At 35.9% G+C, this 367,770-nt stretch carries 390 protein-coding genes, 1 other RNA gene, 4 pseudogenes, 2 riboswitches and 7 other annotated features (1 of these 404 running past the window's edge); of the genes and pseudogenes, 80 read left to right on the top strand and 315 right to left on the bottom strand.

Going from position 1 to position 367,770, the window contains the following annotated elements; all coding sequences use genetic code 11:
• From MKY37_RS20660 to MKY37_RS20645, 4 genes are all read left to right on the top strand, one after another.
• Positions 1–925: YkvI family membrane protein (locus MKY37_RS20660; RefSeq protein WP_340779793.1), on the top strand; the 925-nt coding region annotated here is incomplete at its 5' end.
• 221 nt (positions 926–1,146) lie between these two features.
• The gene (locus tag MKY37_RS20655) at positions 1,147–1,512 is read left to right on the top strand and encodes a DUF2089 domain-containing protein (RefSeq protein ID WP_340779792.1); all 366 of its coding nucleotides are present in this window, start codon (positions 1,147–1,149) and stop codon (positions 1,510–1,512) included.
• 13 nt (positions 1,513–1,525) lie between these two features.
• A complete protein-coding gene (locus MKY37_RS20650; protein ID WP_340779790.1) occupies positions 1,526–1,915 on the top strand; it encodes an SHOCT-like domain-containing protein in 390 nt (129 codons plus the stop codon).
• A 10-nt stretch (positions 1,916–1,925) separates the two neighbouring features.
• Positions 1,926–2,207 carry a hypothetical protein gene (locus MKY37_RS20645; protein ID WP_340779788.1) on the top strand — a complete coding sequence of 94 codons (282 nt, stop codon included), beginning with the start codon at positions 1,926–1,928 and terminating at the stop codon, positions 2,205–2,207.
• Positions 2,208–2,273: 66 nt separating this feature from the next.
• On the opposite strand, the gene argS is transcribed toward MKY37_RS20645, so the two are convergent.
• Together argS and MKY37_RS20635 are read right to left on the bottom strand one after the other, a co-directional pair.
• Positions 2,274–3,953: an arginine--tRNA ligase gene (gene argS / locus MKY37_RS20640; protein WP_340779786.1), complete on the bottom strand. Its 1,680-nt coding sequence runs from the start codon at positions 3,951–3,953 to the stop codon at positions 2,274–2,276.
• A 36-nt stretch (positions 3,954–3,989) separates the two neighbouring features.
• Positions 3,990–4,208, bottom strand: a binding site (T-box leader).
• A gap of 41 nt (positions 4,209–4,249) precedes the next feature.
• Complete coding sequence (locus MKY37_RS20635; protein ID WP_340779784.1) at positions 4,250–4,795, bottom strand: GNAT family N-acetyltransferase; 546 nt, start codon at positions 4,793–4,795, stop codon at positions 4,250–4,252.
• A 113-nt stretch (positions 4,796–4,908) separates the two neighbouring features.
• Here MKY37_RS20635 and MKY37_RS20630 point away from each other — a divergent pair, with 113 nt between their 5' ends.
• Entirely contained in the window at positions 4,909–5,139 is a 231-nt protein-coding gene (locus MKY37_RS20630) for a hypothetical protein (RefSeq protein ID WP_340779782.1), read from the top strand.
• Positions 5,140–5,170: 31 nt separating this feature from the next.
• Here the strand turns inward: MKY37_RS20630 and MKY37_RS20625 are convergent, their stop codons facing one another.
• The 3 genes from MKY37_RS20625 to MKY37_RS20615 all read right to left on the bottom strand — a co-directional run bounded on the left by MKY37_RS20625 (position 5,171) and on the right by MKY37_RS20615 (position 8,106).
• Complete coding sequence (locus tag MKY37_RS20625) at positions 5,171–6,199, bottom strand: ABC transporter permease (protein WP_340779781.1); 1,029 nt, start codon at positions 6,197–6,199, stop codon at positions 5,171–5,173.
• On the bottom strand, positions 6,196–7,035 hold the full coding sequence (locus MKY37_RS20620; RefSeq protein WP_340779780.1) for a hypothetical protein: 840 nt from the start codon (positions 7,033–7,035) through the stop codon (positions 6,196–6,198). Before MKY37_RS20620 ends, MKY37_RS20625 begins: the two co-directional genes overlap by 4 nt.
• Before the next feature lie 276 nt (positions 7,036–7,311).
• On the bottom strand, positions 7,312–8,106 hold the full coding sequence (locus MKY37_RS20615) for a class I SAM-dependent methyltransferase (RefSeq protein WP_340779778.1): 795 nt from the start codon (positions 8,104–8,106) through the stop codon (positions 7,312–7,314).
• Positions 8,107–8,451: 345 nt separating this feature from the next.
• On the opposite strand from MKY37_RS20615, the gene MKY37_RS20610 reads away from it, so the two are divergent.
• Positions 8,452–9,033, top strand: coding sequence for a YitT family protein (locus MKY37_RS20610; protein WP_340779777.1), 582 nt, complete (start codon positions 8,452–8,454; stop codon positions 9,031–9,033).
• Between the two features lie 41 nt (positions 9,034–9,074).
• Here MKY37_RS20610 and MKY37_RS20605 read toward each other — a convergent pair whose 3' ends face one another.
• Positions 9,075–10,172, bottom strand: coding sequence for an ABC transporter ATP-binding protein (locus MKY37_RS20605; protein WP_340779776.1), 1,098 nt, complete (start codon positions 10,170–10,172; stop codon positions 9,075–9,077).
• A gap of 120 nt (positions 10,173–10,292) precedes the next feature.
• Entirely contained in the window at positions 10,293–11,183 is an 891-nt protein-coding gene (locus tag MKY37_RS20600; protein WP_340779774.1) for a PucR family transcriptional regulator, read from the bottom strand.
• Between the two features lie 215 nt (positions 11,184–11,398).
• Here MKY37_RS20600 and MKY37_RS20595 point away from each other — a divergent pair, with 215 nt between their 5' ends.
• The 4 genes from MKY37_RS20595 to MKY37_RS20580 all read left to right on the top strand — a co-directional run bounded on the left by MKY37_RS20595 (position 11,399) and on the right by MKY37_RS20580 (position 12,598).
• Positions 11,399–11,530: a hypothetical protein gene (locus MKY37_RS20595; RefSeq protein WP_340779772.1), complete on the top strand. Its 132-nt coding sequence runs from the start codon at positions 11,399–11,401 to the stop codon at positions 11,528–11,530.
• Positions 11,531–11,690: 160 nt separating this feature from the next.
• Positions 11,691–11,894, top strand: coding sequence for a hypothetical protein (locus tag MKY37_RS20590; RefSeq protein ID WP_340779771.1), 204 nt, complete (start codon positions 11,691–11,693; stop codon positions 11,892–11,894).
• Between the two features lie 19 nt (positions 11,895–11,913).
• Positions 11,914–12,201 (top strand): spore coat protein, encoded by a 288-nt coding sequence (locus MKY37_RS20585; RefSeq protein WP_340779768.1) that lies wholly within the window; start codon positions 11,914–11,916, stop codon positions 12,199–12,201.
• 151 nt (positions 12,202–12,352) lie between these two features.
• Positions 12,353–12,598, top strand: a complete 246-nt coding sequence (locus MKY37_RS20580) for a hypothetical protein (RefSeq protein WP_340779766.1) — start codon at positions 12,353–12,355, stop codon at positions 12,596–12,598.
• Between the two features lie 194 nt (positions 12,599–12,792).
• On the opposite strand, the gene MKY37_RS20575 is transcribed toward MKY37_RS20580, so the two are convergent.
• The 17 genes from MKY37_RS20575 to MKY37_RS20490 all read right to left on the bottom strand — a co-directional run bounded on the left by MKY37_RS20575 (position 12,793) and on the right by MKY37_RS20490 (position 23,369).
• A complete protein-coding gene (locus MKY37_RS20575) occupies positions 12,793–13,371 on the bottom strand; it encodes a TlpA disulfide reductase family protein (RefSeq protein WP_340779762.1) in 579 nt (192 codons plus the stop codon).
• A gap of 15 nt (positions 13,372–13,386) precedes the next feature.
• A complete protein-coding gene (locus MKY37_RS20570) occupies positions 13,387–14,145 on the bottom strand; it encodes a cytochrome c biogenesis CcdA family protein (RefSeq protein WP_340779761.1) in 759 nt (252 codons plus the stop codon).
• The gene (locus tag MKY37_RS20565; protein WP_340779759.1) at positions 14,132–14,794 is read right to left on the bottom strand and encodes a hypothetical protein; all 663 of its coding nucleotides are present in this window, start codon (positions 14,792–14,794) and stop codon (positions 14,132–14,134) included. Before MKY37_RS20565 ends, MKY37_RS20570 begins: the two co-directional genes overlap by 14 nt.
• A gap of 195 nt (positions 14,795–14,989) precedes the next feature.
• Positions 14,990–15,601, bottom strand: a complete 612-nt coding sequence (locus tag MKY37_RS20560; RefSeq protein ID WP_340779757.1) for an SAM-dependent methyltransferase — start codon at positions 15,599–15,601, stop codon at positions 14,990–14,992.
• Positions 15,602–15,680: 79 nt separating this feature from the next.
• Positions 15,681–16,016 carry a thioredoxin family protein gene (locus tag MKY37_RS20555; protein ID WP_340779756.1) on the bottom strand — a complete coding sequence of 112 codons (336 nt, stop codon included), beginning with the start codon at positions 16,014–16,016 and terminating at the stop codon, positions 15,681–15,683.
• 115 nt (positions 16,017–16,131) lie between these two features.
• A complete protein-coding gene (gene ytxJ / locus MKY37_RS20550) occupies positions 16,132–16,458 on the bottom strand; it encodes a bacillithiol system redox-active protein YtxJ (RefSeq protein ID WP_340779755.1) in 327 nt (108 codons plus the stop codon).
• 147 nt (positions 16,459–16,605) lie between these two features.
• Positions 16,606–17,388, bottom strand: a complete 783-nt coding sequence (locus tag MKY37_RS20545; protein ID WP_340779754.1) for a sulfite exporter TauE/SafE family protein — start codon at positions 17,386–17,388, stop codon at positions 16,606–16,608.
• Positions 17,389–17,480: 92 nt separating this feature from the next.
• Positions 17,481–18,608, bottom strand: a complete 1,128-nt coding sequence (locus MKY37_RS20540; protein ID WP_340779753.1) for an MBL fold metallo-hydrolase — start codon at positions 18,606–18,608, stop codon at positions 17,481–17,483.
• 63 nt (positions 18,609–18,671) lie between these two features.
• On the bottom strand, positions 18,672–19,106 hold the full coding sequence (locus tag MKY37_RS20535) for an OsmC family protein (protein ID WP_340779751.1): 435 nt from the start codon (positions 19,104–19,106) through the stop codon (positions 18,672–18,674).
• 84 nt (positions 19,107–19,190) lie between these two features.
• The gene (locus MKY37_RS20530; RefSeq protein WP_340779749.1) at positions 19,191–19,586 is read right to left on the bottom strand and encodes a DsrE/DsrF/DrsH-like family protein; all 396 of its coding nucleotides are present in this window, start codon (positions 19,584–19,586) and stop codon (positions 19,191–19,193) included.
• On the bottom strand, positions 19,587–19,832 hold the full coding sequence (locus MKY37_RS20525; RefSeq protein ID WP_340779748.1) for a glutaredoxin family protein: 246 nt from the start codon (positions 19,830–19,832) through the stop codon (positions 19,587–19,589).
• Between the two features lie 88 nt (positions 19,833–19,920).
• Complete coding sequence (locus tag MKY37_RS20520; RefSeq protein WP_340779746.1) at positions 19,921–20,217, bottom strand: rhodanese-like domain-containing protein; 297 nt, start codon at positions 20,215–20,217, stop codon at positions 19,921–19,923.
• 20 nt (positions 20,218–20,237) lie between these two features.
• Positions 20,238–20,600 carry a rhodanese-like domain-containing protein gene (locus MKY37_RS20515; RefSeq protein WP_340779743.1) on the bottom strand — a complete coding sequence of 121 codons (363 nt, stop codon included), beginning with the start codon at positions 20,598–20,600 and terminating at the stop codon, positions 20,238–20,240.
• Between the two features lie 68 nt (positions 20,601–20,668).
• Complete coding sequence (locus MKY37_RS20510; protein ID WP_340779742.1) at positions 20,669–20,896, bottom strand: sulfurtransferase TusA family protein; 228 nt, start codon at positions 20,894–20,896, stop codon at positions 20,669–20,671.
• A 79-nt stretch (positions 20,897–20,975) separates the two neighbouring features.
• Entirely contained in the window at positions 20,976–21,236 is a 261-nt protein-coding gene (locus MKY37_RS20505; protein ID WP_340779741.1) for a metal-sensitive transcriptional regulator, read from the bottom strand.
• A gap of 942 nt (positions 21,237–22,178) precedes the next feature.
• Positions 22,179–23,180 (bottom strand): LLM class flavin-dependent oxidoreductase, encoded by a 1,002-nt coding sequence (locus MKY37_RS20495; RefSeq protein WP_340779739.1) that lies wholly within the window; start codon positions 23,178–23,180, stop codon positions 22,179–22,181.
• A 42-nt stretch (positions 23,181–23,222) separates the two neighbouring features.
• On the bottom strand, positions 23,223–23,369 hold the full coding sequence (locus tag MKY37_RS20490) for a hypothetical protein (protein WP_340779738.1): 147 nt from the start codon (positions 23,367–23,369) through the stop codon (positions 23,223–23,225).
• A 114-nt stretch (positions 23,370–23,483) separates the two neighbouring features.
• Between MKY37_RS20490 and MKY37_RS20485 the strand changes: the two genes are divergently transcribed.
• Positions 23,484–23,819, top strand: coding sequence for a winged helix-turn-helix transcriptional regulator (locus MKY37_RS20485; RefSeq protein ID WP_340779737.1), 336 nt, complete (start codon positions 23,484–23,486; stop codon positions 23,817–23,819).
• A 145-nt stretch (positions 23,820–23,964) separates the two neighbouring features.
• On the opposite strand, the gene MKY37_RS20480 is transcribed toward MKY37_RS20485, so the two are convergent.
• A complete protein-coding gene (locus MKY37_RS20480; RefSeq protein ID WP_340779736.1) occupies positions 23,965–24,405 on the bottom strand; it encodes an Lrp/AsnC family transcriptional regulator in 441 nt (146 codons plus the stop codon).
• Between the two features lie 121 nt (positions 24,406–24,526).
• Between MKY37_RS20480 and MKY37_RS20475 the strand changes: the two genes are divergently transcribed.
• Together MKY37_RS20475 and MKY37_RS22425 are read left to right on the top strand one after the other, a co-directional pair.
• Positions 24,527–25,072, top strand: a complete 546-nt coding sequence (locus tag MKY37_RS20475; protein ID WP_340779735.1) for a cysteine hydrolase family protein — start codon at positions 24,527–24,529, stop codon at positions 25,070–25,072.
• A gap of 383 nt (positions 25,073–25,455) precedes the next feature.
• Positions 25,456–25,610, top strand: a pseudogene (locus tag MKY37_RS22425) (MBL fold metallo-hydrolase); the annotation flags it as partial.
• A 139-nt stretch (positions 25,611–25,749) separates the two neighbouring features.
• On the opposite strand, the gene MKY37_RS20465 reads toward MKY37_RS22425, so the two are convergent.
• The 14 genes from MKY37_RS20465 to MKY37_RS20400 all read right to left on the bottom strand — a co-directional run bounded on the left by MKY37_RS20465 (position 25,750) and on the right by MKY37_RS20400 (position 39,499).
• Complete coding sequence (locus tag MKY37_RS20465; RefSeq protein ID WP_340779733.1) at positions 25,750–27,168, bottom strand: MFS transporter; 1,419 nt, start codon at positions 27,166–27,168, stop codon at positions 25,750–25,752.
• A 120-nt stretch (positions 27,169–27,288) separates the two neighbouring features.
• Positions 27,289–27,909 (bottom strand): nitrite reductase, encoded by a 621-nt coding sequence (locus MKY37_RS20460; RefSeq protein WP_340779731.1) that lies wholly within the window; start codon positions 27,907–27,909, stop codon positions 27,289–27,291.
• Positions 27,910–27,965: 56 nt separating this feature from the next.
• Positions 27,966–28,637 (bottom strand): hypothetical protein, encoded by a 672-nt coding sequence (locus MKY37_RS20455; RefSeq protein WP_340779729.1) that lies wholly within the window; start codon positions 28,635–28,637, stop codon positions 27,966–27,968.
• A gap of 257 nt (positions 28,638–28,894) precedes the next feature.
• Positions 28,895–31,312: a heavy metal translocating P-type ATPase gene (locus MKY37_RS20450; RefSeq protein WP_340779727.1), complete on the bottom strand. Its 2,418-nt coding sequence runs from the start codon at positions 31,310–31,312 to the stop codon at positions 28,895–28,897.
• Positions 31,313–31,556: 244 nt separating this feature from the next.
• A complete protein-coding gene (gene copZ, locus MKY37_RS20445) occupies positions 31,557–31,763 on the bottom strand; it encodes a copper chaperone CopZ (RefSeq protein WP_340779726.1) in 207 nt (68 codons plus the stop codon).
• Between the two features lie 106 nt (positions 31,764–31,869).
• Positions 31,870–32,202: a metal-sensitive transcriptional regulator gene (locus MKY37_RS20440; RefSeq protein ID WP_340779725.1), complete on the bottom strand. Its 333-nt coding sequence runs from the start codon at positions 32,200–32,202 to the stop codon at positions 31,870–31,872.
• A gap of 428 nt (positions 32,203–32,630) precedes the next feature.
• Complete coding sequence (locus tag MKY37_RS20435) at positions 32,631–33,626, bottom strand: glutaminase (protein WP_340779723.1); 996 nt, start codon at positions 33,624–33,626, stop codon at positions 32,631–32,633.
• Between the two features lie 524 nt (positions 33,627–34,150).
• Complete coding sequence (locus MKY37_RS20430) at positions 34,151–34,756, bottom strand: ABC-2 transporter permease (protein ID WP_340779722.1); 606 nt, start codon at positions 34,754–34,756, stop codon at positions 34,151–34,153.
• Positions 34,749–35,615, bottom strand: coding sequence for an ABC transporter ATP-binding protein (locus MKY37_RS20425; RefSeq protein ID WP_340779721.1), 867 nt, complete (start codon positions 35,613–35,615; stop codon positions 34,749–34,751). The genes MKY37_RS20430 and MKY37_RS20425 overlap by 8 nt, the downstream gene beginning before the upstream one ends.
• A gap of 5 nt (positions 35,616–35,620) precedes the next feature.
• A complete protein-coding gene (locus MKY37_RS20420) occupies positions 35,621–35,992 on the bottom strand; it encodes a GntR family transcriptional regulator (RefSeq protein ID WP_340779719.1) in 372 nt (123 codons plus the stop codon).
• A 557-nt stretch (positions 35,993–36,549) separates the two neighbouring features.
• On the bottom strand, positions 36,550–36,771 hold the full coding sequence (locus MKY37_RS20415; protein ID WP_340779718.1) for a cold shock domain-containing protein: 222 nt from the start codon (positions 36,769–36,771) through the stop codon (positions 36,550–36,552).
• A gap of 126 nt (positions 36,772–36,897) precedes the next feature.
• Positions 36,898–37,419: a DUF5412 family protein gene (locus tag MKY37_RS20410; RefSeq protein WP_340779717.1), complete on the bottom strand. Its 522-nt coding sequence runs from the start codon at positions 37,417–37,419 to the stop codon at positions 36,898–36,900.
• Between the two features lie 213 nt (positions 37,420–37,632).
• Entirely contained in the window at positions 37,633–38,427 is a 795-nt protein-coding gene (locus MKY37_RS20405) for an alpha/beta fold hydrolase (RefSeq protein ID WP_340779715.1), read from the bottom strand.
• A gap of 628 nt (positions 38,428–39,055) precedes the next feature.
• Positions 39,056–39,499, bottom strand: a complete 444-nt coding sequence (locus MKY37_RS20400) for a hypothetical protein (protein WP_340779714.1) — start codon at positions 39,497–39,499, stop codon at positions 39,056–39,058.
• A gap of 933 nt (positions 39,500–40,432) precedes the next feature.
• Here MKY37_RS20400 and MKY37_RS20395 point away from each other — a divergent pair.
• Complete coding sequence (locus MKY37_RS20395; protein ID WP_277587610.1) at positions 40,433–41,656, top strand: IS110 family transposase; 1,224 nt, start codon at positions 40,433–40,435, stop codon at positions 41,654–41,656.
• Between the two features lie 127 nt (positions 41,657–41,783).
• On the opposite strand, the gene MKY37_RS20390 is transcribed toward MKY37_RS20395, so the two are convergent.
• Both MKY37_RS20390 and MKY37_RS20385 read right to left on the bottom strand, forming a co-directional pair.
• Positions 41,784–42,074 (bottom strand): YciI family protein, encoded by a 291-nt coding sequence (locus MKY37_RS20390; protein WP_340779712.1) that lies wholly within the window; start codon positions 42,072–42,074, stop codon positions 41,784–41,786.
• Between the two features lie 136 nt (positions 42,075–42,210).
• Positions 42,211–42,873 carry a VanZ family protein gene (locus tag MKY37_RS20385; RefSeq protein ID WP_340779710.1) on the bottom strand — a complete coding sequence of 221 codons (663 nt, stop codon included), beginning with the start codon at positions 42,871–42,873 and terminating at the stop codon, positions 42,211–42,213.
• A 320-nt stretch (positions 42,874–43,193) separates the two neighbouring features.
• On the opposite strand from MKY37_RS20385, the gene MKY37_RS20380 reads away from it, so the two are divergent.
• Positions 43,194–44,417: an IS110 family transposase gene (locus MKY37_RS20380; protein ID WP_277587610.1), complete on the top strand. Its 1,224-nt coding sequence runs from the start codon at positions 43,194–43,196 to the stop codon at positions 44,415–44,417.
• A gap of 206 nt (positions 44,418–44,623) precedes the next feature.
• Here MKY37_RS20380 and MKY37_RS20375 read toward each other — a convergent pair whose 3' ends face one another.
• Positions 44,624–44,989, bottom strand: a complete 366-nt coding sequence (locus MKY37_RS20375; protein WP_340779709.1) for a hypothetical protein — start codon at positions 44,987–44,989, stop codon at positions 44,624–44,626.
• A gap of 523 nt (positions 44,990–45,512) precedes the next feature.
• The gene (locus tag MKY37_RS20370) at positions 45,513–46,190 is read right to left on the bottom strand and encodes a hypothetical protein (protein WP_340779707.1); all 678 of its coding nucleotides are present in this window, start codon (positions 46,188–46,190) and stop codon (positions 45,513–45,515) included.
• Between the two features lie 243 nt (positions 46,191–46,433).
• Here MKY37_RS20370 and MKY37_RS20365 point away from each other — a divergent pair, with 243 nt between their 5' ends.
• From MKY37_RS20365 to MKY37_RS20350, 4 genes are all read left to right on the top strand, one after another.
• The gene (locus MKY37_RS20365; RefSeq protein ID WP_340779706.1) at positions 46,434–46,913 is read left to right on the top strand and encodes a sigma-70 family RNA polymerase sigma factor; all 480 of its coding nucleotides are present in this window, start codon (positions 46,434–46,436) and stop codon (positions 46,911–46,913) included.
• Positions 46,913–47,896 carry an anti-sigma factor gene (locus tag MKY37_RS20360; RefSeq protein ID WP_340779703.1) on the top strand — a complete coding sequence of 328 codons (984 nt, stop codon included), beginning with the start codon at positions 46,913–46,915 and terminating at the stop codon, positions 47,894–47,896. Before MKY37_RS20365 ends, MKY37_RS20360 begins: the two co-directional genes overlap by 1 nt.
• Positions 47,878–48,165: a hypothetical protein gene (locus tag MKY37_RS20355; RefSeq protein WP_340779702.1), complete on the top strand. Its 288-nt coding sequence runs from the start codon at positions 47,878–47,880 to the stop codon at positions 48,163–48,165. The genes MKY37_RS20360 and MKY37_RS20355 overlap by 19 nt, the downstream gene beginning before the upstream one ends.
• Positions 48,166–48,856: 691 nt before the next feature.
• Entirely contained in the window at positions 48,857–49,408 is a 552-nt protein-coding gene (locus MKY37_RS20350) for a hypothetical protein (protein ID WP_340779701.1), read from the top strand.
• Positions 49,409–49,553: 145 nt separating this feature from the next.
• Here MKY37_RS20350 and MKY37_RS20345 read toward each other — a convergent pair whose 3' ends face one another.
• On the bottom strand, positions 49,554–51,023 hold the full coding sequence (locus MKY37_RS20345) for an amidase family protein (protein ID WP_340779700.1): 1,470 nt from the start codon (positions 51,021–51,023) through the stop codon (positions 49,554–49,556).
• A 170-nt stretch (positions 51,024–51,193) separates the two neighbouring features.
• Between MKY37_RS20345 and MKY37_RS20340 the strand changes: the two genes are divergently transcribed.
• A complete protein-coding gene (locus MKY37_RS20340) occupies positions 51,194–52,033 on the top strand; it encodes a tyrosine-type recombinase/integrase (RefSeq protein WP_340779698.1) in 840 nt (279 codons plus the stop codon).
• 178 nt (positions 52,034–52,211) lie between these two features.
• On the top strand, positions 52,212–53,159 hold the full coding sequence (pyrF, locus tag MKY37_RS20335) for an orotidine-5'-phosphate decarboxylase (RefSeq protein ID WP_340779697.1): 948 nt from the start codon (positions 52,212–52,214) through the stop codon (positions 53,157–53,159).
• A gap of 623 nt (positions 53,160–53,782) precedes the next feature.
• Here pyrF and MKY37_RS20330 read toward each other — a convergent pair.
• From MKY37_RS20330 to MKY37_RS20220, 23 genes are all read right to left on the bottom strand, one after another.
• On the bottom strand, positions 53,783–54,142 hold the full coding sequence (locus tag MKY37_RS20330; RefSeq protein ID WP_340779696.1) for a DUF3291 domain-containing protein: 360 nt from the start codon (positions 54,140–54,142) through the stop codon (positions 53,783–53,785).
• A 131-nt stretch (positions 54,143–54,273) separates the two neighbouring features.
• On the bottom strand, positions 54,274–54,549 hold the full coding sequence (locus MKY37_RS20325; RefSeq protein WP_340779695.1) for a hypothetical protein: 276 nt from the start codon (positions 54,547–54,549) through the stop codon (positions 54,274–54,276).
• Between the two features lie 362 nt (positions 54,550–54,911).
• Positions 54,912–55,748, bottom strand: a complete 837-nt coding sequence (locus MKY37_RS20320) for a DUF3888 domain-containing protein (protein WP_340779692.1) — start codon at positions 55,746–55,748, stop codon at positions 54,912–54,914.
• Between the two features lie 154 nt (positions 55,749–55,902).
• Positions 55,903–56,592, bottom strand: a complete 690-nt coding sequence (locus MKY37_RS20315) for an aspartate/glutamate racemase family protein (protein ID WP_340779691.1) — start codon at positions 56,590–56,592, stop codon at positions 55,903–55,905.
• A 552-nt stretch (positions 56,593–57,144) separates the two neighbouring features.
• Positions 57,145–57,432 (bottom strand): hypothetical protein, encoded by a 288-nt coding sequence (locus MKY37_RS20310; RefSeq protein ID WP_340779690.1) that lies wholly within the window; start codon positions 57,430–57,432, stop codon positions 57,145–57,147.
• Positions 57,433–57,546: 114 nt separating this feature from the next.
• Positions 57,547–57,669 carry a hypothetical protein gene (locus MKY37_RS20305; protein WP_340779689.1) on the bottom strand — a complete coding sequence of 41 codons (123 nt, stop codon included), beginning with the start codon at positions 57,667–57,669 and terminating at the stop codon, positions 57,547–57,549.
• Between the two features lie 210 nt (positions 57,670–57,879).
• Positions 57,880–58,473 carry a hypothetical protein gene (locus MKY37_RS20300; RefSeq protein WP_340779688.1) on the bottom strand — a complete coding sequence of 198 codons (594 nt, stop codon included), beginning with the start codon at positions 58,471–58,473 and terminating at the stop codon, positions 57,880–57,882.
• A 114-nt stretch (positions 58,474–58,587) separates the two neighbouring features.
• Entirely contained in the window at positions 58,588–58,854 is a 267-nt protein-coding gene (locus MKY37_RS20295) for a hypothetical protein (RefSeq protein ID WP_340779686.1), read from the bottom strand.
• 114 nt (positions 58,855–58,968) lie between these two features.
• Positions 58,969–59,172 carry a hypothetical protein gene (locus MKY37_RS20290; protein WP_340779685.1) on the bottom strand — a complete coding sequence of 68 codons (204 nt, stop codon included), beginning with the start codon at positions 59,170–59,172 and terminating at the stop codon, positions 58,969–58,971.
• A 49-nt stretch (positions 59,173–59,221) separates the two neighbouring features.
• On the bottom strand, positions 59,222–59,443 hold the full coding sequence (locus tag MKY37_RS20285) for a hypothetical protein (protein ID WP_340779683.1): 222 nt from the start codon (positions 59,441–59,443) through the stop codon (positions 59,222–59,224).
• Between the two features lie 416 nt (positions 59,444–59,859).
• Positions 59,860–62,136, bottom strand: a complete 2,277-nt coding sequence (locus MKY37_RS20280; RefSeq protein WP_340779682.1) for a glycoside hydrolase family 65 protein — start codon at positions 62,134–62,136, stop codon at positions 59,860–59,862.
• An 11-nt stretch (positions 62,137–62,147) separates the two neighbouring features.
• On the bottom strand, positions 62,148–62,825 hold the full coding sequence (gene pgmB, locus MKY37_RS20275; protein WP_340779681.1) for a beta-phosphoglucomutase: 678 nt from the start codon (positions 62,823–62,825) through the stop codon (positions 62,148–62,150).
• A gap of 58 nt (positions 62,826–62,883) precedes the next feature.
• Positions 62,884–63,897, bottom strand: coding sequence for a LacI family DNA-binding transcriptional regulator (locus MKY37_RS20270; RefSeq protein ID WP_340779680.1), 1,014 nt, complete (start codon positions 63,895–63,897; stop codon positions 62,884–62,886).
• 56 nt (positions 63,898–63,953) lie between these two features.
• Positions 63,954–64,658 (bottom strand): YesL family protein, encoded by a 705-nt coding sequence (locus MKY37_RS20265; protein WP_340779679.1) that lies wholly within the window; start codon positions 64,656–64,658, stop codon positions 63,954–63,956.
• Between the two features lie 27 nt (positions 64,659–64,685).
• Positions 64,686–65,522, bottom strand: coding sequence for a carbohydrate ABC transporter permease (locus MKY37_RS20260; RefSeq protein WP_340779677.1), 837 nt, complete (start codon positions 65,520–65,522; stop codon positions 64,686–64,688).
• Positions 65,522–66,397, bottom strand: a complete 876-nt coding sequence (locus tag MKY37_RS20255) for a carbohydrate ABC transporter permease (protein ID WP_340779675.1) — start codon at positions 66,395–66,397, stop codon at positions 65,522–65,524. Before MKY37_RS20255 ends, MKY37_RS20260 begins: the two co-directional genes overlap by 1 nt.
• A gap of 110 nt (positions 66,398–66,507) precedes the next feature.
• Complete coding sequence (locus MKY37_RS20250; RefSeq protein ID WP_340779674.1) at positions 66,508–67,770, bottom strand: sugar ABC transporter substrate-binding protein; 1,263 nt, start codon at positions 67,768–67,770, stop codon at positions 66,508–66,510.
• A 316-nt stretch (positions 67,771–68,086) separates the two neighbouring features.
• A complete protein-coding gene (locus tag MKY37_RS20245; protein ID WP_340779672.1) occupies positions 68,087–70,462 on the bottom strand; it encodes a glycoside hydrolase family 65 protein in 2,376 nt (791 codons plus the stop codon).
• Positions 70,463–70,748: 286 nt separating this feature from the next.
• Positions 70,749–72,125, bottom strand: coding sequence for an argininosuccinate lyase (gene argH, locus MKY37_RS20240; protein ID WP_340779671.1), 1,377 nt, complete (start codon positions 72,123–72,125; stop codon positions 70,749–70,751).
• Entirely contained in the window at positions 72,122–73,330 is a 1,209-nt protein-coding gene (locus MKY37_RS20235; protein ID WP_340779670.1) for an argininosuccinate synthase, read from the bottom strand. The genes argH and MKY37_RS20235 overlap by 4 nt, the downstream gene beginning before the upstream one ends.
• A 198-nt stretch (positions 73,331–73,528) precedes the next feature.
• On the bottom strand, positions 73,529–73,825 hold the full coding sequence (locus MKY37_RS20230) for an antibiotic biosynthesis monooxygenase family protein (RefSeq protein WP_340779669.1): 297 nt from the start codon (positions 73,823–73,825) through the stop codon (positions 73,529–73,531).
• 36 nt (positions 73,826–73,861) lie between these two features.
• On the bottom strand, positions 73,862–74,518 hold the full coding sequence (locus tag MKY37_RS20225; RefSeq protein WP_340780002.1) for an HAD family hydrolase: 657 nt from the start codon (positions 74,516–74,518) through the stop codon (positions 73,862–73,864).
• 34 nt (positions 74,519–74,552) lie between these two features.
• Complete coding sequence (locus MKY37_RS20220) at positions 74,553–75,344, bottom strand: aminoglycoside phosphotransferase family protein (protein WP_340779668.1); 792 nt, start codon at positions 75,342–75,344, stop codon at positions 74,553–74,555.
• 312 nt (positions 75,345–75,656) lie between these two features.
• On the opposite strand from MKY37_RS20220, the gene MKY37_RS20215 reads away from it, so the two are divergent.
• Entirely contained in the window at positions 75,657–75,821 is a 165-nt protein-coding gene (locus tag MKY37_RS20215) for an aspartyl-phosphate phosphatase Spo0E family protein (RefSeq protein WP_340779667.1), read from the top strand.
• Positions 75,822–75,951: 130 nt separating this feature from the next.
• Here MKY37_RS20215 and MKY37_RS20210 read toward each other — a convergent pair whose 3' ends face one another.
• Both MKY37_RS20210 and MKY37_RS20205 read right to left on the bottom strand, forming a co-directional pair.
• Entirely contained in the window at positions 75,952–76,704 is a 753-nt protein-coding gene (locus MKY37_RS20210; RefSeq protein WP_340779665.1) for an SDR family NAD(P)-dependent oxidoreductase, read from the bottom strand.
• A complete protein-coding gene (locus MKY37_RS20205) occupies positions 76,691–77,635 on the bottom strand; it encodes an MBL fold metallo-hydrolase (RefSeq protein ID WP_340779663.1) in 945 nt (314 codons plus the stop codon). Before MKY37_RS20205 ends, MKY37_RS20210 begins: the two co-directional genes overlap by 14 nt.
• A gap of 120 nt (positions 77,636–77,755) precedes the next feature.
• Positions 77,756–77,968, top strand: a binding site (T-box leader).
• A 102-nt stretch (positions 77,969–78,070) separates the two neighbouring features.
• On the opposite strand from MKY37_RS20205, the gene proC reads away from it, so the two are divergent.
• Entirely contained in the window at positions 78,071–78,889 is an 819-nt protein-coding gene (gene proC / locus MKY37_RS20200; RefSeq protein ID WP_340779662.1) for a pyrroline-5-carboxylate reductase, read from the top strand.
• 419 nt (positions 78,890–79,308) lie between these two features.
• On the opposite strand, the gene rnz is transcribed toward proC, so the two are convergent.
• The gene (gene rnz, locus MKY37_RS20195; protein ID WP_340779659.1) at positions 79,309–80,247 is read right to left on the bottom strand and encodes a ribonuclease Z; all 939 of its coding nucleotides are present in this window, start codon (positions 80,245–80,247) and stop codon (positions 79,309–79,311) included.
• Positions 80,248–80,369: 122 nt separating this feature from the next.
• Here rnz and MKY37_RS20190 point away from each other — a divergent pair, with 122 nt between their 5' ends.
• A complete protein-coding gene (locus tag MKY37_RS20190) occupies positions 80,370–81,812 on the top strand; it encodes a UDP-N-acetylmuramoyl-L-alanyl-D-glutamate--2,6-diaminopimelate ligase (RefSeq protein ID WP_340779658.1) in 1,443 nt (480 codons plus the stop codon).
• On the opposite strand, the gene MKY37_RS20185 is transcribed toward MKY37_RS20190, so the two are convergent.
• The 5 genes from MKY37_RS20185 to mce form a co-directional block, all read right to left on the bottom strand.
• On the bottom strand, positions 81,806–83,065 hold the full coding sequence (locus MKY37_RS20185) for a DNA polymerase IV (protein ID WP_445323075.1): 1,260 nt from the start codon (positions 83,063–83,065) through the stop codon (positions 81,806–81,808). The two genes, MKY37_RS20190 and MKY37_RS20185, sit on opposite strands and share 7 nt — an antisense overlap.
• Positions 83,066–83,653: 588 nt before the next feature.
• Positions 83,654–84,139, bottom strand: coding sequence for a chemotaxis protein CheW (locus MKY37_RS20180; RefSeq protein ID WP_340779656.1), 486 nt, complete (start codon positions 84,137–84,139; stop codon positions 83,654–83,656).
• A gap of 17 nt (positions 84,140–84,156) precedes the next feature.
• Complete coding sequence (locus MKY37_RS20175) at positions 84,157–85,269, bottom strand: M20/M25/M40 family metallo-hydrolase (RefSeq protein WP_340779655.1); 1,113 nt, start codon at positions 85,267–85,269, stop codon at positions 84,157–84,159.
• 16 nt (positions 85,270–85,285) lie between these two features.
• A complete protein-coding gene (locus MKY37_RS20170; RefSeq protein ID WP_340779654.1) occupies positions 85,286–86,833 on the bottom strand; it encodes an acyl-CoA carboxylase subunit beta in 1,548 nt (515 codons plus the stop codon).
• 4 nt (positions 86,834–86,837) lie between these two features.
• On the bottom strand, positions 86,838–87,248 hold the full coding sequence (gene mce / locus MKY37_RS20165) for a methylmalonyl-CoA epimerase (protein ID WP_340779653.1): 411 nt from the start codon (positions 87,246–87,248) through the stop codon (positions 86,838–86,840).
• A 124-nt stretch (positions 87,249–87,372) separates the two neighbouring features.
• Here mce and prli42 point away from each other — a divergent pair, with 124 nt between their 5' ends.
• Entirely contained in the window at positions 87,373–87,468 is a 96-nt protein-coding gene (gene prli42, locus MKY37_RS20160) for a stressosome-associated protein Prli42 (RefSeq protein WP_340779652.1), read from the top strand.
• Here prli42 and MKY37_RS20155 read toward each other — a convergent pair.
• From MKY37_RS20155 to MKY37_RS20120, 8 genes are all read right to left on the bottom strand, one after another.
• Entirely contained in the window at positions 87,451–87,699 is a 249-nt protein-coding gene (locus MKY37_RS20155) for a hypothetical protein (RefSeq protein ID WP_340779651.1), read from the bottom strand. The two genes, prli42 and MKY37_RS20155, sit on opposite strands and share 18 nt — an antisense overlap.
• Before the next feature lie 253 nt (positions 87,700–87,952).
• A complete protein-coding gene (locus MKY37_RS20150; protein ID WP_340779650.1) occupies positions 87,953–88,393 on the bottom strand; it encodes a BrxA/BrxB family bacilliredoxin in 441 nt (146 codons plus the stop codon).
• Positions 88,394–88,434: 41 nt separating this feature from the next.
• A complete protein-coding gene (gene meaB, locus MKY37_RS20145; protein WP_340779648.1) occupies positions 88,435–89,529 on the bottom strand; it encodes a methylmalonyl Co-A mutase-associated GTPase MeaB in 1,095 nt (364 codons plus the stop codon).
• The gene (gene scpA / locus MKY37_RS20140) at positions 89,529–91,688 is read right to left on the bottom strand and encodes a methylmalonyl-CoA mutase (protein WP_340779646.1); all 2,160 of its coding nucleotides are present in this window, start codon (positions 91,686–91,688) and stop codon (positions 89,529–89,531) included. Before scpA ends, meaB begins: the two co-directional genes overlap by 1 nt.
• Positions 91,675–93,324, bottom strand: coding sequence for a methylmalonyl-CoA mutase family protein (locus MKY37_RS20135; RefSeq protein WP_340779645.1), 1,650 nt, complete (start codon positions 93,322–93,324; stop codon positions 91,675–91,677). The genes scpA and MKY37_RS20135 overlap by 14 nt, the downstream gene beginning before the upstream one ends.
• A 146-nt stretch (positions 93,325–93,470) precedes the next feature.
• The gene (locus MKY37_RS20130; RefSeq protein WP_340779644.1) at positions 93,471–94,595 is read right to left on the bottom strand and encodes a Ger(x)C family spore germination protein; all 1,125 of its coding nucleotides are present in this window, start codon (positions 94,593–94,595) and stop codon (positions 93,471–93,473) included.
• Positions 94,592–95,686 carry a GerAB/ArcD/ProY family transporter gene (locus MKY37_RS20125; protein ID WP_340779643.1) on the bottom strand — a complete coding sequence of 365 codons (1,095 nt, stop codon included), beginning with the start codon at positions 95,684–95,686 and terminating at the stop codon, positions 94,592–94,594. Before MKY37_RS20125 ends, MKY37_RS20130 begins: the two co-directional genes overlap by 4 nt.
• A complete protein-coding gene (locus tag MKY37_RS20120; RefSeq protein ID WP_340779642.1) occupies positions 95,683–97,047 on the bottom strand; it encodes a spore germination protein in 1,365 nt (454 codons plus the stop codon). Before MKY37_RS20120 ends, MKY37_RS20125 begins: the two co-directional genes overlap by 4 nt.
• 160 nt (positions 97,048–97,207) lie before the next feature.
• Here MKY37_RS20120 and MKY37_RS20115 point away from each other — a divergent pair, with 160 nt between their 5' ends.
• The 3 genes from MKY37_RS20115 to MKY37_RS20105 all read left to right on the top strand — a co-directional run bounded on the left by MKY37_RS20115 (position 97,208) and on the right by MKY37_RS20105 (position 100,605).
• Positions 97,208–97,900 carry a zinc transporter family protein gene (locus MKY37_RS20115; protein WP_340779641.1) on the top strand — a complete coding sequence of 231 codons (693 nt, stop codon included), beginning with the start codon at positions 97,208–97,210 and terminating at the stop codon, positions 97,898–97,900.
• A 545-nt stretch (positions 97,901–98,445) separates the two neighbouring features.
• On the top strand, positions 98,446–98,742 hold the full coding sequence (locus MKY37_RS20110; RefSeq protein ID WP_340779640.1) for a hypothetical protein: 297 nt from the start codon (positions 98,446–98,448) through the stop codon (positions 98,740–98,742).
• Between the two features lie 75 nt (positions 98,743–98,817).
• Positions 98,818–100,605, top strand: coding sequence for a S9 family peptidase (locus MKY37_RS20105; RefSeq protein ID WP_340779638.1), 1,788 nt, complete (start codon positions 98,818–98,820; stop codon positions 100,603–100,605).
• A 447-nt stretch (positions 100,606–101,052) separates the two neighbouring features.
• Here the strand turns inward: MKY37_RS20105 and MKY37_RS20100 are convergent, their stop codons facing one another.
• From MKY37_RS20100 to MKY37_RS20085, 4 genes are all read right to left on the bottom strand, one after another.
• The gene (locus MKY37_RS20100; RefSeq protein ID WP_340779637.1) at positions 101,053–101,574 is read right to left on the bottom strand and encodes a GNAT family N-acetyltransferase; all 522 of its coding nucleotides are present in this window, start codon (positions 101,572–101,574) and stop codon (positions 101,053–101,055) included.
• 135 nt (positions 101,575–101,709) lie between these two features.
• Entirely contained in the window at positions 101,710–102,483 is a 774-nt protein-coding gene (locus tag MKY37_RS20095) for a GNAT family N-acetyltransferase (RefSeq protein WP_340779635.1), read from the bottom strand.
• 249 nt (positions 102,484–102,732) lie between these two features.
• A complete protein-coding gene (locus MKY37_RS20090; protein WP_340779633.1) occupies positions 102,733–103,281 on the bottom strand; it encodes a GNAT family N-acetyltransferase in 549 nt (182 codons plus the stop codon).
• A 169-nt stretch (positions 103,282–103,450) separates the two neighbouring features.
• Positions 103,451–103,930 carry a DinB family protein gene (locus tag MKY37_RS20085; protein WP_340779632.1) on the bottom strand — a complete coding sequence of 160 codons (480 nt, stop codon included), beginning with the start codon at positions 103,928–103,930 and terminating at the stop codon, positions 103,451–103,453.
• 217 nt (positions 103,931–104,147) lie between these two features.
• Here MKY37_RS20085 and MKY37_RS20080 point away from each other — a divergent pair, with 217 nt between their 5' ends.
• Entirely contained in the window at positions 104,148–104,750 is a 603-nt protein-coding gene (locus tag MKY37_RS20080) for a hypothetical protein (protein ID WP_340779630.1), read from the top strand.
• Positions 104,751–104,822: 72 nt separating this feature from the next.
• Here the strand turns inward: MKY37_RS20080 and MKY37_RS20075 are convergent, their stop codons facing one another.
• Positions 104,823–106,823, bottom strand: coding sequence for an ABC1 kinase family protein (locus tag MKY37_RS20075; protein ID WP_340779629.1), 2,001 nt, complete (start codon positions 106,821–106,823; stop codon positions 104,823–104,825).
• Positions 106,824–106,987: 164 nt separating this feature from the next.
• On the opposite strand from MKY37_RS20075, the gene MKY37_RS20070 reads away from it, so the two are divergent.
• Positions 106,988–107,845: a manganese catalase family protein gene (locus MKY37_RS20070; RefSeq protein WP_340779628.1), complete on the top strand. Its 858-nt coding sequence runs from the start codon at positions 106,988–106,990 to the stop codon at positions 107,843–107,845.
• A gap of 62 nt (positions 107,846–107,907) precedes the next feature.
• Here the strand turns inward: MKY37_RS20070 and MKY37_RS20065 are convergent, their stop codons facing one another.
• The 5 genes from MKY37_RS20065 to MKY37_RS20045 form a co-directional block, all read right to left on the bottom strand.
• On the bottom strand, positions 107,908–108,153 hold the full coding sequence (locus MKY37_RS20065; protein WP_340779627.1) for a hypothetical protein: 246 nt from the start codon (positions 108,151–108,153) through the stop codon (positions 107,908–107,910).
• Between the two features lie 155 nt (positions 108,154–108,308).
• Positions 108,309–108,611 (bottom strand): hypothetical protein, encoded by a 303-nt coding sequence (locus tag MKY37_RS20060; protein WP_340779626.1) that lies wholly within the window; start codon positions 108,609–108,611, stop codon positions 108,309–108,311.
• Positions 108,612–108,710: 99 nt separating this feature from the next.
• Positions 108,711–109,223: a GNAT family N-acetyltransferase gene (locus tag MKY37_RS20055; protein WP_340779623.1), complete on the bottom strand. Its 513-nt coding sequence runs from the start codon at positions 109,221–109,223 to the stop codon at positions 108,711–108,713.
• A 51-nt stretch (positions 109,224–109,274) separates the two neighbouring features.
• Entirely contained in the window at positions 109,275–109,586 is a 312-nt protein-coding gene (locus MKY37_RS20050; protein ID WP_340779621.1) for a TetR-like C-terminal domain-containing protein, read from the bottom strand.
• The gene (locus tag MKY37_RS20045; protein ID WP_340779619.1) at positions 109,537–109,782 is read right to left on the bottom strand and encodes a TetR/AcrR family transcriptional regulator; all 246 of its coding nucleotides are present in this window, start codon (positions 109,780–109,782) and stop codon (positions 109,537–109,539) included. Before MKY37_RS20045 ends, MKY37_RS20050 begins: the two co-directional genes overlap by 50 nt.
• 99 nt (positions 109,783–109,881) lie before the next feature.
• Here MKY37_RS20045 and MKY37_RS20040 point away from each other — a divergent pair, with 99 nt between their 5' ends.
• Positions 109,882–110,697 carry an SDR family oxidoreductase gene (locus tag MKY37_RS20040; RefSeq protein ID WP_340779618.1) on the top strand — a complete coding sequence of 272 codons (816 nt, stop codon included), beginning with the start codon at positions 109,882–109,884 and terminating at the stop codon, positions 110,695–110,697.
• Between the two features lie 214 nt (positions 110,698–110,911).
• Positions 110,912–111,136, top strand: a complete 225-nt coding sequence (locus MKY37_RS20035; RefSeq protein ID WP_340779617.1) for a hypothetical protein — start codon at positions 110,912–110,914, stop codon at positions 111,134–111,136.
• A gap of 393 nt (positions 111,137–111,529) precedes the next feature.
• Here the strand turns inward: MKY37_RS20035 and MKY37_RS20030 are convergent, their stop codons facing one another.
• From MKY37_RS20030 to MKY37_RS20015, 4 genes are read right to left on the bottom strand one after another with little or no spacing between them, the layout of a single operon-like run.
• Positions 111,530–112,825, bottom strand: a complete 1,296-nt coding sequence (locus MKY37_RS20030) for an arsenic transporter (RefSeq protein WP_340779616.1) — start codon at positions 112,823–112,825, stop codon at positions 111,530–111,532.
• Between the two features lie 38 nt (positions 112,826–112,863).
• Complete coding sequence (locus MKY37_RS20025) at positions 112,864–113,052, bottom strand: hypothetical protein (RefSeq protein ID WP_340779615.1); 189 nt, start codon at positions 113,050–113,052, stop codon at positions 112,864–112,866.
• A gap of 14 nt (positions 113,053–113,066) precedes the next feature.
• Positions 113,067–114,401, bottom strand: a complete 1,335-nt coding sequence (locus tag MKY37_RS20020; RefSeq protein WP_340779614.1) for an NAD(P)-binding domain-containing protein — start codon at positions 114,399–114,401, stop codon at positions 113,067–113,069.
• Between the two features lie 52 nt (positions 114,402–114,453).
• Positions 114,454–114,900 carry a MarR family winged helix-turn-helix transcriptional regulator gene (locus tag MKY37_RS20015; RefSeq protein WP_340779613.1) on the bottom strand — a complete coding sequence of 149 codons (447 nt, stop codon included), beginning with the start codon at positions 114,898–114,900 and terminating at the stop codon, positions 114,454–114,456.
• Positions 114,901–114,977: 77 nt separating this feature from the next.
• Between MKY37_RS20015 and MKY37_RS20010 the strand changes: the two genes are divergently transcribed.
• From MKY37_RS20010 to MKY37_RS19995, 4 genes are read left to right on the top strand one after another with little or no spacing between them, the layout of a single operon-like run.
• Positions 114,978–115,478, top strand: coding sequence for a GNAT family N-acetyltransferase (locus MKY37_RS20010; protein ID WP_340779611.1), 501 nt, complete (start codon positions 114,978–114,980; stop codon positions 115,476–115,478).
• 36 nt (positions 115,479–115,514) lie between these two features.
• Positions 115,515–116,426 (top strand): DoxX-like family protein, encoded by a 912-nt coding sequence (locus MKY37_RS20005; protein WP_340779610.1) that lies wholly within the window; start codon positions 115,515–115,517, stop codon positions 116,424–116,426.
• Between the two features lie 11 nt (positions 116,427–116,437).
• Entirely contained in the window at positions 116,438–117,049 is a 612-nt protein-coding gene (locus tag MKY37_RS20000) for a DUF4166 domain-containing protein (RefSeq protein WP_340779609.1), read from the top strand.
• Positions 117,039–118,607, top strand: coding sequence for a YndJ family protein (locus MKY37_RS19995; protein WP_340779608.1), 1,569 nt, complete (start codon positions 117,039–117,041; stop codon positions 118,605–118,607). Before MKY37_RS20000 ends, MKY37_RS19995 begins: the two co-directional genes overlap by 11 nt.
• Positions 118,608–119,114: 507 nt before the next feature.
• On the opposite strand, the gene metG is transcribed toward MKY37_RS19995, so the two are convergent.
• Complete coding sequence (gene metG / locus MKY37_RS19990) at positions 119,115–120,752, bottom strand: methionine--tRNA ligase (protein ID WP_340779607.1); 1,638 nt, start codon at positions 120,750–120,752, stop codon at positions 119,115–119,117.
• A gap of 53 nt (positions 120,753–120,805) precedes the next feature.
• Positions 120,806–121,066, bottom strand: a binding site (T-box leader).
• A gap of 88 nt (positions 121,067–121,154) precedes the next feature.
• Between metG and MKY37_RS19985 the strand changes: the two genes are divergently transcribed.
• Complete coding sequence (locus tag MKY37_RS19985; protein ID WP_340779606.1) at positions 121,155–121,298, top strand: hypothetical protein; 144 nt, start codon at positions 121,155–121,157, stop codon at positions 121,296–121,298.
• 325 nt (positions 121,299–121,623) lie between these two features.
• Here the strand turns inward: MKY37_RS19985 and MKY37_RS19980 are convergent, their stop codons facing one another.
• The 5 genes from MKY37_RS19980 to MKY37_RS19960 form a co-directional block, all read right to left on the bottom strand.
• Positions 121,624–122,175 carry a biotin transporter BioY gene (locus tag MKY37_RS19980; RefSeq protein ID WP_340779605.1) on the bottom strand — a complete coding sequence of 184 codons (552 nt, stop codon included), beginning with the start codon at positions 122,173–122,175 and terminating at the stop codon, positions 121,624–121,626.
• Between the two features lie 360 nt (positions 122,176–122,535).
• The gene (locus MKY37_RS19975; protein WP_340779604.1) at positions 122,536–123,297 is read right to left on the bottom strand and encodes a class I SAM-dependent methyltransferase; all 762 of its coding nucleotides are present in this window, start codon (positions 123,295–123,297) and stop codon (positions 122,536–122,538) included.
• Positions 123,290–124,150 (bottom strand): hypothetical protein, encoded by an 861-nt coding sequence (locus MKY37_RS19970; RefSeq protein WP_340779603.1) that lies wholly within the window; start codon positions 124,148–124,150, stop codon positions 123,290–123,292. The genes MKY37_RS19975 and MKY37_RS19970 overlap by 8 nt, the downstream gene beginning before the upstream one ends.
• A 296-nt stretch (positions 124,151–124,446) precedes the next feature.
• Entirely contained in the window at positions 124,447–124,674 is a 228-nt protein-coding gene (locus tag MKY37_RS19965) for a hypothetical protein (protein WP_340779602.1), read from the bottom strand.
• 114 nt (positions 124,675–124,788) lie between these two features.
• Positions 124,789–125,859, bottom strand: coding sequence for a citrate/2-methylcitrate synthase (locus MKY37_RS19960; RefSeq protein WP_340779601.1), 1,071 nt, complete (start codon positions 125,857–125,859; stop codon positions 124,789–124,791).
• Between the two features lie 103 nt (positions 125,860–125,962).
• Here MKY37_RS19960 and MKY37_RS19955 point away from each other — a divergent pair, with 103 nt between their 5' ends.
• Positions 125,963–126,844, top strand: coding sequence for a LysR family transcriptional regulator (locus tag MKY37_RS19955; protein ID WP_340779600.1), 882 nt, complete (start codon positions 125,963–125,965; stop codon positions 126,842–126,844).
• Positions 126,845–126,962: 118 nt separating this feature from the next.
• Here the strand turns inward: MKY37_RS19955 and MKY37_RS19950 are convergent, their stop codons facing one another.
• The 4 genes from MKY37_RS19950 to MKY37_RS19935 are packed head-to-tail and all read right to left on the bottom strand — an operon-like array spanning position 126,963 to position 129,631.
• Positions 126,963–127,520 carry a GNAT family N-acetyltransferase gene (locus tag MKY37_RS19950; protein ID WP_340779599.1) on the bottom strand — a complete coding sequence of 186 codons (558 nt, stop codon included), beginning with the start codon at positions 127,518–127,520 and terminating at the stop codon, positions 126,963–126,965.
• Positions 127,521–127,532: 12 nt separating this feature from the next.
• Entirely contained in the window at positions 127,533–128,006 is a 474-nt protein-coding gene (locus tag MKY37_RS19945; RefSeq protein ID WP_340779598.1) for an 8-oxo-dGTP diphosphatase, read from the bottom strand.
• A gap of 7 nt (positions 128,007–128,013) precedes the next feature.
• Positions 128,014–129,078, bottom strand: coding sequence for a hypothetical protein (locus tag MKY37_RS19940; protein ID WP_340779597.1), 1,065 nt, complete (start codon positions 129,076–129,078; stop codon positions 128,014–128,016).
• A 13-nt stretch (positions 129,079–129,091) separates the two neighbouring features.
• Positions 129,092–129,631 carry an AAA family ATPase gene (locus MKY37_RS19935; RefSeq protein ID WP_340779596.1) on the bottom strand — a complete coding sequence of 180 codons (540 nt, stop codon included), beginning with the start codon at positions 129,629–129,631 and terminating at the stop codon, positions 129,092–129,094.
• Between the two features lie 414 nt (positions 129,632–130,045).
• On the opposite strand from MKY37_RS19935, the gene MKY37_RS19930 reads away from it, so the two are divergent.
• Positions 130,046–131,758: a methyl-accepting chemotaxis protein gene (locus MKY37_RS19930; protein ID WP_340779595.1), complete on the top strand. Its 1,713-nt coding sequence runs from the start codon at positions 130,046–130,048 to the stop codon at positions 131,756–131,758.
• A gap of 336 nt (positions 131,759–132,094) precedes the next feature.
• On the opposite strand, the gene MKY37_RS19925 is transcribed toward MKY37_RS19930, so the two are convergent.
• The 3 genes from MKY37_RS19925 to MKY37_RS19915 form a co-directional block, all read right to left on the bottom strand.
• On the bottom strand, positions 132,095–132,532 hold the full coding sequence (locus MKY37_RS19925) for an SMI1/KNR4 family protein (RefSeq protein WP_340779594.1): 438 nt from the start codon (positions 132,530–132,532) through the stop codon (positions 132,095–132,097).
• Between the two features lie 37 nt (positions 132,533–132,569).
• Complete coding sequence (locus tag MKY37_RS19920; RefSeq protein WP_340779592.1) at positions 132,570–133,199, bottom strand: hypothetical protein; 630 nt, start codon at positions 133,197–133,199, stop codon at positions 132,570–132,572.
• Positions 133,200–133,262: 63 nt separating this feature from the next.
• Positions 133,263–133,730: an NUDIX domain-containing protein gene (locus MKY37_RS19915; RefSeq protein WP_340779591.1), complete on the bottom strand. Its 468-nt coding sequence runs from the start codon at positions 133,728–133,730 to the stop codon at positions 133,263–133,265.
• Positions 133,731–134,025: 295 nt separating this feature from the next.
• Between MKY37_RS19915 and MKY37_RS19910 the strand changes: the two genes are divergently transcribed.
• Entirely contained in the window at positions 134,026–134,799 is a 774-nt protein-coding gene (locus MKY37_RS19910; protein ID WP_340779589.1) for a Cof-type HAD-IIB family hydrolase, read from the top strand.
• A gap of 192 nt (positions 134,800–134,991) precedes the next feature.
• Here MKY37_RS19910 and MKY37_RS19905 read toward each other — a convergent pair whose 3' ends face one another.
• The 12 genes from MKY37_RS19905 to MKY37_RS19850 all read right to left on the bottom strand — a co-directional run bounded on the left by MKY37_RS19905 (position 134,992) and on the right by MKY37_RS19850 (position 148,313).
• Entirely contained in the window at positions 134,992–135,744 is a 753-nt protein-coding gene (locus MKY37_RS19905) for a phosphotransferase family protein (protein ID WP_340779588.1), read from the bottom strand.
• 29 nt (positions 135,745–135,773) lie between these two features.
• Positions 135,774–136,130, bottom strand: coding sequence for a hypothetical protein (locus MKY37_RS19900; RefSeq protein ID WP_340779587.1), 357 nt, complete (start codon positions 136,128–136,130; stop codon positions 135,774–135,776).
• A gap of 71 nt (positions 136,131–136,201) precedes the next feature.
• On the bottom strand, positions 136,202–136,885 hold the full coding sequence (locus tag MKY37_RS19895) for an HAD family hydrolase (protein WP_340779586.1): 684 nt from the start codon (positions 136,883–136,885) through the stop codon (positions 136,202–136,204).
• Positions 136,886–136,899: 14 nt separating this feature from the next.
• Positions 136,900–137,559, bottom strand: a complete 660-nt coding sequence (locus tag MKY37_RS19890; protein ID WP_340779584.1) for a VC0807 family protein — start codon at positions 137,557–137,559, stop codon at positions 136,900–136,902.
• Between the two features lie 136 nt (positions 137,560–137,695).
• Entirely contained in the window at positions 137,696–138,091 is a 396-nt protein-coding gene (locus MKY37_RS19885) for a YolD-like family protein (RefSeq protein WP_340779583.1), read from the bottom strand.
• Positions 138,092–138,285: 194 nt separating this feature from the next.
• The gene (locus MKY37_RS19880; protein WP_340779581.1) at positions 138,286–139,278 is read right to left on the bottom strand and encodes an LLM class flavin-dependent oxidoreductase; all 993 of its coding nucleotides are present in this window, start codon (positions 139,276–139,278) and stop codon (positions 138,286–138,288) included.
• A gap of 528 nt (positions 139,279–139,806) precedes the next feature.
• Positions 139,807–141,117 carry a dihydrolipoamide acetyltransferase family protein gene (locus MKY37_RS19875; RefSeq protein ID WP_340779580.1) on the bottom strand — a complete coding sequence of 437 codons (1,311 nt, stop codon included), beginning with the start codon at positions 141,115–141,117 and terminating at the stop codon, positions 139,807–139,809.
• A 148-nt stretch (positions 141,118–141,265) separates the two neighbouring features.
• The gene (locus MKY37_RS19870; protein WP_090563651.1) at positions 141,266–142,249 is read right to left on the bottom strand and encodes an alpha-ketoacid dehydrogenase subunit beta; all 984 of its coding nucleotides are present in this window, start codon (positions 142,247–142,249) and stop codon (positions 141,266–141,268) included.
• Positions 142,249–143,259, bottom strand: coding sequence for a thiamine pyrophosphate-dependent dehydrogenase E1 component subunit alpha (locus MKY37_RS19865; RefSeq protein ID WP_340779579.1), 1,011 nt, complete (start codon positions 143,257–143,259; stop codon positions 142,249–142,251). The genes MKY37_RS19870 and MKY37_RS19865 overlap by 1 nt, the downstream gene beginning before the upstream one ends.
• A 336-nt stretch (positions 143,260–143,595) precedes the next feature.
• Positions 143,596–145,026 carry a dihydrolipoyl dehydrogenase gene (gene lpdA, locus MKY37_RS19860; protein ID WP_340779578.1) on the bottom strand — a complete coding sequence of 477 codons (1,431 nt, stop codon included), beginning with the start codon at positions 145,024–145,026 and terminating at the stop codon, positions 143,596–143,598.
• Between the two features lie 95 nt (positions 145,027–145,121).
• Complete coding sequence (gene bcd, locus MKY37_RS19855; protein WP_340779576.1) at positions 145,122–146,216, bottom strand: branched-chain amino acid dehydrogenase; 1,095 nt, start codon at positions 146,214–146,216, stop codon at positions 145,122–145,124.
• Positions 146,217–146,291: 75 nt separating this feature from the next.
• Positions 146,292–148,313 carry a sigma 54-interacting transcriptional regulator gene (locus MKY37_RS19850; RefSeq protein WP_340779575.1) on the bottom strand — a complete coding sequence of 674 codons (2,022 nt, stop codon included), beginning with the start codon at positions 148,311–148,313 and terminating at the stop codon, positions 146,292–146,294.
• 128 nt (positions 148,314–148,441) lie between these two features.
• On the opposite strand from MKY37_RS19850, the gene MKY37_RS19845 reads away from it, so the two are divergent.
• Positions 148,442–148,693 carry a DUF2627 domain-containing protein gene (locus tag MKY37_RS19845; protein WP_340779574.1) on the top strand — a complete coding sequence of 84 codons (252 nt, stop codon included), beginning with the start codon at positions 148,442–148,444 and terminating at the stop codon, positions 148,691–148,693.
• Between the two features lie 3 nt (positions 148,694–148,696).
• Here MKY37_RS19845 and MKY37_RS19840 read toward each other — a convergent pair whose 3' ends face one another.
• The 16 genes from MKY37_RS19840 to accB form a co-directional block, all read right to left on the bottom strand.
• Positions 148,697–149,416 (bottom strand): glycerophosphodiester phosphodiesterase, encoded by a 720-nt coding sequence (locus tag MKY37_RS19840; RefSeq protein WP_340779573.1) that lies wholly within the window; start codon positions 149,414–149,416, stop codon positions 148,697–148,699.
• On the bottom strand, positions 149,409–150,980 hold the full coding sequence (locus MKY37_RS19835; protein ID WP_340779572.1) for a DUF342 domain-containing protein: 1,572 nt from the start codon (positions 150,978–150,980) through the stop codon (positions 149,409–149,411). The genes MKY37_RS19840 and MKY37_RS19835 overlap by 8 nt, the downstream gene beginning before the upstream one ends.
• Positions 150,981–151,377: 397 nt before the next feature.
• Positions 151,378–152,169 carry a sporulation transcription factor Spo0A gene (gene spo0A, locus MKY37_RS19830; protein ID WP_340779571.1) on the bottom strand — a complete coding sequence of 264 codons (792 nt, stop codon included), beginning with the start codon at positions 152,167–152,169 and terminating at the stop codon, positions 151,378–151,380.
• A gap of 218 nt (positions 152,170–152,387) precedes the next feature.
• Positions 152,388–153,347: a SpoIVB peptidase S55 domain-containing protein gene (locus MKY37_RS19825; protein ID WP_340779570.1), complete on the bottom strand. Its 960-nt coding sequence runs from the start codon at positions 153,345–153,347 to the stop codon at positions 152,388–152,390.
• Positions 153,348–153,704: 357 nt separating this feature from the next.
• On the bottom strand, positions 153,705–155,408 hold the full coding sequence (recN, locus tag MKY37_RS19820) for a DNA repair protein RecN (RefSeq protein ID WP_340779569.1): 1,704 nt from the start codon (positions 155,406–155,408) through the stop codon (positions 153,705–153,707).
• Positions 155,409–155,424: 16 nt separating this feature from the next.
• Entirely contained in the window at positions 155,425–155,874 is a 450-nt protein-coding gene (gene ahrC / locus MKY37_RS19815; protein WP_340779568.1) for a transcriptional regulator AhrC/ArgR, read from the bottom strand.
• Positions 155,875–155,976: 102 nt separating this feature from the next.
• On the bottom strand, positions 155,977–156,795 hold the full coding sequence (locus MKY37_RS19810) for a TlyA family RNA methyltransferase (RefSeq protein ID WP_340779567.1): 819 nt from the start codon (positions 156,793–156,795) through the stop codon (positions 155,977–155,979).
• On the bottom strand, positions 156,792–158,687 hold the full coding sequence (gene dxs, locus MKY37_RS19805; protein ID WP_340780001.1) for a 1-deoxy-D-xylulose-5-phosphate synthase: 1,896 nt from the start codon (positions 158,685–158,687) through the stop codon (positions 156,792–156,794). The genes MKY37_RS19810 and dxs overlap by 4 nt, the downstream gene beginning before the upstream one ends.
• Positions 158,688–158,774: 87 nt before the next feature.
• Positions 158,775–159,659: a polyprenyl synthetase family protein gene (locus tag MKY37_RS19800; RefSeq protein WP_340779999.1), complete on the bottom strand. Its 885-nt coding sequence runs from the start codon at positions 159,657–159,659 to the stop codon at positions 158,775–158,777.
• Entirely contained in the window at positions 159,652–159,873 is a 222-nt protein-coding gene (xseB, locus tag MKY37_RS19795; protein ID WP_340779565.1) for an exodeoxyribonuclease VII small subunit, read from the bottom strand. Before xseB ends, MKY37_RS19800 begins: the two co-directional genes overlap by 8 nt.
• 5 nt (positions 159,874–159,878) lie before the next feature.
• A complete protein-coding gene (xseA, locus tag MKY37_RS19790; protein WP_340779562.1) occupies positions 159,879–161,237 on the bottom strand; it encodes an exodeoxyribonuclease VII large subunit in 1,359 nt (452 codons plus the stop codon).
• 509 nt (positions 161,238–161,746) lie between these two features.
• On the bottom strand, positions 161,747–162,604 hold the full coding sequence (gene folD / locus MKY37_RS19785; RefSeq protein WP_340779560.1) for a bifunctional methylenetetrahydrofolate dehydrogenase/methenyltetrahydrofolate cyclohydrolase FolD: 858 nt from the start codon (positions 162,602–162,604) through the stop codon (positions 161,747–161,749).
• 27 nt (positions 162,605–162,631) lie between these two features.
• The gene (nusB, locus tag MKY37_RS19780) at positions 162,632–163,009 is read right to left on the bottom strand and encodes a transcription antitermination factor NusB (protein ID WP_211894588.1); all 378 of its coding nucleotides are present in this window, start codon (positions 163,007–163,009) and stop codon (positions 162,632–162,634) included.
• Positions 163,010–163,246: 237 nt separating this feature from the next.
• On the bottom strand, positions 163,247–163,639 hold the full coding sequence (locus tag MKY37_RS19775) for an Asp23/Gls24 family envelope stress response protein (protein ID WP_340779557.1): 393 nt from the start codon (positions 163,637–163,639) through the stop codon (positions 163,247–163,249).
• A gap of 15 nt (positions 163,640–163,654) precedes the next feature.
• A complete protein-coding gene (gene accC / locus MKY37_RS19770) occupies positions 163,655–165,007 on the bottom strand; it encodes an acetyl-CoA carboxylase biotin carboxylase subunit (RefSeq protein ID WP_340779998.1) in 1,353 nt (450 codons plus the stop codon).
• 13 nt (positions 165,008–165,020) lie between these two features.
• Positions 165,021–165,518 (bottom strand): acetyl-CoA carboxylase biotin carboxyl carrier protein, encoded by a 498-nt coding sequence (gene accB / locus MKY37_RS19765; protein ID WP_340779554.1) that lies wholly within the window; start codon positions 165,516–165,518, stop codon positions 165,021–165,023.
• 748 nt (positions 165,519–166,266) lie between these two features.
• Here accB and MKY37_RS19760 point away from each other — a divergent pair.
• Positions 166,267–167,076 carry an AAA family ATPase gene (locus MKY37_RS19760; protein WP_340779552.1) on the top strand — a complete coding sequence of 270 codons (810 nt, stop codon included), beginning with the start codon at positions 166,267–166,269 and terminating at the stop codon, positions 167,074–167,076.
• 203 nt (positions 167,077–167,279) lie between these two features.
• Here MKY37_RS19760 and MKY37_RS19755 read toward each other — a convergent pair whose 3' ends face one another.
• The 10 genes from MKY37_RS19755 to MKY37_RS19710 all read right to left on the bottom strand — a co-directional run bounded on the left by MKY37_RS19755 (position 167,280) and on the right by MKY37_RS19710 (position 176,245).
• On the bottom strand, positions 167,280–167,810 hold the full coding sequence (locus MKY37_RS19755; protein ID WP_340779550.1) for a SpoIIIAH-like family protein: 531 nt from the start codon (positions 167,808–167,810) through the stop codon (positions 167,280–167,282).
• Complete coding sequence (locus tag MKY37_RS19750) at positions 167,803–167,949, bottom strand: hypothetical protein (protein ID WP_340779547.1); 147 nt, start codon at positions 167,947–167,949, stop codon at positions 167,803–167,805. Before MKY37_RS19750 ends, MKY37_RS19755 begins: the two co-directional genes overlap by 8 nt.
• A 498-nt stretch (positions 167,950–168,447) precedes the next feature.
• Positions 168,448–169,359 carry a stage III sporulation protein AE gene (locus tag MKY37_RS19745; protein WP_340779545.1) on the bottom strand — a complete coding sequence of 304 codons (912 nt, stop codon included), beginning with the start codon at positions 169,357–169,359 and terminating at the stop codon, positions 168,448–168,450.
• Between the two features lie 401 nt (positions 169,360–169,760).
• Positions 169,761–169,970 (bottom strand): SpoIIIAC/SpoIIIAD family protein, encoded by a 210-nt coding sequence (locus tag MKY37_RS19740; RefSeq protein ID WP_211894595.1) that lies wholly within the window; start codon positions 169,968–169,970, stop codon positions 169,761–169,763.
• A 241-nt stretch (positions 169,971–170,211) separates the two neighbouring features.
• A complete protein-coding gene (locus tag MKY37_RS19735; RefSeq protein ID WP_340779540.1) occupies positions 170,212–170,397 on the bottom strand; it encodes a hypothetical protein in 186 nt (61 codons plus the stop codon).
• Between the two features lie 40 nt (positions 170,398–170,437).
• Complete coding sequence (gene efp / locus MKY37_RS19730) at positions 170,438–170,998, bottom strand: elongation factor P (protein WP_211894596.1); 561 nt, start codon at positions 170,996–170,998, stop codon at positions 170,438–170,440.
• A 15-nt stretch (positions 170,999–171,013) separates the two neighbouring features.
• A complete protein-coding gene (locus MKY37_RS19725) occupies positions 171,014–172,075 on the bottom strand; it encodes a M24 family metallopeptidase (RefSeq protein WP_340779537.1) in 1,062 nt (353 codons plus the stop codon).
• Between the two features lie 73 nt (positions 172,076–172,148).
• Entirely contained in the window at positions 172,149–172,571 is a 423-nt protein-coding gene (locus MKY37_RS19720; RefSeq protein WP_340779534.1) for a hypothetical protein, read from the bottom strand.
• Positions 172,572–172,688: 117 nt separating this feature from the next.
• Entirely contained in the window at positions 172,689–175,250 is a 2,562-nt protein-coding gene (locus MKY37_RS19715; RefSeq protein WP_340779532.1) for a vitamin B12-dependent ribonucleotide reductase, read from the bottom strand.
• Positions 175,251–175,408: 158 nt separating this feature from the next.
• A complete protein-coding gene (locus MKY37_RS19710; protein WP_340779530.1) occupies positions 175,409–176,245 on the bottom strand; it encodes a lipoate--protein ligase family protein in 837 nt (278 codons plus the stop codon).
• A 103-nt stretch (positions 176,246–176,348) separates the two neighbouring features.
• Here MKY37_RS19710 and MKY37_RS19705 point away from each other — a divergent pair, with 103 nt between their 5' ends.
• From MKY37_RS19705 to MKY37_RS19695, 3 genes are all read left to right on the top strand, one after another.
• Positions 176,349–176,732 carry a rhodanese-like domain-containing protein gene (locus tag MKY37_RS19705; protein WP_340779529.1) on the top strand — a complete coding sequence of 128 codons (384 nt, stop codon included), beginning with the start codon at positions 176,349–176,351 and terminating at the stop codon, positions 176,730–176,732.
• 67 nt (positions 176,733–176,799) lie between these two features.
• Positions 176,800–178,074: an ATP-binding protein gene (locus tag MKY37_RS19700; protein ID WP_340779527.1), complete on the top strand. Its 1,275-nt coding sequence runs from the start codon at positions 176,800–176,802 to the stop codon at positions 178,072–178,074.
• Between the two features lie 20 nt (positions 178,075–178,094).
• The gene (locus MKY37_RS19695) at positions 178,095–178,511 is read left to right on the top strand and encodes a ribosomal maturation YjgA family protein (RefSeq protein ID WP_340779525.1); all 417 of its coding nucleotides are present in this window, start codon (positions 178,095–178,097) and stop codon (positions 178,509–178,511) included.
• Positions 178,512–178,781: 270 nt separating this feature from the next.
• On the opposite strand, the gene MKY37_RS19690 is transcribed toward MKY37_RS19695, so the two are convergent.
• The 12 genes from MKY37_RS19690 to comGA all read right to left on the bottom strand — a co-directional run bounded on the left by MKY37_RS19690 (position 178,782) and on the right by comGA (position 188,098).
• On the bottom strand, positions 178,782–179,318 hold the full coding sequence (locus tag MKY37_RS19690; RefSeq protein WP_340779523.1) for a DinB family protein: 537 nt from the start codon (positions 179,316–179,318) through the stop codon (positions 178,782–178,784).
• A 116-nt stretch (positions 179,319–179,434) separates the two neighbouring features.
• Positions 179,435–180,895 (bottom strand): aminomethyl-transferring glycine dehydrogenase subunit GcvPB, encoded by a 1,461-nt coding sequence (gene gcvPB / locus MKY37_RS19685; RefSeq protein ID WP_340779521.1) that lies wholly within the window; start codon positions 180,893–180,895, stop codon positions 179,435–179,437.
• Positions 180,888–182,234 carry an aminomethyl-transferring glycine dehydrogenase subunit GcvPA gene (gene gcvPA / locus MKY37_RS19680; RefSeq protein WP_340779517.1) on the bottom strand — a complete coding sequence of 449 codons (1,347 nt, stop codon included), beginning with the start codon at positions 182,232–182,234 and terminating at the stop codon, positions 180,888–180,890. Before gcvPA ends, gcvPB begins: the two co-directional genes overlap by 8 nt.
• Before the next feature lie 24 nt (positions 182,235–182,258).
• Positions 182,259–183,389, bottom strand: a complete 1,131-nt coding sequence (gene gcvT / locus MKY37_RS19675; protein WP_340779514.1) for a glycine cleavage system aminomethyltransferase GcvT — start codon at positions 183,387–183,389, stop codon at positions 182,259–182,261.
• 128 nt (positions 183,390–183,517) lie between these two features.
• Positions 183,518–183,612, bottom strand: a riboswitch (glycine riboswitch).
• A 115-nt stretch (positions 183,613–183,727) separates the two neighbouring features.
• Entirely contained in the window at positions 183,728–184,240 is a 513-nt protein-coding gene (locus MKY37_RS19670) for a shikimate kinase (RefSeq protein WP_340779512.1), read from the bottom strand.
• A 116-nt stretch (positions 184,241–184,356) separates the two neighbouring features.
• Positions 184,357–184,554, bottom strand: coding sequence for a hypothetical protein (locus tag MKY37_RS19665; RefSeq protein WP_340779510.1), 198 nt, complete (start codon positions 184,552–184,554; stop codon positions 184,357–184,359).
• Positions 184,532–184,987 (bottom strand): competence type IV pilus minor pilin ComGF, encoded by a 456-nt coding sequence (gene comGF, locus MKY37_RS19660; RefSeq protein WP_340779508.1) that lies wholly within the window; start codon positions 184,985–184,987, stop codon positions 184,532–184,534. Before comGF ends, MKY37_RS19665 begins: the two co-directional genes overlap by 23 nt.
• A complete protein-coding gene (locus MKY37_RS19655; RefSeq protein WP_340779506.1) occupies positions 184,966–185,274 on the bottom strand; it encodes a hypothetical protein in 309 nt (102 codons plus the stop codon). Before MKY37_RS19655 ends, comGF begins: the two co-directional genes overlap by 22 nt.
• On the bottom strand, positions 185,264–185,704 hold the full coding sequence (gene comGD / locus MKY37_RS19650; protein ID WP_340779505.1) for a competence type IV pilus minor pilin ComGD: 441 nt from the start codon (positions 185,702–185,704) through the stop codon (positions 185,264–185,266). The genes MKY37_RS19655 and comGD overlap by 11 nt, the downstream gene beginning before the upstream one ends.
• Positions 185,705–185,711: 7 nt before the next feature.
• Positions 185,712–186,026 (bottom strand): competence type IV pilus major pilin ComGC, encoded by a 315-nt coding sequence (comGC, locus tag MKY37_RS19645; RefSeq protein WP_340779502.1) that lies wholly within the window; start codon positions 186,024–186,026, stop codon positions 185,712–185,714.
• A 10-nt stretch (positions 186,027–186,036) separates the two neighbouring features.
• On the bottom strand, positions 186,037–187,095 hold the full coding sequence (gene comGB, locus MKY37_RS19640) for a competence type IV pilus assembly protein ComGB (protein ID WP_340779501.1): 1,059 nt from the start codon (positions 187,093–187,095) through the stop codon (positions 186,037–186,039).
• On the bottom strand, positions 187,082–188,098 hold the full coding sequence (comGA, locus tag MKY37_RS19635) for a competence type IV pilus ATPase ComGA (RefSeq protein ID WP_340779499.1): 1,017 nt from the start codon (positions 188,096–188,098) through the stop codon (positions 187,082–187,084). The genes comGB and comGA overlap by 14 nt, the downstream gene beginning before the upstream one ends.
• Positions 188,099–188,270: 172 nt before the next feature.
• Between comGA and MKY37_RS19630 the strand changes: the two genes are divergently transcribed.
• Both MKY37_RS19630 and MKY37_RS19625 read left to right on the top strand, forming a co-directional pair.
• Positions 188,271–188,951: a helix-turn-helix transcriptional regulator gene (locus tag MKY37_RS19630; RefSeq protein ID WP_340779498.1), complete on the top strand. Its 681-nt coding sequence runs from the start codon at positions 188,271–188,273 to the stop codon at positions 188,949–188,951.
• Between the two features lie 142 nt (positions 188,952–189,093).
• Positions 189,094–189,336, top strand: a complete 243-nt coding sequence (locus MKY37_RS19625) for a DUF2626 family protein (protein ID WP_211894616.1) — start codon at positions 189,094–189,096, stop codon at positions 189,334–189,336.
• Positions 189,337–189,891: 555 nt separating this feature from the next.
• Here the strand turns inward: MKY37_RS19625 and MKY37_RS19620 are convergent.
• Entirely contained in the window at positions 189,892–190,530 is a 639-nt protein-coding gene (locus MKY37_RS19620; RefSeq protein WP_340779497.1) for an MBL fold metallo-hydrolase, read from the bottom strand.
• A gap of 154 nt (positions 190,531–190,684) precedes the next feature.
• Here MKY37_RS19620 and MKY37_RS19615 point away from each other — a divergent pair, with 154 nt between their 5' ends.
• On the top strand, positions 190,685–190,864 hold the full coding sequence (locus MKY37_RS19615; protein WP_090563737.1) for a DUF2759 domain-containing protein: 180 nt from the start codon (positions 190,685–190,687) through the stop codon (positions 190,862–190,864).
• A 53-nt stretch (positions 190,865–190,917) separates the two neighbouring features.
• On the opposite strand, the gene MKY37_RS19610 is transcribed toward MKY37_RS19615, so the two are convergent.
• The 5 genes from MKY37_RS19610 to rpmG form a co-directional block, all read right to left on the bottom strand.
• Positions 190,918–192,027, bottom strand: a complete 1,110-nt coding sequence (locus tag MKY37_RS19610) for a YqgU-like beta propeller domain-containing protein (RefSeq protein WP_340779496.1) — start codon at positions 192,025–192,027, stop codon at positions 190,918–190,920.
• A 91-nt stretch (positions 192,028–192,118) separates the two neighbouring features.
• Entirely contained in the window at positions 192,119–194,023 is a 1,905-nt protein-coding gene (locus MKY37_RS19605) for an LTA synthase family protein (protein ID WP_340779495.1), read from the bottom strand.
• A 223-nt stretch (positions 194,024–194,246) separates the two neighbouring features.
• Positions 194,247–194,441: a YqgQ family protein gene (locus MKY37_RS19600; protein ID WP_340779494.1), complete on the bottom strand. Its 195-nt coding sequence runs from the start codon at positions 194,439–194,441 to the stop codon at positions 194,247–194,249.
• A 1-nt stretch (position 194,442) separates the two neighbouring features.
• Complete coding sequence (locus MKY37_RS19595) at positions 194,443–195,027, bottom strand: 5-formyltetrahydrofolate cyclo-ligase (protein WP_340779493.1); 585 nt, start codon at positions 195,025–195,027, stop codon at positions 194,443–194,445.
• Positions 195,028–195,086: 59 nt separating this feature from the next.
• Entirely contained in the window at positions 195,087–195,236 is a 150-nt protein-coding gene (gene rpmG / locus MKY37_RS19590; protein ID WP_090563747.1) for a 50S ribosomal protein L33, read from the bottom strand.
• Between the two features lie 174 nt (positions 195,237–195,410).
• Between rpmG and MKY37_RS19585 the strand changes: the two genes are divergently transcribed.
• Entirely contained in the window at positions 195,411–195,761 is a 351-nt protein-coding gene (locus MKY37_RS19585; RefSeq protein ID WP_340779492.1) for a hypothetical protein, read from the top strand.
• Complete coding sequence (locus MKY37_RS19580; protein WP_340779491.1) at positions 195,761–196,231, top strand: hypothetical protein; 471 nt, start codon at positions 195,761–195,763, stop codon at positions 196,229–196,231. The genes MKY37_RS19585 and MKY37_RS19580 overlap by 1 nt, the downstream gene beginning before the upstream one ends.
• A 559-nt stretch (positions 196,232–196,790) precedes the next feature.
• Here MKY37_RS19580 and phoU read toward each other — a convergent pair.
• The 9 genes from phoU to MKY37_RS19535 all read right to left on the bottom strand — a co-directional run bounded on the left by phoU (position 196,791) and on the right by MKY37_RS19535 (position 207,179).
• Complete coding sequence (phoU, locus tag MKY37_RS19575; protein WP_340779489.1) at positions 196,791–197,450, bottom strand: phosphate signaling complex protein PhoU; 660 nt, start codon at positions 197,448–197,450, stop codon at positions 196,791–196,793.
• 19 nt (positions 197,451–197,469) lie between these two features.
• Positions 197,470–198,270 (bottom strand): phosphate ABC transporter ATP-binding protein PstB, encoded by an 801-nt coding sequence (gene pstB / locus MKY37_RS19570; RefSeq protein ID WP_340779487.1) that lies wholly within the window; start codon positions 198,268–198,270, stop codon positions 197,470–197,472.
• A 27-nt stretch (positions 198,271–198,297) separates the two neighbouring features.
• On the bottom strand, positions 198,298–199,176 hold the full coding sequence (pstA, locus tag MKY37_RS19565; RefSeq protein WP_340779486.1) for a phosphate ABC transporter permease PstA: 879 nt from the start codon (positions 199,174–199,176) through the stop codon (positions 198,298–198,300).
• Position 199,177: 1 nt separating this feature from the next.
• Positions 199,178–200,146, bottom strand: coding sequence for a phosphate ABC transporter permease subunit PstC (pstC, locus tag MKY37_RS19560; protein WP_445323057.1), 969 nt, complete (start codon positions 200,144–200,146; stop codon positions 199,178–199,180).
• Between the two features lie 66 nt (positions 200,147–200,212).
• Positions 200,213–201,193, bottom strand: a complete 981-nt coding sequence (locus MKY37_RS19555) for a PstS family phosphate ABC transporter substrate-binding protein (protein ID WP_340779485.1) — start codon at positions 201,191–201,193, stop codon at positions 200,213–200,215.
• A 666-nt stretch (positions 201,194–201,859) separates the two neighbouring features.
• Positions 201,860–204,061, bottom strand: a complete 2,202-nt coding sequence (locus MKY37_RS19550; protein WP_340779484.1) for a peptidoglycan D,D-transpeptidase FtsI family protein — start codon at positions 204,059–204,061, stop codon at positions 201,860–201,862.
• A 126-nt stretch (positions 204,062–204,187) separates the two neighbouring features.
• Positions 204,188–204,796 carry a superoxide dismutase gene (locus tag MKY37_RS19545; RefSeq protein ID WP_340779483.1) on the bottom strand — a complete coding sequence of 203 codons (609 nt, stop codon included), beginning with the start codon at positions 204,794–204,796 and terminating at the stop codon, positions 204,188–204,190.
• Positions 204,797–205,068: 272 nt separating this feature from the next.
• Positions 205,069–205,548 (bottom strand): DUF456 domain-containing protein, encoded by a 480-nt coding sequence (locus MKY37_RS19540; RefSeq protein ID WP_340779995.1) that lies wholly within the window; start codon positions 205,546–205,548, stop codon positions 205,069–205,071.
• Positions 205,548–207,179, bottom strand: a complete 1,632-nt coding sequence (locus MKY37_RS19535; protein ID WP_340779482.1) for a Na/Pi cotransporter family protein — start codon at positions 207,177–207,179, stop codon at positions 205,548–205,550. Before MKY37_RS19535 ends, MKY37_RS19540 begins: the two co-directional genes overlap by 1 nt.
• A 172-nt stretch (positions 207,180–207,351) precedes the next feature.
• On the opposite strand from MKY37_RS19535, the gene MKY37_RS19530 reads away from it, so the two are divergent.
• The 4 genes from MKY37_RS19530 to MKY37_RS19515 all read left to right on the top strand — a co-directional run bounded on the left by MKY37_RS19530 (position 207,352) and on the right by MKY37_RS19515 (position 210,030).
• A complete protein-coding gene (locus MKY37_RS19530) occupies positions 207,352–207,852 on the top strand; it encodes a DUF1189 family protein (RefSeq protein ID WP_340779481.1) in 501 nt (166 codons plus the stop codon).
• A 49-nt stretch (positions 207,853–207,901) separates the two neighbouring features.
• Positions 207,902–208,222 (top strand): hypothetical protein, encoded by a 321-nt coding sequence (locus MKY37_RS19525; RefSeq protein WP_340779480.1) that lies wholly within the window; start codon positions 207,902–207,904, stop codon positions 208,220–208,222.
• Positions 208,223–208,314: 92 nt separating this feature from the next.
• Complete coding sequence (gene ispG / locus MKY37_RS19520) at positions 208,315–209,439, top strand: flavodoxin-dependent (E)-4-hydroxy-3-methylbut-2-enyl-diphosphate synthase (RefSeq protein ID WP_340779479.1); 1,125 nt, start codon at positions 208,315–208,317, stop codon at positions 209,437–209,439.
• Between the two features lie 12 nt (positions 209,440–209,451).
• Entirely contained in the window at positions 209,452–210,030 is a 579-nt protein-coding gene (locus MKY37_RS19515) for a hypothetical protein (protein ID WP_340779478.1), read from the top strand.
• A 248-nt stretch (positions 210,031–210,278) separates the two neighbouring features.
• On the opposite strand, the gene MKY37_RS19510 is transcribed toward MKY37_RS19515, so the two are convergent.
• The 7 genes from MKY37_RS19510 to MKY37_RS19480 form a co-directional block, all read right to left on the bottom strand.
• Complete coding sequence (locus tag MKY37_RS19510; protein ID WP_340779476.1) at positions 210,279–211,256, bottom strand: DUF4179 domain-containing protein; 978 nt, start codon at positions 211,254–211,256, stop codon at positions 210,279–210,281.
• The gene (locus tag MKY37_RS19505) at positions 211,219–211,779 is read right to left on the bottom strand and encodes a sigma-70 family RNA polymerase sigma factor (RefSeq protein ID WP_340779475.1); all 561 of its coding nucleotides are present in this window, start codon (positions 211,777–211,779) and stop codon (positions 211,219–211,221) included. The genes MKY37_RS19510 and MKY37_RS19505 overlap by 38 nt, the downstream gene beginning before the upstream one ends.
• Before the next feature lie 442 nt (positions 211,780–212,221).
• A complete protein-coding gene (locus MKY37_RS19500) occupies positions 212,222–212,608 on the bottom strand; it encodes a hypothetical protein (RefSeq protein ID WP_340779473.1) in 387 nt (128 codons plus the stop codon).
• Positions 212,608–212,811 (bottom strand): helix-turn-helix transcriptional regulator, encoded by a 204-nt coding sequence (locus MKY37_RS19495; protein ID WP_340779994.1) that lies wholly within the window; start codon positions 212,809–212,811, stop codon positions 212,608–212,610. The genes MKY37_RS19500 and MKY37_RS19495 overlap by 1 nt, the downstream gene beginning before the upstream one ends.
• A 136-nt stretch (positions 212,812–212,947) precedes the next feature.
• On the bottom strand, positions 212,948–213,358 hold the full coding sequence (locus MKY37_RS19490; protein WP_340779471.1) for a Fur family transcriptional regulator: 411 nt from the start codon (positions 213,356–213,358) through the stop codon (positions 212,948–212,950).
• Positions 213,355–214,203, bottom strand: coding sequence for a metal ABC transporter permease (locus MKY37_RS19485; RefSeq protein ID WP_340779470.1), 849 nt, complete (start codon positions 214,201–214,203; stop codon positions 213,355–213,357). The genes MKY37_RS19490 and MKY37_RS19485 overlap by 4 nt, the downstream gene beginning before the upstream one ends.
• Entirely contained in the window at positions 214,196–214,966 is a 771-nt protein-coding gene (locus tag MKY37_RS19480) for a metal ABC transporter ATP-binding protein (RefSeq protein WP_340779468.1), read from the bottom strand. Before MKY37_RS19480 ends, MKY37_RS19485 begins: the two co-directional genes overlap by 8 nt.
• Positions 214,967–215,061: 95 nt before the next feature.
• Here MKY37_RS19480 and MKY37_RS19475 point away from each other — a divergent pair, with 95 nt between their 5' ends.
• Positions 215,062–215,331 carry an endonuclease IV gene (locus MKY37_RS19475; RefSeq protein WP_340779466.1) on the top strand — a complete coding sequence of 90 codons (270 nt, stop codon included), beginning with the start codon at positions 215,062–215,064 and terminating at the stop codon, positions 215,329–215,331.
• Positions 215,332–216,050: 719 nt separating this feature from the next.
• Here MKY37_RS19475 and MKY37_RS19470 read toward each other — a convergent pair.
• Together MKY37_RS19470 and MKY37_RS19465 are read right to left on the bottom strand one after the other, a co-directional pair.
• Positions 216,051–216,935 carry a deoxyribonuclease IV gene (locus tag MKY37_RS19470; protein WP_340779465.1) on the bottom strand — a complete coding sequence of 295 codons (885 nt, stop codon included), beginning with the start codon at positions 216,933–216,935 and terminating at the stop codon, positions 216,051–216,053.
• A gap of 12 nt (positions 216,936–216,947) precedes the next feature.
• Positions 216,948–218,246, bottom strand: a complete 1,299-nt coding sequence (locus tag MKY37_RS19465; RefSeq protein ID WP_340779464.1) for a DEAD/DEAH box helicase — start codon at positions 218,244–218,246, stop codon at positions 216,948–216,950.
• A 104-nt stretch (positions 218,247–218,350) separates the two neighbouring features.
• Here MKY37_RS19465 and vrrA point away from each other — a divergent pair, with 104 nt between their 5' ends.
• Both vrrA and MKY37_RS19455 read left to right on the top strand, forming a co-directional pair.
• Complete coding sequence (vrrA, locus tag MKY37_RS19460; RefSeq protein ID WP_340779463.1) at positions 218,351–218,845, top strand: VrrA/YqfQ family protein; 495 nt, start codon at positions 218,351–218,353, stop codon at positions 218,843–218,845.
• Positions 218,846–218,912: 67 nt separating this feature from the next.
• A complete protein-coding gene (locus tag MKY37_RS19455) occupies positions 218,913–219,890 on the top strand; it encodes a 4-hydroxy-3-methylbut-2-enyl diphosphate reductase (protein ID WP_340779462.1) in 978 nt (325 codons plus the stop codon).
• 383 nt (positions 219,891–220,273) lie between these two features.
• Here MKY37_RS19455 and MKY37_RS19450 read toward each other — a convergent pair whose 3' ends face one another.
• The 12 genes from MKY37_RS19450 to MKY37_RS19395 form a co-directional block, all read right to left on the bottom strand.
• Positions 220,274–221,392, bottom strand: coding sequence for a Nif3-like dinuclear metal center hexameric protein (locus MKY37_RS19450; RefSeq protein ID WP_340779461.1), 1,119 nt, complete (start codon positions 221,390–221,392; stop codon positions 220,274–220,276).
• 3 nt (positions 221,393–221,395) lie between these two features.
• Positions 221,396–222,085: a tRNA (adenine(22)-N(1))-methyltransferase gene (locus tag MKY37_RS19445; RefSeq protein WP_340779460.1), complete on the bottom strand. Its 690-nt coding sequence runs from the start codon at positions 222,083–222,085 to the stop codon at positions 221,396–221,398.
• Between the two features lie 89 nt (positions 222,086–222,174).
• Positions 222,175–222,546 (bottom strand): cytochrome c550, encoded by a 372-nt coding sequence (gene cccA, locus MKY37_RS19440; protein WP_090563801.1) that lies wholly within the window; start codon positions 222,544–222,546, stop codon positions 222,175–222,177.
• A gap of 151 nt (positions 222,547–222,697) precedes the next feature.
• Positions 222,698–223,837 (bottom strand): acyl-CoA dehydrogenase family protein, encoded by a 1,140-nt coding sequence (locus tag MKY37_RS19435; RefSeq protein WP_340779458.1) that lies wholly within the window; start codon positions 223,835–223,837, stop codon positions 222,698–222,700.
• A gap of 656 nt (positions 223,838–224,493) precedes the next feature.
• Complete coding sequence (locus tag MKY37_RS19430) at positions 224,494–225,051, bottom strand: hypothetical protein (protein WP_340779456.1); 558 nt, start codon at positions 225,049–225,051, stop codon at positions 224,494–224,496.
• Between the two features lie 88 nt (positions 225,052–225,139).
• Positions 225,140–226,264 (bottom strand): RNA polymerase sigma factor RpoD, encoded by a 1,125-nt coding sequence (gene rpoD / locus MKY37_RS19425; RefSeq protein ID WP_090563807.1) that lies wholly within the window; start codon positions 226,262–226,264, stop codon positions 225,140–225,142.
• A 28-nt stretch (positions 226,265–226,292) separates the two neighbouring features.
• Positions 226,293–228,122, bottom strand: coding sequence for a DNA primase (dnaG, locus tag MKY37_RS19420; RefSeq protein WP_340779993.1), 1,830 nt, complete (start codon positions 228,120–228,122; stop codon positions 226,293–226,295).
• A 216-nt stretch (positions 228,123–228,338) separates the two neighbouring features.
• Complete coding sequence (locus MKY37_RS19415; RefSeq protein ID WP_340779455.1) at positions 228,339–229,148, bottom strand: pyruvate, water dikinase regulatory protein; 810 nt, start codon at positions 229,146–229,148, stop codon at positions 228,339–228,341.
• 11 nt (positions 229,149–229,159) lie between these two features.
• A complete protein-coding gene (locus MKY37_RS19410; protein ID WP_340779453.1) occupies positions 229,160–229,798 on the bottom strand; it encodes a helix-turn-helix transcriptional regulator in 639 nt (212 codons plus the stop codon).
• Positions 229,799–230,094: 296 nt separating this feature from the next.
• On the bottom strand, positions 230,095–230,217 hold the full coding sequence (locus tag MKY37_RS19405; RefSeq protein ID WP_340779451.1) for a hypothetical protein: 123 nt from the start codon (positions 230,215–230,217) through the stop codon (positions 230,095–230,097).
• Between the two features lie 594 nt (positions 230,218–230,811).
• The gene (locus MKY37_RS19400; RefSeq protein ID WP_340779448.1) at positions 230,812–231,177 is read right to left on the bottom strand and encodes a cupin domain-containing protein; all 366 of its coding nucleotides are present in this window, start codon (positions 231,175–231,177) and stop codon (positions 230,812–230,814) included.
• Between the two features lie 75 nt (positions 231,178–231,252).
• Positions 231,253–231,915, bottom strand: coding sequence for a hypothetical protein (locus MKY37_RS19395; RefSeq protein WP_340779446.1), 663 nt, complete (start codon positions 231,913–231,915; stop codon positions 231,253–231,255).
• 229 nt (positions 231,916–232,144) lie between these two features.
• On the opposite strand from MKY37_RS19395, the pseudogene MKY37_RS19390 reads away from it, so the two are divergent.
• Positions 232,145–232,243: pseudogene (locus MKY37_RS19390) on the top strand (terminase small subunit); the annotation flags it as partial.
• Positions 232,244–232,339: 96 nt separating this feature from the next.
• Here the strand turns inward: MKY37_RS19390 and MKY37_RS19385 are convergent.
• The 3 genes and pseudogenes from MKY37_RS19385 to MKY37_RS19375 form a co-directional block, all read right to left on the bottom strand.
• Positions 232,340–232,611, bottom strand: a pseudogene (locus MKY37_RS19385) (phage terminase large subunit); the annotation flags it as partial.
• 112 nt (positions 232,612–232,723) lie between these two features.
• Complete coding sequence (locus MKY37_RS19380; protein WP_340779445.1) at positions 232,724–233,329, bottom strand: undecaprenyl-diphosphatase; 606 nt, start codon at positions 233,327–233,329, stop codon at positions 232,724–232,726.
• Between the two features lie 422 nt (positions 233,330–233,751).
• A pseudogene (locus MKY37_RS19375) lies at positions 233,752–233,895 on the bottom strand (single-stranded DNA-binding protein); the annotation flags it as partial.
• Positions 233,896–234,136: 241 nt separating this feature from the next.
• On the opposite strand from MKY37_RS19375, the gene MKY37_RS19370 reads away from it, so the two are divergent.
• From MKY37_RS19370 to MKY37_RS19360, 3 genes are all read left to right on the top strand, one after another.
• Positions 234,137–234,325, top strand: a complete 189-nt coding sequence (locus MKY37_RS19370) for a histidinol-phosphatase (RefSeq protein ID WP_340779443.1) — start codon at positions 234,137–234,139, stop codon at positions 234,323–234,325.
• Positions 234,326–234,895: 570 nt separating this feature from the next.
• Positions 234,896–235,057, top strand: a complete 162-nt coding sequence (locus tag MKY37_RS19365; RefSeq protein ID WP_340779440.1) for a hypothetical protein — start codon at positions 234,896–234,898, stop codon at positions 235,055–235,057.
• 180 nt (positions 235,058–235,237) lie between these two features.
• Positions 235,238–235,378 (top strand): hypothetical protein, encoded by a 141-nt coding sequence (locus MKY37_RS19360; RefSeq protein WP_340779438.1) that lies wholly within the window; start codon positions 235,238–235,240, stop codon positions 235,376–235,378.
• Between the two features lie 42 nt (positions 235,379–235,420).
• On the opposite strand, the gene MKY37_RS19355 is transcribed toward MKY37_RS19360, so the two are convergent.
• Positions 235,421–235,597, bottom strand: a complete 177-nt coding sequence (locus MKY37_RS19355; RefSeq protein WP_340779437.1) for a hypothetical protein — start codon at positions 235,595–235,597, stop codon at positions 235,421–235,423.
• A 239-nt stretch (positions 235,598–235,836) separates the two neighbouring features.
• Between MKY37_RS19355 and MKY37_RS19350 the strand changes: the two genes are divergently transcribed.
• Complete coding sequence (locus MKY37_RS19350; RefSeq protein ID WP_340779435.1) at positions 235,837–236,352, top strand: DUF3231 family protein; 516 nt, start codon at positions 235,837–235,839, stop codon at positions 236,350–236,352.
• 168 nt (positions 236,353–236,520) lie between these two features.
• On the opposite strand, the gene MKY37_RS19345 is transcribed toward MKY37_RS19350, so the two are convergent.
• Positions 236,521–237,132 carry a DNA methyltransferase gene (locus tag MKY37_RS19345; RefSeq protein WP_340779434.1) on the bottom strand — a complete coding sequence of 204 codons (612 nt, stop codon included), beginning with the start codon at positions 237,130–237,132 and terminating at the stop codon, positions 236,521–236,523.
• A 127-nt stretch (positions 237,133–237,259) separates the two neighbouring features.
• Between MKY37_RS19345 and MKY37_RS19340 the strand changes: the two genes are divergently transcribed.
• The gene (locus tag MKY37_RS19340; protein WP_340779433.1) at positions 237,260–237,730 is read left to right on the top strand and encodes a DinB family protein; all 471 of its coding nucleotides are present in this window, start codon (positions 237,260–237,262) and stop codon (positions 237,728–237,730) included.
• A gap of 76 nt (positions 237,731–237,806) precedes the next feature.
• Here the strand turns inward: MKY37_RS19340 and MKY37_RS19335 are convergent, their stop codons facing one another.
• Positions 237,807–238,025, bottom strand: a complete 219-nt coding sequence (locus MKY37_RS19335; RefSeq protein WP_445323074.1) for a DUF1064 domain-containing protein — start codon at positions 238,023–238,025, stop codon at positions 237,807–237,809.
• Between the two features lie 243 nt (positions 238,026–238,268).
• Here MKY37_RS19335 and MKY37_RS19330 point away from each other — a divergent pair, with 243 nt between their 5' ends.
• From MKY37_RS19330 to MKY37_RS19320, 3 genes are all read left to right on the top strand, one after another.
• On the top strand, positions 238,269–239,012 hold the full coding sequence (locus tag MKY37_RS19330; protein ID WP_340779431.1) for a tyrosine-type recombinase/integrase: 744 nt from the start codon (positions 238,269–238,271) through the stop codon (positions 239,010–239,012).
• Positions 238,982–239,425, top strand: a complete 444-nt coding sequence (locus tag MKY37_RS19325) for a tyrosine-type recombinase/integrase (protein WP_340779992.1) — start codon at positions 238,982–238,984, stop codon at positions 239,423–239,425. The genes MKY37_RS19330 and MKY37_RS19325 overlap by 31 nt, the downstream gene beginning before the upstream one ends.
• 394 nt (positions 239,426–239,819) lie before the next feature.
• Positions 239,820–241,202, top strand: a complete 1,383-nt coding sequence (locus MKY37_RS19320) for a glycine--tRNA ligase (RefSeq protein WP_340779429.1) — start codon at positions 239,820–239,822, stop codon at positions 241,200–241,202.
• Positions 241,203–242,232: 1,030 nt separating this feature from the next.
• On the opposite strand, the gene recO is transcribed toward MKY37_RS19320, so the two are convergent.
• From recO to gpr, 25 genes are all read right to left on the bottom strand, one after another.
• The gene (gene recO, locus MKY37_RS19315; RefSeq protein ID WP_340779427.1) at positions 242,233–243,021 is read right to left on the bottom strand and encodes a DNA repair protein RecO; all 789 of its coding nucleotides are present in this window, start codon (positions 243,019–243,021) and stop codon (positions 242,233–242,235) included.
• Positions 243,022–243,038: 17 nt separating this feature from the next.
• Complete coding sequence (gene era, locus MKY37_RS19310) at positions 243,039–243,959, bottom strand: GTPase Era (protein ID WP_090563818.1); 921 nt, start codon at positions 243,957–243,959, stop codon at positions 243,039–243,041.
• Positions 243,943–244,341 (bottom strand): cytidine deaminase, encoded by a 399-nt coding sequence (locus MKY37_RS19305; protein WP_445323073.1) that lies wholly within the window; start codon positions 244,339–244,341, stop codon positions 243,943–243,945. The genes era and MKY37_RS19305 overlap by 17 nt, the downstream gene beginning before the upstream one ends.
• A 23-nt stretch (positions 244,342–244,364) precedes the next feature.
• Positions 244,365–244,730: a diacylglycerol kinase family protein gene (locus MKY37_RS19300; RefSeq protein ID WP_340779423.1), complete on the bottom strand. Its 366-nt coding sequence runs from the start codon at positions 244,728–244,730 to the stop codon at positions 244,365–244,367.
• Positions 244,717–245,202: an rRNA maturation RNase YbeY gene (gene ybeY / locus MKY37_RS19295; RefSeq protein WP_340779422.1), complete on the bottom strand. Its 486-nt coding sequence runs from the start codon at positions 245,200–245,202 to the stop codon at positions 244,717–244,719. The genes MKY37_RS19300 and ybeY overlap by 14 nt, the downstream gene beginning before the upstream one ends.
• A 20-nt stretch (positions 245,203–245,222) precedes the next feature.
• Positions 245,223–247,328, bottom strand: coding sequence for an HD family phosphohydrolase (locus MKY37_RS19290; RefSeq protein ID WP_340779420.1), 2,106 nt, complete (start codon positions 247,326–247,328; stop codon positions 245,223–245,225).
• Between the two features lie 817 nt (positions 247,329–248,145).
• Complete coding sequence (locus tag MKY37_RS19285; protein ID WP_340779418.1) at positions 248,146–249,099, bottom strand: PhoH family protein; 954 nt, start codon at positions 249,097–249,099, stop codon at positions 248,146–248,148.
• A 2-nt stretch (positions 249,100–249,101) separates the two neighbouring features.
• Positions 249,102–250,202, bottom strand: a complete 1,101-nt coding sequence (locus tag MKY37_RS19280) for a sporulation protein YqfD (RefSeq protein WP_340779416.1) — start codon at positions 250,200–250,202, stop codon at positions 249,102–249,104.
• Complete coding sequence (locus MKY37_RS19275; protein ID WP_340779415.1) at positions 250,199–250,441, bottom strand: hypothetical protein; 243 nt, start codon at positions 250,439–250,441, stop codon at positions 250,199–250,201. The genes MKY37_RS19280 and MKY37_RS19275 overlap by 4 nt, the downstream gene beginning before the upstream one ends.
• A gap of 51 nt (positions 250,442–250,492) precedes the next feature.
• Positions 250,493–250,918 (bottom strand): hypothetical protein, encoded by a 426-nt coding sequence (locus MKY37_RS19270; protein WP_340779413.1) that lies wholly within the window; start codon positions 250,916–250,918, stop codon positions 250,493–250,495.
• 22 nt (positions 250,919–250,940) lie between these two features.
• On the bottom strand, positions 250,941–251,939 hold the full coding sequence (gene floA / locus MKY37_RS19265; protein WP_090563835.1) for a flotillin-like protein FloA: 999 nt from the start codon (positions 251,937–251,939) through the stop codon (positions 250,941–250,943).
• On the bottom strand, positions 251,939–253,210 hold the full coding sequence (locus MKY37_RS19260) for an NfeD family protein (protein ID WP_340779991.1): 1,272 nt from the start codon (positions 253,208–253,210) through the stop codon (positions 251,939–251,941). The genes floA and MKY37_RS19260 overlap by 1 nt, the downstream gene beginning before the upstream one ends.
• A 314-nt stretch (positions 253,211–253,524) precedes the next feature.
• On the bottom strand, positions 253,525–253,698 hold the full coding sequence (gene rpsU, locus MKY37_RS19255; protein ID WP_016426884.1) for a 30S ribosomal protein S21: 174 nt from the start codon (positions 253,696–253,698) through the stop codon (positions 253,525–253,527).
• A gap of 280 nt (positions 253,699–253,978) precedes the next feature.
• Complete coding sequence (gene deoC / locus MKY37_RS19250) at positions 253,979–254,650, bottom strand: deoxyribose-phosphate aldolase (protein WP_340779410.1); 672 nt, start codon at positions 254,648–254,650, stop codon at positions 253,979–253,981.
• A gap of 748 nt (positions 254,651–255,398) precedes the next feature.
• Positions 255,399–256,739 (bottom strand): tRNA (N(6)-L-threonylcarbamoyladenosine(37)-C(2))-methylthiotransferase MtaB, encoded by a 1,341-nt coding sequence (mtaB, locus tag MKY37_RS19245; protein WP_340779407.1) that lies wholly within the window; start codon positions 256,737–256,739, stop codon positions 255,399–255,401.
• A 15-nt stretch (positions 256,740–256,754) separates the two neighbouring features.
• The gene (locus MKY37_RS19240) at positions 256,755–257,495 is read right to left on the bottom strand and encodes a 16S rRNA (uracil(1498)-N(3))-methyltransferase (protein ID WP_340779405.1); all 741 of its coding nucleotides are present in this window, start codon (positions 257,493–257,495) and stop codon (positions 256,755–256,757) included.
• An 11-nt stretch (positions 257,496–257,506) separates the two neighbouring features.
• Entirely contained in the window at positions 257,507–258,451 is a 945-nt protein-coding gene (prmA, locus tag MKY37_RS19235) for a 50S ribosomal protein L11 methyltransferase (RefSeq protein ID WP_340779403.1), read from the bottom strand.
• A gap of 14 nt (positions 258,452–258,465) precedes the next feature.
• A complete protein-coding gene (gene dnaJ, locus MKY37_RS19230) occupies positions 258,466–259,590 on the bottom strand; it encodes a molecular chaperone DnaJ (protein ID WP_340779401.1) in 1,125 nt (374 codons plus the stop codon).
• 285 nt (positions 259,591–259,875) lie between these two features.
• Positions 259,876–261,702 (bottom strand): molecular chaperone DnaK, encoded by a 1,827-nt coding sequence (gene dnaK, locus MKY37_RS19225; protein ID WP_340779400.1) that lies wholly within the window; start codon positions 261,700–261,702, stop codon positions 259,876–259,878.
• 40 nt (positions 261,703–261,742) lie between these two features.
• Positions 261,743–262,285 carry a nucleotide exchange factor GrpE gene (gene grpE / locus MKY37_RS19220; protein ID WP_340779399.1) on the bottom strand — a complete coding sequence of 181 codons (543 nt, stop codon included), beginning with the start codon at positions 262,283–262,285 and terminating at the stop codon, positions 261,743–261,745.
• Between the two features lie 15 nt (positions 262,286–262,300).
• On the bottom strand, positions 262,301–263,338 hold the full coding sequence (hrcA, locus tag MKY37_RS19215) for a heat-inducible transcriptional repressor HrcA (RefSeq protein WP_340779990.1): 1,038 nt from the start codon (positions 263,336–263,338) through the stop codon (positions 262,301–262,303).
• 95 nt (positions 263,339–263,433) lie between these two features.
• Positions 263,434–264,567 (bottom strand): radical SAM family heme chaperone HemW, encoded by a 1,134-nt coding sequence (gene hemW / locus MKY37_RS19210; protein ID WP_340779988.1) that lies wholly within the window; start codon positions 264,565–264,567, stop codon positions 263,434–263,436.
• Between the two features lie 276 nt (positions 264,568–264,843).
• The gene (gene lepA / locus MKY37_RS19205) at positions 264,844–266,673 is read right to left on the bottom strand and encodes a translation elongation factor 4 (RefSeq protein ID WP_340779397.1); all 1,830 of its coding nucleotides are present in this window, start codon (positions 266,671–266,673) and stop codon (positions 264,844–264,846) included.
• 239 nt (positions 266,674–266,912) lie between these two features.
• Complete coding sequence (spoIIP, locus tag MKY37_RS19200) at positions 266,913–267,728, bottom strand: stage II sporulation protein P (protein WP_340779396.1); 816 nt, start codon at positions 267,726–267,728, stop codon at positions 266,913–266,915.
• Positions 267,729–267,782: 54 nt separating this feature from the next.
• On the bottom strand, positions 267,783–268,802 hold the full coding sequence (gene gpr / locus MKY37_RS19195; protein ID WP_340779393.1) for a GPR endopeptidase: 1,020 nt from the start codon (positions 268,800–268,802) through the stop codon (positions 267,783–267,785).
• A 148-nt stretch (positions 268,803–268,950) separates the two neighbouring features.
• Between gpr and rpsT the strand changes: the two genes are divergently transcribed.
• Positions 268,951–269,199 carry a 30S ribosomal protein S20 gene (gene rpsT, locus MKY37_RS19190; RefSeq protein ID WP_090563860.1) on the top strand — a complete coding sequence of 83 codons (249 nt, stop codon included), beginning with the start codon at positions 268,951–268,953 and terminating at the stop codon, positions 269,197–269,199.
• Positions 269,200–269,277: 78 nt separating this feature from the next.
• Here the strand turns inward: rpsT and holA are convergent, their stop codons facing one another.
• Positions 269,278–270,279: a DNA polymerase III subunit delta gene (holA, locus tag MKY37_RS19185; protein WP_340779390.1), complete on the bottom strand. Its 1,002-nt coding sequence runs from the start codon at positions 270,277–270,279 to the stop codon at positions 269,278–269,280.
• Positions 270,280–270,582: 303 nt separating this feature from the next.
• Here holA and MKY37_RS19180 point away from each other — a divergent pair, with 303 nt between their 5' ends.
• On the top strand, positions 270,583–270,717 hold the full coding sequence (locus tag MKY37_RS19180) for a YqzM family protein (protein ID WP_340779389.1): 135 nt from the start codon (positions 270,583–270,585) through the stop codon (positions 270,715–270,717).
• A gap of 227 nt (positions 270,718–270,944) precedes the next feature.
• Here the strand turns inward: MKY37_RS19180 and MKY37_RS19175 are convergent, their stop codons facing one another.
• The 12 genes from MKY37_RS19175 to MKY37_RS19120 all read right to left on the bottom strand — a co-directional run bounded on the left by MKY37_RS19175 (position 270,945) and on the right by MKY37_RS19120 (position 281,137).
• Positions 270,945–273,134 carry a DNA internalization-related competence protein ComEC/Rec2 gene (locus MKY37_RS19175; RefSeq protein ID WP_340779386.1) on the bottom strand — a complete coding sequence of 730 codons (2,190 nt, stop codon included), beginning with the start codon at positions 273,132–273,134 and terminating at the stop codon, positions 270,945–270,947.
• 74 nt (positions 273,135–273,208) lie between these two features.
• Entirely contained in the window at positions 273,209–273,790 is a 582-nt protein-coding gene (locus tag MKY37_RS19170) for a ComE operon protein 2 (RefSeq protein ID WP_340779384.1), read from the bottom strand.
• A 71-nt stretch (positions 273,791–273,861) separates the two neighbouring features.
• Positions 273,862–274,479, bottom strand: a complete 618-nt coding sequence (locus MKY37_RS19165) for a helix-hairpin-helix domain-containing protein (RefSeq protein WP_340779382.1) — start codon at positions 274,477–274,479, stop codon at positions 273,862–273,864.
• A gap of 863 nt (positions 274,480–275,342) precedes the next feature.
• On the bottom strand, positions 275,343–276,077 hold the full coding sequence (locus MKY37_RS19160; protein ID WP_340779381.1) for a class I SAM-dependent DNA methyltransferase: 735 nt from the start codon (positions 276,075–276,077) through the stop codon (positions 275,343–275,345).
• Positions 276,077–276,430 (bottom strand): ribosome silencing factor, encoded by a 354-nt coding sequence (rsfS, locus tag MKY37_RS19155; protein ID WP_211894685.1) that lies wholly within the window; start codon positions 276,428–276,430, stop codon positions 276,077–276,079. Before rsfS ends, MKY37_RS19160 begins: the two co-directional genes overlap by 1 nt.
• Positions 276,427–277,002, bottom strand: a complete 576-nt coding sequence (gene yqeK / locus MKY37_RS19150) for a bis(5'-nucleosyl)-tetraphosphatase (symmetrical) YqeK (RefSeq protein WP_340779379.1) — start codon at positions 277,000–277,002, stop codon at positions 276,427–276,429. The genes rsfS and yqeK overlap by 4 nt, the downstream gene beginning before the upstream one ends.
• Complete coding sequence (locus MKY37_RS19145; RefSeq protein ID WP_340779377.1) at positions 276,992–277,564, bottom strand: nicotinate-nucleotide adenylyltransferase; 573 nt, start codon at positions 277,562–277,564, stop codon at positions 276,992–276,994. The genes yqeK and MKY37_RS19145 overlap by 11 nt, the downstream gene beginning before the upstream one ends.
• Complete coding sequence (gene yhbY, locus MKY37_RS19140; RefSeq protein ID WP_093537069.1) at positions 277,561–277,866, bottom strand: ribosome assembly RNA-binding protein YhbY; 306 nt, start codon at positions 277,864–277,866, stop codon at positions 277,561–277,563. Before yhbY ends, MKY37_RS19145 begins: the two co-directional genes overlap by 4 nt.
• Positions 277,853–278,683: a shikimate dehydrogenase gene (aroE, locus tag MKY37_RS19135; RefSeq protein WP_340779376.1), complete on the bottom strand. Its 831-nt coding sequence runs from the start codon at positions 278,681–278,683 to the stop codon at positions 277,853–277,855. The genes yhbY and aroE overlap by 14 nt, the downstream gene beginning before the upstream one ends.
• Positions 278,684–278,694: 11 nt before the next feature.
• A complete protein-coding gene (yqeH, locus tag MKY37_RS19130; protein WP_340779375.1) occupies positions 278,695–279,798 on the bottom strand; it encodes a ribosome biogenesis GTPase YqeH in 1,104 nt (367 codons plus the stop codon).
• Complete coding sequence (locus MKY37_RS19125) at positions 279,795–280,316, bottom strand: YqeG family HAD IIIA-type phosphatase (RefSeq protein WP_340779374.1); 522 nt, start codon at positions 280,314–280,316, stop codon at positions 279,795–279,797. Before MKY37_RS19125 ends, yqeH begins: the two co-directional genes overlap by 4 nt.
• Before the next feature lie 38 nt (positions 280,317–280,354).
• Positions 280,355–281,137, bottom strand: a complete 783-nt coding sequence (locus MKY37_RS19120) for a phosphatidylserine decarboxylase (protein ID WP_340779373.1) — start codon at positions 281,135–281,137, stop codon at positions 280,355–280,357.
• A gap of 91 nt (positions 281,138–281,228) precedes the next feature.
• On the opposite strand from MKY37_RS19120, the gene pssA reads away from it, so the two are divergent.
• Both pssA and sigK read left to right on the top strand, forming a co-directional pair.
• Positions 281,229–281,768 carry a CDP-diacylglycerol--serine O-phosphatidyltransferase gene (pssA, locus tag MKY37_RS19115; protein WP_340779372.1) on the top strand — a complete coding sequence of 180 codons (540 nt, stop codon included), beginning with the start codon at positions 281,229–281,231 and terminating at the stop codon, positions 281,766–281,768.
• 343 nt (positions 281,769–282,111) lie between these two features.
• Positions 282,112–282,840: an RNA polymerase sporulation sigma factor SigK gene (gene sigK / locus MKY37_RS19110; protein WP_340779986.1), complete on the top strand. Its 729-nt coding sequence runs from the start codon at positions 282,112–282,114 to the stop codon at positions 282,838–282,840.
• A gap of 162 nt (positions 282,841–283,002) precedes the next feature.
• Here the strand turns inward: sigK and MKY37_RS19105 are convergent, their stop codons facing one another.
• From MKY37_RS19105 to cymR, 18 genes are all read right to left on the bottom strand, one after another.
• Positions 283,003–283,128 (bottom strand): hypothetical protein, encoded by a 126-nt coding sequence (locus MKY37_RS19105; RefSeq protein WP_340779370.1) that lies wholly within the window; start codon positions 283,126–283,128, stop codon positions 283,003–283,005.
• Positions 283,129–283,192: 64 nt separating this feature from the next.
• Positions 283,193–283,885, bottom strand: coding sequence for a 5'-methylthioadenosine/S-adenosylhomocysteine nucleosidase (gene mtnN / locus MKY37_RS19100; RefSeq protein ID WP_340779367.1), 693 nt, complete (start codon positions 283,883–283,885; stop codon positions 283,193–283,195).
• Positions 283,886–283,981: 96 nt separating this feature from the next.
• Positions 283,982–284,674, bottom strand: a complete 693-nt coding sequence (locus tag MKY37_RS19095; protein WP_340779366.1) for a YrrS family protein — start codon at positions 284,672–284,674, stop codon at positions 283,982–283,984.
• A gap of 862 nt (positions 284,675–285,536) precedes the next feature.
• Positions 285,537–286,010, bottom strand: coding sequence for a transcription elongation factor GreA (gene greA / locus MKY37_RS19090; RefSeq protein ID WP_093496139.1), 474 nt, complete (start codon positions 286,008–286,010; stop codon positions 285,537–285,539).
• 111 nt (positions 286,011–286,121) lie between these two features.
• Positions 286,122–286,760 carry a uridine kinase gene (udk, locus tag MKY37_RS19085; protein WP_340779365.1) on the bottom strand — a complete coding sequence of 213 codons (639 nt, stop codon included), beginning with the start codon at positions 286,758–286,760 and terminating at the stop codon, positions 286,122–286,124.
• Positions 286,760–288,034, bottom strand: coding sequence for a peptidase U32 family protein (locus MKY37_RS19080; RefSeq protein WP_340779364.1), 1,275 nt, complete (start codon positions 288,032–288,034; stop codon positions 286,760–286,762). Before MKY37_RS19080 ends, udk begins: the two co-directional genes overlap by 1 nt.
• Before the next feature lie 75 nt (positions 288,035–288,109).
• Positions 288,110–289,039: a peptidase U32 family protein gene (locus MKY37_RS19075; protein WP_340779362.1), complete on the bottom strand. Its 930-nt coding sequence runs from the start codon at positions 289,037–289,039 to the stop codon at positions 288,110–288,112.
• Between the two features lie 5 nt (positions 289,040–289,044).
• Positions 289,045–289,680 (bottom strand): O-methyltransferase, encoded by a 636-nt coding sequence (locus MKY37_RS19070; protein WP_340779361.1) that lies wholly within the window; start codon positions 289,678–289,680, stop codon positions 289,045–289,047.
• A gap of 115 nt (positions 289,681–289,795) precedes the next feature.
• Positions 289,796–290,914 carry an endolytic transglycosylase MltG gene (gene mltG, locus MKY37_RS19065; protein ID WP_340779360.1) on the bottom strand — a complete coding sequence of 373 codons (1,119 nt, stop codon included), beginning with the start codon at positions 290,912–290,914 and terminating at the stop codon, positions 289,796–289,798.
• A gap of 290 nt (positions 290,915–291,204) precedes the next feature.
• Positions 291,205–291,501 carry a DUF1292 domain-containing protein gene (locus MKY37_RS19060; RefSeq protein WP_340779359.1) on the bottom strand — a complete coding sequence of 99 codons (297 nt, stop codon included), beginning with the start codon at positions 291,499–291,501 and terminating at the stop codon, positions 291,205–291,207.
• Positions 291,502–291,512: 11 nt separating this feature from the next.
• Positions 291,513–291,932: a Holliday junction resolvase RuvX gene (ruvX, locus tag MKY37_RS19055; RefSeq protein WP_340779358.1), complete on the bottom strand. Its 420-nt coding sequence runs from the start codon at positions 291,930–291,932 to the stop codon at positions 291,513–291,515.
• Between the two features lie 2 nt (positions 291,933–291,934).
• On the bottom strand, positions 291,935–292,201 hold the full coding sequence (locus MKY37_RS19050; RefSeq protein WP_090563918.1) for an IreB family regulatory phosphoprotein: 267 nt from the start codon (positions 292,199–292,201) through the stop codon (positions 291,935–291,937).
• A 78-nt stretch (positions 292,202–292,279) separates the two neighbouring features.
• Positions 292,280–294,913: an alanine--tRNA ligase gene (alaS, locus tag MKY37_RS19045; RefSeq protein WP_340779356.1), complete on the bottom strand. Its 2,634-nt coding sequence runs from the start codon at positions 294,911–294,913 to the stop codon at positions 292,280–292,282.
• Positions 294,914–295,117: 204 nt separating this feature from the next.
• Positions 295,118–295,330, bottom strand: a binding site (T-box leader).
• A gap of 36 nt (positions 295,331–295,366) precedes the next feature.
• The gene (recD2, locus tag MKY37_RS19040; protein WP_340779353.1) at positions 295,367–297,787 is read right to left on the bottom strand and encodes an SF1B family DNA helicase RecD2; all 2,421 of its coding nucleotides are present in this window, start codon (positions 297,785–297,787) and stop codon (positions 295,367–295,369) included.
• A gap of 21 nt (positions 297,788–297,808) precedes the next feature.
• On the bottom strand, positions 297,809–298,465 hold the full coding sequence (locus MKY37_RS19035; RefSeq protein ID WP_340779352.1) for a tetratricopeptide repeat protein: 657 nt from the start codon (positions 298,463–298,465) through the stop codon (positions 297,809–297,811).
• A gap of 14 nt (positions 298,466–298,479) precedes the next feature.
• Positions 298,480–299,592 carry a tRNA 2-thiouridine(34) synthase MnmA gene (gene mnmA / locus MKY37_RS19030; protein WP_340779351.1) on the bottom strand — a complete coding sequence of 371 codons (1,113 nt, stop codon included), beginning with the start codon at positions 299,590–299,592 and terminating at the stop codon, positions 298,480–298,482.
• A 90-nt stretch (positions 299,593–299,682) separates the two neighbouring features.
• A complete protein-coding gene (locus tag MKY37_RS19025) occupies positions 299,683–300,813 on the bottom strand; it encodes a cysteine desulfurase family protein (RefSeq protein WP_340779350.1) in 1,131 nt (376 codons plus the stop codon).
• Between the two features lie 10 nt (positions 300,814–300,823).
• Complete coding sequence (gene cymR, locus MKY37_RS19020) at positions 300,824–301,246, bottom strand: cysteine metabolism transcriptional regulator CymR (RefSeq protein WP_340779349.1); 423 nt, start codon at positions 301,244–301,246, stop codon at positions 300,824–300,826.
• Between the two features lie 137 nt (positions 301,247–301,383).
• On the opposite strand from cymR, the gene MKY37_RS19015 reads away from it, so the two are divergent.
• Positions 301,384–302,673, top strand: a complete 1,290-nt coding sequence (locus tag MKY37_RS19015) for a replication-associated recombination protein A (RefSeq protein WP_340779348.1) — start codon at positions 301,384–301,386, stop codon at positions 302,671–302,673.
• A gap of 899 nt (positions 302,674–303,572) precedes the next feature.
• Here the strand turns inward: MKY37_RS19015 and MKY37_RS19010 are convergent.
• Together MKY37_RS19010 and MKY37_RS19005 are read right to left on the bottom strand one after the other, a co-directional pair.
• A complete protein-coding gene (locus MKY37_RS19010) occupies positions 303,573–303,767 on the bottom strand; it encodes a hypothetical protein (protein ID WP_211894710.1) in 195 nt (64 codons plus the stop codon).
• Positions 303,768–303,828: 61 nt separating this feature from the next.
• Positions 303,829–304,590 carry a tRNA threonylcarbamoyladenosine dehydratase gene (locus MKY37_RS19005; RefSeq protein WP_340779343.1) on the bottom strand — a complete coding sequence of 254 codons (762 nt, stop codon included), beginning with the start codon at positions 304,588–304,590 and terminating at the stop codon, positions 303,829–303,831.
• Between the two features lie 175 nt (positions 304,591–304,765).
• Here MKY37_RS19005 and MKY37_RS19000 point away from each other — a divergent pair, with 175 nt between their 5' ends.
• Positions 304,766–304,942 (top strand): hypothetical protein, encoded by a 177-nt coding sequence (locus MKY37_RS19000; RefSeq protein ID WP_340779341.1) that lies wholly within the window; start codon positions 304,766–304,768, stop codon positions 304,940–304,942.
• Positions 304,943–304,950: 8 nt separating this feature from the next.
• Here MKY37_RS19000 and ssrS read toward each other — a convergent pair.
• Positions 304,951–305,135: non-coding RNA, 6S RNA (ssrS, locus tag MKY37_RS18995), on the bottom strand.
• 191 nt (positions 305,136–305,326) lie between these two features.
• On the opposite strand from ssrS, the gene MKY37_RS18990 reads away from it, so the two are divergent.
• A complete protein-coding gene (locus MKY37_RS18990; RefSeq protein ID WP_340779340.1) occupies positions 305,327–305,953 on the top strand; it encodes a LysE family transporter in 627 nt (208 codons plus the stop codon).
• Between the two features lie 72 nt (positions 305,954–306,025).
• Positions 306,026–307,267 (top strand): MFS transporter, encoded by a 1,242-nt coding sequence (locus MKY37_RS18985; RefSeq protein ID WP_340779339.1) that lies wholly within the window; start codon positions 306,026–306,028, stop codon positions 307,265–307,267.
• 47 nt (positions 307,268–307,314) lie between these two features.
• Here the strand turns inward: MKY37_RS18985 and MKY37_RS18980 are convergent, their stop codons facing one another.
• From MKY37_RS18980 to hisS, 3 genes are all read right to left on the bottom strand, one after another.
• Positions 307,315–307,587, bottom strand: a complete 273-nt coding sequence (locus MKY37_RS18980; RefSeq protein ID WP_340779985.1) for a YqhV family protein — start codon at positions 307,585–307,587, stop codon at positions 307,315–307,317.
• A 759-nt stretch (positions 307,588–308,346) separates the two neighbouring features.
• Positions 308,347–310,119, bottom strand: coding sequence for an aspartate--tRNA ligase (gene aspS / locus MKY37_RS18975; RefSeq protein ID WP_340779983.1), 1,773 nt, complete (start codon positions 310,117–310,119; stop codon positions 308,347–308,349).
• On the bottom strand, positions 310,109–311,404 hold the full coding sequence (gene hisS, locus MKY37_RS18970) for a histidine--tRNA ligase (RefSeq protein WP_340779982.1): 1,296 nt from the start codon (positions 311,402–311,404) through the stop codon (positions 310,109–310,111). Before hisS ends, aspS begins: the two co-directional genes overlap by 11 nt.
• A 181-nt stretch (positions 311,405–311,585) precedes the next feature.
• Positions 311,586–311,823: a binding site (T-box leader), on the bottom strand.
• A gap of 113 nt (positions 311,824–311,936) precedes the next feature.
• On the opposite strand from hisS, the gene MKY37_RS18965 reads away from it, so the two are divergent.
• Positions 311,937–313,487: an SH3 domain-containing protein gene (locus MKY37_RS18965; RefSeq protein ID WP_340779337.1), complete on the top strand. Its 1,551-nt coding sequence runs from the start codon at positions 311,937–311,939 to the stop codon at positions 313,485–313,487.
• Positions 313,488–313,624: 137 nt separating this feature from the next.
• Here the strand turns inward: MKY37_RS18965 and dtd are convergent, their stop codons facing one another.
• The 7 genes from dtd to MKY37_RS18930 form a co-directional block, all read right to left on the bottom strand.
• Positions 313,625–314,062 carry a D-aminoacyl-tRNA deacylase gene (gene dtd / locus MKY37_RS18960; protein ID WP_340779335.1) on the bottom strand — a complete coding sequence of 146 codons (438 nt, stop codon included), beginning with the start codon at positions 314,060–314,062 and terminating at the stop codon, positions 313,625–313,627.
• Between the two features lie 55 nt (positions 314,063–314,117).
• Positions 314,118–316,310, bottom strand: coding sequence for a RelA/SpoT family protein (locus MKY37_RS18955; protein ID WP_340779333.1), 2,193 nt, complete (start codon positions 316,308–316,310; stop codon positions 314,118–314,120).
• 129 nt (positions 316,311–316,439) lie between these two features.
• Positions 316,440–316,952 (bottom strand): adenine phosphoribosyltransferase, encoded by a 513-nt coding sequence (locus tag MKY37_RS18950; RefSeq protein ID WP_340779331.1) that lies wholly within the window; start codon positions 316,950–316,952, stop codon positions 316,440–316,442.
• The gene (recJ, locus tag MKY37_RS18945) at positions 316,943–319,297 is read right to left on the bottom strand and encodes a single-stranded-DNA-specific exonuclease RecJ (RefSeq protein ID WP_340779329.1); all 2,355 of its coding nucleotides are present in this window, start codon (positions 319,295–319,297) and stop codon (positions 316,943–316,945) included. Before recJ ends, MKY37_RS18950 begins: the two co-directional genes overlap by 10 nt.
• A 340-nt stretch (positions 319,298–319,637) precedes the next feature.
• The gene (locus tag MKY37_RS18940) at positions 319,638–319,988 is read right to left on the bottom strand and encodes a LapA family protein (protein ID WP_340779326.1); all 351 of its coding nucleotides are present in this window, start codon (positions 319,986–319,988) and stop codon (positions 319,638–319,640) included.
• An 87-nt stretch (positions 319,989–320,075) separates the two neighbouring features.
• On the bottom strand, positions 320,076–322,352 hold the full coding sequence (gene secDF / locus MKY37_RS18935; protein WP_340779324.1) for a protein translocase subunit SecDF: 2,277 nt from the start codon (positions 322,350–322,352) through the stop codon (positions 320,076–320,078).
• 77 nt (positions 322,353–322,429) lie between these two features.
• Positions 322,430–322,744 carry a post-transcriptional regulator gene (locus tag MKY37_RS18930; protein ID WP_340779323.1) on the bottom strand — a complete coding sequence of 105 codons (315 nt, stop codon included), beginning with the start codon at positions 322,742–322,744 and terminating at the stop codon, positions 322,430–322,432.
• 92 nt (positions 322,745–322,836) lie between these two features.
• Here MKY37_RS18930 and MKY37_RS18925 point away from each other — a divergent pair, with 92 nt between their 5' ends.
• Positions 322,837–324,363 (top strand): putative polysaccharide biosynthesis protein, encoded by a 1,527-nt coding sequence (locus MKY37_RS18925; protein WP_340779321.1) that lies wholly within the window; start codon positions 322,837–322,839, stop codon positions 324,361–324,363.
• Between the two features lie 10 nt (positions 324,364–324,373).
• Here the strand turns inward: MKY37_RS18925 and MKY37_RS18920 are convergent, their stop codons facing one another.
• The 8 genes from MKY37_RS18920 to safA form a co-directional block, all read right to left on the bottom strand.
• On the bottom strand, positions 324,374–325,012 hold the full coding sequence (locus MKY37_RS18920; RefSeq protein WP_340779320.1) for a DUF421 domain-containing protein: 639 nt from the start codon (positions 325,010–325,012) through the stop codon (positions 324,374–324,376).
• Between the two features lie 565 nt (positions 325,013–325,577).
• Positions 325,578–325,844 (bottom strand): preprotein translocase subunit YajC, encoded by a 267-nt coding sequence (gene yajC, locus MKY37_RS18915; protein ID WP_340779319.1) that lies wholly within the window; start codon positions 325,842–325,844, stop codon positions 325,578–325,580.
• A 44-nt stretch (positions 325,845–325,888) separates the two neighbouring features.
• Complete coding sequence (gene tgt, locus MKY37_RS18910; RefSeq protein WP_340779318.1) at positions 325,889–327,028, bottom strand: tRNA guanosine(34) transglycosylase Tgt; 1,140 nt, start codon at positions 327,026–327,028, stop codon at positions 325,889–325,891.
• Entirely contained in the window at positions 327,029–328,069 is a 1,041-nt protein-coding gene (queA, locus tag MKY37_RS18905) for a tRNA preQ1(34) S-adenosylmethionine ribosyltransferase-isomerase QueA (protein ID WP_340779317.1), read from the bottom strand.
• 14 nt (positions 328,070–328,083) lie between these two features.
• The gene (gene ruvB, locus MKY37_RS18900; RefSeq protein ID WP_340779315.1) at positions 328,084–329,097 is read right to left on the bottom strand and encodes a Holliday junction branch migration DNA helicase RuvB; all 1,014 of its coding nucleotides are present in this window, start codon (positions 329,095–329,097) and stop codon (positions 328,084–328,086) included.
• A 23-nt stretch (positions 329,098–329,120) separates the two neighbouring features.
• Positions 329,121–329,741 carry a Holliday junction branch migration protein RuvA gene (gene ruvA, locus MKY37_RS18895; RefSeq protein ID WP_340779314.1) on the bottom strand — a complete coding sequence of 207 codons (621 nt, stop codon included), beginning with the start codon at positions 329,739–329,741 and terminating at the stop codon, positions 329,121–329,123.
• A 93-nt stretch (positions 329,742–329,834) separates the two neighbouring features.
• On the bottom strand, positions 329,835–330,683 hold the full coding sequence (locus MKY37_RS18890) for a phosphotransferase (RefSeq protein WP_340779313.1): 849 nt from the start codon (positions 330,681–330,683) through the stop codon (positions 329,835–329,837).
• Between the two features lie 3 nt (positions 330,684–330,686).
• Positions 330,687–331,475 (bottom strand): SafA/ExsA family spore coat assembly protein, encoded by a 789-nt coding sequence (gene safA, locus MKY37_RS18885; RefSeq protein ID WP_340779312.1) that lies wholly within the window; start codon positions 331,473–331,475, stop codon positions 330,687–330,689.
• A 136-nt stretch (positions 331,476–331,611) separates the two neighbouring features.
• On the opposite strand from safA, the gene MKY37_RS18880 reads away from it, so the two are divergent.
• Entirely contained in the window at positions 331,612–332,142 is a 531-nt protein-coding gene (locus tag MKY37_RS18880; RefSeq protein WP_340779311.1) for a transcription repressor NadR, read from the top strand.
• A gap of 522 nt (positions 332,143–332,664) precedes the next feature.
• On the opposite strand, the gene pheA is transcribed toward MKY37_RS18880, so the two are convergent.
• The 27 genes from pheA to MKY37_RS18745 form a co-directional block, all read right to left on the bottom strand.
• Positions 332,665–333,543, bottom strand: a complete 879-nt coding sequence (pheA, locus tag MKY37_RS18875; protein WP_340779310.1) for a prephenate dehydratase — start codon at positions 333,541–333,543, stop codon at positions 332,665–332,667.
• Between the two features lie 69 nt (positions 333,544–333,612).
• A complete protein-coding gene (locus MKY37_RS18870; RefSeq protein ID WP_340779309.1) occupies positions 333,613–334,068 on the bottom strand; it encodes an ACT domain-containing protein in 456 nt (151 codons plus the stop codon).
• Positions 334,069–334,086: 18 nt separating this feature from the next.
• The gene (obgE, locus tag MKY37_RS18865) at positions 334,087–335,376 is read right to left on the bottom strand and encodes a GTPase ObgE (RefSeq protein ID WP_340779308.1); all 1,290 of its coding nucleotides are present in this window, start codon (positions 335,374–335,376) and stop codon (positions 334,087–334,089) included.
• 5 nt (positions 335,377–335,381) lie between these two features.
• On the bottom strand, positions 335,382–335,915 hold the full coding sequence (locus tag MKY37_RS18860; RefSeq protein WP_340779307.1) for a Spo0B domain-containing protein: 534 nt from the start codon (positions 335,913–335,915) through the stop codon (positions 335,382–335,384).
• A gap of 138 nt (positions 335,916–336,053) precedes the next feature.
• Positions 336,054–336,344 (bottom strand): 50S ribosomal protein L27, encoded by a 291-nt coding sequence (rpmA, locus tag MKY37_RS18855; protein ID WP_211894735.1) that lies wholly within the window; start codon positions 336,342–336,344, stop codon positions 336,054–336,056.
• Between the two features lie 12 nt (positions 336,345–336,356).
• Entirely contained in the window at positions 336,357–336,692 is a 336-nt protein-coding gene (locus tag MKY37_RS18850; RefSeq protein ID WP_340779306.1) for a ribosomal-processing cysteine protease Prp, read from the bottom strand.
• A 1-nt stretch (position 336,693) separates the two neighbouring features.
• On the bottom strand, positions 336,694–337,002 hold the full coding sequence (gene rplU, locus MKY37_RS18845) for a 50S ribosomal protein L21 (RefSeq protein WP_093060533.1): 309 nt from the start codon (positions 337,000–337,002) through the stop codon (positions 336,694–336,696).
• A 12-nt stretch (positions 337,003–337,014) separates the two neighbouring features.
• Positions 337,015–337,093, bottom strand: a sequence feature (ribosomal protein L21 leader region).
• Between the two features lie 51 nt (positions 337,094–337,144).
• On the bottom strand, positions 337,145–337,741 hold the full coding sequence (locus MKY37_RS18840) for a metalloprotease (RefSeq protein WP_340779305.1): 597 nt from the start codon (positions 337,739–337,741) through the stop codon (positions 337,145–337,147).
• The gene (locus tag MKY37_RS18835) at positions 337,734–338,279 is read right to left on the bottom strand and encodes a hypothetical protein (RefSeq protein ID WP_340779304.1); all 546 of its coding nucleotides are present in this window, start codon (positions 338,277–338,279) and stop codon (positions 337,734–337,736) included. Before MKY37_RS18835 ends, MKY37_RS18840 begins: the two co-directional genes overlap by 8 nt.
• A 250-nt stretch (positions 338,280–338,529) precedes the next feature.
• Positions 338,530–339,330, bottom strand: a complete 801-nt coding sequence (minD, locus tag MKY37_RS18830; RefSeq protein ID WP_340779303.1) for a septum site-determining protein MinD — start codon at positions 339,328–339,330, stop codon at positions 338,530–338,532.
• Position 339,331: 1 nt separating this feature from the next.
• Positions 339,332–340,003 (bottom strand): septum site-determining protein MinC, encoded by a 672-nt coding sequence (gene minC / locus MKY37_RS18825; protein ID WP_340779302.1) that lies wholly within the window; start codon positions 340,001–340,003, stop codon positions 339,332–339,334.
• 35 nt (positions 340,004–340,038) lie between these two features.
• On the bottom strand, positions 340,039–340,566 hold the full coding sequence (mreD, locus tag MKY37_RS18820; protein WP_340779301.1) for a rod shape-determining protein MreD: 528 nt from the start codon (positions 340,564–340,566) through the stop codon (positions 340,039–340,041).
• A complete protein-coding gene (gene mreC, locus MKY37_RS18815; protein ID WP_340779300.1) occupies positions 340,563–341,465 on the bottom strand; it encodes a rod shape-determining protein MreC in 903 nt (300 codons plus the stop codon). Before mreC ends, mreD begins: the two co-directional genes overlap by 4 nt.
• A gap of 13 nt (positions 341,466–341,478) precedes the next feature.
• Positions 341,479–342,498, bottom strand: coding sequence for a rod shape-determining protein (locus tag MKY37_RS18810; RefSeq protein ID WP_340779299.1), 1,020 nt, complete (start codon positions 342,496–342,498; stop codon positions 341,479–341,481).
• A gap of 95 nt (positions 342,499–342,593) precedes the next feature.
• Positions 342,594–343,292 (bottom strand): RadC family protein, encoded by a 699-nt coding sequence (gene radC / locus MKY37_RS18805; protein ID WP_340779298.1) that lies wholly within the window; start codon positions 343,290–343,292, stop codon positions 342,594–342,596.
• On the bottom strand, positions 343,289–343,891 hold the full coding sequence (locus tag MKY37_RS18800) for a Maf family protein (protein ID WP_340779297.1): 603 nt from the start codon (positions 343,889–343,891) through the stop codon (positions 343,289–343,291). Before MKY37_RS18800 ends, radC begins: the two co-directional genes overlap by 4 nt.
• Before the next feature lie 95 nt (positions 343,892–343,986).
• Positions 343,987–344,628: a hypothetical protein gene (locus MKY37_RS18795; protein ID WP_340779296.1), complete on the bottom strand. Its 642-nt coding sequence runs from the start codon at positions 344,626–344,628 to the stop codon at positions 343,987–343,989.
• 85 nt (positions 344,629–344,713) lie between these two features.
• On the bottom strand, positions 344,714–345,469 hold the full coding sequence (locus MKY37_RS18790; protein WP_340779294.1) for a prepilin peptidase: 756 nt from the start codon (positions 345,467–345,469) through the stop codon (positions 344,714–344,716).
• Positions 345,470–345,490: 21 nt separating this feature from the next.
• Complete coding sequence (locus MKY37_RS18785; protein ID WP_340779293.1) at positions 345,491–346,492, bottom strand: LysM peptidoglycan-binding domain-containing protein; 1,002 nt, start codon at positions 346,490–346,492, stop codon at positions 345,491–345,493.
• Positions 346,489–347,085, bottom strand: coding sequence for a PilN domain-containing protein (locus tag MKY37_RS18780; RefSeq protein WP_340779291.1), 597 nt, complete (start codon positions 347,083–347,085; stop codon positions 346,489–346,491). The genes MKY37_RS18785 and MKY37_RS18780 overlap by 4 nt, the downstream gene beginning before the upstream one ends.
• Positions 347,086–347,096: 11 nt before the next feature.
• A complete protein-coding gene (pilM, locus tag MKY37_RS18775; RefSeq protein ID WP_340779290.1) occupies positions 347,097–348,068 on the bottom strand; it encodes a type IV pilus biogenesis protein PilM in 972 nt (323 codons plus the stop codon).
• Positions 348,069–348,316: 248 nt separating this feature from the next.
• The gene (locus MKY37_RS18770) at positions 348,317–348,838 is read right to left on the bottom strand and encodes a prepilin-type N-terminal cleavage/methylation domain-containing protein (RefSeq protein WP_340779289.1); all 522 of its coding nucleotides are present in this window, start codon (positions 348,836–348,838) and stop codon (positions 348,317–348,319) included.
• Positions 348,839–348,862: 24 nt separating this feature from the next.
• A riboswitch (cyclic di-GMP riboswitch) is annotated at positions 348,863–348,946 on the bottom strand.
• Positions 348,947–349,014: 68 nt separating this feature from the next.
• Positions 349,015–350,223 carry a type II secretion system F family protein gene (locus tag MKY37_RS18765; protein WP_340779288.1) on the bottom strand — a complete coding sequence of 403 codons (1,209 nt, stop codon included), beginning with the start codon at positions 350,221–350,223 and terminating at the stop codon, positions 349,015–349,017.
• Positions 350,223–351,263, bottom strand: a complete 1,041-nt coding sequence (locus tag MKY37_RS18760; protein ID WP_340779287.1) for a type IV pilus twitching motility protein PilT — start codon at positions 351,261–351,263, stop codon at positions 350,223–350,225. Before MKY37_RS18760 ends, MKY37_RS18765 begins: the two co-directional genes overlap by 1 nt.
• Before the next feature lie 18 nt (positions 351,264–351,281).
• Positions 351,282–352,919: a GspE/PulE family protein gene (locus tag MKY37_RS18755; RefSeq protein ID WP_340779285.1), complete on the bottom strand. Its 1,638-nt coding sequence runs from the start codon at positions 352,917–352,919 to the stop codon at positions 351,282–351,284.
• 14 nt (positions 352,920–352,933) lie between these two features.
• Positions 352,934–353,605, bottom strand: coding sequence for a hypothetical protein (locus tag MKY37_RS18750; RefSeq protein WP_340779284.1), 672 nt, complete (start codon positions 353,603–353,605; stop codon positions 352,934–352,936).
• 12 nt (positions 353,606–353,617) lie between these two features.
• On the bottom strand, positions 353,618–354,004 hold the full coding sequence (locus MKY37_RS18745; protein ID WP_340779282.1) for a type IV pilus modification PilV family protein: 387 nt from the start codon (positions 354,002–354,004) through the stop codon (positions 353,618–353,620).
• 40 nt (positions 354,005–354,044) lie between these two features.
• Here MKY37_RS18745 and MKY37_RS18740 point away from each other — a divergent pair, with 40 nt between their 5' ends.
• Complete coding sequence (locus tag MKY37_RS18740; protein ID WP_445323056.1) at positions 354,045–355,355, top strand: pilus assembly FimT family protein; 1,311 nt, start codon at positions 354,045–354,047, stop codon at positions 355,353–355,355.
• A gap of 95 nt (positions 355,356–355,450) precedes the next feature.
• Here the strand turns inward: MKY37_RS18740 and MKY37_RS18735 are convergent, their stop codons facing one another.
• From MKY37_RS18735 to MKY37_RS18720, 4 genes are all read right to left on the bottom strand, one after another.
• Entirely contained in the window at positions 355,451–356,755 is a 1,305-nt protein-coding gene (locus MKY37_RS18735; RefSeq protein WP_340779280.1) for a VanW family protein, read from the bottom strand.
• A complete protein-coding gene (locus MKY37_RS18730; RefSeq protein WP_340779278.1) occupies positions 356,739–357,686 on the bottom strand; it encodes a hypothetical protein in 948 nt (315 codons plus the stop codon). Before MKY37_RS18730 ends, MKY37_RS18735 begins: the two co-directional genes overlap by 17 nt.
• A gap of 83 nt (positions 357,687–357,769) precedes the next feature.
• Complete coding sequence (locus MKY37_RS18725) at positions 357,770–359,473, bottom strand: sensor domain-containing diguanylate cyclase (RefSeq protein ID WP_340779277.1); 1,704 nt, start codon at positions 359,471–359,473, stop codon at positions 357,770–357,772.
• A gap of 93 nt (positions 359,474–359,566) precedes the next feature.
• Positions 359,567–360,790 carry a bifunctional folylpolyglutamate synthase/dihydrofolate synthase gene (locus tag MKY37_RS18720; protein WP_340779275.1) on the bottom strand — a complete coding sequence of 408 codons (1,224 nt, stop codon included), beginning with the start codon at positions 360,788–360,790 and terminating at the stop codon, positions 359,567–359,569.
• A gap of 86 nt (positions 360,791–360,876) precedes the next feature.
• On the opposite strand from MKY37_RS18720, the gene MKY37_RS18715 reads away from it, so the two are divergent.
• Complete coding sequence (locus MKY37_RS18715) at positions 360,877–361,755, top strand: ATP-grasp domain-containing protein (RefSeq protein WP_340779274.1); 879 nt, start codon at positions 360,877–360,879, stop codon at positions 361,753–361,755.
• Positions 361,752–362,564: an ATP-grasp domain-containing protein gene (locus MKY37_RS18710; protein WP_340779272.1), complete on the top strand. Its 813-nt coding sequence runs from the start codon at positions 361,752–361,754 to the stop codon at positions 362,562–362,564. Before MKY37_RS18715 ends, MKY37_RS18710 begins: the two co-directional genes overlap by 4 nt.
• Here MKY37_RS18710 and MKY37_RS18705 read toward each other — a convergent pair.
• From MKY37_RS18705 to ribD, 5 genes are all read right to left on the bottom strand, one after another.
• Positions 362,561–362,770 (bottom strand): hypothetical protein, encoded by a 210-nt coding sequence (locus MKY37_RS18705; RefSeq protein ID WP_340779271.1) that lies wholly within the window; start codon positions 362,768–362,770, stop codon positions 362,561–362,563. The two genes, MKY37_RS18710 and MKY37_RS18705, sit on opposite strands and share 4 nt — an antisense overlap.
• Positions 362,771–362,772: 2 nt before the next feature.
• On the bottom strand, positions 362,773–365,415 hold the full coding sequence (locus MKY37_RS18700) for a valine--tRNA ligase (protein WP_340779270.1): 2,643 nt from the start codon (positions 365,413–365,415) through the stop codon (positions 362,773–362,775).
• 45 nt (positions 365,416–365,460) lie between these two features.
• Positions 365,461–365,688, bottom strand: a binding site (T-box leader).
• A gap of 225 nt (positions 365,689–365,913) precedes the next feature.
• Positions 365,914–366,504: a hypothetical protein gene (locus MKY37_RS18695; protein WP_340779269.1), complete on the bottom strand. Its 591-nt coding sequence runs from the start codon at positions 366,502–366,504 to the stop codon at positions 365,914–365,916.
• A 63-nt stretch (positions 366,505–366,567) separates the two neighbouring features.
• Positions 366,568–367,152 (bottom strand): 5' nucleotidase, NT5C type, encoded by a 585-nt coding sequence (locus MKY37_RS18690; protein ID WP_340779268.1) that lies wholly within the window; start codon positions 367,150–367,152, stop codon positions 366,568–366,570.
• Between the two features lie 26 nt (positions 367,153–367,178).
• Positions 367,179–367,770, bottom strand: the 3' portion of a protein-coding gene (gene ribD / locus MKY37_RS18685) for a bifunctional diaminohydroxyphosphoribosylaminopyrimidine deaminase/5-amino-6-(5-phosphoribosylamino)uracil reductase RibD (protein WP_340779267.1). It continues 500 nt past the right edge of the window; 592 of the gene's 1,092 nt are visible here — the last part of the coding sequence; the start codon falls outside the window, past its right edge; the stop codon is at positions 367,179–367,181.

The following is a 367,770-nucleotide window of genomic DNA, read 5'->3' as shown; positions in this document are numbered from 1 at the left end:
AATTGCAGCCATTCTTTTTGCTTTCCTTGGTATGAATTTAACCCAGTTAGGAAGTCGTTTACAAACGTCGTCTCATAAAGATGTTATATACCATATATGCGGTCGATATTTAGGAATTTTTGTCGATATTCTTATCACGTTTTTCTTGTTCGGAGTAACTGTTGTTATGTTCTCCGGAGCGGGTGCAATTTTTGAAGAACAATTTGGGTTACCCGCATTTGCAGGAAGTCTCTTTATGGCAGTCATAACGATTGCTTCTGTTACGCTGAATGTACAGAAAATAATTGGTTTGATTAGTGCAATTACTCCATTTTTACTTGTGTTGGTTATTTTGATAGCCGGATATTCTTTATTCCAATATGATCCTTCTTCTATGGATATGGATGCGGCTGTAGCCAAAACATCTCCTGCGGCTTCCAATTGGATAATGGGTGCATTACTATATGTATCTTATAATATCGCAGCAGGAGTTGCGATGATTACAGTAATTGGCGGAACAGTAAAAGATCAAAAAGTAGCGGGTCGTGGCGGAATTATCGGTGGTCTAGGATTAGGTTTATTAATATTATTAATAAACATCTCGATGTTAACGCAACTGGAAAAAGTTTCTGATGTAGCCATGCCAATGATTACATTATCAAATGCAATACATCCTATTGTTGGCTTTTTGATGGCAATTGTGCTGATTGGCATGATTTACAATACAGCAGTTGCAATGCTTTATGCCTTTTCTGCACGTATCATGAAACCAGAAAAACCAACTTTTAAGACATTTACTATTCTATTTGGAGTAATAGCTTTTATCGCTAGTTTCTTAGGCTTTGTTAATCTTGTCGGAACTGTCTATCCAATCACAGGATATTTAGGCTTCCTTTTAATTGCGGCGATTATTGTTTCTTGGTTTAAATATAAAAAGAGAGCTTGATTTCGGAAAAATAGATAGTGAAAGGCTCCAGGTTCTCATTGATTTCTGAATTGCTTGAGAACCTGATATCTAGTTTTAATTGAATAATGAAGAAGATTAATTAATAATATTAAACATCGAGTTAATATTATTAATTTTTTTGTTGAAATTTTTAAATTTTATTATATATTTTTTCTTTCCCTTGTTATATAATCAAATAAACTAAAAGGAAGGAATTTCTTATGGCTTATAAAGTAATCACAAATTGTCCTGTTTGTAGTAAAACATTGAAAATTACGAAGTTGCAGTGCTCTCATTGTCACACTACGATTGAAAATGAGTTTGAATTATCCAAGCTAGCGTCCTTATCAAAGGATCAGCTTCATTTTGTGGAAGTATTTTTAACATGCAGAGGGAATATCAAAGAAGTTGAAAAGGAACTGGGAATTTCGTATCCAACGGTTCGAGGTAAGCTAACAGACATCATTTCATTCCTTGGATATGTGCAGAAAAAGAAAAATGAAGTAGATGAGAAAAAAGTTGTCACCATGTTGGAAAATGGCGAAATCACACCAGAAGAAGCCATTAAGCTCTTAAAAGAAGAATAGGGAGGAATTTATCATGAAAGAGGAAATTACAAGAGTGTTAACCATGGTCCAAGAAGGTAAGATTGATCCAGATAAGGGATCAGAACTGATTCAAGTATTAAAAGAGAAAGAAGAAACAGGTAATAAGCTTTTTGAAAAACCGACTAAATATTTAGATAAAATATTAAAAATTCGTGTTATATCAGCCGAAAATGATAATGTCACGGTAAATTTGCCTATAAAACTTGTCAAGGCAGTAATAATGGCTGGACACAGTATCGCAGCAAGTATTCCTCAAGCGGAAAAATACGTTAAAGATGTAGATATTAGCCTAATTATTGAGGCAATCGAAAGCGAATTAGATGGCCAAATTGTTGATATTAAATCGGCAAACGGGGATACCGTTTCGATCATCATTGATTAGTGATTTGCTTATGTTGCATGTAAAAGTGAAAGTAAAAGACGTTCGGTTTACCATTCCAATTCCATATACTATTATAAACATTATTATTTCAATTTTGTCTTCAAAATTTTTTCAGCAAAATGTAAACAAATGGACAAAAGAACACTTCAAAAAAAGAAAACTGGACTTTACCATTCCACTAGTAGACAAAAATACGCTAAAGCCTATCCTCAAGGAACTGAAAAATTATAAGGGGATCGTGCTAGTAGATGTCAAAGCTAGTGACGGTACTGAGGTTAAGGTTAGACTATAGTGAAAGGTACCAGGTTCTCGTTGAATTCTGAATTGTTTGAGAACCTGGTTCCTAAAATTTCCGATATTACATCTTCTTTGGAGCTGGTACACCTAATAGTCGTAAGGATTCCTGCAAGACAACAGATATCGCAAAGGCAAATGTTAACTTAGAAGCTGTCGTTCCATCATTAGCTAAAATTTTTGTACTAGCATAATATTTATTGAACTGGCGTGCAAGCAGTAAACTAAACTTCGCAATTTGAGATGGATCTGCATGATCAAAAGCTTTTTCTACCACATGTGGAAAATCCTCGAGTAGCTGGATAATTGGCCACGCTTCAACTCCAATTGGTGAAAAAGTGAATGCTTCAGCCCCAAAGTTACCTTTTTGGAGCAATGAACTAATTCTAGCATTCGTATATTGTACATAAGGTCCTGTTTCCCCTTCAAAATTAAGCATTTGCTCCAATGAAAAATCAATATCGTTCATGCGATCATTTTTTAAATCATTGAAAATAACTGCTCCTACTCCTACTTGCTTTGCGACTTCACCTTTATTTTCTAATGTTGGATTTTTCTCGTAAATATTATGCTCTGCAGTTTTAATAGCATCAGCTATTACATCCGCAAGCAAGATCACTTTGCCTTTACGCGTAGACATTTTTTTGCCGTCTTTGAGCATCATTCCAAATGGAACATGTTGTAGCTGGTCGGACCATTCATACCCCATTTTTTGTAGCACTGAAAATAGTTGCTTAAAGTGTAGTGTTTGTTCATTTCCCACAACGTAAAATGTTTTACTTGCCTGATATGTTTGATGACGATACAAAGCTGCTGCTAGGTCGCGTGTCGCATAAAGGGTCGCCCCATCTTTTTTAGTAATTAGACTTGGTGGCATATCATCAAGCTCTACTACAAAAGCACCTTCAGATTCAATTAATAATCCTTTTTCCTTTAAATCGTCAACTACATTAGTCATTTTATCGTTATAAAAAGCTTCACCAGCATAAGAATCAAAGTGAACACCCAAAAGTTCATAGATTATTTGGAACTCCTTTAAAGAAGCCTCTTTGAACCATTTCCATAAAGAGAGAGCCTCTTCATCTCCTTCTTCAAGTAATTTAAAAGCTGCACGAGCTTGCTCATTTAAAGAGTCATCTTTTTCTGCCATATCATGAAAATGCACGTAAATCTTTAATAACTCTTCAATTGGTGCTGCAAGGATTTTCTCCTCATTTCCCCATAATTTATAAGCAACTATAAGCTTGCCAAATTGTGTGCCCCAGTCACCAAGATGATTAATGCGAATAGCTTCATACCCATTTTTCTCCGCAATATTCGCTAGAGCGTTACCAATTACTGTTGAACGCAAATGCCCCATTGAAAAAGGCTTTGCTATATTTGGCGAGGAAAAATCGATCACAATTTTTTCCTGCTTTTTATTTTTACTTCCATACTGCTGTTGATCCATCGTAATAGATTGTAAAACTTGGTTTGTAACTAGCGTCCGATTGAAGAAAATATTCACATACCCACCAACGACTTGAACGCTGGCTATTAACTTATCCTCTAACTTAGTACTTAACTCTAACGCTATTTGTTGTGGAGCTTTACGCAATTTTTTCGCCAGTGTAAAACAAGGAAATGCAATATCACCTAGTTCCGTCTGCTTTGGCTTTTCTAGTAACTGCTCTATTTGTTGAACAGTCCATTCATTTTCTAATGCCTTTGAAATGACATTTGCGATTTGGTTTGTCAGGTTCATGTATTTTCCTCCCATATAAAAAGCTCTCGTCTCTAAATAAGAGACGAGAGCTAAAATTCCCGTGGTACCACTCTAGTTGCCACAATTGTGACCGCTTTTCCGTTCTTAACGAGGTGCCTTCCCCGATTTTCCCTACTAGACTTTCAGGACATTTCTCCAAAGTGCGGTTCATCGATTCTTCTTGTATTAGGCTCCCACCATCCCTAACTCGCTTCCCAGTCTCGTATCGATTACTCTCTTCTTCAACGAATTTAACTTTATGATTTTACATATCGTACAAGAGATTCAGAATTGTGTCAACAACCCCAATCATCTTTTAAAATAGAATACATATACAAGTCATCAAATTTTCCACAAGTATATTCATAATGTCTTAGTAAACCCTCTCTTTTAAATCTTTGCTTCTCCACTAATTTTTGTGAAGGGACATTAGCCGGTTCGATTAAGGCTTCGATTCGTTCGAATGAATAATGATCAAAACCGAACTTAATAACTGCTTCCAATGCTTCCCCAGCTATTCCTCTTCCCCAATATTCTTTGCTTAATTCGAATCCCACCTCAGCACGGTAATTTTTTGTGCTCCTATTAAGAAATCCGCAGCTTCCGATAACCTTGCCAGCATCTTTTAGCGTAATTCCCCATCTAATGCCAGATTCATCTTTGCGGATAGACTGATACCAACTGATTTCATCCAGAGCGTCTTCTACAGATTGAAAAGGTTCCAATCCCATATGTTTTACAACATCCTTATCTGACAAATAGCGTAACATGTCAGAAGCATCCTCGTTTGTAACTTCTCTTAATAATAATCTTGACGTTTCAATAATTGGCATAGTCGTCATTGTTAAAACCTCGATTCATTTGTAAAATAAATTTGCTTAGTAAAAAGGGAAAACACAAACCTCGAATAGAACCACCTCTCCTTTGTCATATTAACTACAAAGGAGATGATATAATGCCACGAAGAAGTGACAATCCACATGTGAATCCCACACCACATTTGGATGGTAAAAAAGAAAATATAATAAACGATCCAGCGGCAACTGCTGGTGCTAAAATCGGTATTCAATTGAATGCAAAAGAAGAATTTGCACAAGAAAGAAATCCATTCAACTACTTTCCAAAACGAGATAAAGAAATGGAACCATTTGAGAAGCTGACAAGAGGTAAAAAAGTAGAAGAATAAAAGTAGCTAAACAAAAGCTGCAGATTACACTCTACAGTTTTTGTTTATCCTTAAATAGTAGCTGCATTCTTTCTTTTAATTGTTGTTGATTCCACTCCACTGTTTTGTCAGAGACCAAAGAAACTTTCTTGCGCTTCGGTATTTTCACTTGACCGCTTACTGCTCTTGTATAACCTTCTATCATCGCAGCAATTGCTAAAATGACAAGTGCGAAGCAAATGGCTGGACCAAGTGGCAACCAAGGAACTCCCTGCAAGTAACGGAAGGAAGACCCAAAAAGACCTGCCCATTCATATGCAATCGATTTAGGTGGATCACCGAACATTGGATCATAGCTGACATCTGTCCCTCCAATATACAATTGTAAAAGTCCTAAATGAGTGAAGACGACTAAGGTTTCCACGACCTGCTGACCGTATAAGACGAATAGCTTTTCTCGCATCATTGGGAATAGATGTCTAGTAATAATTCGGGACTTACTTGCACCTAGAGTTTTGGAGGCAAGAATATATTCCTGCTGATACAATAAGTTCGCTTCATTGCCAATAAGAGAAGAAACAATCGGTACTGTAATAATGGCCATTAATACTACTTGAATAACAATACGCTCCCAGACAGTTGTGGAGAATCCTTCCATCGGCTCCCATAACACCGAATAGAGCATTAAATAGGAAAAAATAGTCATCGGTACATAATGAAGAGGATCGATGAAACTATTAATCGTTCTACGACGTTTTTGCCAATAGGTCCCGATTGCAAATCCTAATGGTACGGCTATTAGCATCCGTACTGCAGCGACACCCATAGCTGAAATAATCGTATACTTTGCTCCGAGCATAATTTTAGCGAACATATCAAAGCCATACTGATCGGTCCCTAGCGGATGCGGCCAGCTTGGAGAAAGCGGTGCGGCCTCGATAACTCTCCCTTTTTCCATTATAAAATAGGTTTGCTTCGGGTCTGGACCATTTATCCATTCAAATACAAAGCTTCCGATAAGAAAGAAAGCTAATATGAGAAAACCAAATACAAAATAAGGTTGTTTCCATAGCAATTTCATAATATAGCACCTCCACGGCTTGTCCGACGTAAAAAGTACCACTCAAAAAAGCTATATACGATGAACACTGGTATGAAAAAGCTACATACAGTTATTAAAAATAACTCTCCAGATAAATGCTCACTTAAGTGGAACATAATACCCGGCATATTGAACATTCGCTCTAAGATGAATAAATTGGATAGCATAAACCACATCGTTTTTTTGGACTGAAAGAAAATACTAATGATAGCATTACGAAAAATATGTATAAATAAAATGATGACCTTATTAAATCCAAGTGATCTAGCGAGCTCTACATACAATTTTCTTTCCTCTGCTTCAAACGTCAGCATACTTAAGCGGTAAAGCTGAACCATCGGCAAAATCATTAAACAAAAAACAGGAAGCAGGTAGATTTTCTCTCCACCAGTAGATGCAATTCGCATAAAAACACCCGTATGTCTATGGACAATGATAACTAGTAATTGAATAAGTAAAATAACTAAAATATCCGGCAATGATTCCAAAAAGAAAAATATTGTTTTGATGCGCTGTCGTGCACGTTCTTTAAAAAGCATCGTAATTACTGTAAATGATAAAGCGAAAACAACTGCAACAAAAAGTGCTAGAAATAATACTTCAAGTGAATAAAATATATATTCTCCAATATAACTACTATAATATGTATCTAAGAAATGCTTCAGTGGGAAAAGAACGAGTAAATGTTCCCCATATTCTCTCCACCAAAACTCCCCTTTTTGAAAACCATTAATAAGAATTGGCAATCCACTAATAAGCAAAATACCGATGAATGCAACAACTAACCGTAGCACCCACTGCATAAAACGTTTCACAAAAAATCCCCCTGCTGCCTGAAAATCATGATAAAATCATCATAACATAATGAAAATGAAAAACAGAGAATTTTTTGCAAATTCAAAAAAAAGTGGAAAAAGGTAAGGGAAAACTTGAATATTAAATTGTTCCATACTTATACTCTTGACTATATTATGTTATTAATGAGTCTCTTAATAAGTGTAAATTCACAGAAGACCACCAAAATCTACTTGATGTATTGGACTTAATAATAGACCATCGAAATGACTGCCTTGTTTAACTAAAGGATAGAATTATTTTTTCAGAGCAAGTTTTACTGATGTTTTTATTTGCTCTTTGAACACTCCATTTTTATCAATAGCTAACAATTCCTCTTTTAAATGTTTTTCAAATAAATCCACTTTTTCTCCTAGAAAACGTTTAGCACCAAAGGAAGTTGAATAGTGATTTCCAATTATAGAGTCCAATGTCCATATGTGCTCATAAGAAGGTATTTGATGAATTTCTAGGTCAAACTTTGAATTTGCTATAATATCCTGATGACTAACTGTTGGATGACTGTATGTAATATTCCCTGCTCTTCTTTCATCCCCATACCAATGCTTTACAACCTCTTGAACGGTCTGTTGCCATGGCAAAAGCGTTTCATTAGGAGAGTAATTATCTATAATAGCTATTCCTCCACCAACAGCAACCATTTCATATAAACTTTCAAGAATCCGTGGTCTATCCATCCAGTGAAATGCCTTTGCAATAGTTACCAATCTAAAGGTCATGTTGTTATTACGTTTATATTTTTCAACATCACCAAGAAACCACTCTGTATTTTCAACTCTAATTTCTTTATTGATTCTTTCAGCCTCCTGGATCATCTCAGACTCAGTATCCAACCCTACTATTTTTTCAAACCAATCAGAGAACCTTAATGATAAACGCCCATCACCGCAGCCCAAATCCAGCATGTTACCATTTCCATCTAAAGAAAACTTATTCCTTAAATATCTGATTAGATTAGCGGAATATACTGGTCTATATCGTGAATAATACCAAGCTGTGCCTTTAAATAAATCATCCCCATAATCTTTCATTGAATAATCCCCCTTTTTTAACCTTCAAATTTTCTTAAGTTACCTACAATTAGTTTAAGTATTACATTTCAAATTATATCGTTTTGATGGTTAAGCTAAAGAAACAAAGTAAATCTGTTCTATGTTTTTATGAACGTATTGGTGGAAAAGAATACACTCGCAGGACTGGTTTGTTTGGGGAACTTTGCATTAGTAGCCTCCAAGTAACAACAGTAAAAGTTAGGAAGAATTATAATTCTATTCTACAATAACTCAACCTTTTCCTTTAACATAGCAATATTTTTTACATTTTCATTGCTATTTTTTCATAATGTATATACATGGATGTCCTTGGGAGTTGAAAAGATGTATTGGATGAAAAAAGGCTTGGTTATACTGATTGGAAGTATTTTTATAGCATTAGGTATTAATCTTTTTTTGATACCTCATAAGGTATTAGACGGTGGGATTATCGGCATAGCACTAATATTAAATTATCTTTGGGCTTTAAAGCCCGGGTTAATGATTATTCTTTTTAGTATCCCAATCTTTATCATCGCATGGTTCAATTATCGGGAATATTTTTATAATAGTTTACACGGGATGATTATCTCCTCCTTTTTGATAGATTTGTTTCAGCCATTGGTTAGATTCATACATATTGGTTCGATTTACAGTTCTATTTCAGGCGGAATTTTTGTTGGTGTTGGTATTGGTTTGATGCTGAGGTTTAAGACAAGTACCGGGGGAACAGATTTAGTCGCTCAATTACTTAGTGAAAAAACGGATATAAATGTAGGTATACTTATCTTTATCATTGATACTATAGTGGTGTTATGTGGCGGGCTATTATTGTCTACCGATACGCTACTCCTATCGATTATTACGATCTTTTTTGTGGGAGTCACAACAAGCTTGATCACGAGAAATGTTACCCAGGTTGAATGATAAAAACCGCTAAGGAATTTAACTCCTTAGCGGCTTGGTTTCTATTTAATGCGTTGTTCCGTTTCCTTATCAAAGAAATGTGCTTTACTAAGATCAAATGCTAAGTCAATTGTATCTCCTGCTGAAATATTGAAACGCGAGTCAATTCGAGCAACGAAGTTTTGATTGTTCACTTGCGAATAAAGAATAATTTCTGCTCCCATTAACTCAGCAACCTCTACAGATGCACTCACTTTCGTTTCAGGAGAGAAGTCTAAGAAAACTTGCTCGTCATTAATATCCTCTGGACGTATACCAAGAATAACATCTTTTCCGTCATACCCACGTTCTTTAAGAATTTTAAGTCTGCCATCAGGAACAAGTAACTTTACATCATCCATCACAAAATAATTACCAACCAATTTACCATTTAAGAAATTCATCGCTGGAGATCCAATAAATCCACCAACAAATACATTATCCGGCTCGTCATATACCTCTTTTGGTGCACCAACCTGTTGAATGACCCCGTCTTTCATAACTACTAATCTCGTAGCCATTGTCATTGCCTCTGTTTGGTCATGCGTTACATAAATAGTTGTCGTTTGCAGACGACTATGTAATTTTTGAATTTCTGCGCGCATTTGCACACGAAGCTTTGCATCTAAGTTAGATAGTGGTTCATCCATTAAGAACACTTCCGCATCACGTACGATTGCTCTACCAAGCGCTACACGCTGACGTTGACCACCAGAAAGAGCTTTTGGCTTACGATTCAATAGGCTCTCCAGCCCTAAAATTTTTGCAGCATTATCTACACGTTTTTTAATCTCATCTTTTTTAAATTTGCGAAGCTTCAGCCCAAAAGCCATATTATTATAAACGTCCATATGTGGATATAGCGCGTAGTTTTGGAATACCATCGCAATATTACGATCTTTTGGTGGTACATCATTTACGCGTTTATCACCGATAAATAAATCCCCTGAAGAAATCTCCTCTAATCCAGCAATCATACGTAATGTCGTCGATTTACCACAACCAGAAGGACCAACTAATACTAAAAATTCTTTATCTCGTATTTCCAAATTGAAGTCTTCTACAGAAACTACGTTATTGTCATATACCTTTTTAATATTTACTAATTTAAGTTCAGCCATCCTATTTCCCCCTTGAATTGAAAGTGCTTTCATTACTAATAGAATACTATATTTTAAATTTTCAAGAAATGGGAATAGTGCACAAAGATAAAGAAGAATTTAGTGTATGTTTACCAAAAATCATTTTCTAGCTATTAATGCCAAGGATACCGTCATTGCATCATGGAATTGGCGAATATCGATCCCGGTCTTATCAAAAAAACGCTCCAATCGATATTGAAGACTGTTGCGGTGCAGATGGAGTACTTTAGCAGTCTCTGAAAGATTTAAGTTACACTTTAAAAAAGTCTCAATCATTTTAATCGTCTCTGCGTCGTGTATGTACTCTTGCAATATAGTTTTAGAAATATCCAATCGTAATTCAGCCTCGGTCTGCTTTGTAAGTATAAACGGTATAGCTTCCACATACGTCACTACCGATTTGTTCGTATAAAGGAAAACGCGTTTGGCCACATTGGTCAATGAATTATAGTGAAGTGTAATATCCGCTATATCCTTTTTGTATGGTCCTACAAAAAAGTTAATTTTCACATATAAATCACTCATTAAAATATCGATTATCTGCTCATATGAAATACTTTCCTCTTCTTGCATTTGTTGCTCTATGATAAATCCTTCGTGCTCGCTCTCCCATAAAATAGGTACTTGCTTATCAAAAAGTGCCTCTATGGCATCCTTAAACAAAACGGGTTCAATTTGATTTTTATTGAACGAAAAATAAACGAACCGAAAAGAGTTACTCGGTTTCCAATCCTTTTCTTCCATCAATTCTGCAGAAAAAATAATTTTCCTCCAGTTTTTTTCTGCTTCTGTTGGTGTCGGGAACTGCACATTATACGGAGATAGAAAAGTAGTTAATAACGAGATATCTTTTGAGGTTAATTCGTCATTACGGATACCAATTATTTCATTTTTGTCTGTGGTAAACCATTTATAATCTATGCTTAAATCATCGGAACCGTCTTTATATACTTTTACAGACGAGTAAATTTTTCTTAATTGATTAATCATTATACAACCTTCTTTCAAAAAGAATTACAATCCAAGAATTTATCTCTATCTATTACCAATACTATACAATTAAATTATGATTAATGAAACTAGATAAGGATAGAACAAATGCTACTTCACAATAGCTATGTAGTAATGTATTAATAATTAAGTTAGATACTGAATTTTTCTCCATTTTTGTTTCATACTGATAGTTAGTTAAAGGGGGGAAAAGGTTGAAAAAAGAAGATTTTTTAGATTTGGAACCAGCTGAAGCAAATATTGCTATCCGAGAAGAATTCTATACCGAAAACGACCATGAGGAAGTTCTGCCAACACACGTTAATTCTAACGCCCTAGTTTTTTAAATTACTGGCAAGGATAATTAATCAACCAAGCTTAGATTATTAGTCGTGGTCGTTAAAGATGTATTTAATTATCAAAATTTATAAGACTTTTTTAAAGGATAAAATAGATAAATACAAACAATACTAACTTTACTATTAATTGTTTGGGAGGTGAAATAAAGTGACCGTTCTAACGATGAAAGAATTGGCATTTATGGAAGATGAAATACGTGGAGAGGAAATAATTGCGAAAACGATGAATTGGTGTGCAACACAATGCAAAGACCAAGAGCTAAGAAAAATAATGGAAGAAATAGCGGAAAAACACCAGTTAAAAATTGCTAGCCTCTCCCAATACTTTAATCGTACTAACAACACTCAATAACTTCAAAAGGTGGGTTCATATGCCAAATAATATCGCAGGACGTGGTTTAACAGACCGTGAAATGCTTCAGCTTTGTCTAGAGCTGGAGAAGGGGCGCTGCCGCAGTATTAACAATACAATATTAGAGACCACACATCAGCAGCTACGTGAAATTTATGAACAATGTTTTGAAAATGCGAGCTCCAACCACTATCTGCTTTTTAAGATAATGAGTAACAAAGGCTGGTATAAGACCGAGCTTGCATCTAAGGAGCAGGTTGACAAAGTACAGGAGCTTATGCAAAATAACCTAAATCCAGATGACTAGTTTTAGAAAAACGTATAAGCGTATTTTTAATGTACGGTTTAGACTGTGGATAAACTCGGTAAAATTGAGTTTATCTACAGTCTTTTTTGTTTTAAGAATAAATTTCCAAGTAATAGACAATTAATATTGTATATTGGAGGGGAAGATTATTATGATAATAAAACATGATGAGAAAATAATTTATTGCTACTGCTGTCGCAAAAGGACTTTATTTATACGTAGAGATTTGCATAATAATAGTGGTGTAGAGAGTCATTGTAGTGAATGTTCATTCATTTGGTTTGAATGGCAAAATCGGGCAGTAGAGCGAGAAAAAGAAAAGTGGCTTGACTTTAATGGGGGAGTTTTAACTAAAACAATTAGTCATACATTAATTACTAAACAAAATTCGATATAACATTAATTCCTCACATATCTGGTTATTATTTAGATTGTTCTATTATTTTAAATGCAAACAACACCGTTATTTAATATGAGCGGTGTTGTTTACAATAGAATATCAATTCATAAATATCTCTACATTTTATCATCATCAACGATCCTTGTTTTATAAGAATAATTGCTATTCTAATTTTATACGATGGAAGAAACCTATTGCATCATTTCAAATTGCTGTACCATGAAGTCGTAATTCATTGCACCCATCGTGATAAATTGAATGCGTCCATTCGAGTCAATCATATAGGTAGTTGGATAAGCCATAACCTTATATTCGTTTGAAACAGCAGATTGATCATCTAATGGAGTTGTCAACGTTAGGTTCAATTCATCTACAAATTTTTGTACATTATCCTGATTCGATTCTGTTTCGGTTAAATTCACAGCCAAAACTTGTACATCCTTATTTTTCTGGAACTTTTCCATATCAGGCATCTCGGCGCGGCAAGGCGGACACCATGTTGCCCAGAAGTTCAGCATGACTCGCTTACCTTTGTAATCTGACAACTGGACTGTCTCACCATCTAATGTAGTGAGTTCAAAATCAGGGGCAATCTCACCTTTACGAATTCCTACCTCATTGGATTCTTCCACTTCTACTGGATTATTTATCTGCTGGTTTGTTAGTTTATTCTCTTCTTGAGTAGTTTTTTCATTTGAAGCGAATAGAAACTCATAGACTGACCAACCAAGCATCCCCATTACTATAATAATAAGAATCGCCTTTTTCATTTCTCATTACCTCCTTCATCCTAATTTATCAAACCATGTATCTTGCACTAGTTTCAGTAAAAACTCAGTGATGCGCGGCATTTGACCAGTAAATAAGATCAATCCCATAATTATCATAATCACCGCGCCTGTTTTCATTATTACTTGACTATGTCGAGTGATCCACTTGGTTGATCCTAGGAAGAACGTCAAGAGAAGAAATGGCAATGCAAACCCCAATGCATACATTACCGTGTATATAATTCCTTGAGCTGGATTACTGGCTGCCAAGAATAAAATGGAACCGAAGATTGGCCCAATACACGGTGTCCAACCAGCAGCAAAACCCATGCCCACCAAAAAAGTACCTACATAGCCCACTGGTCTTTTTGCAGATTGAAAACGTCTTTCCTTCATTAGCATTGTAATATTAATCCAACCTCCAACGAAAAGCCCCATGAAGATAATTAACACTCCGGCTAAACGTTGAATAAGGAGCCCAGTATCACCTACTAATAATGTTTGAATAAATTGCCCTAAATAAGAAGCTCCCATGCCTAAGCCAATAAAAACAAGGGATACACCTAACAAAAAAAATACGGAATGACTTAATAATTTAGTTCGTATTGTATTATCATGATTTCCCTGCAGTTCCTTGACACTGATTCCAGTAATATAGGATAGGTACGCGGGAAAAATCGGTAGCACACAAGGCGATAAAAAAGATAATGCCCCTGCTCCTAATGCTAAAAACATCCCTAACCCTAACATCGTATCTGTCTCAATTCCCCCCACTTATGGCACCCTCTTTCTTTTTCTGATAAATAATTAGTAGACAACTTATAAGGAGCATTAAAACTAAAAACCATGGTGCCAAAGTATACCCAAACACCATCATGATTGGCATCTTAACTGCCAAACCTAAGCTACCTATGGTCCATCCGAGGAATATGAATAGATTCAACCAGTGTGGGGATACATGATCGCGCATGATTACAAATACAACTAATAACAAAGCGACTAAACCCATATAGCCAATTGAATATGTATTGCCATTCCAAATTATTTGAGTAAATTCATACACAAATGAAGTAACTAAAAATATTTGTATAAATGCATTAAAAAATGGTAGCACATCAATTCTTCTACGTTTAGATTGAATCACAATTGTTATCACACTAAATAGAGCAGCTAAGTAAAATGCAAGTGAGTTACTTGGATAAGACAATATGGCCATCGGATCAACTATAAAAATCGAAAAGTTTAAAATGATTTTTCCAACCCAAATAAAAATAACAAAATTTATCAGTTGATCCAACGTTTCTTCCATATGAATTTTCTTCTTTTCTTTTGCTAAATCACTTATAAAGTAGTAAGTGAGAAATCCCATACTAAAGCTTAAAATGATAATAGCAATTGAAGATTGTATACTCGACAGTGTCACAGTTAAACCCTCCCGACTTATTGCTTCCTGTCTATATTACTAAAGCTTTGTGAAAGTCTGATGAAATTGAGTACTCATTCAATTAAATAAGCTTAAATAGCAATATTAAAAAAGACGACTCGCACTAATTTTTCGGAGTCGTGTTTTATTATTGATTAACTATATCAAATCATTTCCAACCCCAATATTTTCGCTTTAATTCCTTTGCTCCTTTGGTTTTTGCCCAACAAATTGGATTACATGTGACTCCCCATTATGGAATTCTCCTTCATGGCGGACAACTTCTCCCATGAAAAAGTGAACAATGCGCCATTCAGCAAAGATTTTCAAAAACTCTTCCGGTTTGTATAAAAAGTCTAGCTCTTGCGGCCCGCCACTTTTATAAGGAATTTGATAATGTGAATACACCTCTGTCAGAAAATAACCACCTGGCTTTACAGCTTCTTTTACACCTTGAAGTGTTTTGTGCCGAAGCTCTGTCGGGAAATGACCAAAGATACATACAATTTCATCCCAATTAGCTCTACTCCATTTTGCTTCGTTTAAGTCTACAAGCTCAGTCGTGACCGCTACCCCACGTTCATCTGCGAGCTTATTTGTTTTCGCGAGCCCAGATTCCGCATAATCCCATGCTGTGACTTTCATTCCCTGCTCCGCTAAGTAAACCGCATTACGCCCTTCCCCTTCAGCAATGGCAAGAGCCTTACCCGAAACTTTTATTTTCTTCTGAAATTCCGTCAAGAAAGCATTCGGTTCCCTGCCATAAACATAATCCTCTGTTTGAAAACGTTCATTCCAATGGTTCATTTTAATCATCCTTTCATGTATAGTTTTGTATCTTTAAACGTTAAGTTAAATGTTTTCTATGAAACTGAATGAACTAAAATCAATCCGATTCCTCAACAATCATGTTATAAATTTTGCTTATTTTTTCATGCAAAGATTGCATTTGAACAAATCGTGCTTCCCTTAAAATTTCTTTACCATCTACAAATAATAGTAGTGCTGGTACAGTAAGAACCGAAAGACATCCAGCTATTTCTTCGACATCATCTGCATTTATATGCCCTAGCTGTATTAGTGGGAATTCTTTCAGTAAATCCTTCAGCTGAGGCAGTATAGCATGACAAACTCCACAATTAGTTCTTGATACATATAAAAAACTAAACTTGTGGTCTTCGATAAACTTTTCTACTGAGTTGATCGATGTTAATGTAACCATATCTTCTCCTTTCTTTTCAGAGGAATAATTTTGTGATTCTCAGTCACTATTAATATTTTGTTCAACCCCCATAAAAGAGCTGACCTAATTCTTGAACAGTCATAGGCGCTACTAATCAAACATACGTATTTATTGCCTCGTTTAATAGAGACTTCTTTATTTTGTAGTGAGTAGCCTGCCAAATTCCTTTTCCATCTTTCAAGATTAGAAGTTGAGGGGACTCATGCTTTACCCTGAGATCTTTTTCTATCGTGTTTGAAACACTTCTGTCCTCCTGTACAATGACTATGTATTTAGGAAGTTCTGTTTCAAGCGCTTGTACTTCTTTCATAGCTGATAAGCTGCTTTGACATGTCTTGCTGAATTTAAATAGAAGAAATGGCTGTTCTTTGGACTTTTCCAATAACTCTCGCCAAGCTTCTATCGATTTTATCCGTTTCATATGTGGTTTAACCTCCAACATTCCAACTAGCGTCGAATGGACTGCGTGAAAAGTGCCACCTAAGCAGCTAGTTTAGACCTTGTGCTCATCTAATCACCATTGCTGAATTCATATATAATCCTCCTCCATGAAAGGAGCTTATTAATTTTAAAAAACTAATATATCTATCCAAATTTTAACTGCCGTTACAAATATTAATATTGCTAAAATCATTTTTAACACTTTTGTATTTACCTTTTTTCCAACCATAGCCCCAAGTGGTGCGGCAAGTAAGCTAGCAGCCACCATGATAAGTGATGGTAAGAATTCCACTTGCCCAGTCGATACTTTTCCGGCGATGGCACCTATTGATGAAATAAGTGTTATCGCTAAGGAAGAAGCAATTGTCATTCTTGTAGGTATTTTTAAAACGGTAAGCATAATAGGTACTAACAAAAACGCCCCGCCTGCACCGACAATACCTGCCCCAACTCCAACGATTAATGCGAGCAATGCACCAAGCCATTTATTAAACTTTACTTGTTCAAGGGGTATGTCATCAAGTCCTTTTTTAGGTATTATCATCATGATGACCGCAATAATTGCCAAAATTCCATATACGAAATTGATTCCACTTTCAGGCATTTGCGTAGAACCTAATCCCCCAAAGAAACTACCGATTAGAATACTAGCACCCATGTAAGCAATCAATTTATTATTTAAAAATTCACCTTTTCGATAAGCATAGACTCCACCAATCGTAGCAAAAAATACTTGGATGGCAGTTATTCCTGACACTTCATGGGCTGTAAACTGGGCAATACCAAGTGCAGAAGGGATATACAACAGCATCGGGAAATTAATAATGGATCCACCTATTCCTAACATTCCAGAAATAAACGAGCCTATCAATCCAATGAAGAAGATGGTAACAATAAAACCTATATCCATTTTCCTCCTCCTTTTAAAAAGGGAACCTGTTGCGGCTCCCTCTTTGATTCCCTGTAATTCTTTTGAAAATACCTTATCAGAAACTGATTACTTTAACGAACCGAACAACGATTTGGTCCAATTTCCATATCACGTTGTTTTTCTTCATCAGGGTTCAATATCCCCATATTCGTTTCTCGAATCTCTTGATATGCATTTGGCTGGGGCGGTAAATTTTCAGTCACAAGCTTTCTAAATTCATTTTCATCTTCTATATTTAGCCCATGATTTGTTTCGTAAAGTGTACTTAACTTTTCAGATACACTTCCATCTGCATTTAATTCATCGATGATCATAAAGTGTGCTGGTAAAACGATTAGCTCCCCAGATAATGCTCTGTATCTTGCGTAGAGACTTTCTCTTAAATCTTTTACCCAGTCTTCTGCTAAACCGGCAAGGTCTGGTCTACCAATTGAATCGATAAATAAAATATCGCCGGATAGTAAGAACTTTTCATCCACAACAAAGGATGTTGACCCGATTGTGTGACCTGGTGAATATAATGCATGAATATTTATAGAAGTATTACCAATTGTCACTTCATTTCCATCTTCTAATGGTTGGTAATCAAATGTTACATCTACAGCATCTTTTGGGGGAAGCCAGTAGGTTGCGCTTGTTTTTTCAGCAAGCTTTCTTCCACCAGAAATATGATCGGCATGTAGATGTGTATCAAATACATGTGTAACTTTTGCGCCAATACGATCTGCAAATTCAAGATAGATATCCGTCGTTCTTGCCGAATCGATAATGGCTGCCTCACCGTTTGAGACGATCATGTAAGACAAGCACCCCTTACCAATACGTACAAACTGATAAATCTCTCCCCCATCTTTTAGATCCCCCACTTTAACAGGTGATAAATATTCACTCCATGCTTTCATTCCACCGTCTAGGGAAAAAACAGAAAGTCCCGCCTCAGTTAGCATCTCTGCAACCATGATAGATGAACGTCCTTTTGCACAAACGACAAGTACATCTTTATCAGTAGGAATCTCATCCAGGATTCCTTCCACACCATCCATTAATTCGAAGTATGGAACATTTAGATAAACAAAGTTTTCACCTTCGATTTTCCAGTCTGCGAAATCACTTGCATTTCGAACATCTAAAATAAATAGTTCTTCTTTGTTAACTACTTTTTTAGTTACTTCTTTTGAAATCATAGTATTTATACTCATACCTTTACCTCCTAGGGTATATATTTTTACAAAAAAATATAATATTCAAGTTATAATGCGTCTTTATTTCAAAAAAACTTTACCCTGTACCTCAATAGTAACACCTGCTTTTTTCAATAAATTCCCGACTTCGCACCCTTTATCTGCTCCATCTATTGCTCTTTGTGCAGATTGAATTTGTGCTTCTGTTGCATCCGCAGATAAAATGATTTGTGGATAGTGAATTATATTAAACCCATCTTTTGATATCATGACCTCTGAATTTATTGTATGTTCTACTACTGGTAGTTTTCTGCTTTCCAGCATATAAGTAAGAGTTGCTATAAAACAAGTTGCTGCTGAAGAAACGAGTAGCTCTTTTGGATCTGCCCCGTGCCCACTGCCCCCTAAAGAGGTTGGAATAGCAACTTTTGTATGAAGATACTCTGCTTTAAGCATCCCATTCCCTGTTGCTCCACCATGCCAAACGATATTTACATTTGTATTCATATCAGCCATCTATACCATTCCTCCATTAAAATTTATAATAAATAGCGTTAACACCCTCTATTTTTAGAAGTAGAAGACATCTACTGAATGAAGTTAAAATGTCAATGTTACGTCCGCGTCTTTAGCAAATTCTAAAAATGTGACAGCACCGCCTACTTCAATTCCATCTATAAAATCCTCTTTATCTAATCCCATAACATCCATTGTCATTTGACAGCCAATGAATGTAACACCCATTTCTTTTGCCATAGCAAGCAAATCTGGGATAGCTGGAACATTAGCTTTCGTAAATCCTTCTGCAAAATGCTCTTTTCCTTCCGGCATCGGAAGTTGCTGATTAGCCTCTTTATGGATTAAGTTTAGGCCTTCGAATGTGAAGAAAATAGCTACTTCTTGATCTGTTGCTGCAGCTGCAGTTGCGATATTAAACACTTTGTAGGCATCAAATAATCCACCATTGCTTGCGATAATTGCTACTTTTTTATTCATTTATTTTTCCCCCTGATTTCTTAATGCGGTCATGATATTATTAGGATCAAAGCCTACAATCCATTGACCATTCACTTCAGTTTGTGGTACCCCCATTTGCCCCGTCGTTTTAACAAGTCGTTGCATAACTTCAGGTTGTGTTTCAACATTCACTTCATTAAAAGGGATGTTTTGTTCTGATAAAAAGTTCTTTAACATGACACAATACGGGCATTGTGTTGTTGTGTAAACTGTTACTGAATTCATTTTCAAATCTCTCCTCACTCATTATTTATAAATCCTTTTCATACCACTACTTTAATACGGGCATGGGTATTAAAACTATTAAAAAATTTTACTCTATATTGCCCTCCCAAGAAAGCATGCCACCTTGCATATTGATCACTTTATGACCTTGGTCTTCAAGGAATTGTGTTGCACGGCCACTTCTTCCTCCTGAACGGCAAACTATGATATATTCTTTTGATTTATCTAATTCATGCATACGAAATTCGACTAATCCTAATGGAATGTTTATTGCTCCAGGAATTTTCCCTTCTGCTACTTCATCTACCTCACGCACATCGATGATATTTAATAGCTTTCCTTCATTTATTAAAGTTTCTACTTCTTTTGCAGTCATTTCTTTCATTGTAAGTCCCCCTTATTCTACTATCTCCAGTTGCTCATGCCGCCTTTTACATTTGTCACTTTTGTAAAGCCTATTTTTTGGAGCATCTTACTGGCTTTTTGGCTCCTCATTCCACTTTGGCAAATGATAATCACTTCTTTTTCCTTTGAAAGCTCCTTCTCCGCTTTCTGAGAAAGTTGATGGAGAGGAATATTTTTAAAGCCTTTAATGTGATTTCCTTTAAATTCTCCAGGTGTTCGTACATCAACAAATTGTTTATTTTTGTTATTTAACTCCTCATTTAAATCAGTTGTTGAAATATGCCTAACACCTTTTGTTGGTAGAACGCGTTGTAAGATGAAAAGCAATATAAGAACAATAACGATGTAAGTTGCGTATTCCAAATCTTTACCACCTTTATAGACATTGTTTATTTACCCCTATGGGTATAAAATTGTATAAAAAAATAGAATTAGCCCTTTTTAATCCAAAACTTTAATACATCATTTTCTTCCTCATGTTTCAGAAGCTCGTGCCCACCAGATTTAGCCCAGGCTGGAAAGTCGTTTTTAGCTCCCTTATCTGTTGTGTGAACCTCTAGTATTTGCCCCCCTTCAAGTTCATTTATGGCCATTCTACTTTTTACGATTGGCATTGGGCATGCTAATCCTTTTGCATCTAATACTTTATCAGCATTCATTTTTATTCCTCCTTTTCTTTTCACAATTACCCCTATGGGTATCATAACGAAAGAAAAAAAAGATGTCAACCCTTGAGTTTCATCTGCTTTTTACAAGCAAGTTGACAGCTTCTTTAATCATTTCGTCTGTTTTTTCTCCATTTACTCCGGCATCTTGAACACATTCAACTAAGTTTGAACTCACTATCACACCAATTGTTCTGTCTACTGCTGAACGAACAGCTGACAACTGCGTAATGACTTCTTTACAATCTTTGTTTTCTTCCATCATTTTCAAGATTCCCCGAAGTTGACCTTCCATACGCTTTACTCTGTTTTTCATTTGATCATTGTATTCCATGGAATTCTCCTCTCTATTAATCACAAAACTACTGACATGCTGTATGATATACCCTCTCTGGTATATTGTCAACATTGACAAATGAGCTTACTCTATTGATGAACACTACTTATTGATGACAATGGATAATTTGCATGTTCGTTTAAGTCTTCCAGAAATCTATCTAATATATAATAAAATAGAAATTTGTATCCGAGAAGATAACAACCGTCACCTCTCATTTTATAGTTATGGTTTATGTATGTTTCTTGTGTTTTAATAAACGTTAAATAAGATTGATGATAAGTGCATTGTCTAAGAAAGGTAATAAAAGCAAATATATAATATCCTAATTTATCTTGATTTACTTTAATTATATACCATCAATCACTCCGTTATCCTCTAATTTTGCAGCCCTATCTGAAGGGATTATCCAGTCATATAAACTTTGCCAATGTCCAAAACTATAGTGGTATTACGGGCTCATTAAATCCAAGATTGTATGCGAACGAACTCAAGCCACTGTGATTGCACATCCTAAACACAAAATATTTGGTATCTATGGTTTTATCTAGCCTAAAAATACGAAGATGAAGGTTCTTGGATAAAGTGGAAAAAGTTTGTGGGGAAACACTTGTATTAAGGCTTTCGAATAATTTGAAAAAAGGCTGGGACAGAACCCCAAAACAGCATTTTTCTCTGTGAGAAAAATGCTGTTTTTTTGCTGTGCACAAAATTGATTTCCATTCCAAGGACGCTTTCCACGGGCGTGGCCTGAGCCTGTAGTCTCAGGCATCACGCTATTCCCGTAGGAGTCGCCCCTCCATTCCAATCAATTTTATTAAATATCCATTATTTAGTAAAGGTTTCTCCTTATCCAATAAAATTTTCACTTCTGTCCCAGCCTCTTCAGCATTGGTAGGTGACTTCAACTGAGTAGTACTTCTAATGTAGCTCTATTGTTCATTCAAATAGCTCATCCACTACTTGTTTTAAAATCTCATAAGATTGAATTTCCTTTTTCGATTCGTAAATATTAGAAATCACGATGATTTCATCTACTTGATACATGTCTTGAAAGTCAATTAGATCACGACGAATAGTTTCTGCATCCCCCATGATTGTATAGCCTAATCGATGATGAAGAATCTCTAGTTCAGCTTGTGATAACGATTCAAGGAAGTTTTTAGTTGGTGGAATCAGCTGGCCTAAATTATTTGTGTAAATATCAATATACACCTGCAAATGACTTGCAGAAATAAATGTTGCCTCTTCCATTGAATCTGCTGCAATCACATTAATACAAGCTATCACATAAGGCTCTAGTAGATATGCAGATGGTTGGAAATTTTCTCGATATATAGCGATCGTTTCTGCCATCGCATGAGGTGTAAATTGAGCACCAAATGCATAAGGCAACCCAAGTTTTGCAGCGATTTTTGCTGAACCCGTAGAGGAGCCTAATACAAAAACCGGTACATTCGTTCCAACACCTGGATAAGCTCGTACCTCTCCTTGCACACTCTCTTCCCCTACAAAACGCAAAATATCTTGTACTTCTCTTTCAAAGAAAAATACCCCATTATGATTCGATCGACGAATCACATCGGCGGTTTTTTGATCCGTTCCAGGCGCACGTCCAAGTGCTAAATCTACACGATTTGGATACAATGTTTCTAGTGTTCCAAACTGCTCAGCTACTACTAATGGGGAGTGGTTAGGGAGCATAACACCTCCTGAACCTACGCGAATATCTTTTGTATTAGCTAGTATATGTTGTACAATCGAAACGGTGGCAGCACTTGCATAAGCATCGTGATTATGATGCTCCGCAAACCAAATCCGTTTATAGCCCATTTTATCTACAGCCTTGGCTAATAACACCGCAGAATCAATCCCTTGTTTCATTGTTTCTCCTTGTCTTAACGGTGCAACTGATAAAACAGATATATCAAATTTTTTCATAATTTCACCTCTAATAATAATTTATCTTTCTTTTATATTAGCTTATCTCTTGTGCACTAACTGCTCTAACACTTCCGCAATATCACCGGCGATGCCAATAGATTTAGCAGCTATTACATCTGGAATATGAAACCTTCTACCTTTATTCATGGTAATATAGGTGTCGTTATCCTCGTGGAATGTATCCATTCTGTATGTTGGATACAGGCTTTACTGGAATCTAAATGTATTATATAGTACATATAGTTACACAAACAAGTATGCACTTTTTAGACTCATACTATCAAGGAGGATAGTGTAATTATGAAAACATCCAAAGTTATAGTCGCAGACAACGAAGAGACTTTTTTCGGCTACACACTTTCTATTATCAACGGTAAATGGAAACTGCTCGTTATTTACTATTTATCCAAAAATGGTGCCGTACGATATAATGAACTTCAACGTATGATAGGCAAAATAACCTATAGAACTCTGAGTTCGACATTAAAAGAAATGGAGAATGATGGCTTAGTTCATCGTGAGGAATATCCTCAAATTCCGCCAAAGGTCGAATATAGCCTTACTGAAAAAGGACAAACTCTCTGGCCTCTTATTCAAGAAATGTGCCAATGGGGAGAGCATAATAAAGAAAAATAACAGATTAGAAAATGCTAAATTAAAAAATTTACACAAAAAAAGCAACTTTCAGTTTCTAACCGAAAGTTGCTTTTTTTATTATAATCTAATAGTACCACCCGAATAATATAGAAACGATGCACCTAGAAAAAGGAAAACGTTTTTGTCATGTAGCAGTCAACGGATTCTGTAGTTTAATCTCCTGGATGGATAAATGTACAGTATAATTCCCATACTCAAGAATTTTATCCAAAAAAAGATTCAATTGTTCTGGAGAACTGACTTTTATTTTTATATGGTAACAGGCTTCTCCCGATACGCGGTGAACCTCCACTACCTCATTTCGTTCATTCATTAATCGTATAAACGAATCATGGTTTGCCGTTTTCATATAAATAATAACAAACGCAGTATAAGTAAGTCCTAATTTCATCTCATCAACTATTAAAGAGTAAGCTTTAATTACACCACTATCCTCTAGTTTTTTTATACGATTCCCTACTGCTTGTCCCGTCATATGAATTTGTTCACCTAAGTCTTTCCATTGAACACGTGAATTTTCGGATAATAACCGAAGAATTTGAAAATCAATATTATCAAGTTCCATTATAAATTCCTTTCATCATGAAATTTTTAGAGATAAAAGTGTTTCGTCAACCTATCGATAAAAACTATTAAACGTTCTATGATTATAGTGTAACAAAATAATTTGAATGAGGTGGAGAAAAATGAGCACAGCTCTAATTATTGTAGATATTCAAAACGACTATTTTCCAAAAGGAAATATGGAATTAAGTAACCCTGAAAAAGCGGCCGCTAGTGCTGCGAAAGTACTTGAATGGTTTAGACAGAATAACAAAGATAACATTTTTCATGTTCAACATATCGCGGCTGACCCTGCACTAGGATTCTTCCTTCCGGATACGGAGGGTGCTGAAATACATGAAACTGTTCAACCATTGGAGAATGAAAGCATTATTATCAAACATTTCCCTAACAGCTTTTTAAAGACTGAATTAGAAAGCAAACTAAAAGAAAAAGGAATAACTAAGGTAGTGGTTGTGGGTATGATGACACATATGTGTATTGATGCCACAGTCAGAGCTGCAGTGGATCTTGGCTATGAAACTACACTTATTGAAGATGCATGTGCAACACGAGACTTGTCTTATGAAGGTAAAGTCGTTCCAGCTGATCAAGTTCATTATGCGTTCGTTAGCGCAGTTAACGGTATGTATTGTGATGTTAAATCGACCGAAGATTTCCTAAAGTAAGAAGATAATAAATCATAAAGAATAAATAAAGTGAAACTTCAATTAGTGGGGGTTCTTCATCCCCCACTAAATGTTAGTTGAACCATTCGGGCGTTTACGGGCAGTTGTCTCCCACTTATGCTTTGTTGCATAGCCAAGCCATGAAGTGAGAGTACTACTGCCCATTAATGCGGGATAAATGTGAAAGGCTGTCCAGATGTAATTTTTTCTGGATAGTCTTTTTCATTACACTGTATCTTGTTAACAAGGCGTGAATCCATTCAAGATAATACAACTATCTTTGTATTCGGATATTTTGTTGTGATGTAGGGCTCAAACCCTTTTTTCAACGAATCTACCATTAAATTTTAAAATATCTTTTAGTGATGACATATTATACCCGAGTTGTCTTCAAACATCCAAAAGAAAAAACTTTATATCTAGCAGGAGATACTGTTTGGTATGAAGGTGTTCAAGAAGTAATCTCAACACATAAGCTAGAAGGCGGTACGCTCGTTGGGAAGAAGATATCTATGAAGTGGATAAGGCTCCACCAGACCACGGCGAATCATACTCATCTTAAGCGCAAATACAAACTGAATAAATACATTTCTGTCTGTTTTTATTCATAGTTAAAACATATTAAAATAAGCCCCGGAACAAAAAATCCGGGACTTTACAAATGGAAATGATTCTCCTTATTTCGGTGAGCGGGCAAATAGAAGCACTAATAGAGCACCTACAAATGCTATTATACCTGACCAGAAAAATGCCTGCTGAAAACCGTCATTTAAGGCAACTACCGATGATTGTGCTGTACTGGAAGCAGTTATTGCCCCTGCAATTGCCACTATTACAGCTAGACCAACCGCTGATCCAATTTGGTAAAAGGTATTGTATAAACCAGATGCAATTCCTGACATTTCCGATTCAACTTCTGAAACTGACGCCGTAGTAGCAGGTAAATAAGCAAGTGCATTTCCTAAAGATGCTATTAGCGAAGCTAAAAACACATTAGTCAAATAATTTCCCTCTATTGTAGCTGTTTGAGAAAATATAATGGCTCCGGCCCCAAGTAAGATAAATCCAGTAAACATGGTTATCTTTATCCCAAATTTATCCATTATTTTTCCCGCTAAAACGATCATGAAAATCGCCATGAATACTGGCATGGGCAACATTGCCATTGCACCAATAAACGGAGAAAACTGTAAAACCTGTTGCAAGTATAAAACAAGTATATATACAAGCGGAAACCAGGATGCTGCAATTAAGAAAACGGAAATATTTCCTATAGCTAAATTAGGTGTCTTGAATATATTGAGTGGTAATAGTGGTTCTTTTTTCTTGGACTGTACCAAAAGAAAAATAATAAGCAAGACAGCACCAACAGCTAAGGGAACTATTGTATTGAACGACTGCCAACCACTATGTTCTGCTGTTACAATTCCATACACAATTAAAATAGAAGAAATAGTTACTAAAATGGCACCTATATAATCAACACGCCCCGTTGCTTTATGTCCTACTTTTTGTAAAAGCTTTGGAGACAATATAAGTACGATAATACCAAATGGAACATAAATCAATAATGTCCAGCGCCAACCAAGAACTTCTGTAATGACGCCACCTAAAACAATCCCCAAAGCACCACCTGCTGCCCCAGACAGTCCCCAGAAAGCAAGTGCTTTACCCATTTCTTTACTATTGGAAGAAAACAAGAGCATGATAAGGGATAGTGCTGCCGGTGCAATGAAAGCAGAGCCCAATCCTTGAATTCCCCGGAACACGTTTAAACTCAATTCACTCCAAGCTAAACCTGCAAACATAGATGACACAATTAAAATGATAACACCCAAATTAAAAATTCTTCGATTTCCGAATAAATCCGCTAATCTTCCGCCCAATAGTAGAAATCCTCCAAAGAAAATCAGAAAAGTACTCATTACCCATTGTAAGTTTTCTTGACTGTAACCGAGTGTTTCTTTGATAGATGGTAGTGCAATCTGAATAATCGCAGAATCCATCATGACAAGGAAATTCGCAAAGCACAATAAAACGAGTGCTTTCCACCGCTTAGGATCAGGCAGTGAAATTGATTGTGCATGTGTAGACATAATTATTTCACCTCCAATATTACAGTTTAATTTTTGATTGATCTAAAATAATGGACCGTCTAGGAAAAGATGAATTATTTTCCCTTACCTATTTATTAATCCATAACGAATAAAGCAATTTCATTTGCTTATCAATTGGTCCTTACCAATCCTCTTCCAGAATTTAAAAAATGTCTCACGTTTTTTGCCCATTTGTGAATAGGTAACAATTACCTTATCTACGGTATCGTACAATTCTTCTGGTGTTAAGTTCTCCTTCAGTAAGAATCCAATCTCGGCGTCTTTTCCTTTTGCTTTTCCTCCAACATATAAATTGTAATTATCTTTAAATTTCATTACTCCTATATCACTTAACATTGGTTCACCGCAGCCAATTGGGCAACCTGTATAAGCAAACTTTAGAGTGAACGGTACAGGTTTTCCAGCAAATCGTCTATTTAACTCTTTTGCTACTGGCATTCCCTCCTCTTCTTCTCCCTTACAAAAATTGCAAGTTCTTAAACTCTTTACGTAGTTTCCTACTGGATAACACGCCAACCCAACAAGTTCAAATTCATCTATGATTTCTTCTTTTCTATTCTCTGGAATTTCTATATAGAGTTGTTGAAATGTGGTTAATTCAAGTTGATCACCTTCATTCATATATTTGGAGATTGTCATAAGTTGTTTTACATTCAACTTTGCTCCAAACCCTATTCCGCCATTTATCGCGACTTTAATTTTTTTAACATCGTTATGCATATTCATTTCCACCTTTTTCTAAATCGTATTCTTTGTAAGGAATAGTATGAGTTTGTCTACTTTTTCACTTTTAGGATAAAAGGATAGACATTTACATTATCGCCAAACTTAAATTCTGCCCAGATTTTGTACATACCCGGTTTAGAAAAATGCGCATTAAAGGTAGTTGTATCTTCTGAGGCAGGATGGACATGAATATGCTGCTTTACATCCTCATCTACAATAATCACATGACCTAAGGCGCCTAAATATGGATCTGGTTTCTCCCCATGTGTATCAAAAGTCAATGATACTTCTTCCCCGACAATTGCGTCCACTGAAGATAAAGTGACTGTCTTCCCATTATGCTCTTTCGTCCAGGTATCTTCTTCAAGCTTAACTTTACTAGTTTTAGCTGTTCCAATCTGTAAACTATTGGGTGTAATTTGGTACGCCTTATTTTTTGGCACAATGTCAATGAACGCTTGATAGGTACCATTATTTAAAGGAAGATTTACAGCATAGTATCCTTTTTGTTCCTCCACGGGATGCAAATGATAATACTCCTCTAAATCATTAGAGACAATGATGAAATGCATCTCTTTTTCATGCTGTATGGTAAGTTCAGGTGGGATTCCTTTATTGTCTTCCAATTTAATCAAAATCTTACCATTATTGTATGTCACATGTGTTCTGACATCAGATTCGATCCTATGGTCATGGTGATGATCATGTTTACTATAATCCATTCTCTCTTCCTCCTCCATTTACTTTTACCATTTCAACACCGTTCAATTTTCCTACACTTTTTACGATAGAATTCTCGCAATATCCGTAAGACATATGTTTTACGTTAAGTGTTTTAGTTGTCTTTTAAATTACCTCATTATTTCTTATTCACATAAATTACCATACCACAGTTAGGTATATTCGAACTAAATAAGTATAAGTAATCTATAGAGTAAACAGTTTAGAACATAGTTCACTCTATAGGTTACAGTTATTCTTACTTATCTAATTTCACTCTTTGTAAACGTAAAGCGTTCAATACGACGGACACAGAACTAAATGCCATCGCTGCGCCTGCAACCCAAGGTGCAAGTAATCCCATTGCCGCAATTGGAATACCAAGTGTATTGTAGCCAAATGCCCAGAACAGGTTTTGTTTAATGTTGCGCATTGTTTTACGACTCATTAAGATTGCATCTGCAATGCTGTTTAAATCTCCACGGATCAGTGTCACATCAGCTGCTTCCATCGCTACGTCAGTACCTGTACCAATCGCCATCCCGATATTGGCTGTTGCAAGAGCAGGAGCATCATTAATACCGTCACCGACCATCGCTACTTTTTTACCTGCAGCCTGCAGTTTCTTCACTTCTTCAGCTTTTCCTTCAGGAAGTACTTCAGCAATGACTGCGTCAACGCCCACTTCTTTCCCGATAGCTTGTGCTGTTCGTTCATTATCACCAGTCATCATGATGACCTTAATACCCATTTTTTGTAAACGACGAACGGCTTCCGCCGATGTGTCTTTGATAGTATCAGCTACAGCAACTAGCCCTGCATATTGTCCATTAATGGCAGCTAACATCGTTGTTTTACCATTGCTTTCTAATTTTTCCATCGTTGGAAGCACTGTCTGTATTTCTATGCCATATTGTTGCATGAGTTTGCGAGTACCTATGACAACAGCTTGACCTGAAACGGTTGCCTGCACGCCATAACCTGGGATTGCTTCGAAAAATTGAACTTTACCAAGCTCGATGCCTTTATCTTGAATCCCTTCAACGATTGCTTGTGCTAATGGGTGTTCCGATTGTTTCTCTGCAGCGCCGATTAAGGATAAGAATTTCGCTTCATCTTGACCGGACACTAGCACAACATCTGTTAACACAGGTTTACCATGTGTAACAGTACCTGTTTTATCAACAACCACTGTATCAATACTTTGTGTCTGTTCTAAGTGCTCGCCACCTTTAAACAAAATACCAAACTCAGCTGCACGACCAGAACCCGCCATAATGGACGTTGGTGTAGCCAGACCTAGAGCACATGGACACGCAATCACGAGTATTGTAATTAACACTTCAAGTGCTGGTGTAAATTCACCTGGTTGTACCCATAAAATCCAAACAAGGAAGGCAACAAAAGCAATCCCTATTACAATCGGTACAAAAATACCTGAAATTTGGTCTGCCATACGTTGAATCGGTGCTTTTGACCCCTGTGCATCTTCTACTACTTTTATGATTTGTGCTAACGCTGTGTCACGACCTACTTTTGTCGCTGTCATTTTGATAAAACCATTTTTGTTAATGGTTGAACCGTATAAAACGTCGCCATTTTTTTTATCCACTGGTAAACTTTCGCCTGTTAACATGGATTCATCAACAGCTGACATTCCTTCAATTACTTCTCCATCAACAGGAATTTTTTCACCTGGCTTAACTAAGATTGTATCTCCAATTACTACTTCTTCTAATGGTATTTCCTTTTCAATACCTTCACGTAAAACGATTGCTGTTTTTGCTTGAAGTCCCATTAATTTTTTTATCGCTTCAGATGAACGACCTTTAGCTTTTGCCTCAAATAACTTACCCAAAATAATAAGTGTTATTAATACTGCACTTGTTTCAAAGTATAAGTGTGGGCTGTGATTTGTCCCAGCTGTAATAATTGCCTGATACACACTATAAAAGTAGGCTGCGGAAGTACCCATGACAACCAGTACATCCATATTCGCACTGCCATTTCGTAATGATTTGTAAGCACCGACATAAAACTGCTTCCCGATAAAAAATTGTACTGGTGTGGCCAAAATCAGTTGTACCCATGGATTCATGAAGAAGTCAGGTACATATAAAAATGAGGTAAAGGAAAAATGTCCTACCATCGTCCATAACAATGGTAACGATAAAATAGCCGAAATAATGAATTTACGTTTCTGATCTTTAATAGCCTTTTCACGGTGGTCTAATTGTTTTGTATTCTCTTGCTTTTGATGAGCACCGTAACCAAGCTTCTCTACCTTTGCAATAATGTCTGCTATTGTTACCTCTGATGGATTATACTCGATTGTAGCTTTTTCTAGCGCTAAATTGACGTTCGCCAATGCAACACCTTCTATTTTATTTAGCCCTTTTTCAATACGAGTAGAACATGCTGCACACGTCATACCTGTAATATCAAACTCTGCTTTTTGTTTTACTACGCCGTAGCCAAGTGCTTCGATTTTCTTTTCAAAATCGGCTTCACTCAGTTTGGACGGGTCATATTTAATCGATGATTTTTCAAGTGCTAAATTGACATTTGCTTGTTCGACACCATCCATTTTATTTAACCCTTTTTCAATACGTATCGCACACGCTGCACATGTCATCCCCGTAATTTGCAAATTAGCCTCTTTGACTTCTGTACTCATGTTACTTCCACCTCTTTCATACCAACTAGGGGTATATATTTTTGAAAATAAGGAGAGTACTATTGAAGCACTCACTCCATTTTATCCCGTATAAACATTAACGGGTGGTAATACTCCCACCTCAAAGATTGACATTGACCTAAGCAATAGAGCATAAGCGGCAAATAACTGCCCGTAAACGCCCGAATGGTTTAGGCCAACAATCAGTGTGGGATGAAGAATCCCCACTGATTGAAGTTTCTCTTTATACTATCTCATAACCTTTATCTTCAATTGTTTCATTAATTTTATCAAGTGATACTTTTTCTTCATTGAATACTACATTTACTTGAGCATCCGCTAAGTTTACATTTACTTGTTCTACACCTGCTAATTGGCCAACGCTTCCTTCAATAGCATTTACACAGTGACCACATGACATTCCCTGTACCTCTAATGTTATATTTTTCATGTTTATTTCTCTCCTCTGATTGAATTTTTCATCTACCCTATCATACGATATAGGGGTATATATAAGTTAAAAAAATATTTTATATTTTTAGCGAATCATATCGTTATTATTTTTTCATTAGCTTCTGAATCGTCACAACTAATTCGTCCAATACCTCTTCATCACCTTCTGAAAGGCGATCTACCACACAACCTTTTAGATGACCTTCCAAAAGGATTTTAGCTACACTGTTTAAAGCAGATTGTGTCGCAGACAGTTGTGTGATTACATCGTCACAGTAAACATCTTTGTCTATCATTCCTTTTATACCTCGAATTTGCCCTTCAATCCGATTTAATCTTGTTGTTAAATCCTTTTTCACACGCTCTGGGTGATGACTTTTTCGACAAGATGTAACAACCTCTGTATGGCCAGATAGCTCTTCCACTAAGTTTTCCATTTGCTCAACCTCCTAACTTGACATCATCTTACCATACCCTAGTTAGGTATGTAAAGTGAAAGAATTTATTTTTTAATACAACCAAATAATGTTTACTATTTTCAACTCACGTATTAAGTAGAGAAAACCATTGTCCACAAAGGACCAAATATACTACAGAGTTTTATGTTGACTTGGAACAAAGGTTGATTAAAACGCAGCTATAGATGATGATTCTTAAAGAAAATTATAGCCCCTATTTTGAACAAATATCGATCAAAGTAGGGGCTATTTTTTATTTCTGTATAGGGCTTTTTGTAATAAGATTAATCATTTCGGAAATCGAATATTCAACTAAACCAGCACCCGTTAGTTGAAGAATAAGTTAACAATTAGCGTAATTTTCTTTTGTTGGATTTGTTATTCCATTGTTGTGATAGCACACACATTTAAAAAATATTAAAATCCCATTCTCTAGAGATTTGCTGTAACAGCATAACACCTGCAACACTATTTCCAAATTCATCAATGGCAGGACCATAAATCCCTATTCCACAGCCATCCATAAATGGGGAATCATCGGATCTACCTCGCGGAGGAATTGCTGCCAATATTCCTCCCGATACACCACTTTTTGCAGGAATACCTACAGATGCAGCAAATTTACCGGAAGCATTGTACATACCACATGTTACCATCAACGCTTTTGTTAATCTGGCCACTTCCTTAGAGAAGATTTGCTCCTTACGGATAGGATGATATCCGTCATTTGCAAGGACTAAGCCAATCATGGCTACATCTTCTGTAGTTACTTCAATTGAACATTGCTTTAAGTATACCTCTATAGCTTCTTCTACAGAACAATCTAAGAATCCCATCTCTTTTAAATAGTAAGCTAAAGCTCGATTTCGATGAGCCGTTTGCCACTCAGAATGAAACACTTCCTCATTGATAGTTGGACGTCTCCCTACGATTCTTTCTATTAATAGGCATATAGATTCTACTTTTTCAACAGGATTTCGTCCACCTAGTAATGATGCAACAGTGATTGCTCCAGCATTTATCATCGGATTGAAAGGTCTTCCAGGTTTATGAACTTCTAGACGAATAATCGAGTTAAAAGCATCCCCGGTTGGTTCGACGTCCACCCTTTCTAACACATAAGAAATACCATAATCTATACATGCAGCTATAAAGCCAATTACCTTCGATATACTTTGTAAGGTAAAAGCGGTATCAAAATCACCTGTCTTTACCATCGTACCATTTGAACCAATGATACAAATACCTAGCTGTGAAGGATTCGCTCTTTCTAAAGCTGGTATATAGTTTGCACATTTCCCTAAGTTCGCATAAGGTCTGCTATCTTGTACCCATGTTTGTATTTTGTGGAAATGTTCATGATTATCAAATCTAATTTGTGTACTTTGCTGTCCAACTTCCATATCTTTTCTTCCTTTCGGTATCTAGTGCACAATAGTGGCTTAAATGGAATAGTAACTAGATACATATATACCACAAAAAAACCAAAAAATCTAAATGCATTTATTTTATAAAGGGAAGGTATAAATTCGATTTATAGAAATAGTAGTCGATACAATAGAATGCTTCTTTTTCATATTATAAGGATGCAAATATATTCTCCAGTTCTGCTTCTAAATAAAATCTCTTATTGAACTAACCTGCACCGTTAGTTTAAGTGTAACATTTCACAATTCATATCTGAGATCAACTTAATTTTTTGGATATAAAAATAGACCATCGAAATGATGGCCATATTTTGCTAAAGCACCCGTTAATTTAAGAAGAATCGAGACGCTTATTCAACAATCGTGTCCGATTGTTGAATAATTAGAACATAATCTCAGTCTCAAAATTAATTTATACTACTTTCACTAAAGCTTCTTTTCTTGAATAAGATTATTTCTAAATGTATCTCTTGATCTTTTAGCATGTACAATTAATCCACTTAGAACGCTTTTCGTTGGTAAATGATATTGGTAATCCCCCAAGAAATAACATAGACTACAATGATACCAAGTGTTGCTCCTGTATATAAAACAGGGACGGATAAATTAAAAATAAAATCGGTTATTGCATTTAAATGTTCAGATAAAAACAACACAATATTCGGTCCTATCCCTGCTAAAAGGAGAAAGCTAATAATTATGACCGGAAAAATATAGCTTGGTTTAAATATATAAAATAATGGAAAGGTAAACGCAGCAAATAATAAGAATAAGCAACAACTAATCGCAATATCATTCATCGTAAAAGGTTTATTGAAAGCAAACAATGTTAGACTTGTTACCATGATTGCTAAAACCATATAAATAATAGCACCAAGATAGCGTGATGTTATAATTTCCGTACGAGTGTAAGGTAAGGAATTTAATAATATGTTTGTCTCTACTTTTTCATCATAAACATATGCGTTAAATGGAATAATAAGGCTGGCAATGATAAAAATCAAAGTTGGATTTGCTTCCATAATGATAAAGAATACAATAAAAGGAATAAAGAGTATTAGTTGCTTTTTCTGTAGTATGACATCACGTCTGATTAAATTAAACATGGTGTATACCTTCTTTCGAGTAAAACATTATATCTTCCAGAGAGGCGTGATCAATGGCAACTGTGTCCCCGAAGATATTTTTCACTACTTTAATATTATCCGTTAATGCTTCAAATCCTGTTGTTGCACGATGAACATTAATAAATGCCTTTTCAGTGTCTCTATCTAGAAGATCCAATCTCCCTTTGACGAGGGCATAGTTTTCAACTACGTCGTGAATAGACTGATTAAATACTAATTTCCCACTCTGAGTAAAAGCTATATAATCTGCGATACGGTCTAAATCAGTTGTAATATGTGTAGAAAAGAAAATGGTACGATTTCCATCAATCATTAATTCCTGTAAAAGATTCAACAGCTCTCGTCTAAAAATGGGGTCTAAGCCTGCTGTAGGTTCGTCCATAATGATCAGCTCTGCATGATGTGATAGTGCTATCACCAATGACGCTTTCATTTGCATCCCTTTCGAGAAAGTTTTTATTGCTTTATTAAGTGGTAATTCGAATTTTTCAACATATCGATAAAATAATGTATCGTCCCAGTTTCTGTAAGACGGTGCTACAATGCGTTTTATATCTTTTAAGTTCAGCCCTTCAAAAAAAACATTGCTATCGTATACAAACCCAATACGCTCTTTTATTGCCTTCTCATGTTTCATGTAATCCAATCCGAAGAGCTTAATTTCCCCAACATCTGGTCTTAATAAATTCATCATCATTTTTATCGTTGTCGTCTTACCAGCACCATTCGCTCCAATGAACCCCGTTATAAAACCTTGCTTCACTTGTAAATCAATATTTTCAAGGGAAAAACCTTTAAATTTTTTCGTTACATTTTTAAATTCAACCACATTCTCCATTCTTATCACTCCTCATATAAAATCTTTAATAACAGCTGCAGTTCATCAAATGACAGGCCAATTTCTCTGCTATTAGTTATGACCGCACTCAGTTGCTCCTCAATAACCTTCAGCTTCTTTTCTCTTATAACCTCTAAATTTTGCTCTGCAACAAAAGAACCCTTTCCGACAATGGAGTAGATAAAGCCTGCCTTCTCCAATTCCTCATAGGCACGCTTCGTCGTTATCACACTAATTTGCAGTTCCTTTGCGAGGTTACGCATGGAAGGTATTGCTTCCCCCTCCTGTAGTTCACCTGCTAAAATAGACGATTTAATTTGACTCGTAATTTGTTCATAAATCGGTTCCTTTGAACTGTTGGAAATAGTTATTTGCATGCCAATACCTCTTCTTTACTTTTTTGAAAACACACTTGAAATAATACCCTGTATAGTTTGCTAGTATAACAATAACGTGAATTATCATCGAAGACCAATTTCCAAATAATTTCTCACATCCTTATATAATGTATATATACTATAGTCACATTATATACACACGCGAAACATTCGTGCAACCAATTTATTTGAAACTAAAGAAAATTTTATATAAACCAGCCATAAACAATAGAACAGAAGCCTAAACAAGCATATTTACAATAAAGTTTCAGCTATCTAAAAGATGTTATATTATTCATTTCTAACTATTTAATTGAATCAGCCCTATCAGCTTTGAAATAACAATTAGAAAGAGCATATTTTGATAAAAATTTATCAAAATATGCTCTTATTAGATTTAAAGGATAATATTATATTTGATTATTATTGAAATTCTATTTGTACTAACTTAGATTAATTTAAGAACAATCATTACAAACTTTATTTACAGTACTCTTAAAATAGACATTTTCATATTCATGAACCTGGCAGTACAGCACCACTTTAGATGAACTTATTTAGGATTTCTTAACATTTACAGCTCGACGTGATTGTTCTTTTAAATTTGAGTTTTCTTCAAGGTCAAACAATACTGCCTCACCTTTGGTAAGTGATTTAAACCCATCCATTTGAATACTACTGAAATGTACCCATACGTCATCCTCTCCATCAATTGAAATCCAGCCCCACCCCTCATCTCTATGATAATTTTTACATATTCCTTTAATGTTATATCTCATGATAAAGCCCTCCAATTTTCATAAGTTGAAAACATTATCTTCTTCAACTAAACTGCTTCTTTAGTTCAATAAGAAAAAAGGCTTTACTCCTTCTTGAAGTAAAGCACCCGTTAGTAAAAAGAATTACTAATTCGAAAAGGTTTCCCCTTTATTTAAGTTCAATGTATGATTGTTAATTGTGACGATATGGTTATTGGTCCATTCCACATCAACCTTGTGCATTGGGTCTTGGTAATAAATCCTCTTTTTAAACCAAAGGGGACCATTTACAATTCCTGTTACACTAATGGAAGTAGTCGCACCACCGTTTAATGTGTAAAAGTCGATGATGATTTTAGAGTCAGGTGAGTGTGCTGTTTCAAGGGGTTCTCTCGCAAATGTATTAACCGCTACCCCTAATAGAAAAATTGCCGAAAGGGGTAATGCAATTAGCACCGTCAGCCAACTTCTCCATCTCGCTCGCCTACTACTTTTGTCTTTAAATCCAACAATACCCGTAAAGAAAGTAATAACGGTGAGTAACAATAAAGTCAAAGTAGGTGGTGCCACTTGCCAAGTTCCTTTAAATGACGCATATAAAGCTTGTAATGCAAGCATTACTACAAAGAAACATAAAATGAATGACCATAGATTATATTTTCTTTCCAATAAATTACCTCCCGATTAGTATTTTGGGTGTTCCCCAAAAACATTCTTATTGAACTAACCTGCCGCTATAGTTTAAGTGTAACATTTCACAATGCATATCTGAGAACAACTTAATGTTTAGGACATAAAAATAGACCATCGAAATGATGGCCGTATTTTACTAAAGCACCCGTTAGTGCAACAAGAACCCAAATTTATGAACAGTCATACCAGTTAAAAATTTTCCGACTCAAGTCTATTTAACCAGTTATGAACTAATGAGTTAAATACATTGGTTTGTTCGATTTGTAGATTGTGACCAGCCATATCAAGCACTGCAAAAGTTGCCCTTGGGTAATCTTCAATTAGTCGCCACGCATCGTGGTATCCGACTACATTGTCTTGACGCCCTGTGATAATTAGCGTGGGATACTCAAGTTTAGACGAAATATCGAAGGTAAAGCCATATCCATTTTGACGAATGTTGTTTATGAATTCATAATTTGTTCGTTTAGAAGGAAGTAAAATTTCATATCGAAACCTCTCCCATTCAGTTTGACCTTGTACTACTCCCATGGAGCAAAATTCATCAGCATCCTCTGGTGACAAATGTGATATCAAGTTGCTGTCTCTTTTTAGAACGGTCTGCTGTGGTACTATCCTTTCATCGAATTCAGGTATAGTCATTGGTGCCATCAGCAGTAATCCACGAACTGTGTCCTGCCTTGAACGGACTATGCCTCTGGCAATGTACCCGCCATATGAATTACCACAAATAATAAAAGGCTGACCAGGGATAATCTCGTCCAAAAGACGCAATATCGCTTCTAAAATATCATCAGAGTTCTGAATTGATGGTTGTGAGTCGGAATGCCCCATACCCGGTAAGTCTATGTATATTCTCTTCCAACCGCTTCGTTTCTCGAATAATGGTTCCATTGCATGTAACATCACTTGATGGTCAAGTGTCCAACCATGCAACATAACGATGGGATATCCTTCTCCAATTACTTTATGATAAATCGACATATATTTGTTCCCCTTTCCCTGTAAACCAGATGTATCGACCTGGACATTTAATCCTCCCATACATATATTACAATTTTAACAAACTACCTTGTTCAACTAAACTGCTTCTTTAGTTTAAGTGTAACATTTCACAAAATGATATCTGAGATCAACTTAATATATTGGTCATAAAAATAGACCATCGAAATGATGGCCATATTTTACTAAAACACCCCGTTAGCCACCCATGCAGCAAAAAAAAAAACGCTGCACCACAGAGGATGAAAATTGTTACAGAACGGGTATAGTTCAGTATGGCTGGCGAAGAAGGTCGATGAACTATGGTGCCTTAGAGCCCTTCCGTTAGTCTGACTCCAACGACCACGGTGCATCACAGACTGTCGCACTCTATACGAGTAGCACTCATGGGAGATTAATCCTACTCTGGTTATTGCACCAGCCTGCCTTTATTCTAAGATGAATGGAGTTGGTATCTGATTTACTATTTAACTCCATATAAACGTTCTGAAGGCTCAGCCTTTTTTTAAAAAAAACTTATTCTGAGTCTCTTTTGTTATGCAATTTTATAGATTTTGAGCATTTTTTAATTTTCATGGGAGTTGAATTAGAATACTAATCCAGAATTCATTTATTCTGTTACTAATTCCTCTAAAATACTAAAAAAACCTTTATCATCTTCAAATAAATATTCTTCGTATGAACCACCACTATTGTCTTTAACTGCTATACTTTTACCGGTAATATCCATATACATAAAATAACCTCTGTTCAAAGTGATTTTCATGTAGTAATCGTTATCGGAAGATAATGATTCGTCTTTTTTAAATTTCGATTTTTCAAAAGCCTTTATCAATTTTTTCTGAGTTGTATCTGTTAACTCAATCGGAACGAGTTTTCCATCATCCACTTCAATAACAATCTTTGTCAACTCTACAGATTGTTCTTCTACACTAAAATCAACAGCTTCTAAAACATCTGCCGCAGTATAAAACTTTTCAGAATTAAAAAAGTACAAACCTATTCCGAGAATAATAACTACAATAATACCAATAACAGTTTTCTTATTTTTCATTTCCTCACCCCAATACCAATATCCAATTCTATAATTCTATACCTATCCTCAACAAACCTGCTTCGTTAGCCACCCATGCAGCAAAAAAAAAAACGCTGCACCACAGAGGATGAAAATTGTTACAGAACGGGTATAGTTCAGTATGGCTGGCGAAGAAGGTCGATGAACTATGGTGCCTTAGAGCCCTTCCGTTAGTCTGACTCCAACGACCACGGTGCATCACAGACTGTCGCACTCTATACGAGTAGCACTCATGGGAGATTAATCCTACTCTGGTTATTGCACCAGCCTGCCTTTATTCTAAGATGAATGGAGTTGGTATCTGATTTACTATTTAACTCCATATAAACGTTCTGAAGGCTCAGCCTTTTTTTAAAAAAAACTTATTCTGAGTCTCTTTTGTTATGCAATTTTATAGATTTTGAGCATTTTTTAATTTTCATGGGAGAATACCATTTGGTTGCCGTCTTATGATTTAATCCTTCTTTTAAAACCCTTTGTGGACTTATACTTGGGTCACTATCATTTTCAATGAACATATGATATAAAAACAAGTTATCGCCTCCTTCATTAGGTAACCTATTCTATGATTTCCATTAAAATCCCTTCTTCAACTAAACTGCCGCGTTAGTTCAATAAGAAAAGTGCTTCACTCCATCTTGAAGTAAAGCACCCGTTAGCCACCCATGTAGCGCAAAAACAGCGCTACACCACAGAGAATGAAAATGTGAAAACCCGGGTATAGGATACTACGGCTGGGAGAGGAAGGTCGATGAACTATGGTGCCATAGAGCCCATCCGTTAGTCTGACTCCAACGACCACGGTGCATCACAGACTGTCGCTCCCTTACGGGAAGCACTCATGGGAGATTAATCCTACTCTGGTTATTGCACCAGCCTCCAATACTATTTGCCGTAGAAAGGATGATTACCATGGAAGTAATCATTGAACGTGCTTGTGGGATGGATGTCCATAAGGATTCCATTACTGCTTGTATTATTACGCCAAAAGGAAAGGAGATTCAAACGTTCTCCACTAAAACTGTATTTCTATTACAGTTAATTGACTGGATTAAGGAGCATGGTTGTACTCACGTAGCAATGGAAAGCACAGGTGTATTTTGGAAGCCTATTGTTAACTTGCTTGAAGCCGAGAGCATTGAGTTTTTAGTAGTGAACGCTCAACATATGAAAGCAGTACCAGGTCGCAAGACCGATGTAAAGGATGCAGAATGGATTGCCAAACTTCTTCGTCATGGTCTACTTAAAGCAAGTTTTATTCCAGACCGAAATCAGCGGGAATTGCGAGAGTTAGTTCGTTACCGTCGAAGTATTATTGAAGAGCGTGCGAGACAACATAATCGGATTCAAAAGGTTTTAGAAGGAGCGAATATCAAACTCGGTTCCGTTGTCTCCGACATCATGGGTGTTTCGTCGCTTGATATGCTTCGTGCTATCGCCGATGGCGAAAATGATCCTGAGAAATTAGCCAGCTTTGCCCGCCGATCAATGAAGAAGAAAAAGAGTGAACTAGAACTAGCTCTTCGAGGGTATATCAATCCACATCAACGTCTCATGTTGAAAACCATTCTGGTCCATATAGAATTTCTAACTGAGCAGATTGAGCTATTAAACGAAGAGGTGGCTACTAGGTTATCATCCCATCAAGAAGATATAGAACGATTGGATTCCATTCCTGGCATCGCCACTCGAATGGCTGAACAAATCTTAGCCGAAGTCGGTACAGATGTGGAGAAGCAATTTCCCAGTTCAGCGCACTTATGTTCCTGGGCAGGATTAGTACCTGGACATAATGAAAGTGCGGGCAAGAGGAAATCAACCAACATGAAAAAAGGAAACAAGTACTTGAAATCGGCATTAATTGAAGCGGCTCATTCTGTTAGAGGATCCAAAACCTACTTGGGAGCCTTGTATAGGCGCACTGCATCAAGAAAGGGTAAAAAGCGTGCCGGGATATCAGTGGCTCATGCCATTTTAAGAATCAGCTATTATCTCCTAACTCGCAAAGAAATGTACGTAGACTTAGGGGAAGATTACTTTGACAAACAAAAAGAACAATCAATTGTACGATATTCTGTCCGAAGACTTGAAAACTTAGGTTACAACGTTACAATCACTGAACCAAATGCCTCCTAATCCACTCACAATTTAATTCTGCTATAGGCGCTGCACTTTTTTAAAAAATTATTGAGCTGCGTCAGATTTCGTATTGCCTTTTTCCCTAAATCGAAGATTTTAATTTTCATGGGAGTTGAATAAGGATTCACTTTCTTTTTGTGAACAATCCTTCTAAAGGTTCCCAAGGATGTACTACATACTCAAACTTTTCTTCTAATACAGCAGGGTCATTTTTGGCAACTTCTTCGGCTTCTTGTATACTTTCAACCTCAACAATTACCAACCCCCCAGTATGGTCCATAAACGGTCCAGCAGACACCAATCTATCCTTTAAGGTATCGACTAAATAATGGCGATGCGGTACTAACTTTTGTTCCCAATGAGGCTTTCCATTTAACCATGCTTTTCCTCTTGAATAGATAATCACTGCTTTCATTAAACAACCTCCTATTTATTCACACCTATTTTGTATTTCGACATCTTCAATTAATTTTCCTTGTTCAACTAACCTGCCGCGTTAGTTCAATAAGAAAAAGCTACCGATACAGGCAGCTACTTAGCTAAAGCACTCGTTAGTTGAATAATTTTTCTTTAGTTTTACTGTTAAACATTTTCAGTGTTTGCCTTGTTATTATTAATCCAATAAATCCTCCAATAGTATTGGTTAGCAAATTGATTATTGTCAACAAGTTGGTACTTCCTAACACTAAACCAAGTTCGTCAAAAAGAAGAAGGAATATTTCAATTCCAACACAACTTAGAACAACAATAGAAACTGCTTTCTTGTTACTTTTTATATTGAAAAGAACTATTAAATAAATACCTAATGGTATAAATAAAATTAGATTATAAAATACAGCTGAAAAGCTCCAACTGTAAATATTGAAGTGCATTGTATCAAATATTCCAAACCAATCACCTGTAAAAATAAAATCACTCATATTGTCAGATGGGTTTTGAGGGGGAAATGTAATCCCTCCAAATTTTATTTGAATTAAACTTAATACATAAAAAAGAAAACTGTATAAAATAACTCTTTTTAAATTACTACTTTTTGGTTTTCTAAAATAATCAAGTAAGACATCTATAAAAATGTATACAAGTAAAATTAGGAACCCTAAAGGAACTATGTTGTAAACAATATAAGTGGATGACATATAACACTTACCACCTCCAATTTTTACCTTGAATAAATTTACATAATTTAACAACACAAAGAAAATGTCCTTCTTCAACTAAACTGCGTCTTCAGTTCAATAAGAAAAAAGGCTTTACCTCTTCTTGAAGTAAAGCACCCGTTAGCCACCCATGTAGCGCAAAAACAGCGCTACACCACAGAGAATGAAAATGTGAAAACCCGGGTATAGGATACTACGGCTGGGAGAGGAAGGTCGATGAACTATGGTGCCATAGAGCCCATCCGTTAGTCTGACTCCAACGACCACGGTGCATCACAGACTGTCGCTCCCTTACGGGAAGCACTCATGGGAGATTAATCCTACTCTGGTTATTGCACCAGCCTCCAATACTATTTGCCGTAGAAAGGATGATTACCATGGAAGTAATCATTGAACGTGCTTGTGGGATGGATGTCCATAAGGATTCCATTACTGCTTGTATTATTACGCCAAAAGGAAAGGAGATTCAAACGTTCTCCACTAAAACTGTATTTCTATTACAGTTAATTGACTGGATTAAGGAGCATGGTTGTACTCACGTAGCAATGGAAAGCACAGGTGTATTTTGGAAGCCTATTGTTAACTTGCTTGAAGCCGAGAGCATTGAGTTTTTAGTAGTGAACGCTCAACATATGAAAGCAGTACCAGGTCGCAAGACCGATGTAAAGGATGCAGAATGGATTGCCAAACTTCTTCGTCATGGTCTACTTAAAGCAAGTTTTATTCCAGACCGAAATCAGCGGGAATTGCGAGAGTTAGTTCGTTACCGTCGAAGTATTATTGAAGAGCGTGCGAGACAACATAATCGGATTCAAAAGGTTTTAGAAGGAGCGAATATCAAACTCGGTTCCGTTGTCTCCGACATCATGGGTGTTTCGTCGCTTGATATGCTTCGTGCTATCGCCGATGGCGAAAATGATCCTGAGAAATTAGCCAGCTTTGCCCGCCGATCAATGAAGAAGAAAAAGAGTGAACTAGAACTAGCTCTTCGAGGGTATATCAATCCACATCAACGTCTCATGTTAAAAACCATTCTGGTTCATATAGAATTTCTAACTGAGCAGATTGAGCTATTAAACGAAGAGGTCGCTACAAGGTTATCCTCCCATCAAGAAGATATAGAACGATTGGATTCCATTCCTGGCATCGCCACTCGAATGGCCGAACAAATCTTAGCCGAAGTCGGTACAGATGTGGAGAAGCAATTTCCCAGTTCGGCGCACTTATGTTCCTGGGCAGGATTAGTACCTGGACATAATGAAAGTGCGGGCAAGAGGAAATCAACCAACATGAAAAAAGGAAACAAGTACTTGAAATCGGCATTAATTGAAGCGGCTCATTCTGTTAGAGGATCCAAAACCTACTTGGGAGCCTTGTATAGGCGCACTGCATCAAGAAAGGGTAAAAAGCGTGCCGGGATATCAGTGGCTCATGCCATTTTAAGAATCAGCTATTATCTCCTAACTCGCAAAGAAATGTACGTAGACTTAGGGGAAGATTACTTTGACAAACAAAAAGAACAATCAATTGTACGATATTCTGTCCGAAGACTTGAAAACTTAGGTTACAACGTTACAATCACTGAACCAAATGCCTCCTAATCCACTCACAATTTAATTCTGCTATAGGCGCTGCACTTTTTTAAAAAATTATTGAGCTGCGTCAGATTTCGTATTGCCTTTTTCCCTAAATCGAAGATTTTAATTTTCATGGGAGTTGAAGAAGGTATTTCCGTTTTATAACCCAGTAAAAATAATTGACTCGTTTAACTTCCAGCAGAGTAATCCCTACTTCCCTTGGTTGAATGCTAATCTGTAACGACTTTCCTAAAAATTTCATAGACACTATCTTCTGTTTCAGCAAGATAAATTTCACTATCTTCAATAACAGAAAAAATTAGAGTCCCTTCGTTCAAATAATTAGATACAAAATTTTCACTTGGGCCAACTTCTAGAGGTACACGCTTTTTAACCTTCCCAATTGCTTCGCCTAATGTATATTCATCTTTATTTTCAGGACCAACAAAATGATATTCAGCACCATTTATTATTACGATTGCCTCATATGTCACTGACCTGTCAACATCAACAACATTATTATTCTCTTTATAATCATTTGAACAACCAGCAATAATTACAAAAATTGAAGACAATATCACTATCCAGTATTTCATTTAAATTCTACCCCTTACCACCATGATAATCCATATGTCTTATTCGACTAAACTGCGGCGTTAGTTCAACAAGTAAGAAGAGCTGCCTAAGCAGCCACATGATCCTTCACTAAAGCACCCGTTAGCTTAATAAGCGGGATACTGATATTTTTAGCCTCATAAGTTGACGTTAGTTAAATAGCCAAGCTCTGAACGGTTAGCAAAATCCTGGTGCATTGAAAAATAAACAAAAGGAAAGCAGTAAAAACAGACTATCAGAATACCAATTACTATTTTTCTCATATTGCGACCTCTCTTTATATAGTTATAAATATAGAAAAAATATATAGGTTGCTTGGAAAACTTGACAACCTGCTTCTTGTTCAATAAGAAAAAAGGCTTTATTCCTTCTTGAAGTAAAGCACACCGTTAGTTTAAGTGTAATTCATCACAAACTTTTTGTTTCGTTTAGGCAATGTTACTTCGTTCAAGACCCCGAAGTTCCTCTAAACAGGAATGCTGACCGTTAGTTGAAGAGAGAAAATCAGATTACCACTGTTTTCTTGTCTATTTTCAACTGATTTACTATGGAAGAAATTAATGTATCCAAAGGGTTAATTATAGACTGTGATGTCATATATTCAACTTCCTGGGATGCATCGACCATAGATAATTGAGCAACGGAGATAATTTTATTTTCTTTAATAATTGTATTCAGGAATTTGGATAATTCTTGATTATATTCGTGTTTTAGACCTTGCATTATCAATTCAAAAGTATTGTTAATGACAATTACCTCTATATCTATGGATTTTTGATGATTATAAGCATATTGGTTGAGACGCTCCATTGTTCCATCAACAGTTGCAGGATTTGTAAATAGGATTGTTTGAGGTTGCTGTATATTACAAATGAATTCAAAGTAGGGTTCATCAATTTTTATGATTGGCACTGATATTGAGAGTTGTTCTTCCTGTAAAATTGCAATATAGTTTGTGCAAGTAATGAGAATGGCATCAACATTACATTGGGCAATCCATTCTACTTGTTCTTTTACTTTGTTTTGAGCATCTACTACTTTAAAATTCTCATCTGATGTAACCCTATACATTAATGCGGGGTCAACAAAATGTATTAATTCAATGTCATATGTGGAAAGTGCGTTTTCGATATACTCAATATTTGAATAATGGGCGTGTAGGCAACCTAATCTTTTTTTCAATTGTAATTCCACCTCTAATATGTTTCTGATTATTTTACCAGTTTATATATGGAAATATCTATGGAAATAAAAATAAAATCTCCAACGGCTTCTTTCACTAACCTGCCGCTTTAGTAAAATAGTTCAGCAAAAGGAATACAAACCCTCCATTATACTTCTATAGATTTTCATTTATAATATATTTTATTTATTTTGCAACTTTTTCTGCCTCTAATCCGTGGTTAGAGTGAAAGGTGGGAAGTAATGGAACTCGAACAAATATATGCACTACATTTCAATGACTTATATCGCTATTTATATTCTCTCTCGAGAAACCATGCCGAAGCAGAAGACCTACTTCAGGAAACCTTCGCAAAGGCACATATTGTATTGCTCACCGATGAAATTAAGGAAATAAAACCTTGGCTCTTTAAGGTAGGATATTTCACATACATAGATCATTTTAGAAAAGATAAACGTTATGTAGTGACGAACGAATTTTCAATTTCTGATTCAAATACTCCAGAAAATATTGTGGTTGAAAATGATGCTTTCAAAGTACTATTACGTTATTTAGACTATATAAAACCAATAGAAAAACAGGCAATTCTATTATGTGATGTGCATGATTGTACAAATGAGCAAGCTGCAAATATTTTGAATATCAAGTTAAATACCTTAAAGAGTCATTTATCACGTGGAAGAAAAAGGTTACGGGAAATACTATCACAGGAGGATTCATAATGGATTCATATGAAAAATTAATATATAAAGCAAAGAAGGAAGACCTTCATCTTAGTAACGACGGTACAAAAAAGATTAAAAGGGCAATCAACTCGTCTAAATGGAAATTGATCCTTTCTACTCTAACAGTCATCCTTCTAATTGTTCCTACCTGCTATATGTTGACCTTTGGGTACTATGCTTTTGGAACAAAATCTACTACTTTAATGGACGTTGCAAGTACTACTCTCTATATTACTGAGCCAAATACAACGTTGGAAGAAATGGAATTCGAAATGGACTTCTCTCTTTTCTCGATGGATTTATCATTTGAACAATATAAACAAATTGGGGATGAGTTTTACCCATCAAAAGACTATGATTTACATTTTGTTCTCAATAACTTAGTGAATAACGAAACAACTTCTAAGTTAGAGAAAATATATCCTCAGTATCCAACACAAACAAACCAATGGATCTCTCATCCAAACCAATCCGTTGAATTCAATAGTGATAAAGAGTGGCGTATGTTAGCCGGATTGCCGGAAGAAACGGTTGTGGAGGCTTATTTCTCATTAGACGATCTTTATCAAGTTCAAGAAGTGGAAAATGAAATGAAGAATGTGGATGTGACTTGGGCAGCTATCTATACAGGAACGGAGGATAATATGCTTAGCTCCAATGGAGAAGTTATTTCTCCAATCGGCTATCCAGTTCAGCTCGATCAAACTTACTGGTCCCCTTTCCGGGATTCTGAATCACACGAGGAGACTTTTTTGAAAATGTTAAAGGACCTCCAACCCTATGAAGATTTAGCTGTAGAAGTCTCATCCCATAAAAACCTCGAACTGGAAGAACGTATTAATTACATCGAGAAAAATGGGTTTGAAACGTACGGAGTTGTCGTCACTGGTCCAAAAAGTGAAATCGAATCACTTAGAGAATTGGATATGGTACGTTATTTGAAATTAGGAGAGGTTAAATTATGGAATTGGGCTCAATAAAAAATACTATTTTAACTGGATTAGGATGGCTAAGTGTCATTATGGGACTTATATCCTTGGCTATTATCAATGTCTCTCTGCTATCCGGATACGATGTTCCTTTAGCAAATACTTCATGGGTATTAATTTCTGTAGTCTTTGGAATTATTTCAGTATTCAACAAAAAAAGTAGAACTTTAGGTTTTTGGGGATTGAGTATAAGTATCTTTCTTGGACTTTTCGTTGTAACAATCTTTGGATTAGGCTGGACGATTAATCCATTTCCATAAAAATCAAAAGCACGAAGAATTTGCGGCACAACCTTCTTCGTGCTTTCTAATTCAACTAACCCTTTATTTCAATAAGAAAAAAGAGTTGCCTAAGCAACCCTATGATATTTACTAAAGCACCCGTTAGCCATCCATGTAGCACAAAATCAGCGCTACACCACAGAGAATGAAAATGGGAAAAACGGGTATAGGATACTACGGCTGGCGAAGAAGGTCGATCAACTATGGTGCCATTGAGCCCATCCGTTAGTCTGACTCCAACGACCACGGTGCATCACAGACTGTCGCACTCTATACGAGTAGCACTCATGGGAGATTAATCCTACTCTGGTTTTTGCACCAGCCTTGCCATTATTCTATGAAGAATGGAGTTGGTTCCTGATTTACCCATCAACTCAATATAAACAATCTGAAGGCTCTGCCTTTTTTTAAAAAACTTTTTCTGAGTCTCTTTTGTTATGCAATTTTATAGATTTTGAGCATTTTTTAATTTTCATGGGAGTTGAAGAAGAGTAACAATCGTCCCCAAAAAATAAATGGGCTTATAATGAAAAACTCAAAAATTGAAACTTTTCAGTATATTGTCCGTATTACTACAGTGAGTAAACAACTTTAATTCACATAACAAATTAGGGCTTTACTTCCTCTTCAAAGTACAGTGAAAATTTTATAACGAAAAGGAGAAAAGCTTATGCTAAATCAAAAATCACCAAGGTTAATTCTTGTTGTAATTGTAATCGCTTTGTTGTTGTTATCACCAATTGTAGTTCTATTTTTTCCTATAGCAGTGGTTGAAACACTATACTTTCATAGAGAGAATATTGTTTTACTTACGCCAAAGATTAATTTTCTACTAATTTTGATAGCTATATTGATGATTATTTTTGGATTAGTAATTCTAGCGTTCAAACGGAGTGTCATTACATACATCTTAACTATTCTGTTACTAATCGGAAGTCTTGGGTCAGTATATTTCTCTACTCTTAGCTATACCGCTATCCAAAAAACACAAATTATTACCAAAGAATACCATACTACTACAATTTACAAGTGGGAAGATATACAAAAGGTTATTTACGAATATGAAGTAGGGACTGTTGGTACCTACTACTTTATCACTGATAATAATAAAGAATTTTTCATTAAAGAGAATGGTCAATTTGGTTTAGATGAAAAAAGAGCTATTTATAAATCAGCAAATGAAAATGGAGTAAATTTTATAGAACGAGAAAAAACCAACTAAATTTAAGTCTGTTAAAGATTTAATTTTACATACATTTTGGATAGCTTCTTGTTCTACTAACCTGCTTCATTAGTTCAATTAGAAAAAAGGCTTTACTCCTTCTTGAAGTAAAGCACACCCTTAGTTGAAGAACATTTGTCTTTTTTTATATTAATTTCGGGCATTTTCGATGTTTTGTAGCTTGTTCAAAAGCATAAGCAAGTTTTATCAATACACCTTCACTAAAAGCCGTACCTGCAAAAGTTATACCAAATGGTCTTCCACTTTCCATGTAACCAGCAGATACAGCTATAGATGGATAGCCAGCTTTAGCACATATGGTCGAGCCAATATAAGATGGAAAAATTATAGCATCAAGGTCATACTTTTTTAAAGTAAAATCAATCCCCATGTCCTGAGAAAAATACAAATCTTCTAATTTCGCATTCAAATATTCGGGATTTCTTAAAGTGTTTGGTAGATTTTCTCTATACTCCAACATATTCTGACCATATTTCAAGGCTTTCTTTTCATGCTGTTTATTAAATTGAATTAATTCTGTGTCAGAATGAATTGGTATGTAATACGGTAATTGAGATAAATAATTTCCTAAGCTATGTTTCAATTCATATATTGGTACCCCCCAACTCCAATCCCTATTGAAAGAAGGTATTTCGATATTATCGACAACTTCTGTTCCTTCATGGCTTAAGGTTTGAATGACCTGTTCAAACAACTTTTCATCGTATTCTCCTGAGTGATAATAGTCCTCCGAAGCTTGATTATATATACCGATTCTAGCACCTTTCAATCCTTGAGAATCTAAAAAGACTGTATAATCTTGTTTTGAAATACCTTCACTCTTATAAGTAGCTGGATCGAATTTATCGACACCTGTTAAAGCACCTAACAAAATAGCTGCGTCCGTAACTGTTCTTGCAAAAGGTCCTGCAGTATCTTGCGAGTATGTAAATGGGATAATTCCCGTGCGACTGATTAACCCAACTGTCGGTTTAATCCCAACTACTGAGTTTTGAATCGCAGGGCTCAGGATGGAAGCATCTGTCTCAGTACCAACAGACAATGCGGTGAAATTTGCAGCAACTGCAACAGCAGAACCAGAACTTGATCCACCAACAAAAAGGTCATCATCACCATATGGATTTAATACTTGTCCTCCTCTGGAACTATAGCCTGCCCACATTTTAGTTGACATTCCGTTAGCTAATTCTGTCATATTTGTCTTACCTAAGATTATTGCACCTGATACGCGGAGTTTTTCAACAAGGAATGCGTCATGGGTGCTAAGATGATTTTCTAACGCAAGTGTTCCTGCACTGGTATGCATGGAATCATTTGTTTCAATATTGTCTTTAAGCAATACTGGAATCCCATGTAAAGGCCCCCTAACTCCCCTTGTCTTTCTTTCATAATCTAGTGCTTCGGCAATAAAAATTGCATCAGGATTTATTTCAAGAACGGAATTTATCTTACGACCATCTTGGTCATACTTAGCTATTCGGCTAAGATAATACATAACCAACTCTTTTGAGGTTACTTCTCCATTTTCGATAGCTGCTTGAATATCGTTAATCGTTAACTCTTCTCTAAAAAAATTATTAAACTTAATTTTCATGTATTGCTCCTCCAATACTGCAAATTTCTGATCTATAAGCTACTATACTGTATAAAATCGGAATTACTTTCTTCAACTAACCTGCTGCGTTAGTAAAAATATACCCTATGTCTATAATTCTATTAAGTTGGCAATAATCCTTTTAATAGTACTTTTTAGGGGGAATGGAATTGTTACTGTCAAAAGCATGGGCTTCGTATGAAGCGGATAAGCGAATAGAGGGCTTTTCACCACAAACGTTGAAAGCCTACCAGTTACAGTCTTCACTACTAATTGATTATTTTAAAGATGTAGAGATGGCATTGCTGGATACAAATCAACTAAAGGAATATCTTGCTATATCCTGTAAACATTTAAAGCCAGCCAGTCTTGCACATCGTATCCGCTTTATGAAATCATTTTTTCGTTCGTCTCATGAAGAAGGATATTTGAGTAAGAATCCAACTTCCAAAATTAAAGAACCCAAAGTAGGTAAGCGCATACCTAAGTATTTAACCGAAAGGGAGATAGAACACCTTCGTGAATCCTGTCATTCCCCAATAGAAAAAGCAATTTTTGAATTCATGTTTTCTACTGGTTGTCGAATTGCCGAAATAGTTTCCATAGAAAAGAACCATATTAATTGGTCCAATCAATCCGCGATTGTGAGAGGAAAGGGCGATAAGGAAAGGGAAGTTTATTTTAATACACGTTGTGATATTTGGCTTAAACGCTATATGGAAAGCCGTAATGACCATAATCCAGCAATCTTTGTAACTGCAAGACAGCCACATAAAATGAGTGTTGCCCAAATGAGATACATCATTAAGCGGATCTCCAATCGTGCGGAAATTAATAAAGAGATTCACCCACACCAACTTAGACACAGCTACGCAACTCACTTGATGAATAATGGAGCTCCTATTGAAGTCTTACAAAGTCTTATGGGACATGAGAAGAGTGAAACCACCAAGATCTATGCTCAGCTAAGCGGAAGGTTAAGAAAAGAGTATTATCAGAAGTACTTTTAAATATAAAAGGAGCTCGTCTTAGACGTAGCTCTATTTGACCAAAGCACCACGTTTGTTAAACTTTTTGTCTAGAAAAAATAAGTTAAGTTATTACAAAAAGCAATTATCTAGAGTTATATATATTAACTGAATTGTTCGTTATAATAGAAAAGTAAATTTAATTATTTTGGGGGCACTCATGACAAACATCCATTTTGCAGACCGTATTTGCTCTGCTATACAACAAAAAAAATCTCACGCAGTAGTTGGGCTTGATCCAGTCATTACACGTATCCCAGCTTTTATCCTAGAAGATGCTTCAAAAAAATATGGTAAAAATGATGTAGGTGCAGCATACGCCTTTTTAGAATTTAACAAATTAATTATTGATGCAATTTCCGAGGACGTAGCAATTGTAAAACCTCAACTTGCTTATTATGAAGTTTATGGGGCACCAGGAATTGAAGCTTTTTGGAAAACCGTTGAATACTCACAAAATAAAGGTCTTATTTTGATTGCTGATGCTAAGAGAGGCGATATCGATTCAACAGCTACTGCTTATGCTACATCATTTTTTGGAGATACCGAAAATGAGTGGCAAACACCAAAAATTGTAGATTCTTTAACAATTAATCCGTATTTAGGAAGTGATAGTTTAGAGCCTTTTGTCCAACGAGCACTTGATAAAAATACAGGCTTGTTTATTTTAGTAAAAACAAGTAACCCCTCTTCAGGCGAGTTACAAGAGTTAGTCACAGAAAATGGAAGCATTTCTGAAAATGTAGCTACATTAGTACATACATATGCCCAAAGAGATATTGGTAAATACGGTTATTCATCGATTGGTGCCGTTGTTGGTGCGACTTATCCTGAATCACAAGCCATATATCGAGAGAAAATGCCTCAGTCACTATTTTTAGTACCAGGCTATGGTACACAAGGTGGCAAGGGAAAAGATATCACCAATGCTTTTAATACGGATGGATTTGGTGCTTTAATAAGTGCCTCAAGAAGTATTGTTTTTGCTTATGAAAAAGCAAATGCACAGTCGAAAGAAACTATTCAACAAGCAGTATTGGCTGCTTTACAAGAAATGAATGAGGATATCAATACAGCTTTAAAGCATGTAAACAAATTGAATTGGTAATAAAAACAAAACAACGATTGAATCGATTTTATTTTTTGCAGTACCGATAATGTCGTGCTCACGGTCTTCAATTATATATGTACCTCCAAGTATTGTTATATAAATACTTGGAGATACCCATTGATCTTAAACTAACGCATCCGTTAGCCACCCATGCAGCAAAAAAAAAAACGCTGCACCACAGAGGATGAAAATTGTTACAGAACGGGTATAGTTCAGTATGGCTGGCGAAGAAGGTCGATGAACTATGGTGCCTTAGAGCCCTTCCGTTAGTCTGACTCCAACGACCACGGTGCATCACAGACTGTCGCACTCTATACGAGTAGCACTCATGGGAGATTAATCCTACTCTGGTTATTGCACCAGCCTGCCTTTATTCTAAGATGAATGGAGTTGGTATCTGATTTACTATTTAACTCCATATAAACGTTCTGAAGGCTCAGCCTTTTTTTAAAAAAAACTTATTCTGAGTCTCTTTTGTTATGCAATTTTATAGATTTTGAGCATTTTTTAATTTTCATGGGAGTTTAAGTAAAATATTTCACAATGTGCTTCGTTAGTCGAATTGGACCAGGTGATAGTATATTAAAGTATGGCACCTATTCGTTTGAGAAAATTAAATCTCACTCAATTCTGCCAAACTTCTTATTTAATCTGTCTTTACATTCATTCCAAGTAGGAATAGCTTCTGCTTCCCAATTAATTAATTCTAATTTATCTGCAATATTTCGTGATATTTTCATTGCTTTTAAATGATTACCATTATTTCGATAGACCTTCATATGTTCCTTGCTTTCCCATACTGTCAGAGTCCAGTATGTTTCCCATCCTTCTTTGTTAACAGAAGAAAATTTTAATCCTTTTGCTTTTTTTGACTGAATAATCGATTTAATTGTATGAAAAGAAAAGCTAAGTAACTTTCGCTTACCTTTTAAATGCAACCTAGTAACTGAAATATACATATCGTATTCTTCCTTTCTCATAAAAACTATAATAGTAATATTTCATTTATTGGTATGTAAATCCTTCTAGTAAATGTTTTCTTCTTAAACTAAACTGCTTCTTTAGTTCAATAAGAAAAAGGCTTTACTCCTTCTTGAAGTAAAGCACCACGTTAGTTGAAAAGTATCAATAATAAAACTGTTAATCCTAATATAAATATTCCAAACAAAAAGGAGAGAATTTTAAAGATAACAATATGGTATTTTTCCTGAAAGAATTTTTCGGAAATTAATATTAGAATACCAAATAAGAATTCAATAAAAGTAAATGTATTTATTCCTCCAGTAAAATCGTCATCTTCTTCATATTTCTTAAAAGTGACATAAAAAGCATATCCAGAAACAAATAATAAAATTAATGAAATTAATAACAAAATATATATATTCATACTCAATTGTCTCTCCTAATGTAAACCTTCTTGAAGTAAAGCACCCGTTAGCCATCCATGCGGCACAAAAAAATGCTGCACCACAGAGAATGAAAATGGTTAGGAAGTATCAATACTGTTACTGACCTTAACCCCGTCAACAGTAATTCATAGACTTATTTACGCTCTCCTCTTTTTTTAACGATTAAGTAAGGGTCTTCTTAAGTATTAGCATTTTTCATAGAACTAATTTTCATGGGAGTTGAATAAGGATTAGGACACGAAATCTTTCAATTCCGCTAAAAAGTTTGAAAGCCCGCTTCAAATACTACACACTGAAACCATACACAAACATTTTATATTATTAAAATAGCCTAACTGAATTAATCAGTAGGCTTAATTTTTTCCCAAACATACCATGGTATTTTATAATCCATTTTCTTACCTTGTGTACTATTTTTGTCTGTTACTATCCAATTACCATCTTTCTTTTGTACTTTATAATTTACATTTGTCCCATCAGACTTTTTAAAGAGTATATAACCCGTGTTGTCTTTTATAGATGTTACAGGGTCAATAACATTTTTGTTGGGTATCTTTCTCTCAGGAAACAATATGTTGGTTACTATTTCTTCTGCAATATTAAAAAGAGATTTAAATTCGTTATTTATTTCTGCTTGGTATTGCAATTGATTGTATGTATAGGAAGAGTAAGACCCTAAATTCAAATTAAAAGACTGTTTTATATCTGAAAGTGTTGCTTTATAAAATTCATTTATATCCTTTTCTAATTTATCGCCCTCATGTTTAAAGCTAATGGTTTTAACCCCAAATGGACTTATATTAAAAGTCACTGTTTCCTTACCATTAGGAGGGTTATGCGCATGTTCAAATGTTGTGACTTGGACTTCTACATTAAAATCAAAACTGCCCTCATGCTCTCTTTTAATACTCAGAATTTTAGCATCCTCAAATTGTTTGCGATAGCCATAATAATTAATAATTTCTTTATATACGGAGGGGAATAGTGTTGTAATCAAAGTATCATAAATAAGCTTATAATCAGGCTGTTCACTTTGGGCATCAAGATTTCCTGAAATTAATGTTAACAAAGCATCTTTGTATAAGTCCACATTCGGGTTTTTTTCCGCAACCACTTGATGGTTATTAACATGGATACTAAGAAGAACAAAAGATAATATTACCAGGATTTTCTTCATCGAATGCTCCTTTAATATAGATTTAATTAATGAGTATTTTCTCCTGAAATCTTTAAATTATTCTTCAACTAAACTGCTGCGTTAGTTCAATAAGAAAAAAGGCTTTACTCCTTATTGAAGTAAAGCACCTCGTTAGTTGAATAAGATATCCTTATTATTCAATTGCCTTATTAACTGATTCAATAGCGTGAATTACTGTAGTATCAAATATTGGAACTTTAGAATCTTCTTGTTTTATTAATAATCCAATCTCTGTACATCCTAATATAATCCCTTCGGCACCCTTATCAACTAAATTCTTTATAGCTTTTTTAAAATATTCTTTCGATGTTTGATTGATTTTACCTAAACATAATTCTTCATAAATCACTTCATTTATAAGTTCTATATCCTCATTATCTGGAATTAATACCTTTATATCATTAGCTTCAATTCTTGATTTGTAAAAGTCTTGTACCATCGTATATTTAGTTCCAAGTAACCCAACTGAATTTACATTAGTCTTCTTTATTTCATTTGCTGTTGCATCAGCAATATGTAGAATTGGAATATTTATTTTTTCTTCAATATAATTTATTACCTTGTGCATTGTGTTTGTACAAATAACAATAAAATCTGCTCCTGCTTTTTCTAAAGAGATTGCCACATCCCCCAAAGTGTGTCCAGCACTTTCCCAATCACCTTTTGCTTGATAACGTTCAATTTCGTCAAAGTCAACGCTATATAAAATGCATTTGGCTGAATGTAATCCACCTAATTTGTTCTTTATTTCTTCATTTATTAAACGGTAATATTCACTTGATGATTCCCAACTCATCCCACCGATTAAACCTATTGTTTTCAATGTACTAATTCCTCCTAATAAATTGTTATTTGTAGAATAGAATATTATACCTACAATTTTTAATTTCGACAATTTAAGAAACTTTTCCTTCTTCAACTAAACTGCTTCGTTAGTTCAATAAGAAAAAAGGGTTTACCTCTTCTTGAAGTAAACCAGCTAATAGGATGTCAATATTTTTCTTTAAAATTACTATTAATCTTATGTAATACTATTTTATCCATGACAAATACCCCTCCAAAAACCTTTTGGAAGGTTTTTACTTAATCACTTGTAACAGTAATTACACTATATCTTGGAAAGTTTCTTTGCTATTTAATAAAGCATAAATCCAATGAAGCAGTTTGTTAATGCAGCTAAGTCTTTATATTCCATTTTTTCTCCTTTACCGAACAAACATATTTATATAAAAGCTTATTTAACTAAACTACCCCGTGAGCTAATAAGAGAAAAGAGTTACTTAAGCAATCATAGAATATTTACTAAAGCACACAGTTAGTTGAAGAAGAAACAGAAAAGTAATCTTCCACAATCGCGGCCGATTGTGCAATAACTTTATCTACTATACAATATCCAAATTCTATTTATATCTTTACCTTCTACCTCAATCTTATCTCTATGCATTGTAACATTTACATTCGTGTATCCCGCCCATTGTGGTATTAGTTCCGTTAAACAATCAATTACCTTTACATCAGGAGTTGCATAACCGATATTTTCTTTTCTCAAAAAGCCATTTGAGAAATCTTGATATAATGAGTCCGTCCATTCATAAACTTCAAACTGAGAATCAAAAATCCGTTCATCTTCTTGATATTGTCCGTTAACCCAGTATATTTCCATAACAATGCCTCCTCCTGAAGAATGTAGCTTTCCATAACACCATGTCCTATAAAGACAAAGACACTTTCCTAGTTTTCCGGGAAAGCGCCGGATTGTGGTTGACTAAAGCACCCGTTAGCTTAAAAAATCATTCTCTCCATTTAATCTTTTGACCTCTTTCTCTAAATAATCTAGACGTTTATGGATTCTATATACAATTGGCAGATATGCAATAACGATAATGATTAACCATCCCATTGATTAATTCCCTCTCAAATAACTGTATTATTTTTCATTAATTGTAACATTTTATATATTCGGATACATCGTTCTTTTTATTAAACTAACCTGCTGTTTTAGTTCAATAAGAAAAAAAGGGTTTACCCCTTTTTGAAGTAAAGCAGCACCCGTTAGTTGAATTAGAACAGCGAAGCTTATTAAACAATCTCGCTCGATTGCTTCAAACTTTTATATATGAGATACATCATAAAAAACGGTGGTATAGTAATTAAAACCTGCCCAGAAATCTCCTTGTAAATTACCTAACATCCTTTGCAAATCACTTCTCGAAAAATATTTTCCGTTTCTTATAAATCTAATACTTTCTTCTAAGTTAAGGAAATTATTTATGCTGTCAACCAGGTATACTCTTTCTTCTCGGGAATAATCTCCTTCAGAAACAAGGTCTAACAGGGTATTTCTTGCCTGTTGTACATCGAAAAGCATTCTATCCAGTTTATCTTTATCAATTGTTTTGGAGTCCGTGCCGATCAGCCATTCTTGTTCAAAAATCGGAAGAATAAATTGAGTTCGATTTACCGTAGGATTGTAATTATCACTTTCTAAATACTTTTTTAGATCCTTCTCATAAGCAGCTTTAAACTCGCCAATCTCTTCTTCGTAGGTTTTGCCATTATGGGTTTCCGAACCAGGATGATATGTAAAGCTTTGATGGATGCTAAAAGGCGATAAAGGATAATACCAAGATATGAAAGCTATAACAAGTACAATAAATACTCCTGAACCTATCCCCCAGACCTTCCTTTTACGTTTTGTATTCATAATAAATCCCCTTTATCTTCATACTAATCCGCTTGTTTATTCAGATGGTTATATAACAATCTGGCCCGATTGTTGAACACAAGTTAAACAATATTCTTAAACTAACCTGCCGCGTTAGTTCAATAAGAAAAAGCTCCCCTTACAGAATTTTATTATAATTCCGCATAATACAGCTACTCCTACAAATGTGAATAGGTAAAGAAAAGGAGAGTTAACCTTACTAAAAACCACTTCACTCTGAAGTGTCTCTACATTATCCCAAGCACTTGCAAAATCTGTTTTATAATTTCTTGTTTTTATATAACCGACTAACATCATACCGTAAAAATAGACTACATGAACTACAATTGAACTAATAAATGCTTGAAGGAACAACATCATTTATACCCCCCTTATACCCCGTTATCACCATAAAAACCCATATGTCTTGTGTTCAATAATCAAAATATGCAACCCAGAATCTTTTGCTAAAGCACACCGTTATTTGAATAAGAGTTATTTCTTCTTTCTAGTTTTAATGTACTTTTCCGTTAATAATCCGGCATTAAACACCGATAAAATCATGATGAAGAAAAATAGTATTCGAACAGGTGAAATCCTCTCGTCAACAGTAAAATCAATATTAAGAAAAGTAGAATAAACAAAGGCAATAGCAACAAATATAGATAAGATAAATTGTCCTTTTAAAGACTTAATCATAAAATCCTCCTTATAAATAATATTGATTAGATTAAATTCATCTCTAAATTTAATTAGAAACTAAATAAAGCCGAACTAATAGAGATACTGGTATAAAAAACATCCCCCAACTATTTTTACCCTTATATTTAAATTCCTCTATTCCTATAATTGCAATAAAGATTCCAAGAAATAAAGATGATATTGGACCATATAAAAAATCTTTTGTAATTAAGCCGTATGCTGAAGTTGCTATTACAATTAAAACAAGAATTATTTTAATAATTTTCAACTCAATTCCCCCTCGTGCCTGCTACTTTACTTTAATACGTTTGAAACAAATAGATGTTCCAATTTTATATAAATTTACCATTTAAAATAAGCAAAAATCCATTTGGCTTATTCAACTAAACTGCTGCATAAGTTTAAGTACATTTCTTCACAATCTTTACAATTACATTAACATAAATATCCAATAAAAAATCATCTAACCTCTAAGAAATATACAGAGGAGAGATGATTTTAATCGATCTTAATTATAAATAATCAATCTTTATTACAAAGCAACATTTTAAATGGTTTTGTGACTATAATTATTTTGCAAATGATTATTACTCAAATTTTATAGCATTTGTTTTCCACAAAAAAATTAAAGCATAAAATTTCCAAAGGAAAATTTATGCTTTACATCACAACTAGGGCTTCTTTTTATACCGCCAACTTCATATTTTCACCTATTTCAAGGTCAATAATCTCTCCATTATGTGAAATGGATAAACTATCTCCTTCTATTAGCGAATAGGTTACTGTACTTCTTTCCATTTTGATAGTTAATGTTCTATTTTGATATTGCAAGTTAAACTCTAGTGAATCCCAATGTTCAGGAAGAGAAGGTGCCAATGAAAGACCGCTCTCTTTCACTCTTAAGCCAGCAAAACCATAAACAATTGCAAGCCAAGTCCCCCCCATATTAGCCATATGAAGCCCGTCCTTTGTATTGCTATGTGTATTTTCCAAATCTAATCGTGCTGTTTTTCTAAAATATTCATAAGCTTTCTCTTTATCGCCTAATTTAGAAGCCATCGCACTAAATATACAGGAAGACAGGGAAGAATCATGAGTTGTAATTTGCTCATAGTAATTATAGGAGTTATTCATCGTTTCAAAATCCTGTTCATCTTCCAATAAAAAATGAGCGAGTACTGTATCAGCTTGTTTACATACTTGATATCTATAAAGGGTTAATGGATGATAATTTAGTAAAAGTGGGAATTTATCTTTTGACGTATTTTCTAAATCCCAACGATCCTTTTGTAAAAAACTATCATCCTGTGCATTGATTTTGTGCTTTTCATCATATGGAAGGTACATTTTCTCGCCAGCGTCTGTCCATTCGCTAACTTCTAGTTCAGATAAATTTAGTTTATCGCTCAGTTGTTTCAGTAAATTGCTATCCTTTGTTTTCAAAAGATTATATGCCTTTACAGCCCATAGCAAATTATGTTTTGCCATGACATTTGTGTAGTAATTATTATTTACAATACATGTATATTCGTCAGGTCCCGTTACACTATCAATTCTAAAAAATCCGTTTTTCATATGCCCTACATCAATCCATAAACGAGCAGTTTCAAATAGAATTTCGGCCATATAATCTTTTAAAAATACTTCATCTTCTGTTACTAAATAATACTGAATAAAACTATAGGCTATATCTGCACTTATATGATACTGTGCTGTACCTGCTGGGAAGAATGCAGAACTTTCAGGTCCCGTGATGGTTCTCCACGGAAATAATGCACCTTTTTTATGTCCCATTTCCTTCGCTCTTGCTCTAGCGCTATCCAAAATAGAATATCTTTGTATTAATAAATTTTTTGCGATTTCGGGATTCGTCATTAAAAAGACTGGGAATATATAAATTTCAGTATCCCAAAAATAATGTCCCTCATATCCCTCACCTGATAGGCCTTTTGCAGCAATATTACTTACCGGATCTTTTCCAACTGATTGTAAAAGCTGATAGAGGTTAAAACGAATTCCCTCCTGAAGGGAAGCATCTCCATTGATTTTCACATCAGCAGTACTCCAAAACTTATTTAAGTACTCCTGTTGTTTTAATAATAGACCTTCAAAAGATGCCCCATTTAACTGTTGCTGAATAGCCTGCGCTTTGTCAATAACAGCATCTCCATGCCTTAATGTGTCTGTATACACATTATATTTTGTAAATTGAATAGGCTTATTTCCGTTACATAAATAGGTCTCTTCCACACTACTATCAGTTAGTTTACTCGAATATTCATATTCATCTTTATCAATCATAGAAGAGGTTACACAAGCAACTTCTAGCTTCGTTGCATACGTAATATTTTTTACAATGCTATAATTTCCATCCTTTCGAACCTCTGCTATATGAAGTCTTGTAGCGTGGCCAGAGGCAACTCTAGGATCGTTTTTATCCACAAAGTTGGAGACGTTACCATCAACTACAGAAACAATTTTAACCCGTTTTATATTGCTTATAGGCACTATTTTGACTTCTATCGCAAAAATTTCTTTCGTAACAAACGAAATAAGTCTTTTAAAATGAATTTTGACTTCCTTGCCTTTAGCAGATTTCCAATGTACAATTCGCTCGGCATAACCAGCATCCATATGCAAATTTCGTTCTAATCTTACTACTTCCCCATCAAATAACGAAAATTGCTCATCATCCAAATAAATATTTATCGTCTGCGCATCAATGACATTTAATATTTTCTGTTGTATATTTGGAAATGCATGGAGCTTCTCCCCATAACTAATCTCCGTTTCATCATGGAAAGCATTAATATATGTACCTCGAATAGAGCTATATACACTTTTATAGCCCTCTTCAAAATTTCCTCTAACACCTAGATAACCATTCCCTATAGACAAAAGACTTTCATCTAGCAGAAGGCTTTGGTTATCTATTTCTGACTTAGTTAGTTTCCAGGTCATTAAATTTCACCTCAGCTATTTTTTTCGCTGTATTTCTTCATTATTTCTTGAAAATCTAACTTAGAAGTATCTTCAACTAAATAGTCCGCCTGAGATAAATGTTCTAGTGAACCAACACCAACCGAGAACATATTTGCTTTGTTAATAGCTTCTATACCAGCAGCTGCATCTTCAATTCCAATGCACTCCTTATATGGAATACCTAAGTAATCAGCTGCAGATGTAAACGTTTCAGGATCCGGCTTTCCCTTTGAAACTTTCGTTGCATCCACAATATAATCAAAATAACTAATGAGTCCTAGTTTTTCTACTACATTTTTTGCATTTTCACTTGCTGAACCAAGAGCAATTTTGATATTATGTTTTTTATTGTTTTTTAGTAAATCCTCAATTCCTGGTAAAACGTTTTCTTCATTTATTGATTTTGCTAATTCTAAATAGAATTCATTTTTTTTACTTGCTAATCTTACTTTTTCCTCATTACTCATCTTTAACAAAGAAGCACTCAATTGTAGAATTAGCTCAAGAGACTCCATACGACTAATTCCTTTTAGTCGCTCATTAAATTGTCTATCAAATGAGATACCAAGCTCCCCTGCAAGTTTTTTCCATGCTAAATAGTGAAATTCTGCTGTATCCGTAATAACACCATCCAAATCATATATAAAGGCTTTTGGGTACTGAGTCATTTATATCCTTTCCTTTCTTCGAAAATTATTAGATGGAATGGGAAAGTTTTAACTAAAGCTAAATTGTCCTGACACTTCCCCGTTCTATTAATCGATGTTCCACATTTACATGCTTCTGATCCAGTTTATTTTCCATTAAGTCTTGCAGTAATTGCGCTGCCACTTTTCCGATTTCAAAAAAATCTTGACCAATTGTTGTGAGTTGTGGATCTGTATAACTACTAAATACTAAATTGTCAAATCCAGTTATAGATATATCCCCTGGAATGTTCAAACCAACTTCTTTTACTGCCTTCATGACTCCAAATGCCATCAGATCGCTAAAACAAAGAAAAGCAGTAGGACGCTTCGTTTTCAAAAATTCTTTTGCTAATTCATATGCTTCCTGCTCCGAAAAATCAGCATACATAATCTCCTCAGTGTTTAGCTCTATGTTATTATCCTTAAAAGCTTCAGTAACTCCTTTAATCCGCTCTGAATTCACGTACGTCTTTTTTCTTCCTGCCACGACAGCAATTTTTCGGTGATTTCGTTCAATTAAATACAAGGCAATTTCTTTGCTAGCTTTTACGTTATCAATCGATACGCTTCCAACTAGTCCATTATTCGTTTCAGGAATAATATCGAGAACAACACAGGGTATATTTGTATCAATTAACTCCATATAGTATGGATCGTCTATACGTATTCCCTGTAAAAGTGCACCGCCAATATTTCGTTCTCGACAATACTGAGCATAGCTCTTTTTCTTCTGACGCAGGGAATCTATTAGGTAGATGGACAATTCAAACTGACTGGACGACACGGCTGTATATACTCCCTTAAATATATTAAATGCATTATTATCTTTTTCACTATTATTAAGAACACCGGATGAAATCAATCCAATAGTCATTTGCTTTTTGGATGAAAGGTTCTTAGCCACTAAATTAGGGGTATACCCCATTTGGTTGGCAATCTCGAAAATTCTTTGTCTTGTTTTTTCATTAACGTCCGTATAATTATTAAAGGCTTTTGAAACAATACTTACTGAAACTCCAGCTTCTTTTGCAACATCTTTTATAGTAGTCACTTCTATAATTCACTTCCTAAATTTATTGTTTAAACCTTTATTTTACGGAGAGCTACTTAAGTACTTTTATTAATAATAGCTTTTTCTTGCATCTTCAATGAAAATCTATAGAATACAGCAAAAGATAAATAGGCACTTAGAGAACCTATAAAAAATGGAAATAATACAATAAGCATTGTAGCGCTTAAGTAAAACAAAAATGAATTACTAAGAAGGATTACAAAAAATAATAACGGACTTCCAATCGTTACAAAAAACGTGTTCTTTGACAATTCTCGAATGTTCATTTGAAAATGCACATTCAGTGAAAAAAAGTTAATCGTAAAGACAAATAATACAACTCCTACAATTGAAAATACCACAAGCAATAAATCGTTTTCATTAGCAAAAAAGTAAAAATCCATTATCCAAATTAGCCATATAAAAGTCAACATTAGACCAGCTAAAAAACTTTTTTTATAATTAGATATCATATGTGAAAAATACGCTTTCATAAGAGATGGATGATCTATCTTCAACACCCAATCACGGGCCATCGCAAATAACCCCATCGTGCTAGGGACAAATAATAGAGGAACTAGAAGTATTAAAGGCACATAGTAAAGTACAAACTCCATACTGAAACTATTAACGTACAAACTTAATAGAATGACCGCAATAGGAAGATTGATCATCACCCATAAAATATTAACAACAGAAAATCGCATAATCCATTCGGTTGTACTGTATAATGCTCCTGTAAAACCTGAAAACCCTTGCATTTACTTACCTCCCACTTAAAATATACTTTATTTTACAGCCCCTTCCCCAATACCTTTAATAATATGTTTTTGTGCAAGAACATAGAAAATTACTACAGGAATGATTGTCAGCATCAAGCCAGCCATTGCTAAGTTCCACTGAATCGTAAATTCACCAAAGAAATAAAAAGTAGATAGTGGGATTGTTCGAAGTCCCTTATCAGTAAGTGTTAAAGAAGGTAGTAGATAATCATTCCATATATTAATAACATTTAAAATCATTACTGTAACTGTAATTGGTTTTAGAATTGGAAAAATAATTCTCCAGAAAACCCCAAACTTCGATGCACCGTCAATTGTAGCTGCTTCCTCTAATGTAATTGGTATAGACTTAACAAATCCATGGTATAAGAAGACGGATATACTAGAACTAAAACCAATATGCATAAATATTAAACCTTCACGAGTATTAATCATTGGAATATGTAACGTATTAGTTATAGTGCTCATGAATTGCATTAAAGGCATCATCAATGTTTGGAAGGGAATAAGCATGGTTGCTATGAAAATCATGAAAATAATTTTACTTAACTTATTATCTGTTCTTGCTAGCATCCAAGCAGTCATAGAGGACAATACAACAATAATTAGAACAGAAAGTATCGTTATATATAATGAATTAGCAAGTGCATTCAAAAAGTTCATTTTTTCCATCGCTTCTATATAGTATTGGAAGCTGAACTCTTTAGGAAGTGCTAGAACATTTTCATATAATTCCTGTCGATCTTTAAATGAGTTGACAATAATTATATAGATAGGAGATAGAAAGAATAGCGCAGCAATGAGGAGTAAAAGCTCTTTTAGAATTTTATAAAACTTCTTCATCACAATTCTACCTCCCTCTTTTTCGTAATATAAACTTGTGTCAGTGTTATTGCAGCCACTATTAAGAAGAAAATAATTGCCTTAGCCTGACCGTAGCCATAATTACCATACCCAAAGATTTCGTTATAAATGTTCATCGCAAACATTTCAGTGGAATTTGCAGGTCCTCCACCCGTTAAAGAAAGGTTAACATCGTAGATTTTAAATGCTGATGATAGCGTTAAAAACAAGCTAATTGTAAAAGCAGGCATTAACAGAGGAAATGTAATATTTTTTAACCTTTGCCACCAACTCGCACCATCAATCATAGATGCCTCCATTACATCGTTAGGTATACTTTGTATTCCTGCGATATAAATAATCATAATATATCCTGCCATTTGCCAAGTAAAAACGAAAACTAAAGCATATAAGGCAAAATCCATATCGATAAGCCAATTAAAAAAGACATTTTCAAGACCAGTTACTTCGCCGATTAATGTAAAAACATCTAAGAAGATAAACTGCCAAATATAACCTAATATTAATCCACCTATCAAGTAAGGCATAAATACCATTGTACGTGCAGCATTGGATGTTCTAAGTTTTGATGTCACCAAGAGAGCAAAAACAAGTCCAACTATATTTACGGAGATAACGGCTAATATGGTAAATAGAGTTGTCTTCCATGTAGATTCAAGAAAGCGTGTATCACCAAATAACTTGATAAAATTATCAAAGCCAACAAACACCTTTGGATTAGCTCCAATTCCATCCCACTTAAAAAAGGAATAATATATTCCAATTACGAATGGAATAACTACTACTGTCAAAAAAATAATAAATAACGGCGCAGTAAATAATAAATACCACCCTTTATTATTTTTATTTTGCATGTAAAACACTCCTTTCTAATAGTTTATAAATGGATCGAATAGGTAAGTACTGGACACCCCTAAAATGGTGTGCCCAGCCTTTATTAAACTATCTTCCTAGTGAATTTAAACTATTTTACAGCGTTTTTCCAAGCATCATCTAAATTTTCTATAAATTCCTCACCAGTCATATCTTTTGATAAAAAGAATTCTTCTGCTTTTGGAGCAAAATCGTTCGGAACAATATTAGCTGGGTAATAATTTTGTGCCCACGGAATTGTTTGACCACTATTGGAAGCGTTTAAAACGTCTTGAGATAGTGGATCTAAGTCATTTGCTTCGATAGTTGTAAGCGCAGGAACAAATCCAAATTCCTCTACAATGTATCGGTGACCTGTTTCACTTGTAAACATCCAATTTAAGAAGTCTTTTGCCGCTTTCGTTTCTGCTTCATCCTTTTTCCCGTTGACTGCCCAGTTATTTCCTACTCCTACTGCTAATTTATCCGTACCGTTTAATGGAAATGGAAGCATACCTACCTCAAAATCTACATCAAAGTCTGCAAGCATTCCATAAGCCCAGTTACCTTGATGAATCATTGCTGATTTTCCAGCTGCAAAGTCACCCACTTCTTTATCGTATGTCACATCTAAAGGACTTGGAGTGTTTGCTTTTATAGCTTCCATAAATTTACCGAACTCTTGAAATTCCTTTGTTTCTGCCATTGTTACATCACCACTTGTTAGCTTATCGATGAATTCGTAATGATCACTTTGTAAAGAAAAAGGATAGTTACTAATATGCCCAATTAAGAAATAAGCTTCTTTTGAAAGGCCTAATCCTGTAATATCTTCAGCTTTTAACTTTTCTAATGTGCTCACAAAAGATTCATAATCGGCAACATCTTCTGGTTTAACTAAGTCTTTGTTATAAACTAATCCGAATCCTTCTACTCCATAAGGTACTCCTACGATTTTGTCTTCTACTTTTAACTCCATTCCTGGGGCAATATCTTTTGCATATGCTTCAGAAGATAAATCAGCTACATAGGATTTCATTTTTTCAGCTTCCGTTACATTTTGAAGACTGAATATGGATGGACCTTGATCACTATTCAAACGAATTTGTAGTTGTTCAAAGTAATCATCACCTGTTGTTCCCCATACTTCCACTTCAACGCCAGTTTCAGTAGTATATTCCTTCGCAAGTGCTTCTAATTGATCGGATATTTCTACTTTACTTTGGAAGATAGTAATTTTTTGGGTAGAAGCTTCATCACTATCCCCACTATTTTCTTTTCCTGTTGAACCTTCATCACTGCCACTACAAGCACTTAAAAGTAATAACAAAGCGATTATAAATAGACTACTCCACGTTCTTTTTTGGAACTTCATTTAAATTCCTCCCCCTACGATTTGAATTTCTATAGTAAATAAAATGAAAGTTCATTTTATAACTACCTGAGTCAATTTGATAATGGATTAATTAATAGTAAAATCCGATTAATGTTGATTTCCGCTTCAGGCGGACGCTTTCCGTGGGCACGGATTCAATCTCCTCGTCACTTCGTTCCTGCGGGGCTTTCAGCTCGCGCTGTTCCCACTGGAGTCGACGCCTTGCTCTCCAATCAACGAAGTCCATTTTAATTAATCGGATAATATAATATTAATATTCGTGTTTTACATTGAAATAGGTAACTAAGAATTTTACTTACCTATTTTTGTTTTCAAACTCTATAGTTATTTCATCATCACACGCATAGATTTGATCATGAAACTCAAATTCTATTTTTTCCTTATTTTCTACTTTTACAGATAAAGTAGTTTTTGTTAGGAATAATGTGATTGGCTGACCTTGCCATTGAATAGTAAATTTCATATGATGCCACTGCTTTGGTAATTTCGGGTTTATCGTAATTTTCCCATCTACAAGTCTAATCCCAGCAAAGCCGAAGATGGCTGCTTTCCATATACCACCGATGGATGCCGCGTGTATACCATCATCTGATGTGTTCATTTGGGGTCCTAAATCGACTTCTGTAGATTTCCTGAAAAGCGAATAAGCTAAATCTGCGTTACCAATATCATTTGCTAAAATGGAGTGTGTTGCCAAGCTTAACGAAGAATCATGTAATGTTTTTGGTTCGTAATAATAGAAGTTAGCCTCTTTTATAGCATTTGATAGCTGAATATCTTCCCTTAAAAAAGTTTGGTTTAACAGGTAAAACAAAAGTAATATATCCGCTTGCTTCGTAACCTGAAGGGTATTAATTTGTTCTGGATTATAATCACGATATATTGTTCTTAATTTTTCTTGATTTTTATATTTCGTAAGATCAATTTCTTTAAGCTTTAAATAAGTATCATCCTGAGGAATTACCAAATCCTCTTCACGTGGCTGTGGCAAATAGATTTTTTTAGCTTTTGATTGCCAGATAGGATAAGCTGTTTTCAAATCTAATTTGTTATTCAAAACTTCTATTAATCTAGGGTTTTCTTTCATCAATGATTCATAATAACGTATTGCTAGTTTCAGGTTAAAAAAAGCCATATAATTCGTAAAAGCATTGTTGTTTACATGCTCCTTATATTCATCAGGACCTATCACCTTATTAATATGGTATTCTTGCTTACCTGAATCCCACTCAAGCCGACTTGCCCAAAAACTTGCGGTATCAAAAATTATTTCATATCCACAATGATCCATAAATTCATGATCAGCAGCGACATTAAAGTATTGGTAAATGGAAAAAGCGATATCAGCTGAAATATGTTGTTCAATGATTCCTGACCAAATTTTCGTTTGTTCCCCTGTAACAATATCAATGTCTCCTAGTTTCGGAGTTACTTCTCCGTCAGATGGCCAAGCCGCCTCCCAAGGAAACATCGCCCCACTATATCCATTCTCCCTTGCCTTTTTTCTAGCTCCGGTTAAACCATTGTAGCGGTAAGTTAATAGGGATTTTGCAACTGCTGGGTTGGAAAAGATGAAAAATGGAAGTATGAAGATTTCTGTATCCCAAAATGAATGCCCTTTATAACCTTCTCCACTCAATCCTTTTGCTGCAATTCCCATTCGCACATCATGTGCAGGAGCCATAATCGTTAGATGATATAGAGAGAATCGCAATGCAAGTTGATCATATGGATTATCGCTATTAATCTCTAATTTGTATGCATTCCATACGCTATTATTCCAAGCTACTGTATGTGAATTAAGGAGTGAATCATAACCTTTTATTGAACTGTTTCGTAAATCTTCTAATGAGCTATCCTTTAGTCGCTGAAGACGATATTCAGTATTGTCAAATTCCTTATCTCGACTCGTATGCACTGTCGTTAGTTTTTCCATTTCCATCTTATCGTTAGGTTGAAGATTAATTGTATAGGTAAGCCACACTTTTCTACGGGCCATGTTCATTTCTGGATCATCAATTGTTTCTTCATCATTAACAATAACTTTGTGGAAAGAGTTGATCACCACATCTGTTTTAGACTCATTGGTTGTTTGGACTAGCTGAATAATCTTTTTATCAAATATTCTCCGTTCACCTTCTAGAAAATGTTGCGAGCCTGAATTACTTATTTGTGCATCAATTCCAGTGTCAAAAGAAATTTGAACTGGATCTGTTAAGCTTTTTACAAACATTTTCATGCCAATTAGATGTAAATTATCTAGAGACAGAAATCGTTGAAATTCAAATTGCAGTACTTTTCCTCTCGGAGATGTCCACACAAAATATCTTCTCAACACTGCTGTTTTTACATTTAATTGTTTTATGTAATCCTTTGTTTTGCCAAATTCAAGGCTGAATCGATCACCATCTACCCGAATATCTAACCTCGTCACATCAGCTATGTTTGGTAATTCTGTTACTTCATTTTCTTCGGCTTTATTAAAAGTACCACTTACAAATAAATTTCTAGTTTCTTTCAGGTACGGTTCTTCAGTAGCAGAGCGCAATCCCATATAACCATTCCCAAGGGACATAATTGCTTCACTTTTACCAAGTGCTTTAGGTTGGAATACCACTTCTGAAACAAGCCAATTTTCAAGATCCCCTTGACCCATTGAATAACTAATCATGTGACTTAAATTCCCCTTTCCGAAAGCATATGTAAAAATTTACGAAAACGTTTTAGATTTTATAGAAAAAAATACGTTTATGGAGAAGTCATTTTGAACATTCTTCAAAAACGTTTTAGTTGATAAAATAATTGTAAGCCTTTTCATAACTAACTATAAATATAAAATTCTAAATTGTCAATAAATAGTATAGTGCATTTAGATTATTTGCATTAGTATGAAAAAACTGGAGAAAGTGCAAAAAACCTGCAGACAGTTTCGTAATGATACGAAGTGTCTACAGGTTTTATAATACTAATCGAGTTTTTGCTTCAGTAATTTGAATTTTTACTTGATCGAAACCAGTTCCACCTAGAGAATTTCTTCTTCTCACAGCGGCTAGTGGCGATAATACATCGTATATATCTGGTTCAATCAAATCGCTTGCTTCCTTAAGATCTTCTAGCGGTAGATTTAGTAAGAAATAACCACGTTGGATGCATAGGAAAACTAGTTTCCCAGTCACCTCATGTGCCTCACGGAATGGAAGTCCTTTTGCGGCTAAATAATCAGCAAGTTCTGTTGCATTGGAAAAGTCTTTATGAACTGTGTCATGTAGTCGTTCTGAGTGAACTACCATTGTACGAACCATGCCTTCAAAAATCTTCAATGATCCAACTATTGTATGTACAGTATCGAACATGCCCTCTTTGTCTTCTTGCATATCTTTGTTGTAGGCAAGCGGAAGCCCCTTAATGACCGTTAATAATCCCATAAGATTTCCGTATACTCGACCTGTTTTTCCACGGATTAACTCTGCCATATCTGGATTTTTCTTTTGAGGCATTATACTAGAACCTGTGGAAAAAGCATCATCTAGTTCAATAAAATTAAATTCAGCACTAGACCATAAAATGATTTCCTCGGCAAACCGAGATAAATGAGCCATCAGCACCGAAGAATTACTTAAAAATTCCACGATAAAATCACGGTCACTAACTGCATCCATACTATTCTCATAAACTTTCGCAAAGCCAAGATACTCAGCAGCTATCTTGCGATCAATTGGAAAGGTAGTCCCAGCAAGAGCCCCTGCTCCAAGTGGTGAGATGTCGATACGCTTCATAGAATCTTTAAAACGATCTTTGTCACGTTCAAGCATCCAGAAATAAGCCATTAAATGGTGCGCAAATGAAATTGGTTGTGCACGCTGTAAATGAGTATATCCTGGTGCAAGAGTTTCCACATGTGTTTCTGCCTGTGACACAAGTGTTTGTTGAAAAATCTCGATTAACTCAATTATTTCATTTACTCTATTTTTCAAAAATAAATGCATATCCGTCGCTACTTGATCGTTACGACTACGACCAGTATGTAGCTTGCCACCAACCGGACCGATTAAGTCGATAAGCATTTTTTCTAAATTCAAGTGAATATCTTCATTGGCAACAGAAAACTCTAATTTGTTTTCAGTTGCCAATTTTTTTAATTGTACAAGACCACCTAAAATACTTTGAACATCTTCAGGTGGAAGTATATTGCAGTCCCCTAGCATTTGAACATGTGCCATACTTCCATCTAAATCTTCTTTTACTAACGTTTGGTCGAATCCAATGGATGCCCCAAATTCATCAACCCATTGTTCGGCAGATTTTTGAAATCTGCCACCCCATAGTTTTGTCATACTTCCACCTTCTCTGCTCCCTTGTTCACCATTGCATGAACTTTTGTTGGAAGACCCCATAGTTCGATAAATCCTACAGCAGAGGCATGATTAAATTCATCATCCTTTGTATATGTTGCCAATTTTTCATTGTATAGAGAGTTCGGAGATTTACGACCTTCTACAATTGCATGACCTTTAAATAATTTGACACGCACTGTCCCATTTACATATTGCTGCGTTTCTTTTAAGAATGCTTCTAGTGCTGTTCTAAGTGGAGAGAACCAGAGTCCTTCATAAATAAGTTCCGTTAACTTTTTCTCCATTACTGGTTTAAAGTGTGCCAATTCTTTTACTAATGTTATATCTTCTAATTCTTTATGTGCTAAAAGTAATGTATGCGCACCAGGAATTTCATACACTTCACGTGATTTAATGCCAACCAAACGATTTTCAACGTGATCAATACGGCCGACACCGTGTTTTCCAGCCAACTCATTTAATTTAAGTATTAATTCGTGTAATGGATACGCAACACCATCTATCGAAGTAGGTACTCCTTTTAAAAATTCTATTTCAATTACATCAGCAGTGTCGGGTGCATTTTCCAACGAAACTGTTAAATCATAAGCCTCTTCAGGTGGTGCAGCCCACGGATCTTCTAAAATACCACATTCATTTGCACGACCCCAAAGGTTTTGATCGATAGAAAATGGGCTGTCTAGATTAATCGGAATTGGGATATTTTTTTCTTTTGCATATGCAATTTCTTCTTCACGACTCCAGCTCCACTCACGAACCGGTGCAATTACCTCTAAGTTTGGATTTAATGCTTTTATAGAAACCTCGAAACGAACTTGATCATTCCCTTTACCTGTACAGCCATGTGCAACTGCAGTTGCTCCAGTTTGTTCTGCAATTTCAACTAACTTTTTAGAAATTAGTGGTCGAGATAAAGCAGAAACTAATGGATATTTATTTTCATACCATGTATGTGCTTGAAGTGAGATCAATGCATATTCATTTGCAAATTCTTCTCTTGCATCGATCATATAGCTTTCAATTGCGCCAACCTCAAGTGCTTTATTTTTTACGAATGCAAGATCTTTACCTTCTCCAACATCCAAACAAACCGCTACAACATCATATCCTTCATCTTTTAACCACGTGATTGCAACTGATGTATCTAACCCGCCCGAATATGCTAAAACAACTTTTTTGTTCATTTTATATCCCTCCAATGAATTTATATACAACTTTTTAGTATTAATATACATAATGTAACATGGTAATTGTATAAATACAACTTATTTTTAATAATTATACCTAATTATTTATCTTTAAATGATTTGCAAAAGCCTACAAATAAAAATAGACTTAAGTCTCTCTATATAAATTAGAGAGACTTAAGTCTATGTTCTATTCTAGAATATATGCACTTTCTCAAAGTGTTCGACAACTGGGAAAGGATCATAGTATGGATGAAGTAGTTTCTTCCATTCTTGATATTCGTTCGATTCTCTAAAGCCAATTGTATGATCTTCTAAGGTTTCCCATCTTACTAGCAGTAAATATTTCCCCTTAACTTCCATACAACGCTGTAACTCATGAGATATATAACCTTGCATAGAAGAAATAATTTTCGATGCTTGTCGAAAATCATCCTCATAGTTATCCTCTTTACCTGATTTAACTTGTAACATTACTGCCTCTAATATCATATTTAACACTCCTTTTTGTACTTCCAACATTTCAAACTACATACGTTCTAGCTTCTTTAATAATTCACTTAAAGTGATTTCCTTCATAGAGTCTATCCGATCATCAAAGTTCTCAAATTTCAGGTTTTTTGTAACGCTATTTGGGACTATTACACAGCGAATTCCCGCTGCTTTTGCGGCACTCAAACCGTTTATAGAATCTTCAAATACTATCGTTTCTTTAGGTGATAATCCTAAGTCCTTCAATGTTTTATCATATAGTTCAGGGTCAGGTTTAACATTGCTCACATCATCTTTTGTATTGATGATTTTAAAATAATCTATTATGTTAAGTTGCTTTAGGTATGTATGCACCCACTCCTTTGATGAGCTCGAGGCTAGTGCTATTTTCAAATTATTTTGTTTAGCCTCATTTAAATATTCTATAACACCTTCACGAAGTACAGGTGCTTTCATCAGGTTTTCATATTTTACTGTTGCTTGCTCTTCAAGCAATTCACAATCAACTGAATCCCCAGCAAGTTCCCGGAAGTAACGGTATAAAACATCGTTACCAGTTCCAATACATTGGGAGTATCCTATTAAATCTAAATTTAGATGATGACTTTCCCAAAAAACTTCCTTGAATGCTTCATACCAAGTAGTTTCTGTATCCACTATTAAACCATCAAAATCAAATATAACTCCTTTAATCAATTCCAAAACCTCATTTCCATAAACTATGCCGCTAAAAAAATTCGTAAAGTCCACCATCAAAATAAGCAAATTCTTCTTTTGATATCTGTTGTAACCTATATCCGTCATAAAAGGCTTTTAATAATACTTCATCATATAGAAAGGATCGAATAGCAAGCGCTACATCATACCTAGGATCACCAAAGTCAGCCTCAGATAGATCAATAAATGTGTGAACCTGATTATCTTTCACTAGTACATTATCTATCGTACAATCCCCGTGAATAAGCATTTGAGGTATAGCTACCGGTTTGTTTATTTTCAAACTATCTAATAATGGTTGATCTCCATCCACCTCATAGTTTTTTAAATTATAAGTAGCCTTCTTAAGTTGTATATCTAACCAGCTTTCCTGTTGCTGCCAATGTGGTGGTGGGGCTGTTTCATGTAAAGTCCTCAACTGGGTGCCAAAACTATAAATAAGATTCTTTTTATCTTCATCTGTTCTAGCAACAATCAATGCCTCTCTTAAAGGAATACCTTCCTCCAAACTCATTAGTAAGAAGCTATTATTTTCTTCTTCCACATAGTGATAATAGGTTGGTATTGATAAAGCAGTATTAACATTTAATACTTCCATAACTTTCGCTTCCTTTGATAGCCATGTTCTATACTTTGGTAAAGAGGAACGTTTGCAAACATAGTTACCTCGATCAGTATAAAGAAATATCACTTCTGAAGTCGCACCTTGTCTTTTTGGGTATGAAATCCTTTGAATGCTTCCAATTATTTTTTGAAATTGCTCCGGAATAACTGGATTTTTGTTTGAATATACTTTCAACATTTTCACCTCATATTCATAATTTCGACTTTAATAGTTAATATTCTTCATCCACTTCCTTTAATCTTTTTATGCTCAAAGATAATGTAATCGTTTTGAGAACTTTGCACAAACAAATGTCTAGTAATATTGTGAAAATATATCAATAAATATGTTCAAAACTATCTAAATGTGACATTTTTGTGAAAAGTTAAATTTTTTCACAATCCGACAATCTTTGCAATTTCCTTATTATACAATAAGCAGGTTGCTACATAACCTACTAGATATACACTCCAAGAAATGAAGCTAAATACACACTACGGAGGAAATATTGTGAAAAGTCATTTGCACCAAAAAGCATTATTGCTACGAATTGAGCTAAAGAAACAAGATATGTATAGAAAGGCAAAAATTCTTGGTTTTACTCATCCAATTGTCGTTACTTGCAGTCAAGAGCTTGATGAACTTCTAAATAGATACCAACGAAAAGTTTCATGAACTTGAAATTAAATGGTACCTTTCTTAGTTTCTGCTAATGCAAAAAGATACAAAGAAAAAAACATTGCCTAACTCTACTAAAAAAACCGATTTTTCCTTTATTCATGAGGAAAAATCGGTTTTTAAAATGTTATTTTTTTGTAAAATACTTTTTCCCAACAGTTTCGACAATAGATGGGGCTATAGCATATAGTTTGCTTGTAATACTCATGTAAGAAGGAAGATCCACCTCTCGTACTGGTTTTTCAATTACTCTTTCGATAGATGCTACCACTTTTTCTGGAGTCAACAGATGTTTTTTCATACTGTCTCTATAATTACCTGTCTGATCTGCTAAATCGAGAAATGGAGTATCAATTGGTCCTGGATTAATAGTCGTAACCTCAACTCCAAAATCCTTCAGTTCCATCCGGATAGCATTAGCAAATCCAAGAATAGCATGCTTAGATGCCGCATACACAGATGCTTTAGGAGTAGCAACTTTACCTGCTTGAGAAGCAATAAATATAAAGTGACCACTCCCGCGAGATTTCATCCTTTGTGCAAAGTACTTCGTAAGCTTCATAGGCGCTAATACGTTGACCTGTAACATTTTCTCCATATCACTGTTATCCATATCCAATACATATGAAAATGTCCCAACGCCAGCACAATGGATAACGGTATCAGGTGTATCCATGTCTTTAAAAAGGGAATCGAAGGATTGGACAGATGTTAAGTCCGCTTCAATTGTATGGATTCCTATAGCTGATAAACTATTTAGTACATTGGTACTTCTACCAGTAGCCCAAATTTCATGCCCTGCTTTATGTAAAGTTTTCGCAAGCATTAGTCCGACTCCGCTAGTAGCACCAGTAATTAGAATTTTTTTAGCTTTGCTCATATAACAGAATTCCTTTTTCATTTCGTTTTGCCGTTATAAGTTTTTCATCGATTAAATAATCTATTTGACCAATTGTTTCAGAAAGAGTTAATCCAAGTTCTTTTTCATAAATTTTCGGAAATAGTTGTTTGGTTAGTTCAAAAATTGTTTGTTCACCATCATTCATCATATCCAATACTTTAAATGCTCGCTCTTTTTGTTTTTCCAGTCTAGTTGTTACAAGCTCCTGAATATTGTACACTTCGTTACCATGCCCGCTATATACCTTTTCAATAGGTAACTGTTGAATTCTTTTCAATGAGGCATTGTATTGTAACATCGATTTTGGTCGCTCATTATTTGCATTTAGTGGCGGTTCAATTAAAGGATTAGAAGAGATCTTTTCAAGTATAAGATCCCCTCCTATAAGAACTTTCGAACTCTCAAACCAAAATGACAAATGGCTTTGTGCATGTCCTAATGTTTCAAGCACCTGAATATCAGGATGACCAGGCAATTTATCATTATCATATAAATAAGTGTCTAACGATCGATTTCCAAGAAGGCTTAAAGGTCTTCTCATCTTCTCTACCCAATTAAAATATTCCTCAGGGACCCCTTCTTCTTTTAAGCATTGTAAATAAAAACGATCATGGTACTGTAAAAATTCTTTGTCACGAGTCATCCATACTTGATTGTATTCATGACCTAGTATAGCAGCTTGTTCAAAAGCATCCGTCCAACCAGCATGGTCAGGGTGATGATGTGTTAAAACAACCTGTTCAATATCGTTCAGCTCATAACCCGCTTCTTTAATACCTTGTGTTAATGCAGCTAACGCTACATCTGTTTTTGGTCCGGCATCTATCAGTGTCAGAGCATCGCCTTTTACTAAATAGGCGTTTACATCCCCTACAGCAAATGGAGTAGGAATTATAATTTTATGTATCATTTGAATTCTCCTCATTAATGAATAGTCATTCACTACATTGTACTCTTATTTATGAAAGTCGTCACGGAAATATGGTTGACTTTTTCTTATAAGATGCATATAATTTCATTAATTCAGAATATAAAAGCTAAGATGAAGATTAGTACATATATGATGGAGTTAAGAGAGTGAAATGACCCGCTGCAAGTTTCACCTCCCGCTCGTATATAGAACCTACTTCGGAGCTACTATGTAAACATAGTCGTACCTTCTCGATACGAAGGATTAAGTTGTGCTGAAAATACTCAGCAAATTTAGGTGGTACCGCGGAAAACAAGTGTTTTCGTCCTTATTATATATGAGACGAGAGCGCTTTTTTATTTTGTTCTATTTTTATATTGTTCCACTTGCATGAAGTTTAATGGAATTCTGGCACTACTAAAAGGAGGAATTTATATGACGAAGATTGTATTTGTAGGCGCTGGTGCAATGGCTGAAGCTATTATAAATGGCTTAACAAAAGAGCAAAAAATTTCAACTACCTCTATTCATGTCATGAATAAATCAGATGAAAAGCAGCTTAACTATTTGAAAGAAACGTACAATGTGCAAATCATGTGTGAACAGAAAAAAGCTTTAACGGAAGCTAATATTATTTTTTTAGCCATGAAACCAAAAGATGCGAATGATGCGTTAACTGATCTGGCACCATATATAAACAATGATGCAATGATAATCTCCGTTATTGCTGGTATCAATATCCAGACCATTACAAATTCTCTGGGCAACAGACCAATTGCACGTGTTATGCCAAATACTTCAGCAGCCGTTGGAATGAGTGCGTCTGCTATATGCTGGAATGAGCTTATTTCAGAAGCATCCAAACTACTCATCATCGATCTTTTAGAATCGATTGGTTCAGTAAAAGTCGTAGCAGAAGAAGATTTACATATTGTTACTGCACTTTCCGGAAGTGGTCCAGCTTACTTCTATTATTTCGCAGAACAGTTTGAATCTGCAGCTGTTGAGCATGGGTTAGATAAAGGCGATGCTCGTCAATTATTTATACAGACGATGGAAGGTGCAGCACAAATGCTGAGAAAAGGCGACGTGGAACCGGAAGAACTGCGTAGAAGAGTCACTAGCCCAGGAGGCACAACAGAAGCAGGCTTAGAGCAATTAATGGAGCATAAAGTGAATGAGGCTATCTTTGCTTGCATCCAAGCTGCACAAAACAGATCACGGGAACTCGGGAAGCTTTATGAATCATCATAAGAGAAAGCTTTCATCTATATAGTTTTACTGCCTGTTAAACCGTGATAATAAGATGATCTAAAAAGGTGTTTTGAAAAAGTAATGGACAATTCTTATTTTTTCGGCTGGTGCACACTAGCAAAGTGAAGCTACAATCATTGGGGAGTTCTTATTCCCCAATGATTATTAGTTGAACCATCCGGGCAGTTTGGGCAGTTATCTCCCACTTATTCTTTGGTGCTTGAACCAAGCCTTTACGCGGAAGACATACTTGCCCGTTAATGCGGGATTAATGCCGGCATTTTGCACAAGGGAAAAATAGAAGCGGTCTCAGCTGGTTCCTCCTATCATTAGTTATAGGACCAATTGCAACTGTGAGTTTAGTTATACTAAAGAAAAAAAGAGATTCCGAGTGAAATTCAACTCATTCGGAATCTCTTTTATAATTTGATTAATGAATTATTTACCCAATTATATTCTGCAAGATCTTCAGCGATATAAACCGGAAAACTATATTTTTCGACTTGCGTAAGCATTTTTTTTAGATCAGCTGATAGAAACCGGGCACTAATATGGTTAACGATCAAATGCTTAGCATTCGCTTTTTGACAGACTTCTGCTGCATCAACTATTGTCGAATGCCCATAAAGGCGCGCAAGCTCAGCTGTATCTACGTCGAACGTACCTTCATGGACGACGACATCTGCATCTTTACTTAACCAAATAGAGTTTTCACAGTATTTTGTATCTCCAAGTATTGTTACTTTAAAACCCTCCCTTGGGTCTCCAGTTACATCCTCACTCTTTACTATTATTCCATTCGGAAGCACCACATCTTGTCCTTCTTTTAATAGTTTTAATAATGGACCTCTTGGAACTCCTAGAGCATCTGTTTTTTCTATAAAAAGTTCAGGGGCAAGGGCTTTTTGTTTGACCGTATATCCGAAACAAGGCATTACATGTTCTAATAATTTTGCTTCCACTATAAATTGTTCATCCTCAAATATAATTCCTTCTTCAATCTCTATAATCGAAAGTGGATATTTTACATGAGTATTGGATATAGCAAGAGTTACTTCAATCCAATTTTTCAACCCTGTTGGACCATAGATTGTAAGAGGTTCCAGTCCCCCTAAAAAAGAGCGGGATCCGAGCAAGCCAGGAAGCCCATATATATGATCGCCATGTAAATGTGTAATAAATAGTTTTTCCAGTTTACGAGGCTTTAGTGTCGTATGCAAAATTTGATGCTGAGTGGCTTCCCCACAATCAAACATCCAAAAAGAACCTCGCTCCTCTAATAGTTTCAAAACAGTAGAAGTCGTATTACGTTGTTTTGAGGGCATTCCTGCTCCAGTACCTAAAAATAATAATTGCATATTTGCTCACTTCCCTTTGTTCAATAGGACATATTGTAATTATAAGTCTACCCCTAAATTCCATGTATGTAAAAAACAAAACTGCTAACAATAATTAAACAATCAAAAGGAGTTCATAACTTATGAAATTAGAGACATTAATAAAGCCTTTAGGCATTAACATAAGTAAAGAAGACGAATCCATTGAAATAGATGGTCTTGCTTTTAACTCTGCAAAGGTAGAGAAAAATTTCATATTCGTTGCCATATCAGGCACTCTCAATGACGGACACGAGTTTATAGAAGAGGCAATCTCAAATGGAGCTTGCGTTATCATTGGTGAAGAAAATCTTTCATCTATTGGTGTGCCTTATATTCGAGTATTTAATTCAAGAAAAGCATTAGGTTTGTTAGCAAATGTGTTTTATGAAAACCCAACTCAGCACAAGATTATGATTGGAATTACCGGAACGAATGGAAAAACAACTACCTCTTATATGTTAAAGCATATTTTAGAATCAGCAGGTGTTTCATGTTCATTATTTGGAAGTATTTCTACTATTATTAATGGTGTTGAGAACTTATCTACACATACAACACTTGATGCTTTAACATTAAATCAGCTTATGGCTACAAGTAATGATCGTGCTGTCATAATGGAAGTTTCCTCCCATGGTTTGGCTCAGGCTCGCATCGAGGGTCTACGATTTGATTGTTGTGTTTTCACTAATTTAGACTATGAACATTTAGATTACCATAAAAATATGGAATCCTACTATTTGGCTAAGCAATCATTATTCAACTATTTAAAACCGAGTGGAATTGCCGTGATCAAATCCGACTCAATATGGGGAGAACGGCTTTGTGAGTATGTCTCTTCATTGAATAGAGAAGTTGTTAAATTAAATGGGACAGATCCTACACATATCATAAGTAATGAATCGTTAGTGTTGAGTAAACGACATCCGAGGAGCTACTCCATTAATAATCGCATGAAAGGCAAACATAATTTAGAAAATGCCGCACTCGCTTTTTCAACAGCAGCTTCTTTAAATATCGAACCATTAGAAATTGAGAATTCATTACAACATTTTAGTGGAGTTCCAGGGAGGTTTGAGGTGTTTCAACATCCAAAGGGAGCAAATTTCATAGTAGATTACGCCCATACTGGAAATGCCTTTTCTCACATTTTAGAAACCGCTAACTTATATAGTCCCCAAAGAATCATTCATATTTTTGGATTTAGGGGAAATAGAGACATGCAAAAAAGGACAAATATGGTGCAGATTTCTTTAGATAACTGTCATACATGTATCTTAACTTTTGATGATTTAAATGGGGTACCAACACAACAAATGCTAGAAGAACTCACTTCACTGGATCCATTGAACAAGTGTATGATTATTCCGGATCGAACTTTGGCTATTCAGTACGCATGGGACCATGCTCAAGATAATGACTTTATCGTTATTACTGGTAAAGGAATTGAAAATTATCAACAAAATTTTGCATTACCAACTACATCTGATATACATACATTAACGTATTTGAACGATTCATTTGTACATCAGAATCAGCATTATTGATGGTGATCATCTAAGAAGTCTTTACTAAAACTTGTTTTTGAATCCAAGGAAGGTTTCTTTTTTATTTTCATTCCACGCTTAATACTATCTTCTCCGAATTTACCTTGCAATTGCTCCACAAGCCTTAATATTGGCTCCTCTTTGGCATGTTCTTCAAAGTTAAAAATGGATAGCTGCTCTACCGATTCTCCCTTGTCATAGACATTATTTACAGTCACACCTAATAAACGGATCGGATCGCCATTCCAAGAAGTGTGAAATAGATCTAATGCCAATTGAAATATCTCCTTTTCCTTATAGAGCCTGTTAGATACTGTTTTACTTCTCGTTTTGTTTTTCCAATTAGCGTCCCGTATATGTATTGTAATGGACCTTCCAGCTAAATTTTTTGCATCAAGTCTGGCAGCTACTTTTTTTGATAACCGAATAAATACCTTCTCAAGGTCCTCTATATTCGATTCATCATAAGGCAATGTTGTTGAATTTCCAACACTTTTTGTATCATAGATAGATTCAGGATCTACCTCTCTATTATCCGTACCATTTGCTCGATTTAGAAGTCGGACTCCATTTTTCCCAAGTTTTTCTTTTAGTAAATTAGGGTTTGCATTGGCCAAATCTCCTATAGTATTAATACCAATGGATTCCAACTTTCTTGCAGTACTTTCTCCTATCCCATGCATGTCTATTACTGGAAGTGGCCACAGAATTTCTCCTACCTCTCTTTTCCGTAAAACGGTTATACCCATAGGTTTTTTTAAATTGGATGCCGTTTTAGCTAGAAATTTGTTAGGAGCAATTCCAATAGAACAAGGTAAATCTAACTCACGAATAATACGATCTTGAATAGATTTAGCAAAACTTACTGCATCGTTCTCCATGTCAACTTCAGAAACATCCACATACCCTTCGTCTATTGAAACTGGCTCTACAAGATGAGTATAGGACCTTAAAATTTCGAACATTGCTTTAGAGGCAATTCTGTAGCGTTCAAAATTAGGAGGCAATAAAATCAGTTCAGGACATTTTCGTTTAGCCTCCCACACGGACATTGTTGTATACACACCTCTAGCCCTTGCCTCATAAGAGCATGTAACTAATATCCCCCGTCTTTCCTTAGGATTACCTGCGATAGCAATAGCCTTTCCTTTTAAAGAGGGGTCATGTGCTTGTTCAACAGATGCATAAAAGCTATTCATATCTAAGTGAAAGATAATTCGATGTTTTCCCGACAAGCTATTCCCCTCCTTCATAAAATGTATAAACATAGTTAGCTAATTAGAAAAGTGCAAAAACCCTTGTAGGTTAAAACTGGTATCTATTGTTTTCGAAAAGCTTTGGGCAGACTTGTCGATATATTATAGAAAAAACTCACGAAGATACAATTTCGTTCACTATTTCGCTTCTTTACTAAGTACACATTTACTATTTCATTTTATTAACACTAAAAATAGCGGACACTATTAAACAACTATTGCCACTTATTATTATCACTACATTTACTTAAAATAATTCTAATATCTTAAAGATAACTTATGCTAAACCTCCTTATTGGGTACTGCTCACTTTATTGATTGACGTAAAAGTTGCGACTCCGGCGGGGTCAGTGAAACAGATGAACCATCACAACGTACCCTTAGTGGCGGTAAGGATTTATCGCTTAGCTCGCGGAGGCAACAGTATGTTGGTCACAAGGGCTTGCCACAAGAGGTGGCGCTCTTAGCATTGGTTCCTTTGTAACGTCTGAAACGAAAAACTGCAGTATTTTTGTATAGATTTTTACACTTACTATTTCAAAAAAGGTAGCTATATAAGCTACCTTCCCTGACTAAATCATGAAACTAGTTATTCATTGTCTCTTCTTTCTTAACTTCTTCTACATAAGATTGAATATCATTAAAGCCTTCTAAAGAACTTACCAAAATAGAAGCGTCCACGATTGTAATCATTCGATTTTCTAGGTTTGCAACTGCTGTGAAATAACGTGTTTTTGTATAATTAACTAAACCAATTTGTTTTAGATTGTCCTGATCAATATCTAAAATCTCTTTCGCTTCTTTCACAAGAAGACCAACCGTCATATCTTTCGTATGCATAGTAACTACTCTTGCTAATTCCTGATCCACACCACTACGATTATACAAAATTTGTTCAAAATCGATTATTGGGACTAGCTCCCCTCGAATTTTCATCAAACCAATTAAATAATCTGGTAAGTGTGGTATCGGATTAATATGCTCTAATTTCTCAATGGAAACTACATGTTCAATTGAGACTGCGTATTCTTCATTGCCACATTGAAATACTACAACTTTTTCATTGTTCAACAAAGTCACCTCCTATATTATTCTGCCGCTACTAAAACGATCTCTACTATTAAATCGGCAAGTTTCTCTAACTCTTCAATAGGCATGCGTTCATTTGTTGTATGAATTTCTTCATAACCTACGGACAAGATGACAGTAGGGATACCAAGTCCTGCAATTACATTGGCATCACTACCTCCTCCACTAGTTTTAATGTCAGCAGTTCTACCGATCCGTTCTACTGCACGTTTAGCAATCTGTACGACAGAATGGCCTTCGTCAAAATGGAAGCCTGGGTACATTAGTTGCGTTTCTGTCACTGCTTTACCACCAAATTTTTCGGCAGTTTCGGCAAATGTTGCAACCATATGCGCTACTTGGGCATCTAATTTTTCTTTATTAATCGAGCGTGCCTCAGAAAGAATATGCACTTCATCGCAAACGATATTTGTTGCTTGTCCACCTTCGAAACGTCCAATATTAGCCGTGGTTTCGGCATCTAGTCTACCTAGCTTCATAGCAGAAATGGCTTTAGCAGCTAAAGTAATGGCAGAGATACCTTTTTCAGGTGCAACTCCAGCATGCGCAGTTTTTCCAGTAATAGTTGTCCATAGTTTTGATTGGAAAGGAGCAGCTGTTACAATTCCCCCGACAGTCCCATCACTATCAATTGCATAGCCATATTTTGCTGTAAGTAAAGAAGCATCCAATTCTTTTGCTCCTACTAAACCACTTTCTTCACCTGCAGTAATAACAACTTGAATATCACCGTGTTCAATTGATTGTTCTTTTAAACGACGAATCGCTTCAAATAAAGCGGCTATTCCAGCTTTGTCATCTGCTCCTAAAATGGTTGTCCCATCTGAATATATATAACCGTCTTCTTTAATAACTGGTTTAATCCCTTTACCGGGTACTACAGTATCCATATGGACAGTGAAGTATATTGGATCTACATCATCATTTGATCCCTTTAATGTTGCGATTAAGTTGCCAGCACCGTGACCAGTTTTAGAAGCAGAATCGTCTTCAATTACTGAAAATCCAAGCTTTTCTAATTTACTTTTTAATATAGGCGCAATTATTTCTTCATGCTTTGTTTCAGAATCTATTTGAACTAGCTCTAAAAATTCATCTATTAATCGACTCATTTGAAAAGTCTCCTTTTTATAATGGAATATTACCATGTTTTTTATTTGGTCTCGTTTCTTTTTTATTGCGCATCATTTCTAATGATTGAATTAGCTTAATGCGAGTTTCCCTTGGGTCAATAACATCATCGACCATTCCCATAGAAGCCGCTACATATGGATTGGCGAATTTCTCTCGGTACTCTTCAATCTTCTCAGCACGTACTGCCTCAGGATCATCACTTTGGGCAATTTCACGGGCAAAAATAATATTGGCAGCTCCGTTTGGTCCCATAACTGCTATTTCTGCATTCGGCCATGCGAAAACAACATCTGCACCAATGGACTTGGAATTCAATGCAACATAAGCGCCTCCGTATGCTTTTCGTAAAATAACTGTTATTTTAGGTACGGTTGCTTCTGAATAAGCAAACAAAATTTTAGCTCCATGGCGAATAATTCCACCATGCTCCTGTTTTATACCAGGGAAGAATCCAGTTACATCTTCAAAAGTGATAATTGGAATATTGAAGGCATCACAAAAACGAATAAAGCGCGCTGCTTTGTCCGAAGAATCTATATCTAATCCTCCAGCCATTACTTTTGGTTGGTTACATACTAAACCTACTACCTCGCCTTTAATGCGAGCTAGACCAATCACAATATTTTTAGCAAATTCTTTTTGTACTTCTAAGAAAGAATCCGTATCTACGACTTGTTCAATAACCTTTCGTACATCATAAGGACGAATTGCTTCAAAAGGAACAATATCAGCTAAATCAGAACGATAATCGTCTTCTGCCTTTACATCAACTATAGAAGGCTTTTCTTCAAAGCTTTGAGGTAAGTAACTTAATAACAATCGAACGCTTTCTAATACTTCCTCTTCTGTTTTCCCACGGAAATGTGCATTTCCACTTATTGTATTATGTACTTTCGATCCACCTAGATCTTCCGCAGAAATTTTTTCTCCTGTAACGGTCTCAATCACTTTAGGACCAGTGATAAACATTTGGCTTGTTTCATCTGTCATAAACACAAAATCGGTTATTGCCGGCGAATATACCGCACCACCCGCACAAGGACCTAAAATGACAGAAATTTGTGGTATTACTCCCGAATATATAGCATTACGATAAAAAATTTGACCGTATCCATCAAGTGAAACAACGCCTTCTTGAATACGTGCACCACCAGAGTCATTTAAGCCAATAAACGGTGCTCCATTTTTAGCCGCTAAATCCATGACGTTAGCAATTTTAAGTGCATGCATTTCTCCCAAAGCCCCACCAAAAACAGTAAAATCTTGCGAAAATAAATATATTGGACGGCCATTTACTTTCCCGTAACCAGTTACTACTCCATCCCCAGGCCCTTCTTGCTTGTCCATACCGAAGTCAACAGTACGGTGCTTGATAAATGGATTTAGCTCAACAAATGAATCTTTATCTACAAGTAATTCAATACGTTCACGAGCAGTCAACTTACCTTTTTCGTGTTGCTTTTCGATTCGGTCATCCCCACCACCAAGTTCGATTTTACGTTTACGATCATATAAGTCATTGATTTTTTCATAAATATCCATATAATTACTTCGCTCCCCCGGTTTTATCGACTAATTCGTAAAGTACTCCACGAGACGCCTTTGGATGTATAAATGCAACCTGAGCACCGTGAGCACCTGCTTTTGCCGATTCTTGTATAAGACGAACGCCTTTTTCTTTCAGCTCGTCCAAACGCTGTTGGATATCAGAAACGCCAAACGCAATATGATGAATTCCCTCACCCTTTTTCTCTATGAATGAATAAATCGCACTTGTTTCATCGATCGGTTGAAGTAATTCTAAATGGACATTGCCACTATCGATAAAAGCTACACGAACTCTTTCAGATGGAACATCTTCAATATGTAATAGTTTTAACCCCAATGTATCTGTGTAATAAGGAAGTGATTCTTCTATACTTTTCACTGCGATACCAATATGATCAATTTTCTCCATTTTTACACCCCTTTTTTAAAACGCGTACCTTGTTCTATTGTACCTATTTCAAAAAAAAATCTCTACCTCTTGTGCATTTTTATGTTTTTGTTAAAATAAAGGTACAAGCTAAAGGAGAGAAATTATGCGTAACCAAACATTTCGTAAAGTTATTGTCTATTTAATGATTTTTGTAATGGTCATGTCTACATTACTATTCGGTTTAAGCTTCGTCCTTTAAGAATTTATAAAAACCAGCGATTGCATTTGTATGCTTTCGCTGGTTTTTATTTTCTTTTAAGATTTTTAGAAGTTGTAGAAGGGCGATGGACAGACAAAGTGAAACTTCAATTAGTGGAGATTCATCCCCAACTAATTGAAAAATTGAACTCAGGCAAATAACGCCACGTCGTGCGGCAATGCCTGAGTGACCAACATCCTGTTGACCCGAGTCTCGCAGGAAGCGAGTCACATAGACGAAGCCACACTACGTGGCGCTTTTCGTCTATGTTCTACGTCCCGCATTAACGGGCAGTTATATACAGCCCGTTAATGCGGGACAAGCGCCATAAAATTGCCGCAAAATAGAGGCTGGTTGTGACGTCAGTCACGACCAGCCTCTGTAAAAATCAATCGGTAATAACATAGTTTCAATACTGACAAAAGCCTGCCAAAACTAATAGAAACAGGTTTTAACTTAAAGGGTACTTGCGCTTTTTACTTAATTATACTTCTTCGCAATATTCTTCAAATAATTCTTGTAAGTGCGTGATTACAGAAGTTGGTGCATGACCTTCAATTTCGTGACGGCCAATTTCTGCTATTGGTTGTCCATCTTTTAGTAAAACAAATGATGGTGAGGATGGTAAATGATCATCCCCGAATAGATTACGTGCTTGCTGAGTTGCCAATTTGTCTTGACCAGCAAAAACAGTTACTAAATGATCCGGACGTTTATCATAATGTACGGAGTTTGCAGCTGCAGGACGAGCAATTCCTCCAGCACATCCGCATACTGAGTTTACCATTACTAATGTTGTTCCTTGACGAGCAAATGCTGCGTCTACCTCTTCAGGTGTATTAAGCTGTTCATAACCTGCAGCTTCCATTTCTCCACGAGCCTGTACAAGTATATCATTCATATATAAATTAAAATCCATATTCATTTTGCCACTCTCCTTTTTTAAACTAGTTTTATCTTATCAGATTATTGGTTTGGATTCGAGGAAAATAAATCGTCAACCGCTTGGGAAACCGTTATTTTTTCTGCACGCACTAAATGTTCTAAAGTTGCCATAGAATGTTTTTTTTCCATTGAAGAAAAAAACTCATCATATAATCGATCCACAATCATTGTTTTAAACCATTCTACTGTTTGTTCTTTTCTTCTTTGCTGCCATACAGATCTTTCTTTCATCAGTTGCTGGAAATTTAGTATATTCTCCCAAACATTATCTAAGCCTATTTTATACAGCGAAGATACCGCTAATGCTGGAGTCTTCCAATATGCAGAGGAAGGTGCCAAAAAATGGAGTATTTGCTTATACTCTGCTACTGTCTTCTTCGCTAACTTCTCATTTGCCCCATCTGCTTTATGGACAATAATAGCATCTGCAAGCTCCATTATTCCCTTTTTCATCCCCTGCAGTTCATCACCTGCACCTGTGAGCGCTAATAATAAAAAGAAATCCACCATTCCCCGTACTATTGTTTCACTTTGACCTACACCAACCGTTTCTACTAAAATGACATCGTATCCAGCAGCCTCACATAGGAGCATCGTCTCACGAGACTTTTTATGCACGCCCCCAAGTGTACCAGCGGTAGGTGAAGGTCTTATAAATGCGTTCGGATGTTTGGCAAGCTCTTCCATTCTAGTTTTATCTCCAAGAATACTTCCACCTGTCAAAGAAGAACTAGGGTCAATTGCTAGTACTGCAACTCTATATCCCTGATCACAAAGCATTTTCCCAAATGCCTCGATAAATGTGCTCTTCCCTACCCCGGGTACTCCAGTTATTCCGATCCGTATGCTATTACCGGTATCAGGAAGTAAGTTTTTCAATAATTGTTGACCAATATGCTGTTGATCATTTACAGTGCTTTCAACAAAAGTTATCGCTTTTGCTAAATGCAGCCTGGAGCCAATTTGAATTTGACGGATATATTCCTCTTCATCGATTTCAAGAGGCTTTCTTTTGGAAAACTTTTTAATAGACGCCTTCCCTACACCATCATGTTGCGACTTAATACCACTCATCACATGCATAGAAGATTCGTTATTATTATCCGTTTTTGACATTAGCCTTCCACTTCCTCATAGCCGAGTCGCTTATAAATCTCTTCGATAACTTTTTGTGCGGCAACAGGAATGACTGTTCCTGGTCCGAAAATCGCTGAGGCACCATTTTCACGTAGGAATGCATAATCCTGTGCTGGGATAACACCACCAACAACGATCAATATATCTTCCCTACCAAGCTTGGCTAGTTCCTCTTTCAATGAAGGAACCAATGTCATATGCCCAGCAGCTAAAGAACTAACTCCGACAACATGGACATCATTTTCCACTGCTTGAAGCGCTGTTTCTGCAGGGGTTTGGAATAATGGACTAATATCTACGTCAAATCCTAGATCAGCAAATGCAGTAGCAATAACCTTTGCTCCGCGATCATGACCGTCCTGTCCCATTTTGGCGATTAAAATACGCGGACGACGACCTTCGTTTTCACGGAAGTCCTCGGCCATTTGTTTCACCGCATTAATCTCTTCTGCATCATTAAAGTTTGCACTATATATACCACTCACAGAACGAATCACCGCCTTATGTCTACCTGCCACAACTTCTATTGCATCTGATATTTCACCAATAGTTGCACGTTCTCTAGCAGCTATAACAGCAGCCTCTAAAAGATTTGTCTCACCCGTTCTTGCCGCCTCTGTCAAATCAGTTAACGCTTTTTGTACTGCTTTCTCATCACGTTTAGCTTTGACTTCTTCTAAACGGTCCATTTGTTTTTGACGAACGACTGTATTGTCTATATTTAAAATATCAATAGCATCTTCCTGCTCTAAACGATATTTGTTTACCCCAATGATTACTTCTTTAGAAGAGTCAATTTGCGCTTGTTTTTTAGCTGCTGCCTCTTCAATTTTCATCTTAGGTAGACCTGTTTCAATCGCTTTCGCCATCCCGCCAAGCTCTTCAATTTCTTCTATCAGAGCCCATGCCTTTTCTATTAATTCATTTGTTAGTGTCTCGACGTAATATGACCCGCCCCATGGATCGATTACTTTCGTCATATTTGTTTCTTCCTGCAGGAATAGTTGTGTATTTCGAGCAATTCGAGCAGAGAAATCTGTAGGCAGAGCGATTGCTTCATCTAAAGCATTCGTATGGAGGGATTGTGTATGCCCCATTGCTGCTGCATTTGCCTCTACTAACGTTCTTGTTACATTATTAAACGGATCCTGCTCTGTTAAACTCCATCCAGACGTTTGAGAATGCGTACGAAGGGCAAGTGATTTAGGATTCTTCGGGTCAAAGCTTTGCATCATTTGTGCCCATATTCTACGAGCAGCACGCATTTTCGCTATTTCCATAAAATAATTCATCCCGATTGCCCAAAAAAATGAAAGCCTTGGTGCAAAAGCATCTATATCTATTCCAGCAGCTAGACCAGTTCGAACATATTCTAATCCATCAGCTAAAGTGTAAGCTAACTCTATATCGGCAGTGGCCCCGGCTTCTTGCATATGATATCCAGATATAGAAATAGAGTTGAATTTAGGCATTTTTTGAGCTGTAAATGCAAATATGTCCGCAATAATTTTCATCGACATTTCTGGCGTATAAATATACGTATTACGAACCATATACTCTTTTAAAATATCATTTTGTATAGTACCTGCAAGCTTCTCAAGAGTTACTCCTTGTTCTTCCGCAGTTACGATATAGAATGCCAAAATTGGTAAAACTGCTCCATTCATCGTCATTGAAACAGACATTTGATCCAAAGGAATCCCGTCAAATAATATCTTCATATCCTCTACAGAATCTATAGCAACCCCTGCTTTTCCTACATCTCCAGTAACCCGTTCATGATCCGAATCATAGCCACGGTGTGTTGCTAGGTCAAATGCAACAGATAGGCCTTTTTGACCCATAGCCAGGTTTCTTCTATAAAAAGCATTACTTTCTTCCGCAGTTGAAAATCCAGCATATTGACGAACTGTCCATGGCTTTGCAACATACATCGTTGGATAAGGGCCTCTTGTGTTCGGTGCAATACCTGGAAGATCGTTTAAATGAGAAAGTTCAGACGTATCTTCTTTGTTATACACTGGTTTTAAATGTATTCCTTCATTCGTTAAAAAAGAATCTCCTGCGGCTATTTTTGTATGTTCCTCTTTTAATAAGACTTCTTTAATGGATACTTTATCGTAATTAGGCGTTGTCATTTGAATCCTCCTTTTTAGCAAGGGCTTGTAGTTGTTGCCCCTTTTCAAGAAGCGATTGCCCAGCAAAGATAGATCCAGACAGCCCGGCATCTAACCAGTCTTCATACTCCTCAAATTTCCCGGCAACATCCATTGGTACAGATAGATTTTCATTCAATAGTGCTGGAACTAAACCAGCAGTTTGTTCCTCGTTACCAACGAATACTACATAACCAATATTCCTATCATCTACCCATTGTTGCAGGTCGACCGGCTTTAAGTTTTCCGGTGCAATAATTGGTGAAATCCCTAATGCGATTAAATAGCCACTCACAAAGTCCATAAGAGTTTTATAGTCTTTTAAAATGCCATAAGGAATTATAGCTGTATTCAACGGACTGTCTTGGAATGATTTTCGTAATTGCTCAAAAGGCTCAGCAAGACGTTTATAACCAGTGAATTTAATAGGTCCGCTAATTACATCATCAGGATTTGAATAAGTATTCGTTCCAATTAACGATTTTTTTCGAGTAGAGAGTGCAAAAAGCTGCTCCTCCCACTTTTTTTCTGCTCGTTCTAATAGTTTTGTTTCTCTATCCTCTACTGTTGCTTCTTTCATTAATGTTAAAAAGTATGTCCACGTTTTTTCCACAAGCTCATTCGTTAATGTGTCCACATAGTAAGAACCGCCTGCTGCATCAAGTACACGCTGGATATGTGTTTCTTCTTTTAGTACAAGCTGTATATTACGTGCGATTCGTTTAGATGTTGGTGTAGCCTCGGTTAAATAATCATGTGGATACGTCGTCAAACTATCCGCCCCACCAAGAATAGCCGCTAGTGCACTATTACCGGCACGCAAAATATTAACATTTGCATCTAATACGGAGTAGGAACGCAATGAGGTTTCTGTATGTACAGGAATTGCTGCTATGTCCGTTTTCCCATATGCTTGGCCGAAAGCTTGCCAAAGTATGCGAAAAGCTCGTATTTTAGCTATTTCCATAAAGAAATTATTTTCAATCGAAAATTGTACAAATGCTTTTTCAGCAAGTTTCTCGATGCTTGTTTTCTCTGCAAACACATCTGCTTGTACTAGTACGCTTGCCAGCTCACTAATTGCGTCTCCACCTGCTTGATGGATGGATGATCCATTTAAGAAATACGTTCTAGCGTTAGGAAATTCCACATCCTCTGCACCTTTTACTATACCTCTTAAATCGTTGAAATTTTTTAAAAATGCTGGATTATTCGTAACATCTAAAATAGCGTTATGTTCCGAAAATAGTTCCGCCAACTCTTCTATTTGATCCGCATTCCAATTATGTTCTTTTTCTAATTTCAAATGAACAACATCATTTCCTTTTGCAAGTGATTCCGTGATTTCCTTAAGTATCGCTTCACTTGTAAATCCTTCTGCAACTTGAGCGACTAACCACTCTGAAGATTTTTTTGCTTCCCGAACAATAGCCGTTTGTGATACTGGAATATTTTCCATATCGTCTAAAGAATAAAGCGGTTTCAAAATGATGTCTTCTAATGTTTTTGTAGATAGCGACTCCAATGTTTTCCCTTTTAATGATTTGAGGGCTACTTGCTCCCACTGATCAATTGCTGCATTATTAAACACCGTTTGTCTCATTTTATCTAATGTCATATGAACGCTTTCGCTTCCCCCTAAGTAAATAGAATTGTCCTAATTATATTTTAACGGACAATGATTACATATGAAAGGGTAACTTCCTCAGAAGTCTGATGAAACGAAAAACCTCTTTACTTATCGAAAGAGGTTTTGTCGTTCCTTTATTCAATTGAACCTGTACCTTTAAGAGAAACGTTAACGCTTACTTCCAACGGTAAAGTTGGATATACATTTTGCCATTCGGAATTCGTGTTTTTATCATATAGCATCATCGTTCTATACCTTAATCCAAATCCCATGGGATCAAGGTTTTTTTCTTGAACGGTTGTGAGAAAATCTTCAATCTCACCTTTCATTGCCTCAGAAGCTATTTTGTCATACTTATTTAAGTCTTTTAAAGATAGGTTTTTATTGGATTGACCAATTATCCCAATCATTTTTACGTTCATCTTAATCGACGTAGGCTTTCCTTTATTCGTTAATATTTTATATTTTACTTTTATTTTTTCCATATTGATGACTAAGGTTAGATCCTCTGATTCTGCTTTATAGCTAAATCCGTTCATACCGTTAAGCAGAGAATTGTAATACTTTGACTGCTCGGAAGATAATTCGAACGGTTTAGATTTTTCTTTAACGACTAACGATTGATTGACTATCAACTCCTTCTTATCTTCTGTTGCGTCTACAAGCGGTAATACAGCATCAATTCCATCCGACAACATATTTCTTCTAAATTCATAAAGAAATGTCGAGACGATAAAAGGACTGTCGGAGCCGCTGCCACCAAAAAAATTGACGAGAGTCGAAGATACAGCAGATTCAGCTGCAGGTTCCACTCGCAGAATAGACTCAGCCGACGTTTTAGCAGCTGCTACCCATGCTATCAACTGAATATCGCTCCTTCTTATAAAGTAATCCATAAAATCCTTTACATTATCTTCTAGTAAGTCCTCGTTAATAACGATAATTTTAGCATGCCCAAATTCTAATACTTTGTCGGTATGTGTTTCCAAAATTCGAATTGATTCTGCAAGCGTTTCCCCTTCGTAAACGAGATATTCATAATTAGGTCCAGTCGATGATTTAATAGAAGCGACTGGTAATGATAATTTTAATGTTATTTTATACCCCCCTTCCAACTTTTCCGCTGGGTCTATACCTATACCCGTTACAAAAACCCGCTTATCAATATCTTTAAATCCACATCCCGCCAAAATAGAAACAGATGAAAAGTAAATAGCTACAACAACGATTACTTTATAATTCCGAAATCGCTGCTTCATAATTTTGCCCTCCTTTTCACTATAACTAAAGAAATTATTAATACTGTAAAAAATATAGGCAAAGATTCATAGAAATAACTTGAAAAGACAAACAGCTGGTACTGAGTCAATTTTCTCGTTAAAACTAAAGATATTACCACAAATATAATAACGAAAATATAAGGTGCCAACATTTTACCTTTCCATTTCAATCGTTTAAATTCAAAAATACTTTCTAATATCTTTAGAGCTACATGCCAATGTAATAATAAACTTACAAATGCTATACCTAAGAAAGATAGGATAAAAATAAAAATAACCCGTTCTATTAGACCATATTTCATACGAATTGAATCGCTTGTGGATACCCACGGAAAAGTAAAATCTTCAATCTGTTCAAACCCGTTATATCCAATTGGAACAAAATAGGTCGTAAATAAAACTACCATTCCTGTAAACCCAATTATGAGTAATTGTTTCCATCCCATTTTATGCTTTTTTGTAAAAAGCTTATTAAAAATAACCAAATTCGTGATCCCCACAAAAATATACAGCGCGGCCCCAAAAGCACTATAGGATGGGAGATGGTTCGCATGCATCATGGAAATCTCTATAAAATCCCAGTCTAGTTTAGGGTTTGCGAAAAATTTTATTAATAGAAAAAAGATTAAAGGGACAAATAAAACGATTACGATTTCTGCCATATACAACATACTTCTAGATTTCATCAATACTCCAAATGATATAACTAGTACGAACGCAAATGTCGTGTTAACTATGGACGTTTCTGGTGAGAAAAAAGTAATAAATAAAAATACATACGTAATAAGTGTGATCAGACCAGCAGTAAACCAACATAAAAAAAGGTAAAACAGCACCGGATAAGCAAACCATTTTGGAGTATGTATCTTCAACATTTCCGGCAAACTTTTACCAGGAATAGCATCAAATAATTTAACGATTATATATACGAGTAAAGTTCCTATTATAACAGCGGCAATCATAGAAGGAATTGCCCCCTTTTTACTTTCAAATAAAAGAATTTTGGGGACGGAGGCAATGATATTGGAAAACATTGTAAGAAAAATAAAATAATAAAGAAAGCGACTCATTCGCTTTTCACCCCTTTTTCACTCCTTCTACTTTTCCAATACATTTTTAGATAAGGTTCTCCAAAACTTTCTTTGTTTATCAAAAACATGAGTATTCCTAAAAAGCCAAGTATAAAACCAACCGTACCAAAAAATGTAGTGAAAGCTAATAAAATATATCTACAAAATCTAATCGAAAAACTCATCTCATTGATAGGGATTACAAAGCTAGAAATGGCTACTGCTGACACAATTATAATCATTATATTTGAAGTCAATGCCGCCTCTGTAGCTGCTGTTCCTAATATTAAGCCCCCAACAGTAGTAGCTGTGGCACTAATCGCTTTAGGTAGTCTTATACTCGCTTCCGTTAAAAGCTCCATAAATATGAGCATAAATAATACTTCTATAAATGATGGGTAAGGCACTCCTATTCTGCTGCCAGCAACAGTTAAAGCCAACTCTGTTCTAAAAATGTCTGGATTATAGGAAATGATAGCAACATACAAAGCTGGTAACACTAAACAGGTTATTAATCCAAAGTATCGAAGTATCAGCGTAAACGAAGTAATCCAAAATAAATGATAGTTATCTTCCATGGACACCATAAAATCAAAAAAGACAACTGGTGCAATTAATGCATGAGGACTTCCATCAACCATTAATATAACTTTACCTGCATCCAAGTTATAACAAATACGGTCAGGTCTTTCTGTCAACATTAATGTCGGAAATAAAGTAAATTTCTTTCCATTTAAGTAAAGTTGGAGTTCACCTGCCGATTGAATAAGTGGAACATCCAATTCTTTTATTCTCTTTCGAATAGTTTTTAATATAGCTGGCTTCACAGTTTGATCATCATAAATAATAGCAATATCGCTATGTGTTTTATCTTTTAACTCTAAGATTTCAATTTTTAGAGAAGGCTCCTTATAACGATGTCTTATGATATTCAAATTGGTAAGAATGTCTTCACTTAAAGCTTGTTGGGGTCCATATACAGTTGGTTCCATAAGAGTTTGTTGCACTGAACTACTGTTTACTTTCTTCACATCTACTAAGAAAAATTGATGTTGAACTGCTATCAACACACTTCCCTTTGTAAGTTCAAGTAGAATTTTTTCATCCGATTTAATCTCTATAATATCAGGCGATGATTGTATATAAGCTCTATAATGTTGTGCTGATTGCATTTCGAAAAATGGCTTAATAATAACATTTTGTAATTTATCTCCATCCACTGTCGTTTTAAGATAGAGAAGAAAAGCCGCTTCTGCTTCTAGTTGTAAAGGTATCAGCATAACATCAAAAGAAGGATCCATCTGACTCTTAAGTTCATCCATCAACTTAGGAGGATCCGGTTTCTCTTTTATATTCGTCATATACAAACCTCCAGTAAAGAGAATCTTTGATATGCATAGGTTAACCGAATGAACGCCATTCAATCCTACTAGCAAGAAACTTTAATGAAAAAAATCTCTATGATTTACATATATTTTGTGTTCAGGTTTCCAATTTAAATTAGGTGGGGAAGGATAAAATTTGAGTGTATTAGTTCTTGGGGGATTGCTATTTTTTAGTGTAAATATAGGTGCTGGAATTGCTTGGTTAGTGGCGAAAATATTTCATCATTCTGACGAAGGTTTGGCTCTTTTATGTGGAGGGTTCTTAGTAGGTTTACTGGCACTTGATATTATTCCATCGGCATTCCATTTATATAATTCAGCAGGTATCGTTCTTGGCATCCTTATAGGATATATGTTTCTCCTACTAGTGAATAAATCATTTCATTCGTCAAGTCAATCTAAGTCTTCTGTCTATTTGCTAACTATTGCTCTTTTCATTCATACCATTCCATTAAGCTTAACTATTGGAAACTTGCTTGGGGATTCTTCCTTTGCACTCTCCATGGCAACCTCCACCATTTTGCACCATATCCCCGAAGGATTCGCCATTACATCAATATTTATCGCACAAGGACAGAAAATGATTGGCCTATTCCTTTGTTTTATTGGTTTATCTATCTGCTTTAGTTTTTTTATTTGGGTTGGCAATCATATACATCTGACCATGAAAGTACAAAGTGTTCTTCTAGGCGTCTCCATCGGTTTGATCGCTCTAACGAGTGTAAAAGAATTTATTTTACATAATATCCGAGTGGTGTCGATCAGGACATCAGTAACATTTGTCCTAACAGGGTATTTTCTCAGCGTATTTTTTCATTTGATGTCGTAATTTTAGTATTAAATGGCTAAAGGAGAACAAATCGTATGTGTGAGCAACCAAACTATAAAAACAGAGAAGAAAAATTAACTGGTTCGGTTAATGGGGAGAAAACATTAAAAAATACACCGATTGGGAACGTCAATTCACATAGAGTTGACGTCCCCTTTTTTGTTGATATATCAATGTTTGAAAACATTATATAGACAAATTGACTTTGTAAGCTGATAAGTATAAGAGCATATAAAATCCTTAATGTATTAGCTTCAATCGGAACAATATGCATTTTTTCATTAGGGCTGTTACTAATTATCGGTGTTATTAGGTAAGTAAACATCAGACATTATTAACGGAACCAGGAACGCACATTCTGTCAGTAAAATATTACATTAGAAAGAGACTGGGACAGAAGTAGAAATTTGATTGGATAAGGAGAAATCTTTACTAAATAATGGATAGTTAATAAAATTGATTGAAATGGAGGGGCGACTCCTACGGGAATAGCGTGACGCCTGAGACTACAGGCTCAGGCCACGCCCGTGGAAAGCGTCCCTGAAATGGAAATCAATTTTGTGCACAGCAAAAAAACAGCATTTTTCTCACAGAGAAAGATGCTGTTTTGGGGTTCTGTTCCAGCCTCTTTTTTTGCTATTTGTATTGCTCATTTAATACTGAAACATATGCTAATAGAATTGTTATTTGTAATATTATTAGCATTTTTCTCCCTATCAACCGTACCGGTTAGTAGAAAACTTGCACCTACTTTACAAATATCTCTTCTACAAATCCTGTTTGTTTCTTATTTTGTATTACATAATACCGCAATACTTCCTCTTTTATCTGACTATATTTAATATTTAGTAAAATACGATAAACTAGCTTATTTTTATGATAAAATGAATATATCTTAATAGAATTGGGGAATATAAATGGTCAAATTTGATAAGCCTGATGTGGAACAATTTTTTCAAACATTAACCGTGGAAAATTTCACTGTAAGTCCTGATGAAAAACAACTTATAATTAGTACAAATCTGAACGGTCACTTTAATATTTGGGGAATGGATTTACCTAATCAGTTTCCTTATCCACTTACGTTTAATAATCAGAGTGTAAATTTTTTAACTTACGCAAAAACTGGTGAGTTTATGGTTGCTGGTTTTGATACAGACGGAGATGAAAACACACAAATTTATGCTCTTTCTCCTCAGGGTGGAAAACTAGTTTCACTCCGAAGCAGAGTTGGAGAACGTCATTTTTTCAACCACTTAACAAATGATGGAAAACGTCTTTATTATTCCACAACAGTAGGAAATGCAACGTTTCTTAATAATTATATATATGATATTGAAACTGGTGAGGATAATCTTTTACTGGAAGGCAGTACTGCTCCTACCTCTATAGAGGCTGTCTCCCCAGATGAAAAATCTTTTGTTTCAGGTAAACAATTTGGAAATACTTACTCTTTAGCCTATGTCCATCTCGGAGCCGAGGCTATATTATTGACTCCCGAGACAAAGGAACAGCATACGGTTTCAGAGGTACTTTACACTTCAGAATCAGAAATTTACTTTTTAACAAACTATAATTCTGATTTGACCTATTTAGCGAAATTCGATTTAGAAGCGAAAGAATTTAAAAAAGTTTTAGAAATCAATAAAGAGGATTTTTCTAGTATACATTTTTCTAAGGAAGACCAAAGCCTCTATTTAGTTGGCTCATACGGTGTAGAAGATCGCCTTTATGAATACCAATTAAAAAGCGAAGAACTTAAAGAAGTCAAAGCACCGACAAGTGTCGTAGAAAAGGTAATCGTAATGCCTTCTGGTAATCTATATATTCAAGGTAGGACTTCTACAAGACCAAATAATGTCTTTGTTTCAAAAAATCTTGGGGAATCATGGGAGGAGTTAACTCAATTCCGAATTCCAGGAGTTCCTGATGAAATGTTAGTAGAACCTACCATCTTAACTTATCCCTCTTTTGATGGTTTAGAAATTGAAGCCCTACTTTTCAAAGCAAAAGAAGAATATTCCAATGGTCATGTTATTTTATGGCCACATGGTGGTCCGCAATCCTTGGAGAGAAAATGGTTTCGCTCAATGTTTCAATTTCTGCTCAATAGAGGGTATTCCATATTCGCTCCAAACTTCCGGGGTTCTTCTAACTATGGCTTAAAGTTTATGAAATTAGTAGAGGGAGACTGGGGACATGGTCCACGTCTGGATAATTTAGAAGGATTAGAATGGTTGATTAAAGAAGGTTATGTTGATAGAGATAAAATTCTGCTCCTAGGTGGCAGCTATGGTGGCTATATGTCCCTATTACTACATGGACGCCATGCCGAATACTTTAAGGCAGTTGTAGATATATTTGGACCGAGTAATCTATTTTCCTTTGTAGATTCAGTGCCCGAGTTTTGGAAGTCTTTCATGATTCAATGGGTAGGTGACCCGGTAAAAGATAAAGATAAATTTATAGAAGATTCTCCTATTACTTATTTAGATGGGATGACAAAACCTATGCTTGTCATACAAGGGGCTAATGATCCTCGGGTTGTACAAAAAGAATCCGACCAAATTGTCGCAGCATTAAAGGAAAAAGGTAGAGATGTGGAATATATAGTTCTACCAGATGAAGGTCATGGCTTTTCAAAAAAACAAAATGAAATATACGTTTATGGCAAAATGCTCGAGTTCTTAGATCGGTTTATCTAGAATGATAGCTTACGAGCAACAGAACATATAAGTTAAAGCAAGAAACAATGCCTGATACCAGTGGCTACGAGGTATCAGGCATTGTTTTTAAACTGTTTCTCTTCCCTTAATATTAAAAAATATGGCTATGTTAAAGTTATTGGTTGATATGTTGGTTTGGAGTAAAGTTAGATCTAAAATTTCCCCAAAATCCATATTTAAGTTAATTGATAAGGACTCTTTTTGAAAGATGATTGATCAAAATGGGTCAATTCTTTGTGAATTACTAAGCGATTTTTATAATAAAGTTTGATCACTTTCTACCTTGTAATTCTAAAACAATCGCACCCGATTGCGGTATAAATATTATATTATTGCTAAGACAGTGTTAACATAATCGTTTTTTCTTCAGGATTTTTGTGTTTATAGGTCAAGACGTTGATAGCTTACATTCCTTTCTAAGAGATACTATTCTACTAAGGATTCTGTTATTTTCCCATCTAGATTTTTAATCGCCAACATTGAATTATCCTGAATGATTCCTGTATCTACGAAACCAAATGAAGCGTATAATGTTTTAGCTATGACATTACTTGTTCGATAAAAGAGGGCTACATATCCTGCTTCTCCATTTGGCCTAGTTTCAATATCCATCAACATTTTTTCAAGAGCAAGTTTGCCATACCCTTTCCCCTGGTAACTCTTTTCAATCATAATATGCCAAATAAAATAGCTCTTCTTCCCGTAAAAAACTTCATTTTCAAATGATTCATGATCCAACGTATCATAAATATACATCAAAAATCCAACTACAACTTCATCAGCATAAATGGCAAAGGGAGTCGCTGGTATACCGTCTGAGTTCAACATATGAGCGTCTGCAAAGCTTCTGAGGTTAGTAGTTTCTATTAAGTCTTCCTGGTTTTCTTCAACTTCAAGTGCTATTACTTCATCTATATTATCCCCAGTTATCTTTCGTAATTCAATCATCTCTCTATCTCCTCTCCTACTACAAGTCACTTACACGGACTCGTTAGTTAAGGTACAATCCTTTACAATATATATTTAGTTAAACATTAAAAAGTGATAGCTTTTATATTTTATAAGTTGCCTCAAAAAACGAGTTCACCTTTTATAATCAATAAAATATGTATCATATGATTCCTTAAAAATGTATCCAAGTTTTTGGGCTAATTCAACTGATTCTTCATTAGCACCATCCCAACTAGGGTACTTTCCTCTATCCAGACAATCTAATATCAAAGCAGAGGCTATTATTGTTGCTAAGCCTTTCCTTCTATGGTTAGGGTGACTAGCCACTTCAATCTCAATTCCATCATCATATAAACTAAATGATGTTGCAGCAGAAACCACTTGACCTTCATTCAAAATAGCATAACCTACTCCTCTATTGATAAAATCATCGATAGAATCAAACTGACTTACAAAGTCTTCTGAAAGTTCATGGAAGGATGATTCTTTTGCTATCTCTTTATCTATTCGCTTAATCTCATAACCTTCTGGTAATGTATATAATATATTCTGAATATGTTTCCTATCCAAATGCTCTGTTTTCTTTATAAATCTGAAACGTTTAAACTTCTCGATTGAACCAACATGAACAGTTTCTATACGTTTTTTCCATTCATCAGAATCAACAATTGCAAGAGTAAAATCGGGTAGATTATAAAGTAATTCTTCAGCTTCCTTTGTCTCTGAATCGCCAGCAAAAAACACAAAAATCCCAACTGTTATTTGAGCAACAGTTGGATTCTCAAGGTCGTCAACCCAAGCAGTACCCATATGCCCTTGAAGATAGGAAAGAATAATAGTGCTATCAATTTCTTCAAACATTGAGATTAACTTTTTCCTTACAGTTAAATCCGCTTCATAAATCATTAAATTCCTTCTTTCTAAAGTAATATTTCACATTTCCAGCACGATTAATATTATCATAAAATTTACATAAATTAGAAATATAAAAATTATCAATTAATTTATTTAACAAGCTTCTATTTGAAGTATTCTGCGTCGGTAGTTTAAGTGCAACGTTTCAAACTGAATCACCAAAATCTATTCGTTTTTTGGGATTATTCCATTTTACGAACAAACAACCTTTTCTTTTACATAACCAAAAATAATTACATCTTATTCCAGATTTAATCTTCCCATAACTACTGTGTTGTAATATCGTCCATCTGATAAGATTTTATCATTTTCTAAAATACCTTCTATTTTAAAACCAAATTTTTTATAGAGTTTTATTGCTTTTTCATTAGTCTCTAAAACATTCAATGTAATTTTTTTGATCCCGGTGGAATTAGCCCAATCAATAGATTCTTTTAATAGATTCGTTCCAATAGCCAAACCCCAATAATCTTTTAAAACGCACACTCCGAACTCTACTTTATGCACGTATCTTTTTAAGTCATTTCCTTCACATCTTGAGAAACCGACAATATTGTCATTAATAACTGCCACTAGAAAAAGATTATTCATTGCTGCAGTATCTGTTTTAATTAATTGCTCAAAACCATATGTATCTATGTATGCTTCTCCTTTTTCCCTATCAAGATTTTGTGTTTCTCCATCAACCTGTAACCTGACTTCAGACAATTCTTTTGCGTCTTTATTCATAGCTGGTCTTATAGAGTAGCAAACTCCGTTTACATTATATTTTGTTTGACTGATTCTCATCCCTAACCCCTCCACCATATATTTTACATAAGCTATTTTCCTTTATGAATATTAAAAAGATGTGCATTTCGTATATGCACATCTTTTATTTGTTTTATTTCTCTACTGGGAGATATTCTAGCACTCGAGTGAGTCCGAAAATTTTAGAATTGTTTTTCACATAGGGACATTAAACCTGTTGTTCTTCTTTTGTTGGTCCCATAACTCCAGGCACAGGTAGACCAGCTTGGCGTAGAAGAACAGTCATTTGACCACGGTGATGGGTTTGATGGTCGAGTAACTTACGCAGCAAGACTCCTCTAGTCGTTTCTCCAGCGAAGCTATCAATTTTCTCAACCAATTTTTCGTCAGTTAAGTTAGTTTCTACTTCTCTTTTTACAGCTTCAACGATTTTTTTATACGTTTCCACAATATCTATAACCTTAATTTGTTCTTTATTTTCCTTAATTGCTGATTTAACATTTAATCCTACTAAACTTGCGAAAAATGCTGGGCTTGTTGCAATATGCCACCCAAGCCACCCAAGAGTACTATGCCCTTCTACGATTGCTTGATCTAATTTCTCATCCGAAAGTGAGTTGAGAATACGAAGTGTACCTTCTGCTGCAACAGTCCAGTCTTCTATAAAATCATTTACATTTCTATACATCTATACCGACTCCTCTTCATTAATAGTTACTTCTACATTGTAGTTATAATCTTTGACATGTTCAACTTTAGGATTTTGAATGCATTCTAAAGTAAAAATAGAACTCAAGACTTTAATCGGTCTGCTCATAAATACGGGATAGTAGGTACAAGACATATTTTACATTAAAGATTGCATAAAATAGTAGATACGTTCCAACGATGAAAGGAGATTTACATTGGCAGATGATATGCAGAAACCTATTTATCAACGATGGTGGTTCATTTTATTAATATTATTTCTAGGAATAGGAATCTTTGAAAATGTGTTAGATCATACAGAAAAAGATGTAATTGATACAGTGGAAGCTGCCGACTCACCTTTTTATAAAAAAATGGAAAAAGAAGAGCTAAAAGAAAAAATGACTCAGAGCCATAAAACGCCTGAAGTGATTGCAGCGGAAATAGTTATGAAGAATTTCGGGACAACGAACTTAGAGAAGGAAAATGCTGTTCTATCGTCTAGATTTGAAAACGGTGTAGTCGAAACTATTGCATTGGAGGAAAAGTTTAAGTCTGCAAAATCCTTAAAACATTCTCTCTTGTACTATACAGTAGACTTTTTTAAGGCGTTGAAATCACAAGACGAGGTTACTCAAGCTACCTTAATAGTACAAGCCCCACTTACAGATCCATACGGCAATGTGGAGATTGGAGATGTTATGATAGTACTAATGAGTAAAGAAACGTTAAATAAAATAAACTTTAACAACTTTAATGCAGAAAATCTCTCCGTTGTTGCAGACGACTACTGGGAGCACCCTGCTTTGGCCGCTGAATAATTTGGAACTTCACTTCATGACACAAACCCCTACTTCAAAATGAAATAGAGGTTTGTGTCTTTCTATTTTAAGTTACCTATCACTTTTCATCAATCGTATAGCCTGTATAGATAGTCTTACAAGTAATACTGCACATAAAAATAATCCAACATACGCTGCTGTGTTCAGATAGATTGCAAATTCCTCCTCTATAAATTGCCCAATTGCTAGTAATGCAACCGATATAATTCCAAATGTAATACCAGCCATTAATAAGACGAAACGAGAAAATAATTGCGTGACAAACATTGAATTACTTTTATCAGAAAAAATATCATGGTGTAATGTTATTTTTCCACTTTCCACTCGCTGAATGAGATGATCCACTCGTCTTGGAATTTTACGGATGGTAGGTAAGAGTAATGCAAGTTCCTCTTCCAGGCGTTCAAAGGTCTTCTTTGGTTCCTTAAATGGTTTTCTCCATAACGATGCCATATATTTAGTAGAATATTCTTTTGCTTCATTAAAAATATCAAAATCACTTTTAATCATGTGTAAAGTGCCGTCGAGTGTTACTATGGCTCTTAGCGCAATTCCTACCGATGGATAAAAGGATAAACCAAATTTATGGACTACTTCAAAAAATGCTTGAATCAATTCCTCCGTTGGAATATGCGAAATATAAGAGATTCTTAATACTAATTGTGCCATTGCATGTTCCAATTTTTCGCGGTCAATATGATCTACTTCCTCAACGAGTAAAGAAAGTGCATCATATAAAATATCCGAATCATTATGTTGAATACCCAATAAAAATAACTTCATCCCTTCCTGCTGAGGTTGTGCTAAGCGACCAACAGCTCCGAAGTCTAAGAAGATAGGGGTTCCGTCAACATCGTCTATAAAGATATTCCCTGGATGTGGGTCTGCATGGAATATTCCAGAATACAGTAATTGATCAAAAAATGAATATAGAACAGTCCTTGCAAACTGCTCTCTATCCACACCTAGCGAATGAAAAAGTGTATCCCCATTTGCTACACTTTGTCCATGAACATATTCAAAAACGATCAAATGATCATTGCTTAGGTCTGTATAAATATAAGGTATTTTCACTGCATACGAGCTATCTTTTAAAGCAGTTGTTACTTGGAGAGCATTTCGCATTTCAATCTCAAAATCAACTTCTTCTCTCAGGTTATCAGCAAAGCCAATTGCAAGCTCACGAAACCCTAACTTTTCAGCCCAAGTAGATTTATCAGAGAACCATGTAGCAAAGTCTACTAATATATTTAAATCATCTCGCATCATATCTTTTATATCCGGTCGTAAAATTTTCACTACCACTTCTTTATTGTTTGAGCGAAGAATTGCTTTATGTACTTGACCTATCGAAGCCGAGGCAATAGGTGTTAAATCGAATTCAACGAACATATCCTCCATTTTATAGGGCAAGTAAGACACCAAAATAGAATTTACTTGTTCATTAGTTAAAGGCTTCACATGTTGCTGAAGAGATTCTAATTCCTTTACAAAAGCAGCAGGCAATATATCCCCTCTTGTAGAAAGAACTTGACCAAACTTCACAAAAACACCACCAGATTGCTCCAATGTATCTTTTAAAGCTTTGGCTAGTTCTCGCTCACTTTCCTTGAACTTTGAATATTTAATCGTCCGAGAAATACCATTTTTCATCGCAATTTGGACAACCTGTCGCAATCTTCTTTGACCACGCCATTGATTGCGTAGGCGTATCCATAATGATTTGTTGCCAGATACTCTTTGCCCCTTTTCTCCAATTGCCATTGGATCAAATAGTTCAAAGAAAAGGTAAAGTAACATGGATATTAACAGCATGCTTCCGATCCATATAATAGTGCTGACATCCATATAAGTATATACAAAACTTTCCGATAAGAAATTTGTTCCACGTAGATAGGCGTACCAATAAACAAAAGAAGTAAAAAATACACTTATCACAACTGCCATAATACGTTTTACAAAGTTGATCTGAGAACCCATTAAACGGCCACTCACAAAAAAGATGAAGCATGAAATAACTAAAATTTGAACTAATATCTTCAAATAGATCACATATAGCACGCCCCTTTCACTTACCTTAAGACTATTCCCTTTCTTTCATTTTAATAATCTTCCGTTCCTTTCACAAATGAAAACCTTTACTAAAATTAATGTATAAAGATGATTACGTTTCGAATACTAGGACTGATGAATAATTAATGAAATGAGGATGAGGAATGTATTATTATAAAGAAGAACTAATAAACCAAATAGTCCCAGACCAACCAGATCCAGCTGCTGCAAAGGTATTGCAAGAAATTTTAGGCGGTCATTTTGGTGAGATGCGTACAATGATGCAGTATTTTTTTCAAAGCTCTAACTTTAGAGGAAAGGAAACTCAGTTCAGAGATTTACTTAGAGGAATATTTCTGGAGGAAATTGCACATGTGGAATTAGTACAAAATACAATTAACCAATTATTAAATGGGTCGGGTGAATCTTCTGCAGCTGGTAATTCAGGTATAAATGGCGCTCCACTGGACGTAGCAACGAAACATGCCAATCCACATCATTACATTATTGGCGCACAAGCTTCTTTGCCAGTAGACGCAGCCGGAAACCCTTGGAACGGCTCTTGGGTTTACAGTCATGGAAATTTAATAGGAGATTTACTTGACAACCTTGTACTAGAATCTACTGGTGTACTACAAAAAACTCGAATATATGAAATGAGTTCCAACAAGACATTCCGAGAAACCCTTGCCTTCCTCATTGTAAGGGACAACTCACATCAAAATGCATTTGCCAAAGCTTTAGAAACACTTGGAGTGCAATGGGGCAAACTGTTCCCTGTTCCTAACTATGATATTAACAAATATCCAGAATGCAGAAAGTATATAGACATGGGTTATCATAATTCCACATTTAACTTCCGATTAGACCCAACTAGGATTGCTGAAATCATTCAAGGTACGAGCCCTAGTCGAAATGATGGTGAACTGACAGTTACCGATCCGCCTGCTGGTTTTCCAGTACCATTGATGCCAGCAATGCCAAACGAACACAGCCCTGGCCTAAGTGATATGCAAAATTAAAGATAAAATATAAACTCAAGTAGAATTTTACTTGAGTTTTTTTGTAGATATATTGAAGATTGTTACTCCTCTTGTATAAACTTCACCACATCATACTGACAATTATTACAAACCATTAAATGAGGGCAAATCTGATCTTTCGCTGTGTTTGGATAGCCATCCCCCATCTTCACAGTCTCCTCATCATTATAATGACCGTATGGATCTAAAAAATCGGATATTTTTCCAGAGTCCTCCAACTGAGTATTACATTTTGGACAATTTATATCTAAAACTTTTAACGAGTTACATAAAGGACATATGGCCATAAGTATCTCTCCTTTTTACCTTCTTGCTTAGTATCTATTTCTATAAAAGATATTATGCAAACAAATTATAATGATAATAATTGAGGTAATATAAAAGTAAGAAATGTAAATCTGCAAGGGCTTTGCTCATTATCTGGAAATAGGGATTGTAATTGTTACCGTAATAACAGGTTTAATACTGGTGGTAATAATAGTAAAGCGATTGAACTTAAAATTAGTATTTGTGACACTTTTCTCGGAAGCTTTTCCCTACCTTTTCCCTTGTACCAGCCACTGAATTGCAACTTATTTCTATATAGAACAAAAAATAAAATAAAAATGGCAACAAAAACGATCAATCCATATTTTTCTGTATCAATGCCCATTTCTAAATAAATATAGATTAAAAAGTAACCTATAGCACTTCCCACAATTGCAAATAGAATAATAATTCGGATTAACTCCAATAACGTTCTCATGCATATCTCCTATCCTTTTATCCATATAAATACTTCTATTTATGGTCATAACTTTACATATAAGCTCGAAAACAATGGAATCTTCTAGACGAGTACCTTTCAATGAAATATATCGTTAATATTATCCCAGCCATAGACGAGTTCATTTAATAACTTCCCAGCAATCTCTACTTCAATTTCGTCAATTTTCTTACCGCCTAAAGCCTCATAAAACAATTTTGAATTGTTATCTTCTAATACGAGGACGAGCATTGTGTTAATGCCAAGTTTTTCAATGCCCTTAATTATTGATTTCATAAGCTGTTTTCCTATCCCTATACCTTGATACTCTTTTAATATATAGATAGAAGTTAGTTCTCCCTTATATCCTTCGTAACTGCCACTTCTTTCGTTTCCACCTGAAGCAAAACCAACTATTTTCCCTTCATCATTCTCTGCAACAAACACATTACCTTTCGGAATACTCGTTTCCCAGAATTGTTCTCGGCTTTTATAGGACAAGTTCGTCAAGAATTCTTTAGGAAGAATATTTTGGTATGAAGTTTTCCAACTTTCTACGTGTACAAAAGCTATACCAGCAGCATCTGACACCTTTGCTTCTCTAACTATCATTGAGACACTCCTTTTTAAAATAAAATGAAATAATATAGCTTGGTCGTTTAGTTACATTTCGTATGCTATTCTTTTTGTCCAATTCGTTAAACCAATTTTTAATAGCTTTTCAGCTGCTTCTGCAGGACTCATTGTAAAGCCATTTTTTACCCAAAAGGTTAAATATCCAGTTGTACCATAGCTTGCAAATATCGCATAATCATTGTCATCAAATATATGTAGTAAGTGCGCGGCTAGTTTATTTGATAGCTTTCGAATAGCGTTCGTATCTGCAAATTCCAATTCGTAAAACGAACGAAATTTAAAAATATGTTCACATAAGTGAAGTGTCATTGGCTTTCCATTGGTTGAATTCCATTTCATAAAATGATAAAAACCGGCCATTTAACGAACGTCTCACATCTTCCATTAATTCATATTTATCTGCAAAATGTAGATAAAACGTAGAACGAGAAAACCCTGCTTTTTGAATAATCTCTTTTACCGACAATTCTTCAAAGCTTTTCTCGTGTAATAACTGTAAAAAAGCTTCAATAATCGTTTCTTTTACTATTTTCAATTGTGACACCCCTCTGGACATTCCGAGCGAAAATGTCTCGTTATTTCGATTACGAATGCGTTTACAATAATGGTATTACATGGTTAGGAGGAAGTAAATATGACAAAGCAGGTTTATGTAATTACAGGCGGTTCTGGTGGCATGGGTAAAGCAACTGCCGAACTTGTTGGCAAAAAGGGAACTGTATTATTAGCAGATGTATCTGAAGATCGTTTATTACAAGCTAAAGAAGAACTAGAGGCTATTGGGATTACAGATGTACACTACCAAACAGTTGATATTACTTCAAAAGAAAATGTTGCTGCCTTGGTGGAAAAAGCTTCCCAATTAGGAACATTGAAAGGACTTGTTCACACAGCTGGACTATCACCAACAATGGCTGATTCTAAACGAATTACAGAGGTCAATTTAGTTGGTACTGGAATCGTATTGGATGCTTTCCTTCCACTTGCAACTAATGGTACTTCTGTCGTTTGTATCTCATCCATGAGTGGTCATATGGCTCCACGACAAGGACCTTATACGGAAATTTTAAAACAACCATTAGCTGACAATGTCATTGAAACAATGGAGCAATTTTCACAAGGCGACTCAGGTGCAGCATATAGCCTCTCAAAATTAGGCGTACTTCTTATTGTGGAAGATCAAGCATTGGCATGGGGTGAAAGAGGTGCACGTATCACATCGATTTCACCAGGTACTATTAACACACCTATGGGGCGTCAAGAAGCCTCTCAGCAAGAGCAGATGAAAATGATGCTTGAAATTACACCTTTAAGACGTGAAGGTGAAGCATCAGAAATTGCTTCAGCTGTTGAATTCCTACTTAGCGATGCCGCTTCATATATTACAGGTATAGATTTACGTGTGGATGGTGGTACTATCGCGAACTTAAATCGGGTACAAGCATTATAAAACAAAGAATAATAACGTAAAAGACTTGAAGCAGCTAGAGAATGATCTCCGGCTGCTTTTTTAATCGTTAAAATAACTATTGAACAGTTTCAACAAACCATAGAAAAACATCTAACCTTAATAGAAACGAAATTTATAAGTTTATGTATTTAAAAATGAGGTATATATAAAGAGAGTCCATAAAATATTGAATATAATACTGGAGGTAAAAATTATGAAAAGAAAAATGGTTGCTTTACCATTAGCATTATCGTCGTTACTTATTCTCGGAGCATGTGGCGATGAGGATACAGATGTGGATGATATTGAAGTAAATGATCCAATGATTGAAGATGATGGAGAAAATGACGCAGGTATTGAAAACGAAGCAAACGATGAGGATGAAGAAATGCAGGAAGATGATACCACTGACGATTCATCGGATGATTCGAACGAATAAATAAAAGCACCTTTCACTTTTAATTGGTGAAAGGTGCTTTTAATATTAGCCATATTTAGTGCTTTTCTGTTTAAATTGGTTAATTCTATTTCCAATTTCATCACGAACTTGTTGAAATACAGCCCACTTTTCTACTTCTTTTCTAATAGTATGGTGGTTTTGGTTGGGTATGTGGTAGTTAACTCTAATTATGTGGTGGTTGAGCTTGGGTATGTGGTAGTTATAGAAGTTTATGTGGTGGTTGCAGTGAGTTATGTGGCGGATGCCAATTTGGAATAGAAAAAGGAAGCGATTTTTTAGAATCGGCTTCCTTTTTTATTGTATTATATTGAAGTTGGTGTTTTTTTTATATCCACTAGAAAGTAAATCGTTTGTTTTGTCATAAAAATCTCCCTAAAAAATTAATAAAGTTAAGTAAAGTCCAAACAAGGTGATAAACAAAATGGGAACCGTCAAAATAATGCCAGTTTTAAAATATACGCCCCAGGATACTTTCACACCTTTTTGAGATAGGACATGCAGCCATACTAATGTCGCAAGTGAACCAATTGGCGTAATTTTTGGTCCTAAGTCGGAACCAACAACATTTGCATAAATAAGTGCTTCTCGAATAACGCCTGAAGTATTCGTCTCTGCTATTGCAAGTGCATTAATCATAACAGTAGGCATATTATTCATAATTGATGATAGAAATGCTGCAATGAATCCCATGGACATTGTTGCTACAAATAATCCTTGTTCTGAAACAAATTGAATAACACCTGCTAACGAATGCGTAAGCCAAGCATTCCCTAAACCATATACAACCACATACATTCCTATGGAGAAAAACACAATATTCCAAGGCGCATTTTGTATAACACTAGTAGTATTCACTGCATGACTGTTTCTCGCCATTAATATGAAAAATATAGCAACAACCCCTACAACTAAAGAAACTGGTAGGTTTGTAAATTCACTAGTAAAATAGCCAACTAGCAGTACTAATAATACGTACCAAGATAAATGGAACATTTTTATATCTTTAATCGCTTCTTTTGGTTCCTTTAACTTAGTTAATTCATAAGTTTTTGGAATGCTTTTTCTAAAATAAATAAATAACACACTAATCGTTGCAATTAACGAAAATAAGTTCGGAATAATCATTCTTGAAGCATATTCCACAAAACCAATTTGGAAGAAATCTGCCGAAACGATGTTTACTAAATTACTTACTACAAATGGAAGTGAGGTTGTATCTGCAATGAACCCACTTGCCATTATAAAAGGAAAAATCATTGCTTCTTTAAAATTCAAATGACGTACCATTGCCAAGACAATCGGTGTTAATATTAATGCTGCTCCATCATTTGCAAAAAACGCAGCTACAATCGCCCCTAATATACTTACATAGACAAACATCTTTACCCCATTACCTTTTGCTGCTTTCGCCATATGGAGTGCCGCCCATTCAAACAATCCAATTTCATCTAATATCAATGAAATAAGTATTATTGCAACAAATGATAACGTTGCATTCCATGTAATTCCAATTACTGCCTGTACATCCTGAAAACCTACTACACCCACCAATAAAGCTACTAATGCCCCGCCACATGCTGTCCAACCAATGGATAAATTCTTCGGCTGCCAAATAACGAATGTAAGCGTGATTAAGAATATCAGTGATGCTAATATTGCATCTGTCAATTTAAATTCTCCCTTGCTGCATAAACTATGAATGAACTTTATCCTTCTGTTACCTGTAAAAATTGATAGTAACTGTACTCTCCAAATGTATCCTTGTTACCCTTAAAAAATTGTTCGAACATATACTCTTTTGCTTCTTCCATTGTACACATATTAGCAACCATAATTAGGTTTAAATAGGATTTAAAATACTCTTTGGATAAATTACCACCATTATTGACAGGCATAATTATTTACTCCTTTAGCAGGCTCCACAACATGATGAATCTGCTTGAGATACTTTAATATTCGTGCTGCACACTCCTGTTTCAGGTAAATCTAATTCAATTGTCTTCGATGCTTCCAAATCACCACATAAATAAGCAACTACCGATCTAACTTGTTCATAACCAGTTGCCATTAAGAATGTTGGAGCACGTCCATAGCTTTTCATTCCGACAATATAAAAGTTCTTTTCTGGCTGACGTAAAATTTCTTCACCATGAGGACGAACTGTCCCGCAGCTATGCAAGTTGGGATCAATTAAAGTAGAAAGAGCTTCTACACTTTCTGTGCCAGCATCCACACTTAATCTTATTTCTCTCAAGAAAGAAAAGTCTGGTCGACTTCCTGTATTTGCAATAACCTCATCTACTTCTTGTTCAAAATGTTTACCATTAAATTGACCTATTATCCTAACCCCTGTTGCCGTTTCTTTTAGTTGCTGTATATATAATGGAGTAATTGGTTTTACTTTTCCACTATCCACTAATTGATGAATTCTACTATCAAGCTCTCCTCTTGCTTCCAGTGCATCCTTTTCCTCTCCACCATAAGCATCTTCTACTTTTTTCTTTCTCATAATCCAGAAAAGTTCTTGACTACCTGACTCCGAAAGTTCAAGAATGGTGTTTATAGCAGAATGTCCTCCACCAATAACTGCAACTCGTTTATGACTGTATTTATCTCTCATAGTAGTAGTATTAGGAATGCCATAATAAATGTGCTTAAGTAGAGCTTTTTCTTCTAGTGTCCAAACATTATCCGTGTTGACAGGATTAGGATGCGACCAAGTTCCAGAGGCGTCAATTACTGCTTTTGCTTCTACACGGGTTGTAGTTCCATCCTGTTCCAAATATATAACAAATGATGTATTTTCCCTACCAACATTCTTCATTTTATCTAATCCCTTTTTACTAATAGCAGTAACAACAGAATTAAATAAAATATGTGGATGTATTTGAGGTAGTTCTGAAAGTGGTTCTAGGTATAGTTCAACTAATTCTTTACCAAGAGGTAATTCATCTGCTGGTGGTGCAATCCAATTATTATTTTCTAGAAGCTTTCTTGCAATTTTATCGATATTATATTGCCACGGAGAAAATAATCGAACGTGACCCCATTGACGAATGTTCGAACCGACATTTTCACCCGATTCCACTAGGATAAAGGGTTCCCCACGATCAGCTAAATGAGCTGCAGCAGCAAGTCCTATAGGTCCTGCACCAATAATAGCGACTGGCAGATGATTTAAGTCATTACTTCCGTTATGAGGTATACAACAAGAAGACTTATCAATAATATTAAAATTAATCATAATAAAGAATTCCTTTCTTTAAATACTTGCAATTCGCAAACATTTATTAAAGTTAACACACCGTATCACAACATACATTCGATTTGGACATGGCTTTATTCAATAGTTCTAATGAGCGTATAACTGTTTCACGTTCGAATTCATTCATGTGAGAGAATACTTCTTCCAAATAAGTATTCATCGATTCATCAATAGAAGTTGCAACAAATTTTCCCTGTACGGTAAGGCCTAATAAGGAAACTCTTCTATCTTGGACAGAGGGTGTTTTTGTGACAAGCTCCATTTTAATGAGGTTTTGAATTTGTCTACTAAAGGTAGTAATATCCATCGCCAATAATTCCGCCACCTGCTGCATAGAAGATTCAGGCTGCTTATCGATTTCATATAAAATATGACTTTGAACAGCTGAGATTTCTACTGCACCTATAGCACAGCAGTTTTTATTTAGTAGCCCAAATCTTCTTGTTAAAAGCTGAAATAATTCTCGTTTGTTTTCCATGGAATTCACTCCCTTCTTTATTTATAATATAAATAGTTGTATAATGCAAGTATTAAAAACGATGAGGAGCAAACAATATGCTTTTAAAATTTGAGAAGGTATCAAGTAAAGATTGGGATCAAATTAAATATATATATGAAAGTGGCATTAAAACAAATAATGCCACTTTCGAAACACAAGCTCCATCTACCTATGATAAGTGGATATCTAACGGTTTCAAAGAATGTAGCTATGTTATAAAAGATGGTGATCTATTATTAGGTTGGTATAAGCTTTCTCCTGTTTCTAATAGAACGGCTTATGCTGGGGTCGGTGAAGTTAGTGTTTATGTTCATCCGAAAGCAAAAGGAAAAGGCATTGGCCATTTCCTTCTGGATCATTTAATAAAAACATCTGAAGATAATGGATTTTGGACTTTACAATCATCTATATTTCCGGAAAATACCACTAGTATACAGTTACATTTAAAACAAGGTTTTAGAGAAGTAGGATTTCGCGAACGAATTGGGAAAATGAATGGAATATGGAGGGATAATTTGCTTTTTGAAAGAAGAAGTAAATCAATGCTGGACATATAGTTAAAAAGCCTTCGCATTATGGTATTCTCAAGGGGGGTGAAAAAATTGAAAAATAAACCAATATACGTAGAGATTCTTATCGATGAACCTATAGAACTAGTATGGGAGGCTTCCCAAAATCCCACATTGCATGAGCAATGGGATTTACGCTTTTCTTCTATTACTTACTTGCCAAAGAAAGAAAATGAAGCCCAACTATTTGAATATAAAACGAATATAGGTTTCGGTATGGCTATAAATGGTTGGGGAAAAAGTGTCGGTACTTTTCATGCAAAGGACGATTCAAGAACATCCTCTCTTCATTTCGGGACGGACCATTTTTTATCACCTATTAAAGAAGGAAAAGGTTATTGGAAGTATGTTCCTGAACATAATGCTACTAAGTTTTTCACTCAATACGATTATGTTGTGCCATTTGGCGATTTAGGTAAGCTGGTGGATAGAATCGTTTTTAGACCTTTAATGGGATGGGCAACAGCACTAAGCTTTGATGTGTTAAAAAGATGGCTCGAAAAAGGAGATACCCCATCCGCGCAATATATACGATTTTTTACACACTGGATAATTACTTTTCTATTCTTTTTCGTTTGGATTTATCAAGGATTGATACCCAAATTAATCATGATGCATCCTGAGGAAGTTGCTTTGACTTTTGCGCTACTTCCACTGAAGCCAAGCGAGACACATAATATAGTTGCAGCTATTGGTATTATAGAGATTATTTTCGGCTTAATTTGGATTCTTTATCAAAATAAAAGCAGATTACTAAGATTGCAGTTATTATTACTGCCATTGCTAACCGTTTCTGCTATAGTTGCCAATTCTTCGGTACTGTCACATCCCTTCAATCCTGTAACATTCAACTTATCTCTAATCGTTTTAACGATTATTGGCTTGTTGTCCAGTAAAGATATCCCAACAGCGAAAAGCTGTAAACGCGTAAGGTGAGGAGCTTTTACATGTCCATTTATAAAGAAATTCTTGGAGAACAATATTATAGAATGCACCCAATGCTTCAAAAAAGATATGGGTTTGAAGATGATAAAACTTTTAAGGCAACCGGAGTTATGCATAAAATAACCAGTGGCCCTAAATGGTTGTACCTATTTAAATTATTTGCTACACGCAGAAAATTTTTGTTTCCTGAACATGGCAATAATATACCTTTTCATATTGTCAATAAACAACAAATTGGATCAAACGGTGAGCAACAGGTTCATTGGGAAAGAAGATTTTATTTCCAAAATATTAACCGTGATTTTAATGCTCTTATGTCCTTGGATAAAGATAAGCAATTAGTAAAGGATTACCTAGGTGAGCCTAGTCTATTTTACTCTGAGCTAACTTTTGAAGTTACAGATCAAGGATATTTAAGGATCGAATCTCAAAAGCAACGAATTGTCCTAGGAAAATTTGAATTTCCCATTCCAAAATTGTTCCAAGGGAATGTTTTAGTCAAGGAAAGTTATATGGAGGAAAATGAAGCTTTTTTTATACATGTGTTGATTACGAACCCGTTGCTTGGTACTTTATTTGAATATAAGGGGGAATTCCGATCTGATGACCTATAAGTGGCTTGCTATAATACATATTGTTTTGTTTACTATAACTGCATTTTTTTCTGTGAACCCGTGGTACTTTTTAATGCTGGCAATAGCACAGATTTTATTCGTCCCACTAACTTTACAGCTCATTCTTAAAGTAGAAACTCGAATGTATTATTTAGTTCTTCCCGCTATTTTTTCTGTTATTGTACTGCAAATAACAAATGAAACTAGTTTTGACATTGTACTAGCTTCTATTTACTTAGTATTTACACTTGCAGTTGCGATCTATGGATTTAGTCGGTTTGTTCAAAGAGGATTTGCTCATTTAGAGGAGTTTTCAATAGATGCCGGTCTCATGTATTTATTCATGGGAGGGATTTGGTTTTTTGCTTTCGAAGTAGGGATTGATACTGGCTTCTCCCCTATGTTAACTTGGCTTACGGCAATCCATTTCCATTATTCTTCTTTTCTATTACCTATTTTTATAGGGTTTGTCGGTAGACTATACAAACCTAAAAGTTATCCATTTTTCGCTTCCATCATTTTGGTCTCACCTTTAGTAGTTGCAGCGGGTATTACATTTTCTCCTTGGCTTGAGTTAGTATCTGTCCTTTTATATATTATTGGTATTTATGGATTTATCGTTATTGCATTTAAAACTCCATTTAAAGGACTACTACAAAAAAGCTTAGTTTTAATCTCGTTTAGTGCATTAGGAATTACAATTATTTTCTCTTTACTATATGCGATCGGAAATGTTTTCGGGTTATTTCAGGTGAGTATTGAGTTTATGCTGAAGTTTCATGGGTTTTTTAACTGTTTGTTATTTGGCTTATGCGGTGTAATCGGATGGTCTATTTTTACACCTCCTACTCTTCACGAAAAGTGGAACTTTCCAATTAGCCATATTAGAGGGAAATTTGTTGTTGGCGAGCCAATACTGAAGAATTACAAAGGAACTGAAACCTACAATGGACTTGTAGATAATATGGAGGTATATATTAATAAAAAAAACGTGAAGCCATCAATTGTCGACTTCTATGAAAACACGAAACAGTTCAAGTTGTTTTCTGAGGTACATTGGAATACATGGTTTAAACCATTTGCTGCTGTCTATGGAATGATTAGTCAAAGAATGCAGCAGTTGAATTTGCCCTATTCTTCTAAAAAAATGGAGATGACTGGCGATATTATTGCGGTCGAAGATGGTCGTTTTAAAACAAGGGCATGGCTTCGTAAAATAGAAGCCGAAGTAATTTTTGTTGCCTTGTATTCCATGCATGAAAAAGGTGAGAAAACATATATGAATATTGCATTGCCTCTCCCTTTCTCATCTATGATCGGTATACTTGAACTGCAAGAAAAAAACAATGGAGACCTACTATTAACTAGTCGTGCTAATAGCAATTCAGATGCAGGAATTTATCTGTCATTTCACAAATTTGTATTTAAGCTCCCACTTCAGGAGCAGTTTTTAATAGAAGAATTACCAGATAGAGACCTTTATGCTAAACATCGGATGAAAATCTTCTCCATTCCTTTTTTGAGTATTGATTATACGATTGTTAAAAAAGATAGGTAGAACTAGAGGATTTTAATACCCAATCACCAGTGTCCACTGATTTTCGTTTCAGGCGGACGCTTTCCGCGGGGTGAGCGATGAGCCATCACCGTAGCTCCCCTTCCGTTGTGATGTCTCATCTGTCTCACTCATCCCGCTGGAGTCGCCGCACTTCACTACAATCAGACAAGAGAGTAGTACCCAATTAAAAGTTTTAGCATAGCCTAGCAATAAGACGATTGGTTATACTAAGTAATGTAGGGATATTACCACCATGTAATCGTTTTTCCATCCAAACTAGTTTTGCAGGGTGCTGGCGGTGTTTCTAGGCTAGATTTTAATAATAATAAATCGAGCCTTTTGTTATATCTTAGTACTATTTCTATTAGATGAATCTCTATCAAAAATTAATCTTCTTTTCCCTCAGAATGTCCATCCGTGTTTCTCCATATATTGTTAAAAAAACAGCTGAAATCAACGGTGTTTCTAAGGTTACTCCTCTTAAAGGGACTGGGCAGTTTTTCTTATTTAAGCATTAGCATTTTCTTTTAGATTATCTAGTTCCTCCTGTATTACACTAATATCGATTCTTTCAAACAGAGGTCTGACCGTTTGTAACTGGATAGGCTGAGGATTAATAGGCTTCCAAGTGAAATCATCAATATGGAGATAGGTTTTAACTTCCTCACTTGAAAAGGGTAGAAATGGTGATAATATTTGCGCTGCATTCCCTATAATGTATACACAGGTAGCAATCGTTTTTTTACACGCTAGCTCCTCTTCTTTTAGTTGGATCCACGGTTTTTGTGCGTCGAAATATTTATTTCCATTACGGATGTATATAAATATTGTTTCTAATGCTAATTTGAAATGTCCTTTTTCTATTAGCTTGCCGACTTCTTCATATAATTTTTCCGTTTGTTTTATAGTTGGTTCATCTATAATGCTCACAGTTATATTTCCTTCATAGAATTTTTCTATGAATTTAAATGTTCGGTTTACAAGATTTCCGTATGCTCCAAGCAATTCCGAATTATGACTGTGTATGAATTCTCTCCAGGAGAAATCAGTATCTCGATTTTCTGGAGCATTTATCGTTAAAAAGTAGCGTATGGAATCTGGATGATATCTCTCTAAAATATCCGGTATCCAAACCGCCCAATTTTGACTTGTGGAGAGTTTTCTTTTCTCGAGCGTCAAGTACTCATTTGAAATGATATGTGTGGGTAATGCTTGGCTATTTATCCCTAGTAATATTGCTGGCCAAATCAGTGAGTGGAAGGGAATATTATCTTTTCCATGTACATAGTATGAAACTGTATCTTCTGCCCAATATGGTTTATCTTCTGTTTTAGAGTTCTTCGCCCATTCTTTACTTGCCGAATAATATCCTGCTACTGCTTCTATCCATACATAAACTTTCTTTTCCTCATATCCTTTTACAGGAATACTTACTCCATTCGAAAGATCTCTAGAGGCTGCTCGATCTAACAGCCCTTCCTTTAAATAACGCTCGGATAATTGAATTGCATTGTATCGCCATAATTCCCCGATTTTTGCTTCTTGGACGAAATTCTCTAATTGTTCTTGAAAAGCACTTAACTCAAAATAAAAATGCTCTGTTTTTCGGATTGTTGGGACATTTCCACATAGCTTACATGTTTGATCGATTAAATCTAATGGATCTAATATTTTGGAACAATTATCACATTGATCTCCACGAGCACTGCTCCCACAGTTTGGGCACTTCCCTTCCACATATCTATCTGGTAAAAATTGCTCGTCTTCCTCGCAATAAGTCTGTTCTATTTCTTTTTTATAAATAAACCCATTATCTAATAGCTTTAAAAATAGCTCCTTTACAACTTGGTGATGATTCTCACTGTCTGTTCGCGTATAGAGGTCATAAGAAAACCCCAAACGTCGAAACGAATCTTCAAATTCAGAATGGTATCTATCGGCTACCTCCTTTACCGAAACCCCTTCCTTATTCGCTCGAATAGAAATAGGAGTGCCATTACAATCACTTCCCGAAACATATAGTACATCCTCTTCCTTTAATCTAAAATACCTTGCCAGTATATCCCCCGGTAATAATGCAGCTATATGACCTAAGTGCAACGAGCCGTTCGCATAGGGCCAAGCCCCTCCAATAAAAATACTCATCTGCAATTCCTCCTTTATAGATAAAAAAACCTCGCCCTTACCGGAAAAATCCCGATAAGGACGAGGTTATTAGTCTCGTGGTACCACCTTAATTTTCAAACGACTCGCATCGTCTGACTCTAAAAGTACATGGCAAAAAGCCTTTATACTTTGACATGGATAACAAGTGCCAAATCTTGTCGTATCCTACTAGTTACAAAACGTTCAGTACGAAGCTCAGAGATCATGTTCAAATGACTAGTTTGCCTCATTTCCACCAGCAGAAGCTCTCTTTACAACATCATCATTTTACTTTTCCTCTTCATCGCTATTAATTTATATTTGTTAATATGATTATACATAAAATTCTAAACTGTGCAATCTTTTGTGATAAAATAGTAAAAAGTGAAGGAGCTGAACATAATGAAAAGCTTTATTGATGATTTCGCTGGTGCTATACATGATATTTTGTATTATGTATCGTACTTTATAGCAGGGTTGCTCATTGTCGGTGTACCTCTTTATCTTATAGCACTTTTATTTAATTGGATTTCTACTACCTTCTAATAACTTCCATTTAAATACATAAATCATTCATTACTAAAATTTGTCGACAAGTGAAAGATTATGACCATAGTATAATTTATGTGTTTTTTTCTCAATCAAGGAATCGAACAAACCCGAAATCATTCCCTGAATCACCATCAACTCTACAGAAACCTGAATATCTGTATATGAACTAAGGTGGCAAGTGGGCAACAAGCATCTATTCCACTTGGTGCCTCCCCTTACCTACATAAAAAAGGTCCACTACAAATATTCCAAAGTTACCCGTCATCGAATAAATCATTTAAAACTACCCTGGAAGTTATTAACCAAAAAACATTTTGTTTTATGTATTCGCCACGATTAAACGTGCTGTTTCTAAGCGGCGACGAACGACAACACCAAACCATGCAGCTAGTACTGCTTTTATTACACCTACGATAATAAACGGAGCCACGCCACCCATAAATGCTGCAGTCCACGTCAAGTCCGCTATTATTTTTAACCAAACCGTCCCGAATACCAATGTGACAACCATACCAATTAAATTAGCTATAATCGCATGTGAAATTGTGACACCAAATTTTCTCATATAAAGTCCCATAAGTAATGCAGATGGCAAGAAACCAACAATATAGCCGCCTGTTGGTCCAACTACAATTCCTAATCCTCCTGACATCCCACTAAATACTGGCATCCCTACCGCACCGATTAATATGTATACTATCACCGATAATACACCTAATCTCATACCTAAAATGGTAACAACTAAACCGATTGCAAAAGTTTGCCCTGTAATTGGTACAAGTGGCAGAGGAATCGTCACCTGCGCGAGTATTGCTATAATTGCTGCACCAATTGCCGCTAATAAGTATTGATAAATATTACCTTTTTTCAAAATATACTACCACCTTTAATGTGTTAACCTTTTTTATTTTATTGGTTAACACAAAGATAAAGCATTTTTCTAATACTGTCAATCAACTTTTTTATAAAGTTGAATCAAATACAAAAGGTTTTATAATATAGAAAAGTTAACTATTTCGTCCTATAAAAAAGAGTGAGGGATAATCCTCACTCTTAAATCAGCACTGCGTTAAGAAACATTAGATAAACCCTCATCTTGTCCGATTAATTTACTGAGGGTATGAGTGTCTTCTTAAACACTTTTACACATATATGATCCTTATCATACTTTACCTAACATATATCACACTTATTACTAATTAATTCATGTCAGATATTGCTTAGTCCAATCTTATCTTTTTTTACATACATAAATCATTTCATCACTATATTTACTTAGTAGTGATTTATTCCAATCTTCATAGACATGTAAAATGTCTAGCCCGTTATCAAATAGTAACCGCTCCATTTCCTTAGGATAAGTGTATCTTAAACTGATGTTCGTTTTTCTTTCCTCTACAACATTGTCTCCATCCATATATTTTCTGATTGTTGTATAATGCTGTATTTGTTCTAAAGGATTATAATCACTAATCGTATATACTTTTACTTCTTTATTCTCAATTGTATCTATATATGTTTTCCAATACTCTTCTGTACTTGGTTGGAGCAACTCTTCCGCCGTTGGAAACCTAGTCCCAAATACCAAAATTCCATCTGTTTCTAAATGACTATGTATGGATCTTAAAACAAGATTTTGATGTTCATTTGTATGAAAATGTTGAAAGGAGTTTCCAACCATAAACATAAACGGGCTTTTTTCTTCTATTTGAAGCACTGTGCAATCTTGAACTAACCATTCAATTCGTATATTTAAATCTTCCGCTTTTTTCTTCGCATGTTCAAGCATACCCGCGTGTAGATCTACACCAATCAATTCGAATCCCTTTTGTGCTAAAGGAATCGTCATTCTTCCAGTTCCACATGCCAGGTCTATAATTGGTCCTCCTTGCCTGATAGCCCATTCTGTAAGTAAATTGAGTTCTCCAGTATAGGCATCATTTTCAATATCGTAGGAAATTGGATCATTGTATTCATCTAGATTATTATTCATCTATGTCTGCTCCTTTTTTAGATAGCCATTGCGCTATTTCCTCTTCTAATTTTTGTTCCTTCCACGCAAGGACCATGGCTAATGCTCCATACTTTTCCGCATATTCTTGAACGAAAAGATCCCCTAAAAAGTAGGCTAATCTACTGTAGCCAAATCTATTTCCTCCATTAATGGAAAACCACTCGCGAAATAATTCATCTGAACTTAAAGTTTCATAATCCTCCTTAAATGCCAGCCTGACCTTTGTGGTATTTGCTTGAGCAAAAGTAAGCCATTCTACACCTTCATCATTATAAGAAAAATAGACCGAAGGATGATTATTATCGGCTATTTGACGAGATAAGTAGGTTGCAACTCCTTCTCTGTAAAGCCATATGAGCGGATGTGTCCATTGGGACTTTGACCAGTCCATTCCTGCATTATCTAATAGAATATTTTGAGCCAAATGTCCAAATTCATGGGCTACTATTACTCGCAGATGATCAGAGTTTGGTGATAGCTTTTCTAATGCAAACGTAATATCAGGGATGATCTGTTGGTAAGTATACGCATTGGACCCAAAGCCACCAACGATCAAATTTATATTCACTGGAAAGGATATATTATATTTATCCATATATGCTTCTGCTATTTCAGTGATAATTGATTGAATATTTTCGTGTACGTCTTTGATAGAATTAAAATACTGAGGATATTTTTCGATCGATTGTAAATGTCTTTCTTCTGTATCCTTACAATGTCTATTAAAATACTCTTTGAAAATTACAGGGAATTTCGCATAATATTTACGTAAAGATTGTGTTGTCGGTTCATAATTTGTAAAAAAATATGGAACTGTATCTACTATTTGCATCCTAAACTTTCCCCTTTTTTATTTGCTAGTAGTTGCATCAAATTCATCCATAAACGCTTGAATATTTTTCATAATAGTTTCTTCTTCAGGAATTTGTTCAAAAAGCTCTCTTGGGTATATACCGTTTCCCCTTTAATCACTAAATTTATGTTTTGCGTATGCTTTATATTTTCTAATGGGTTTTCATTTAATATAATGATAATTTCCCCCCCTTTTTCCTTTATTACTATACTTATAAAACGATAGAAAGGTTTCATTATTCAGATAATTTTATAGATAAATATTTCTACCACAGCTTACTCGTCTTCTAAATGTTTGTTAAAGGCCATTACAAAAAAACATATTCCAGTTATTACTAACAAAATACTAATAAATATAGGAAAATATCCAATCGCCGATAGAGCGTCTGCAAATTGTCCATATTGCCCACCTCTTGTTGTATAAATAGCTGCCGCAATCCACGTCATCCCAAATAGCATGATTCCTGAAAGTATCGACGTTGCTCCCATTATTATATATTTCAATATTCATACCCCTTTCATTTGCATCTCTATATGTATATTCGCCTTGATGACGAGATTTCCTTTTCCACAAAAAAAGATGCTGTTTCCTGTTACTAAAACGGCATCTTTTAAGAATTATTTTATTTCCCCTACGTATATAGACTGTGGGCGGAAAATTGTATTGTCTTCCAACTGTTCAATAGCATGAGCTGTCCAGCCAACCATTCTTGCAATACTGAATGTCGGGGTGAATAATTCTGAAGGCATATTTATGGATCGCATAATGGCTGCTGCATAATATTCTACATTCGTGTATAACTTCCTCCCCGGTTTATACTCCGCCAATAACTCGATAATTTCTTTTTCTGCGATGGTTGCAATATCTAGCCATGCATCTTTACCTTGAAGCTCCAAACACTTCTCTCTCAGTATAATGGAACGAGGATCCTCTGTTTTATAAATTCGATGCCCGAAGCCCATTATCTTTTCGCCGTTCTCTATTTTATTTTTTACAATAGTACGAATCTGGGAAAGATCTTCAAATTCATTTAACATAGAAATGACTCCTGATGGAGCTCCTCCATGTAACGGCCCCTTCATTGTCCCAAGTGCGGAAGTAATGGCAGCTGTCAAATCTGACTCTGTTGAAATCGTTACTCTTGCTGCAAAGGTCGATGCATTCAAACCATGCTCCATTGTAAGTTTCAAGTATGTTTCCAGTGCTTCTACTTGGACATCACTCGGCATTTCTCCAGTCAGCATCCATAAATAATTAGCGGTGTGGGAGAGCTCTTTATTTGCAGTAATTACAGGTAGTCCAAGTTGGTTTCGATAATGTCTAGCTACTATCATTGGAAGTGCAGCTGTTAATAGGACTGCCTGCTCTGCTATTGTCTTTTCTTTATATTCTGTATGTGCATATGCAGAAATAGCCGTCCTCATCGCATCCATTAAAGAAATTTCTTTTGGAAGTGCATCAATGATTGCAATTATATGTGCAGGCAATTCTCGACACTGATTCAACTCAAGGTCTTTTTCAAAGCCTCTTTCCCCAGTCCATATAAAGGTCGCCAATTGTTCAAATGTACTAGTAGCGGCTAACTTATCGACCTGTACCCCTCTGTATCTTAGTTCTCCAATGTCACCATCCACTGACGCAATTTTTGTATGAACTGCTACAACATCTTTTAATCCCTTTTGAAACATATATAACTCCTCCTTTACTTTATTATAAAAGATAAATTTGATAATAAAAATTAAATATATATAATCAAATTAATTACTATTATTAATCGAAGAAGGTGATTAGTTGGAATATCAATGGTTAAAAACATTTTGTACTGCTGCAGACACACTCAACTTTCGAAAGGCTTCTGAAAAATTAATGATGTCTCAACCAAGTGTGACCGTTCATATCCGATTACTGGAGGAACATTTGGGATCCGCTCTTTTTGACAGACAAAATAATCGAGTAACCTTATCTGAAGCTGGAAAATACTTTTTACCCGAAGCACAAAAACTAGTGAACAGTACTGAAAATACGATTCACAAAATGCACGCATTTAAGCAAGGCTATCGCCGAACTTGGACAATTGCGATTTCACCTCTTATGGCCGAAACGATTCTTCCTTATTTTTTACGTTCATTTATGAAGCTGCAACCTGACTTGGAAATACATATTCGTGTGGAGGAATCTTATCTTATTGAAGATCTAGTAGATTCTGGAGAAGTAAATATTGGCATTTCCGCACTTGACACGCAAAGAAAAGGAGTAGAATCGATTTCCTTTTATGAGGATCCAATTTTATTTGTCATGCCCATAGATATTTATGATGAGGAGAGTGGGCCACCAATTGATATTAAAGATGTTTTACAAAAAAATTATTTATTTACCCATCATCATCCTGTTTTCTGGGATGATCTTCTCGTGAAATTACATAAACACATCAATGGAGTTAGAACGATGAAAGTAACACAAGCTCATATTGCCAAACGGTTTATACAGGACGATCTAGGCGTATCCTTTTTGCCACACTCAATCGTTCGGCGTGAACTATTAGAAGGAAAAGTAATGCAACTCCATTTTGATTTATTTGGGTTACCTTCTGTTTCCACTTTCATCATCGTGAAAAAGAAAGGTGATTTAGAAAAGTTATTCATTGACCAAATATCGAAGTTTTACTTTGGTTGAATATTATAAGAAAAGCCGAAGAAGTCCCCTAACTGTGAAAACCTTGGGGACTTGGAGGTCGTGAGGTGGTCAATTTAATTAATGTAATTTAACAATAAGAAGAATTCTTTATAGAGTTTTATATTCGATTTTTGTAGTAAATCAAAAAATCAGTCCATTTATCATTCTCTAGTGAAAATTCTTTCCTTACACATTCCAACATAAATCCAGCTTTTTCCGCGAGTCGTATCGAGGGATAATTATCCGTATTTATATGTAATTCGATTCGATGAAAATTTAAAGTTGAAAAGAAAGCTTCAGTGGCTGCTAATACACTCTCTAAACCATAACCCTTTTTCCAATACTGATTGTGAATCGAGTAGCCCATCATTGCCCACTGGTAATCCATCCTTAAGATTGTTATTAGCTCTACTTTCCCCACATTTACTCCATCTTCTTTACGAAATATCCCAAGTATATACATCTCATCTTTTTTGGCTAAATCATTGAAGCCATCAATCCAGTCAATAAACCAGCCTTCAGTTGAAGCAGACATATTTAAAGGTCGTCCATCATCATATAAGTACTGCGACGGCAATCTATTATCAAACTGCTCGTACCAATTGCTATAATCCTCTTTGTTAAAGGGGCGTATGATAAATCTTTCGGTCTCTATAACTACCTTTGAAAATTCCAATTCTTCACCTACTCACGTATTTCTTATTAACACTTTTCCTTCTTTATTTTCCTCATCATTCCATTCCACTTGTATTTCAAATGTTCCATCCTCAAAGAATAACGGAAACCTTCTTTGAATTGATTTTTGCATCGGGAGATTGTATGCATCCTTAATATTTATCCAAGCTACTTTACCTTCTGGAGAATCCTCCAGTAATTCACCCTTAAAATCATACGTTATGTAATTAAATATCATGTATCTATCCTTAGCGACTGGATTAACGTATTCATATAATCCTTTAAAAATGAGATTACTAACCTCTAATCCAGTTTCTTCTTTCACCTCTCTAATAGCACTATCGATAATACTTTCTGGAAATTCAACTTTCCCTCCAGGTGGAATAAACCCTTTGAAATCGTCATGTTGCCTATCTAGAAGTAAAATCTTTTCTCCATCTTGAACCATACATACTGTCCAAATCTTATAGTTTATATAATCACTCATTACCGTTCTACCCCTTCTTTCCATTTATTCTAAATACTCGATACCACATCCACCACAATATCAGCAAGTTCATGATGTAGAGAACATATTGAACCATCGTTAATGGGTATCCTAATATTTTATGGCTAACAATATCCAAACCAGCCAAGCCAAATACAACTAAAACAATCAATGATAAGCTCGTTTTATATTTTAGAGAAGTTCTCTTCAATAATAGTATTATTACGTAATATATAGGTAGCATTATAACAAGTGAAAGTAGAGCCACGCGTCGCGAATTAAAAAGGTTTATCAGTAAACCAGAACTCGGCGAGATGAATAAAACGAGATTTTCTTCAGGAAGTGTTTCAAATGTCCCGATATACGTATTACTTTCCTTTTCCAGTGGTAAATTCACATACACACTCGCTCTTTTTGGCACCTTGACTTCTAAACTTAAGTCTTTAAAATCACTCCAGTAGGATGCTGGATGAAGTAGATAATCTAATCGATAAATAGGATGGAGACTAGCCCTCTCATCTATTCCTAAAGTTGCTTCGTATTCAATAGTTAGCGTATGTATGCTCTTTGCATTTAAAGTTACCTCAAAGGTTTTTGCTCCTAATTTATTTGAGTCAACTATTACATCGTACCCTCCAAAAGAATACGTTTGTCCTGTTCTTGGATTAACCCATTCAATATGAGGTTTATCCCCTACTAATTCTTCCGCATTAAAAGGTATATTACCAGTTAAAGGAATATCAGTTCCATCTAAGTCAACACTCCACTCATATGAATTACCTGGTTGCGGAAATGCTATAGGCACTTGAAGATCCTCTTCTGTTTTGTTTTCCATTTCATAGATAACACGAACATTTGCAAGCATTATTGGAAACGGCGGTATATCATCTTCCTGTTCAATTTCTATATATAATTTTTCACTCTCTATACTGATGACACTTTCCTCCATAGGAAGCACATGTCCAGACGGAGTGGTAGGTTCTTCAAAATAACTCGTGCCATTTGCAAAAATGGAGGTTGGATTTATACATATACCACCCAATATTAGTAGGATTAGTACTAGTTTTCTCAATGCCTCTCCTCCTCTAAACTTTATTTGACCAAGCTTTTATTTCCATATAAAGTTCTTCCACAGATTGCGAGCTATCGAGTTTTAATATAGGACTTTTAGATAATTCCATTTCATAGGATTGCGCAGCATAAGTTCCTATCTTTGTTTCATCCTGTTCCTTTAAATATGTTTTGCACCATTCTAAAAATTCATTGGTATTATTTCCATTTTCATCAATCCAAGTTTTTTTAAAATTATTTCGTCTGATTTCCCTATTTCTTAAACGCTCCATTCTAATCTCTTCATCTAAATGGAGGAATACAAATAAATTACGATTACTAAATCCATTACGATTCCATGAAAAAACAGATCCTGAAACAACATATTCCTCATTGGATTCCATGTCTTTTTCATACATTTCTATTCGTTTTTCAATGGGATGATTTTCAGTAAAAGTTTCGTCTTTCCAAAGATATCTGTCTGTATCAATCCACTTAATATTTTCCTTTTTGCTTATAAATTTTGCTAAGGTACTTTTGCCCGTTCCTGAACCGCCTATTATTTGTACCTTCATTTGCTTACCTCCCCTCTTTGATAAAAATGTACGTATTACTAAATTCTCTTTCTATTATTTTCAGGCTATTTCAACCAATAACGTAGCCCTTTTCCAGCGCCTTTATATTAAGAAAAATGGAGTTGGTTCCCTGAGTATTGGTCATTTTATTTATTTTCATCTTATAACCACCCTTCTCTATTGTAGTAAATTCAACTAAAGGTTTTACTTTTCCTTCTTAGACAAATGGGTAAATGTAACTTTAATAAGAAAAAAGCATCTCCACTTATTGAAAAAACTTAGCGGTTAACAAAATAAGCTATTTTAGAAACATTCAAGCACCTTTCTATAATATGGTATTAATTTCAATTGGATTTTTTTAATTTATAACCGATAGTTAAATTGAAATAGAAAAAATGCAGAGGAGTATTCAATTTGAAGTTTTTAAGAAATTTAAGTATTAGCAAAAAATTATTAATAATTATCATTGCAAGCGCATTAGGACTTAGCTCAGTAGGAGCGCTGGGAATCAGCTATATTAATGAAATGGCAAAAGGTTCGAATGTTATGTATAAAGATAACCTACTGCATCTGAATAAAGTAATGCAAATCAGAGTAAATGCCAGAGCGAGTGATGCATACACATTAGAAGCTCTTGTAACAAATGACCCTGAAAGAACCACAGAGTTAATTAATGAAATTTCATCTGCATGGGAGGAAATTGATTCACTTGTCTCTGAAATTGAAAATACGGATCTAACGAAAGAGGAAATAAATTTAATTGAGCAATACAAAGAGCGTGCACAAGAATTTGCTAACAATAGAGATAAAGTAATGGAGCTTGCTGCAATCAATAAAAATGAAGAGGCATATTCATTGTATATGGGTGAAGTTGAAAAAAACCGAGCTTCTGTAAATGACATCTTGAAAGAAATGCAGAAATATAACATAGAAATTGCAGATACAATAAACAAGGATAATAATGATAAAAAACAAAAAGTACTTGTTTTTGTCACAGGTATTGCTATTGTAGTATTACTAATTTTAGTTACTTTAAGTATAATAATTACCCGTATGATAGTTCGTCCAATTAAAGAAGTTAAAGGTTTACTTATGGAAGCTGAAAATGGAGACTTTACAGGTAAAGGCAACTACGAATCTAAGGATGAGATTGGAGAACTTACTGCTTCCTATAACAATATGACAAATTCACTCCAAGCTGTATTTATTACTGTCCAAGACTCTTCTCAACAAGTTGCATCTGCTTCTGAACAATTAAGTGCGAGTGCAGAGCAAAATAGCAATGCAAGCGAACATATCACCCTAACTGTTCAAGAACTTGCTTCAGGATCAGATAAACAGTTGGATACAGTTGAAAATAGTTTTAAAGTTATGAAAGACATTACTAATTACACAAAAACAATTTCCAAACATACAGAGGAAATTACGAAAGACGTCCTTCAAGCAGCTACACTTTCAACTGAAGGAAATAAAGCTATTCAAAAAGTAAATGAACAAATGAATTCTATTAATGAGAATGTAAATAGCTTATCTAAGGCAGTTGGAAACCTCGATGCAAGATCTAATGAAATCAGTCAGATTACTAATGTGATAACAGGAATATCAGCTCAAACTAATTTGTTAGCATTAAATGCTGCTATTGAAGCTGCCAGAGCTGGGGAACATGGCAAAGGATTTGCGGTTGTTGCCGATGAAGTAAGAAAACTAGCTGAAGAATCCACAAATTCTACTGAACAAATCGGGAACCTTATTCAATTAATTCAAAATGATACTAATTTGACTTTAAAAACAATGGAAAAAGCAGCTGAAGAAGTTCAATCCGGTCTTAATGTCGTTAGTGTTGCAGGAAGTTCTTTCGAGAAAATTGAACAAGCTGTTAACGGTGTTGTTTCACAAATAGAAGATATTTCAGATTCACTCAAGAAATTGTCAAATGGAACAATTTCAGTTAATGACTCCATTGAAAATGTAAGTAATGTTGCCCAAGAGACTTCTGCGATTACCCAGAATATATCAGCAGCAACACAAGAACAACTTGCATCGATGGAAGAAATAACATCATCTTCAATGGCTCTTGCCAAATTAGCTGATGATCTACAGGTTATTATCAACCAATTTAAAATTTAATGGACTAGTTTTTTTAAGAAACTAATTCTACAGAAGATATCCCTAAATCATACAGTTAGTTGGCAAACTGCACGAGTGTCAAATAATATTCATGCTTGAATGGTCCTTGTTTCTGAATCAATCTAACTATACTATACAAATCAAGCGCTAACCTTAAATAAGGCTAGCGCTTGATTTCTGTAGTTTATATATAATTACAAGACGGGCAATTTTCCATCTTTACCTCCCAAATTGCTATGAGTGCATATGTCACGAAACTTTACTCATATAAAATACAATTGATAACACAAGAATTTCATAAAATGATTCAGATTTACAAATGCGGCCTTGGTTCTATTAAATAGTAATTTCGCCAGTAATCCACCCTTTCACAAAGCTTTCTATCGAAGAGGAAATCCATGTTCTACTATCATCTTCATGATTCCACGCATAAATTTCATCGTCTCGAATTCTCCCATTTAATACTCTATAACCGAATAAATCTCCATTACCTGCATCTGAAAAAAATAGTAAATGATCGAAAGGCATATAAATATCTTTGTAGTCATCAAAATTTCTAAAAAACAAGTTATCTTCCACTATCTGTTCAGCAGACCAGATTAGGGGACATTCATACTTATCAAATATTCCATTTGTTTCACGCAGTAATTCTAGTAACTTCTCAGGTAATTCAACGTTTAACTCTTTCTTTATAAGAGTTATATTCGTATTGGTTGCCGGCGCTTTAAAAAGATATTCTTTCGATATAGACTCTATGTAATTTCTCCACTTCATCTTATTATTTATCCTCATTCCTTTATTTGTTAAATAACTAAATATGGTAAGCCATTATACTGCGAATCCAATCTTTTACATATACTTCCTTCTGTATTTCTGAGAAATTTACTGGTAGATGGAGCGATTGTAAATTTGGGGGTAATAAATGCATTTTAGACCTAATCTCTTCGTTATCCTCTGATTCTGTATCGATAAAAAATATATATCGGCCGTCTATTGCCTCACGATAAATTGCTGAACAATCCAATGCTTTATAAACAAGTGTTGAATACTGTTTGCCATTTAACTGTACTTCGAAATGCCCTCTTATGTTGTAGTGACACCGAATATGCTTACCTGCAAGCTGGTGTAAGTCCTTTTCAAATTCCAAAAATCTATTTTCGCCTACGTTGAAAACTTTAAAAAAATAGTCACTTAATGCCTGATTATCAAGATTTGCATCATAAAAGTCAAAACTTATTTCTATAAATGCTCCATTTTCCCTTTCAACTTTTGGCACTAAATACTTTTTTATTAGATTATGAATTAATTCATAGTCTAAATTACAACCGTAACTTACCATTTTTACTTGCTTCCGTTGTTTGCTAGCGAAATTTAAAATCTCACTATAATCATTTATATCCCATCCATAATGAAAATACTTTATATGCTTTCTCTGATGCATTCCTTATTCTCCTTTGTTGAAAATACCTCATCTGAAGAGCAAACATTCTCCTTCAAATCGATCTCAATTTCTATTTGAATCGTCTACTTCCGCGTTTAACGTGCTCTCCCACCAAACACTCTTATTTCCGTTTAAGTAATTTTTTATTAGACTCCTAAATGGGGAAGGCTGCAAGTTTTTAGTCTCCAAGTCGTCTGCATCACACCAAAAGAACTCTAGATGGGCTTCACTAGATTTTGGGTTATCGCTTGTCTTTAATTCCTCACTTTTAACCTCAAATATTTGATTTATTTCGCAATTTAAGATGCCTTTCTTTTCCCATTTATGTTCCACTAAGCCAATGAAATTTACCACTGTACTTGCAATACTTAATTCTTCTTCGATTTCTCTTACCAGTGCTTCTTTAGCACTTTCACCAAATTCAATGTGACCACCTGGCAAAAATGTATTGGTATATCCTGCAGCTTTGGCCAGTAACACTTTTTTATCTTTTATAAAGATGCCTCTTGCTAAATGATGAAATGTTTGCAAATAATTCTCCCCTAACATATGTTTTCAAAGTAGGTAATCTCCCAAACGTCGTTCTTGTCCTATGTATTCTAGAAGTTGGGCTAATATTCCTTCTAGATCAACTAGCTAACCTGCGTTAATACAATATTAAAGTTTTGCATCATTTATTTTTGCATTTTATTCTTTTTTGAATGTTGCGTGATTATATCTTCAAGTTTATATTATAAGAGTGTGGTAATATTTGTATTTAGACATTAGTCTTTTATTTTTTAGGTTACTTACCTTTCTATATTTGACTTTTTAAGAGGGGATTTTTATGGACTATAAAATTGTATTTTTCGATATAGATGGAACTATTACGCATGATAAAGATGGTAGCATTTCAATTAAGACGAAAGAAGCAATAAAAGCATTAAAAAACAAAGGTCTAAGAGTTGTAGCCGCAACTGGAAGACCGTTATCCATGTGTAAGGAAATAAATGAATTAGGAATAGACACATTCATTACAGCAAATGGGGCATATGTGAAGCACGACCAAACGATTATTCATAAAGTCCCAATGGACAATAAAAACATACAAGAAGTATTGGAATTTGCGTCCATAGCAAATCAGGATCTATCTTTTTTCACTGAAGAATTTAGCATGAACGGTGTAAAAGATCCAGAAACATTAAAAGCATTGAAGGAAACTTTATCATTGAATGAATACCCTACTATCGATCACTTGATCTATAACCAAGAGGTGTACTTAATGTGTTTGTATGCAAATGACAAAACGGTTGAGAAATATATTCAAAAATTTCCTCATCTAACATTTAAGAGATGGCATCCTTTTGTGTTGAATGTGTTACAAGAAGAGGTTTCTAAATCTTTGGCCATACTAAAAGTTTTACAGTATTTCGACATCGATAAATCCGAGGCTATTGCATTTGGTGATGGAGAAAATGATATAGACATGTTGGAATTGGTGGGACTTGGAATAGCTATGGGGAATGGAAATGAAAACTTAAAGGAAGTTGCAGATTTCGTTACTAAGAAGTCAAGTGAAGACGGAATCGACTTTGCATTAAAAAAGTTCGGGATAATTTAAAATCTTTTTATAAAGGTCTATTATTATCCTAATAATGTTTGCATTTAAAATACCATAACCCCTTTGATCACGTGACATTTTATATACTTTCTTATTCTATGAAAAAAACATTCTTGAAATAAAGAATGTGTAAAAAGAAATCTAATTTTGAATAAAATATAATCGAAATGGATTCTTATCCTGTGATATCAATTACTGTAATGGGCAGTAATGATCTATTATATCCATAAGGCGTGCCGTTTTTTCAGATGAAACATTTTCAGATAATCTTGCTCCAGCAATGATAGGAGCCCACTGAAGAACTTCGTATTTCGACAATCCACTTTTCTCACAATAGAGTCGCAAATACATTTCAGCTAATTCCACTGAAAACTGTGAATACAATAAGTACGTCCGATATATGTCGGCACGTATATCACCTACGCTAGCATCAACCCAATCTATAATTATCACTTTGTTATCAGACATTATCAAATTATATAAATGGAAATCACCATGACATAGCTTATTTTCAAAGGTCATCGCTTCTAATTTCTGTATTAATATAGACTTATATCTTTCATCTAAATTAGGGGCCGATTTAATTTGACGACGTAATTTCTCAGTCATTGGTTCAAGTGAATCTACACCAACCATATGGATTTTTCGTTGTACATCAATGGAAATATTCATGTAGTACTCTGTTTGTTCCAGATTTTCAGTTAATAGATCACCTAATGTTCTTCCCTTAATATATTCCATTATGATAGCTTGTTTCCCATCTATCTTCGTGACATCCAATACTTTTGGGACGGAAAGTCCACTCGAATATGCAATTTTTTGTTTATTTGCTTCATATGACGATTCCGTATCTGGCAAATCGTCCTTAAATATTTTGACAATCTTGTTTTCATAAAGGTATATTTTTGCTGTATTTCCTATTGCTATTGGAATCCCCAATTTCATTTGTTATCCCTCCCAAAATTCCAAGGTATTTATTCTTCTTCCAAATGAGATAGATCAATTTGTGATTCATTTCCGCCTGAATAGCCAGTTTGAATAATCTCATCTTTATTAATAACAAAATATTTGTATTCCACTTCTGGTTCAGTTTCAAATTTTACTCCAATATGATATGGATTCATATGTTTATAGCCATCCTCTCGGTGAGGTACTGGACTGAATTCCCACGTTTCCTCTGGATACTGTTCTTTCAAATACAGGTCTAGGTAACCAATTTTGTTTTCAATTTGCAAATCAATCCAGGATGGACGCACTGCATAAAAGATCCCAAAAGCCACTAGATAGACAACAGCTAATCCTTGAATTATTTTTCTCCATTTTCCTTTCAAAAGTAAAGAAAAAAATAATATAACGAGTAAAACTCCTCCCACAATCATCAATTCTATTAATTCGCTAGGACTCAATGAATTTCTATACCTCTTTTCGCCAACTCATCGATAATAGCTGGAATTTCCATTAAATCATCTACTACATACTCAGCTTGAACATCCGTCCATTGAATATCTTTCTTCCAAATACCTATCATCCCTACATTTGTAGCACCTTGCACATCATTTTCTGGATGGTCACCCATAAAAACACATTCGCTTGGCAGCACTCCAAGTTTACGGGCAGCACGTAAAAATATTTGGGAATCTGGCTTTTTAACATCCTCCCATTCAGAAACTAAAATGGTTTGAAAATAATTTTCTATCCCTAAAGCCTTTATATTATCCAGTTGAAATTGACCGTATCCATTTGTAATCATTCCGATTAGCATATTTCTTTTCTTTAATTCCTCTAGCATTGACAACAGATTATCGAAAGGGACACAACAATGCTTAAATTCATTCACATAATCATCAAGCAGTTCTTCCGAAGTAATTTTGGTAATCCCAAACTCCTCCACTAATTGTCGATAAACTTTATCTTTCCAAACATACCCTCGACTGTCTAGTTGTATAAACCTTGTTATATACGTTTCTTTTGGAATATGACCTATAAGATCAAACAGTCTCTCGTATTGCTTGTAGGCAAATATCTTTAACGACTCATCTCTATTGAGTAGCGTACCATCCAAATCAAACAGAACTGCTTTTATCATTATTATTCACCCTTTTATTTAGATTCTGTCACTAATTCTATCTCTTTCTTTGGAATTGTCAGCTTACTCACTACTTTTTTTATTTCGTTTCCAATAAAAATATACCCTATAATCATTACTCCACCGAATATCCAGCTAGTAACCCTTAAATATATAAGCATGGAGCCATATGCGTCTACTCCATGTTTGTTTAGCAACCAGGATTTTAATAGTGCTAGAGTAATTCCTCTCAGTACAAAAATTAATGTAAGTAGTTGGAACCACCGTAATAATTCTTTTTTGAAATAAATCATTCTACTACTTTCTCGCGGATATCCTTGTAAAAATGCCATATCCATCATAAAGTATAAGGGTAGCGGCTTTTTAATAAGCATCGATATTAAAAATACTCCACTAAATGCAACTCCCACGAATACTTGGTTCCATAGCATCCTCACTGCAGTTCCTGACAGTATATCAACAACTGTCCCAACAAGTAGACTTACTAATATAAAAATGCCCGTTATGTTAAACTGGCGATCTCTAATAAAATTTATGATCGTATAAATAAAACCAGGTGCTGTAGATAAAAGCATCGCCCAGTAATCCACTAGACTTTCCCTTCCATATGTCCAGATTGCAAACGGTAGAGCCATATAGAATATGAGATCGAGTATGACAGTGTACTTTTTCATTCATATACTCCTTCGATTTTTTTATCTAATCAATTCTTCTAGAATAATCTTCCACATCTTCCTGTTAAAATCCTTCTTTTTTAATTCATACATAAAAACATCATCCACATTGAGAGGATGATGCTTTCGATAATTGCTATTCCAATAGGCTGACGTCTACAATTTCATCAATATATAATTCAAATGAGCGAAAAGGGTCTTCTAGTTCGATTGTTCGTTTCCTCAAATCAATCCATTGTATTGTACCGCGGTTATAGATAAATTCTCCCTCTTTCCACCGTTTTATTTTGATTTCGACATTTCGTTTCATTGCAAGTACGATTTGATCCTGAATAGCTTCATAGTCAAACTCATTTAAGTCTGGGCGAGGTTCTTTTTTTATCTCTTCACTATACTCACGAAGCATTTTCACATGCTCTGGTAACATCATCGCTACCCATTTTTTTGATCCACGATCCTGTAACTGGGATAAATCTAATTGGTTCCAATCTTCCTCGAAGTTAGCCATGCTATCACGTTCTTTCTTTTTCATTTATCATAACGAACATTTGTTCTTATTTCAAGTAGAAATAAATGGATACAAAAAAAGACGCACCCATGACAAGTGCGTCCATTTATTTACATCAATTCTTTTGCGAGTAAACGGTAAACGCTTAACCTTTTTTCTTGTGAATGTGGAATGCTACAAATCATCGCTTCCTCAAATCCAAAAGTGCGTCCATTTATTTACATCAATTCTTTTGCGAGTAAACGGTAAACGTTTAACCTTTTTTCTTGGGAATGTGGAATGCTACAAATCATCGCTTCCTCAAATCCAAAATGAGCCTGCTCTTCTTGCAAAATCGTTGCTACCTCTTTTGGTGTACCAACTAAATGAATTTTGCGGTTTTCTTGAATCATCATACGGTCCATTTCGGTTAAAGGATAGTTTTGCGCTTCTTCCGGTGTTAATGTTTGGCGAATTTGACCTCTCATTAAAGAGAGTCTCGAAATATCTTGAGGAAGTGCTTCATATTCTGCTTCTTCCTTTGTTTCAGCAACTGTTACCATATACGTTACGTTGATTTCTGGCTTCTCCATTAGTGCAGAAGGCTTGAAGTTGCTTCGGTAAGTATCGAAAATTTCTCTCGTCATCCCACCTTGGAAAAACTGAGCAAATGAATAGCCGACTCCTAATCGACCGGCTTGAATAGCACTATTTCCAGTGGAACCGAGCAGCCAAGCTTCTGGTAATACAATATTCGCTGGAGTGGCGATTGTTCGGTTATATATACTATCTTCTGGCACTTCATCGTTCAGTAATTGTAGCGTAGTCGTTAGTTTTTCATACATATTATTTAGCATCGGCTGACGACCCTCAGAAAGAGCATACATTGCATAATTATCTCCCCCTGGAGCACGACCAACACCAAAATCAATACGACCGGGTGAAAACGCACTTAATGTTTTAAACACTTCCGCAAGTTTCAATGGTGAATAATGCATCATCATTACTCCACCGGTCCCAATACGGATATTCTTTGTTTTCGCCGCTAAATGGGCAGCAATCACTTCGGGAGCAGAACTTGCAATAGTACCTGTTCCATGATGTTCCGCCATCCACATACGATAATAACCTAACTCATCTGCTAAAATAGCCAGCTCTTCTGCTTTTTTTAATGCTCCTGCTGCTGTATTTCCGATTGTGATTGGCGCTTGATCTAATACACTTAATCTCATCTATCTATCTTCCCTTCTACAAATGCTCGTTTAAATACTTACTTTTTAAATGCTATCGAACAACGATTAAAAAGTAAACGAAAGGGGCTCGAATTAATTGGAATATAGGAAAAGTGGAAAAACTTTTTTAGGGGAAAATGAATTTATCGTTTACGGACAAAAATTTCTACTTCTGTTTATTTTAATAGAGACATAAAATCTTAACAGCTCATTCCCAATTTTTAAGGAGATGATTTTTTGGTTAGTCTAGTGGAGAACATATTTCAAATATCTGCGATAATACTACTCGTATGTTCCATCTATTACTATAGACATTTTAAAAGGACTAAAAGAGACAGAAAACTAACTTCACTTGAATTTTTAATGTTTTTATTAACTGAAGTAGCAATTTTTCTTTGTGCAGGTAGTTATCTAATTCTTCTTTTGGATAAAAGTTAACTATATCTCTTTTGTAATACACAATGAATTTAATATACCCGTAATCAGCAAAAAGGTAGAGCAAGAATGCCCTACCTTTTTCATGTTTTATTAATAAACGGATGTATTTTCTTTTGTAATATTCTCCAGTATTTCTTTCACACGTGCTAAGAAACGACCGGCAACTAAGCCGTCTAGTACACGGTGATCTAATGAAAGACATAAGTTTACCATATCACGCGCAGCAATCATTCCACCGTCCATAATCACAGGACGTTTTACAATCGATTCTACTTGAAGAATAGCCGCTTGTGGGTAGTTGATAATTCCCATAGACTGAACAGAACCAAATGATCCTGTATTGTTTACAGTGAATGTACCACCTTGCATTTCATCTGATTTTAGCTTGCCAGAACGCACTTTTGAAGCAAGTTCGTTTACTTCACGACCAATACCTTTAATCGTTTTTTCGTCAGCATTTTTAATAACTGGAACGTATAGCGCATCTTCTGTCGCTACTGCGATCGAAATATTGATGTCTTTTTTCTGAACGATTTTGTCTCCAGCCCACATGGAATTCATCATAGGGAATTCTTTTAATGCTTGCGAAACAGCTTTCACGAAGAAAGCGAAGTAGGTAACATTAAATCCTTCTTTTTGTTTGAATTCATTTTTGATAGAGTCACGGTATTGAACCATGCTCGTAACATCCACTTCAATCATTGTCCATGCGTGAGGAGCTTCATGTTTACTGCGTAGCATATTTGCTGCAATTGCTTTCCGCACACCGGTCACAGGGATTTCGATATCTCCAACTGCTACTGGAATGTTAGCTGGTGCTGGTTTTGGAGCAGGTGCACTTGTTGCAACAGGCGTAGAAGGAGTTAAGATTGCCTCTTGCTCCACTTTTGCAACTGGAATTTCTCCACTCTCAACAATTTTCAGTAAATCCTTACGAGTTATACGTCCTTCGTTTCCTGTACCAGTAACAAGAGAAAGATCGATACCATGCTCCTGTGAAATCTTAAGCACTGCAGGTGAATAACGCGCTTTGGCACCCTTTTCACGTTCTACAGGTGCTGCGTGCTTTTGTACTTCCGCAGGTTTAACAGTTTCAGCAGTAGGCTCTTCAGGAGCAGCCTCTTTTACCTCCACTATTCCCTCAGAAGCTGAAGTTCCACCTTCTGTTTCTATTGTACAAACGATTTCACCAACAGCTAGTGTGTCTCCTTCGTTTGCGATCAATTCTTTAATAATTCCTGTAAAAGAAGATGGCACTTCAGCTGTTACTTTGTCCGTGTTAACTTCCGCTAGAGCATCATATTTGTTTACGTGATCCCCTGGTTTTACTAACCATTTTTCTATCGTTCCTTCAGTTACACTTTCCCCTAACTGGGGCATTTTTATTTGTTCGATTGCCATTCGTTTTCCTCCTTATCAAATTCGCCTTGGCGTATTTGGGTCCAGATTTTTATCGAGCTTGCTTGCTCGATAAATTCCTTAAAAAAATCTGTGACATCCGCCGGAGGCATTAACTTCATTTGGCAAAGTCTTTTTTTACTGAATGAAGTTAGTATTCCGCTAGCTCACGCATCGCTTTTTCAACTTTATCTGGATTGATCATGAAGAATTTTTCCATCGTTGGTGCATATGGCATAGCTGGAATATCAGGACCAGCAAGACGCATAATCGGTGCATCTAGGTCAAATAAGCAGTTTTCTGCAATAATTGCAGCAACTTCCCCTATAATACTACCTTCTTTGTTATCTTCTGTTACTAAAAGGACTTTACCTGTTTTAGATGCAGCTTCAATAATTCCCTCTTTATCTAAAGGATAAATAGTACGTAAATCAAGAATATGCGCAGAAATACCGTCTTTTTCTAAGCGTTCCGCAGCCTGTAAAGCAAAATGAACAGCAAGGCCGTACGTAATAACTGTAATATCTTCGCCTTCACGCTTCACATCTGCTTTACCGATTTCTATTGTATAATCTTCTTCGGGAACTTCCCCTTTAATAAGGCGGTACGCACGTTTATGCTCAAAGAACATAACAGGATCTTCATCGCGAATTGCCGCTTTTAACAGACCTTTAGCATCGTACGGTGTAGATGGAATAACAATTTTCAACCCAGGTTGGTTAGCAAAAATTGCTTCCACCGATTGTGAATGATAAAGTGCTCCGTGAATTCCTCCACCAAATGGAGCTCTGAAAACAATCGGACAAGTCCAATCATTGTTAGAACGGTAACGAATACGTGATGCTTCGGAAATAATTTGGTTTACAGCAGGCATGATAAAGTCAGCAAACTGCATTTCTGCAATTGGACGTAGCCCATACATTGCAGCACCTATTCCAACTCCAGCTATAGCAGATTCTGCAAGAGGTGTATCTAGCACACGATACTCTCCAAATTCATCATAGAGACCGTTTGTTGCTTTGAATACTCCACCCTTACGACCAACATCTTCCCCAAGTACGAAAACGCGTTCATCACGAGTCATTTCTTCTTTCATTGCAAGTGTGATTGCATCAATATAAGACATGATTGCCATTATGCGTTCCCCCCGTCTTTTTCAGCGTATACATGCAATAGCGCATCTTCAGGTGCAGCATATGGAGCACTTTCTGCATAGTCAGTTGCTTCATTTACTTCCTTCATAATACGATCATTAATCTCTTTTTCTAAATCTGTAGATAAAATATCTAAGTCACGCAAATATTTCGCGAATGTAATAAGTGGATCTAATGCTTTACCCTCCGCAATATCTTCTGCTGTACGGTATTGTCTGTCATCGTCATCAGAAGAGTGAGCAGTTAATCTATATGTCACTGCTTCTATCAAGCTTGGACCTTCACCGTTACGTGCACGATCCGCAGCTTCCTTCACTACTCGGTAAACTTCGACTGGATCTTTCCCGTCTACAGTTACACCAGGCATACCATAACTGGAAGCACGGTCTGCAACTGTTTTACTCGCAACCTGGCGATCAAACGGTACAGAAATAGCATAGTTATTATTTTCAACCATTGTAATACATGGTAATTGGTGAACTCCTGCAAAGTTTAGTCCTTCATGGAAATCCCCTTGGTTAGAGGAACCCTCTCCAAGCGTTACAAAGGTAATAAAATCCTTTTTCTCAATTTTCGCAGCTAGAGCTACTCCCACAGCATGTGGGAGCTGAGTTGTAACAGGTGAAGAACCAGTTAGGATTCTATTTTTCTTTTGACCAAAATGCCCTGGCATTTGACGACCACCAGAGTTCGGATCCTCAGCTTTTGCAAAAGCTGAAAGCATTAAATCTTTTGCAGTCATTCCGAAATGTAAAACAACACCCATATCACGATAATAAGGTGCAATATAGTCTTTTGTATTATCAAGTGCAAAAGCTGCTCCTACTTGAGCGGCTTCTTGACCTTGACAAGAAATAACAAAAGGAATTTTCCCAGCACGGTTTAATAACCACATACGCTCATCGATACGGCGTGCCATTAGCATCGTTTCAAACATTGTTAACACATCTTCATTTGTTAAACCTAATTCTTCATGACGATTTGTTGTCATCTAGAACTCCCCCTTTATAAAAGTATAAGTATTAATTGATTGCTTTTCATCCCATGTATAGCTAACTTTAGTGCCCCAGCCTTTTTCATAGCTTGAGTAGGCGATTGCACTTTTCTAGAAAGATAGAAAGTACATAAAGATATCCTGTGAACACTGGATAAATGGGGCTTTAAAGAACAAATATTCCTGTGATTTCCGTTTCATGTGGACGCTTTCCGCGGAGACTTGCGGGGCCACACGATGCAGGTTAGTCATTCGTTGCGACAGGATTTCGCGAACTTAGACTGATTTCTCCTCGGCCAAGTGCGCCTTTAGCGCAATTCTTCCAGCGCTTTTCTAGTTGTGTATAGCTTTACCATCTACAGCAAGTGCTGCTTCACCCATTACTTCACTTAGTGTAGGGTGTGGGTGAATCGTATGGGCAATTTCCCAAGGTGTTGCGTCTAAAACCATTGCTAAACCAGCTTCTGAAATCATATCGGTTACATGTGGTCCAATCATATGAACCCCTAGAATATCATTTGTCTTTTTGTCTGCAACAATTTTCACGAAACCATCAGATTCGCCGTAAACAAGTGCTTTTCCAATCGCTTTAAATGAGAATTTACCAACCTTTACATCAAATCCTTGTTCCTTTGCTTGTTGTTCGGTAATACCAACGCTTGAAGCTTCAGGATTCGAATAGATGCAACGTGAAACTAATGCATAGTCAATTGGAGTGATATCGTTACCAGCAATATGTTCAATCGCCGTAATTCCTTCATGACTAGCCACATGCGCCAGTTGAAGTCCACCGATCACATCTCCAATTGCATATATATGAGATTCTTTTGTTTGTAAAGTTTCTGATACTTGGATAAATCCTTTTTCTACAACGATATCTGTATTTTCAATGCCAATACCTTCTATATTTGCTTGTCTGCCAACAGAAACTAACATCTTTTCTGCAGCGAAGGTTTTCGTTTCACCATTAATTTCTGCTGAAATTTGCACTTCTTTTTCTTTTGTTTCTAATGTCTCTGGGAGTACTTTTGCACTTGTTACAAATGTTATACCCTTTTTTGATAATAGCTTTTGCATTTCTTTCGAGATATCTTTATCCTCTGTCGGAATGATACGATCAGCATACTCGATCACAGTTACTTCTACTCCAAAATCATTAAGCATAGATGCCCATTCAATTCCAATAACTCCGCCACCTACTATTAAAATAGATTTTGGTAACTCTGTCATTGACAAAGCTTCATCGGAACTCATGACAAATTGTCCGTCAATTGTTAAGCCTGGTAATGTACGAGGTCTTGAACCTGTTGCGATCACTACGTTTTTCGGTATAAGCATTTCGTTTTCATCGCCATTGTTCATTTCTACAGATATAGTTCCACCTGGAGAAGGTGAAAAAATAGAAGGTCCTAACATTCTACCTGTACCTTCATAAACATCTATTTTCCCTTTTTTCATCAAGCCTTGCACACCTTGATGTAATTGGTTGACGATAGATTCCTTGCGTGCCTGTACTCGACTAAAGTCTAGTGTTACCTCTCCAGTATTTACACCGAAATCCGCTGCATGATTTTTAGTAGTTGCATACACTTCAGCACTACGAAGTAAAGCTTTACTTGGAATACAGCCTTTATGTAAGCAAGTACCACCTAAATTTCCTTTTTCAACGATTGCTGTTTTTAATCCAAGTTGAGCCGAACGTATAGCAGCAACATATCCGCCAGTACCCCCACCGATAATTACTACATCATAATCTTTTGCCAACTTTACCATCTCCTTTTATTTCCATCTAAGAAGGCCGCTTTACTTTAAAAGAAAGACGGCCTACTTTAGTTCAATAGATGAAATTAGTTGTTGTATTAACGTCCGTTTAAAATATGTTTTCCATTTTGTAGGAATTGACTACGAGATTTACTTACTCGAGCAATACGCTCTTCCGCCAAACGGTCAGCAGCAACATATGATGGAACACCATCGCGTTTTGAAATTTCAAAAATACGTTCGATTTTATCATAAATAGTTGCTACACGTTTCATTGCACGCTCCGCATTGTAGCCATATAATTCATCCGCTACATTAATAACGCCACCTGAGTTAATAACATAATCTGGAGCATAAACAATGCCCATTTCATGGATTATATCTCCATGTGTTGTTTCACGTAATTGGTTATTTGCTGAACCAGCAATTACTTTCGCTTTTAGTTGTGGAATTGTATTGTCATTAATAATCGCACCTAAAGCACATGGAGCAAAAATATCTGCTTCTACCGAGTAAATGTCGTTCACATCAACTTGAACTGCTCCGAATGCATTCACTGCACGGTCAACCGATACTTGGTTAATATCTGCAACAATTAGTTTTGCGCCTTCTTTGTGTAGGTATTCGCAAAGCGTGTATGCTACATTACCAACACCTTGTACTGCTACAGTTTTACCTTCTAAAGAATCTGAGCCAAATGCTTCTTTAGCGGCAGCTTTCATCCCAACATAAACTCCGTAAGCTGTTACTGGTGATGGATTACCTGAAGAACCAAATGCTTCTGAAATACCAGTTACATAGTTAGTTTCTTCATGGATTAAGTCCATGTCCGCTACAGTTGTACCAACATCCTCTGCTGTAATATAACGACCATTTAACCCTTGGATGAAACGACCGAAAGCACGGAACATTTCTTCATTTTTATCCTTTAATGGATCCCCGATTATTACGGTTTTACCACCACCAAGGTTTAGACCTGCAGCTGCATTTTTATAAGTCATACCTTTTGCAAGACGTAATGCATCCTCAATCGCTTCTTCTTCAGTTGCATAATTCCACATACGAGTCCCACCAAGTGCCGGACCTAAAGTTGTATCGTGAATTGCAATTATTGCTTTTAACCCTGAAGTTTTATCCTGGCAGAATACCAATTGTTCGTAATCATAAGTTTCCATATATTTAAAGATTTCCATGTGTAGTTCCTCCTAGTAGTTAAAATGGGTTGTACTTATATATTCAATACCCCTATTGTTTGAAGTGTTTCCCATTTATGCTAAATGATATTTTTCTAACTTGTAATATAGCGTGCGGAGTGAAATGTTAAGTTGTTTGGCGGTTCGTGATTTATTTCCCCCAGAAACTTTTAATGCTTGTGCCAACACTTTCTTTTCCATTTCATCCATTTGTTCTGCTAATGTGCCAAGTGAAGTCTCTCCCTTGTCCTCACTTGGTAAAACTAGCATTGACTTTGGTAGGTGGGACTCTTCCACTATTCGATCATTCGGCTGCAAAAAGATCATCGAACGACTAATGACATTTTCCAGCTCCCGAACATTCCCCGGCCAATCATATAGAAGTAAACTCTCCATTGCTTCTTCTGAAAATCCTTCTATATTTCGACCAAATTCTTGATTTAACTTTACGAGTAAATGCTCAGCTATTGCCGGAATATCCTGCTTACGATTACGTAAGGAAGGTATATGAATCGGCATTCGATTCAATTGATAATAAAAATCTTCTCTAAAAGTACCTTCTAGCATTGCTTTTTCGAGATTCAAGCTACTTGATGCGATGATTCTCACATCTACAGGTATAGATGTCGTTCCTTCTACCCGAATGATTGCATTTTCTCTAAGAGCACGTAGCAGCTTTGCCTGTGTCTTTTTCGTAAGTTCCCCAACTTCGTCCAAGAAAATGGTTCCATTTATTGCTTGTTCAAAAATTCCAGGTTGTATAAACCCATCTTTTTCTGATCCAAACAGTTCCGTTTCTAGCAAATGCTCTTCCCCTGAGCTACAGTTTACACGAAGGAACGGATAACCCGATCGGTTACTTTCACTGTGTATAGCAAGAGCAAATAAGTCTTTTCCAGCACCGACCTCTCCCCTTAAGAGAACGGTCACTGGAGCACTTGCTGCTAGCTTAGCTTGCTCAATCGTGAAGTTTATTTCGTTTGATGTACCGACGATATCTTCAAAGCTATAAGTTGCCCCTAACGTTCTGATCAGCGTGCGAGCTTGGTCTAATTCTTTCATTAATCCTCGCATCTCGGTCATATCGTGTATAACTCCGACACTACCTTTTAGCTGTTGGTTAACGATGATAGGAGCTACATTAACGATAACATCTTTTTTCTGCTTACCAACACGGAGATTAACACCACGAATCGGTTTGCGAGTTTGCAACACTTTTAAATGGATACTTTCCCCTTCAGAAATATCCGCTGTTGCAGGTTGCCCAATGACTTCATCTTCACTAAAACCAGTTATTCTTGAATAGGCAGGATTAATAAGAATTCCTTTACCATCTTCGTCAACAACGGATATCGCATCATCACTTGAATAAATAATAGCCTCTAACATTTTTTGAATTTCTGTTAGGTTTGTAATTTCTTCAGCTAATCGAACTACTTCCGAAATATCCTTGAAAACTGCAAAGGCACCAACTGTTTTCCCTTCTTCGTTTATCATCGGATAGCGCGAGGTGACAATTTTGGTACCGCTTTCAAGAATGAGTTCTTTGTTTAGCTCGACACGCTCCGTATCGAACACTCTCGGTAATTCACTTAATGAGATAACCTCATGGACATGTTTTCCAATGGCATTTTCGACGGATATTCGGGTCATTTTTTCTGCACTTTTGTTGAATAGATTCACGATACCCTGATCATCAATTCCAATCATACCTTCTTCAATTGAATTGAAGATTAACTCCTGCATCATCGTTTTGTGATCAATAATGTTTATATACTTATTTTTTTCTTCTAAAAGTGAAACAATTAAGTTGGCAATTTCGCCCGGTATTAATACCGCAGTGGCAGGTCTATTTGCAAGAAGCTCCTGAAATACCTCTTGGTTTCCCGTAACATCAATGATGATCTGAATATCGCCATTTAGGAGAGGCTTCCAATCCTTATACGTAGGAATATTAATCTCTTTTGCAAGTTTTAACCCGGGAGCTTTTTCATCAATGTCTACAATGGCTATTACTTGAAGATATTCAGCCTGTTGTATCAATTTCAAAAGTGCATATCCTCCATTACCTGCGCCTACTATAATTATGTTTTGCAAGAATATGCACACCCCCATTAATCATCTGCAACTTATTGCACTTCTCATTTATCATAACGCAAGTTTCTTTCGTTGACAATCATATTGTTGATAGTAAAATTAAATTAGTAAGAACAGGAGTGAAAAAAATGGCTCGTTTAGCGGCTTTAATCGTGTTATTAATTCCTGGAATTTTAGCAGCATTTGGGATTAAATTAATGAGAGATACATTTTTCGGATTGCAAATCCTCCCTATTGGTGGCTTAGCCGTACAATTTATAAGTGGATTAATATTTACGGTTCTAGGATTAGGCTTCTTTGCAGGATTCTTATTGAACCGTGATCGTAAAAATGGGAAAGTAGCTCCACGATTTCAAAAGAAAAAAGACGTAGACTTATAAAAGTCAGCGTCTTTTTTGTTGTTGTATTACTTTTTCGGGATAATCAGTGATCCATCCAATTACCGATTCATGCGGATTTCGAATATATTTTTCGTTGCCCTTTATATTATAAAAGCGCATAGGATAACCAGCATCCCATACTTTTTTCATCAAATCAGTATTGTAAAATCTTTTATTAAAATGAATTGCATCTATTTCTTTAATAGATAATACATAATCCCAATCAGAATTTTTTTTGCCAATAAAAGCTGTTTGGACTCTCCTATCTATAGCGTGTATGGCTTGGAGCACGCTAAATTCAAAAGAAGAAAAGTGGACATCTGAAATGTTTGATGCTTTTTCTACCACTTCTCGAATTTTTTCAGTTTTACCAAGAAAGGATTCCTTCAATTCGATATTTAATTTTATTCCTAAAGGGGTCACAAAATGAATAAATTCATCAAAGGTCACTACTCTAGAATAGAAAAACTTTCGGTAAAACACTCTCCCGAGCTTTAACTGCAAAACTTCCTCAGCAAGCATATCCGTAATTCTTCTTTTATTTCCCGCTAGTCGGAAAAAATCGATATCATGCGTTACAAAAGGTACGCCATCTGCTGAAAGCTGTAGATCTAGTTCAATTCCATCTACACCTAGCTTCACAGCTCTTTTAAACGCTTTCATGGAATTCTCTACTGTTTTGAGTGCTGCACCACGGTGAGCATACACAGGTATATTAGACATTTAACTCCCCATTTTCCAATTTAAATTTCCCTTTGGTTTGTGTTGTTAGATAGGATGACTTGCTTCCAATTTGAATAATAGTTCCTGGATTTGCTTCTCTTGTAATTTGGATAAAGTATCCTGACGTTTGTCTTAACATTTTCAAAATACGCTGAATCTCCTCATCTAACTCCTTAATCTCACGTTGAATTTCATTATATTTTTGCTTCGTTTGCTCATACATAGCTACTTGTTGAACTGTCATGGAACTTTTAAATTGATTTAATTGACTTAAATTAAAATTGAGCTTTGTCGTTTCTTCCTGTAACTTCATCATTTCTTGTGCTTTTGTTTTGGCATTTTCGGTTAAAATTTTTCGGTCTATCCCTTGGACAATCAATTCCGTTTTTCTTTCCGAGTTGTTACCTGTATATGCAGATGTAATGGAATTGATAGCAATAACTTTACCACCAATAATTTTCCCTTTGCGCTCATCTAAAACCAAATGATCACAGAAAATTGTAGCGCCTAACGAATAGAACCCAATGTGTATACTATCTTTCGCCTCTAGCGTACATTCATTGGCATGCTTAACAAATATATTATGATGTGCCTCTACCTTTGTGACTCCTCTACCAAAAATACCACCTTTAATGAATACATCTCCTTCGGTGGATTTAATAAGCTCAGCTGAATGAACACCCTCATTGGATTCAATGGAGATATCACCTGAAGAAACTATGGAATAGCCAGGCATTACAGTTCCCCTAACTTGGATAGAACCGTCAAATTTCAAATTACCTGTCTCCAGTCCTACATCACCATCGATGACAAGATGCTTTTGGACCGTAAGTAATCCATTTACTTCTCCGATTACTCCTTTTGTTTTAGAACGAAGAACCGTCTTCCCTTCCTCTTCCACTTCATAAGCTGATTTAGTGTCATATTTTAGTGGAAAATCGTCACCCATTAGTGCGGGTACTGGTTCTCCCAAAATATTCTTTCCTGCTACTCCTTGCTGAGCAGGAATTTTTTCACCAAGCCAAGATCCCTCATTAATCTCTACAAGGAATTTCATATCAAAGTAATCTGCTTTACCATCTTCATTAATTACTGGTGTCTTTTCCGCTTGTTGTAAATAAGAAATTTTGGCATCGGTACCTTTTTGAGGTGATAGTCCTTTTGCAATTATGTATGATTTACCTGTTTTAATCGTGGATAAGTCTAATGGCTGATGACCGTACACAATTTGATTGTCTTGTAGTAGCTTTTGCAAATTCATTTGAAGGTTTTCTATGTTATCTTGTATAAATTTTGGGGATTCATAAATAGTGAGTAATGCCTCCATTTTATCACTGCTTACTTCTAACTCCATACTATCAATCCAGATACCTAGCTCAATAGGATCATGTGAACCACTTTCTACTGCTTTTTTAACAGCAAGAAAATTAGAAATTTTCAGTCTTGGGTGATTTCTACTTAATTCATCTACTTTCTTTAGATTATAATGATCGTTTTTTATAGTCATAAATACTCGTCCATTTTCTGTAGAAAGCATTATTTCATCATTCTCAATGATTATCATAACTCCAAACACTTCCTCTCATCATTTATTATACTCACTATTAAAAATAGTGTGATAAAAATTTTGATTTTGAGAAAAATATCGCTATTAATACCTAATTGTTATTATTATTAACTAGTTTAACCTGATTTTAAACAGATATTTAGTCTTGCACTAGGTCTACATTAAAGGGTACAAAATAACCACCCTAGCAAGTCTAAAAAATCTTCGTTTCTATAAGTGCACCTGAAAGTCCAGGCTTTTTTTCCCAAGCATACTTTTTTAACATAAAAAAAACCAGCGAATCAAAAAACTCGTTGGTTTTGCTAGTAATAGTTTATAGGCATTGAAATTAGAGTCTAAAAGGTTTCAGAAATGTCGGGAATGATATTTATAATAAGTTCATTAATACCAACGATTAACTAGCCATATTCTCCATACGAATTTTGTCTGCAATCATCGCAATGAATTCAGAGTTAGTTGGTTTTGATTTTAAGTGATGTACTGTGTATCCGAACAATTTAGAAATAGTTTCATAGTTTCCACGATTCCAGGCTACCTCGATAGCATGCCGAATAGCTCGTTCTACACGAGATGGTGTTGTTTGAAATTTTTTAGCTATTTCTGGATATAAAACTTTCGTTATAGAACCCAATAATTCGATATCACTGTAAACCATTTGGATGGCCTCACGTAGATATGAATAACCTTTAATATGGGCGGGAACACCAATCTCTTTAATAACATTCGTTATTGTATTGTCAATCATCCGCTTATTTTGCAATGCTTCTTTTTCGGGATTAGCTTTAATAGGTTCTTCTTGAACAAAACCTTTCTTGCCTGCTACTTGTTTAATCTGTGTTACTAAGCGTTCAAACTCAAAAGGCTTTAGCATAAAGTAGGATGCTCCTAGATCTACTGCTTGTTTCATGACATCCTCTTGGCCAAAGGCAGTCAGCATAATTACTTGAATATCCTTTAGTTTATTGTCTTTTTGTAGATTATCTAAAACCGCGATTCCATCTAAATGCGGCATAATTATGTCGAGTAGTAATACATCCGGTTGGATATTTTCCAAAAGTTCTAAACAAAGTTTTCCATTTACTGCTGTACCAATTATTTCAATATCCGGGTGCTGGTCGAAATAGGACCCCATCGTACGAATTAAGTCTTTGTTATCATCCACAATTGCAATTTTTATCTTTTCCATTTTCTCATCCACCTTTTGTAATTTTTCACTTAGGTACTATTCTCTTTAATTTTCTTAAATCCTTCAACCTTATTAAAAATAAGGCTTTTATAATACATTTTCGTTGTATTGCGACAAATTTCCGAATATTACAACATCAATGTCGAATTATCTTTATACCATATTATACCTAAATAAAATAAAAAGGATAGACCCAAAAATGGTCTACCCTTTTTATTTTATTTTGGATTCTTTTTCATCATTTCGGTTATTGATAATGCTGCGCCATTTTCCGGTTTGTCTACATACATATGAGTAACAACTCCGATTAGTTTATCTTTTTGCATGATTGGACTTCCGCTCATGCCTTGTAAAATACCGCCCGTCTTTTCAATGAGCTGCTTATCGGTTACTGTAAATTGAAATATATGACCTTCTACTGAAGAAATTTCTATTGAGAAATCCTGTACTTTTTGACCATCGATTGAGGTTCGCATAACTGCTTTACCTGTCATTATATCTTCTTGATCTACAATTTCCACCTGTTGCATGGATATATTTTCTAACGCACTATTTTCCAATTTCCCAAAAACACCGTATACATTATTTTCATTAACGCCACCAATTGGTAATGTGTTTGATTGGTGAGATGTTATTTTATAGCCAGGTTTTCCCGGAGTACTTTTCTTTATCTGCTCAATTGATGATAAATAAATGGACCCTTCCGAGAAATTCGGTGTAATTCCAGACTGTTGATCCACTATTTGGTGACCTAGGGCACCAAATTCTTTCGTAATTGGATCAAAATAAGTCAAGGTACCAATACCTTCCGTAGCGTCTCTCAAAAAGGGAAGTAATTTCACCATTTGATTGGGACTGATACTTTTCGTATACTTTTCTTTTTTATGCTCATACTGGATAATAATTTGTGAACTATCTTTTAAATGACTTTTTACGTCCATTAGATTTGTCACTGGCTTATCATTGATCAGATGAATCGAATCACCTGTTCGCAACCACTCATCATCTGAAAGTAAAACATCACTACTTACAAAAACGGAACCATATTGTAAATCAATTTGAATGGACTGCCCGAGTGGAACTACTGAAGTTTGCTCTGCAAAAGCTGAATTGTTCGCGAAGAATAAAGTAAAGAAGAGTAGTGGCATTAGCGACCATTTACGATAGTTTTTCTTCATATTTCACCTCCCTATATTGATACTATGTCCTACAAAATGTCGGCTATGAAAGGTAAATAATTGATAAAGTTAAACTTCTATTATTGCGGTTTTCTTTTACCCAATGAGTTTAAAGTCTGAGCAAATAACGCCGCATCGTGCGGTATTGCCTGAGTGACCAGCATCCTGTTGGTCCGACGCTCGCAGGAAGCGAGTCACAGACGAAGCCACACTACGTGGCGCTTTTCGTCTATGTTGTACGTCGAGCTTTTACAGTCAGTTAATTCCAACTTGTACTTTTTTGGGGTCAAGCCTTGAGGTGGGAATATTACTGCCCGTTAATGCGAGATAAAAAAAAGACCTTGAATTGCAAGGTCTTCACAGATTTCTTATAATTTTTTTGCGATTTTTCGCTAATTTTAATAGCTCTTTCGAATGCTGTAAGGTGGTGCTCGTAATTTCCGCACCAGACATCATCCGACTTAGTTCTTCCGCTCGTTTAGCATTTTGTACTTCTTCTAATACAGTAAATGTTCGATTACCACTGACCTCTTTTTTAATCATTAAATGTTGATCGGCCATCGCAGCAACCTGTGGTAAATGGGATATACAAAGTACTTGTGAGTTCGAAGCAATCCCAGAAATTTTTTCTGCAATTGATTGGGCAACTCTTCCGCTTACTCCAGTATCAACCTCATCGAAAATAATGGATGTTATGCCTTGATGCTTAGAAAAGATACTTTTAAGTGCAAGCATCATACGTGAAAGCTCCCCACCTGAAGCAATTTTAGTTAATGCCTTCAGAGGTTCGCCTACATTCGTTGAAATATAAAATGACAAATCATCTAATCCATTTTCATTGTAGACTGGTTTGACACTCTCATGAAACATAACCGAAAAAGTCGCCTTTTCCATATATAGTTCCTGTAACTGCTCCATGATAGCAACGCTTAATAGTTTCGCGGCATTTTTACGTTTATCCGTTAAGTCCTTAGCCTCTAATTCTAAATCAATTTCAATTTGATGTATTTTTTCTGTCATTTTTTGAATTTGCTCATCACGATTAACTAACTGATCTAAGCTGTATTGAATCTGATCTTTGTAATCTAGTATCTCTTCAATAGATGAACCATATTTTCGTTTTAAACCTTGGATAGTAGCTAAACGCTCGTCCACTATTTGTAATTGGTTATTATCAAATTCCATCTCATCTAATTCATTTTTAAGCTGATAAGCGGTATCTTGTAACATGTAAAAAGCTGATGATACGTTTTCGCTAAGCTCTTGCATATTTTTATCGACATCTGCTATATCTTGAAGATCAGCCATTGCGGTACCTATATAATCAAGACCTTTGGATTCAGCTAAAATAGCATCATAGGCACTACTCATTTTATCGAATACCTTGTGGAAATTTTGTAACTTCTTTTTCTGCTCCTGTAGTTGTTCTTCTTCACCAATAACTAGGTTCGAATCAACAATTTCTTCTACTTGGAATGTGTACAAATCCATTTTATGTGCAATTTGTTGTTCGTTCTCCGATAATTTTTCCAGTTCTTTTTTCCACTTTTTATATTGCTTATAAAGTTCTTGATAGGATTCTTTCACTTCTTTTAAATTTTCTCCAGCAAATTGATCTAACAGATGGATGTGAGCTTTGTCGTCCATCAACTCTTGACTTTCATGCTGACCATGGATATCTATTAAAGAAGCGCCAATTTCTCTTAAAATACCAATTGTTACAAGTTTCCCATTTACTCTACAGACACTTTTACCTGATTGGTTAATGTCTCTTCTTAAAATAATGGATTCGTCCTCTATATCTATACCAACGTCTTCCAGCTTTTTAAAAACTCCATGGTGAGGATTAGAAATAATAAACAAACCTTCTAACTCCGCTTTTTTAGCCCCATGTCTGATGAATTCATGTGAGCCTCTACCACCACATAACAAATGCACAGCATCTATAATTATTGACTTCCCTGCACCAGTTTCTCCAGTAAGCACTGTAAGTCCTTCTTCAAAACTGACGGTCAATTCATCAATAATGGCAAAGTTTTTTATCGTTAGTTCCTTCAACAACTGATTTCACCTCACTTTAGAGCATTTCTAGTAAGCGATTTTTAATAACCTGACTATCTTCTTCATGCCTACATAGGATTAAACAAGTGTCGTCACCACAAATAGTACCTAAAATTTCTGTCCAATCTAGGTAATCTATTAAGGATCCAATTGCGTGTGCATTACCAGGCAATGTTTTCATCACTAAAAAATAGCTTGCTCCATCAATACTAACGAATGCATCAGATAATGCTCTTCGTAGTTTTTGAGTAGGATTAAAGCGTTGGTCAGCAGGCAAACTATATTTATAATTACCATTTGGCAATGGAACTTTAACTAAATGAAGTTCTTTAATATCTCTCGAAACCGTAGCTTGAGTGACATTATAACCCGCATTTTTTAAAAAATCGACTAAATCATCCTGTGTTTCAATTTCGTTCTTTGCAATAATATCTCTAATGCGAATATGTCGTTGTCCCTTGTTCATATCGGGTTCACCTCATTGTATATTTATACTATTTACTTTATACAATAGCATTGGTTTGAAAAAGTAACAAGAAAAAAGCGACTCTTTCACAAGAGCCGCAAGTTATTTAAGTAGTTGATGCGCTTCGCCTACCAGTTTTGTAAAATCAATCTGATGCGGTTGAAATTCTTCCCCAACGATATTCGTTAGATGAAATAAAAATTCGATATTTCCCTCTCCACCAGTTATAGGAGAGAAAGAAGCATTTTTTAATTGAAAATGCTGACTTTCCGCAAATTGAGCTATGTCATTCAAAACATCTACATGCACTGCTTTATCCCTGATTACACCTTTTTTCCCTACACGATCTTTGCCTGCCTCAAACTGAGGTTTTACAAGCGCAATCACATCACCATTAGGTACTAAAATTGTTTTTAAGGTAGGAAAAATAAGCTTTAAGGAAATAAATGAAACATCAATCGACGCAAATGACGGTAAACCTTCTAAAAAATCTGCAGGGGTTGAGTATCTAAAATTCGTTTTTTCCATAACAGTTACACGAGCATCTTGCCTAATTTTCCAAGCTAATTGGTTACTCCCAACATCTAAAGCATAGGCATGCTTAACACCATTTTGTAAACCACAGTCCGTAAATCCTCCTGTAGAAGAACCGATATCAAGCATGATTCTATCATCAATACGCAAGTCAAATTGTTCTAATGCTTTTTCTAACTTTAATCCACCACGGCTTACATACTTTAATACCTGACCTTTTACTGTTAAAACAGAGGTATTTTCCACCTTTTCTCCAGGTTTATCAATTCGCTCTTCGTTTTTATAAATAAGCCCTGCCATTATAGCACGTTTAGCCTTTTCTCTTGTTTCGAATAATCCTTGTTCGACTAATAATACGTCTACTCGTTCTTTCGGTATTTTAGTCATGATGGAATATACCTGGATGATTCATTTACTTTTCTATTCACTACATTTACAATCTCATCTGAAGTAATATGGATTTCTTCCAATAATTGATGTACCTCGCCATGTTCGATAAAGATGTCCGGTATTCCAATGCGATGTACATTTGCTTGCAGGTTATTTTCATTATAAAACTCTATTACTGCACTACCGAAACCACCTTGAAGAGCACTCTCTTCCACTGTAATAATTGGAATATTACGAGCCTGTAGGTCTTGAAGCATTTTTGCATCTAACGGTTTTATAAAACGTGCATTAATGACTTCTACAGAAATATTATTTTGTGAAAGAGTTTCTGCAGCTTTCATAGCCATTGGTATTGTCGTTCCAAATGTCAGAATAGCAGCTTGTGTACCTTCTTTTAATACTTCCCAAGAACCAATTGGAATAGTTTTTAATTCTTCATCCATTGGCACTCCAAGACCATTCCCTCTTGGATAACGAAGTGCTATTGGTCCATCTGAATATTCGAAAGCAGTGTTAACCATATGCTGGCCTTCATTTTCATCTTTGGGCATCATAATGACCATATTTGGCATATGACGTAAGAAAGAAATATCAAATACTCCCTGATGTGTTTCTCCATCTGCTCCAACTAAGCCTGAGCGGTCAATAGCGATAACAACATTTAAGTTTTGTCGACAAATATCATGGAGCACTTGATCATAAGCACGTTGAAGGAATGTTGAATAAATAACAAGCATCGGTTTCATACCATCAGCAGCCATTCCAGCAGCCATTGTAGTAGCATGCTGTTCTGCAATACCTACATCAAACATACGATTCGGGAATTCAGAAGCAAATCCTTCTAATTTGGAACCGACTGGCATTGCTGGAGTAATTGCAACTATACGTTTATCTGTTCTTGCTAGTTTTCTTGCAGTTTCTGCGACAAGTGCACTCCATGAAGGTCCTTTTGAAGCTGATTTGATCAGATCACCAGTTTCCATTTTATATGGACCTGTTCCATGCCATGTACCGATCTTATCAAGCTCTGCAGGTTTATAGCCCTTACCTTTTTTCGTAATAACGTGTAAGAGGACTGGTCCCTTCATCTTCTTCGCATACTGTAGGTTTTCTTCTAGAGCATCAAAGTCGTGACCATCTATTGGTCCTAGATAAGTAAATCCTAGTTCTTCAAAAAACGCACCAGAAACTAGTAAATATTTTAGACTATCTTTTACTCGTTCTGCTGTACCTGCAAGTTTCCCACCAACTGCTGGGATTTTTTTCAGTAATGATTCTAGTTCATCTTTTGCCTTGTTATAGGTTCCATGTGTACGTAATCTACCTAATACATTGTGGAGTGCTCCCACATTGGGTGCAATAGACATTTCATTGTCATTTAAAATAACGGTCATATCCGTTTTTTCATGCCCAATATGATTTAATGCCTCTAATGCCATACCTCCCGTAAGAGCTCCGTCACCAATTATTGGCACAACATAATTTTTCTTATTCTGAATATCCCGAGCCTTTGCCATACCCATTGCAGCTGAAAGAGAAGTTGAGCTATGACCTGCTTCCCATACATCATGTTCACTTTCAATACGCTTAGGAAATCCACATAATCCCTTGAATTGACGCAGTGTATCGAATTGACTCGCACGCCCTGTTAAAATTTTATGGACATATGCTTGATGCCCTACATCCCAAAGAAATTTATCTTCTGGGCTATTGAATGATTTATGCAAGGCAATTGTTAGTTCTACTACTCCTAAATTAGGCCCAATATGCCCACCTGTTACTGCTAAGTTTTCTATTAAAAACGATCGAATATCTTCACTAAGTTCCTTTAATTGTTCATTATCTAAACTTTTTAAAAAGGATGGGCTAGAAATTGAAGTTAAATCCATTGCCATCACACACCTTCTATTAGATTTCCTTCTTTACAACTAGTTAATATCATAGCAATAAATGCTTAAAAAACAAATTATTCGCTACTATTTTGATCTTTTCGTAATATAATTGGCGAACTCCACCAGTAAACCATTGTGCATTTGAACATTCTCTAACGCTTGAAAAGCTTTGTTATAATGATTTTGAAGTTCTTTTTTTGCACCCTCCATCGTCAAAATTGAAGGATATGTATTCTTTTCGCTTATTAAGTCTTTACCAGCAGTTTTCCCCAATTGCTCCGAAGTACCTTCTACATCTAAAATGTCATCTTGTATTTGGAATGCAAGACCAATATGAAAGGCATACTTTTCTAATGCAGTCATTATTTCTGTAGGAACATTTGCAATGATAGCTCCGGCTAGTATACTGTATGACAAGAGTGCACCTGTTTTATTTATATGAATCTCTTCTAGCTGCTCCAAAGTTAAGGTTTGACCTTCTCCGAGCATATCTAATACTTGCCCGCCAACCATACCTTCTGCTCCAGCAGAAAAACTTAACTTATCAATCAATTCTACTTTCAGTTCAGGAGATATATTCTTTAGTCTTGCAATAATACCAAAGGCAATCGTTACAAGCGCATCTCCCGCTAATATAGCTAGAGCTTCTCCGAAAACTATATGATTGGTTGGTTTTCCACGGCGTAAATCATCATTATCCATCGCAGGCAAATCATCATGAATAAGCGAATACGTATGAATCATTTCAATAGTGCTTGCGACAATAATTGCATCCTCATTTTCAATATCTAGCTCTTTTAAAACTGCAAGTGTATACAGAGGTCTAATTCTTTTGCCGCCAGCTTGAAGTGAATACAGCATAGCATCTTTCAATGGTTGAGGTGCCTTTATATCATTTATTAAGGCATGCAATGTCTTTTCTATAAGCGGCTGGTTGGTTTGAATAAATGAAGTTAATAGATTACTCATTGGACGTACCAGCATCTTCTTTGTTTTCATCCATAAATGTAACTAATTGCTTTTCTGCTTTTTGCAGCTTGTCACTACATACTTTGGAAAGTTCCATACCTTTTTGATATAGCTCTATAGCACTTTCTAACGGTACATCACCTTGTTCTAGCTGACGAACTATATTTTCTAATTGCAGCATTGCTTCATCGAATAGAATTTCCTTCTTAGTCATTAATATTAGTCCCCACTTTCTTTCACTTCAACTCGCTGAACGATAGCTTCTAATTGACCATCTTGTAATGTAACAAATATCGAATCATCTTTTTTTACATTTTCTACGGATTTAACTAGCTTGCCTTCTTTGTAAATAATACTGTATCCTCGATCCATAATTTTCAATGGATTTAGCGCTTCTAATGTTCGAATAGAACTAACAAATTGCTGACGATTTTTTTCAAACGTGGATAGTGTCGCCTGATTTAGTTGATTGGTCATGGACTGAACAGATTTATGATGTAGATCAATTACTCTCTGTGGAGATAATTGGAAAAATCTATTTTGCACTTGTAAATAATCACGTTGTTTACTTTTCAAATGAAGGTTAGTTTCTCTTTGAAGCTGCTGTTCTGCCCGAACGAACCTTTCAATAAAAGGACGATATAATTTCTCAGGGGTTGCCATTACTGGTGATTCCATTGCTCGTTTATATCTGTTTTTCTCATCGGTTATACGCTTAGTAATAAAATGTAAGCTGGCCGATTGAAATGATAAAATATTTTGCATGAGATTTTCTTTGCTTGGTACTGCCATTTCAGCAGCTGCTGTTGGGGTTGGCGCTCTTAAATCCGAGACAAAATCTGCGATGGTTGTATCTGTTTCATGACCAATTGCACTTATGATTGGAACTCGACTATCTGCAATAGCTCTAGCTACTACTTCCTCGTTGAAAGCCCATAAATCCTCAATGGAACCGCCACCTCGTCCTACAATTAAAACATCCATGTCACTAGTCTGGTTGGCTTTTTCAATAGACTTTACAATGGAAGGGGCAGCTTGAGGTCCTTGAACGATACTAGGAAATACGATTACTTCAGAAATAGGGTAGCGACGTTCTAATGTTGTTAAAATATCTCGTATAGCTGCTCCAGTTTTAGAGGTAACGACACCAATTTTTTTAGGGAAGGTCGGTATGGTTTTTTTACGACTTGAATGGAAGAGTCCTTCTTGCTGCAATTTCTTTTTCAATTGTTCAAATGCTAAAAAAAGCTCTCCTATACCATCTGGCTGTATAGTAGCAGCATATAACTGATATTGTCCTGCTACTTCGAATACATTTATATCTCCCCGCACGAGTACATTCATGCCACTTTCAGGAACAAATTTTAATGATTTGGCATTCATCGCAAACATGACGGAAGTGATTCGAGCAGCATCATCTTTAAGCGTAAAATAGATATGTCCACTAGAATGAACTTTCACATTGGAAAGTTCCCCTTTTACGTACACATCTCGTAAATGCGTATCTGCATCGAATTTTCGCTTTATGTATTTGGTTAAAGCTTTTACAGTCAAATACTTACTCGGTTCTGTAGTCACAAAAACAACTCCAATATTGTAATAAGAAAAAGTGTCAGATGGCTAGTCCTTTTAAGAAGAGTAACCTTAAAGTCACCGTTGATTTCCGCTACGGCGGACGCTTTTCGCGGGCATGGCTTCAGTCTCCTCGTCACTACGTTCCTGCGGGGCCTTCAGCTCATGCTATTCCCGCAGAAGTCGCCACCTGCGCTCCAATCAACTAATATGTATGGCAAAAAGGATTGATTGAATTAACTTAGAATAATCCAATTGTCTTAGCAATAAGTTATGCTAAATATTATATTGAGCACTACACAATTCATTGATTGTAGTGAAAGGCGGCGACTCCAGCGGGATGAGTGAGATAGATGAGACATCACAACGGAAGCGAAGCTACGGTGATGGCTCATCGCTCACCCCGCGGAAAGCGTCCACATGTAACGGAAATCAGTAGTGTTAACGGGTTACCTAAAAAAATGGGTTTATCCTTCAAGGTAAAAGCTGTCTTTCATAGAAAAACAGCTCACCAATTATTTATTAGTTAATGTATTTTCAGCCGCTAAACAAGTATTTTCCATAAGCATTGCGATTGTCATTGGACCTACACCACCAGGTACTGGCGTAATTTTAGAAGCTACTTCCTGTGCAGAAGCAAAGTCTACATCTCCGCAGAGCTTGTTGTTCTCATCACGGTTGATACCTACATCAATGACTACTGCCCCTTCTTTTATATAACTAGCATCTATCATCTTAGTTCGACCAGTTGCAACAACTAAAATATCCGCTTGTTTTGTAAAAGAGTGTAAATCTTTTGTTCTAGAATGACAATATGTAACTGTTGCATCTTTTTGTAACAATAGCTGACCCATCGGTTTACCAACAATGTTGCTTCGACCAATAATTACAGCGTGTTTTCCTGCAATATCTACATCACTGTATTCGAGTAATTTCATAACGCCAAAAGGTGTACAAGGAAGGAAAGATTGTTGACCAATCATCATTTTCCCAACATTTTCTGGATGGAATCCATCAACATCCTTTAACGGAGAAATAGCTGCAATCACCCTGTCCTCATCAATTTGGGAAGGTAATGGCAATTGAACTAAAATACCATGAATTTTTATATCTTGGTTAAGTGCCTCTACATTTTTAAGAAGCTCATCTTCAGAAATATTTTCGTCTAGCTCTATCAACACGGAGTACATACCTAAACGCTCGCAAGTTTTTGCTTTATTGTTTACATACGTTTGTGAGGCAGGATTGCTTCCAACTAAAACAACTGCTAATCCTGGAACGATACCTTTAGATTTTAGGTTTTCAACACGTTCTTTCACTTTTTCTGTTACTAACCCTGCAATTTGCTTTCCATCAATTTTATTAGTAGACAATTCAAACGCTCCTTAAGTCAATGTAGATTATTGCTCTGCATATTTAGATAAAACACCATTTACGAAACGACTTGACTTCTCGTCACCAAATACTTTAGAAATCTCTAGTGCTTCATTGATCACTACTTTAGCGGGTGTTTCTTCAGTGAATAGTAATTCAAAAACAGCAATTCTTAGTACTGTACGTTCAATTTTCGGAAGTCTAGAAAGCGACCAGTTTTCTAGTTTATCTGTTAAAGAAGCATCTATTTCCTCTTTATGATTCACGACTCCAGTCACTACTTGTGTCAAAAAAGAATCTTGTTCTTCTGTGACATGTCCAATAGCTTCTTCTATGGAAATTTCATGATTGTCTAATTGAAATAGAGCTTGTAATGCTAATTCTCTCGCTTGTCTTCGTTTCATTATTTAGTTCTCCTTTAAATGTAACTATCTAGACAATCATAGCATATTTTTTTGTAGTATGTGTATTAGAAAGGCAAAAAAAAGAAAGAGCTACCTGATGGATAGCTCTTTCTCTTTTAAGAAATGAGAAAAGTATAGAGTTTTTGTTTACTACCTGTCCAGCTCCAGCGCCTAGCCCCTCGAGTCGCTTCAGGATTTCAGCGCTTGTCGGGTCTTACATAGGCGCTTACGCTTTTCTTATTCTGCTGTATCGAATTGAACACCTGTAATATGTACATTCACTTCTTTAGGTGTTAAACTCGTCATATTTTCGATTGCTTGACGAATTTGGGATTGGACTTCTCTCGCAACTGTAGGAACAGATGAACCATATTTCACAAGGCAGTATACATCGATAAACAAGCCATCATTATTTATCTCCGTTTTAATACCCTTGCCATGTACTTTTTTTCCTAGACGTTCTACTACACCTGCAGCAAAGTTTCCTCGTGTACCAGCAATACCTTCCACTTCATTTGTAGCAATTCCAGCGATTACTGTAATTACTTCGGGAGCAATTTCTATCGTTCCTAGATATTCTTTTCCTTCAGGAGTCATTTGAACAAACTTTTGTTCAGTAGTTTCTGTCATATCCTTCACTCCTTATTATGAATTCATTACATCATATTTTTCTAAGAATTTCGTATCAAAATCACCTGACACAAATACTTCATGATTCATGAGCTTCGAATGGAATCCGATAGTAGTTTCGACTCCTTCGATAGCAAATTCACTTAGTGCACGTTTCATTTTAGCGATTGCTTCTTCTCGAGTTGCAGCATGTACAATAAGTTTTGCAACCATTGAATCATAAAATGGCGGGATCGTATAACCAGGGTATACAGCAGAATCTACTCGAACTCCCAAACCACCTGGTGGCAAATAAAACTCTACTAGTCCCGGAGAAGGCATAAAGTTTTTCACAGGGTTCTCCGCATTAATACGACATTCAATTGCCCATCCATTTAGTTTAATATCTTTTTGTTCGAAAGGCAATTTCTCACCAGCTGCAACTAAAAGCATTTGTTTAATCAAATCTACACCTGTAATCATTTCAGTGACAGGGTGCTCAACTTGAATACGTGTGTTCATTTCCATGAAGTAGAATTTTTGTTCAATATGATCAAAGATAAATTCCACTGTACCAGCGCTCTCATAACCAACAGCTAATGCTGCCTTCACAGCTGCTTCTCCCATCTCAGCTCGGAGCTCCTCAGACAATGCAGGAGAAGGTGCCTCCTCCACTAGCTTTTGCATACGACGCTGAACGGAACAATCGCGTTCTCCTAGGTGAACAGCATTTCCATGACCATCAGCCAACACTTGAATTTCCACATGACGGAATACTTCAATATATTTCTCTAAGTAAACGCCAGGGTTACCGAATGCTGCTGCCGCTTCTTTTTGCGTTATTTTAATCCCTTTTAGAAGATCTTCCTCATCTTTAGCGACACGGATTCCTTTACCACCGCCACCAGCAGTAGCTTTGATAATTACTGGAAAACCTATTTCTCTAGCGACTTTCAAAGCATCTTCTTCGGTTTCTACAATCCCTTTAGACCCAGGAACTATTGGAACTCCTGCTTTTTCCATTGTTTCTTTTGCTACATCCTTAATCCCCATACTTTTAATAGCAGAGGAAGTTGGTCCGATAAATTTAATATCACAATCTTCACATAGCTCAGCAAACTCGGCATTCTCTGCTAGGAATCCATAACCTGGATGAATTCCCTCACAACCAGTTAGTTTTGCAACTGTTATGATGCTTGAAAAATTTAAATAGGAATCCTTTGAAAGTCTCGGACCTATACAATAAGCTTCATCAGCAATTTGCACATGAAGTGCTTCACGGTCTGCTTCAGAAAATACTGCCACAGTTTCGATGTCTAATTCTTTACACGCTCGTATTATGCGGACAGCTATTTCTCCGCGATTGGCAATCAATACTTTTTTCATGATCCTTGCTCCTTTCTTAATTTCCTTTAACGAGGAACAGAGGTTGACCATATTCAACTAATTGTCCATCTTTCACTAGTATTTCTACAACTTCTCCATCAATTTCAGCTTCAATTTCATTGAACAGCTTCATTGCTTCCACGATACAGACGATAGAATCAGATGACACTTTCGTACCAACTTCTACGTATGCAGATGCATCAGGAGAGGAAGATTGATAAAACGTACCAACCATTGGTGAAATAATTGTATGCAATGAACTATCTACAACATCAACAGTAGTTTCTTCAACTACAGCTTCCTTTTGTATCTCTTGAACGATAGGCGCTTTTACTTCCACTTGTTTCGGCTGCTCTACAATTGATGAACTTTCAAAGGTTTCACTAGTTGAATTCACAAAACCTTTTTCATTTTTTTTCAACTTAATCTTTGTACCTTCTGATTCGTATAAAAATTCATCTAATGACGACTGATCGATAAGCTTTATAATTTCTCTGATTTCTTGAATCTTCATTTAGGTAATCCCCTTTTATCTACATTATTTAGTGCTCCATAATCTATTTTAGACGTTTTCCTGCTAATTTGAAATAGATAGCGTTAATTATTCTGAAATAATAAAAAAATGATATTTCTACAATCGACGAAAACCTTTTATTGAAGGGCTTTTGAGCGTTTTGGAATTATTTTCTATATAAATTATAAGAAATTTTAAACATCGGTTTCATTCCAATTTTCCACATTATCTTATTGTATTCCATAAGATAAACCAGGCAAAAAACATGTCCTGTCCTTTAAGACCAAAACTTGTTTCTATCGTTTTCGAAGGGATACTATAACCGTTTTTTAGGGGAGCTGCTGGCGTTTACCTGTCCGTCGCGCTTCTACAACTCTTAGAAACAAGCTAGTGCGTTATTGGACAACCAGAGAAAAGATACTTTCTAATTTATAGAATAAGCTCTCGAAGATTCTTTTAAGTACCATAAACCCTGTGATCACGGGACATTTTTATATACTTTTAAGAAAAGCACAAGTGTCCTTTAAAAGAATAAGCCAGTCATTACCGTAATTGTTTATCAATAGTAAAGTGTTAAAAATATTATAAAATTTATTTTAACACCGCTAATATCCCGGAGACTTATATTCCTACTCTTTAGAAGAAAAATTTTTGCTGAACCACATAAATTCAATCTTCGCTCTTTATTTCTGCAAATCTGGTAAAATGATGGTAGCTGTTCATTATTCCCAAAGAAAGGTTTACCCATATGATATATTTAAAAAGCTTTAAACTTTCTCCTCATACAGTTAAGAATCCAAATGCCTATCCATACAATGTTTTTAAAAAAATAACTGGAGAAGTGTTTGTCTTTAACAACATTACAGTTTTGTATGGTAATAACGGGTCTGGCAAGTCCACCATGTTAAATTTAATAGCAAACAAGCTGAATATTACAGGGGCAGAGGAACCTACAAATAACGCCCATAACAAATACCCTTTAGATTACATGTTGAATTGTTCATACAGCCTAGGTGAAAATAAGAGTGACGAGGAGTCAGATCGAATACCGCATAATAGTCTGTACATCAAAAGCGAAGATATTTTATATGAGATCAAGAAGATTCAGCAGGAGGCAGTTCTTAAGGAAGGTTACCTATACCAGCACTCTAAATTGGGGTATACTAAGGAGCTTTTGGAAAAGTTGAAACATTCTTCGCAGATGTACAAACAAATCGAGATTATGAAGTTTGCGAATGAAAAGTATTCTAACGGAGAGACATCCATCCAGATGTTTGATGAGTATCTTACCCCAAATGGCTTATACCTGCTAGATGAACCTGAAACATCTCTTTCACCTACAAACCAAATTCAGTTGGCGGAAGAAATCAATAAACTGGCAAGATTTTTTAACTGTCAGTTTATTATTGCGACACATTCTCCATTTATGTTGGGAACACTAGATGCTAAAATTTATAATCTTGACGCTCCCCTTTTGAGAACGTATAAATGGACTGAACTTGAAAATGTAAGATTTTTCTACGACTTTTTCAGAGCTCGTTCGAAAGAATTTGAATAATCTGCCTCAATAGCGAGGGGGCGTATCAGCTTCTTCCTGCTACGCCCCCTTTTGTGGAAGAAAAATCATTTTTATACTAAACTAAGGATTTTTCTAATCCCTCCTATATACATTTCCAATACTTTCAAAAAAAAAAAAGCGCCCCTTCAGGCACTCTTCAATACAGCTATAATATATTAAGTATATTTTTATTTTCTTTTAGATTACTGACCATCAAAATTTACTTCAACATTATAAGCTTGCGGCCACTCCCGCTTAACCGCATAAATAATTTCAGATGCTTTTTTAGTCGATTGTTCATTAGATACAACATCTATTAAAACATCACTTTCTTCTATACGCACTAGTGCATCATCATATCCTAATGACTTTATGATTAACTCCAACATCGCTTCTGTGGAATCAATTTTAACTAGTTCTTCAATTTTGTTATAGGCCTCGTCTTTTTGTTCTGCTGTAAATTCATTGGAGCCGACTTTTTTAGTTAATTGTTCAGTTAGTTGACTGCGTTTTTCGGTTACTTCCATTCTCATTTCTTCAAATGCATTACTTTGAGAAACAAATGATTCTTCATTTGTTGAAGAAGTTTCTACTAACCCTACCTCATCTAACGTGTCATCGGAAAATAGTTGAATCCCATCGAATGGTGATGGTCGATCCGATACATAAAAAACCGTCACTACTGCTACTAAACTAAATAATGTTAAAAACCATACAGATCTCTTTTTATTCATGTTGTTTATCCTCCAATTCCATTTCTTCTATCACAATTCGATGTGGAGATATTTGCAATACAGATGATAATGTCTTTACTAAACTATTTTGTATACGTTTATCGTTCGCCCCTTCCGCAACTACTAGTATTCCAATCAATTCCTCTTTGTCCTTTTTACTGTCACTTGTCCACTGGAAAAATGAAACTTCACTTTCCGTGATGTTTTCGGAACTATCCCCGTAATGGAAATAAACTGCAACCTTTCCTACCCCGTTAATCTTCTCTAATATAGATATTAGATTATCTGAAGCTTCGTAGGCTGGATCTTCGGTTTCACTATTACTTCCCCCACCACGAGTAAGTAAGTCAGAAAAAAGTAGACTAATGAAAAGAACAGCTATACAAATGACAACAAAACGAAAAGTGGGTTTTTGTTTAAATGAAATGGTGATTCACCCTTCTTTTCATGATGGATACAATACTTTATGCAAGACAACCTGTTTATATGAAGAGAAAGCTCATAATCCAATAGATAATCGCTATTTTCACAAGAAATCCCGTTCGTTCCTTATCGGTATGGTCCAGTAATATAGAAAGAAGTTCGCCTACTAGAACGATTAATAGAATGCCAAAGAGAAGTCTCGTAACGATGGCTACTATCCTTTCCCACTTATTAGTAGTTTTGCAAATAACATCGTTAATATAATCGTGAAGAAAAACGTAAATGCGATTAATACGGAGATTATAGAAAGAACAAATAGTGTCTTTCCAATATCATCTAATAATCCACTTATATTACCATCTACAAAAGGTTCTAAAATAGCACCAAGCAAACGGTATAAAAAAGCAATGAGAATTGTTTGTATGGTTGGAATCGACACTAACATTAACACAGATAAAATAACAGCATTTCCGGTTATAACAGAAGCAGATGAGGAAAAGTTTTTCATCGTGCTAATACTCTCTGTCAGTAAAGAACCGACAAACGGAATATTATTTTGGATTAGCCGTTTTACAGTCTCATTGACTGTCCCACTTACAGACCACGTTATCACACCGTTAACTGACATGAAGATACTATATAAGAGAAGAATAATAGATGTGGAGCCTATTAAAGTTAATCGGATGAGATCAGACATTTTTGAAAAAGAAGTCTGAGGGTGAATTCTACTGATCAAATCAAATATAAATGCAGCCATAATAGCAGGTATTAAAATTTTCCCTGCTAATACTGTAGTGAAGGATGCAAATAACATGACAGCCGGATTCCAGGCGGTTATTAAAAATGCTCCTCCTGAAGCAGCAATACCTAGTGTTAAGATTGGATATATACCTAGGAATAAAGTAACTAATTCAGTCGTCATCGCCTGAATCATTTCCAATGCTCGAATAGCTGGTTCCAAACAATAAATGCATATTATTAACATAAATAATAATTTAAATAATCTTTTACTCGATGGAATAAACCACTCTAGACAGACAAAGACAAATCCAAATAATAGCATGTACGAAAATGTTTGTGCTACCTCTTTGACAGGCTGCACTAAAGACGTTAGTATTTCTTCCATTGCTGTTCATTCCTTCAAGAGAGTAGTCCCAAAAGTGATAAAAACTTGTCATAGAATTGCTTCATATGATTCAGCCACACAATAAGCAAAATAGCTTTTGTCGTAAAAGTGAATAACGATGCTAGGCTTGTATATTCATAGTCCAAAAGAAGGTCTTCAATTATTTGGGAAAGAAATAATAAGACAACTGAAAATAAAAGTAGTTTAAAGACCGGTAGTAGGTTCGCTGGTACGACGGAGATGTATTGGGAGACATAAGGAATGATAAATACGGTGAATATATAAGTTAAAAAGAGAAAAATGTAAATCGTATATACAATTGAATGAATGCGAGGGTACGATTCTTTAATTAGCTGCAGTAAAACAAATGCTAGAATAATTGTTATGTATATGACCATTTGCTAACTCGTCATCATAAGCCATTCTAAAAATGTAGATATTTCGTAAAAAAATAGTCTCAACAGTCGCAATAATTCAATTGTCATATATATATAACCAACAAAAAACAAAAAAAATGCATACTCCTTTTTACCTGTAGATTCAAAAAACAAGTGAAGAATAGCTATTAAAATACCAATTCCCGCAACTCGAAGTACATCGTGAAGTTCCACAATGCCTCCCCCTTCCATACAGACAACATATGATAGGGTCGAGTGGATTATGAAAGAAAATTACAATAGAGTATTTATCGATAGATCTTATTCTTCAAAATACCTATTTGTAAGCGACCGAATATACAATTCAGTTGCACCCTGGCTTTTCATTGGGGAAATACTTGCTATTTCACTGTATTTCCACATAGATTTGATCTTATTTTATCTTTACTTGCGTTCACCAGTTGTTTACTTGCATTCACATGTGGCTTACTTGCGTTCGTAAAGTATTTACTTGCTCTAAGTCTATACTTACTTGTGATCTATTACCTTTTACTTGCGGAACGGATAATTTTGTCAAACGACGGTGATGATTTATCGCTCCCCCCACGTACGAAAAGCGTCCGCCTGAAGCAGAAATCAGTAGTATTATATATTCATTCATAAAAAAAGAGACTCACAAGTGTGAGACTCTTCATAAAATATTATTGAGCTCTTGATACGTATGAACCTTCATCTGTATTGATAATTAGTTTATCTCCAACATTGATGAACAATGGAACCGTTACTATTAAACCAGTTTCAAGACTAGCAGTTTTAGAACCACCACCCGAAGTATCACCTTTAATACCTGGTTCTGTTTCTGTAACTTCAAGAACTACTGATTTTGGTAATTCTACTCCTAGTGTTTCTCCTTGGAATTGAATTACATGTATTTCCATATTTTCGCGTAAGAATTTTAGTTCATACTCGATTTGGTTTTCACTTAGTTCGATTTGTTCGTAAGAATCTGTATCCATGAATACATGCTGATCACCACTAGCATATAGATATTGCATTTTACGGTTATCAATTTGTGCTTTTTCTACTTTTTCTCCAGCACGGAAAGTTTTTTCATTTACTGAACCGTTACGTAAATTTCTCAATTTAGAACGTACGAATGCTGCGCCTTTACCAGGTTTAACATGTTGGAAATCCAATACTCGGTATAGTACACCATCAACTAAAATTGTTAAGCCTGTTTTAAAATCATTTACTGAAATCATTATTTTCCCTCCAAATTAAGCTAAAATTAGTAATTCTTTTGTCGAATGCGTTAACTTTTCTAAACCATTCTCCGTAACAAGAGCATCATCTTCGATTCGCACTCCACCAATATTCGGCAAGTAAATACCTGGTTCTATCGTAATAACCATACCTGGCTCCAAAACAATATCAGAACGGAATGATAATCCAGGACCCTCATGTACTTCTAATCCGATTCCATGACCTAATGAGTGACCAAATGCTTCTCCATAACCTTTTGAAGCAATATAATCCCTAGCAATAGCGTCTGCTTCTTTTCCAGTCATTCCAGGTTTAACTTTTTCTAAAGCTAATAGTTGAGAGTCGAGAACTACTTGATAAATCTCTTTCAATTGATCACTTGGTTCTCCAACAGCTAACGTACGTGTAGTATCTGAAATATACCCATTGTATAATGCACCGAAATCTAATGTTACAAAATCTCCATTTTCAATGACCTTATCAGTAGCAACCCCGTGTGGAAGTGCTGAACGTGTTCCAGAAGCAACTATTATATCAAAGGAAGAGGAAGTTGCTCCTTTTTTGCGCATGAAAAATTCCAATTCATTGGATACATCAAGCTCTGTCATACCTGGTTTTATGTAAGTTACGATATGTTCATATGCCTCATCAGCAATACGACAAGCTGCCTTTATTATACTAATCTCTTCGTCCGTCTTAATCAAGCGAATTTTTTCAACAAGCCCTGAAAGTGGCACTAAATCAGCCTGTATAGCTTGTTTGTATAGTTCAAAGTCACTATATGTTACATCATCTTTTTCAAATCCTAATGAATTTATCCCCATATCTGTAACTTGAGTAGCAATTTCTTCGATCATCGTTTTTTTATGTTGTACAATGCGGAAATCCTTAATTTGACTTGCTGCTTGCTCCGTGTAACGGAAATCCGTTATAAATACCGCATCATTTTTAGAAATGATCGCAACACCAGCCGTACCAGTAAATCCAGTCATATATCCGCGACTATAACCATTCGTTATTAATAAAGCGTCGACTCCATTTTCTTCAAGTGCTGCACGTAATTTACCTAGTTTCATTTTTAGCCCTCATCTCATTATCAAAATAACTTCTCTGTATATTTTATCACAGTAAGTGAGGTCGGTAAATTTTTCATTTTCCAAGAGGGGTGTCTTGCGAATGAAAGATTGCTGATTCCATCACAAAACGAACGCCAACAATGACAATACATATAAATGGTATAGATATTCTTTTTATCGTTTTCTCTATAGAATCTGTATCTAGAATAATCCATTCAAGTGCAACTGCGATAAGGAGCCCCACTGCAATACTAGTTATGGACACGGGAATCTTGGCAAACAATAAAGAAACATAATATAGAAGAAAACAAACACCCCATATGATAAAAAACAAACTTATCCATTTAATATATACGTTGCTCTCTTTTAATAACTGAAATGTCTTCGCATATCCTATAGGATTCCATTTAATGAAATGGAAAAAATCCAGAAGCTTAAATAAAATGGTTGTTGTCAATGCTGCAACTAGACTAGTACTGATTGATAATCCTTTCATGTCAATCCTCCTTGTGTTTCCATAGTTTAAGCGAATGAACTAGTTATTAAACCTAAGAAAACAAAATAAAAGCACAAGTGATAGGGAGTTATCACTTGTGCTTTTATTATTCTGAGATTACAAGCCACATTTTAGTTGAGCATTACAGTTGGTGCATGTGTTACATCCACCCATTTCTTCTACTGTACCTTTACGACAAACAGGGCATGTGTTTCCAACTTCTGAACCAATTGTTACATTAGTTGAACGTAAGTCTTGAATTGTATCTATTAAAACGACATGTCTTTTTTCTACTTTTTCTTCTTTTGGATGATCTTCTAATGTATTTTCCTCTGCTTTTAACGTTAGTACTTGCGAGTCACGACTTCCATCGACATACACAGTACCACCCTTAGCTCCACCGCGATATAGACGTTCGTACACTCCTTCTACCTGTTCAACCGTATATCCACGAGGCGCGTTAACCGTTTTAGAAATAGAGCTATCAATCCAGCGCTGAATGATACATTGCACATCTGCATGTGCTTCTGGAGCAAGCTCCATAGCTGTAACGAACCAATTTGGAAGATTTTCTTCTTCAGCTGCTTCATTACGTTCTAAATATTCTTGTACAATATCTGCTTTTACTTCGATGAATTTACCTAAACGACCACTTCTATAATAAGTGAATGAATAATACGGCTCAAGTCCAGTAGAAACACCAACCATTGTTCCAGTAGATCCTGTAGGTGCAACTGTTAACAAGTGGGAATTTCGGATACCATTTTCTAAAATAGAGTTTCGAATTTCTTCTGGCATTGAACTCATAAATCCAGTTTCCGTAAATGCTTTACGCAAACGTTTTGTTTCCTCTTCTGTTTCACCAGTTAAGAATGGGAAGCTTCCACGTTCTACGGCAAGTTCCGCCGATGTTTCATATGCAGCAATCGCAATTGTTTTAAATATTTCGTCCACTAAAACGTTACCTTCATCCGAACCATACTCTTTTTCACAATAGATTAACAAGTCGGCAAGACCCATCACACCTAAACCTACACGTCTTTCGCCAAGTGCTTGTACTTTATTTTCTTCTAAGAAATATGGCGTCGCATCGATCACGTTATCTTGCATACGTACACCAACACGAACCGTTTCTTTCAACGCTTCATAATCCACTGTTTTCGTTTCCTTATTTGCAAATTGCGCTAAATTCACGGCAGCCAAGTTACATACAGAATAAGGTGCAAGTGGTTGTTCGCCACAAGGATTAGTTGCGACAACTTTTTGTCCGTATGCTGTTGCATTGGTTTTTTCATTAGCATTATCGATGAAGAAAACACCTGGTTCCGCTGAATAAGTAGCACAAATATTAATCAAATTCCATAGCTCTTTCGCTTTTACTGTGCGATAAGTACGAACTTCATAGCCCATGCTTTCCCACTCACGAACATCGCCAATTTTATGCCAATTTTCATTGTAGAAATTCATCTCTTCTGGTGAATAAGCTTCGGTTGCAGGGAAACGTAATTCAAAGTCGCCATCTTCTTCCACTGCCTTCATAAAATCATCTGTAAGCGTAACGGAGATATTTGCACCAGTCAAAAACTCGGAATTATGAACAGAATAAGTTCCGCCATCACGTAATTTTGTTTCCGCATCACGAATTATCTCATCATTAAATCCACCTAGACCTGGAATCGTTTTATAATTAATAATACCTTGATACATAGCTTCTTCCTGGATAGTAAGGGGTTTGAATTTAAGCTTGTCCTTCGCAAGTTGCTTAATCGTTTCATCATTTGTATTTTCAATCAAGAAACGTAGAATACGCGGATTTTGCATTTTAGAAATTATAAATTCTGCAATATCAGGGTGCCAATCTGCTAGCATGATCATTTGTGCGCCTCTCCGTGATCCACCTTGTTCAACAAGATGAGTCAGTTTAGCTATATCATCTAACCATGAAACAGAACCTGATGATTTTCCGTTCACTCCGCGAGCTAAAGTATTTCTAGGTCTTAGAGTAGAACCATTTGTACCAACTCCACCACCACGGCTCATAATTTCCATTACTTGCTTACGGTGATCACTGATCCCCTCACGAGAATCCGCAACGAATGGCATTACATAACAGTTAAAATATGTTACATCTGTTCCCGTTCCAGCACCATAAAGTACTCGTCCAGCTGGGATGAATTTCAAAGAAACTAGTTGTTTGTAGAATTTCTCGAACCATTCACTACGTTTTTCTTCTGTTTCTTCTACAGAAGCAAGTCCTGTTGCATTTCTTTTGGCAATTTGCTCGTAATAAACTTCAAGAGGTTTTTCAATGACACTTAAAGGACGAGTAATAATTCCAGACTCGATTTTAGCAGCATCGTCAATTGCACTTCGGTAATCTTCCTCGATCTGCACCTCAGCTGTTTTTGCTTGTTCGTTAATAGAGACGATATAGCCCAGTCCACGTGCTGGGAATTTAGGATCTTCTTTCACGGTTAGAACGACAAAATCGCCCGCTTTTAACGTTTTCTTTTCTGTATCCTTAAAAGAATAGCGATCAATCATGACAAGTCTCGACACACCTTTATGTGTAAGTGTCATATCTTGCGTGATAGGGTGAACTTGTGGAAATAATTGGATATCTTTGTTTAATGCTTCGACATTTAAAGTAAGTTTGGTTTCATTTTTGGTAGTTACCATTTACTCTTCCTCCTTTCTACAAATTGCGATTGACACAATATGTAGTGGTTTTATTCATAATACGACACAACATGTAGAAGGTAAAGCAAATAGATTAGGATTTTCTAAATAAGAACTAATTTCCTATATTTCAATTTTGCTATAAGACCTAATTACTTTTATTTTTTATAATTCCATTCATCATTTGCATACCGTGTCGATTCTAGTTCTTTTACGTAATCTTGCTGTTGTTGCGTTAATTTATATTCTACCAATTCAATATCCAATGCATCCGCAAATCCTTTTTTAAAAGCTGCTTTGCATTCTTCTATCGTTATCGGTTTTGGTATTATTTTGTTAATGGAAACAGCTTTTTGCGATAAGCTTTTACTTACTCTGTTTCTTACCGCTTCCGAAGCAAATTTAAACGTCTGAATTAATTTATCTTCATCGAGATCAAGTAAAATTGCACCATGTTGTAGAATAACACCTTTTTGTCTTGTTTGCGCACTACCAGCAACTTTTTTTCCTTCAACTACAAGTTCATACCAGCTTGGAGTATCAAAACATACTGCTGATTTTGGTTTTTTTAAATTTTCTTTTTGTTCATCTGTATTCGGAACAGAAAAATAAGCGTCTAATCCAAGGTTTTGAAACCCTAACAGTAAACCCTCACTAATAACACGATAAGCCTCTGTTACAGTAGCTGGCATACTCGGGTAGCTCTCCGTAACGATCACACTGTATGTAAGTTCATGTTCGTGAAGTACCCCTCTTCCTCCAGTTGGTCTACGCACAAAACCAAGTCCTAATCTTTTTACAGCATCCATATCAATTTCTTTTTCCACTGATTGAAAATAACCAATTGATAAGGTAGCTGGATTCCATTCGTAAAATCTTATAACCGGAGGAATAAGACCTTCACTATGCCAATCTAGTAGCGCTTCATCCATCGCCATATTGTAAGATGGACTACAGGGTCCAGAATTTATGAAGTACCATTTTGCTTTTTCCACCTGAATCTCTCCCTTCACAACGTGTTTCATTTTATCAAATAGATTGAATTGTATCTAGCACTTCTTTTATAATGAATAAGGAAACATAGAAAGGGGAAAGACCGTGTTAGAATTATTGTATTTTGTCATCGCTATACTTGTTGTACTTTTAGTCTATGCTGGAATCTCGGCATACCGTTTAAAGAAAATTGTTACTAACCTCACGCAAGAGCAATTCATTGAAGGCTATCGTAAAGCCCAACTGATTGATGTTCGTGAACCAAAAGAGTTTGATGGCGGACATATTTTGGGAGCAAGAAATATCCCTTCATCTCAATTTCGTCAACGCTACAAAGAAATCCGTCCAGATAAGCCAGTGTATTTGTATGATCAAAGTGGCGCAAGAAGTTCTCGTTCAGCAATGTTTTTAAAGAAAAAAGGATATACACAATTATTCCAGCTCCAAGGTGGGTTCAAATCTTGGACAGGTAAAGTTAAATCTAAGTAATATATAAGGTTCTTCTAATTTAAGAGGAACCTTTTTTCTTTCATCCATATTATTTTGGAGGGTTTAAATGCAAAAACATATATTATTTTCTCATGAAGAAAGTTATAGACATACTCACCCGCATTATGAAGACTTTGCTATTATTTCTAGACGAATGATTACCTTATTGAACGAACATACAAATGATAATTGGCAATCGATCGACATTGGCGAATCCATCCTCCAATTGGATGGAAACTTGTTAGAAATGATGGAAAAAGGCTTGCTACAATATGAAGTGTTATGTTCCATTTTCGAAACAAAGTCTCAAGGCAAAATTTCTAATAAGACTCTATTATCCTTCGAGAATAAATTAGAGGTTGTAGAAACCTTTGAAAATAATTTGATTTTATTTCCACAATATAATGTGGCATTAACCTTAGCATTTAACTATTCTGGCGGAAATACATGGCCAGAATATCAATTTTTTTCAACATCTGTTGAACAGGCACTAAATTTTTTACAAGAAATCAACGAAAAGCTACGACAATTATTAATGCAGTCCGTTACTTATCTTGTTGATACGGAAAATGGTGTCCAGCGTAGAAATTACGGAGAGCAAGCAGCTGTTAGTAGAGAAGATGTCCTCCTAGCAGAAAGTATTAAACAGGATATTTTTCGCTCGATTGATGAATTTTTTAAAAAAGACGGACATTTTTTCAAAGATTACGGACTTCCCTACAAACGCGGAATCCTCTTATATGGAGCTCCGGGTAACGGGAAGACAACATTAGTAAAATCGATAACAGGCTCCACTAAAGCTCCAGTAGTCTATTGGCAGATTACAGAATTTACTGGTAGTCATTCCATCCAAGAAGTATTTGGTATTGTTACAAGACTAGCTCCTGCCATTTTAGTTATTGAGGATATAGATTCTATGCCAGAATACACTCGATCGGTCTTTTTAAACACGCTGGACGGCGCCCAATCCAGAGAAGGACTATTTATCATAGGGACAACCAACTACCCTCAAAAAATCGATCCTGCGCTTATTAATCGTGCCGGTCGTTTTGATCGAGCATATGAAATTCCTTCTCCAACAGAAAAAGTGCGACAAAACTATTTACGTAAACTCGATATCAAAGGAATTTTCTCTGATGATCAAGTAAAAGAGATGGCAAAGCTCTCTAAAGGGCTATCCATGTCGCAACTAAATGAATTGTATATGTCTGTTGCTCTAAACTGGCACTATGACGGGAAGTTAGATTACGAGAAGAGAATCGAAGAATTAACGAAGCAAAATAACCGAACAAATAAAAATAAATGGGAAAACGATGATAATTCAATTGGGTTTAACTATTAATGGGACTTGAGTGATAAAATTTGAAGTTTACTAATGAGCCGAAAAGGATTTACTATGCAATTGCTATTTTGTTCTCCATTGTACTTGGTCTAGCAAGTAGATATATTAATGCTCTGCCTAATTTTATCGTGAATCATGCTGGCGATACACTTTGGGCCATAATGGTGTATTTTCTATTTCGCTTTATCTTTGTACGGAACAGTCAATATTTGGCATTATGGCAAGGCTTTATTTTTTGTTTTTTTATTGAATTTAGTCAGCTCTACCAGGTAGATTGGATAAATACAATTCGAGGTACTTTGCTTGGTGCTCTAATTCTTGGTAAAGGTTTCCTTGTTGTAGATTTAATGCGTTATTCTATTGGTCTTGTTTTAGCTTGTATGATGGATAAATGGCTTTCTTATTTAAATAATAGGGCTAAACTTGAAAAACTATAAAAGGCATAACGTTGATTAAACAACATTTATGCCTTTTATAGTTCTTGTAATTTTGACTAAATTAACACTTTTCGGACTGCCCTATTTTTTATTATTCAGTTGTTAAAGTGAAACTTCAATCAGTAAGGGTTTTCTTCTCCCCACTGATTGTTAGTTGAACCATTCGGTTATCTCCCACTTATGCTTTATTACTTGACCCAAGCCTTGAAGTGGGAATCTTACTACGCATAGGACGTAATAGTGCCGATTTTGCCATAGGACCTGGCAACTTTAATCGGCCTGCCCGTTAATACGGGATAAATAACGTTCCTTTAAAATATTGCAATGATGTAGCTCATGGCCAAGGATTATCACAATAAGTGCTCGGGCAGTTACATTACAGTTATTCGCAGTTCCACTTTTTAGCATGCAGTCAGCTTCTATGCTTTTTACTAAGTGAATAGTTGACCTACGAACAGCTTGTAGGTTTTGCAGTAAATCATTTATCGTTTGCTTATTAAATGAGGCTGCCTGTACATAGGTTTCTTCGTCAAAACCAGGAAGTGAAACTGCATCTCCTCGTACAACTGATAATAGTCTATGAGCCATTATTCGTTCTGTGTCTGCCATATGGCCAAGCAATTCTTTAATAGTCCATTTATTATCGGCATATCGGAACATTCCCTGCTCCTCAGGTATCTGGGAGACCAAGTTACTAGTTTTATCAATTCCCTCTACCAACAAATCATGAAAATCCCCTTCAGAAACTAATTCAACATAACTTTGATAATACGGGGCAAACTCATCTTTTCCTAGTATTTTATGCATCTGTACAACCTCCTCTATTTTGTTCTTTATATATTCCACTGAAAGTTTAATAATTCCTTTAAATAGAATAAATGGACGGCAAAAAGTGCGATTCTACGGAGAATCGCACTCTTACTTTATGCTTTTGTATATCTCAATACTGGCTTACGAGCAGCTTTTGTTTCATCTAAACGATTAATAACCGTAGTATGCGGAGCATTTTGAACGATTTCTGGATTTTCTTCTACTTCTATCGCAATTTGGATCATTGCATCACAGAATGCATCTAATGTTTCTTTTGACTCAGTTTCTGTTGGTTCGATCATCATGCCCTCTTCTACATTTAATGGGAAGTAGATTGTAGGTGGGTGATAACCAAAGTCAAGCAAACGTTTTGCCATATCTAGTGTACGAACGCCAAGTTTCTTCTGACGGCGGCCACTTAGAACGAATTCATGCTTACAATGACGATTATAAGGAAGGTCAAAATGCTCTTCTAAGCGTCTCATCATATAGTTAGCATTTAATACTGCATACTCCGTTACCGCTTTAAGACCATCTGGACCCATTGAACGAATATACGTGTATGCACGAACATTAATACCAAAGTTACCATAGAAAGGTTTTACGCGACCAATAGTTTGAGGACGATTATAGTCAAATGTATATTTGTCATCTTCTTTTACTAGCACAGGGCTTGGTAAGAACGGAATTAAGTCAGCTTTTACCCCTACTGGACCTGAACCCGGACCTCCACCGCCGTGTGGACCTGTGAATGTTTTATGCAAGTTCAAGTGAACACAGTCAAAGCCCATATCCCCTGGACGTGCTTTAGACATAACTGCATTTAAATTCGCACCATCATAATATAATTTACCACCAACACCGTGGATAATTTCAGCTAATTCTAAAATAGTTTCTTCGAATAAACCTAATGTATTTGGATTTGTTAGCATTAATGCAGCAGTATCTGGACCGACAACACGACGTAAATCCTCCAAGTCTACTAAGCCATCCTCATTCGATTTAACTGTAATCGTTTCAAAACCTGCAACTGTTGCTGAAGCAGGATTTGTTCCATGCGCAGAGTCAGGTACAATTACTTTTGTACGATGTGTATCACCATTTGCTTCATGGAATGCACGAATCATCATTAGAGCAGTCCATTCACCATGTGCGCCTGCAGCAGGTTGAAGCGTCACTTCATCCATTCCAGTAATTTCGATTAAATGCTCTTGAAGATCGTACATTAACTCCATTGCACCTTGAACAGAAGCTTCATCTTGTAATGGATGAATATTTGCGAACCCTGGGAAACGAGCAACCGACTCATTAATCTTCGGATTGTATTTCATCGTACAAGATCCAAGTGGATAAAATCCTGTATCTACACCATGATTACGGTTCGATAATGCGGTATAATGACGCATAATATCAAGCTCAGATACTTCTGGTAATTCAGCTTCTTCAACGCGTTGCATACCTTCTGGTAAAAGAGTTGATAAATCTACTTCAGGTACATCAAGTTCAGGTAGGTTATATCCTACACGGCCTTCTTTTGTGATTTCAAAAATTAGTGGTTGATTATCCTTATGCATAAAGAGCCCCCATTTCTTGCACGAGTGCATCTATTTCCTCTTTTGTACGCTGTTCTGTTACAGCAATTAATACATGATTTTTAAGATCCGTATTGACGCGACCTAAGTCAAAACCACCGATAATTCCTTTTTCAAGAAGTCCCTTATTAGCATCTGCAATTGAACCGTTTACTTTTACAACGATTTCGTTAAAATGAGCCCCTTGATATGGCACTTCAAATCCTGCTTTTTCAAAGGATTGTTTTGCATAATGTGTTTTCACGATATTTTGAGTGGCCATTTCTTTTACACCATTTTTACCAAGTGCAGTCATTGCTACTGAAGCCGCAAGTGCATTTAATGCCTGATTTGAACAGATGTTTGAAGTAGCTTTATCGCGACGGATATGCTGTTCACGAGCTTGTAAAGTTAATACATACCCACGACGCCCTTCCTCATCCGTAGTTTCACCTACTAAACGACCTGGAACTTTACGCATAAGCTTAGAGTTTACTGCAAAGAATCCACAGTGAGGCCCACCGAACGCTTCGGAAATTCCAAAGACTTGTGCATCTCCTACTGTAATATCTGCTCCAAATTTACCCGGAGGTGTTAATACACCAAGTGCAAGCGGGTTTGCAGAAACAACGAATAATGCTTTTTGCGCATGAGTCAATTGCTCCACTTTCGCCAAATCCTCAATTTGACCGAAGAAATTTGGATACTGAACTAAAACAGCCGCAGTTTCTTCATCCACTAATTCTTCTAGTTTCGCTAAATCAGTTACCCCATCTTTTGTTGGTACAGTAATTACTTGAACATTTTGTCCTTTTGCATACATTTTCACAACATCGACATATTCAGGATGTACTGCCTCAGAAACGATTAACTTTTTACGGCGAGTGTGCCCTGCTGCCAAGTTACCAGCTTCAGCTAGTGCCGTACCACCATCATACATAGAAGAATTTGCTATATCCATACCCGTCAGCTCACAAATCATTGTTTGGAATTCAAAGATAGCTTGTAATTCCCCTTGGGAAATCTCTGGTTGATAAGGAGTGTAAGCAGTGTAAAATTCAGATCTAGAGATAACATGATCAACAATAATAGGTTTGAAATGATCATAAACACCAGCACCTAAAAAAGATGCATATTGTTTACTGTCTGCATTTTTCGACGCAAGCTGACCCAACTCTTTTAACAAGGCAGATTCAGCTTTCGCAGGTTTAATATTGTACTCACCTTTAAAACGAACTTTTTCTGGAATGTCTGCAAACAATTCATCAATTGAAGAAATGCCAATAACATCTAGCATTTCTCGTTGATCCTGCTCAGTCATAGGTAAATAACGATGCTTCATCAATGGACAACCTCTTTCTATGTCTTATTTTTCTCTTTTATAAAATGGAGTTGCTACTGTAACTGCTTTTAGTCGTTTATTTCTTATTTCAATTTCTACCTCTTGCCCAAGTTCTGCAAATGTTGCGTCAATTATAGCTAAACCAATATTTTTCTTAAGTGTAGGTGATTGTGTACCCGATGTAACATGCCCAATTTGCTTGTTATCTACGAATACTGGATATCCCGTACGAGGAATTCCTTTATCAATCATTTCGATACCAATACTTTTCCTTGGTACACCGTTCTCTTTTTGCTCAAGTAAAATTGATTTACCATTAAAATCTTGTTCTTTTTTTAGTTTTACAACAAAACCAATATTAGCTTCAAGTGGCGAAATATCTTTCGTTAGTTCTTGACCATATAGTGGTAAACAAGCTTCAAAACGCAAAGTATCACGAGCACCTAAACCGCATGGAAGAATACCTTCCTCACTACCTGCATCTAAAATACTGCCCCAAAGATCTGTTACATCATTTGCAGAAGCATATAGTTCAAATCCATCTTCCCCTGTATAGCCAGTTCTTGAGATAATCACATTTTTACCAGCCACTTCGACATTGTTTGCAAAACGGAAGAATCCAATTTCGTCTAAATTTTTGGTAGTAAGCTTTTGTAAAATGACTTGTGCTAACGGTCCTTGTAAAGCAAGTAAACCATAATCTTCTGATTTATTTACTAGTGTTACATCTCCAATTACATTTTCTAGCATCCAATTATAATCTTTTTCAATATTACCAGCGTTTACAACAAGAAGATAATGATTGTCTTCAATTTTATAAATTAATAAATCGTCTACAATTCCGCCGTCCTTATAACACATGGCTGAGTATTGTGCCTGGCCATCTACTAATTTTGAGACATCATTCGTCATAAGCTTTTGAAGATATTCTTCACTATCTGTACCTGTTAGGATTATTTCTCCCATATGAGAAACATCAAACAATCCAGCTTTCGTTCTCACTGCTTCGTGCTCGGCCTTGATACTTGAGAATTGGACTGGAAGCTCCCAGCCTCCGAAGTCAATGGTCTTTCCTCCGTAATTTGCATATACATCAAATAAAGGTGTTCGTTTCAACTGTTCTGCCAAAATAATCTCCTCCTTCACTATTTCCATACAAAAAAGGACAGAGTAACCCCTTTGGAAAAACAAGGGTTCTCTGTCCTGGGACCTGAAAGTTTACCAAAAATGGCTTTCCTCTTTGGTGGCTTCACGTAGTAAAACGAAAGCGCTCTCCAGAGTTGCGTCCTATACGAGTTCTTTTGCCTGAGAGATTCATAATTTACATTACTTGCTCCTTCGGCGACGCAACTGGTGCGTTCTCTCCCCGTATAATCATCCGCGATATCTGTGTAACACACTCTTTGTCTATATCCTAACATTCAAGTGAATTATAAGCAATACTTTTTAATAAAATCATCTAAAGACGAACATTTTTGTTGAAATAACAAAAATCATCCGCCTTTTAGTCGATTTACTTGGTATCCAGCGTATTCTGTTATTTGTCTTAGTGGTCTATGTTCCGTTCGAATCGTTATATGTGCCGCCTTTTTATAAAACCACTTCCTCGTTTTAAATAATTGTTCTAATTCTTCCTTTGTACTATTCTGCACAATCGGTCTGTTTTTGTCGTGTTTTATTCTCATCCAAATATCTTCAAAAGTTGCATCTAAATAAAGTACAAGCCCAGTTCTTCGCATCACTTCGATATTTTTTTCGTTCATGGCAACCCCGCCACCTGTTGAAATGATGCACGATTCGTTTCGGAAATTTTCAAGAAAGTCAGTCTCTACTTTACGAAAGTACGCTTCTCCCTCTTGCTCAAATATCTCAGGAATCGTCCTATTTTGCAATCTTACAATTTCCTTATCCATATCGTAGTAGGGCATTTTTAAAAAAAAGCTCAATCTTCTACCAATTACACTCTTACCACTACCCATAAATCCAACTAAATATACTTTATACATAATTCACCAACTCACTAAATTCCAATTTTCTCGGTGCCATAGAACAATCAAGTTATTCTTTATTATAGAGAGTGGCTTTTTTTATTACAACTATAAAAAAATGAGTTTAATGGAAACTATCGCATATTCTGTCGAAGGAATACCTCTATTTTTTCGATCGTTGCATCCGTATAAAACATCTCTAAAGCATCATACGTTTGATACTTGGATTGATATGCAGCTGTAATTGACAGCAACAAGACAGTAACAACTAGCAAAAGAACAACTACAGCCGGTAAGAATACCCCTCTTTCATTCTGTACGAAATGTAACATAAAATACATGCTCCTTTTCTATACCATTCAAAAAATCCACCTTCATTCGCAATGAGTTTCCTTCTATTTCAACAAATAGAGATTCAATATTAAATAACATTTGTTCATGACCAACCAAATTTTTTATTTTACGTATTAAGTTTTTATAAGACTCCACTCTATAACTTATTTGATCTTTTCCGATCGTAATCCCTCTTGAATTTTCATAAACTACGATAAAGTCCACTTCCGTTAAAAAAGAATCTACATACTGGATAAACAATGCCCATTCTGTTTCGGTAGTATCGGTCACATTTGCCTCCGTTTTAGTTAACCACCACATAGTACCTGCCAACACTTGAGCAAACAGCATAAACACGGCTAAATGAAGAATTCCCTCCAGTAAAGTGTAACCTGATTGATCACGGATTTTCATTTTATGAGTGGCATACATTTACGTTGCTCCTCTCGCATCCCTTCATAGTCTACACAAATTTTTTCGCCACTAATTTCGTAAGAATACATAACTCCATCTACTTGCATTGCTCCAGTTAAAATACCTTCTACTATATACATCTTTGCAATTTCATACATAACTAAAGACGAATGATAATCTCTTTTTTTATCTTCTAGTCGAACAATCATGCTGTTTAATAACGGCAATATTGTCGTGGCAATTAGAAAAGTAATACTTAATGATAAAACTGTTTCTGGCCAGGAAAAACCATAACTATTTTTCATAATTTATCACACCTCTACCTATATAAAGTGTAATTCCCTTCTCTCCTCTATCAGTTTCAAACAATAAGCTTCCAAAACTGTATATATTACCATTTGGATGAAATGTAATGACTTTTAAAGTACTTTCATTACTTAATCGCATATTCTTTGGCAAATCGTTTTCGAACCAGACAATACCTGCTGATTCTGCCTTATATTGCGTTCGGTTGTTAGGGAAATTTAAATAAGTATACCTATTTTCACCTATAGAGATAGCTTGAAGTCTCAAAATGTCTAAATGTAGTTGCCGAAAAAATCTATCTTCCTCCATATCCTTCATTTTTGTAGAAGTTATAAATAGAACAGAAGAAGATACGACCATTACAATCGATAAAACAAGTAACATCTCAATCATTGTAAATCCCTTCTCGTTCCACTTAAATTTAGTCATAATGAACTTATCCACTAGTCACTTTTCCAGTAGCAGGATCTATCGTAACAGACTCCCCATTAGGACATATTGTGTTTTCACCAGGCAAATAGCCTCCTGTCTCAAGTTCTACCAATGTTGGTATTGTTTTATGTTCAATTTTATATGCCGCGACTTGACCTTCAACCATTTTCACAAATGCTTGACAGCTTTTTTCATCAATATTCGCAGAATGCTTTGTTACATTGGGGATTGATATAAGAATCAACACAGATATAATAAGCAAAACAATCATCATTTCCACCAGAGTAAAACCACGGTCATTTTTCAATAATTTTTTCATAATTTCTCCTTTACACAATGTTAATCATGTTATAAATAGGCAATAATATCGCCAAATAAGCACCAATGATAAAAACCGCTAAGATTAAAAATAAGGTTGGTTGAACTATACTTATATAAAGTGAAAGCTTCCTTTCAATTTCTTGGCTAAGAAACTCATTGTAGAGAGAGAGCTCCCTGCCTAAATAACCACTATTTTCACCGTGCACAACAAAATGGAATAATTCTGTTGTAAAAGAGTCTATGAGGAAAACAGCCTGTGAAAACGATTCACCATGTACAACTTTGCTTTTCATTTGTTTTCCGATAAACTGGAGCACCTTATGTTCCTGTTGAGACATTAATGCCTCCAATGATTGTTGTAATGACATACCGCTCTCCATGAGTCCACCCATCTCTCTTGCAAATACTCTTGTAAGTAGCAAACGATACCAACTTCTCACTATAGGCAATTTTAAATAAATCAAGTGTTGCTTCTCTATGGGGAGCTTTTTAAGTAATATATACAACAATATAAATAGACAGGAACTAATAATCGCAGTGACGAAAAATATATTGGGCATCTGCAAAAGATAACCTGTCCAAGTCAAGGAATTGTCCGATGACTCATTTCCTTTAGAACCAATTAAAGATTCCATATTTGGTAAAAAGTAAATTCTAAACATCGTAAACAACAAAAAAAGTATCATAAATAAAAATACCGGATACATCAATAAGTTATTTAAACGTTTTTTTGCACCTTCAAAAAACGCAGTATTCACACTCAATACAGCAATTGTTTGTTGTAATTGACCATGAACTGAGGCAAGATTCAATGGCAACAATAATCTACTTGGAAACCCTAATAATTTAAATACATCAACTACGGCTAATCCATTTCGTTGTACATCAGTTATACGTTTACTAACTGTCTTTGAATCTTTCACATGAAAAGGTAATAACATAGTGACCGATTCGTGAAATGTATATCCTTCCATCAAGAGATCACTTAGTCTACTCAAAAATGAGGCATGCATATTGGATGGAATTGTTTGATGCTTCCTATCCAAATAAACTTTAACCTTTTTCAATAACACCTTCTCTTACCCCTCTCTCAATTTGATAGGATAAAGAAAGTGTATATGGAATATGGAAGGTTTTACCTACAAGAATAGATTGAAATGCTCCCTCTAACAATTCATCTGAAAGAATTTCAAACACTGCAGATAATTCAGATTCTACTCCTACTGAAGCAACGACTAGTCTTTGAGTAACGATACCAGTAATGGTTTGCCTTAACTCTTCTGCGGTGATTCCTAAATCTAATAGACGATAAAGAGATCCTACGCCGTCCTTTGCATGAATGGTTGACACTACAAGATGACCTGTTAGCGCTGCTTGTATAGCTGCTTTAGCAGTGGCCTCATCCCTAATCTCCCCTATCATAATCACATCTGGTGAATGGCGCAGTATAGCCTTTAAACCTGTGGAATAGGTTACTCCTGAACGTTCATTTACTTGGATTTGAAGTAAATGAGATTGACTATTTTCGACTGGGTCTTCTAAAGAAATTACATGTCGATTTAAATTTTCTGCACAGTATTTGGTAAGCGAATACATTGTAGTGGACTTTCCAGATCCAGTAGGACCAACGAATAAGATTAGTCCTTGACGATTATTGGCAAGTTCTACAATTTTTTCCGTTGCATCCCTATATAAAGAGAGGGAATGAATAATTTTGGCGTTGTCATGCTGTTGGAGGCGAATTACCATACTTTCTTTTCCGAAAATAGAGGGAAGTGTAGAAACACGAAATGAGAATTTATGAGAATTGAATACTTGTTGAAAGGAACCGCTTTGTGGCTTTCTTTTTTCGCTGATATCAAGAGAGGATAAAAACTTGAAGAATGAAATGATACGCTCTCCTATATTCAAAGGGAGCTTGCCCGCTTCAAACATTTGAGAATTTTTTTTGAAGTAATAAATGTAGTCTTCCTCGTTAGGAATCACGTGTAAATCGGATGCACCAAATTTATGGGCTTTTATCAGTAATCGAAAACATTTTTGTTCTATTAGATTTTCTACTTGTTGCATAAATTTCCTTTCCCCAGATACAAGTTGCGACCGCAAACAGCTTGTACCTAGTATTATACTTGCTTGTTTATAAAAAAGGAAGTAATTATTTTAATTTTCTGTCACATGAAATTATTTAATTATCTTTCGTTCTTGATTATAATAGTAACTAATAAAGAAAGAAGGTAATTGCATGCCAAATACTTTAAAGCTCACAAATGCTTTAGCAGATGAAACTAGGTATTCCATTTATCAATATATCGTAAAACAAGCACAATCAGTAAATGTGCAACAAATTGCAGAACAATTCAGCATCCATCCTAATGTAGCGAGACTCCATCTAACTAAACTAAATGATTCTAAGCTAATTACTTCTGAGTTACTTAATAGTAAAAAAGGCGGTCGCCCGGCAAGAATATATACACTTGCAGATCAACCAATTTACTTAAGTTTTCCTAAGCAAGAGAATCATTTACTATTAGAGTGGTTATTAGAATTAGTAGAAACTATGGGAACAGAAGCGCTTGATAAAGCAAAAAATATTAGCTATAATTCTGGTTACAATTCTATACATCAGTCATTATTAGCAGATCCGAACTTCGAACAAAAAATAGAGCTGCTATCTGCTGCAGCACTCTCTGTGGGTTATATTCCTAATATCGAGAACAAGGAAGATAAACAAATTATTACATTCTCTATTTTCAATTGTCCTTATAAAGGGCAACTATCCAAACATCCACATATTATTTGTAGTATTCATGAATCCTTTTTAAAAGGACAGTTTGATGCTTTGTTCCCAAATAATGAATTCATTCAGCTGGAAAGTAAACAAAATCACTGTAGCAATTGCGTATATCAAATAGAAGTTCTATAATGAAGGCATAGATAATACATATTTGTGACAATGCAGAGTATAATGTGTAAAGAAAACTAATAATCAGTTTACATGTACGAACACTTTCATTTATAATAAATATGAGAATTATTTGTATGGTTTGTAAAAGGAGGGACTACAAATGGGCAATATGTATAAAGTAATGGCTTTCTGGACAGGGATTTTTGCAGTTATGTTTTATTTAGGTGATATGCCAGAAGCTTCTTTACTATTTTTAGCAAATACGGGATTATTCCTTCTTTTAGGGTTCTTAAACCTTTCAGAACGTATGTATATGTACATCTTCGGAGCTTACTTAATGTTCTTCTTCGCAGGATTTACATATTACACGACATTCATGCACGTACCAGGTGCAGGACATTAATAATTTAAGACAAAAAAGCAGCTCATTTATTGAGCTGTTTTTTTGTCTTATAATGAAAAACCAGACAAACAGAAACCTTTAAGTTCAAAACTGTTCCTATTTTTTTTGAAGTGCTTTGAACAGAATTGTTCTTATATATTACCGAGTGAAATTTAATGATATTGGTTGTGACAAACGTCACCAACCAATATCATTTTTTTTCGGTAATCTTATGGCATCCGCCTGTCCGTCACCCTCCTACAACGCTCAGAAACAGGTTAGCGCAATTTTGGTTCACTTAGAGAAATGATAATTCCCTAATAATAGAAGAAGCTCTGGAAGATGTAATTTCGTTCGCTATTTGACTTCTTTATTCAATAAACACTTGCTATTTCTCTTCACTTCCTCTAGTAAAGAAGGCAATTTACTTCCAGTCTCCTAACTAGGCAGACCTTTTTTCACTATACTTTTATCATCCAAGCAATAGACTCAGCTATATCTTATAGCTGAGTACAATACATTATAAACAATGCATAATTTCAATATAAAAGATTCAAGCTATCCATAGTACATTTTTTAAAATCCATTTAAGAACGGATTCGACTCCATTTCTGCTTCTATTGTTGTCGAAGGACCATGACCCGGGTAAACAAGCGTTTCTTCAGGCAACGTTAAAAGTTTTGTATGAATGGCTTTCATAAGTTCGGACTGGTTGCCTCCGGGAAGATCTGTCCGTCCGACACTGTTTTGAAAAAGTGTGTCTCCTACAATTGCAAATTCTTCTTGTTTAAAATAATAGGTTAAACTACCAGGCGAATGTCCAGGTGTATGTAAGAGCTTCATGTGAAATTCACCAAGTTCCAACTCCGACTCACTATTTAATAAAAAATCTGCCTCATTACAAATTATTGATGGTATTTCTGAATATTTGGATGAGCCATTTTTTGAAGGATCCCCCAACCATTTTTTCTCTGATGAATGGATATACACTGGAATATCAAAACTTTCCCTCACTTGTTCTACAGCTCCAATATGGTCAAAATGTGCATGAGTCAATAAAATAGCTAACGGTTTCAGCTTCAAACGATGAAGCTCGCTAATTAATTTCTCTCCTTCTCCTCCTGGATCAAAGATTAGGCATTGCTTTGTAGAATTTGAAACAATATAACAATTTGTTTGAATATAACCTAATGGATAAGTTCGAACGTTTAACATAATAATCACCTCTTTCTTATCTTATACGATATATCATCTATTGTTCAATAATTCACCACTTTTCTACTCGACAAAACTTACATTAAGAATTACAATAGAAGAGGAATATGCAAATGCGACATTCATTTTCTGATGTCGAAAGGAGTGTCTTTTCATGAACTTATTAATGGTTATCTTTGGACTAGTTACACTTTTAGCTGTAGTTGGCACTTATCAAGCTTTTAAAGAAAAGAATGTGTTAGGGGTCCTATTTAACTTTGGTACATTCGCTGTTTTTGGCTTCTTTACAGTCATGACAATTGTGAACCAAGGTTTCCCACCAAGCTTACACTAAAACGTAATTAAAAAAGCTGCTATACATTACTCATATGTATAGCAGCTTTTTTTCTATTCTTTTAAATAAATCCATTGTTTCTCGTCCAAAGGATTTGTAGTAATCCAAGTTTCTTTTGTATATCCTCCTAAACAAATTTCTGCATTAGGAGAGCAAGATACAGGCTGTTCATCTATTTCCCCAAAAACTTGTTGGCCATCTAGAGAAATCTTTGACAAAATACTCTTTTGGCTAATATCATCCTGATTTCTAGACTGTTTAGCATTTAGTAAGATAAATCCTGTTGGTGAAATTATAGACACGGTTGGGGTGACCCATTCGGAATAATTTGAAACTGCAGGTGTTACCCATTCAAATTTTTTAGCACCATTCAGTTCTTCTAAACGATACTCAAATTGTTTTTGCTCTTCGTTTATTTGAACGTATAAAATAGCTTCCCCTATATTTGTCACATCTAATACCTTTTCTTCACCAGTACTTTTTAAGGTTTCATCTAAGATTGAGTAAAGAAAAAGTTCACTCCCATCAAGACCAGAGTCAGACCATCTAAAAACCATTAAATTTTCCTCGTCATACCATTTTACAAACGGATTTTCTATTTCGATAGACGTTAACTCTTGTGTAGATCCATCATATATGAATGTATTATAAGTCCAATCCTCATAAAATGTTGAGAAAACAACTAAGTTTGGGTTTGTAGGATGCCAATCCATGTAAATTTCTGCGGATTCAAACGATAGGCTTTGAAGTATATAGCCATTTTTATGTAAAAATTGAATTTCTGCGGATGAAGAATCTTTGGAAGTATGTAATAAAATCATTTCTTTAGAAGGATGAATGGTCCCTTGAATAATAGGAGTAGTCGTAGTATAAATTGTCCGCCAACTATTTGTTGAAACACTATAAGACTTAACTAACCATTGCCCCTTTTCCATAACAATAAAAACTACTTCTTCGTTAGACAACCACCCTACCACACTCTGAAGGGCATTGTTATCCAACAAAATAGATGGTATCTCATCATTATTTGTTTTTTCAACCTCTCCAATATCGGATGGTATTTTTTCTTCATTTTCCTGCTCCACTTTAGGAATGCCTGTTTCTACTTCCGTACAAGCTTGAAGGAAGATGATACAAAATAATAATATAACAATTTTCTTCAACATACTCCCCCCTTCTTATCATTATAGACGAATGTAAATCTATTTTGTTTCATATAAAAAGCACAGACAATAAAAATGTCCGTGCTTTTTCTTATTCATCTTCTTTTAATGCCTCATTTATAAGCAAATTCCCAGTCTTCAAATCATAAAAACGCAATAAATCTCCATTAATAATTTGATCGGAATAGCCAAGTTCCTGAGTAGCTCTATCTATATAAGGCTGACAGCTATCTATTTCAATTTGCAAACCAGTGGCATTGTCATAGCAAACATTACCAGCATAAACAACTTTATCAGTTACAAATCCACCGTCACGGAACACGACAAATTCTTCATGTTCTTCAGAGAACAAATCTGCTCCAAGCTGCATATCTTTAGATGTGTCTACACCTAATGCATGTAAAATTGTTGGACGCAAATCGATTTGACCAGATGTTTCCGTAATTTCTTTACCATCACCACTATTTGGAATATGAACGAATAGTGGAACACGTTGAAGTTTTGCTGACTCATATGGAGTTATTTCTTTTCCTAAATATTGCTCCATTGCTTTATTGTGATTTTCAGAAATACCATAGTGATCTCCATACATAACGATGATGGAGTTATCATATAATCCTTGTTCTTTTAAGTCCTCAAAAAATAGTTTCAATGCTTCGTCCATATAACGAACTGACTGGAAATATCTATTGAGTGTATTAGAGTTGGAATTATACTCTGGTATAAGCTTATCTTCTTCATCCAAAGTAAAAGGATGATGATTTGTTAAGGTTATTAAACGAGAATAAAATGGCTGAGGCATATCTGCCATTAAATCGGCTGATTGCTCTAGGAAAGGAATATCCTTCATCCCCCAGTTAACAGCATCCTCTTCTTTCACTACAAAACTTTGTTCATCATAATATTTTTGAATATCCAATGCTCGATACATAATATCCCGATTCCAGAAACTTTTGTTATTAGGATGCAATACGTTTGTAAAATATCCTTCTTCATTTAAGCTTTCTGCCATCGAGTGGAATGTATTCCCACTATGCGTAAAGAATACTGCTCCTCCGCCTAATGGATATAGTGAATTCTCTAGTAAAAACTCAGAGTCGGAAGTTTTTCCTAAACCAGTTTGATGATAAAAATTAGAGAAATAATATGTGTCCTTATCTTGCGTTAGTGAATTTAAAAATGGTGTAACTTCATGACCATTCATATCATTATTAATAACGAAAGATTGTAAGGATTCCATCGAAACTACGATTAAATTACGATCCTTGGCAACACCAAACATATCTTCATTAGCATCTACTTGGTTAGAGCGAACATAGTTATTTACCTCTACTAACTCACTTCCATCGGCTAATGCTCTTTGGGCATGTGATTTAGACTGGATATATATATCATATAAATGATAGTTATACGGTCCAATATTCTTAACTAGCATCTCACGATCAAAGCTTCGTGTTAATAGCTGTGGTCGTTCAATCTCAGATAAACCTAAGTTTAAAAATAGAATTGCTGCAGCCATTACAAAATAAGCTCTTCTTACAGCAGGCTTAACAAGCGTAACTTTGTCTCCAATTTTCAACCACTTTAATGCAATAATGATGATGGCAACATCAGTGAAATAGAAAATATCCGTTAAAAAGATACTTTCTGCTGCCGATGAACCCAAATCGCCAAAATTACTTGTTTGAAATAGCACCGGAATTGTAATGAAATCTGTGAAAAAACGGTAAAATACAGCATTAGCATATACAACAGCTGAAAGTATTATGCTAGCAATTACTATATATCTATTTCTACCTTTAGGACTCTTAAAGAACAAGGAAAGTCCGTAGATAAATAGTAAAAAACTAAGCGGATTTATAAACAGTATCAGTTGTTGCATCAAATTTTCAATATCCATGTCAAAGCTTGTGTGGTAAACAATATATGTTTTTATCCATGTTGCCACAATAGCAAGAATCAGAATAGAATGTGTTGGCCAATTTTTCTTCTTCATGCCTACACCCTCCCCTTTTTTACACTTTAGTTAGATAAGTTAAAAGTAACAGAACTTATCTTAATCCTTTCTTTACAATAAATCAATATAAAAGAAAAAGGATTTTGATACAATTGTACAAGTCTTTCATACCATACCCTATATAAGACGAATTCAATCAGTAAAAAGTTTCACTTTTTTATAAAAACATAAAACGTCAGAGTAAAATCAACTCTGACGCGTTCTAAATTTTACTATTACTTTGTTCTTGTCTCAATAATAAAATAGCTATTTGAAAGTCTTTTGACTCAATCATTTGCATTTTATAAAGCTCTCTAACTTCATCCTCCATTATTTCTAAATCTGCTAGGCGATCTTTCGTATATACATATATTCCAAATCGTTTTAAAAGTTGCATAACGTCGTATACTGAATTCATCCTATTCATCCTTCTGCCGAATCTGTTTGCATAAAAAAGTTCCATTCGGTGTAATAATTTTATCTACTGGTATATCAAATACATCATATTCAACATTTTTCACCACTTGAATATCAAAAGCTAATGACAGTGTATCTCCCTTATAATTCATAAGGAAACGGTCATAATAGCCTCCACCATATCCTATGCGGTATCCCTTTTCGCAGTATACGATCCCAGGAACCACTAGTATTTCAATCTCTTGAGGAGTGATTGCTTTAGACTTTAAAGGATTTGGTTCGAGTAGATGCATATATACCCGCTCTAATTGGTCAAAATTTTGTACCTGATAAAATATCATAGATTTATCCGAAGGTGAACATTTAGGAACTACGACATTTTTCCCCATACTCCATAATTGTTTTATTATACTCCAAGTATCGACTTCAGGGAAGCTAGATATCGTTATTCCGATAGTGGAAGCATCTGAAACCGCTACTTGTCTCAGAAACTGATCTTCAATTTGTTTTGAGTAACTATTATATGCAACTTCATCTAATGAGGTTAATCGCTCTTTCATAGCGTTTCTTATAATTTTCTTTGTCATTGTCATACCTCCAAACAATAGAAAAAAACCAAAACCATGCTAGGTTTTGGTTTAGGTTATTATTTAGTTTCTCTATGAAGAGTCATTTTCTTATCACGTGAGCAATATTTTTTAAGTTCAAGACGTTCTGGATTGTTACGCTTGTTTTTCTTAGAAATATAGTTGCGCTCTCCGCAATCTGTACAAGCTAATGTAATATTAACGCGCATGGTTGTCCCTCCCACTCTTTGTCAGGATTAAATATAAAACTTGAGCATGATTTATACGACTAACCAATTATAGCATATATCCAAATAAAATCTACTATTAATACAGGAAATTATTCAATTTTTTTTCGGATATGGTAGTATGAGTATAGGAATATAACAATAGAGGTGAATACTATGGACTTTTCCATCATTATAATGTTTATTGGAATTGTATTAATAATAATTTCTTTTTTCTTCAAGGATTCCTCCAAAAAAGTGGAGTCGGAATTGGAAGACCTATCGTTCACAGTTTATCAAGAAACGAACGCTATCAAGCGAAGACTTAAGATAGTAGAAGAAGAACTACTGATCGAATCTACAAAAGTCTCAATACCAGTAAAAAAACAAACGAAGCCCGTTATCCATGATATTATAAAAAACCAAGTGTTGGAATTGCATAAACAAGGTTATTCGTTAAAAGAAATTAGTGCCCGTTCCTCTTTAACCATTGATGAAATAAAATACGTAATTGGTGGTGGAAAGTGATGAATAAGACTATTCGGAATATAGGAATTGGCTTATTTCTTGCTGGAGTTGCATTTCAAATAGGAGAATTCGTCGAAAAAGAAGAAATTACTTCTACAAGCGCAATTACTCAGGATGCTTATGATCAGGCTCAACAGGAACTTTCAGATGTAAAAAAACAACTAGCAACTCTGCAACTAGATTTGAATAATGCACAACAAGTCCAAACAAATGCACCAGAAGAACCTACTGAAACCGAAACAACGACTAAACATACACCATCTGAAACATCGATGACTCTCTCCATTCAATTAGGGATGGCGTCTTCGGAGATTAGTGCAAAATTAGAAGATGCTGGTATTATTCTAAATAAAGTGGACATGGATAATTATTTGTCAGATCAAGGATTAGCAGGACGCATTCAAGTAGGAAACTACGAGCTTAACTCCTCCATGTCTTTAAAACAAATTGCCGAAACAATCACTCGTTAGAAAACCAGGCAAAAAGACGTCCATGTACTTGTAAGTCAAAACTTGTTTCTATTGTTTTCGAAGAGCTTTGGACCGACGTTTTGCTATATAATTACTGAGTGAATTTTTAGTGATATTGGTTGTGACATCCGTCACAACCAATATCACTTTTTTTCGGTAATCTTATGGCGTTTGCCTGTCCATCGCCCTTCTACAACGTTTAGAAACTGGTTAGTTCGGTTTTGGATAACTATAGAAAAGTTACTTTCCTATTCCTTGTGTAAGCTCCAGAAGATACAATATCTGGAGCTATTTCGCTTCTTTATTGCGGAAACACTATTTTCTTAATTTCCATCCGCAGGTAGCAATTTAAAGGAACAAAGGCTAAGAGCGCCACTTCCTGTGGCAACGCCTTCGTGACCAACATCCTGTTGGCCTGAGGAGGCTCAGGCCACGCCCGTGGAAAGCGTCCCTGGAATGGAAATCAATTTTGTGCACAGCAAAAAAACAGCATTTTTCTCACAGAGAAAAATGCTGTTTTGGGGTTCTGTCCCAGCCTTTTTTTATTTACTATCATATTTTAATTATTTAATTCGTAATGCTTCCCTTTTAATAAATATAATAGGCGTTCTGCAATATTTGTTGCATGGTCTGCAGATCTCTCTAAATAACGACACACAAATGATAGTTGAGTGACCTGACTTAGCTGAGCAGGATTATTTACTCCTGCATTCAAAAGTGTGCGAATAATATGCCCATACATTTCATCTACTTCATCGTCCAATTTTGCTATAGTTTTAGCTTCCTCCATGTTCTCATTCGTAAATGCATCGAGAACCTGTTTAAGCATTTTTATCGTTTTGATGCGCATTTCATCAAGTAAAACAATTGGCTCAATATGCTCATCTTTTCCAATACGAATTGTTTCCTTCGCAATATTACATGCATAATCACCAATTCGTTCCATATCTGCAGCAATTTTGACGAGCACCATCAATCTTCGTAAATCAGTTGCAACTGGTTGTTGTTTTGCTATTAACAAAATTACTCGATCATTTACTTCTTCTTCCATATGGTTAATATGTTCATCATTATCAAGTATGGCCAGTGCACCTTCAATATCTTTCTCAAAAAGATAATTCATAGAATTATCTAAAGTGTCAATAGCTGTATTACTTAGCTCCAGTAACAAAGACTGAACCAGGTTCAGTTCTGCATCGAATTTCTCTCTTCCTACCATGTCAGAATAACTCCCTTCATCATCCAAAACGACCTGATATATAATCCTCTGTCCGTTTATCTTCAGGCGTTGAAAAAATAACATCTGTCGTATCGAATTCGACAACTTCCCCATTCAAGAAAAATGCTGTTTTATCCGAAATACGTGCTGCTTGTTGCATATTATGTGTCACGATAATGATTGAATAGTCTTCTTTCAGTTCTTGTATTAGTTCCTCTACTTTAAGTGTGGAAATTGGATCGAGTGCCGATGTCGGTTCATCCATCAAAATAACATCTGGTTCTATGGCAAGACATCTAGCTATACAAATACGTTGCTGCTGACCACCAGATAAACTATAAGCATTCGTTGTTAAGCGGTCTTTCACTTCATCCCATATAGCAGCTCCACGTAAACTTTTCTCAACGATCTCGTCTAAAATCTTTTTGTTTCTGATACCGTGTATTCTCGGACCGTAAGCAATATTGTCGTAAATAGATTTTGGAAATGGATTGGGCTTTTGGAAAACCATCCCTACTTTCGTACGTAGTTCCTCTACTCCGTAATTTGCATCAAAGATGTTGCGTTCTCTATACAGGATTTCTCCCGAAGTTTTAACTGTTGGCACTAATTCTACCATACGGTTCAACGTTTTAATATAAGTTGACTTACCACAGCCAGATGGTCCGATTATAGCAGTAACTTCATTTTCTTTAATCTGTAAATCGATATTTTTTAGTGCATGATGATTCCCATACCATAAGTTTAACTTTTGCGTATCGTATACAATACTAGATGCTTCCACTTGACTTGCTGACCCTTTTTCTAACGATTGTACCATTTTAGTTCCTCCTAATATTCATCGTATTTAATAGCGTTTTTGGAATTTATTTCGGATAAATATCGCAATTGAGTTCATAATTAGCAAGAAAATCATGAGCACAAGAATTCCCGCAGATGAAACGTATTGGAAAGCCTCTTGTGGTCTTTTCGCCCAATCATAAATTTGCATCGGTAGTGCTGTGAATTGGCTAAGTAAATTATCCGGTAGAAAGTGAACAATTACTGGTATACCAATTACTACTAAAGGTGCCGTCTCTCCCACTGCACGAGATAATGCTAAAATTGCACCAGTTAAAATACCTGGTATAGCTGAGGGCAATACAATATTAATAATGGTTTGCCATTTTGTTGCTCCCATACCATAGGAAGCCTCACGTACATCTTGCGGAACAGCTCTTATAGCCTCTTGAGCACCTACAATAATGACTGGCAGTATGAGCAAGCTCATTGTAAAACCAGCAGCTAAAACACTATTTCCCAGTGCCAAAGCCCGAACAAAAATCGTTAAACCTAATAAACCAAACACTACTGATGGAACACCGGCTAGGTTAGAAATATTCATTCTTATGAAATCATTTAATTTATTTTTTGTAGCATATTCTTCAAGATAAATAGCTGTCCCAACACCAAGAATAATTGATACTGGTGCAACTACACACATCAACCATATTGAACCAATCAACGCAGCTTTAATACCTGCTTTTTCAGGTATACGTGATCCGAAGTTTTGGAAGAATTCAGGTGTTATATAACCTACTCCCTGAGAGATGATACGGTAGAAAAGAACTCCCAAAACTAATAAAGCAAATAATGTTGCAGCAAAAAATATCGTTTTGAAAATACCGTTTACAATTAATCGTTTGTTCATTTTCTTTACAACCGCTTCATGATTAACATATCTCATATCAATATTCCTCCCGATACTTTTTGGAAATAACGTGAGCAAGATAGTTCATTAACAGAGTAAAGAGGAATAACGTAAATCCAACCGCATAAATCGAGTAATAAATAGTTGTTCCATAACCTGCATCACCTGAAGAAACTTGAACGATATACGCAGTCATTGTTTGAATGGATTCTGTCACATTAAAATCGAACTTTGGCGTAGATCCACCTGCTAGAGAAACAATCATTGTTTCACCAATTGCACGAGAAACTGCTAATACTATCGAAGCCGTAATTCCAGAAAGCGCTGCTGGTAAAACTACCTTCAATGCTACTTCTAACTTAGTAGAACCCATAGCTAAAGCACCTTCGCGTATCGAATTAGGAACGGAGGACATCGCATCTTCTGATAATGATGCAATCATGGGTAAAATCATAACTCCTACCACAATCCCAGGGCTTAGTGCATTAAAGATTTTTAAATCTGGTATAAATTGTTGAAGTAAAGGTGTAACAAATGTTAAAGCAAAGAAGCCGTATACTATAGTAGGAACTCCTGCTAACACTTCTAAAATAGGTTTTATAATTCTTCTTGTTTTATCAGATGCATACTCGCTTAAGAAAATTGCTGAAGCAATCCCAAACGGAACTGCAACTATAATAGCAATCGCAGTAACCTTTAACGTCCCAGCTATTAATGGTAATATACCAAATAATTGTTCTGTGTTTGCAAAAGGATACCATTCTGTACCGAATAAAAAGTCGGTAATTTTCACTTCTTTAAAAAATATGACCGTTTCAACAATCAATGTTCCAACAATTCCAAATGTCGTTAGGACAGAGACTGAAGCAATTAATAAAAGGATAATTGGAATCATCTTTTCTATTAATTTCTTCTGCTTTTTGCTACTCGATTTCTGGATAAGCTCTTGTACCGAAAGCTTTTGGGTACTATGCTTTTGACCCACGGTGAATCCCCCTTTTACCATAACGCAAGAAATGAGTAGCAGGAGCTACTCATTCCTTACATTTTCCGTTTACCTATTTACTACAACTTATTTTAAACCTTCTAGAGTAGATAGACCCTTATCATACTCAGCATCTTCTAGACGTACATATCCTACTGCTTCAGCCATATCTCCAGCATTTTCTAGAGAATATTGCATGAAGTCATATAATGCAGGATTTTCTGCAAGTGCTTTGTTACTTACATAAGTGAATAGTGGACGTGAAAGTGGTGTATATTCACCAGATTCAATTGTTTCGTTATTAGGCTCGACACCTTCAATTTTTACTGCTTTTAACGTATCTTGGTTTGCTAAATAGTAAGCATAACCAAAGAATCCGATTGCGTTTTTGTCAGCTTGAACACCTTGTACTAATACGTTATCGTCTTCAGAAAGTGTTGCAGATTTTACAAGATCCGCTTCATCAAGAATTACTTCATCAAAATAGTCATATGTTCCAGAATCTGTACCAGGAGAGTAGAAAATAATTTCTTCTGCTGGCCAATCTGGATTGATGTCAGACCATTTTTTTGTCGTTCCATCTTCAATCCACATTTTCTTTAAATCTTCAACTGTTACATCTTCAACCCAATCATTGTCTTTGCTTACTACTACTGTTAAACCATCGTTAGCAAGTTTAAATTCTGTAAAATCAATTCCTGCTGCTTCTAATTCTGCTTTCTCTTCATCTTTGATAGGACGAGATGCATTTGAGAAATCTGTTGTACCAGCGATGAATTTTTCAAAACCTCCACCAGTTCCTGATACACCAACAGTTACTTGAACTTTATCTTGTACTCCTGCATATTCTTCAACAAGTGCTTCCATAATTGGTGCTACTGTACTTGAACCATCACCAGAAACTTGTCCTTCTAGAACTGCCTCTTCATCTTGAGTATCACCTGTTGCAGCTTCTTCTGTACCAGTTTCGTTTTCAACTTCGTCTGTAGTTGAATCATCTCCACAAGCTCCTAGTGCAAGTGCCGAACCAACCATTGTTGTCATCATAAAATACTTCCAGCTTTTCATCAGGTAAATCCCCCTATATGTTTGTTTTCTTTGTCTTACAAGCTTTACTTTAAAGGGTTTATGTTTAGTCGGTATGAATGGAGTGTAAAGCTTTTGTAAATAGAATCGGAGCAAAGTCGGAAATATTAGTGAAGTTTATGCAGTTAAAACTATTTATATAGAAAAAAGTATCTAATCAAGAAGCTCAAAGTATCCATATAATAGAAATCCTATCCTCAAGAATGTGCGCTTCTGTATGCTTCGTATGAAATTGGTGGATAATTTCACCATTTACTAAGTGAATTGCACTTAAGGGCAAGTAAACGACATGGCGCAGCAAATAAATGGCTTTCAGTATAAATATACCTACCGATGAGGGGGGGATTCTACAAGGATGTGCTCAGCAGCATATGCTTGTGATTGCAGCTGAGGGGGAAAACACTTTCCAAAGCATGATAATCCATACTTTATACTAACTAGAACCTGTATTAATGCTATTATTAATCATCTTTTCGTTATAGCGAATTCGATAAATTTATTTGCTCACTTTTTTGATTGAAGTAGAATACCACTGCATTTAAAAACCCCTGCAAGTATACAGGGATTTCTTGGCTGAGTTAGCTTTTCAACAAAAGAAAAAGAGAAGTGATCGACTCACTTCCCTTTTGTACTCTATTACGAACGTAATTATTCTGTTTCTTCTTCATCTATTTTAGCATTTGTGAATGCCGGTTTAATAAGTGAGGATGAAGTAGAATCACTTACAGATGTTGCATTATTTTTTTGCTTAATCTCAAAATATTTATCGACAAGTCTTTTTGCTATTGGAGTAGAAAAATTAGTTTTGTATGTTGATTCCAACGAAGCATCTGGAATAACAAGCGCGTACGCTATTTCCGGATTATCATAAGGTATAAATCCGATATGCGTTAAGTTAACAGTATTAAATGTTTGCCATAAATCTGCATCGAAGTGGCTAGCTTGAGCAGTACCAGTTTTTCCTCCCCCAGTGAATGGAGCGTTTCCAAATGCGCTTCTAGCCGTTCCTTTACTACCAAAATACACAAGTTTCATCCCTTGACGAACACGTTCGATTTCTTCACGTGAATTATCTACAGTGTTTAATATAGTAGGAGTCATTTCTTTTACAACTTTCCCTAGTTGGATACCATCCCCAGAAGGCTCCCTAATTTCCTTAACTACATGAGGTTGAATTCTACTGCCCCCATTTGCAAGAGTACTAGCGAACTGAGCAAGTTGCAATGTAGTGTACGTATCAAACTGTCCAATACTTAGGTCAAGTAGCTTACCATCTTCAAATCCACCCGTGCTCCCGTTTACTTCCCCCGGCAGATCAATTCCTGTTAAAGTGCCGAGTCCAAGTTGAGCATAACCACTTCTCATTTTAAGAAAGGCATCTGTCCCAAAGTTAATAGACTGATTTGCTCGATAAGTACTGCCTGCAATACCATAAGCTGTTTTAAACATATACACGTTGGAAGAACGCTCTAGTGCTTGTAAATCAGTCATCCGTATACTTCCGGATCGGTTAAATACAGAGCTTTTAGGCTTCGAATCCTTTATACGGATTGGTTCATCCACAAGGGAGGTTCCGATTTGTAAGACTCCCTCGCGATAACCAGTAAGTATTGTAGCTGGTTTCACAGTGGATCCAACTTCATATGCATTCGTAAATGCACCAAATGCGTAGTCTTGTATTTCTTTTGCCCCTGTATCTTCATTTTTTCCAACCCGTTTACCTACTAATGAAAGTACTTCACCCGAATATGGATCCATCATAATAAAATAAGCGTGTTCTAAATATTTTCCGCCATAGCTTTTACTATATTTAAGCAGTTCTTCTGCTAGAATCTCTTCTTGTGCTAATTGAATTTCACTATCCATTGTTAACACTAAATCTTTTCCTGGTTCTCCTTCATAAACTGTTTGAATATCGATGACTCTTCCTTTTCCATCTGTAATATTTTTGACAACACTTTTTTGACCTTGGAGTACTTCCTCATACTGTTGTTCAATATAACTTGTACCTACACGATCATTTCGAGAGTAGTCTCGAGATAGAAAATAATCTAATCGTTCTTTTGGAATACCTACTTTGGGTAAAGTAGTTGATCCCAATATAGCTAGTGAAGAAGTTTTTACTCTTCTCCAATCTGTTGTAGTATTTACTCCTTCTAATTCACCTAGTCTTTCTGAGACCCTTGCAAATTCTTCTACTGTAACTTCTTCTTTCACGTCATCTCCTTTAATAATTTGAGGAGATAATGCATATCCAGAAGCCATTTCTCTATATATCGCAATGACTTCTAATTCTTCAGCAGTAAAGGAATTTAATTGTTCCTCTGTTATTCTGCTTCTAGTCAAGCGGTCGATTGCTCTGTTTTTATCCTTTTTTTCTATTTCTTCATCTGCTTCTATTGCTTTACGCTCTTTATCTGTTACTAATTCAAGTGCTTCCTCTGGATATTTCTTTAACCAGAAATCCTGTAGATCACTCTTGGTAATTCCGTCTGGTTTCTTTTCTATTAAAATACTTAATGTTTCTGCTATTTCATACATCTCTTTGGATTTCGTTGTTTGCATTTTTGTATACGTTATAGCTCGTAGCGGAAGATTATCAACCATTATCCGTCCTTCACTATCGAAAATTCGACCACGAGGTACACTAGTATTGACCGGGACTTCTTCACCTCGGGCTAATTCACGTGTATATTCTTCTCCTTTAACGATTTGTAAATAGCCTAATCTTAGTATTAGCATTGTAAAAAGTATAAATATCGAGAAAAACAGTATGTTCATACGAAAAGTAATATTTGCTCGTTGTTTAGCCTTCATACTTTGTGCGCGTTTGTTTGGGATTTTTCGCATGAGATCACCTTCTTTATTAAATAATTTCCTTATGTACAGTGTAACATAAAAAGCACACACTTTTAGACGAAAAAGTGTGTGCTAAGTTTCATTTATTATACAAATTAGATTGCAAATGCAAAATTCTTATTTTGCAGCAGCAAAACGTTTAGATACTTCATCCCAGTTTACTACATTCCAGAATGATCCGATGTAGTCTGGACGACGGTTTTGATAGTTTAGGTAGTAAGCATGCTCCCAAACATCTAAACCTAATAATGGAGTTTTACCTTCCATGATTGGTGAATCTTGGTTTGCTGTAGAAGAAACTTCTAATTCTCCGTTAGCTACTGATAACCACGCCCAACCTGAACCAAAGCGTGTTGTAGCTGCTTTAGCAAATTCTTCTTTGAATGCATCAAAGCTGCCGAATTTAGCATCGATTGCTGAAGCTAATTCACCAGTTGGGTTTCCACCACCATTTGGCGAAAGAATTTGCCAAAATAATGAGTGGTTAGCATGTCCGCCACCATTGTTACGAACTGCAGTACGGATTGCCTCTGGAACAGCATCTAAATTAGCGATTAACTCTTCCACTGTTTTCCCTTGTAATTCTTCATGATCAGCAAGTGCATTATTTACGTTTGTCACGTAAGTATTGTGATGCTTAGTGTGATGAATATTCATCGTTTCTTTGTCGATATGTGGTTCTAGTGCATCATATGCGTAAGGTAATTCTGGTAATTCATATGCCATTATTGTTTCCTCCTAAAGAATATTTTAGAAAATTCTTTCCATGTATTAGCGTATCAAACTATGAAGAATCGTTCAATTAAAATCGACTAAAATAATTATTATCATACTTTTGACTGAATTTACCCCGCATTAACGGGCAGTACAGAATCCCACTTTAACATTTTGTCCAAGTATTAAAGGATATGATTAAGATTAACTTCCCGTAAATGCCCGAATGGTTCAACTAACAATCAGTGTAGCTGGAGATACGCCCCAATGTTTGAATTTTCACTTTATACGAAGAAAACAAACACAATGAGCATAATAACTAAAACAATCACTTTTACTACAGATGATGTTAAAAATCCAATTAAAGATCCTACACCTGACTTAATCGCTTGTTTTAAACCATGTCGTGTAATGATTAATTCCGCAATTACGGCACCTATAAAAGGACCTATTAAAATACCGGCTACTGGAATAACAAATGGACCAAAAAGCAGTCCAATAGTACTTCCCCATACCCCTGCTTTAGTGCCGCCGAATTTTTTCACACCAAATGCATTAGCCGCCATATCCGCACCAAACAATAGAATAACGAATAGAATTTGAATTACCCAAAACAGCCATGTTAGTTCTGTAAAGGAAAAAAACAATCCATAAACCACATATCCCAAAAGCATAAACACTACAGATGGGATGATTGGATAAAACGTTCCTACAAAGGCAACGATGAAACATAAGACGATTAATATCCAACCGATAGTTTCTATCATATTCTTTTACCTAAAACTGCTTCAGCTATATTTGATGCGTGATCACCAATACGTTCTAAGTTACTTAAGATATCTACGAACATTATTCCAGCTTGTCCCGAGCATAGCCCTTCATTCACGCGAAGTATATGATTTTTCCTAAACTGACGTTCCATTTTATCAATTACATTTTCTTGTTCAGACACGTTTTGCGCTAATACGACATTGTTCGTATCTAATGCTTCTAATGCTTTTGAAACTGTTGTTATTGTAAGCTCAAACATTTCCGAAACATCTTTTATAGCATCTTCTGTAAGAACTAAACGATTCACTTCTCGATACTCGATTAATTCAATAATATTTTCAAAATGATCCCCAATTCTTTCTACATCTCGCACCGTATCCATTAGGATATTATGTCTAGCGGAGTCTTGCACCGATAAAGACTGAGAAGAGATCTGTACTAGGTAATCTGTAATTTTTTTATCCAAATTATTTAAAGCATCTTCTATTTGATAACCTAAGTCTGCTTCTTTTTTGTTATTCGTTTTTAAAAAAGAATAAGTTGTTTCTAGTCCTTGAACACTCAGAGCACCCATACGCAATATTTCTTCTTTTGCTTGTCCAATTGCAATGGAGGGTGATTGTTCAATAAAATGAACATCTAAATGTTTTGGTTTATATTCAATCGAGACATCTTCTCCCGGTATAAGTTTTGTAACCAGATAAGCCCATGCCCCTATAAGCGGGAATTGAATAATTGTATTAGCGACATTAAATGATCCATGTGCAAAGGCAATTTGCATCTTATTTTCCAAATCTAAGACACCAGAAATCCACTCGATATACAATGTAAAAGGTGCCAATAGTATTAAAAATATAATACTACCGACTACGTTAAATAGTACATGTGTAGCTGCTGCTCGTTTAGCTGCAACTGAAGCTCCTAAAGAAGCGAGTATTGCTGTAATGGTTGTACCAATATTATCTCCGAATAGAACTGGCAGAGAACCTTGTAACGAAAGAAGGTTTTCCGCATAAAGTCCTTGTAGAATTGCGACAGTTGCACTTGAACTTTGAACGATTAATGTAAAAATTGTTCCTGCAAATACTCCAAGAATAGGACTGTCACTCATGCTAAGAGTAAAATCAGTGAAAGCAGTCATTTCTCTAAGTGGCTTCATCCCTCCACTCATTAGTTCGAGTCCAAGGAATAATCCACCGAAACCAAAAATAACTTCTCCTATATTTTGGATTTTGTTTTTCTTAAAGAAGAACAAAAGAAATGCCCCAACAGCCATGATAGGTAAAGCATATCCACCAACATCGAAGCCGATGATAAAAGCTGTTATAGTTGTACCGATATTGGCTCCCATAATTACGCCAATAGCTTGTCTAAGTTTCATAAATCCTGCACTTACTAACCCAACTGTTATTACCGTTGTACCTGAGCTTGACTGAATAAGAACAGTAACAATAATACCAACTAAAACACCCATAAAAGGATTGGTCGTGTATTTATCTAAAATATCACGAAGTCTATCCCCTGCAGCTTTTTGTAGACCATCACCCATAAATTTAATGGCGAATAAGAAAATACCCAGTCCACCAAAAAATTGAAAGAGCATTTCTTGCCAATTTAATTCCACTTTATACTCAACTCCCGTTTTCGACAATTTTCACATACTCACCTATTATTCAATAATTATGAAGGTATTGTAAATAGATTCAAACATTCTTTACAATTTCTTAACAAAGCAAAAGCTACTTTTTGTTTTCTGTTGCTTTGATGATAGAATAAAGATGAAAGGGTGACATCATTTGAGTTTATTTCAACTATTCAAGTCTAGCTTACATAGTCCTAAAAAAATGGCTGCATTTCGCCTTATTCCCATTGGCAAGGTGATGCAATATATATTTAGTTATATTTTTATTATGTCCATTATCTCCTTTATTTATTTTATCAATGGAATTTCAAACCAGCAAGAATCGATGGAAGGTTTACTGGAGTACTTTTCTCAGATTCAATGGCTTTTGTATCCATTCTCCTTTTTGTTCTTATTTGTATTGAATACTTTATTTATTTTTGTTCGTATAAGCATATTTGCATACATAGGAAGTATCATCCTCCATATAAGAAAAAGAAAAGGTGAATTTCGACATATATGGAGAACGGCTCTATTTGCAAGTACGATTCCAATGTTGCTATCAATCATCTTTGGAATATTGCAGTTTTCAAATAACTACATTCAACTTGTAATCTATACACTGAGTTTAGTAATTATCGTTTTGACAACTAAATACTATCCAGTTAAAAGATAATACATAGTACCCCTTTATCCTGCATAGATTAGATTAAGGGGGTCTTTATATGAAAATATTCGTAGCAACTATTGTATTACTAATTTCTTTTTATATCATAAAAGTAGATTTAATCGAAGGCACCATCCCACTTGCATACTCTTCCCCGCCGGTCGAGTGTGAAAAAACATTAGATTATATAACAGTAGAAATTGTTGCGGGAGATACACTACATTCCTTATTCTCCCTGTATCCTTCGAATGAATCTATCACCTATACAGAGAGGTTAACTGACTTTTATAATCTTAACCCACATTTTATTAATCAGTCATTCAAGGTAGGAGAAAATGTATTGTTACCTGTTTATACACTGTCTGCAGAATGTAAATAATGTAAAGAAGAGCGTTCTTTCTTGTCAATTCATTCAAAAGACTGATAAAATGAGGATAATGATGGCATATGCCTCAAGAAGGAGAGAATTTCATGAGTGGAATAATTCATCGTTCCAATACTCGTCCAGTACGAGTTGGAAACTTAACAATAGGTGGCAGTAATGAGCTATTTATACAAAGTATGACAACAACAAAAACACATGATGTAGAAGCAACTGTTGCTGAAATACTACGATTAGAGGAAGCCGGCTGTCAAATCGTACGTGTCGCTTGTCCTGATGAGCGTGCAGCTTATTCAATCGGAGAAATAAAAAAACGTATTAACATCCCTCTAGTAGTGGATATCCACTTTGACTATAAGTTAGCACTAATTGCAATCGAGCAAGGTGCTGATAAAATACGTATTAATCCAGGTAATATTGGTCGTAAAGAAAAAGTGGAAGCCGTTGTCAATGCAGCTAAAGCAAAAGGTATTCCCATTCGAATTGGGGTAAACGCTGGTTCCCTAGAAAGAAAAATTTTAGAAAAATACGGCTACCCAACTGCAGATGGAATGGTAGAAAGTGCATTGCATCATATTAAAATTCTAGAAGATTTAGACTTTCATGACATCATCGTTTCTATGAAAGCATCGGATGTAACACTTGCTGTTGAAGCTTACCGTAAAGCATCAGAAGCATTTGACTATCCACTTCACCTAGGAATTACGGAGTCAGGTACACTGTTCTCTGGTTCGATCAAAAGTGCAGCTGGATTAGGAACACTGTTAAGTATGGGAATCGGTAACACGATGCGTGTGTCCTTAAGCGCAGACCCAGTGGAAGAAATTAAAGTTGCTCGCGAGTTATTAAAAGTTTTCGGATTATCTTCTAATGCAGCTACACTAATTTCTTGTCCTACTTGTGGGCGTATTGAAATCGACTTAATAAAAATCGCAAATGAAGTAGAAGAATACATCTCAAACATTAAAGCACCACTTAAAGTTGCAGTTCTTGGCTGTGCAGTGAATGGTCCTGGTGAAGCTCGTGAAGCTGATATTGGAATCGCAGGTGCACGCGGAGAAGGTCTGTTATTCATGAAAGGTAAAACAGTTCGTAAAGTACCTGAAGAAACAATGGTAGAGGAACTTAAAGTGGAAATAGATAAACTTGCTGCAGAATATTTTGCAAATAAAGAACTAGAAGAACAGCAAGAACAAGAAAAACAACAAGCGTAAGGAATGGTGTAATTGACGAATATACGATTTGGTATCGATATAGACGGGACAGTAACATCCCCTACTTCTTTGCTTCCTCATATTAACGAAGCATTTAAATGTAATTTACAGCTAGAGGATATAAAAGAATACGATTTAACAAAGGCGTTTCCAGTTAGTGAAAAGGATTTTTATGAATGGTTCAAGAAAGCAGAACCTAAAATTTATGCGACATCCCCTATTCAACCAGATGCACATGCGGTATTATCTGCTTGGAAGGAAAAATACGAGTTATATTTCATCTCAGCTCGTGGAGATAATGTGATGGATATTACATTAGATTGGTTCAAAAGACAAGAATTGTTATATGATCATATTGAGTTAATAGGTACACATAACAAAATTGAAACTGCTCGTAGACATGGTGTTCACGCATTTTTCGAGGACAAACATGACAACGCGGTTGAAATTAGTGAGGAACTTGATATTCCAGTGCTATTATTTAATACTCCATATAATCAGTTGCCAGTTCCATCTCGCGTAATCCGAGTAAATAACTGGATTGAAGCAAACAAATGGATTGAAAAAGAATTTTCCATGTCCATAAAATAAGTTATAGAGGCTGGGATAAACCCCACCTCAAAATTAAAAGCAGTTCAATTTTACGATGAGTAAAATTTGAACTGCTTTATTTTTATGTCTACTTCGTTGCCGTTGTTCACCGTTTCGGCGGACGCTTTCCTGGGTGCACCTCAACTTTCCACAGGCTTTGCCTCAGCCTCCTTGCTTCGCTATGGGGGGCGCCCTTTGCTTCTTGCTTTTGAGCTCTCGGTAGAGCTATTGATAGTTGTCCGGCATACTTATCGAATTGTTATTTTAAAGGGCTCTAATTTATGTTCCTTCCATTCTATATGACCATCTCCCCTTTGAATATCGAATTTAGCATAAGGTGTGATTGTCAATTCAGTCACCTCATTTTCGACCGGTTCAAATAATTGCTTACCGTACTTCCAACTAATCCCCTTTAACCGTTTGTTAGAAGAGTCGACCACCTCAAATTCAAGGCTAACCTCTCTCCCATAATTTTCTTCCTTATACTGGGCATCATACGAAATGAGAATGCCGGGAGTGCCCCACTTAATATCATGTATCTCGTAATTCAAGTTGTCTATTTGTTGAAATTTTGCAATATCAATCTTATTTTCATATTGTGCTTTAACTACTTCCTTTGTAAACTCAAATAACTCTCCTTGCTTACCTTCAAAAGTCATACCCAGTTCAAGTGTATCAGGGTTAAAAGTATAATAATTAATTTTTAGAATGCCTGTCCAATTTGTCGGTGAAGTTTCATCTGTTGTAAGTCCATAATTCGATAAGGGCATTCCACCTTTATAATTATGGTCAATGTTAAAATAATCAGATGTTATTGGTTTTTCAGAATCGACCGAAAAGCTGGCTGTTACCCGTGCATCATCATAATAGATTTCCCCAAGTGTTATCGTAATCCCGTTGATTGTTTTTGATTCCCCGGAAAAATCACTCACCCCTGCTTCCGAAACATTTTTCAATCCGATATCGCCTAAGTTCTTATATATTTGACCAATTACTGGTATAGAGGAGACGACCTGAGCCATTGCCGGTGAAACGGATGCAGATCCGATTAGAATTCCGCAAGCAATTACTGCTGCTCCAACACCAAGAACTGCTTTACTCCAAATAGTTTTTTTTCTCTTTAACTTCTTCTCTGTACCGATTTTAGAAATGATTTCATCTAACTTCTCTATTGGAAGATGTATCAAATCAAACTCTTCCTTGAATGATGGAATTTTGTCTGTCATCCTTGTATACCCCCTTCATTTTATCCTTGAGTACAGCAATTCCCCTTCTGATATTAGTCTTAACAGTGCCTTCTGGGCAATCTAAGATTACTGCAATCTGTTGGACTGTATAGTCCTGATAATATCTTAGTAACAACACGGTCTTATATTTTTCATCCATCTCGTTCAAAGCATTCATTAAATCTATTTGGACGTCAGTTTCCACCATTTCTTTTCCTGGCATATTGTCCCACATCTCTTCGTTTATCAATACGACTCGCTTCTTCTTTCGCAGGGTTGAAATTGATGTATTAATAAGAATCCTAATAATCCATGTCGAAAAATACCGATCATTTTTCAGCTTTGTGATTGATTTAAAAGCGAGGTAAACGGTTTCCTGGAAAACCTCCAAAGCCTCTTCCTCATTCCGCATATAAACATAAGCCATTTTATATAGTTTTTCTTTCTCTAAATGGATCAATTGTTGAAAAGCAATTGCATCCCCTTTTTTAGCTTTGACTATTAACTTCAACTTCTCCTCCACTATCGTCCCTCCTTCTTTACTATCTGTTAGATAAACGAACGGCACATTTCGTTTCAACTTAATTTCTTAATCCAAGAAACTTCTAGATTCAATCATATAATTGGAAGTTATTTAGAATCATATTGAAATAACAAGGATTATTATTTATTTCAGATAGAAAATAAAGCAATTGGGGAATACCATTCTTTTGAAGTCGATTTCGTTGATTAGAGAAGAAGGGGGCGACGCGGGAATAGAACGAACTGAAAGCACTGTGCGGACGTAGGGACGAGGGGATTGAATCCTTGCTAAGCGGAACGCATCCGCCCGGCTCAGAAATCAATATTATGCTAATTACACTATTTAATATGCTTTTATGAGTTTAACTCATCTAGACATAATTTGTAGTAAGTAGTTAAATTGACTTTCGGTTTATTAGTATTTTTTCCATGTTAATACAAATTTATAGATATTTCCTTACGTGTACAAATTGTACGATAGGATAAGTAATATAAGAAACAACCAAAGCAATAAATAAAGTAAAATTCTGCCCTTTATTGATAAAAAAGAAATCAATTATCCACAAAACTAGTAAAGAACCGAATACAACCTGATGACTTAAATAAGCGCTGTCCCGAATAATCTTTTTACCCAATTCATCCTTCTTAACATCTTTACGTGCATGCCAAGTAAAGAATTGAGCCCATCCAACAACTATAGCGATAATTAGTAAAATTTCTGTAACCCCAAACTTAGCATTCTCCATCTTTACATAGCTCACTAAAGTAGCACCAAAATATAAAGTAACAATCAGCATTAGAATTAGACTTACAACCTCTTTTTTACTCATTATTTATTCCCCCCGTTAAAAGTAAATAATTCATCGACTGTCAAACTTAAATTTTGTGCCAGTTGAAATGCTAAAACTAAACTAGGATCATATTTGTTATTTTCTATTGCATTTATCGTTTGTCTAGAAACACCACATAGCTTTGCTAGTTCATACTGGGACAATTTTTTTTCCTTACGTGCTCGTTTAATAATATTATCCATTTTAAACACCTCTAATATGTCAAATATATTTGACAACTTCATTATAGAAATAACTACATGAAAAGTCAAACATATTTGACAAAATAATTATATATAAAAAAAGTGTAAACCAAATGCTGGTTCACACTAATTTTTGTTAATGACATAAAGGGCAATTGCCGTAGATTTCAAATTTATGATTTTCTATCTCGTAGCCAGGTATTGCATTTTGAAGTACTTCCATTGGACAGAATGGGATTTCTTTAATATTGCCACAGGACATGCAGATGAAATGATGATGATGATGATCAGCCTCACACTGCATTCTAAAATGTTTCTCTCCAGTCAGTTCAGTTTCCTCCAATATACCAAGGTTTACGAATGTGCTTAAATTTCTATAGATTGTATCATAGCTCATCCCTGGATGCTCTGTTTTCATCACATTGAGAATGTCTTTAGCAGTTATATACTTTTCTGTCTCTGAAAAAATACTTAGTATTTGCTCACGCTTATCTGTTTTTTTAAAACCTTCATTTTTTAGAATATCCCATGCTTTTTCTATATTCATGTTGAAACAGCTCCCTTGCTCCCTATCTTTTTCGATAAAATAGTTAGAAGTAAAATGATAATCGATGTAACTACAATTGTTCCGCCTGGTGCTAAATCTAAATAGAATGCACTAACTAAGCCGACAATAACAGACAACTCTCCGAATAACACTGATAGCAGAATCGCTTGTTTAAAGCTTTTTGAAATACGCATAGCAGCAGCCACCGGCAATGTCATCAGCGAGGATACAAGTAAGATACCAACAATTCGCATAGACCCTGCAATAACTAATGCAGTCACAATCATAAATAAAACATGAATCCATTTAGCAGGTAGACCAGATGCTTTCGCATATTCCTCATCAAAAGAAAGCACAAATAATTCCTTAAAAAACAAACTTAAAAATACTATTACAATCAAAGCAATACCAATAATAATCCATAAATCCTGACGACTTACTGCCGATACAGAACCAAATAAATAACTAAACAAGTCAGAGCTAAATCCTTCTGCTAATGAGATAAAGATTGCGCCAAAACCAAGACCTGCAGACATTATAATTGGTATAGCAAGCTCCTCATAGTGTTTATATAATCTTCTTAATCTCTCGATAAACAATGAGCCAGTTACAGATGCTACAATTCCTAGATACAGTGGATTTAACAAAGCAAGTGCCCCTACCGATTGACTTAAATATAAGCTACCAGCAATACCCGCTAACGTTACATGACTCAATGCATCTGCTATTAATGATAGCCTGCGAACTACGATAAATACACCTAATAGTGGAGCAATAAAACCAATTATTAAGCCCGAAGCAAAGGCATTTTGTAAAAATTCATACCGAAAAATAGACTCAATCATGATTTACCTCACTTTGATGATCGACTTTACGAACTGCGTGTCCATACCAAGCCTCTAATTGTTCGTCACTCATCTGATCCATTTCATTTTTAAAGCCGTGAAAATGAATTCGCTGATTTAAACAGGCCACGTGACTTATACTTTTCGATACGGCATCGACATCATGTGTAACTAAAACAACCGTAATATTATGTTCCCGATTTAAATGACTTAACATATTATAAAACGATTTTACATTTTTACTATCTACCCCTACTGTTGGCTCATCTAGTATCAATACATTCGGATTACTGATTAACGCTCTTGCGATAAAGACTCGCTGTTGTTGCCCACCAGAAAGGTCACCTATATTTTTCATTGAGAATTCATCCATACCTACTGATTTTAATGCTTGCTTCACTTGTTTACCAACATTTGCAGGATAACGATGAAATAATCCTGTTTTCTTAACCAAACCACTTCTTACTACCTCTGTAACCGTAGCTGGAAAACCAGTATTAAACGAATTTGATTTTTGTGAGACGTACCCAATTCGTTCTTTATCCTTAAACTGAGAGACCGGCTTTCCAAAAAGAAGTACCTCTCCTTTTGTTGGTTTTAATAGCCCTAGTATTATTTTCAATAATGTGGATTTCCCGGAGCCATTTGGTCCAATAATCGCTAGAAAGTCACCTTCTGCAATCGTTAGATTAATGTCGATTAACGCCTTTGTTTGTTCGTATTGGTACGAAATATTATGTAAATTGATCAATGGGGTTCCCATTATTATTCCTCGATTCTAATTAATAATGATTACGATTTACAATGTAATAGTATAATCCATAATGCCCCGTGTGTAAATTAAAATTGCTTGAAAGGATGTTTTTTACGGATATTCATAAATTTGTTCAACAGCTACAAACATGTACATTAAAGGAATTTAAAACAATTGTAAGAGGTTTCGATATACAATTATCAGACCAAGAATTGAAAAGTGTCCATCCACTATTGAAAGAAATTTCACTTTCCTGGCTTGTTTTTGGTGTACCACTCGCGATTCAACAAAAATTGATACAAATTCTTGGAGAACAGCGTGCAATGGACCTTTATAAAGAAATAAAAGAAAAAGCACCATCTTCTTTTGGATAAAAGAAGATGGTGCCTTGAAAGTATGAATAATACTGATTTCGCTACAGACGACGCTTTCTGCGGGGTCTTCAGCTACAATCATTATAATGTGTAGTACGCAGGCTCTAAGATAAAGTAAAACTTATCGCTTAGATAATAATAGTAGTCAAAGGAAGTATTGGGATAAAACCCTCTACCCAATTAGGGTTATTATTCTGTCATGAAAGATGAAGAACGTAGAATTTTATTATACAAGTGGAAATAAAGAGGAATAGCAAGTGTTTCTTAAATAAACCAGCGAAATAGCGAACGAAATTGTATCTTCGTGAGCTTGTTCTTTCAATAGGAAAGTAGCTTTTCTCTAGTTACCCAAAAAAGCGCTAACCTTTTTCTAAAAGTTGAAGGATGGTGACGGACAGAAATAATACTTCACTTTTTCATCCCCCACGAAGTGAAAAATTGAACTCAGGCATTGCCGCGTCGTGCGGCAATGCCTGAGTGACCAACATCCTGTTGGCCCGAACCATTCGCGCATTAACGGGCAGTTATCTACTGCCCGTTAATGCGCGATAAATGCCATAAGATTACCGAAAAAAAAGATACTGGTTGGTTGTGACGTCCGTCACAACCAACCAGTATCCCTAAAATTCATTCGGTAATAATATAGCAAAATTGTCTGTCCAAAGCCCTTCGAAAACGATAGAAATTGGTTTCGACCTTAAAGTGCGCTTGTTCTTTTCTTAACGTAATGCATCTATAGCTGCTGGATTAAACTGTTTGTTACGAAGCATATCAATCTCATGTTTGTATGGAGCTTCCTTCGATTTAGCATCTACACCTACAAATGGTGTTTCTAAAATTTTCGGTAGGTCCATCAATTGTGGATGATGCACAATGTATTGTAATGTCTCAAATCCAATTTCACCAAAACCGATATTCTCATGTCGGTCTTTTGCTGCTCCACAGACATTTTTACTATCATTGATGTGAAGTACTTTTAAACGATCAATACCAATTATTTTATCGAACTCATTTAAAACACCATCAAAATCGTCGACGATATTATAACCAGCATCATGAATATGACAAGTGTCCATACAAATAGATAATCGATGGTTATTCACAACGCCATCGATTATTTTTGCAAGCTCATCAAAAGTGCGACCACATTCCGACCCTTTTCCAGCCATTGTTTCTAAAGCTATTTGAACAGGGAATTCGGTTGCGAGCACTTCATTTAAACCTTCTACAATTCTAGCAATACCAGCGTCTACACCAGCTCCCACATGCGCTCCTGGATGCAAAACAATTTGAGTGGCACCTATATGCGCAGTTCTTTCAATTTCTTTTTGTAGAAACTCTACACCAAGTGCGAAAGTTTCCGGTTTTGTTGTATTCCCTAAATTAATAATATAAGGAGCATGAACGACGATATTGGACATCCCATTTTCTTTCATATGTGCAATACCAGCTTCAATATTCAATTCTTCAATTGGTTTTCTTCTAGTATTTTGAGGTGCTCCTGTATAAATCATAAAAGTATTTGCACCATATGATGCAGCTTCTTTACTTGAACCCAGCAGCATTTCTTTTCCACTCATAGAAACATGTGAACCTAATAACATGACAGCAGCTCCTTATTTCTTACGGTTTTTAATACGTCTCTCTCTTTTCTTTACTTTATCCATTTCCCATTTCATATTACGCTTGTAGCCAGGTTTAACTTTTTTAGGCTTACGTACTAGGGACTTAGCTTTTGCATCTATCTCATTTTCATTTTTTGTACGGTTTTTCCGTGCGTGGCGCTCCTTAAGCTCTGACCATTCTCCATCAATCACATCTTTATGCTCCAGAGGAATACCCATTTTCTCAAGACGTACTAAAGCATCCTCATCAGATGGTTCGTAGAGCGTTATTGCAATACCAGTCATTCCAGCACGAGCTGTTCTTCCTACTCGGTGAACAAAAAACTCTAAGTCATCTGGAATCTCGTAATTGATCACATGACTAACTCCCGGAATATCTATTCCACGTGCAGCTAAATCAGTTGCGACAATATATTGAAATTCTAGATCATGTATCTGTTTCATCACACGTTTGCGATCACGAGGGGATATGTCACCATGGACAATACCAACCTTTACTCCATTACCTTGTAAATAATTCGCTACTTCATCTGCATGTTGTTTTGTATTTGCAAATATAATGGCTAGGTAGGGATTTATACCTTCCATAACATCCAGTAAACGTTTCTTCCTAGATTTGCTTCGAACTGGAGTTACAATAAATTCAATACCCTCTGCTACTCGACGTTTCTCGCCTATTTTGATATGGACAGGTGAATCCATATATTTCTTTAAGAAAGGTTGTAATTTTTCTGGAATTGTAGCAGAAAACACAAACATTTCTAACTTCTCAGGCATGCGAGATGCAAATTGATCGATCTCATTGATAAAACCAAGATCAAAAGCTAAATCCGCTTCGTCTACAACTAAAACATTTGCAGTATGAACAAGTAACGCTTGCTCTACTGTAAGATCACGAAGTCTACCTGGTGTTCCAACAACAATTTGTGGCTGTGTTTTTAGTTTTTCGATTGAACGGGCTTTGTCCGTCCCACCAATAAATAATTTTGTCTGAATTTCTGTGCCTTCTACTAGCTTGTTCAACTCATTATAAATTTGTGTTGCAAGCTCTCTTGTTGGTGATGTAATAACTGCTTGTACTTCTTTTTTACTAGCATCTATTTTTTCAACAATTGGGATCAAAAAACTATGTGTTTTTCCTGTTCCAGTATGTGCTTGACCAATCGCACTTTTCCCCTTTAATACAAGTGGAATCATTTCTCTTTGAATTGGCGTTGGTTCTTGGAAGCCTAATTTTTCAATTGCATCAAGTAAAAAAGGCTGAAAACTATAATCTGTATATTTGGACATCCTACGTCACTCCCTCACATTTCTTTATTGTACCACGATTGTACATAAAACGTATAATTTGCATAGAATAGAATAGTCTTTGTTGTTCGAAAGGAGATGAAAAAATGCGCTACCAATCTTTTTATCCGTTCGCCCAAAATCGGGGAAATGATTTTTTTGGCATGTCCAATTCTGGTCCCCAAAATGTTCCGAATAATTCCTTCAACTTCTTTGGAGGTGATCAAGGTTCCCCACCACCAGCACCTGCACCTGCAGGACCGGCAACTAATTTTTTTAGTCAGTTCCAATCTGCACCCACAGGAGGCTTTCAACAGGGTCAATCAATGTCCAAAACTATGGGTTACTTACAAACAGCAGATAAATTTTTAAATACTGCTCAGCAGCTTACGCCTATGGTTAGACAGTTTGCCCCGATGATACAAAACGTTCCAGCTCTGTTGAAATTATATCGTGGTTTTCAGTCTGTTCCAGCTGCTGCAACCCCAGCTGCCGGTAATGTTAGTGCTTCTGCCGCATCCACTGCTGCAAGAGCAGCTAGTACCGCGACTTCTTTACCAACTGGAGCATCCATACCTCGAATTTTCCAGCCTCCAATTTAAAATTTTGTAATCATTCATATGCTCCGTTATAATATGAGTATGCTCGTATTGAAGGGAGTTACGTAAAATGAAAGTACAAAAAATTTCGCCTAGAGGATACTGTTACGGTGTAGTAGATGCAATGGTTATTGCTCGGAATGCTGCACTGGACACTTCTCTTCCAAGGCCTATATATATTCTGGGAATGATCGTTCATAATAAACATGTAACAGATGCATTTGAGAAGGATGGAATAATTACTTTAGACGGAGAAAATCGTTTAGATATTTTATCGAAAGTTGATACAGGTACTGTTATTTTTACCGCACATGGCGTTTCGCCTGAAGTAAAAGAATTAGCTCGTCAAAAGGGGCTAGTTTCAATAGATGCAACATGCCCGGATGTTACAGTTACTCATGACCTCATAAGCGAAAAAACAGCTGAAGGCTATGATATAATTTATATTGGTAAAAAAGGACATCCAGAGCCAGAGGGTGCAATTGGTGTAGCACCCGACAAGGTCCATCTTGTTCAAACATTAGAAGACGTTGAGAATCTAACAATCTCGACAGATAAATTACTCGTTACCAATCAAACTACAATGTCACAGTGGGATGTTGTGGATCTAATGAAAAAATTAGAAGAAAAATTCCCACATATTGAAGTTCATAAAGAAATCTGTTTGGCTACTCAAGTACGACAAGAAGCAGTTGCTGAACAAGCTGGTGAAGCTGAACTTTTAATAGTAGTAGGTGATCCAATGAGTAATAATTCTAATAGACTGACACAAGTTTCAGAGGAAATCGCTGGAACTCCTTCTTTCCGAATTGGCGACATTTCTGATTTAAAATTGGAGTGGCTGGACAATATTTCTCATGTAGCTGTAACTGCAGGTGCTTCCACACCCACCCCTATTGTTAAAGAAGTTATTCAATTTCTAGAAAAGTATGATCCAAACGATCCTGCAACTCACGATACAACAAAAAAAACAGTAACAGAAAAGATTCTACCTAAGATTAAGATCCCAAAACCAGTAGATCGTATTGAACCATATACAGTTAAATAGAAAAAGCTGCTCAGGTAGTGAGCAGCTTTTTTTAATGAATGAGAAAGTATAAAAGTTTGTGTCTTGAAGTACGCTACAGGAATTTTGAAGAATAAAATCAAGTGAAACTTCAATTAGAGGGGCTTCATCCCCCACTAATTTTTAGTTAAACCATTCGGGCTTTTACGGGCAGTTATCTACTGCCCGTTAATGTGGGACAAATGCCATAAGATTACCGAAAAAAGGGATGCTGGTTGGTTGTGAAGTTCGTCACAACCAACCAGCATCCCTAAAAATTCACTCGGTAATAAGATAGCAAAACGTCTGTCCAAAGCCCATCGAAAACAATAGAAACAGGTTTTAACCTTAAAGGTCGCTCGCAATTTTACTCTTGCCTTTCCTTCTTAAATTAATTGAAAGGGCTCTGTTGAAATTTTCGAGGGGATGAATTCAACCGAGAGTTTGTTTTGAATACAAACCTCTGTCATATATTCCATAACTCCAATTTTCATGATTTGTTCTACATGATGTCCTGGATCAATAACCGATAATCCAATAGCCTCTGCGTCTTGGGCTACATGAAAATATAAATCGCCGGTTATAAATACATCTGCGCCTGCTCTTTTAGCTGTCTGTATATATTTGTTACCATCTCCACCTAGTACAGCAACTTTCTGAACTTCCTTCGTTAAATCTCCTACAACTCTAACGAAAGGTACATTTAACTGCTTTTTTACTATTTGAGCATATGCAGATAATGTTAGTTTTTCAGGTAATTTCCCTATTCTTCCGAGGCCTTTTTTATTTACTTCTGATTCCAACAATATTAAATCATATGCGGGCTCTTCATATGGATGATTTGTTAACAATGCTTTTAACACCTTATTTTTCATAGAAACTGGAAAAACTACTTCTATTTTATCCTCTTCTACTACTTCCAATTCATTCGCTTGTCCAATATAGGGGCTTGCTAAGTCTGATGGTTTAAACCTTCCTTCTCCCGTTGATGTAAAGCTACATGAATGATATTCTCCAATTTGGCCAGCACCAGCAATATCTAATGCAGCTCTTACCGCATTTGTAGACTCTTTTGGCGTAAAAACTGCTAACTTCATCAGTTGCTCTGAGGTAGTTTGCTCAAGGATCTCTATATTTTTTAACTGCAAAGCATTAGCTAGTAAATCATTAACTCCACCTGTGGCGATATCTAAATTAGTATGTGCAGCATATACGGCAATATCATTTTTTATCAATTTCTCGATTAAAATTCCTTGAGGTAAATCTGTTCGCATATTTTTCATTCCTCTATAAATAGGAGGATGATGAGCAATAATAAGCTCGCATCCATTTTTAATCGCTTCTTCTACTGTATCGAGATTCACGTCTAAGGTAACCAAAACTTTTGTAATAGTTTTATTGAGAGTACCAATTTGTAAGCCTACTGTATCTCCATCGACTGCCAAAGATTTTGGTGCCCATTGTTCGAAAAGGGAAATAAGATGTTGTCCATTTGTTTCCTTCATCGTTTATAAAGTCTCCTTCACTAAGGCAATTTTGTATTCTAGTTCTTCTTTCTTTTGATGCACCTCAGTTCCTTGTATTTTATTTAGCTCATTTACTATTCGTAGCCATTCATTTAATTCATTGTTCCATTTCTTTTGATAGATAGGAGATTTTTCTTTACTTAGAATTGGACCAACTAGCAACTCCTTTTCTGATAACTTCATGATTCCTTTTTTTAACACAAGAATCTCATAAATTTTATCGTGTTCTTCTAGAATTACTTCCTGTTCTATTTTCCATTGTTCTTGAATAGCCCATTCTCGTATTGCTTTGGCATGTATATTTGGTTGTAATATTAGAGTATCCACTTTAGAAAGCTTGTCTTTCCCTGATTCTAGAATTGATGCTATAAGTGGACCACCCATTCCAGCTATAGTAACTGTCTGAACATTGTCTACATCCGAGATTACTTCTAACCCGTTACCGAAACGTACATCAATATTATTTTGTAAGCCTTCACTTATTACTTGTTTTTTCGCAGATTCGAATGGACCTTTTACAACCTCTCCAGCAATAGCTTTCGTTATAACACCTTCATGTACTAAAAAACATGGCAAGTATGCGTGATCACTACCGATATCCGCTAAAATAGTATTTACTTTGACAAAGGAAGCAACTGTTTTCAGTCTTTCCGATAATTTTTTTGCATTCATTATTTCAACACCTCTTCATTAACTATTATAGCAAAAAAGAAAAAAGACCTCGATTCTTTTACAAAATCGAAGGTCTTTTTATTGAGTTACTATTCTAACGATGTTATCCATGCCGCCATAGCGTCTAGATTTTCTTCAGGTACTAAACCAGCTGGCATTGCACCTTTACCATTTGCTAAAACGTCTTTAATTTCGTCTTCAGATAGTGAAGTTCCTACTAATGATGGACCCATGCCACCTTCATAACTATTACCGTGACAACCGATACATTTACCTTGAGCAAGAGCTTCCGGATCGAATTCTCCAGCTGACGCATCTTCTCCGCCTTCTGTTCCTTCTCCATGTTCTTCAGTTGCAGCCATTTCTTCTTTGTTACCTACGCCATCCATAGACAAGAAGAAAATTAAACCAATACCAAAAGCCATAATTAAGATAAATGGAATTATTGGATTTCTTTGCATAGTTAACCCTCCCTTTTAATACAATCTTTTCTAATATAGAATTAGTCAACATTTACATTGTACTGCATTCTAGTTAAAACGAAAAGTCTTATGGGATAAGTTTTCTTACATTGTGACAATTTGGACATAATTTTTCGTGTTTTTTCTACATTTAGCAACCAATGTGTCGAGCTATTACCATTCTCTGTACTTCGGAAGTTCCTTCACCAATTTCAAGTAATTTAGCATCTCTCATATATCTTTCTACTTCATACTCTTTCATATAACCATAACCACCATGTATTTGAATAGCTTGATCTGCTACTTCCATTGCAATTTCAGATGCATATAATTTACACATAGACGCTTCTTTTCCAAATGCCCGACCTTGATCTTTCAACCATGCTGCTTTGTGCACCATGGTACGTGCAAGCTCAATTTTCATCGCCATATCCGCCAATTTAAATTGCGTTACCTGGAACTCAGAAAGTGTCTTTCCAAACTGCTTGCGCTCTTTAGAATAACGGAGAGCTCTGTCAAAAGCTGCTTGTGCAATCCCTACTGCCATTGCCCCTATGCCAATCCGACCACCGTCAAGCGTTACAAGGAATTGTTTGAATCCATTTCCTTTCTCACCTAGCAGGTTTTCCCTAGGAACACGTACATTTTCTAATACTAGCTCAGTAGTATTAGATGCATTCAGCCCCATTTTTTCGTAGTTGTCGATAACAGTGAAACCTTCTGAGTCTGTTGGTACTATAATTGCAGATATTTCTTTTTTTCCGTCCTTAACGTCTGTAATAGCAGTTAAAGCTAAGTGCTTTGCATAGCTAGCATTCGTTATAAATGCTTTATTTCCATTAATGACATAATCTTCGCCATCTTCTTTTGCAGTTGTCTGTGTTCCCCCCGCATCTGATCCTGCATTAGGCTCAGTAAGACCAAATGCACCAAGTGATTCCCCTGTACAAACTGGAACCAAATATTTTTGTTTTTGCTCTTCTGTACCAAATAGATTAAGTGGAGCACCGCCAAGTGAGATATGAGCAGAATAAGTTATACCTGTGGAAGCACATGCTCTACTTAGCTCTTCTGTAACGATTGCAAAACTAACTGTATCTGCACCTGCTCCGCCATACTCTTCTGAAAACGGTAAGCCCATCATCCCCATGTCGGCTAACTGTTTAAAGATTTCTTTTGGAAATGCTTTCGTTTTATCGCGCTCAATTGCTCCTGGAGCTACAACCTCATCCGAAAACTCACGAATAGTTTTACGAATCATTTTATGTTCCTGTGTCAAATCAAAATTCATTTCTTCCATCCCCTTTGTAAATAAAAACGCTTACATTTCTATTATACTAAAAATACTAGAAATTCAAAGAGTTATTGTAAGAAAAGCACAAGTACCTTTAAGGTAAATACCTGTTTCTATCGTTTTTGAAGCTATATTATTACCTATCAAATTTCGGGCGTCTTCTTAATCATTGGGTATACACTTACAATTTCTCCGTATGTTCTTTATTGTCAATGCAAATCTATTTTTTTAAATCGATCAAAATATCAGTTTGAATATTAGGAAAAACCAGACAAAAATACGGCTAGTCCTTTAAATTCAAAACCTGTTTCGAGAGTTTTCAGTAGGCTTGGACAGACTGGTAGCCGCCCTCCTACAAATTTTAGAAACAGGTTAAAGCCTATTTTGGTAACTAGAGAAAAGATACTTTCTTACTAACAGAACAAGCGCCCGAAGATACAATTTCGGGCGCTTCCCCCTTCTTTACTGAGTAAAAACTTACTATTCTTCTAGATCCCACTATTCTAAAAATAGATTAACTGGCATGATATGCTATAAACACTTGTTGCCGAGTATTTTTTTACTTTTATCCTTTACTTTCTGCTGGAGTTATAGCAGAAACAACTCCTGCCAATAGTTGGTATTAATGGATATTGTTATTTATATGGGAGCTATTAATTGAATATAAAATAACCAATAATTAATAACAATCCTAAAATCCCGGAAATACTAAAATACACTAGCTTCATAAGTAATCCAGAAAATAGCCATATTAGGCAATTTCCAAAAATTAACCCGATTAATACTAATGGTTCATCTCCGAAATATATATCCCATACTTTAAAGGATAATCCTAATAACAATAGAGCCGAACATACAAATAATAGTGGTGCCATCACTGATTTATTTTTTACTAGTTTAATAGTTATGTATAAAAAGGAAAGAATAGCAATTGCGACAAGAATAATAGGTATAAAAATTGTTGTAGTAACGACAAACAAGGATGCTAATAATAATACGGTTAATAAGCCAACTACTGAATACAATATTACTTTATACTTTTGTTTTTTTGCTAATACTGCCTTTGAGGCTTTCTCCACTTGTTCGTCTTCCTGATTTTCTCCTTGTGCGTATAATGCCAAAAGAAAATCACAATAGTGTTCGGGTAGTAGCTTGTTTTTTTTCCAAAAAGCAATTTCATTCATTATAATTTGCTTACGCTGCAGCGACATATCTAGTCCTCTTTTCATCTGGTAAAACCAGTATTATATAGGATTTATAGAATATAGAAAAAGACATCCGCAGTGGATGCCTTCCATTCTACTCTAAAAAGTCTTTCAGACGTTTACTTCTAGAAGGGTGACGCAGTTTTCGTAATGCTTTTGCCTCGATTTGACGAATACGCTCACGCGTAACTCCAAATACTTTTCCAACCTCTTCAAGGGTTCTTGTACGACCATCATCCAGGCCGAAACGCAAGCGTAATACGTTTTCTTCTCTGTCTGTTAGTGTATCTAAGACATCTTCCAATTGCTCTTTAAGAAGCTCATAGGCAGCGTGATCAGAAGGAGACTGTGCATCTGCATCTTCTATAAAATCACCTAAATGAGAGTCATCCTCTTCCCCAATAGGAGTTTCTAAAGAAACAGGTTCTTGAGCAATTTTTAATATTTCACGAACTTTTTCTGCTGGCAAGTCCATTTCTTCCCCGATTTCTTCCGGTGAAGGTTCACGACCTAAATCTTGCAATAATTGGCGCTGAACACGTATTAATTTGTTTATTGTTTCTACCATATGCACAGGAATACGGATTGTTCTAGCTTGGTCTGCAATAGCACGTGTGATTGCTTGACGAATCCACCACGTTGCGTAAGTACTAAACTTGAATCCTTTACGATGATCAAATTTCTCTACAGCTTTGATGAGCCCCATATTACCTTCTTGGATAAGATCTAAAAATAGCATTCCGCGCCCAACATAACGTTTTGCAATACTTACAACTAATCGAAGGTTTGCTTCCGCTAGACGTTTTCTAGCTTCTTCATCCCCCTGCTCAATTCGCTCAGCAAGAGCAACCTCTTCAGAAGCTTTTAGTAAATCCACTCGTCCAATTTCCTTCAAGTACATTCGAACGGGGTCATTGATCTTGACGCCAGGAGGTACACTTAAATCATTTAGATCAAAGGTCTCTTCTTTCCCTTTCATCAAACGATCTAAATCTTCTTCATCACCATCTTTACGGCTAAGTTCAATATTTCTACCTTCCAGATTGTCAATGAACTCTTCGATTTGATCTGATTCAAGTTCGAAATGAGCTAATTTTTCCGCAATATCATGATATGTTAACTCACCATTTTTTTTACCTAATTCGATTAATTGTTTTTTTGCCTCTTCTAATGATAATTCGATATCTGTTTCTTTTGTACGTTCGGACTTGTCCGCCATAAGAATTCCTCCTTTTACTACCGGATAGTTACTCACAAGTTGCTAATGAATTTTTTAACTGAATGAGCTCTAGAGCAAGTTTTAAAGCTTTTGCTTCATCTCCCATTTTCAGCACTTCTTTTTGTTCATATAGCTTTTGATCAATCATTTGCACAATCCGGTATTTTCGTATATGGCGCAAACAGTCCATGACTTCCTCTGTTTCATGCTCTGGATCACGTTCTGAGAGCGCTGCTGCCATTACTATTTTTCTTAACTCCGCATCATTTAATACTTCCAAAAATCGTTGATAGTCACCATCTGGATACTCTTCATAAAATCCAGTTAATCGAACAAATACGACTTCATAAGCATCTCTGATAAAACATTGATCTTCCAAATTCCTTCTTGCAATATCAATTACGCTAGGATTATGAAGCATATGGGAAAGTAATAGTCGCTCTGCTCTTTCGTCTGCGGTTATCGCTTTCTTTAACTTCGTCATTTCTGGTTTAATTGTTAAAGGAATAGAAGACTCCTGCTTAGATTGTTTTGCTTTTTTTCCTTGAATTTTACGTAAATGTTGGTAAATAGCTTCTTCTGATACATTAGTTTCTTGTGAAAGTTGACGAATATACAAATCCCGTTCAACTGAAGAACTTCTATCACTCAGTATTTCCAATATCTCTTGGATATACTGTAAAGTATCATTTTCATTATTAAAATTTTTGTCTCTTTTTGAAACAATCATCATAAATGATAAATAGGAATGTGGCTTTTCAATAATCTTTGTTCGAAATGCTTCTTCCCCATAATTTTTAATATAGTCATCCGGATCCATTGCATCTGGAATAATTGCAATTTCCGTTTGTATCTGATGGGCCTGCATAGCTGTAGAAGCTTTTTTAGCTGCCTCCATACCGGCACGATCGCCATCAAAACAAAGCGTGACATGAGAAGTAAGCCTATTTAGTTTGGTTATATGAGAAGACGTCAATGCGGTACCCATAGTTGCAATTCCATTCTCAATACCTGCCTTAGATGCAGCAATAACATCAAGAAAACCTTCAAAAACGATCACATTACGTTGTTTTCGAATGTCTAATCTTGCTTTATCTAAATTATAAAGCACCTGGCTTTTTTGGAATATTGGAGATTCTGGACTATTTAGATACTTTGCTTCATTTTCATTCTTTTCAAGAATTCTACCGGAAAAGGCAATCACAGAGCCAGTTTCATCAAAAACTGGGAACATAATTCTCCCACGAAACCGATCGAAATACTTTAATTCATTTTCTTTTCGGATAATGAGACCAGTTTTCTCAATTTCTTGTAAATCCATACCTTTACGTTCAAGTAACGTAGTTAATGCATCCCATTTTGGCAGGGACCATCCTATTTTATACTTTTCGATAATCTCTCTAGAAAACCCTCTTTCTTCGAGATAATGTAATGCATTTTCTCCTTCCTCTGTATGAAGCAGTAAATGATGAAAATAGTCACTTGCAAACTCATGCGCTTTTTTCATTAAGGAAATCTCTTTTGACACAGGTGCTTTTGACTCTGTATCGCCAGAAGAACTTTCTTCAATAGTCAAACCAATTCGACTACCAAGTTTACTAACAGCATCTTGAAAAGAGAGATTTTCAATATCCATCAAAAATGTAATTACATTTCCACCAGCTCCACAACCAAAGCAATGAAAAATTTGCTTTTCATGTGTTACTGAAAAAGATGGTGTCTGTTCACCATGAAAAGGACATAAACCAAAATAGTTTCGACCTCTTTTCGTGAGTTGAACATATTCGCTTATAACGTCGACAATATCATTGTTATTTCTAACTTGTTCGATTACCTCTTCTTCTATACGACCTGACACTTTTTCACCATCTTTGCTTGCTACTTTAATAATTCGTGAAAGGAAAGAAAAATCCTGCAAGAATCGACAAAAAAATCATATAAATAATTTCATAATAGTTATTTTCCACAAATAACTATTATAAAACATTTTAAAATATTAATCTATCTTTATTTATTCGATACACAATAGAAAAAACCTTTTCACAATTGTGAATCGGTTTAAAAATCTTCCAAATTATTTTTGTTGAATATGATTGATTACTACATTAGCAGTCTCTTCCACCGCTCTGTTCGTCACATCAATTACTATACAACCTATTTTTTTAGCGATTTTTTCAAAGTGGATAATTTCCTCATTGATTCTTTCTATTTTAGCATAACTTGCATCATCATTTAAACCAATTGCTTTTAATCTTTCTTTTCTAATAGAATTTAGTTTTTCAGGTGTAATGACTAATCCTACACATTTAGCTGGGTCTACTTGGAAAAGTTGCTCTGGTGGTTCTACTTCTGGTACAAGTGGTACGTTTGCTACTTTGAATCTTTTGTTCGCCAAATACTGTGACAATGGCGTTTTAGAAGTTCTTGATACCCCTATAAGAACTATATCGGCTTGGAGTAAACCTCTAGGATCTCTTCCATCATCATATTTTACTGCAAATTCAATTGCTTCAATTTTTTTAAAGTAGTCTTCATCTAACTTCCTTACTAAACCAGGTTCTTCAAAAGGTTTTTCATCTAATTCTTTTTCGAATAGATTGATAACAGGCCCTATTAGATCAACAGATTCTAAATTGTATAACTTACAATATTCTATTAATGCTTGACGCATTTTAGTTTGCACAAGTGTATACAAAATTATTGCCCCTTGCTCTTTAGCAAGTTCTGTAATCTCTTTAATGTGGTCTAAAGAATCAATATGAGTAAATCTCTTAAATTTAGTATGCTGTAGACCAGGTCTAAACTGACTTATTGCCGCTTTTGCTACTAGTTCGCCCGTTTCTCCTATAGAATCCGAGACTATAAACAGGTTTAGCATTTTCATCGTTTCACTCCTTATAGATCATGGTCATCGGCTAATGATAAAAAGGCCCGAGTAATATTAGTTTTTGTAATTCTGCCAATTACTTCTAACCCGTCTTTTTCTTCTTTGACAACAGGTAACGAATCGATTTGACGATTCATTAATTTTTTGGCCACTTCAAAAAGTGTATCCTCTTTCAAACAATACGTAATGTTAGGCATTCTTGTCATAATCATATGTACTGGAATTTTGTTTAAATCTTGGTTGCCAATACTTGTTCGTAAAAAGTCTTTTCTTGAAAGAACCCCTGAAAGAAATGAGTTTTTATCTAATACAAATAATGACCCTACATCCTCTAAAAACATATGGCAAATAGCATCATACACCGTCATACTTTCATCAACAACTACTGGTATTGATTGAAAATCCTTCACCATCATTTGTGCTATATTATCTGAAATTGCTTGGCTTGTTTTTTTGCCAGAATAAAAGTACCCCACACGTGGACGAGCATCTAAAAAGCCAGCCATCGTTAATATAGCTAGATCTGGACGTAATGTGGATCTAGTTAAGTTAAGTCGTTCTGCAATTTGTTCGCCAGTGATAGGACCATTTCCTTTTACTATGTCCAAAATTTCATTTTGCCGTTTGTTGAGTTCGATTGGACTCACCGCCTCAAAGTGTTATACTTCATACTGAAATATTGTAGCATATTGAAACCCTACAATCAAAATTATGAATCCTTGATATACCAATGTTTTTATGAATACTGACTGATTCGTGCTTTTCGTTTACCTCCAAAGAAAACTAATGAATTGGGGGGAGTTTTTGGGGGAACAAAAAACAATTCGGACAGGCGTTGTTTATATTCTGTTAAATAAAATAATCCACCTTCCATTACTGGTTGGTGGTTTTCTCATATATTTTCTTCTATTATATATTCGCTTATATTCGCTGAATTAAAATACTAATCACCTATTTTGAGGACGGCCTCATTAATCTTTTTAGGCTTCACATCTGATTGCAAACTTGTTCCATACATCAATTGAAATGGTGGATGGATTGAAAGATAAACAGAATACTTTTTCATTAGCTCACCCCTTTTAGATATCAATTCGAGATGAGCAAGAAAAGTCCTTTTTATTCATTATTGTTACAATCTACAATCTCATCTAGCTTCAATGAATAACAAAATGGATACTAAAGCTCTAATGTGCTTTTAGTATAAATAAAAGTTTAAAGATTTGATAAATCTGTTTTGCTATATTTAAATTCTGTTGATCTTTAATTAAGGTAAATACGAGAATCGCATTGTTAAAAGCTTCTTCTGCTTCATCTAAAAAACCGCATTTTTTAGACAGTATTCCTATCATGTGGTATACCTTACCTAATGAAATTATGAATCAATTAATCTTTGGTTATGAAATATTTAATTTCGGAACCATTGCCATTGTATTAATATCCTACTACTTTGGTTGTTTTGGTGCATATTTGTACAACAGATATCCAATTAAACGGAAGACATAAAAGCTTATGCTACTTTTTACGTCACATAATGTTCCGACTGCGTCAGAAAAAGCCAACAGATCACTGTTGACTTTAATAAAGCTTATGAAACTAAAGCACCCGTAATCGGGTATGTTGTTTCAGAGAAAGTAAGTAAGTAAGTAACTAACTAATTAGTTTAAATCCATACATTGTTTTCAGCAGTTATTTCAGAACTAGTTTCACCAGTATTAACTACACCTTTAGGCTCTACAAGCATTATATGGCATTCCTTTTCAGCATAAGGCTTATGCTCCACACCTTTTGGTATCACATACATTTCCCCTTTGGAGAGTTTAACCTCTCCATCGCGGAATGCGATGGACATTTCGCCGTCTATTACGATGAATGCCTCATCGGTGTCTTTATGATCGTGCCAAACAAAATCCCCCAAAATCTTGACTAGCTTAAACTGATAGTTATTCATTTCACTAACAACTTTGGGTGACCAGTGTTCACTGAATTTGGACAATTTCTCACTTAGATTAATAGAATGATAATTCATATAATTCCTCCCAGAGTTTAGATCTTATCTCTATTTTACGAATTCGATAAAATAACTGCAACTTTGATACCGGCTCTAAATATCGCTGTTTGCTTCACTTATGTTATTCTTTTTATACTCATTTTTATTAAGTAAAAGAATTAATGTGAAAACTAGAGCAATAATGAAAGCCAGAAAAAAGCTAAATTGCCACCAATCAATTGTAAAAACCATAAGAAGAAATAACCCGAAACTTAAAATAGAAAGTCCAATAATAAAAATTCCCGACTTTTTACTGGCATAAAATTCTTCAAGAGTATTATCTTTAATCCGAATTTTTTTATACCGCCTATTTAATTTACTATCCAAAAACTCCTCAATACCGTCCCACTCAACCAACAAGGAATTATTCGCACTCAACTTTATTATTCTATAAACAGATTCACCTTGATCATTTACGATGTGATATTCATACCTAAAAGAAAGTAGCGAAGCGACAAATGTTATTATCTTTTCGGCTATAAAGGTAGCGACAATAAAAATAATGAAGAAAACTGCTAACATACCATAAATCAAATTTCCTTCTATTTCATTGAACTGATCAGAAAGAACAAGCATTATAAACATGGTTGCAACAAAAGTTATACCTATAAAAATGTACTTAGTAAACGCTATTTGAAATTTTTTAATATTGCTTAAGCGTAATTTTTCTAAATCTGTTATTCCCCAATTGTCTATTACTAGCTTTATTACAAACAATAACTGGAATAAAAGTGATTAGATAAGCTATTGAACTTTCTGGTAAATTCTTAAATATAGTCAAGATTTCCCCTTCTTTCTATCTACTCATTTCGACAAAAAGGAGGATCATACCTTTAACAACTTTTTGACATAAAAATAGCGTTAGCTTTTGCTGTGTTTAACGTTCCAAGAACGACACCAAAATAAAAAACTCAACAATTAGAGTTGAGTTTTCTACGTAAAATCTTATATAGAGAATCGCATGGAAGAGTTAAAGTCAGAACGTGTAGCTGACCAACAGGAGATACTTGAATTACTTACATCTATAGCTAGAGGTGAGACAACCGCTGCCACATTGCGTAGTGTTGATGTGGGTGTACAGACAATTGAGGAAGATATGCCCCCAACCATCGCATCGCTTTACCTGAAGCATTGCCCAGGTCCTCGTTGGATCTTGAGCACCCCTAAAAATCATGTAATTACCTCGTGGTAATAGGTAATCCTCATAGGAGACTTGTTTATTTTAAATAAATGACCTACACCTTGCTCATTAATAGCCCACTTCATTTGTTCGAAAATGGAGGTTTCGATAGTATTATCTACTTTACCTATTCCCAATGCATTTACTGCATAACGCATAAGCAATTGGACAATAATATGCGCTACATCTGATGATTTACCAGAACCACGACCACCCTTGCAAACGATGTGTATTGGATGTGACTTTTAAAGTACGGATTACCCTTTCCCCATTGTATCCTTAATATTTCATTTTTTACAGACAATTTCATTGCTAGCAAAATCACAATGACTTTAGTTTGCCCATCTAAACTTTAGATTTTAAAGATTTACGAAATTTGCTAGTGATTTCTTTTTCAATGGATTCGTATATAGCAATTACAGTTGTTATTATTGTTAATTTTGAAACTGTAAAGTAAATTATTATTGCAGAAACAATACCAATAAAAGCACCTACAATAACATCTAATGGATAATGAACGCCTACCCAAATACGTGAAACGCCGACTAATATAGCTAATAAAATCCAGACAATCCATTTCCCTTTTTTAAACAACCAAAATGACATACAAAATGAAAAGAATAATATAGTATGATCGCTAGGAAAAGAATTATCTATTGCTTTTTCTATTAACTGATTCGTATCTGCAAAGACAGCAAATGGTTGGTTATTAAAATGCAATAATCCTGTAAATTTCCCTATAATTTCAGCCAAAATGAAAGCAACACTTGCGCAAACGAGCATTGTTTTATTTTCTTTATTTTTGGTAAACCAGAACAAAATAACAAAAATTGCTAAGAAAAAAACTGTATATTTAGCAACAATAATCATTGGTAAATTGATGTATTGAAATTCTTTCCCTAGACCATTAATTATTCTGAATAAATCATTATTTATTTCCGATATATTCAAGACACTCTCTCCTTTTAAGCTTTATACATCTATTATAAGAAAAAAAGATATCAATGAACCATCGATTATGATGACATTAAATAGTTTAATCTAACATTAATGTCACTTTAACTCGAAACTTACTTACGTATAAGAGACTACCAATTTAGTAGTCTCAAATGCTTGCTGTTTTTGATTTCAATCAATGGCATCACCTCATTATGCTATTTGCTTTAAAATTTATTTTTTGTACTAAAAAAGCACCCCAACGGATGCTAAGGACATTCAATATATTAATTCAAAACTCTTTGATGATATTCTGGATTTTCTTCTTCCGCATCAAAAATTATTGCTCTATCAACATATGGCTTCAACCAATCATAATCATGCCTAATGTCGGTCCAAGTAACAATGAAGATTTTTCCAATGCATTTGTGATTCACTTTTTTCAAATAGTTAGCTGCGTTCTCGGCTTGTTTTCTCCATACTAAACAGTTGATGAAATCAGCTTCTCTTTCCCCTTGCTGATTAGAAAACGTTCTATTTAACGCTAATGTAAAACGAGCCATTGCCACTCCAGAAGGTGATTATTTCCATAATTTTTTTACATACGTTTAGCCCAGCACTAAATTGCTTTCCTGCATAAAATTACTAAGTAGTACAGCAGGCTTAAAGACAAAAGAGAATTGTAATAACTCAACCCTCCTATTTTTGACCTTATAAAGAAGGTCTTTTTTTGATGTTTAAATTTTTTATATAAAAAATCAATCACGAGTATTTTTCTTAACCATTTGGAACATTCTAATGTGTCCAAGGAGGTGATTAGTCATGGCAAACAACAACAACAACATTAATAACCGCAATAAAAATAACAATAATAATAACAACCCAAATGATAGATCTGAGTTCGGTGAGGATTTCAACTTTGACAATTTAAACGAACAAATCCTAAATGATCAAAATTTAAATAATAATAAAGAGCTAAACAACAATCACAACAACAACTTCAACAAGTAGTCGAATTTTAGTGAATCCATGTTTAAATTAATACAATATAGCCCATATTACTTTTACCCAGAGCCGAAAGCAGTTTGGTTGGGAAGCCTGTTGATTATGCGGATCTAGGCTCTGGTCCTATTTGCAATTTGAATAAATTTCATCTGATAAGTTCATACTTCTAAAAAAGATGAAGATGAACACTTTGACAAAATTTGAAATAAACTTAAATGATTTTTTTTCGAAAATCTCATTGATATTGTTAGACAATTCAATGAACTTGTTCCTAATCATTCTCCATATTCATATTCAGCGCAAAATGTTATTGAATTACTACTCCTTCCGGAACATGTGAACAGTGAAATAAAATTACAAGACCTTATTAGGGTCTTTTTTTAGTCACGCTTAAGTTCGAAGATTCTTATTCTTCTGTGGTCTTTCAATATAACTTCTTCTATCACAACTTTATATTTCAACTTAAACCGATTCCAAATTTTCCTAACATCATTTTTTTGGAAATTACCTTCCATTTCATAAATATTTGTTCCATAATGATAGGCAAGAAATATGAACTACTCGGAGCGTGAAAATGTGTCTATCTTATTAATTTATAAAGAACTAAATAAACTAGTAGATGATTATTACAAATGTCCAGAATTGCAAATTAAAGAGCAAATTCTTTCGGACCTAAAATTTCTAACAGACGCATTATTACTGATGGATCAGGAGCACAATTCTGAAATTACATTATAATATGTTGATGAAGCAATAACTTTTTTTCAATCTTTATTTCCCTTCTTATTTGCACAATATGTTCTTATTAAGTCGAATGCTGAATGTTTATAACATACTTTGTAGAATGGCTTCCAAGTAGTTCCTCAATAGTACATAATTTAATTTAAGAACTAGACCCGACCCAAGGAGATAATATCTATGAAGTTGTTAATTCATGAAGTTAATCGTTTAGTTGATGATTATTATAAATGTGAAATTACCCATATTAGGGAGCAAATTGTTAATGATATCGACTTTTTAATCGAGGCTTACCTTCTCTACATAGATATAAAAGAGTGATTTCTTATTAATCAGAAGTTCACTTTATGTTCGTACTGTGCTTTACACTTCATAATTTCTATCTACTTCAAACTTCAGCAATACTTGAAATTTTCCATAGTCTTCTTTTATGTCACTTATTTGCTTCCATCCTCTGCCTTCATTTTCTGCAATCTTGTCCTCAATTTTTTTACGAGTGCGACCTTTTTCAATTTTCTTATCACGGAATATTCGTTGCATTCATTCTCACCCTTTTACAAGTATTAAAAGCCCCGATTTCATATTGCTTAGCTTGATAATAAAAGTGGTGATATATCCAATTGCTACATTTTTTTAAATATACAATTTCAAAATTGTTGCTCGCTTTATTTTCGAACTATGACTAAATTATTGTTTCCAAACCCTAAATGAATACTTTTCTAACTTTTACACATAATAGTTTTGCTTGAAAAATTATTATAATGATAGGGAGTGCAATTATGGGAATACTAAGTGGAAACCCAAAAGATGAACCATTACATTATGGTGAAGTGTTCAGTATTTGGACCAATATAGCTACTAACAATGGATTAATAGCTGCTTATCAAACATTTACTAATCACACCGGTGATAAGGAATTAGAAAAAATTATTGAAGAATCGATTCAAGGTATGAAAGATGAAAACAAGCAACTAGAAGTAATATTAAAAATAAATGGTATAGCACTTCCTCCTGCACCTCCTGAACGCCCGGATGCAAGATTAGAGGACATTCCTCCTGGTGCAAGATTTAGTGATCCTGAAATTAGTGCTGCACTTTCAATCGATTTCGCTGCTGGTTTAGTAGCATGTAGTAAAGCTATGGGTCTGTGTATTAGAGAAGATATTGCTTTAATGTACGGTCAGTTCCATTTGAGTAAAGCTCAATTAGGAGCAAAACTATTGCGATTAAACAAAGATAAAGGTTGGCTTGTTCCTCCACCACTACACTTAAACTCTCCACATAAGGAAGAATAATATTTTTGGGGCAGTCTAAATTTTGATTGCCCATTTTTTATTGATTCAATTTATGGTCGAATTGCATAAACTTATAATATTGAGATCATAATGGTGTAACTAGAGCCGAAAGTAGTCTGGGAAGCCTGATGATTATGCAAATCTAGGCTCTAGTTTTTACTATTTACTCTACATTTCATGTATCAATTCCAGCTGCACTTCACTTAACCGTTTTTCTGCTATTTTTATATACTCTAGATTCATCTCAACACCTACGAAATTTCTCTCATGTTTTAAAGAAACTAACCCTGTAGTTCCTGAACCAAAGAACAGATCCAATACAACTCCATTTAATGGACTGCCAGCTAACACACACGGCTCAATTAACCACATTGGAAACTCAACTTGATAAGGCGCCCAATTTTCTACTGGCTTTAACTTACGATGTTCTTCTGTCCAATCAATGACTAGGTATAAAATACATTCATCTGGCTCAAAGTTTTCCTTTATCAATCTATCAGCAGTCTTTTGTTTTAAATGGTGTGAACATTGAGCAAGTCGGCTATTCCCTAACCATTTAACATCTTTGAATACTTCCCAAGGCGTCCTACCATCTGCAATATACTCATACTGGACATCCATTTCTTTAACTGTTTCATCTATGAATCTATATAAATCAGCATCTTCAATTAGCGTGTCGGTGAACAATAGAATGACATTTTCTTTCCCATGCTTCACTACTATTATTTTTGCAGTCATCCTACTACCGATGCCACCAGAGTAAAATACAATATGTTTCATTTTTTCAACTCTTTTTACTACACCTAATGGTCGAAATGTGACGTAATGTTTTAACCATAATCGCTCTCTTTTATTCGAACATTCTTTTGTGTATATTTAATACATACCAATTAAAGGAGAATAAATTATGAACTCAATTGATTTAATTCTTTTAAATTTCACCGAAATACGAAGAAGAAGCACTAAGGTTTGGACATCGATTCCCCAAGAAAAACTACATTGGAAACCCGATGACGAAGCAATGACTTGTATAGAGATGATTAGGCATGTTTTAGAGAGTGAACATTATTACCATCTAGCTATACAAAATCAAGGCAGTCTGGCAGTCTTTGATTCTCCTTTCGAAAAACAACCTTTTTCCACTGTAAATGCGGAATTGAAATTTGCAGAACCGTTTAGAAATGACTTCTTAGAAACTATTAAATCTTTTTCTGAAGAAGATTTAACAAGTATTAAAATTGATCGTTCTGATTCAGGTTACATAAGAAGTTTGGGAGACATGTTGCTAAGAGTGCCCTATCATGAGTCAGTCCATACTGGGCAATTGCTAGATTACTTAAGAATGGCAAGAGTTCCAAGAGTGCGTGTTTGGGATTAATTTATCTGACAGGTGTATTCACTTAGGTGATATGCCTTTTATTTTTAGTTACAACGCAATTTGTGTCATAAGTATCTTATCGCAAAAGCATTTTCTCCAAAGACTTAGCTTTCTTACGTTTCCGTCTGACCGCTTTCAGCTTATCCAGTTCGATCCATCCACCATCAATTTGCGAGAATGCTAGTAATGTTTTGTGAGGAAACTTCTTTTCGAATAATTTCCGTTTGATTGCAAAGTCTGTTGTTTCGATTCCTTTAACATCTATCGTTTCTATGGATCCATCTAAATGATGTATTTCAAAGTCAGCATCACTTTATTCTTGGAAGAAAATTACTCCTAAAGGAAGTAATTTAATCAAAGTAACCGATTTTTTCGATGTATCTACCGATTACTTACTTGGTCAGTTCTGAAAAGCCTAGAATGGTAAAAAAATTTACGACTAAATAGAACATTTGTACCCAATTTGAAAGGAGTGATGTCAATTTGTTAATTAAATCCCCCTCTACAACGCCTGTCAACGTTTGAAAGGGAATTATATATGACAAAAAAACCAAAAATGCATAAACTAAAAAAAGATTCAGAGTTATTCTATTATTTTAATGCCAAAAAAGAAAAATTGTATGCATATCGTCATAGATACTACGATGCATTAGGTAATAGAAGAGAAAAACTGAAGCAAGCGTTTAAGACCGAAAAGGAAGCGTACAGAGCGTTATTAGAGGTTCGCACTCAAATAGTCAATGGGGATGTTAAACAGGTCTCCAATGCAAATATGACCATCTCAGAGTGGATTGATGTTTGGTTAGACACAAACAAACATTGGGAAGATTCTACTTTATACAATAGAGCTATTGCAATGAACAAACATGTTAAACCTTTATTAGGGCCCTATAAAATTTCGGAGTTAGACCGAAGTACGTATATAAGAAAATTAATAAATAAACTCTTAGAAACTTACAAACCAGGTACTGTCTTTAATTTACACAGTATGTTCAAGACTGCAATACAAGCTGCTGTAAATAATGAGATTATAACCAAAAATCGTTTCTCTAATATCCCACTACCTCAAGCAGACCCAAAAGAAAATTTTTATACGCCGGAGGAATTAAGTGTATTTTTATCCATTGTTAGAGACACTGAAGGCATATGGAATTATTCTTACATTCTTTTGCTAGCATATACAGGAGCGAGAAATGGAGAAGCTTTAGGACTTCAATGGAAACACATAAATTTTGAAGAAAAAACTGTTAAATTGAATGTACTAGAGATCAGCACGGCGTAAGAACCCCAAAAACTAAGCGCAGCTACAGAACGATATTAATTGATGATATAGTTCTAAATCAATTAAAAACTTATCGTAAATGGTATATTGAAGTAAGAATGTCTTGCGGTCTTCCGTTTGATAATGAAACATTAGTTTTTATCGGACCCAGATCGGGAAATGGCCTTTTAGCTAACTCACTAAAAAAAGTTTTAGATCGAATTTCTGAAAAGAATAACCTAAAGCGAATTATTCCACACGGTCTAAGACATTCGCATGCAACTATATTAATTAAACAAAGGGTTCCAGTCGTAACAATTGCTGATCGTTTAGGAAATACTTCTGAATTGATTTACAATGTTTATGGACACAATTTGAACGAATTAGAAAAAGAATCAGTTCAATTATTTGGGGATGCTATCTCATTTTATTGATATACTGGGGGAGGTTTTGGGAGGAGATTTTCAAAATGATACTTCTAACCCTTGATACTACAGTACTCTAAGGGACAAGGTAATAATTCATACTGAATTATTATATACTATTTCCAAGATGATTGCGAAGTAAAGTAGCTCGTGATACAATAGCTACAAATAATAAAGTGTTGAAGAGCATTATAAGTACTACATCTTAAGCGAGTGGGGTTAGTGAAAGCCCACATTGTAGGAAAACGGCAGCTCGGAGCTTATGCTTTTAAAGAGGATTGTTTTTTAACAATCAATCGGGGTGGAACCGCGGGTTAATAACTCGTCCCCGGGCATTTATTGCCCGGAGACGAGTTTTTTTGTTTTCCGGGTTTTATCACAAAATTTTATGGAGGTTTTTCAAATGACAATTACAATGGAAAACGTAGTTAGTTTAGCGAAACAAAGAGGTTTTGTATTTCCTGGGTCGGAAATTTATGGAGGTCTAGCTAATACATGGGATTACGGTCCCCTTGGTGTGGAACTAAAAAATAACATCAAAAAAGCTTGGTGGAAAAAATTTGTTCAAGAATCACCTTATAACGTAGGTTTAGATGCAGCTATTTTGATGAATCCAAAAACTTGGGTAGCATCTGGTCATATTGGGAACTTTAATGATCCAATGATTGACTGTAAAAAATGTAAATCACGTCATCGCGTCGATAAAATTATTGAAGATGCACTAGACAAAAAAGGTATTGAAATGGTAATTGACGGTCTTTCATTCGAGAAAATGGAAGAAATAATGAAAGAACATAATGTTGTTTGTCCATCATGTGGTGCATTCGATTACACAGAAATCCGCCAATTCAACTTAATGTTCAAAACGTTCCAAGGCGTAACAGAAGCTTCTACAAATGAAATCTTCTTACGTCCTGAAACTGCCCAAGGTATTTTTGTAAATTATAAAAATGTTCAACGCTCTATGCGCAAAAAAATGCCTTTCGGAATTGCACAGGTAGGTAAAAGTTTCCGTAACGAAATTACACCAGGTAACTTCACATTCCGTACAAGAGAGTTCGAACAAATGGAACTAGAATTCTTCTGCAAGCCTGGCGAAGATATGGAATGGTTTGAATTCTGGCGTAATTATTGTAAAGAATGGCTATTAAAATTAGGTGTATCTGAGGATAGCATTCGTTTACGTGACCATTCAGAAGATGAACTTTCTCATTACTCAAACGCAACAACAGATATCGAATATAAATTCCCATTCGGTTGGGGTGAGCTATGGGGTATTGCAGATAGAACTGACTTTGATCTAAAACAGCATATGGAGCATTCTGGGGAAGATTTCAATTATATTGATCCGTTAACAAACGAACGTTATGTACCATATTGTATCGAACCATCACTAGGAGCAGACCGTGTTACATTAGCATTTCTTTGTGAAGCATTTGATGAGGAAGAATTAGAAGGTGGCGACATTCGTACTGTATTACGCTTCCACCCTGCATTAGCACCAGTTAAAGCAGCAATTTTACCACTATCTAAAAAATTGTCTGAAGGTGCAACAGCTTTATTCTCAGATTTAAGTAAGCACTTCATGGTTGACTATGATGAATCTCAATCTATCGGTAAACGTTACCGTAGACAAGATGAAATAGGCACTCCATTCTGTATCACATATGACTTCGATTCAGAAACAGATGGCCAAGTAACTGTTCGTCACCGTGATTCCATGGAACAAACAAGAATGCCAATTGCTGATGTAAAAGCATATATCGAAAATCATTTACAATTTTGATATTAAGTCACTTTTGAGTGATTGTTAAAAATAAACGCAAGAATGTTGTTCACCACCTCGAACAACATTCTTGCGTTTTGCTTTGCCAATTTAAAAAAGAGTGATGAATCCATGTATATGCTTCTACACGGATGTGCGGTGCCGCACGCTACGCATGAGCCTTCAAGGATGGTCGCTATCACTACTTCATCCTTTTTGAAGTCTCATTCTTCGCGCTCTTGCGGCTTGGGAGGTGCACATCCTAGCTATCAGTGGTAATTCAGAAATCAGCTTCTAAAATGACGCGATAATGCATTTGAAATATATAAAACCCTTAAAATTAATGGTCAAGTTTTCCATTCCGCAAGTAAGTCATCTCTAAGCGCAACTAAATAACTAATAATCGCAAGTAACCTGTTGGGCAGCGCAAGTAATATCCACATGAACGCAAGTATCCACCGATTCAAAGCAAGTAACTGTCAATTAAGATAGATGAATCCATTGGGATGCCTTCTACACGGATGTGTGCTGCTGCTTAAGCTATGATTTATTCATCTATTTTGTGTTGCATAACTTTTGATTTGTTTCATCGTACTTAAAACACTTACTTTGCTCAATCTTAAAGTTAAGATTTACTCGCCTATTGATTGAAGTGTAACGCGGCGACTCCAGCGGGAACAGCGAGAAAGTCGAGACCCCACAGGGAGCGTAGCGAACGCGGAGGCTCGGCCTCGCCCGCGGAAAGCGTCCGCGTGAAACGGAAATCACAGTATAACTATCACTTCAAAATACCTTCTGCAATCATTGTTCTTTTAATAATTATCTCGATAAATCTTAAAGTTTAAATCTACTCGCCTATTGATTGTAGTGTAACTCGGCGACTCCAGTGGGAACAGTGAGAAAGTCGAGACCCCGCAGGGAGCGAAGCGAACGAGGAGGCTCAGCCTCGCCAGCGGAAAGCGGCCTCGTGAAACGGAAATCTTAGTGTCAATTCTCCTCTGAAACACCATATTGCTTTTTTAGTACAACGAAAAAATCCAAGTCCAAAGAATTATTCTTCTTCAGGACTTGGATCTTCTTTTCGTGGTGTAAAAAATTCTGGGGTTTTTTCCATTTGATCTAAAAAATTTTGTGACTTTAATCGTATTCCGACTTGTTCACTATAAATAGTTCGAACAATCTTTTTGATAAAGCCCTTTGTTTCTTTTTTTAGAGTCAGCTTACCTACTTGATCTATAGGAACTGTATAAAAGGTTCGGATAAGTTTCACTTGAGATGGGGAAAGTCTTATAATATATGGGTCAATTGAAAAACATCGGTGGCACAGAAATCCAATTTGAGAAAAGGAAAAAGCAAATTCTCCATCTGTTGCGCCGCAATTGGTACATTGGTGAAGAGTTGGATAAATACCTGCGGTCGGGAGAAGCTTCCATTCCACAAACAAACTAATTGCCTCTGGATCATATTCCTCTGAAATCGCATGTAACGCCTGCTGCAAGATTTCAAATAACTGCGGCTTCGGCGATTCATCATCGATTAACTTATCTACTAATTCCATTATAAAACTTGCATATGCTGTAGCAAAAATATCTTCTCGAATAGATCGCATGGAGTCAATAATTTCACCTTGCTGTAAAGTCCCCATTCCTCTTCCCTGCTGAATCAAAAAATAGCCGTAAGTAAAGGGCTGAGAAATGGAAGCTAATCGACTCGTTGGTTTTTTTGCCCCTCGAGCCATAGCTGCTCGCTTCCCCAATTCACGTGAAAAAATGGTAACGATTTTATTGGATTCGCCATAAGAAGAAGCTCGTAAGACAATACCCTCTACTTTTTGTAGCAATTGCCTTCCCTTCTTTCTTAGTACTCGTCGTCTCTAAAACCATAATCCTTCAAATGGGCTGATTTATTACGCCAATCTTTTTGTACCTTTACCCAAAGCTCTAAGTACACATTTGTTCCTAAAAGCATTTCGATGTCTTTACGCGCTCTTGTCCCAACTTCTTTAAGTAAGGCACCTTTTTTACCAATGACAATTCCTTTTTGAGAATCTCTTTCTACTACAATCGTTGCAGAAACACGAATCATATCTTTTTCCGTATCTTCTTCTTTTTTAATTTTATCAATTACAACAGCAATTGAATGTGGAATTTCTTCTCTTGTTAAATGTAAAACTTTTTCACGAATTAGCTCCGAAATAATAAATCGCTCTGGGTGATCCGTTACTTGATCGGCAGGATAGTATTGTGGTCCTTGTGGTAAATACGATTGAATTGTTTCAAGTAGTTTATCAACGTTATTACCTTGTAGAGCAGAAATTGGAAGAATTTCCGCGAAGTCATATTTTTTTGTATAGGATTCAATAATATCAACTAATTTTTCAGGATGAACCTGGTCAATTTTATTGATCACAAGAAATACTGGTGTTTCATTTTTTTCTAGCATTTCCATAATATACTCATCAATTTTCCCTCTTGGTTCAACTGCGTTTACCATAAACATAATTACATCTACTTCACGAAGCGTGTTTTTAGCAACCTTAAGCATAAAGTCGCCTAGCTTATGTTTTGGAATATGAATCCCGGGTGTGTCGATGAAAATCATTTGACTGTTTTCTAAAGTTAGCACGCCTTGTACTTTGTTCCGAGTTGTTTGAGGCTTATCACTCATAATAGCAATTTTTTGCCCAATTACACGATTTAAAAATGTAGATTTCCCTACATTTGGTCTACCTATTATCGATATAAATCCTGATTTATAATTCTCATTGTTTTGCAGCATAATCTAAATCCTCCGTTGTAAAGGCTCCAGGTAATAATTCTGCAACCGTTGTTTCCAATACATTTCCCTTTAAGTTTGTTAAGTAAACAGGCATATCTTTATCACAAAATTCAGCTAAGACTTGTCTGCATGCTCCACATGGAGAAATGGGTCCTTCTGTATCGCCTGAAATAGCAATAGCAGCGAACTCTTTTTTCCCTTCCGACACTGCCTTAAAGATTGCAGTGCGCTCTGCACAGTTTGTTAATCCAAATGATGCATTTTCAATATTACAGCCATGAATTACTTCTCCATCTTTTGTTAAAAGTGCTGCCCCCACTGGGAATTTCGAATAGGGAACATACGCTTTCTCTCTTGCAGTTTTGGATGCTTCTAATAACATTTCTTTATTCAACTAATTCACCTCTATAATATGATACCCGACCATTTCGGGATAAATATGATTAAACCAACAATTACCGTACAAATAGCATATACTAAGCATGCTCCAGCTGCTAAGTCTTTTGCTTGTTTAGCTAATGGGTGTAATTCCGGCGTCACCAAATCGACGACACGTTCTATGGACGCATTTACTAATTCTATCATGAACATACCAAAAATCGATACAACAATGATTATCCACTCTATTCGCGATAAACCTGTCATCCATGCGACTATCGCAACAACTATTGCAGAAAATACATGAAACCGAAAATTTTGTTCACTTTTTACTGCTTGATAAATTCCATTTGCGGCATATTTAAACGAACGAAAAAATTTACGAAAGTTCATGGCCTTCACGTTTTAACCCAAAAGCCTGTAGAATAGATTCTTGTAAGCCAAACATTTCTTTTTCTTGCTTTTCCGTCCTATGATCATAACCCAATAAATGTAAGAATCCGTGAACCGCTAAAAAGCATAACTCTCGTTCAAAAGAATGTGCATAAGCCTCTGCTTGCTCCGTTGCACGCTGTACAGAAATGATAATATCTCCTAACATACTCGGAATATCAGCGTCCAAAATTTCTATTTCTCCCTCACCCATTTCCTCCATAGCAAAGGAGATAACATCGGTTGGAACATCCTTGTTGCGATATGTTTTATTAATCTCTTGGATAGCATCATTTGACACAAATGTCACACTAACCTCACTGCCTTCTTTAACTGAAAGCTGTTCTCCAGCTGACTGCAATACTTTTCCTACAAGAGCTATGGTCTCCTCGGGTACAGAGTTTGTCTCATCCATTAAATCTAGTTCTAGCATATTTTTAGCTCCTCACTTCATTATTCGGGATATTCAATCCGCGAGTGGAATGTTCCATTCATCGTTGTACAAAAACTTTCTTCCATTTTCTTTATTTCCTTTAAAGATAGATCGCATTCATCGAATTGGCCATCTAATAGTTTATCTTTAATAATAGACTGTATCATTATTTGAATTTTATCAGCATTTGGCTCTTTCATCGAGCGAACAGCCGCCTCTACACTATCAGCTACAGAAATAATCGCGATTTCTTTTGTTTGCGGTTTTGGACCTGGGTAACGGTATTGCTCTTCTTTTACATTACTATTCGTCTCTTTTTCTTTAAAATAAAAGAATTTCAACAAACTCGTCCCATGATGCTGCGCCGCTACATCTATGATTTCTTTCGGTAATTTATGTTTCCGCAAAATCTTCGCACCATCCACCGCATGTGCAATAATAATATCTCTGCTTGCTTCTGGAGACAAATTATCATGTGGATTATAACCATTTACTTGATTTTCTATGAAAAATCCAGGTCGATTTGTTTTCCCTATATCATGATAATAACAACCAACTCGTGCGAGTAATCCATTAGCACCAACTACTTCACAAGCAGCTTCCGCTAAATTTGCCACCATTAAACTGTGGTGATATGTGCCGGGTGTCTCGGTTAATATTTTCTTCAACAAAGGATGGTTAGGATTGGATAATTCAATGAGTCTCATAGTAGATAGTATGCCAAAGAAAGATTCAAAGAATGGTAGTATTCCAATAGTCATAGCACCAGATAGTACCCCAGACAGCATAGCTGCTCCAATATAAAATAATATATCTGTAAATTCATAGGAAGCCTTCGTCATCAATAAATAAAATATGATAAACACAATATTTATAGAAGAAACGATTAGACTAGAGCGTAATATTTGGGAATTTGTATGCATTCGTTGCAACGCAAAAATACCCGCGACCCCTCCAAATAATATGTATAACGAAGCTTCCATTTGAAATACGTTTGTATAGCCTTCTTGAAAGATAATACCAGCATATGCGGCAGACACAAAATTCGAAATATAAGCTGCACGTTCATTTACCAATAAATAAACAAGCATGGCAACCATCGCTGTAGGAAATAAAAACACTATAATTACATCAAAATTATACGCTACAGTCTGAATCACATTCATCATAAGTACTGATAAAATGACACTAAAAGCAACAACGATTAAATTTTTGGAGTTGTTAAGAGTTTTTTCTTTTCTTACAATTGTTTGTCCGAATAACACCCACATCGTTAGTCCGACAAATAAAGCTACCCCAAGATATGGCTTATATGAAGCCTTATTTGTAAGCATTCCTAGCAACTCAAGCTGGCGATAGACCTCTCTATCAACAATTTCACCCTTTTGAACAAGTATTTGCCCCTGAAGTATACGAGTTGGCTCAACGCTTGCTTTAGCCTGTTCTATCCGTTCCTCTGTTAGACTCTCATTTACTACCTCAGTTGCAACAATGGAGGTTTTTGCAATACTAACGAGTACATTTTTATAATCCTGCGAATAAATAAAAGCGTTATTTACTTGCTGACCAATTTTCTCTTTTGTAATGGCTATATTTTCCGAACGAATTGGTTCACTTAAACTTGTCTCCACAATTTCGGATAACTTTGTTTTTGAATCATCTAAAATGATATTATTTTGTTTTATTAATATAGCTAACATATCATCGTTTAGAGGTACATAACTCGCATTCTCTGCCAATTCTTCCATATCTTTTTTCAGTTTGCCTACTAGAGTAGCTGTTGTATCTTCTTCTGGATTTGCATTTTCTTTTACATGCAAGACACTATCAAAAATCGACTTTGTTATCGCCGCTTGATTAGCAGCGGTTTCGTCTTGAAATTGATAAACAACTGGAACCTCCTGCTCCGTTTTTTTACGTTCTTCCTCTGTTTTAACGGAGTCTTCCATTGTTTTAACTGCTCTGATCGTATCAGGTGAAAGCTGGAACAGCTGAAAATCATACTTACTTTCCTTTACATTTCCGATTAATAAAAAGAACAAGCATATGGCTGTAATAATAGTGACGATGAAAGGGAGATACTTATGATTTCTCCATTCTCTCCACTTTATTAGGATTTTTTTCATTTATTCTCATCCCCCCACCAACTGGTTATTCCATTATACCTTATTCTTTTCACAATTCACTAATATTTTCCTAATACAAAGAATAAGCAAGTAAAAAAATGTCCCGTGAACACTGGGTTCATGGGTCTCCATAGAAAAAACAATTCTGTGGATTTCCGCTATAGGCTGTTTACAAAGGAACAAGGCTTAAGAGCGCAACCTGCCATTGCGATCAATTAAAGAAGTAGTACCTAACAATAGGATTCAGCACTGCCTACCGCTCAAATGAGAATGTTAGTTCAAGTTAATATAGTGATGTAGCCGTCTGCAATCACTGTTGAATAGGGATACTATTATTTTATGATGGACAAAGCAAGTAGATTTTCTTTTCTACTAGTGGTAATAAAGAGAAATAGTAAGTGTTTACCCCATAAAGAGGCGATATAGCGAACGAAATTGCATCTTTTAGAGCTCCCTCCATGAATGGAAAAGTATCTTTTCTCTAGTTATCCAAAACCCACTTTTCTGTTTCTAGGAGTTATAGAAGGGCTCAGGATAGATAAAGAGAAACTTCGATTAGAAGGGCCAACTAATTGGAAAATCGAACTCAGGCTTTTTTCGGGCAATTATCTACTACCCGTAAATGCTGGACAAACGCCATAAGATTATCGAAAAAAAAGGATGCTGGTTGGTTGTGACGAACGTCACAATCAACCAGCATCCCTAAAAATTCACTCGGTAATAATATTGCTACAAGTCTGTCTAAAGCCCTTCAAAACGATAGAAACAGGTTTTGAACTTAAAGATTTTTGCCCGTTTTTTTAGTTTTTCTAAACTATTATTGTTCTTCATATGCTTGTATAATTTTAGCAACTAGAGGGTGACGTACTACATCCCCTTGCTCTAAATATTGAAAATGAATTCCCGCAACATTTTGTAATATTTTTTCCGTAACGATTAAACCAGATTCGGCACCTTTCGGTAGATCGATTTGAGTTTTATCGCCAGTGATTACCATTTTAGAACCAAATCCAAGACGTGTTAAAAACATTTTCATCTGAGCTTTTGTTGTATTTTGAGCTTCATCTAAAATAACGAAAGCATCATCTAGTGTACGACCTCGCATATAAGCTAGAGGAGCAATTTCAATTGTCCCTCGCTCCATCAGACGATCTGTCTGTTCTGTTCCCAACACATCATGCAACGCATCATATAACGGTCGTAAATAAGGGTCTACCTTTTCTTTTAAGTCACCGGGTAGGAAACCTAGGCTTTCTCCTGCCTCGACTGCTGGACGTGTTAAAATGATTTTTTTCACATGCGCATTTTTAAGTGCTTGTGTTGCCATTACTACTGCTAAATACGTTTTTCCAGTACCAGCAGGTCCAATACCAAAAGTAAGATCAGTATGTCTGATTCCTTGAATATACTCTCGTTGTCCTATTGTTTTCGCTCTAATAGCTTTACCTTTTGTATTTCGTGCAATTTCTTCATCATATAAACTAGAAAAATATTCAATTGTACCATTCAAACTCATCTCAATTGCAGATGATACGTCGCGCAGATTAATATTGATGCCTTTTCGGATTACTGCCAATAGTTGAATCATCAACTGCCTAGCGTCTTCAACATTTTTTTCTTCACCAATAATCTGGATTTGTTCACCTCTAGTAATGAGTTGAACTTTTAGCTCTGCTTCAATAAGCTTAACATTTTTATCCGAAATGCCAAGTAGCATTACAGCTTCGGCAGGATCTTGCAAATTAATAGCTAGTTGTTTTTGTTCGCTCATGCTTAGTCTCCTTGGGGTATAACATGTGGTATTGCAATATTTTCATTAATCAGTAAAAGTATCTTCCCTTTTACTTTATCATCTTGTATTGATACCTGTAAAACTTTATCTTCTAATAATTGCGTTCCAGTTGGTAATTCTTTAATAATTTTTTGAAATAGTAGCGGGCGTATAAGATGTTCAATGGATTCTTCGGTCAGCGAATAGGTTATTTGATGACTCTTTTGTACATAACCAGCTTGAACATACTTTTGAATGAAAGCAGGTAACTGTATTTCCTTCCAAAACACTTGTTTGTCATCCACTTTTTTTTGTATGATCAATTCCTTTGCGTTCGGATTTGTAACAGCAACTTGCGTTGGTAATTCAAATGATAGTTCTATCCAATAACTGGCATATACCTTTCCCTCTGCGCTAGTAATAATCCTTTTGTTTCCTTGAGTGACAAAGCCATTTACTAGGACATCTCCTTTTTTTACAGCAATATTTTTTTCAACTGCCCTCACACCTTTTGTTAGAGTAAAATCTGTTATTACTCCACCTCTCTTTGCTACCAGATTCACAGCAGGTGCATCTTTAAGCTCTTTTTCTGTTTGAGGAGGTGCCAGCATTGGAGTCACCGTAAAGGTGGAGCCTGATTTTGAAAAGTGAACCCAAGAATACTCTTTATGCTTTAATAATATATTTTGACGTATCTCTTGTTCCGCTGGCAGTTTAGATGCAATCATTCTCTCTTTAATACCTATTTCTTTTAATTGTTCAGTTAGCAATATATTACTTTCAGGTGAATCCGAATCAATATTAATAGTCCAGATGAATTGCGCAAATAACACGGGAATTACTAAAAAAAAGAATACCCCTATAACAGATGCCGAGTAAATAGAAATAGTACTCTCTTTTAGTTCATCCTCCAATTTGATCGACAGTTTTAGTTTTTTCCTTACTTTACGAAAAGCCTTCAAATCTTTTGCTTGAATCGAAAAACTAATATGATTTTCGTTTGTATGAAGCTGATAAACTTCGATATTTTGTTCCTTTAAACTTTTATAAAGAGTAAATTGATCTGTAGAAATTGGTGCTTGTATTTTAATAAGACGCCTCATACCGTTTTTTCCTTCCTAGTTAGATTGAAGAACTGAAGATTATGCACATGAAGATGTAGCCTATCACTAGACATGGATTTTATGTGCAAGCTTTCGGCATGAATTTCTAAAAGAAAATGGTCATATGTACAAACAATACTATTTTCTTTTAAGCGAACCAATGAAAATGCATAATCCAATATAATATCATCAAAGCTATCTACCATAATACTCGCATGGAGTGGAAATAATTGCTTCACAAAAAAACACCCCTTTACATGAATTTATGCATGTAAAGGGGTGTTCATGAGTTATCTTTTGGATTTTGGTGGAGCAAGTATTTCAGAAAAAATTATTCCTTTGATCAATTCGTCTTGACTGCTAGGTATTATGCTGTCCACTACTGGAGTAGATACTGTTACAGGTATATTATTTTGATGAGTGCTTAATCTACCGGAACTTCTAGCTACCCCTTGATCACGTTTAACTTCTCTCTCCATTTTTTTTACTACAGGCACTTCTTTCACAATAGGAGACTTTGTTTTCATCTCCTGTTGTCGTTCACTCGTAAACTGTTTAGCAAAATCACCTAATTCTTTAAATGGATTTTCTGAAATAGTTTTACGCATTGGTTTGCTATTTACTGGTTTTTCAACAGTTTTTTTGTCGGATTCTTTATTATTTTTAAAGAAAAGACTAAAAATTGCTGCGATGATTATAGGAATGAAAGCTTCCAAGGAGATCGGCTCCTTTCCGCTATTATTTTAGCTCGTCGGTTGAAGGTTTATCTCCGCCGACCTTACTAATAGAATCTCTCATACCAGTATCTGCTTTGATATTATTATAATTCATGTAATCCATAACACCGATATTACCATCACGAAGTGCTTCAGCCATTGCTAATGGAACAGCCGCTTCCGCTTCTACAACTTTCGAACGCATCTCTACAACTTTTGCTTTCATCTCTTGTTCAGATGCTACAGCCATTGCACGACGTTCTTCTGCTTTTGCCTGGGCAATTTTCTTATCTGCCTCAGCTTGCTCTGTTTGTAATTCTGCTCCGATGTTTTTTCCGATATCAACATCCGCAATATCAATTGATAGAATTTCGAAGGCAGTTCCTGAATCTAACCCTTTTCCTAAAACTGTTTGAGAAATTAAATCTGGATTTTCTAATACTCGTTCATGACTTACACTAGAACCAATTGTAGAAATGATCCCTTCACCTACACGGGCCACAATTGTTTCTTCACCTGCACCACCGACTAATCGGTCAATATTTGCACGAACTGTAATACGTGCCTTTGCTTTTACTTCAATACCGTTCATCGCAACACCTGCGATAAATGGTGTTTCAATAACTTTTGGATTTACAGACATTTGAACCGCTTCTAAAACGTCACGACCCGCAAGATCGATTGCTGCAGCTCTTTCAAATGTTAGTTCAATATTAGCACGATGTGCAGCAATTAATGCGTTGACAACACGGTCTACATTACCACCAGCCAAGTAATGACTTTCCAATTGGTTAATAGCAACTTCAAGTCCAGCCTTATGTGCTTTGATCAACGGATTAACGATACGAGAAGGTATAACTCGACGTAACCTCATCCCTACTAATGTAAAAATACTAATTTTTACCCCTGCCGCTAATGCAGAAATCCATAGCGTAATTGGGAAAAACGTGAAAAATACTGATAGTACTATAAATGCAAGTACTATAACGACGATTAAAGTAATTGTTGATCCTGTAATCATTATGTTGCCTCCCCTTCTACCGCTTCTCGTACAACTATACGAGAGCCTTCTACTTTAATAATTTTAACATGCTTATCTTTCCCAATAAAACTTCCATCTGAAACTGCATCAATTCTTTCATTATCGATACGTATAGTTCCAGCAGGTCTAAGTGGTGTCATGGTCACGGCAACTTTTCCGACTAGTTCCACCCGATTTTTATTGGAAACATATCCTTTTTCCGTTGTTGTCGCATCCGACAGAATCACTTTATTCAACACTTTTAGTTCCTTACCAAAGAACTTCATAATAATCACCATTCCCACTATAGCTACTGATAAAGCAATAATAACAGCGATAATCATTTGCTCAATATCGCCACCAGCTAATACTATACTCACAATAATAGCTGCCGCCCCTAATATACCACTAATTCCTCCGGGCAGGAAGAACTCTCCAATAATAAGTATGATACCAATAACAAAAATAATTATCGTTTCATAACCAGCTAGACCTGCAACTAAATGTCCAAAAAAGAAAAGAACTAACGAGATAAGTCCCATTGTACCTGCAACACCAAACCCAGGTGAATAAAGCTCGACGATTAAACCCAAACTAGCTATAGATAATAAAATCGGTACTATGATTGGATTTGTTATAAAACGGGCAAGCGATTCCATAAAGGTTTCTTCTGTTTCTATCACTTTCGCTCCAGCAAGGTTAGTAACTTGAAGTAGTTCATCAAATGAGCTAACTGTTGCTTCTGAATATCCTACCTCTAAAGCCTCAGCTGAAGAAAGCGTCAATAATTTGCCAACAGGGGCTCTGTATTCAGGTAAGTCAACAGAATCATCTGCCATTGCTTGAGCATATTTAGGATCTTTCTCGGTTAGCTCGGCAGCGTTTTTCATTTTAGCTTTCCATGCACTGTTCGCTTTTTCATCCGCAGTGTTTCCACTACTGTCAATGACTGCAGCTGCACCGATCGTTCCACCTGGAGACATATAAATTTCATCTGTATGAAGCGCTAAATATGCACCCGCTGATAATGCTTCTGAGTTAATATACGCAATTTTACGAATGGGTGTTGAATCCAATAAATTTGCAATATCTTCTGCAGAATCTACAAAGCCTCCAGGTGTATTAATCTCAAAAATAATTGCCTCTGCTTCAGCCTCTTCTGCCTCATGAATAGAACGTTTAAGAAAAGCATACAATCCTTTTTCTACTTCTTTGTATACAGGTACTTTGTAAACCACCGTAGATTGTGCTGTAACAAAGGGGATCATCATTCCAAATGATAAGATTAATAAACAAAGAGAAACGACATAACGAGACAATTTCACCACTTAACCTCCTTTCTTCCATATGTATACTCTTATTTACGGAGGAGCTATCAAAAAGTTTCAAAAAATAAAAATAAACCGAGAAAATAAATTTTCTCGGTTTACATAATTGTAAATTTTAATCATAAAGTACGTGTTTTGAACGTAGGGATGGTCGGGATAAAATACCACTTACGTTAACGTGCAGCTTCTGATTTCTTTTTACGTTTCCGCTCAGGTTTTAGAAACCATAGCATCGAAGCATTGTAAATTTAAATTAATTAGAATTTACGTTTACGGGCAGCTTCAGATTTCTTTTTACGCTTTACGCTTGGCTTTTCATAAAACTCGCGCTTTCTTACCTCTTGAATTGTACCACTTTTAGATACAGTACGTTTGAAGCGGCGAAGAGCATCTTCAAGCGATTCGTTTTTACGAACGACAGTTTTTGACATCTCTTTTTCCCTCCCTCCGAACACACGTCAAGTACATAACCAAGTGTTATGTACTAAAAAATTATACCGTATAGTAGAGACTTGGTCAATACTTTGAGATAAATTTAACTTAATTTAACTTGAAGCTTAAACTTCCGGCAAAATCAGGTTAAGACTCCGGCGGATTTCTCAGGTTTTAAAAGGAAACAAAGGCTTCTTTGCTAAGTACCTCGCATACATGTCGTCAATAGTTAGTCTATGCTCAATTCAAAATCTGGAAGTAACTACGCCAAGTCATCATTTAATAATCAGATTTACTTTCTAAACCTTTTACAATTTCTACTCCAGAGCTTGCACCAATTCTTGTTGCGCCAACTTCAACCATCGCTTCAACATCTGCTAAGCTTCTTACTCCACCAGAAGCTTTCACTCCTAAGTTCGGCCCTACAGTTTCGCGCATTAGTTTTACTGCTTCAATTGTTGCTCCTCCAGTAGAAAAACCGGTAGAAGTTTTTACAAAGTCTGCTCCTGCTGCTTTAGATAATTCACTTGCTTTAATAATTTCTTCATTTGTTAATAAACAAGTTTCTAAAATAACTTTAACAATTGCTTTATCTTTTGCAGCAGTAACTACTGCTTCGATATCTTTTTGTACTAAGTTATAATCTTGGTCTTTTAATGCACCAACATTTAATACCATATCAATTTCATCTGCACCATTTTCAATAGCATCTGTAGTTTCAAATGCTTTAACTGCTGATGTACTTGCACCTAAAGGGAATCCAATAACAGTACAAACCTTCACAGGACTTTCTTTAAGTAGGGATGCACTTAAATTTACCCAAGTAGGGTTGACACATACGGATGCAAAGGTATACGTTTTCGCTTCCTCACATAGTTTTTCAATTTGGTTTTTAGTTGCGTCTTGTTTTAGTAATGTATGATCAATTAATGCTGCAATATTTTCAGTCATTTATTATTCTCCTTTCAAGATGTACGTACCTCTTAATAATACCCATAATAAGATGAAAAGCGCAAGTAGATTACATTTTTTAAGCAAAAAATGATTCAAGATAAAGTATTTATCAATAATGGTATTCTCTAGACGGATGTGCGCTTGCCGCACGCTACGCATGAGCCTTCTAGGATGTGTCGCTATCGCTCTTCATCCTTTTTGAAGTCTCATTCTTCGCGCTCTTGTGGCTTTGAAGGCGCACATCCTAGTGACTGCTGATTCGAAAAAATAACTTTCTAAAATCACGGATCATTTGCATTTTGGCCGAGATGCATATTTGTAATAAATTTCCTTTCTGCAGGTAAATGATTATGATAATGACATCTCGCATTATTTACCTATTTTATTTCATCGTGTTTAGAATACTAATTATGCCCAATCTTATAGTTAATAACTACACACTTAATTGATTGGAGCGCAAGGCGTCGACTCCAGTGGGAATAGCTTAAGCTGAAGACCCCGTAGGAAAGGCATTGGTCGAACTTTGTTTGACCAATGTCTTTGCGACGAGTAATCGTAGGAGCATATGTTTTCGAAGCGACGAGGAGGCTGAAGCCAAGCTCGCGGAAAGCGTCCGCCTGAAGCGGAAATTACAGCGGTATGATTTGTTTAATTATCAAGAAACCAGTAATCAAGTGACAATTTTTAATACTTTTTCTTCTTTTTTTTCAAAAAAAACCGGTGAAATATTATCACCGGTTTTGCATTATACTAATTCTGCTACTTCATCTAGAATCCTTACGAATTGTCCTTCATTGTATGGATATCCAGCTTTCGTAATTTTAACGCGAACTAATTTTCCGATTAAATCCTCGGTTCCGGGGATGACAACCTTTAAGTAATTATCAGTATACCCTTCAACCATATTAGAAACTGAATCTAGTTTATAAGCTTCTTCAGGGATAATTTCAAGAACTTCCCCTTCAAATCTAGAAGCATACTCTACAGCTAACTGATCATTTAATGTGATCAATCGGTGAACTCGTTCATTTTTCACTTCTTCGTCTACTTGGTTATCCATTCTAGCAGCAGGTGTTCCAGTACGTTTTGAGTATGGGAAAACATGGAGCTCCGAGAATTTTTGGTCACGGATAAAGTTAAATGTCTCCATATACTCTTCCTCTGTTTCACCTGGGAAGCCAACAATAACATCCGAAGTAATTGCTAAATCAGGTAACGCTTCTCTTAAACGATCTAATCGATTCGCAAAAAATTCCATTGTATATTTTCTTCGCATTCTTTTTAATACAGTATCTGACCCAGATTGAATAGGAATATGCAAATGTCTTACAACAATTTTAGAGTCTCTTAACACATCGATTACTTCGTCCGATAATTGACTCGCTTCTATAGAACTTATACGAAGTCGTTTTAAGCCTTTGACGTTGTTTTCAATATCTCTTAATAGTTGCGCTAGATTATAATCCTTTAGATCTTCACCGTATCCACCTGTATGGATTCCTGTAAGAACTATTTCCATATAACCAGCATCTACTAATTGCTGAGCCTGTCTAACAACTTCTTCGGGATCTCTTGAACGCATAAGACCACGAGCCCAAGGAATAATACAAAAAGTACAGAAATTATTACAGCCTTCTTGAATTTTCAAGGACGCTCGTGTTCTGTCTGTGAAAGAAGGTACATCTAATTCTTCATATACACGATTTTTCATAATGTTTCCTACAGCATTGATCGGTTTTCGTTCTGTTTTATACTCTTCAATATAATCTAACATTTTGGTACGTTCCTGGGTTCCGACAACAATGTCTACTCCTGGTATCGCCATAATTTCAGCTGGAGAGGTTTGTGCGTAGCAACCGGTTACACAAATAACCGCGTCTGGATTTTGACGAATAGCACGGCGAATAACTTGACGACTTTTTTTGTCGCCAGTATTCGTTACAGTACATGTATTGATAACATACACATCTGACTGTTTTTCAAATTCTGTACGGTTATACCCTTTTTCTTTAAATAATTGCCATATAGCTTCAGTTTCATAGTGATTTACTTTACAACCTAACGTATGGAATGCAACGGATGACAAGTTCTCACACCTCTTTCATTCAAATTCATAAGAAATTGCTGACAGCGCATATAACGGTGCAGTTTCAGTTCGAAGAATCCTAGGTCCTAGCGCAATTGTCTGAAAATCATTTTCTAATAATTGTTTTATCTCGGCTCGATCTAGTCCACCTTCTGGACCAAATACGATGAGTATCGATTGTTTATCATACACTTTTTTTAATTGTTCAGCAAACTTTTGTCGTTCCTGAATCTTAGCGTCTTCTTCATCCGCTACATATTTCACATCGAATGTTTTGGATATTTCTACCAACTCTTTTAAAGAGATTGGATTATGTATTTTTGGGATATTGGAACGATGAGATTGCTCTGCAGCTTCTTTAGAAATCTTTTGTAATCTCGCTACCTTCTTCTCATTTTTGGACTTATCCCATTTTACGATAGATCTTTTTGCCTCAAACGGAAATAATTCATACATTCCGAGTTCTGTAGCCTTTTGAGTAATTAACTCTAGTTTATCACCTTTCGGAAGTCCGCAAACTAGCGATACTTTCATCGGCATTTCATTGGTTTTAGCATGAATTTCTTGTACAGCTAAATGTACAGCTTTTGAAGTACCTTCTAAAATTTCCATCGTATACGTTTGGTTATGTGCAACTACAAAAACTTGATCACCTGGTGACATGCGCATCACTTGAATCATATGATGCGCATCATCCCCGGTAATTGTCACCGTATTATTATCACTGATAGGTTCATTTGTAAAATAACGTTGCATGACAATCTCCTTTATTTAGCAGGCTTTCTAGAAATGATTGTTACCCAATCTTCCATCATCATAACTTCTTCAATCTCAAATCCAGCCTGCCCGAGAGAATTGCGAACATCCTCTTTTTTGTTGGCAATAATTCCTGAAGTAATGAACAAACCACCATCTTTTACAATAGAAAATGCATCATTAGTAAATGTCATAATGATTTCCGCTAATATATTCGCTACAACAATATCCGCTTGTTCATCCACATTATCTAAAAGATTGCCATGCGTTACTTGAACAATATCGTCTACTTTGTTTAAAGCAATATTTTCTATTGCAGATCTTACAGCTACTTCATCTAAATCTAGTGCATGGATTTTAGAAGCCCCTAGTTTCGCAGCACCGATAGAAAGTACTCCAGAACCAGTTCCTACATCGATAATGCTTGAAGCTGACTGAACCGTTTTCTCTAATGCTTGAAGACACATTACTGTAGTTGGATGTGTACCTGTTCCAAACGCCATTCCAGGATCCAGCTCGATGATCAATTCGTCTGTGTTCACCCGTTCATAGTCTTCCCAAGTTGGCACAATGGTAAAACGATTAGAAATTTTCACAGGATGATAATACTTTTTCCAAGCTGTAGCCCAATCCTCTTCATCGACTTCTTGAACTGTTACAACATTATGTCCTAGGTCTATATTGAACTTTGTTAAATTGTTGATAGCAAGTTTGATCTCTTCCACTGTTTCCAATAAAAAACTGGTTTCTGATAAATAAGCTTTCACGCGTACGCCATCTACAGGAAAATCATCTGGGTTTAAGCTATAAATTTCACCAAATACATCTTCACGTTCTCTTCCTAGTTCATCCGAGTCTTCGATAACTACGCCACTTGCACCAGCTTCATGCAAAATATTGCTTACCGCTTCAACCGCTTCATTTGTAGTATGGATGGATAGTTCAGACCATTTCACTTGCGCCAACTCCTTTATTCGCCTTTTAATGTCTTTTTGATCTTATCAAATAGTGAACTGCCTTGCTCTTCTGGAATATCTCCACTGATTTCCGCAAATTCACGTAATAATTGTTTTTGTTTTTCAGTTAATTTTTTTGGAGTAATTATTTTAACAATTACATGCTGATCTCCAACACCGTAGCCATGTACATTTTTTACGCCCTTACCTTTTAAACGGAAATTCGCTTGCGATTGAGTTCCAGCCGGAATTTTAAGTTTTACTTTACCTTGCACTGTTGGAACTTCAATTTCATCACCTAACGCTGCTTGGGCATATGTTAAAGGTAACTCGTAATAAATATCGTCGCCCTCGCGTTCAAAACGCGGATCTGCTTTCACACGGAAGACGATATATAAATCTCCTGCTGGTCCACCATTTACGCCAGGTTCGCCTTGACCACTAACACGTAACTGTTGACCATCATCAACACCAGCTGGAATCGTCACTTTAATTTTTTTGCGTTTATTAACTGTTCCTTTACCATGACAGGTAGCACATTTATCTTTAATAATTTTACCTGTTCCTTGACAGTGATTACATGCTCGTTTTGTTTGTACGCGGCCAAATGGGGTATCCTGCGTAACATTTACTTGACCATGTCCATTACAATGTGAGCATTTTTCCGGATGTGTACCAGGTTTTGCACCTGATCCAGAACATGTTTCACAATTTTCTTCTTTTGAAACTTCTATTTCTCTTTCTTTACCAAACACAGCTTCCTCGAACTCAATAGTCATTGAATATTGAAGATCGCTCCCTTTTCTTGGAGCATTCGGATCACGTCTTCTAGATCCGCCCCCTCCACCGAAGAATGAACTAAAGATATCTTCAAATCCAAATCCATCTGCACTACCGCCGAACCCACCAAATCCTTGGTTAGGACCCGCATGACCAAATTGGTCATATGATGAACGTTTTTGTTCGTCACTTAATACTTCATATGCCTCGGAAATTTCTTTAAATTTATCCTCTGCTCCAGCTTCCTTATTAATGTCCGGGTGAAATTGTTTCGAAAGCTTACGATAAGCTTTTTTTATTTCGTCTTGAGTTGCGCTCTTAGAAACCCCAAGAACCTCATAATAATCACGTTTATTCATCTTTCACTCTCCTGCTCTGTTAACTTGCACATAGGAATAATTGTACCATGTACAAAATCCTAATAGCAAAACTTTGAAAATTTAATCATCCAAATCAATTTCATAATAGTATATTAAAGTGAAATCCAATGTTGACTTTAGCTCAAGGCGGACGATTTCCGCTCCAATTAACAAAAAAACTTATAAGAAATTATTTTAAGTTAATCAGTTTTAATCCCTATACAGTAAGAAAAGCCAAAGCCGGAACCGGTCTTTGACTTTTTGCTTACCGACACTTTAACGATCTTACTTGTCTTTATCGTCGTTTACTTCTTCAAATTCTGCATCTACTACACCGTCATCAGAAGGACCAGCTTGGTCTCCATTAGCTGCAGCATCCGCTTGTGCTTGTTCATACAACTTCATTGTAAGCTGTTGTACAATTTCATTTAATTTATCTTTTTTCGTTTTGATATCTTCTAAGTTTCCAGCTTCTAAAGCAGCTTTTAACTCTTCTTTTGCATCTTCAGCAGATTTTTTCTCTTCTTCTGATACTTTATCTTCTAGATCTTTTAATGTTTTTTCTGTCATGAATACTAATTGATCCGCTTCATTTTTCACTTCTGCTTCTTCTTTACGTACTTTATCCGCTTCTGCATTAGCTTCTGCTTCTTTTACCATACGCTCGATTTCTTCGTCAGAAAGTGAAGAGTTCGATTGGATCGTGATATTTTGTTCTTTTTGAGTTCCAAGGTCTTTTGCCTTAACATTTACGATACCATTTTTATCAATATCAAAAGTCACTTCAATTTGTGGAACACCACGTGGTGCTGGTGGAATATCCGCTAATTGGAAACGACCAAGTGTTTTGTTGTCCGCAGACATTGGACGTTCACCTTGAAGTACATGAATATCTACTGCAGGTTGGTTATCTGCCGCAGTTGAGAATGTTTGTGATTTTGAAGTAGGGATTGTTGTATTACGTTCAATTAGTTTAGTAAATACGCCACCCATTGTTTCAATACCTAAAGAAAGTGGTGTTACGTCAAGAAGTACAACGTCTTTTACATCTCCAGTTAATACTCCACCTTGTACAGCAGCTCCCATAGCTACTACTTCATCTGGGTTTACACCTTTATGCGGTTCTTTCCCAGTTTCTTTTTTAATAGCGTCTTGTACTGCTGGGATACGAGTAGATCCACCAACAAGGATTACTTTATCGATCCCGGAAGCGGATAATCCTGCATCTTTCATCGCTTGACGAGTCGGTACCATTGTACGTTCAACTAATGATGCAGTTAAATCGTCAAATTTCGCACGAGTCATTGTTACTTCTAAGTGAAGTGGTCCAGCTTCTCCTGCAGTGATGAATGGAAGTGAGATTTGAGTTGATGTTACACCTGACAAATCTTTTTTCGCTTTCTCAGCAGCATCTTTTAGGCGTTGAACAGCCATTTTATCTTTAGATAAGTCAATACCATTTTCTTTTTTGAATTCTTGTACTAGATAATCCATTAACACTTGGTCAAAGTCATCCCCACCAAGACGGTTATCACCAGCAGTTGCAAGTACTTCGAATACGCCATCTCCAAGTTCAAGAATGGACACGTCAAATGTACCGCCACCAAGATCGTAAACTAGAATTTTTTCATCGTGATCCATTTTATCTAAACCGTATGCAAGAGCAGCAGCAGTTGGTTCGTTGATAATACGTTCTACTTCAAGTCCAGCAATACGACCAGCATCTTTAGTAGCTTGACGTTCTGCATCATTAAAGTAAGCAGGAACTGTGATTACAGCTTTCGTTACTTTTTCACCTAAGTATTCTTCTGCAAAACCTTTTAAGTATTGAAGAATCATTGCTGAAACTTCTTGTGGAGTGTATTCTTTTTCTTCAGCTGAAACTTTTTCGTTTGTACCCATTAGACGTTTAACAGATGCAATTGTATTTGGGTTTGTAATAGATTGACGTTTTGCAACTTCCCCAACTTGTTTCTCTCCATTTTTAAACGCTACAACAGATGGAGTTGTACGGTTACCTTCTGGATTCGGAATTACTTTTGGTTCTCCACCTTCTAATACAGATACACATGAGTTTGTTGTTCCTAAGTCAATACCAATAATTTTAGACATTTAGTTTTCCTCCTAATAAATAACTTGGATATTCTTTTTTTTATTCATTTACTTTGACCATTGAAGGTCTTAATACGCGGTCTTTTAACTTGTACCCTTTTTGGAGCTCTTGAAGCACAATTCCTGATTCTTTTGAATCATCTTGCTCCTGCATTACTGCTTGGTGAAAGTTTGGATCGAATGCAACACCTTCTGCTTCGATTTGTTCCAATCCTTCTTTTTTAACCGCATCTAGTAAAGTGCGGTAAACCATATCCACACCTTTTACTAAAGAAGTTGCTTCCTCTGTAGTTGTTTCAACCGCAAGTGCTCTTTCAAAGTTATCAAGCACAGGTAATATATCCATTAAAACAGATTGTGCTCGGTATTTGTAATCAGAGGCTTTATCGAGCTGTACACGACGTTTATAATTTTCAAAGTCTGCTCTTAAGCGAATAAGCTTATCTTGTTCTTCTTCTATTTGCTGTTTAGCTAGAGTTAGTTCATCTACTTCTTCTACTACTTCTTCAACCTGTTCAGGCTCTTCTTCGGCAACCTCTTTTACTTCTTGCTCTTCTAAGTTTTCATCTTTGATTTCTGTCATTGACTACAACTCTCCTTATCCATGATGTCCATGTAATATTCTCGATAGTTCTCTAGACAAATCACCACTCATAATATCTAGTAACGACACGACTCTCCGATAGTCCATTCGGGTTGGACCAATAATTGCAATAGAACCCATCTGTTCTTCACCAATACCGTACGATGCAGTAATAACACTACATCCCTCCATGGCGAGATCATTATTTTCTGAGCCAATGCGGATTTGGATACCTTTTTTATCCAAATGGAATATGCCTGGAATTTGATTTACATGATCCATCCAATTCATGATACTTCGTGCTTTTTCTACATCATTAAACTCTGGCTGGTTTAAAATTTGCAGCTTCCCACCGTAATATACTTTGTCTTCATGCTCAATAGTCATCGCTTGGTTGAGCGATCCAAAAAGATGATTCAGACGGCCGTTATTTTGTTGCAACACTGTCATAGTAACTGCTTCAAGCATTGCAGGTAGCTCATGCAAATATACTCCTACCAAACGTTCGTTGATCAAATTGACCATACGTTCGATGTCTGATGCCTGAAAATTTTCAGGAATAGAAAATAGTCGATTTTCTACATGACCACTGTCCGTAACAATAATCGCTACAGCAGAATCACTTGAAAGTGGAACAATTGAAAATCGTTTAACACGATGTTTCCTTACATCTAAGCCTAACATAATAGAGGTATAATTCGTTAGCTCCGATATTATTTCAGCGGATTTACGAATTATTTGCTCCGTCTCCACCTTTCGTTCTTCAAAAATAGAACGAATTTGTTTTATCTCATTTTGCGAAATTCTTTGTGGAGTTAACATATTATCGACATAATAACGGTAGCCCTTTTGCGAAGGCACGCGACCAGACGAAGTATGCGTTTTTTCTAAAAAGCCCATTTCTTCTAAATCTGCCATTTCGTTTCGAATAGTAGCAGGACTAAATGGTACTTCCTCCTTTTTCGAAAGCTGACGAGATCCAACTGGTTGAGCGGTTTCGATAAAATCATCTACCGTTACTTGCAATATTAATAATTGCCTGTTTGTTAGCATGATTATCACCTCTGTTAGCACTCGTTCAAAGAGAGTGCTAATACTCATATAAAACTTATCAAATCTACAGAAAACTGTCAACGATTTAGCTTTAATTATTTAAGGAAATATTGAAACACTTCATTTCCAATAAATCTTCCACGTGTAGTTAGTTTTACATAATTATCTTGTATGTCTATTAATTCCTTTTGAAGTAATTCGTCAAGTTCTTTTCCGTATACTTCTCTAAGGGTCAGTCCGTATCTTTCCTCAAACTTAACAAGAGATACTCCCTTGTTCTTCCTTAACCCTAAAAACATTTCTTCTTCCATTTTTTCCACTTTTGTTACTTCTTTTTGCATCATGAGAGGTTTGTCCCCAAAATCTACAGTTTGCATAAACTTTTTTAGCGGACCATGATTCGAATATCTCACATCGTTCACATATCCATGAGCGCCAGCACCTAATCCAATATATTCATCATTGTTCCAATAAAGTAAATTATGCTTTGATTCTTTCCCTTCATACGCGAAGTTACTTATTTCATATTGAGAATAACCATGAATTTTCATTTCCTCTTGTAGATAACTATACATTTCTGCCTCTAAGTCCTCACCAGGAAGAGATAATTTCCCTTTGGACAGGAGATTATAAAAGATTGTTTTTGGTTCTACTAAAAGTGAATAGGCAGATATATGTGGAATTTTTAAGCGGAACGCTTCCTGCAAGGATGCTTTCCATTGGTCCATTGTTTGATTGGGAAGACCATACATCAAATCAATGCTAATTGAAGGAAAATCAGTTTGTTTGGCATATTCTATCACCTCATATACATGATCATTCGAATGAGTTCTACCTAATACTTTTAATAGCTCCTGATCAAAGGTTTGAACACCCATACTTAAACGATTTACACCAAATTTACGCATTAACTGCATTTTTTCAAGTGTTAGCTCATCTGGATTTGCTTCGGAAGTAAATTCTGTTACATATTCCATTGGTATATGCTGATGAATTAATAATAATAACCGTTCTAATTGCGAAGCAGTTAATGAGGTAGGAGTTCCCCCTCCAATGAATATAGTCTCAATAGATGCCTTTTCTAAATCTGCACTCCATAAAGACATTTCTTTTCCAAGGGACTCAATATATTCATCTACTGGTTGGTTTTGAAAGAAAAATTTGTTGAAATCGCAGTAATTACATATTTGATGACAAAAAGGAATATGTATATATACGCCTCGTACCATAACTATCCCTACTTTCTTTTCATAAAGTGAAACTTCAATCAGTGGGGTTATCTTCCCCATTGATTGAAAAACTGAACTCATGCAAGTAACGCCGCGTCGTACGGCAATGCCTGAGTGACCAACATCCTGTTGGCCCGAACCATTCGGGCTTTTACGAGCATTTGACCTCCCACTTCACTTTGTTGCATCTGCCAAGTCTTTAGGTGGAAGTCATACTGCCCGATAATGCGGGATAAACGAAAAAGGAGGCTACTAGTGCCCCCTCTTTTTGCTTTTTTATTTATTTGGCTCGTCCATCTTAAGAACTGCCATAAATGCTTCCTGAGGAACTTCCACAGAACCAACTTGTTTCATACGTTTTTTACCTTCTTTTTGTTTATCAAGAAGTTTACGTTTACGAGAAATATCTCCACCGTAACATTTAGCTAAGACGTTTTTACCGATTGACTTAATAGTTGACCGGGCGACAATTTTTTGACCGATAGCCGCTTGCACGGGAACTTCAAATTGCTGTCTCGGTATTAACGCTTTTAGTTTTTCAACTATTAGCTTGCCTCGTTCGTAAGAGAAATCACGGTGAACGATAAAGCTAAGCGCATCCACTTTTTCGCTGTTAAGCAGAATATCCATTTTTACTAATTTAGATTCTTTATATCCGATTAAGTCATAGTCAAAAGAAGCGTATCCTTTTGTACTTGATTTTAAAGAATCAAAGAAGTCATAAACTATTTCTGATAATGGAATCTCATAAATAATATTCACTCGAGCTTTTGATAAGAAATCCATTGTTATAAAGTTACCACGTTTGCGCTGACAAAGTTCCATAACAGAACCAACGTAATCTTCAGGAACCATAATAGATGCTTTAACATATGGCTCTTCAATTGTTTCTACTTTTTGTGCATCCGGCATCATCGATGGATTGTCCACTTTTAGGATTTCTCCGTTTGTAAGCTTCACATCATATATAACACTAGGTGCTGTAGTAATTAAGTCAATTTTAAATTCACGTTCAATACGCTCTTGAATGATCTCCATATGTAGCAGTCCTAGGAAACCGCAGCGATATCCAAACCCTAATGCTTGAGAAGTCTCTGGCTCAAATTCAAGTGCTGAGTCATTTAATTGTAATTTTTCTAAAGCATCACGTAAATCTACATATTTTGTATTATCGATTGGATACAATCCACAGAATACCATTGGATTCATTTTTCTATATCCAGCTAAAGGTGCAGTTGCAGGGTTTTCGGCTAATGTAATTGTATCTCCGACACTTGAATCCCCTACATTTTTCATAGACGCAGTTAAGAAACCAACATCCCCAACAGTCAACTCAGAACGTTGTGTTGTTTTAGGTGTAAATACTCCCGTTTCTACTACTTCAAATTCTTTACCTGAAGACATCATTTTAATCGTGTCGCCGGGTTTGACAGTTCCATCTATAATACGAATATAGACGATAACTCCACGATAAGGATCAAATAAAGAGTCAAATATTAATGCCTTTAACGGTGCAGTTGGGTCTCCAGTTGGAGCGGGTACTTTTTCTACAATTTGTTCTAGAATTTCTTCGATACCAATACCAGCTTTTGCAGATGCTAAAACAGCTTCCGAAGCATCTAAACCAATAACGTCCTCAACCTCTGCTCGCACACGCTCTGGATCCGCTGCAGGAAGATCGATTTTATTGATAACTGGAAGTATTTCAAGGTCGTTATCTAGAGCTAGATAAACATTTGCTAGTGTTTGTGCTTCAATCCCTTGTGCAGCGTCTACAACTAGAATAGCTCCTTCACAGGCAGCTAAGCTTCGAGATACCTCATAGGTGAAATCGACATGTCCTGGTGTATCAATAAGATGGAAAATATATTCTTCCCCGTCTTTTGCATTATAAGTCAATTGAACTGCATTCAATTTAATGGTAATACCGCGTTCACGTTCGAGGTCCATCGAATCGAGTAATTGGCTTTGCATTTCTCGAGATGTTACTGTTTGTGTTCGCTCTAATATACGATCTGCAAGTGTCGATTTCCCATGGTCAATATGGGCAATAATCGAAAAATTACGTATTTTTTTCTGTCGTGCCAGTCTCTCATCATTATTCATACTTGTTCACTCCTAATTTAACTACTTGCATTATAACAGATAAAGGATTGTTTAAAACATATTACTGAATCATTGTATGTACACTCTAAATTATTTAATTTGATAAAAATAAATATAAATAATTTTTTGCCAGACTTTAATCTTATCAAAAACCCGTACATAACACAATCTACGAGTATATTTTCCAAACAAAAAGAGATAAAGCATCTATGATTTGCTTTACCTCATTTTTAGTATTCTTATAATGGTAAATCTTCATTTAATATATTAGATATCGCTTTTGCTAAAACTGCAATCGAACGATTTATTTCTTGTTCGTTATTGTCAATGCCCCCAAGTTCTACATTGAGTAGATTTGTGGAAAGGTCTTGATTGTATACGCCGTCTACTCCCTTTCCTTCTTTTGGCAATATCCCTCGTGAGATTCCAGGTACTAATTTATTTAATTGGTTAGAGAGATTTTGTGCAAGTTGCTCATTCCTACTATAGTTTGGGTGCTCTCGGCCAATAACAAATATAAATTTAGCATAACTTTCTTCGCCACTTTTAAGCGTCGTCACATTTGCTTTTGCAGAATCTCTATGAATATCTAAAATAATATCATATTTTTTTTGTCCAATTGCATTTTGAACAAAAGGTCGTATTGTATTATACTGCTTCGCATCCCCTGTAGTCTCAGGCTCCAAAATATCAGTTTCTAATTGGTGTAATGCAAATTGAGCAGTTATCTGCTCTTGAAATGAAGTAATATTGTTTTCTGGATGGTACGTCGCGATTTTTTCACCTTTAGAAGCTAATATAGGTTTATAAGCTTCTTGGGAATGGGTAAAATAAACAAATGCTTTTTTAGGTTCTAAAATTTCGGAAACAGCAGTTTTGGTTTCTAATTGTGCTGCGTAGACAACAGCAGTGCTTTCCTCTTTTGGCATTACTTCTTTTGTTTCTGATTGTTGCTTTTGTTCCGGGAAAAGAGGCGTTTGGACGGTTGCAATAATAATTGGTGCTAAAAATAAAAGTAATAAAATGCTAACAACATTCTTTAAGGACTTAGCCATAATTTCCACTCTCCTCACACAATCGTATGAAGAGAGCAGCATTTTTAGAACACTTTATCTTGTAGTAATCCAACTTTCTATTCCATTAGAAAGTATATACGCATAATGTTCAACCCAAGCATCCGTCTCTTTAGGAGTTACAAATAAGGATGGATTTTTTCCGACAAATACTTCTTCAAATAATTTTCTTTTTTCTTCCGTTGGCCACGTAACCCATTCTCCAAAAATTGGTTGCAGTACAGATTTGTCAATATTCGGTTTTTTGCTAGATACCATTGGCGTGACCGCTAATGCAGATGAAGGGCTCCCCTTTTCTTCCACCTTAGAAGCAATATAATGAATGACTTGCTCCATTGCATCTGCGTATAAAACTGGTCCATCTACAACCATCGGAATACCAATAGCAGTTACAGGTACGCCATATACCTCTTCTGAAACTTCTTTTCGTTGGTTTCCTACACCTGATCCAGGATGTATTCCTGTGTTCGTCAGTTGAATCGTTTTACATAATCGCTCGCTATTTCTAGCCGCCAAAGCATCTAACACAATGATTAAATCCGGTTTAAATGCTTTGCTAATTGCTTCAACAAAATCACTTGTCTCAAAACCGGTTTGCCCAGTTACTCCTGGTGCATACATCACTACTTTTACCCGCTCAGCACTGTCATTGGTTAAAGAAGAATTTTGTAAATACTCAATTGCCTTTGGACCAATGGCATCAGGTGTTATAGTTGCATTACCTAATCCTATGATTAAAATTTTCGAATCCTTTGATAGATTATAATCATTATGCATCTCCCTAAGCTTTTCGATAAATAATTTTTCTAATGCTTTGAAACTATCCTCACTATCTGGACTCACCGTTAAGTCCGTTAATGTAATATATTTACCTTTTTTCTTTCCTATTTTCTTTTCTCCCGCTTCATTTACTTCAATTGATGTAACAAGTACCGCACCTTCACGTGTTTCTTCAAATATTATCCCCTCGGAATTATTAAGTTTGTTTTTTTCCTCGGCTGTACGATGCTTTACCATTTCATCCGATTCGTCTAATAAATCAGTTCTTCCCCACATAATATCACCTCTTATTTAGTGTGTTCAATGTGTCAAGTAAATATTCTTTGCATTTATATATTGCAATTTGTTTTTGTGTTTGTTAAAATAATGCTTGTTGTATTAGAAAGAAATGTATCATCTCAGACCTATTTAGGAGGTGAAAGGTATGCCAAACATTAAATCTGCTATTAAACGTGTTAAGACAAATGAGAGATTAAACACTCAAAACGCAAAAGCAAAATCAGCAATGCGTACTGCTGTGAAAAAAGCTGATACTGCTGCTCTTAATAACGACGAAAACGCAAAAGATCTTATTAAAACTGCTATTCAACAACTTGAAAAAGCAGCTTCAAAAGGTTTAATTCATAAAAACGCAGCTTCTCGTAAGAAGTCTCAATTAATGAAAAAAGCGTAATAAAAAATAAGACTGACCGATTTAATCGGACAGTCTTTTTTTTTGCTTAAAGATTACTAGTAATATTCTAGGTTTTTGTTATTTCAACAAAAACATTTCTAAAATTCTATCACGGTTTATATTGAGTGTTTTTAATTGTAAATCCACTGTTGCAAGGTCATTCAGTGTTTGCAAATTTTGTTCATTGTGAAGCATCGGGTGATCTATTAACAACTTTACTCGGTATGGATGTACTTTGAGCTGATTGGCAATTTGTTGTGCATGGTAGCCTTTTTTCTTTAAATGACTTACTTGCACCATTAACCTAACCTGTGTTGCTATTAATGCATTTAGTTTCAAAGGATCCTCTTTTCGCTTCAATAAATCATGATAAATTTCAATCGCTTCACTTTTGTTTCCGGAAAGATAAGCATTTCCTAGTGTAAATACATCCTGCTCTAGTGTACGTACAAGCAACTGCTTTATAGTTTTAATATCAATCTCTTGCTCTTCACCAACAAAGGTCGCTATTTTCGCTAACTCTGTCTGCAAGTGAACGAGATCTGTTCCACCAAGTTCTATGATGCAATCTATTGCCTCATCAGACATAGTTTTCCCATGAGTAGAAAGCTCATGTAAGATCCAACCTTTTAAATCGTGGACCTGTAAACTGGCTGACTCGATTACATTGGCTGTCTGCTTCATAGCTTTTGTAATTTTCTTTCGTTCATCAAGTTTCTCATATGGCGCTATAAAAACAGTTATCGCTGATGGTGAAGGAGATTTCAGCCATTCTTCTAGACGAACCGTATCATGAGTTATTTTTTCTTTGCCTTTCTCTGTTGCTTTTAAAAAGAAAGTATTTTTGGCTATCACAAGTTTTTTATCGGAAAAAAAAGGAATGGTATCTGCTTCATACATTACCTCATCAACTTTGTTTTCCTCCATATCAAAGGTGATAACTTCTAATTCCCCTTGCTCACTTAATTGTCTTTTTATTTTTTTTATTGTTTCTTCGATAAAATACGCCTCAATGCCGTATAATAAGTACACAGAAGAAATCTTATTATTAGATATTTGCATCCACTTGTCTGAAATCATGCTAAGTGCTCCTTGCTACATATAGTTAAATTTCATTATAACGTAAATAGATGAATAAAGTGAAACTTCCATCAGTGGGGATTCTTCATCCCGCGCTGATGGTTAGTTGAACCAATCGGGGATTTACAGGCTGTTTATACCCACCTAGATTTTCTAGATTTTCACAAAAGTTGAGATTAGGTATTACAGCCTTTAAACCAAGATAAATTGTGACATTATATGTCTTACTAGAAAAAGAAAAGTTTGTATATAGATTTTTTATAGGCAATCCTTTATAATTAGGTGGAAATAGGAGGGGTATCAATGAATGAGTTTGAACAAAATGTCCAGTCGAAACGTAACGACGCGATCGACTCTGGTGTAGGTTTTGTAGTCTCCTTTGGTTTTTTTGCAATAATGTTTATCATTGCAACCGTTATTGAGTTTGTAGCTCGATAAAGTGAAACTTCAATCAGTGGGGGTTATTATCCCTTACTGATTTATAGTTAAACCATTCGGGCTTTTACGGGCATTTATTTCCCACTTCTTCATGTGCTTAAGCCAATCCTTGAAGTGGGAGTCATACTGCCCGTTAAAGCGGGATAAATTGAAACTTCAATCATACTGATTGAAAATTAAAAGGGTTTTGCCTCGTGGAGGTAAACCCTTTTTTCATTTAAAAATACTTATGGAATTGTAATAGATATGCCCCCACTTTTATTAATTTCGACTTCAATAGTGCCATCAGTCCCCGTCTGTAAATACGGTATTTGCAATTCTTTTAAACGTTCAACTACTTCTGGATGAGGATGACCATAGCGATTCTCAAATCCTGCTTGTATAATCGCTACATCCGGCTGAACCAATGCCAAAAATTGTTCATTGCTAGAGGTTTTACTGCCATGATGCCCTACCTTCAATACATCTATTTGTTTTAATGCTAGTGAATAATGCTCCACTAAATCTAATTCTCCTTGTTCTTCCAAGTCTCCAATGAATAATCCATGAAAGTGATCATTTCTCATAGAAAGTACTAGTGAATCATTATTCCCTTCATAGGTTTCATCCATTGGATATAAGTATTGAAGATGGAAATAATTCGATAAGATCTTATCTCCAGCTCTCTTTTCATAGATTGGGATTCGCTGCTTCTCAATTTCCTGCCATAAATCACGCATTACTTCCTTCTCCGCAGACCCAGGAGTAATATGAATTTCCTTTACCTTTACTCCTCTTACTACTTCTTCCGCACCCTCCATATGATCGGCATCTGCATGCGTAAGGATAAGAGTATCGATAGTGTGGATACCTTTTCCCTTTAACAAAGGTAAAACAACCTGTCTGCCAATTTCATATGGTTCATCTGTCTGTTTCCAAATTTCTTGGTCAAACCTTAATAAGCCACCAGTATCAATCATAATAACTTGTTTGCGGAAAGGCATTTCGATAAGTATACAATCACCTTGTCCAACATTTACAAAAGTAATTCTTGTGGATGAATCCATATAAGGTGCTAGCTGAATGATCACTATAACGAATAAGAAAAAAAGAGTACTTAAAAAAACGTTCTTTTTTCTTTCTAATGAAGTAAGTATCAAAACTACGCTAATGTATGCAAGAAATACCATCCAACTCTGTGGCTTCATCGGATTCCACAATTGATAAGGTATGGCACCTAGTTTCAATATAAGAATATCCAATAGATTTCGAAGAGGCTCATAGATTAAAAACAGGTTTTCACCCAAAGAGGGTAATATAAACGTTAATAATAAAAAAAATAAGTTTAGAGGTAAAATAACAAAAGAAAATAAAGGAACGAATATTAAATTAGCAAGAAATGAGGAAACAGAAATCTCATAGAAATGGTAGAGAAGTATAGGGTAAACGATGATTTGACACACAGCGGTGATAATAAATGATTGAAATAAATAAGATTGACTTGACTTCAATAAAATGGAGGAATAAATAAGTGAAAATGCGGCCAAATAGGAGAGCTGAAAACCAATTTGGAATATAATCCAAGGTGTTAAAAAGATAAATCCGATAATACTCAGTGAAAAAGCATCTTCTACTGCAATTTTTCTTTGAAAATACATGGAGATTAACACAATCTCTGTTACCGAAACAGATCTCCATACAGAAGGTGCACCTCCCGCGAGGAGTGCATATAGAGGAAGGCAAATTAGTAGCAGCAAGTTCGCTGTTTCCCTCCTTACACCTAAATGAATCATCTTCTCATAAAATAACCAAGCAATGAGTGCTACATGAAGACCAGAAATAGCAAATAAATGTGTTATACCTAGCGTCTGATAGGCGCTTTGCATGTCGGTGGGCATCTGCTCCCTACTACCTATTAAAAGCGCCTCTGCCTCTGCTTGTAGGGATAATGGAAAGCTATCCTGGATATGCTGTTTCATCTTAAAACGCTGCCCTGCCATAAAGGTTAAAAAATCATTCTTTTTTCCAATTAGTTCATATTGAGAAATTTGAAGTTGTCCCACAGAACCATTGCTTTTCAAATAATTATCCATATCAAATGCATACATATGTGCCTTTGGTCTATTAGAAACTTCTTCTGTGAGAATATTCATAGTTAGTCCCGCAAGCGAATGTTCTGTGAATGCTTCCTTATGCTGTTCACTTTCTAGCTTTAATTGAACGTACCATTTATCCTTTTTTTCCGATGTAGCAAAACCACGTAGAGTACTTCCGTTTATGCGGTAAATGTCTGTCCATGTAATTTGGGTGACATTTTGCTCTAGTGGAGGAACGGGTATTCTCTGTTCTGTATAAAAATAGCAACCGATTCCTAAGCTTAAAGAAATTGATATATATAATATTGAAAACTGTTTATATACTAGCCACAAAAGAATCACAAACAGGAAAAAAAGGATAATGGTAGATTCGTAAGCAGCTACTACTCCTACTACAACTGTTATTGCGATATATATTAAATTTCCATGGAAGTCGTTAATCCAAATAGTTCTGCCACCTTCATTTCGTATGGTGCCAATTCTTCACTACTTGCTCCTTTTTCTCTTAGCTTCGAAATCAGCTCTGTGTACAGGGCAACTTTTTCATCGCTTAAGAAATCTATTTTACGTTCATCGAAAGGCACATGAATAACTTCGACTCCTGCCATATTTAACAATTCAAGGGCATAAGCGTTGTTTTTATAATTTTGTGCATAGTACAGACGACTGATTCCTGCTTGAATGATCGATTTTGTGCACGGAAGGCACGGAAAATGAGTAACATACAAGTCAGCCCCACTCACTGTAATCCCGTATTTAGCACACTGTAAAAGAGCATTCATCTCTGCGTGTATCGTTCTCACACAATGATTATCTACGACATAGCATCCATGATCAATACAATGGTCTCCACCGGAAATAGATCCATTATATCCTCCAGCCATTATTCGGCGATCACGAACAATCGTCGCACCAACTGCTAGACGTGTACATGTGCTTCTTAGTGCAAGTAAATGGCTCTGAGCCAAGAAAAATTGATCCCAAGTTATTCTCTCCATATAATTACCCCCAAAATAAACATTTCTTTAAGTGTAGTAGTTTGTGTGGGAAACTTCAATGGCTCATTTTATTACTTAACAGATATTAATGGCTCCAGTTTCTCATACGTTTTTTGTCCGATACCCGTCACTTTCAACAAATCAGCTTTTTCTTTGAAGGTACCAGACTGCTCGCGATGAGCGATTATTGCCTCTGCCTTAGCTGCTCCAATACCTGGTAAAGTAGACAAAACTGTGGCGTCTGCATTGTTTATGTTTACTAAAGATGATTGTGAACTACTCGTAGATAAAGGCAGTTCTTCCACTTCTTCACCCTCTTCTGGAACATAAATAACCATTTCGTCTTTAACACGCTCTGCATGATTGATATGTTTAGAATTACTAGACACTAAATAGCCTCCAGCCATCTCTATCGCATTTAACACACGATCTCCTTCGGAAAGTTCATAGACTCCTGGCTTCGAAACGGCACCTTTTACTTCCACGAATACAACGAGGTCCTCTACATATTCAATTTTTTCTTCTTCGTTAAAATTTTCTTTTAATGGGATAGTTAGAATGGAATCGGCTTTGGGGGTTGCCGATTTTATAAAGGATTGAATACTGATGAGCAGTATTATTCCTATAACTGCTACTGGGAGTAACAGCTTTTTCTTATATTTATGGACGAACAGTTGGATCAGAATCATCAGCCTCTTTCAAAAGAGGTAAATTATATGGAGTTACAAAAACTATACTAAATTTACCTCTAGTTGAAAAGAGTTATTTTAAAAGCCAAAAAGGTAAATAGATTATCGAGCCGGAAATACAGTGATTCATGTATAGTAAAGAATCAAACGATACCGCTGATTTCCGTTTCAGGCGGACGCTTTCCGCGGGGTGAGCGATAAGCCATCACCGCCGCTACGCGTTCGTTGTGATTGCTTATCTGCCCCACTCATCCCGCTGGAGTCGCCGCCTTACACTACAATCAATAAGTGGTGCATTACTTAATAACAATATTCTCCATATCGTTTCTTTAAAATGATAGGATGAAATTAAGTAATTGTATGGATAATTAATAGAATCCAGTAATCTTGAAAATCTATTATCTTTTCTTCTGAGATTTTGCGCATTACAGGATAATAGTAAAAACTATGCAGTGATCCAACTAGCGTTCATAGAGTTTAAATGATATTCACTAATTATTTATTGGGGATTAGAAAGTAGATTTACTTTAAGTAATAGTGGAAATACAGAGAAATATTAAGTGTTTATCGAATAAAAAGGGTGAGGGTGACCGAAATTGTATCTTCGAGCGCCTCTTCCATGGATGGGAAAGAATTTCTTCCCTGCTTCCCAAAAATATTTTGAACCTGTTTCCAAAAGTAATAGGAGAGATACGAACAGACAAATGCCATAAGATTATCGAGAAAAGAGAGGATGGTTGTGACGTCAGTCACGATCATCCTCTCAAAAAATCAAACGGTAATAATATAGCAAAAAGTATGTCCTAAGCCAACCAAGAACAATATAAACAGGTATTGACTATAAAAGCCTGCTCGTGCTTTTCTTATTTTACAGCATGGATAAACCATCTATCCACTTCTCCTGTAGGCTTCCCAAAAATATCATCATGGACGTTCACCGATGAAAACCCTACTTTTTCTAAGAGATTCTTAAATATTTCCATAGAATAAGTTCGTTGATAGTGGGATTCTTCAAATCGTTCGTAATATCCAGATTCATCGCGAACAAAAAAAGTAATATCATGGTAAATAGAATGTTCTTCTTCTCCTGGCTCCGTATGCCAAAGATAAGCAACCTGCTCATCCTCATAGGTAAAGGGTCCATTTGGATAAATTTCATCCATTTTATAAAGCGAATGGACATCAAAAAACAATTGTCCATTTGGATTTAAAGCTGCAAATAAACGACTAAATGTCTGCTCTACTTGCTCTAATGTCTCTAAATAATTTAGAGAATCTATAGCAATAACCGCTACATCTACCTCATCTACACCTTCAAGATCAGCCATTGATTGACATATAAAAGTGATATCCGTTCCACTTTCAAAGCTTCGATTTTGGGCAACTGTAAGCATAGAATCTGATAAATCTACACCTATTACCTCATAACCTGCTTTAGCAAATTCGATACTCAAAACGCCCGTACCACAACCAATATCAACTAATTTTTTGGATGTAGCCAAGGGCGCGTTCTGTTGTATCCATTCCGCATATTTGTTATACGGAATGTCGGACATTAACGAATCATAAATATAAGCAAATTGTTCATACGTAGACATTAAGCATCTTGCCCAACTTGAATCATTGGTGCATCTCCCCAAAGTCTCTCTAAATTATAATAAGCACGCTCATCTTTGTGGAATACATGTGCCACAACGTCACCCATATCAACTAAAATCCATCTAGCTTCATCAAAACCTTCTAAACGCTTCACATTAAATCCAGCTTTGAAGGCTTGGTCCTCTAGCTCTTTTGCAATTGCTTGAACTTGACGATCCGAGTTCGCATGACAGATTAAAAAGTAGTCAGCAAGTAAAGAAACTCCTTGCATATTTAATACAACAATATCCTCTGCTCTTTTATCGTCTGCTGCTTTATAAGCGATTTCTACTAATGAATTTGAAGATGTCATTCTTTCACTGTTCCTCTCTGTTGTATCAAATCATTGTAACAATGAAATGAGTCCGGAAATACCGGTTGTTTTTTTTCTATTAAAAATGAAATACTATGCTTTATACAACTGGTCATAGCATCTTCTAAATCGATCTTTGCTTTTTCACGTAAAGGTTCAACACCAGAAAAATTCCGACTAGGCTCTATCATATCTGAGACATAAATTATTTTTTCTAATTTGGACATACCAGCTCGACCCGTTGTATGGAACTCGATAGCTTGTAAAATATCCTGATCCATAATTTGAAATTCTGTTTTCGCTACATAACTACCAACCGGAGCATGCCACAATTCATGATTAAAATCCAATAATAATGGATTCATTTTTTCGGAAACGATAATGGATCTTAGCCACTCTTTATCGGCATACTTTACACTATCATGCAAAATCGCCGCAATCTCTGCTTTATCAAAATCTTCTCCATACATTTTGGCCAATTGTATAGCTGTTTCAGCTACACCTTTTGTATGTATAAATCGCTTTTCAGGCATACGACTTTTCATCTGCGCAAGTAGTTGTTCATGTTTCATATAGCTTCTCCTTTCGGATAAAATCCCGAACAGCATCACTAATAAGAAACTGGGTAGTTTCACCATTTGCTATTCGATTTCGAATGGTAGTAGAAGATAAATCGATTTGTGGTATATCTAAAGTTACTATAGGATATGCAGTTTCGAGTAATTTATTTGGTCTTGGAACTCCTACTAAATGCACATTTTGTATAAGTTCTTCGATTCGATACCACGTCGGTAAATCCTCCACCTGATCTCCACCGATGATAAAATAAAAATCAGTTTGCAGTTCTCGTTTTCTAAGAAGCTCCATCGTATCAAATGTATAAGAAGTTCCGCCTTGATCAATTTCAATCGTTTCTACCTTCAACATAGGGGCGTCTTGTACAGATAATTCCACCATAGTTAAACGTTGGATAGATGTGACTCTATTTTGAATTTCTTTATGAGGAGGGGTAGCATTTGGCATTAAACGCACTTCATCTAAGTTCAATGCATGGAGTACTTCATTTGCAATGATCAAATGTCCAATATGCGGCGGGTTAAAGGTTCCACCTAAAATCCCTACTTTTTTTCTCATGCACGACTCGCTTTTGGAAGCTCGATTCGTTTATTATTTTTAGACGGTTTATATAGCACTACCATTAAACCAATCAGTTGCACTAGCTCTGCTCGTGTACCTTTTGCAAGTGCTTCTGCCACTTCTTGCTTATCTTCTTCACAATTTTGTAAGATACTAATTTTAACTAACTCACGAACTTCAAGTGCTTCACCGATTTGTTTAATCATCGCATCGTTCACTCCACCTTTACCGACTTGAAAAATCGGAGATAGATTGTGTGCTTGACTACGTAAAAATCTTTTTTGTTTACCTGTTAACATAATTTCCTCCTATTTGCTCTATCAATTGTTGGATCATCCCATCAGTATCGGGTTTTACTCCATTCCAATATGAAAAGGCCAGTGCTCCTTGATGTACAAGCATTCCTAGACCATTAATTGTTCGAACATTGTTTTTCTTTGCTTCCTCTAAAAAAGCGGTAACTAAAGGATTATATACGATATCCGCAACAATTGCATGCTCTTTTAACCGATTTAGCTGGATTGGTAAAGATGCTTCACTAGTTTTCATACCGAGAGAAGTCGTTTGAACGACGATATCAAACTTGCTCAAATTAGTTTCTGCATCCTCAAGAGTCAATGCTTGTCCCGTCTGTAGTTCATCAACTAATACTATAGCCTTTTCTAACGTTCTATTAGCTATTGTCAGATGTGTATAACCTAGACTTTTGAAAGCATGAGCTATACCACGGGCAGCTCCTCCAGCTCCAATTATCAATATATTATGCTCAGGTAAGATGGAGCCGAGTGATTCAATAAAACCTAATCCATCGGTATTATACCCAACATACTTATTGTCCGCTGTTTTCACAACTGTATTTACTGCTCCAATTCCTTTTGCCGAATCATCCACATCATCAAGAAATGGAATAATCGCTTCTTTAAAAGGAACAGTCACATTCCAACCACTACATCCTAAGAGCTTTAAAGATTCTACTGCTTGCTCTAAATGATTTTTTTCTACATGAATTGGGATATAGCTTGCATCTATATTCAACTGTTTTAACCATGTTTCATGCATAGTAGGTGAAAAGGAATGGGTAATCGGATTTCCTATCACTGCAAACCATTTTTTCATACCTAAACCCCCTATATTAACGATGGACGAATAGATATTTCTACACCTGCTGGGGCATGCGCAGCTACAATTACTCCTCCACGTTGTACAGTAATCCATCCTAATCCAGAAAATACGATATCTGTTTTGTCATCTTTGATCTTAAATTCATGACGAACTAAAGGAGGCAATAGATCCGCAAACTCTTCACTAGGAGGAGATAATAATTTACCTTTATGCTCTTTATATAAATTATCCGCATTCTCTAATTTTGTACGGTGAATTGGAATATCATTTGCTATATGGCAGGTAAATGCTGCTCGGTCACCTTTGATAAAGTCAAATCGAGATAAGCCGCCTAAATATAATGTTTGTTCACTATTTAACTGAAATACTTTCGGTTTAATTTCTTTTTTTGGTGTAATATATTTCAATTCCGATGGATCTAAATAATGTGCCATTTGATGGTGATTTATAATACCAGGTGTATCAAATAATGACTTAGTGTCATCTAATGGAATTTCAATCATATCTAATGTAGTACCGGGGAAATGTGAAGTAGTAATAATCGCATCCTCTCCAGTTGCTTGTTTAATAATACGGTTAATAAAAGTCGACTTTCCAACATTTGTACATCCAACAACATAAACGTTTTCGCCTTTTCTATAATGCTCAATTGCTTCCATTGCTTCTGGCATACCTGTACCTTTATGTGCACTTACAAACAATACGTCTATTGGAGACAAGCCTAGTTTTTTAGCTTCCTGTTTCATCCAGTTGATGACTTTATTTTTTTTCACTGATTTCGGTAATAAGTCTGCCTTATTAGCTATTAACAATATAGGATTATTGCCAACAAAACGATGCAAACCAGGTAACCAGCTACCATTAAAATCAAAGATATCAACTATTTTAACGATTAATCCTTTTTGAGTTCCTAAGCTATTTAATATTCGAAGGAAATCATCATCTGTCAATGAAACTGGCTGTAATTCATTGTAATTCTTCAATCGGAAACAACGCTGACATATAATATCTTCTTTTTCTAAAGAGGACACTGGTGCAAAACCAGGCTCTCCTACTTTTTCTGTTTGAATTATTGTACCGCAGCCGATACATTTTGGTGCTTCTGTCACGCTTCTTCCTCCCATGTAACTTGTCCTTTTTTGTCCAAGTAACTAAAAATTCTTCGTTCCACCATACGATTAAATTTAGTCACAAAACCATCAGATTTTGCAACCGGAATGACTAAAATCGTATGAAGTTTTTGTCTGTTTCCGCCAAATACATCGGTTAATAACTGATCACCAATGACTACTACTTCTTCACGTTTCACCGTCATAATACTTAATGCTTGGCGAAATGCTTTTCCAAGTGGCTTTCGAGCTTTAAATATGAATGGAATTCCAAGTGGATCTGCAAAGGATTTAACTCGCAGCTCGTTATTGTTTGAAACAATTGTTACCTGAATCCCAGCAGCTTTAATACTTGCAAACCACTCGATCAATTTAGGTGTAGCATCTGGTCGATCCCATTCAACTAATGTGTTATCTAAATCTGTAATAATGCCCTTTATCCCTTTATCTTTTAACATTTCAGGTGTTATATGAAAAACACTTCTTACAAATTCACTAGGTATAAAATTTGAATACAAAGACGAACACTCCAATTCGAGGCTTTTTCTATTTATGATTATAGCATATTTGCTACATTCTCACCCATTCGGACAAATTTACCAGGGTGAACTTTACTTGAGAACTCCACGCTATCAGCTTCGAATAGCATAACGACAGTGGATCCAAAGGAGAAATATCCGACCTCTTCTCCTTTATTCCATATTGTAGAATTATTCGTAAGCTCAATCGAATTTACAAACATAGCTCCTACTTTTATATGTATACATTTTTTTTCGTTAGGCATTTCTAATTCTGTAAGCATTCGGTAGTTACCACTTATCGTTTGTTTTCCATACTGAAGTCCCCATTTATTAACTGGATACGATTTTTCACCAAGACTATATTGACTTAGTACTTTCCCATCTACTGGAGAATGTATTCGGTGATATTCTGCAGGGCTTAAGTATAAAATGATATACTTTCCATTTTGAAAGGATGAAGCTATTTTCTCCGAACCTAGCATATCCTGTAATGTGTAGGTTTTCTGCTTTACATAAAAGAGCCCGTCCCCTGTAATATCCCCAAAGGTCTCTATTGTAGCATCTACCGGGCTAATGATGCTATTGAATTCCCGATCAATCGGACGACTCTCCACTTTAACTTTACGAATAAAAAAATCATGTAAACTAGTGAAATCAGTACTTTTTTGTATCGTATCTTGAGTTGATATATTAAAATAATTAATATAATAGGGAATCATGCGTCTGCTTACACTGGACTTTGTAAAGCTTCTGATTAGTGACGAGGACCATTTCCCATTGGTTAATTCAATCATGGTTTGGTATAATTTTTCTCTCATTTTTTAGCTCCCTAGGAAAAATTAAACTTACTATTTTTACTTAATCGAAGTATAATGAACAAATATGTTATTTGTAAAGGAGTGATTTGCAATGTTTTTACAAAACGCGATGTATCAAACAGTAAAAAAATTGAAATCACATGCGGCGAACATGATCACCATTGGCAATCTTGCTTTTGGAGGTGCAGCCATCATGGCAACGATGAATGAAAATTACACGTTTAGTGTATTATTTATATTTATAGGTGGCCTTTTAGACAGATTTGATGGAATTGTAGCAAGAAAATTTCATCTGGAATCCGAATTAGGCAAACAACTAGATTCCATGAGCGATATTATTTCATTCGGGATAGCTCCTGCATTACTGATGTATTCATTAGTATTACAAGAGTTTAGTGTAACTGGAATGATAATAACCGTTATTTATATAGCATGTGGTGCTTTCAGGCTCGCACGATTTAATATTTCTGAACCGAATGGTTTTTTTACAGGTTTACCTATTACTGTAGCTGGTGTAATCTTAACGCTCTCTTATTTCGCGATAGAATATGTACCATCTGTCTCGTATATGTTTTTATTCATTATCCTCGCATTACTAATGATCAGTACATTTACATTAAGAAAAGTTTAATGACGAAATGCGCTAGCGCCTATGTTAGCCCTGACAACGTTCTTCTGCGACGAGCTTTGCAGAGGAGCAAGCGATGGAAGAATTTCACGTAAAGGCGTCTTTTGCATAGTAAGTTTGTCTAAATTCGTGACATCGTGTTACAACGAATGACTGATCCGCATGGTGCGGCCCCAAAATTCTGAAGCGACTCGAAGGGCTAGGCGCTGGAGCTAGACTGCAAAAGACTAAAAAGTATATACCTTTTAAATTTGAAGAAAAGCGGCTGCGAAATTGTAGTCGCTTTTTTCATATTTTGTCAGCTTTCGACATACATTAGTCTAACAACTAGATGGAGGTGAACCTCATTACAGGTCTAATGACTGCCTTTATAAGCATCTTTGTAGATTTCCCTCTCGTTCTTGGTTATTTGAAGGGCCAGGCATTTCATCAACCCTTCACTCCGGAAGAAGAAAAAGTCATGATAGACCGTTTTTTAGGCGGAGATTTAACAGCTCGTGACGAACTTATCGAACGAAATATGCGATTGGTTGCCCATGTTGTAAAAAAGTTTCACCCAAAACATGAATTATTGGATGATTATATCTCCATAGGCACCATTGGTCTGATGAAGGCTGTCAATAGCTATACTCCTACTAAGAAAACTAAACTAGCCACATACGCTGCCAGATGTATTGAAAATGAAATATTGATGTATTTGCGATCATTAAAGAAAGTACAAAAAGACGTTTCCTTACATGAGCCCATTGGTATGGATAAAGATGGTCACTCTTTAGAAATTACAGACCTACTTCCAGGTATCGATAAGAGCACAGATGAACAACTTGTAGAGGAGGAAGATACGAATAGCTTATACCGCCATTTATCTCAACTCGAAAGCCGAGAGCTCGAAATTATCGTCCGAAGATATGGATTACTTGGTCATGAACCGATGACTCAAAAAGATATATCCAAACAACTAAAAATATCTAGAAGTTACGTATCTCGGATTGAAAAACGCGCATTAGTGAAACTGTATCAATCCTATATACATGAAAAAAACTCTTTTGATGTATCAAACACCAAAAGAGCTTAGCTAAGCTAAGAAAAAGTGAAACTTCAATCAATGGGGGATTCTATATCCCCCATTGATTGTTAGTTGAACCATTCGGGCTTTTACGGGCAGTTTTCTCCCACTTATACTTAGTTACTTAGGTCAAAACTCGAAACAGGAGAATTACTGTCCGTTAATGCGGGATCAATCTTCACTTGTCTCTGCGATCATGATAAATGCTAAAACTGCAGTTATTAAAACTGACATCGCCATTATAAATAACATTCGATCTCCCCCTCTGTCATTGAAAGCGCTTGATGACTTTATCATAGCACATAACAAGAGAATTATTAATATGCACGAAACTACTCAGTATGGCGAATTAATGACAAACTTATAATTTCTCAATTACATGTAAAACTACTTGTGTCGAATGTTTTGCAGCAACTGGTAAAAATTCATCGAAACTGATAGAAGACTCTTTTCCAGCAATATCAGAAAGTGCACGGATTACCACAAAAGGAACTTCAAATTGATGACAAACTTGCGCAACTGCTGCAGCCTCCATTTCACAAGCTTTCATTTGCGGAAAATGAATACGAACCTGTTCAACTTTTGCAGGGTCATGCATAAAGATATCACCTGTAGCGATTAAACCCGTTGCAGCTTGGTGTTCACCAATTTCGTATACAGCAGCCTCTGCTAATTTCATTAAGTGCTCATCTGCTTTAAATGCCGCTGGAAGCTGAGGCACTTGACCAATTTCATAGCCAAATGCAGTTACATCTACATCATGATGTCTTACCTCATCTGAAATTACGATAGCTCCTACTTCTAGATTTGGATCATAACCACCTGCTGAACCAGTGTTAATCACATAATCAGGTTTGTATTCACTTAATAATATGGAAGTAGTCATTGCCGCATTCACTTTCCCGATTCCACTTTTCAATAATACAACTTCATGGTTTTTATATGTCCCACTTGTAAATTCGCTATTTGCTATTGTTTTTGTTTTAGGATTTTCTATTTCATTTCTCAGAAGCTCTACTTCTTCTTCCATTGCACCTATAACTGCTATTTTCATTGTTAATTGCCCCTCTCTAAAATGCACTTCTTTAAAAATAAGGAAAAAAGCTTCTTAAGTCAAGAAGCTTTTCTTTTTGCAAATATATTCTGAGCCCTATTCTAATGTTTTAAGTTTTTCTTTTTTAGTTGGTTTCCATCCTTCACCATCAATCCATTCTAAGGATATGCGATAAATTTCGCTTCCATCCTTTGAAGTAACGGTTCCTATCGATTTTTGAGGGCTTCCACCATTACCTAAAAATTTAACATACATACTGGACGTATCTAAATTAGCAGCATAGGCTAGTGCTTTAACTTTTTCATCCCAGTCTACAGAGGAACTATCATAGCTCGATACATGTTCTCCTGATTGTTCTGTTCCAATTGGCTCCCATCCAGAATCTACAATAACTGATTCAACATTCGTATCGTTTGATGGCTCTGTAGATACAGTACCAGCCTCATTTTCTTCCGCGTCAGTGTCTTCATTCTCTTCTTTTTCTGAAGTTGTATCATCATTGGAAGAAGACGAATCTGTGGATTCCGTACTATCGCCCTCTACTTCCTCAGACTCCTTGTCTTCCTCTTCTTCAATCGATTCACTCTCTACATTATCCTCTTCTAATTCAGTGGTTACATCAGATTGATTAGCACTTTCTTTCTCATCATCACCTGTAACTATATTTACAGTCACTATAATAATTAGGAGAATTACTATTCCTATAAGGATATTTAGAATATTATTCTTTTTTCTCTTGTGATTTCGTTGATCTAACCGAGTGTCAAATTTCGTATTTTTTTCTGGCATGTAATTCCTCCTTCTATATAAGAGAATATACTACAAATAGACGATATTAATAGGGTTATGTTTCAACAAGCTAAAAAATAGGACGATTGATAGTTATCAAAAGAATTTAATAGACCTTTTTTACACAACTGCTTGACCAATTATTTAGGTAAAAGATTCTATTCATTCTTTTCTATTAAGAAATGTTGAAATGCAGTTAATTTCCACTCTGAGCGGACGCTTTCCGTGAGCACGGCTTCAGCCGCTTCCCTCGCTTCCCTCGCTTACGCTCAGTCTTGGGTCTTCAGCTCACGCTGTTACCACTGAAGTCGCCACTCTGCGCTCCAATAACTACGTCCACTTTATATAATCGGATAAGTGGATATAAAACCACCTAAATATAGTTGCTTTATCTTCAAATAAGTAATAATGAAGTGGAAACAGATAAAAGAAAATCCATTTGCTTCTTTTATGATAAAATAGTATACCAAATCAAGCAGACGGTTTTATCCCTCTAATAATTTTGATTACACATATTATCTCGGCGATATGCTTTGCCAAATCTTATAGTTGGGTACTACACCACATTATATTTATTGGAGGGTAAGGTGGTAACTCCAGTGGGATGAGTGAGACAGATGAGCTATCACATCGACGCGTTAGCGACGGTGATAGCTCATCGCTCACCCCACGGAGGCCAACAGGATGTTGGTCACGAAGGCGTTCCGATCGCGACGTAGCGCACTAGCCTTTGTAATCCACCTGAAACGGAAATCAGTAGTGTTATTTATTCGTTCTTTTACCCTTAACACAGTATACAAGGTACAGTATTATATATTTCTTTTCAAAAAAAGAGGTAAACGGTTTCGTTTACCTCTTCATTTTATGATATGGTTTTTATTTCTACGTCCATTTCTCCACCAGGAGTAAGGATTTTCACTCGATCTCCTGTAGACTTGCCGATTAAACCTTTAGCAATTGGAGAATCATTTGAAATTAGACCTTCGATTGGATCAGCTTCTGCAGAACCTACGATTGTGTAAGTTTCTTCATCACCATCAGGAATTTCCACAAATGTTACTGTTTTACCAAGCGTAACAGTGTCGTTGTTTCCTTCTCCTTCGATGATAACTGCATTGCGAATCATTGACTCTAGGGTTGAGATTCTACCCTCTACAAACGCTTGGTCTTCTTTTGCTGAATCATACTCAGAGTTCTCTGATAGATCACCAAAACTTCTAGCAATTTTAATACGTTCTACTACTTCCTTACGTTTCACCGTTATTAAATGCGTTAATTCATCTTGTAATTTTTGTTTACCAGCAACGGTCATTGGATATTGTTTCTCTGTTGACACTCCCATACACTCCTTTAAATACACACTTAAAACTCTATCATGTATTATTCATATGCATCAAATCACAATGTTATGAATTTCATGAAATTATTGTCAATCTCAATCATCATATTATACAATAACATCCGTTTCAAGAATAGTTTTTATTTTTGTTACCATTAAATCGATAGCCACTTCATTTTGGCCACCTTCTGGAATAATTACATCTGCATACTTTTTAGTTGGCTCGATGAACTGATTGTGCATCGGTCGAACTACATTAAGGTACTGTTCCACAACCGAGTCTACTGTACGCCCTCTTTCGTTAATATCACGTAATATACGACGGATAATACGTAAATCTGCGTCTGTATCCACAAATAATTTGATATTCATCATATTCCGAAGTCGCTCATCTTCTAATACTAGAATACCTTCTAAGATAATAACGTCTTGAGGTTCAATTTTAATCGTTTCTGAAGAGCGGGTATGTTTTGCATAATCGTATACTGGCTTTTCAATTGCCTTATTGTCTAACAAATTGTGAATATGTTCAAGTAATAAGTCATTATCAAAAGCTAATGGGTGATCATAATTTGTATTAAGTCTTTCCTCAAACTTTAAGTGACTTTGATCTTTATAATAAAAGTCTTGTTGTATTACTACTACTGAATGATTCTTAAATACTTCACTTATTGCGTTCGTTACACTCGTTTTACCTGATCCTGATCCACCTGTGATCCCAATGATAAGAGGAGTTTTCTTCGTCATTATTTCATCCCTTTTCTCATCATATTATTTGGATATAATTTTGTTAGACATTTAAATTGGACAATTTGTAATGGATGTCTCGCAGCATCCAATACCCGTCCTTTTTCGTCCGTAATTTCATTTATAACCATCTCAACGTTTTCTATTTCTGGACCAAAAAACTCTACTTTGTCCCCTGGCTTGAAATAATTACGTTGCTGCAGTGTAACTATTTGTGTTGCTTCGTTATACTCTAACACAAGTCCGACAAAATCATACCCTAATTTTTTATCATGTACACCGTACATTTGTTGTTCAAAACCAGGCTCATCCTCAAAAAATGCTGTGTCTGTTTCACGATTTGCGCATTTTTCTAGTTCTTCTATCCAGCTTGGTTGCATTTGAAAGTTTGTGGGATCTGCACAATATGCATCAATCACTTTACGATATACACTCACAACAGTAGCGATATAGTGAATCGACTTCATGCGCCCTTCCACTTTTAAAGAATCGATTCCTAGATCGATTAAACGTGGTATCGATTCCAATAATTTTAAATCTTTTGGACTCATGGCAAATGGCACATCTTCTTCTGTAAATAACGCCTGTTCTTGTCCATCTGTCTGTTCATACAAATCATAATCCCAACGACATGATTGACAGCATCCGCCTCTATTTGAGTCACGCGCAGTCATATGATTGGAAAGAGTACATCTACCGCTGTAAGCAATACACATTGCACCATGGACAAACGTTTCTATCTCGATATCCACTTTCTCTTTCATCAATTGAATTTCGTCTCCACTAGTTTCTCGAGCAAGTACAACGCGGGTCAGCCCTTCTTCTTTCCAATACTGCACAGCTTTCCAATTGGATAGGGATTGTTGAGTGCTCAGGTGAAGCTCTAATTTAGGTGCTACGGTACGGCACGTCTCAATTATTAATGGATCTGCAACAATAATACCAGTTACTCCGGCAGATTCAACTGCTTGTAGATATTCTTCTAAACCATCCATATTTTCATTGTGGGCGAATATATTTGTGGTCACGTACACTTTAGCACCATACCGACTAGCAAATTCTACCCCTTCACGCATTTCATCTATTGAAAAATTCCCCGCATTAGATCGAAGTCCAAATTCTCGTCCACCTATAAATACGGCATCGGCACCATAATGCACGGCAATTTTTAGCTTTTCTAAACTTCCAGCAGGCGCTAATAATTCGGGTTTTTTCGTAATAACACGTTTACCATCAATTAGCTCACTTATTTTATCTATTTTAGTATTAAGCAAATAAAACCTACCCTCTCCTAACTGAATAGCATCATAAATCTTTTCAGTTATATATAATTACAATAACAATCTTCTTTAATACACAGTTTCTTTAAAGAAAAAGCCGGTATCTAATGGTCTTAATGCAGGTTGAATTTCTTCAATTTTGTTAAATAAATCTTTTTTGCAAGCTTTATAAGCAGCACGCGATTCATAATAAGCATCGATAGCTTGACGATAATAGCTTGTAACAGCCGTTACATAGGAAGGGTCTTGTAAGATTCCATCTATTTTTAAACTATCAATTTCTGCATCTAATAACTCATCCAGTTCATCAATCATACACATATCGTTTGGACTGAAAATATGCGTACCATTGATATCCTCATAAATCGGATATTTATTAGAACGTTCTTTGTCGTGTAAAAACATATTTTTATTTTTCGAGCGATTTTCAACTTCCATTGCTTTGTCTTGGAATAAGAAATAATTACCTAACAGTGACCGCTTCGATTGAAAAATACAAGTCATACCGTGGACTTGCACTTCTATTTGAACCTCAGCATTTTCTTTTACTTCCACTACCTCATCTAGGCTTAGTTCTCTTGCAAGGACAGCTCTGGTAGACCCACGTTTCCCCCAATAATTCGCTGTAAAATAATTAGTTGCGGTTTGTTCTGTATTCCAATGTAAGGGAATGGTTACCTCAGCTTCTCGTCTAGCTATAATGACGGCTGGATCACCAAAAACAATTCCATCTATGCCGATTGCCTGAAGTTTTTTCATGTAAGGTGCTAGTGCTTCAAGTTTGTCGTTATGGAAAAGGGCATTCATCGCCACATATAGCTTTTTGTTTTGCTTAGTAGTGAGCATTCTTGCTGTTTCAATTTCTTTTAATGTAAATTCTCCTGGAAGTCTTAGACCAAAAAATTGTTCACCTACTAAAAAGGCATCCGCTCCTGCAACCATTAACTCTTCTAAGTGACTAATATTTGTTGGCGTAACTAATAATTCTGTTTTATTCATACCTTTCACCTCTTAATACTTACTAACATTCCGTCTCCAACCGGTAAGAATGCGGTATCATAATCCGGATGATTCATCAGCCACTCCATAAATTGATGTTGGTTTCGGACCATAGTTCTTTTTCTTCTAGGCACTTCACTCATTGGTAATTCGGACAGTCCATTTAACAATAAATTGTCACAATAAATAACACCATTTTCATTCAAAAATGGGGCATATTTTTCGAAGAAGTTTTTGTACTGACCTTTAGCTGCATCAATGAAAATAGCGTCAAATTTGGAGTCTTCAAGCTCTTTTTGTGAAATTTCTAATGCATCTCCAACAATTACTCGAATTTGGTGTTGCAAATCCGCACGCTCTATATAATTTTTGGCCAATTCTGCCTTTGTTTCATCTCGCTCAATAGTTACAATGGATGTTCGCTCTAGTTTAGTTGCCATACGCATAGAAGAGTAACCAATCGCAGTTCCTAGTTCTAAAATAGACTTAGGTTTTTGTAAAGAAAGAAGTTGCAATAACGATTCCATACCCATCAGTTGCATAATGGGTACATGATTATCTTTTGCATATTGCTCCATTTCCAAAAAAATAGCGGATCTAGGCTTAATCAGATCCTTCAAAAAATCATCACTTATATTCATCTAAGCTAACCCCTTTAGGTCAATAAAATAGTAATCCCTATTATGTAAAAAAACAACTCTTATAATAACATAGCAGGAGAAGGAATGCGACATCACTCCCTCTCCTGCAGCCTAATTATTTTAAGAATTCGTCAATTTTTTGAAGATGCTCATCATAAGTCACAGAAAAGTGATTAGTTCCTTCTTTATCTGCTAAGAAGTAAAAATAATCGGTATCACTTGGATCCAGTGCAGCTTCGATAGATGTTTTACCAGCATTTGCGATTGGTCCAGGTGGTAATCCTGTATTTTGATACGTATTATAAGGGTTATCAAACTCTAAATCTTCAAATAAAACACGATCTTTATGTGTCCCTTTTGCGTATAAGACAGTTGGATCTGTTTGTAGAGGCATCCCTTCATCGATACGGTTATAAAACACACTTGCTATAGTTGCTCGATCTGTTTGGGCTGTAGCCTCTTCCTCTAACAAAGATGCAAATGTCAATAGCCAGTGAACTGATTTTTCCTCTGCTTGCAATAGGTCTACGTACGAAGTTACTACTTTATCCGTATTAGCAAGCATTGTATCTACTATTGACTCGATAGAAGGATTTGCCTCGAAAAATGGATAGGTCGCTGGGAAGAGATATCCTTCTAATGCATAGCGTACATTTTCACCTTTTATCTCTGCACCTAATAAATTTGGATATTTAATCATCATTCTATCCACAAATTCCTCGCTTGTTACGAGCGTAAAGAAATCATCTGCAGAATGGTTTGTATTTTTTTCAACTACTTGTCCAATTTGCTCGATTGTTAATCCTTCAGGAATAGTCAAGGAGAAAACTGGTTCTCTGTAAACTTTACCTGTTTTTAAACTTTCAATAATTTCATCTAATGTCATTGCCTTCGTTAAACTATACTCTCCAGCTTGAAATTGAGATTCATTATTGAACTTCGCATAATACTTGAAAATTTTAGCGTTTTTTATAATTCCACTTTCTTCCAACTCGTTGGAGATGGTGTCTAATCCTGATCCGATTGGGATGTCCACTGTGATTGTATCTTCAGAATTGGGATCTAATGGAAGCAAAGCTGATTCTACATAATTATAGACAACTAAGCCACCTATACCTCCAACGATTATTACTAGAAAGGTAATGATTAAAACAATTTTTCTAACAAGTTTCACTTCTTTTTTCTTATTTTTCATTTTATTAAACATAATATCTTTTTTTGTCTCATTTTCCACGGGTTCTCCCCCTTTATCAATCTCATTATACAAGAAAACATATAAAAGAACAAAAACCCAAGTACCATCTAAGCAGAAACCTGTTTCTATTGTTTTCGAGGGGCTTTGGACAGACATTATTCGATATTATTACCGATTGAAATTTTAGGGATGCTATTGGTTGTCCGTTGACCTCTTGCAATATTTTGAAGCAGGTAAGTTCGTTATTGGATAACTTGAACTATATAAAGAAGAACTAAACAAAGAAAAAGGTGAATGAGGCTTCCCTCATCCACCTTGAATAAATAATCTTATTCTTCGTCTTCGTCTTCTTGCTCATCTAAAAATGTACTTAACATTTCTTCGATCATATCCCATTCTGCATCAGACTCGACCGGAAGTAATTCTCCATCTTCTCCGTCTTCATTTGGTACAAAGGATGATGCATGAATTTCGATTTCTTCATTTTCATCTTCTTCAGCACCTATTGGATAATAAAGTACATATGATTTTCCAAATTCATCTGATTCAAATGTGAAAAGCACGTTACAAAGTTGCTCGTTTCCACTCTCATCTACAATTGTTATATTCTCTTGACCGTGGTCCATTTGCAGTCACCTCATCTATTTTTTCTATCAAGAAAGCCTTGTAAGATCATTACAGCAGCCATCTTGTCGATCACTAGCTTACGTTTCTTACGGCTAACATCAGCATCTATTAACATACGTTCTGCAGCCATCGTTGTCAATCGTTCATCCCATAATGTTACGGGTAATTGATATTTCTCGGTTAATAGCTTGGCATATTGTTCAGAAGCCTCAGCACGTGGACCAATAGAATTATTCATGTTTTTCGGAAAACCTACAACAAATTCTGTTACATTATGCTCTTTCACGAGTTCATCAATTCGTTCTAGACCAAATTCTAAATTTTCTTCATGTATTTTTATCGTTTCAATACCTTGTGCAGTCCAACCAAGTGCATCACTAATTGCCACTCCAACGGTACGAGAACCAACGTCTAACCCCATAATTCGCATCATTAAGCCTCATTATTTTTTTTGATATAAAACTTCACTAGTTCTTCTAATATTTCATCTCGTTCAAGTTTTCGAATCATATTACGTGCATCTTGATGGCGAGGAATATAAGCTGGATCACCTGACAATAAATAGCCTACAATTTGATTGATAGAATTATACCCTTTTTCTTCTAGTGCAGAGTGAACTTGTATCATCACATGCTTTACTTCTTGTTCCATCGATTCTTCAGGGAAATTAAATTTCATCGTTTTATCAAAAGAGCTCATGATCAGCACCTCGCTTTCCATTTGTAGTTAGTAAACTAATGTATCTATTGTATCAGTATACCCTATTTTGGAAATAGTTTAAAGAGATTTAATATAATCCAATACAGAACTTAAAGCAGCCTCCAACTTACTTGCATCTTTAGCACCAGCCATTGCAAAGTCTGGACGACCTCCACCTTTACCTCCGCATTGCTCCGCCACTAGTTTGACGATATTTCCAGCATGGTAGTTCCCACCAACTATATCCTTTGTTACTCCTGCGGAAATCATTACTTTATCCCCATCAACTGCACCTAAAACAATGACCGCTTTTTCCAGCTTTTGTTTTAAATCGTCCATCATTTGACGTAATTGGTTATTATCCTTCGCATCTACTTTTACGGATAACACAGTAACATCATTCACTTTTTGCGCTGATGACAATACAGAAGAAGCTTGGCTATTTGCTATTTTCGCAGATAATGACTCATTGTCTTTTTGAACATTTTTTAGCTCTAATAGTGTTTGAGCAACCTTATTCACTAAATCTTTTGGCTGTGCCTTCAATAAATTTGCTGCTTCGTTTAACATATGTTCTTCTTCTTTAACTATTTCATAAGCACCTTTACCCGTTACAGCCTCAATACGTCTAGTACCCGCTCCGATTCCACTTTCAGAAAGTATTTTAAAGAATCCAATTTCTGAAGTGTTTTGAACATGAATACCACCACATAGCTCTAATGAGAAATCCCCCATTTTTACTACTCTTACAATATCACCATATTTTTCGCCGAATAATGCCATTGCTCCCATTTGTTTTGCTTCATCAATATTATGGAAGCCAGTAACTACCGGGATATTATCCCACACTTTTTCATTAACTATACGTTCTATTTGTTCAAGCTCTTCTGTTGTTACTTGTCCAAAATGAGAAAAGTCAAAACGTAAACGATCAGGACCAACATAAGAACCAGCTTGGTTTACATGAGTTCCTAATACATCTTTCAAAGCTTGATGTAAAATATGTGTAGCAGAGTGATTTTTAATCGTGTGTCCACGAAGAGAATTGTCGACAGTAGCCAAAACTTCTGCATCTGTAATGATCTCTCCTGATTCAATAACAACTGTGTGTAAGTTTTGTCCATTTGGAGCTTTTTGGACATCTTTTACATATCCTCTAAATGTATCGTTTTCAATTACTCCATGATCGGCAATTTGCCCACCACTTTCAGCGTAGAAAGGTGTTTTTGTTAAAACTACTTTAACTTCCTCACCTTCGTGTGCTGTTTTTACTAATACTTGATCCCGCACAATTGAAGTAACTTTTGTAGATACAGACATTGTGTCATATCCAATAAATTCACTTTCATCATGTAGATTTCCAAACACTTCGGATTGTACTTGCATAGAATCTACATTTTGACGAGCTGCACGAGCACGAGCACGTTGAGCTTCCATTTCTGATTTGAACCCTTCATGGTCAACAGTCATATTTGCTTCTTCTGCATATTCTTCCGTTAATTCAATTGGGAATCCGTACGTATCGTATAACGTAAACGTCGTTGTTCCTGGAATTGAAGATTCACCTTTAGCTCGCTGTTCTTCAATAACTTTTTCTAATATAGCTAGGCCATCATGAAGCGTTTCATGGAATCTTTCTTCTTCCGTTTTCATAACACGCATGATGAAATCCTGTTTTTCTGTTACTTCCGGGTAGAAGTCTTGCATGATTTTCCCTACTACTGGTACGAGTTCATATAAGAATGGCTTTTCTATCCCTAATTGTTTTGCAAAACGAACTGCTCTGCGAAGTAATCTTCTAAGGACATAACCTCTTCCCTCGTTTGATGGTAAAGCACCATCTCCAATAGCAAAAGCAACTGTACGAACGTGGTCAGCAATTACTTTAAATGCAGTATCATCCACATCATTTGCACGATATGGTTTACCAGAAATCATTTCTGTTTGACGAATAATTGGCATAAATAAATCTGTATCAAAGTTTGTTGGAACATTTTGGACTACACTTGCCATACGCTCTAGTCCCATACCAGTATCAATATTTTGTTTTGGTAATGGTGTGTAGGTATTGTCTGGATTATGATTGAATTCGGAGAACACTAAATTCCAAATTTCTAAGTAACGCTCATTTTCCCCTCCCGGATACAACTCAGGATCATTCAAATCATTGCCATAGCTTTCTCCACGATCATAGAAAATCTCCGAGTTCGGACCACTTGGACCTTCTCCAATATCCCAGAAGTTACCTTCCAATCGAATAAGTCTTTCTTCCGGAATTCCAATTTCATCCTTCCAAATATTATATGCTTCTTCGTCTTCTGGATGAATAGTAATAGATAACTTTTCCGGTTCGAATGCCATCCACTTGGAATCTGTTAAAAACTCCCATGCATATTGGATTGCTTCTTTTTTGAAGTAGTCGCCAATAGAAAAGTTTCCTAACATTTCAAAGAAAGTATGATGTCTTGCTGTTTTTCCAACGTTCTCAATATCGTTTGTACGAATGGATTTTTGCGCATTCGTAATACGAGGGTTTTCAGGAACAACACGCCCGTCAAAATATTTTTTTAATGTAGCTACACCACTGTTTATCCAAAGTAAAGATGGGTCGTTGATAGGTACAAGTGGAGCTGATGGTTCCTGGGAATGACCTTTTTCCATAAAAAAGTCTAAATACATTTGTCTAATTTGAGCACCTGTTAATTGTTTCATGTTTAGTTCCTCCTAATAATTTGTATTAGTAAACTTTAAAGATTTAATTTAATGCTGACATTACTCGAGACGAAAAACTAAAAGTATTAATTTTTTTTATAAATCCCGTTTCGCCAGTAAACTATCTTCGACCGCGAGTAATCCCAATCACTTCACAAGTGATATCTAAAAACCAAAACAAATAAAAAAAGCCCTCATCCCTAAAAAAGGGACGAAAGCTGTTGTTTCGCGGTACCACCCTAGTTACATAGCAGATTTTCCTACTATGTCTCTCAAGAAGCCTTAACGCGGCCGAACGACAGGTTTTAACTGTACTCAGGAGTAGCTTTCCTATATGTTAGTTCAGTGAATTCTTTCAGCCAAGGAATTCATCTCTAGTCAGATAACAATTAGTACTTTCTCCGTCAACATTTTACTATATGCAATTGATTATAAAAAACAAATCGTCCTGTGTCAATTGTCTGTATCCATAAATTGATACGGTGTGACACCATTCATGCCAAAAAGGGGGTCGATCTTATGATAATTTTCAGCAGTTAAGTAAGTTAAGTCAGTTTGAGTCTCATCTGATGCTAATTCTTTTATTATTTCTTTATCTTCTTGCTCAGATTCGTCTACATTAGATAAACGATCTTTTAACGTAGTTAATCGCTGAAGATCATCAGTTCTTTGAACTCCAAACTTAAATACTTCAGGATCTCCACATAAGATGAGAAAGTTTTTAGCACGAGTTATTCCTGTATATAGTAAATTTCGTCTTAGCATTTTCATATAACTTCTCGTTATAGGCATAATAACCGTTTGAAATTCACTACCCTGTGATTTATGGACTGAACAGCAATAAGCAAGTGTTAGCTGATTCAAATCATTTTTTTCGTAGGTTACTTCATTGCCATCAAATGAAACAATTAGCATTTCTTTTTTCTCAACTGTTTCTGCAGCTCTGAAAATACTAATAACTTCCCCCATATCTCCATTAAATACATGACTCTCTGGTTGATTTACTAGTTGAAGTACTTTGTCTCCAATACGATAGATAGTTTCACCAAATAGCATTTCTTTTCGCTTTCCGTCAGTATTTGGGTTGACCATTTCCTGGATCATTTTGTTAAGTGCGTCAATACCTGCTGGACCTCTATACATAGGTGCTAATACTTGCATTTCCCGAATGGAATGTCCTTTGGATAATGCACTTTTTAATACTTGCTCCACCACTTTCGGGATCTGATCGGTAGTAGCTTTTATGAATGAACGATCCTTTGTCTTGTCTAATAGAGATGCCGGAACCAGTCCTTGCTTCATTTCATGTGCCAGTTCTATAATTGAGGATCCTTCTGCTTGTCGGTAAATATCTTTAAGTTCAACTGTAGGAATTCGTTTAGAAGCAAGCAAATCCTTTAATACCTGCCCTGGTCCTACCGGCGGAAGTTGATCTTGGTCTCCAACAAAAATAACTTGGGCGTCTTTTGGAATAGCCTTTAGTAATTGATGTCCTAACCAAGTATCTAACATAGATGTTTCATCAATGATAATTAGTTTTCCTTCTATTTCTTTACCTACTACATCAGAATCCTCTTGGCCAGTAAAGCCTAATAATCTATGGATAGTCATAGCCGGAAGTTCTGTTGATTCGCTTAGGCGCTTGGCCGCTCTACCAGTTGGAGCAGCTAAAACTATCGGAAAAGGTTTTTTGTCCTTTAACCATTCCTTCGGATCCAATGAAAGGCCATGTAGCTCTGCATATAGTTCAACAATCCCTCGGACAACTGTTGTTTTACCCGTACCAGGACCTCCCGTTAGTAAGGTCATACTTGCATTTAGCGCTGTCTCAATCGCATTAATCTGAGTCGGGGCATATTGCACCCCTAAACGTTCTTCAATACCCCCAAGATGCTTTTTCATCTCTGCTAAGGGAAATTGATGATGCGTATCATTTTCAGCTAGAAGCGTTTCAATTTTTGAACCAATTCCAACTTCGGAAAAATATAAAGAAGGAATATAAAAACGATTCACTTCTCCTACTATCCGACTTTCTTCAGCGAGTTCAATGCAGCATTTACTAATTGCCTCATACGGAATTTCTTCACGCTGCGCATTTTCTAATAACTTTTTAACTGATTCTAATAATTGCTCTGCGTATAAAAATACATGACCTTCACCTAAAGAAGCAGTTTGAAGCAGGTGATAGATTGCTGCCTTAATACGATCTGGGTGGTTACCTTGAATACCTAATTTATAGCCAAGCTCGTCAGCTCGAACAAAACCTACACCCTCAACCTCTTCAATTAGACGAAATGGATTTTTAGTAAGGATGGTGATTGTTTCTTCTCTATATGCTTGATAGATTTTCATAGCTACTTGAGGTCCAAATCCCCATTCGTTGAGTTGAATCATCACTTTTTCCAAGCCTAAATTTTGTTCTAATACTGCTCGTAGTGTTTGTTTTTTCTCTTCAGAAAGACGTGGCACTACATCTAGTGCTTCTGGGTCATCTAATATTTTGTTAATGGCGTTTGGTCCGAGTTTTTTAACAATTTGTTCTGCTGTTTTGCGACCTATACCAGTGAACATATCACTCGATAGATAATGAATGATTCCTTGCTCCGTCGCAGGTACTTCTTTTTGAAACGTTTCCACTTGGAATTGAACACCATATTTTGGATGATTTTTAATATAACCAATGAATTTATATGGTTCTTCCAGTACTAATGGGGGGAAATAACCCGATACTATTACTTCTTTGTCGGTGTATGTAGTGTTTGTGGATTTGATTTTTACTTTTATGATAGAAAATAAGTTTTGAGGATTATGAAAAATCGAGACGATAGGACGACCTGTAATAAATTGTTTCTCATTATTTATTTCGTTGGTCATACTACCGCCTCCAGAATTTCATTAATTTCGTAGGGAAATCATGTCGTGCACATAGCGCGCCTGATCATAATTGGGTTGAAGTGTAAAAGCTTCTTTTAAATGGGTTAATGCAGCTTCCGTGTTAGATGTAGAAACAGCATATAAAACACCTAAATTATAGTGAGCATCTGCATTTTCAGCATCTGTCTCAATTATCTCTTTGAAAATAGGCTCAGCTTGATCGAACATTTCTAAGCTGGCAAGGGCGATTCCATAAGATAATTTCACTTGAGCATCCTCAGGAGCTAGTTCATATGCTCTTTGAAAGTACGGTAGTGAAAGCTTTGTTAAACCTTCTTTTTCAAGACTCTTCCCAAGCATATAGTAAGCGTCCGGTCCTTCAATACCATTTGCAATTGCTTTTTCATATAACTTAGCAGCTTCCTCAAATCGCTCCGCATTATAGTATAAGTTTGCAAGACTATAATAGGCCGTAGCTGCACCCTCATCTAATGTGATCGCTTTTTGAAAGAATTTCTCCGCTCGTTCATCTTCATTCATCGAGGATAAAAGATTTCCAAAATTGATATAACCTATTGCCTCATCCGGATTTTCTTCAATAGCTTTCGTAAAAAACTCAACCGCTTTTTCGTAATTTTCTTCTTGTATAGCTTGAATTCCTAATTCGTTATAATTCATGTTATTACCTCCAGTTATCCAACATAATCCAGTTTAAGGCCATCTTTAAATACTTCATCGATTGTAGCCCCACCTAGGCATTCGTCACCTTGGTAGAATACTACGGCCTGTCCTGGTGTTATAGCACGTACTGGCTCGTCAAATATAACTCTAACTCGATTAGTATCTATCAACTCTACAAGTACACCTACATCCTCTTGACGATAGCGAAATTTCGCTGTTGCTTGGAAAGATTGAGGTTTTTCTATTGTTGTTGTAAAGGATAAATCAGTTGCAGTTAGGCTAGTCGAAAATAATGCATCATTATTAATATTTTGCCCAACTAGAAGTACATTTCTGTCCAAATCTTTCCCAATAACGAACCAGGGATCACCTGAACCACCAATTCCAAGACCATGGCGTTGACCAATTGTATAATACATCAATCCGTCATGCTGTCCCATTACTTTTCCATCCATTGTTTCCATAGTACCTTGTTGCGCAGGAAGGTACTGACTCAAAAATTCCTTGAAGTTTCTTTCGCCAATGAAACAAATACCAGTGGAATCCTTTTTCGTAGCAGTAGCAAGACCTTGTTCCAATGCAATTTCACGCACTTTTTTCTTTTCTAAATGTCCAATTGGGAACATTACCTTTTCTAATTGCTCTTGGTTTAATTGATTTAAAAAATACGTTTGATCTTTATTGTTATCTCTTCCACGCAGCATACGAGTTTGTCCATCACGAACTTCTACTTGTGCATAGTGACCAGTTGCTAAGTAGTCTGCTCCTAATGCTAATGCATGCTCTAAAAAGGCTTTAAATTTAATTTCTTTATTACACATAACATCTGGGTTAGGAGTTCGTCCTGCTTTATATTCTTCTAAAAAGTAAGTGAAAACCTTATCCCAATATTGTTTTTCAAAGTTTACCGCATAATAGGGAATACCTATTTGATTGCAAACTTTTATAACATCTTCATAATCCTCTGTTGCAGTACACATACCAAACTCATCGGTGTCATCCCAGTTTTTCATGAAAATGCCGATTACATCATAGCCTTGCTCTTTCAGTAGATAAGCGGCAACAGAAGAGTCTACCCCTCCGGACATTCCGACTACTACTCTTGTATCTTCTATTTTTTTCATCGTATTCACTCATTTCACTTAAATCTTTAACTTCATTGTAATACATTCAAACTCAATCCAAATGAAGTTAATCCTTTAATTGAATTTGAACTATAGTAGTATATTGCTTATTTTTTTTGCTGCTTCCATCACTTGCTCTTCCGTATTGTTCAAGCCAAAGCTAAAACGAACCGAATTGCGCAGCTCTGGTGTGTTTTCACCATACATCGCTACTAGAACATGAGATGGATCAATCGAACCGGCGGTACAAGCAGATCCGCTAGAAGCGTCAATACCAGCTAAATCTAATTGCACTAAAAAAGTCTCCACATCTGTATTGGGGATACTAATGTTTAATACATGTGGAAGAACTGATTCATGAGATCCATTAATTTTAAAAGGAACGCCTAATCTCTCCAATTCGGTTAGGAAAACTTTCTTTAACTGACTATAAGCTAGAATGCCATCAGTAATTGCTACTTGTTTCAATTGAACTGCCTTTGCAAATGCAACAATAGCCGGTACATTTTCCGTACCTGCTCGTTTTTTCCGCTCTTGCTGTCCTCCGTAAAAAATAGGCTTTAGTAAAATACCTTTTCGTTGATATAAAAAACCTATCCCTTTAGGCCCGTTTATCTTATGACTGGAAACACTTAGTAAATCAATGTAGGCTGGTTGAACATTTATTGATAAACTTCCATATGCTTGTACAGCATCTGTATGGAAATAGGCTGGATGATCCTTCAGTAACTCTCCAATTTCCTCGATAGGTTGAACAACCCCCACCTCATTATTTGCAAACATAATGGAAACTAAAATAGTATCTTTTCTCAGAGAATTTTTCAAGTCATTGATACTGATTAAACCATTTTTATCAACTGGTAAATAAGTTACCTCAAAACCTTCTTTTTCAAGCTGCTCACATGCGTGAAGTACGGCATGATGTTCAACTTGCGTTGTGATAATATGCTTACCTTCGTTCTTTCTTGCGTAAGCAGTTCCAAAAATAGCGTAATTATCTGCTTCCGTACCTCCGCTAGTAATTGTAATTTCCGTTTCATGTGCTCCAATACTTTGAGCTAAAATTGTTCTAGCTTCATCCACTTTTTTTCTTGCTTTTCTTCCAGTTTGATGAATGCTAGATGGATTTCCGAACTCTTCCTTCATCTCAGCCGTGTAGACTTGGATTACTTCTTTGGCCATCGGTGTTGTGGCTGCATGATCCAAATATATTCTAGTCATTTTAAACTCCTTATATATAAAACATATATCCAGCACTCTCTGGATCTTCTTCAGTATATTTTGCAAGGTCTTCGATCGTAGTTGTGTCTAGTACATTTTTTACCGCATCTCGTATACGCATCCACAATTCACGTTGTGGCGGAGCTTCCTCTTCAATTCCCTCTACGATTTGAATAGGACCCTCCAAAACTCGAATAACATCTCCAGCAGTTATTTCGCTTGGAGTTCTTGAAAGCATATATCCTCCGTACGCTCCTCTGACACTCTTCACAAGTCCTGCATTTCTAAGAGGAGAGACAATCTGCTCTAAATACGCTTCAGACAAATTATATTCTGCAGCTATTTGTCGAAGGGCAATTGGACCTTCTCCGCATTGCTTGCCTAGAGCGACCATTATCGTTAAACCGTATCTTCCCTTTGTTGAAAATTTCAATATAATTCACCTCATAAGATTAAAAAAATTCTTTCCCTAGTATAGCATAATTACGCACTATATCGACTTCAAAATGACTTTTCAGACAATCTTCTATATAATTAAAGAACAAACGTACGAAATAAGGAGAGATCATTTTGCAAAATGAACCTTTAGCATATCGGATGAGACCTCAAACTATTGACGAACTAGCTGGCCAACAGCATGTTATCGGAGAAAATACCGCTTTATATAAAATGATAAAAAACGGACATGTACCCTCCATGCTTTTGTACGGTGACCCAGGAGTTGGCAAAACATCACTTGCTTTCGCCATCGCTGGTACGACAAAGCTACCCTTTGTTGCTTTGAATGCAACTAAAGCTGGGAAAAAAGATGTGGAAGATGTTGTTGCGGATGCGCGTATAAGTGGAAAAGTTATTTTATTTCTAGATGAAATTCATCGTTTCAACAAGCTACAACAGGATACATTGCTTCCTCATGTAGAAAATGGATCGATTATTTTAATCGGTGCAACAACAGAAAATCCCTATCATGATGTAAATCCCGCGATTAGATCGCGCTGTGGGGAGATTAAACAACTCAAAAGATTAACAACAGATGACATAGACTCATTATTAACTAGAGCGTTGGAAGATAAAATAAAAGGCCTTGGTCAAATGAACATTCAAATTACTGAGCAGCAGAGACGACTAATAGCAGATGCTGCAAATGGGGATGCTAGAAAAGCTTTAACGCTATTAGAATCTACTATCTTTGCAAGTTTTGAAGAAAATGGAGTAACCATTGTAGAAGATTCCACCTTAAAGAGCCTTGTAGATCGGGTTGGGGTTTTTGGGGATAAAAAAGGCTCTCATTTTTATAACTTGCTTTCAGCTTTACAGAAATCTGTCCGCGGTAGTGATACGGATGCCGCCCTATACTATTTGGCACACTTATTGGAAAACGGAGATTTAGTAGCTGTATCTAGGCGGCTACTTGTGATGAGTTATGAAGATATTGGACTTGCTAACCCATCTGTGGGACCCCAAGTGTTAGCAGCTATTCAATCTGCAGAGCGATTAGGATTACCAGAAGCAAGAATACCCTTAGCCAATGCAGTTGTATTAATGTGTTTGTCGGAGAAGTCTAATTCTGCATACTCCGGTTTAGATGCTGCAATTGCAAGTATCCATCAGGGAAAAACTGGAGATATCCCAAGTCATTTAAAGGACACTCATTATGCAGGAGCTGCTGATTTAGGTCATGGTGGCTATATTTATCCGCATGACTATAAAATCGGAACATTTGGAGGCTGGGTCAATCAAACCTACCTGCCAGATAACCTTGTAGGAAGTACCTTCTATAAACCAATCGAAGCAGGTGAAGAAAAAAGATTAGCTGCTATATATCATCGATTAGAGAAATTTAAAACAGAAAAATCATGAAAAACCTGTTTCTATCGTTTACTGGAGGCTTTGGACAGACGTTTTGCTATATTGTTACCGACTTACTTATTAGAGAGGTTGATTGTGACTGACGTCACGGTCAACCTCACTTTTCACAGTAATTTTATTTCGTTTGCCTGTCCATCGCTCTTCTATTTTACCTTTACTTGCTCTCATTTATTGTTTACTTGCTTCCATCTGCTGCTTACTTGCGGTAGTAAAGGATTTCTTGCACTAAGTCTATATTTACTTGCGGTCGACTATCTCTTACTTGCAAAACGGATAGTTTTCCCAAAATACTTTATTAATTCACATCCTAAATTTGTAAAATATAATAATTAATACTTCTATTTCACTAAGTGGACTGCAATGGTTAGTTTCTTTAGTCAATCCTGCATATTAGACAACATAGTTCAGTGCATATGATGGTACTTTTTTTATCTATAAGAAAACAAAAATCCAGTCCTTGTAAGGACTGGATTTTCGAGGTTTTAAACACCCATTTTACGTCTTGTGTTACTGGCCTTTTTTGTTTGCTCCTGCGCAAAGCTCGTCGCAGAACATAAATTTACTTTTCTAAAAGAAGGTGACAATTATACACCCATCTTACGTCTGGTGTTACTAACCTTTTTTGTTTGCTCCTGCGCAAAGCTCGTCGCAGGACAAAAATTTACTTTTCTAAAAGAAGGTGACAATTATACACCCATCTTACGTCTGGTGTTACTAACTTTTTTAGTTTGCTCCTGCGCAAAGCTCGTCGCAGAACTTAAATTTACTTTTCTAAAAGAAGGTGACAATTATACACCCATCTTACGTCTGGTGTTACTAACTTTTTTAGTTTGCTCCTGCGCAAAGCTCGTCGCAGAACTTAAATTTACTTTTCTAAAAGAAGGTAACAATTATACACCCATCTTACGTCTGGTGTTACTGACCTTTTTAGTTTGTTGGCTTTTCATTTTTTGACTTCCTGTTGATCCGTTAAGGGAAGCTTTACCACCAGCAGATTGATTCTTTTTCTCTTCAAGCTTTTGCTTAACAGCTTCTTGGAGTGTCATTTTCTTTTTAGGTGCTTCTTGGTTATTTGTTTCAGTCATTGTATTCCCCTCCTTGTTTGTATAAATTTAGTATAAATCATCAGGAAAAAACTTCAAGCAATTACTGTACTCGATTAATATGAATGTCTTTTGAAATGTCGTTTATCACCCAGCTAGCACATATTAATCCGACTGTTGATGGAACAAATGCATTTGAAGAAGGTGGCATTTTAGCTTTTCTAATAGCTGCTTCTGGTTTACCTACCGTTTCAACTACATCTTCTCTAACTACAATAGGACTCTCATCTGAAAATACAACTGGAATTCCTTTTGTAATGCGGTCTTCTTTGCGTAGCTTTGTGCGTATTACTTTTGCAATTGGATCTGTATGCGTTTTAGAAATATCTACAATCTTAAAGCGAGTTGGATCTGTTTTATTTGCAGCACCCATACTTGAAATAATTTTAATATTTCGTTTCAAGCATTCTTTCATTAAGTGGATTTTGTAAATGATCGTATCAGATGCATCAATAACATAATCAATATTCATCGCAAAAAATTGCTCATATGTTTCTTCCGTATAAAACATATGCATATCTATTACTTCACATTCAGGATTAATGTCAGCAATCCGTTCCTTCATCACTTCTGATTTTGAACGCCCAATCGTTGATATGTAAGCTACTAATTGACGGTTAATATTAGTAATATCTACATTATCTTTATCTACTAATATAATACGTCCTACACCACTTCGTGCACAAGCTTCAGCTGCGAAAGATCCAACGCCACCGACACCTAATATAGCAACAGTAGTACCTTTCAATAAATCTATTCCCTCTGTACCTATTGCAAGTTCATTTCTAGAAAATTGATGCAACATATTAAAACACTCCATTTTAAATCAGATTAGTAGGAAAAAAGGTGATACTTCAATCAGTGGGGTGCCTTATCCCACTGATTGAAAAATTGAACTCTGGCAAATAACGCCTCGTCGTGCGGCAATGCCTGAGTAACCAACATCGTGTTGGCCCGAACCATTCGGGTTTTACGGGCAGTTGAACTCGCAATTCGCTTTGTTACTTGAACCAAGTAATAAATGGAAGTTTTACGACGTACAGGACGTACAAGTGCCAATGTTGCCACAGGACGTGGCGACTTTAATCGGCCTGCCCGTTAAAACGGGATTAAATCCCAATAAAAAACCTCTAGCAAATTCGCCAGAGGATATTTAAGAAATGATACGAATCCCAATCGTGCCGACAAATAAAGCGTATCGTTTTGAACCCGCAAGAAGCAGGTGGGTGTCCTCTTTATTAATCTTGGCGTCCCGATTAAAGGCATGTCATTCATAATAAAAGTTAGACTCCCAACGATAGAATTGTTCGGTCAAAACTGATTGGCAAATTGCGAACACATCAGGATTCGTGTTAAATGAATAATAACATATAAATCATCAAAATTCAATCATTTTAAGATGAACTTTATTGACTATTCTGAATAATAGGTAAATAGAATTATTCGTCTATAAGCTATTCATAATAATATTTAGTTCCATAAGTTGTAAGGTAAGTCCATCATGAATATGATGCATCATACAACAAAAATGGAGGACATGAATGAATTCTTTAAGTACATATTTCTTGTTAGGTATATCTTTAGCAGCGCCTATTGGACCTGTTAAAGCAACACTCCTAAACACTGGAATAAAAAATGGATTTTTCCACGCATGGTTTTTTGGACTAGGAGCAATAGTAACAGACATAATTTATATGCTAATGGTTTACTTTGGAGTGGGTCAGTTTATCGATTCACCACATATGCGGATATTTTTATGGTGCTTTGGTTTTTTTGTGCTTATGTATACAGGAATTGAAAATTTGCTGACGTTAAATAATATTTCTATGGACCCAAAATTTCGAAAAATTGTTCGGTTCCGGCACTCTATCCTTGCTGGTTTGCTAATGGCTTTTTTAAATCCGTTAACCATTCTATTTTGGCTAGGTATTTACGGATCTATTTTAGTGAGTGGTGGTGGTGAAGTATCGGGTATTGAAACGATAATCATTAGCATAGCTATATTAGTTGGTATTGGACTTGTAGATTTTATAATGGCCTTCTTATCGAGTAGTTCACGAAATTTACTGTCCACGCCTCTTTTAAAAGTTATTTCTTTTGTTTCTTCTTTATGTATGATTGGTTTCGGAATCTATTTTGGCATGCAAGCTTTTCAAGCTCTGTTTTAGTAGGTTTCTGAAACGTATATTGTAGCTCACTAAGGAGAACATACCTTAAAGATCATTAGTTGAGGTGTGTATATGATAAAGAACAATAGTCAAACTGACAATGTAAGTATCTGGTGCGTTATAAGTATGGCCTCTATTCCACTCGTCATGACACTTGGTAATTCCATGCTAATCCCTATTTTACCTATATTAGAAAAAAAGGTAGGTATCAGCTCATTCCAGTCAAGTATGATTATTACGAGTTATTCAATTGCAGCTATTTTTCTTATACCTGTGGCGGGATACCTATCTGATCGTTTCGGAAGAAAGATCGTCATTTTGCCTAGCTTGATATTAGCACTACTCGGTGGTGTAATCGCCGGTTTTGCCTCTTGGAAAATAGACGATCCTTTTTTTTGGATTATTATTGGAAGAATTCTTCAAGGTATTGGAGCGGCTGGTGCTATGCCGATAGTATTGCCGCTTGTTGGTGATTTATATAAGGATGATGATGAAAAAACCAGTTCTTGTCTCGGAATTATCGAAACCTCCAATACCTTCGGAAAGGTTTTAAGTCCTATTCTTGGATCTGTTTTAGCAGCAGTATTATGGTTTTTACCTTTCTTTTCAATATCAATTTTTAGTCTAATTTCCATTGTTATGATATTTTTCTTTGTTAAAGTGCCAAAAGAAAAAGATGAACCAGTTAAATTTAAAGACTTTTTAAGCAATACAAAAAAGACCTTTAAAAAAGAAGGTAAATGGCTGTTAACCGTATTTTTAAATGGTGCCTTTGTTATGCTTATATTATTCGCCGTGTTGTTTTTCTTGTCCGAAATGCTTGAAAAAACACATGATATAAAAGGAATAAAAAAAGGGTTTGTATTAGCCATTCCGCTCCTTATGCTTTGTATTGCTTCTTATATAACTGGTCGAAATATAAAAGGAAATATTTCTACTATGAAAAAAATGACGCTGATTTGTCTAATAGTTATGTCTATCTCAGTTGTATTTATAGGATTTACAAAAGAAAAACTGATTCTTTTATTGATCATTACAAGTGTAATGGGAATCGCCATTGGTGCCTTGCTGCCAGTATTAGATGCACTTATTACAGAAAATATAAAAAAAGAAGAGCGCGGCACAATCTCTTCTTTTTATAGTTCTGCCAGATTCATCGGAGTTGCAGCTGGTCCACCAATCATGTCACTAGTTATGAAAAATTATCTTAATATTAGTTATATTGTTGCCGGTGTAATTGGAATTTTCCTCTTTTTCCTTGCGATGAAACTTATAAAAGTAGAGGAAATCGAGGGACAAAATCATAAAGCATAAATATAATGGACTGGAAAGCGAGATGCTAACCAGTCCATTTTATATTTTCAATTTGATTTTAAACTATAAAGAATAAGTAAAATACCTGCAAATAAACAGACCATTCTTGTTAAAGATATTTTTTCAGATAAGCCAGTTAAACCTATGCCAGTTGTAACTATTAAAACAACAGGACCTACTAAAGCTAGTAAAGAGTTAATATAAAAAGCTTTTTCTAAATCATTAAATTTAATCATAAGCATTGCTGCAGATAACTCAATACTTCCTGAAAGTAATCTAAGTATGACGATAAATAATAAGGCCTTCTCAATAATCAATATCTTCTACCTCTCTTTAATAAAAGAATATGTACTATTGAGATTATATGTTTGCGTCAATAATTTTATTTTTGTATCAACTTAAATAAGTTCACAAAAAAATCCAGGTAAAAAATACCCCGTCCCTTAAGAATAAAAACTTAGATATGCCGTTGATTTCCGCTCCGGTCGGACGCTTTCCGTGGGCACGGCTCGAGCCTGTAGTCTCTCCCTCGTGCTGTCCCACAGGAGTCGCCGACCTGCGCTTCAATCAACAATAAACCTTTAATAAAATTCTGATTTCTTAATCATCAGTGGATAACATTTATAATTCAAAGAAGATGATAAGTAATTGGAGTGAATCACTAAAAATTAATCAATTTTTTTATCTTAGCGATAAGCTATGACAAATATTTTAGTGTAGAATTACACATCTATTGATTGTAGTGAAAGGTGGCGACTCCAGCGGAATAGCTTGAGCTGATGCCCCCACAGGAAAGACATTGCTCGAACTTTGTTTGACCAATGTCTTTGCGACGAGTAACCGCAAGAGCATATGTTTTCACAGCGACGAGGAGGCTGAAGCCAAGCCCGCGGAGGCCAACAGGATGTTGGTCACGAAGGCGTTGCCACACGACGTGGCGCTTTTAGCCTTTGTTCTCCACCTGTAACGGAAATCTGGAGTATATGGATAAATTTTTTCTAGAGTTATAAGTCAAGTAAGTCTATAATCTAAAAAGAAGGATTCATCACGACAACAGTCATGACAAATCCTTCTGAAATTTACTTCGTTTTCAATTTCAAGCTTAGGCTTAACTCATCTAACTGAGCCTCAGCCACTGGGCTTGGTGCAGAAGTTAATAAATCACTTGCACTTGCTGTTTTCGGGAACGCAATAGTATCACGTAGATTTGTACTACCAGAAAGAAGCATGACTAATCTATCTAATCCAAATGCAACTCCGCCATGTGGAGGTGTTCCATATTCAAAAGCTTCCATTAGGAAACCAAATTGAGCTTTAGCTTCCTCATCCGAAAATCCAAGTATCTCGAACATTTTTTCTTGAACTTCTCTAGAATATATACGTAGTGATCCTCCACCTAATTCATAACCGTTCAATACTAAGTCATACGCTTGGGCACGCACTTTGCTTGGATCAGTATCCATTAATGCAAGATCCTCAACAAAAGGTCTTGTGAATGGATGATGCGCTGCGTAGTAACGACCTTCTTTTTCATCGTATTCGAATAATGGCCAGTTAACTACCCATAAAAATTCAAAGCGTGATTCATCGATTAATTCAAGTTCTTTTCCAAGTTTTAGACGTAATGCACCTAATGAATCTGCCACTACAGAGGTTTTATCAGCAACAAATAATAGTAAATCTCCAGCTGTTGCCTCTAATGTTTGAATAAGGCTTGTAGCTGCTTCACCTTCAAAGAATTTAGCAATTGGTCCCTTCAAACCTTCTTCGTCCACTTTCAACCAAGCAAGCCCTTTTGCACCGTAAACTCCAGCGTATTCTCCAAGTGCATCAATATCCTTACGAGAATAGTTATCTGCGGCACCTTTAACATTAATCGCTTTTACTTGTCCACCAGCTTCTACTGCGGAAGCGAAAACTTTGAATGAGCTGTCTTTCACTAATTCCGAAAGATCAACAAGTTCTAGTCCAAAACGAACATCCGGTTTATCCGACCCAAAGCGATTCATCGCTTCATCATAATTCATGCGGTTGAAAGGAATAGTAACGTCTACACCTTTAACGTCCTTCATAACCTTTTTCATCATACGTTCATTCATTTCTAAAATTTCATCCATCGATAGGAAACTCATTTCCATATCGATTTGAGTAAATTCTGGTTGACGGTCTGCACGTAAATCTTCATCACGGAAGCATCGAGCAATTTGATAGTATTTTTCAAATCCTCCAACCATTAGAAGCTGCTTAAACAACTGTGGTGATTGTGGAAGTGCATAGAATTCTCCATCATGTACACGACTTGGTACTAAATAGTCGCGCGCCCCTTCAGGAGTAGATTTAGTTAATATTGGAGTTTCTACTTCTAAGAAGCCTTCATCGTCTAAGAAACGTCTTACGGTTTTAGTAATATCTGAACGCATTTTAAATGTGTCATACATTACTGGTCTTCTTAAATCTAAGTAGCGATACTTTAAGCGAATATCTTCTCCTGCGTCCGTTTGGTTTTCAATCGCAAAAGGAGGGTTTTTAGCTTCGTTAATAATACGAGCTTCACTAGCATGTACTTCAATTGCCCCAGATGAAATATTTTTGTTCACTTGGTTTGCTGCACGTGCAACTACAGTACCTTTTACCTCTATGATGTATTCATTGCGTAATTTATCCGCTATTTGAATTGCTGATTCAGAAAACTCAGGGTTAAAAACTACTTGTACTAGTCCAGTGCGATCACGTACATCAACAAATATTAAGCCACCTAAATCTCTACGTTTTTGCACCCACCCGATTAATTGGATAGATTCACCGATTTGTTGTTCATTTAATTGTCCACTTGTGTGTGTTCTACTCATTATTCTCTGCCTCCAACTGTGTTGAACTACTCTTTATTTGTTCTACTAATGAACTGAATGGAACTAAATTTTGAGTTCCTGTTGCTAAATCCTTCAACATTGCACTTTCTTTTTCTAATTCATCATCGCCTATTACTAATACGAATTTTGCTTTTAAACGATCTGCTGATTTCATTTGTGTTTTCATTTTACGATCTAAATAATCCATCTCTGCTGAAATTTTTTGCTGTCTAAGTTGATACGTAAGTTCGATCGCTTTTTTCTTAGCTGCTTCACCTAGACCAATTACATAAACATCTAATGTCGACTTATCTGCCCATTCATTGTTTTCCGCTTCAATAGCTAATAGTAGTCTCTCAATACTCATTGCAAATCCAATTCCAGGAGCATCTGGTCCACCTAGTTCTTCTACTAGACCGTTATATCTTCCCCCGCCCGCTAATGTTGTAATTGCGCCAAAGCCTTCTGCAGCACTCATAATTTCAAAAGCTGTGTGGTTATAATAATCTAATCCACGGACCAGATTAGGATCTACCTCAAATGGAATATTTAATATTGCTAAATATTCTTTTACTTTTTCGAAATAAGTAGCTGATTCTTCATTTAAAAAGTCTGCTAAGGATGGTGCTGTTTCCATTAACGGGTGGTTACGATCTACCTTGCAATCCAAAATACGAAGTGGATTTTTTTGTAATCTATTTTGACAATCCGAGCAAAACTCTTCAATATGTGGTTCGAAGTGACTAACTAGTGCCGCTTTATGTGCAACTCTACTTTCTGTGTCCCCTAAGGAGTTTATAACAAGCTTTAGCTTTTTCAATCCCGCATTTTGATAGACAGACATTGCTAAAGAAATTACTTCCGCATCGATTGCTGGATCCGCACTACCTATTGCTTCAATACCGAACTGCACGAATTGACGGTATCTACCTGCCTGCTGACGCTCATAACGGAACATTGGTCCCATATAGTAAAGCTTAACAGGCTGATCTGGGTAACCAAACATTTTATGTTCTACAAACGCTCTTACCGCTGATGCCGTGCCTTCTGGTCGTAATGTTAGGGAACGATTTCCTCTATCTTGGAACGTGTACATTTCTTTTTGAACAATATCCGTCGTATCTCCAACGCTTCTAGTAAATAATTCAGTATGTTCAAAAACAGGAGTTCTAATCTCTTTGTACTGATACATACGGCACTGTTCTCTAATTAGTTCTTCTACTGCTTGCCACTTACCAGTTTCTGATGGCAAAATGTCTTGTGTTCCTCTAGGTACTTTAATATCCATGGCAATTGCCCCTTTCCATTGCATTATAGAAAAGCGTAAGCGCCCTACTTAGCCCCGACAAGTGCTGGAAGTTCCGAATCGAAAGCATCTTTCAACTTTCGACCGAGGAACTGAAGCGACCTCGAGGGGCTGGGCGCTGAAGCTAGACATATAAAAAAGCCCTCATCCCCTGCTATAAATAGCAAGGGACGAGAGCTTGTATAAGCTTCCGCGGTTCCACCCTAGTTGGTCAAAAATATTGACCCTCTCAATTCTGGATAACGACCAGTTCCGTTTTTGCCTACTAGAGTAAAATCTCTTTCGACAAAAATCCTCGCGAATGTTGTTCACTGAATGCGTATGTAGGAAAGATTTCAGCCACGTCTTTCCTTCTCTTGTCATCCGTTTTAGACAGTTACTTTTTCGGTCATAGGTTTGTTTTAGTTTTTGATTATACTTTATCTTAATGACGTAAGACAAATAAGTCAACCCTTTTGAAGAAAAGGTAGAAATTTTTTATCAGACTATTTACAATAGGGATAGGAGTGATTCAATGAACGCTAAAATAATACATAAAATGACCATTATTTTTTTATGTGCATGTTTACTAATGCCATACTTGCAAGTAAATGCGCAGGAGAATGAAGTGACCGTAAATGTTGATTCTTTAAAAGTACGATCAGGTCCAGGCCTTACATACGAGACAATCGGTGCTGTTACAAAAAATGACAAATTAGACGTCATCGGTAAAGAAAATGATTGGCTTCAAGTTAATTTTGGTAGTTCCACTGGTTGGATAGCTAGCTGGTACACAACCAAAGAATCACTTGAGTTGACAAACAAACAGATTGTATCGAAAGTAAATCGATTGAATGTTCGAACGGAACCTACTACCTCTTCCGCAGTTATAGGCCAATTACATGAGGGTGACTCTACAAATGCCTACAAATCTCAAGAGGATTGGATTGAAATAGACTTTCAAGGTAGAAAAGGTTGGATCCATCAATCCTATATCACCGTGACCGAACAAACTGCAAGCAAAGAAACGAACACTACTGAAAATGTATTTGAAGTATCCGTCGATGCGCTAAATGTTCGCTCAAAAGCAGATTTAACTTCCAAAAAAATAGGGCTGGTTAATAAGGGGGATCAATTTTCAGTTGTCGACTCCGATCATAATTGGGTGCAAGTAGAACTTGAAAATGGAGAAAAGGGATGGTTGTATAGTTTTTATGGAACCTTATCTACAACCTCTGAAAGTATTGATGCTGCGCAGAATAATGAAACTATTACTATTCTTTATAACGGGACAAACCTTCGCAAAGATAGCACAACGAGTAGTGAAGTAGTTTCAAGAGCTGATGCTGGGACTACTTTTCCAGTAGCAGAAAAGATAAATGATTGGTACAAAATTATTTTAGATAATGGACAAACAGCTTATGTAGCAAGTTGGTTAGTATCATCTTCATCCACCACACCAAATGTAACTGAGGAATCAGAAGATAATAGCGAAGTGGAAAAAGAAGATAAAAAAGATTCCACTCGTAAAAAAGGCACTTTAAAAGGGCTAACTATTGTCATCGACGCAGGGCATGGTGGAAATGACCGTGGTACAACTGGTGTACTTGGAACAGATGAAAAAGATATAACTTTAAAAACATCTGAATTACTTTCATCCAAATTACAAGCAGCTGGTGCTAATGTTATTTTGACAAGAGAATCAGACGAATATGTAGACCTTCGAAAACGAGTCTCCATTGGTCACCAAGTTGATGCCGATGCATTCATAAGTTTACACTATGATGCAATCGATAATAGCTCGGTAAGAGGTTTTACAACTTACTACATGCATGGTTATCAAAAAGAATTTGCTAAGTACGTCCATAGCGGGCTTGGTAACATGATTTCTTTGAAAGATAGAGGCACTCAACCAGGAGATTATTTGGTATTACGAGAAAATAAACAGAAAGCTATTTTAATAGAGTTAGGTTATTTAAGTAATCCTTCTGAAGAACGCAATGTAACAACTCAAAACTATCGAGAACAAGCTACACATGGCATTTATAATGGAATTATTAATTACTTTGATGCTCAATTAGATTAGATGAACTTAAAACTTATTTCCTAATCTTTAAATACAGTGAGACAAGATCTTTAGGTCAAAACCAGCAGAATTATTGATTTCAAAAAAAGTTGTACAAATTACTCCTAATTAGAGTAATTTATACAACTTTTTTGCAGTTAAGCTTCTAACATAATCGTTACTGGACCATCGTTCGTAAATGAGACGTCCATCATAGCACCAAATACACCAGTTTCTACTTGCAAGCCTTTTGATTGTAGTTTTTCGTTGAAGAGCTCCCATAAAGGTTTTGCAATTTCTGGTCTGGCTGCATCAGTAAAGCTCGGTCTTCTGCCTTTTCTCGTATCGGCATATAAAGTAAATTGAGAAACCGACAAAATACTTCCTCGAACTTGTTCGATAGAATGGTTCATTTTACCATCCGCATCCTCAAATAAGCGTAGACCAATAACTTTTTCTACTAGATAATTTATTTCTTTTTCGGTGTCTGTTGTAGTAATACCAACTAACAATAAATAGCCGTTTTCTATCTTTCCAGTGACTTGTCCATCCACTGTCACACTTGCATTTTTGCATCTTTGCAACAATACTTTCATGAAAAGTAAACTCCTTTTAACTAAGGCGCTGCCAATTTCTTATTGTAATAGCACTTTAATTTATAATACGTTGGACAGAATATATATCTGGCAATTGTTTTATACGATCTGCCACCCTGTTTAAGTGAGCAGTATTTGAAATTAGAATAGTCAAATGAATGATAGCAATATCATTTTCTGATTTACCGGTTACCGCAGCGATATTGGTTTTAGATTCATTTACTACTTGTAAAACTTCATTCAACAGACCTGATCGATCATATGCGGATACTTCTATGTCCACTTGATACTCTTTTTTCGTAGGAGAATCATGTTTTACCCATTCTACTTCTATAATCCGGGAATTCGTATCATCGTTGTGTACATTTGGACAATCTGCACGATGGACTGAAACACCACGTCCTTTTGTTATAAACCCAACGATATCATCACCTGGAACTGGACTACAGCAACGCGATAAGCGGATGAGCATATTCTCAATTCCCTTAACAATGACACCTGATTCTGTCGTTTTATTGATCGGTGGAGTCTGCATTTCGGTAGTTATTTTCTCTAATGCTTCTTCCTGATCTCGAATCTTTCTCATTTTCTCTGCTAAGCGATTTACCACTTGTTGTGCTGTAATGCCATTAAAGCCTACAGCTGCATATAAGTCTTCTTCGCCGGTAAATGCATATTTATCACATACACGTTTAATATTCTCAGGAGTTAGTACTTCTTTTATGTCAAAGTCCTGTGATCTAATTTCTTTCTCTATTTGTTCTTTTCCTTTAATAACATTCTCGTCACGTAACTGTTTCTTAAAAAACTGTTTGATCTTATTTTTTGCTTGAGATGATTGAGCTATTTTAACCCAATCTCTACTAGGTCCAAATGATTGTTTAGACGTCAATACTTCGATAATATCACCGGTTTTAAGTTTCGTGTCAAGTGGAACCATTTTACCGTTGACCTTTGCACCAATAGTTTTGTTACCGACTTCAGAGTGCACTCTGTAAGCAAAATCTATTGGAACAGAGCTAGCCGGGAGTTCTACAACATCCCCTTTAGGCGTGAAAACATATACCATATCGGAAAATAAATCGAACTTTAAAGACTCCATGAATTCTTCAGCATTCGAAGATTCATGCTGATATTCTAAAATTTCTCTAAACCAATTCAACTGAGAGTCAATCGTTTTTTTATCAGCTTCTACTTTTTTGCCTTCCTTATAAGCCCAGTGTGCAGCGACACCGAATTCTGCAATATTATGCATTTCTTCTGTGCGTATTTGAACCTCTAAGGGCTCTCCATTTGGACCTATAACAGTTGTATGCAGTGATTGATATAAATTTTGTTTAGGCATGGCTATATAATCTTTGAAACGTCCGGGCATTGGTTTCCAAAGCGTATGGATAACTCCTAAAACGGCATAACAATCTTTAATGCTTTCTACAATGATACGCATCGCAAGTAGATCATAAATTTCGTTGAATTGTTTGTTTTGGACGACCATTTTACGATAAATACTATAAATATGCTTTGGACGACCAGATATATCAGCTTCAACTTCCATTTCAACTAACTGTTTTCGTATATCTTCCATAACATTACTTAGATAAGATTCACGTTCTGTACGTTTTTTCTTCATAAAATTAACTATTCGATAATATTGTTGAGGATTTAGGTATCGTAATGAAGTATCTTCTAACTCCCATTTGACTGCAGAAATACCAAGTCGATGTGCAAGTGGTGCGAATATTTCTAGGGTTTCATTGGAGATTCTACGTTGCTTTTCTTCTGGTAGATGTTTCAGTGTACGCATATTATGTAAGCGGTCCGCAAGCTTAATCAGAATAATACGTATATCCTGCGCCATTGCTATAAACATTTTCCGATGATTTTCTGCTTGCTGTTCTTCTTTTGACATATACTTAATCTTACCTAGTTTAGTAACACCCTCTACTAGCAGAGCTACTTCCTCGTTAAATTGCTTAACTATGTCTTCACGGGTATATTCTGTATCTTCTACTACATCATGTAAAAAACCAGCAGCAACGGTTTCCGGATCCATTTGAAGATCAGCAAGAATACCAGCTACTTGAATAGGATGTAGAATATAAGGTTCACCCGAATTTCGGAATTGTTCCCTATGTGCATGCTCTGCTAGTTCATAGGCTTTTTTCACAAAGTTCACATGTTCCTCATTCATATAAGTAGAGAGTGTTTCAAACACATCTTCTGCCGTCTTCACCTGATCTTTAGCCATGCCAACTCACCTGATTTCATTTTATATTTCTAAAATAGTTTATAAAGTATATTGTATAAAAAAAAAGAGGGACTTGTAAAGTCCACCCTAAATAAGCTTGCTAACAGCAAACATTAACCCATACATTAATTAGTATTGCATCAATGTGCAAATATCATAGTTTTCTAATTTGTTGCGGCCTTTTAAGTATGTAAGTTCAATTAAAAATGCACACCCTACCACTACTCCACCTAATTCTTCTACTAAGCGAATTGTAGCATCGATTGTACCACCTGTCGCCAATAAATCATCAACGATTAACACTCGTTGTCCTGGTTTAACAGCATCTTTATGCATTGTTAATACATCTTTACCATACTCTAAACCATACTCCGCACGAATGACCTCACGAGGAAGTTTACCTTCCTTACGAACGGGTGCAAAACCAACACCAAGCGCATAAGCAACTGGACACCCTGTAATAAATCCACGAGCTTCAGGTCCTACAATTACTTCAGCGTTAACTTTTCTTGCATACTCTACAATTTGGTCAGTTGCGTATTTATATGCCTCTCCATTATCCATAATGGATGTAATATCTTTAAAACTGACACCTGGTTTTGGCCAATCTTCTACTGTTGTTACATATTGCTTTAAATCCATACTTGCTCCTCCTCAGGAACGGTTTGTACTGCTCTTCGCTCTTCAAACCATTGTTTAAGCTCCACATACGGAGCGTATAATAATTTTTGTTCAAGTTCCATCTGTTTTTCACGATGTTTGTATGAAGGTGCCTCCGATAAATCCTTTTTTGCGGGATTTTCATTGAGCACTAACATCCCATTGTCTATTCTAACAAAACTTAGTTCAAAAAACACCTTCGACATAAAATTAAATGTATTATGACTCCAACCAGTATGCTTAGATAATTCATGAATATGCTGTTTCAATGCAAATGTTTTTCTTTTTGCTAAGAAAGAAAAATACCACTTAAATTGATCTCGCGTCGGTAATCCCTCGAAATAAGATGATTCATTCGTATAAAAGTGTGCGTATATCCGTTTCCAAGAATGATATTGCATTAACTTGATCAGAGATTGCTCATCTTCAGGTAAATCTAAGAGGACGACATATTGTGCATGAATGGACTGCTCCAGCAATTCACTCATCAAATAGAGTTTGCTCTCGATGGTAGAACTAAAATGCTTAATCGTAGTATCATTAAAAGCAATATACACTGTATCATCTACAGGAATTAATGATTTCCAACGATTCACTTGACGGATTCCTCTAATATCAAAAAGCTGCCACTCATCCGTTTTTATATCCTGTATCATTAACTGTGGTTTTTTTCGTCCATTCCATTCATTAATCTGTAAATCTCCAATAAAAGATAATTTGGTTGTCGGAGCGATTTCGTCTGCAAGTTGCCCTTTCCCAAATCCAATCGCATCTAATAGGACAGCATCTTGTTTCAATTCCATTTTCAAATGATTTTGCGCAGAGCCAATTTTTCGAACGGTCGAAACTTCTACATGTTCAATGCAGTAAACTGGTTTTGCAAAGTCCATACCAAACGGGGCTAGTTTTCTAAGAGATTCAATGGATTCTGTAGAAATTTCATCCATTTCTAGTGGTACATCAATCGATACAATAGGTATTAATTGATCTTCCGTTAGGCTTATTTTAGCTTGTTCATTTAATCTTCGACGAAACTCACTTACGTTTTCTAATGGTAAAGTCATACCCGCAGCCATTGGATGTCCACCAAAATGCGGAACAATATCTTGGTTCTTTGCAAGCTCTTTGTACATATGGAACCCCTCAATACTACGGGCAGATCCTTTTGCAATACTTTTTTCTTCGTCAAAACCTAGTACAATAGCGGGTCTATAGTATTTTTCAACTAGCTTAGAAGCAACAATACCTAACACTCCTGGGTTCCAGCCAACGTTCCCTACTACTATGACACTCGCTCCCTCTTGTGGAGGAGAATTTTCTAGTTGTTCCATTGCTTCATCTGTAATTTGCTTTACGATAGCTTGTCGTTCTTGATTTTTTTCATTGAGCATATTGGCAAGTGCAAGTGCATGATTCGGATTTTCTGTTAAGAACAAATCTACACCCGGAGCTGCTTCTCCTAGTCTTCCTACAGCATTAATCCGTGGACCAAACATAAATCCAACAGTCTCTTCATCGATTGAACGTAGCTCTACTCCGCTAACATTTGCTAATGCTTCAATTGCTACAGAATCTGTTTGTTGCATTTGTTTTAACCCCTGTTGGACTAAATAACGATTCTCTCCTGTTAAAGAAACAAGATCCGCTATTGTCCCAATCGCCACTAAGTAAAAGAGATCCTTTGGAATTTCTCCTAGTAATGCATGTGCCACTTTAAATGCTACACCTACTCCCGCCAGATGCGGAAAAGGATAACTTGTATCTTTCAAACCCGGGTGAATAATAATATCTGCTATTGGTAAATTCTCACCAGGTTCATGATGATCTGTCACAATAACGTCCATTCCTAGTTCCTTCGCAAACTCAATAGGTTTTAAACCAGAAATACCGTTGTCAACTGTAATGATTAGCTTCACGCCTTCATCAAAGGCTTCTTGAAACAAACGTTCACTTGGTCCGTAGCCATCTATAAATCTATTCGGAATCTTATAGATGACGTCAGCACCTAGTGACTCTAGTGTCTTAACCATTATAGTTGTGCTTGTAATTCCGTCCGCATCGTAATCTCCGTAAACCATAATACGTTCTCCTGCATCAACTGATTGATGTACTCGAGCAACTAACGCTTCCATGCCTGGAAGTAAAAAAGGATTATGTAATTGATCTGCTGTTACATGTAAAAATGCTTTCGCATCTTCTACATGCTCAAATCCTCTAGAAGCCAATACTTTTGCACAAACCCTTGGAATTGAAAGCTCCTTTTCTAACATTTCTACTACATTTATATTAGGCCTTGAAACTTGCCATTTTTTTTGAGATTTAATCATTTTCTTCACTTCCTTGTAACCTATTATACCTTATCTGAGGTTGAAACGTTGTGAAAAAGCAGTTTTTCCTAGCACACTTTCTTATATCCCAATGAGGCTGGGACAGAAGTAGAAATTTTATTGGATAAGGAGAAACCTTTACTAAATAAATGGATATTTAATAAAATTGATTGGAATGGAGGTGCGACTCCTACGGGAATAACGTGACGCCTGAGACTACAGGCTCAGGCCACGCCCGCGGAAAGCGTCCCTGGAATGGAAATCAATTTTGTGCACAGCAAAAAAACAGCATTTTTCTCACAGAGAAAAATGCTGTTTTGGGATTCTGTCCCAGCCTCATTTAAATAGTTGAATTCTCATCTTTTACTATCACTGGCTCATCAAGAAAATCTACTGGTTTTTCCTTGTACGCAACTACCTCATTTTGTAAAACACCAATGGTAGCCTCTTTCTTTTCAAGGTCTTTCTCTAAGTGCTTAATTTTCCTTGATAATATAAATGATCGATAAATTGCAACTGACCCACTTAGGAGTGCTCCTAATAAAGCTGAACCCAAGATAACGAGGATAAGTGGCCATTGTGCTGTTCCAAATACATAATTAACCGGAACAGTATCTACATTGTAAATAGCAAATAAAGCGATAATAATAGCGAATAGCAAACCAAATAATAATGACCATTGAAGTTTCATGTTGACACCTCTTTTCTTCTAAATGTACCATAATAAAATGGAGCAGGGTATATGTTGTTATACCCTGCTCCACATTATACTTAAACATTATACAACCGGCTCGTCAGAACCCCATTTTTTCTCTTCTTTTTTCACATCAATACCGCCATTTTTACGCATTTCTTTCACTTTCAAGTCAAACCAAATTTGTGCTCCAATGTAAATGGAAGAATACGTTCCGGCTATTAACCCGATTAATAAAGCAATAGAGAAGTTACGAATTCCTTCTGCACCAAATAACAATAAGGCTACAACTACTAAAATAACAGTAAGTACTGTATTAACAGAACGACCTAGTGTTTGTCGTAATGATTTATTTACAATCGTTGCAAGCTCATCTTCTGATGTGATTTTAGCACTGCGTTGTAAGTTTTCTCGTATACGGTCAAATGTTACAATCGTATCGTTTATAGAATATCCGACTATCGTTAACACTGCTGCGATAAACGTAATATCTACCTCTAAACGAAGAATACTAAATATGGCAACCATTAAGAATGCATCATGGAGTAGCGAAACAATCGATGCAACACCCATTCTCCACTCAAAACGGAAAGCAACATAAATGATTATTCCAATAGCAGCAAACGCTAATGCTTTTAATGCATTTTTCACAAGTTCTCGTCCAACCGTATCAGAAACTGTGCTTACTTGAGGTTCAGCACCAAACTGTTCAGTCATTTCTATTTTTAGTGTTTTAACTTCTTCTTGTGTAAATTCATCTTTGTATCTGACTACTGCACTATCCCCGTTTTCTCCTGAGATTACAATATCATCTGAAGGCATACCTATACTTTCAATTTTCTCTGTAACAAGAGCTTGGGTTAAAGGCTGAGTAGACTCAATTTGAACACGTGTACCAGAAGAAAAATCTATTCCAAGATTTAACTTGAACACACTCAAGATAATAATTCCTGCAATCGTTAATGTTATAGAAGCAATATAGAAGATTTTACGACTATGAACAAAATCAAAACGATCGAATTTTGTTGTTAAGTCAAGAGTGTCTACTTCTTCTTCTGGAGAGTGCATTCTTTTCTTCGGAATACCAAACCAACCTGGCTTGTTATCAAAGTAACCACTATGAACAAGTAGCCCAAGTAAAATACGTGAAGCCCATACTGCTGTGATGAAAATAACTAAAATACTAATAATTAACAGTGTAGCAAATCCTTTTACAGAACTTGTACCGAAGAAGAATAATACCGCAGCTGCTAATAATGTTGTAATATTTGCATCGAAAATTGCAGTAAAGGATTCTTTTGCTCCTGCATCAAATGCTTTCTTCACTGATCTTCCAACACGTAATTCTTCTCGAATTCTCTCATAGGTTAAAATATTAGCATCCACTGCCATACCTACCCCGAGAACAATTGCCGCGATCCCTGGAAGTGTTAATACACCATTAATCCAATCAAAAATAACTAAAATTAAGAAAATATATACCACTAAGGAAATAACTGCAATAACACCAGGTAAACGATAATATCCAATCATAAAGATGAAAATTGCCGTAATACCTATAATACTAGCTAAAATAGTACTGTTTAATGCTTCTTCCCCAAATTGTGCTCCTACTGAGGTAGAGTAAATTTCTTCCAATTCAACTGGAAGAGCACCGGCATTTAAAATTCCTGACAGATGTTTTGTTTCATCAACTGTAAATGCACCAGAAATTTCCACGCTATCGGAGTTAATGCGCTGAGAAACGCGCGGAGCTGAAGTGAATTTTTGCTCTTCTTCAGGCTTCAATGCTTCTGTTTTGTACGAATCCACACCTTCTTCAAAGTCTAACCAAATAACTAGAACATTGTCTGGGGCTGGCTTTGCCGCAATTTCAGAAGTAATTTCTGCAAATTTATTTGCATCTTTTAATTCTAATGTTACGATAGGTTGTCCTTGTTGATCAAAAGCTGCCTTAGCTCCGCTTTCCTTCAAGTCCATCCCGTCTAGCATTATATTATCATCGGAATCTCGGAATGTTAAATTCGCTTGTGTCGAAAGTAACTCTCTGGCAGAATTCTGATCATCCACACCAGCAAGTTGTACTCGAATTCGGTTGCCATCTTCAATTTGAATACTAGGTTCACTTACACCTAATACGTCAATACGGCTCGTAAGTGCTGATGCTGTATCCGCCACAACATCTTCCGTTATTTCTTGACCATCCTTTAATTCGTTTACTTGATAAAGAACCTCAAAACCACCTTGAAGATCTAGACCGAGTTTAATATTGTTCAGTACGCCTGTAACTGTGGGACTGATTGTTCCTGCAAAAATAACGAGTAACAATAAAAACGCAACTATGCGTCCTCTAGTTTTCATATGTAGATATCCTCCTCAAAAAAAAGCAACAAGTTTATTATGAAACACGTTGCGCTCACTGTCAAATAACCATCCACTTATTTTTCTTCGAAACCTGGGTTTAATAACAATTGCAACTCTTCTTGATTAATCTCAGAAAACCAGTTAGATGTTCTTTGATTTTCAATTTGTTCAAACGTCATAAATTCTGCGGGAGAAATGGTGAGAATATCGTTTATGATTTGATATAAAGGCAAGGAAGCTATATCTTTTTTTCTCCATTTTTTCGTCACACAAAAATTCCAAATGTCTTTTTCCGTCACCGTATTGTATTGATAAACGACAAACTCATTTCTCTTACTTTCTATAGCTGGTAGTACGTGCGTAAAAATAGCTTCAAAATTATTTTCCATAATATCGCACCTCTTTTAAAGAATAATGTACCAAGCAATATGCATATTGTTATTGTATACGAAGTTCCTGTATTTGAGAAGGAAGTGTTTAGTTGTCTACATTTTTAAAAGGGTCTATTTTGTTAATGATTTCCATTTTTTTATCTAAGTTTTTAGGGTTTATTTATCGTATGCAGTTTGTTCGCTTAACTGGTGAAGAAACAGTTGGGATTTATATGACTGCCTATCCAGCTTTTATTTTTTTCCTTTCTTTGGTACAACTTGGTATTCCAATTGCAATGGCTAAAATTATTGCGGAGCTACGCGCAAGAAGTGCGACATCGGATTATTTTTCTGTTATGCGAACCTCTGTTATCGTTACGGTTGTTTCCATCTTACTTTTCACGCCACTATTTATCTTTATAACCCCATATATTTCGGGTAATCTATTAAAAAATGATGCAATCACTATGACATTATATGTATCCATCGCAATCGTTCCAATTGCTGCAGCTGGAGGAATATTGAAAGGATTTTTCCAAGGAATAGCACGATTAGAAGAAACAGCAGTTGCCCAATTAATGGAGCAAATCGTTCGTATTCTATTAATCAGTTTTGCACTTCCTTTCTTTTTAACTTCTGCATCTCCACAAGAAGCTGCTGCATATGCGATGGTCTTAGCTCTAATCGCTGAACTTATCGCATTACTCTACTTAAAATGGAAGTATGACAGATGGAAGACAAAACAAACGTATAATAAAACGTCTAAAGCGTATCCACTATCTCCACTTTTCGCAATTGCATTACCGTCTTCAGGAAGTCGACTATTCGGATCCTTCACATGGTTTTTGGAGCCGATTATTTTCATCAAAGCCCTAGCTATTACAGGAATTACCGCAGTGGCAGCTACTACTCTTTACGGAGTTATTTCAGGTGTCTTAGTTCCTTTGTTATTGTTTCCTTCTTTCATCCCATACGCACTTTCTATTGTCCTAATACCGGCAGTTAGTGATGCATTTGCACGGAAAAATTTCAAGCTATTAAAAGAAAGAATTCACCTTTCCCTAAAATTCTCTACATTAACGGGTTGTTATGCAGCCACACTGTTTTACCTACATGGTGGTGATCTAGTAGAGACGCTATTTCATGTAGAAAATGCAACGGTTTATATGAAAATTCTGTCGCCTATTTTTTTCTTTTACTATATTCAAAGTCCTTTGTTTTCTATTTTGCAGGCCTTAAATAATTCAAAAGCTGCCTTTCTCAATTCCCTATATGGTGGTGTAGGAAAACTATTGCTACTATTTTTCCTTGCTTCTCAAGTAACTATTCAAGAAAAAGGTGCGATCGTTGCGATTGGATTTGGAGTATTGATTACTTCTTTTTTACATATCGCTTCTTTGAAAGAAAAAAAAGAAGCACAAATTGGCTTCTCTTTTTTTGTAATACCTTACGCAGTATTTTTGTTGACAATCATCTCAAGACCAATGATCATTTCTATTGGAAGTCACTCTTTGCTAATCGATTGTCTATTCACTATGGCCTATTTAACAGTCGCTTTAGTGCTTTTTAGACAGATTAAACGAAAAGAGATAAGCGTCATTTTCAAGATTGCAAAAACGTCTAAAAACAGATTTTAAGCAATTTCTACTAAAAAGAAGTCTTTAGCTGAATATATAGCACTTTGTTTTCATAACTACAGTAAAATATTTTTTTATAGTTCATGATTTGCTTTTGCTCTAGTTCTTGCATCAACCATTTTTCATTTTTACCAATATGCTCTAAATGTCTATGTTGTATATCACCATCTATTATAAGTGGAAAAACGTATTGTTCTTCATCTTTTTTAAAGACAGATAAGTTCCCTGATGGCTCTAAAAAAGCATATGAGACAGACTGAATCGAACCAATCTGTTGTTCTCGTAGTTGTTGAAGCATGTCATCTAAATTATAACGTTGTTTTCTCATCTCTTTTTCAATGATAATTCCATCTCGTATAAGTATGGAAGGCTCGCCTTCCATTACATCACGAAACTTTTTGCTTTTTAAAGAAAAGTAGGATACGCCAATCTGAATGAGAAACAATATAATCATTGGAACAATTGCATGAAAAAGATTACTGTGAGGATCGTCCAATGAAAATGCTGCTACCTCCGCTATTAATAGAAAGACAACTAAGTCGAAAATACTTAGCTCGCCAACTTCTCTTTTTCCCATCAGGCGAAGTATTAACAAAATAAACCAGTATAAAAAAAATGTTCGAATCATAATTATGAGTAAGTCCTGCACATAATCACCTCATAATTACCTTGCCCAAAGAAAAAGAACTTACTCATATAAAATGAATAAGTTCTTTTTCTTATGTATTTTAATAAAGACAACTAATTTTGTAGCTATCTAGCATACTACGAATTTTTGCAGTTTGTTATAGCGCCTATTAGATTCTCACATGACTGCAAACATTTCATAGACGCTATCACATCCCCAGTCTTGTTCCAGCGCCCAGCCCCTCGGGTCACTTCAGATTTTCGATAAAGGCAAGGAACGCCTTTATGCGAAACCCTTCCAGTGCCTGTCGGGGCTTTCTTAGGCGCTTGCACATTTCCTACTGTCTAGTCTTCATGCGCCAGTCGCTCGAGTCGCTTCAGGCTTGTGAGTAAGGCAAAAGGCGCCTTTCTCACAAGCCTTCCAGCGCTAGTCGCAACTAATCGGCGCATTCCGCTTTTCTACCTGTCTAGTTCCAGCGCCCAGCCCCTCGGGTCACTTCAGGTTTTCGATAAAGGCAAGGAACGCCTTTATGCGAAACCCTTCCAGTGCCTGTCGGGGCTTTCTTAGGCGCTTGCACATTTCATTATTACTTAGTTTCTGTTACTACTCGTCCTACTGCTACGCGCTCGAATTGTAAACGAGTTCCGTCTGCAACAGTAACGAAGATCGTTTGATCATCTACTGCATCTACCTTAGCGTGTAACCCGCCAACAGTAATGATATCGTCTCCACGTTTAATATTATTTTGCATTTGTGCTGTGTTTTTTTGACGCTTCTGTGCTGGTCTAATGATGAAGAACCACATTACCGCGAACATAGCAATAATTGGCAACAATCCTACTAATGTATCCATGTATTTATTTCCCCTCCTTTATCTCTTTACCTAGTATACAAGAATCAGAAGTTTTTTGCATTTGGTTTGTTATACCCATATTCTTCAAAAAATTCTTCTCTAAAATCAAGTAGACGATCTTCACGTATTGCTTGTCTCACATTTTCCATTAATTTCATTAGGAAATGTAGGTTATGATAGGACGCTAGACGTAAACCAAACGTTTCGTCCGCTTTGAATAAATGGCGAATATAAGCACGTGAATAATTTTTACATGTATAACAATCGCATTTTTCATCGATAGGTCCAAAATCACGTGCAAACTTCGCACCTTTAATAACTAGACGACCTTGATGGGTAAAAAATGTACCATTGCGTGCAATACGTGTTGGTAATACACAGTCAAACATATCCACACCATGAATAGAACCATCGATTAATGAGTCAGGTGAACCAACCCCCATCAAATAACGAGGTTTATTTTCAGGCATCATCGGCGTAGTAAATTCAAGCACACGATTCATCACATCTTTTGGTTCACCAACAGATAATCCTCCAATTGCATACCCAGGGAAATCAAGAGAAACTAAATCCTGTGCAGATTGACGGCGTAATTCCTCATATTCTCCACCTTGGATGATTCCAAATAGTCCTTGCTTATCTGTATTCGTATGCGCAGTTAAACACCGCTCTGCCCAACGTGAAGTACGTTCTACAGACGCTTTCATATATTCAAAAGATGCTGGATAAGGTGGGCATTCATCAAATGCCATCATAATATCAGAGCCTAAATCATTTTGAATTTGCATTGATTTTTCAGGACTTAAAAATAATTTATCCCCGTTAAGGTGATTTCGAAAATGAACGCCTTCCTCTTCAATTTTACGCATATCACTTAAACTAAATACTTGGAATCCTCCAGAATCTGTAAGAATTGCTCGATCCCAATTCATAAATTTATGAAGCCCGCCTGCTTCACGAATAATGTCGTTTCCTGGACGTAGCCATAGATGATAAGTATTGCTAAGAATAATACCAGCATTCATCTCTTTGATCTCTTCTGGAGCCATTGTTTTTACTGTTGCTTGTGTACCTACTGGCATAAATGCAGGTGTTTCAAATGATCCATGAGGCGTATGTACTACACCTAATCTGGCACCTGTTTGTTTGTCTTTTTTGATAAGTTCATACGTAACTGCTGTCATTTAATAATTCCTTCCTTTTATAAACATTGCATCTCCAAAACTAAAAAAGCGATACTTTAAGTCCACTGCTTCTTTATATGCAGAGAGTATAAACTCTCTAGAAGTAAGTGCACTAACAAGCATAACTAAGGTAGATTTAGGTAAATGGAAATTTGTAATCATCCCATCTATACACTTAAATTCATAACCTGGATATATAAATATCGAAGTCCAACCACTGTCTGCTTGAAGTTTTCCATTAAATTTTGTTGCCACGGTTTCTAGTGTTCTCGTAGAGGTAGTCCCAACTGCAACAACTTTTCCACCTGTTGCTTTCACCTGGTTAATAACATCTGCTGTTTCCTCAGTAATCCGATAAAATTCAGAATGCATTTCATGGTCATCAATAGAATCTACACTAACGGGACGGAAAGTTCCAAGCCCCACATGTAATGTCACAAACGCTATTTTTACACCTTTTAGTCGAATATCTTCTAATAATGCATCTGTGAAATGTAGGCCGGCTGTTGGAGCTGCTGCTGAACCTTGCTCTTTTGCATAGACTGTTTGATATCGATCTTTATTTTCCAACTTTTCATGAATATATGGAGGAAGTGGCATTTCTCCTAATTGGTCTAATACTTCAAAAAATACACCCGAATATTCAAATCGGAAAATTCGCCCACCATGGTCTTTTATATCTGTACAGACTGCCTTCAACAAACCTTCACCAAATGTAATTTCTGTGCCTATTTTGACCCGTTTTGCAGGTTTCACAAGTGTCTCCCAATGATCCCCTTCTATTTGTGTCAATAAAAGTACTTCTACATTCGCTCCAGTTTCTTCTTTCATACCCATCAAACGAGCAGGCATCACCTTCGTATCGTTCAACACAAGGCAATCTCCCTCATTTAATTCATCTAGTATTCCCTTAAAATGAGTATGTATATACGACTGTTTTTCAAAATCTGCTATTAATAGCTTACTACTCGTTCTATCCAAAAGTGGTATTTGGGCAATTAGTTCTTCTGGTAATTCAAAATCAAAATCTTCTACTCTCATATATAGGACATCCTTTATAATTCTTTTCTTTCCATTGGCAATGCAATTCCTAAATGTTCATAAGCAAGTGGTGTAACAATTCTTCCTCTAGGCGAACGTTGGATAAAGCCAATTTGAAGAAGATATGGTTCATATACATCTTCAATCGTAGCAGACTCTTCTCCAATACTTGCTGCAATAGTATCTAAGCCAACAGGGCCACCTCTGAATCGTTCAATCATAGCCAAAATTAGTTTATGATCAATATGATCCAATCCACGAGGATCTACTTGAAGTAGCTCTAACGCCTCTTTAGCCATATCTATCGAGATATGCCCATTTCCACGAACCTGTGCATAGTCTCGTACTCTTTTTAACAAACGGTTAGCGATACGAGGAGTACCTCTAGACCTTCTAGCGATTTCCCCGGCAGATTCATGATCAATGGATGCATTAAACAACTCTGAACTACGTGCCACAATAGAAGTCAATGCATCTTCATCATAGTAATCCAGCCGCAGCAAGACTCCAAAGCGATCACGTAAAGGTGCAGATAACGCACCAGCTCTTGTAGTGGCACCTATTAAGGTAAATGGCGGTAAGTCAAGACGCACACTTCTAGCGGCAGGTCCTTTCCCTACTACGATATCCAGGCAAAAGTCTTCCATTGCTGGATAAAGAACTTCTTCGATGGATCGATTCAACCGATGAATTTCGTCTATGAATAATACATCTCCAGGTTCCAGTGAACTTACAATTGCGGCTAAGTCGCCAGGACGCTCGATAGCTGGACCACTTGTCATTCTAATTTGTACGTCCATTTCATTTGCAATTACAGCAGCAAGTGTTGTTTTACCAAGTCCAGGAGGCCCGTATAAAAGACAGTGATCTAAACTCTCACTTCTCATTTTAGCTGCTTCGATAAAAATTTGTAAATTATGTTTGATTTTATCTTGCCCAATATATTGCTTTAGAAACTGAGGACGAAGTGATTGCTCGAAAGGTTCGTCAAAATTGGAAATTTCGCTTGAAATGACACGTTCATCCATACCTAGAACCTCCTTTCTTTTGTTTATTTGCCTCCAAATAATAATTGTAAAGCTTTTTTCATAAATTGGTCGGTTGTTTGAAGTCCAGCCTCCGCTTTAAGCAGTGGTCGAATTTTAGCTAATTCTCTCTCCGAATATCCTAATGCTGTTAGTGCTAGCATTGCTTCTTCAAGTTCATGATCAGCTTCCCCATTATCAAATAAGTTAGGTTCATCATCTTCGTATTCTAGCAGTTCAAAATCTATTAAATCATTTAGTTTTCCTTTTAAATCTAATATCATTTGGCGAGCAGTTTTCTTTCCTACCCCAGGAAATTTCACTAAGAATGTTTCATCTTCTCTTTCGATCGCTTGAATGACGTGGGTTGGCTCCCCACTAGCTAAAATTGCCAAAGCGCCCTTCGGACCAATCCCGGAAACTAAAATGAGCTTACGAAATAATTCCCTCTGCGCAAGGCTTGGAAATCCCATAAGCTGCTGCGCATCCTCACGGACATGAAAGTGCGTATATACTTGGACCATTTCCTCACTTTTTCTGAAGGCAAATGGATTCGGCGTAAAGAGTTGATAACCTATTCCCTGCTGCTCCACTACCACGTATTCTGGTGTGACCCGAGTTACTTGTCCTTTTATGTAATCATACATCCTCTAAATCCCTCACAATTCATACTGTTATTATAGCATAACAAACAAAGAAGGCCGCTCAAAGCCCGAGCGACCAACTCCTAAATAGAACGATTATAGTTTACTTAAAGTATAGCATAAATTGGGCCATTCTGTTAGTGCTTTATTAGTATATGGTATTAACTGTTCGATAAATTTCTGTTTACGCTCTTTGGGCAATGAGTAAGCGTACAACCATTCTCGATATAGCTCATTAGGATACATCATTGCTTCCTTATACTGTCGAACTACTTTTTCAAGATGTGGAAATTCTTGGATAAGCAACAAAATATCATAGTCTATTTCCGGAAGTACCCGATGCATCCATAATATATTTTCCATTTCTCTTGGACCTATCACAGCCAGATCAAAATCAATTATTTTATAATCAGAGCTATCCGATAAAAAATTATGATGAACAACATCCCCGTGTAGTAAGGTTCGTTTTTCCATATTAAATGGTTTCATATTTCGTAATGCAACATCACCACAAAGCAATAGTAGTTTTGTCTGATTACATCCTATATGTGACTCGATGAAAAAGGAGATTTCATTCATCTTCCATTTCCGATTCTGCCATTTAGAAATAAGATTAAAAGAATAAAATAAATTGCTATCTTCCCAGTCAACTATACGATTGGTCTCATGAATTTGATTTAGGAGAGAATAGACTTCTTTTCTGTCTTCTTTAAAACGATAGGAAACTGTATGTGTCCCTTTATACCATGGTTGAATAATAAAATCCTCTTGTGTCGATTCAATAATTGGAAGTATAAAAGGTTTATCGATGGATTCTAGCTCTTTATGAATTAGGCGAATTTTTTCTGCCTGTTCAACGGTTGGATATTTTTTTACAGAGAATATGCCGTTTTCATTTTTCCATTTCCATACATTTTTCTTAATCTGCCGTATATACGTACTCACGTTTTAATAATGGGGATAAGGATAGGGAGGACATGGATATACAGGTACATAACAAACTTGTATACATGGGAATCCTCCGTAATTTACTTCTGGCTGCATGTATGGAAATGGTTGAAATGGCGGGCACGGATACATTGTCGGGAAAGTAGGTGAAGCTTCTTCCATTATCGGACTTGTTAGCTGCGGTGTTGGTTGTATTGGCGTTGGTTGGACAGGCTGCGGTGTTGGTTGCGATACTGGCGTTTTATCAACATCTATATCATAATTCTCAATATGGTTATGAATGTGAATAGACGTAGACTCCATCAATCTCCAACCTTGGGGAGATGGGGTCATATCAATGTCAGGTACAGGCATCGTATGAATTGGGAATGTATAGGATGGCTGGGGTTGCGGTTGTTGCGGCGGTGGTTGTGGCTTTTGTTGTTGCTTTGGCGGCTGTGGCTGTTGATACGTAGGAGCTACGGGTTGCATCGGTTTGGGCAACGGTACTACTGGCACTACTGGTGGTGCTGGATGCATCTTTGATTTATTAGGTTGCGGGATTTTCACTTCCTCCTTTTTTATCATTTCTTTTTTGACCATTTCTTTCTTTACTGGTCGATTATCGCTGTATGGATGTGTCGTCGATTCCATTTTCTTAGAATTTGGAATAAAAATTTTCATACCAGGCACAATATATTCCGGATTAGCGAGATGCGCATTAACTTTCTTTAATTCCTCAAAAGAAACACCATAATTTCTGGAAATTTTCCACAGAGTGTCCCCTTTTACAACAATATGAGTTTGCACTGCCTTCCTCCTTCCTTCTCCTTTAAATTATGTGTAACACCTTAAATTGGTCACAGATTTTAAACAAACAACCATCCCTTCATGATAAACTTATGAATAGGAACCAAGTCATTATGCAAGTTCGGAGGGGTTAATCGTGAAAAAGTTAAAAGGTGAGGACCGTAGGAATTGGATTTTTTCCTATTTAAAGGAAGAGCATACTCCTGTGACTGGCACGGAGTTAGCAAAGCTCACCAATGTCAGCAGACAGGTGATTGTGAATGATATAACATTATTAAAAGCAACGAATGCGCCTATTATGTCTACTAGTCAAGGCTATATTGTATTGCCTGATAAAGAAAGCACCCCATATGTTCAACGACGGGTAGCATGCAATCACCAATCCATTCATTCAGAGGATGAGCTTTTTACTTTAGTTGATGCTGGGGTAACTGTAGAAAACGTTACCGTTGAACACCCTGTATACGGAGAAATCACTTCCTCTATCATGGTTTCTAATCGACATGACGTAGAAATGTTTTTAAAGAAGGTACGAGATACGGATGCTCCATTTTTATTGGAGCTTACTGCTGGAATTCATTTGCATTTATTGTCCGCGCCAACCGAAGAAATTTTAAATAGAGGTATTAGTGCAATTAGAGAAAAAGGTTATTTGATGGAAGGATAAGCATTATCAGAACCTATTTTCATTAAAAGAGCAGATTGTGACTGACATCATAACCTGCTCTCTTTTATCAGTCTGCATCTTTCTGTCAATCTTCTACAACTTCTTGGAAGTGGCTTGAAAAGCTTTTCGGAAAATGTGAAATAATTGTTAACTACAAATAGACAATTGAAAAATTCGCTAATTAATATTCTTTCCTTTCATAAATAGCCTGCCAGCACTTTCCGGTGATTCTTGAGTTTATTCTGGTGTTTTTCTTCTACATTCAAGTGATTTTCTTCTACATTCGAGTGATTCTTTTATACATTCGGGTGATACTCTTCTTCATTCGAGTGATTTCCCTCTACATTCGAGTGATCCTCCATTTTTGCTTTACCAAACCCACTTATATTTACTATTTCTAGAGGTTATCGTTCCAAGTACCTGGAACACTGGTTTGGTAGTCGTAAGAAGCATTTACATTCTTATCTCTCTTGAAAATTTAGGCACTTTATTGCCTCTAACAAAAAAACGAAGCGAATCCATTTAAGATCGGATTGCTTCGTTTTTTGTTTCGTATGTATAATACGAGCCTAATGATTTTACGCCACAGCCAAGAGCTTTTAACTCTTCCATTGCACCGATCATCATTGGCTTTTCTTCATCTTCTAGAACATCCATGATAAAGAAATATTGCCCTAAACCTGTTTTTAATGGTCGTGACTCAATTTTACTTAAATTGAGCTGTCTCCATGCAAATACAGAAAGCACCTGATGTAAGGCACCAGAACGATCGTCTTTAGGTAAGGTGATCATGACCGTTGTTTTCACTTGATCTGTATGACCATCTCGTTCGATACAATGATTCTTTTTAGAAATCACAAAAAAGCGCGTATGATTAAAATGAAAATCATGTATATTTTGTTCAACAATTTTCAAACCATATTCCGATGCGGCTGAAGTATTTCCAATCGCGGCGATACATAAATCTTCGTTTTCAGAAACGTATTTCGCTGCTGCTGCGGTTGAAGATGATTGTTCTAATGGTACTTTTCCAAATCGGTAATACAAATATTTGTGGCATTGCGCCAAAGCATGTGGATGGGAGTATACAGTTATCATTTCTTCCCATCGCTCCGCATTACTTGGATGGACCATTAAATGCTGCTCGATTGGAGATAATAGCTCTGCAATAACGTAAAGCTCTGCCTCATGGAATAAATAATCTATCGTTAACGGAACTGTGCCCTCTAAAGCATTTTCCAAAGGGACTACCGCTACATCTACTTCTCCCGTTGCAACAGCTTCAATACATTCAGGTATAGTACGAATTGGCACTAACAACTCTTGTTGAAATAATGACTTCGTTGCTAAATGTGTAAAAGAAGCTTCTGGCCCTAGAAAAGCAACTTGTTTGGTTGTCATAAAAAGACTCCTTCCTGATTAGCTCCAGCGCCATCGCCTCGAGGTAGGCTATAGACACTTGCGCTTTTCTTATAAAGCGCCAGAGCTAATTACTTCTGCTGATTCCACAAAGTCCAGTCGCTTCATTTCATTTACAAATTCTTCTAATTCCTTGTTCATCGCTGTTACATCTAGTGATAATGTTACACTTGCTCTTCCTTGAATAGGTATCGTTTGATGGATTGTCAACACATTACATGTAGAGTCAGCCACCAATTGCAATAGCCTAGCGAGTGTTCCTTCTCTATCTTCTAATTGTAGAAAGACAGTTAAAATTCGTTCTTGAACGATCGAATGGAATGGAAAAACCGCATCACGATATTTATAAAAAGCACTTCGAGATAAATCTACCTCTTTTACTGCATCCCATATCGAAGATACCTTCCCAGATTGAAGGAGGTGTTTTGCTTCCAAGGTTTTTTGCATTGCCTCTGTCAGCACATCCTCCCGTACTAAAAAAAATCTCTGGCTTGTCACATCTTTCATGCGGTTCCCTACTTTCCTCTATTCGATAAACTCAAATTCAAATTTCAATAATCGTACAGTATCCCCATCTTTAGCTCCACGCTGACGAAGAGCTTCGTCGATTCCCATTCCACGTAGCTGTCTTGAGAATCTACGGATAGAATCTTCTCTACTGAAGTCAGTCATTTTAAATAATCTTTCTACTGATCCACCAGAAAGTACGAAGGCCCCATCATCATCTCTTGAAATAGTGAAGTCGTCTTGTTTAGCTTGATACTTGTACATAACAGAAGTTTCTGTTTCTTCTTCTACTAATTCCTCTAATGGGAATTCTGGTGCAACTTCTAACATGTCTGCTACAGCAAATAATAACTCTTGTAAGCCCTGACGAGAAATTGCTGAAATTGGGAACACTTTTATATCTGATCCTACTTTTTCTTTAAATGCTTTTAAATTTTCTTCGGAATCTGGCATATCCATTTTATTGGCTACAATAATTTGTGGTCTTTCCGTTAAACGAAGATTATATTGTTTTAGTTCTTCATTAATGGTTAAATAATCCTCGTAAGGATCGCGACCTTCCATACCAGACATATCGATTACATGCACGATTACACGCGTACGTTCAATATGACGTAAAAATTGGTGACCAAGCCCTACTCCTTCATGTGCACCTTCGATTAGTCCTGGTAGATCCGCCATCGCAAAGCTACGATGATCCTCTGTTTCCACCATTCCTAAGTTTGGTACAATTGTAGTAAAATGGTATGGAGCAATTTTAGGTTTAGCTGCCGATACAACTGAGAGTAGAGTGGATTTTCCGACACTTGGGAATCCAACTAAACCGACGTCAGCTAATACTTTTAACTCTAACTCAACATTTAACTCGAAACCTGGCTCTCCTTTTTCAGAAAGCTCTGGAGCCGGATTTGCAGGCGTTGCGAAACGAGAGTTCCCTCTACCACCACGACCACCTCTTGCAATTACAGCCTTTTGACCATGCTCAACTAAGTCAGCAATTACTTCCCCGGTTTCTGCATTTTTTACTACTGTACCAGGCGGAACTTTAATGAATAAATCATCAGCATTGGCACCATGCATATTCTTACTACCACCATGAACTCCTCTATCTGCTTTAAATATACGCTTATAGCGGAAATCCATTAATGTACGAAGACCTTCTTCTACCTCGAAGATAACGTCGCCACCATTTCCTCCGTCCCCACCTGCAGGACCTCCTAGAGGAACATACTTCTCACGACGGAATCCAACCATACCATCTCCGCCGTCGCCACCCTTGACATATACTTTCACGTGATCAACAAACATTTACTTCACTCCAATCTTCCACTTGCAATTAGTTTTACTTTTATCGAATTGTTGGTTGCTTCTAATATTTCCAGCTGAAATAGCTCTTCTGCTTGTTCATCCTGCCATTTATTATTAGACCAATCTCCCCGAATATCTATTAGTATTTCCAAAAATTCATCTGAAATGATATGAAGTTTCAGTAACTGCTCTTGATATCCTCTAAAATGCGGGTAAATAGCTTGTATAAATCTATTTAGATAATCTCTTAAAGCATCATCGTACTTACCTGCTTTTCTATTTAGAAGAGATGTTTGAACATCTAAAGTTAATTGATTATATTTCATACTAAATGTTTGTAGCCATTCATTTGTTTTATATAAGCCAATATTATTTATATCAAAAAATTGAGTGCATTTTTGGGAATATTTTTGTATTAAAGCCTTAGCTTCTTCAGGCTTGCCCATATCTAAATTCATTTGTAATAGATGCATATTATTTAAATAATCATGCATTGTATGGCGAAGCACTTCATTTAAAGTAATCTCGTTACGATCCATATAAGTTACACATCCCAACATTTACTTTCTTTTCTAGTATAACAGGAATAGTTCTTTTATGCTCCCGGAGTATAGCTTACTTTCATGAAATTTTTGAAATAAAAAAGGACTGCATAAATGCAGTCCTTTTATTATTCATTAAGCTTCTTGAGCTACAGGATATACACTTACTTTTTTCTTGTCGCGGCCGTAACGCTCAAAGCGTACTACACCGTCAACTTTCGCAAAAAGTGTGTCATCTCCACCACGTCCAACGTTTTCACCTGGATGAATTTTAGTCCCGCGTTGACGGTATAAAATTGATCCACCTGATACGAATTGTCCGTCAGCACGTTTAGCGCCTAGACGTTTCGATTGAGAGTCACGACCGTTACGAGTCGAACCTACTCCCTTTTTGGATGCGAAAAACTGAAGATTTAATTTTAACATATGTTCCACCTCCTACTTTTTGAAGGTTATTTTTATATACTTGGCATAATCTTGCTCAATCGTTTGTAAAGAAACAACCATCGCTTCTAAAATCAGCTGTATTTGAGCAGCCTTTTCCAGATTTGATATGCTTGGAACCTCGACATATAAATAGCCTCCGTCCCCTTTTTGCGTAATTATGGGTGTGATTTCTGTAAGTGCGATCACAGCATTAACTGCACCAAAGGATACAGCTGAAGCTCCTGCACATACTAAATCTTTTCCATGTTCCGCAAAATCAGCATGGCCTTTCATCTCGAAAGAATGTATATGACCCGATTGATCTTTTGTTATAGTCACTTTAATCATCTTATAAACTAATAGATTCTACTACTAATTTAGTGTATGGCTGTCTGTGACCTTGTTTTTTGTGATAGTTCTTTTTCGCTTTGTATTTGAAGACTGTAATTTTTTTAGCTTTGCCATTTTTTACAACTTTCGCTGTAACTGTAGCACCTTCCACGAATGGAGCGCCAACTTTAACATCTTCTCCACCTACGAATAAAACTTTTTCAAAAGTTACAACTTCATCAGCATTAGCATCTAATTTTTCAATGTAGATTTCTTGCCCTTGTTCAACTTTGATTTGTTTACCACCAGTTTCAATAATTGCGTACATACTTGCACCTCCTCTTAGACTAAGACTCGCCTTCCAAAAGGTGATTCGAAACTCGAATACTTGAACCTTTTCAGAGCGGTTGTAGCAACGGGTGCTGCTACAAACAATAACATTAAAATATTATCACACATAATATTCATAGTCAAGCGCTTTTTGTTATCCAATCAAATGCAAGCTTGTACTTACGAAATCTCCAATAGGATAAGTTTTGAAAACCGAGAAACAAAAATATAAGCGTAAAAGCCAAGCCTTGCGGAAAATAAAAACAACTTATCGTAAAAACGATAACACAAATAAATACCGAAAAACCGATTAGCTCCTCATATCTCTCTGGAAAAATAGAATGTATGATTCGTCCTCCGTCTAAAGGAAAGATCGGCAATAGATTTAAACCTAAAATAAGATATTGAATCATGATAAATATATTAGCTTGAGGAAAATCTACGAGCATACCAAATAAGAGCAACAGAAGCGTGCTAGTTGGCCCTCCTAAAATTACGCACACCTGCATCATTTTCGAGTGCTTAGAAAATTGCTCCACCTTAATTTCGCCGCCATAGGGTAAAATAGTGCAAGATTGAATTTTTGCACCCATGCATACTGCAACGATTAAATGGCCAAGCTCATGAGCCAACAACGAGCCAAACACGAGTGCATACATAGCTATTTCACCAGATAAATAAAAGAAAAGAAAAAAAGGAATCATTATAGGGTGTACACGAAATAGTGACTTATTCATAGGTTACGGCAAGCCACTCAATAAGCTCATCCGTTTCCAACATCTCTCCTTCTTTTTCCACCTGAACGTACAGAATTTCATTTTCAATAGTGCCAAATATGTCTCCCGCGTTTACAGTCGTATATGGCAATTGACGAAACTCATCTACAAAACCATAAGTAGCCGTTTCTCCCGTATCATATAAAATAGACAATGTTTTACCAGTCTTCTTCCTATACCCAGTATAAATAATTAGTCCATCATCAGAAGCATACAGTTCTTGGGATTTATCAACTGATAGGACAGCACCGTCTTCTAAAGGCTGAATCGATTTATATTCGATTAATGGAGGATTAGATACAGGTGCACTAACACTGATTAATTCATCTGAACGAGTAACCCAAGCAACTACTTGTTTATATATTTCTGTTGGTTTTTGAGGTTCTAATAATAGGCTGGCATAATTGGTCGATAAAGTACTATTCCCTTCTAACTTTGCTAATAAAACAAATGATAATACAAATATAAATGAAAGTACCCATTTTCTTTTCGAAAGCATAACATTCCCCCTAAAAAGAATATATGAAGGTCGGAGTTGTTTAATGAATATATCCTTTTTTAAAGAGATTCTGAGTAAACTGCTTGATGTGTCAGTACTTATTGAGCAACTTTTTATAGGTGTTGATCGATTCTATGCAGTCATTGATCAATTATTCACTGTCATCAATCGATTTCCCACTTTTCCACTTGTTAAGTCCGAGCAAAAAAATAAACCGACTGCATCAAATTTCGGCAGTCGGTTCTGTATATTATTTAGAAAAAATAGATTTGATTTTAGAAAAAACACCTGTTTTAGGATTGTCCATGGACATTAATGGTACTGATTCTCCTAAAATGCGGCGAGCGATGTTACGGTATCCAAGTGCAGCTCTGTTAGCAGGATTCATAACGATAGGTTCACCTTTATTAGAAGAAGTAATAACATTTTCATCATCCGCAATAATTCCTAACAAATCAATGGATAAGTGAGTAGTAATTTCATTTATATCCAGTGCATCACCGCTATTCATCAAATGCTGACGAATTCGATTAATGATTAGCTTAGGTGGATCAATTGTTTCTTCTTGCTCCAGTAACCCAATAATACGATCTGCATCACGCACAGCCGAAATTTCAGGTGTAGTAACTACGATTGCTTTATCCGCACCAGCAATCGCATTTTTATAGCCTTGCTCAATTCCAGCTGGGCAATCAATTAAGACATAGTCATATTCACGTTTTAACTCTAAAACAAGTTCTTTCATTTGTTCAGGATTTACGGCATTTTTGTCTACAGTTTGAGCCGCTGGGAGTAGGTAAAGTCTATCCTCAAAGCGTTTATCTTTCACAAGCGCTTGATGAATTTTACATCTACCTTCTATAACGTCTACTAAATCATAGATAATTCTGTTCTCAAGACCAAGAACTACATCCAAATTACGTAATCCAATATCCGTATCCATTAAACAAACTTTTTTCCCTTGCAGGGCCAATGCAGTTCCAAGGTTAGCTGTTGTTGTCGTTTTACCGACCCCACCTTTACCTGAAGTTATAACGATTGCTTCTCCCACATTAGCTTCCTCCTTTAAATGTTGATAAATTAGGTCTTAACAGACGAAGATCCTGTAATCGATCAATTGCTATTGAACCATTTGTATGTAAATAAGCACATTCCATTTCGGGATGCTCAGATAGAACAGTCAGCTCATCGGTCATCGTTTCTACCACATTATCGATGATCAAATGCGTTGCCTCTAGCCAAGAAGCAGCTATAACTGCTTCTTTGTTTCCAGATGACCCCGCATGAGCAATTCCTTTAAGTCGACCGAGGACAAAAATGTTCCCTCCAGCAACGACTCTTCCGTTTGGATTCACATCACCTACAACTACCAGATCCCCCAAAGCAGTAATGATTTGTCCTGAACGAACAATTCCTACATAAGTCTCTGACTGGTTTTCTAGTAATCTTCTATTACAATCTTCCACTGTCATAACTTCACTTTGAATTTTGGTCACGCGTAGATGTTCTGTTTGTTGAACGCAAGATATAATCTCTTTTGTCTGTTCATCGTTGCAATAACGATAACCTAGATGTAAAAGTACTTCTGCTTGACCTTCAAACCCTTCATCAGAAACCTTTTTTGTTAATTCATCTAAAAGCTCTGCATATGAACACTGATCGTCTAGGCGTAATACAAGGCCCTCTTTCGTTCCTTTAATAAATATTAACTGCTTTTTTGTCAATCAAGTCACCTCAGATTTACTGTTAAATCAACAAGCTATTTTTGAAGCAATAAGGCTTTTTGATTAAACCGATTTAGAAGAATATATTTAAAAGCCCATCCGAACATTAATAAAAATACAGCATTTGCAATCATTGTAGGAATGAGATTATGTTGATAAAAATAAGTAAAAGTCATCGTTTTAATCCCGATGAAAGTATAAAACCAGAATAATAATAACTCTACCCCAGCTACGAGAAGCAAGGTGAGAATAGTAGAAACCAAAAGATGTTGGTGAATGTATTTAACGGTATAACTAGCAACCAAACACATTAGAGGATAAATAAAAGAATATAATCCAATAATATCAATGAAAAAGACATCATACAAGAGCCCAAAAAACAAACCATAAAGCATTGCACGTTTTCGGTCATAATAGATTGCTACAAAAATCAGGTAAATGATAAGAAAACGTGGTACTAATACATAAAAATCACTCTTCAATTCAATTGGCGAAAAAAGACCAAAAATCGGTTCTAAGTAGAATAATAGAACCGAGATCGCAATAACTAGAAAACGAATCATGAGCCGTCCCCTGCACCTTCTGTTAAATCAGCCTCAGTATTTCCTCCATCAGTACCATCCACTGAAGTAATCGTACGTTTAGAAATAATTACATGATCTAAAATGGAGAAACTAGCCGCAGGTTTAACATAAGCTAATTTAGTTAACCCATAGTCATCGGTTGTAACTTCTGTTACCTCTCCGATTAGAATACCTTTCGGGAAAATTCCACCTAGCCCAGAAGTTGTTACTTTTTGACCTACTTTCACTTCATACTCCGAATCGATTCTTTTTAGTATTAATTCTTTGCGCTTTTCGTCATATCCTTCAACAAGCCCAAAAACTTCTTGTCCTTCAGCAATTACAGCTGAAACTCGATAGTTTGGATTTTGTGTAGATAAAAGTTCCACAGTAGACGTATAAGGTGTGGTTAATATTACTTTCCCAATTAATCCCTGAGAAGTCATCACTGCCATATTTACCTCTACTCCGTGGATCTCACCCTTATCAATAATAATTTTTTCTTCCCATTGGTCGGGGTTTCTAGCTATTACAGTCGATTGGATAGGATTATACGCACGAAGATCCTCTTCCTTATCGACAATTTTGCGCAGCTCATCATTTTCAAGACGTAAATCATTTACTGAAGCTTGAAGTGTTACATAATCTTCTAATCTTTCTTTTAATCGTTTATTTTCATCATATGTATTAAGTAAAGATTCTACATTATCAAAAACACCCGTTATATACTGGGTCGGTTTGGAAAACATAGATTGTCCAAAACCGACCACATCTTTGATCAGCTGTTCAGGCAGGGATGCATGATTTCGATCTCGCAAAGAAAAGCTGATGAGCGCCACAAGAAAAATCATCCCTACAAGCAGCAATATTAATCGCTTATTCGAAAAAAATTGTGGCATATCACACTTCTCCTTAGTGTTTTGTTTGTTGACGCTTCAATAGATTCATATGATCTAACGCTTTCCCAGTACCAATTGCAACACAATCTAGAGGATCTTCTGCAATAAATACAGGCATATTCGTTTGATCACTGATAACTTTGTCTAGGTTTTTCAGTAATGCACCACCGCCGGTTAACATGATGCCTCGCTCCATTACGTCCGCTGATAATTCAGGTGGAGTTTGTTCTAATGTCTTTTTCACTCCATCAATAATGGAGGAAATTGACTCACGCAACGCATTGGAAATTTCTTTTGAAGTAATTTCAATTGTTTTTGGCAATCCAGTAACTAGATCTCGTCCACGAATATCCATTTTTTCAACTTGATCGGACACTCTCGCTGAGCCAATTTCAATTTTAATCGCTTCTGCTGTACGTTCACCAATCGTTAAATTATATGTTTTCCGGATATATGCAGTAATAGCATGGTCCATCGAATCCCCAGCAACCCGGACTGATTCACTTGTAACGATGCCTCCTAATGATATAACCGCAACTTCAGTAGTTCCTCCACCTATATCAACGACCATACTACCAGTAGGTTCCCACACAGGTAAGTTTGCACCAATTGCAGCTGCAAAAGGCTCCTCTATCGTTAGGGCATCACGTGCACCTGCTTGCTTAGCAGCATCAATTACCGCACGTTGCTCCACAGACGTAATACCAAAAGGCACACAAATCATGACATTTGGTTTGCTCCATGACATTCCAGATGCTTTCATTGCATTTTTTAAATAATATTCAATCATTGCAGAAGTTGTATCAAAATCTGCGATAACTCCATCCTTCATAGGACGAATCGCAACTATTGAGCCTGGCGTACGACCGATCATATTTTTCGCATCGTTCCCTACCGCTACAATAGCACCGTTTTGTACGTTTTTCGCTACAACTGATGGCTCTCTAAGTACAATCCCTTTTCCTTTAATGAAAACTAGCGTATTCGCTGTTCCTAAATCTATACCTAAATCTCTTGATCCAAATCCAAACACAATTATTTACTCCCTTTCTATCTCAAACAAGTTTCACTTCGTTGTCATAAAGTCATAACTCTCATTATAACTGATAGAACGGAAAATGCACAGTGTCACATATACCCTTTTTCTTTTAGGCTTATAAACTGGTGATCGCCGATAATCACGTGATCAATAAGTTCTATGCCCATTAGTAAGCCTGCTTCATATAGTCTTTTCGTCACATCTATATCTTCTTTTGAAGGTGCCGGATTTCCTGAAGGATGATTATGAGCGCAAATTATCGAGGCAGCTGAACGTTTTACAGCTTCGCGGAAAATTTCCCTAGGGTGAACTATCGAGGCATTCAGAGAGCCAATAAAAATTGTTTGTTTATGAAGGATTTGATTTTTGACATTCAAAAAAAGAGTGACGAAATGCTCTTGGTTCAATGAGGTCATATCTTGCATTAGGTAAGTAGCGGCATCTTTCGGAGAACGAATCGTAAATTTGTCATCTGTCTTTTGTCGGGATAGTCTTTTCCCCAGTTCAACTGCCGCTAGTAGCTGGACGGCTTTTGCTTGTCCAATACCTTTAACGGCAGTTATTTCTTCGATGGAAGCATTTTTTAGTTCCTGAATTTGTTCAAAATAATTGAGGACGCGGTTTGCGAGGTGAAGAACAGATTCCTGCTTCGTACCGGTACGAAGCAGGATTGCGATCAATTCTTGGTTAGATAAGCTTGAGGCACCTTGTCTAACTAATCGTTCCCTTGGACGATCAGACACATGTACATCACGAATCATAAGGGAAGTCGGTAACTTAGTATTCATGAGTTCACCACTCGCTCAATTTCTAACAAACGTAGTGATAATAATGCTTTAAACAAACGACTGATTGGAAGTCCCATCACATTATTATAATCTCCCTGAATACTTTCAACGAATAACCCACCCATTGTTTGAATTCCATAAGCACCAGCTTTGTCTAAGGAATCTCCCGTTGCCACATAAGCATCTATTTGTTCTTCAGTCAGATCAAAAAACTTCACCAAGGTAGTTTCTGCAAAACTAATCGAACAGCCCTCACCATAGATAGCAACACCCGTAGTCACTTGGTGTGTATCTCCAGAAAGTTTTTGTAGAAAGGTTTTTGCTTCAGCTTTATCTTTCGGTTTCATCAATAATTCATCCCCATAGCTTACAATTGTATCCGCCGCTATAACAATTGCGGTAGGGTTCTCATGTAAGATAGCTGTTGTTTTGCCAATAGCGATGTTCACTGCCACTTCTTCTACAGAAAGATTTCCTTCCACTACTTCTGCAGCTCCTGAAGCTATCACCTCAAATGGAATACCGAGTTTACTAAAGAGTTCCTTTCTTCTAGGTGACTCACTAGCTAAAATAAATCGATTGTTAGTTGTTAGTTTCAATTTTAATTCCTCCTTTTCAATAGCATACAAAACTATTGAAAAAATGGAAATTGTGTATAAAAAACAACAATTGAATTTCCCTTGCGAAATGAACGTCAAAAACTCAATTTTAGACAATTATTCGTCGCAACATAATGAGAAAAAATATGTGATCTCATGACAGAAGGAACGTCTGAAAACGCTGATATAGCTTGAACTATTTGCATTAAATCATCTGGATACTCTTCTTTTTTATCAAGAGAATCGAAAAAATTTTTAGTTAAGTTCTCTTGTTGTATTAATTCCATTACTTTAATAACTTTAGGATCTTCACAACCTTTAGTAGAAACGTATAAGCTTTTTATAAAGGTAGGTAGTACTTCTGCTTCTTGTGTAGGAATAGTTGTAACGTATAAATCACTCCAAACAAAAAACTGGTTGTCCACTTGGAAAATACTTGATTTTGCAAGGGACGGCTGTGATCCTATAAAAGCCATCGCACTTTCTTTAGAAGTGAACATGCCGTATTGTTTTGCTTGAAAAGGAAGGGGTTTCTCTTCAACTTCTCCTGTAACCTCAACTTTTTCGCTTTCATCTTTAGGAGTAGTAATTTCGGCCTCTTCGCTTTCAGCTTTCTTATCATTCGCTAAATTTAATATTAATCCAAACAATAGAACCCCAACAACACCAATGATCAATCCTTGTATGCCAGCTAATATTACTTTTTTTCTCGTATTATTGCGTCTTCCAATTGGCATAAAATCACCTCTTTTTCATAACCTTATCACGAAGATTATAAAAAAAGACGAGACCTATGTCGGCTCGTCCAAAAAAGTTATCGAGTTAAAAAAACAAATTCATATACCAATCGACAAGCAACTCACCATAAAAATAAGCGATAATTGCCGCTATTGCGATGGACGGACCAAATGGTATAGGCGTTTTTCTACCTTGTTTAGATCTTCTTAAAGATATAATACCAATAACTGTACCAATAATAGAGGCTAAAAATAGAGTTAATAGAGTCGGAACCCAACCTAAAACTAAACCTATTACGAAGAATAATTTAATATCCCCCCCGCCCATGCCGCCTTTGGACACAACTGCAATGAGGAATAACACACCAAACCCAACAGCAGCACCGATAATACTATCCCACCATGGGTTAAGTGGTTCAAATACTCTTAACACTATTAAAGGGATCAAAAAGAATAACAGAATTTTATCAGGAATAAGCATATATGCAATATCCGACACCGTAATAATGACTAAAAGTGAAACAAACAATAGCGCAACCGCTAACTCCAACGTGAAGCCTAAGTGATAGTAAGCAAAGGCAAAAAGAAGGCCAGTCACTAGCTCCATCACCGGATACACCCAATGAATCTTCGTGCCACACCCACGACATTTCCCTTTTAAAAATACATAGGAAAAGACAGGTATTAAATCTTTAATCGTTAATTGACGATCGCAACCCGTGCAATGCGAAGGTGGACGAACAATCGACTCCCCTTTCGGAATACGCAAACCAACTACATTAAAGAAAGAACCGAAAACTAGACCGTATAAGAAAAATAAAAACATGAATATAATTTCCATATCTACCTCTTTACCTTCATATTATGGTATTAATAACTTTTCACCAATAATCACCATATCAGAGTTTAGCTTATTAGCATTTTTGATAATGGATTCTCCCGTGCGTGAGTTGTAAAATTTCATAGAAATGGAATAGAGTGTATCTCCTGGTTGCACTTTATATGTTTTGTCGGAAGGATTTTCAGGTTCTGGAGCTACTGAATCCTCCCTAGTAGATTCTTCAACTTCAATTTCAGTCTCAGTCTCAACCAATGTATTTTCTTGGATTGATGGAGCTTGTTGTTCCTCTATAACATCATATATTGGATTGTCTTTATTAGAGACAGGTGGTATAACTAATCCAAACTTATTGGCTACTTCTGTGATTAATGGTGCGTAATATGTAGACATTACTACACTGTATTCAAGATGATCTTCCTGAGGTCCTGGTAACACTTCCCCTTCTTCATACCCTTGAAATGAAAAAGATTCAACCACATAAATGCGTGGGTTTTTACGTATATTTTCTAAAAACTTTGTCAAAGCCTCGAAGTCTTTTGATAATACCGTTAAGGATATAGAAATTGCTTCTAATCCTTCAGGCGGTATAACTACTTCCTCTGCAGTGATTAACTCTCCATTTATGTTATCTAAACTAGACGGTGCTTCCTCTGTTAATTGCTCAGCAAGTGAAGTATCTTCTTCTAGTGAAACTGGTTGCTTCTCTTTCTGCAAGTCAGAAAAAGCTGCATTCAATATAATACTATCCGAGCCAACTGCTGCACCTTCCAAATCTAGCACGATGGAATCTACCAACTGTTCAACAGGAACCTTTACAACAAGTTCTGCTAAATCTTGTTGTAATTCTTCCGTATCGATTTCCGTCGTTTGTTCAGATTTTACATTTGTCAGTTGCTTTTCTAAAGTAACATTATGTTCTTTCATAGTAGAAAATGAAGTGAAATAATATAGCCCACCAAAAATAAGTATAAGTAGTATTCCTATCATAATCGTTAACCAATGTCGCTTCTGGAAATGAATCATGAGGAAGGCACCTCCTCATCTGCTGCTTGTTTTAAACTTTCTATGTCTATTATAATTTCATAGATTGCTTCTACTCGGAGCTGAAACTGTTGCGTATCACTAACAGCAGTATTTTCAAGCTCTGTATTAGTAGCTAGAGATATTATGGTTGCATCCAGCACATAGGGCGAAGCTTTCAGCGTTGTTAAATAATGCGCTGCTTCAGCATTAGATTCAAACTGTCCTGTAAGTGATACAGAAGAATTATTAATAGTATAAGTAAATAATTTGATAAAACCACGTTCCGGGAAACTTTGTGATAAATGCATTAACAAAAATACAGTAGGAACTGGTCTAGTCTCTGCCCACTCTACAAGACTTTTTAACTGCTCTTTATCAGATATACTACTCGCTATATTTTGTTGCTCTGTTTGCTGCAACAATAACTCATTCTCTAAATTGGATTCTAATTGTTGTTCGACAGACTTCTCTTGATTATGTAAGGAATACAGAAAAAAGACCACGAACAAAACAACTACAGTTAGTATAATTGCAACAACAAACCACTCTATTTTTCTCGTTTTCTTTTGAAGTAAGTTAATATCTATATACATTATCTAATCACCTATTTCCAAGAAAGTCCAACAAGCTCTGCAAAAGAAGCAGGAATATGGACACCATCTTTTGTCGCCCATTTGTCGCCCGTCATTTGATACACAGCTAATAGTTCATTCGTCTGTAGATTAGAAGCAATTTTAGGGAGCAGTGGATGATCGCCTGTAATACAAATCGTATCAATAGCGTGTTTCCCATTTCGTAAATTATATAAATAAAATGATTGCAGTCGAGCTACTTCTTTCTCTATGATAGCAAGATGACCCTCTAGCACCATTTCATTTCCATCTACTTGAATATATTGAAATCCAGTGCGTGTCTCGTATCCTGAAAAGGACTCAAATGGTCGAATACCCATTGTTCGCACATAAACTGGTTTATGATCATTAAACATACTTAACTGCATAACATCTAATTCTAAGTGAATTAGTAGAACATGGGCGGATTCTTCTATCTTGTTCATTTCTGCAAATAAACGATATAAACTTAAAAAAGGAACATCAATAATAACCGGTCTTAGCTTTGCTTTTGTTAAAATCCTCTCAATCATATTGACATCTTTTTCAGGAACAGCAAGGGCAATCACTTCATCTTTCCCCATTGCTCGATTATCGCCTACAATTTCTATAATAGGATCGGAAAAAGGTAGATGAAAAGATTCTCCTAGTTCCAAATATAAATGACCTTTCCATTCACTTGGAGGAACGGATTGGGGAATTGTAGTGGAACGCAAAAGCAAATCATGTTGAGAAAAAGAGAAAAAAGTAGGTAAACCTTGAAGTTTATGCTTTTTGATAATAGACGTCAATTGCTGAATAAGTCGTTCTTCATGTACTATCTGACCTGACTGAAAAGTCCCCTCTTCAATAACTTGTTGTATAAACTTAATATATTCATTCTTCCTCCCACCAACTAAAATACGTATGTATCTTTGGGTAAACGTAATAAAAACAGCAGGTTGTGATTTCCAATATGTAAACATTCATGTCCCTGCCTTTCTTATAAAGTGAAACTTCAATCAGTGGGGGTTTTCTTCATCCCCCACTGATTGTTAGTTGAACCATTTGGGCGTTTACGGGCAGTTGTCTCCCACTTATGCTTTGTTGCTTTGGCCAAGCCTTGAAGTGGGAGTATTACTGCCCGTTAATGCGGGATAAAAACTATAAATATAAGTATAATAGCCCCGTGCACGAATGCATAGGGCTATTTATAAAGTTTATTGTTAGAATGTTATGAAATAGTAGATGCTGAACCCGCTGTTCCCGTTTTGCCTACAGCTTCTCTACCTACATTATTTAAAGTTTCTTCAGAAATTGTCGTAAAATAAGTTTTCGCACCAGTACCTGAGCCTTTTAATGTAATTTTATATACTTTAGCTGTACTATCATAAGTCACCACAGATGTGGTACCATCATAAGCGACATTACTTTGGGGATCTTTTGGAACAGAATCTAGAAACCCTGCATTCACTAATTCGGTAACAGTAACATTTGTAGGAGTGGTTCCTTTTAATCTTTCACTAACTTTTACAGGAGTAGTTCCAACAGTAGCATTTGAAGCCTCAGCTAGTTTAGCAGCGTTAATTATTAATAATGCATTTGCAACATGGGCATCTTTCTTCGAATTCTCAATAATTCCTGAGATTGACGGAATCGCAATCGCTGCAATAATCCCTAAAATAACTACAACTGCTAATAATTCAATTAGCGTTAAACCTTTTTCATTCTTAATCGTTTTCAACCATTTTTTCATTTTTTTCTCCCCTTACTACAAATTATTTGCATGGGTGGGTGCACTACTTGCTCCTAATCGTCTAAGTGCCCAAATATTCGACAATTATTCTTCGCTTCCAATACATCTATTATTAATAATATCGGTTAAAACTACTAAAATATCAAGTGTTTTCACATAGTTCTTTTAACCCTATTTCATTGAACTTCTGAAAAGATTGAAAACATAGGAATCATTATAGCTGCCACGATTCCTCCAATTACTACAGCCAAAAACAAAATCATCGCCGGTTCTATAAGTGACTTCAATCTTTCAGCAGAAGTATCGACTTCTTGCTCATAAAAATCCGCTACCTTTGCAAGCATAAAATCGAGCGTCCCAGATTTTTCGCCAAGAACAATCATTTGTGATACAAATGAAGGAATTGCCCAATGTCCCACCATAGGAGTTGCTAAAGAGTTACCTTCTTGAACACTTTTACTAGCGTTTTCAATAATTTCTTCAATAACCGCATTTCCCACAACTTTGCGTACGACTAATAACGATTGAGTCACCGGAACGCTAGCGGCATATAAACTACTTAAAGTTCTTGTCATTCGAGCAAGAGTTGACTTTTGAACAACAGGACCGAAAATTGGTAATCTAAGTATTATACTGTGAGCTAAGTATCGATATGGATCACGCTTTATTAGAACACTTACTGCGATACTTATTCCAACTATTAATAATAGAGCTACCCACCACCAAGTTTGAAAAATAGCACTTAAATCCAATAGAAATTTCGTTATGAATGGCAATTCTGCTCCAAAAGAAGTAAACATGCTCGCAAATCTTGGAACGATAAAACCTATCATGAAAATAACAACACCTATGGCAACGATACCAAGCACTGCTGGATACATCATTGCAGACTGTACTTTTTGTTTCGTTTCATTTTGTTTTTCATAATATACTGCTAACTGATCTAAAATCTCGTCAAATTGTCCTCCAGCCTCTCCAGCCTTCAACATATTCGTAAATAACACAGGGAACACTTTAGGATGCTGCTCTGCCGCTACCGAAAAAGGATGACCTTCTTTGAGATCTTCCTCAATATCTGCTAAAACTTGCTTCAAATTTTTATGAGAAGTTTGATCCTTTAAAATCGCAGTCGCATCTAATATGGATATACCCGCTTTAATGAGAGTCGAAAACTGGCGTATAAAAATAACTAAATCCTTGAAAGGAACTTTTCCACTACCTAAATTTAATTCTTGATACAAAAAACCTGTTTTCTTCATAATCTCACGAGCGGCTATACCTTTTTTACGAAGTTTTAATTTTGCATCATCAGCTGTTGGAGCACGCATGATACCTCTGACTATTTCTCCTTTTTTATCTCTACCACTGTATTGAAAGTAAGCCATTAAATCATCTTCTCCGCAAAATAAGGTTCTAGCTGTTCCGAAGTAACTAACTTCCCTTTAGCTAGTCGTTCTAATTCACTTTCCATTGTTTGCATCCCCATTGATTTGCTTGACTGTATAACAGAATGAATTTGATGGATTTTTTCATTTCTAATTAAGTTTTTTACTGCTGGAACATTTAATAATATTTCAAATGCAGCTACTCTACCTTTCCCGCTAATGGATTGGAAAAGTCGCTGTGAAATCACCGCCTGAAGCACGGAAGCCAATTGAATTCTTACTTGCGGTTGCTGACTCGGCGGAAATACATCGATGATACGATCGATCGTCATGGATGCACTCGTTGTATGTAATGTAGCAAGTACTAGATGGCCAGTTTCTGCTGCAGTAATTGCCGTAGAAATAGTTTCTAAATCTCTCATTTCACCAACTAGTATTACGTCAGGATCTTGTCGTAGCGAAGCTCTCAATCCAGATGCAAAAGTTTTCGTGTCAAATCCCACTTCTCGTTGATTGATAATACAGGTGCCATGAGAATGTAAATATTCGATTGGATCTTCTAATGTAATAATATGTTTTTTGACAGTTTGATTCATTTCTTGAATCATCGATGCAAGTGTGGTAGATTTCCCTGAACCAGTCGGACCTGTAACTAATACTAGTCCTTGAGGTTTCTTTGCAATATCATGTAAGATAGTTGGCAAATTTAACTCCTCGAAAGTCGGAATTTCTGTTGGTATTACACGGAAGGCAAGACTAACACAATTTCGTTGATAGTACGCATTTACACGAAATCTAGAAACTCCAGGCAAACTATAAGAGAAATCGAGATCCCCCTTTTCTATAAATGTGTCCCATAGATTTGGAACTATTGCTACTTTGGCCATTTCTTCCGTGTCTATTGGTTTTAATATATCTTGTCCAAACCTTTTTAATTCCCCATGTAATCGCATCATTGGGGGCATACCAACTGTTAAATGTAAATCAGAGGTTCCAAGTTCAAAAGATGCTTGTAACAACTGATGTAACTTTTCTTTCATAATTGCGCTCTTCCTTTCCTATTCGGCTTTTGCGACACGTAGCACTTCTTCTACCGTTGTGTATCCCGCTTTCACCTTCAATAGTCCATCATCAATTAAAGGAATCATCCCATTTTTCATAGCAGCTCGTTTCACTTCCGTCATACTACGATTGTTATAAAGCAACTCACGAATTTCATTGTCTACAACGAAAATTTCATGAATCGATAATCGACCTTTAAACCCAGTTTCATTGCAGACTTTGCAACCTCTTCCTCTATACAGTTTATCGACTTTTATAAAACGATTATCAAATAACTGTTGCTCAATCTTAGAAGGTATATATTCTTCCTTACAGGAATCACAGATTTTACGTACTAATCTTTGTGAAACAGCTCCATTTAATGCTGAAATAACGAGATAAGGCTCAATATTCATGTCTAGAAGTCTTGGAATAGTACTGATTGCATCATTCGTGTGTAAAGTACTTAACACGAGATGGCCTGTTAGCGCTGCACGAATAGTAATTTCAGCAGTTTCCTCATCTCTTATTTCCCCTACCATAACAATGTTTGGATCTTGACGTAATATTGCACGTAAACCACTTGCGAAAGTCAATTGGATATGAGGATTTACTTGAACCTGATTTACCCCCTCCATTTGGTACTCTACCGGATCTTCAATTGTAATAATATTAACGGATTCTTGATTTATATGTTGAAGAGCGGAGTAAAGCGTCGTCGTTTTCCCCGATCCAGTCGGACCTGTAAGTAATACAAGACCAGTTGGTTTTTCTATCAACTCTATAAACGTTTGTACATACCTTTTATTGAAACCTAGTTGATAAATTGGCTTCACAGCATTAGCTAAATCTAATAATCGTATAACCATTTTTTCTCCATAAACTGTAGGTAATATGGAAATACGCATATCAATTGTTTGTTGTCCTTGCGTTAAACGAACCCGCCCATCTTGCGGCAAACGAGATTCGGTAATATTTAGATTTGCCATGATTTTTATACGTGCAACCAGAGATGGATATTGACTCATCTGTAGTACTCGATCCGTCGCAAGCAAACCATCCACTCGATATCTTACTAATACTTTATCTTCATGTGCATCAATATGTATATCACTAGCTTGAATCTGAATCCCACGTGATAATATTTGATTTACTAGACGAATTGCAGGGGCTTCATCCTCATTTGCCCCTTCTTGCGACAAATTTTCTGTTAAAGCAATAGATGCTGCTGCTTTAGTTAGTTTTTCAATCGTTTCTATAATATCTTTCCGTGAAGAAATAACAGGCTGTACCGTAAAACCCGTCATCAATTCAATATCGTCAATTACAACATAGTCAAGTGGATCTGCCATTGCTACCTTTATCGTTTGTTCGTCTTTTTCAATAGGCAAGGCATAATTTTGTCTTGAATAATCTGATCCTACCAACTGGATAAGTTTCGTATCTATCGGAAATAAATTTAGTGCGACATGAGCAATACCAAGTTGAAATTCCAACACTTCAATAAGTTGGCGATCAGTCAAATAGCCACGTTCGACAAGTGCATCACCTAACCTCTGTCCAGGCGCCTTTTTTTGTAACGTCATTTGAAGCTGATCTTCTGATATTATACTTGCTTCAACTAGTAAATCTCCAAGTCTTTTACGAATAGCCATTTTTGATTCTCCTCTTAAATCGATTTAATTGGAATCAGTATTGTTTTCTCTATTACATCTAATGCCTCTTTAATTTCATAATCGTTATTTACAGTAATAAATACCCTGTATTTTATTACTAGTTTTGGATCAGCAGGTTGTGAATCTATAATAGTTAAACCTGCTTCATATTTTTGTAATTCACTATTTTCAACAATTATCTCATTTAAGTTCTCACCAATAAACTCATCTTTATGTAAAGTTTTATTTTCAATATGGCTTGGTCTAGTTTGAGGGAAATAAAGTGCTTTTATTACTCTTTTAAATTCTTTTTTAAATTCTTGTATATATACTTTTCTATATTCTATGTTATATGCTGCTTTATAAGCTGCTTCCTTCTCACTAATTGAAGCTTTTTTAGGCAGACCATTTGTAGCAATTTCTCCAGCAATCTTAGCTTTCTTATCGGCTTCCAATTTTGCTTTCTCTTCAGATTTTACCTCAGTTTCATCTAAGGCTCTTTCAGTATATGAAACACCCATGTCACCAAGCTTTTTCAATTGTAAAGCTTCCTCTACTTTTTGGTATTGAGTAGAACTGGACATAATTTTAGAGATAATAGGAGGAGTCATGATTGCAATAATGACAATCACTAATAACACAATTATTAAAGCATAACCATTCTCAGTTTGTTTAGCATTATGCATTTATAGCTCTCCTTATTGATAACTATACAGTTTAGTTAAAGGTATTTGATTAGATAAATTTATATTTTCTTTATAAATTTCAACTCTCACTCTCTTAAGTTCTAATGCAAATTCACCATTAGTCTGCTCTTTAAGATAAGTAATGATTGGATAATACGTTTTTCCGTTTAGTTTCATTCCCTCAGGGTATTTATCCTCAATCACCATGGTAGGGTCTCTTTTTATTTCAACAAGCACTTTTTCCGCTAAATTTATTGCGGTTAATTTATCTTCTGTTATTCTAGAATGAGAGGTAGCTTGTGCAAAAAAACTCAAAAATCCAACAATAATGATCATTAATAAAACTACTGCTGCTAAAATTTCAATTAAACTAAGACCTCTTTGATTTAAATTTTTCATTTAATAACCTCATTTACGATGAAAGTGTGGCGCTACTACTTTGAAAAGATACATTTTAAAGCAATATGGTGTGACATTACTAGAACTGCTTGCAACAATAGCAATTTTGGGAATTTTTATCACTATTATATTTTCTGTTGTGACAACTACCTTCAATCAAAATGATAAAACACTTTCTCACATTAATTTGAGACAAGAAGCTAATCTTATTATTACAAATATAAGGAACCAACATCAAGGGAAGGTAATTATTTGTGAGAAAGATATACTAGAATATGAAACACAAAGTTTTGTGATTAATATTGAAAACTTCGCCAAAAACAAAGAATGTTCGAATCCGGAAGAAGACTTGTTCATTAAGTTTACTTTAGCAGACTATGAAAATAATGAATATACAATAGATACAATAATAGAAAAAATACAAGTAATTAATCCTGAAAATCCTGATCCTGAACCTGAACCTGAACCTTCCGATAGTTTCTACGACTTTTTAACAAAAGAAAATGTCTTTATTTATGGATCAAAATACGCTTTCTCTGGTAATAGTACTGATGGTCCAAATGGTAAAATGATTATCCTAGGTGACATTAATAGCTCAGAGTTAAACGGTGGATCATTAAGTAATGTATCTAACATAGAAGTGCAGGGTTCAGTCATACTAGATGGAGGGAGCGCTGGTATGGGTTCTAAAACCTCACCAGGAACAATTATTATACAAGGTTCCTTTACTTCGTGGAGTGGAACTAGACAAATTTATGGTGATATTTATGTAAATGGAGATTTTAGAATAAAAGATGCTCATATAAATGGAAATATTTTTGTAGATGGAAATGTTGAAATTGGGTGGACTCCACAAATATCAAAAGATTCTCTCGTTTATTATACTGGAACGATAACATTTCCAAAAGATATGTCTAAAAGTATCACTGACAAATTTATTAAATCCGATACAGTCCCTAAAAAAACACTTTCAAATACAATAAATCCAAGTCTAAAAACCAAGGAATGGTTTTCTGAAAATGGATATACTTCCTCACTTGAAGATAGAGTGAACAACAAAATTTATGTGAAGGATTTTAATTACCAATGGAATGGTTGGCAACCTTCTGGTGATATTTTTCAAAACCTTGTGATAGTTAGTGAAAATGATATCTCTTTAACCAATGTATGGAATCAAACGATGACTGGTGTCTTATATGCTCCAAATGGTAAAGTAACATTTAATGGTAGTAATTTTGAAGGAGTAATAATTTCTAAAGACGGTGTTTTTATTACAAGTGGAGGAACTAACGTGAAACTAAAAAATATTGCTGAATACTTCCCCTATAAAGAAAGTGCTCCATTTTATTAAAAAATAGCAAGTCCAAAATGACCTACTATGACATTGTACGCCTAACTTTAAAAAAGTGAGTGACCAAGTTTAGACTTAGTCACTCAATTCTTTCTTCATTTCCCCACATACCCATCCCCAAATGCCTGGTCCACTTCCTCATAACCCTTATCTTCAATCACCATTGTTGGTGGAGTTGTGGCTGAATTATCGCTATCGGCTTTTCCGTTTCCAGAATCCCCAGTAGTTCCATTCGAAGTTCCTGATAAATTTAATAATTCTTCATTCCATTTATACCAAACTTCGTGAAGTGGTAAGTAGGTATCTACAGCAACATCGTATGTTTTCCATGGAGAGTCATCTAGAAATATGATTCTATTTACATTTGCTTCCATCCCATTCTTCCCTGGAACTTTACGCTCTTGCTGATCGAGTGTTATCGGACGGACAATAACTCGTTGGTTTAGCTCTTTCTTTTCATCAATAACGGCATGTATATTGACTGGGGTGTTCACGCTATAAATAGAAATAGTCAGTTTATTACCTATAAGACTGGATTCAATTGTTAATGGGTAACCATATTCATTTTTAATAAGTAAATCATGTGTATTATCGATAAAAGCTTCGTATCCTATTTCACGATTAAATGTATTATTTGTTGTGATGTGACGTTCTAAAATAGAGAAGGGACTATTTAAAGCCGCTTTATATAGAAGCGAAGAGACTTCATTTTGAAACTGTGCATTGTATAACCCTTCTGTATCGGAGAGCACTAATTCATTTAAAGAAAATACTTGGTCTGCTTTCACTTCCACTTCACTATGCTTCTCAATCCAACTTTCTATACCGAAAGAGCTTCCATCTAACGATATCGACTCTTTTACTAGCAACATTTTTTCATCACTTTGAGATTTAAAATAACGAGTAATATGAATAGGCTTATCTATTATTGTTAGATTAGCTGCGGAATCTAAAATATGTTGTTGTATACGACTTTCGTCGATCAATTCACGATATCCGTCTAATTGGAGATTGGAAATTGAAGTCTCCCAAGCCTCTTGATTAATTTGTGTAAATAATGAATTATGTTCTCCCGATACCGCTTGATCAATGGACTCTTTAATAAGAAAATTTACAATATCTACATTCAAATTACTTTCTTCAAAAATAAATTGTAGAGATGATTGTAAATTTATCGACCAATCAGATGTCTCTTGAGTGAGAAGTTGAGTAGCCTGACTTTTTGATAAACCATCAACCAAGATGGGACCGATCCATGTATTTTCATCAAAATAACCTTTACTCCCTCCTTCATCGGTGAAAGCATTTGCCACACTATAAAGTCCAAAGGTTACAACAAATAAAAATAAGCTAACACCAGCAACAAGAAGGAAAAATTGTATACTATTCTTTTGTTCCATCTAAATCACTCCGTTGTTTATTGAAATATAGCGCAGATATATCTTCGAAATCATTACTTTTATCAAACTCTTCTTTTGGTACTTTTAAAGAAGCAGAAAGATCATCTAGATTCGGTCGGATCAGTTCCTCTTGATCTGATTCTTGAACAAACTTTTGAGAGGGATTTTCTTCTGAAGCGAGTAGAGCATCAAGTCTTCTAGCCAGCCATTTATCTGATAATTCTTCCGCATCTTCTATCTGTTCAGACTCGTTATCGACGGTTTGAACAAACTTTTCTTTTGATTTATAATTATGCTCCATATCTATCTCCGTTATAGCCGCTTCTTGTAAAGCTTCTTCATAGGACGGGTCTGGAACAACCGGTATAATAATTTCTTCTAAGTCCTTTATAGGAATAATAATTTCTGAAACTGGCAGGTCTACCACAGAATCTACTTCATTTTGATTGTATTTTAAAGTCGCTATATCGACTTCTTGTTTATTCAATAAAAAGTCTTCAAAAGTACTTTCTTCTATCATAGAATCTTCTGCGTTAAATTCCTGCGGTATATAGAGAGGACTTTTTTCTTCGTCAAAAATCGATCTCCCCTGAGAATTTTCAAAATGCTTCGTTACTCTACGTAAATTTCTTTTAGGAATTTTAGCCTGTACAATTTCCTCTTTCTTGACTAACCATGTTTTTCTTTTCCCAAGTAAAATTGTACCGGAAAGGATTATGCCAAAGAAAAATAATATCCCTAACCAGGAAGACAAAGTTTGTGAAGTAATATATGAAAATAAAACGGTAAATCCAGAAATAAGTATCACAATAAAAATTGGCATTTTTTCAAAAGGAAATCGAACAAAGTAAACTAATAATAACGTGATTAATACACTTATTATTAATAAAATACTAAAAAGCATCATTCCATCCCCTCTCTTATATTTCATTATACATGGACGATTCAAAATAAAATATGAAAACATCTAAAATATACAATAAAAAAGCCAATCAGAATAGTATCTGACTGGCTCTATTTCACATACTCTGCAACCCGATTTCTACCCGCCTGCTTCGCTCCAATATACAACGCACGGTCTGCATTTCGGAGTAGGGACATTCCTTCGTCACTGTCTTCTGGTGCCGTAGAGACACCAATACTTGCGGTGATGAATATTATTTCTTCCCGTGTTACTTCACCTAAATCGAGAGGTACTATAAATGGCGTTTGTTCCACTTTTCGACGAAGTTGCTCGGCAATATTTTTCGCTTGTAATTTTGAATAATTTGGTAGGAGAATTACGAATTCTTCCCCGCCGTATCTTGCAACTGTACCACTTGAACCAATTTCATGTTGAATTACTTTTGCGAATTCCTGTAGGATGAGGTTTCCACTGTGATGTCCATAAGTATCATTAACTGCTTTAAATTTATCTATGTCCATCATGATCAATGAAACTGTTCTATATACTCCATTATTTAGCTTCAACATATCCAATTTCAATTGTTTATCTAAGAATCTATAGTTATAAATCTTCGTTAGATCACAAACTTCACTTTTCTCCACTGCTTCTTTTACAAATCTAGCTTTTTCTAATGAAACAGCAAAATAGGAGCATAGCAAGTGGACGATTTTTAGTTGATAAGACTCAAATGCAAACTTCGCTCTAGCAGCCAAAACAAGAACGCCTTCAATTCTTTGATTTCTATAGATAGGGACACACATAACGCTTTGCATATCATCCGCTAAAAAGGGTGGTTTCATATGTTCCCATTCAGCCTGTTTACTGTAAAGAATTGGCTCTCCTTTTTCATATCCTTTACCCGCAAGGCTATATTTTATATCTTCATGAACATATTCCAATTCTTTGTTTTCCCCATTTTCTATAGCACGCAAAATAAGGAATTCACCATCTACATTATCTACAATATAACCCGCATCAAATTGGAACATATCAGACATTCTCTTCAAGAACATATCTAAAACTTCTGTAGTAGTCATCCGCTCCGCAAGTTGATGTCCAAATTCACTTGCCTTGTTCAAATCGGCATTTACCTTTTCTGAATCGCTATACATACGTATTAATAGTGTGATTGCTAAAAATGGTACCCCTAATAAAACAAACGCTATCGGTCCTACATAACCTTCTAAAATATATATACTTATCCCAAAAGGAAGTGTAATAATTAAGCAAATAAAATCCCAGCCAAAATCTTTTGTGAAGAATTTTGGCTTTAATCCCGTATACACTTCTCTAAAATACAAGAAGAGATGATTCAATATAATATTTAACAGCATATAGATACTGCTATATAAAAGAATTTCATTGATGACTAAAGTTTCGATTTTATATCCCATCCACAAGACTATAGAACCGCAAATAATAGAAATCAAGAAAAACATGAATGAATTATAATATAACTTGTATCTAGTTTCTTTACTTATCTTCATATGGAATACGATTGGTATAATACATAATTGCATGGCAATCAATTCTGCAAGGATCCCAAACTTTAAAAAGATAGCTAGATTCACCCATTGAACAAGTACAATCAATGCTCCTGATATAAAAAATGGGAAGATTGTAGTAAGTAAAGCAAGTATAAGAAAATAGATATAATGATCCCAGTCGTTTGGTTTAGTTGGTGACGATAAATATACTAGACAAATACCAATAGGTACAACTAATAGCCACATGAAGAAAATAATCTTCTTAGCTTTTTGTGAAATATCCATCTGACTATTAATCTCCTTCCAGTCTAAATAACCACTACTAAATACACATTTCCTTCTAAATTATATCACTAAGTTCTCTGAAAGTTTCAATTACTAAATTCCTGTTTTTTCTTTCAACTCAGCTATGAAATAAAAAGAGCCAGTGACAATTGTAATGCAATTTTCAAAATTCTGTTTCAAATCAACACGAGATGCATCCAAAGTTATACTTTTCTCACTATTCATACAAATATTATACAAAACAGTAGCATTTAACGCTCTTTCATGTTGGAAATTAACAAAATCAAAAGAACTAGCAATTTCCTCTAACTTCCTTAATATATAGACATAATTTTTATCTTTTAAAATACCTACGACCAAATGTATATGTTTGTTTGGAAACTTCTCTCGAATCATTTCTACTAATGCATCTACACTTGCTGGATTGTGAGCCCCGTCCATGTAAAGGTTGTCCCCTATTCTCTCCATTCTGCCAGGCAAGCTTGCATTATTTACAGCTTGCTGCACGCTGGATTCAATTAGTTCAAAACCACTTATAAGCAATGCTGTTATAGCCAAAGCCATGTTAGATTGTTGGTGCCTCCCTAACATTTGAGGATATAAATTAGAAAATGAATACTCTTTAAATGTATATTGATGCTTCTTAATACTAAAATTTTTATTGTATTCTAAGACATTAGCACTTTTATCTTCGGCTTCTTTATACATAATTATTTTTGCGGGTTCTACTAATGGTCCTATTACTAATTGGCTATTAGGCTTTAAAATCCCTGCTTTATGCCAACTAATTTTTTCAACTGTATCTCCTAAGAATTTCGTATGATCTATAGATATACTAGGTATAATAGACACAGAGTCTTTAGTGACGTTTGTACTATCTAGTCGCCCCCCCATACCTGCCTCAATGAAAACTATATCTAATTCCATCATTTCAAAGACAACAAAGGCTACAACAGTTAGTAGTTCAAAATCTGTCAACATGCCGCTAATACCTCTTTGTTGCATATGCGAAAATGCTTCGTCCATTTGTTTTTCCGTAACGGGTATACTATTTATCTGAATTTGATCATGGACGTCGACGATACTTGGGCTAGTAAACGAAGCATATGACAAACCGTGATCTTTTGCTAGTGCTGTTAAAAAAGCAATTGTAGAGCCTTTCCCATTTGTTCCAGCTACATGGATTATTTTATGCTTGTCCTGGGGATTGCCGAGTTTTTTTAGAGCGGCTTGAATTGTTTCAAGACCTGGTTTTATAACCGTTTCACTTTCTATATTCCACTTTATTTTGTATTTATTAAAATTTTTTATTTCCACGCAGTTCACCCTATTCCGTCTGATTAAATTTCGTGCTAAACTTCTTGTGAACACATTATAACACGTACTAGTGGAGGTCATTCATTATGCAAACATGTTGGGTCATTTACAACGGTAGTCTTACACATGATAAATTTATCGATCAAGCACTTCTAGTAAAGGAAGCTGCGGACCGACATGATATTCATGCTATTTTAGTGAAAAATTATGAAGTGCTGATGAATGTCCAGCAAAAGTTACATGCCAAACCCGATTTTGTCGTGTTTCTTGATAAAGATATTTTGCTTGCCCAGTATTTGAAAAATGAGGGTATACCAGTATTTAATGATCCAAATGTGATTGAAATTTGTGATAACAAAGCAAGGCAGTATATGAAGCTGGCAAATGCTGGAGTGCCTATGCCTATGACGATTATCGCACCAAAAGTATATCCTGGTTTTTCTATCGAAGAGTCAGGCTATTTCGAGCAGGTGCTCCAAACCATTCCATTACCTATGATTATTAAAGAAGCACATGGCTCATTTGGTATGAAAGTGTATTTAATAGAAACAAGGGAGCAGTTCTTTGCGAAAGTGGAGGAACTCGCAGGTGTAGAGTATGTCTTCCAGCAATTTATCGAAAATAGTAGAGGTAGAGATATCCGTGTAAATGTTGTTGGTGGGCAAGTAGTTGCTTGTATGCTTCGTGAATCCCAAACAGATTTCCGTGCCAATATTACAAATGGGGGTTCTGCTTCCCCTATTATTCTCACACAGAGACAAAAAGATGTAGCAATTCAAGCTGCTGAAGCTTTACAAGCAGAATTTGCAGGAGTGGACTTATTGTTTGGGGACGATGAAGAACCGCTTGTTTGTGAAGTAAATGGCGTAGCCCACATCCGTAACATCTATAATGTAACAGGGATTAATGTTGGGGATGCAATGATAGAATATATTCTGTCAAAAGTTGGAGCAGCTGTTGTATGAAAGGGTTACTCATATATGAAAAAGCGGAGATAGAGCGCAATCAAAGCTTTATTGACCGATTAATAAATGCTGCAAGTGTTCACGAACATACATTAACTGTAGTAGATGATCAGGATCCGATTCCAGAAGCGGATTTTATAGTGTTCCGCACAAGAAATCCGCAATTATCAAAGGAATTAGAACAAAGAAATATACCAATGTTCAATCGCGCAGAAGTGAATGTCGTTGCCAATGACAAATTAAAGGCAATACAGCTTGTACAGCTTCTCGGTATTGCAACAGTTCCAACTAAAAAAATAACAACAGTTTCTGATATAAACGAATATCCTATCGTATTAAAAACAATTGACGGTCATGGCGGAAAACAAGTCGAATTAGTTCACACGGAAAAAGAAGCAACTTCATTTTTGAATACATGTTCTGAAAATACGATTATCGCTCAACAGTATATCGAAACAAATGCTACTGATGTTCGTGTATTCATGCTCGGTAAGGAAGTACTGGGAGCTGTAAAAAGAACTGGGCCAAAAGATAGCTTTAAGTCCAACTTCACTTTAGGTGGAACAGTTGAAAAATACACGCTAGACTCACAGCAAATTGCAGCTGTAGAGAAAATAGCTAAAGCACTTAAAAGTGATTATATTGGCATCGATTTTCTCCTCTTACCTGATGGGAGCTGGCTTTTCAATGAAATAGAAGATCCCGTTGGAGCAAGATCATATTTTGAAACGACTAAGAAGGATATCGCAAAGCCTATTATGGAATACATTCATAATAAACTCACCAAAAAAGAGAGCGACGAGATTTAATCGTCCTCTCTTTTTTGCATTTGAATCGGAAACACACGAATGTTTCCGAGAATCACTTGAATGTGGAGAAAAATCACTAGAATATGAATGAGTATCACCTGAATGAAATGAAAAATCACACGAATGTCACGTAATATCGCTTGAATCTGGAGTACTTCTTCTCCTATAAAAAAACGAGCACCCAAGTTAATAGGTGCACGCTCCATTCTTATAGATTATTCAATTCTTCCATACGCTTCAATACAGATGCGTGTTTTTCTAGATAGTCAGCCTCTTTTGCACGTTCTTCTGCAACTACTGCCTCTGGTGCTTTAGAAACGAAGCGCTCATTGGATAGTTTTCCTTGAACTAGTTTTACTTCCTTAGCCCATTTTTCTAGCTCTTTCGTTAAACGAGCTTTCTCGGCTTCTATATCAATTAGTCCTTGTAGTGGTAGATATAAAACCGCTCCAGTAACTACTGCCGACATTGATTGACTAGGTGCATCTAAATCTAAACCAATTACAAGTGGTTCTGGATTACAGAAACGCTCTAGATACTTAGCATTTGCTTCTAATACTGCTAATGTATTCGCATCCTTCGCCGAAACGTATAATGGAACTTTCTTGCTCATTGGCGTTTGTACTTCCGAACGAATATTACGTACGGAACGGATAATTTCAGAAAGTAATTTCATATTGTCCGCTTCTTCTTTATTGGAAAGGGATTCGTTAACAGTCGGCCAAGCAGCCACTGTAATTGACTCTCCTTCATGCGGAAGGTTTTGCCAAATTTCTTCAGTGATAAATGGCATAAATGGATGTAATAGACGCATAGTATTGTCTAAAACATAAGCTAGCACAGAACGTGTCATATTTTTCGCTGCTTCATCTTCCCCGTTAAGCGGAAGTTTCGCCATTTCGATATACCAGTCACAGAAATCATCCCAAATGAAGTTATAAAGGGCACGACCAACTTCACCGAATTCATAGCGTTCAGAAAGTCTTGTTACTTGCTCAATCGTTTCATTTAAACGCGTAAGAATCCAGGCATCCGCAACAGATTTTTTACCATCTAAATTGATCTCTTCAAATTTCAAGCCATCCATGTTCATTAATGCAAAACGAGATGCATTCCAAATTTTGTTGGCAAAGTTCCATACAGCTTCTACTTTTTCTGTAGAGTAGCGTAAATCCTGCCCAGGAGATGATCCAGTACTCAAGAAGTAACGAAGGGAATCTGCACCATATTGGTCGATTACAACCATTGGGTCAATCCCGTTTCCAAGAGATTTAGACATTTTACTTCCATCTTCTGCACGAACAAGACCGTGAATTAATACATCATTAAATGGACGTGTACCAGTAAACTCAATACCTTGGAAAATCATGCGAGATACCCAGAAAGTTAAAATATCATATCCAGTTGCAAGTGTATTTGTTGGATAATATTTTTTAAACTCTTCGTTTTCTGCATCTGGCCAGCCTAGTGTTGAAAACGGCCATAGTGCAGAGGAGAACCAAGTATCTAAAACATCGTTATCCTGATTCCAATTTTCCGCATCTGCAGGAGCTTCATGGCCAACATATACTTCACCAGTTTCTTTGTGATACCATGCAGGAATACGGTGCCCCCACCATAATTGGCGAGAAATACACCAGTCATGAATGTTTTCCATCCAGTGTAAATATTGTTTTTCAAAACGATCTGGAACAAAGTTTACTTTTTCTTCTGTAGCTTGAAGTTTTATCGTTTCTTCCGCAAGTGGCTTCATTTTTACGAACCATTGTAAAGACAAATATGGCTCTACCACTGCTCCACTACGTTCAGAATGCCCTACAGAATGCATATGCTCTTCAATTTTAAATAGAATACCTGCATCTTGTAAATCTTTTACGATTTGTTTACGGCATTCAAAACGATCCATGCCATCATAGGATGCAGCGTTTTTATTCATCGTTCCGTCTTCATTCATCACTAGAATACGTTGCAGGTTATGACGGTTTCCAATTTCAAAGTCATTTGGGTCATGTGCCGGTGTAATTTTAACTGCTCCACTTCCAAATTCCATATCTACGTAATCATCACCAACAATCGGGATTTCTCGACCAATAATCGGAAGCTTTACTGTTTTTCCGATTAAATGCTTGTAACGATCATCCTCTGGATGTACTGCAACTGCCGTATCACCCAGCATTGTTTCTGGTCTTGTGGTTGCAACATCGATAGAACCAGTACCATCTGCAAGTGGGTAATGCATATGATAGAATGCACCCTGTACATCTTTGTGAATTACTTCAATATCTGAAAGAGCTGTTTTAGTTGCTGGATCCCAGTTGATAATGTATTCGCCACGGTAGATCAAACCTTTGTTGTATAGCTTTACGAATACTTCCTTAACTGCATTTGATAATCCTTCATCTAAAGTGAAGCGCTCGCGTGAGTAATCTAAGCCAAGTCCAAGTTTTGCCCATTGTGCACGAATATGACCAGCATATTCTTCTTTCCACTTCCATGTTTCTTCGACAAATTTTTCGCGACCTAAATCATATCGTGTGATGTTTTCAGAACGTAGTTTTTCCTCTACTTTTGCTTGTGTTGCGATACCTGCATGGTCCATACCTGGCAGCCATAACGCATCATATCCTTGCATACGTTTCATGCGAATAATAATATCTTGTAATGTAGTATCCCACGCATGACCTAAATGTAGTTTACCCGTTACATTTGGAGGTGGAATTACGATTGTATAAGGTTCTTTATCGCTTTCTGGATGAGCTTCGAAGTATTTTCCTTCTAGCCACCATTCATACCGACCCTTTTCAATCGACTGCGGATCATACTTTGTGGACATCGTTGTTTCGTTTGTCATTGTCTGTTCCTCCTAAAAAAGAATATAAAAAAACTCCTATCGTCATTAAAGGACGAAGGAGTTTGTTCGCGGTACCACCTTTATTCGCGAATGCTAATAAAACGCATCACGCTCTCAATTCGATAACGGCTTCAAACCGGCATTTGCTACTCTAGGTTCACAAATACTGCTCGTGGGCTACCTTCAAATGGTGGTTAACAGAAACATTTCAGCAAATTGTTTCCTTTCTTTTGAAAACCAAATCATTTTACTCTTCCCATTCATCGCATCACTATTTACATTGTTCCTATTGTAAAGGATTTTATTATATGTCGTCAAGTCTAGTATGGTGAAAGGAGAAATACAATGAGAAAAGGATATAATCCATATCTGTTGCCTGAATGGTTACGTAAAACACGTTTCTACTGTAAGCATATAAGTATTCCTATTTGTGGTTTTCAATTAATACGTGTACTAATTGTGCCTACCACTTGGGATTTCCTCTTGTTGGTACTATTACTACTCATCTGCTTTTTGTTTTACAAAAACATTATTTGAGGGGAATGAAAGCTTCGAGTACCCATCATCTAAATCCAATATAAATTGGAGTTCAAATTCATCGCCTTTAGGATTTTTCACTTCCATTGGCTCAGCAGGATTTGGACTTTCTAATTCTATAAGAGGTTCAACTGGTTCAGGTTCTGGAGCTTCCTCGTAATCACAGTGTACTGTCCATCCTACTTCAATAGCCATTTCCGGTGTTGGTTTCGAGTTAATATGGTTCACATGAACTGTAGGCTTGGAACCTTCTTTTAATTTGTCTCTACCAATCTCAATACTCATTGGTACAGCATACTCGAAATAACCGACCTCACCTTGCAAATCTAAATCTTCAATTTCCGTGAATTCGCTAGTAGCATGATGTTCTTGTTCACCTTCCTCAAACTTAACGTGGCAAGTGATGTGGTATATACCAACTACTTGGATAAAATCCTCCTTCTCAGCGACTTCGCATTGAGGAGTTACTGCTACATTTTTAATTTCCATTGGAACTCCGAAGCTTTGCGGAAATCGAAATTGTTCTTTTACATCCCATGTTCTTGTTGCCATAAGTCATCCTCCTTCTATAGGACAACTTATGAATCGAACAAAAGGGATAGAACATATTTCACCTTAGAATTGCTTTTCATGTTCGTTTTCTTCTATAATCTGTTTTAGTTCCGACCAATTCGTAAGCCTTGGAATAGTTAGATGTTGGTTATACGATTGCGTTTTTACAAATACCTGTAATGTATCATCCGTCAATGTATTTAATACATCGGGCTTGTCGTCGAAATAATAATCCAACTGTAAGTCTCGAATAATATTCACTTTAGCTTGATCTTTCATACCACAATAAAATCTCTCTTCATCGACCGGGAAACCCTGTTCAACTAGCCATTTCATCGTTTTTTCTCTGTGCTCTGCTGGTCTAGCCGTAATATAGTAAACCTCATGCCCCTGTTCCTGTAGCGTAACTAACGTTTCTACAGCATCTGAATAAGTAGGACAATTCGTGTAATATATTTGTTCCAATGTTTCATTCCACATTTTTGAACCTGCTTCATCGGACATCCCGAACAGTTCATGTATTTCTACTTTATCTAATGCATGAAACTTATCTATTGCCACTTGTTGTCCTAACTTTTCGTTATAAATATGAAAAGCATGCTCTCTTAGATTGATCAATGTATCGTCAATATCAAAACCAAATTTCATTTTTTTTATCCCTCATCTATTACACCTTATTTGTAAGTTGGATAGCCAACAAACTTAAAGTCTTTTCCTATTTTTTGAATATCCGTATCAACTAGCTCAACCGCATCACTCATTAAGTCGATACCGCTACCTTCCATAAATGTAGGAGCATTTTTGCCACCAATTAGTTTAGGTGCAATATAAATAACGGCTTTATCGATTAAGTGGTTCTCCAAAAACGCTGCATTAATCGTGCCCCCACCTTCAATCAATAACGAGGAGATAGAGTTTTCACCTAATAATTGAACGACTTCTTGTACATTAACATGATTAGAATCCGTTGTATGGAAAATACGAACTCCTTCATTTACAAGCTTCTCTTTTTTATCGTTATCATAATTAGCACTTGTGAAAATCCATGTTTCTGCTAAATTATCCGTAACGAGCTTTGCATCTAATGGGATCTTTAATGTGGAGTCCAGGACTATACGTATCGGATTACGTCCATTTTCAATACGAGTAGTCAGCTCGGGATTATCCTCTATAACTGTATTAACACCAACTAAAATGGCCAAATTCTCATTTCTAAGATGATGAACATCCTCACGTGCATCTGCCGATGTAATCCATTTACTATGA

The organism is Psychrobacillus sp. FSL K6-2836 (assembly GCF_038003085.1).
Lineage (GTDB): Bacteria > Bacillota > Bacilli > Bacillales_A > Planococcaceae > Psychrobacillus.
This window is presented reverse-complemented; position numbering and strand designations above follow the sequence as displayed.

Excerpts from the sequence above, each read along its gene's own strand:
- MKY37_RS20655 (WP_340779792.1), top strand. The coding sequence starts at position 1,147 with ATGGCTTATAAAGTAATCACAAATTGTCCTGTTTGTAGTAAAACATTG.
- MKY37_RS20650 (WP_340779790.1), top strand. The coding sequence starts at position 1,526 with ATGAAAGAGGAAATTACAAGAGTGTTAACCATGGTCCAAGAAGGTAAG.
- MKY37_RS20645 (WP_340779788.1), top strand. The coding sequence starts at position 1,926 with ATGTTGCATGTAAAAGTGAAAGTAAAAGACGTTCGGTTTACCATTCCA.
- argS (WP_340779786.1), bottom strand. The coding sequence starts at position 3,953 with ATGAACCTGACAAACCAAATCGCAAATGTCATTTCAAAGGCATTAGAA.
- MKY37_RS20635 (WP_340779784.1), bottom strand. The coding sequence starts at position 4,795 with ATGACGACTATGCCAATTATTGAAACGTCAAGATTATTATTAAGAGAA.
- MKY37_RS20630 (WP_340779782.1), top strand. The coding sequence starts at position 4,909 with ATGCCACGAAGAAGTGACAATCCACATGTGAATCCCACACCACATTTG.
- MKY37_RS20625 (WP_340779781.1), bottom strand. The coding sequence starts at position 6,199 with ATGAAATTGCTATGGAAACAACCTTATTTTGTATTTGGTTTTCTCATA.
- MKY37_RS20615 (WP_340779778.1), bottom strand. The coding sequence starts at position 8,106 with ATGAAAGATTATGGGGATGATTTATTTAAAGGCACAGCTTGGTATTAT.
- MKY37_RS20610 (WP_340779777.1), top strand. The coding sequence starts at position 8,452 with ATGTATTGGATGAAAAAAGGCTTGGTTATACTGATTGGAAGTATTTTT.
- MKY37_RS20605 (WP_340779776.1), bottom strand. The coding sequence starts at position 10,172 with ATGGCTGAACTTAAATTAGTAAATATTAAAAAGGTATATGACAATAAC.
- MKY37_RS20600 (WP_340779774.1), bottom strand. The coding sequence starts at position 11,183 with ATGATTAATCAATTAAGAAAAATTTACTCGTCTGTAAAAGTATATAAA.
- MKY37_RS20585 (WP_340779768.1), top strand. The coding sequence starts at position 11,914 with ATGCCAAATAATATCGCAGGACGTGGTTTAACAGACCGTGAAATGCTT.
- MKY37_RS20580 (WP_340779766.1), top strand. The coding sequence starts at position 12,353 with ATGATAATAAAACATGATGAGAAAATAATTTATTGCTACTGCTGTCGC.
- MKY37_RS20575 (WP_340779762.1), bottom strand. The coding sequence starts at position 13,371 with ATGAAAAAGGCGATTCTTATTATTATAGTAATGGGGATGCTTGGTTGG.
- MKY37_RS20560 (WP_340779757.1), bottom strand. The coding sequence starts at position 15,601 with ATGAACCATTGGAATGAACGTTTTCAAACAGAGGATTATGTTTATGGC.
- MKY37_RS20555 (WP_340779756.1), bottom strand. The coding sequence starts at position 16,016 with ATGGTTACATTAACATCGATCAACTCAGTAGAAAAGTTTATCGAAGAC.
- ytxJ (WP_340779755.1), bottom strand. The coding sequence starts at position 16,458 with ATGAAACGGATAAAATCGATAGAAGCTTGGCGAGAGTTATTGGAAAAG.
- MKY37_RS20545 (WP_340779754.1), bottom strand. The coding sequence starts at position 17,388 with ATGGATATAGGTTTTATTGTTACCATCTTCTTCATTGGATTGATAGGC.
- MKY37_RS20540 (WP_340779753.1), bottom strand. The coding sequence starts at position 18,608 with ATGAGTATAAATACTATGATTTCAAAAGAAGTAACTAAAAAAGTAGTT.
- MKY37_RS20535 (WP_340779751.1), bottom strand. The coding sequence starts at position 19,106 with ATGGCTGATATGAATACAAATGTAAATATCGTTTGGCATGGTGGAGCA.
- MKY37_RS20530 (WP_340779749.1), bottom strand. The coding sequence starts at position 19,586 with ATGAATAAAAAAGTAGCAATTATCGCAAGCAATGGTGGATTATTTGAT.
- MKY37_RS20525 (WP_340779748.1), bottom strand. The coding sequence starts at position 19,832 with ATGAATTCAGTAACAGTTTACACAACAACACAATGCCCGTATTGTGTC.
- MKY37_RS20520 (WP_340779746.1), bottom strand. The coding sequence starts at position 20,217 with ATGAAAGAAATGACTGCAAAAGAAGTAGAAACTTTAATAAATGAAGGA.
- MKY37_RS20510 (WP_340779742.1), bottom strand. The coding sequence starts at position 20,896 with ATGAATGCTGATAAAGTATTAGATGCAAAAGGATTAGCATGCCCAATG.
- MKY37_RS20505 (WP_340779741.1), bottom strand. The coding sequence starts at position 21,236 with ATGGAATACAATGATCAAATGAAAAACAGAGTAAAGCGTATGGAAGGT.
- MKY37_RS20495 (WP_340779739.1), bottom strand. The coding sequence starts at position 23,180 with ATGAAAAAATTTGATATATCTGTTTTATCAGTTGCACCGTTAAGACAA.
- MKY37_RS20490 (WP_340779738.1), bottom strand. The coding sequence starts at position 23,369 with ATGGATACATTCCACGAGGATAACGACACCTATATTACCATGAATAAA.
- MKY37_RS20485 (WP_340779737.1), top strand. The coding sequence starts at position 23,484 with ATGAAAACATCCAAAGTTATAGTCGCAGACAACGAAGAGACTTTTTTC.
- MKY37_RS20480 (WP_340779736.1), bottom strand. The coding sequence starts at position 24,405 with ATGGAACTTGATAATATTGATTTTCAAATTCTTCGGTTATTATCCGAA.
- MKY37_RS20475 (WP_340779735.1), top strand. The coding sequence starts at position 24,527 with ATGAGCACAGCTCTAATTATTGTAGATATTCAAAACGACTATTTTCCA.
- MKY37_RS20465 (WP_340779733.1), bottom strand. The coding sequence starts at position 27,168 with ATGTCTACACATGCACAATCAATTTCACTGCCTGATCCTAAGCGGTGG.
- MKY37_RS20460 (WP_340779731.1), bottom strand. The coding sequence starts at position 27,909 with ATGCATAACGATGTTAAAAAAATTAAAGTCGCGATAAATGGCGGAATA.
- MKY37_RS20455 (WP_340779729.1), bottom strand. The coding sequence starts at position 28,637 with ATGGATTATAGTAAACATGATCATCACCATGACCATAGGATCGAATCT.
- MKY37_RS20450 (WP_340779727.1), bottom strand. The coding sequence starts at position 31,312 with ATGAGTACAGAAGTCAAAGAGGCTAATTTGCAAATTACGGGGATGACA.
- copZ (WP_340779726.1), bottom strand. The coding sequence starts at position 31,763 with ATGAAAAATATAACATTAGAGGTACAGGGAATGTCATGTGGTCACTGT.
- MKY37_RS20440 (WP_340779725.1), bottom strand. The coding sequence starts at position 32,202 with ATGGAAAACTTAGTGGAAGAGCTATCTGGCCATACAGAGGTTGTTACA.
- MKY37_RS20435 (WP_340779723.1), bottom strand. The coding sequence starts at position 33,626 with ATGGAAGTTGGACAGCAAAGTACACAAATTAGATTTGATAATCATGAA.
- MKY37_RS20430 (WP_340779722.1), bottom strand. The coding sequence starts at position 34,756 with ATGTTTAATTTAATCAGACGTGATGTCATACTACAGAAAAAGCAACTA.
- MKY37_RS20425 (WP_340779721.1), bottom strand. The coding sequence starts at position 35,615 with ATGGAGAATGTGGTTGAATTTAAAAATGTAACGAAAAAATTTAAAGGT.
- MKY37_RS20420 (WP_340779719.1), bottom strand. The coding sequence starts at position 35,992 with ATGCAAATAACTATTTCCAACAGTTCAAAGGAACCGATTTATGAACAA.
- MKY37_RS20415 (WP_340779718.1), bottom strand. The coding sequence starts at position 36,771 with ATGAGATATAACATTAAAGGAATATGTAAAAATTATCATAGAGATGAG.
- MKY37_RS20405 (WP_340779715.1), bottom strand. The coding sequence starts at position 38,427 with ATGTCGATTTATCATAAAGTAATTGGAGAAGGATATCCCATCGTTATG.
- MKY37_RS20400 (WP_340779714.1), bottom strand. The coding sequence starts at position 39,499 with ATGAAAAATAAGAAAACTGTTATTGGTATTATTGTAGTTATTATTCTC.
- MKY37_RS20395 (WP_277587610.1), top strand. The coding sequence starts at position 40,433 with ATGGAAGTAATCATTGAACGTGCTTGTGGGATGGATGTCCATAAGGAT.
- MKY37_RS20390 (WP_340779712.1), bottom strand. The coding sequence starts at position 42,074 with ATGAAAGCAGTGATTATCTATTCAAGAGGAAAAGCATGGTTAAATGGA.
- MKY37_RS20380 (WP_277587610.1), top strand. The coding sequence starts at position 43,194 with ATGGAAGTAATCATTGAACGTGCTTGTGGGATGGATGTCCATAAGGAT.
- MKY37_RS20375 (WP_340779709.1), bottom strand. The coding sequence starts at position 44,989 with ATGAAATACTGGATAGTGATATTGTCTTCAATTTTTGTAATTATTGCT.
- MKY37_RS20365 (WP_340779706.1), top strand. The coding sequence starts at position 46,434 with ATGGAACTCGAACAAATATATGCACTACATTTCAATGACTTATATCGC.
- MKY37_RS20360 (WP_340779703.1), top strand. The coding sequence starts at position 46,913 with ATGGATTCATATGAAAAATTAATATATAAAGCAAAGAAGGAAGACCTT.
- MKY37_RS20355 (WP_340779702.1), top strand. The coding sequence starts at position 47,878 with ATGGAATTGGGCTCAATAAAAAATACTATTTTAACTGGATTAGGATGG.
- MKY37_RS20350 (WP_340779701.1), top strand. The coding sequence starts at position 48,857 with ATGCTAAATCAAAAATCACCAAGGTTAATTCTTGTTGTAATTGTAATC.
- MKY37_RS20345 (WP_340779700.1), bottom strand. The coding sequence starts at position 51,023 with ATGAAAATTAAGTTTAATAATTTTTTTAGAGAAGAGTTAACGATTAAC.
- pyrF (WP_340779697.1), top strand. The coding sequence starts at position 52,212 with ATGACAAACATCCATTTTGCAGACCGTATTTGCTCTGCTATACAACAA.
- MKY37_RS20330 (WP_340779696.1), bottom strand. The coding sequence starts at position 54,142 with ATGAGAAAGGAAGAATACGATATGTATATTTCAGTTACTAGGTTGCAT.
- MKY37_RS20325 (WP_340779695.1), bottom strand. The coding sequence starts at position 54,549 with ATGAATATATATATTTTGTTATTAATTTCATTAATTTTATTATTTGTT.
- MKY37_RS20320 (WP_340779692.1), bottom strand. The coding sequence starts at position 55,748 with ATGAAGAAAATCCTGGTAATATTATCTTTTGTTCTTCTTAGTATCCAT.
- MKY37_RS20310 (WP_340779690.1), bottom strand. The coding sequence starts at position 57,432 with ATGGAAATATACTGGGTTAACGGACAATATCAAGAAGATGAACGGATT.
- MKY37_RS20305 (WP_340779689.1), bottom strand. The coding sequence starts at position 57,669 with ATGGGATGGTTAATCATTATCGTTATTGCATATCTGCCAATTGTATAT.
- MKY37_RS20300 (WP_340779688.1), bottom strand. The coding sequence starts at position 58,473 with ATGAATACAAAACGTAAAAGGAAGGTCTGGGGGATAGGTTCAGGAGTA.
- MKY37_RS20295 (WP_340779686.1), bottom strand. The coding sequence starts at position 58,854 with ATGATGTTGTTCCTTCAAGCATTTATTAGTTCAATTGTAGTTCATGTA.
- MKY37_RS20290 (WP_340779685.1), bottom strand. The coding sequence starts at position 59,172 with ATGATTAAGTCTTTAAAAGGACAATTTATCTTATCTATATTTGTTGCT.
- MKY37_RS20280 (WP_340779682.1), bottom strand. The coding sequence starts at position 62,136 with ATGACCTGGAAACTAACTAAGTCAGAAATAGATAACCAAAGCCTTCTG.
- pgmB (WP_340779681.1), bottom strand. The coding sequence starts at position 62,825 with ATGACTCAGTACCCAAAAGCCTTTATATATGATTTGGATGGTGTTATT.
- MKY37_RS20265 (WP_340779679.1), bottom strand. The coding sequence starts at position 64,658 with ATGCAAGGGTTTTCAGGTTTTACAGGAGCATTATACAGTACAACCGAA.
- MKY37_RS20260 (WP_340779677.1), bottom strand. The coding sequence starts at position 65,522 with ATGAAGAAGTTTTATAAAATTCTAAAAGAGCTTTTACTCCTCATTGCT.
- MKY37_RS20255 (WP_340779675.1), bottom strand. The coding sequence starts at position 66,397 with ATGCAAAATAAAAATAATAAAGGGTGGTATTTATTATTTACTGCGCCG.
- MKY37_RS20250 (WP_340779674.1), bottom strand. The coding sequence starts at position 67,770 with ATGAAGTTCCAAAAAAGAACGTGGAGTAGTCTATTTATAATCGCTTTG.
- MKY37_RS20245 (WP_340779672.1), bottom strand. The coding sequence starts at position 70,462 with ATGATTAGTTATTCAATGGGTCAAGGGGATCTTGAAAATTGGCTTGTT.
- argH (WP_340779671.1), bottom strand. The coding sequence starts at position 72,125 with ATGACAAAACTATGGGGTGGCAGATTTCAAAAATCTGCCGAACAATGG.
- MKY37_RS20235 (WP_340779670.1), bottom strand. The coding sequence starts at position 73,330 with ATGAACAAAAAAGTTGTTTTAGCATATTCGGGCGGGTTAGATACATCA.
- MKY37_RS20230 (WP_340779669.1), bottom strand. The coding sequence starts at position 73,825 with ATGATATTAGAGGCAGTAATGTTACAAGTTAAATCAGGTAAAGAGGAT.
- MKY37_RS20220 (WP_340779668.1), bottom strand. The coding sequence starts at position 75,344 with ATGTTGAAAGTATATTCAAACAAAAATCCAGTTATTCCGGAGCAATTT.
- MKY37_RS20210 (WP_340779665.1), bottom strand. The coding sequence starts at position 76,704 with ATGAGCAAAGCTAAAAAAATTCTAATTACTGGTGCTACTAGCGGAGTC.
- MKY37_RS20205 (WP_340779663.1), bottom strand. The coding sequence starts at position 77,635 with ATGATACATAAAATTATAATTCCTACTCCATTTGCTGTAGGGGATGTA.
- proC (WP_340779662.1), top strand. The coding sequence starts at position 78,071 with ATGACGAAGATTGTATTTGTAGGCGCTGGTGCAATGGCTGAAGCTATT.
- rnz (WP_340779659.1), bottom strand. The coding sequence starts at position 80,247 with ATGCAATTATTATTTTTAGGTACTGGAGCAGGAATGCCCTCAAAACAA.
- MKY37_RS20190 (WP_340779658.1), top strand. The coding sequence starts at position 80,370 with ATGAAATTAGAGACATTAATAAAGCCTTTAGGCATTAACATAAGTAAA.
- MKY37_RS20185 (WP_445323075.1), bottom strand. The coding sequence starts at position 83,065 with ATGAAGGAGGGGAATAGCTTGTCGGGAAAACATCGAATTATCTTTCAC.
- MKY37_RS20175 (WP_340779655.1), bottom strand. The coding sequence starts at position 85,269 with ATGAGTCGATTAATAGATGAATTTTTAGAGCTAGTTCAAATAGATTCT.
- MKY37_RS20170 (WP_340779654.1), bottom strand. The coding sequence starts at position 86,833 with ATGGATATTTATGAAAAAATCAATGACTTATATGATCGTAAACGTAAA.
- mce (WP_340779653.1), bottom strand. The coding sequence starts at position 87,248 with ATGGAGAAAATTGATCATATTGGTATCGCAGTGAAAAGTATAGAAGAA.
- prli42 (WP_340779652.1), top strand. The coding sequence starts at position 87,373 with ATGCGTAACCAAACATTTCGTAAAGTTATTGTCTATTTAATGATTTTT.
- MKY37_RS20150 (WP_340779650.1), bottom strand. The coding sequence starts at position 88,393 with ATGAATATGGATTTTAATTTATATATGAATGATATACTTGTACAGGCT.
- meaB (WP_340779648.1), bottom strand. The coding sequence starts at position 89,529 with ATGTCAAAAACGGATAATAATAACGAATCTTCTATGCATGTGATGAGT.
- scpA (WP_340779646.1), bottom strand. The coding sequence starts at position 91,688 with ATGACAACGCCTAATTACGATAAAGTATCCATTAAAGAAGTCTTATTA.
- MKY37_RS20135 (WP_340779645.1), bottom strand. The coding sequence starts at position 93,324 with ATGACATTAGATAAAATGAGACAAACGGTGTTTAATAATGCAGCAATT.
- MKY37_RS20130 (WP_340779644.1), bottom strand. The coding sequence starts at position 94,595 with ATGAAGCAGCGATTTCGGAATTATAAAGTAATCGTTGTTGTAGCTATT.
- MKY37_RS20125 (WP_340779643.1), bottom strand. The coding sequence starts at position 95,686 with ATGAGTCGCTTTCTTTATTATTTTATTTTTCTTACAATGTTTTCCAAT.
- MKY37_RS20120 (WP_340779642.1), bottom strand. The coding sequence starts at position 97,047 with ATGACGAATATAAAAGAGAAACCGGATCCTCCTAAGTTGATGGATGAA.
- MKY37_RS20110 (WP_340779640.1), top strand. The coding sequence starts at position 98,446 with ATGGAAATCAATTTTGTGCACAGCAAAAAAACAGCATTTTTCTCACAG.
- MKY37_RS20105 (WP_340779638.1), top strand. The coding sequence starts at position 98,818 with ATGGTCAAATTTGATAAGCCTGATGTGGAACAATTTTTTCAAACATTA.
- MKY37_RS20100 (WP_340779637.1), bottom strand. The coding sequence starts at position 101,574 with ATGATTGAATTACGAAAGATAACTGGGGATAATATAGATGAAGTAATA.
- MKY37_RS20095 (WP_340779635.1), bottom strand. The coding sequence starts at position 102,483 with ATGATTTATGAAGCGGATTTAACTGTAAGGAAAAAGTTAATCTCAATG.
- MKY37_RS20090 (WP_340779633.1), bottom strand. The coding sequence starts at position 103,281 with ATGAGAATCAGTCAAACAAAATATAATGTAAACGGAGTTTGCTACTCT.
- MKY37_RS20085 (WP_340779632.1), bottom strand. The coding sequence starts at position 103,930 with ATGTATAGAAATGTAAATGATTTTATAGAAGACTGGACTGTTGCAGCA.
- MKY37_RS20070 (WP_340779628.1), top strand. The coding sequence starts at position 106,988 with ATGTATTATTATAAAGAAGAACTAATAAACCAAATAGTCCCAGACCAA.
- MKY37_RS20065 (WP_340779627.1), bottom strand. The coding sequence starts at position 108,153 with ATGGCCATATGTCCTTTATGTAACTCGTTAAAAGTTTTAGATATAAAT.
- MKY37_RS20060 (WP_340779626.1), bottom strand. The coding sequence starts at position 108,611 with ATGAGAACGTTATTGGAGTTAATCCGAATTATTATTCTATTTGCAATT.
- MKY37_RS20055 (WP_340779623.1), bottom strand. The coding sequence starts at position 109,223 with ATGATAGTTAGAGAAGCAAAGGTGTCAGATGCTGCTGGTATAGCTTTT.
- MKY37_RS20050 (WP_340779621.1), bottom strand. The coding sequence starts at position 109,586 with ATGAAATGGAATTCAACCAATGGAAAGCCAATGACACTTCACTTATGT.
- MKY37_RS20040 (WP_340779618.1), top strand. The coding sequence starts at position 109,882 with ATGACAAAGCAGGTTTATGTAATTACAGGCGGTTCTGGTGGCATGGGT.
- MKY37_RS20035 (WP_340779617.1), top strand. The coding sequence starts at position 110,912 with ATGAAAAGAAAAATGGTTGCTTTACCATTAGCATTATCGTCGTTACTT.
- MKY37_RS20025 (WP_340779615.1), bottom strand. The coding sequence starts at position 113,052 with ATGCCTGTCAATAATGGTGGTAATTTATCCAAAGAGTATTTTAAATCC.
- MKY37_RS20020 (WP_340779614.1), bottom strand. The coding sequence starts at position 114,401 with ATGATTAATTTTAATATTATTGATAAGTCTTCTTGTTGTATACCTCAT.
- MKY37_RS20015 (WP_340779613.1), bottom strand. The coding sequence starts at position 114,900 with ATGGAAAACAAACGAGAATTATTTCAGCTTTTAACAAGAAGATTTGGG.
- MKY37_RS20010 (WP_340779611.1), top strand. The coding sequence starts at position 114,978 with ATGCTTTTAAAATTTGAGAAGGTATCAAGTAAAGATTGGGATCAAATT.
- MKY37_RS20000 (WP_340779609.1), top strand. The coding sequence starts at position 116,438 with ATGTCCATTTATAAAGAAATTCTTGGAGAACAATATTATAGAATGCAC.
- MKY37_RS19995 (WP_340779608.1), top strand. The coding sequence starts at position 117,039 with ATGACCTATAAGTGGCTTGCTATAATACATATTGTTTTGTTTACTATA.
- metG (WP_340779607.1), bottom strand. The coding sequence starts at position 120,752 with ATGAGTATTTTTATTGGAGGGGCTTGGCCCTATGCGAACGGCTCGTTG.
- MKY37_RS19985 (WP_340779606.1), top strand. The coding sequence starts at position 121,155 with ATGAAAAGCTTTATTGATGATTTCGCTGGTGCTATACATGATATTTTG.
- MKY37_RS19975 (WP_340779604.1), bottom strand. The coding sequence starts at position 123,297 with ATGAATAATAATCTAGATGAATACAATGATCCAATTTCCTACGATATT.
- MKY37_RS19970 (WP_340779603.1), bottom strand. The coding sequence starts at position 124,150 with ATGCAAATAGTAGATACAGTTCCATATTTTTTTACAAATTATGAACCG.
- MKY37_RS19960 (WP_340779601.1), bottom strand. The coding sequence starts at position 125,859 with ATGTTTCAAAAGGGATTAAAAGATGTTGTAGCAGTTCATACAAAAATT.
- MKY37_RS19945 (WP_340779598.1), bottom strand. The coding sequence starts at position 128,006 with ATGAGTGATTATATAAACTATAAGATTTGGACAGTATGTATGGTTCAA.
- MKY37_RS19935 (WP_340779596.1), bottom strand. The coding sequence starts at position 129,631 with ATGAAGGTACAAATAATAGGCGGTTCAGGAACGGGCAAAAGTACCTTA.
- MKY37_RS19925 (WP_340779594.1), bottom strand. The coding sequence starts at position 132,532 with ATGAAGTGGAGAAATTACATAGAGTCTATATCGAAAGAATATCTTTTT.
- MKY37_RS19920 (WP_340779592.1), bottom strand. The coding sequence starts at position 133,199 with ATGCATCAGAGAAAGCATATAAAGTATTTTCATTATGGATGGGATATA.
- MKY37_RS19910 (WP_340779589.1), top strand. The coding sequence starts at position 134,026 with ATGGACTATAAAATTGTATTTTTCGATATAGATGGAACTATTACGCAT.
- MKY37_RS19905 (WP_340779588.1), bottom strand. The coding sequence starts at position 135,744 with ATGAAATTGGGGATTCCAATAGCAATAGGAAATACAGCAAAAATATAC.
- MKY37_RS19895 (WP_340779586.1), bottom strand. The coding sequence starts at position 136,885 with ATGATAAAAGCAGTTCTGTTTGATTTGGATGGTACGCTACTCAATAGA.
- MKY37_RS19890 (WP_340779584.1), bottom strand. The coding sequence starts at position 137,559 with ATGAAAAAGTACACTGTCATACTCGATCTCATATTCTATATGGCTCTA.
- MKY37_RS19885 (WP_340779583.1), bottom strand. The coding sequence starts at position 138,091 with ATGAAAAAGAAAGAACGTGATAGCATGGCTAACTTCGAGGAAGATTGG.
- MKY37_RS19880 (WP_340779581.1), bottom strand. The coding sequence starts at position 139,278 with ATGAGATTAAGTGTATTAGATCAAGCGCCAATCACAATCGGAAATACA.
- MKY37_RS19875 (WP_340779580.1), bottom strand. The coding sequence starts at position 141,117 with ATGGCAATCGAACAAATAAAAATGCCCCAGTTAGGGGAAAGTGTAACT.
- MKY37_RS19870 (WP_090563651.1), bottom strand. The coding sequence starts at position 142,249 with ATGGCAATCATGTCTTATATTGATGCAATCACACTTGCAATGAAAGAA.
- MKY37_RS19865 (WP_340779579.1), bottom strand. The coding sequence starts at position 143,259 with ATGACAACAAATCGTCATGAAGAATTAGGTTTAACAAATGAAGATGTG.
- bcd (WP_340779576.1), bottom strand. The coding sequence starts at position 146,216 with ATGGAAATCTTTAAATATATGGAAACTTATGATTACGAACAATTGGTA.
- MKY37_RS19845 (WP_340779574.1), top strand. The coding sequence starts at position 148,442 with ATGGCTCGTTTAGCGGCTTTAATCGTGTTATTAATTCCTGGAATTTTA.
- MKY37_RS19840 (WP_340779573.1), bottom strand. The coding sequence starts at position 149,416 with ATGTCTAATATACCTGTGTATGCTCACCGTGGTGCAGCACTCAAAACA.
- MKY37_RS19835 (WP_340779572.1), bottom strand. The coding sequence starts at position 150,980 with ATGATAATCATTGAGAATGATGAAATAATGCTTTCTACAGAAAATGGA.
- spo0A (WP_340779571.1), bottom strand. The coding sequence starts at position 152,169 with ATGGAAAAGATAAAAATTGCAATTGTGGATGATAACAAAGACTTAATT.
- MKY37_RS19825 (WP_340779570.1), bottom strand. The coding sequence starts at position 153,347 with ATGAAGAAAAACTATCGTAAATGGTCGCTAATGCCACTACTCTTCTTT.
- ahrC (WP_340779568.1), bottom strand. The coding sequence starts at position 155,874 with ATGAACAAGGGACAACGACATATTCGCATTAGAGATATTATTGCAAAG.
- MKY37_RS19810 (WP_340779567.1), bottom strand. The coding sequence starts at position 156,795 with ATGACTAAAATACCGAAAGAACGAGTAGACGTATTATTAGTCGAACAA.
- dxs (WP_340780001.1), bottom strand. The coding sequence starts at position 158,687 with ATGGATTTAACTTCAATTTCTAGCCCATCCTTTTTAAAAAGTTTAGAT.
- MKY37_RS19800 (WP_340779999.1), bottom strand. The coding sequence starts at position 159,659 with ATGAGTAATCTATTAACTTCATTTATTCAAACCAACCAGCCGCTTATA.
- xseB (WP_340779565.1), bottom strand. The coding sequence starts at position 159,873 with ATGACTAAGAAGGAAATTCTATTCGATGAAGCAATGCTGCAATTAGAA.
- nusB (WP_211894588.1), bottom strand. The coding sequence starts at position 163,009 with ATGAAACGAAGACAAGCGAGAGAATTAGCATTACAAGCTCTATTTCAA.
- MKY37_RS19775 (WP_340779557.1), bottom strand. The coding sequence starts at position 163,639 with ATGACAGAAACTACTGAACAAAAGTTTGTTCAAATGACTCCTGAAGGA.
- accB (WP_340779554.1), bottom strand. The coding sequence starts at position 165,518 with ATGAAGATTCAAGAAATCAGAGAAATTATAAAGCTTATCGATCAGTCG.
- MKY37_RS19760 (WP_340779552.1), top strand. The coding sequence starts at position 166,267 with ATGATATATTTAAAAAGCTTTAAACTTTCTCCTCATACAGTTAAGAAT.
- MKY37_RS19755 (WP_340779550.1), bottom strand. The coding sequence starts at position 167,810 with ATGAATAAAAAGAGATCTGTATGGTTTTTAACATTATTTAGTTTAGTA.
- MKY37_RS19745 (WP_340779545.1), bottom strand. The coding sequence starts at position 169,359 with ATGGAAGAAATACTAACGTCTTTAGTGCAGCCTGTCAAAGAGGTAGCA.
- MKY37_RS19735 (WP_340779540.1), bottom strand. The coding sequence starts at position 170,397 with ATGAATGAATATATAATACTACTGATTTCTGCTTCAGGCGGACGCTTT.
- efp (WP_211894596.1), bottom strand. The coding sequence starts at position 170,998 with ATGATTTCAGTAAATGATTTTAAAACAGGCTTAACAATTTTAGTTGAT.
- MKY37_RS19725 (WP_340779537.1), bottom strand. The coding sequence starts at position 172,075 with ATGAAACTAGGTAAATTACGTGCAGCACTTGAAGAAAATGGAGTCGAC.
- MKY37_RS19720 (WP_340779534.1), bottom strand. The coding sequence starts at position 172,571 with ATGAAAGGATTATCAATCAGTACTAGTCTAGTTGCAGCATTGACAACA.
- MKY37_RS19715 (WP_340779532.1), bottom strand. The coding sequence starts at position 175,250 with ATGGTAACTACCAAAAATGAAACCAAACTTACTTTAAATGTCGAAGCA.
- MKY37_RS19700 (WP_340779527.1), top strand. The coding sequence starts at position 176,800 with ATGCAAAAACATATATTATTTTCTCATGAAGAAAGTTATAGACATACT.
- MKY37_RS19690 (WP_340779523.1), bottom strand. The coding sequence starts at position 179,318 with ATGCATAAAATACTAGGAAAAGATGAGTTTGCCCCGTATTATCAAAGT.
- gcvPB (WP_340779521.1), bottom strand. The coding sequence starts at position 180,895 with ATGCATAAGGATAATCAACCACTAATTTTTGAAATCACAAAAGAAGGC.
- gcvPA (WP_340779517.1), bottom strand. The coding sequence starts at position 182,234 with ATGAAGCATCGTTATTTACCTATGACTGAGCAGGATCAACGAGAAATG.
- gcvT (WP_340779514.1), bottom strand. The coding sequence starts at position 183,389 with ATGGAAATAGTGAAGGAGGAGATTATTTTGGCAGAACAGTTGAAACGA.
- MKY37_RS19670 (WP_340779512.1), bottom strand. The coding sequence starts at position 184,240 with ATGTATAAAGTATATTTAGTTGGATTTATGGGTAGTGGTAAGAGTGTA.
- MKY37_RS19665 (WP_340779510.1), bottom strand. The coding sequence starts at position 184,554 with ATGTTACATTTCGTACAGAATGAAAGAGGGGTATTCTTACCGGCTGTA.
- comGF (WP_340779508.1), bottom strand. The coding sequence starts at position 184,987 with ATGTATGCCACTCATAAAATGAAAATCCGTGATCAATCAGGTTACACT.
- MKY37_RS19655 (WP_340779506.1), bottom strand. The coding sequence starts at position 185,274 with ATGAAAAATAGTTATGGTTTTTCCTGGCCAGAAACAGTTTTATCATTA.
- comGD (WP_340779505.1), bottom strand. The coding sequence starts at position 185,704 with ATGACTAAATTTAAGTGGAACGAGAAGGGATTTACAATGATTGAGATG.
- comGC (WP_340779502.1), bottom strand. The coding sequence starts at position 186,026 with ATGAAAAAATTATTGAAAAATGACCGTGGTTTTACTCTGGTGGAAATG.
- comGA (WP_340779499.1), bottom strand. The coding sequence starts at position 188,098 with ATGCAACAAGTAGAAAATCTAATAGAACAAAAATGTTTTCGATTACTG.
- MKY37_RS19630 (WP_340779498.1), top strand. The coding sequence starts at position 188,271 with ATGCCAAATACTTTAAAGCTCACAAATGCTTTAGCAGATGAAACTAGG.
- MKY37_RS19625 (WP_211894616.1), top strand. The coding sequence starts at position 189,094 with ATGGGCAATATGTATAAAGTAATGGCTTTCTGGACAGGGATTTTTGCA.
- MKY37_RS19620 (WP_340779497.1), bottom strand. The coding sequence starts at position 190,530 with ATGTTAAACGTTCGAACTTATCCATTAGGTTATATTCAAACAAATTGT.
- MKY37_RS19615 (WP_090563737.1), top strand. The coding sequence starts at position 190,685 with ATGAACTTATTAATGGTTATCTTTGGACTAGTTACACTTTTAGCTGTA.
- MKY37_RS19605 (WP_340779495.1), bottom strand. The coding sequence starts at position 194,023 with ATGAAGAAGAAAAATTGGCCAACACATTCTATTCTGATTCTTGCTATT.
- MKY37_RS19600 (WP_340779494.1), bottom strand. The coding sequence starts at position 194,441 with ATGAATTCAGTATACGACGTTATGCAACTTTTAAAACGATTTGGAATA.
- MKY37_RS19595 (WP_340779493.1), bottom strand. The coding sequence starts at position 195,027 with ATGACAAAGAAAATTATAAGAAACGCTATGAAAGAGCGATTAACCTCA.
- rpmG (WP_090563747.1), bottom strand. The coding sequence starts at position 195,236 with ATGCGCGTTAATATTACATTAGCTTGTACAGATTGCGGAGAGCGCAAC.
- MKY37_RS19585 (WP_340779492.1), top strand. The coding sequence starts at position 195,411 with ATGGACTTTTCCATCATTATAATGTTTATTGGAATTGTATTAATAATA.
- MKY37_RS19580 (WP_340779491.1), top strand. The coding sequence starts at position 195,761 with ATGAATAAGACTATTCGGAATATAGGAATTGGCTTATTTCTTGCTGGA.
- phoU (WP_340779489.1), bottom strand. The coding sequence starts at position 197,450 with ATGGTAGGAAGAGAGAAATTCGATGCAGAACTGAACCTGGTTCAGTCT.
- pstB (WP_340779487.1), bottom strand. The coding sequence starts at position 198,270 with ATGGTACAATCGTTAGAAAAAGGGTCAGCAAGTCAAGTGGAAGCATCT.
- pstA (WP_340779486.1), bottom strand. The coding sequence starts at position 199,176 with ATGAGATATGTTAATCATGAAGCGGTTGTAAAGAAAATGAACAAACGA.
- pstC (WP_445323057.1), bottom strand. The coding sequence starts at position 200,146 with ATGGTAAAAGGGGGATTCACCGTGGGTCAAAAGCATAGTACCCAAAAG.
- MKY37_RS19555 (WP_340779485.1), bottom strand. The coding sequence starts at position 201,193 with ATGAAAAGCTGGAAGTATTTTATGATGACAACAATGGTTGGTTCGGCA.
- MKY37_RS19550 (WP_340779484.1), bottom strand. The coding sequence starts at position 204,061 with ATGCGAAAAATCCCAAACAAACGCGCACAAAGTATGAAGGCTAAACAA.
- MKY37_RS19545 (WP_340779483.1), bottom strand. The coding sequence starts at position 204,796 with ATGGCATATGAATTACCAGAATTACCTTACGCATATGATGCACTAGAA.
- MKY37_RS19525 (WP_340779480.1), top strand. The coding sequence starts at position 207,902 with ATGAAAATATTCGTAGCAACTATTGTATTACTAATTTCTTTTTATATC.
- ispG (WP_340779479.1), top strand. The coding sequence starts at position 208,315 with ATGAGTGGAATAATTCATCGTTCCAATACTCGTCCAGTACGAGTTGGA.
- MKY37_RS19510 (WP_340779476.1), bottom strand. The coding sequence starts at position 211,256 with ATGACAGACAAAATTCCATCATTCAAGGAAGAGTTTGATTTGATACAT.
- MKY37_RS19500 (WP_340779473.1), bottom strand. The coding sequence starts at position 212,608 with ATGAGTAAAAAAGAGGTTGTAAGTCTAATTCTAATGCTGATTGTTACT.
- MKY37_RS19495 (WP_340779994.1), bottom strand. The coding sequence starts at position 212,811 with ATGGATAATATTATTAAACGAGCACGTAAGGAAAAAAAATTGTCCCAG.
- MKY37_RS19490 (WP_340779471.1), bottom strand. The coding sequence starts at position 213,358 with ATGAATATAGAAAAAGCATGGGATATTCTAAAAAATGAAGGTTTTAAA.
- MKY37_RS19485 (WP_340779470.1), bottom strand. The coding sequence starts at position 214,203 with ATGATTGAGTCTATTTTTCGGTATGAATTTTTACAAAATGCCTTTGCT.
- MKY37_RS19480 (WP_340779468.1), bottom strand. The coding sequence starts at position 214,966 with ATGGGAACCCCATTGATCAATTTACATAATATTTCGTACCAATACGAA.
- MKY37_RS19475 (WP_340779466.1), top strand. The coding sequence starts at position 215,062 with ATGTTTTTTACGGATATTCATAAATTTGTTCAACAGCTACAAACATGT.
- MKY37_RS19470 (WP_340779465.1), bottom strand. The coding sequence starts at position 216,935 with ATGTTATTAGGTTCACATGTTTCTATGAGTGGAAAAGAAATGCTGCTG.
- MKY37_RS19465 (WP_340779464.1), bottom strand. The coding sequence starts at position 218,246 with ATGTCCAAATATACAGATTATAGTTTTCAGCCTTTTTTACTTGATGCA.
- vrrA (WP_340779463.1), top strand. The coding sequence starts at position 218,351 with ATGCGCTACCAATCTTTTTATCCGTTCGCCCAAAATCGGGGAAATGAT.
- MKY37_RS19455 (WP_340779462.1), top strand. The coding sequence starts at position 218,913 with ATGAAAGTACAAAAAATTTCGCCTAGAGGATACTGTTACGGTGTAGTA.
- MKY37_RS19450 (WP_340779461.1), bottom strand. The coding sequence starts at position 221,392 with ATGAAGGAAACAAATGGACAACATCTTATTTCCCTTTTCGAACAATGG.
- MKY37_RS19445 (WP_340779460.1), bottom strand. The coding sequence starts at position 222,085 with ATGAATGCAAAAAAATTATCGGAAAGACTGAAAACAGTTGCTTCCTTT.
- cccA (WP_090563801.1), bottom strand. The coding sequence starts at position 222,546 with ATGCAAAGAAATCCAATAATTCCATTTATCTTAATTATGGCTTTTGGT.
- MKY37_RS19435 (WP_340779458.1), bottom strand. The coding sequence starts at position 223,837 with ATGAATTTTGATTTGACACAGGAACATAAAATGATTCGTAAAACTATT.
- MKY37_RS19430 (WP_340779456.1), bottom strand. The coding sequence starts at position 225,051 with ATGTCGCTGCAGCGTAAGCAAATTATAATGAATGAAATTGCTTTTTGG.
- rpoD (WP_090563807.1), bottom strand. The coding sequence starts at position 226,264 with ATGGCGGACAAGTCCGAACGTACAAAAGAAACAGATATCGAATTATCA.
- MKY37_RS19415 (WP_340779455.1), bottom strand. The coding sequence starts at position 229,148 with ATGAAAATGCTAAACCTGTTTATAGTCTCGGATTCTATAGGAGAAACG.
- MKY37_RS19405 (WP_340779451.1), bottom strand. The coding sequence starts at position 230,217 with ATGAAAAAGTATTCTGTTTATCTTTCAATCCATCCACCATTTCAATTG.
- MKY37_RS19400 (WP_340779448.1), bottom strand. The coding sequence starts at position 231,177 with ATGAATTATCATTCTATTAATCTAAGTGAGAAATTGTCCAAATTCAGT.
- MKY37_RS19370 (WP_340779443.1), top strand. The coding sequence starts at position 234,137 with ATGGCAAACAACAACAACAACATTAATAACCGCAATAAAAATAACAAT.
- MKY37_RS19360 (WP_340779438.1), top strand. The coding sequence starts at position 235,238 with ATGAAGTTGTTAATTCATGAAGTTAATCGTTTAGTTGATGATTATTAT.
- MKY37_RS19355 (WP_340779437.1), bottom strand. The coding sequence starts at position 235,597 with ATGCAACGAATATTCCGTGATAAGAAAATTGAAAAAGGTCGCACTCGT.
- MKY37_RS19350 (WP_340779435.1), top strand. The coding sequence starts at position 235,837 with ATGGGAATACTAAGTGGAAACCCAAAAGATGAACCATTACATTATGGT.
- MKY37_RS19345 (WP_340779434.1), bottom strand. The coding sequence starts at position 237,132 with ATGAAACATATTGTATTTTACTCTGGTGGCATCGGTAGTAGGATGACT.
- MKY37_RS19340 (WP_340779433.1), top strand. The coding sequence starts at position 237,260 with ATGAACTCAATTGATTTAATTCTTTTAAATTTCACCGAAATACGAAGA.
- MKY37_RS19330 (WP_340779431.1), top strand. The coding sequence starts at position 238,269 with ATGACAAAAAAACCAAAAATGCATAAACTAAAAAAAGATTCAGAGTTA.
- MKY37_RS19320 (WP_340779429.1), top strand. The coding sequence starts at position 239,820 with ATGACAATTACAATGGAAAACGTAGTTAGTTTAGCGAAACAAAGAGGT.
- era (WP_090563818.1), bottom strand. The coding sequence starts at position 243,959 with ATGCTGCAAAACAATGAGAATTATAAATCAGGATTTATATCGATAATA.
- MKY37_RS19305 (WP_445323073.1), bottom strand. The coding sequence starts at position 244,341 with ATGTTATTAGAAGCATCCAAAACTGCAAGAGAGAAAGCGTATGTTCCC.
- MKY37_RS19300 (WP_340779423.1), bottom strand. The coding sequence starts at position 244,730 with ATGAACTTTCGTAAATTTTTTCGTTCGTTTAAATATGCCGCAAATGGA.
- ybeY (WP_340779422.1), bottom strand. The coding sequence starts at position 245,202 with ATGCTAGAACTAGATTTAATGGATGAGACAAACTCTGTACCCGAGGAG.
- MKY37_RS19290 (WP_340779420.1), bottom strand. The coding sequence starts at position 247,328 with ATGAAAAAAATCCTAATAAAGTGGAGAGAATGGAGAAATCATAAGTAT.
- MKY37_RS19285 (WP_340779418.1), bottom strand. The coding sequence starts at position 249,099 with ATGAGCGAACAAAAACAACTAGCTATTAATTTGCAAGATCCTGCCGAA.
- MKY37_RS19280 (WP_340779416.1), bottom strand. The coding sequence starts at position 250,202 with ATGAGGCGTCTTATTAAAATACAAGCACCAATTTCTACAGATCAATTT.
- floA (WP_090563835.1), bottom strand. The coding sequence starts at position 251,939 with ATGATTACAGGATCAACAATTACTTTAATCGTCGTTATAGTACTTGCA.
- MKY37_RS19260 (WP_340779991.1), bottom strand. The coding sequence starts at position 253,210 with ATGATGATCCCCTTTGTTACAGCACAATCTACGGTGGTTTACAAAGTA.
- rpsU (WP_016426884.1), bottom strand. The coding sequence starts at position 253,698 with ATGTCAAAAACTGTCGTTCGTAAAAACGAATCGCTTGAAGATGCTCTT.
- deoC (WP_340779410.1), bottom strand. The coding sequence starts at position 254,650 with ATGACTGAAAATATTGCAGCATTAATTGATCATACATTACTAAAACAA.
- MKY37_RS19240 (WP_340779405.1), bottom strand. The coding sequence starts at position 257,495 with ATGCAACGTTATTTTACAAATGAACCTATCAGTGATAATAATACGGTG.
- dnaJ (WP_340779401.1), bottom strand. The coding sequence starts at position 259,590 with ATGAATAAACGTGATTATTATGAGGTTCTTGGGGTTTCTAAGAGCGCA.
- dnaK (WP_340779400.1), bottom strand. The coding sequence starts at position 261,702 with ATGTCTAAAATTATTGGTATTGACTTAGGAACAACAAACTCATGTGTA.
- grpE (WP_340779399.1), bottom strand. The coding sequence starts at position 262,285 with ATGACAGAAATCAAAGATGAAAACTTAGAAGAGCAAGAAGTAAAAGAG.
- hrcA (WP_340779990.1), bottom strand. The coding sequence starts at position 263,338 with ATGCTAACAAACAGGCAATTATTAATATTGCAAGTAACGGTAGATGAT.
- hemW (WP_340779988.1), bottom strand. The coding sequence starts at position 264,567 with ATGGTACGAGGCGTATATATACATATTCCTTTTTGTCATCAAATATGT.
- lepA (WP_340779397.1), bottom strand. The coding sequence starts at position 266,673 with ATGAATAATGATGAGAGACTGGCACGACAGAAAAAAATACGTAATTTT.
- spoIIP (WP_340779396.1), bottom strand. The coding sequence starts at position 267,728 with ATGGCTAAGTCCTTAAAGAATGTTGTTAGCATTTTATTACTTTTATTT.
- gpr (WP_340779393.1), bottom strand. The coding sequence starts at position 268,802 with ATGTGGGGAAGAACTGATTTATTAGACGAATCGGATGAAATGGTAAAG.
- rpsT (WP_090563860.1), top strand. The coding sequence starts at position 268,951 with ATGCCAAACATTAAATCTGCTATTAAACGTGTTAAGACAAATGAGAGA.
- holA (WP_340779390.1), bottom strand. The coding sequence starts at position 270,279 with ATGATTTCAGACAAGTGGATGCAAATATCTAATAATAAGATTTCTTCT.
- MKY37_RS19180 (WP_340779389.1), top strand. The coding sequence starts at position 270,583 with ATGAATGAGTTTGAACAAAATGTCCAGTCGAAACGTAACGACGCGATC.
- MKY37_RS19170 (WP_340779384.1), bottom strand. The coding sequence starts at position 273,790 with ATGGAGAGAATAACTTGGGATCAATTTTTCTTGGCTCAGAGCCATTTA.
- MKY37_RS19165 (WP_340779382.1), bottom strand. The coding sequence starts at position 274,479 with ATGATTCTGATCCAACTGTTCGTCCATAAATATAAGAAAAAGCTGTTA.
- MKY37_RS19160 (WP_340779381.1), bottom strand. The coding sequence starts at position 276,077 with ATGTCTACGTATGAACAATTTGCTTATATTTATGATTCGTTAATGTCC.
- rsfS (WP_211894685.1), bottom strand. The coding sequence starts at position 276,430 with ATGACATCTTCAAATTCATTAGTAGAAATCGCTTATAAAGCAGCAGAC.
- yqeK (WP_340779379.1), bottom strand. The coding sequence starts at position 277,002 with ATGAAACATGAACAACTACTTGCGCAGATGAAAAGTCGTATGCCTGAA.
- MKY37_RS19145 (WP_340779377.1), bottom strand. The coding sequence starts at position 277,564 with ATGAGAAAAAAAGTAGGGATTTTAGGTGGAACCTTTAACCCGCCGCAT.
- yhbY (WP_093537069.1), bottom strand. The coding sequence starts at position 277,866 with ATGTTAACAGGTAAACAAAAAAGATTTTTACGTAGTCAAGCACACAAT.
- aroE (WP_340779376.1), bottom strand. The coding sequence starts at position 278,683 with ATGAAAAAATGGTTTGCAGTGATAGGAAATCCGATTACCCATTCCTTT.
- MKY37_RS19120 (WP_340779373.1), bottom strand. The coding sequence starts at position 281,137 with ATGAGAGAAAAATTATACCAAACCATGATTGAATTAACCAATGGGAAA.
- pssA (WP_340779372.1), top strand. The coding sequence starts at position 281,229 with ATGTTTTTACAAAACGCGATGTATCAAACAGTAAAAAAATTGAAATCA.
- MKY37_RS19105 (WP_340779370.1), bottom strand. The coding sequence starts at position 283,128 with ATGATAAAGTCATCAAGCGCTTTCAATGACAGAGGGGGAGATCGAATG.
- mtnN (WP_340779367.1), bottom strand. The coding sequence starts at position 283,885 with ATGAAAATAGCAGTTATAGGTGCAATGGAAGAAGAAGTAGAGCTTCTG.
- MKY37_RS19095 (WP_340779366.1), bottom strand. The coding sequence starts at position 284,674 with ATGCCAGAAAAAAATACGAAATTTGACACTCGGTTAGATCAACGAAAT.
- udk (WP_340779365.1), bottom strand. The coding sequence starts at position 286,760 with ATGACGAAGAAAACTCCTCTTATCATTGGGATCACAGGTGGATCAGGA.
- MKY37_RS19075 (WP_340779362.1), bottom strand. The coding sequence starts at position 289,039 with ATGAATAAAACAGAATTATTAGTTACGCCAACAAATATTAGTCACTTA.
- MKY37_RS19070 (WP_340779361.1), bottom strand. The coding sequence starts at position 289,680 with ATGAATATAAGTGATGATTTTTTGAAGGATCTGATTAAGCCTAGATCC.
- MKY37_RS19060 (WP_340779359.1), bottom strand. The coding sequence starts at position 291,501 with ATGGACCACGGTCAAGAGAATATAACAATTGTAGATGAGAGTGGAAAC.
- ruvX (WP_340779358.1), bottom strand. The coding sequence starts at position 291,932 with ATGCGAATTATGGGGTTAGACGTTGGTTCTCGTACCGTTGGAGTGGCA.
- MKY37_RS19050 (WP_090563918.1), bottom strand. The coding sequence starts at position 292,201 with ATGAGCTCTTTTGATAAAACGATGAAATTTAATTTCCCTGAAGAATCG.
- alaS (WP_340779356.1), bottom strand. The coding sequence starts at position 294,913 with ATGAAACAATTAACAGGTGCTCAAATTAGACAAATGTATTTAGACTTT.
- recD2 (WP_340779353.1), bottom strand. The coding sequence starts at position 297,787 with ATGACCAACGAAATAAATAATGAGAAACAATTTATTACAGGTCGTCCT.
- MKY37_RS19035 (WP_340779352.1), bottom strand. The coding sequence starts at position 298,465 with ATGAATTATAACGAATTAGGAATTCAAGCTATACAAGAAGAAAATTAC.
- mnmA (WP_340779351.1), bottom strand. The coding sequence starts at position 299,592 with ATGAAAAAAATAGAAGATACAAGAGTAGTAGTCGGAATGTCCGGAGGG.
- MKY37_RS19025 (WP_340779350.1), bottom strand. The coding sequence starts at position 300,813 with ATGACTAGAATATATTTGGATCATGCAGCCACAACACCGATGGCCAAA.
- MKY37_RS19010 (WP_211894710.1), bottom strand. The coding sequence starts at position 303,767 with ATGACTGAAACAAATAACCAAGAAGCACCTAAAAAGAAAATGACACTC.
- MKY37_RS19005 (WP_340779343.1), bottom strand. The coding sequence starts at position 304,590 with ATGTTGCATCAATTTTCTAGAAATGAACTTGCAATAGGTACAGAGGGA.
- MKY37_RS18990 (WP_340779340.1), top strand. The coding sequence starts at position 305,327 with ATGAATTCTTTAAGTACATATTTCTTGTTAGGTATATCTTTAGCAGCG.
- MKY37_RS18985 (WP_340779339.1), top strand. The coding sequence starts at position 306,026 with ATGATAAAGAACAATAGTCAAACTGACAATGTAAGTATCTGGTGCGTT.
- hisS (WP_340779982.1), bottom strand. The coding sequence starts at position 311,404 with ATGGATATTAAAGTACCTAGAGGAACACAAGACATTTTGCCATCAGAA.
- MKY37_RS18965 (WP_340779337.1), top strand. The coding sequence starts at position 311,937 with ATGAACGCTAAAATAATACATAAAATGACCATTATTTTTTTATGTGCA.
- dtd (WP_340779335.1), bottom strand. The coding sequence starts at position 314,062 with ATGAAAGTATTGTTGCAAAGATGCAAAAATGCAAGTGTGACAGTGGAT.
- MKY37_RS18955 (WP_340779333.1), bottom strand. The coding sequence starts at position 316,310 with ATGGCTAAAGATCAGGTGAAGACGGCAGAAGATGTGTTTGAAACACTC.
- MKY37_RS18950 (WP_340779331.1), bottom strand. The coding sequence starts at position 316,952 with ATGGATTTAAAGCAATATGTAACAACAGTAGAAGATTGGCCAAAACCA.
- recJ (WP_340779329.1), bottom strand. The coding sequence starts at position 319,297 with ATGATTAAATCTCAAAAAAAATGGCAAGTTTCAAGGCCTAATATAAAT.
- MKY37_RS18940 (WP_340779326.1), bottom strand. The coding sequence starts at position 319,988 with ATGAAACTTCAATGGTCATTATTATTTGGTTTGCTATTCGCTATTATT.
- secDF (WP_340779324.1), bottom strand. The coding sequence starts at position 322,352 with ATGAAAACTAGAGGACGCATAGTTGCGTTTTTATTGTTACTCGTTATT.
- MKY37_RS18930 (WP_340779323.1), bottom strand. The coding sequence starts at position 322,744 with ATGGAAAATAATTTTGAAGCTATTTTTACGCACGTACTACCAGCTATA.
- yajC (WP_340779319.1), bottom strand. The coding sequence starts at position 325,844 with ATGGATACATTAGTAGGATTGTTGCCAATTATTGCTATGTTCGCGGTA.
- tgt (WP_340779318.1), bottom strand. The coding sequence starts at position 327,028 with ATGACAGCAGTTACGTATGAACTTATCAAAAAAGACAAACAAACAGGT.
- queA (WP_340779317.1), bottom strand. The coding sequence starts at position 328,069 with ATGAGAGTAGAAGATTTTGATTTTGAATTACCAGAAGAACTAATTGCC.
- ruvB (WP_340779315.1), bottom strand. The coding sequence starts at position 329,097 with ATGGATGAACGTGTCATTTCAAGCGAAATTTCCAATTTTGACGAACCT.
- ruvA (WP_340779314.1), bottom strand. The coding sequence starts at position 329,741 with ATGTATGATTACATAAAAGGACAAGTAACTCGGGTCACACCAGAATAC.
- pheA (WP_340779310.1), bottom strand. The coding sequence starts at position 333,543 with ATGACAACCAAACAAGTTGCTTTTCTAGGGCCAGAAGCTTCTTTTACA.
- MKY37_RS18870 (WP_340779309.1), bottom strand. The coding sequence starts at position 334,068 with ATGAAAGATGTGACAAGCCAGAGATTTTTTTTAGTACGGGAGGATGTG.
- obgE (WP_340779308.1), bottom strand. The coding sequence starts at position 335,376 with ATGTTTGTTGATCACGTGAAAGTATATGTCAAGGGTGGCGACGGCGGA.
- MKY37_RS18860 (WP_340779307.1), bottom strand. The coding sequence starts at position 335,915 with ATGGATCGTAACGAGATTACTTTAAATGAAGTGCTTCGCCATACAATG.
- rpmA (WP_211894735.1), bottom strand. The coding sequence starts at position 336,344 with ATGTTAAAATTAAATCTTCAGTTTTTCGCATCCAAAAAGGGAGTAGGT.
- MKY37_RS18850 (WP_340779306.1), bottom strand. The coding sequence starts at position 336,692 with ATGATTAAAGTGACTATAACAAAAGATCAATCGGGTCATATACATTCT.
- rplU (WP_093060533.1), bottom strand. The coding sequence starts at position 337,002 with ATGTACGCAATTATTGAAACTGGTGGTAAACAAATCAAAGTTGAACAA.
- MKY37_RS18840 (WP_340779305.1), bottom strand. The coding sequence starts at position 337,741 with ATGAATAAGTCACTATTTCGTGTACACCCTATAATGATTCCTTTTTTT.
- MKY37_RS18835 (WP_340779304.1), bottom strand. The coding sequence starts at position 338,279 with ATGCTTTCGAAAAGAAAATGGGTACTTTCATTTATATTTGTATTATCA.
- mreD (WP_340779301.1), bottom strand. The coding sequence starts at position 340,566 with ATGATTCGTTTTCTAGTTATTGCGATCTCGGTTCTATTATTCTACTTA.
- mreC (WP_340779300.1), bottom strand. The coding sequence starts at position 341,465 with ATGCCACAATTTTTTTCGAATAAGCGATTAATATTGCTGCTTGTAGGG.
- radC (WP_340779298.1), bottom strand. The coding sequence starts at position 343,292 with ATGAATACTAAGTTACCGACTTCCCTTATGATTCGTGATGTACATGTG.
- MKY37_RS18795 (WP_340779296.1), bottom strand. The coding sequence starts at position 344,628 with ATGCCAATTGGAAGACGCAATAATACGAGAAAAAAAGTAATATTAGCT.
- MKY37_RS18790 (WP_340779294.1), bottom strand. The coding sequence starts at position 345,469 with ATGGAAATTATATTCATGTTTTTATTTTTCTTATACGGTCTAGTTTTC.
- MKY37_RS18785 (WP_340779293.1), bottom strand. The coding sequence starts at position 346,492 with ATGATTCATTTCCAGAAGCGACATTGGTTAACGATTATGATAGGAATA.
- MKY37_RS18780 (WP_340779291.1), bottom strand. The coding sequence starts at position 347,085 with ATGTATATAGATATTAACTTACTTCAAAAGAAAACGAGAAAAATAGAG.
- pilM (WP_340779290.1), bottom strand. The coding sequence starts at position 348,068 with ATGTTTACATATTGGAAATCACAACCTGCTGTTTTTATTACGTTTACC.
- MKY37_RS18770 (WP_340779289.1), bottom strand. The coding sequence starts at position 348,838 with ATGAAAAAATGGTTGAAAACGATTAAGAATGAAAAAGGTTTAACGCTA.
- MKY37_RS18765 (WP_340779288.1), bottom strand. The coding sequence starts at position 350,223 with ATGGCTTACTTTCAATACAGTGGTAGAGATAAAAAAGGAGAAATAGTC.
- MKY37_RS18760 (WP_340779287.1), bottom strand. The coding sequence starts at position 351,263 with ATGAAAGAAAAGTTACATCAGTTGTTACAAGCATCTTTTGAACTTGGA.
- MKY37_RS18755 (WP_340779285.1), bottom strand. The coding sequence starts at position 352,919 with ATGGCTATTCGTAAAAGACTTGGAGATTTACTAGTTGAAGCAAGTATA.
- MKY37_RS18750 (WP_340779284.1), bottom strand. The coding sequence starts at position 353,605 with ATGCATAATGCTAAACAAACTGAGAATGGTTATGCTTTAATAATTGTG.
- MKY37_RS18745 (WP_340779282.1), bottom strand. The coding sequence starts at position 354,004 with ATGAAAAATTTAAATCAAAGAGGTCTTAGTTTAATTGAAATTTTAGCA.
- MKY37_RS18735 (WP_340779280.1), bottom strand. The coding sequence starts at position 356,755 with ATGGAACAAAAGAATAGTATACAATTTTTCCTTCTTGTTGCTGGTGTT.
- MKY37_RS18730 (WP_340779278.1), bottom strand. The coding sequence starts at position 357,686 with ATGAAATATAAGAGAGGGGATGGAATGATGCTTTTTAGTATTTTATTA.
- MKY37_RS18725 (WP_340779277.1), bottom strand. The coding sequence starts at position 359,473 with ATGGATATTTCACAAAAAGCTAAGAAGATTATTTTCTTCATGTGGCTA.
- MKY37_RS18715 (WP_340779274.1), top strand. The coding sequence starts at position 360,877 with ATGCAAACATGTTGGGTCATTTACAACGGTAGTCTTACACATGATAAA.
- MKY37_RS18710 (WP_340779272.1), top strand. The coding sequence starts at position 361,752 with ATGAAAGGGTTACTCATATATGAAAAAGCGGAGATAGAGCGCAATCAA.
- MKY37_RS18705 (WP_340779271.1), bottom strand. The coding sequence starts at position 362,770 with ATGGAGCGTGCACCTATTAACTTGGGTGCTCGTTTTTTTATAGGAGAA.
- MKY37_RS18700 (WP_340779270.1), bottom strand. The coding sequence starts at position 365,415 with ATGACAAACGAAACAACGATGTCCACAAAGTATGATCCGCAGTCGATT.
- MKY37_RS18695 (WP_340779269.1), bottom strand. The coding sequence starts at position 366,504 with ATGGCAACAAGAACATGGGATGTAAAAGAACAATTTCGATTTCCGCAA.
- MKY37_RS18690 (WP_340779268.1), bottom strand. The coding sequence starts at position 367,152 with ATGAAATTTGGTTTTGATATTGACGATACATTGATCAATCTAAGAGAG.